Origin of the sequence: Anoxybacillus sp. FSL W8-1294 (genome assembly GCF_037965005.1) — a bacterium.
Classification (GTDB): Bacteria; Bacillota; Bacilli; order Bacillales; family Anoxybacillaceae; genus Anoxybacillus; species Anoxybacillus flavithermus_G.
In genome coordinates this window covers 988,874-1,450,246 of sequence record NZ_CP150179.1, presented here as the reverse complement: position 1 = coordinate 1,450,246, position 461,373 = coordinate 988,874, and the positions used below count along the sequence as shown (strand labels likewise).

Here is a 461,373-nt window from a genome sequence, read left to right as displayed (position 1 = left end):
TAAAATCGCTTCGTATTCCTCTTTCGTTCTTCGTTTTTTATCCACTTCTTTTATAAAAGTCGGATAGTGCCGCATTTTATCAAGAATTATTATCATCTCTTTAGAACAACTATTCTCGAGCAAGCGACAGAGCTCCTCCCATTCATCGTACAGGGCTTTTGCTTCTTTTTTTACTTCATGGAGCCATATGCCTACGTGTTGATCAATAATGGATTCACAAACTTTCCATATAGATGTTTGACGAATGGCAAGAAAGGCTTGGAAGCGAGTTTTTATTTCGTTCGTCAATTCTGTTTCTACGTATTTAACTATTTGTGCTAGGTGTTCTTCATCCACCACACCAAAAAAGGCTTGTACTAGCTTCTCGCTCGAAAAAGCTGTTATCTTTAATGAATCATCTAACAGCATTTCCCCGTACTCCTCTTGAATTTGTTTTTTTATCTGTTCCTTTCTTGCAAATAACCAAGAAGATAGAGCATTGTTCAAAAAATGCAAATCCACTGGTTTTTCTATTTGTTTACATAACTGTTGAAACGGATATTCTTTGCGATAGAGAAATGACAATTCATACTGGCCAAAATGCTCAAGCAAATCCAATGTGATTTCTTCAATTTCCCAGTCTAATAGCTCATTTACCCCATAAATAAGGTCTTCCATGTCCATTTCTTCTACCTCATTTGACCACCCTTGGGTGATGAGATACGTACGTACTTCGTCCACTCCTAATTCCCTCACACAATCAGCAAGTAGGTCATAAAGAAACGTTTGTATTTTCTCTTCGCATCGATTGAATAAATTTTCATCGAAACAATACAGATCTATATCGTCCCAAACGTCCTTTACTGTACGAAAAGGTTCGGGCGTAATTTCTAACGACACCAATTCTTCTTTTATAAGATGAAAGATGTCTTCTTCCAAAATCGCAAACCGATGACTTAATCGCGCTTGTAATTTCTCTAGTATATTTGTTGGCTTCTTTACGGACATTGAAGTGAAATTTTCCTCCCTTTTCTCATTCATTTTACGCCTTTCGTCCTCCTTTATTTTCCTATTTACTGAAGTGCAGGGCTTTTTTTATCGATACCCACGGCCGATTATGTTCCCAACGGACGTGCACATCTATTTGAAACGTTTCTGACAAATAATCGTCAGTGAGTATTTTTTCTTTTTGTCCGGCTGCTATAATTTTTCCATCTTTTAATAATAAAACATGGGTCATTTCTTCGATGATTTCTTCAATATAATGTGTGACATATAACACGTGGCATACTTTTTTCATGATAACGTCTTTAATGAGTGCTAAAAGTTCTTCTCGTGTTAACATATCTAGTCCTACGGTTGGTTCATCCAGTATGAGTAGCTTTGGCTTTGCCATTAGTGCTCGAGCAATCAGTACCTTTCTCTTTTCTCCTTGCGATAAGGTGCGATACGTTTTTCCTTTTAAGTAACCAATTCGAAAGACATTCATCCATTGTTCGGCTTGATGAAAATCTTCGACTGTGACAGGCTCATACAGCCCAATCGAAGCAAATTTTCCGCTAACAATTACCCCTTCCACCGTTTCCGATTCTAATGTAGGTTGAAATCTCTCAAACGAGTTGCTTACAAACCCGATGTGTTTGCGAAGTTCTGGCAAATTTGTTTTTCCAAATCGGTGCCCTAATACGGAAACTTCTCCTTTTGATGGGTATTCATAACCTAATAAAATATTAAGTAGCGATGTTTTTCCTGAACCATTTAACCCGAGAATGACCCATTGTTCATTTTCTTGCACTTCCCAATGTAGACGGTCTAGAATGACGCGCCCTTCTCTAATAAATGAAACATTTTTCATCTCAACAATCATTCCTCTTCCCCCTTCTTTACAAACTTCTCAAGCAACATCGACGAAATAAATCCCGGAAATCCGGTGAAAAAATAAACATTTCCCATCTCTTTCGCCACCTGCTTAATTCTTGGTCTAAAGCATTTTGTTGATCAATCCCCAACGATTTTACACATCATTTCGCTAAAATTGACAAAACTCCTACTTCCAAATGTATGTTTTCTATAGCTCTACATGAAGATTGTGCTTATTTCTGTTTATTAAACGTTTTCAGGAAAATCCATTCCCACCACTTCCATGGCAACCAGTTTTTCAGTCTTAACGTCAATGTGACCCCTCTCCCTACGGGGTAGCGCAAACGAGGAGTCGACGATTGGACGACTTTGATTATTTGCCTAATGACTTCATCAGGAGGTGGAGCTGTTTTAGCTACTCGATTCACGTATTGCATAATGGTTTCCATTTCTTTTTCATATGGCGAACCTGAACGGACGGACACTCCTTGAAGTCCTTTCGACCAAATGTTTGTTTTGAATGACCCAGGCTCGATTAAGACGACATGTACTCCGTACGGCAACATTTCTAAACGAAGCGATTCGCTAAATCCTTCGACAGCAAATTTTGAAGCGACATATGGCCCCATCGCCGGAAAACCGACTCGTCCACTAATGCTACTAATGTTGATAATCTTACCGCTACGTTGCGTTCGCATAATCGGCAAAACAGCTTTTGTGACGGCAACTAACCCAAAAAAGTTCGTCGCAAATTGACGCTCCCACTCTTCAATTGAGAGTTCCTCGACAAAACCACCAACGGCAAACCCTGCGTTGTTAACTAATACATCGATTCGTCCATAGCGATTAGTTACATCATTCACGACCGATTCCACCGTAGCGAAATCGGTGACATCGAGGGATATGACTTCTATCCGATCGTACACGCCGGCTTCAGACGCCACGGTTGTAATCATTTCTTTGTTTTGCATGTTTCGCATCGAAGCAACGACTTGATATCCTTCGCGCGCAAGTGCAATACTTACAAGTAGCCCAAACCCGCTTGAGGCTCCTGTCACTAGCGCCACCGACGGGGAGTTTACATTTTGGTTCACAACAATCCTCCTCGCTACTATAAAGAAACATTTATTGGAATTAGATAACGATGGGCAATATTCCTGCCATTTTGAAAAATCGACCCCCATCACGCACTGATAGAGGTCGATTTTTTCTTTGGTTTAAGTTCTTTTGTTGTGACAACAAGCATAGCTCCACTCAACACAATCAGTCCCCCAATCATTTGAATAGACGACATGCTTTCATGTAAAAATACCATCGATAGAAGAAACGTCACGATTTACAAAAATTTATGTGTTTGCTTCTTTTTTGTTGAGAGAAAACAACACGTTTTCTTGTTTGCTGTAAATATTAAGTAAAATACCACTAAAGACAAACGCTGCGCCAATAATATGAGTGAATGTCAAATGTTCATTAAAAAACATCGTACCCATCACAGTAGCAGAAATAGGCATGACATTAATGAAAACAGAGGCGGTTGAAGCACCTACTTTTTGAATGCCGTTATACCACCAAACAAAGCTGATCGCTGAAACAAAAATAGCAACGTATAGAACGCTCAACCAAACATCCCATCCGCTCGCTTCGATGGATGCGAAGGAAGTATAATATAGCGCAAACGGCGCTAGAAATAGCGTCCCAAAACCTGTTGCATATGTTGTTGCCGCAAGAGGACTAAACTTTTTCATCGCGATTTTTCCGATGACAGAGTATGTACTCCAGCTAAGACATGCCCCCACTAGCACGAGATCGATTGGGGAGAATCCTATGTCAATAAGCACAGAAGGATGACCATCTGTAATAATATATATAGCTCCAAATACTGCAAGAAACATTCCTAGTACGCTTCTTCTGTTCAATTTTTCTTTTAAAAACAACGCAGATAAAAGCGTAATGAGCGGTGCATTGACTGCAATGACTAATGAACTTTTGACAATTGGTGCATATTTTGTAGCGATAAAAAAGAAAATGTTATATAAAAATACTCCTGTTAGGCCAAGAAGTGCTAACACTCCCCAGTCTTTTTTTATAGGGATGGGTCTATTTGGTTCTTTCCAATGTAATAGCGGAAATAAAATCAAACTAGCTCCGAAAAAGCGAAAAAAAGCAACTGACACCGGATGTAAAGTCGTCGTTGCGATTTTTCCAGCAACGAAGGCACCACCCCAAATGGTAGTGGTTAAAAATAAAAGTATATACGTGTTCAAATTTTTTGTTGACATGAAATATCCCCCTCGTTTATCTTTACATTTCTGTTATAATCAATTTTACAAGTATTTGGTCATAGGTGTTATTGATAATAATTGATATCGTTCATCAATATTTTTGATGGGGAGTTGGGGAGTATGAATCTTGATTATTTGCATACATTTCGTGAGGTAGCGAAATGGAATAGTTTTACGAAAGCTGGTGAAATGTTAGGATACGCCCAATCGAGTGTGACAACACAGATAAAAAAGCTAGAAGAGGAATTTGGTGTTGTTTTGTTTGAACGTTGGGGCGGGAAAATTAAACTGACATCTGCTGGAGTGGAACTACTTGAATATGCAAATAAGATTGTTAGTTTGATTGATGAGGCGAAACAAAGTCTTTCTGAGCAAACGGAGCTCGCTGGGAGTTTATCAATTGGCACGATTGAGTCAGTCGCTGGGTTTTATCTCCCACCTTATTTACAAGCATTTAAGCAAAAGTATCCGAGAGTAAATTTGCTGTTGCAACAAAACATTTGCAATCGGCTTGTCGAAGGAGTAAAGGAAGGGAAATATGATTTAGCTATTATTCTCGATGAATATAGCCATGATCGTGAGTCTTGTTTTGTCGCCTAATAGCTTTAACATATTTGCCGCCTCTTCGATGTGATACATAATACTCCCTCCTTCATCCGTAAATTATTATATAATTATATAATCAAGTAAAGATTTTGTAAAGAAAAAAGAGCTGATCCACTGATCAACTCTTGTCGCATAAAACTAATCGTCATCTACCGTCCATGTTATATTTGTTTTTGTTTGCTGTTGTTTCATTTTTCATTCTCCTCGTATAGTATGTTTAGAAAGATTTTTAAATCGAATTTCCAGTTGGATATGCTCCTTGACAATCGCATATGTGTAAGTGATTTGCCCACGGGGGAGGGGCGCGCCCCTCCCCCGTGGATGGCACTACATCGGGGTTGGACTTTTCGCGATGTTCTTGGATAATGGTCTTAGGATCATCGGGGACACTCTTCTCTCTCCTGTAGCTTTGACTACTTAGAAAGTCTGTCTCCCCGGCTCCTGTTCGGACTTCTAACCCGCAGGCTGTTCCCGTTGGTTTCCCATGCTGGAAGGAGCAGCTTCCAGGCAGCCCATGGCCCAACGTGAGTTCTCATATGCGAGGGTGACTGGTCAACAGGCGCGGTCCGGGGGCATCCCGAAGAGTCCCAACCCCACGATCCTACTACGATTGGAGGTGATCTCATGAAACTCTACGTCGGGATTGACGTGAGCTCAACGGACTTATACACGTGTATCATGGATCAAGAAGGAAACACGTGCGCCCAATTCAAGGTGGACAATCATCTCCTTGGCGCGACCTTCCTTCGCGATCAAATCCTCCTGTGGGCCAACAAGCGCCAACCATCCGAAATTCTCATCGGGATGGAAGCCACTTCGGTCTACAGCTGGCATCCAGCGATGTTTTTCCACCAACAGGAGGAGCTGAAGTCTTGGAATGTCAAGGTGTTTACCATCAATCCAAAGCTCATTCGCAAATTTAAAGAAGCGTACACTGACTTGGATAAAACGGACGGCATCGATGCGTGGATCATCGCCGATCGGCTTCGCTTTGGCCGTTTGAAAGTGACAGCTGTCATGCAAGAACAGTTTATCGCCCTTCAACGGCTCACGCGCATGCGCTATCATCTCGTCCATCAGCTGACTCGGGAAAAGCAGTACTTCCTCCAACACTTGTTTTACAAGTGCAGTTCCTTTACCCAAGAGGTGGACAGCTCCGTGTTCGGACATGCCATCTTAGAGCTTCTTCTCGAGTCGTTTAGCTTAGACGAAATCAGTCAGATGGACGTGCAACAGCTCGCTGACTTCTTGCGCCAAAAAGGACGCAATCGCTTTGCCGATCCGGAATGCATCGCCAAGTCCATTCAAAAGGCGGCTCGTTCGTCGTATCGGCTTTCCAAATGTGTCGAGGATTCCATCGACTTGCTTTTAGGGCTATCAATTCAATCCATCCGTAGCCTTCAAGCGCAAATTAAAGAGCTAGATAAAGCGATTACTCGCCATTTGGAAGGCATCCCAAATACGTTACAAACGATTCCCGGCATTGGTCCGGTCTACGCCGCTGGCATCTTAGCCGAAATTGGACAAATCGAGCGCTTTGACAACCAAGCCGCCTTAGCAAAGTATGCAGGTTTGACTTGGTCTAAGCACCAGTCCGGTCGGTTCCAAGCCGAGGAGACTTCCCTCATTCGTTCCGGCAATCGCTATCTCCGTTACTACCTAGTGGAGGCTGCCAACTCGGTACAACGGCATGATGCGTCGTTTCGCACCTATTACCGGAAGAAGTATGAGGAAGTACCAAAGCACCAACACAAACGAGCCCTCGTCCTCACCGCTCGAAAACTCGTGCGTGTGATCGATGCGCTGCTACGCAACGGTCAAATCTACACGCCAAGAAAGGGGGAAGATCGATAGGGGTATCGATCTAACTGATTTTGCATTAAAACCCAGTTAATGACATAAGACAAGACTGGGCTTCTTAAGTATTGCCTTTTTTCGGGTCATCGGACAATCGAATTTCCAATTTCGATGATTTTTCACCTTGACATATTACCGCAGGACTTTCAACATGTATTTTTCGTCTAAATTGAAACAATTGGTACATTGAACATTTTCGATCCATCATCTTTTCTTCAAATTGTCCATCGATGTACGATATATTTTCTTGTGCTATTTATTATTTTTGACTATGATCAAAAAGGAACATGTAGAAGGGAGATCTTTATGAAACATACAGACATATACATCTTATCTGGATTTCTTGGAAGCGGGAAAACGACACTATTAAAGCGTTTCTTGCAAAGTGAAAAAGAACGAGGACGAAAAATAGCGGTTGTGATGAATGAAATTGGCCAAGTGTCCATTGACTCACATGCTGTTTCAGAAGATGCTGTACTAAGCGAATTATTAAGCGGCTGTGTATGTTGTACCATTCAAGATCAATTTGAAGTAGAGCTTTATTCGTTGCTCCAGCAACATTCATTAGATGTCATTTACATTGAAACAACAGGGGTAGCGCATCCTGTTGAAGTGCTCGATGCGTGTGTGTCGCCATTACTTGCTCATCGTCTTCAAATGAGAGGTATCATCACGACAATCGATGCAACACGTTGGATGAATCGTCAACAACTCTCCATTCCCTTGCAAATGTTATTAAAAGAACAAGTTCGTCACGCAGATGTATTAATCGTCAATAAGACAGACGAATTATGTGTAGATGCGCAGGCGAAATTATCGTTTGAGTTACAAGCAATCAACAGTGATGCGCGCATCATTTTCACAACGTTTTCTAATGTGCGAATGGAAGATATTCATTTGTTATCGAAGCGGGTAAGAAACGAGCATGAGCGAATGAACATCGAAAGATTACGCATTCAAACATACGTACATACATTTACAAGCCCGATTGATTTAGATGTGTTCGAACAATGGGTACGGCAGTTACCTGATACCATTTACCGAATGAAAGGGTTTTTACGCTTTACTCGTACAAGTGGGGTTTATTCTTTTCAGTATGCATACGGTACACCGCTCTATATGAAAGAGGAAATGAATGTTCCGCTACATTTTGTTGTGATTGGTGAACAATTGGATAAACAAACACTAAAACAACAACTCGATAATATGCAAAAAGGAGAAGGTTAATATCCCTCTCCTTTTACTTTCGTCCAAAGTCCGCTTTAATTTCTCCCCATTGCTCGGTTTCCCATTTCATAATTTCATTCGTATAATGGTGCGTACGCAACCAACTTTCAGCACGTTCAACAAGTTGCCAGGCACGTTCTGTTTCAGCGTTGCGAACGAGCGTTGTATTCGCCTTTTTTTCTTTCACCCATTTGATAGCTGTCGCAGAATCAGAATAAATGGGTACGTTTTTGTTTTTCTGTTGTAGCCATGCTAATGCGTGAACGATAGCTAAAAACTCACCAATGTTGTTTGTTCCGATCATCGGACCAACATGAAACAACTCTTTCCCTGTTTTCGTATGTACCCCTCGGTATTCCATTGCACCAGGATTGCCGCTACATGCTGCATCTACGCAAATGCTTTCTTCTATATAACTCATTGAACGTTCGACGATCTTATTCTTCTTCGTGCCACCCATCATTGGACCAGATGCAAATGCTTGCTCCGCTTCTTCTTTCGATAAAAATGAGCGATATTTTGCCCCGGGAATGCCAATGACGTACTGTTTACACTCGTCCCAAGAAGAAAAAATACCTGTTTTCGCCCCTTGCCAAACGACATAATACTTTTTCAATTTGTCACATCCTCACGAATTGGAATAAAGAAACAAAGTTGAAGGTCACAAAAGAAGAAATGAAAGAGGAAGATGGCGGAGGAGGGGGGATTCGAACCCCCGCGGGCTTTGACACCCCTATCGGTTTTCGAGACCGACCCCTTCAGCCGGACTTGGGTACTCCTCCGTACAGTGGGGTGCCAAAGAAATTATAGCGAAAACGTTATATTTCGTCAATTACCTTTTTTGTTTCTCAACGTAATCAACAAGCCCCATTGCGCATACTTGTAAATCAAGTTGAAGTAGTTGATATACATCAGCATCATCTGGTACTTGTTGTTTACGCAAAAAGGTGCGAACGATCTCAAATAAACGATTGAAAACGGCCTCGGTTTTTTCTGTAAACGATTGATTGGCTTGTTCACTCACGACTTCATTGCCTACTTGAACAAAAATAGGAAGCCAGTAGTGCAACTGTTCCCAAACCGTTTGCACTTGTTGCGGCATGCCAAAATGACCGAAATATATACGCCCCGGACGTAATGCCTTAAATCTTTCAATGGATGCAAGCATCGCCTCGGGATTAAATTGATTTGGTGATGTAGATGGCAAGTATAGCTCTACGTAGTATGAAAGAAGTTGCGGATAAAAAACGCCAGCTGTATCACCTGTAAAAATACCGTTGCTTTTTGGATCATAAATGGAAAAATGGTGATTCGCATGTCCTGGTGTATGCATAAACGTTAGCGTGCGATCTTTTCCAATTTGTAGCGTCTCTCCATCTTCCTTTGCAATTAATCGGTCTTCAGGAATTGGAACGATCGGATCAAATAACGCATCAAATTTTTCACCATAAACCGCTTTTGCTCCTTCAATAAGACGAGACGGATCAGCTAAATGGCGCATACCTTTTGGATGGACAAATACGCGAGCATTTGGACAATGCTGCAATAACACACCCGCCCCGCCCGCGTGATCTAAATGAATATGAGTGACGATAATATTTTTCACATCGTGTAAGTTAATGGACAATGCTTCTAACCCTTTAATTAAATGTGGGATCGAGGGGCTTGCGCTCGTTTCAATAATTGTCACTTCTTCCTCTTGAAATACATATGCTCCTGTTCGTTGAGCAGTTTGTAAGTCATATAAATCAATAAGCGAAATACTAGACCCTAAATCAACTGGTTTTGTCATGCGGATTCCCCTTCCATTGTTTGAATGAGTCGGGTGAAATGATAAACGATTTTTGCTGTCAGTCCCCAAATGACTTTATCCTTGTAATAATAAAAATGTTCTTCAATTTGTCGCGGCCGCCAATTATACTGCCTTCCCCCTGGGATATGTTCGAATGGGAAATGCTCTTCGGGTTTCGGTTCAAGCTGAACGTGATATATGTCTGGCTTTGTTTCAACAAAGAAGGATAGCGGAACGGTAAATACTTCTGCCACTTCTTTTTCATTTATTTTCATGCACGTCATATCTACAAACGCAGCAAACGGATAAATGACCATACCGAAAGGCGACAACATGTAATCAAGCGGGACGATGTGTGTAATATTTTCTTTTTGAATACCTAGCTCTTCACACGTTTCACGAACAGCGGCATCGCTCGGATTTTGATCACATTCGTCTATCTTTCCACCTGGAAAACAAATTTCCCCCGGTTGACGACGCAAATGTAATGAGCGTACTTCAAATAAAACAAATATATCGTCATTTTGACGGACGAGCGGGAGAAGTACGGCATATTGAGCAAATGTGTCAAAGTCCATGATCGTTGGCGTTCGCTGTTGCAACTTCTCCATCGCGGTATACAACCTTTTTTTCATCAGTAAACATCCCTTTTCGTAAATACATAAAAAGAAATGATAAGCGCCACAAGCGCCCAAATGGCTAGTACAGTCATCGAAAATGAAAGTGTCATTCCATCAATAGGTGGTGCCATGCCACTAACGTAGCTTGTGAGTCGCAAATTGACCATAAACAAATATTTTGCGGATTCCCACGACGACACCATGCTTGATAAAATCGCTCCAGAAATAAGAGCGGCGAGCATGATTCCCATTACTGCTGCTGTGCTACGCAGCAACACGGAAAGCATAAATGTAAGCGTGCCGACGACGAGTGCAACAAAAAAAGCAAGTCCAAATTCAATAAGTAAGTATTTCCATTGAGGAATGAGGTGAACACCCGCTGTATTTAATTCTTCACCTTGGATCGAAAATCCTGTTAAAAGAGGTAAATTCCATCCGCCATATCCGAATACAATGCCCGAGATGGCATACGATAAAACTGCAACGGAAAACACGATAAAGGATGTAGATAAAATCATAGCGATATATTTGCTCATTAAAATTTTCCATCGTTTCACAGGACGTGTCAACAATAGTTTAATCGTTCCCCCGCTTGCTTCTGACGAGACAAGGTCAGCAGCAATGACCATAACAAGAAGCGGCAAAAACAGTTCAATCGAATTTTCGATGAACATGCGCATAAACGTCGGTGCACCAGGTGCCATCGGATTAATGTCATTGTCTAAATAATATTGTTGTTGTTGTAAACGAATTTTAAGAAATTTTTTCCACTCTTCAGAAATTCCTGTCGAATTTAACCGATTTTGTGTATCGATGATTTGTTGTTGTAGTTGTGTGCGCCAATCTGTTGTTCCGATTCGTTCTCGGATCGTTTCGACTTGTTTAAATTGCGCATATGTAAATAAGCTAACGAGAACAGCAACAATTGCTGCGATAATAAACAACCGTTTTTTACGAACGATTTTTAACATTTCATTGTATACGAGATTAATCAATCGTTTCCCCTCCTGTTAATTCGATAAATAAGTCTTCGAGTGTTGGAAGTTTGCGCTCAATACTACTCACACTCACTCCAGCTTCAATTAGGCGGGCATTACAACGGGCGATGACTTCGTTTGATTCGTAAACTGTAACGATGAAGTCATCTTTTTCACCTAGAACGGTTGTTTCGTTTTTTAATATTTGTTTTGCGATATGAATCGGGTGAACATTCCAGTATATCCGTGCTTGTTCTTTCAATAAATGTTCAACTGTATCAATACGAATAATTTCCCCTTTAGACATGATGGCCACCCGATCACACATCAGTTGTATTTCGCTTAACAAATGGGAAGAAACGAGAACGGTTAACTGTTCTTGTTCGGCAAGTGTACGAATAAATTGTCTCATTTCACGAATGCCGACAGGGTCTAGACCGTTCGTTGGCTCATCTAAAATGAGCACGGTAGGTTTTCCAAGTAACGCTTGTGCGATACCGAGACGCTGCCGCATGCCAAGAGAGTATGTTCGAACAAGATCATGAATCCGATTTTGTAAGCCGACGAGCTCAACAACTTCTTGAATGCGTGTTGTAGAAATGGATGGCAACATACGTGCAAAATGCTCAAGATTTTCCCATCCGCTCAAATATGGGTAAAGTTCAGGATTTTCAACGATACAACCAATATGTTGAATGGCTTTTGTAAATTGTTTTTGCAAGTCATATCCGCAAACAAAAATCTTCCCGGATGTCGGCTTGATTAATCCGACGAGCATACGAATCGTCGTTGTTTTTCCTGCGCCATTTGGGCCTAAAAAGCCGAACACTTCTCCTTTTTTTAAAGAAAATGAAAGTCCTTTAATAATTTCTTTTTTTCCAATCGTTTTTTTTACGTTTTGTACAACTAACGTTTCTTCCATTATTTCTCTCCTTCCGTTAATGTGATAAGTGCGGCGACGCGTTCACCTATTCGTTTGTATCCCTCTTTATTTGGATGGAATTTATCCGTATATAAATAGTCGTTTACTTGAAGTTCGAACAAATCGTACGTTGGAACACAAATGATGGACTTGTATTGGGCGGCCACTTCGGATGCGGCATAGTTCCAATTTCGCACAATCGCCGACGTTTCTTTTCCGTTGTCTAAATCATTAAATGGATTGTATAAGGCGATATAAAATACAGGTGCATCTTCGTTCATCTCACGTATAAGTAGGAAAATTGTATTTAGTTGTTCAATAAATTTTTTCTTCTCTTTTTCTATTTGTGTTGTCGACAAATCGCGTAATGCTTCACCACCGCGAAATAAATCATTTCCTCCAATCGTCATCAAGATGATGTCTGCTTCTATTATTTGACGTTGCACTTCTTTTTGTTTCAACTGTTCAATAAGCTGTGCAGACCGTTGTCCTTTAATTGCTAAATTAGTAAATTGAATTTGTTTGTCTGTCCGTTTTTTAAGTTCATCCATCACATGACCGACATATCCTTTTCCTGTTTCATCTCCAGTTCCACGCGTTAACGAATCGCCGAGAGCGACAATCGAAAGCGCATCTTTTTGTTTTGAGTTTGAATTTGTCACCTCGATTTGTTTTGTTGATGAAGAAGATTCATAAAAAAATTGGTCTTGAATAGTAACGATTAAACCGAAAATCCATAACATCGTTGTGGCAACGCAAATGGCGACAACGATTGAAATGATTCGTTTAGCCACGATATCACCCTTTCCTTTTTTCTACCTCTCATCATATACCATTTGTTGTGTAAACACATAATGAAAACATGCAAAAAAGCGAGCCCAATGTGCTCGCTCTTAAAACTTCGTTTGATAATGTTCAATTTCCCAAGTATGAACAGCTGTCCGATAGCTATCCCATTCATTCTTTTTCATCGCTACGTATTCGTTAAATACGTGATCTCCTAATGTATGACGGCCAATTGTGCCATTTTCTAGTTCTTCAATCGCTTTCCCTAAACTACCTGGAAGGTTTTCAATACGAAGCTCTTTACGACGTTCATTCGTCATATGGAAAATATCTTCGTCGATTGGTGCTGGACAAGTGAGTTCTTTTTCTACACCATCAAGCCCTGCCTCAGCAATAACTGCAAATGCTAAATACGGATTGGCAGATGGATCTGGACAACGAAGCTCAACGCGTGTTGCCAATCCTCGTTTTGCAGGGATGCGAATTAATGCGGAGCGATTTGACGCCGACCAAGCAATATAGCATGGAGCCTCGTATCCTGGCACAAGACGTTTGTATGAGTTTACAAGTGGATTGGTAATGGCAGCGAAACTTTTCACATGACGTAATAAGCCAGCAATAAACTGATATGCTGTTTCAGATAACTGATTGTCGTCAGTCGGATCAAAAAACGCATTTTCTCCATCTTTAAATAAAGAAATATTTACGTGCATTCCCGAACCGTTAATACCAAAAATCGGCTTTGGCATAAACGTAGCATGCAATCCGTATTTTTTAGCAATCGTTTTTACAACCCATTTGTATGTTGTGGCGTTGTCAGCAGCACCTAACGCATCGGCATATTTGAAATTAATTTCATGTTGACCCTCAGCAACTTCATGGTGTGAGGCCTCGACTGTAAATCCCATTGCTTTTAACGCACGATAAATATCTAAGCGGACACGTTCTCCAAGATCTTTTGGAGATGGCTCAAAATAGCCACCGCTATCTTGTGGTTTTGTTGTTGGGTTTCCGTTTTCATCCGTTTCAAATAAGAAGAACTCTAACTCAGGACCGACGGAGATCGTGTATCCTTTTTGCTTTGCGCGTTCCACCGTTTTTTTCAATACGTTACGCGGGTCTCCTTCGAATAATGTTCCGTCGGGATTGACGACAGAACAGAGAAAACGCGCCTCCGCGTATCCATTCTCTACTGTCCAAGGCAATACAGCGAATGTTTGTAAATCAGGGAGTAAATATAAGTCCGAACGATTGATCGGTGAGAATCCTTTAATCGATGATCCGTCGAACATTATTTTTCCTTCTACTACATCATCTAGTTGCTCCGCTGTAACTGTGACATGTTTTAAAATCCCTTCAATATCAACAAACTGCAAATGTAATAGTTCAACATGTTTTTGCTTTATCACTTCTTTAATTTGTTCAAGTGTCGAAGTGTTTGTTTGTTCAGAAACAAGCAATTTACTCATGTTACATTACCTCACATTCTTATGTATAGTTTTATAACATGAGTTTATTATATGGAATCATTGTTCTTTTTTCAATAGTTTTTTATCAAATTTTCTGTATTTTTATTTAAAAAAGGACACGCTTCCTATGAGCGTGTCCGAATAAACAAAAACGACGGAAACCCTACCTCTCTTCCGTCCTTGCAGCTCCGAAGCTGCGCCAGTGAGAATTTGTTTTGTTGCATATAAAAACGGGATCTCACGAAAAGCGAGACCCCGTACGTTTGACGATTTATGCTTTTTGGACGTTTGCCGCTTGCGGCCCACGATTGCCATTCACGATGTCAAATGTTACTTTTTCGCCTTCTTCCAACGTTTTGAATCCAGTACTTTGGATCGCTGTGAAGTGAACGAATACGTCTGTACCTCCGTCCGTCTCAATGAATCCAAAACCTTTCTCTGCATTAAACCATTTTACTTTACCTGTGTTCATGTGAAATTCCTCCAAAACAATTTTAAAAATTGACCACCGTTTCATTACTCGTAAAACAAAAGCTGCACTTCTGTCAAGTCCTTATAAGATGAACCCGACAAAGGTGCAGCTTATAACGATCATTGATATAACGAACTAAATGGTACTTCTTAAGTATATAGGCTTAAAAAGAAAATGTCAAATGTTTTTTTTATTTTTCTTTCCATTTGATGCTGCAACCGATGCTTGGCTTTTGTTCTTTCGGAACAGGTTCCCCTAACAGCAATGCGTCCAGAGCTGAACGAATGGAGGAACCAGTCACTGGAATTCCATTACTTGGACGTGAATCATCGAGTTGACCGCGGTAAACACATTTCAATTCACTGTCAAATATATAAAAATCCGGTGTGCATGCAGCTTGATATGCTTTTGCGACTTCTTGTGTTTCATCAAATAAATATGGAAACGGATATCCGAGTTGTTCGGCTACTTCTTTCATTTTTTCTGGAGAATCGTCTGGATATTTTTCTACATCGTTTGAATTGATCGCAATAAACGAAATGCCCTTTGGCTGATAATCATTAGCCAAACGAACAAGTTCTTCTTGAACATGTTTAACAAACGGACAATGGTTACAAATAAACATGATTACTGTCGCGATATCCGACTTGACATCTTCTAGTCGGACGATTTGTCCGTCAATCACGTTGACAAGTTCAAACGATGGTGCTTTCTCTCCTAACGGAAACATATTTGATTCAACAGCTGGCATACAAATCACCCTTTCTTTTCCTCGTTCATTTACTATTATATAGTAAAATGTATAAATAGGAAAAATAAGCGAGCTTAAGCCCGCTTATTTTTTTATTAGCTGTCCGCGTGTAACTCCAAGTTGATTGATGGCCTTTAATGTTCGCCATACACTTGTGCCACTCCGCTTGCCCTCGAGCGCCTCTCGATATAATGTGATGACCTCTTTCACTTTTTCGGCGGGCTCTTCTAAAAATTCAACACGATATGAATGAACACCAAGGGATAAAAAATTCGGAATGTATTCTGCCCCCGATTGTTCGATTGCATTGTACACTGTATTTCGGCAACCAATATCAACGCGGACAGGATGAAGCATGCCAATTCGATCACGTAAAGATACACGATGCTTTTCGCACGGGCGACCACAGTTTGTAAAATCAGTTCCTTCGCTTAAAAATGTACAATATACACAATGTTCAGTATGAAACATTGGTAAATGTTGATGAATGACAATTTCGATATGTTCTGTTGGTGCCGCCTCAAGTAAATCAATCATCTGTTGAATGTTTAAATCGTATGAAGGTGTAATTCGATCGAGTCCTCGCTCTAGAAACAATCGTGCAGATAGATGGTTTGAAATGTTAAGCGAAAAGTCTCCAATTAGCTGTTGTTGCACCGATTGACTTGTATAATACTGTACTGCACCTAAACTACGAACTAAAATAGCGTCTGGTTCAGCCTTTAAAATCCCTCTCAAAATTCCATTTTCTCCAGGCATATGAATACGTGGGGTAGCTAGGGCAATTGGTTTATTTGCCGACCGTGCTATCTCGACAGCTTTCGGATAGTCGGTTGTAAACTCAAAATCTGCATATACCATGTCTACATCTGTATGGCATGCGACTTCTACCTGCTCCATTGTACGGCAAAGAGCCATCAAGGCAGGGGTTGTAGTTCGTTGCTTTTGTCGATAGGGGGATGTCAAATCCACTGTTTGTTTTATATACAACCGTGGTTGTTGACGTTTCTCAATGAGCTGTTCAACCGCTTTTCTTCTCATTTGGTTTAATTCTTTAACCGGAAGAATGACGTCACCATTCATATGCATATCAACGTCTTTTAGCTCAAAAATAGTCCCACCTAATCTGCCAAACTGTTCTTTTATAAAATCTAACGTTAATGGCCGTTTTTGCGCAACATTTAACATTTGTTCGGATTGAACGACGACTTCATTCCCTGTTGTTTCGTCACGCCACGTTGAAACAAGCGGCTTCCCTGCTTCGCCATATACATGTACAGTCACCGGAAACAACTGATATGGTCGCTCCGTTTCAAATGTTTTACGCAGGCGGCGATCAAGCTCTTGGTCACTCGTTTTCCAAATGCGATCTCCGACATGTACACGTGTTAAATTGACATCATGCCGGCCGGGGATTATTTCAACAAGACCTTTTTCCACTTCACCTTCGATTTTTTTACCATGTTTCCTCAAGTCATATACCCGTCCGCCTTCTTCTTTTTCTTCTGGACGTCCTGCGTCGAATACAATTCCATCACCGCGCTTTAATGGAGCTTGTAGATCGCATAGCACCCCATCTTTTAATACTTTTTTGACCGTCCCTAGAAATACACCTCGGCTTTTCGGAAAAGTTCCATCAACGAGCTGCTTATTGTTCGTTCCTTTTAAAAAGCCATGTGTAAATCCACGGCTAAAGCTTTGTTGTAGCTCACGTATTTCTTCTTTTGAAGGGGTGTAATAACGTCCTGCTAAATATTCATCAATTGCTTTTCGATATTTGTTCACGACGTTAGCTACATATTCTGGTGATTTTAATCGCCCTTCAATTTTAAACGTATTTACACCAGCCTCGATAAGTTCTGGAACAAGATCAAGCGCTGCTAAATCTTTTGGAGAAAGTAAGTAAGCGACGTTTCCCATTTCTTTTTGTTCGCCGTCAACGATTAAATCATATGGAAGACGGCATGCTTGTGCACACTCGCCGCGGTTAGCCGAACGTCCTCCCCACATTTCTGACGTTAAACATTGTCCGGAATACGATACGCAAAGTGCCCCATGGACGAACACTTCTAATGGCACGTTTGTTTTCTCAGCAATTTTTTGAATATGAGATAAATTATTTTCCCGACCGAGAACAACAACTTCCAAGTGATAAGGCTTTAAAAATTCAACCGCTTCCGGCGATGTAACTGTCATTTGTGTCGATCCGTGAATCGGAAAGTCGGGTGATATGTCTCGAATAAGTTTAACAAGACCTAAATCTTGTACAATGAGCGCATCCACCCCGGCATTTATACATGCTTCAACTAACTGTTTTGCTTCTTGTAATTCATTTTCAAACACTAAAATATTAAAAGTGACATATCCGCGAACATGGTATTTATGCAAATAAGCCATGACATCGTTTAACTCTTCCATACGGAAATTTTTCGCCCGTACACGCGCATTATATTTATCGACACCAAAATAAACCGCATCTGCTCCGTTTGCGACAGCTGCACGAAGACAGTCCCAATCTCCTGCTGGCGCCAATAATTCAATTTGTCTCACAACTAGTCAACCTCTCTATTTTTTATCATGGACAACAATATATTACCGAATATACGTGGCTTTTGCCAACAACGAAAAAAAGACCTGAGCACTCAGGTCTTCAATGAAGGAATGGAGGGATAAAATGTTTAGTAAATGACTGTATGTCGGCATATCCACTTTTATAGTAGGTAACGACAATATAATCCGCACGTTCATCCCAACCAGCCATTTGCATACATTGTTCTATTTTTGTTTTATCTTTTACGACGATTCCCTCGGCTCGTTCAATCATGTCATCTGTCCACTCATATGTTTTCAACCGTTTTGTGTTTTTAATTATTTTCACTTCGCTCACGTCTTCTACTGTCGCCCGTGCTTGCTGCAATAAACCGCGCTGCTGCAACCATTCATCTACGAGATGATACGACTTTTTCCACTTGATCATAGTTTCCTCGGTTATTCCTTTTTGTTTTTCATACGTGACGGTAATTGCTCCCCATTCTCGATTCCATGCGATTGGATCAAATGTTTCATCTACCAACTGACGCTGTAGTATGTGTAAAAACGATTCGATCTCCTCACGATCACGCAATCGAACGGCTTTCCCTCCTAAATTAGAATCTATTCGTACTTGTAAAACGTTTTTGAAATCATTTATACGCAAAATTGGATAGTGATTTTTCTTAAACTCAAGCGAATGAAAAATAGGTTTGTAAAACTGATTATATACTTCTAATGGTACAGCATATTGACGAACAATCCGTTTTCCGTTTTTCAAGTCATAACCAATGACAACATGTTTAGTATTTTCAGTTTGCAATTTTTGCTGCTTCATTAACTGCTGATGGAACAAATAAATGTGCTCGATGTTGTCTCTTTCGTAGAAAAACGCATTCTCCCTGTTTTCATTATCATTTTCAAAATAGTATATATCATCACCAAAATATGCTCGTTCAATGTCATTTAACGGGGGTTGGTATTTCCCAAAACCAAATAAGTCAAATGCAAATAATAAACTGACAACGGCAATAAAACCTATATATTGAACGTATGCTTTCCAATGCGTGAACACGCGCCATGTTTTTTCTAAAATGATACGGGCAATGAAGTAGCCGATCAATGAAGCAAATACATATCCAAAAATGATCCAAGTTATTCGTTGTTGCATCTCCCCGAAATATGCTCCACCGACAAGCATGACACAAAATGTAAAACCATATGTGAATACGGAGCGGAGCGGACGAAAAGCGATCGCATCTGTTGCTGCTTCAACATGTCGTTTTTTGTATAGCCATACACTCAATACATAAAATATAAAAGCGAGCACAATATATATATATATTTCGATTGGTTGAATAGGTTTTGATTCCCAGGTCAATGCCCGAATAAAAGGCGCGATTTTGTCAATGTTATAGGATAAATAATATTCATATGCAAAACCGTGTAAAAAATATTTCAAGTTAAACATAAGTAAAACGAATATTCCTGCTGAGAAGAAAAACAGAACATAAGCAAACACGCCTTGTAGCATGGACATGCCAGTAAACATCCCAACAAACACCGTTCCGGAAAATAATAATACATTCATTGCCAGCGTACCTGTAAACCAAATGGCTATATGCTTCAGTGAATATAGCGAAACAGGAAGAAGCGGTTTCATGATTATTAAACATCCCGCAATCATTGCGACGGGCACAGTAAGAATGATCATCGCAGTAACAATATGCTGAAGAAACAGTGCCTCACGTTTAACTGGCAGACTATGAATGTAATCTGCAGACAATCTCACTTGCATATAGCGAAATAAAAAGATGGCAAGCAACACAGGAAGTGTGAACATAAGGGAAAACTGAATTATACTTCCGATATCAAATATGCGACCCGTCTGATGATGCATAAGCCAATTTTCATCTTCAGTCATCATAAAAATATGGATAGGTAGTGCAAAAAGAAGGCCGACGAAATAAACAAGTGCAACCCATCCGACGTTGCGAACAATTTGACTAAAAATTCCCCGATTAAACAAGAATGTTTTCAATGGCATATCCTCTTTCCCCCAGTTCATAAATAAAAATTTCTTCTAACGTTAGTGGCAATAAATCAAATAAAATGGGCTCATACTTGTGAATATGCGCGCTGATTTGTTCCTCTTCTCCACGAATGATACAAAGAAGGACGCTACCGCGACGTTCTTGATAAACAACATCCAAATGTTGAAGGAAAGTAGAAGGAGGTTGACCGTGAAACGCCACTTGCACTTTATGGATGTTTGTTTTCAAATTGTCTAATTCTTTTTCGATAATGAGTGAGCCATTATGCAAAATGCCGATACGGTCACACAAATCTTCTACTTCAAATAAGTTATGCGAAGAAATAATGACGGTCATTTCTCTATCTGCTACGTCTTGAAATAAAATGTTTTTCACTTTTTGCCTCATGACAGCATCTAGTCCGTCGAGCGGCTCGTCTAAAACGAGTACATCAGGCATCGCTGAAAATGTTAACCAAAAGGCGACTTGGCGCTGCATCCCTTTGGACATACGGTGTATTTTTTGGTTTATGTCAATAGGAAATAGCTCTTTCATTTCGTGAAAACGTTTTCTGTTCCATTTTGGATATATATGACGATAAAAATCGGCCATTTGTCGGATTGTTGTATGCGGAAAAAAATAAAGTGCATCAGGTAAAAAAATGAGCCGTTCTTTCTGTTTGATGTTTTCAAAAATCGGTTCACCATCAACGGTGATTGACCCTCTGTCTTGTTTATAAATACCTGCTATCATTTTCATTAGTGTTGTTTTTCCAGCACCATTTGATCCGAGTAACCCATATATTGATCCTTTTGGGACGGAAAATGTCACATCTTTGATCGCCTCTAACCCCCCAAACCGCTTGCTTACATGATTAATTTGAATCATGTTCCTCTCCTCCTCGTATCGCACGTTCTGCGCGTTCAACAATTGAAAAAATTTGTTCTTTTTTTAATCCGATATAGAATGCTTCCTGACATAGTTTCAACATATTTTCTTCTAGTTGCTTGACTTTTTCACTGTAAACAGCCTCTTTTTTATTAGCAACAAAACTTCCTTTCCCTGGAATAGAGTAAATATACCCTTCTCTTTCTAATTCTCGATACGCCTTTTGAATTGTATTTGGGTTAATCGTTAACTGTTTAGCTAGCAAGCGAACAGATGGTAGTTGCTCGTTCGGTTTCAGCACACCATGAATAATCATTTCTTTCATTTTCTCGATAAGCTGCTCGTAAATTGGTTTTCGACTTCGTAAATCCAGATCAAACATGACGCCCTCCCTTCCTTTCCTGTACTAACTGTTATATCTGTATTATATTACATAATACGGTTTATGTAAATATTAATATTTCTAAAAAAATAAAAAAGCCGCCAAAATGACAGGCTTTTTTTATTTATGGCTATGTCCATTTTGATGACTATCTTGTTGCATATTGTCGTTATGACCATGACCTTGTCCATCTTCCTTGTTTTGCATCATCTGTTTCTTTTTCATATAACGTTCGTGGGCGACCTTATCAACAGCTTCCCATGATACGATCATCGCGCCCGGTTGTTCACTTACAAACTTGTCAGCATCTTCTTTTTTGGCAAAAAACGCATATCCATAGTTCATTGGTGTTTTAATATCAGCTTTCACAACTGTCGCATTTTGTAATTCAATCCATTCTAACGTATTGTAGTCGCGTACATATTTTTTTGCAGCTTCGCTGTGGTCTCTTTCATAGTTGAATAAACATCCGATATCATCAAAAAACAAGACGTCACCGTTTTCAGTTGCTGATTTGGCTGTAAATTTACCGAGCTCATGTTCTTTTGGATATACTTTCATGTTGCAAAATACACACACTGTATTTTCGTCTGGTTCCGCCATCGCAGCTTTCATAAACACGTCTTCTTGCACGGTCTTTTCTACTTCTCTGTTTTGCTCAACTTGTTTCGTCTCTTCTTGATTATCTCCTGCTTGATTGTTGTTGCATCCTGTCAATGCGAAAATAAAGAGCACTACCAATAAAATCATCCATTTTTTCATTGAAAAAATCCCCCTCTTCATTCAATCCGTAGTTCAATGTACTATATATTTGTGAAGTTTGTTTGAAACAAATGTGTTAAAAATGAAAAAAAGCGGTGCTATACCGCTTTTTCTGTAAAATAGTGCTTATAGTATCCGCCAACTTTTCCACGGTTATCAACAATGAAATAAAAATCGTCTGTTTCGTTTTTTACTTCATATTCTTTACCTGGAGTTAATACATTGTGAACAATGTACTTTTCCGCGTTCGTATGATTACATACAACTGTTTTTATCGTTGGACGTTCATGCCAGCTCAAATGAATCATGAGCGATGCCTCCTTCAAGAACCTTTATATTTATTTAAAAATTTAGCGAGTTCATGTAGTGCTTGCAATACTGCAAAATGTTTATCGTTCCCGCTTGCCTGCGCGGTGGCCACATCCTTAAATTTGGCGTGCGCTTCATACGTTCCATTTTTTTTGTATACATCTACTCGTACAGTTCCCCTTGGGTGCGGAACGATAAAAAACTCCATTCGTTTCATTTTCTCTCCCCACCTTTAACATCAAACGTGTATTTAATTTAATAATAGTAGAAAATGTATACGTTTAAAAGCATTATTTCATACAAAAAACTACCTTTTAATCAAGACGATGAATGGTGTAACCAGATTCGATTAACACATGTTGAATTTGATCAATATGCTCCCTATTTTTTGTTTCAAGGGAAAAACGTATTTCGGCTTGTCCTGGGAGAACGTTTGTTCCCATTCGTTGATGATCAATGGACATGACATTAGCTTCTAAATCGGAGATAATGCGCAACAATTTATTTAGTTGTCCCGGTTTGTCTGAAATGACTGTTGAAAATGTAACAAAGCGTCCAGATTCAACAAGTCCCCGTTCGATAATGCGTGAAATGAGCGTTACATAGACATTCCCCCCGCTTAAAATGGCTACAATGTTTTTTCCTTCAAGCGGAATTTTTTTGTACAATAAAGCAGCTAATGAACAAGCCGCTGATCCTTCAACGAGCAATTTATTTCGCTCGAGTAAATATAGCATTGTTCGTGAAATATCTGTTTCTTCCACACAAACAATATCATCCACATATTTTTGTATGTATGAGAACGTTAAATCTCCAATTCGTTTAACAGCGATCCCGTCTGCAATTGTATTTGATGGAGTAATCATAACGGGTTGATTATATTGTTTAGCCGCTGTGGTGCTTGCACAAGCAGCAGATTCAACGCCATATATGCGGATAGTAGGCTTTTTTTGTTTCATAGCAATAGCTAATCCTGCAAGTAACCCACCACCACCAACAGGGCAAACGACTGCATCAATATGGTCAAGCTGGTCAAATAATTCTAAACCAATTGTACCTTGTCCAGCAATAACGGTTGGGTCATCAAACGGATGAACGAATGTTGCACCTGTTTCTTGCTGAAGCTTTCGGGCATATTCTAACGATTCGTCAAATACATCACCGTGTAGAATAACGTTTGCGCCATAACTTTGTGTCGCTTGAATTTTACTTAATGGCGCCCCCTTCGGCATGACAATGGTACATGGTATTCCGATCATGCTGCTAGAATAAGCTACCCCTTGTGCATGATTTCCCGCTGAAGCTGCAATTACCCCACGCCTTTTCTCTTCTTTGCTCAATGAAATGATTTTATTGTACGATCCTCGAACTTTAAATGAACCTGTTTTCTGTAAGTTTTCTAATTTCATGTACACTCGATTATTTGATAGTCGACTAAACGTTTGTGAAAATTCAAGAGGAGTTTTGTGAACAACTGTTTTCATTCGTTGTTGCGCTTCGTATATGTGTTGTAGCGTGATCAATTCATCTCATCCTCCTTTGCGTCTTTTTCATTATATGTTATTTGATCATAAACAAGCAAATTGCCTATTTTCTTTCTTTGATTTTTAATTGATTATTTAGAACATAGTTCTATTATTTAAATTTGGGCAAAAAAAAAGCTATGCATATTGCACAGCTCACAACCCCGCTGATTGTTGAAGACGTCTTGCAATTTCGAGAAAATCCTCGTATGAAATTCCTGGGGCAAATGTTTCCTCGACTGATTCCAAATCGGGGATCGGCGCTCCCGCTGGTGTTCCTTGAATCACTTCGAGCTGTCCCCCATCAAGCGGATGCGTTCCTTTCCAAATTTGCTTTACGTCTTGATAATCATGTTCACTAAATGTGTACAACTTCCGATGCCATCCTTGCTGTTCGTATTTACGTGCTACATCAAATTTATCATTGCTTAAGTTAGGAATTGGCAACATTTTTGTCACATCAACACCTGTGACAATTTGAAGTGCTTTCGCATAAGCGGTAATGTGCACTCCTCCACGCACAAGTAAATAACCAATCATTTCTCTTGCGACAGGATGATCGGTCATCTCATATACTCTCATTTTATGTGTACGGGCACCACATTCTAAGAAAAAATTGTGCAGCAAATCTAAAACTAAGTTCCCGCTGTTGAAGACGTAATCCCCTGACCACGATTTTCCCATTGAATCCCCTGGTAAAGCAGTTTGTGCTGTCGCGATAAAATGGTACGTATTTCGTTTATCTACCCCGCTTTGCATCGGAGTAACATCCGGATCCCCTTCAAACGTTGTTCCCGTCAAACATAGATTAATCGCCGTTGTAACGAGTTCGACATGACCTAATTCCTCTGCTGTAATACTTGCAACTAAATCATAAAAAGGTTTTAATTTTTTCTTTTCACGAAAGTTGAACGACTGAAACAAATAATTATTTAACGTTGACATTTCCCCGAATCTTCCGCCGAGCAACTCTTGTACTGCTGCGGCAGCATTTGCATCCGCGTACGTAGATTTCGGCAATTCAATCTGCAGTTTGTTCACTCTTGTAAACATTGCACTCCCCCTCTTATTTTGGCATAATCCAAATGATTTGCTGAATGCGAACAAAAAAGAGGGTATCGCTACTTTTTAATACAATGTGATCTGGTTTTACATCTTGAATTATGCCTTGCATATTTCCACGTACCGTTTCGATTACTACTTCCCTTCCTTTAATCGTTTGTAACGTTTGATAAACATAAGGGTCGATGAAAGCCATAAATTGCGGTGTCATTTTCCTCCCCCTTTCTAACTTTTCCTTTCCAGTTTATTCACTCGTATTTGTGTTTATTACATTTTTTATTTAGAACATAGTTTTATAAAAAATAAAATACATACTAGCTGATTTATTTGTTTTACGATAAACTTCAACATAGAAATAGTGAAACAAGGGGTTAGAACGATGGAAACTCATGAGCAATTAAAACGAAAAATAAACGATCTTGAAGAAGAAGTGAAATTATATAAACGTTTTATCGAACACATTCCTTTCCCATTTTCGTACGTCGATCACGAAATAGGAAAGATGTTGAAAAAGGAAAATGATATATCTACTCCGATCGTCGAAAGAATAAAAAAAAATGAGCGACAAAAACCAATAATACAATGGAAAATGAATTTACAAAAAGATTATCCATTTGAACAAGTTGAACAATTTTTAGCGCCTATTTTTGATCTTGTTTCCCATCATATCGTTTTTGTTGATGCGAACGGAATCATTACATTATGTAACTTACAGGCAGCGAACGACATTGGCGTCAATCGGGATGAAATCATTGGAAAACATATTCGGGAGTTGTTAAACATTCCTGACGAACAGATTATGACGCTAAAAACACTGCGGACAAAACAACCGCTTTACAATTGTGAAGTGCTTGATCGGTACTATGGCATTATTAATACACGTATTTTATACAATGAAGATGGATCAATTAAACGCGTCATTAGTATGTTTCAATCGCTTAATCAAATGAAAGAAGCTGAAAAATTAGCGATCGCTGGGCGAATTGCTGCCGGGATTGCGCATGAAATTCGAAATCCGTTAACTACCGTAAGAGGATATTTACAGTTTTTGAAAGAGCAACTACCTGAACATATTGTCACACTCATCGAACAACTGTTAATTCCCGAACTCGATCGAGCAAACGATATTATTACAGACTTTTTAAACGTTGCAAAACCAAACGAAATGAAAATAGAGTGGATTGGCATAAACGAATTTATTCAAAACGATTTAGATCTTTTATTACGAAGCGAAGCCCTTCTTCACAATGTAGAGCTTTCATACGATCTAGATGAAAAACTACAACATCGTGGTGTTTATATTGACAAAAATCAACTGATGCAGGTGTTTATTAACTTATTGCGCAATGCGATTGAAGCAAAAACAGAAAAGTCATTGAATGTACACATTCAAACAACTCTGCACAATGACCTTGTTCAAATTTACGTCCGCGACAATGGACCTGGCATCCCTCCTACAATTATTCATCACATCTTTGATCCGTTTTTTTCGACGAAACAAACGGGAACAGGTCTCGGTCTATCTTTGTCGCGAAAAATTATTGAACTTCATAAAGGTTCAATGCGTGTTCAAAGCGAAGTCGGTCGTGGTTCATGTTTTATTATTGAACTACCTGCTTATTCAAAAAAATGATGTGTTATAATATCGTCTGTCTATATTTTTACACGTATTTTTGGAGGGAAAAATGAAAGAAACATATACGTTAAAAGAAAAAATAAAACAGTTCTTACATATACTAATTCCTGTTTTTCTTGCCCAAATCAGCTTATATATGATGAATTTTTTTGATGTCATGATGACGGGAAAATATCGCGCAATTGATTTAGCTGGTGTAGCCATTGGTTCAAACATTTGGGTTGCTCTATTCACAGGAGTTGGAGGGGTGTTAACTGGTTTAACTCCGATCGTCGCCCAAGCATTCGGAGCAAAAGATAGTGAACGCATTACTCGAACGGTAGAACAAGCAATATACTTAGCGATCACCTTTGCCTTCTTTGTACTTGCAATCATTTATTATCTCGTTCCTTTTTTACTGCAACATATGCCGATCGAACATGATGTGCAAGTTGTTGCTTATGAATATTTGAAAGCATTATGTATTGGCATTATCCCAATTTTTATTTATTACGTTCTCCGCTCCTTTATGGATGCCCTCGGTCAAACAAAGGTTACAATGATGTTAACGTTATGCTCACTCCCTTTAAACGTTTTACTAAACGATATATTCATTTTCGGACGATGGGGTATCCCCGCATTCGGGGGAGTCGGTGCAGGATATGCCACAAGCATCACGTATTGTTGCTTGTTACTATGTGCGTTTTTGCTCGTTCGCTTTCGTAAACCTTTTTCAACGTACAATATACTTAAGAAATTTCATCCGATCTCGTTATCCATTTGGAAGCAATTAATTTTGATCGGTACACCTATTGGACTAGCGATCTTTTTTGAAACGAGTATTTTTTCTGCTGTCACGTTGTTAATGAGTCAATTTGGAACAACGGCAATCGCCGCTCATCAAGCAGCATTAAATTTCGGTTCACTTTTATATATGATTCCACTAAGCATTTCGCTTACTTTAACAATTATTGTTGGTTTTGAAGTAGGTGCTAGTCGCTCAGAACATGCCAAACGTTATTGTATCATCGGCATTTCATCTGCTGTAATGATGGCTATTGTTGCCTCTATCGTTCTACTATTATTTCGTGAACCGATCGCTTTCCTATATACGAATGATGAACACGTTTTGCAATGGACGAAGCAGTTCTTGTTATATGTTTTATTTTTTCAATTCTCAGATGCCGTTGCCGCTCCGATCCAAGGAGCGTTACGTGGTTATAAAGATGTTCGTTTCCCATTTTTCATTGCGCTCGTGTCGTATTGGTTCGTCGGTTTGCCTGTCGGATATATATTCGCTCATTATACAACTGCTGGACCGTTTGGATATTGGATCGGTCTTATTACCGGTTTAGCCTCAGGTGCCATATTGTTATTCGTACGGTTACGACAAAAATGGAAACATATATAAAAGCAAGAGGGAGCCCCCTCTTGCTTTTTAGCACCAAGCTGCACCGACGATAATAAGCAAGATAAAAAGTACGACGATGAGCACAAATGTTTTTCCGTATCCTGGATAACCATATCCATATCCATAGCCATATCCGTACATGATGCATTTCCTCCTTTATCGTTTAATTAATATCCCCAGCCACCAATATAAGCACTACCAACAATGATTAACAATATAAACAATACAACAATTAACGCGAAACCACCGCCGTGATGATGTCCTCCACTCATCTTCTGACACCTCCTTCTTGTACTAACAACCTATTCAACGACTAGGGAAAACGTTATGGTTTTTGAAAAAATGGGTAAAAAAACGCCTGTCTCACCGACAGACGTTATGCGTTTAATGATTTTTCTCTTCGTTTCTCCCATGTGCTTGAAAGTGAAAATAAAAGCAAAGCCGTCCAAATACAACCAAATGCATACATGTGAGCGTTTGTAAACGGCTCGTGAAACAAAAACACACCAAGAAGTAAACTTAACGTTGGTGAAATATATTGCAAAAATCCTAAAAAGGTTAACGAAATATGCTGAGCCCCCTTGGCAAAATATAAAAGGGGCAAGGCAGTCGCTGGACCAGCCCCTACAAGCAATAACATCGTTGCAAACGAAAAAGAAGCAACGTTTAGCTGTCCAAACGAGTGTATAATGAATATGAGCGCAAAAGGAGTCACAACCATCGTCTCAACAGTCAAACCAATTGTTGCGTCAATCGAAATCACTTTTTTCACAAGACTATATAGCGCAAAGCTACAGGCAAGTGAAAGCGCAACCCATGGGATTTTTCCATATTCAATCGTCATAAGTAAAACTCCAGCAGCTGCTAGAATAAACGATACTGCCTGCCATTTGTAAAGACGCTCTTTTAATACAACGATACCTAACAATACGTTTAACAATGGATTCATATAATATCCTAAACTTGCTTCAACCATATGATTATGGTTGACAGCCCATATGTAAATAAACCAATTAACGCTAATAAGTAGCGATGCAACGATTAAAGCGATGGCACGCTTTTTTTCTCGCCATAACAATCGACATGTATGCAAAAATGTAGACCAATTTTTTTGAACGATCAACAACGCAATCATAAAAAAAAATGAAGCAACAATACGATAAGATAAAATTTCCTTCGCCTCGATATATTCGAGTAATTTCCAATACAAAGGCAATATTCCCCACAATACATAAGCGAGCAGGGCATAGATCGTGCCGAGTTTTCTATTTTCCATTTTGCAGCTCCTTCCTTCATCTCAATCCTCATGCTCATACGGCTCGATATGCACATGAGCATAAACAACGCCATATTTTTGTTCAAGCAAACGCTCAACTTGATCCGCAATGTCGTGACTTGTTACAACATTTAAATGCGGGGCGACACAAATAATAACGTCTATGACAACATCATTGCCATACATTCTCCCCTTAATATCTACCACCTGCTCCACGCCGTTAATATGCTCAATGTCCTGTTTATACTTTTGTAGCGTTTTGTCATCAAACCCATCCGTCAACATATGAGACGCCTCTTTAAAAATGCCCCATGCGGTCTTGCAAATGATAAATCCAATAACAAAAGCGGTGACAGGGTCGAGCCAACGCATCTGTAACTGGGCACCTATCACACCAACAATGGTTCCTACACTAACAAGTACATCGGACAAATGATCTTTGGCAGCAGCGGCAAGCGCTTGGCTATTTGTGACGATAGCTAAACGCTTATTGAACATATATACAGCAAACATAAATACGGCTGAAACGCCAGCCGTCCATACTGCTACTAAATCCGGCTTTACATACTCCCCTTCCTTCAACGTTTGCACGGCGTTTACTAATACGTCTAATCCGATAGACATCATAATAAACGCTGCGATTAAAGAAGAAATATGTTCTGCACGCGAATGGCCATACGGATGGTTATCATCACGAGGTTTTTTTGCGATGAGTAATCCGATTAAAATGGCGATAGAAGCAAGAATATCAGTAAAATTATTCCACCCATCTGCTTTTAATGCTTCAGAACTTGACATATATCCGACGTACAACTTAGTTAAAGATAAAACAATATAAGCACCAATACTTACCCATGCCCCTATCTCAGGCTTCATTTGTGTCATATGCTCCACCAACTTCTCAATCATTTTTGCGTTAACATTGTACCAAGCGTACATCGTGTGGGTCTATAGCAACAAAATTGGTTCATTGAAGAACAGTAGGAAACATGCAATAACATTGCCTTTAACCAAATTTACTGTTGACGTCTAATAAAAAAATGTGATAAAGTGTTTGATGTTTCATCACTCTACCAATTTGTATGAAACTTGGGCTTAGTCCGATGGCAACGATTGCGATTATTGGTGCTGCTGGTGCACTTGGTGATGCTGGATCACCTGCCTCTGATAGCACACTCGGCCCAACATCGGGTTTAAATGTTGATGGTCAACATCACCATATTTGGGATACATGTGTTCCAACATTTATTCACTACAATATTCCCGTTATTATTTTCGCATGGATCGCAGCAATTGTGTTATAAAAAGGGAGCTACTTTCAAACAGTAGCTCCCTTTTTGTCGAAATTTCGGCGCACATTCCGACATTTTTTTTAAACGAAATATGTTAATGTATTGTAAAGTATATTTCGAAATTGTAAATACGCTCGAAGGAGGAATGATAACGATGATTTCGCAATTTATCGACCAAACAGAGGCAGCAATCCTTCGCTTTTCTGTCTCCTTATTGACAGAAATTGAGTTAAAAATTATGAAAAAACAAATTATTTCACAACACCAGGCGATGAAATACGCTAAACATCAAATTGATTTATTCGTTAAACAAATGCATTTCCGTCAAGCACTAAGTGCAGTATATCGGTCAGAAATATACATTTATATTTCTACAAAACTTGCTCGTGTGTTTGAACAATATCGTGTATTCAAATGTGTATAACTTTATATTTTCTTTACAATTTGAAAATATTCCTCTAGCGTGATTTGTTTTTCATAAATAATTTTGGCTGCCTTCACGCCGACATAACGCAAATGCCAAGGCTCGTATTGATATTTTGTAATATGCTCTTTTCCTTTCGGATAGCGAATAATAAAACCAAATTCATGCGCATGCTCAGCTACCCACTTTCCTTCTCGCGTGTCACCAAAAGCAGGGGTAATGGTATATTGAACACTCGGACTTGTAATATCCATCGCTAATCCGGTTTGATGTTCACTTTTCCCAGGCATCGCAACAGCAACGACGGCCTTTTCTTCTCCTAATCGTTGAACTTCAAATGTAAACAACTGTTGTTGCCGTTCATACGAACGATAGCCAGATACAGCATATAACAAAACTTGTTGTTGTTTCGCTGCTGTAAACATCGATTCTAACGCTTTTGCAGCTTCTGCACGCATGTGTCGTTTTTCAACATCCGTTTCTTTAAATGTAAACGGAACATTTGGAACAACTAAGTCAGCCGGCTTATAGTCAGCAGGTAATTGCTGCTCCTTATTTACTAAAGCTAGTATATTATCTGGATTTATGATGACTTTTACCCCATTTTGCACTTCGATTTGATTCCAAAATCTCTCTTCAAGTACAAGCTCTTCTTGTTCCTTCGTTTCAGAAGATGGTATCGGTGCTTCAGAAGATGGCTCTTCAACTTGTACGGGGGGTTTAGACGGTTTTTGTTCAGGTTCAAGTGATCCAAAGGATTGACAGCCACTAGTTATTATCAAAAAACAACATAACCATTTTTTCATCTTTTTCTCCCTCACGAATAGAAGAAAGCTCCGCGAGGAAAATGATTCGCAGGAGCTTTCTTTATTTTTTAGTTTATTGGCGAATCGCTGTTTCAAGAGCAACTTCGATCATTTCGTTAAATGTTGTTTGGCGCTCTTCAGCCGTTGTCTCTTCCCCTGTTAAAATGTGATCGCTTACTGTTAATACCGATAATGCTTTTCTGCCAAATTTAGCGGCTAATGTATAAAGCGCTGTTGTTTCCATCTCTACAGCCAGTACACCGTATCGTGCTAGTTTTTCAAATTGTGCATTTTCATTATAAAACATGTCCGCCGTAAATACACTACCAACTTTTAATTGTAATCCTTTTTCTTTTCCAATTTCATACGCTGTTTTCAACAAGTCAAAGTTAGCCGTTGGAGCGTAATCAATCCCTCCAAATGTCATGCGATTCATCTGAGAATCTGTTGAAGATGCCATTGCTAAAATGACATCACGAACTTTGACATCTTTCTGGATCGCCCCACATGTTCCGACGCGAATTAATGTTTGAACGTTGTAGCTTTGCATCAGTTCAGTAATATAGATAGAGATAGACGGAACCCCCATCCCTGTTCCTTGAACGGAAATACGATGCCCTTTATATGTACCGGTAAATCCAAGCATTCCGCGAACTTGGTTATAGCAAGTAGCTCCCTCTAAAAACGTTTCAGCGATATATTTTGCGCGAAGTGGATCTCCTGGAAGTAAAATTTTATCTGCAATCTCGTGTTCTTTTGCTCCAATATGAACACTCATATGTATCCTCCTTTAATCTTTATCGTTGCATATATACTATACCACACTCCTATATTTCACTAAAACATTGTTTTTCATGTATAAAAAAAGAGGGGATTCCCCCTTTACGACATTTTGCGAAAATACTTCGGTTTCACGTATAAAACCTTTTTATCTTCACTTACAACATATTTTTTCTTCGCTTGCTCATAATGTTCATATATTAAATAACAAACAACATAAATTGGTAACATCGCTTCTAAAGACGCTAAATAAATGAGGTAAAATGGGTGCTCGCTTGTTTCAAACATCCCACTAAACACATAGTAAGCGCTTGCAATAACCACGTTAGTGAAGCTAATGTTTGCCAAATGAAGGAAGAAAATTTTCTTTCTCCACCCAATGAGCCGCTCTAATTCGAATTTAATAAACAAGGAACAAAAAATCGCGACAATCCCGACGATGGAAGAAATCATAAATGCAAACATCGTTTTTCCCACCCTGTATGTATATTTTTTATGATGTTGTCGATGTTAATGGATGTAACTACACGTAAAGGAGGTTTCCAATTGGGAAAAAAACATCGTAACCGCATCAATAGCCCAAAGAAAAATAACCATGTTCCGAAAGAAACATTGATCGCTGAAGCTGAAGCACACGATAAAGAGTACAATGCTGATAAACGAAAAAAATAATCCCCTTGCACGCACAAGGGGAATTTTTTATCATACTCTAACCTTGTGCTCATTGTCTATATACAATATAGCACAATTTTGTGAACATTTAAAGACATTTTTTAACGCACATGCATACGGTGAATACGCTCCCATCCATCTGGGCTTAAGCGATAAAAAAATTGTCCATATCTTCCTTCGTCAATGAGCAAGATGTCGCCTGTCCCTACATAGCGTGCATCATAATCTTTCGGCACTAGATCAGGAACGTTAAATATTCGATAAACTTCTGCTAATACGTCATCGTGATCTTCTCCGTTTACTGTTAAGCGATATACTTGCCGATACCCTTTTATTTGACCAAATTGTGGGGTTTGAAAAAGCGTTACATCATAACATTGCGTTGATTTTAATATTTTCTCCATAAACATCCGAATCACCAATATCCACTCCCTTTTTTCTTTTTGTAACTATTAGCGATTCGTTTTGTCGATTCCTTTTGCGTTTTTTTACTATTTTTGTCGAATATATATAAAAATTCCGACATAATAAAAAGATTGGGAATCCCCAATCTTTTTAAGTTTTAAGCGTATCGGCGAATGAGTGAAGCAAGATCTGTTTGTAATGTGTGCATATGTTGTTCACGGATTGTGATGCGAATAAATGTTTCATCTAAATCAAGCGCCTCTGCAAATAATCCAGCTAACCCACGCGCTCGTCGATCGACTTGTATAAGCAATTCACATTCATCTAGCGCATGTGGGAAAAAGATGATTTCTACTTCATCCAACTTCCCGCGAAATTCCCCGCTAATCGGTACAAATTCAAATTCTTGAACAAAAGGGAGTCGTTTACGGACATGGTAGGCAGCTTCTTTGCACTCGGCTTCTTTTAAGCGGAAGCCTAAGTTTTCCACCACACGAAATACTTCGTTCATCATCCGATTAGGTTGAACACGAATGTAATCTTCATCTGTCGGATCGACAGCATTTTTTATGTCAAGTCCTGTGTGTAACCACACTCTTGTTTTTCCAACTGTAATTGGTGTGTCAAGCGGAAGGGGAAAAGAAAATGGAAATTCTTTCTTTTCTCCAGCACGAATTTTGAATGATTGGGCGATTTTCCATTTTTCAATAATTGCTTGCTTCGTTACTTTGCGATCATCTACTTCTTTTGTGTATGTAGCGCAGAGAGATAAATATATATCATCAATTTGTTGTTCTATATTTCCTCCCGTTACCTCTACAACCCCAGTCACACTTTCACCGAGCAATAAATGTGACTCATGCAACTTTGTATCTACTTTCGCCGCACCAATCCCAATACTCGCTAAAACTTTATTAAACAGACCCATAAAAACCCTCCTCTTATTTATCAGTACACTATGTTGTACGAATAAAAAAAGAAAATGTTTCAAATTTCAAGCAAAAAACGACGGGACATCCGCCGTTTTATTCATCAATTACTTCCTCATCAATAATACTTTTTTCGATCAAATAATCAAACATAATATCTGCTATTTCTTCCATTTCACGCTCTGTTGGGACAAACCCTCGCCGAACAAGTTCATTGTAAAAGAACTCCGCAATTTCCTCCGTATCGATCACAACTTCAATTTCTTTCACAACATCGCCCCCTTTGTATTATGTTATGAAAAAATGATCCATTTATGTCAGCCGTTTTTATGTATATTTACCGCTATGTACACATACGTTGAAGGTAAAAAGGAACGGAGGGCAAGCTTATGAACGAACGAATCGATCGATGGATGGAAACGATCACGAATGTATTATTCTATATCATACTCCTTTTCTGTATTCCTTATTTCATATACGTATTATCGCAATGCATATAATTTCATCCTATTTCGCGCAGGAGACTCCCACTTCAACGAACAAAGGGAGTAAGTGGGAGAGGAATGCGCGTTCCCTCTTTCTTTTGTGTATGATATAATAGAGGCGTGGAGAAAACCGTTTAATAAAGGCACTCCAGTAACTGCTACTCGATGTATGGAGTTGGTTACAGGAAACGTTGTAACCGTAAAACATCGAGCGTGGGTCCGTCTGTTGTGTGTGGAAGCCAAGTACTGCCAACAGACATGCCGAGAGAATCGGTAACGATGCGGGCATGACCTGCGTCGTTGGGTAGTCGTCAACCTGCCCCTGATGCAACCCCAAGTCAAGGAAGGAGGACAAAGTCCGTTTGCACTTCTGGGGAGTTGCAAGCCCCCACTTCAAGCGTTAGCTAAGTGGGGGTAGTTGACTCGCGTCGTCTCCGTCGGGTAAACTTTTTTAATTGCTCAATGATTTGTTCCATCATCTGTTCGTACTGTTCATCACCAAATCGTTCGTACAACCACTTGTAATCGTTATAAATATCTAGTAAACCGTCAATAATCTCTTTTTCTTCTTGTTTTCGACGCAATCGCTCGTTTTCAAATTTTCGAGATATCACATGAACTTCACTCCAATGTTGAGCATCGTAATTAGTAATAGTATATGTACAGATAAAAAAGCCGACACACAACGTCGGCTTTTTTATCTCGCATAAGATGCTGGGGCAAAATCAATATCAAATCCTAAATCTTCAAGCATTTGAAAATCAGCATGTTTTTCTTGTCCGGCAGTCGTTAAGTAATCGCCAACAAAAATGGAGTTCGCAGCATACAAGCCGAGTGGTTGCAAACTACGTAAGTTTACTTCTCTCCCTCCAGAAATACGAATTTCTTTCGTAGGGTTAATGTATCGAAATAATGCTAATACTTTTAAGCAGTAACGCGGGTGTAGTTCTTTTGTCCCCTCTAACGGCGTTCCATCAATCGCATGAAGGAAATTTACAGGGATCGAATCCGCGTCTAACGCTTTTAAACTTCTCGCCATTGCGATTACATCTTGTTTTGTTTCTTTCATACCGATAATCACCCCTGAACACGGAGACATCCCTGCTTCCTTGACCGTTTCTACCGTACGTACCCGATCATCGTATGTATGGGAAGTCGTAATATGAGGATGATGTTCCTTTGACGTATTAATATTATGATTGTAGCGATCTACACCTGCTTCTTTTAAGCGCAACGCTTGTTCTGGCTTTAGTATTCCTAAACAGGCACATACTTTTAAGCCGTACGTTTCTTTAATTTCTTTAACCGCAGATACAACGATATCAATTTCTTTATCGCTCGGTCCTCTTCCGCTTGCAACGATGCAGTATGTTCCTATTTTGCCCTCATACGCCCGCTTTGCACCTTGCAAAATTGTCTCTTTGTTTACCATTTTATATGTCGGAATCGGGGCTGTTGATATAGAAGATTGGGAACAATATCCGCAATTTTCCGGACACAATCCCGACTTTGCATTCATAATCATATTTAATTTCACTTTATTTCCGTAGTACGTTTTACGGATGCGATAAGCACCTTGCAACAATAGCAATAGCTCATCATCGGGACAATTTAATATTGCAAGCGCCTCATCATCTGTAATGTCTCCCCCATCTAACACACGATTTGCTAATAGTAACCAATCCATTATTCTCCCCCTTTTACTTCTAATTACCAATAATCGTATTCTATTAGAGGTTATATGTCAACATTATTTTTATTTAAGTTAACAAAAAAACTAGCGAACAACCTTCGCTAGTTAGACGTTTCGACAATATTTCGGGCAATCCATACCCCACATGCCCCTGCTTGCGCCAGACCGCGTGTAATTCCTGCGCCGTCTCCTCCAACATATAGCCCTGAGATTTCTGTTTCGAAACGTTCATTTAATTTTGGACGGGCAGAATAAAACTTTGCCTCTACTCCGTAAAAAAGTGTATGTTCTGAAGCAATGCCTGGGGTTACAGCGTTTAGCGCTTCTGTCATTTCAATTAAACTTTTCATTGTGTTATATGGAAGAACGAGCCCTAAATCTCCAGGAACAGCCTCCTTTAACGTTGGTTCGATGAAGCCTTCTTTAATCCGTTTTTCTGTTGAGCGTCTCCCTTTTAAAATATCTCCGTATTTTTGTACAATAATGCCGCCGTTAGATAATGCATTCGCTAAACGAGAAATTTGATGGGCGTATTCGTTCGGTTGATCGAACGGATCTGAAAATTTATGAGAAACAAGAAGAGCAAAGTTTGTATTGTTGCTTCCTAGTTTCGGGTCTTTATACGCATGACCATTTGCAAGCATAATTCCTGAATGATTTTCGACAACAACATGACCAGAAGGGTTACTACAAAATGTCCGAACTTGTGTTCCGACGGATGTGTTAAAAATAAATTTCCCCTCATACAAATGTGTATTAATTTCCTCCATAACGACGTTAGACGTTTCGACACGAACGCCAATATCGACTTGATTATTGATCATTTTCAACCCACGACGCTTCAATATGTTTGTTAACCAAGCAGAGCCATCACGTCCTGGAGCGATGACGACACGATCGGCATATAGCATATGTCCATTTTTTAATTGAATTCCTTTTACATGATGCGCGCCATTTATTTTTTCCGTCAAAATATCGCTTACTTCCGTTTTGAACATCATATCAATATGGGTACGTAAATATTCATATATGCTCTTTAAAATTTCTAAATTTTGTTCTGTACCGAGATGACGAACTTGTGCGCGCAACAATTTCAATCCAGCAGCATAAGCACGCTTTTCGATTTTTCTCACTTCATCTGTCAATGGATCGGTCAATGTATGCGTTGCACCATGTTTCAAGTTAATTTCGTCCACATAACGAATGAGTTGTAACACCGTTGAATCAGGTAAATAGTCTGTCATCCATCCACCAAACTCGCTCGTAATGTTAAACTTACCATCGGAATAAGCTCCTGCCCCACCAAATCCATTTGTAATCGAACAAGCAGGTAAACAACCTGCGTAATCTTTTTTTCCAACTGGTGGCGGACATTTTTCAATCTTCTTCTGCAAAATCGGACAATTTCGTTTATAAATATCGTGCCCTTTATCAACTAACAGCACCCGTGCCCCTCGTAGTTTTAATGTCAATTCATAACAAGTGAAAATCCCTGTCGGACCTGCTCCAACAACAATTACATCGTAACGATTGTTCATCATTCACCCCTCACCTTCCTTTTTCCGAATGTTAATATACTAAATAACATATAATCAGTCAATAAAAAGCGATCTTTTTTTCAAAAAAATCATTTAATGTTCGTATTATCTCAACATATAAAAAAAAGAACGGCTAACACCGTCCTCGCTAAAAGTAACGTTTCTTCCAAAAAACAAACGCCGTAATACTTGAAAGCACGAAGGAAATGCCTAAAGCAACTAAATATGCATACGGTTTATCTTGATACGGAATCGGAACGTTCATTCCATAAAAACTTGTTACCATCGTTGGAAAGGAAATAACAATTGTAATCGCAGCTAAAAATTTCATGACGATGTTTAAGTTGTTTGAAATAACAGAAGCGAAGGCATCCATCATTCCACTTAAAATGCTGCTATATACTTCTGTCATTTCAATAGCTTGCTTGTTTTCAATAATGACATCCTCTAACAATTCTTGATCATCCTCATACATCCGTAAATAATTTAAACGAAGCAATCGTTCCATCACAATATTGTTCGCTTTTAACGATGTCGTAAAATAAACAAGGCTTTTTTCTAAACTAAGCAAAGAAAACAACTCTTTATTTTGCATCGATTGATGTAGCTGTTTTTCAATTTCGCTCGTTTTTCGATTAATTTGCTTTAAATATCTTAAATAATACGTAGAAATCATATATAACATTTGTAACGCAAAACGCGTTTTCATATACGTATAAAAATTTTTCACCTTGTTCTTTGTAAACTCTTCAAAAATCGGGTTTTCTTGAAGGCAAACGGTGATAAAACATGTATTTGTAATAATCATTCCAATTGGAATGGTTTCATATGTTGGAATATTTCCTTCATCGTACGTAATAATTGGGATGTCTACGATGATGAGTACATGGTTATCCTCTTTTTCGATGCGTGAACGCTCTTCATCATCGAGTGCATCTTTAATAGAATCGATGGGAATATTGAGATGTTCTGCAATGTAGCGAATTTCACTCTCCGTTGGAGAAATGAGGTTTACCCAACAACCATTTTTTAGTTCGTGAATTTCTTCTAATTTTCCTTGGTCATTCGATAAATAAATGTTCATCATGGCGTGATCCCCCTATCTTCTCTACTAGAGGTAAGCGCCACTTTTTTGCCGTTGGAGCGCCTGTTTCGTTTGTGAGCAGTACGTTCCAGCGCCAAAAAACGAAGCTACTTCCTCTATTATTGCTGGTTCTGGTTCATTCGTGTTCGCCCTGCTCATAACGGAACTGTCACTCCTTTCGTTTTCACAATCATTACGGATTAATGATACATGTTTTGCCACCATTTGTATAGTTCATTTTTTATTTTTTCTCGAATGGCATGTACAAAATAGAAAAATATTTCTCGTTCTTTTATAATCATTTATGAAAGGTGGTGAATGTCATGAACATATTTATATGTGATCAAGCATTTCAGTGGTATAAAGAAGAACTTCAATTACAGCGCGGGGACTATGTTCGTTTTTTTGCTCGATATGGCGGATGTAGCAATGTACAAAAAGGTTTTTCTTTAGGAGTAAATAAGGAAGAGCCGATCGATGCTGCAGTTACACTAGAAAAGAACGGCGTCATCTTTTTTGTTGAACAAAACGATATGTGGTATTTTGACGGTCACGATTTACATATTGAATTTGATGAAAAGCAAAACGAGCCGGTATTCACATATAGATAAAAGCGGGGGATCCCGCCTTTATCTTTTTTTTGCCCGCTCGTATGCCTCGTGCCAATCTGGAAAATATTTTCTGATTAAAACTGGTTGAAACGTTTCTTTTGTCACACAAACATGTTTTGAAGTTGCTGTTGCTGCGATTTCATTTGTCGGGGTCAATACTTCGTATCCATAAACAACCCGAATACCATCATATGATTCCACCCACGTTTTAATCGTAGCTATTTCCCCGTATCGTAACGGCTTCTTATAAGAAATTTGCAAATCAATAACTGGGGACACAATCCCTCTTTTCTCCATATCAGCATATTGAAAACCAAGCTGTTGAATAAAATGAGCTCGTCCTATTTCTAACCAAATTAAGTAATTCGCATGATAAACAATCCCCATTTGATCCGTTTCTGCGTAACGCACTTCAATCTCTTTTTGTGAAATGACCATCATTTCCCACTCTCCAACATAACGATACTTTATCACTATTTTACCATAAACATAGGAAAAGCAGAAAAAAAAGAGCCGCACATATGCAGCTTTTACAATTCGTATCCTTTTTCTCGTGCTCTTGCCTCGTCTTTAATCTCTGCACGCATCGCCTCAATTGCTTCTTCACGGCGATGATTTTTTTCCCTAATTTTCTCCCGCTCCTCTGGACTAACAAACGCCATTGACTCTTCCATCTTTTCAATATTTTCAAGCGTATTTTTTACCATGTCTTGTAACTTTTCTACATTATCGCGACGATCATCATAATTTAGTTTCATTATTCATCCTCCTCATCGAAATAAATATACATCCTTTATCATGTACGATTTTTCTATATTATGCACGTTAATTCGTTTATCATAATAAGATTATGTAAACTTAAATAAGGGCGAATATTCGCCCTTACTCACCCTTCGTTTGAATGACTTGTGGATGTTGACCAGATTGATCTTGCATTTGCTTTCCTTTATTGCCACCTGCTGATCGCGGTTTCGTTCCGATATGTTGCGGCACAAATGGCTGTTGATTACTTTTTGGATTACCCATTTTTCATCCCCCTCTCCCTCATAGTATGGCTATATTACTCTGCTTTATGAAGCCAACGTGTTTCCATTTTTTCTTCCAGTTTTTCTAATGCGCTGACATCATTTAATAGTTGTCTTTTATTTTCCATGACGAGTTCTGCAAATGTCCGTTTTCTTATTTTTCGCATGATGTATTCACCTACTTTTTGTTTTTTTTCTATCTTTTCCAAACATAATGAAAAATATACAAAAAATAGCCGACTCCTCGGCTATTTTCCCCATTTTTCTGCATACTGTACCATTTGCTCATATGACATAGGACCGATTTGTTTTTCGCGAATTATTCCTTGACGGTCGATAATAAACGATGTTGGAATCGGTTGAATGTCATATTGTTTCATCACATTGCCATCAACATCTAGCACAACTGGAAACGTTAAATGGTAATCCTTAATAAACTCACGTACTTTTTCTTGCGAATCTCGCACCATCACATTTACGGCTACAATTTCTACTTGTCTATAATACTGTTCATAAAATGTCTGCATATCTGGCATTTCTGCACGACAAGGCGGACACCATGTTGCCCAAAAATTCACAATAACTGCTTTTCCGCGTAATTGTGAAAGTTGTACGGTTTTCCCATCAATCGTTTTTAAAGAAAAGTTTGGGGCCTTCATGCCAATATGAATACCTGTTTTGATTGTTTGTCTCTCCGCCGTATGTTCCCAAAGCATATATGCAAAAAAACTAAATAAAACGATGATGGCCATCCACTTTTTCATCAACATACCTACCCTTCTATTTGTCATCTCATAAGAAAAGGCGCATGTGCGCCTCCTTATCGAATATTTTTATGCTCATTGCTCATTTTTTTTACTTCCACTTCAGCATATGAAGCAAATTCCGTTTTTAATTCGTTTTTATGCTTCGCATTATTATTTCGTTGGGCATTAGCATTTCCAAATTTTGTTCGTCCCATCGCTTTATCCTCCTTTTATACATGATGCACAGATAGTATGCGCGAACGGGACGTTTCACACTACGACGATTTGTTATTTAATTTTTGGACATACTCCTTTACCATGTCAACTGTTACATATTTTCGCTGTGGTACAATTCCATTTTTCGCTAGTTCATTTATTTGTTTTGTCACTTCATTAATTTTTTGTACAGAAAATGACTCTCCTCGTTGACATAAGGCAATGGCTTCTTCAATATATGTTTCCCGTTTCGTATTTAGCTCGACAAATGCCCGAACGAGTGCGTGTTGTTTTTGCGAATGCGCTGTAATCGCTTGGTGAACTTCAGTCATTATTCATTCCTCCAATCGTGTCATAAATATGTTGTAATTCATCTATTGACGCTTGGGCTGTTAAAGCAGCACTTAAACCGGTGAAATGTTCATTCAATTGCTCACGCATATGATGGTGAAGTTGCTCAATCATTATATTCCATTGCTCCTTATAGTGAACAAGCAAACGCTTTTTCTGCTCAGTTATATATGCTTTTACCGGTTCATGCAATTGCCGTTCCAATTCTTCTTTCATCAATCGTTTTTCATCTTTTTCAAAAAATGATTTTGCGTTTTTATACAACGCTAATGCCTTTTTAAATATGTTGCGATCTAGTTGTTCAAAAGCAAGTGGAAATTCCATTGTTGGAAAAACAGGAAGATCCGCTTTTGTTACAATGAGATCATGAACTTCCTTCCATTGTTTTTCTAACGCCATAAAATGAAGATCATAACGTTTGCTTATAAATGCTTCGATTCGCAAACTAGTTGCACGCATTTCTTGCGCCAAATCAAATCCAATGAAATATAAAAATTCATCCAAACATAATTGTAACGCTTTTTTTATGTTGCTCTGTCGATCATGAAGAACAGAGGGATTGAACGACTCTTTAAACCAATCCGGTAAACGAAAAAAGACGCGCTGTTGAATATAATAAACTAATTCATTTAATTCTTGCTCGATCGCATGAACGTCGTGATTTGCTTCGTATTGTTCGATAATCCGCTCAAGCTGTTGTTGCTCTTGGTGCAATATGTGCAACTTTTTACGTTTCGTTTCATCGCTTTGTTTTGCTTCTGCAATATATTCTGCTAGTCGCTTTTGCGCTTGTTTTATTTGCAAACGAGCGGAAGCAAGCGCTAGCGAGCTAAGCTCTTGATGAATAAACGGGTAAAACGCCTGCTCAAATGCGTCCATTCCCGAATTGGATAGCACATCATGTTTCCACAATTCTCCGTTCTTTTCTGCGAGCGCCCATTTACTTGATAGCGAAAAAAGACGAGGATGACGAATACCAAATTGTAAAAGCTGATCTTTCACATAGTGAACAACAGCTTGTAATTCCTCTGTTGTATGTGCTAAATCCGCTGCATTAATGATGAAAAACATCTTATCTAAACTAAACGTATCCTTTACTCGACCAAGCTGAATTAAAAATTCGCGATCCGCTTTTGAAAACGCATGGTTATAGTATGTGACAAAGAAAATCGCATCAGCATTTTTAATGTAGTTAAATGCAACTCCTGTATGACGAGCGTTAACAGAGTCCGCGCCTGGTGTATCGACAAGAATAATGTTTTCACGCGTTAATGGGCAATCATAATATAGCTCAATCCATTCAACAAAACACGATTTTGTTTCATTCGCTACATATTCATGAAATTGCTGAAGTGAAATCGTAAGCAATTGTCCAAGCTTTTCTTTCATTTGTTCATACCCGCGCACAACGGCTTGTAAAAACGCCCAATGCACTCGTTCCTTAGCATCAACAGCTTCATTACGAATAGCTTTTTTACTTTCTTCGATCGCCTCTTGTAATGAATGAACTTGCATACCGAAAAAGCGCAAAGAGTGTTGTAAATCGTTTAAAAGCTGCTGTTCCGTTTTTACTTGTACGACAACGGTTCCATGCGGACGATCACCTGTTGGTGGAACAATTTTGTTAATAGTTGCCGTCGTCGGATGTGGCGAAACAGGTAAGACATGTTCACCGATTAACGCGTTTGCAAATGAAGATTTTCCTGCGCTAAAGGCGCCAAACAAAGCAATCGTAAACGTCCGTCGTTGAAGCTGCTGAACTTTTACTTCCATTTCATTTGCTAGCTGTTTCATTCCTTTAATTGGGGCGATCATTTGACTAATCGTCCGCAATTTTTCGATCATTTGCTCGGTCGTCTCATTTTCTATTTGCACCGTTTGAATTGGATGTTGTTCTTGCGTTGATTCATTTCCATGTGGAACTTCTTCTTTGCTTTCACTGCTTGTTCTTATTGTAAACGTCTCATGAACAAACGGATAAACAGCATCATCGCTTAACGAATTGGCATTTTCGACGACTTTTTGCAATTGTTGACGCGTATGTTCACGCTCACGAGCAAGTTGCTTCAATTGCTCCCAGCATGCCCGTTCCCCCATCAACTTATTGAGTTGTTGTTGATACATACTCAATTTCTGTTGTACTTTTCCCTTCTCAATGATTTGTTCGACAAGTTGAATAGCTGCATCGCGATATAACCGTTTCATTTCGTTTGCTATGTCGTTCGTATATGTTAATACATAATCGCCTGTGACAACTGGTTGATTTTGTTTTCGTTTAACAATCCATTGTTCTGAAAACGGGACGGTTAATTGTTGAATACGATGCAATAATTCATGGTCGTGAACATCATATTGTTGATAAAACTGCTTCAATAAGTCACGGATGTGCCATTCAAGCTGACTTTCGATTTTTTGATGTAAATCTTCATAAAACGCATGCAACCGCTTTTTACGTTCTTCCTCTGTTTTTTGCTTTGTAAATAAAAAACCGACTTTAAAATCAGGTTGACACGCTTCTAAATAGGCACGCGCATACTCTCGTGTTTCATAAGGCATCACATATGCGTTGTGTAACGTTGTTTCCAACTGTTGTTCAATATGTTGCTTAGCATTTGTCCACGTTGTATGAATATGATCAATCACTCGCTCGATTTCTTCAAGTTTTGCAAGAAGCTCATGTTCATGATCAAACGAGAGTAACTGACGTATATTTCGCTTTTCTTCTTCCTGTTGAGCGATGACGATCTGCATATGGTCGTCGATCATTTGGTCGACAGCGATATGGATGTTTTGATGAAGTCGTTCCTCTTTTTCATTAAAAAGTGACTGCAATAATTGTTTTAATGTCTCAAGTTCGTTGTATATATTATCTTTTTGTTTCAGCGACGTATAAAATATTCGTTCAAATGTGATGCCCCACTGCTGAAACGATTCCTCGACAGAACGAGTAAACTGTGAAAATAGAAGTTCTTCATCACGATGTTTATCAATTTGATTCACAACTAAGTATAGCGTTTTTCCATACTGTGACAAACGCTTCGTAAACTCGAAGTTCAATTCCGCTTGAACATGATTGTAATCCATCACATAAAATATGACGTCCGCTAAATGAAGTGCCGACTCTGTCGCCAAGCGATGAGCATCATCGGTTGAATCAATACCTGGTGTATCCATAAGTACTATTCCGGACGGAATCACCTCTGTTTCATCGCTAATCTCGATCATGTCAATGGCGTCGCCATCCCGACAAAACGTTTTCACTTCGTCGTAATCATAAGGAGCCGTATATTCAATCCGTTCGCCAGATTTATAATATACACGCGCATACGGTTTCCCTGTTTTTACTTTCACAAGGTTTGCACTTGTCGGAATTGGACTAGACGGTAAAAGCTGAGCACCGATCAACTCATTAATTAAACTAGATTTTCCTGCAGAAAAGTGTCCACAAAGAGCAATCGTAAACTCTTTATGATACACTTTTTTAATTAATTGTCTTGTTTTATTTGCTTGAGTCATGTCACCTCTTTTGATAAATTCGTCATGAAGTGCGATGAGACGATATAACCATTGTTGCAATGATTGTGTTTTTGTCATATGCATTTTCCCCATACCCCTTTTAAAAAATCTACCTTCATTTTACTGTAGTTCACAGAAAAATAAAATCCCCCTACTTATGAGGAGATTTTAATAAACGTAGCGCCTGTTCCTCTACACGAATTTACCACCTGGATGTACGACAAAATGTTCAATTTGCGAAACACAAATCCCGTTTTTTCTTAAAAACAATTTAAGTAAAAAAGCCTCCCTCACCACAATAGGAGGAAAGCTTTCGACGTTTTGAAAGGAGGTATGTTGTTGTGCACTTCCATTATAACGCAATTTATTGTTTCGTCACTATGTTTTTTTATGTTTTCTCTGTCTAGATTTGTCGAAAAATGATGTAATCGAAACGAAAAATTTGTTATGATGAAGAAAAAGGGGGCTTGTTATGGCTTTAGATGAGAAAATTACAACGATTTTAAACGGAACGATCGAATCGATTCGCTCTGTCATCCCGCTAGCAATGACAATCGAAAAACCTTCATTGTTTACACAACCTTTCACTCAAACGTCCATTAATGTATTGATTGGGATGACCGGAGACTTACGGGGACGCCTAATGATTGAAGGGCATGAAACGATATTTGGAAGTATCGGAGAAACGATGTTCGGCATGCCTTTAGAAGGTGAAATGCTCGAATCATTTACCGGTGAGCTCGGCAATATGATTGCAGGAAACTTAGCAACGATCGTATCTCAAAAAGGAATTACAATCGATATCACTCCTCCTACTGTTCTTGTTGGTCAAACAAGAATTTACGGTTTTGATAAAGCATTTCGCGTGCCGATTCACTTTGAAAATAAAGGAGAATTGCAGCTTATTTTAACAATTGATAACGAATAAGTGCAAAGAGAAGCTTGTGTTTGTAAGCTTCTTTTTTATTTTTTATCCATCTTTTTCTAAATATTTCACACTTTTTTCACAACCTCACAAAATTTGTGTGACAAAAGTCACAGCTACTCCTTATTTTTACGGTTATGATGATGGTAAAGTAACGAATGAACAATTTGTGAAATGTACGAAGAAAGCGTTTCATTTCGCAAATTGTTTTGTATGATGTAAGTGTATACATTTCTATTTAAGGTTTATTTAGGGAGGGAGGAATAAAAATGAAAACCCAATTAAACACAAACACCCCAAAAACAAAAGTGGAGAAAGAGCCTACATTGAAAGGAACGCTCGCTTCTGTTTTATTTTTAGGATTTTTCCTCATTTTCACGTGGGTAAGCGTATATTTCTTGTTTTTGAATCGTTTATAGAGAGAAAGGAGACGGGACGTTATGCACATGCATAAATATGAAAAAATTTGGCTGTTTTTCGGCATCGGTTCATTATTTGTATTTTTAGCTGTCTTAGGAGTTGGTGCATTCGCACAAGGAACACAGCCGCCAAGCTGTTTAACAACGATCGATCCGGAAAAAGTCGATCAAACACCACCATTTGATAAACCTGGTCTTATTAAAACTGGAGACAATGAATATCAACTCAATATCGTTGCTTCTGCATTTGCGTACACGCCAAATCAAGTCGAAATTCCAAAAGGAGCAAAAGTAACGATCAACGTAGCAACGAAAGATGTCATTCACGGATTTGAAATGGCCGGAACAAACGTAAATATGATGGTTGAACCTGGTTATGTAAGCAGCTACACACAAACATTCGATAAAGTCGGTGAGTATGTCATTTTGTGTAACGAATATTGCGGTGCCGGTCACCACTTAATGACGGCGAAAGTGAAGGTGGTTGAACAATGATGAACGGAACTTGGAAAGTAGATGCACGTGATGGCAAATTAGCAATGGCCCATATTTATGTCGCTTTCGTTGCTCTGGCGTTAGGAGGACTCGCTGGTCTATTACAAGTACTTGTACGCTCTGGAAAACTAGAATTACCGGCAGGCATTAGCTATTATACAATTTTAACAACGCATGGCGTATTGCTTGGACTCGTTTTAACTACATTTTTCATTATCGGTTTTCAATTTGCAGCTGTAAGTCGGACGGCTGGAACGCTTTCTGATCGCGCACGCTTTTGGGGATGGGTCGGTTTTTGGCTCATGACAATTGGTACAGCAATTACTGCCTTTTACATTTTAATTGGTGAAGCTTCTGTTTTATATACATTCTATGCACCACTACAAGCACACGCGGGTTTTTATATTGGTTTAACACTTGTTGTTGTCGGTAGCTGGGTGAGTGGATTTGCGATGTTCGCTCATTATGCAAAATGGAAAAAAGCTCATCCTGGTCAAGTAAGTCCGTTACTTACGTTCATGTCTGTTGTTAACATGGTGTTATGGCTCGTTTGCTCGCTCGGTGTTGCAGCAACTGTATTATTCCAACTTATTCCTTGGTCATTAGGTTATGTCGATCGCATTAACGTACTTGTGAGCCGAACATTGTTCTGGTACTTTGGTCACCCGCTCGTCTATTTCTGGTTATTGCCTGCATATATGATTTGGTATGTGATTATCCCAAAAATTATTGGCGGAAAAATGTTTTCAGACTCACTTGCTCGCATGTCGTTCATTTTATTCTTAATTTTCTCGATTCCTGTCGGTTTCCACCATCAACTTGTGGAGCCTGGAATCGATCCAGCTTGGAAATACTTACAAGTTGTTTTAACGTTTATGGTTGTTATTCCATCATTAATGACAGCGTTCTCGATGTTTGCAACGTTTGAGATGTACGGTCGCTCCAAAGGGGCAACAGGATTGTTCGGATGGTTACGTAAACTCCCTTGGGGTGATGCTCGTTTCTTTGCACCTTTTATCGGTATGTTGTTCTTTATCCCTGCTGGTGCCGGTGGTCTTATAAACGCATCACATCAATTAAACCAAGTTGTTCATAACACGATTTGGGTAACGGGCCACTTCCACTTAACATTAGCGACAACCGTTGTATTGACATTCTTTGGTGCAGCTTATTGGCTCATCCCACATTTAACAGGACGTGTGATGACAAAAGCGATGAACCGTTTAGCGATCATTCAAACGATCGTTTGGTCGATTGGTATGATTTTCATGTCTGGTGCAATGCACTTTGCAGGGTTGCTTGGCGCTCCTCGCCGTTCAGCATTTTCAACATACGGAGATGCACCACAAGCGCTAGAGTGGATTCCTTACCAAATCGCTCAAGCAGTTGGCGGGACAATCTTATTCATCGGTATTATTCTTGTGCTCATTATCGTTACAAACTTAGCATTTTTCGCTCCAAAAGGTGAGACAGAGTTTCCAGTTGCTGAAGTTGCTGAACAGGCTGAGCGTACACCACTCGTATTTGAAAACTGGAAATTATGGATCGGCATTACTGTTGTACTCATTTTAATTGCATATACTGTTCCATTTATCGATATGATCCAAAATGCACCTCCTGGCTCAAAAGGATTTAAACTTTGGTAAAAAAAACCGGGCGTTTGCCCGGTTTTTTTATAATCGATAAATATGTTTATATTTGTCTTCCAAATAGCGAATCAAGTAAGTTGGATTTAACCCCTCTCCAGTTACTTCATACAAAATCTCAAGCGGCTTTTTCGTCTTTCCATATTGGTGAATATGGTTTGTAAGCCACTCTCGAATACGCCCGAATTCCCCGTTTTCAATCAACTGATCAATATTTGTCAACTCTTTCTCCATTGCGTATTTAAACTGGGCGGCATACATATATCCGAGGGCGTATGACGGAAAATAACCAAAACTTCCCCCAGCCCAATGAACATCTTGAAGAATCCCTTCTGCATCACGTTTTGGACGAACACCTAAATACGCCTCATATTTTTCATTCCAAATATGTGGTAGATCTCTTACTTCAATTGCGTCATCAAACAACGCTTTTTCCATTTCATATCGAATAATAATATGTAATGGATACGTCAACTCATCCGCTTCAATGCGAATAAGAGACGGTTTGGACTCATTAATTGCGCGATAAAAATCATCCAATGAAATGTCAACAAAATGCGGAGCATATTGTTGTAACAAGCTATAATATCGCTTCCAAAACGAATAATGACGAGCAATAAAGTTTTCATAAAACAGCGACTGCGACTCATGAATGCCCATCGACGTACCATCGTAAAGCGGTGTACCTGCCCATTCTTTAGAGATGTTCTGTTCATAAAGAGCGTGGCCGCATTCATGAATCGTACCAAATACTGCTGTTCGAAAATCGTTTTCGTCATATTTTGTTGTAATTCTGACATCCCCTTCATTTAACGTTATCGCAAAAGGATGTACAGTTTCATCAAGTCGTCCTGCATCAAAATCATAGCCTAATTCTTTTAAAAGGACTAGACTAAACGCTCGTTGCTTTTCTTTCGGAAATGACTGAAATAAAAAGTTCGTTTTCGGTTTGTTTCGCGACTCGTTAATTTGTTGAACGAGCGGAACAATATGATTGCGTAATTTTGAAAACACATCATCTAACAAGTCGACAGTCACACCAGGTTCGTATAAATCTAATAACGTATTATATGGGTGTCCATTTGTCCCCCAATATGTGACAAAGCGTTTTGTGAAATCAACAAGTTGCTTTAAGTATGGTTCAAAAAGCGAAAAGTCAGATTTCGCTTTCGCTTCTTCCCACACACTCTCTGCTTTTGATTGTAAAATGACATATTGTTTGTATTCATCAGCAGGAATTTTTTTGTTGCGTTCATACTCTTTTTGGCATTCTGCTAACGTATAACGAGTGACCGACGATACTTGTTCTTGTACAGACTTCGTTGAAAGTTCCGCAATATATGCGGCCATTTGCTCGGACGTTGACATATGAAACACCTCTTGTGATAACATCCCGATCACTTCCGAGCGTTGGTCAATCCCTTTCTTCGGCGCCCCTGTACGTAAGTCCCAATACATAAGCGAAATCGCTTCCTTATATGCCATTATTTTTTTGACATACTGTAAAAACTGCTTCTCTACTGCTTGAATATTTTTTTTCATCTTCTCCCTCCATTCCATTGTATTTGTTATTCTACAATACTTATAAATTTCCTTCATTTTTGATGTACGTCTGTCGGCAGTACACGCTTTATTGTTTCAATCACTTGCATAGGTTCATCGTCTGTCACAAAAATACATACAATTCCCCGATCATCTCGTTGGCGAATAAGTCTGCCTACCCCTTGTCGTAATCGTAAAATCATATATGGAACATCGACTTCCCAAAATGGATTGTCTGTTTGTTTTCGTTTCGCTTGAAAAACAGGGTCATCTGGCGGATAAGGGAGCGCCCAAATGATGACGTTGCTTAGTGACGGACCAGGAATGTCTAATCCTTCCCATAAATGTTGGGCACATAAAATCGTTTCCTCTTCGTTTTGAAAGCGCGAAACGAGTTCGCTAATTTCTTGATCGCCTTCAAATAAAAAAGTGAGTCCTTCTTCTTGTTGTGCACGAGCTTTAAATTCATTCAATTGTTCGCGTGTCGGGAATAACACAAGAGCACGCCCATTCGTTTCGCGTATTTTTTGCATGGCATATGCATATTTTTCCTCAAATATACGCTCATCGTTTTCAAACATTGGCATGTAAATCGTCATTTGTTTGTCGTAATCAAACGGTGAATCGACATGAAATGATAAATATTCATCAATTCCAAGGCTTTTTGCCATATAATCAAATGATTTTTCATTGGATAATGTGGCAGATGAAAAAATAAATGGCATACGTTTAGAAAATACTTTTTCGCGCAACACTTCTTGAACCGTTCTCGGCATAATAACAAGCGTGTTGCCATCGAGCGACGATTCGAGCCATGTAATCGCATCCCGATTATGAATGAATAAATATAGTGAATGGTGAATTTGATCTAAGTATTCATCAACAACTTTCAATTGATAATGGTCGATCGTATACGTCTCACTCTCAAATACGAGCTCGTCTCCAATTTGTTCAACTTTTGTTCGTAACGTTTGTGCTAGTTGTAACAGAGACGGAGTGAACATTAATTCTTGACGATTGGATCCTGGTACCGCTTTAGCATGATTCATCAATTCATCAAAAAATCGTGTACTAAGTTCTAATGTATCTTCGATTAAATAAGCTAATTGTTCGCGAATATCATTTTCTAATAAACGAGAAAGCAACGTTTCTAACGTCGTCTCTTTCATACGGTATGTTAACGCTTTTTGAGCAGCAAATTCTAATAAATGTCCTTCATCAAAAATGACACAGCTCGCTTCAGGTAAAAGTGGTAACTGCCCTTCACGTTTCCGTGCTTCATACGTCCAAATATGTTCCATATAAAAATCGTGAGAACAAATAATTAAATCCTTCGCTTTGCGATAGTAATCGCGCGATAACGTTTGCCCACAACGATGACGTTTTTCACACGCTAAACAGTCTTGAAACGGATCCCAAGCAATTTTTGACCATTGCTCATCGCTTAAATGCGCATAATCTTTTCGGTCACCATAATGGTAAAACGTTTGGAGCGGAGCATGATCATGAACAAATGAAGGCAATTCATCAAAAATTTGTTCATATAATTCCTCTTCCTCCGTCATCAATATATCGTCTAATTTGTTTAAACATAAATATTGATCGGGCGATTTCGCTAGGCGAACGTCGATGTTTATGTTTAAAACACGTGAAATTTTTGCAATATCCCCTTCTTTTTTTACAAGCTGTTCGATTAGCGTTTCATCTGCGCATGCAATAATCGCCGGCTTTCCGATATAACGAGCATAACAAATAGCATATAACAAATATACAATTGTTTTTCCTGTCCCTACGCCCGCTTCAGCAAACATCACTTTTTTTTCTTTAAATGCCCGCTCAAGTTGAAATGCCATAAAAATTTGCTCATCACGTAATTCAAAACCTGCTTCTGGTAAAATATCGTAAAATACGTCCCCGATCCATTCATTTAATTTATCAAAAAAATTTTCATTTTTACTTAATGCAAACGGATATTTGCTCATACTTTTTAGTCCCTCCATCAATTTAAACGAAGTACACAAACATTAATTATCGTTCAAAAAAGGAAAGAAGTCAATGAAGTTGAAAAGAAAAAGCTGCCAACAAGACAGCTTTTTCTAATAACGTGGCGGACGAGGTCCCCAAAATTGATAATATTGTGTTTCAATGAAACCGTTAAATAGTTTTCGACGTTTTGTCGCTTGCTTCCCGTACAATTGCTCAAAATGGCGGTGAGAGGTCAATATATAAATCGACCACGTATCGAGTGCAGCGAATGTTTTTCCCATTTCTCGATATAACTGTTCTACTTCTTCCTTTTCTCCTAATCGTTCACTATAAGGAGGATTGCCGACGATGACGCCATATTCCTCTTTCGTTCGAAAATCTTTCACTTGCATTTGCTTAAATGTAATCAAATCTGCTAATCCTGCTTCTTGTGCGTTTGTTTTCGCGATGTCGACCATGCGGTGATCAATATCAAATCCGACAATATGTAGCGGTTGATCATAGCGTGCTAAATCTTCCACCTCTTCCCGCGCTTCATCCCATAAATGAGGTGGAATCCAACTCCATTGTTCAGATACAAAATCGCGGTTAAATCCTGGTGCGATATTTTGACCAATCAGCGCCGCTTCAATCGCAATCGTTCCCGACCCACAAAACGGATCAACGAATGGACGATCTGGTGTCCAATTCGTCAACCGAACGAGCGCTGCCGCTAATGTTTCTTTTAATGGTGCCTCTCCTTGTCTTACGCGATATCCTCTTTTATGCAACCCTATCCCGCTCGTATCGATCGTTAATGTAGCAACATCTTTATGGAGAGCAACTTCAATACGAAACAACGCACCCGTTTCTTCAAACCACGAAACACCGTAATGTTGCTTTAAATGTTCTACAATCGCTTTTTTTACAATCGCTTGGCAATCGGATACACTAAACAATGTTGATTTGACTGATTTTCCTACAACAGGGAATTGGGCATCAACCGGTAAAAACTGTGCCCACGGAAGCGTTTTTGTTTGTTCAAATAACTCATCAAACGTCGTTGCGCGAAATTCCCCTACTTTTACCTTTACACGGTCAGCTGTGCGAAGCCATAAATTTGTACGGCAAATCGCCCGCTCGTCCGCCACAAATGTCACTTTTCCATTGTCCACTTGACAATCATACCCGAGCGCACGCACTTCATCTGCAACAATCGACTCAAGCCCCATTGCTGCAGTAGCAATTAATGTGATCTGTCCCATATTCATTCACCTTTCATTGATGTATTCGTCCCATTCTTGAACAAATTGTTGTACCTCGTCGATTGGCATCGGTTTAGCAATGTAATATCCTTGCACCATATCACATTGTTGTTTATTTAAAAATTCATATTGTTGCTCTGTTTCGACCCCTTCGGCCACAACAGCTAAGTGCAAATTGTGTGCCATCATAATAATTGTAGATACAATCGTCGCATCATCACTATATAAGGAGAGACGTCGAATGAACGATTGATCAATTTTTAAAATATCGATTGGGAAACGATGCAAATAACTTAAAGAAGAAAAACCTGTCCCAAAGTCATCAATCGCCAACTTAAAACCGTACCGTTTAAGCTGTACAAGTTTTTGAACAGATTCCTCTGCATTTGGCATAATCGTACTTTCCGTCAGTTCTAATTTAAAAAAGCGTGGGTGAACATTGTTCGCTTTTACAATATGTGATACTTGTTCAACAAAATCATCTTGTTGAAAATGGACAGCTGAGATGTTTACTCCGACTTTCATATGCGGAGCGAACGAATGTATCGCCTTTATATGTATACACGTTTGTTCTAACAGCCATTTCGTAATTGGAACGATAAATCCTGTCTCTTCTGCTAATGGAATAAATTGCGCAGGAGAAACGAACCCGATATTCGGTTGTTTCCAACGCATTAACGCCTCTAATGCTTCAATTTTTTTCGTTTTCATATTGACAATCGGTTGATAGTAAACAAATAATTCATTTCGTTCAATCGCTTTTCGCAAATAATTTTCTAACGTCACTACTTTGCTTTGATAGTCTAATTTAGCCGTATATAGTTCAAAACGATTTCTTCCGCTTTCTTTCGCTTTTTGCATAGCGCGATCGGCACGACGTAATAACGTTTCCCCATCATCTCCGTCGTTCGGATACATGCTTATCCCAATGCTTGCCGAGATGTATATATCTTTGTTATGTAATAGAAAAGGAGCTTGTAATGATTCAATCATTTGTTCTGCTATGCTAACAGCTTCTTGAACGTCTTTTAATTTCGGCAAAATAACAACAAATTCATCTCCACCAATGCGAGCTAACGTATCTTTCGTGCGCAGTAGCTTTTTTAGACGATTGGCTACTTTTTTTAACAATATGTCTCCACTATAATGACCGAATTCGTCATTAATATATTTAAATCGGTCCAAATCGAGAAATAAGATCGCTAACTGTTGGTTATGACGTTGCGCCATATGAAGTAAATGTTGTAAACGTTTTGTAAATAGTTGGCGGTTTGGAACGTTGGTCAACACGTCATAATTTGACAGCCGTGCTAATTGCTCCATCGTCCGTTTATGTTGTGTCACATCTGAAAAAATGGCCACATAATGCGTCGGTTTTCCAGTAGCATCGCAAATCGCCTTAATCGTTAACCATTCAACAAACAATTCACCATTTTTTCTTTTATTCCAAATTTCTCCTTTCCAAATCCCATGGTCACGTAACGTTTCCCACATGTTTTCGTAAAACGTACGATCATGCAATCCGGAGCGAAGAATATTTGTCTTCCTTCCGAGCACTTCCTCTTGTGTATAGCCTGTTACCGTTTCAAAGGCCGGATTAGCTAATAAAATACATCCTTCACTATCCGTCACAATCATTCCTTCGTCCGCTTCTTGAATAATAGTATAGGCAATAGCTAAAAATGTATCTGTTTCAAACAACGTCGACATCCGTTTCTTCACAACACGCTCTCCCCTCATGTCTGCAAAACAAAAACTCCCCTGACGTAATGCAGGAGAGTGGTGCCATGAACCATGTTCTGTAAGCCATGTTCTGTTCCGTCGTACTGCAAACGGCTTGCGCCTCGTACTTCGGTGGTAATCATCTATCTACAGGCTGCACGCCTGTCCTTCTCTCCGTTCATTTCCTTTGAGAAGGTGCCCCTACCATCATTTGGGTTTCTCGCTCGTGGGGTTTACCGCGTTCCACTCTTGCCGTTTCCAGCAAGACTACGTCACTGTGGCACTTTAAAGGTAGTCGAGCCATATCCGTTGAAGGACGTAGGCTCTTTCCCTGCCGTCAGCCCAGCGCATCGCCAGACTGCCCTAGCTTATGAATTCGCTAGGCACGAACACTACGGGCATCTCAGCACCGTGCGAGCATGGACTTTCCTCTACGATGCATACACATCGCAGCGATTACCCGAACATGATTCATGTAAGCATATGCTAGTATATCCGAAACGATAAGCCAAATCAATAGAAAAGGTTGGAATATTTATTCGTAAAGTTTGTTTCCGAAAACATGTTTTTCTAAATTGGAAAGACGTTGTAAAATATCGAAGTTCGTCGTCCCTGTTTGAGATGGCTGACGTTTTTGTGCCTCCTGCAATTGGCTTTTCAATTTTGCATTTTCTTGTTGCAATTGTTCAATCATTTGATGAAATGTTTCATAGTCTTTAATGACTAAATCAAGAAAGCGATCAACTTCATCTTGATTGTATCCGCGCATACTTATTTTAAACTCTTTTTCAAGAATGTCTTTTGCTGTTAAGTTGATGCGATCCGAAAGCACGTTTGCTCACCTCAATTATCCATGTCTACACCTATTCTTTCAAAAAAAGCAGTCGTTGTCAATTTTTCATTTTCACAAACTTCGTCTTTTTTTCGACAAAAAACCGAAGGCGAATTGCCTTCGGTTAAAATGGACGTGGAAACGGACCAGGTCCTGGACAAACAACATGTTGATGGGATACATCGTTTACAACAGATTGCGTATGCGGAAAATAATGTTGATGTTGAAATACATGATGGTTCACATACGTCGTATGTGACGGATGAATGTGCGGCACAATCGTTGTTTGCATTTGATGTTGTGTACAACATTTTGTTGGGTGAACGATTGGCGGCATCATATTTGGACGACAATGCATATTTCATACCCCTTTCGTATTAAAGTTTGTTACACTTCTAGCGTATGTGCAAAGGGGTATACATGTACTAATGGAAATACCTATTTTACATGAACGTATAAATGTTATGTTTCATATTCGCAAAAATGATAGCCGTAGCTCCTACTAGCACAAAATATAAATATAAAATTTTTTTACTCATCGCTTCTCTCTCCGCTATTCTTATTGTTCATAAATAAACATTTTACTTCGTTCTTCTTTGTTCGACAAGTAGGGAAAACTTTGTCATTTTTTGCGCTTCCCTCGGAAATAACATAAAAATTTTCCTTCTTCTTTTTGCCGTACATGATATAACATTTTAGGGGATTTTTATGAAAACTGGAGGGGAAACGATGTCAAAATGTCCATTTCACACTCTTTTTAATGAACGTGGAGCCATTCAGCTGTTCCGCAAAAAACATCAAAAAGAAAATGAAGATATGAATGTTCGTCCTTCTACATCTTCACACGTTGCAACGTATTATCGACAACTCCTTTCAAGCGATCGTAAACAGCAAGTTTCTTTCGTTGGATTAACAGAGGAAGATGTACAACGACTTGCTTCGATTCGCCCGCTTTTTACAAAACATGTCGAACGGATCGTCAATGCGTTTTACGATCAAGTTGGACAAATGCCTCATTTAAGACGCTTTATTGATAATCATTCAACGATTGATCGCTTAAAACAAACGTTGCGCGCGTATTTAATGGATATGGTATCGGGTGAAATTGGTGAGCAATATATTATTCATCGCAAAGTGATCGGCAATGTTCATAACCGAATCGGTTTGTTTCCAGAATGGTACTTAGGTGCTTACACAATCATTCAAAATAAACAAAAAAACGCATTCCTCCCCATGCTTGAAAGCAGGGGTTTCCTGCGTGATTAATCATGAAAGTTTTGCAAATTTTTTATTTTCCGCTAAAATGCGGACGTCGCTTCTCTAAAAAGGCGCGAATCCCTTCTTCGTGGTCTTTTGTTTTGCGCATTTCCGCTTGATACGCTGTCTCCATTTGCAACGTGTTCAACAACTGTTGTTCGCTTAAACGAGCATATAACTGCTTCGTCGCAATCATCGCACGAATCGGTTTTGCTAGCCATTCATTCACTTTGTGCTGAATCGCTTGTTCATCACCGATTTCATCAACGAGTCCCACTTCATATGCCTCTTGTGCACTCATTATTTTTCCTTCCCATATGATTTGTTTTGATTTGACATCTCCAATTTTTCGATTTAAAAAGAAATGTCCCCCACCATCTGGAACTAAACCAATGCCAATGAAATTCATTGCAACGCGCGCTTGTTCATTTGCGATTACATGATCGCAAGCAAGGGCTAAACTAAATCCTAATCCTGCAGCGGCACCATGTATGTAGCTAATCGTTAGTTTCGGCAATTGATGCAATGTCATCGCTATTTGTTTAATCGTTTCCATCACTTCAATGAATGAATGTTCATTCGTTGATTGCAACATCGTCTTAATGTCGCCCCCTGCGCTAAATCCTTTGCCACGCCCACGAATGATGACGATATCCGCTTCACTTGCTTCAACTTCTTTTAACGCTTGTAACAACTCTGTTAACATTTGTTCATGTAAGGCATTTAGCGCATTCGGACGATTCAATTCAATGGTTGCGACGCGATTTTCGTATGATAGTACGATATGTTCCATCTTCTCCATCCCCTCTTTCGTTTGGGTATTGTCAAAAGTTTTAAATACATACCCTAAGTTTTTATTGATTTTATGCGGTTCTCGACAAAAAAAGCTTGCCACCCCTGCTGTTTTTGGTACGATTGAGGTAACCACACACCCAACCAAAACAAAGGAGTGACAAGCTTGTTACCTCAATTATTAATCAAATGTCTTCAAATAATCAAGACCCAATATCAAATCATTATTTATTTGTTAGGTGCACTTCTTGGAAAATCCCTCACTGACTGGGATGACGAAGAACCGGTGAATCAACCGTATCAGAAACTCCAAGTCGATGAGCTTCCTGTCATCGAAACGCTTCCGCGTTTGGATTATCGTCAGCTTCTTGTCGAATACGAACAACAACACGGAAAACCATTGAAACCAATTAAGAGGCACGCAAACACGAAAACCACGGTGCCTGATGCATTGACGTGTCCACAGTGCGAAGCGCCGTCTGCGTATGTGTACGCCAATAACGGGGGCAAGGGGCAGTATCAATGTAAAGTATGTCGCTGCCGTTTCAACCATCGTAGTCGTTTTGCCAAATCAGTGGTCTTTCGATGTCCGCATTGTTTAAAGACCCTTGAAAAAATTAAAGAGCGTAAAGATTATCATATTCACAAATGTAAGAATGATGATTGTTCGTTTTACCAAACAAACTTGCGGCGGATGACACCTCAGGAAAAAGAACAATTTCAACACGCGCCGCATGCCTTTAAAGTTCGATACATTTTCCGTGAGTTTCTCTTTGATTTTCAGCCGTTGGCACCGTCGTCGCCGATACAAACCAAGGTGGATTTGTCGCGTCTTTCCGTGTCTTCGCATACACTCGGACTCATCTTGACGTATCACGTCAACTATGGACTCTCCGCGCGGAAAACAGCGAGAATCATGAAAGACATCCATGGGTTGTCGATTTCCCACCAGACTGTCATCAACTACGCCAATAGCGTCGCGCTGATCGTCAAGCCTTTTGTTGATCATTTTCCGTATGAGCTGTCGGGTTCTTTTTGTGGCGACGAGACGTATATTCGCGTCAAAGGACGCTGGCATTACCTGTTTTTTATGTTTGATGCCGTGAAAAAGGTGGTTCTGTCTTATCGGGTTTCCCCAAATCGGGATACATTGGCTGCCATCCGTGCGATCGACGATGTCCTCAACAAGCTGCCGTCGATTCCTGAAGATTTGTCCCTTGTCGTCGATGGCAATCCCATCTACTTGTTAGCACAGCACTTTTTCGCCCAACACGGGATTTCTTTCGATGTTCGCCAAGTCATTGGGCTGACAAACGAGGATCCCGTGTCCGAGGAATATCGACCACTCAAACAGATCATTGAACGATTCCATCGGACGTTTAAAGGCAACTATCGACCGACTCACGGCTTTGGAGCCGAAGAAGGCTCTATTTCTTTCGTTACGCTCTTTGTGGCGTACTTCAACTTCTTACGGCCACATAGCGCGTTAGAAAAACGAGTGCCGGTCGTCATCCCAGCATTAGAGAGCCTTCCGCATATGCCGGCACGTTGGGCAAAGCTCATTGTCATGGCTCAAGAGATGTTGACCCAACAAGCAGCATCCTAAGGACGGATTCGGCGGAGCGTACCCTTGACCATCCGAACCTCGCCAAAGGTAAAATCAGGATAGGGCAAGGGCTGCTTTCCTATGCCCTTCTTTTCTGCCCTTGCCCTTACTAACCGTTTTTCTCCTTTGGCGAGTGTTGGTCAAGGGCGAATCCGATTCCACTATCCTCTTTATTTTCCTTCAAAAGGTAGCCTGTGATGACTTTTCATAGATTTTTTGACGCTACCTTCGTTTGTTCGCTATTTTCTTTCGACATATATGAATAAAATCCTGCACAGAACAAAACAAAAAGACGACATCATCTGTCGCCTTTTTGTTTTGCATGCATGACAATCTCATATAGTCGTTTTGTTTGTTCGTAAATATGTTCAGCACGGCAAATGGCCGAAATGACAGCAATTCCGTCTGCACCCGCTTCGATCACTTGTTTGGCTGTTTGTTCTGTAATTCCACCGATCGCAACGAGTGGAACACGTTTTTCATGGGCACGAATATGTTCAATCATCGTCAGTCCACATGCTTGCCTTGCATCTTCTTTTGAAACAGTTGGGAAAATCGGACCTAATCCAACATAATCGGCGCAAGCAGCAAGCGCTTTTTTTACTTCATTTAAGTTGTGAACAGATACGCCTAAATATTTATCTCCTATGCGATCGCGAACGCGTTCAGCTACTTCGTCTTCTTGACCGACATGAACGCCATCTGCCTGTAAAGCGAGGGCCAAATCGACATCGTCATTCACGATAAAAGGAATATTATACATTCGGCATCGTTCAAGTAATTTCTCGGCTAAGCGGTATTTTTCAATCCCCGTAAGCGCCCCCTTTCCTTTTTCGCGAAACTGAAACATTGTAATACCGCCTTTAATTGCTTCATCAAGCACAGCGAGCGGATCTTTCGTACAATCGATACTTCCCATAACGAAATACAACGATAGCTTCTGCTTCATCATTTATTCCCCTTGAATACGCGCGTATTGATCAACTTCTTCTGCGCCCGTTTCATGTAAAGCATTTAAAAAAGAAAGTTGAAAAGAACCAGGTACTTTTGCTTGTTTGGCTGCTTTTTCAGCCGCCACACCGTAATAAGCGAGGGCAGCAACTGATGACATCATCATATCGTCCCCTATACCTGCAAATGCACCTAATACCGAACTTAACAAACAACCTGTCCCGGTTACTTTCGTTAACATCGCATCACCATTTGAGACGATTACAATACGTTCTCCATCGGTTACTACATCATCTTTCCCTGTGACAACAACTACAGAGCGAAACATGAGTGCTGCTTTTTTCGCTACATCCACGAGGTCACTTTGAACGTCTCCTGCATCGACTCCTTTTGTACGTACTTGTTCACCCGCAATGCTCGCAATTTCCGACGCGTTCCCACGTAAAATCGAAATGTTTACTTCACGTAATATACGTCTGGCTGTTTCGGTGCGGTACGCTGTCGCACCAGCTCCAACAGGATCGAAAATGACAGGAATGTTTGCCTCATTTGCTGCTTTTCCGGCAATTAACATCGCCTCTACGTCTGTTTCGTTTAGCGTGCCAATGTTTAACACTAAAGCACGAGCTAACCGAACCATATCCGCTACTTCTTCTTTTGCATACGCCATAACAGGAGATGCGCCTACAGCAAGCAAACCATTCGCAACAAAATTGGTCACCACAACATTTGTCATATTATGTACGAGTGGTGACTCCTTCCTAACACGCGTTAACCATTGTCCTACATTCATCATTCATTCCCCCTAAAAAATAAAAACTAGTCGGACAGAGTCGACTAGTTTGCGTACTGAAAACATAGCCTACTTCCCTCCGCTGGTACAAACCAGATCAGGTTCAAAGGGTTGGAAAACTGATTGCGCGTTTTCCTCTCAGCCATCGCCATCCGGCACCCCTAGTAGTTTGATTGATTCAATTTTCTTTCATTTTAATACATTTTTTCTCTTGATTCAATATGGATTATTGTCAAATTCCGTTCACATTTTTGTATGAAAGTGTGATATGTATCACTTACGACGTACATATTTTCTCCTATTGTTAAAGTGTCAATAAGAAAAGGAGGGGGCATCATGTTTTGTCATCAATGTGAACAAACACCAACAGGGGGATGTACTGTTGTTGGAGTTTGCGGGAAAGATGAAACAATTGCAAGTTTGCAAGATACGATCGTATTTGCATTAAAAGGAATTGCAGCATATCGCACGCATGCCCATCAACTTGGGTATACCGATCCGTTCGTTGATACAACGACACATGAAGCGTTATATATGACGTTAACAAACTCTAACTTTAACGTACAAGAACATATAGACATGGCGATGAAAGTCGGAAGAGCAGCCATTCGCGTAATGGAACTACTCGATCGAGCACATACAGAACGACTTGGCATTCCTCAACCTGTTCGTGTAACGCAAAATAGAATTGAAGGAAAATGCATTCTCGTTACAGGACATAACTTATTTGCCCTTGAACAACTATTAAAACAAACAGAAGGAAAAGGAATTAACATTTACACACATTCTGAAATGCTTCCAGCACATGGTTACCCACAATTAAAAAAATATAAACATCTGAAAGGAAATGTCGGAAAAGCATGGTACGATCAACGTCGCCTATTTGAAAAATTCCCTGGTGCTATTTTAGCGACAACAAACTGTGTCATGCCGATAAAAGGTTCATATGCTGATCGCATGTTTTCATATGATGTAGCCGGATTAGAACATGTGCAAAAAATCGAAAACGATGATTTCACGCCGTTAATTGAGAAAGCGCTACAACTTCCAGAAGCAAACATTGAATCGGATGAAACGTTAGTGACTGGTTTCCATCACGAAACTGTAATTCAAATTGCACCAGAAATTATTCAAGCTGTAAAAGAAGGAAAAATTGAACGCTTTTTCGTTATCGCAGGTTGCGACGCTCCTGGAAAAGGCGGTGAATATTATCGCACGTTAGCTACATCGTTACCGAAAAACACTGTCATTTTAACGACATCCTGTGGGAAATTCCGCTTTAACGATGTCGACTACGGGGTTGTTCCTGGCACGAACATTCCACGATATATTGATTTAGGGCAATGCAACAACTCGATTTCGACTGTCAAAATTGCAATGACGCTTGCGGAAGCATTCGGCTGTGAGGTCAATGAGTTACCGGTCAGCATCGTTCTTTCATGGTTTGAACAAAAAGCAGTTGCAATCTTACTCGGATTGTTTAGTTTAGGCATTCAAGACATTCGAATTGGACCGAAAGCACCGCACTTTATTTCTGAAAGTGTGTTACGCGTCCTACAAGACATGTTCGGTCTCAAACTTATCGGCGATGTAGAAGAAGATATGCAAGCGATGCTCGCACATTAAAAGGGCTGTTTCATCCAGCCCTTTTCACATTTACGAAGCTTTATTTAACCATACACTCATATTAAATCCTTCTTCTGTCACGTATCCATCGACACTCCATATTCGTTTTTTTGCTTTTTTTGCTTTTTCTTGTGCTTTATACAATTTTTTTGCATATTTTGTGTCCGGTTCAAATACGTAAGCAACACGCGCAAACCCTTCTTGTACAATTTTTTCTTGGTATAAAGTTCCATCCTCTAACCATATGTACGCAAGCAATCGACCATAACGATCGTACGGTTGTTCTTTTGCGCTTAGTTCAACTGTCACTTTTTTGTGAAGCAAAACGTCTTTAGCGAATTGTTTTGCCTCTTCGCCATACGCCTGTTTTTCGCGATACGTTTCGGGGGTATCGATATTTAGTAGACGAACCGTTACGATTTCGCCATCTTTTTTTATTTTTACTGTATCCCCATCAACAACATATTCTACTGTCGTAACAAATGTTTTCTCTTTATTTTGCGATGTACAACCGACAATAAAGACAATTGCCGTAAAAAACATAATCCATTTTCTCATAAATGTGTCAGCCCACTTTCAAGATGTGAAATGTCTGATTCACATTCCATATCCCACTTTTCCCCGTCAAACGATACGATCGTCACACTCGTACCGTATACACGGCTATTTTTCCACAACTCCGCAAGCGTTTGTTGTTTCCAATATACAAGAAGCGTGCGAATCACCATACCATGTGTAACGACAAGAATATGACCTTCTGAATGATTTTTAGCTATATGTTGGATCGTAGCAACAGCTCGACGTTGAACATCAAAAAACGTCTCGCCAATAATCGGCTTGTATGCATCTGGATCATGATAAAAATGATAATGATTTTGCTCGTCGGATTGCGCAATTTCTGCAATCGTTTTCCCTTCCCAATCACCTAAGTAAATCTCACGTAGCCGTTCATCAAAATATATTGGCACATGACGTTGCCCTAAAACAATTTGTGCTGTTTCTTTCGTACGATCACTTGGACTACAATACGCAGCAGTAAACGGAACTGTACGAAACCGATCGTGTAAAAGTGCTGCCTGTTTTTTTCCCTTTTCAGTTAAAGGCGAGTCTTTCCATCCTTGCATGCGTTGTTGTGCATTCCACTCTGTTTCAGCATGACGAATGACGTATAATTTTAACACTTTATCTCCCCCTTCGAATGAAAAAAGCAAGCAATATTTGCTTACTTTTTCAGTATGACATATGTTGTGAAATTTGTGCAAAAAATATAGACTCTAACGATTTTCCATCTTGACAAAGCGCGGAAACCGAATCGTATATAAGCATTTGTCCTTGATGAATAAATACGACAGTATCTGCAATTTCCTCAACTATTGACAGCATATGTGTCGAAAAAATAATAGCTTTTCCCTTTTCCTTTTCCAAACGAATAAGTCGTTTAAATTCCCATACCCAATACGGATCTAAACCGTTTGTTGGTTCATCTAAAATAAGCAATGCGGCATCCGCTAAGAGCGCTTGCGCAAAAGCGAGCCGCTGTTGCATGCCTTTTGAATACATCCTTACTTGCTTATGTTGATCATTCGTCAGTCCGACAACATCTAAACATTGTTTCACCCGCTCGTCTGTTGCTCCTTGCCATTGTCCAAATAAAGATAACACTTCATAACCTGTTAAAAGCGGGGGAAATTGAAGATGATCCGGCATAAACGAAAACCATTGCTTGTCGTTGTTTTGAATTGGTTGTTCGTTTACATATATGTCTCCTTTCGTCGGTGGGAGCTGTCCGATTAGCATTTTAATAATCGTGCTTTTTCCTGCACCGTTACCGCCGCATAACGCTAAACATTGTCCTTCTTGAACAGAAAAAGAAATGTTTTCTACTTTATTTTGTTCGTTATATATTTTCGTCAATTGTCTCACTTCAAGCATAACGTTTCCCTCGTTTCATCCATACGTTTACTAAAAACAACGGCACAATGATCCATATGCATGCGATTGCAATAAAGGTAAGCTGGCCACTTGCACTCTCTGCCCATTTTGACCATTCATATAATTGCGGACCAAATAGTGCGCTACTTTTCAGAGCAGCCACGGTCCAAACACGCACGAGTTCAACCGGATTCAATATGATAGATAAAGCAAATAAAAAAATGGTCCATTGCTTTGGAACAACTGATAATAAAAATAATACGATAAATTCATAAAATAAAACGGAAAACGCCCAAATAAATAAACTAATGCCGAGGGCTTGTAAACGATTAGAGGCAACAAGTCCAACGAATAAAGCAATCGCTAAAAAAATACTTGTTAATACAATGGTGAATACAAATGAAAGGAAAACAAACGTCGACCACGTCCCTCCCGTTGCAAAAAGAGCGATACTTGCACTTCCATACCCGAGCGCAACAACTGTCCATAATGATATGCAGCTCCCCACATATAAACCAAGCGTTAAAGAGTGAGTGGAAACCGGATATGTTAATATAAGCGATAATCGGCCGTCTTCCTTTTCCCCCGCAATAAACAAACTACCTGCTAATAAAGCAACGAGTGGGACAAGCAAAAGGGACAAATTTAATAAAGCCGCGGTCGAACGTGTAAATACTCCTGATGCCTCGTGTCCGCTACTTGCGATCACAGTTGATGATAAAACGGCAAACAAAACGGCAAAAGTGATAAGCCATTTGCTACGAATCATCATCATCCATTGGTACTTTATCGCTGTATTCATTGTTCAAATCCCCACCGATGTTTTTTTAATTGCTCATACGTCCATAACTCTCCATTTCCTTCTTGTTCCATGTATACTTTGGCATGTTTTTCGTTTGCAAATGAAACGACTCCATAATTCATCGGCGTCCAATAATTTGGATTGTATACAAAAACAGCGTGCTCAAGCTCAATCCACTCCCCGTTTGTTACATCGCGAACGTATTTCTTTGCAATGTCCTCTTTGCTTTTATTCATCCACTCGATCATGCACCCAATATCATCAAACTTATGCACCGTTCCATCTTTTAAAATTATTTCTGTAGCATATGGTTCTGCTGTTATACTCATATTACAAACTACACATACATCAATATCTGGATTAATTTCTTCAGGCTCGTACGTTTTCGCTCCACTACATGCGACGAGAAAACATACAAAGAAAAGGCTAGCAATTTTTTTCATATGTCATTCTCCTTCCATATCCAATCATAAGCAAGCTGCTTACAAATAAAATGCTTCCAAACAGCAACAGTTTCCACGATCTTTCGATTGTTTCGTTTTTATTGCGATCGACTTCTATAAGTGGAAAGCGGTCTTCCCCTTGCGCCTGTGCTTGCGTAAAAAATGACTCCGTTGTATCAAGAAGTGATAACGCCGGACTTTGAAAATAAAATTGCACACTTGGCCATTTCCGCAGCAGTCGACTATACATAGAACGAATGCGATGTGGGGTATCACCGACTCCATCATCATTGAAATCATAAAACTGATAAGCATCCCAATAATTCCCTTTTATTCCGTCATCAAATGTAATGGGCGCTCCTTGGATAAGTGCATCTTCCATATTTCCTAAAAATTTATTTTTCACAACAATGATGTTGGGATTTTCATATAAGCTGTGCAATGCACGATAGTTACCGATAAATTCATTATCTTTTACATGACAATGACGTGCGTTTTGTAACGATAAAGCTGTGCTATTATAACGGAAGGTGTTGTTGTGCATCACTACATGTTCACTATCGTAAATGAGCGCTCCGTATCCACGATAATCTAATTGTTTAGCAATCGTATTATATCCAATCGTAAACTGCTTGGACATCATCATCATCATTCCATTAATATTTTCTGCGAGCACATTTTCTTTTACCATCCCGTCTTCAGCATACATGAAATGAATGGCATAGCGTGCATTCGTTACTTCGTTTTTTTCGATCATTGTATGTTTAGCCCAATCTAAATAAATGCCATCTTGCACACGTGAAATATGATTCTCTCGCACAACAACCCCGCTTGTCTTCAATAGGTGAATACCGTTTCCTCGTTGAGCGAAATGAATATCTCGTCCACGAATGACATTGTTTAAAAGGTTGATATTTGTTCCTTTTTCTACATAAACACCGTAATGTACATGTTCTATACGTACGTGTTTTAACGTAACATGTGAACTTTTTTGAATGAGCACACCAGCTCCTTTTCCATATGCGCTGTTGCGAATCGTTAATCCTTCGACATGAACGCGAGGAGCACGAATTGTCACAACATATTCGCTTCCTTCCCCATCAACCACCGCTCCGGGTTCAGCAATGAGATGAATCGGCTTATGAATGATGATCGGACCTTTGTATATCCCTTTTTTCACGATTAACACGTCGCCAGCATGTGCTTCATCAATAGCTTGTTGCAGTTGTTTATGTGCTTCAATCTTTTCTCCATATACCGTTTTTGTAAACAAAAGTGTAACGATCGGTATGAGCAAAAAAAATAAGCTACGCATGTCCACTCCGTCCTCATGTTTGTCATTTATATATCCACATTAATGTAAATTTGTGAAGAAAAAAGAAAATATATGTGAACAAAACGTGAAAAGAGACGCTAATGTAGCGCCTCTTTCGATTGATTATGTTGTTCAAGCCATTGAAGTAACTTTTCTGCTTCTAACGATTGACTAAAGTAAAACCCTTGGGCAAAATCACAATCCATCTTCTGTAATAAAGAGACTTGATCGTCGCGTTCTACCCCTTCAGCGAGCACTTGTAAATCTAAACTTTTAGCGAGATGAATAATTGTATCGACGATCGTTGCATCTTTCGAATTGTCGGTAATATCGCGAATAAATGAACGATCGATTTTTAATAACGAAACAGGCAAATTGCGAATATAAGCAAGCGATGAAAAGCCGGTACCAAAATCGTCAATCGCAACTTGAATGCCGATCTGTTTTAACTCTGTTAAAATATGTTTTCCTGTTTCGATGTTTTCCATTAATCCGCTTTCCGTTATTTCTAAAATTAAATAGTTAGGTGGAAACTGTGTTTCTTGCAAAATATTTTTCACATGCATCACAAATTCTTTTCGATTGAGTAAAAATGGTGATAAGTTTACTGCGAGCTTTAATGTCGGAAAATGAGTTTTCCATTGTTTTACTTGTTGGCACGCTTCTTTTAACACCCATGTTGTAATTTCAAAAATGAAGCCGTTTTTCTCAGCAATTGGGATAAACTCTAATGGCGAGATCACTCCGAGCGTCGGGTGTGTCCAACGCATGAGCGCCTCGACCCCCATAATTGATTTATTATCTAACGACACTTTCGGTTGATAACATAAATAAAACTGATTGTTCAATAACGCAAGCGGTAACTCTTGTTCAATCATCGTTTTTCGATTTTGTTGAGGGTGATAAAAGTGATACCCTTTCCCACGTTCCTTCGCATAGCAAAGCGCTTGGTCGGCTTGTTTCAGCAACGTGTCTAAATCCGTACCATCTTGCGGAGAGAACGTCACCCCAATAGAAAGACCTGATTGGATGACATGCTCTTTATATCGAAATGGCTCTACAAACGATTGAAGCAAATGGTCCATGCGCGCAACCATCGTCTCTTTGTTGACATCATGTAACACAATGACAAACTCATCGCCACCGATACGAGCAAAAAAGTCTTCTTGTTGCAAATGTTGCTGAATGCGACGAACCGCCTCTTGTAAAAAAAAGTCCCCTGCTTGATATGAAAAATGATCGTTAATCCACTTAATTTTGTCAAAATCAATGTAGCATAATGCAAATGGACGCATTTTTTGAATCATGTGTTGCACATACGTTTCAAAATAAAAGCGGTTTGGAATATTAGTTAGCGAATCGAAATGTTTTAATTTGATCAGTTCTTCCTCACAACATTTCCATTTTGTAATATCTTTTGCCACAACAATCACGTGTTCTATCTCATTTTTTTCATTTAGTAACGGCTGAGCATGCATATCAATCCATATGAAATGCCCTTTGTGTGTTCGCCAACGACATTCAACAGTTGTTTCTTTCTCTTTTGTCGCGTAAATCGTATGTAATTTTTCCATCAAAAGCGGGATGTCATCATGATGAACGAAAGAAAACAACTCATGGTTACACACTTCTTCTGCGCATTTTAGCACGTGTTGAGCGCTTGGTGAAACGTATGTAATTTCACCTTCTGATGATAAAATAAATGTAAATTCAGACGCCATTGAAGCCATAGAAGAAGTGAGACGCATATCAATAAACGGTGCGTCACGATACGTCACAACAATGGCTTGTAGCATACCTGTTTTGTTACATAGAGTGGTGGCTTGAACATATATATTTTTACGCTCATCTTCCTTCAAAATATCATACGAAACGATGCGACCATGTTGTGCATCATGAATCAACTTTTTTAACAGCTCTCGATTCACACGAAGATGATAAAAATGGCGAAAACGGTGAAAAAATCAACAACGTTTCTAATATTTCTGAATAATATCCTTTTTTTAAAAAAGCGCACAACTTTAAATCGTGCGCTTTTCCCATAAAATGAATAAGCTCAGTATGCTAACGAAAATCGTTGCCCCCATATCCGATAAAATGGCGATCCATAATGTTAACCAACCTGGAATGGTTAATAGTAGCGCCGTTGCCTTTAACAAAAGGGCAATTGCGATATTTAAACGAATGGTGCGATTTACACGCCGGGCAATAACAATCGCCTCTGGCAATTTCTCGAGATGATCTTGCATAAGCACGACATCAGCAGTTTCAATGGCGCTATCTGTTCCTTTCCCCATCGCGATCCCAACGTGAGCATGAGCAAGGGCAGGGGCGTCATTCATTCCATCTCCTACCATTGCCACTATATCTGTTTTCATTAACTCCTTTATTTTTTCTACTTTTTGTTCCGGAAGAAGTTTTGCGAATGTATGTGTCACTCCAACTTGTTTAGCAACCTGTTTAGCTGTTTTTTCGTGATCTCCTGTTAACATGACCGTGCGCCGAATACCAATACGGTGTAGTTGCTGAATGATCTTTTTACTCTCTTCACGTATTTCATCAGCGATACCAAATAAACCAAGTATACGTTGTTCATCTGCGACAAAAACAATCGTACGCCCTTCACATTTTAACTTTTCTGCATCTTGTTGAATTTGTTCGGTAAACAATTGGTGATCAAACATTCTTTCGTTTCCGATACGATACCATATCCCATCGACTTTTCCTTCCATACCGCTTCCTGTTCGTGTTTCGACTTGTTCTGGTTGTTTGTATGCAATATGGTGTTGCTTTGCTTTTTGGACAATGGCCTGTGCAAGCGGATGGGAAGATACACTTTCTAAAGACGCAGCAATATAAAGCAGTTCATTTTCATCGCTATATGCAATCACATTTGTTACGTGTGGCTTTCCTTTTGTTATCGTTCCTGTTTTATCAAAAGCAATCGTACGTACGCGTCCAAGCGTTTCTAAATGAACGCCACCTTTCACTAACACGCCGTTCTTCGCGTTGCGCGTCATGCCAGCTAATAAAGCGATTGGGGAAGATAAAATAAGGGCGCAAGGACATCCGACAATTAATACAGCTAACCCTTGATATAACGAATCATGCCAAGACGCTTCAAACCATAACGGTGGAACGAGCATGACGAATAACGAAACAATCATAATAAAGGGAGTATAATATTTTGCAAAACGATGAATAAACAATTCAAGTGGTGTTTTTGTTTCTTGCGCTTCTTGTACAAGATGTAAAATTTTCGCCAAAGAGCTGTCTTTATATTGTTTTGTAATTTGAACGTGTAACACCCCTTCGTTATTTATACTTCCGCCGTACACGTTCATTCCTAATTCTTTTTCGATCGGCATGGCTTCGCCTGTAATCGCTGCTTCATTCACAGAGCTTTTCCCCTCAATAACGACACCGTCTGAGGGAATTTTTTCGCCAGGGCGAACAACCACCACATCGCCAACTTGTAGCGAATCAATGGAAACGACACGCATGTTTCCGTTCGATATAAGAAGTGCTTCTTTTGGCGCTTGTTTCAGCAGCATATCAAGCGAGCGACGCGCTCGTTCCATCCCTAGTCCTTCTAAATATTCGTTAATACCAAATAAAATAGCAACGACAGCGGCTTCTTTCCATTCACCAATTCCAAATGCGCCAATTAGTGCAATCGTCATTAACGTATCCATATTAAAACGAAAACGAATGATATTTTTTAATCCTTTAACAAATGTTTTATATCCGCTCAGTGCTATCGCAGTCATATAAATAACAATGCTCGCACTATCTATGTCCAAATGCTCAAGCACAAGCGCCATCAAAAAAAGAACAAGAGAGGCACCTACGAGATAGAGGAGCGGATTTCGTTTTTTTTGCGTCTGTTCATCGTCTGCTATATATGCCCCATCTGTTGCTAAAATCGTCCGTACTTTTTCTAAATCGATGCGTTCATGTACGCGTAATTTTCCGCTATTATAGTTCAACGTTGCTCCGTCGCCATATGGAAGTGACTGAATTTGTTCTTCTAATGCCCGCGCACAATTAGCGCATGTTAATCCTTTGATTTCATACTCTTTCATTTGATTCCCCCCTAATGATCGCGCGCATGGCGAATCGTTTGTTCAAGAATGTGCAAAACATGTTCATCATCATGCGAATAATATAGTGTCGTTCCTTCCCTCCGATATTTAACGAGACGTAAGTTTTTCAAAAATCGAAGTTGGTGGGATACAGTCGATTGTAAAAGTGACAACCGATTCGCAATTTCAGTTACTGAAAACTCGCCAGATGAAAGCAAATGTAAAATACGAATACGCGTCGGGTCACTTAACGCTTTAAATGTTTGTGATACGATGAAAAGCGTTTCTTCATCTAACTGCTCATATTGATGTTCCATACGATCCCCTCTCTTTCAATATATGAATATATGCTCATATAAGTTAATCAAATTGTATAGTTTTTCACAAAAAAAGTCAACGCTCGTTTACGAACATTGACTAAGTAATGTATATAAGTCGTGCAACGTATCAATTTGTAACTGTTGCAACTCTATAAACACTCGCTTCCACATTTCAAATAAACTCATGACATCTCCTTTTGCTGTATGACGATCAATCGGAGTGAGATGATAAAATGAAAGAGCATCATCAAGCGTCGGAAATGAGTCGTGATATATACATTCCATAATTTTTCTCATTTCTATTGTTGTTTGTTGTAAAACTGTACGATAATTTCGTGATAAAAATTCATTTAAAAACGCCACATCATGCTGAATATGATAACCGAGTAAAATGCCATGGTTCAAAAAAGAAAGAATATGATGAATTTCCTCCTCTAATAACGGAGCGCATGCAACATCGTCGTTTGTTATCCCTGTAAGCACCTCAACATGTTCGGGAATGCGGCGTTTTGGTCGGAAGTTGGAACAATATAAATCAAGCGGGTCACCGTTTTTTGTTTTTAAGGCTGCAAGTGAAAAAATTTCATCTCCCCTTTGTGGAGAAAAACCTGTTGTCTCTGTATCTAATAAAATAAACGTCACGTCAGAAAGCGGCGTTTCGAGCGAATACGTATGCTTCTTTGCTTCTTTCATTATTTTTCGAATCCACGCCTCTTGTTGAAAAGCTGGACCGACCGCTGTTGCTTGATCGTATCGAAGACCAAGCGATAGTATGCGACTGATCCATTGAAACGGTCGCTCCATCAATCACACCCACTTCCTTGCATCACGTTGTACTCGTTTAGCTACTGCTAGCGCTCTTTTTAGTCGCTTTTTTTCTTCTTTCGATAAATGATGGATGACTAAATTAGTTCCTTCTAACGAACAACGTAAACGGAAATATAAAAACGTCTCAAGTGCCTCTTTTATGCGTTCAAATTGCTGTTGTGAACAACCATTTTCATCATACCAACGCGTTAATCGCTCAAATGTTGAATGCGCATCAATAAATTGTTTTTGAACGGCAACCCATTTTAACATATAACTGAGCTGAACATATCCCCCTTGCTTTATATCAACCATGCCGCTTTTCTCCCCCCAACGTTCGACGTACACCCGTCCAAAAGGTCCAATCGGCACAATGGGAATACGAACGCTATCAATCATTCGACTACGTAAAGAAAAAGTCGCCGCAATCTTTTTATACAATGTCGTTTTCAGCTGATTAGCAAGTGCATACTCGCCGTAAATTGGCCGCATATCAGCTAACATAGATAAATAACGAATATCATCTATATGTTCGTTTGCTACATATTTATCAATTTGTTCATTCCAATCATCTGCTTCTTTTAGCCATCTTCTATTTGTTGCCATCACATACCCACTACAATACGGATACCCTATTTCATTCAAAAAAAGAACACCAACGCGCGCATACTCACGCATATATACGTAGCATTCTTCTTTTTCATTGCAAAAGCATGAAAAAATTACTCCGTTATCTTGATCTGTCCAAATGGTCGGCTCCTTCCGTCCGCTGCTCCCCATCACAAACCAACAAAAAGACGAGGGCTTTTTGCCAATTCCTTTTCGATCAACCTCCCGTTCAGCTAACGACAGCGCCTGTTTCATGAATGCATCGTGGCACATACAAAGCATATCGTATACTTCAAATATACAGGAAAAAGAAATTGAAAAAGAGGAGAGGAGAAAAGCAACTTCATCGTGAAGTTGCTTCAATTCTGACATATTGTTGCATTGTTCCGCTCGAACGATGATTGCTTCAAAATTATTCATGACATCACCATCTTCATGACGAACGAGATGAAACGACTGTTGTCGTTTGTTTATAAGCTGGATCTAATTGTTCTGGATACCCATATGAACCATGCTCACTAATATCAAGTCCAGAAATTTCTTGTTCAGGCGTCACTCGTAAGCCGATCGTCTTTTTTAAAGTATATAAAACAATAAATGAGACAATCGCCACGTACAACGCTGCACCTAAAACGCCGACTGTTTGAACGATAAGTTGATCAGTTCCTCCACCATAAAACAATCCCGGTTTTCCAATTCCTGTGATCTCTACTAAACGTGGTGAAGCAAAAAAGCCCGTTGAAATCGTACCAACAATACCGGCGATACCATGAACTGAAAACGCGTAAATCGGATCGTCAATGCCTTTTCGCTCAAAATATACAGACGTCCAAAATGTAAACGATCCCGCAACGGCACCAATGACTGCAGCTGCCCATGGCTCAACAAATGCACATGCTGCTGTAATCGCAACGAGAGCTGCTAATACACCGTTAACCATGGCTGGAATATCCGCTTTTCCAACAAGCCACTTTGCTGTCAAAATTGAAGCAATTGCTCCAGCTGCTGCCGCAATATTTGTCGTTAACGCTACATAACTGAAAAATCCATCTGCAGTTCCCATTGTGCTTCCCGCATTAAACCCAAACCAACCGACCCATAATACGAAGCCACCAATGACTGTGTATACTTGATTGTGTCCTGGGATGTAATTCGGTGTCCCATCTTTATTAAACTTGCCAATGCGCGGCCCTAACAACATTGTCGCAATGAGTGCTGCAATCGCTCCTTGTAAATGGACAACCGTCGAGCCCGCGAAATCTTGCATTCCCATTTCTCCAAGCCAACCGCCTCCCCATACCCAATGACCGATGACTGGATAAATGGCGATCGTGAAAATCGTTCCAAAAATGAAGTAAACAGATAGTTTTGCTCGCTCAGCAAATCCTCCCCACGCGATCGCTAAAGATACACCAACAAAGGCAAGTTGAAATAGAAATTTCAACTCAAGTGGAACATTTGCCCACGAAAGAGAAGAAAACGTCTCTTTTCCTTCCTTTAAAAACCATCCTTCTGTGCCAATGAATCCATTCCCTTTTCCGAATGTAATTGCGAAACCTGCTGCCCAAAACGCAAGTGATGCAATCGCAAAACTTAATATTTGTTTTCCAGCGACATGACCTGCGTTTTTCATTCGTGTTGACCCAGCTTCTAACAAAGCAAATCCGACTTGCATTCCAATGACTAAAATCGCTCCTAACATAACCCAAAGTGAATCAAGCGCCAAACTCAACTGTGCCTCATTCATTCCCATCTCTCCCTTATGTTATTTTTTATAACATTTATGGTTATAATATATTACATAAACAGAAGGAAATGCAACAGTTTTTCGAAAATTTTTTTATTTTTATGTTATGTTTTATAACATAAAAAAGAGTGCCTCCATAGAGACACTCTCTTGAATTAAATAAGAAACATGGCGACAATTGTCGTGACAATCAATCCTGTAATAACCGGCACAACATTTCGTCTTGCTAATTCAAATGGACTCACGCCACAAATGGCTGCCGCCGGAATAAGCGCCCAAGGCACTAATGTTCCTCCACCAACCCAAATGGCTGCAATTTGACCAAGTGCTGTTAATGTAGCAATTCCTGTTCCGATTGCCGTTGCAAACAATTTGGCAATAGAACCAACAAGAGAAATGCCTGAAAAACCTGATCCATCCAATCCGGTAATCGCTCCTACTCCCGCTAACGTAACTGCTCCTACTTCTTTGCTTAATGGAACAACACTAGATAGAGCAACACCTAAATCATTGACAATGCCATGCGATTGTTTTGGTAAAAACTCTCCAATAATCGCTTGGAATCCCGAATCTCCTAAATAAAAGAACGCCGCAATCGGAATGACCGGACCGAACACTTTAAACCCAAATTGAAATCCTTGAATGAACAAATCTGTAATTTGTTCTAAACTTTTCTTTTTATATGCAACGACTGATAAAAGAGATAAAATGAAAATCGCTGTTCCACCAATTAATGCCGTTGCATCTCCACCTTGCAATTGAAAATAGTACATCGCTACAACATCTAATCCAAATAAAATGGGGATGAGAAACGCAAATGTTGTTTTCATCCCTCTCGTTAATAAGTGAGACTGCACTTCGTTTTCTTCGATCGAAACGGCTTCGCTTTGTGGAATGTTACCTTTTTTTACATCTCGACGCAATAAGAAAAATGCGGTTGTCACGGTGACGATCCCCATGATAAAAACGAGGGGAATGCTTGCTGAGATGACTTCAGACACCGGAATACCAGCTGCATCTGCTGTTAATTTCGGAGCCCCTTGAATAATAAAATCACCTGATAGCGCAATGCCGTGGCCGAATAAATTCATCGCCATCGCTACACCGAGAGACAACAAAATAAACAATAAAAAGGGCGGATCACTCCGCCTTCTTTTCGTTGCTCATATTCCGCCTTTTTTAATTAAATTGGGTAAGGATATTTTAGTTTTTATTATCCAGAACATTTAAAACACGATTAATAAACGCTTGACCATCTTCAAACTCAATATATCGTAAACTATTATCATGCAATAAAATCTCTACTTTTTTAAATGTTTCTCTATCCCCATTGTCTATTAGTTTTTGTAATTCAGCTAATTCAGCTCTTAATGCGTTAACCAAACTCTCTGGTTCTTCGTCTCTAAATTCTCTAATCATGTCGTCAAATTCATGATCATCGATTGATTGATTATAATATCCGTCTACAAAGTATTTAAGCGTCTTAAATTTTCTCTCAATTTCCATCATATTCATCACCACTTCGGATAAGATGTAACAATATAAAAACCATATGGAGAATTAGGATCTCTTTTTAATAATGTGAAAGTATTTCTTAGGTCATAATCAATTTTATTTGCACCCTTTTTAACTCCTCTTCCCACCGGATGTTTATATTTATAATTTAGACTTAATGTTGTACTTTCGGAGTTTAACAGCCAACCAGCAATTTTATCAGCATTCGCTTTTATTGTTAGTTCAATCACATTATTGGCAGTAGTTTTATTAGTATAAGTACTTACGTCTTTTCTTTCTGATTTCATACGATCAATTAATTCATTATCTTTTAAAGAAACATGTTTTAGAATTGTATGACCTTTATCTTCAGAATAATTTAATAATGTTCCTGCGTCAATATTGTTTATTTTATCTGAAATGAATTTGACTGCAGCATCATCAATTTTATCTGTTCCTTTTTTTACCGTCGTTTTGATTACATCGACTGCTTTCCCAATATTTTTTAAGTCTTTTAAGTCTCCAATAACAGGTATGAATGCAAATAATGCTAATCCAACTTCTTTAGCAGTAGCATTAGGATTAAATAAAGTATTGACAAGATTATATGCGTCTTTAAATTGACCAACAACAGGAACAAAATCGGTGACCACATCCATTAGTGACTTAGCTAATTCCTGTTTCTTCTTTTCCTCTGCCTCTTTTTGAAGTCTTTGTGCTTCTTTAGATATATCAACTGTTACGCCCTTATTAGCTTTTGATGAGATATAAGACTTTAGACTTCTATAAGTTTGCGCCCCGGCTACACCATCAACAGATATACCAACTGATTTTTGAAAACTTCTTACAGCTCCCTCTGTCTCGGAACCATATACACCATCCACTTTAACATTATATCCTGCCGAATTTAACATTCTTTGTAATTCCTTTACAGCCTCTCCTTTGCTTCCTTCTCTAAGCGTCTGACCTGTCCAATGATCATCGCTACCTGATGAGTTTGATCGGGACACTGTTGTTTGTGTTCTCACATACTCTTGTAGAGCTTGGTACGTTTGTTTCCCCGCAATTCCATCGGTCGTGATTCCAACCTTCTTCTGAAATTCCTTCACAGCCTTCTCTGTATTTGCTCCATAAACTCCATCAATTCCCCCAGGGTTAAATCCGGCTTTGTAAAGCCAAGATTGCAGCGTTTTCACATAATCATTTCGATCACCTCTTTTTAGCGTTTGCCCACTCCATAAATTATTTGCAAAGTTAGATGGATAAGTGACTCTACCAACACTATCCACAACGTACATTTTTGATCCCCCTAGTTATTTTTTGTTTATTATCATATCAGACAACCATCATGAAAAATGTCGAAACATGTCATAAAAACAAAAAAACCCCCTGCCAAAAGGCAGGGTTCCCATGGAGTAAGCCTATTCTTTAAGTAGAGCAGGATGAGTATAGTATTGTGTAGCTACTAATTCAAAGTTATTGTAATCAAAGTTTTTCCAATTTATCTTGTCTGCTGTCTCATGATCGAGACCAACCTTTAAAATCGTGTCAACTGACTCTTTTCCATATGCGTCAACCATTGAAAATTGCCACAGCAACACGACTTCGCTGATTTCTTTTCGTTTAAACAACGTTTCAAACAAATCTTTAGAATTCATTAGAATTTTTTTTCGAATACTATCATTAGAAAATCCATCGTCAGCATACAGTTTTGCAATTACAATTTTATCATTTGTGTCATCTGTTCCCATGTTGTCGTTTACCTGTAACTCAATAATACGCTTCTCACCCATATTCGTTTTCTTTCCTACTTCATCATAAATGATCGCTTTAACAATTTGATCGACCGTCTTCTCTTTTTGCTCAGCGTCTGTTTTCTTCGGCGTTTCCTCTTTCTTCACTTCATTAGCCTTGGATTCTTTCTGCTGTGTATTAGCTGCCTTATCCTCTTTCTTTTTAACATCCTCAGCCGACTCCTTTTTTTGCTTATCCTCTTCTACCTTCTCCACTTTTTCTTTTCGAGGTTCAGCTGTAGTTGTTTTTGCTGGCGGTTCCGTCGTCATCCCAAATACGACAACACTAACAAGAAAAATCACGGCTGTTGATTATCCAAAATTAGGCATACTCCTCCCATATATTCGGGCATACTCAAATAAGACAGCTGCCATCTCGGATTTCCATTCGAGAGGAAGTTGCCCAGAGAAAAAACGACGGACAAACGAAAGAAAGGTAAGGGACGAGGTTGTCCGTTTTTCCGTTCGATGATATAGCCATCTCAGTAACACATAAGCGATAAATGCCGCAAAAAGTTGGTTGTATACCGCATGCTCGTTGGTGCCAAATAAGGTCGGAACGTTTAGATATTGCTTGATCCATCGGAAAAACACTTCCACTGTCCAACGTTCTTGATACATCTCGGCAATCTTTTCCGCCGATGCCTCTAAGACGTTCGTGACCACACGGATTTCATGCCCGTTCGCATCCTGAAAGATCACGACGCGATGGCGCTTTTTGGAACGACATTGTTTCGTTCCTAACTGGCAAGTAAAATCCGCCACAATAGAAGAAGAGGAGGAAGAAAGGCGCTTTAGGCTCTTTTTTTGATGGATCTCGACATTGTCTTTCATCCGAATCACAAACGGTTGCTTCTGTTCGACAAACCGATCGAGGCGTTCAATTTTAAAGTACGCTCGATCTTCGACAAGAACCGTTTGTACGTCTGTGAGCCGCTCTCCCACCGGTCCATCGTGGCGCAACCCTACGGTTTCTACGATGTCGCTCGGCATTTGTTGCTCAGGGGAATACGCGACGTGCATTTTCACTCCGGATCGTTCCCCATGATAGGGTGCCCATGTCAGGCGGTTTTTCCCCACGGTGACGGTCGTGGAGTCTACTATACGCAATGCTTTTGGAAAGCGAAGCGAACGGCGGGTTTGGCGATTGCACTTAGAAACAACCAAAGCAAATAAGCGCTTCATCACCTCGTACGGAACTTCTTTCGCTTTCTTAGAAACCGTCGAGTAATGAAACGTCGGCAATCCGTACATTTTCGCCACATCGGCACCATGACGGAAACTTTTCCATTCGTGAAGTGCCGCCAGCAGAAAAAAATCAACCAACGTGCGCACCGTAAACGTCCGCGAAGTGTCATGGTAGCCAACGGCTTCGGTAATCGACTGGAGATCTTCATCAGAAACAATTTTTTGCATCAAATTTGGGAGTGTGGTATGCTTGTGCATAGAGAGCACCTCCTAGGTTTGTTTGTGTTGTTACTTACATTCTACAGGAAAGGTGCTCTTTTTTCTATGTTTTTTATGGATATTATTGGTTAATCAACACGCCTGACTTTCACCGTTTCGACTCCAACCCATTCTAAATCTTGGTTAACAGCTCCATTCGAAAGAGATTGCTTTTTAAAACGTTCATCTACATATGGAGCATACTTCTCTGCATAATTAATTGGCATTACTCATTACCTCCTGTATCCATTAGATTGAATTAAATCCAGCTAAAAACGGATCGTCTGGATCCCCACCAGTCGGACTACCCTCTGCCGGTTTAATACCTGTAATTTTTGGTTGATTGCTGTTTTCAGGTACAAATAAAAAGGACTTGGTTTCCTGCAGCGTCTTTAACTGCTCCTCCAGTCCTTTTGTGATGTTGCCGTTTTCGTCTAATTCAATTGCATTTTTATCGAGAAGCGAAGCAACTAAATCGGCGTCATGCACTTTTCCGTTGATCGCGAGTTTAATCGCGCTGTTGAGTTGCGTTTCTTTGATTTTCGCTTCATATGCCGCCTTCTCTTCTTTATATTGCTTCTCTAAGTCCGCAAGCTTCGTTTGAAGTTCTTCATTTCCTTCTGCTTGCTTCTTGAGTTGTTTTAATTCGTTGTCGCGTTGTTCTAGCTGCTTTTTCATGTCGTCGAGACTTGTTTTTAAGTCGTCTACTTTCGCTTTTTGCGCTTCTACCGACTTCCCGTGTTCGGCCATAATTTTGTCAATGACGTCTTTTTCAAGACCTAAGCTTTCGAGAAATTCACGTTTCATGTTTACTCCTCCTCTGGTTACGTTTTTTTACGTGGTTACGGCCACGAACCGCTTTGTTCTTTAACGTCTACAAATGCTAAAAAGACAAGAGGAAATAAAAAAGCACATAACCGTTTTGTTTGGTTAGGTGCTTTTATCTAGCAAATTCTTAATCACTTGATATTTTTTTTGCACCACTTGTTTCAACTCTTCTTCTCCAATGTAGTCACTATAGTCTTGCCTATGAATCGGATCCGGTTCGTACCAACCGCACGCTTCCGAAATATCATCAAACGCATCGATATATTTTTCATCTAAATCTGCATTATCGAAATATGAAGCATACATAGCAGGAAAATCATAAGAAAATTGCTCTGGAGACAAATTTCCTTCAAGATAGCCTTCGATGCACCACAACAAATCATCCATCGATTTCCCTCCAATCTTTTTTTGGTTTCTTTCTAGTAACAATACTAACAATCTCGCCAGTATCATTAGCTTGTATGACAGCAATACCGTCTTTAAAATACACCGTTTTGTTCCCTTCTGCCTGATGATATTTTTTACCTGTCTTGAGTACATCTAAAACATCTTCTTTTGTAAATTTTCTTTTTCCTTTGCTTTGTTTTTGACCCAGCACACGATTCACAGCATGTTCTTTAAAGGAAAATCCTTCATTTTTAAAATATTTAAAGGTATCATTCATTTTTTGAAGATATTGCTTGGAGTACTGTCCAGGATTCCTTATCTCCAGTGTATTCCCTTTGATGTGTCTATTATACCACTCTTCATACGAAACGGAATCCACCAAACCGTTCATGAGTCAGTCAAGACTTTGTGGGAACTTTTTTGATTTGCTGAAAACAGATGTGAGTCATAGGTTAGCGAACCATTTTTTTGAATCCCATCCGTAAGCGCTTTCGGACTCTCATCCCTTGCCATGACAGACCGATATGTATACCTTTTTTTACCATGCCTTGAGTTCAGACAGGGCATGATAGATCGGTGTCCCGGACGATTGCTGTAAATATGGCACGTTATTCCGCGTTACCTCCGGAAGAAGACGGCGGACGCGTTGTTTCGCCTTGTTCACGATCGTCTGTTTTGTGGATGCCGTCGACGCCGTTTCCTCCGCCGACTGCGACGATTCTTCTCCTAAACAACGTCCGAAAAGACGAATCCCATCCATCCGGGCAATCATTGCCTTGAAAAACGCCCTGAGTCCCTTGTCTGTCCAACTGCGGCGGTATTTCACCCGATACGTCAACTGGCTCATCACGCTTTCAGCCCTCCCCATCGGATACATGCCCGTTGTGTCCACTCCTTGCTCCTTCAGCCATTCCCGGTAATCACGGATGCATCCCGGCATCGATTCGATCCGGTGGATCAAGGCAGCCAGCTGTTGTTCTTTCGCTTCGTACCCCAGCGTGCCGAGGACGCTGTTCAGTTCCACAAGCAACCCCTCTTCATCCTGCTTCGCCAGCTTTTGCCGAATCGCCTGCCACCGTGGATGGCCCGAGAGGCATTGGCGCAACTCACGCGCCACGTGGAATCGATCCAATTGGAAGCAGACCCGTCCCTTGAAATACTCCCGGCACGCGGTAATCCATGGAGCGCCGTCCCCGTTGATGACAAGAAGATCCCGACACGGATCATAGGCATATTCGTTCATCAAAAATTCCTCGAAGCCTTCCCACACCTCCCTCTTGCCCTCATGGACGTAATGGCGCTGATTGACAAATTCGATCCGTGAGCCGTTGCGCTTCCACCCTTCGTGAACGGTCAGGATTTTGTCTTCCTTGGCCCGTTTTCCCTTCCCTTGGCGAGAAACAAACAGTCCATCGGCCTCCACAAACAGCACCCGTCCATATCGCTGGTCAACCGGGCAGTGCAGCGGTGCTTCAGCTTCGAGCACCAACTGGCGGATCGCCTCATGGCTCATCACCGGATACCCGACCATCTGGGCAAGCGTATGAGCCGCTTTGCGATAGGAAGAGCACTCCACAGCCAATCCCACCGCCGTTTCTTCTAGACAAGGGCTGATTGACTGCGATCCATCAAACGCTAAAAAGGAATCAAGCAAAAACGTGTAACGGTTTTGTTCTCGATCCAAATAGTAGTTCCGCTCAAAGGTGACTTCGCCAAACAGGGTTTGAATCGTGGTGCGTCGTTTGTCTTTCAAGTGGTATCGGCGCTTGTCCCGGGTTTCCGCCAATTGTCGGTCGATGTCCTCCAACAGAGCCGTAAACAGCTCGGCGAAGGAGTTTTGCAAGGCCCGAAACAAATCAAGTTCGATCTCTTTCCATGTCAACGAATTTGTGGTAAGATGTTGTTGAATATTCATGGGACTCTCTCCTCCTGTTTGATGGTGTGGACAATGATCATCTTACCAGGGAGAGGGTCCTTTTTCATGTTTCCCGCTTGGGATCCTACCGCGCTTCGCTTGGTGGCCCCGATGAGGGGATTGCGAACCTACGTTCCCAACCCCCTCATCGGGGAATTCTAAGAATTTCTCCCACAAACATTTTACTCACACTCCCACTTACTCCCTTTGGTCGTTGAAGTGGGAGTCTCCTGCGCGAAATAGGATGAAGAGTTACTCTTCAAAAGAATTAATTAAAATGATACAGCAAGACGGATGGTACATAGTCAGAACGACTGGCAGTCATCATCAGTTTAAACATCCTAGTAAACCCGGGTTAGTCACCATCCCTCATCCTAAGAAAGACTTACCCACCAAAACAGTAAAAAGCATACTCAAACAGGCAGGGCTACTCTAAGCCCCTCCTAAAGGAGGTTGATATATATGCATAAAAAAGACCGTTATATTTACCCAGCTATTTTCGATTATGGTAGCGATGGGATATCTGTTGAGTTCCCTGATCTTCCTGGCTGCTTTACCTGCGGAGACACAGAAGAAGAAGCATTTCAAATGGCAAAAGAAGCGATGGCATTGCATCTGTATGGATTAGAGCAGGAAAATGAAGAAATCCCTCAGCCTTCAAAAGTATCGGAAATTCAAACAGAAAAACACCAAGTCGTTGTGTTCGTCGAAGTATGGATGCCACCTTTTAGACATGAAATGGAAAACAAAGCAGTTAAAAAGACGTTGACTATCCCGAAATGGCTTGATGATCTAGCGAAAGAACATAACGTGAACTACTCCCAAATTCTTCAAAAAGCATTAAAGAAGCATCTTGGTGCTACCGACCGATAAATAAATTATAAAAACCCGTGGTGCTAGTTGAGCGCTAGCGCTCAACTAGCACCACGGGTACAAATAAACGAGACGTAAATCCAATGTAACGCTGTTAACTCCACACCCATCGTCCTCTTCCCCTTTTCATAAACTGTAATACAGCATATGAAAAAGGGAACGATGTGTGCGAACGCCTAATCACTTTTACGTCCAATCAAAAAATAAAGTTGATCAACAAGATTTGGTTTATCGATGAATGGATTGCGATTTCCTTGAATTCGAAAAATCGCCGCATTTCGATGCCTCTCATATGTTGTAACAGGAAATTGTTTATGCCATTGAACAAGTAGCGGAATATAGACTTGATCAATAAAAGGCTGTTTGATTGCTCGTGGATAGCGAACGAGAAAGTATAGCATCGCTCGCGCCACCGCCCCTTTTCCGTGTTCAGGTTCAAAATGTTCCCCGTATGCCACGCCACAATCGTTTTGAACGATTTCATTAGGAGACTCTGGTTCATAAAACGGAAAATCCGCATACGGAAAATTCGAGCGAATAGAATTGCATCGCGGTTCACAAACAAATAAGTGATGCAAATCCCCTTTCATTGGTTCCTTTGCCCCAAACCACGATTGTGGCACGACATGTTCGGCATTAAATTTCAATTGTTGATCAACCAATTTTATTTTTTGATTAAAATCGAGTTCGCTTTTTTTTGCCTTTTTTACAAGCTGAACAAATTGTTCATATCGCTTTTGAATGATCTCGTAATCTTGTAAAATAATTGTACGTGGATCTTTCTTTTTCCCCGAATAAATGCTTTTTACTGTTCCATCCGGCTGCAAATCGACCCATGTGTATAAATAGTAATCTTTGCTTAAAAAATACGGGATGCGACGTATATGCGTCCGTTTCATTAAATCGTGATACGCTTGAAATAACAACTTTCCATCCGTTTGATGATCGATGTGTTCGTAATATCGGTCAATGATGCGCTCTTCTTCCTTTTCGTTATAATATAAAGCGTTTTGTTGCCGAATTTTTTGTTGATTTTCAATAAGTTCTTGCAAAATTTCTTTCTGTTTTTCTTCCCAACGCTTCAGCTGCTCTGCATGTTGATGGATAACATCTTCCACCATTCTTCTCTCCAATCATTTTTACTATAATGTATTCGTATATTGTCCATTACGTCTCCGCTCTTTTGTTTCATACACCTATTATAATCAATATGTACACAATAAAAAATATGACTCCCCTTACTAAAATATCTCTTAACAAATATAGAAAGCTCTTGCCTTTCATTTTCACCAGCAAGCCTTTCTTTTGATAAAATAGATAGTGACAAAAATCGAACATAGATATATTTTTTATTAATACGAACAAAAAACAATGAAATTATGTTATATAACAATAAAGGATTATATATAGAATGTAATACTTGAAAGAAACACCCATATCGGAGGAGAAAAAATGAGAAAGCGATATGAAAATTTAGGTGGCGTCCCAACAACGAAATCGTTTGCTGACTTGCGGAAATGGTATGCGGAAAGAAGACAAAAAAAGAAAGATTGGTCATATACTTTGCCTTGCGAACATATTCAACCTTCGTTGCTACATACAAATACGGGGCAAACGCTACTCACATGGATAGGGCATGCGACATTCATTATTCAAATAAACGGATTGACGATTGTTACAGATCCAGTTTGGGCAAAACGATTAGGAACGATCCGCAGACTAACGGAGCCCGCTCTGTCGATTGACGATCTACCTCCCGTTGACGTCATATTAATTTCTCATAGTCACTACGATCACCTACATTTTGCGAGCATTAAAAAACTGAAAGGAAACCCACTCATTCTTGTACCGAGCGGGTTGCGTTCATCCTTTCTGAAAAGAGGGTTCGAGCATGTTGTGGAATGCAATTGGTGGGACACCGTTGTCGAACGAGATGTTTCATTCACATTCGTTCCTGCACAACATTGGTCGAAACGAACGTTATTTGATACAAATACGTCCCATTGGGGTGGATGGGTGATTGAAGCAAAAGATAAACCGACGTTTTATTTTGCAGGGGATAGCGGATATTTTCATGGATTTCGCGATATTGGGGAACGTTTCCATATCGATTACGCTTTATTGCCGATTGGTGCATATGAACCCGAGTGGTTTATGGGGCCTCAACACGTTACCCCTGAAGAAGCCATTCAAGCATTTGTCGATTGCCGGGCGAAAACATTTATTCCGATGCATTATGGCACATTCCCGCTAGCTGATGATACACCAAAAGAAGCGTTAGATCGCCTTTATGCTGAATGGAAACGTCGCAACTTTCCGAACGAACAACTACGTGTGCTGAAATTAGGCGAAATCGTACATTGTGAAACCGCCACATAAAGCGTGGCGGTTCAGACTTATTCTCTTATATACATATATCTTCCGTTACCCCATTTTGCAATACGTACATGCGATAATACAATCCTCGTTTTGCAAGCAATTGCTGATGAGTGCCACGCTCGACAATCTCCCCTTGATGCAAGACAAGAATTTGATCTGCATCCTGAATGGTTGATAAGCGATGGGCGATGGCAATCGTTGTTCGCCCTTTTCTCATCTTTTCAAGCGCTTGTTGAATTGCTTCTTCTGTTTCTGTATCAATGTTTGCGGTCGCTTCATCAAGCACTAATATTTTTGGGTTCATCGCAATTGTACGAGCAAACGCAATGAGCTGACGCTGGCCGCTTGAGAACGTCGTCCCTCTCTCTGTCACGGGATGATCATACCCTTTTGGCAACTTTTCAATAAACGCATGAGCTTGAACGAATTTGGCAGCTTGCTCAATATGTTCATCCGTCAAATGTTGATGATGGAGCCGAATGTTATCTCGTACCGTCCCATAAAACAAAAATGGGTCTTGAAGCACAAGGCCGATATGTTTCCGCAACTCTCTCTTTGGATACTCTTTAATCGAATGACCATCAATCAAAATATCACCACGTTCAAACTCATAAAAACGCATGAGCAGTTGAATAATTGAGCTTTTTCCGCTTCCGGTATGACCGACAAGCGCGACGGTCTCCCCAGGCCGAGCAATAAACGAAATGTTTTTTAGCACATCCCGTTTTCCATCATAACTAAACGATACGTTACGAAATTCAACCGTCCCTTTTTCAATCACGAGCGGTTTTTCAGCTTGTTTCGGTTCTTCTTCTTGTTCATCTAACAATTGAAATACACGTGAGGAAGCAACGAGCGCTTGTTGAAACATCGATAGCCGCATCATCATTTGGTTAATCGGTTCAAAAAAACGCTCTAAATAATTGACAAAAGCATATAACACTCCAATTTCAACTGGACTTTGAAAAGAAGAAATACCGAAGTAACTTAACACAACAATGAGCGAAAACACATAAACTAAGTCTGTTGCTGGACGAAGCAATAAACTATCTAGTTTAATATTTTTCATCGCTGCCGTATAATGTTTTTCATTAATGACTCCGAATTGCTCTTTCATCCGCTTTTGTTGACGGAACGCTTGAATGATCGCCATTCCTTGAAGTGACTCATTTAATTTCGCATTGAGTTGACTTAAATATTCTCGTAAATCGCTATAAAACACCGAACTGTACTTCCGATACGTACGGATAATAAAATAAATGGTCGGTAAAATGACTAAACAAAAAGCAGCTAATCGGACATCAAGCAAAAACATTGCGACAAACACGCCGACTAAGAAAAAAGCACTTTGAATAAACGTGACAAGCACTTCAACAAACATTTCTTTAATGGCTTCTGTATCATTTGTCACTCGTGAAACGATGCTTCCAGCTGGCGTGCGATCAAAGTAACGCATTCCTAATGATTGCACTTTCGCAAACACGTCGATGCGCAATTGTTGAATGATTTTTAATGCAATCTCTTGGAACTTTAATAATTGAAAATAAGAAAGAAACACTTTTCCGATATGAATCATGATATACGCTGTCGCTAGTCCGATCATTGCTCGAAGCGGAAATGTCATCTGCGCTAAATAATCGTCAATAAAAATTTTTACAATGATCGGACCAAGTACGTCTCCAGCAGTCGTTAACGCTAAAAGAAAAAAAGCGAACAACAACGACTTTCGATGCGGTGCAGTATAGCCCATCAGTCGCATAAACACTTGTCGTTGATTCATATTTGATTTCATTGCGCACCCCCACGTTCCACAAATTGTTCAAGCTGTTGACGAACGTACATATCCCGATACCATCCGTCTTGTGCAACGAGCTCGTCATGCGTGCCACGTTGAACAATTTTTCCATCTTCAAGCACTAAAATGAGATGTGCATGTTGAATGGCACTTAACCGATGTGTCGCAATCATTGTCGTCTTTCCCGCACGATTTTCTTTCAATGACTGCAAAATACGCTCCTCTGTTTGTGCATCTACAGCCGATAGCGAATCATCTAAAATGAGCACTTCTGGATTAAGCAACAGCGCACGAGCAATCGACAACCGTTGTTTTTGTCCTCCAGATAAAGAAACGCCTCTTTCGCCAACGACCGTTTCATATCCTTCTGGAAACTGCATAATATCATCATGCACTTGAGCGAGTTTAGCGACCCGTTCCACTTCTTCTTGACTTGCATCAGGGCGAGCGAACGCAATATTATCTCGGATGGAAGCAGAAAAAAGAAAATGATCTTGCGGGACATAGCCAATCGCTTCACGCAATCGTTCTAATCGATATTGCGTGATCGAATATCCACCAAAATACACGTCTCCATCTATTCCAACAAACTCCCGCAGCAACACTTTTAAAAGCGTTGTCTTTCCGGCTCCTGTTTTCCCGACAATTCCTAACGTTTCCCCTTTCTTTAACGTAAACTGAATGTGTTGCAATATCGGTTCCGTTTCATTCGGATACGTAAAGGAACGAATGTCATATGTGATGTCACCTGTCGGCACTTCATCAAGCAATCCATCGTCTTCTTGTATATCCGATTTTTCACGCAACAATGATGACACCCGATCATACGAAGCCCTACCGCGTTCGACAATATTAAACAACCATCCAAATGCTAACATCGGCCAAATGAGCAGTCCTAAATACATCGTAAAAGAAACGAGCTGTCCAATCGTTAGCTCTCCTTGAACGACAAAACGTGCCCCAAAAACAATCGATAAAAAAAACGACACGCCGACAATGAGCGAAATCGTTGGATCAAACAACGAATCAATGCGAGCAACTGCCATATTTTTTCGAACGACGTCATCAACTTGCGCTCGAAACGATTCAATTTCTTCTTTTTCTTGTCCAAACGTTTTTATTACTTTGATTCCAGCGATGCTTTCTTGTACTTTATCGTTTAAAGCAGAAAATGCCTCTTGCGCATAATGGAACCGTTGATGAAGCAAAGAACCGTAATAGCTTGTTAAATACGCCATAAGCGGCATCGGCAATAAACAAATGAGCGTCAGTTTCCAGCTAATTGTTAACGCCATTGTCGCGATGACAAAGCCCCCAATGCATAATGAGTCAACAAGCGTCAAGACGCCAACACCTGCTGTTTGTTGAATCGCTTGTAAATCATTTGTCGCATGTGCCATTAAATCACCGATGCGGCGATTTTGGTAAAATGACGGCGACATCATCGTAAAGTGCTCATATAGCCGATCGCGCAACAACCGGGCGAGCTTTGCTGCTGAGCCAAAAATCATCGTCCGCCAAACGTAACGACAACCGTACATACAAAGCGCAACACCTGCAAGCAAACTTAACCACATAATCAGCTTTTCTTTCGTCAGTTCCCCTGCTTTTACAGCATCCACAACGTGCCCAATTACTTTTGGGGGAACAAGCTCAAGCAATGAAACGATCGCAAGTAATATAATGCCGATTATGTACGCTTTTTTTTCTTGTTTAAAAAACCACATTAAATCGAGAAATACTCTCATACACTATCCCTACCTTTTCGTGCTTCGATTGTCGTTTCGTTCTATTTTATCAAATATTCCAAAAATAAGAAAGTTTTTTTGTTATGTTAGTATATAAATAGTGTTACTCTTATCGCATACTTTTACATATGCAGGCCAATCTAAAAAAGACTAAAACGAATAAAAAAGGTGGTTGTTGCGATGGATTTACAAACAGGAAAATTATACTGGCCAACGACATTTCCTGATGCCCCCTTCGTATCCACCGCTAGACAACGACATACAATGCGACGTATTAATTGTCGGAGCGGGCAGATCAGGAGCGTTATGTGCTTATTATTTGAGTGAAACGGATTTAGACGTTGTTGTCATCGACAAACGAAAAGCAGGATACGGAAGTACGATGACAAAACTACGCCTTGCTTATGGAATGGCGCAATCCGTTTTTATAGCCGTCCGTCCACACCGTTCCTCTCTCTCATTCATAAGATAAAATAGAGAGGAGGAAACGAAATGAAAAAATGTTGTTGTGCACCTGTGCGTCATAAACCAATACCACCACAGCGCGATGAATGCCCGTGCTGTGTCGAAGGAATGAAAGAGGTGCTAGCACAGCTAAACGGAAAAAAAGTCGATGTTGCCATGCTCGATCAAACAGGGTCAGGGCAAGGAAATAATAATTTTACTGTTAGTGAGATCGTAAATGACTTGATTGTCACCGGTAAGATCCCTGGAAGCGGACAAAATAAACGTTCAGCAGCATTTCCGATTTGTAACGTCGTCGGGGTGAGAGGAAATGTGTTAAAGGATATTCCTCTTCCCGCCATTGACGAAACGTGTGATTGTTGTGGACGTTCAATTACAAGCTTTTTGCAACGTATTCAAGGACAAACGGTAGATGTCGATACACTTGCGACGGGACAGTTTAACAATATACAAAATGTTACAATCGATGCCGTTGGGAAGGGAACCGTGCGTTTGACAACAATGAACAACACATGGATCATCAACAGCTGTTTTATTTCGGGCATATTTGGCTTTACGCGATAAGAGAGCTTCGCTTGACGCGTCGCTCTCTTTTTATATCGGACAACTGGGTATGTGATGTGGTGGGCATATGTCGACTTGTTGTTCGACGCGCGGCGTGCATGTTGTTCCTTCAATTTCAATTTTGACACGTCCGAGCGATTGAATATGTTGACAAAGATGAACAGAAATGAGTATTTGCGGGCACGTTGTTGAAAGAAGCGCTGCTTTACAGTCAGCAACAACCGTTTCACAAACGATATCCGTCTCTGGCGGGGCACATAATAATACGTCCTCGATCGTTGCTAGTGAAATCGGTTTTGTTTTCCATACCGTCCCATCTTTTCGTGTACATTGTAATACAATAAATGTTTCAACGAGAACATATATTTTTTGCAATGCAACTTTCTTTCCGTTTGGCAACGTGACATGCACCGTCTGGCGTTCATCAAGCACACGACAAGTCATCTGTTCTGGCACAATCGGCTGACCGCACGCATCGGTCAATATACAACGAATATGTTCACAATCGTCAAGACGATCGAGCTGTTGATGAAGTTGAATGCATACACGTCCGACGCACGTGCCATTTCCTTTACATTCAACATGCACATCGCGCAAATGTGACATCGTCAATGAACGGGATTCCCCTTCTTGTAATGAACATACGATTTCTCCGTTAATCAAAACGTCCATTTGTCGTCCGCACCCTTGTTCATAATATACAACCGTCACCGTTCCAAACGCATGCACATGTTCTTCCGCTGACCATACGATCGTTTTTTCCTCGCATGGCGCGCAAATGTTAACACAAATATTATGCTCGACAATCGGCTCGGTCAACGTCTCTCTTTTCGTTAATTTTATCGAACGCGAAACCCAATCAAACACTTTTTCCACATGAATACAATGCTTCTCCACCTGCCACTCCCTCCTTTTCATTCGATATATCATACTATGTGTCGATATACATTCGTGCATAGACGTACGATGAAAAAATGTAATAAAAAATAGGTACGAAACATAGGACAACATCCTACACACTTTTTTGTTTGCTGCATTGTATATAAGGGAGGATTATTCTTCCATAAAAAACAAAAAGGAGCGGATATAATGAGCTGTGGCGGATGTTGTCCAGACCGTCCAATCGCGACGGATGAAGTTTGTCAAAACTGGGAGTTTCGTTGCGACAGTACAGATCGTACGATTTGGGAAGCAGATGGGGATGTCATTAAACCATTTGGAACCGTAACGGTATTAGTGGAAAATAGTTGTGATGGTGTCGAAGTACATGTGAACGATACATTAATTGCTACGTTAACAGAAGGACAATCGTTTTCTAAAACATTTAATAGTTTGAAAAAAGTATCAATTACATGTCTTAAACCCGACGGATCAACTGGTTCTATTTGCTGTGGAAAGTTATGTATGACTGTGCATTATAAAAAATGTTAATGAATGAAGGTGTTCCGTTAGTTGGAACACCTTTTTAGTGAATATACGTTTTCGATACTGGTTGTTCCTCAGCAGATAGTAACCGTTCAAGAAAATCGGTGCGCTCTTGTAGTTGAGCGACTTCTTTTTTTATTTCTTCCATTTGTCGTTCGACTTTCGTTACACGCGCTTCGAGGTTCCACGTTTGTTTTTCGAGGGCGATCATGTAGTTCCACATGCGCATAAATTGTTCGTCAGACAGCTCATGAGGCGCCTCTAACTGAATAATCATTCGCTTCCTGTAAACTTTTTCAATCGCTTGTTCAATGTGAGGCATATACAACGCTTGTATCCAATTTTTTTGCAGTGGGTTTGTACAATGAATGATGACTTTATCGTCTTCCATCGTCGCTGTCGTTCCTTCAATCCATGTTTCAAAAGCAAGTGAGGACATCACGCGAGATAAAACGTTTTTCACTTCTGACCACATTGTTTTCCCCCCTTTCACACATGAAATTAAACAAAAATAAAAAAATTCCTGCTTATTTTTTTCGAAACGCCCACCATTGTTTTGTCACTTCATAAGAAATGCGATCATACAATTCATCCGTTGTTGTCGCTTTAACGACTTCGCCATCGATTAGGACAAACGGGCAATGTTTGCATGTTTTACATTTACCAACGCAATCCTTTCGTTTTATTTTGACATGTTTGAATGTTTGTTTTAGAAACATATATAACGTTTTTGTTGCAAACTTATTTTTCTTGCAAAAGTGCACTTTTTTCATTTCGTCACACTCCAAGTATGATAACTATAATCATTTTCATTTCTATCATACTTTGAATGTTTGCTTCCTTCAATGATTTTTACTTGGCATATTGTTGTAAATGCTCAAGCGAACGAATGATGTACGGAATCATCTGCAATAAATCGTCGACATGACTTTCGTTAATCATGCGTTCGAAATCAATCGTCACTTGATGAGTATATCGTTCATGTTTTGGGTATGTATACGTGAACGTTTGTATAACTGTGCGCTGTTCCCCCCAAATGTGCTTTAGCATCTGTTCTACAGCTTGGCCATCGACATGTGTAGCCGAAAAAGAAAACGAAACGGTCATCGTGCATCCGGCCTGCGAGATTTCTTCATATAACAATTCGTTTGCAATATGTTGAAGCGTCATCGCGAGAGAAATAGTGCACGTCACTTTACGCGCATGCCGCAATTGAAAAGAAAGCGCATATGCGCGCGTAAATTTCGCTAAATCAATGATGTCTGAGCGATCAACAACTGTTACGAGTTCATCTGTTACATCTAAATCATAAACGGCTCCTTCTACGACCGTTTTTAAATTGTCGAAAATCGTTGGGTCAAACATATGCTCATCCTCTCGATTTTTTATATATTTTTGAGCGAACGATACGCCGCTCGACTTCTGTCAGATTAACGGTGTAACCGATTCCAATCTGTTGCCGAACGAAAATTCGTCCATTGTCAACGGTTACTTTCGGATCAATGAAATCCCGTTCCCAATAATTTGCTGATGCCGCTGTATCCCCCGGGAGAGAAAAATGAGGGAGAGTTGCTAAAGCAATGCTATGGGCTCGTCCGACTCCGCCTTCTAACATACCACCACACCATACAGGAATATGATGTTGTTGACATAAATCATGAATGCGTTTCGCTTCTGTCAGTCCACCGACCCGACCAATTTTTATATTGATCACTCGGCAACTTTTTAACTCAATCGCCCTTTTCGCATCTTCATACGAACAAATGCTTTCATCTAAACAAATCGGCGTTTTTAATTTCGCTTGTAGTTTTGCATGATCGACAATATCATCTACAGCAAGAGGTTGTTCAATCATCAGTAACTCATAGTCATCAAGCGCTTTCAGGCGGTCGATATCCCGTAGCGAGTAAGCGGAGTTTGCATCTACCATGAGCGGAACGTCTGGAAAATGATGACGAATCTCTCGAACAACATTTACATCCCATTCGGGCTTAATTTTTATTTTTATACGTTGGTATCCTTCCGCAAGCGCCTGTTCGATCCGTTTTAATATATTTGTTATCGGTTGAATGCCAATGCTGACGCCGACTTTCACTTCTTTTTTTTCACCGCCGAGCGCAGAGCTTAACGACACCCCATGTCGTTTCGCAAACGCATCCCAAACGGCTCCTTCAAGCGCTGCTTTTGCCATGTAATTGCGGCGAACAATCGAAAATCGGTCACGCAATTCGTCAGGATGATAAACGGGTGCTTGAAAAAGAAGCGGAATTAAAAACGTTTCGAGCATATGCCACATCGTCTCAATCGTTTCTTCTGTATACCACGGAGCAGAAAACGCGACACCTTCTCCCCAGCCACACACACCGTCTTCATCAACGACTTCAACTAATAAAACTGGACGCGTTTTCATCGTCCCAAAACTTGTCGTAAACGGTGATTTTAATTCCATTTGTAAGTATCGTAAAATAACTGTATGTATTTGCACAAACATCCCTCCGAAACAATTATACAATAAATGAAAAAAGCTGACCGAGAAAACGATCAGCCTTTTATCTAACTTGTTTTCCGTTTTCGGCTAGCAATATCAATCCAAACCGCTAAAATTAAAATGCTTGACGCTTGGCGTCTCCTTTGACTAGCATGTATATATTTTTTCACGACGGAGACGCCATTTTTTGTTTTCCTAAAAGAATCACTGTCGCAATAATGAGTAAGCTTCCAACCGTTTGAAAAAAGCCGAACGATACGTGTAAAAATAAAACGGACGCAACAATAGCTGACAAAGGCTCTACACTAGATAAAATGCTCGATTCTGTCGGAGATAAATGCCGAATGCTCTCAACAAACAGTAAAAAAGCCAACAATGTGCCACATATGACAATAAAAGAAATAACAATCATTGTTTGAAAATCAAGTGTTACAAACGGAGCAAAGAGCGAATCGACAGCTGGGATGATAGTCACTCCTCCGATCACCATTGCCCAGCCAACAATGATAAGAGAATTCCACTTTTTTAATAATTTAGCTGAACAAATCGTATAAAACGCAAGAAGCACTCCCGATACAACCCCCCATAAAAACGCGGGAAAAGAAATGCTTAGCGCCCCTATTTTTCCATTTGTTAACAACAAAAATGTACCGCAAATCGCTAGCATAAGAGCACCCCAAATCGAAACAGATGGATGTTTCCGCTCACGAATAAAAAAATATAATACGATGTAAATGGGCGCTAAATATTGCAATAACGTTGCAGCCGCAGCATTGCCATATGCAATAGACAAAAAATACGTATATTGCACCCCGAGCATGCCAACGAAACTAAATAAAATGAGCAACAACCGGCTATTTCGCTCACGCCAAATGTGGAACAGAGGAACACCTCGAAACGATGCAAAAGCTAATAGACAAATTCCTGAGATCATCATCCTCACACAAACAAGCCATTCCGTCCCTACATGTTTTTGTTGGAACACCCATTGTGCCGCTGTGCCAGAAAGCCCCCACATCGTCGCAGCAATGATTACCATCCATAATCCTTTTGTACGCGCTGACATGCGCCTCAACCTTTCACTATTTGTTAGTTCCCATTATAAACAAACGAAAAATTTTGTAAATACAAATATTTCTTTATTAGAAAATAAATTTACATTTTTTCGTGGTCCTTAATAAAAATTTGTGCCCTTTCGCCTTTTAACACAGCTTCTTTTTTACGAAACATCGTGTACACAATTAATAACAACGATAAAACACCAAACAAGACAACCATATATTCTAGTCCGATCGTATCTAATAAAAATCCCGTAGCTAACAATACGACTTGGAACGTCACACGATCAAACATATTTTTAAATGAAAAAAAGCGACCGTGATACAATTTCGGAACGCTCGTTTGAAAAATCGTCGCGATCATCGGAAAAAAACAACCGACGCATATGCCAAACAATCCAAATGAAACGAGCGAAACCCATTTGACATGAGCGAAATATAAAGATAATTGTGTAAAAGCAATAAAACATGTTAATCCATACATCCATTTTACGTATGTTTGTTCACGAGCGATATATTTAATGAGGAAGGCCCCAAATAAAAAACCAACGCCTTCAATCGTATATAACCACCCTTTAATCGAAGGGTCATTTTGTAATTCACTAATATTAATAACCATCAAATTGAATCCCCCAATAAACAACTGCGGTACAATCGTTAAAACAACAGCCGTATAAACAACAGGCAATACGCGAATGATCGGGAATATGTCTGTAAATCGTTGTTTTTCTTTTGTATAACTGCTTATGTCTCTCTTTTCTTCTTTTATATCAATAAAAAAAGTAAGTAAAAATAATAAACTGTATGCGACTATTGCGCCAATATATAACGTTTGCAAACTTGTAATCATAAGGAGAGCACCACCAAAGGCGGTACCAGAAATTCGTGATAGCGCTGAAATATTCATATGCATCCCATTGATCGTCATGAGTTGTTTCTCATCCCGCACGACAAGTGGGATGATTGCTTGCAACGTCGGGAAATAGAAAGCAGCTGCGACTTGAATGGAGATCATAAAACATATCATGAGAAAAATAGATTCATATTTTAATGCAAACAGCATAAAAATAACGCTACATACACGACCGATTCCGGCGTATAAAAGAATACGTTTTTTTGCATATGTATCAATCCACTTCCCCGCGATTGGACTAACAATCACACTAGCAAGCAATCCCGAAAATAAAATAAGCGACTTTACAAAGTCAGATGGGACATGCTTTTGCATGAATTCTAAGTTTCCGATAATCCCAAGCCATAAACCAATCCCAGCAATAAACTCACCAATAAAAATAAGAATGACATTTTTATCTTTCCACATATGTATTCCTCTTCATTCCTTTCTATCTTCCAATACATGTATTTTATTGTACAATAAAACGATGCCAATGCATAAAAAATAAGACTGGCATACCACCAGTCTTATTCCACGTCTCCTTCCCAATTCATCATGCCGCCTACCATGTTTTTTACATGGAAGCCGCGTTCAGATAGCCATTCGCACGCTAATGCACTTCGACCGCCAGAATGACAAACGACGATATACGTTTTGTTTGGATTTAGTTCGTTTAAACGAGCAAATAGTTGCCCGAGCGGAATATGGCGCGCATTTGGAATTTTTCCTGCCGCCACTTCATGCACTTCCCGAACATCCAGAACTTCGACATTTGCTTCATGACGTAGCGTATCCGCTTGTGTCGGTAAAATGTTTTCAAACATACCTACTCCTCCTACTTCACACTCGAGTACAATTTATAACCACCGTCTAAATTTTTGGCTTCAAAGCCATGTTCTTTTAAAATACGAGTAGCTAAATATCCGCGCAAACCGACTTGACATGTCACATAAATCGTTTGATCTTTCGGTAATTCATGGAGGCGGTCGCGCAAATCATCAAGTGGAATGTTGATGCTTCCTGGAATTGCTCCTCTTGTTTCTAATTCTTTCGGTGTGCGAACGTCAATGAGCAATCCACCGTTCGCCACAATATTATCAATTTCATGCCATTGCACCGTTTCTACCATACCATCTAACAAGTTTGACGCTACATATCCAGCCATATTGACTGGATCTTTTGCTGATGAAAACGGTGGAGCATAGGCCAATTCTAAATCTGGTAAATCATATACTGTCAATCCACCTTTTATCGCTGTGGCAATAACGTCAATACGTTTGTCCACGCCATCTTGTCCGACTGCTTGCGCTCCATAAATGCGACCTTGACGATCAAAAATTAATTTTAACGTCATTTGTGTTGCGCCTGGATAATAGCTCGCATGGCTCATTGGATGAACGTGAACAACTTCATAATCGATGCCGTGGTGTTTTAATATTTTTTCGTTCAATCCTGTGGCTGCTACAGTCATATGAAAAATTTTAGCGATTGACGTGCCGAGTGTTCCGTTGTACTTCACATCATGGCCATTAATGTAATCAGCAACAAGCCGCCCTTGTCGATTCGCTGGCCATGCGAGCGGAATGAATGTTTCAAATCCATGAATGAAGCTTTTCACTTCAATAGCATCACCGATCGCAAAAATGTTCGGATCAGACGTTTGTAAATGTTCGTTCACTTTAATGGCACCACGAAAACCAAGTTCTAATCCTGCCTCTTTCGCCAATTGGTTTTCTGGCTGGACACCAATGGCTAAAATAATCATATCTGTTTCGATCGTGCGTCCACTTTTTAACACGACGCGCCGTCCTTCGTTTTCAAACGCCTGTACGCCATCTTCTAAAATCAAGTCAACGCCGTGCTCTTTCATATGTGTATGCACAATCGCTGCCATCTCGTAATCGATCGGTGCCATCACTTGATTCGCCATTTCTACAAGCGTCACATGCACACCGCGTTCTGTTAAGTTCTCAGCCATTTCTACACCGATAAAGCCACCACCGATAACGACAGCTCGTTTCGGTTTTTCATTATCAACGAACGAGCGAATACGATCCGTATCAGGCACATTGCGCAACGTAAAAAGCGCTTTTGCTTCGTCTATACCTGGAATTGGTGGGACGATTGGTTTTGCCCCTGGCGATAAAATAAGAACATCATACGGTTGTTCATATTGTTCATCTGTTCGTAAATGTTTTACCGTTACCGTTTTTCGCTCACGATTAATACTCGTCACTTCACTTAAGTTACGCACATCAATACGAAACCGTTTTGACATGCCATCAACCGTTTGAACAAGCAACTTGCTTCGTTCTTGAATGACATCCCCAATGTAATAAGGGAGCCCGCAGTTTGCGAATGAAATATATTCACCGCGTTCAAACATAATGATTTCATCTTTTTCGCTTAACCGACGCAAACGTGCCGCAGCGGAAGCACCTCCAGCCACACCACCAACAATGACGATTTTTCTCATTGTACATCCCCTCCGTATACAAGTACGTGTAACCGTATTATAACAAACAATTGCTTCATAAAGTTTGAACAGTTAGTGACATTTTACCATATTTAACTCATTTACATGCTCGTGCCCTTTTATATAATATCCTTCTATTGAGAAATGATAACGTCTAAGTAAACGGATCGCGACATTTTTCGCTAGATTGCTTTTTGCAATGACAATCACTTGACGGTTCGGAATGGTTTGATAATAACGTTTTAAGTATGCAATGGGAACGCGGAGAGCCCCATTCATTTCGTCTGCCTCGTTGTAGTCACGTACATCAAGCAACGTCACTTGTTCATATGATGATAAAGACGTCAACTCTTTGACACCACGAACAGGTACATAGCGATAATATAAAGCATATAGCACGAGCACACCGATTACTATATAAGTCATGTTGTCTTACCTCCCTTTTACATCATACCCTAACAGGTATATAAAATCAATAAAAAAGAGCTGATTTTATTCAGCCCTTTTTAGTGTAAGCAACCTCTGTTTTAATTGTTCTTCCATTTCAACAAGCTCTCGTTCCACTTGCTGACGCTTCATGCGCCCTTCTTGTTGAATTTTCAATGTTTCTTCAAGTGTTTCTAATAAATTTTCTTGCGTCTTTTTTAACGTATCGATGCTAACAAGCCCTTCTTCATTCTCTTTCGCTGCTTCAATCGTATTCATTTTTAACATTTCCGAGTTGCGTAACAACAATTCGTTCGTCGTTTTTGTTACCGCTTTTTGTGCCTCTACCGCTTTCTTTTGGCGGAAGAGCGTTAGTGCGATAACAAGTTGATTTTTCCAGAGTGGAATGGCTGTTAAAATGGACGATTGAATACGTTCAACTAACGTTTGATTGACATGTTGAATGAGCCGAATTTGCGGTGCCGTTTGAATTGTAATTTGTCGACTTAATTTTAAATCATGAATCCGTTTTTCAAGTCGATCAGCAAATTGAATCATATCATTGACTTCTTGCACGTCCATTTGATTTTGTGACTGTAATGCCTTTTTCTCTAGCTCTGGAATCGTTTTTGTTCGCAATTGCTCTAATTTCAACTCCGCTGCAGCGATGTAAATGTTTAAGGCATCAAAGTATTCTTTATTTTTTTCATATAATGTTTCTAACATCATAATGTCACGAAATAACATTTGACGATGTTTCTCAAGTTGATCCGCGATGCGATCAATCTCCACACCAAGTTTTTGATATTTAGATAAAATATGTTGAACGGACTGTGTAACAGATTGAAGCATGCGAGCTAAGAAGCTTTTTTTAGTCATTGTCAATTCTTCTACATTAACTTCTCTCATTTTAATCATAAGTTCATGAATGACTTCCCCAACAGGTCCAACATCTTTCTTTTGCACATGATTTAAAATCGAATGGGAAAAGCGTGACAACTCCGCTTGCGCTGCTACTCCATATTGTAAAATAGCTTGATGATTGCGCGGATCAATTTGCTCAGCAAGTGCTAACGCCTTCTGTCGATGCTCTTCTTTTAATTGATCAATGAGACGCGGAGATGATGGATTGACGCTTGCTTCTGTCACTTCGCCAAATGGACTGGCAAGCAACGAATCGATCGAACTTGTCCAAAGCATTTCATCGTTTTTGCTCATGCTTTTTCTCCTCCGTCACTGTTATTGTATGTTTTGTTGGTAAAGAAAAGGGATCGTCTGATGCAATCGTATGTTTCACAAGCTTTACTTCCGTCTTTAAATCAAACAAATCTTCTTCAAGCATGTCCAACAGTTCATTTTCCGCTTTCATTAGCGCCAGATCAAGTGCTCCCTCTGCTTCCCTCATCGCCTGTCGAATCTCCTCACTTTTTACGGGTTGTTTTGTTAAATAAATATATTTATCAATAATGGTAACAATGGAGTCCAATGTTGTGTTAAAAAACGGTTGCGCGACAGCTAAACGATCCGGTTGTTTTTCAACAATTTCAACTATTTTTTGACAGATGGAGTATAAACGAGAAAGCTTAGAAAACATCGAAATCGAACGAATTCGCCATAAACTTTGTCCGATTTTCCGAACCTTTTTTTTCGCATCTTTCAATCGCTCGTCTTTAAAATCATGCAATCGATCCTTCTTTTCTTTTTTCTTCATGTAAACGGAATAAATCACTCCTACACTTACACCAATCAAAAATGAAATGAAAAAAGGCAAACGAAATGCAAACAGCGAGATCAGGGCACTAAATAAACCGATATTCCATGATACAAACCACCGCCATATCGTCCGAATGAATCGTTTCATTGTTGTCCTCCCATCGTCTATGTTCCTTTATTTTACTATGATTTTTTATGAAATGAAAATGATGACTATATTACGTACGAACGAGAAGATATGTTTCGACTTTGACAAAAAAAGACGCAACATGTCGTTGCATCTTTTAGTTCGAATCGAAACGAACGATACGAATCCGCTCTCCTCCAAAGAGCGATATTTGCTTCGTTTGTTCTCGTTCATCTGTCACCATTTTCACTTCATATAGGCCTGGAACATACTCTCCTACTTTCACTAACGATGCATTCGTTTCACCGACGTATGTGTCGTTAATCAAAATACGAGCCCCTTGCTCGTTCGTTTGCACATATACATGATACAGCGTCGGTTCAAATTTGTACGTTCCTTGCGACAATTTCATTAAAAAAATCGGCGGAGTTGACGTTAATCCTTTTATGTAAACTCGATCATCTTTTTGTTGCGCTAACTCTTTCCTTATTTGGTCATAACCCTCTGGATGTTTACGTAAATACGCAAAAAGTGGTAAAAGTGACGCCTTTTCTTCTAATGGAGCATCAATGAACTGTTTCAACGTATTCATATCTTCTTGACGTAACGCGGTGATGAATTGCTCAATTACTTTCTGTTCACTCGTCTCTTGTTTCGCCACTCCCCATGCACCGACGACACACGCGCTTACAACGAATAATAAACATACAAAAACAAATCGTTGTTTTCGTTTTCGTCGTTCGCTTCGTGTCATCGCTTCTTTTTGTAATCCCCCTTTTTCATTCACACGTATTTCCCCTCTTTTCTCATATTTACATCATCATATGTATGAGAAGAAAAGGGAAAATATGAGAAAGAGAAGGGGCTACACACCATATATGTACATCACGGTGTGCGCCTTGTCAACGATAACGTCACAACTTCCCAATATGCCTACTTTTTCTTGCTTGTGTACCATTTTACAAACAGGCTTTCCATGCCGAATGAGAATAATCATGCACGCTTTCCTTCCATCATTTGAAACATAACAGCATACAACCATGCGCTACATACGGCAAGTAACATTAAAATAAAAAACGTCCAATGATACGCAAAAGGAAGCGTCAAAGCGAGTGGAGCCATCATGCGCCCAAGCGTAAAACGTAGGCTCGCTGCAGCAAAATATTGTCCACGCATATGATCAGGGGCTAATCTAGCGACAAATGTTTGTTGTAAACCAACCGTCATAAGTTCCGCAAGTGTAAATATACCGATTAAAATGACCATGATCCAAAGGGATGTCGTTTGACCGAAAAAGAAAATAGCGAGTCCATACAAAAGAGAGGACCATACAAATACCGACTTTTCTTTGTAGTTTCCCATCCATTTCGTTACCGCCACCGTAAATAAAGCAACAAGCAATCCATTTTCAGCAATAAGTACACTAAATGCTTTTTCTCCGCTCAACGAAAGTGACCAATGATCGGTAGAAATTAACGTTTGCTCTGAAACAACGTCTTTCACATACACAGGGATTAAAATATCAAGTTGCATAAACGTTTGGGCAACGAGGACACCAGCAATGATAAACAAAAGAAACGTGCGGTCTTTCGCAATAAGACGATAATTTTTTAATTGCTCAACAAAAAAGGTGTACCATGTTCCTGTCGTTTTCGCCCACAACGGTGCCGTTTCCTCTAAGTAAATGAACAAAACGGTAGCAACAATTGCACAAAATATTCCGGCAACGAGCAGTAAGTAAAAAAAATGTTGTGGATAAAAAATTCCTCCAAGTAGCGGACCAATAACGACCATTACATTATTCATCGTGTAAAATACAGCAAATACACTACTTTGATCCTTTTCTGCCACGACATCGGCAACCATCGCTTGACTAGCAGGCCAATAAAGTGAACCGCATACACCTACGAGGGCAAAACAAATAAAACTCATCACAGGTGATGAGAATAGTGGAGAATTGACTAATGCAAATAAGAAAAAAGCAACTGCCTGCCCACACGCAGCGAGCACCATCATTTTTTTTCTTCCAAAGCGATCAGCAAAATACCCTCCAAGTAAATTAGCAATTACCGAAAATAATTGCGAAATAACAAGCAATACACCTGTTTTTTCTCGACCGAATATGCCAGAAAAATAAATAGCGATAAAAGGAAATATCATCCAAAAAGTAACTCCAACGAGTGATTCCCCAATTAAACGAATACGTAAGTTTCGATCCCAATCTCGTATTCGCATCGTATCCCCCCTTAAAAACAACTATTTTTTTATTATACCATTTTCGTACAAAAATTTCTCTTGTAAAAAAATATTGACAAAAATACAAAAAATTAAGAAAATAAAATCAGAAGGAAGTGAACACAATGAAAATAATGAAAAAATATTATCGTCTCATATGCGACAGTTGTGACAATTATAACGTTACTTCCTGCTTTTTTAATCACAAATGATGTAGGCGTTGTTGATGCATTTCTTTCTGCCATAAAAGATTAAATCTCCTGCCTAGGCAGGAGATTTTTTCATCCATTTCCTCAATAACCCATGTTTTGGTGCAATCCATAAAGAAACAAAGAAGATGACACCGGTTGATACAGCAATTGCTCCAGAAATAGAGACGTTGAATGCTGTCGCTCCCACGTAGCCGATTACCGATGCCAATACACCGATAAAAGCACTACATATAAGCATCATGCTAAGTCGATCCGTCCATAAATAAGCTGTTGCACTCGGTACAATAAGCATCGCTACAACTAAAATGGCACCAACACTATCAAATGAGGCAACAGTCGTTAACGACAACATCCCCATTAATACGTAGTGAATCAGCACGACCGGAATTCCAAGCGTAATTGCCATTTCATGATCAAATGAGCTAATTTTTAATTCTTTGTAAGCAAAAACAATAACGAATATATTGATCGCTAAAACAAATCCAAGCAACCAAACGGCTTTCGGTCCAATACTTCGTCCGCCAACTTCCAGCACATCCCACGGCACAAATGCAATTTCACCCATCAGCGCATGTTCGACATCTAAATGAACACGATCTGCGAATAAGGAAATGAGGACAACCCCGATCGCAAACAAGCATGTAAACACAACCCCGATGGCTGCGTCACTTTGCACCCCCTTTTGATGCAACAATTGGACGAGAAATGTTGTTAGCAATCCGACAAGCAAAGCGCCGATGAGCATAGACACCCCTTGCAGTTGATGGCTTACCATATACGCCCCCACAATTCCTAGCAATACGCTATGACTGATCGCATCAGAGAGCATCGACATTTTCCGTAATACGAGAAATGTACCGACTAATCCACAGTTAATCCCGACAAGAGTTGCAGTAAGCAAAATCCAAATCGTATAACTCATAACTGCTCCCCTCGCTCATACATTAGTTGTTTCACGCGCAATTTTTTTCTTTCTACATGCCGACGAATGATTTTGCTACATAAACCACGTTTCGGGGCGAATAAAAACGAGAAGAGAAACAGAGCCGTCGCAAAAATAATAACGAGTGGACCGGTAGGCACATAAGCAATCAAACTCACATATGCCCCAGCAACTCCAGATAAAGCACCAAATACGCCGGCTAACAATGTCATCCATCCGAGTCTTTCAGTCCAATATCTTGCAGCTAACGCCGGCGTAATGAGTAGCGCAGACATTAACACAACGCCCACAGCCTGTAAACCAATCACAACAACCGAAACGATTAAAAACATAAGCACACCATTCAACAACGACACAGGTATACCGATTCCTTGCGCAAATGCTCGATCAAATGTAATGATTTTGAACTCTTTGAAAAAAAAGAGGATCGTTATAACCATTAGTACAGCCGTTATGGTTAAAACGTTCACATCATTTCCAGTTAACGATGCTGCTTTTCCGAACAAAAAGTCATTGATCCCGCTCTGATTTCCACCTTCATGTTGATTAATCCATGTTAATAGCACAATGCCTAAACCAAAAAATACAGACAATACGATGCCAATGGCAGCATCTTCTTTAATGCGCGTATGTTTTACAATAAACTGAATACATACTGTTGCCATATAACCTGAACAAGCAGCACCAATTAAAAAAACGAGAAGCGATTTTTGTCCATGGAAGAGAAAAGCGATACAAATGCCTGGTAACGCGGCATGTGCCATTGCATCCCCTATCAAACTTTGTTTCTTCAACAAGGCAAACGTGCCAATCATCCCACTCGCCAATCCGAGCAAAGCCATGCTTGTAAATACCCATTGAACATTAACATCCATTTCGTTCACCCCACAATATGTGTGGTAGAGAGAAAAGTCACTTTCCCACCATACGTGTTTTGAATATGATCATACGTGAATGTGCGTTCCGTTTCACCAAACGCTATGACACGTTTATTTAACAATAAAACATAATCGAAATAATCTCGCACCGTTTGCAAATCATGATGGACAACCAATACCGTTTTTCCACGCGTTTTTAGTTCATTTAACAGTTGAATAATCGCTTTTTCTGTCGCGGCATCCACTCCAACAAACGGTTCATCCATAAGATAAATAGAAGCATCTTGTGCGAGTGCACGCGCTAAAAACACACGCTGCTGCTGTCCACCAGATAGTTGACTAATTTGCCGTTTCGCATAAGGCAACATGCCGACTTTATCTAAACATTGCATTGCAATCTCTACGTCTTCTTTTCGTGGTCGTTTCCATAGTCCGATATGACCATATCTCCCCATCAATACAACATCAAGCGCATTCGTTGGAAAATCCCAATCAACAGAATTTCGTTGCGGAACGTATCCGACAAGATGTCTTTGCTTCTCATACGGTTGGCCATATACGAAAACATTCCCGTGCATACGCGGAATAAAATTTAACATCGCCTTCATTAATGTTGATTTTCCTGCTCCGTTTGGACCGATAATCCCTACTAACTTTCCTTCTGGAACAGAAAATGATACATCTTCTAATACAAGTTGCCGATCATACGCAACTGTCATTTGGTCAACAACTAGCGGATTCATCGTCCTTCCCCCTTCAATGCTTGTGCAATCGTTTTAACATTGTAACGATACATACCAATGAACGTCCCTTCTTCAGTCCCCTTTTTTCCGAGCGCATCTGAAAATAGTTCTCCACCAATCGAAACGTGATGGCCACGCTGTTTTGCTCCTTCAACAACCGCTTCAATTGCCTTTTTCGATACACTGCTTTCCACAAATACAGCTTGAATATTCCGGTCAACAATCATATCAACAAGTTCTTGAATATCTTTCAATCCGTATTCTGCATCTGTACTTAACCCTTGTAGGCCAACTACTTCGATATCATACGCACGACCGAAATAATGAAAAGCATCATGGGCTGTAATTAAAACACGCTGTTTTTTTGGAATGGCGTTCATCTCTTTTTTGGCTTCCTCTTTTAACTGCATGAGTTGAGATTCATATGCTTCTGCTCGTTTTTGATATATTTGTTTATGTTTCGGATCCACTGCACTTAATTCGTCTCTTACCTTTTGCGTTGCATATCTCCACAAATCAAGATCAAACCATATGTGCGGATCATACACTCCGTCTATTTCAATTAACTTCTCTTTCGGAATCGTTTCACTTACTGCGACGACTTTTTTCGTTTTTGACATTTTTGTGAATATTTCTCCGAGTTTTCCTTCTAAATGAAGCCCGTTATAAAAGATGATGTCTGCTTGACTTAACTTCTGAATGTCACCTTGTGTCGCTTTATACAAATGCGGATCTACCCCTGGCCCCATCAACGCTTCCACATGAACATACTCTCCCCCGACATGTTCAACTAAATCTGCAATTTGCCCCGTTGTAGCGACAACGTAAATAACGTCTTTTTTAGGTGCTTTCGTTTCACAACCGAACAACAATAATAAAACGGTCCATACAACCAACCATTTTTTCATATACATCCTCCTTCAAAAGTTGTATAAGGATATAAAAGTTTCCTCAATGCAACATAAAGCCAAAAAAATTTGTTTGCCGCCCATTATATGCCCATTATATGCATGAACAAAAAACGTGTGACATGTGGAACAAGCAAACAATGATGATTAAGGTTAAAAAAGTTTCTTTAAACCAAATTTAATTTTATCTTATTCTTTTCTTTTCTCCCTGTCAATATTTTAATTTTCAAAAAAAGAAGTTTTCATTCATCTCATGCTATAATATCGATTGTCCGACACAAAAAAACAACTGTTTTTTAGAGGTGAACAACATGACGAAAACAGAATTGAAACAAAGCATCGGCTTTATTACAGCAACAGCCATCGTCGTTGGTACTGTGATAGGATCCGGTATCTTTATGAAACCCGCTGTTGTCATTGAAGCAACTGGAAATTCAACATTTGCTCTTCTCGCTTGGATTATCGGGGGAATCATTACGTTAGCTAGTGGGTTAACGATTGCAGAAGTGAGCTCAAAAATTCCTGAAACAGGTGGATTGTACGTATATATTGAAAAAGTTTACGGGAAGTTTTGGGGCTTTTTATGCGGATGGGTACAAACCATCATTTATGGGCCTGCCGTCATCGGTGCACTAGGGCTGTATTTTGGTACAATGTTTGCAGGTATTTTTTCTCTACCAAAAGAAAGCGAACTTTGGATCGGGATCATGGCAGTCTTGTTTTTGTCCGTTGTAAATATGCTTGGTTCTCAGTTTGGTGGAATCGTTCAAAGTGTGTTAACGGCAGCAAAACTATTGCCTATTTTTCTTATTATTGTCTTTGGTGTAGTGAAAGGAAATGTACCGATTTTCGGCATGGATAGCGGCTCTAGTCAAGCAATAAACTTCGGGGCGGCAGTTTTAGCAACATTGTGGGCGTACGATGGATGGATGAACGTTGGGTTTGTTGCTGGTGAGATGAAAAATCCGGCAAAGACGTTACCAAAAGCGATTATCACCGGTATTCTTATTGTCATGTTTGCCTATGTAGCTGTGAATGTAGCATTACTTCACGTGCTTCGCGCTGATGACATTGTTGCACTCGGTCCGAATGCAGCGAGTGAAGCTGCAACCATTTTATTCGGATCATTTGGTGGAAAATTGATCGCTATTGGCATTTTAATTTCTATTTTTGGTTGTTTAAATGGAAAAGTACTCACATTCCCTCGCATGCCATTGGCAATGGCAATAGATGGGCTATTTCCACTTGCTCGTTATTTTTCTCGCATCCATCCAAAGTGGCGCACACCTGTATTAGCAACGTTCATGCAAATTACTATTGCAATTATCATGATGTTACTTGGTAATGCAGATCGCTTAACGGATATTGCTATTTTTAGTGTCTTTTTATTTTACGGCTTTGCTTTTTATGCGGTATTTTTATTACGAAAATCATTACCATCTAACGAACAATTATATCGAGTGCCATTTTATCCTTTCACCCCGATTGTTGCTATTGTTGGCACAGCATATATTATTATAAGTACGGTACTCCATGCACCGCTCGATACATTTTTATCGATTGTTGTGACGATATCTGGCATTCCGGTGTATTATATCGTTACAAAAAAGCGACAAGGATAACCCTTTGTCGCTTCTTTTAACAATCTCTTCCTTTTCCTGAATCCGTCACGTCAAGTAACGGTTCTGGATAAGGTTGAAAATATCGTTGTTTCAACAAATATTCGTTTTGATAGCGAATGACCCATGAACGAATGACGGCTGTTACACTACTTAACGGTAGCTTGCCTGCCCGATATTTTTCTAACAGCTCATGGACATACCGTTTTTCCTCACCATAATGCCACACTACCCGTACTCCTTTCACACATATTTTCGCTTATCATATCGCATAAACAGAAAAAATACACGCATCAATGTGTTGAAAAAAAACAAAAAATTTCGAATTTGAACGTTTATACAAAAAAATGATTGATTATATCGTCACTTTGTTTTATTATGCTTTATGTTGCCTATTTTACTATAACTTAATTATTATTTATTCGTATTTGTGTATTTGTATAATTTTATACTTTCATATTTATGCAGTCCTTATCGCTCGTTTATATTTCTGAATCATTTTGCTATATTGACTATTTTCATTTTTATATTACGATAGTAGTAATGTTATGTATCCGTTTTCAAAACATAAAATGGAAGGTGGTTTTAGAAAATGAATGTCGTACAAAAAGAAAAACATACACAATCGCATCATCTCTCTGACATACTGAAATTTCTTATTCCTTCGCTTGTTGGGGTATTTTTATTTATGATCCCTGTTCCTTATAAAGGTGAGATGACGATCCCTGTAGCTATTTTAGCTAAATGGGTCGAAGGAAACTTTTCTTCAGTCATTCCGACAATTTCTGTTTTATTTATGTTTATCGCTACGGTTGGCACAATCGTTGCAAAAATTGCTTATCCTTCTTTCATCATGAACAGCCCATTTCTTCGGCGTTTATTCGATGTGAATGGTTTGTTCGTCGTTGCGCGCATCGTTGGAACAATTTTAGGAGCGATGACGTTGTGGCAAATCGGTCCGGAATGGGTATGGTCAGAAAATACAGGTGCTTTGCTGTTGTATAGTCTCATTCCCATTTTGTTTTCCGTCTTCTTATTTGCGGGCTTGTTTTTACCTTTACTATTAGATTTCGGATTACTTGAATTATGTGGCGCACTTTTAACAAAGATTATGCGTCCGGTATTTAAATTACCTGGTCGCTCGTCCATTGACTGTATTGCTTCTTGGTTAGGGGACGGAACGATCGGCGTATTGTTAACAAATAAACAATATGAAGACGGCTTTTATACGAAACGGGAAGCAGCGGTGATTGGAACAACTTTTTCCGTTGTATCGATTACATTTAGCATCGTTGTCATCACGTATATGAAACTTGAACATATGTTTGGCGCATACTATTTTACGATCGTCGTTGCTGGTCTTGTAGCCGCGATCATTATGCCGCGTATCCCTCCATTATCAAAAAAGCCAGACACATATTATCATGAACATCACGCTCCCGTTGATGAAACAGTACCAGCTGGCTATACTCCTTTTCAATGGGGATTAAAACAGGCAACAGAAGTGGCACAGCGCAATAGCGACATGGGGAAATTATTGAAAAACGGTGTACAAACCGTGATCGATATGTGGTTAGGCGTATTACCTGTCGTTATGGCCATTGGAACGGTCGCATTAATTATCGCCGAAACAACACCGGTATTTGAATGGCTCGGTAAACCGTTTGTACCGATCTTGACGCTCCTACAAGTGCCAGAAGCGTCAGCCGCTGCACAAACGATGGTTGTCGGCTTTGCGGACATGTTTTTACCTGCCATTATCGGTAGCGGCATTGAAAGCGAATTTACTCGCTTTGTTATCGCTTGTGTTTCTGTAACACAATTGATTTACATGTCCGAAGTAGGCGGATTGCTACTTGCGTCAAAACTACCAATTACGTTTAAGGATCTCGTTGTCATTTTCCTTCTTCGCACATTTATTACGTTACCAATTATCGTTTTTATTGCACATTTCATTTTTTAACGCAAAAGGGCAGTCATCTCGCCCTTTTTTTATTTCACTTTTATTTGTCCATCCCAATGGCGCGTTTGATTCATAGTATGGAGAGAGGTGACGTATATGCTTAAACAACATATCGGAAAAACAATCGGCTTATTCGTTAGCCAACTTGTATTGTTACCAGAAATAATGGCTATGAACGGTACAATTGATTTAACACAACTCCATGGAACAGAATTATATGTTGTCATTGGTTTTTACGTGTTTCAGACGATTATCGGCATTTATTTTGGTAATCGATATGATCGAAAAAATAGTTTGTCCATTTCGACAAATTATGATAAGATGACGGCAAAGGCATTTCATCAAACTCCTCTTCATATTTCCCACTAGAAATGCCGTATACCTTTATGATGAAAGGTAGGTGAATCAGGCGTGCAAGAACAACTTCTCCTCCAGCTCGTTAACCTCGTCCAAAACTTATCCGAAGACATGCAATGGATGAAGCAAGAAATACAAACAATGAAGCAAGAAATACAAACAATGAAGCAAGAAATACAAACAATGAAGCAAGAGATGCATGAATTAAAAACAAAAGTGCATAAGCAGGAAGAAGATATTCATTGGTTAAAAGAGCAAATGAAAGAAAATACGGCAATGATTAAGGCTATTCGAGACAATCAATTAGAACAACGTAGCCTTCAAGATGCTATGCGTCATGAAATTGCCCACATTCGTGGGGAAATGGCTACAAAGCAGGACATTGCCTATATCCACGAACGACTTGACTATCAACTCGGCCGTATTGCACGTGCAGAGGAAGAATTGCACATGCTCAAAAAAGCAAACTAAAAGCAAAGCCGTCGCTCCCCTCTTGGAACGACGGTTTGTCTTTTATTTTTGCACTTTTTCTAGAAATGCTAACATATGCTTAATATATTCCTCTTCATACATCGCAAAACTTTTCACATGTTTGGCTTTGTCCGTGAGCCAAAGTGCAAACACTTCTGGATGTTTGTTGTACATCTTTACACTTTCTTCATATGGAATAGATAGATCGGCTTTGCATGGTACAAGCCATTTTTTTGTCTTTCGTTGCCTTTCTACCTGTATTTGCATCGTCCTCACCTCTCTTTTTTCCATTATGTCGCGAACGAAAACAACAATGCACAAAAATGTATATCGATGTGATATAATAAACAAAATGTCTTTCAATGAAAGGAATGAGACTATTGGCTTTTACCCATACGTTTACGAAAGAAGAAGAAATCGTGCATGCGATTACTCATGGCATCGGTGCGGTGTTTAGTATCGCGGCGCTCGTTATTTTGACGGTCATGGCTGCGATGTACGGAAATGCATGGCACGTCGTTAGTTTCACGTTGTTTGGAAGCACGATGCTTATTTTGTATTTGTCATCAACGATTGTGCACGCGTTGCCGGAAGGGCGCTGGAAGCGATTGTTTGAGATTTTCGACCATTCGGCGATTTACTTTTTTATTGCAGGCACGTATACGCCGTTTCTGTTTTTAGCGGTGAGAGGAGCGATCGGTTGGACATTGTTTGGCATCGTCTGGGGGCTTGCACTCTTCGGTACCGTATTTAAATGCTTTTTCGTCGATCGGTTTTTATATACATCGACGATTATATATATCATCATGGGCTGGTTGATTGTATTTGCATGGAAACCGCTCGTTTCCAGCCTTTCGCCAAACGGTGTGTTATATTTAGTCATCGGCGGAATTTTGTACACAGTCGGCGCTGTTTTTTACGTATGGCGCGGCTTTAAATTTCATCATGCCGTCTGGCACTTGTTTGTATTAGGCGGGTCTGTGGCTCATTTTCTGGCTGTATTTGTTTTACTATAAGGCAAGGAACCGACTTGGTCCCTTGCCTTTTTATACTTCTACCTCTTTCGTTTCATTCATCACTAAATCAAAATGACGAACCGATAACATCTCGGCATCGAATAAATCGCATCCCCAAATATGCTGTAAGAAAAGGCGGGCGATAATTTGTTTTCGTTCGTTTTCTTCCGCTTCTTTTAACGCTATGACGCCCAAATATAAGTCGCAAAGGCGATTGGCGATTTAAGCAACGACGCGATCTCCTTGCTTGACCCCCAGTTTTTTCAGCGCCGAAGCGAAGGCTGCCGTTTGTTGTTTTAACTCTTTCCACGTCACTTCACGCACCGAAACGTGTTCGGAACGGAACAAAAGCGCTGGCTTCTCCTGCATGTTGCGAAAAATGTGTTCCACATAGTTTAGCCGTGCCCCTGGAAACCAGTTTGCCCGTGGCATTTTTCGTTCTTATAACACACTGGTATACGGTGCAGACGACTGAACGCTGCAATATTCCCACACCGTTTCCCAAAATTGCTCAAGATTCTCGACCGATCATTTCCATAACGCCGCATGCGAATCAAACGTAAGCCCTTTTTTTGCTTCTAGCCAATTCATATACTTTTTCACGAAACTTACGCAAGGAAGCCCCTGCCTTTAGGCACGGGGAGGAATTGCCTTACGCAAGTTCCGCCACCCCCTTTCCATAAGCATATCCGTCAAATCGCTGAATGACTTGGACATATCTATAATTTATTCCTTGTGCGATACGCTTTCCGTCCTTGCCTTTAATATCGAAACTTCCAGTCTTTCTACATGCGACTTCGCCAAACCAAACGCCTTGATATTTCCCTCTTGGGACAACAGCCTTAACCATGTCCCCTGTTTGAAAACCAAAGAAGAATTTTTGTCTTGCAAGATAACCTCTTGGGAAGCCATATCTATCTAGGTTTGTACGAGAGCGACTACCACGCCCTTTTGCCTTGATAAATAACACTTCTTTTGTTTTGAAATATAAGTGATTTGTTGTGCTTTCGCCTACACAACAAGCGTCAAAATAATGTGTTTTCGGCAAGTCTAAACGAATACGATTCATTTTTGTTCGTGCACCTGTTCCACACTCGACATCTAATCCTGTCTGCTTTAACACTTCATACGCTTTCCATCTTGTCGAGTTGATAGCACTTGTATCCTTTAATGATTCTTTGACTTGCTTTTGAATGTGCGGATACCCGAATTCTTCTGCTGTCTTACTTCCTTTGCGCTGATTACAGTCATGACAGGCAAGACATAGGTTATCCACTCGGTCTGTTCCACCTCTCGATTTTGGAATGATATGCTCCACTTCAAGTGGAACATTTTCTTTTCCGCAATAACAACACTTCCGCCCAAACTTTTCAAGCAAATACTCCCGTACTTCATATCCTTGTAGCGTGCCTTGTTGATACTCTACACCATTGATTTCAGGATTTCGCATGAGTTGCGTGTCGAATTTGGCATTTTCGTATGATATATGTCCAATGGGGCATAACTTCTTTAGGCGGTTAACCCATGTTTGGATATTTTGCACGCGACTCTCTAGTGATGGCGGCAACCACCCCTCCTTTCGCTTGCGGTTCAGAAAGCGTGGTTTTCTGTATCTTGTTTTTCGATTTCGTCTTGCTCGACGAAAAGCACGCCTTTTATCCATTCTTTCCTTGATGTCTGTGCGATGGTCAAGTTGCCCTAACCATACCACTTCTTGTCCTCGCAAAATCGCTAATCCTGTATGCCTGCTTCCATAGTCGATTTTTAGCCGATATGTTGCTTTAATTTCTGATTCGTCTACTGATTTTTTCAAGATGATGGTAAATGGAAATCGCCTGTAAATCGCCGCCTTCCCTTGTTTCAACAGCTTTCTTGCAACTGCTTCGTGACAAGGAGCAAGCGGACACTTATTTGTGTCTAACACAAAAACCATAGGGTCCTCCCCTTTCCTCTGCTTACGCAGGTCATATTCTCCTCGACCATGTTATAGATGCTTGTTATGTGCAAGACACTAGCGCCACCCACCACGCTTGTTTAACCTTGCACGACAGAGGAACGGGCTGGAGAAGCACCCGAACGTGTCATGACATCTATAACGTAGGCTCTGTTTCAAGCCTTGGTCTGGTCAACATGGGGCTTACAAGCCCATGACTTTAGTCATTGGGTTGTTGACGCTTGATTGTTCGATTTGTTCTTTCGTTGGCGTCCATAAAATATCCCTATCCGTAGTCGCTTTTATTTTCTAGCCCCCTTCTTCAAAAAGAAAGAAAATTAAGAACATTTACATTATACTATATGATTATCCGAAAAATATACAAAAAGACGCATCGGCTTTGTTGGCCATGCGTCTTTTTTATCCAAATACAATTTCTTGACGTTCGTCGTCCCATTTCATTTCAACGTGTTTTTTCTCTTCATAAAATGTATACGTCTTTTTACCAAATTGTACAACTGTTCCTTCCCATGCGTGTTCAATATAAATCATCTCTCCCTTTGGCACAGCTAACACCGTCTTAATACCAAGCGAAGATCCGACTTCTTTAATTTTCATCCCTTTTTGCGCATACGCTTCACCACCGCGTAACACTCCATGAACAGTCAATGTGCCTCCAGCATAAATGTTACAATTGTAACACCCTTTTCCCGTTACAACGACATCTCCACTTCCGTGAATGACGCTATTTAAAGCGTAAGAAAGCTCAATTGCATCGTTTTCTTCGCGGTCGTATTGCCCGATAAACGTGTTTAGTTCTCGAAGCAAATTCGCCATGCCTCCTAAACAATGAAAATGATTCGGACGATCAGCAAGCAAACAACTATCTAACTGCGAACCAATATCGAACCACTGTTCACCAATTTGTTCGCGCTTTTGCTCACACATCGTTTTATACTGTTTCATTGCTTCCATCGTCGTTTGAAACTTGCTTTCAAGCAATCTCTTCGTCAGCGGATAAATGTCTTGTTCGCGAATTTTAGACATGACCATTAGTTGTTGAATCGCAACAATCATTCGCTCAAGTGAGTGACGAATTTGTTGTAATAAACCGATAAGCTTGGTCACAATCATTTTGTTTTCTCCCGATGTGACTGTCCCACTAATGACGTTTTGTTGAATAAAAATCGATTGTTGCGCACGAATTTTTGCGCGATTGACATTTTGTAAAATCATAATGGTACCGAGCGCTTCCACAACCATTTCATCTTGGACGTTTCCTGTAATTTCAACATCGCCTTTAAAATGAATATTCCCGACTGATAAATCGACATCGCCTTGATGAACAAGTTTCGGAATAATCGAAATGACAACAGTTCTCCCTTTTTTCGCAATTTGCGGTCGCCCACCTTGTGTAGCTGAAATAAGGTTTTCGTGCATTGTCACTCCTTTTCCGAGTTTAACAGTAACAGGATGGACTTCACGTACAGGAATCACTTCATTTGTTACCGTTAATCCCGGTTTCCCTAGTTGGGGAGGATGAACAATCGCAATCAAGTCACCTTCACCAACGGTCGCAATCATTTCTATTTCACGATAATCAACGGTTCCGTCTTCACGTACTTTCGGCTTCCTTTTCCCTTCTCCTACTTTAACTTCCACCCAGCCGTCTTTTCCTTCTACCGGTTCGATTCCTTTTGCAATGACAACAGTTACTTTTTTCTCTGAGTGTAACGCCTCACGAATCGCTTCTTGATTCACTCCGTAAACAATACCTAACTCCTGCAGTTTCGTCATCACTGCTTCATGTGACACATCATAAATGAGTTCAGTCTCCATTTTTGCTTGTATATGTAATTTATTAGATGGCTCCATATCTTCGAGTACATACCAACGCCGTCCCCCCGGTGCAAACGTCAACGTTGCCTCCATCTTTCTTGCATCTACATCAACTTTCCAAACTGATTGGGTAATGCTTTCTTCCTTTGGATAAATGCGAACGTCATCCCCTTCTTGTAACGTCACCTTTCCTTCGATCGCTTTCCCGTTATGCAAACAAATGACTCCCTCGCCAATAATGATCGTTGGGCCTACGTCCAAACATTCGTAACAAAAATCTCCGTCTTGTATCCACGCTTTTCCTTCTTTCTGCTGAACAGTTTGCTTTGTTTGATGCTTCTTCGTTAGTCGAACAACAGCTGGTTGCGAAACGATACCAAACAGCTTTTTACGTTCTGGTTGAACGATTTCAATGATGACATCTTCTCGCACCGTTTGAAGTTGCTTTAGTCCCTCTTCGATAGCCTCCTCTACCGTGTTTCCTTTTACCTCGATGCAATCCATTTTTCCCCCGCCTTTTTCCCCTTATCATTTATTCCTGAATCCGTGACAAAACATCTTTACAATGGTCGCAAACCGTTGATACGATAAGGGAAAACGACGTTGACGATTCTTCATCAAGTAGGTGAATGTGATGAAAGATTTCCCGATTCGGTTTGTATTGACAGATGAAGCGATTACTCCAAGTGCTGGGCTTGCTCTCGTGGGCTACTTACTGCACCAAACGAAGCTGGATAAACGAGTAAACGCCCTTCGGCTCCCAACGGTTCGTCGAGATGTGCACATTTCCCATAGCGACGTCATTCGCTCGATGATTGGCTTGCTTGCCACAGGAAAAACGGATTTTGATCATATCGAAGCGTATCGTCAGGACGATATCTTTTCGACATCAATGGGCATTCGGCACGTACCTTCCTCCCCAACGTTGCGACAGCGACTCGATCAGCTCGCTTGTCTTCCGATGACCGAAACCATCATTTGGGAGGAATCGATGCGTCTGTTGGTTCGACAACACGCTACCTTGTCCCCTTGTTGGGCGAAAGGGAAAACGACATGGCTTCCCCTTGATATAGATGCTTCCCCATTTGACAACTCCGATACGAAGAAAGAAGGAGTGAGTCGAACGTATAAAGGATTTGACGGTTTTACGCCGTTGTTTGCGTATGCAGGGAAGGAAGGGTATATCGTTCATGCCGAGCTGCGTCCAGGGAAACAACATGTACAAGACAACATGCCTTCGTTTTTAACTACCGCCATCCGTCGAGCTCGTCCGCTGACCTCGTCTCGTCTGCTTGTCCGCATGGATGCAGGAAACGATGCGGAAGCGAATGTGCACGTATGTCTAAAGGAAGACGTGGACTTTGTCATCAAGCGAAACTTACGCCGAGAATCGAAAGCGCTTTGGTTCCAGATCGCTTCGCAAAAGGGCAGACGCGTCGATGATGGACAAACAGAAGGAGTACAAACGTATGAGTTATGCCTTCCACAGACAGCAGCAATTGATGGACACACGTATACGTACGTTCAAGTCACCCAAGTGACGGAACGAACGATGGAACGAAATGGACAGCTGATGCTCGTTCCTAATTACGAAGTCGAAAGCTACTGGGTGCGCCTCGAAGGATACGAGCATGTTCGAATGAGTGATGTGCTCGCATTGTATCACGATCATGCGACATGCGAACAGTTTCATAGCGAACTGAAAAGCGACTTAGATTTAGAGCGACTTCCATCAGGGAAGATGAAAACGAATGCGCTCGTGTTAGTCATGGGAGCATTCGTGTACAACCTTCTTCGTCTGATTGGACAAGATCTATTAAGCGATCCGAGACATCCATTACATCATAAAGTGAAACGCCGCCGCATCAAGACGATTATTCAGACGGTGATCACGATGGCAGGTCGACTCGTCCGCCGATCACGACAGATCTGGATGAAACTGACGCGAAGGAGTGGCTATAGCGAGCCCCTTCTGAACATTTACATAAAATGGAGAGAAGGAGCATAACGAACGATTGTTCGCAATTCTGTACTCATCCTAACCCTCTGTCCTTTTTTGTTTTTTCTTTGGTTTATATACCTAAAAAAGATATTTATTTCATTTCTGAGAGTGAAGATGACATCTGTTTTAAACATAAAAAGGGAATGGTGGATCACACATCCATAAAACCAGCAAAAAAGTCAAAGTCGATGTCAATCCATCACGGATTCAGGTTATTATTATTTTTATTATAATAGGAAAAGAAAGAAAGAAATAGGGAAAAAAGTCGAACAGTATAATAAATTTATAAAAAAGGATGGATGACGATGAAAAAAAGATATATATGTAGCGCCGTGTTTTCGATTAGTCTATTGTTAAGTGGTTGTGCGCAAAAAGAAAATAATCATACGTCTACAGAACATGAAATGGGTGATATACGTGAGGAAACTGCCTCGATTCATATACTTCCATCATTTTTATCTTCCTATAATGAGTCGATGGCTCATTTGTACGAACAGGCTGCAAAACATCAAACATTACTAGAACATATCCCTTGTTATTGTGGCTGTGGTGAGTCGGTTGATCATAAAAATAATTACGACTGTTTCGTATATGAAAATAAAAACAATGGGGCAATCGTTTGGGACGATCATGCGACAAAATGTGGGGTTTGTTTAGAAACTGCAGCCATTTCGATCGAACAATATGAGAAAGGGATGCCTATCAAAGACATTCGCCACCTTATTGATGAAAAATATAAAGATGGATACGCCAAACCAACACCGACAAAGCCGATGTAAAAAACCGAGCATTTCGCTCGGCTTTTTACTTTTTCGTTAATTGCCACGCCTGCTTGAGATCTTTCCATGAAGACGCTTGATTATACATGAGCACGCCGCCACGATACACTTTTGAACCAAATACGAATAAAAAGGCAATTGTTCCGACGAGCAAACCGATGCTAAGGACAATTTCCCAAGTTGAAACGTTCAACATGCCAATACGTAAAAACATAATCATCGGGGTAAAAAACGGGACAAACGACATTGCTGTAATAAATGGTGACTCCGGTGCATTTAAACCAAACATCGCCATGATAAACGCTGCGACAACGAGCATCGTCACAGGACCAGCCATTTGTTGTACTTCTTCGACGCGGCTGACAATCGAGCCAAGTACCGCAAATAACATCGCATACAACAAATAGCCAAGCAAGAAAAAGAGAATGCCATATAAAATAAGGGGGAGAGGCAGTTCATCCATGCCAATTAGCTGACGCAACATATCACTATTTTTCATCGATGCATAACCAACCGAAAATATGAGAATAAATTGCGTCAAACTTAACAAAGCAATCCCTAAAATTTTTCCGAACAATTGCTGAATGGGTGAGATGCTTGATATTAAAATTTCCATAATGCGAGATGACTTTTCTGTTGCTACTTCCATCATAATCATACTTCCGTACATTAACACAAACATGTACATCGCAAACAATAGCACATAAACGATCGCCCTTGCTTGATTTAGTTGTTCTTCTGTTTTGGCATGTTGTTCAAGCGCCACTTTTTCCATCACAATCGGTGCATATAGTGCGTTGATTTGTTCATACGTTAACCCGATTTGCTTTGCCATCATCGCGATTTTGACTTGTTGCAATGCTTGCTCAATTTCATGTGTGACATCACTATCTGCAATATTTTTTGCATAATATGTCACTTTCGGCTGACCGTTTTGTACATCAAGTACAATATACGCATACCACTTTTCTGTTTGGACAAGTTCTTTTGCCTGTTCCTCGCTTTTATCATGGCGAACAAGTTTTATTTCTTTATTCGATTGCAATTGCGATTGCAATGCTTCGTACCACCCATTTGTTTCATCAATAACACCAATTGTTTTTTGAGCATTATCGCTAAACGCTTCAATGATACGATCTAACTGACTAATACCAAATACAATAAAAGCAGTAATGATCGTTGAAATGAAAAAAGACTTTGATTTTAATTTTGTTACATACGTATGGAGAAAAACAATCCAAAACTTATTGTTCATACGCTGCACCTACTTTCTCAATAAAAATATCATTCAACGATGGTTCTTCTAATGAAAATGTGCGAATAAATCCTTTCGAATAAATATGCTCAAGAATATGTTGCGATACGCTCTCATCTGCTATTTGCAAACGAACTCCTTCCACGGTCTTCTCCATTTTTATTACTCCTGGAATGTGTGTTAACGTTTCAAACGGAAGTTCTCCGTGAATAATGACATTTTTCTTGCCGAAAGATTGCTTAATTTCTTTAATTGATCCATGAACAATCGGTTTTCCTTTATGCATAATGCATATATATTCACATAATTGTTCAACATGTTCCATTCGATGACTTGAAAAGACAATCGTTGTTCCTTGTTGTTGTAAATCTATTACTGCCTTTTTCAACATTTCAACATTTACCGGATCTAATCCGCTGAACGGCTCATCTAAAATAAGTAGTTGTGGACGATGTAACACCGCAGCGATAAATTGAATTTTTTGTTGATTACCTTTCGATAACTGTTCTACTTTTTGATTTTCATATTGCGGGATTTTAAAACGCTCCAGCCAATTGTGCATTTCTTTCACAATTTCTTCTTTATGTAATCCTCGCAATCTCCCTAAATAAATAAGCTGTTCTTTTACTTTTAACTTTGGATACAATCCTCTTTCTTCCGGCAAATATCCGATAAGATGACTATGTTTGTACGTGATGCGCTCACCGTCCCACGTAATCTCCCCTTTTGTCGGCTCAAGTAATCCTAAAATCATTCGAAACGTTGTCGTTTTCCCCGCTCCATTCGCTCCTAGAAATCCAAACATACGCTGTTTTGGAATAGATAATGTTACGTCATCTACCGCTACAAACGAACCGAACTGTTTTGTTACATGTTGCAACACTAATCCCATGTTTTCCACTCCTTTCTCCTTTATTCCATTATAACGTATAAATACATGTAAAAGTTTCATAAATTTACTTTTTTATGTTCAAAAAATCCATTGACATCTCCATTTTTTTGTTTCATAATTCTGAAAAAGAACATATGTGGAATAAGGCACGGGACGAGTAAACTAGTGAAACATGCAAGAGAGTGGAATCCATAGGCTGGAAGGTTCCTCATGGGCAGCTAGTTGAACCTACCCTATACGGCCGCTTATGCAAACATAAGCCGTTCCCCCGACGTTACAGGGCAAGAGGTGGGCGCATTGCGCCAAAAAAGGTGGTACCGCGGAATCGACGCTTTTCCGTCCTTTTCTATAAGGGCGAAAAAGCGTTTTTTTATTTCAAGGAGGTGAAAAGGTGAAAAAAAAGCGAATCGTTGTCAAAATTGGTAGCAGTTCGTTAACCGAAAAAAATGGCACACTTTCAGAACAAAAGCTTGTTGAACATGTCGAAGCACTTGCTTATATGAAGCAATTAGGACACGATATCATTCTTATCTCATCAGGTGCCGTAGCAGCCGGATTCGGTTTACTTGGGTATCGCTCACGCCCGAAGGCACTCGCTGCGAAACAAGCAGCGGCAGCAGTCGGTCAAGGCTTGCTTATGCAAACATACATTTCCGCCTTTCGTTCGTTCGATATTGTCACAGGGCAGTTGTTGTTAACGCGTGCAGATTTTTACGATCGCGAGCGGTTTCGTAACTTATTTGCGACAATTTCTACATTGTTAGAACGTGGCGTTCTTCCAATTATTAATGAAAACGACTCAATTTCAGTGGAAGAGTTGACGTTCGGAGATAACGATTTATTGTCCGCGCTTGTAGCCGGTTTTTTGCATGCGGATGCCTTGATCATTTTAACGGACATTAATGGGCTATATGACAAACATCCAAATCACCCTAAAGCAAAAAAATATTATTTTCTCTCAGAAATGACTGACGAGCTTATCGAACAAGCTGGCGGTAGCGGATCAGCGGTTGGAACGGGGGGAATGAAATCGAAGCTACTTGCCGCACAAAAGGCTCTTTCTTTTGGTGTCAGCGTCTTTATCGGGACAGGAACAGGAAAAGAAAAAATCAAACATATTTTAGAAGGAAAAGGCGACGGGACGTATATCGGCTCTCCTTTTCAAGAACAGATGCAAATGCGCAAACAATGGATTGCTTATCATTCAAAAGTGTCCGGAACAATTGAAATTGATGAAGGAGCAGAAAATGCCCTTTTACATAAAGGAAAAAGCTTGTTGCCTGCTGGCGTAATCAATGTATTCGGTTCATTTCAAGCGCTTGATGTTGTCAATATTGTGAATCAAAAAGGTGAGGTGATCGCTAGAGGGCAAGTATATTATGCTGCCGACGATTTAGCAAAAGTAAAAGGGCTTGCAAGTGAAGAAGCAAAACGATACTCCTTCCACCGCCGACCAGAAGTCGTTCATCGCGATAACTTAGTATGTTTTAAAAAAACAACAGTCCAATAAACACGAAAAGGAGCGAAAAAAATGAACGAATTACTTACAAAAGCAAAGAAACTAAAACAAGTTTCTAAACGTTTAGCATCATTATCAACGGAAGAAAAAAACAAGGCGCTTGCGATCATCGCGGAAACACTAATTGCGCGAAAATCGTACATTTTAGAAGAGAATGAAAAAGATATGACAAGTGGAAAAGAAAACGGGCTCTCCCCTTCCTTGCTTGACCGACTACAACTGACGGAAGAACGTATTCACCAAATTGCTGACGGTGTTCGCCAAGTGATTCAGCTACCAGATCCAATCGGCGAAACGATCGAACAATGGACGCGACCAAACGGGCTCAAATTAAAACAAATTCGCGTGCCGCTTGGTGTTGTCGGTATGGTATATGAAGCCCGTCCAAATGTAACAGTCGATGCAGCTAGTCTTTGTTTAAAAACGGGAAATGCCGTTTTGTTGCGCGGTAGCTCGTCCGCCATTCACTCGAATAAAGCACTCGTATCCGTCATGCAAGAAGCGTTAAAACAATCGTCAGTTCCATCCGATGCGATTCAATTATTAGAAGATACGAGCCGTGAAACAGCACAACATATGTTTCGTTTAAAAGAATATGTGGATGTTCTCATTCCACGGGGAGGTGCTGGACTTATTCAATCGGTCGTCGAACACGCCACAATTCCTGTGTTAGAAACAGGCGTCGGCAATTGTCATATTTTTATTGACGACTCCGCCGAAAAAGAAATGGCGCTCGATATCGTCATAAACGCTAAACTACAACGTCCGTCTGTCTGCAATGCGGTTGAAACGGTCATCATTCATCAAAAATGGCCATATATAAACGAGTTGCTTGAAACGCTGCATGAAAAAGGGGTCGAGCTGCGCGGCGACAAACGGCTATCGTCTACATATCCGTTCGTCCGTGAAGCGACAGAGGCCGACTGGGCGACTGAATTTTTGGCCCCGATTTTAGCGGTGAAGCTCGTCGAAACGGTCGATGAAGCGATAGAGCATATTGAACGCTACGGTACAAAACATTCCGAAGCGATTATTTCTGAAACCGATGAACATGTAGAGCAGTTTTTTGCTCATGTCGATGCCGCTGTATTGTACCATAACGCCTCCACTCGCTTCACCGACGGCGAACAGTTCGGATACGGCGCGGAAATCGGCATTAGCACGCAAAAACTGCACGCCCGCGGTCCAATGGGCTTACGCGCCATCACGACAACAAAAACACTTGTATATGGAAATGGGCAAGTGCGGACATAAAAACCAGCCTCTATATGGGGCTGGGTTTTTCGTCTTACCGGATCGCTTCTAATACCTCTGCAAACCGCTTGCACCCTCCCTCCCATTTCGCTTCTTCCAATCGCAACGGAATTGGGATATCGCAATGGATGGCCGCCAGTTTTCGCGACAAATGAAGCAAGTCGAGATGTTCGGTTATTTTTTGTTGCTGTGCTTTTGTTAAGTTCGCTAAATTTTCGATGATTCCTTCAATTGATCCGTATTGTTGAATAAGTTTAAACGCTTGTTTTTCCCCGATGCCGCGCACGCCTGGATAATTGTCGCTTGCATCGCCCATGAGCGCTTTCACATCGACGAGCTGATGTGGTTGAATCCGTTTTTCTTCAATAAAGCGTTCAAGCGTGTACGCCTCATAGTTGCCAATGCCTTTCGCCAACAAATAAACGGTGACATGTTCCGAAAGAAGCTGAAATAAATCGCGGTCTCCTGTAATAATAGAAATTTGCATATGTTCGCGATATTGCTTGACGAGCGAGCCGATGCAATCGTCCGCCTCGGCACCGAGCACGCCGATATTCGGAACACCGAGCATTGCGACCACTTCTTTCGCTAAATCAAATTGCGGAACTAATTCACACGGCGGCTCCCCACGATTCGCTTTATAATCTGGAAACCATTCCGTGCGAAACGTCGTACTTCCCATATCCCAACAACAAACGACATGCGTCGGTTGGAGCGCATTTGTCGCCGCTTCGATTTGCTTTATTACACCACGTACCGCATTCGTCGACACCCCACGGCTATTCATCATCCAACGTGGTGCTGTCGCATAAAACGATCGAAACAATAACGCCATCCCGTCGATTAATAACAAATGTCCTCGTTCCATCTTCGTTGTCCTTTCTATGTATCGATGAAACAAGTATAACAAAAAACCAACCCATATGGGATGATGGAATCGTTCGAAAAATATTTTGTGCAACGTATCATGGTACCGTCAAGAATTTTGTGTAATGTAAAATAGATAGGGTATCTCTGAAATAGATTTAGAATAGAGGGGAGACTGGTTTCCTCCACACAAGAGACTGAATATTCAGTCTCTTGTGTGGAAAGGGAGAATCCCCTTATCTCATTTATTTACATTATTTGGTTAATTGTAACGTTCTTCAAACATTCGTTGAAGGGCTTCATGTGCTTCGGCAAATCCTCGCAACTTTCGCCCTGCCCATTTCTCATTAAAATCTTGGATGGTCAAATACACGATTTTTTCAGCGGCTTCTAAACTGCTCAAACTGTTCATCGGTTTTAGACGTTTCCGAATCTCCTTGATCGTTCGTTCAATGGCATTCGTCGTATAAATCACACTTCGAATACTGCTTGGATAATCCATAAATGTAAGGAGAACATCCAACTCATTGGCCCAAGATTGAACTTCTCTCGGATACTTGCTGGACCATTTCGACTCAAACTGTTGAAACATCTGTAACGCCATCTCCTTATTCGGCGCGCGATAAATCAGTTTGAGATCCTCTGCCACTTCAAATTGATCTTTTTTTCGAACACGGCTGAGGGTGTTACGGACTTTGTGAACGACACAACGCTGCACATCGGCTTTCGGATAAACCGCCTTAAAGGCTTCCTCCAACCCCGGTAGTCCATCGAATACGCCCAGAAGCACTTCCTTGACGCCTCTTTGATAGAGGTGTTGAAGGATTTCCTGCCATACATAGGCGCTATCTTGTCCTCCCACAAAGAAATCAAGAATTTCGCGATATCCTTCCTCGTTCACCCCTAACACCACATAAATGACTTCTTTCTCCACGGTTTCGCGACGAAGTTTTACGTATAAACCATCCAAATATAAAGCCGAATAACGCTGATGTAGAGGACGATTGTGCCATTTCTCGATGTCTTCCTTCACTACATCGGTAATACGACTGATTGTCGTTGGAGAATAGGCATTTCCTAAAATTCGTTCGATAAACTTGCCAATTTCCCTCGTACTCATGCCACTTTGATACATTTTGATGACGGCTTCCTCGAGCCAACCAGTATGACGTTGGTAAGGGGCAAACAGCTGCGTTTGAAATTCCCCATTTCGATCTCTTGGGACCAAAAGGCCTTCAATTCGGCCATATTGCGTATCTAGATTTCGTTGATAGTAGCCGTTTCTCATATTGGATGTGTCCGCCTGTTCGATTTCGAGGAAATGTTTGATTTCTTCCCGCATAATCAGCTCTAATTTTTCCTTCACAAACTGACGAATGACACTTTCCAGTTGATTTGCCCAGTCTACATTCGGTATACTTTTAGACATAGGTAGGGTTCTCCTTTCTCTGGAATATTTGGGTTCAATCAGAGAATACCCTACCTTTTTTCTTTTGGTCTAGCAAAATGCTTTACACAAAATTTTATACATCATCTTTTAAGGTGCATGTATATATTAAAGATTCTTTCACGCTTCAAAAAATAGTAAACGCTTTTTAAGGCTAATATTTTTACAAAAAAAGGAGGGCGATTCGCCCATCCGTTAAATTTTCATAATGCCGCCTGTACTAGCTGACGTGACGAGTTTCGAGTAACGGGCCAAATACCCGGTTTTTACTTTCGGCTCAAATCCTTTCCAATTTGCTTTTCGCTTTTCCCATTCTTCTTCTGGAACGAGGACATCAATTGTTCGTTTCACAATATCAATGACAATATGGTCACCATTTTGTACAAAAGCAATTGGACCCCCTTCGGCAGCTTCTGGCGATACGTGTCCGATGGATAAGCCGCGAGAAGCACCGGAGAAACGACCGTCCGTAACAAGCGCCACTTTCGTTCCTAACCCCATACCGACAATTTGTGATGTCGGGGCTAACATTTCTGGCATGCCAGGACCACCTTTTGGTCCTTCGTAACGAATGATGACGACATGACCCGGTTGTACTTTTCCTGCCGCAATGCCTTCAAGTGCCTCTTCTTGAGAATCAAATACGATTGCTGGTCCTTCATGGCGTGTAATGCCACCTTGAATGCCACCTGTTTTAATGATGGCGCCGTCTGGAGCCAAATTTCCAAACAAAACAGCCAGTCCACCTGTTTCTGAGTACGGATTGTCAATTGGACGAATGACTTCATAGTTTTTTACTTCGCATCCTGCAATGTTTTCACCAAGTGTTTTGCCTGACACCGTCAATGCATCTAAATGAAGGGTGCCTTCTTTTTTCGACAGTTCGTGCAATACTGCAGATACACCACCCGCTTCGTGCAAATCTTCAATATGCATATCTGATGCTGGTGCCAATTTTGCTAGATGCGGCACGCGAGATGCGACCTCGTTAATACGCTCAAGCGGATAATGAATGCCTGCTTCGTTAGCAATGGCTAGCGTATGTAGAACCGTATTTGTTGAACCGCCAAGCGCCATGTCGAGCGCAAACGCGTTGTCAATAGCTTTTTCAGTTACAATATCGCGCGGTTTAATATCATGCTCGATTAGATACATTAACTGCTGAGCTGAACGTCGTACAAATTCTTTTCGTGCCGGATCAATCGCTAAAATCGTACCGTTACCAGGGAGCGCTAAGCCAAGCGCTTCGGCTAAACAGTTCATCGAATTTGCTGTAAACATTCCTGAACAAGAACCGCATGTCGGACAGCCGTACTGCTCAAGCTCTTGTAGTCCTTTTTCGTCGATTTTCCCTGCCTGATATGCACCAACGCCTTCAAATACAGAGGAAAGCGAGATTTTTTTTCCATCGCTTGTGACACCCGCCTTCATCGGTCCGCCGCTAACAAAAATGGTTGGGATGTTTAAACGCATTGCTGCCATCATCATACCAGGGGTAATTTTATCGCAGTTTGGAATACATACCATCCCGTCAAACCAGTGTGCAGAAACGACTGTTTCGACAGAGTCTGCTATAATTTCGCGGCTCGGCAATGAATAGCGCATACCGATATGCCCCATCGCGATGCCATCATCGACTCCGATCGTATTCATTTCAAACGGTACCCCACCTGCTTCACGAATCGCTTCTTTGACGATTTTCCCGAACTCTTGTAAATGAACATGCCCTGGGATAATATCAATATACGAGTTGACAACCGCAATAAACGGTTTATTGAAATCTTCTTCTTTTACTCCTGCTGCGCGCAATAAACTGCGATGTGGTGCGCGATCGAATCCTTTTTTAATCATATCGCTACGCAAAGTAAATCCCCCCATCTTTTCTGAACTTGTTAAACATTGTAACACTTTTTTAAGTAAAATGACAATTCTAAAAATACAGAAGGTGCCCTATCTTTATTAGGACACCTTGAGCGTTTTTGTTTTCATGACATCATCATTAAAAACCGATCCACTTCTTTTGCCGCCTCTCGCCCTTCATGAATCGCCCAAACAACAAGACTTTGTCCACGTCTTGCATCGCCTGCTACGAATACCCCTTCGACGTTCGTTTTGTATTCTGTCGCTTTCACTTTTTTGTTTACTGTTTCTATTCCGAATTGCTGTAAAATTGGCTGATCTGGTCCTTCAAAACCGATCGCGATCAATACAAGATCACACGGCCATACTTTTTCTGTACCTGGAATCTCTTTAAATGTAACACGCCCATGTTCATCTACTGTTTTTTCCATTTGAATGGTATACAACGCTTTTACTTTTCCGCTTCCATCGCCTACAATTTTTTTCGTTTGAATGCAATATTGACGTGGATCGGCCCCGAACTTCGCTTCCGCTTCTTCATACGCATAATCAACCGTAAAAACAAGGGGATATTGCGGCCAAGGGTTGTCATCCGTACGCTCTTTTGGCAACGCGGGGTGTTTACCAAACTGCACAACGCTTTTACATTGTTGACGAAGTGCTGTTGCTACACAGTCTGCTCCCGTATCACCGCCACCAATGACGATGACATGTTTATGTTTTGCATCAATAAACGTTTCTTCTTTTTTACCAGTCAACAACCATTTTGTTGTTACAGTTAAATAATCCATTGCCAAATGAATGCCGTCAAGTTCGCGTCCTTCTATGACGAGATCACGTTGTTTTTGCGCTCCGATACAAAGCACGACAGCATCATATTGTTTCCGCAACTCATCAGCTGTTATATGCTTGCCAACTTCCGTGTTGGTTATAAACGTAATTCCTTCTTCTTCAAGCAAACGTACACGCCGTTCAACGACATCTTTTCCAAGTTTCATATTTGGAATGCCATACGTTAACAATCCACCAACTCGATCGTCACGTTCATACACAGTCACAACATGACCCGCTTGATTTAATTCATCTGCACATGCTAAGCCGGCAGGTCCTGATCCGATCACCGCCACCCTTTTCCCTGTTCGCTTTTTCGGGATACGCGGCTGAACCCACCCTTCTGCAAATGCTCGATCAATAATCGCTCGTTCAATGCCTTTAATCGCTACCGCATGATCCGAAATGGCTACTGTGCATGACCCTTCGCACGGTGCTGGACAAACACGCCCTGTAAACTCCGGAAAGTTGTTCGTTTTTACTAACCGTTCAAAAGCCTCTTTCCACCGTCCGCGATATACAAGATCGTTCCACTCTGGAATAAGATTATGAATTGGACAGCCTGACGTTAAACCGTTCAGTTCCATTCCCATATGACAAAATGGCGTACCGCAATCCATACATCGCGCCCCTTGTCTAACTAACATATCCGTTGAAAATGGTTCCGTATATTCTTTCCAATCGCCTAAACGAGAAAGAGGATCGCGCTTCTTCTCTTCTTCCCGCACATATTCCATAAAGCCTGTTGCTTTCCCCATCGTTCTCCTCCTTCCTGCTTCTTTCGGAGCGATCGCTTATTTCGCGATCGCTTCCATCACTTTCGCATCTTTTTTATTTACGACTGCCTCAAACGCCTCCAATATCGCTTCATCATGCGACATCCCGCGTTGCTTCATCGCTTCAATTGTCTCAATCATAAGCTTATAGTTTTTCGGAATGACTTTGACGATGTCTCTCACAACACGTTCCCAATTCGCAAGCACATACGCTGCTTTTGGACTTTCCGTATATTCGTAATGTTTCATAATCATTTGTTGCACATCTCGTATTTCGTTTTCATCTACTAATGATTCAAATAAAACAAGTTCTCGGTTTGCACGTTTTTTCCACGTATCGTCATGAGCAAATACGTAAGCTACACCACCAGACATTCCAGCAGCGAAATTTTTTCCAACTGATCCGAGAATAACGACGCGCCCTCCGGTCATATACTCACAACCATGATCCCCTACTCCTTCAACGACCGCATGCACGCCGCTATTTCGAACACAAAAACGCTCGCCAGCCCGACCACGAATATACGCTTCACCGCTTGTTGCACCGTAAAACGCCACGTTTCCAATAATGACTTGATCATTTACAAACTCCGCTTCATGTGGTGGACGAATGATCACTTTTCCACCTGATAAGCCTTTGCCAACATAGTCGTTGGCATCGCCAATTAACGTCATCGTCATTCCTTTTGGTACGAACGCGGCAAAACTTTGTCCTGCTGAACCGTGAAAATATAGTTGAATTGTATCTTCTGGAAGACCTTCTTCACCAAATCGTTTTGATACTTCGCTACCTACTATCGTGCCGACTGTTCGCTGTACGTTGTTAATGCGTACGTGCAATTGCACAGGCTTTTTCTCCTCTATTGCTTGCTGGACAGCTGGCAAAATCGTTTGGTAATCAAGCGTTTGTTCGAGACGGTGATCGTGCGGTTTAGAAAACGTTCGCGGTCCTTCCACTTGATACAACAAACGCGATAAATCAAGATGTTTCGCTTTCCAATGCCGCTTTGCCCGCTCGCTTATTTTTAATACATCGACGCGTCCAACCATTTCTTCGATTGTACGGAAGCCAAGTTGAGCCATAATTTCGCGCACTTCTTGAGCGATAAAATACATGAAATTCACAATATGCTCTGGTTTACCTGTAAATTTTTCCCGCAGTTTTGGATTTTGTGTCGCTACACCGACTGGGCATGTATCTAAATGACAAACGCGCATCATGACACACCCTAAAACGACAAGTGGAGCCGTCGCAAAGCCAAACTCTTCAGCACCTAATAACGCCGCCATGACAACATCGCGACCAGTCATTAATTTTCCGTCTGTTTCTAATACGACGCGATCACGGAGTCCGTTTAACATCAGCGTCTGGTGCGTTTCAGCTAAACCGAGTTCCCACGGAAGCCCGGCATGTTTAATGCTCGTTTTTGGCGAAGCACCTGTACCGCCATCATATCCGCTAATGACGATCACATCCGCACCACCTTTAGCCACTCCTGCCGCGATCGTACCAACGCCAGATTTTGCGACAAGCTTCACGCTAATGCGCGCATCGCGATTTGCATTTTTCAAATCATAAATGAGTTGGGCTAAATCTTCAATGGAATAAATATCATGATGCGGTGGTGGCGAAATAAGTTCCACACCCGGCGTGGAGCCGCGTACTTTTCCAATCCACGGATATACTTTATTCGCAGGCAGTTGACCACCTTCTCCAGGCTTTGCTCCTTGCGCCATTTTAATTTGCAGTTCATCCGCATGAACTAAATAATGACTTTTTACACCGAAACGACCGGATGCAACTTGCTTAATTGCACTACGACGAAGATCGCCATTTTCATCCCGTACATAGCGACGCGGATCTTCGCCACCTTCTCCACTATTACTTTTTCCACCGATGCGATTCATCGCAATCGCAAGCGCTTCATGTGCTTCTTCGCTCAATGAACCGTACGACATCGCCCCCGTTTTAAATCGACGAACAATCGCTTCTACCGGTTCGACTTCATCAAGTGGAATTGGCGTACGCGTTTCGTCAAACTCAAACAAATTGCGCAAAAACGTTAGTTGCTCTTCATTGGCCATGTTTGAGTACTGTTTAAATAACTCATAATCATTCTTTCGACATGCCCATTGTAGCGTATGAATCGTTTTCGGATTAAACGCATGATGTTCACCGTTTTTACGCCATTGTAATTCACTTCCTGGCTCTAGTGTATGATCATAAGATGTTTGAAACGCTTGCATATGGCGCATTTTTGCTTCTTGGGCAATTTCGTTCAGACCGATTCCACCAATTTGTGATGCCGTTCCCGTAAAATATTGTTCAATGACATCGTCCCCAATGCCGACCGCCTCAAAAATTTGTGCTCCGCGATAACTTTGTACGGTGGAAATGCCCATTTTGGACATCACTTTGACAACGCCATCTGTCGCCGCTTTTTTGTACGTTTCAACTGCGACTTCGTACGTGGAAGCAATAACTCCTTTTTCGACTGCTTCACGAATAGTTGCAAATGCCAAATATGGATTGACCGCATCCGCTCCGTAACCGATTAACGCTGCGAAATGATGTACTTCGCGCGCTTCCCCACTTTCAACAATTAAACTCACTTTCGTGCGCGTCCCTTTCCGTACGAGATGTTGATGCACCGCGCTGACTGCCAAAAGAACAGGTATGGCTATGCGCTGCTCATTCATTGAGCGATCGGATAAAACAATTAACGTCACACCATTAGCAATTGCTTCATCTACCGCTTGACATAATTTGTCTAACGCTTCTTTTAAATCATTTGTAAAAACAGTAGACAATGTAACGCATAAAAATTCGCGGTATGGATTCATTCGCAATGCTTGTAATTGCTTATTCGTGACAATTGGAGAATACAAGCGAATGCGCCGCGCAGACGACTCATCTGGATGCAACACATCTCCTTCTTTTCCGAGCCACGTGACAGTGGATGTGACAACATATTCACGAATCGCATCGATCGGCGGATTTGTTACTTGCGCAAACAGTTGCTTAAAATAATTAAATAAACTTTGTGGCCGATCTGATAAGACAGCTAACGGCGCATCATTCCCCATCGCCCCTGTCGGATCTTTTCCTTCCGTCGCCATTGGGATAATTGTTTTTTCAACATCTTCATACGTATATCCGAACGCTTTTTGCCATGTCAAAAGGTTGTCAAACGGTTGTTCATGATCATCTCCTGCGCATTCATCAATTGAAACCATTTGTTCGTTCACCCATTGACGATACGGTCGTTCATTGGCGATTTGTTTTTTTACTTCTTCATCAGAAATGATTCGACCTTGTTCGAAATCAATAAAAAGCATTTTCCCAGGGCCTAATCGTTCTTTATATAAAACGTTTTCTGGTGCTACATCAATCACTCCGACTTCCGATGAAAAAATAATATAGTCATCTTTTGTCACATAGTAACGAGCTGGACGAAGACCGTTTCGATCTAAAATGCCACCAATTTGTTTTCCGTTTGTGAACACGATTGCCGTAGGACCGTCCCACGGCTCCATGAGACAGCTGTGATATTCATAAAATGCTTTTTTGTTGTCATCCATCTCTTTATCCCAATACCACGGCTCAGGAATGAGCATCATCGCTGTTTCAGCGAGCGATTTTCCAGCTAACACAAAAAATTCAAATGCATTATCAAGCATGGAAGAATCGCTTCCGTTCGTATCTAAAATCGGGAGTACTTTTTGTAAATCTTCCCCAAACATCGGGGAGGAAAACTGCTTCTCACGCGCCATCATCCAATGAATATTTCCCCGTAACGTATTAATTTCTCCGTTATGAATCAAATAGCGGTTTGGGTGCGCTCGCTCCCAACTCGGAAATGTATTTGTGCTAAAGCGTGAATGAACGAGCGCAAATGCGGAACGGAATCGCTCATCTTGTAAATCGATATAAAAAGCATCAAGTTGCTCAGGGGTGACTAGCCCTTTGTAAACGATCGTTCGACTGGATAAACTCGCAAAATAGTATTCATTGTTTTTCACTAACTTTTCTGCCCGTTTACGAATGACATATAACTTCCGTTCGAACTGTTGGTCATCAACGATATCATCGCTTGCTGCGATAAAAAGCTGACGAATAAACGGACGACTTTTTTTAGCCAATGTTCCGAGTTTTCCGATATCTACAGGTACATCACGCCATCCGAGTAACGTTTGTCCTTCCTCGCAGATAATTTCATTGATTTTCCGCTCTAAAATGACTCTCTTTTGTTCACTATGTTCAAAAAAGAAAACCATTCCGACCCCATAACGCCCTTTTACAGGAAGTGAAAACGAACAAACGGAACGAAAATAATCGTCCGGAATTTGTACCATGATTCCCGCACCATCACCCGTTTGCGGATCGCTTCCTTGGCCTCCCCGATGCTCTAGTTGACGTAACATGTGAAGACCTTGCTTCACAATATGATGAGACGCTTCACCTTTTAAGTGAGCGTATAACCCAATCCCGCATGCATCATGTTCAAATTGTGGACGGTACAATCCTTGCACTTTTGGTAGTCCTCTCATGCGAATCCCCCATTCCGTTATCATGTATGTATAATTGTAGGTTTCAATAATTATATAAACAATATATAATTTAGATAATATTCATCTCATTTAAAGAACGATAGAAAGAGGTGGAAAAAATGGAATTAAGACAATTAGTTTATTTCACAGAAGTTGCCAAACGAGAACATGTATCGGAGGCTGCTGAAGCGTTACATGTCGCTCAATCCGCTGTCAGCCGCCAAATCTCAAATTTAGAGGATGAACTCGGGGTTAAGTTATTTGAACGAGAAGGAAGGAATGTCAAATTAACACCTATCGGCCGTCACTTTTTACAACATATTGAATTAGCATTAAAAGCAATTGACTATGCGAAACAACAAATTGAGGAGTATTTAGACCCTGAACGAGGAACGATTAAAATTGGTTTTCCAACAAGTCTCGCAAGCTATACGATGCCGATGGTCATTTCAACTTTTAAGCAACAACACCCTCATATTTCTTTCCATCTGCGTCAAGGCTCATATAAATTTTTAATTGAGGCGGTAAAAAAACGGGAAATTGATTTAGCTTTTTTAGGTCCTGTGCCAACAGAAGAAAAAGGCATTCAAGGGGATATTTTATTTACGGAGTCGTTCGCCGCACTCATTCCGACAGATCATCCACTTAGTCAAAAACGAAGCATTGCTTTAAGCGAATTGCGGCACGAACCGTTTATCATGTTTCCGGAAGGATTTATTTTGCGCCAAATTGTCGAAGATGCCTGTAAGCAAGCGGGCTTTTCTCCAATCATTTCGTCGGAAGGGGAAGATTTAGACGCGATCAAAGGACTCGTTTCGGCAGGAATCGGGGTAACTCTGCTCCCTGAAAGCACATTTTACGGAACAACACTTCGTTATACAGCGAAAGTCCCGATCGAATTTCCACTCGTTCGTCGCAACGTCGGAATCATTTTACCAAAATGCGACCTCGCACCTTCTGTCAACGTATTTTATCAGTTCGTAAAACAATTTTTTGCTACGTTAAATCAATACCAGTAAGCCAGCTGATAAGCGCAGCTGGCTTACTGTGTGACTACATAGACAAATCGATGCCGACAACGCCAACCACGTAACCTAAAAGTTTATCTTTACGACACACTTTTTGTAGAAAACACCCACATACGACTTCCGATCCAGTTGATCGCCATTCCGCTTATCGTCGCTATCATTTTGTTTAAAACAATCGGAAACATTTCTCTGAAACCGTGTAGCATCATGATCGTCACGATGAGAGAACAAAGGTTTACGGCAAGAAAACGAACGAATTGTTTTTTCCCTCCTCCTACTGATCGAAACGTCCACGCCCGATTCCATATGTAGCTATTGATCACACCTGCACTATAGCCAAACATTTGTGCCCACATATATGGCACATGAAGTGCTATGAGGGAGAAAAATAACAAAAAATCCACAAATGTATTACTCACTCCAACAACAATAAAACGAAACAACGTAACGATGTTATTCAATGTCATGCAACACCTTCTTAAAAAATTTACAAACTCATATTGGATTTTTATGTTAATATAAAAAGGTGAGGAATTTCAACTCATACAAAAATATCCATATCAATAAAAGGAGCTATCAAACATGGAGCACAAAATTGAGACGATTCCATTTGAATTAACCATTGTAGGAAAAGGGTACCGCGTGAAAACAGACGAAGCATTCCAAATGATTCCTTCGCTTTGGGCTTATGCCGAACAAGATGGATTTATGCAAAAACTGATCGATCTCTCATGGGAGCATCCAAAATGCACACTTGAAGGGCTGTTGGGTGTTTGTGGGGAAGAAGCTAAAATAACAGGCGAACAGTTTACTTATTTTATGGGAATACGTTATGACGGGGAAGTTCCGAGCGATATGCAATATATGACGATCAAACATGACACGTGGGTGGTGATTTCAAACGTAACTGAGGCGTGGAATCAATTATATGAATGGCTTCCTTTTTCTCAATATGAACTTGCTGATGCTCCGTGTATTGAATGTTATTATGCGCCGGATCACCGTCCTGAAAATGAATTATGGGTTCCCGTTATACGTAAATAACCGAACAAACATAGCCAAAGGAGCGGGAGCAGAGCACTCCTTTGGCATGCAAGTTAAAAACAAACACGGGCAAGCCCGATGACACCCGATACCGTCAACGGACTAAGTAACGTAGATAAAAATACAGCTTGAGCAGCATACTCTGGATGATGATTATATTCTAATGCGTACAACGCTGTGTTTCGTGAACAAGGATATGCACTAGCGATGAGTAGTGCTTGAGCTGTCGTCCCTTTGATATGTAAAAGTGAAACGATTAAAAAAGCGATCAAAGGAGATAAAACGAGACGACTACCATTCGTTATAAACATAAGACGAGGAAGCCGCTTCATATTCATATAGGCGAGTTGAGCACCTAACGTCAGCAAAGCAATCGCCAAAAAGGCATCGGCTACACGTTCGAGCGGCTGCCAAATAAACGATGGTATTGGAATATGAGCGAATCGAAACATCACACCGAGAATAAGTGCGTAAATAATTGGATTTTTTAAATAACTGCCAAAACGTTGCACATTCACACGAAAACCTGTTTGATTTTCCATGTTTTCTCCTCCTTTGATTCCACTATCCTCTTTATTTTCCTTCAAAAGGTAGCCCGTGATGACTTTTCATAGATTTTTTGACGCTACCTTTATATTATTGTATGCATAAAACGCAATAAAAAAGGAGCTCCTAGATAAAAAGAAGCTCCGAACATAACTAATCATTTACACGAACAGTTTTATTTTTTCTTCTTCATTCATAAAGTGATATTTTTTCTCGACATACACTTGATGCCAAACCATGAAAGTGAGTACTGTCCATACTTTCCGACTATGATCCGCTTTGTTTTGACAATGTTCCTCTAGCAGACGATACAATACATCTTTATGAAATAGATGATCTGTTTCACTTTCTTTTATCGTACGTTTCGCCCAGTCATATATTTCATCTTTTAACCAATGCCGAATAGGAACAGGAAAGCCTAGCTTTTTGCGATGTAAAACATGATCCGGAACAATTCCTTCTGCTGCTTTTCGCAAAATATACTTGGTTGTTTTATTTTTGACTTTCATTTCTGGGGCGATTTTCGTGGCTACTTCGAATACTTTTTTATCAAGAAAAGGGACGCGCAGTTCTAAAGAATGAGCCATTGTCATTTTATCTGCCTTCAACAAAATATCGCCTCGCAACCATGTATGAATATCAATATGTTGCATTCGGTTGATCGGAGGATATCCTTCTGTTTCGTGATAAAACGGTGCGGTAATGTTAGTGTATGATACATTTGGATCATATACTTTCAACAATTCTCTCTTTTCCCGCTCACTATACATCTTTGCATTGCCAATGTAACGTTGTTCGATTGGAGTGATCCCACGTTCAATAAAACTTTTCCCCTTTACCCCGTCTGGCAATACTTTTGCGATCATCGCTAAAATAGATCGTATGAAACTCGGGATTTTCTCGAATATTTGTAAAGATTTTGGTTCGTGATAAATGTTATATCCCCCGAACAACTCATCCGCCCCTTCGCCAGAAAGAACAACGGTTACATGTTTTCTAGCCTCTCTTGCTACGAAATAAAGAGGGACAGCTGCAGGATCTGCTAATGGATCGTCCATGTGCCATATAATTTTCGGCAATTCCTCCACATATTCGTCTGGAGAAATGATGTAACTGATGTTTTCAACTCCTAACTTTTCTGCCGTTTCTTTTGCTACATCAATTTCATTAAATCCTTCTCTCGCAAATCCAACTGAAAATGTTTTGATATGCGGATGAAATTGTTTTGCAATAGCTACAATAAGCGAAGAATCAATTCCTCCTGACAAAAATGAGCCGACCGGAACATCGCTACGCATATGAATACTTACCGAATCAAACAACACTTGTCGAATTTCTTTGATGAGTTCACTTTCCGATTGATTAATTGGATGAAATGTAGCCTTCCAATAGCGCTGGATATTTAATTTTTCTCCTATTTTTTTCTTCATATAATGTCCAGGTTCTAGCTTACGAATGTGAGCAGACATTGTCAATGGCTCCGGAACATATTGAAAGGTTAAATAATGTTGCAAAGCTTCATGATTTAGTTCGTCGTGTTCAAGAGCATATAAAATGCTTTTCTTTTCAGAAGCGACAAACAGATGATCGTCTTTTTCTACATAAAAAAAAGGTTTAATTCCGAACGGGTCACGTGCTGCAAAAATTTCTTTCTCTTGTTTATCCCAAATCACAAATGCAAACATGCCACGAAGTTTATTTACCACGTTTTCTTTTTCAATACTATATAAAGCAACGATCACTTCTGTATCAGAATGGGTAGAAAACGAACACCCTTTCTTGATTAATTCGTCACGCAACTCGACGTAGTTGTAAATTTCCCCGTTAAATATAATCCAATATCTCTCATTTTCATAACATAGTGGCTGATGTCCACTTTCAAGGTCAATAATACTTAAACGTCGAAATCCAAAACTTACATGCTCATCAAAAAAATAGCCATAATCATCCGGGCCACGGTGAGTGATAAGATCGTTCATATTTTGGAACGTTTCTTTCCAGTTACTATTTATCTCTTTCGGAACATCAGAGATATAGCCAACAAAACCACACATCCTACAGTTTCCTCCATCTAGTCGTCATTTTGCACATGAGAATGATTAAACTTGCTGTTTCGTTTTTGCTATTTTATTTAAACAATAAAATGTGGAGAAATGATGAACAAAAACTCTCATTCACATAAAAGACTATACCATAAATTTTGACCACTGTCTTTATAAGCTTTTCTCCATACATTTTGCACATTTATTTTTTATGATGATGTTACTATGACTTACATCACAAGTTTATGGAGGGAAAGCGATGAAGAAATTATGGTTAGGAACTGTATTGGTAGGAGTCATTGCGCTGAGTGCAGCTTGCTCAAATAATTCTTCGATGCAAGGACACGACATGTCCAACATGAATATGAAGGAAGAAAACACCGCACAGGACTCCAGTAAGAAACTGCCTTTGGCAACCAATACAGAAGTTTTATCCGGTAAAGAGATTAATCTTACTGCTAAGGAAGCATTATTACAAATAAATGATAAAGTAAAACTCCCGGTATACACGTATAATGGATCGGTACCCGGTGCGCAAATTCGCGTAAAACAAGGAGAGCGCGTAAAAATTGTCTTTAAAAACGAATTACCTGAGCCGACGGCGATTCACTGGCACGGCTATCCTGTTCCAAATGACCAAGATGGCGTCCCCGGTGTCACCATGGACGCAGTAAAACCTGGTGAAACATTTACGTATGAATTTACGGCAACGATACCTGGGACATATTGGTATCATTCCCATCAAAAAAGCGCCGAGCAAGTGGATAAAGGATTATACGGGACATTAATCGTAGAACCGAAAAATGAAGAAAAAGTCGATCGAGATTACACGCTTGTATTAGATGAATGGATGAGCGACCCGGACGCCGAAAGCCATATGGACATGAATATGAGCGGCATGGATCATAGTAATATGAATAATGGAAATAGCTCTGATAATCAACAAATGGATATGAACAGCATGGGACATAATATGAATATGTACGATATTTTCACGATTAACGGAAAAAGCGGGGCTGCTGTCCAACCGTTAAAAGTGAAAAAAGGCGAAAAAGTGCGGCTTCGCCTAATTAACGCAGGGTACATGTCCCACAAGCTTCATTTGCACGGACATGCGTTTCAAATTGTCGCAACGGATGGTCAGCCGATCAACAACCCACAACCAATCAAAGACGAATTGTTAAATATCGCTCCCGGCGAGCGTTACGATATTGAATTTATAGCGGATAATCCAGGAGAATGGTTACTAGAATGTCACGGAAATATGAAAGGTATCGATGGCATGAAAGTAAAAATTCAATATGAAGGACAAACAAACAACACGGACAAAGTAAACGCAACAGAAAACCTCCCTGTTGTGGATATAACAACATACGGAAAATATGAAGTAGGTTCATTTACGTTAGACCAAACATATGATGTTGAATACACAATGAATTTAGGAACCGCCATGGGCAAAAATGACATGATTTTCACGATTAACGGCAAAACGTACCCTGACACAGCGCCGATCAACGTGAAAAAAGGCGATCTCGTCAAAGTAAAATTCGTGAACAACTCGCCGATGGATGTCCATCCGATGCATTTACACGGCCATTTCTTCCAAGTATTAAGCAGAAACGGCAAGCCAGTCACAGGCTCTCCATTAATTAAGGATTCGTTAAATGTAAACCCTGGTGAAGAATATGTCGTCGCGTTTAAAGCAGATAATCCGGGAAATTGGATGTTCCATTGCCATGACTTGCACCATGCTTCAGCAGGAATGGTCACAGAAGTCAAATATACCGATTACAAATCGGATTATACCCCAGATCCGAATGACACAACGAATAAAGGGGAATAAAAAAGCTGAAGGTGCTGATCAAAAACGCGAATGCGTCTTGGGATCAGCACCTTTTGAATAACAAGCTATTCCCAAACAGCGCATATGGTTTGAATTGAAATCCAACTTTCATTTAGCAATCGTTCAACGTGCTGTTTTAATACAGGAATCTTATTTCGAACAACATCCCAAACAATTCGGTAATTAATGGAGAAATAACCGTGGATCATCATATCCCTCATGCCAGCCATCTTTCTCCACTCGATATGTGGGGATGCCTGTCTCATTTCGTCTGGAATGTTTTTTGCTGTTTCTCCGATTACTAATATGTTTTTAATGACCGCATCTGATATTAAATCATTATCTAGAAAGTCATCATAAGAAAGCCCTTGGGTGTACTTCTCAATTTTTTCTGCAGCGACCAAAATATCTTGTAAAAAAACGCTAGGCTCTCTCTACATACTTAGCACTCCTTAAAATAGTCGGCTTTAATGTCGGTTTGATATCATCTACAATAACTAAATCTACCGGTTTTTGAAAATGATCTTCCAAACTAAATTTCAACTCCATATAATTATCGAATGTCATCGCATGATCTATAAATTCTACCAACACATCAATGTCACTCGATTCTCTTTGTTCTCCACGACTGTATGAACCAAATAGTCCGATTCGCTTTACGCCATACTTTTTGCTCCATATATCTAAATTTTTTGACATTTCACGAAGTATGTCTTAAATGAATCACCACCTTTTTCTTCGTATCTGCTATTTTCATCATAACATCTCGGCTTTTTATTATTCTTCGTGAAAAAGAAAAAATTTGCGCTATTGAAAAGGGGTGCCCGATTATTTTCGGGACACCCTCTCTCCTCACTTCACATCATATCCTTGCTCTTCAATCGCTTCTTTTAGTTTTTCTACGCTTACTTTTGTTTCATCATAATCTACATTAACCGTATCCTTGGTTTCAGATCGCTTCGCAAAAAGACAAACACATCGCTGACGAGGGGATACAAACGTATGAGTTGTGCCTCCCACATTCACTCTTAATCCAATTGAATTATTAATGGAACCATGTCATTTCTATATAAGGAAAAGAGTACAGTACCCCCCCTAGAGCATATAGCATCGCTCTATCCTGAAAATACCCGAACTCCAAAATGTGTAAAGTTGTAAAATTCAACATAGAGGTCTTTTCATCCTTCCGATGGTGACGAAATTTTTTTGTCATGGGAGTCTATATAGAAAACATTCCCTGTATTTACTTGGCTGCCAATCAGTATAACACGTCAGCCAAACGCTTGCAATCCATCCGCCTTCCGCGTATTTCCGACAGATGAAGGCCAAGGGGGCCCCCATCCGTCTTACACCGGGTCGTTATCGACGCCACTGTACGATTCAATCGCTTGATCGAGCGCCCGGTAGGCCTCAGCGAAAGCGTTTGTCGCCGATTCATCTCCCGCCTCGGCCAGCTCCATTCGCGCATTGCGCGCGTGAGTCACCGCACGGATGACATCTTCGATCATTTGCCGTTTATCCCTGGCGCTCGCTTTTAACCGTTCAAGCTCATGAATCGCCCCATCAAGACTCGTCGAGCGCGGTTCGTCAAACGATTGTTCCAGCTGCTCTTTCACACGCTCCAATATTTCTTTCATGATCGCCCATCCTTTCTCTATTCGTTGTCATCCGCTAGTGTGGGCGATTGGCGGCAAACTATGCATTACCAGGACGCTGAAATTGTGTTTATTCATCTACGTACACATCTTTCAAACCAGCCCAAAACGCGGCGATGATCGACAGGGCGACGATGATCATCGGCGCATACATGATCAAAAATGTTTGCATTATCCTTTTCCCCCTTCCCATTTTCCTTTAACGTACGCCTTGTTAAACACAAAGAGGCGCATAAGCAAATAAAGTGACGGAATTAATAACAGGAGGCCGGCAATAAACGCGACGATCAACGCCATAGCCATCGTCTCATTCGTAAACCCGTCATAAATCGTCAAATACGGGTATAACAAATACGGATAATGTGAAATGCCATAGGCGTAAAAGGCGAACGCGTATTGAAACAACAGCGCAATAAACGCCCAGCCGAACCGCCGCTGCCGCCAAAGCAGCCAAACGGTAATGACAAAAAACAAAAAGGAAATGACCAGCATCCACGCCACATTCCATAGGTTGGCGTAATGCTCGGGATTATGGTAGCGGAGCTGGTAAATAATGAGCAGCGCTGACAACATCGTCGGCCCGCTCCAAAGAAGAGCGTAGCGGCGCAACAGCGCCCGCGCCCGTTCATCCTTGGCCTCGTCCGCATAGTACGTTAAGAAAACGGCAGAAATGTAAAGAACACTCGTCACACTGAGCAGCACAATGCTCCATGACAACGGGCTTGCAAACAGCTTCCCATAATCCAGCGTAACGCCTGAGGCGCCTACCTCCACAAACCCGCCTTCAGAAATCGTCAACACGATGGACAGGGAGGCCGGAATAAACAACCCCGTCAATCCATAAGCGATTAAATACCAGTTCCGTTCCGTCCCCCCATACGTATGAAACGCATAGTACGAGCCGCGAATAGCTAACAAAATGATGGAGATGCTCGCCGGGACAAGCAAAATAGAACCGTAATAATACGCCGTTTTCGGAAAAAAGCCGACAATGCCGACAAAGAAAAAGACAAGAAAGACGTTCGTCACTTCCCATACAGGGGAAAGATAGCGCTGAATGATGCGGTGCAAAATATGCTGTTTGTTTGCCCAATGGCTATAGGCGCTGAAAAACCCAGCCCCGAAATCAATCGAGCCAACGATAATGTACCCGAACAAAAACAGCCATAACACCGAAATGCCAATGACTTCGAGCGTCATGGCGCCACCTCCCCATTATTGGACCGCTCTGCCAGCTCCCGTTCAACCGGGTTGCGGCGGAACATACGGATGAGCACTATTGCGCTCGCAATTACTAACACCATATACAAAAGGCAAAACAACACAAGCATCGTATCCACATGCGCCGACGATGTCGCTCCTTCCGCCGTTTTCATATAGCCACGCAAAATCCACGGCTGCCGCCCGACTTCCGCTAAGTACCATCCCGCCTCAATCGCAACCATCGCCAGCGGCCCTCCCGCCACCAGCAGTCCAAAAAACCACTTTTTCGCCGTCCACTTCCAGCGGAAAATCGATCCGAGCCAATACGCGGCTGCGACAACCATTAAAAACACCCCGATCGTGACCATCACATCGAATAAGTAATGAATGTACAGTGGTGGGCGTTCATCTTCCGGAAATTCGTTCAGCCCGGTCACAACCGCCCCCGGGTGGTTGTGCGCCAAAATGCTTAACGCATATGGGATTTTAATGGCATACTTCACCTCGCCATCCTCTGTCAGCATGCCAAACAACACGAGCGGCGCGTGGGAGCTCGTTTCAAAATGCCATTCAGCGGCCGCCAGCTTTTCTGGCTGGTATTCGGCTAAAAATTTGCCCGATAAGTCGCCAATCAATACACTGGCTACCGAAAAAATAAAAACTGTTTTCATCATTAAATGAAGTGCCTTGCGATGATAAATGTGACGATTGCCTTTCCATAAATGCCAAGCGGCAATCGAAGCAAGCACGAATGCTGACGTCATATACGAAGTCGCCAGCACATGGGCGACTTTCGTCGGCATCGCTGGGTTGAACATAGCCGCGATTGGATCGATGTTGACAAACTCGCCGTTTTTAAATTCAAACCCTTGCGGCGTATTCATAAACGCGTTCACCATCGTAATAAACATGGCTGATGCTGAAGACCCGATTGCCACCGGGATAAGCAAAAGCAAATGTTTTTTCTGATTTTCGAACCGATCCCATGTATACAAATAAATGCCGAGGAAAATGGCTTCAAAAAAGAAGGCGAACGTCTCCATGAACAGCGGCAAGCTGATCACTTGGCCAGCCAGCTGCATAAAGTTCGGCCATAAAAGCGACAGCTGCAAGCCGATCGCTGTTCCTGTCACCACGCCAACCGCTACGGTGATGACAAAACCGCGCGTCCAGCGGCGAGCGAGTAAGATGTAATGCATATCATTTTTGCGAATCCCAACCCACTGGGCAATGGCGATCATCAGTGGAACCCCGACGCCGATCGTGGCATAAATGATGTGAACCGTCAGCGTCAATCCCGTCAAAATACGGCTAAGCAGCACCGGATCGTAACCGTTCACGATTCATCCCCCCTTATGAAAACAAGCGACCAATCAAGGAAAGCAAGACAACAGCCGCAACAGCAAAGCTAACAAACACAAGCGTTTTTTCATGCCGCTTCCACATATCTACCCCCCCGAGCAAACAAACAGTGGTGAAGAATTTGTGACAATCATCACAAATTATCCACTTCATATTATTTCATATTATTTCATAAAATCGTGGACGCTATTCGGCATGATTTCGAATAATTTGTGTCATTTTTCACATATTCATCGTGACAAACAAAAAAAGCAGGGGATCCCTGCCCTCATGTTATAAATATTTCCGATGCACCTTTTTCCCGTCATACGTAAACAACATCGGCTTTTCCTCGACGACCGTCTCCATATGGACCGGACGGCCCCACAACTGATAAATGTATGGGAGCACTTTTTCTAAATACTTCAGATCGAGTTCGATTCCTTCATACCAATGCTTCAAATACAACTCTCCGTTGCGCATATAATCGCCGTCATTGACCGTGATATACGGGAATCCGCCGTTTACCCGCATGCTGACGAGTTAGTCGCGGATATGATCCCAGTTTTTGTCGACGATTTTATATTCTTTCCCCTGTTTTTGGAACAAATACATATCTTCGCGCATAACGAGCTCTTTCGTTAAATAGTTGCGCAAAAACGAAATGTCGGATTCGAGTTCGCGCACTTCAAAAATTTTCGCCCTCCCCGACCCCGGCTTGACGCCGTATTTTTTCATCTCCTCAGTCGGGTTGTTCCACCGCTCTTCAATGTCTTCAAAAATTTTCAGTCCTAAATAACACGGATTGATGCCAGTGCGCGACGGTTGCACGACGTTGGCGTTCAGTTTCGCAAATTCAATCGCCTCATCGCTCGTCAAATCCATCTCGCGCAAAATGCGCTGATGCCAATACGTCGCCCAGCCTTCGTTCATCTAAGGTGATTATTTTATCCTGAATCCGTGATGGATTGACATCGACTTTGACTTTTTTGCTGGTTTTATGGATGCGTGATCCACTATTCCCTTTTTATGTTTAAAACAGATGTCATCTTCACTCTCAGAAATGAAATAAATATCTTTTTTAGGTATATAAACCAAAGAAAAAACAAAAAAGGACAGAGGGTTAGGATGAGTACAGAATTGCGAACAATCGTTCGTTATGCTCCTTCTCTCCATTTTATGTAAATGTTCAGAAGGGGCTCGCTATAGCCACTCCTTCGCGTCAGTTTCATCCAGATCTGTCGTGATCGGCGGACGAGTCGACCTGCCATCGTGATCACCGTCTGAATAATCGTCTTGATGCGGCGGCGTTTCACTTTATGATGTAATGGATGTCTCGGATCGCTTAATAGATCTTGTCCAATCAGACGAAGAAGGTTGTACACGAATGCTCCCATGACTAACACGAGCGCATTCGTTTTCATCTTCCCTGATGGAAGTCGCTCTAAATCTAAGTCGCTTTTCAGTTCGCTATGAAACTGTTCGCATGTCGCATGATCGTGATACAATGCGAGCACATCACTCATTCGAACATGCTCGTATCCTTCGAGGCGCACCCAGTAGCTTTCGACTTCGTAATCAGGAACGAGCATCAGCTGTCCATTTCGTTCCATCGTTCGTTCCGTCACTTGGGTGACTTGAACGTACGTATACGTGTGTCCATCAATTGCTGCGGTCTGTGGAAGGCATAACTCATACGTTTGTACTCCTTCGGTTTGTCCATCATCGATGCGTCTGCCCTTTTGCGAAGCGATCTGGAACCAAAGCGCTTTCGATTCTCGGCGTAAGTTTCGCTTGATGACAAAGTCCACGTATGCACATTCGCTTCCGCATCGTTTCCTGCATCCATGCGGACAAACAGACGAGACGAGGTCAGCGGACGAGCTCGACGGATGGCGGTAGTTAAAAACGAAGGCATGTTGTCTTGTACATGTTGTTTCCCTGGACGCAGCTCGGCATGAACGATATACCCTTCCTTCCCTGCGTACGCAAACAACGGCGTAAAACCGTCAAATCCTTTATACGTTCGACTCACTCCTTCTTTCTTCGTATCGGAGTTGTCAAATGGGGAAGCATCTATATCAAGGGGAAGCCATGTCGTTTTCCCTTTCGCCCAACAAGGGGACAAGGTAGCGTGTTGTCGAACCAACAGACGCATCGATTCCTCCCAAATGATGGTTTCGGTCATCGGAAGACAAGCGAGCTGATCGAGACGCTGTCGCAACGTTGGGGAGGAAGGTACGTGCCGAATGCCCATTGATGTCGAAAAGATATCGTCCTGACGATACGCTTCGATATGATCAAAATCCGTTTTTCCTGTGGCAAGCAAGCCAATCATCGAGCGAATGACGTCGCTATGGGAAATGTGCACATCTCGACGAACCGTTGGGAGCCGAAGGGCGTTTACTCGTTTATCCAGCTTCGTTTGGTGCAGTAAGTAGCCCACGAGAGCAAGCCCAGCACTTGGAGTAATCGCTTCATCTGTCAATACAAACCGAATCGGGAAATCTTTCATCACATTCACCTACTTGATGAAGAGTCGTCAACGTCGTTTTCCCTTATCGTATCAACGGTTTGCGACCATTGTAAAGATGTTTTGTCACGGATTCAGGTGCTCATCTACAGTCATAAAAATTAACTATAAATTTACATGATAAGAAGGGAATTCATTAGTAAACGGAGAAAACCATGTTATAACTATAATCACAAAAAAGGATGGTTTGTATGAAAAAAAGAAAACTGATTTCTACCCTAATGTTAGGGAGCATTTTGTGCTTACCTGTAGTCGCGCAAGCTAATTCTCCGAAGCAAGAAATCTCAACACAGTCTATTTCTTATGATACTATCAGTGTTGAGGAGGCTAAAAAAGCCATTAATAATTTTATTAAAAAAAATGAACAGTTATATAATTTAAGAGACGGTAAAATTGTATTTAAAGAACATCTCTACGATATTGATGATACCGTTGTGGGATATTATTTCGCTGTGGAGTCCGAAAAGACAAAAGGCTATTTTATTACTTCAGCTGTTGATACAATAGATCCTATGATACAGTATGGTGTAGATGTAGACCTAGAAGAAACTCTGAATAAAAAAATGAAAGATGAAAAAGTTTACTATTTCGGTGTAAACAAATTTAGCTTCGGTAAAAGCGGTAAGGAGGTAAAAGAAAAATTTGAGAAGGCTAAATCTGCAACATTAAAGAAATTAAAAGACGAAAAAAAAGATGGAACAGAAGAGTATAAAAAAGTTGAAAAAGCACAATTAAAATCGTTGAAAAAAGGTGATAAGAGAAGCCCAGGTTGGGACGGTTTGTTGAAAGATAGTGGCAACGGAATGGTATCTATCGCCGCTACAGACTATAAAGTATTAAGTGGCGTTGACCGTATCTATCAGCGTAGTTCCGGAATTAATAATCCGAATTCAGCTTGTGGTCCAACAGTAGCCGCTATGATTATGGATTATTATCATGATGAGTTAGGTTATAATGTTCGAGATAACGCTTATTATGGCTCATGGGCCGCGTTAGTTAATCATCTTTATAACGAGATGGGGAGTACATGGTTAGGAACAACAATTACAATGTGGGCCAACGGTGCTCTTACACACGTTTACCATACAAGTAATGCTTGGAGCTCTAATACAGTAACAGATGCGGTTGGGAATAGTTCTAAGTTTATTGGTGCCATAGATAGCAACGATCCTGTTGCCATCCGTTTTGATTTATTTGACTCTGGTGGAACATCAATCGAATATCATTTTGTTTGTGGAATTGGATATGATAAAAACGGTTCTTATGCAGGCGATTTACATGTCGCTTACAAAGATCCTGATAATGGTGCGGATAATACAGGTACGCACTGGTTTGATTGGACAGACGATGACCAAGACATCGATTTTGCGTGGCTATCCTAAACATAAAACAGCCCTTATGTTAATTAAGGGCTTTTATCATTCATATAAATTTATAAAAATGGATAAGTAGGATCGTGGGGTTGGGACTCTTCGGGATGCCCCCGGACCGCGCCTGTTGACCAGTCACCCTCGCGTATGAGAACTCACGTTGGGCCATGGGCTGCCTGGAAGCTGCTCCTTCCAGCATGGGGAACCAACGGGAACAGCCTGCGGGTTAGACGTACGAACAGGAGCCGGGGAGACAGACTTCACGAGTAGTCAAGGCTACAGAAGGAAGAAGAGTGTCCCCGATGATCCTCAAGATCATTATCTAGGAACATCGCGAAAAGTCCAACCCCGATGTTTGTGAAATATGTTTGCGACCCACGGGGGAGGGGCGCCCCTCCCCCGTGGGCAAGTCACCCAAGAATATGCGATTGTCAAGGAGCATATCGAACTGGAAATTCGATTTAAAAATCTTTCTAAACATACTATACGAGGAGGAATTATATTGAAGTTATTCTCTAAACAACTTATTATATCATTTTTAGTTTGTTTATTGATGTTATATCTAACGGAACTTTTTACGATAGAGCCTCACGTAACTTCAGGGAACGGAAATCCAGGGCTTCTTATTATTATGTTAGCTGCAATTTCATTTTTGTTCTTTGGGAGGGGGTTATGGAAAATCCTCACTAACATGAGTATCTCAAAGAGAGGTTTGTTGTTTATGAGTATTGGTTCACTCTGTATTTTAAGCATGTCCGCTTTTTTAGAAATTATATATGTTTTAGACTTAATTAAACAACTCGGAGGACCCCCATCTAACATAAATTCTAGAATCTACCGTTTTAGCTGGATAAATCAATATACAAATACTGTTTATGTTAATGCTTATACGTTGTTAATCTTTATTTCAAGTATTCTTTTAATTTATTCCATACAAAAACTGTTTACAAAAACCCGTGGTGCTAGTTGAGCCTCAGCGCTCAACCAGCCCGACCAGGGAATAAGCCAACAAAGATTAATAACTTTCTTTGCGGTTACAGAAGAGTGAGCTTGTTTCTGGTCGAATGATAGTCCATCGAGTAGCCAGCGTAATTGGCGTGGACTAATTTTTAAAGGTTCCGAGTGATGCTCAGAAGGCCAATCAAATGTTCCACGTTCGAGTCAGCAATAATACAACCAAAATCCGTTATGATCCCCACGAATAATTTTCAATTTTATCCATATCTAAACTGCTTTAATTAAGATTTTGAAAGAAATTATGACATGGATATAGGGATAAAACTAGGTGGGAAGAGTTTGACGCTTACTTTTATACATACCTGTTATTTTCATTATAAATTATAACATCTCGTTTTTTCATTATTCTTCATAAAAAGAAAAAAACTTTCGATACTACAAAAAGGGCATCCCTTCGACAGAGGAATACCCTTTTCTCCCTTACTTCACATCATATCCTTGCTCTTCAATCGCTTCTTTTAGTTTTTCTACGCTTACTTTTGTTTCATCATAATCCACATCAACCGTACCTTCTTGCAAATGTACTTCGACGCGGCTGACTCCATCTAACGTTTGAAGTGCATTTGTCACCGCCGCTTTGCAATGTCCGCATGTCATTCCTTGTACTTGTAACGTAATCGTCATCATCCATTCCTCCTTAAATGTTTATATTTTCACGCGTTTCAAACGAAGCGCGTTTGTCACAACGGATACAGAGCTAAATGCCATCGCTGCCCCAGCGATCCATGGTTCCAATAATCCGAGAGCGGCTACAGGAATGCCAACTGTATTATAGAACAAAGCCCAAAACAAATTTTGCCGAATGTTGCGCATCGTTTGCCGGCTCAGTTCAATCGCTTTTGGAATATGCAGTAAATCGCCGCCAACAAGCGTCACATCCGCCGTTTCAATCGCGACATCTGCGCCTGTGCCAATCGCCATCCCAATATCCGCTTTCGCAAGAGCTGGAGCGTCGTTAATTCCATCACCGACCATCGCCACTCGTTTCCCTTGCTTTTGCAATTCCTCGACGATGTTCGCTTTGTCTTCCGGAAGCACTTCCGAATACACATGTTCTATGCCGACTTGTTTGGCGATCGCTTCGGCTGTTCGTTTGTTATCGCCTGTCACCATATATACATCGATGCCCATTTGTTTTAATGTCGCAATCGCTTGCTTTGATGTCTCCTTGATCGTATCAGCAACAGCAATCATTCCAGCAAGCTGTCCGTCGATGGCAACGAGCATGACCGTTTTTCCTTCGTTTTCAAGCTTTATCATGGCTAGTTCATGTTCGGCGATTTCGATCCCTCGTTCGTTCATTAATTTTCGTGTGCCAATGAGTACATGTTTTCCATTCACCGTTGCTTCAATTCCATGTCCAACAAGCGCAGAAAATTGCGTCAACGGCTGCGCGATAATTCCGTTTTCTTTTCCATAAGCCACAATCGCTTGTGCCAATGGATGTTCTGAAGCGCTCTCGGCTGAAACGGCATAGTCAAGCATGTTTTCTTGGAATTGTAACACATCTGTCACTTCCGGTTTTCCTTTTGTCACTGTTCCTGTTTTATCCAGTAATACGGCATTGATTTTATGCGTTCCCTCTAGGTACTCACCTCCTTTAAAGAGAATTCCTTGTTCTGCCCCTTTTCCTGTACCGACCATAATCGATGTCGGCGTGGCAAGACCGAGCGCACAAGGACACGCAATGACAAGAACAGCGATGGCCACTTCAAGCGCTTTTGCCAAATCACCCGGCGCAACAAAGAAGTACCATATAATGAATGCAACGACAGCAATTCCTACAACAATCGGTACGAAAATGCCGGAAATGGTATCCGCCATCCGCTGAATCGGGGCTTTCGACCCTTGCGCCTCTTCAACGATTTTAATGATATTGGCCAGCGCGGTATCTTTTCCGACTTTTTCGGCACGAATGGTCAGTACGCCATTCGTATTCATCGTCGCCCCGATCACATAGTCGCCTTCCTTCTTATCAACTGGAATCGATTCACCAGTAATCATCGATTCATCTACGGAAGATGCCCCGGCGATGACCGTACCGTCTACCGGGATTTTTTCTCCTGGCTTGACAAGAATCGTATCGCCGATCACCACTTCCTCGAGCGGAACCTTTCTTTCCTCCCCATTACGGATGACAGTCGCTTCCTTTGCCTGAAGGCTCAACAGCTTAGAGATCGCTTCGGTTGTTCTCCCTTTCGCAAGATCCTCAAAGTATTTGCCGACAAGCACAAGCGTAATCAAGACGGCACTCGTTTCAAAATATAATCTTGGCATATATTCAGGATTCCCAAGCGTCCGAAAAGCTTCATACAAGCTGTAAAAGTACGCAGCCGATGTTCCAAGCGCTATGAGAACGTCCATGTTTGCGCTTTTATTTCGTAACGCCCGGTACGCCCCGACATAGAAGGGACCGCCGATGTAGAACTGAACCGGTGTAGCTAAAAGAAGCTGGAACCACGGATTCATCAGCAGATGCGGCATCGGCAAGCCTATATCAAACGGCATATGGGCAAGCATCGTATAAAGCAGCGGCAACGATAAGATGATAGAAATCGCGAGTTGCCGTTGTTTTCGTTTCAGCCGCTCTTCTTTCCGGCCAGCATCGTCTTGTTCTTCGTTTCGAATCTGCCCCTTGTACCCAAGCTTTTTGATTTTTTCTAAAATGTCTTCGACAGATGTAACGCCTTCCTTGTATTCGACAACAGCACTGTTTGTCGCCAAGTTTACAGCAGCGCTTGTCACACCTTCCATCCGATTTAACCCTTTTTCAATCCGTGTCGCACATGCCGCACATGTCATTCCTTCAATATCAAGCGTCACTTTTTCTGTCGCAACGCCATACCCCAAATTCTCAATTTTCGTTTCGATATCGGCGATTGTTTGTTTCGATGGATCATATTTAATCGTTGCTTTTTCCATCGCCAAATTGACATTGGCTTCTACTCCATCCATCTTATTTAGTACTTTCTCAATCCGATTGGCACACGCGGCACATGTCATGCCAGTCACCTTCAGTGTCACGGTTCTTTGTTCATCCATCCACCTTTCCCTCCCTTACTTTGAGAATTGCTTAATGACATCCATTAATTCACGAATCGATTCTTCTCCGCTTCCTTCACGGATCGCCTTGGAAACGCAATGACTGACATGGCGTTCGAGTAAATTTAATCCGACTTTATTTAACGCGGCCGTGATTGCAGAAATTTGCACTAAAATATCGATGCAATACCGATTGTCTTCGACCATTTTTTGCACCCCGCGCACTTGTCCTTCAATGCGCTTCAAGCGCTTCATAATGCTTTCGATCTCTTCTTCTGTACGCGGAACCATTTTTTTATCCATATTATGATCTTCGCAATGGTTCATCAAATATCACCTCTTCAATTACATTATACCGGTAATGGGTATATAAAGCAACGAAAGTGTTGACAACATTATTATCGTCAACGTTTTCCCATGATCTATTCACTTTTGGTAGATTTTTTATGAAACAAAAATTCTATCACTTCAGTTTGTCGAGAGGGTACGAAATGTAAATTATAAAAACTTTACTCGTGGTGCTAGTTGACCGCTAGCGCTCAACTAGCACCACAGGTCAATTATAATATAGGCATGTACATACGACGAGTCACACGCAAAAACAAAGATGGAACGATCATGGCCTATCTCCAGCCTGCTCACAACGAATTGGAACCCGAAGTCCAAATATGCGAAAGCGAAGGTGATGGATTCGTTCGGGCACGAAGACGAGGTGGATCGCGCTGTCTTGGGGCGTTTGGCCAAAAGTTGCGATTCCTTTCCCCTGACTCATGAATCATATCCGAAAGTAAGAGAAGAGTGTGAGCGTCTCATGCTTGGACATTTTTCTTCCAAAAACAGAGACTTTTCTCAACGAATCGAACTGACGGACAAACAGACTCAACTCTTTGCGGCTCTAGGGCTGAAACTTCCTCCGAAGATTCTATGCATCCATCCTCGCACCTAGATACACGCCCGAAGTATGCCCAAATGCCTCTCGTCCCTTTTGTATCAACGGATGAGAGACATTTGGTTTGCCTAGTCACTGTCGAACTCAGGCATGACAATCAAAACAAAAAGAAAACCACCTCTTTTATAAGGTGGTCTTTGGTTCACGCCGGATATATTTTTCTTTCAGGTTCAAAGCTTTCACAAAAGTTTCAACTGATCTCGTCACAGTAGCAGGTCCGATTGTCCTTTGTGTTCTTCTAAATGTTTGAAGATCTCTTGCACCATATACTCCAATGCTTGCTTCTGGTGTTTTAGAACGAATGTATTTGTAGGCTATTTTAGCCTCTTTTGTTGACGGTAATTCCAGAATAACCGACTTATCATCCGCAGCAGAAATAATATAAACTTTGCTCATTTTTCATTTCCCCCACTTATTACGTGAATTATACCCGACTGATACCTAACTTTACCCATTTTAATATTGGTCAACGTCATCAATATCTTCATCGTTTTCATCTAAATATTTGTTTGAAAATGCTTGTTCATAAATATAGTCTACATATGACTTAATTGCAACTTCATCGCTATTAGGAAATCTTGGAACACTTTCAAGCCACTTACTCAAATCCAACGCATATTGATTTAATTGATCATTATCCATTTTGTATATTTGTTCATGTAAATATTCATTCAATAATGCATGTGTTCTTGTCCAAAATTGAATTTCAATAGGGAAAACATAATTATTTGGTCTTATATAAACGTGAATAGCTTTATACCCATCATCATAAGTTTTCCCTAATGTTTGATCAACAATGTTGCATGCATCTTGTCCATACGGACAACATGTTACAAATTCATGAACTATCTGTTTCAACTCTGCAGTCTCTGCTTTAATAATAAATCGTATTCCTAAAATGTCGTTTGCAATTTTGTAGAGCTGTTTTGTCAATTGATTACGTTCTAATTTCAGCTTTATTGATACAGGATCCTTGTAACGGTAAGTAAAGTCAATTTCAGGAATATGTTTAATTAATTCAACGATTTTATCTGGATATTCTGCTGTATTTAAATAATACTCTTCTACCTTATTTTTTAGTTCCTCAAAAAGTTCTTCGTCAAAACCTTTGTATCTGCGAGAAGTCTTGATTTCCGGCCCATGTTCAATAATTTTTTCTATAATTCCCCAAATTCCTTCATACGGCAACATAAAATTTCCCCTGCCAGATAAAAAATCTTAACTACTAATAGCATAACGTGATTAACGTATGTTGTAAATTATCATTACAGGGAGAGAGTCCTTTTTGCATCTTTTTTGCTCATCCCCCTTCTGTTCAAGGAACCCTCCCCTTGAAACATATGGAAGAGGATTTAGCGCCCTCCCACAAACATTTTACTCATACTCTTTTTATAGTTTCCCTTTCGATGCTAGTTTTGTCCAGCTTTCACCGTTATTTTTCGTCATGAAAATATCCCCGTTCATCGTCGCAATCACTATTTCGTTGTCATTTGCTGGATTAGAACTGATATACATGATATGATCTTTTTCGCCCAACGGAGGAACGGAAAGAACTTCTTCTTGTTTTGTGTCTAGTGATTGTTTGATTAGGATCGGCTTATCGTTCTCTACCGCTGCAAATACAATCGATTTTTCTTGGAACGCAAACGTCGTCGTATTGATTTTTCGCGTGAACCGTTCAAACGTATTCCCATTATCTCTTAAAACAAAAATTCCTTCCGATGTACTAATTCCAACCATATTTTCATCCGTTGGGTGGGCAGCAATCGTTCCCGCTGCAGTTTGCGGCAAGCCGTTCAATTGACTTGGCGACCACGTTTTGCCGTCGTCTTTACTGTAAAATACCCCTTGTCCTAGCTTTTTGTTTTCTTCTTCGTTCACCACATAAATGGTATGGCTTTTATAGCCAACGGTCATATAATGAAAATCAGATTCTTTATAAAATCCTAAATTCATCAATGTTTGTCCATGATCAAAACTTTTTACAAGACCAAGCGGATTTCCTAACGATGAACCTTCTTCCGGATGCCCTGAGGCATAAAAGCCGTCGTCTGTTGCAGAAAAGCCCATATAATCATGTTTATTGGAAGTCGTTTCATACCACTTATTATTTTGGTAAACAAGTAAACCTTCATGTGTAGCAAAGTAAATCGCATTTTGGTTGCCTGCATAACCAATTCCATGTAAATGTTCGAACTTTCCTTCTTTCTTTTCTTTAAAGAAAGGATTATTTGTAACAGATGTGTTGGATTTTGCTTGTTCTTTACTCGTAATAAAGGACTGTTCTTTTTCATTGGATGATGAACAAGCGCTTAGAAGAAAAATGGCTGATGTCATGATGATTGCTTTCGTCATTTTTGTCATGATTGATTCTCCTTTGTATAAACGTAGATTTTGTATATGCAAGATGTAATGGGGCGTTTACGTCTTGTTCTGAACAACTTTTTTCCAAGTAAATAGAAATAAAAAAACAGCAAAAACAGTCGATATCACTTTCCCTTGCCATGTCCAATTCATCACTTGATACACCGAATATGCCTCTAACAAAAGTGCTGGCAGCTTTCCGAGCGAGCTGGCGGCTGTAAAAAGAAGGAGCGACATGCGTCCGAGCGCGGCAACGAACGTGACTATTCCTGATGGAATAAACGGAAGAAGACGCAACGATAAAACGAGCAAAAACGCTTCTTTTCCTTCTGCCGCAAGCAAACGTTTGACTTTCGGATAGGAAAACCATTTCGTTTCCGAAAGTTTCCGAAAACCTTTTCGATACAACAGAAACGATACAATCGCGCCAACCGCTTCCCCTACAAACGATAAAAAGGTGCCTTTCCAAAAACCAAATACCACCAAATTAGCCGCAGTGAGAAAGACGCTCGGGACAACGCCTAAAATACTGATCACGATATTGATTGCGATGCTGATGAGAAAAGCGATCGATGGATACGTATGAAATAAAGCAATTACTTGCTCTTCCATTTATATCCTACACCCCAAACGGTCTGCAAACATTCATCGATCGGAAAACCGACTTGGCGGAGCTTTTCGCGAATATTTTTCACATGCGAATCGATTGTCCGTTCTTCTGTATTGGCGTTATACCCCCATAATGCCACGATGATCTGTTCTCGGCTAAATACTTGGTTTGGATGTGTGAGAAAAAGTCCTAAAATGGCAAACTCTTTTGGCGTGAGAAAAATATCGTGCCCATCGTATTGAACTTTATGCTGCGCTTCATCCCAAACTAAGCCGTTAAACTCGAGTTTCGTTTGTTTTCCGACCGAACGGCGCAATACCGCCTCAATCCGAGCGAGCAATTCGGATTCGTCAAATGGTTTTGTAATATAATCATCTGCTCCGATTTTCAACCCTTGGACAACATCTGTCGTTTCTCCTCTTGCTGTTACCATAATAATTGGGACATTCGAAAACTCTCGTATTTGTTTGCACGTTTCCCATCCGTCCATCTCTGGCATCATCACATCAAGCAAAACGAGGTCCGCTTTATTGTTTTCCAAATAGCGGATCGCCGCTACTCCCGACTCGCATGTCACACAACGATACCCGTTCGGGATAAGATATAGCTTTAATAAATCTAACATTCGTTTTTCGTCATCCACTAGTAATATCGTGTACATGTTCATCTCCCTTCGGTAACGTAATAATCATCGTCGTCCCTTTTCTACAGTGGCTTGTTGCATAAACCAAACCGCCGTGCGCTTCGACAATTTCTTTCACAATCGCCAGACCTAACCCTGTGCCCCCGCCTGTTCGCGACCGTGATTTATCGACTCGGTAAAATCGTTCAAAAATATGCGGCAAATCTGCTTCAGGAATTCCTATTCCTTCATCGGAAATAGCGATCATCACATTATTTTTCTCCATTCTCCCATCAATGGAAACGGTAGAGCCTTGATGCGAATATTTTAACGCATTGTCTAAAAGGTTGATCATCACTTGTTCAAAACGCTGTCGATCAATATGGACAGTAATGTCTTCATCACAGCGGTAGACAAGCGACATATTTTTCGCCTGAAACGCAGGATACATTTTCTCGTATACTTTTTTTAAAAAAAGGCAAAGCGGAGTTGGCTCTTTCTCGATTTGAAACGAATGTTGATCCATTTTCGCAAGCTCAAACAAGTCTTTCACTAATTTTTGCATATGCTCTGCTTCCTCATAAATAATGGACAAATATTTTGCTCGTTCTTCCTCGGCGATGTTCGGTCTGCGCGCAATGTCGGCATATCCTTTCACATAAGTAAGCGGAGTGCGCAACTCGTGTGAAATACTCGCTAAAAATTCATTTCGTTCTTTCTTTAAATATTCCAAATCGGTCGCAAGGGTTTGAATCGCTTTTCCGAGCTGTGCTAACTCATCTTCTCCTTTTACTTGCACACGAACTGAAAAGTCCCCCTTGCTTAGTTTCTCAGTCGCTTGTTTCATTCGAACGAGCGGAATCGTAATCACCCTCGATAAGAAAAAAATCGTCAAAATCGTCAAAAAGACAGAAAGAATGCCGACAACGAGAAAATGGTGTTTTAATTTGGCAATCATGTTTTGAATGGAAGCCGTCCGCTGAAACATATAGACATGTCCTTTTGTTTTGCCGTCCATCCGAATCGGGCTGGCGGTGGCGATATACGATTCATTTTTCCAGTTGCTTTGCACGACCATTCCGCTATGTGGAATGTGGCGGACATCCACAGACGGAATAAGTTTTTTCGCAAACGGCAAAATATGATCAGAAAAATACAACACATTCCCTTTCGCATCGGTAATGACGACATCCGTTTCTGCTTCCGACTCCATCATGACGACATGTTCTAACGTGGAAGGGTGATAGCTTTTTTCCAATACATCCCGGTGATTGTTTCCTCTTGCCAGCAACTGCTCAAATTCTTCATTAATCCTCGCGTTCACAAGTGTCACATATAACGACGCAAATAATACCGTTTCGATTCCTAGTACAAAGACAAAAAACAATAGCCCTAACTTAAACGAAAGTTTTCGCACAAAAATTCCTTCCTTACTGGCGTTTTTCTTCATTATAGCAAAAAAAATATGGAGAAAATGTGGAGGGACGATATGCACCTGTGGAGTTGTGATAGTGGACTAGCATGATCGCTCCGATATTTGCATCGAGTATTTCTATATTTATCCAACATTTTTTTAGATTAAACATCGCTTTCTTGATTTTGCAAAATTTCAATTCCTTCTGCCTCTATAAACTTCTTCTCACATTTTCTTTGTTCAAAAAACTAGTCGATCATGATAAAATATTATCCAATTAGGAAGATGGAGGAAATCAAATGCATAAAAATATGTGGATGTTTCTTTTTACAATCGTTGGAATATCACTCTTTTACTTCATCCAAAAAGATGATGATATCATAACAAAAGCGAACGTAATTATTTATACCGATGGAAAAACATCATCTGAAAAAGAAATAACAGACCTAAAAACATTACAATCATTACAGCGCGTATTTACAAAAATTGAATGGAATCGATATATAGAAGTGAAAATGGTTAGACAAGAAGATGCCGAGCTCATTATGTTCAGACAAGTGAAACAACATATGCCTGAAAAAACGCTCCAGTACAGAATATGGTTCGAACATGCAGACGTTGGGGCAACGATAATAAGCAGTGATCCAGAAGAAAACATAGGTACGTTAAACAAAAATGATGCAGAAACATTAGAGGACATCATATATCAAAAATAACAAAGGGGCGGAGAGGGGAAAAACAGAGAATGGAAACACTAGTCACGATATGTTTGGAAATGTTGGGTGGATTGCTAGATGTTTTATTGTTAGGCCAGTTTAGTTACTTCACCGCAAAACGAAGATTGAAACATATGCAAGCAACAGGTATGATTGAAACACAAAAACCGTTCGACAGAAACACTGTAAAGCGTTTGTTAAAAGATCCGAGCATTTCTACCTATTTATTTTCAAAAACAAACTACAAAACACTTTTACATGATAAAGATATACAAAAACAGTTTAACGAAGCGATCAGCAAATATGTATAAATCGCCCACGACAAAGGTGGGCGATTCGTTTTATTCCTCACCCCAAATATCTTGCAACGTCCATGCCTCAACAGAAAGCACCGTCAAAATTCCACCCTCTGCGAACAATTTAATCCCTTGACTCGTTTCAGATGGATAAATCCTCCCTGTCATGACAAGCCGGCCGCCGTTGACAAATAGTTCAACAGAAGAACGGTCAATAAAGACATGGAACGTGACGACGTCTTCTTGCTTATCCAATACGGCACGGCGAATGCCGCCCTCTCCTTTTCCGGACCGGTTTCGGTCAAACGTCACGATCGAGTCTTTCACATCATAGCGGAAGATCGTTTCTTCGCTTCCGTCTTCCGCACAACGCACTTTCACACCAAACGCGTTCCCTTGAAAATCGGCTAACGAAAAACGAACGAGCAACTCTAAACGGTCGCCTTTCACAGGTAACGTATATGTACCTTCTCGAATTGAAATCGATTCCAGCCGCACGTGACCTGCGCGTAGTAACTGCAATTCCGGCACCGGCTTCATCAACAGTTTCTCATCATCCGCTAATTCCAAAAGACGAGGGATCGTCAACGCCCCTGCCCAACCATGTGCTTGCGTCGGCATAAAAGACTCCCACATATCCATCCAACCGAACAAAATGCGTCGTCCTTTTTCATCTTCGAACGTTTGAGCGGCATAAAAATCAAATCCTTTATCCAACTCTTCAAACGCTCCGTGCGCTAGTTTTCCTGTTTCATAATCAAGCGTTCCGACAACGTAGCCCGTTTGATGGAGATTTTGAAAACGATCACCATCTCGTTCGATACCTTGCGGAGAAAACAACAATACATTTTTCCCATTCAAATGAAAAACATCTGGGCACTCCCACATATATCCTAAGCTACCATCGCTCTGTGCAAGGATGTTGACATATTCCCATTGACGCAGATCTTTCGACTTATATAAAACGACTTTTCCGTTATTCCCCTCTCTTGTCCCAAGCACCATATACCAGTCGTCGCCACGCTTCCACACTTTCGGATCGCGAATATGCCCTTGGCAGTCAAATGGTGGCTCGGAAAGCACAGGATTGGACGCGTCTTTTTCAAAATGGATGCCGTCTTTGCTTGTTGCAATACATTGATATTGCTTCAATTCCGTTTGTTCTTCATTTAGCCAAACGTTTCCTGTGTAAATGAGTGTCAGGACACCATTATTATTGACTGCGCTTCCAGAGAAACAACCGCCTTCGTCGTACCACTCACTCGGTGCAAGCGCAATCGGTGCACGCTCCCAATGTACGAGGTTTTTACTTTTCACATGCCCCCAATGCATCGGCCCCCACTTTGGACTGTCGGGATGGAACTGATAAAATACATGGTACTCTCCATTCCATTGAATCAATCCGTTTGGATCATTCATCCAGTTTACCGGCGCCATAATATGGTATGCTAAGCGATACGTGCTGTCCATTTTTTCTTTTGCACGCTGTACTCTTGTTTCTGCTTCGTTTATAAGTTTCGTATGTTTAGACATACATGAGCCCCTTTCCATATTTCACTTCATATTCTCCAACAAAACGCGAAAAAAATTTTTTATTCAAACACAATTCCATTTCGTTTCATCCATTGTTCTGTATGGTGCACCGCGATACCAGAAAAACTTTTTGTTCGGGCGTAATGTTTTTGGACAATAGCAAGTTGCTCGTTCATGTATGCCTCATCTTCTTCAAAAGTGGAAACGTCATCTCCTTCACCGACTTGTCCCGTTTCTACGCCGACGACAACTTGTTTTCCGTATTTTTTAGCTAATCGCATTTCTTTTTCCACAATGTTAATGATCGCATCAGCCCGATCGCGATAAGCCATGATCGTTACGCCATCCACATGAGCAATAACCCATTCCGCGAGCGTTTTATCCCTATGTTTTACTTCGTCAAACCAAAATGGGATATCCACCTCGAACCGCAACGATCGCTCATTCGCTAGTTGACGGGCGCGCTGTAAAACAGATTGGTACGAGACGATCGCCTTCTCGCGATTCGTACGCCACCATACGTGCAAGTACGGTTCAACGTCTAAATGTACGCCGCTAAACTTTTCATTTGGCTGAGCGTCATTTTCATATTGATCTAGCCGTTGAAATAGGCGCTCCAACGCTTCTTCATGTTCAATCCAATTTGGGGCTCCATCGAGCGCATAAACTCGAATGCCCTTCTCATTTGCACGACGAATAAATTGCCGGTACGCATCTATTGGAACTTCTTTGTCAATTTGCACATATACGTCGCTTATTCGCTTGTTTTCTAAAAACGAAAGGACGCGGTCTTCATCTTGAATGAATAACCATGGATTCCAAAGCCACGTCGCCCGCACTGTTTCATTTCCTTGCGCTAACAAATAACCGCCCCCCACGATCGCTGTGAAAACGATAATAATTGTCACAAATGTTTTCATATACTCTTCACGAAACTTACGCAAGGAAGCCCCTGCCTTTAGGCACGGGGAGGAATTGCACCTTACGCAAGTTCCGCCACCCCCTTTCCATAAGCATATCCGTCAAATCGCTGAATGACTTGGACATATCTATAATTTATTCCTTGTGCGATACGTTTACCGTCCTTGCCTTTAATATCGAAACTTCCAGTCTTTCTACATGCGACTTCGCCAAACCAAACGCCTTGATATTTCCCTCTTGGGACAACAGCCTTAACCATGTCCCCTGTTTGAAAACCAAAGAAGAATTTTTGTCTTGCAAGATAACCTCTTGGGAAGCCATATCTATCTAGGTTTGTGCGTGAACGACTACCACGCCCTTTTGCCTTGATAAATAACACTTCTTTTGTTTTGAAATATAAGTGATTTGGTGTGCTTTCTCCCACGCAACAAGCGTCAAAATAGTGTGTTTTCGGCAAGTCTAAACGAATACGATTCATTTTCGTTCGTGCACCTGTTCCACACTCGACATCTAATCCTGTCTGCTTTAACACTTCATACGCTTTCCATCTTGTCGAGTTGATAGCACTTGCATCCTTTAATGATTCTTTGACTTGCTTTTGAATGTGCGGATACCCGAATTCTTCTGCTGTCTTACTTCCTTTGCGCTGATTACAGTCATGACAGGCAAGACATAGGTTATCCACTCGGTCTGTTCCACCTCTCGATTTTGGAATGATATGCTCCACTTCAAGTGGAACATTTTCTTTTCCGCAATAACAACACTTCCGCCCAAACTTTTCAAGCAAATACTCCCGTACTTCATATCCTTGTAGCGTGCCTTGTTGATACTCTACACCATTGATTTCAGGATTTCGCATGAGTTGCGTGTCGAATTTGGCATTTTCGTATGATATATACCCAATGGGGCATAACTTCTTTAGGCGGTTAACCCATGTTTGGATATTTTGCACACGACTCTCTAGTGATGACGGCAACCACCCCTCCTTTCGCTTGCGGTTCAGAAAGCGTGGTTTTCTGTATCTTGTTTTTCGATTTCGTCTTGCTCGACGAAAAGCACGCCTTTTATCTATTCTTTCCTTGATGTCTGTGCGATGGTCAAGTTGCCCTAACCATACCACTTCTTGTCCTCGCAAAATCGCTAATCCTGTATGCCTGCTTCCATAGTCGATTTTTAGCCGATATGTTGCTTTAATTTCTGATTCGTCTACTGATTTTTTCAAGATGATGGTAAATGGAAATCGCCTGTAAATCGCCGCCTTCCCTTGTTTCAACAGCTTTCTTGCAACTGCTTCGTGACAAGGAGCAAGCGGACGTTTGTTTGTGTCTAACACAAAAACCATAGGGTTCTCCCCTTTCCTCTGCATAAAGCAGGTCATATTCTCCTCGACCATGTTATAGATGCTTGTTATGTGCAAGACACTAGCGCTACCCACCACGCTTGTTTAACCTTGCACGACAGAGGAACGGGCTGGAGAAGCACCCGAACGTGTCATGACATCTATAACGTAGGCTCTGTTTCAAGCCTTGGTCTGGTCAACATGGGGCTTACAAGCCCATGACTTTAGTCATTGGGTTGTTGACTTTCCATATAACCGCCCGTCACATTCATTATAGACTGATTATCCAGCACTACGTTCGTGCGTTTTTGACGATTTTTTAACATAAAAAAATCTCCACAAGCCATCGTGGAGATTTAAGCAAAATACAAAATATAAATGACCGCTGCAAGCACAATACGGTAAATGGCAAATGGAACGAGGCGAACACGATTAATTAAACGTAAGAAAAAGCGAATAGTAATTAACGCAAAAATAAACGCGCTAATAAAACCAACAACGAAAAATGGTAGCGCATCAAACGTGATGTACTGCCAGTTCTTCAATAACGAAATGGCGCTTGCTCCTGCCATAATTGGCACCGCCATAATAAATGTAAAATCAGCTGCAGCACGATGGCTCATGCCAACAAGTACGCCACCTGAAATGGTCGAACCTGAACGCGAAAAACCAGGCCAAAGCGATAAACATTGAACAAGACCGACAATAAACGCCTGCTTATATGTAATATCATCTACAGTTTGTGCTACTGTTCGTTTTCCGAAACGATCCGCTGCGATCATCAACAAAGCTCCAAGCACAAGCCCAATGAGCACCGTTTTTGTGGAAAATAAATGTTCATCAATATAGTCTTCAAATAAAACCCCCAACACTCCAGCAGGCAAAAGACCAACGAAAATGTGCATCAGCGTCAAGCGTGGTCCTTTTCTCACTTCACCTTTTCGTAAATAAAGCAACTCAAAAAATTTATCTTTAAACACAACAACAGCAGCTAAAACCGAACCGAGCTGGATGACGACTTTAAACGTGTTTGCCCCATACTTTCCTAAAAACTCGCTCGATTTTAGCCACATATCATCAACAATAATCATATGACCTGTCGATGAAACAGGTGCAAACTCTGTCGCTCCCTCCACTAGCCCTAAAATGATCGCTTTCATTAATTCAATAATATGCATTCATGTCCATCCTTTCTTGATTAGTGAAATATGTATAATTCCTTTTCATGACCTACTCTATTGTACTACAATGCTTTTATTTCTACTACTTACATGTGAAATTTACTTTCAAAATGCAAAACGGCCACGCACAATAGTGCACATGGCCGTCTTTGTTTTATTTAATCCAATATTTACGCACATATGTGATAACCCACCGATCAATTCCAAACTTTCCTGCATTCGCTCCTGCAACAAGAATAAAAAATAATTATATAACAGATATTGATTTTTTAAATCTGTTATAATACAATGTAACTAACAAAAGAAACGTGCGAAAGGGGTTTTGTTTATGGATATGTATACGAAAGCTTACCAAAGATACGTTGAAAAATGTCGTGAGTTCGGCATTGAAGCAATTGATTTAATCGAATTTATTCGAAATTTGACAACTGAACAAGTCCAACATATGATCCAGGGTTAAAGATTGGAGTGAAACGATGAACGGAGATACGGATGTAAACGTATAAATCCCCCATTTTATTCTGTAAACAGAATGAAATGGGGGATTTTTATAATTTTTTTATAAAAATATTTTTTATACTTTACTATTAAATATTAATTTAGTATAATTCTAATGTACTAATCATTATCACGTAACTATTCACCCCAGTGCTAGTGTATAAAAAAGCCCAGCACAAATAGGGCATTTCGGTCATAGAAAATGCCCTAGGTAGCGGAAAGAACTCGATCGATCGTTTCGCCTGCCAACAGAAGACATAACGAATCCCACACGTTTTTTTCGTGTTTCGTCAGTGTGGAAACGATGCTTCTTGCGATGCAAAACGACTGCGCGAATGTTTCTTCGCGAAACGTACCCGAAATGTTCTCTTTGACTTTGACCATGCGAAGATCGCGTTCGGCTTGGTTGTTATCAAAGGGAACATGTACTTCACGTAAGAAACGCAGCGCTTCTTCCTTTCGTTTTTGAAGGCGTCGAACAAAAGCGAGTGCTTTTTTCGGAAGAGGCGTCATCGTTTCTAATCGGTGTTGTGCTCTTTCTAGGATGCGATCATACACTCGTTCCCACCGTCTCGCTTCTTCTTCGGAAAGTGCACCGTGATGGGCTTCGACGGCTTGCTTGGCGGCTAACAGAAACGTGGTCATGCGCATCGCCCACGTATGCCCCTGTTCGATGAATCCTTTTAACTCACGCAAATGGTGGGCATGACAAAGGGCATGGGTGGCATGTGTGTATTTCGGATACGTACTGAACGCATCGTGCATCATCGTCCCTTCATATCGGGGAAGAATCCCGATATCATCGGTCGCTTTTTTTCCACGAGAAGCGTGAGGAGCCAAGTATGTATATCTCGATGTACACGCGACATGCACCCATGCGAGTTTCCCATTGATGCGCAAACTCGTTTCATCGACATGCAGGATGTTGGATTCAAGTAAGGCGTCTTCGATGATGTCCATATTGGATTCCAGCGCTTCGCGTCCTCGTTTCACCATATTGGCAAGGGTTCCTGTACTAATCGAGTGTTGATATAACGCTTCGATTGTATCACTTAAACGCTTGTACGGGATCAATTGGATATGATGTAAATAAACAGCGAGCGCCGTGAGCCGTGGACCGTATTGCACATGATTCGTGATATGGGATGGGAATTCGGCTTGTTGCACGCATCGACAATGTGGACACGATTTCACTTCACGTTCATGTTGTGTCACCTCGATCGCCACAGGAGGGACATCAAACACTTGACGGATATCGACTTTGAACGGTTTGACTTCACGCAAAGAAGCTCCACATCCTTGACACGTATGCACACGGTGGACGACACGATGATGTGGATGTTCCACTTGACGGAGCGTCGTTCCTTGATGTCCTTCTTGTCCGCCTGGCTTGTTGCCAGATGGTTGACGAGAAGAACGTGTGTTGGCAAAACGGTCAGAAGATGGGGGCAAATGGCTATTAGAGCTGTTTTTTTTCGTGCGTGCTTCCAGCTCTTGAACGCGATACTTGAGTTGTTCATTTTCTTTGCGTAGCTGTTTGTTTTCTTTCAACAGTTGCTCAATGACTTGTTGTTGGTGAGTAATGAGCTGCTTTTGTTGTTGGACTTTGCCGATTAAGCTCTCAACTGTAAATACAGCTTGTTGTACCGTCAACATGCGATTCACCTCCTTGTCTATCAATATTCACATCATGGACAGGAAAAGCAAAAAATATTCAGCTCACTTTATGATGTGGCTGAATAGTTACATTATCACTTCATTGTGTATACAACTGAGAGACAATTCATTTCATTTATATGCTAGAAAGGGGAATAAAAGAGTGGAAAACAAAAACGAACACGTATCCAAATGCCCATTCCATGGGAGCGTGACAAGTCACGCTTCAAACAAAACAACAAACAAAGACTGGTGGCCAAATCAACTAAACTTAAACATCCTTCATCAACATGACCGAAAAACGAACCCACATGACGAAACGTTCGATTATGCGGAAGAGTTTCAAAAACTTGACTATTGGGCGTTAAAAGAAGATTTGCGCAAACTGATGACGACAAGCCAAGATTGGTGGCCTGCCGACTACGGTCATTACGGACCGCTATTTATCCGCATGGCTTGGCATTCGGCAGGAACGTATCGCATCGGTGACGGACGAGGTGGAGCATCAACAGGCACGCAACGTTTTGCCCCGTTGAACAGCTGGCCGGACAATGCGAATTTAGATAAAGCACGTCGCCTGCTGTGGCCGATTAAACAGAAGTATGGCAATAAAATTTCGTGGGCGGACTTAATCGTATTAGCTGGCAACGTAGCCATTGAGTCGATGGGTGGAAAAACGATCGGGTTTGGCGCTGGCCGTGAAGACGTATGGCATCCAGAGGAAGACATTTATTGGGGTGCGGAAAAAGAATGGCTCGCTTCGGAACGTTATACAGGCGATCGTGAGTTAGAAAATCCGCTTGCTGCTGTGCAAATGGGACTCATTTACGTCAATCCAGAAGGTCCGGACGGTAATCCAGATCCGCTCGCAGCCGCACGTGACATTCGTGAGACGTTTAAACGAATGGGCATGAACGATGAAGAAACGGTGGCGCTGATCGCAGGCGGTCATACGTTTGGTAAAGCGCACGGAGCTGGCGATGCATCGCATGTCGGTCCTGAGCCAGAAGCCGCTCCAATCGAAGCACAAGGATTAGGTTGGATCAGCTCATACGGAAAAGGAAAAGGACGCGATACGATTACAAGTGGCCTAGAAGGCGCTTGGACACCAACACCTACAAAATGGGATAACAGCTATTTACAATTGCTTTTTGAATATGAATGGAAGCTAACAAAAAGTCCAGCTGGTGCGTATCAGTGGGAAGCAGTGAACTTAAAAGAAGAACATCTCGCTCCAGATGTCGAAGATGCGAACAAGAAAGTGCCACCGATGATGCTGACGACCGATTTAGCGTTACGGTTCGACCCAGCATATGAAAAAATTGCTCGCCGCTTTTATGAACATCCTGAAGAATTTGCTGATGCGTTTGCACGCGCATGGTTTAAACTTATTCATCGCGACATGGGGCCGAAAACGAGATATCTCGGTCCAGAAGTACCGAAAGAAGATTTCATTTGGCAAGACCCGATTCCAGCAGTCGATGTGGAATTAACTGATGCAGAAATCGAAGACATCAAAACGCGCATTTTGCAATCAGGACTAACAGTGAGCGAGCTTGTAAAAACAGCTTGGGCGTCCGCTAGCACATTCCGCAACTCCGATAAGCGCGGCGGCGCAAACGGTGCGCGTATTCGACTCGCTCCGCAAAAAGATTGGGAAGTAAACGAACCAGAGCGACTTGCCAAAGTGCTTTCCGTTTACGAAGATATTCAACGTGAACTTCCGAAAAAAGTGAGTCTTGCCGATTTAATCGTACTTGGCGGTAGCGCAGCTGTCGAGAAAGCTGCACGCGACGCTGGTTTTGACGTTCGTGTACCGTTTATGCCTGGGCGCGGCGACGCAACCGAAGAACAAACAGATGTCGAAAGCTTTGCTGTATTAGAACCGGTTGCGGACGGATTCCGTAACTACCAAAAGAAAGCATACAGCGTCACGCCTGAGGAGCTGCTTGTCGACAAAGCGCAGTTGCTTGGCTTAACCGCTCCAGAAATGACTGTATTAGTTGGTGGATTGCGCGTGTTAGGGGCAACGTATCGCGACCTTCCTCACGGTGTATTTACGGATCGTATCGGCGTGCTAACGAACGATTTCTTCGTCCACCTCGTCGATATGAGCTATGAATGGGTACCAAAAGAAGATGGCTTGTACGACATTCGCGACCGGAAAACAGGAGAAGTTCGTTGGACTGCCACACGTGTCGACTTAGTGTTCGGTTCGAACTCGATCCTCCGTTCGTACGCCGAATTTTACGCCCAAGACGATAACAAAGAAAAATTCGTCCGCGACTTTATCAAGGCTTGGGTAAAAGTGATGAACGCTGACCGCTTTGACCTGCGGAAAAAAACAAAAGCATCCGTTACAGTGTAAACGAAAAAGCAGGCGGACGATTGTCCCCTGCTTGTTTATTTCTCATAGATAACGACTCCGTCACGCTTAATTTGCTGTGCGATTTCTTTGTTCAACGAGTCAGCAAACAACACATCGAACGAATAAATACCGACGATTTCATCAATCGCATCGATGACTTTCCACTTTTGCTTTCCTGTATAATCAATGCATAGGTCAATGTCAGAGTTATAGCGTGCCATCCCTTTCGCGCGCGAGCCGAATAAAATAACTCGTCGGATCTCTTCTTCACTTTGAAAATATGCCATTAAGCGTTCAAATACGGTTTGGTTAATTCCATATGTTGTCACGATCAATCACGAAACTTACGCAAGGAAGCCCCTGCCTTTAGGCACGGGGAGGAATTGCACCTTACGCAAGTTCCGCCACCCCCTTTCCATAAGCATATCCGTCAAATCGCTGAATGACTTGGACATATCTATAATTTATTCCTTGTGCGATACGCTTTCCGTCCTTGCCTTTAATATCGAAACTTCCAGTCTTTCTACATGCGACTTCGCCAAACCAAACGCCTTGATATTTCCCTCTTGGGACAACAGCCTTAACCATGTCCCCTGTTTGGAAGCCAAAGAAGAATTTTTGTCTTGCAAGATAACCTCTTGGGAAGCCATATCTATCTAGGTTTGTGCGTGAACGACTACCACGCCCTTTTGCCTTGATAAATAACACTTCTTTTGTTTTGAAATATAAGTGATTTGGTGTGCTTTCTCCCACGCAACAAGCGTCAAAATAGTGTGTTTTCGGCAAGTCTAAACGAATACGATTCATTTTCGTTCGTGCACCTGTTCCACACTCGACATCTAATCCTGTCTGCTTTAACACTTCATACGCTTTCCATCTTGTCGAGTTGATAGCACTTGCATCCTTTAATGATTCTTTGACTTGCTTTTGAATGTGCGGATACCCGAATTCTTCTGCTGTCTTACTTCCTTTGCGCTGATTACAGTCATGACAGGCAAGACATAGGTTATCCACTCGGTCTGTTCCACCTCTCGATTTTGGAATGATATGCTCCACTTCAAGTGGAACATTTTCTTTTCCGCAATAACAACACTTCCGCCCAAACTTTTCAAGCAAATACTCCCGTACTTCATATCCTTGTAGCGTGCCTTGTTGATACTCTACACCATTGATTTCAGGATTTCGCATGAGTTGCGTGTCGAATTTGGCATTTTCGTATGATATATACCCAATGGGGCATAACTTCTTTAGGCGGTTAACCCATGTTTGGATATTTTGCACACGACTCTCTAGTGATGACGGCAACCACCCCTCCTTTCGCTTGCGGTTCAGAAAGCGTGGTTTTCTGTATCTTGTTTTTCGATTTCGTCTTGCTCGACGAAAAGCACGCCTTTTATCTATTCTTTCCTTGATGTCTGTGCGATGGTCAAGTTGCCCTAACCATACCACTTCTTGTCCTCGCAAAATCGCTAATCCTGTATGCCTGCTTCCATAGTCGATTTTTAGCCGATATGTTGCTTTAATTTCTGATTCGTCTACTGATTTTTTCAAGATGATGGTAAATGGAAATCGCCTGTAAATCGCCGCCTTCCCTTGTTTCAACAGCTTTCTTGCAACTGCTTCGTGACAAGGAGCAAGCGGACGTTTGTTTGTGTCTAACACAAAAACCATAGGGTCCTCCCCTTTCCTCTGCTTACGCAGGTCATATTCTCCTCGACCATGTTATAGATGCTTGTTATGTGCAAGACACTAGCGCTACCCACCACGCTTGTTTAACCTTGCACGACAGAGGAACGGGCTGGAGAAGCACCCGAACGTGTCATGACATCTATAACGTAGGCTCTGTTTCAAGCCTTGGTCTGGTCAACATGGGGCTTACAAGCCCATGACTTTAGTCATTGGGTTGTTGACAATTTGTGCCGTATTGCGATAGTTAATCGTCAATACTTTTGAACGGCCTTGAAAACTTAATCCCGTATCTTGCACATATGAGCGTTTTCGTCTATAAATCGTCTGTGCACGATCTTCCACAAGAAGAAGCGATTGTGTTTCTGGGTTTAGTAGCTTACTAACGAGCGCAAGCCATTCGGAAGAAAAGTCTTGCCCCTCGTCAATCAAAATTGCGTCGTACATCGGCAAAATCGCTTCTTTTTTATCAATCTTTTCTAATATGTGCGGAATTTGTTGTTCTGATATCACGGCTGTTGATTATCCAAAATTAGGCATACTACTCCCATATATTCGGGCATACTCAAATAAGACAGCTGCCATCTCGGATTTCCATTCGAGAGGAAGTTGCCCAGAGAAAAAACGACGGACAAACGAAAGAAAGGTAAGGGACGAGGTTGTCCGTTTTTCCGTTCGATGATATAGCCATCTCAGTAACACATAAGCGATAAATGCCGCAAAAAGTTGGTTGTATACCGCATGCTCGTTGGTGCCAAATAAGGTCGGAACGTTTAGATATTGCTTGATCCATCGGAAAAACACTTCCACTGTCCAACGTTCTTGATACATCTCGGCAATCTTTTCCGCCGATGCCTCTAAGACGTTCGTGACCACACGGATTTCATGCCCGTTCGCATCCTGAAAGATCACGACGCGATGGCGCTTTTTGGAACGACATTGTTTCGTTCCTAACTGGCAAGTAAAATCCGCCACAATAGAAGAAGAGGAGGAAGAAAGGCGCTTTAGGCTCTTTTTTTGATGGATCTCGACATTGTCTTTCATCCGAATCACAAACGGTTGCTTCTGTTCGACAAACCGATCGAGGCGTTCAATTTTAAAGTACGCTCGATCTTCGACAAGAACCGTTTGTACGTCTGTGAGCCGCTCTCCCACCGGTCCATCGTGGCGCAACCCTACGGTTTCTACGATGTCGCTCGGCATTTGTTGCTCAGGGGAATACGCGACGTGCATTTTCACTCCGGATCGTTCCCCATGATAGGGTGCCCATGTCAGGCGGTTTTTCCCCACGGTGACGGTCGTGGAGTCTACTATACGCAATGCTTTTGGAAAGCGAAGCGAACGGCGGGTTTGGCGATTGCACTTAGAAACAACCAAAGCAAATAAGCGCTTCATCACCTCGTACGGAACTTCTTTCGCTTTCTTAGAAACCGTCGAGTAATGAAACGTCGGCAATCCGTACATTTTCGCCACATCGGCACCATGACGGAAACTTTTCCATTCGTGAAGTGCCGCCAGCAGAAAAAAATCAACCAACGTGCGCACCGTAAACGTCCGCGAAGTGTCATGGTAGCCAACGGCTTCGGTAATCGACTGGAGATCTTCATCAGAAACAATTTTTTGCATCAAATTTGGGAGTGTGGTATGCTTGTGCATAGAGAGCACCTCCTAGGTTTGTTTGTGTTGTTACTTACATTCTACAGGAAAGGTGCTCTTTTTTCTATGTTTTTTATGGATATTATTGGTTAATCAACACGCCTGTTCTGATATTTTTAAATCATGTTTCAACCATTCATGGAAGTTGCGCACGATAATTTGCTCCCTCGCTGTGTTTGCCATCGCATTTTCTTTCGTAAAATCAAAATCGAATAACGAATCTGGTTCACTTAACATATGCTCGAGCATTTGGCGAATCCCTTGCGCTAGCGAAATGTTATAACACAAAATTAAAATTTTCCAATCAGGATGTTGTTTCGCCAACAGTTTTGCGCGACTAGCTAAAATAAGCGTCTTTCCGCTTCCTGCTACGCCGCGAATCAGACGGTTTTTATCTCCAAGCTGTTTTGCTAAGTTTTCTTGATGTAAATCCATCGCTTTAATGTCGTGAAGCGATAAAAGCACTTGATCTTGATACGGCGTAGGTGGCCGAAACTCCGCGCTGATGCGCACCTCTGGAAAAAGATGATAACGGATCGCATCAATTTCCTCTTTCGTTAACGGCGTGCGCAATCGATACGGAACGACAAACATATTCCATATTTTTTCAAACAACACTTCTTCGCTAAATGTTTCTTTGTCTGGATCAATTTCATCCCGCAACAGACAAAAATTCGGATCAATAACTGGATACAATTGCTTTTTCACTAAATCTTTTTGCGAGATTCTTGTAAACACAACCCCATAACCGTAAGGAAACTTTACGTAAGGAAACTTTAACTGAAACTGATACTTTCCTTCTAAGTGGACTAAATTTTTGTCTTTTTTTAACACATCAACAATGTGAAATGCGTTATCTCTCGCTTGCTTAAACGGGCTTTTTACTGTCGCCTGCTCGCCAGCGCTATTTACAATCGTCCATTCATCATTATTCAAATGAAACAACGTCGACAATGTGTAGTCTTTCACTTCAAGCACAACAAGCCCTAAATCAGGTCCGATAATGACAAAATCCGGACGTCTTCCCCGAATCTCCGGTTCATAATAGACAATATAGTCATCTGGTAAATACGTTTTTAGCGTTCGAAACAACAACCGCTCCCCTGCTGTTGCACTCGAACGAATCGTTTCCGGAATCGTGTACGCCATCTCAACCAGCTCCAGTGGAAAATAGGATTTTTATACCATTATAATATAAAATAGGTTCATCACCACAACATGTACTTGACAAGCGGAGGATTTTCTTGAGCCGCCGTGTACGAAAAATCTGATTTACTGATTTTTTCTTATAAGTACAGAGAAGGCGTGTTCTGAAATAGTCAAGTACAACTTTCGGTGAAGATCCATAAAATAGGTGGGTTGTGGCTAGAAGAATGAAAGTTTCTTTAATGGTCAATAAAATTGCTCACTCGAAAATGGAGTTACCGAACAGTGCCTGACACCGTTGCTAAAAATTTATAAATTTTTGTGTCTACTTTATTGACCTAATATCAAGGTAGCCACGGTCAAACACATACATGCATTCCTTGTCATCCACCATGATTTCAAGCTGTCCACGGTCATGTTCTCTTGCCGTTGTCATCAAAGCTTTTTCAGGATAGGATATCCCCTTTTCCATAAACACAAGGCGCAAATGTAGCTTTACACCCGCCTTTGTTTTACGAAACTTCGCCCATTTATGGTTGGTCAAATTAAGTGGCAATGTGCTTGAATCAATGATTTTTAAAGGCATGACCCGTTTTGTGTGTTGTGTTTTGGCATGAATTTTTGCGACTAAATCAAGAAAAAGCTTTTGAAATAGATCTGGGTTTATACCATTTAATCGCCGTGACAACTGTGAAATACTGATAGAATTAAGGCCGACCCCTTTTTGAAGCTGGTCATCAAAAAGGCAATCGCTTAGCGCATGGAGACTTTCGATTTCTTCCAATTGCGCAAAAAGCAGTAATTTTAGAAATGACTCTGTCGTTAATTTTTTCGTATAGTAATCTAATTTCATCGTTTTCACCTGTTCTTCAAATAATTGAAGATTTATTGGCGAAAACCATTGTCCAAATGAAGTTTTTCGTGTAATCTTGTCCATGAGTTTGGTCCTTTTTAGTGGATTTGGACGGGTTACCACCTGACTTATCCATTATAAAGGACTTTTTCTTTTCACAAAATAAAATAAGTGAAGATTGTGAGTCTTTTTAATATTAAAATTAAATTAATACAACACTAGTGAAAATTAATGAAATTTATTGTAAAATATACATAGAATGGGTTCATCACCACAACATGTACTCGACAAGCGGGGGATTTTCTTGAGCCGCCGTGTACGAAAAATCTGATTTACTGATTTTCCCTTATAAGTACAGAGAAGGCGTGTTCTGAAATAGTCAAGTACAACTTTCGGTGAAGAGCCATAGAATGTATTTTAATCTCCTTCGTATGCAACTTTTGAAAGCGTAAATATATTTTTGGAACTATAGGAGAGAGCAATGTGAAAAACGGTCCAGTTTATAGTAATATCTCAATGATTAATCGAGCATTCCGTACACTTGGTTCCCCACTTCATCGTGATCTTATTGTCGATTTTGTTCGTACACATTGGGGAAATGGAAGGGGTCTTTCTCTTGAAGAAGCGAGAAATTTTGTCAAGCTTCCCCTTGAAGCACAGTTTTATTATGAAAAAACGGAGGAAGATGATCATTTTTCTCGCAAAGAAATTCACAATAAGAAATTAGATAGATTATATCATCAAATGAAGATAAATCCTTATCCGCAACTTTATTCCAGATCACTTCAAATTACCATGAGTGACATTTATTTAGATCCGAGATTTGATACTATTTCCTCTGAAGATGGAAATATCTATATTGTATTAAGTAAATGGAATTTATTAAATGATTTAGTCTTTCGCTACATGCTCAAAAACAATATTGATAAAATCCTTGTTTCTGACGTGTACCGGAGTGTTTTATTGAAATATTCAATTGACGACCCTTATGCTTATTTTTTTCCAAAAATTGATCCGCGTTTTTTTGTTGATAGGAAACAAATGGTCTCACTTGTTGGAAAAAACGATCATGACTCATTTATTTCTATTCAAATAACCGATTATATTAAAGAAGAAGTCGCACTTAACATACCTACTATCAGACAATTTGTAATGCATGAAGAAGGTTTTGTAAAAATTCGTGATGTCATTCGATATGTTTTTCAATTACAGCCTCATCAAGCGCTATTTTCTTCATATTTTGCAGCTATTAAACAAATTGTTCCTTTATTAGATAATGAACTTATGTTAATCAATGAAGATTCGTTAGCATATTCGACAGTTGAAGAACATCCAGTCATAGAAGTAAAACAACGACTATACGGAGTTACTAACCTTTCTTCGATCTCTGAGCGCATTGAAGAAATAGGTAACTCTAAAGAATCTTCACGTTCTATATCAACAAAAACAGCAACTGCCAATACTACAACACGAACGAAAAAAAGGGAGAAGCTAAGCTATACTTTGCGCTATTACGATCGAATTCAAGAGACGTTAGCTGCACACTATTTTACGGATTGGATTCAAAATGGTTGTTTAATCGTTCACTTCTTAGACGATGAAAAATCAATCTCTCTTATCTTGCGTTACGATGAACATGAAAATATTTTATATGGGCAACACCTTAGCAATTTGATGATTGATTACGATTTAGAGCCAGGCCAAAAACTAGAGTTCTTCCTTGAAAATGAACAATTGTATATGATGCTAGGCTCTTTTGACGAGAAGGCACATACTGAACAAATGAAATATGAAGATATCGCAAAGCTTTCCCAAATGAAACAGCATGGCACTAAATCACTAATGCAACAGTTAGCAGAACTGCTCATGCTTCATCCATCAGGATTACATATTCGTGAAATAGTTCGCGATATACAGGAGGAGAGTAGTTACGCTGAGAGCAGCATTCGTAACACCTTATCTTCCTATCCTTTTTTTGAAAATATTGAAGGGAAAGTAGGATATTGGAGGTTTAATCCTCGTCAATGGAGAAAAAAATACATGGAAATTCCAAAAGAAAAAAAGGAATACTCCAAAAAGGAGTACTTTCCTTCATTACGTCAAATATTTAAACATCGGGCACTTGCTTCAAACAGAACAAAGCGCCGTTTAACTAATCACCAGTATAAAGTATTACCGAAAGAAACGTTTCTTTCACTGGCGTGGGAATACTACTCTTTTACAATTTATCAATATGCAAAAAATTTTTCTTCTTCGCTTATTCCTTTAGAGGATCTTTATCAAGAAGCCTATTTTGCTTTGAATAAAGCATATAACCGCTATAATCCAGATATGGGCGGAAGTTTTTATCATTATTTTCGGCGACATTTATTTGCACATCTTCAGCGTTACAAATTAAATCATTGTAGTCTTATTAGAATCCCGATTCACCGAATCATGCAGCTTATGAAAGAAGACCAAACAATTGAATCACAACTATTAGCAAATGAACAGACCATATCACCGGATTATGACTATATGTTATACAAGACAAATTATATAAGCTTTGAAGAACTTTATTCGCAGTATGATGAAGAAGCGAACGATGAAATACGCGCACACCTGTATTGCTTCTTCCAAAATCCTATGTACGAGGATGATAGTATAAAAAGAAATGTAAATATTGACTACTTGCAGATCGAGGAACCCGAGGAATGCCAATGGCTCCAAGACGAAAATAGCTATGAGGAAAAAATATGTGATCGTCTGCTAGTAACCGCAGCTCTCCACTATTTAAAACAAAATGCAAAAAACGACAAAGAATACAACGTAATTTTATATCGCTACGGTTTTTTGACAGGAGAGGAAATGACGTTGCAAGAAGTTGCAAATGTATACGGCATTTCCCGTGAAAGAGTGCGTCAAATTGATAATAAAGCATTAGAGAAGTTAAAAAAAATGGTCTCATTATAAGAAAAGGATGTCTTCAATGGATAATTTATTTTGAGTAAGTGACGTGTCATGTAGTGTATTTTGTGCTTATTACTGTAAATGAATAACAAGGAATGCGAAAAGGAGTAGCGATGGTTATCCCATCGCTACATCCGTTAGAAGCGATCCAGTTGATACAAGGTCCATTGCCCACACAAAATAGATTATAATTCAAAAAACGCGAGATCCTCACCGTTACTTAAAGGAATTAATGTACGTCGGTCAAGAAGTTGATTTCCCCATTCACACGATGTTTCGGAAACAAACCCACAAGCGTGACAAGCAGCACCGTTAATCGTAGACTGTAATTCAAACCGTGCATCCGAACAATGCGGATCCGATGAACAATGTTCCATTTTCTCTAATGCCCGCACGAAGATTTCATATAACTTGTCAGGTTTTGATAATTCAATTAACCCGCCTAATCCCCCTTCTGAGTCAGTCGATGCCGTATAAATTAGCACGCCATGCATTTCCTCGTTACAATACAGCCTTTCCCGCAATGACGTAGTGGCATATCCAGAAAACCTCGCAAATTCTTGAATCATCGCATGGCTAAACGTATGAATTAATATATGACGAGCTTTCAAGTAAATAGATGAATTACCCATTTGTTTCCTTCGCTTATTGTAACGATCAAAAATACTGGATAGCTCCTCTTTTACACGTTTTCTATTTTCCCATTCTATCAGTTTCTGAATATCAAATTGAAAAAATATACCTTCTCCTAAATTTTTCACAGCGGGCAACCAACCAGATGATCTTATGTCTTTCATAACCGAACAAACAGGAATTTCTGTTGTATCAAACGGGTCTAAATAATGAAGGCGTGTGAATCCCCTTAATACTTGAATTTCAGGTAACGATTCTATTTTCACAATAGACGAAAAATATGGCCTCATTTGTTCATGAACATCTACCCCCATACATTTAAACCCCGTATCCTCTAGATCATCGACATTTTTCTTTATTATCGTATTCCACTCTTGTTTACGAATAGTTTCGTACGATACACTTTGTTCGTGATCTTCATTTAAAATTTGTTCAACCAGCGACAACTGGATTTCTTCAATTTTTAGTAATTCCGTTGCCATCTGCTTAAAAAATCCTGTTTTCTTGGCAATATTTAAAGCCTCTTTGTGCCTCTTCACTCGTTCAACTAAAATATCATCTTTCCCATCGCTTAAAGGAACACCCAGTGTACTAAAGATAAGCGGTGTGTACAGTTTAGATGCCCCACGTAAAACTGTTTCCATTTGTTCGCTACACGGCTCTTCGTCCCCTATCCAAGGACGTTCTCCATTACACGCTTTTGTAAAACTCATAATATGAGCTAATGATTTCTTTTTCTTACATTTTACACATTGAACGTACATATCAGAAAGAGAACCCGCTATCCCTTGATAAGTCATCTTTAATATCGGTTGCTTGCATCCCTTTTCTTCATGCAACCAATCAATCCAAGGAAAATCATGAATATGACCATTTTTACACGCTAAGACAAAGCGGCTTGGAAACAATTCAACTTTTAATCCCTTTTTTTCACAATGATAACACTGGATTTCTTCCCACTCTGTCATCATCCCACATTTCGGACATATTTTCCATTTCGGGAATGGTCTTGCCGTTATACAGATTTTATCTTGTCCCTCATTCAGTAGCCGCAATCGAGAAACGCCCAATGCATTCCTTACTCGTTCATCTTCTATTTCATTTTTTCTTCTAAAATCCCACAAGTCCGCAGCCATAATCATAACACTTCCTTTTAGCATATCTACAATGGCTCCGGGTCCATGGTAAAATAATAACTGGCTTGGTCTTAACTGTCCCATTTGTTTACTCACCGTTTCACACCTCAATATCCCTCAATAAATTAAATTTTGGTTACTTTTTTTCCTTCCATTTAACTACTTTAATTTCTGTTTCTACACTTCGTAGCGAATGCATAGCAGGTCTAGCATCTTGCGGATCGTTTTCGTTTCCAAATGCTTTTAACAAGTAAGGTATGCGATTGTAATTTGATTTTTGGTAAGAAAGTCTCTCGTGTTTATTGGTCATTTCAATCCACCATTGCAAAATATCCTCCATGTTTCTTTCAAATTCTATTTCTGAAATCTCACCTGTCTGCATCGCTCGTTTCATTAGGAACTGCTTAATCTTTTCTACCTCTTCATTTCTTTCAAAACACTTCGCGCTTTGTTCTTTGCTAATGGCTGGTATACCTTGACGTATAGAGCCAACTAACACACCAGTTAATCCTCTCTGAAGGCTACCGTACGCAAATGGCGTAACACTCGTAGGCTCTACAAAACGATAAATCGAACTATGATACGATCGAAATCTTTCATAATGCGATAAATCACGCGAACGCAAGGAATTGAACAACGTTAATACGAGACCAGGATACATCCGACCAACACGACTTGTTGCTTGAATATATTCCGATGTTGTTTTTGGCTGCCCGTGTACAACCATTACTCCGAGGCGATTAACATCGACACCTACAGAAATCATATTCGTTGCAAGCACAGCATTAAGTGCCCCTTTTTCTTTATGCGTTTTTTCCATTAACGACAATAAACTTGGTATTTCTCGTGCCTTTCTTCGACTCGTCATTTCTTCCACATAGAGATCTCTTTGCGCAAGTTCTTCATTCAACAGTTTTAATCGAACCGGAATCTCATCTTTAAATAACATCGTTGTACCAGCTAGTTCTTTTACGGTATTAAAATACCCTAGAATCGTCCAATATGGGTCAATCGCGTTTCCTTTGAACTTCTCGCTAATTGCCATTAGTGCTGCATAAACATGAACCGTATGAATTTTCCCACTAACTCCTGGTGCGCAAATACCAACATATAACCGACCTGGTTTTTGTTGTGTAGGGACTTCGTATGATACAAAATTATCGCTAGCCTTTAACACAGGTAAAGGAAACTGACTCGCCTTTCGGCCGTAAAGACGCTGAATTTGTTCATTCGCCCCACGAATAGTAGCTGTAGAGGCAACAATCTTCGGTCCTTTTCCTTCGTGCTGGCACAAATAGTCAATTGCTAATTCGTACAAACCTGTTAAAGATCCTAATGGACCAGAAATCAAATGAAGCTCGTCCTGAATAATGAGTTCTGGTGGCTTCAAACAGTGAATCTTTCTATATCCACGTCTATTAGTTTCTGAAAAAATAAAACCGTTTCCAAAACTATAATAGTTTTTATATCCAAACAGCTCATACATATCTTTTTTCCAAGCAATTTGTGCAATTTTATCAACCGTCCCGATGAGAATGGTAGGGACGTATTGATAAATAGCCTCATCAATCGTTAGAGCTGGAATTCCACTATCCTCTGAAAAAGGACATTTATGATAATGACAGCGAATCACTTGCTTATGGTTATCAACATAATAGTCTTCCGCTGTCAACTCTGTTCCGCACCATGGACAGTGCGTCAGCTGCATCGGATTTCCTTCCAATATTTCGTTTCCTTCTTTTATTTGTTTCATTTTCTCGATGGCATCCTCATATGTATTAGGTGATGAGGACTGTCCGATCCAAAGCCCAATACGAAACGGTTCTACCCCATATTTTTCAGGCTCTTTTTGCCGAATGAGTTCCGCTGCACAAATCATAACTGCGGCCCTCTGAAATTGTTGTGTCGTCAATAAACGTAACGTATAACGCATAAATATGGTAACTCCCGCATACGTTTCTGGACAATCTGATTTCCCTATCAAGCGACGATATCCCATGGTGAATGCCGCCAGCCCTAGATATGCTTCTGTCTTTCCTCCCCCCGTCGGAAACCAAATTAAATCAACCACTTCCCGATCTTCGTGATTTGGATCAACCATTCCAGCAATGTTCATTAATAGAAATGCTATTTGGAACAGTCGCCATTCTCCCGTATATTTCGGCTGTATTCTTTCTTGGAAACTACGATAATGCAAAGCTACCTTCGAATGAGCTTGTTGAGTCACCATAACTTTATTCGCAAACCGAAACGCTTCTCTCACACATGCGTTACTTGTAATTAGGCTAATTCCCTCTCGAATCCGCTTAATTATTTTCTCAATCTCTCGAACATTTCTCTTCGCTACTTCTTTTAGATGGCTCGGTAATGATGAAATATGCTTTTTTTGTTCGTTCAGCCATTTTTCGTATTGGTTAGGAATGAAAGACAATGTTGCCTGTAGCCCTTTTTCATCCATTTCGCTCAATTCTTTCATGGAAAAGCGAACATCTGAAAAAGATCGATGTTCCACTGCAGGCAACTCATAAAATGGAAGCCATTTGCTCTCAATGATAATGTAACTATCGCTCTCTTTCCAATCAACACCGACCCCATGACCGACGGCATACTCATGAGAATGACGGCCATATAATAGCTCATCTTCATAATGATTCACGTCTGCTTTCGAAGAAAATACGGCGATATTCTCTTTTGGGATCTCTACAACCATTTTTGTTTGAAACATAATTTCGCTTTGTTTGGGATATGAGTCCCGTTCATAGCTGTTCATTAAAAACAAGCTAACGTGATATAAACCGTCATGATATTTTACCTTGCAACGTACGCGAGCCGGCTCATTTTTTGCCTCATATGTCCGGTTTTCCGGGACGAACTTCCATTCTTCTTGCAATTGAGTTCGGGTATGCTCTTTATCATCGTACATTCCCCAACTGATTTGTACTTTTATATCTGTTAGGGATTTCATTTTAAAACTAAACCCCATGGACGATGGGCGAAATACGTGTCGATGAATTAGTACTTCATCCATCGCCTCATCTTCTAGCAATTGTTTAGTTTCAATATGATTTTCTTCTTCATTTAAAACATCCGACGTTGAACCAAATGGAACAAGCTTCCCTGTTAAATAAAGAGCCATCGGTGTCTTTTTTCGACCTAGCGTTTCATTTTCTTCAAACGGACCAACAAGGAATTTTTCTAGTTCTGAAAGAATGATCGAACGCATCTTAACGTACTCGCTCATATCTATAGGAGACTGTGAGATTTGTATATCTTTAAGTTTCACTTTCTCATTTTCTATGACAAAAACATCACTGTACTCCTCCACAAACCGTTTAATCGCCTTTTCTGTCCAGAAATTCCCTATTGTTTTAAGGTCTGATAACTTGAGCTCTTTGTGACTCTTTAAGTATTCAAGCAGTTTCTTTGCCCCTGGTTTCATAAAAAATCCCCTTTCATCATTCGGTATTGCTCCTTCCCAGACAAATCTTTTACTTATATACATGCACTTTAAAGTTATAACTTCTGTATGAACACCCTTTTCCATGGTTATACTGCTCCTAAATACCCACGTATAAAAGGAGCGGAAATGACATGAAACGTCTTAAAATTACAAATGATCACGGTTGGACACCTCGAACCCTTCGGAAACAAGAACGGAAAATCAAAGATGCTTCGCTTCGTGTTCGGGTAACTGCCGTTCGCCTCGTCATAGAAGGGTATCTTGGCAAAGACGTCGCAAAAATGGTCAATCTGTGCCGTCAATCCGTTGCCATCTACGTTGCACGTTTTAATGAAGGTGGGCTCGATCATTTACTCGATCGCCGCTTGCCACCTGGTCGCGTGCCATTTCTTACGGAAGAACAACAACAGGAAATCAGACAACTGATATTAACTACCACCCCTGTGGATGTCGGGTGGGGCATTTCTTCGTCATGGAACACACGTATATTGCAATCTTACATCCAACAAACTTATGGCGTTTCGATGTCACGAGAAGGCATTCGCAAGTTATTGCATCGTCTTCGTTTGTCATGGACACGTCCCACTTATAAACTTGTCCAAGGCGATCCAGTGCTTCAAGCAGCCTCTGAAAAAGAACTCGAGTTTATAAAAAAAACGAATCACGAAAGAAATCATTCTTCTTCATGTCGATGAGACGCATGTTCGCGCATATCAAGCACTTCGTACGACATGGGCAGAAGTAGGGAATCAAAAACAAGTGCCAGGCTACGGTCACCATGCCCACGTGTCCATTTTTAATACCGTCGACGTGCGACAAGGCGATGTCGTGTTTCATCGCGCATCATCCGCCCATGCCGAAACGTTCCTTGACTTTTTGCGCCTGTTGAAAGAAAAATATTCCGATCGATTTATCGTGCTTGTGTTGGACAATGCGCGTATTCATCATGCCAACATGGTGCAAGCCTTTCTTGATGGAGAGGAAGGCAACGCCTTTCACTTTATTTTTCTGCCACCGTATTCCCCACATTTGAATCCGATTGAACGGTTATGGACGTGGCTGAAAGATGAAGTCATCGCCAACGTCCTGCATAAAGATCAAAAGGACATCGCCCAGTCGATTACTCGTTTTGAACAATACGTCTTACAGCATCCAGATGAGTTATTACGCCGCATCGGGTGTGCTGCGTGAACCAGAGGTTAAAATGTCAATTTGGATGTATATATAAAATCGATTAAGCCTTACAGACGGCATTACTCCCCCAAAAAAACTCATACGTCGCGATTATCTTCCGAAGCGACCCTTCGTCTTTGATCGGAAACAGTTCTCTTTCTGTACATGTATAGTAACATTCCCAATGAATGACTGTGTTAATAATATCAAGAACAACTTTGTCTTGTCGTTTGAACGTTTCTCTACAAATTGAACGGCGTAAGTTCCCAAGAATTGAAACCATGGACGTCCATCCCCTTCGCTTTTTTATTTCGAGATTTCTTGCTCCCCCCCACCCCTCCTCTCAAAGTACACATGCAACCGATATTCGCAAATCTGTTGCGTCCATTCGTATAGCATGTGTTCGTCTTCTGGCGCGATGGAGAAGTTGAGCGAGAAGACGTTATTTTCAAACGAAACAAGCCCATTGGAACTGCCGCTCCATTTCGTCATCGGCATTTTGGCAATGAGTTTGGCGACTTTTTGCTCGTCGTATTGCCATAAGCGCTTCGTTTCCCCATCAGAGAAATCGATGCGCTTTCGGTATTCTTTTTCCGTTAAATATTGATGGAAAAACGGTGCGGCTTCGGCTGGCGTGATTGGCAAATGCCAACGTGACGTCCCTCGGTTTAACATCGCCTGCAAGACGACCATTTTGTAGCTTTTTGTCATCACTGTTCGCTCGACTTCGATAAGCCATGATTCGTACTTTAAAAACACTTCTTTTTCCCGCTCGGACAATTCATCTGCCCAGTAAAGAAAGCCGACGTACGATTTGAATTCGTCCCTGTATTCTTTTGCTTCACTTCGTCCATGCAAATGAAGTTCCAAGTACGTCGGACGGCGGCCGAGCTGTTGTTTTACGTCGTAATAGTCTACTAATAATTTTTCTTTGCGTGGTTGGCGTTTTCTGCGCATTTCTTCTAATAAGTGAACGACACGAACATCAAAATCGACAACACATCCGTCAGGGGCAACAGGGATCACAGACTTTTGTTTTTTTCTTTCTTCTTTTTGCGTATCGAATAAGGCGAGTTTCACATCGGCATTGCGATAGTTTCCGATTAAGTCGATAATGACGCAATATTGTTTTTCTGGATGAAGACGCAAGCCGCGCCCGACTTGTTGGGTGAAAATCGTTAATGACTCGGTCGGACGGACGAATAATAGCGTATCAACCGCTGGAATATCGACGCCTTCGTTAAATAAATCGACGGTGAAAATCGCGTCTAATTCGCCTTTTTCGAGTAGTTCAATCGCTTTCGTGCGCGTGATATGTATTTGTTTGGAATGCAAACTAATCGCTCGATAACCGTGGTTATTAAAATAATCAGCTAAAAAATCTGCTTGGCGAATGGAAGAACAAAACACGAGCGTTTTCGTTTGCTTATATTTCTCCCAAGCTCGCAAAATATTTTCTGCCATTTCGTGACGAAGTTGTGCTTGCAATAGTTGTTCTTCATCGTAGTGGTTGCCGCGCCAAGCGATTTTCGTATAATCTGTATCGTCATATACGCCATAATAGTGAAATGGCGCAAGCCACCCGCGCTGTACCGCTTCGATAAAATCAATACGGTACGCCACATTTCCGTCGCAAAGCGCGTATACGTCTTTATAGTCATTACGATCAGGCGTCGCGGTAATGCCAAGTAAAAATTTCGGTTGGAAATAAGAAAGCACACGCTCGTATGACTTCGCGGCGGCATGGTGAAATTCGTCAATCACAATAAGGTCAAATGCGTCTTTTGCAAATATTTCTAAATGTTTTTTCATGCTTAACGTAAAAATCGACGCAAAGACGACATCGGCTTGCCGTTCTTTTATTTTACCGTCGTAAATGCCGAACGTTTTCTCTGGCATAACTTGCACAAACGACCGCTTCGCTTGATGCAAAATTTCTTCCCGGTGCGCTACAAATAGCACTCTTTGAAACTTTCGGGCGAAAAAAGCAGCTAAATACGTTTTACCTAGCCCTGTTGCCATAACGACCATCGCGCGATCGTATCCTTCTTCGTACGTTGCTTCTAGCTGGGCGAGTGCTTCCACTTGCGCAAAACGCGGTCGAATGACTCCGTATGATGCTTGTTCATCGTGAATGACTTCCATCTTTTCTGTCATTGCGATAGGAATCGTCAATTCCACTTCCTCTAGCTTCGTCCATTGTCGCACGAGGTTCGTATGACGTTGATGATAATCGTCATATTGTTGTTCATATTGCTTTAACGTTTCGGCGTTTACTTGTACCGTTTGTTCCGCATAAAAAAGAGTTAAAAACTCATTCATCACCTGAGCAAATACACTTTCTTCCACGCATTTAGGCACGCCAATATTCCATTCTACACCGCTTGTTAACGCTGAACGGGATAAATTCGATGAACCGATAATAAAATATCCATCATCTTCATTCTCAAATAAATACGCTTTCGGATGGAAAGAAACGCCGTCACTTTTCCATAACCGAACTTCAATGTTCGGATGGATCGCTATAAGTTGACGCAAAGCTTCTGGTTGTGTGACATATAAATAATCACCAGCGCAAATTTTAATATCGGCTCCCCGCTCCGCTGCACGTTGGAGCGGTTCTTTTATGACCTCCACGCCCGACTTCATCACAAACGACGTTAAAATATAAATTGTTGAAGATGTTTCGATATACTCGTTTAGCTTTTCGATCAAATGACGTTTAATAAACTCGACTTTACTCATCGTGTACCTCAATTAAGAAAATTTTCTCTTTAAACCCCCCTCGCTTTTCCGCTTTCGATGCCCGAACCGCTTCGACTTGTTCGATCGTCGCTCCATGGCATGCAGCGAGCGCATGAATAATTTCCAATAAATCAGCTAGCTCTTCGACCGCTGTAACATCATCTGGTGCATTCATATATTCCTCTAATTCCTCAAACGCTTTTTTTCGCAGTTCTTGGCGATATTCCTCATCACTTAATGTTCGCGTTGTAAATGTCTTCCCTGCTTCTTCAATAATTTTAGGAATCAAATCTCGAACCAATTTATTATAAACAGGCATCGTATCCTCTCCTTTTCTTGTTCATCTCTTTCTATTTTACAATATTACCCACTCCTTTGAAATAAAAAACTGTCTCAAGGGCATTATTGTAGGGATAAAAGGAAATAGATAAACATAGAAAATAAAGCCCACTTTCTCATATTCCTCTCCCTCATCTTTTCCTTCCTCTCGCCATACATACAAATCCTCACAAATCGACAACATAATAAACAGCATACATAAGAAAGGGAGGTTTATAATGAAACTTCACGGATTTAATAACTTAACGAAATCGCTTAGTTTTAATATGTACGACATTTGTTACACGACAAGCGCAAGCGAACGGGAAGCGTATATTTCATACATTGACGAAGTGTATAATGCGGAACGGTTGACGAACATTTTAAAAAACGTGGCGGATATGATTGGAGCGCACATTTTGAATATCGCCAAGCAAGATTATGTTCCTCAAGGGGCTAGCGTCACAATGCTTATATCAGAAGGACCGATTGAAGTGCCGAAAGAAGAACCGCCTGTGCCACAAGCGGTCGTTTGTGCGCTCGACAAAAGCCATATTACAGTACATACATATCCAGAATATCATCCGAACGACGGAATTAGCACGTTTCGGGCTGATATTGATGTTGCAACGTGTGGAGAAATTTCACCGTTAAAGGCGCTTGATTATTTAATTCGCTCATTTGAAACCGATATTATGATTATCGACTATCGTGTACGAGGATTTACACGCGACACTTCAGGAAAAAAGTTATTTATTGATCACGATATTACATCCATTCAAAACTACATCCCCGATGACATTCGCAAACAATACGATATGATTGATGTAAACGTGTATCAAGAACATATTTTCCATACGAAGTGCAAATTGCGTGAGTTTGATTTAGATAGCTATTTGTTTGAGCTGTCAAAAGATGAACTGACAAAAGAAGAAGCAGATACGATTACACATAAATTGCGCGTCGAAATGGATGAAATTTTTTACGGAAAAAATATGACACCACCTAAGTGATGTCAATAAAAATGCAATGATATGTTGCGCGAATCAGTCCTTGTTCCGAAAAACGTTGTTCATATTCATGCATCATTGTTTTGAAGACAGATGGTCGTTGGCAATAGCGACCCGACGTGCTATTTGTTGCACCGATGTGACGAAGTGATAAGAAGAAGTCACGTACAGATGGAAAATATTCAACTTCAAACTGTTCGTGTCCACGCGCTCGAATATGCATAGCGAGCCACTCGGAAAACGTCGGAAACGATGGGCCGATGCGAAGCGGCTCGTCAATTTGTTGAATGGCGAGCGCATACGCAAATGAGGTGTGCAACTCGTGAAACGTTCGGTCGCCAAATGTTGAAAAAAGAAGTTGTCCTCTTTCGTTTCGTTGTTTGGCGAGTTTGGCGATCGTTTGTTTTGGAGTCATAAGCCATTGAAACGTCGCGTTAGAAATAATGAGATCGTACGTTTCATGTAACTCAGCTTCTTCAATGTCTGCGCACAGCCATGTAATTGGTGCATCATTTAGCCTTTGTTTCGCTTTTTCAATCATGCCTGGAGCGATATCAACTGCTGTAAGTTTTGCCTGCGGATAAGCGTCATGTAACAGTTTCGTTAAATATCCCGTACCACAGCCAATTTCTAAAATCGTTTTAGGTGGATGATCGATGCGTTTTATTAATTCATGGGCCATCTTTTTTTGGACGTTCGCAAACTGATCGTATGTCGTTGCTCGTTCGCTAAATCGTTTTTGCATCAATTGTTTATCAATCATTTTTTCCACCGCCTAACCACGTTTGAATGTAATGGGCACACGTGCTTGGCTGTGTGACGTGCGGGGCGTGCCCGACATTTGGCATAAGCATGAACGTACAATGATTGGTTCGTTCATATACATATTGAGCGGCTTGCGGTGGACAAATGCGATCACGCTCTCCATGAATGAGTAGGAGTGGTACATCGATTTGTTGTAACTGATCCCGTACGTCTGTCGTTAATAAGTAATCTAATCCTAGCAACAAGTCTGGGATATGATGATGCATATAACGGAACGGTTGCGCTTCTTCCTCGCCCCATAACATATCAATAAATGATTGTATTGTTTTTTCCGGTTGGCGCATTAATTGTGTCTTCATTCGTTCCACAACGCGTGCATGCCAGCCGATCGGATAATCGTCTGTCATCGTAAACCGGCTCGTCCCTCCGATGCATACGAGCGCTTGCACATGTTCATGCATAGCGAGCTGTAAAGCAACGAGCGAGCCAAGCGACCAACCGATCACAATCGACGGGACGGTTAAAGCGTCTTTTGCTTTCGCTAAAAAATGATTGACATCATGCATATGCTCCCATGCGACGACGGTAACATGGCTTGGCTGGAGAGCTTGAATAAGCGGAGTAAACACTTCTCCTTTCATTCCCCATCCCGGCAATAACAATATGTTCATACGATCAGCCCCATTTCTTTTCCGACTGCGGTAATTTCAGCAAGCGCCCAATCGAGTTGCTCTTTTGTCATCGTCGCCATAAGTGAGAAACGAAGGCGCGCCGTGCCGTCTGGTACCGTTGGTGGACGAATCGCAACCGCAACAATGCCACGTTCACGCAAGCGGACGCTAAAAGCAAGCGCTCGTTCGTTATCGCCAACGATAATTGGCACAATATGCGTCGTGCTTTGACCAATATCGAATCCCGCCTGTTGCAGATGCGTGCGAAAATAATCACTTAACGCATGTAAATGATGGCGCAATGATCGTTCTTGTTGTACGATCTCAATAGCTGTACAAATGGTGCCGAGCACGCTTGGAGGTAATGCGGTTGTGAAAATAAATGGACGCATCGTATTAATGAAATAATCAATAACGACTCGCTTTCCCGCCACATATGCCCCGTATGCACCGAGCGCTTTACTGAACGTTCCCATATGTACGTCAATCTGTTCAGCAATCTCGTGTTCGTGAGCCATTCCTTGCCCTTTTTCTCCATATATACCGCTCGCATGTGCTTCATCAACGACAAGCATCGCACCGTATGTTTCTTTTAACGCGACGAGTTCGCGTAGCGGGGCAACGTCCCCGTCCATGCTGAAAATCGTGTCCGTCACAATAATTTTTCGTTTATGTCTTTCGGCTTTTTTTAATAGCGTTTCTAAATGATCCACGTCCGCATGGCGATAGCGTTTCACTTCCGCTCGGCTTAAAATCGCACCATCTACAATGCTGGCATGGTTCCATTTATCGCTAAAAATGACCGCATCCCGTCCTGCTAGGGAAGAAAGAATGCCGACGTTTGCTGTGTATCCGCTATTGACGATGAGTGCAGCTTCACACCCTTTCCAACGAACGAGCGCATCTTCTGCTTGTTCATATAGCGGATGGTTGCCAACAACAAGGCGTGAAGCCGTTGCTCCTACACCGTATCGTCTTGTGGCTTCCATGCTAGCGTGAATAAGCCGTTCGTCATGTGCAAAACCTAAATAGTTATTCGATGAAAAATTAAATAAGTGACGGCCATCGATATGTATAAAACATCCGTCGCTTTCTGCCTGAATCAACGTTCGTTTTTGCGCTTTTTCCGCAAGTTGTTCGATATGTATTTGCAATTCCTCCCACAACATACCTCTCCCCTTTTTTGTAAACCTATAAAAAATAAAAGTTTACATTTATCGTATCATACGTTTATTTCTTTTTCCATAATAAATAAACAAAATAAGGAGCACCGATGATCGACACGATGACACCAGCAGGGAGGCCATCTGGTTCAATTAAATTGCGCCCAATCGTATCAGCAAGCAACAATAACGCACCACCCATCAGCATCGTCACAGGTAAACTTAACTCGTTTCGAGGACCAACAAGCGCCCGAGCAATATGTGGGGCCATTAAACCGACAAATGCGATACCGCCGGTGACGGAAACGGCCGATGCGGCAAGCGCCACCGCCGTCAATAGTAAAACGAGTCGTTCACGATCGAGCGATACGCCGATGCCAATGGCCACAGGATCATTCAATTGCAAAGCATTCAAGCGATGAGCTTTATATAAAACGAACGGAACGAGAATGATGAGCCACGGCAACAATGCGAGAACGAACGCCCAATCGAGCCCCCAAATACCTCCGGCTAACCATTTTGCAATAAAATCGACTCTCGTACGATCTGCTCCTGAAATAAGAACGATCATCAATCCCGAAAACGCCGTAGCAAAACCGATTCCGATTAACACGAGGCGAATCGGTTGAAGTCCTATTTGTTTATTGTACGACAACGTATAGATGAGAATCGCTGTAAGGAGAGCACTGCAAAAAGCGACGAGCGGAATAAGGTAAGCAAATGATTGTGCCTGAATCGGAACAAATAAAAAGAACAAGGCGACACCAACACCTGCGCCCGCATTTATACCGATAACACCTGGATCGGCTAAATCGTTGCGCATCACAACTTGTAAAATGGCACCAGACAACGCTAATGCCACACCTGCAAGCAACGTAATAACGATGCGTGGCAAACGAATCGAAAACAAAATGAATTGCTCTTTAAACGTCCCGTCACCTAAAAGCACCGGAATGAGACGGTCGAAAGATAAAGAAGAATAGCCTGTTCCCATGCTGATGATGGCCGTTATGCAGATGAACATAAATAGAACGAGCAAAATGATACGCTGTTTTTTTCGTAACTGAGGTACGATCATAGCATTTTCTCTCCTTTACGCACGATGAAAAGAAAAAACGGAAGCCCCATGACAGCCACAACAGCGACAACGGGCGTCTCGTACGGTGCGTGAATCATTCGTGCGACTGTATCTGCAAATAACATAAATGTCGCACCGCCGATCGCACTCATTGGCAAAATAAATCGATAATCCGTTCCAACAAACGAACGGACAAGATGCGGAATCATTAAACCGACAAATGCTAAATTGCCAACGAGCGCAACGGACGCACCAGCTAGTACAATAACGATGAAAAAAAGAATCATTTTCACACGCGTCAGTTGTTGACCAAGTCCGACAGCTACTCCTTCACTCATGCTTAAAATCGTTAATTGTCGGCTTTGCCAAAAAGCAATAAGCATCGCGAAACAAATGAACGGGGTAACGATTTTCAATTCATGCCATGTCGTTCCCATCATGCCGCCAGCCGTCCACATCGATACGTCTTTCGATACTTTATATATGAGACCTAATGCTTCTGAAACAGCGTATAAAAAAGTAGAAATGGCAGCGCCGGCTAGTACAATCCGAAACGGTGAAAATTGTTTACCGCCCACGCTAAAAACGAGCAAGCCTCCGAACGCAGCACCAGCAAAACAAGCGAGCACCGTTTGTATATAGTTTGTAGAAGGAAAAAAAGCAAACACGATCGCTAAAGCCGCATTCGCTCCTGCCGTTAGTCCAATAAGTCCCGGATCTGCAAGTGGGTTGCGCGTCATCCCTTGCATAATGGCGCCAGCGACAGCCAAGGCTGCACCTACGACGACAGCTGCGAATTCACGTGGTAGGCGAACTTCGCGAATCATCATTGCCACTTTATTTGTCTCTGGTGCTGTGATCGCTAGCCATATGTCTTTCACTGTCGTTTCTGCTGCCCCGATGACAATCGCGCAAACAAATGTCGCAATGAATACAATGAAAGCGAGCAAAAATTTTTTCAGCATACGCATCCTCTCTTTTCTATTTACATAAAGAAAGAGGAATTCACGACGAACTCCTCTTTCTTTATATTACTCACCTAAAAAGTGCTTTTTGAAAAATTCAAGCTGATATTCTAATGTAATTGGGTCGTTAAAGTAAAATTCTTTCGCATTCGCTTCAAAAACACGATTATTTTTTACAGCTGGAATATTTTTGTATGTTTCTGTTTCTGTAAATGAAAGGTCACCATCTGCGTTTTTGCTGAAGATGACATAGTCTCCAGCAAATTGTGGAAGCACTTCAAGGGAAATCGCATAGTATCCGTCTTTCAATGCATGTTCTTCAACGGCTTTCGGCATTTTTAATTTCATTTCTTGATATAAAATTTCTGTACCACGACCCCAGTTATTGCCGAATACGTACAATTGTTTATCGAAGTTTTCAATGACCGAAACGGTTGCATTTTCACCAATTTTCGCACGAATTTCTTCACCGGCTTGTTGAGCGCGCTTTTTAAAGTCATCGATCCATTGTTTCGCTTCTTCTTCTTTATTTAATAGTTTTCCAATTTCCAAATGTTGTGTTAAGTAATCCACTTTTCCGTACGTGTACGTGACAGTTGGAGCAATTTCTTTTAATTTATCTAAGTTTTTGTTTGTTGACGCAGCGATAATTAAATCTGGCTCAAGCTCGATAATTTGTTCTAAACTTTCATCTGTTACTTCTTTTGCATCTTTTAAATATGGCTCATAACGAGGGTTCATTTTTGCCCAAGAATCAACACCAACAATTGGCACATCTAACGCCATCACACTACCTGCTAAAAATGACGATAAAACAACAACGCGCTTCGGATTCGTAGGCACTTCGACTGGGCCTGTTTCAGATTGATATGTCATTGTTTTTGGTTCGTTCTTTTCTTTTGCTTCCTTTTCTTGTTCTTTTTCTGCTGCTTGGTTACCGCACGCACTCAAGATGAGGACGAACAAAAGAAGAATGGACATCATTCGCTTCTTCAACATGTTCTGCATCTCCTTTTATTAAATGATATGTGATACACATCGGTTTGTTTGTTCGAGGGTCACGACCGATTTCCGCGTCAATATGAAACACTTTTCGTAATACATCTCGCGTCATCACTTGTTCGCACGTTCCTGCTTGAACAATTTTTCCGTCTTTCATCGCAATCATATAATCAGCAAACCGAGCCGCTTGATTTAAATCATGTAGCACCATGACGATCGTGCGTTGTTGTTCTAGGTTGAGACGCTGGAGTAATTCGAGCACTTCTAATTGATGAGCCATATCTAAATATGTTGTCGGTTCATCTAAAAAAATGATATCAGTCTCTTGCGCAAGCGCCATCGCAATCCAGACGCGTTGTCTTTGACCACCTGATAGCGAGTCAACGGAGCGATGTTTAAATTCGATCGTTCCGGTCACTTCAAGCGCCCAATCAATAACTTCATAGTCGCGCTTCGTTAGCCGACCGAATCCTTTTTGGTATGGGAACCGTCCGTAAGAAACGAGCTCACCAACCGTCAATCCCCCCGGACTTTCCGGCGTTTGCGGTAAAATGGCCATTTTTTGCGCCAGCAATTTCGTATGCTCTTGCGAAATTTGTTTCCCGTCTAAAATGACCGCTCCCTCTTGATGACGAATAATGCGCGTCATCGCTTTTAAGAGCGTCGATTTTCCGCAACCGTTTGGTCCGATAATCGTCGTTATTTTTTCATCTGGAATATGTACAGTTAACCGATCAACAATGACGCGTTCTCCATATCCGATCGAAAGTTGCTCTGTATACAACCGTGACATATGTTTACCCCCTCGAACATGTAGCCAACTAATCGATATTGAGAATTAATATCAATACACATTGTAATTTACATGAATTGATTATCATTGTCAATTATTTTTTTATGAAAAAACCAACTTCATTCTGAGGGAAGTTAAAAATGTGTTTTTTTTTCTTTTTATTTGTTTATTTAGAACAATGTTTAATAAAAGTAAACTAAGCATTAATGAAGCGGTTTTCGACTAGGAAAACCGCTTGAGTGTACGAGCAATGTTCCGTGCTTTCGCATATAAGAGCGTAGAAGCTGATTGCATGCATTGTTCTACCGTCATCGGTTTTGTCGCAATCGCATCACAGCTAACAAAATATGCGTAGAGCTTTTCAAACCCATCGCCGAGACTGCCTGACAATAAAAAAGCAGGGACGTCATATTCGTTCGCTAATTGTGCGACATAAAATGGTACTTTTCCATATAACGTTTGCTCGTCGCTTTGTCCTTCTCCAGTAATGACAATGTGAGCATGTTTGATTTTTTGCGGCAGTTGCACCGTTTCACCAACAAGTTTTGCCCCGGAAATTAATTTCCCTCCAAGCAATAAAAAGGCAAAACCTAAACCTCCTGCCGCACCAGCTCCGCGCTCACGTGCATATGAACGACCAATTTGCTGTTCGATTGTTTGCGCATACGTATATAGCCATCGATCCAATATACGAACCACTTCATCATTCGCTCCTTTTTGCGGTCCAAATACGTACGATGCTCCTCGCTCTCCACAAAGCGGATTATCGACATCACATGCGATAAGAAACTCGCTTTCATGCAGGCGTCGATCAAGCGATGTCATATTGACATGAGCGATTTGTGGCAAAGAAGACGGGACCGGAGGCAATGGTTCCCCTTTAGCGTTCGTAAACGTCGCACCGAGCGCACATAACATGCCGAACCCACCATCATTTGTACTACTTCCGCCAAGCCCAATGACGAAACGGCGATACCCCGCATCAAGCGCTGCTATGATCACTTCACCTACACCGTACGTTGTCGTATGGAGCGGATTTCTTTTTTCGTTTGGAACGAGCGGCAAGCCGATGACTTGTGCTACTTCAATGACCGCTGTATCACCGACAACACCATATGCTGCTTGTTGCATATCAAAAAGTGGGCCGTGGGCCGTTACCGGTTGAAAGAATCCATTCATCGCTGAAACGATCGCTTCCATCGTCCCTTCTCCCCCGTCTGCCATCGGAACAGCGATGACGGTCGCTTCCGGATATTCACAGCGAAACGCTTCTTTTATAATGGTGCACACTTCGCTCGCTAATAAACTTCCTTTAAATGAATCCGGTGCAATGACAACATTCATGCGCTCACAACCTTCTTTAATATATTTTTTCCATCTTGCCGAATAAACAAAACGGTCATGATCGTTCCACGCTCGCACGAAAACGGTCCGTTTGTCATCATTCGTTCATGATCACGATAAGGTGAACGATATAAATCAAATAAAAACGTCGTCGCATCGATCGAATCGATAAATATAATTTCAGCAAACCATTCACCATTCACATACGAAAGCGGTGGGCCGTCTTGTCGTTCAATGGAAATGAGTTTTTTTTCGTCACTAATTTCACAGAAAGCGACGCCAACATCATCTCCAGCACAAAAGCCGATAAGCCGTTCTGTCGTCGTAAATGTGAGCGTCTCTCCTTTGACTTGTACATCAACCGTTCGTTCATGGGCACAAATAAACATGCCTTCTACATATAGTAACTGCTGATCTCCCATAATGCTCCCCCTTTTTCTCATCATATCACTGCGGGAAACGTTGGCACAATAAGCAACAGTTTGTTACAATGGCATTATGCTGAAAATAGCAATCAGGAGGTATATAGCATGTTAGAAAAACAATTGGAAAAATACGCACAATTAGCTGTACGTGTTGGGGTTAACATTCAACCAGGACAAACGTTGTTTATTAACGCACCGTTACCGTCTGCCCCACTTGTGCGCGAAATTGCTAAAAAAGCGTACGAAGCGGGAGCAAAACATGTGCATGTCGAGTGGAGCGATGAAGAGATCACGTACATAAAATTTAAACACGCACCAGAAGAAGCGCTTCATGAATATCCGACATGGCTTGCGAAAGGGCGTGAGGAAGTCGCTGAAAAAGGTGGGGCGTTTTTAAGCATTTATGCACCGAATCCAGACTTATTAAAAGATATTGACCCTGCGCGTGTCGCAGCAGCAACGAAAGCAGCAAGCCTTGCGCTACAACATTATCGCAGTCGCCTAATGGCCGATCATAACTGTTGGTCGTTAATTGCTGTGCCGACGCCAGCATGGGCGAAAAAAGTATTTCCGAATATGAATGAAGACGAAGCGATCGCAAAATTATGGGACGTTATTTTCCAAGTGACACGCGTAGATCAAGACGATCCGATTGCGGCATGGAAAACGCATAACGAAAAATTAGCGCGCATTGTCGATTATTTAAACAATAAGCAATATAAACAGCTCATTTATAACGGGCCAGGAACAAATTTAACGGTGGAGCTTCCAGATGGACATATTTGGGCTGGTGGTGCAGCGAAGAGCACAGATGGCATTATATTTAATCCAAACATACCAACCGAAGAAGTATTTACGATGCCTCATAAAGATGGAACGAACGGCGTTGTGCGCAATACAAAACCGCTTAACTACGGTGGAAATATTATTGATGGCTTTACGCTTACATTTAAAGATGGAAAAGTCGTTGATTTTACAGCAGAAGTCGGTTACGATACATTGAAACATTTGCTTGATACAGACGAAGGCGCACGCCGACTAGGAGAAATTGCGCTCGTCCCGCATCGCTCCCCGATTTCTCAATCGAATCTTGTTTTTTATAATACGTTATTTGATGAAAATGCTGCCTCGCATTTAGCGCTTGGCAAAGCATATCCAACAAATATTGAAGGCGGAACGAATATGCGCACAGAGGAGTTGCTTGCACGTGGCGCGAACGATAGTTTAGTGCATGAAGATTTTATGATCGGTTCGCATGAATTAAATGTCGATGGGGTTACAAAAGACGGTGTGCGCGAACCGATTATGCGAAACGGTGAATGGGTCATTTCGATTTAAAAATGTTGCGGCGTTTGTCCGCAACATTTTTTTTCGTTCGCATAGCTTGCCACAAATGAAGCGAAACAACAAGGACGAAATCGAACGGTCGTGTATAAAAAGGAATACTTGCATGAAACGTAAAACTATACGACAATAAAAGTAAAAACAATTAAAGGAGCGACAAATATGAAACAACGGTCGAAGTTACTTATTAGCATCGTTGCGGCTGTTACATTGCTTTCCGCTTGCAACGAACAAACAACTGCGCCAGCAAAACAGCCTATTGAAAATAAAGAGCAAAAAAAACAAGCACCGGCACCGCTTGAATTGACACTTGTTGAAAGTACAAATCAACTGTTTACGATTTCATTATTACCGAAGTTTAGTTTAGAGGCAGAAGAGCCAGGAAAAGATGTCGTCATGCATGAAAGTGAGCAAGAGCAATGGATGCGCATTGAACTTTTGCCAAAAGAGGCGAAAGAGCAAATGGAAACGTACGCAAAAGAACGGGCTATGGCTGTCTCTGAGGAAGCTACTCCGTTTGAAGGGACATTGCCGTTTGAAGATGCTATTGTATACGAAGCATCTGTCGATAATAGTGTCGTATATATTATTGGCGTAACAGAAGATGCACCGATGTTTTTAACGGTGTTTACGAAAAAAGAAGATAATTGGCTTGACCGCTTTATGACGATGGCAAAAACGATTCAACGGACCGAAACGGAAACGAGTGAACAACCGAACGAATCATTTTTCACATACAAAAGTAGCAATCAGCCGTTTCAAGCAAACATTTTAAACGGTTATCAAGCCGAAGCGGTCGAACCGGGCAAAGATATGATTTTTCTCGACGAAGAAAAAGCATCGATGACAGTAGAACTTATTGATGATGGTGCGGACTGGTCGTTAATCGAGGAACAAGCAGAACAGTACGTAAAGGCAAGCAGTAAAGACGGCACAGTCGAAAAAGTAACGTGGACAAAAGGAACGCTTTTAAACGGAGCGGACGTATATAAAAGTGCCATTACAGATGGAGAAGTATATGTATTTGTTGTAAAGAGCGGAACGCCGATGCGACTCACCATTTTCGTTCAGCAAGCTGATGGGTTAGATCCGTTTTTGCAAATGGCAGAAACGATTAAACGTATTGACTGAGGAGGGTTTTCGTGGAGCTATTAGAAGCATATCGATCATTATGGTCACACCGTTCGTTGCCTGCTACAGAAAACAATGCAGAAACTGTCCTATACGATGCGATTCGCCGCGATTTATTAGATGAAATGACACATCCTCGTTTGAGAAAATCGCCTTACGAAAAATTTTCATTGGCGCTCAAGCGCATTGCGTCATCATCGCTCGATGCGAAACAACAATACGAACTCGTCCGTTTATACGTACAACAGCTTGAAAACTTGCCTTCCCGCTAAGGCAAGTTTTTTGTATAATATCTCGTCATTTGCACAAAATACGTAGCGAATATAATACGAGGAGGTTTTTCGATGGATCCGTTTCGTTCATTAGATGTGATGCGACGAGATGTAGAACGTATGTTTTCTAGCTTTCCTTCCCTTTTTTCGCACGTAGATGGTGTGTTTCGTATGCCTCGCGTCGATGTGCATGAAAATGAAAAAGAAATGATTGTGACGTGCGACATTCCGGGGCTAGAGCGAAAAGAAGACGTCGATATTCATATCGATCATCAAACGTTATCGATTAGCGGACACGTGCGCCGACAACACGACGTACACGATGAACATATGCATCGGCAAGAGCGGTTTTATGGGCGGTTTCATCGTACCATTCCTCTTCCCTCCCCTGCCGCACATGAACATGTTCAAGCATCATATAAAAATGGTGTACTTGAAATTCGTATCCCGAAAGCGCAGGCTGATGAGAAAAAACGAATTGACGTACAATTTCATTGACACCGGCACGATCGCCGGTGTTTTTTTGAAACTTTTATGCGGTTCACACGTATGTATGCATGGGGTGAAAGAAATGGATGACAAATCGTTTTTAATCGAGCAACTTCATCTTATTGAACAATGGGAAAAAGAACAAAAGCGCATTTGGTTTTGGGAAAAAATAAGCCGTTTGCCTTTTGCTTTACTTGATCGATTGACCCCGGCGTGGATACATAAAAAAATGGCGCAATTGCTTGATGAGCTTGGCCAATATATTCAAACAGGCGGACAATATTTAGTAAATAAAGAAGCCGTTTTATCAACGTTTTATGGAGTGCCAACGCTACACGCTGTTCGTTCGATTCCTTTACAACGGATGAATGAAGCGTGTGAAACATTAATTGCGAAACGTAAAACGTTTGCGATGTATCAAGGGGCAACGACAGGATTGGGTGGAGCGTTTACGTTGCTTCTCGATATTGCTGTTGTTTTAGGCACCGCTTTAAAAACGTTGCAAGAAATTGCGATCGTATACGGATTTGATCCACATGAAAAAGAAGAACGATTGTTTATCGTCAAATGTTTACAATTTGCGCTTGCTGACGTCGTTGGCAAGCAAGCGATATTAAATGAATGGACAGCAAAAAATGAACGACAAACGATGTCACAATTACAAGGATGGCGCGAAATCGTTTGGGCGTTTCGCGACCAGTACGGTTGGAAAAAGTTGTTTCAATCCGTTCCGATTGTAGGAATGTTATTTGGAGCATGGACAAATCAAACGATGATTCACGACATTGCTGAAGCAGGTGCAATGTTTTATCGTAAACGACGCATTATAGAAAGGTTGGAAGAAATAGAAAAGGCGGGATCCCCCGCCTAACGTTACGCTTCATCACAAGGAATGACGGCATCATGAAGCGCCATGTTTACTTGTTGTTCATATCGGTTTCGTTCTTCTTCTGTCCAATTGAAATATGATTGCATAAATGCAATGACCGCTTCTTTTAGCTGGCGAACCGCAGCGATGTCAAAAAAGAGCGCTCCGGTACGTCGAATGAAAAAGTCAAGTGGCGTAACGGTCATTTCGTGTTCGAGCGCATAGATGCACATCACATACCAATCGAGCGGTAGCGATACGTTATTAGGATCATACGTACGAGCTAATGCAAATAAACGATCAACATTCGTACCGTATCGCTGCACGAGCTGTTTTGCTTCTTTTTCTGTAAACCCGTAAGCAAGCCCTTCAGCTACTTTTTCGGATAGAAACGTATGCCACCGGCTCGCACCACCGACGTCTCCACCAGAAATTGGTAAATGTTTCGTTCGGCAAGGCGGATACGCCCCATCTAACTGTTTAGCAATAAGGTCAACAACCGTTTCCGCCATTTTGCGATAGCCAGTTAACTTTCCTCCCGCAATCGTAATGAGACCAGACGGGGATTGCCAAACTTCGTCTTTGCGGGAAATTTCAGACGGATCTTTCCCTTCTTCATAAATGAGCGGACGAATTCCAGCCCAGCTTGATTCAATTTGTTGTTCCGTCAAATGAACGGACGGAAACATGTAATGAATGGCACGTAATAAATAGTCGCGATCTTCACGCGTCATTTTCGGATGAGCGCGGTCTCCTTCGTAAAACGTATCTGTTGTTCCCACGTACGTTTTTCCTTCACGCGGAATGGCAAATACCATCCGACCGTCAGGCGTATCAAAATATACCGCTTGCTTAAGCGGAAAATGTGCTTGGTCGATGACGATGTGTACGCCTTTTGTTAAACGCAATTTTTTTCCGACATGTGAGCCGTCTTTTTCACGCAGTACATCGACCCATGGACCTGCTGCATTCACTATTTTTTTCGCATAGATCGTAAATGTTTTTCCTGTCGTTTGCTCGCGACACATCACGCCATGGATGCGCCCGTTTTTATCGTACAAAAACGACTCCGCCTTCACGTAGTTGACAGCATGCGCCCCGCATTCTACTGCTTTTTTAATAACTTCAATCGTCAAACGTGCATCATCTGTGCGATACTCAACATAATACCCGCCACCGAGCAGTCCATCTTGTTTAATTAATGGTTCTTTTTGTAACGTTTCATGCGCGGATAACATCGTTCGCCGCTCTTCTTTTTTAACGCGTGCTAAATGATCATATACCCATAATCCAATCGACGTGCTCCATTTCCCGAACGTGCCGCCGCGATGAATCGGCAATAACATCCATTCCGGCGTCGTCACATGAGGACCGTTTTCATATACGATGGCTCGCTCTTTCCCGACTTCTGCAACCATTTTCACTTCAAACTGTTTTAAGTAACGTAAGCCCCCATGAACGAGCTTCGTTGAACGACTCGATGTTCCAGCCGCGAAATCTTGCATCTCAATGAGCGCTGTTTTCATGCCGCGCGTCGCTGCATCGAGCGCAATGCCACAGCCGGTAATTCCCCCGCCAATAATCAGCACATCGTACGTCGTTTGGCTCATTTCTTCTATCATTTGCAGTCGTCTTTTTGCTGAAAACATCATCATTCCTCCTTGTAAAAACAAAAAGAGACCAAAACAGGCACAATAAGTTTTGCTTATTATGCATGTATGGTCTCTCTTCGTCTCTTGACATATATGAACTTTAGTTTCATTGTATCATATACGTGGAAAAAGGCAACTATTTTGCACAAAAAGCCATTTAATAGCTGAACGTGGCTTACATAAGCTAATATTCATTCCTTTTTCTTTATATTTGTTGACGATGCTTTTTACATTAGAACGCTTGTTTTGCTTCGGTTTTTTATGCATGCGACCTCTTCCTTTCTCATCTCTTTTACGTATTTACGAATGACGACATAAAAAGTTTCGCGCACGATTTACTTTTTTCCTGCATATATTATGAACAAACGTATGTCATAAGGAGTGAATGTTGGTGAAAAAAGATTTGTCTCATATGCTTGATTCGTTTTTTGATGATCGTTCGTTAAAAAAATTATTGCATACGCTCGATGCATATGTTCATCGTGCACTTTCACCTGTTTATATTCCGATTGATGTGCGTGAAACGAATGAGGAATACGTCATCATTGCCCATATTCCAAACGCGAAACGTGACGGTATTCATTTGCAATTCATAGACGATACACGCCTGTTATTGTCGGTCGTTTACGATGAACAGACGGAAACGATTGATGACGAAAAGAAAATCATTCATCGCCAACGCACATACGAACGAGCAACAAAATCTATTTTCCTTCCTTATCCTGTTGCTGAATCAGACATTCAAGCATCATTTCAAGATGGCAAACTGATCATTCGTCTTCCACAGAGAAAAACATTTATCCCCATCGAATAAATACACGAAAAAACGCAAACGTTACAATTTAAACGTTTGCGTTAGTGCTTTTACAAGACCGCTCATCTGGTTCATCACTTGCACCGCCTGCCCCATCGTATTCATCATTTTTGTGATGTCATACGTTCCCTCTTTTGTTTTAAACTGCTCAAGCAAGCTTGGCGGTTTCGGGGCAGGAACGAATGGAGGCATCGGCGGTACAAAAGGAGAAGCCGCTGGCGGAGTGAATGGAGACATCGATGGTGCAACAGGGGGAACGACTGGCTGAGTTGGAAACGACACCGGTTGAGAATAGTATGGATAATAGTTCACTGGTGGAATATGTGGCATTTGCATCGTAGGCCACGATTGATACATATGTTTTCATCTCCTTTCATTACATCGTATTCGCTTGAGGTAAAATGGTTCGTAACTAATCATGTCAATCAATGTCGAAATTCTCAATTTTTTGAATTTAGCATGTCGTCTTTTTTTATGTTATGATAAATGGAAAAGGGGGAGGGAATAATTATGACAATCATTGAATTAAAAAACAAATTTATTGCGACAAAGCAATATGAACCGATCGATGCGAACGAACTGCTTGATTTTGCGCGTCAACTTTACTTGCGCAACGAATTGCCACTCGGCGCATACCGCCATCTCGTTCGTGATTTAGAGGCGCTTGGAGCATACAAACCCGATGATGAGCGAGTCGAGCAATATTCAGGAAGCATTGAATGATTAGTTCCCTTTTGTGCCATGCTAAGTAAGACGTTAGCATGACAAAGGAGGCATCTGTGAAAATGGGTCGAGGTGTTCATTTTCATCATAAGAAAAAAGGGCATGAAAGCGAGAAGCCAAAACATGGCGCACAAGTTGCAGCAAAACGGCAGGAAGTCGTTGACTACGCTATTGAACCGGTAGGAAGCGAAGAGCATCGCCCGGTGACAATTGAACGAGTAAAAGAATAAAAGGTGGCTGCTATGCCACCTTTTTATATCGCAGGAACGAACATGTACGTTTCTTTTTTTTCGATTCGTCGTTCAATATTATCGAGTTGACGTTCGATCGCCTGTAAACTGTCTTGCTGCATATCGTAATGCGTAGCCATTTGTTCTGCCGTACGCTCTTTTAATTTATTTTCTAACTGTTCAATTTCATCAAACAACTGTTGTAGTTGCATTTGAATATGCTCCATCCTCCAACTCCCCTTTCGTCCTTTGCCATACATATTCTCCATCCACTACCTCTTCCCTTCTCACTTGACAAAACTAGAAGAAATTCGGCAAACAAAGTGTTGTGTGTACAGAATTCGACAAATGTATTCGTATGTTTTTGACATGATCGGCCAAAATAAAACGAAGAAAGGAGGAAATCCGATGGCAAAAAAAGAGCAACCAAAAAAACAAAAGCCAAAGCAAAAAGAAGCGACAGGCTTTGGCGACAAAAAGCTAGAAGGCCCGGACCGTCCTTCTACATAAGGAAAAGAAGCGAGCGAATATGCTCGCTTTTTCTAATTTTCACGAAAATGACGAACGGACGAAACATATGGTATAATGTTGAACATTCAAGGGGGGATGATATGTTTAAATATCCGAATGGGCGAGCGTATGAAAAAAAAGAAAATGAACAGACGTTGCACGCCTCTGCTTCTGATACGCATGGGAATCGCGGAATGACGCTCGAGGCGGATGTAAATGAAACAAACGCCTACTACTTAGCTCAAGGTATTGCTGTCATTCATAAAAAGCCAACGCCAATACAAATTGTACGCGTCGATTACCCGAAGCGAAGCGCTGCTGTCATTAAAGAAGCGTACTTTAAACAACCGTCCACGACGGACTATAATGGCATATACCGTGGGAAATATATCGACTTTGAAGCGAAGGAAACGCGGAATCGTACATCGTTTCCACTTCAAAATTTTCATGAACATCAAATCGAACATATGAAGCAAGTATTAGCCCACGGAGCGATTTGCTTCGTGATTTTGCGTTTTACGACGCTCGATGAAACGTATTTACTCGACGCACATCACCTCCTTGAATATTGGGAGCGCAAGCAACAAGGTGGGCGAAAATCGATGACAAAAGCGGAAATCGAACGACACGGTCATCTCATTCCGCTTGGCTATCATCCACGAATTGATTATATTCAAATAGTGGACAAACTATATTTTTAGAATAGGGGGAACGATATGGCGAATTATCGTTCACGAACAGAACGAAAACAATCGGAACAAAAAAAACAACGTCCGCGTGAGCGAGGGCGTTCAATGGTGAAAAAAATTATGCTTATTATACTGTTGATCATGACAATCGGAATGTTTTCAGGCGTCGTTACATTTGCATGGATGATTAAAGATGCACCGCCACTTGATGAAACGTTGTTGCGAGATCCTTTGGCTTCGATTGTTTACGACGTCAACGGGCAAAAAGTAGTAGAACTCGGTCAACAAAAACGCATTTACGTGTCGTATAACGATATTCCGAAAGTGCTTGAAGAAGCTGTGCTCGCCACAGAAGATGCCCGCTTTTACGAACATCATGGGTTTGATATTGTGCGCTTTTTCGGAGCCGTTTTAGCAAACATTCGCGAAGGATTTGGCGCTGAAGGTGGAAGTACAATTACGCAACAAGTTGTCAAACTTTCCTTTTTAACGCCTGAAAAGACGTTGAAACGAAAAGTGCAAGAGCTATGGCTCGCCATTCGGTTAGAGCAAAAATACTCAAAACATGAAATTTTAGAAATGTATTTAAACAAAATTTATTACTCAAATCGGGCGTACGGTGTAGCTAAAGCAGCGGAAACGTACTTTGGCAAAAGCGATTTATCGCAATTAACGCTTCCTGAAGCGGCATTGCTCGCCGGCATTCCGCAAAGCCCGAACAACTACAATCCGTTTACGCATCCAGAAGCGGCCGAAAAGCGTCGCAATACGGTGCTATCGCTAATGGCGAAACATGGGTTTATTTCGAAAGAAGAAGCGGAAGAAGCGAAAAAAGTGCCCGTACAGTCGTTATTAACAGAAAATAAGCAGCAAGGTGATATTCCATACGACTCATTTATTGATCAAGTCATTGATGAAGTGACAGAAAAAACAGGGCTTGATGTGTTTACGGCTGGATTGCATATTTATACAACGTTAGATCCGAACGCTCAATCATATGTAGAGAATTTATTGAATTCCGATGAAGTCATTCGTACAAATAAAGCTGATTTTCAAGCTGGTATTGCGGTCGTAGATACGAAAACAGGCGAAATTCGGGCGCTTGGCGGCGGTCGGAAAAAAGAAGAAGGGGTAACATTCGGATTTAACTACGCTACAGATACACGGAAACAACCTGGTTCAACCATTAAACCGATTGTCGATTACGGTCCAGCGATCGAATATTTAAAATGGTCGACGTACCATCAATTAAAAGATGAACCGTACCAATACTCAGATGGAACACCGATTAAAAACTGGGACGGCAAATATGAAGGACAAATGTCGATGCGAACAGCACTTGCTCGTTCCCGCAACATCCCTGCCTTAAAAGCGCTTCAAGAAGTCGGTTTAGAGCGAGCAAAACAGTTTGCGAACAAGCTTGGCATGGGCTTTGAAGAAATGCATGAAGCATATGCGGTTGGTGGCGTCGGCAAAGGCGTCTCTCCACTCCAAATGGCCGGTGCATATAGCGCATTCGGAAACGGCGGCATTTACATTGAACCACATGCCGTAAAAAAAGTTGTGTTTCCAGACGGAACGGAGATGGATCTTCGTCCAGAACCAAAGGTGGCGATGAAAGACTATACGGCGTTTATGATTACCGATATGTTAAAAACGGCCGTTCAATCTGGAACAGGGACAGCAGCGAACGTACCAGGGCTTCATATCGCTGGAAAGACTGGAACGACAAACTATGATGAAAAAGATCGTCGAAAATACGGTCTTCGGGAAGGTGCCGTACCCGACAGCTGGTTTGTCGGCTATACGCCAAACTATACAGCGGCGATTTGGACCGGTTTTAGTAAAAAAAGCAGCGAAGCATATTTATCAAAACTAGAACAACAATACGCCAAACAGTTGTTCAAACGCGTCATTTCTCACGTAGATGACGGCAGCGGCGGTGACTTTAAACAGCCGAAAAGTGTTGTTAAGCTAGCTGTGAAAAAAGGAACAAATCCGCCGAAACTAGCAAATGAATATACGCCAAAAAGTGAAATTACGTACGAATATTTCGTGCGCGGTTATGAAGAACCGACAGAAGTAGCTGAAGATAAGCCAGAAGTCGTCGAACCGGTAAAAGACTTACGAGCACAATACGATCCAGCGACACAAACGATTTCGTTATCGTGGTCATACACGATCGATCCTGAAAAAGATGTGTCGTTTGAAGTAAGACAGACAGTAGATGGTCGTAAACCAACCGTTATTGCAACAACAAAAGATTCACAACTAACCGTTGAGGCAAAAGAAGGTTCGGTGTACTTATTTGAAGTATACGTCGTCACAGCAGATGGCACACAAAGCGCACCAGCTACGGCACTTGTGCAAATTCCAAAAGAAGAGACTGAGCAACCAAATGAATCAGAAGAACCAGACGAAAATGAAGAGCCTGAACAACCGGGAAACGAAGAAACCCCGGAGACGCCAACAAACCCGACCGAGCCAAACCCAAGCAATCCAGAGACGCCAACAAATCCGAGCGATCCGGGAACACCAACAAACCCGACAAATCCGACAAACCCAAATAACAATTCATCAACAAACTCGTCGGGAACGAACAATCAACAACGAAATGGAAATAGCGGTGGAACAACGAATAATCAATAAGTAAGAAAAGAGACTGAGAACGCGCTCAGTCTCTTTTTTGTTGAGCCATTTGTTTATAAAATAGCTTCATAAGCTCGGTAAATAGTTCATCTAATTGAACAAAAGAATGATGAAGGATCGGACGAGCAAAAATAAACGAAAGCCGATCCACAACATTTAACGGACGAAGCGGGAGCGACTGAACTTCCTTCTCCCATTCGTATACGTTGCTTACTGCTCGTTCATTGAGCCAATGTAACGCACATAAAAAGTAGCTTATTCCCCGAACGATCCCCTCTTTTGCTTCGTTCGCTTGACGCGCTGCAAACAATGGGGCGAGTTCACGCTTTTCTTCCTCCCAAAGTTGAAATATGGCAGGAAGCGACTGCTCTTTTTGTTGCCAAGGCTCTTCTTTTTGCGTTATATCGTAATAAAATGGCACGTGCTTCATCATCATCGGGAACGGTTGAAACGTATGGATATCATCAATGAAATCGGCCGAAAAAAAGAGCGGATGTTGAAACGTTTTTGGAACGATCATTTACATCTTTCCTTTCATCCGTTTTTTTCCTTCGCGACAAAGATGAAGCAATGGACAAACGTCACATTTTGGTGATTGCGCTTTACAATGATAGCGCCCAAAAAAAATAAGGCGATGATGGGTCACCGACCATTCTTCTTTCGGAATTTTTTTCATTAGCGTTTCTTCTACTTCTAGCACAGAATCTTTCCAACGACAAATGCCAAGTCGTTTGCTGACACGTTCGACATGCGTATCAACAGCAATCGCAGGAACACCGAATGCAACCGATACGACGACGTTCGCTGTTTTCCGTCCGACGCCTGGAAGCTTCATTAATTCATCGCGATTTTTTGGCACTTCTCCGCTATATTGTTCAATTAATATACGACATAGTTGTTGAATATTTTTCGCTTTATTCCGATATAGTCCGATCGAACGTATATCTTGTTGAAGCTCTTCTAGCGGAACAGAGACGTAATCTTCTGGTGTTTTATATTTTTCAAATAGTTGCTTCGTCACTTTATTAACGAGCGCATCAGTACATTGCGCCGATAATACAACAGCGATCAATAGCTCAAACGGATTGCGGTGAACGAGCTCACAATGCGCGTTTGGGAACATGTTTGCAATTTCATCTAAACAGTAGCGAATTTGTTGCTTCGTTAACATGTAACCATCCTTTCTACGACTGTTCAAGCCAATTATAAATCGGAACGGTTGGTTTATACGGTTGATCTTGTTTCACCTGGTTTTTTCGAAACTTTTTCGCATGTTGTTGCGCTTGCTCGATCGTTTTAATTCCGTTCTTTTTCCATTCGAATAAAATGCGATCAATGTAACGGAAATTTAGTTTTCCTGATAGTACAGCTTCACGTAATGCTGCTTTAATGATGAGCGGATCATGTTCATCTTGATCCATCCACATCGCTAACGTCTCGCATTCCATCGGGGAAAGTGGACGGCCAAATTCATGTTCAAAAACGGTGTACAATTGTTCTTCTTGCTCTTCTTCTTGTTTTTGTTCTTGAAAAACAGCACGAATAAGTTTTTCCCAAAGCGGATCGAGTGAATAGCATTCACTACGAATGTTATCATCCATTCGTTCTTCAATGGCTAAAAATCCTTTTTGCACAAGCTTTCGCAATTGTTGCATGCACATTTCAGATGAAATGGTCATGCGTGCAGCGATTTCATCTGGGGTTGGAAATGAAATGCCTTGTTCAAGAAACGAATGAATGTGTAACAGTAACATAAACTCTGTTTCATTTAACCCAAGCGTTTTATAGCTCGTTAACAATAACCTTGGAATTGCCACACTTCCTTCACGAAAAAAACGAATCATTTCATTATCCATGTCAAACACCTCACGCCCTATTATATCATAAAACAAATCCCCCATGTGAGCACGGGGGATTTCATCATTATGGGTATAAACGATTGAGTAAACGCGGAAACGGAATCGTTTCACGAACATGTTCAACGCCACAAATCCAAGCAATGGTTCGTTCAAGTCCTAGTCCGAAACCTGAATGTGGCACAGAGCCGTATTGACGAAGTTCTAAATACCATTTATACGCATCGAGCGATAACTGATGTTCTTCTAACCGTTGTTTTAATAAATCATAGTCGTGAATACGCTCTGAACCGCCAATAATTTCACCATATCCTTCTGGAGCGATTAAATCCGCACAAAGAACAACTTCTGGGCGATTTGGATCTGGCTGCATATAAAACGGCTTTAATGTCGTTGGATAATGCGTAATAAATACCGGCTTATCGAAGCTTTCCGCAATGGCAGTTTCATGCGGAGCGCCAAAATCATCGCCCCATTGAATGTCGTCAAATCCTTTCTCATGAAGAAGCTGAATCGCTTCATCATACGTAATGCGCGCAAATGGCGGCTTGACATTTTCTAGCTTAGACGTATCACGACCAAGCGTTTTCAGCTCGAGCTGACAATTTTTTAATACCGATTGCACAATATGGGATACGTATTGTTCTTGTACTTGTAAGTTATCTTCAAATTGATAAAACGCCATTTCCGGCTCAATCATCCAAAACTCAATTAAATGGCGGCGCGTTTTTGATTTTTCAGCACGAAACGTTGGACCGAATGAAAATACTTTGCCAAGCGCCATCGCTGCTGCTTCCATATATAGCTGTCCGCTTTGAGAAAGGTATGCATCTTCATCAAAATATTTCGTGTGGAACAATTCCGTCGTTCCTTCCGGTGCACTTCCCGTTAAAATCGGCGGATCAACTTTCACGAAGCCATTTTCATTAAAAAATTCGTACGTCGCACGAATGACTTCGTTACGAATTTTCATAATGGCATGTTGACGTTTCGAGCGAAGCCATAAATGGCGATGGTCCATTAGAAATTCGATCCCATGCTCTTTTGGTGTAATTGGATAATCAACAGCCATATGAATAAGTTCAATATTTGTGACGGAAAGCTCGTATCCAAATGGAGAACGTGCATCTTCACGCACTACACCTGTGACATAGAGTGAACTTTCTTGCGTGATGCTTTTTGCCGCCTGAAATACACCTTCGCTCACTTGCGCTTTTTCCACGACTCCTTGAATAAAACCTGTGCCATCACGCAATTGTAAAAAAGCGATTTTTCCGCTCGACCGTTTGTTCGCAAGCCAAGCACCAATTGTTACTTCTTGTCCTACATATTTATGTACTTCTGCAATTGTCGTTTTCACAAAAAGTCCCTCCAAAGACGTTCAACTATTATGTACATCATCAATATTAATACATTTCGACAAAAAAACGCAAGATGATCGTTTTCACCCATGAAAGAAAAGGCTAGCCATATCGACTAGCCACGCGTTTTTTCATTTATAAATGTTTCGATACGATTGAGAGCCTCATGAAGTGAATCAAGCGATGTTGCATAGGATAAACGCACATTGTTTGGCGCACCAAATCCTGAACCTGGAACGAGTGCGACTTTCGCTTCTTCAAGCAACGCTTCGACAAACGCATCGACATGTTCGTATCCAGTCATTGTTGCCGCTTCTTTTGCGTTTGGGAACAAATAAAATGCACCTTGTGGTTTCACGCATGAAAACCCTGGAATTTGAATTAAACGCTCGTAAATAATATTTAAACGTTGTTCAAACGCTTGACGCATTTGTTCAACTGGCTCTTGTGGCCCGCTATATGCAGCAATTGCAGCGTATTGAGCAATCGATGTTGGATTCGATGTGCTATGGCTTGCCAAATCGGTCATAGCGCCGATAATCTCGGCATCTCCTGCTGCGTAACCAATGCGCCATCCCGTCATCGAATGCGATTTAGATACCCCGTTAATAATGATCGTTTGTTTTTTTAGATCAGGTGAAAGCTGGGCAATCGAAATGTGTTCATGTCCACCGTATATTAGTTTTTCATAAATTTCATCCGACACAATAAGCACATCGTGAGCTAAGCATACTTCACCGAGCGCTTGTAGCTCTTCTTTCGTATAAATGACGCCTGTTGGGTTGCTTGGTGAGTTAATAATGACCGCTTTTGTGCGATCTGTCATCGCCTGTTCTAATTGTTGCGGTGTAATTTTAAACTCATTTTCTTCAAGCCCTTCGACATAAACAGGCACTCCGCCCGCTAGTTTCACTTGTTCAGGATAACTCACCCAATATGGCGTTGGAATAATGACTTCATCACCTTCGTCTAAAATGACTTGAAATAGCGTATAAAGCGCATGTTTCGCTCCAACACATACAATAATTTCTGACGGTTTATAGTCAAGTTGTTGATCACGTTGAAATTTTTTTATAATCTCTTGTTTTAATGTCGCCAATCCGCCAGATGGCGTGTATTTTGTATGTCCATCGTACATCGCTTTTACAGCTGCTTCCATAATATGTTGAGGTGTATTAAAATCCGGTTCACCTGCACCAAGTCCGATGACATCATGCCCTGCTGCTTTTAATTCTTTCGCTTTCGCTGTAATAGCAAGCGTTGATGATGGCGTTAATGATGCGACGCGCTTCGCTAACTTCATGAATCCTTCCCCCTCGCAAAATGATATCTTTTCAAAAAGGCCCCGTCTTCAAAACGAACGTAATAAAACGAATAACGGTCTCGTTCGTCAATATATGTAATTTCCCATAGCGGGATCCCTTTTTCCATTCCTAATTTTACTGATACGACTTCTTTCGGATGATACGTTTTAATGGACGATTGCGCTTGTTGTTTCGTAATACCTTCCGAAGCCTTTCGAACATCGATAATTTCCCCTTTTTCTGTCACCCACGCAATCATTTGTTCACCTTCGTCATTTTTTCCTATGACGATCACGTATACCTCACTACCTCGGTACGTATATACGTCATCGATATGGATGATCCCTTTTTTCTCTACCTGTTTCATCGCACGTTGTTCACTTTCGTTTTTAGATGATACCGCATCACTATATGCGTCGATATATAGAAATAACGCCGTAAACAACAAGCATACGAAGGCAATCAAAACCTTCTTCATTTTCATCCCTTCTTACGTTCGATAAATCGTAAATACAGCCTTTTCTTTATTTTCTTCATCAAGCGCTAGTCCAAACATTAAGTCTTTTTCTTTTAACGTCCGGTTTAAACAATCAACAATTTTATATAAGTCTGATGAGTATTCAACTTTTACAGTTGCTAATACTTCGATTTTACTTTCCACGACCCGATCCTCCATGTGCACAAATTTTGTTACTTATATCGTTTATTGCGAACGGAAACAATACAATTACACACCAATTTCGGTGTATAAACATCTTCATTGTAGCAACAATTTCCTACATTAGTCAATTTGAATTAAAAAAAATCCTATCGTACACACCGCGGGCCGAACGCTGGCCCTTTTTTAAAATGTCATGACGTCGTATTCCTCTAAGTTGCATTTCACTACAATGACACCAAAACGATTTGTCTCATAACAATCAATCCAGGCAGCGTACAGCCGCTCAAGCAACCGTTCATTCGTCCAGCTGCCATGTTTCTTAAAAATGATTGCTACTTGTGGATCGACATGTTTTAAAAACGATGTACGCGGGTAATCATTGACGCCGAAATGAGCAATTTTTAATATGTTTACATCACTAAGCGGCATCGTCATCAACTTTTGTTCCACATCGTCGCTCGCATGCGCCATATATAAAAGGCGAAGACGCCCGTACTGAATCGACATTGTTACATCTCCATTGTCAATATAGAGCGGCTGCATCCGAAAATGGGGAAACGGTTCATACACCTTTTGTTCTTTCCATTCGCTCACCACTTTCGGATCGTACGTTTGTTCAATCCATTTCACATTGCCGATATATTCCCGATCATCGCTCGTTAACAAAAGTTCGTCGATTTCGGTAATATGGAAATGTTCAAACCATCTTTTTAGTTCGCGTTCTGTATGCGGAGCCCCTGTATTTAACAATACCGTTTTTCCGCTTGCGTGTTTGAATAACGTCGCTTCCCCATCACTAAGCGGCAAAAAAATAATCGCCATTTCTTCTTCTTCGAGCATCATATCAATTTTTTGAATATGCCCCGCTGATGTTGAAGGATGCATTAAACTATTGCCTATCAAAAATAATAACACCCATTGCAAAACGTCCACTCCCTTCATCTACATCTTTTATCTTTTACCGATGAAGGGAATTTTATAGCCATTCGTTTACATGTTGTAAAAGCTCCAAAAGCGGCGCATGATATACCCGAATAGGTGGCAACGACTGTAAAAAATATTTGCTATATGATGCTGTTAACAATCGTTGGTCGAAGACGAAAATGATTCCACGATCTTCTTTTGTCCGAATTAATCGTCCAAATCCTTGCTTAAAGCGTAAAATTGCTTGCGGCAACGATAAATCGTAAAATGGATTGCCTCCTTTTGCGCGAATATAATCGCTTTTCGCTTCCATGACCGGATCATCTGGCGGCGCAAACGGCAATCGAACAATGACAACGCATGTCACTTCGCTTCCTGGAAGGTCGATTCCTTCCCAAAAACTACTTGTGCCAAATAAAATCGCTTGCTCAAACTGTTGAAAATGGCGTGTTAATTTCGCTGCGTTGCCTCCGCTCACTCCTTGAGCAAGCAATACAAACTGATCATCGTTAAATTGTTTCGCATACACATACGTTTGTTTTAACAATTCATACGATGTGAATAATACGAGCATTCGTCCCCTTGTATGTCGGGCGATGCGTATCACTTGTTGGGCTGCATGCTCCGCATATTGCTCAACTGTAACCGAAGGAAACGTCGGTAAGTCTGTTGGCACCATAAGGGCAGCTTGTTTTTCATACGAAAACGGAGACGGAATGATGCGTGTGAATGGATAAAAATCGTCAAGACCAAGACGCGAAATGATAAATGAAAAACGAGCATTTGTCGTTAACGTAGCCGAAGTTAAAATAACGCTCCGCTTCCGTGAAAATAATTGATCAGCAAAAAAATGAGCTAAATCGAGCGGTTGTGAAATAACTGTGACTGCATTCACTGCGGCTTTTGCATCTACTTCGAGCCAACGAACAATATCATCATCATCGCTCGTTAACAAATGTTGCAACGTACATAAAGTATCAATAAACGTCGTAAAAGGCTTCACATCTTCTTTTGGAATATCGTTTATCATTTGTGATAACTGTTGCACGTCATTCATTATGCGCATAAGCAACTCGATCGTTCCGCTCCACTCTTTTCCGTATTCTTTCCAAGGAATGAAACGATAGCGAATGCGTCCATCCCCTTTTTGTCGACGCAACACATAATGACGCAGAGATTGAAATAGTTGATTGAGTTCGTATTCAAGATCCCCTAAAAGCGAGCGAAGCGCCCCCATTTTGTGTATCATAGCGATGTCGTTCATTCGTGTCCACAATAAACGAATGTATTCGTATGAAACGTGCCTTCCGAAAAAGTGAGCAGCTACATCTTCTAAATGATGCGCTTCATCAATAATGAGTTGTTCATACGGTGGCAAAAATTTTTCATCCGCTGTTAAATCGTGCATAACAAATGAATGGTTTGTAATAATAACATGTGCATGTTTCGCTTTTTCTTTCGCGCGAACGAAAAAATCGTATTCTTCATTCGTATCATCGCTATGTACATCTTCCCAAAATAGCGCGCCACCTGCCGTTAAGTTTAGTTCATCAACATCCCCTGTCTCTGTTTCTGTTAACCAAACAAGCAATTGACATTTCGTTAACGCAATATCGTAATTTGTATCGATACGTTTTAACGTGCGAGCAAATTTTCGTACGCTCATATAGTTTCGCTTTCCTTTTAAAACAGCGGTCGTAAATGGGAAAGGGACGAGCTGTGCAACTCGCGGCAACTCTTTTTCAATCATTTGTTTTTGTAGCTGGAGCGTATAGGTGCTAACGACGATTGGCTGCTGTTGCTTCACCGCATAAAAGACGACCGGGAGCAAGTACGCCATCGTCTTTCCGACGCCCGTTCCCGCTTCAATTAACGCATGTTGGCACGTTTGTAGCGCATAGTTAACGTCGTCCATCATTTGTTTTTGTCCTTCTCGATATTCAAACGGCGCCACAAATGGATTTGTCGCAAACCATTGTAAAAAAGATGGAAGATGTTCAGGACGATCAACTCGTTTTGGCGAATCCCATGCTTTTAAAGCAATGCCTTCATATTCAACGACGGATTCATTCGTTTGAAGCGAGCGTTCTTTTTTGGAAATGAATTTATCTAACAGAGCGGTCAAATCGCTTTTTAACGGTTGACTATGGCGGCGTAATTGTTTTAATGTCACAAGCGGTAAACGAGATAGCTTGTGCAGTAAAAAAAGAAGCAGTTGCGCCGTTGCTTCTGCGTCGTAATCTGCTTGGTGCGGGCGATCATGCGCAAGCGACAACGCTTCGGCTAAGTGATTCAGTTTATAGCTTGATTGTGTTGGCATAAGAAAACGAGCGAGTTCTACCGTATCTAAAAGCCGACATGTCGGTGGTTGTATTCCGCTACGAATAAATTCCTCTTGTAAAAATGCCCAGTCGAACTGAACGTTATGCGCGACAAAATAAGCTCCTTCCCATTGTTCAACAAGCATCGCAGCGATATGTTGGAACGGCGGAGCATCATGCACCATCGCATGATCAATACCTGTTAGTTGTTGAATAAACAGCGGGATATCCCGCTCTGGCTGAACAAATGTTGAAAAACGTTCACTAACTTTGCCGCCCTCGATGACGACAAAACCGATTTGGATGATGCGATCTTCTTTTTTCGGGGCATTTCCTGTCGTTTCAATATCGACGACGACAAAGCGATCATTCATCTATTTTCCACCTCGCATGTATGTGACAAATAAAAAGAGGCGGCATGGCGCCCGTTATAAAACGGTCGCCGCCGGCTCTTGGACAATGAGTTCTTTAATGCGGTTATGCTCGTCCATAATCGCAATTTTCGGACGGTGTGATGCTAATTTTTCTTCTGGTACGAGTACATATGAAATGACGATGATAATATCATCTTTTTGCACGAGACGGGCTGCTGCTCCGTTTAAACAAAACACACCGCTTCCTCTTTCACCAGGAATAATATACGTTTCAAATCGTGCTCCGTTGTTATTATTTACAATTTGCACCTTTTCATTTGGCACCATGCCAACAGCATCTAAAATATCTTCATCAATTGTAATGCTACCGACATAGTTTAAATTGGCTTCCGTCACGCGAGCACGATGAATTTTAGCGTTCATTAATGTGCGAAACATGGTGTTTCCCCCTTATTGTACGTTCATAACGATATTATCAATCAAACGCGCATTTGTAAACCGCACAGCGAGCGCAACAATAATTTTTCCCCGTAACGTGTCGAGCGGCTGCAACTCTGGATACGAATAAATCTCTACGTAATCGATGACGCCGGTTGTATATTGCTCAATATGGTGCACAATCGCTTTTCGTACGGTCTCCACGTCACGTTCTCCTGCTTCAATGAGCGTTTTTCCTTTTTGTAAAGCAGCATATAACGCCGGAGCTTCTTGCCGTTCTTGCTCGCTTAAATACACGTTGCGTGAGCTTTTTGCAAGGCCATCGTCTTCACGTACTGTCGGAACAGCAACGAGTTCGATCGGAAAATGGAAATCGCGGATAAGTCCGTCGATGACCGCCACTTGTTGCGCATCTTTCAGCCCGAAATATGCGCGATGTGGCATGACGATATGAAACAGCTTCGTCACCACCGTTGCGACACCGTCAAAATGACCAGGGCGGGACTTTCCACAAAGCACATCCACTCGTTCATGCACTTTCACTGTGACCGACGGTTCATGCGGATACATTTCTGTCACAGAAGGGTAAAATATAATGTCCACACCTGCTCGTTCAGCTATTTTATAATCACGCTCAAAATCACGTGGATAACGATCGAAATCTTCGTTTGGTCCAAATTGAAGCGGGTTAACAAAAATGCTTAAAACGACGATGTCATTTTCCTTGCGTGCCCGTTCCAACAACGCCACATGACCTTCATGCAAGTATCCCATCGTTGGCACAAAACCGATCGTTTTTCCTTTTTGACGCTCAGCCATTATACAGTCTTGCATCTGTTCGATTTTTTCGATTGTAATCACAATTACTTCCCTCCGTATAACGCTAGCCATTGTTGTTCGTTCATCATAAATGATTGCCCATCGCTCGGGAATTGACGTGTTTTGACGTCAGCCACATACTCGGCTAGCGCTTGCTGCATCGTTTGCTGAACGTTCGCATATTGTTTAACAAATTTCGGTACACGTTCTACACCATATCCGAGTACATCGTGATAAACAAGCACTTGTCCATCCGTACCAACTCCCGCTCCAATACCAATTGTCGGGATGGCTAGTTGTTTCGTAATCGCTTCGCCAAGTTGCTTCGGCACACATTCTAAAACGAGCGCGATCGCCCCCGCTTGCTCGCACGCTTTTGCTTCCTCTAGAAGACGTCGAGCACTTTCAGCATCTTTTCCTTGTACTTTATATCCACCTAACACCCCGACCGATTGTGGCGTTAGGCCGAGGTGAGCAACAACAGGTACACCTGATTGTGTTAAAGAGGAAATGACTTGCAATACAGGACCTGCTCCTTCCACTTTGACAGCATTAGCCCCTGATTGTTGCATGATCGCTTTTGCATGTTGTAACGCATCGTTCACCGTACTGTAAGACATAAAAGGCATATCTGTCACGATAAACGTATGTGGCGCGCCACGGCGAACGGCTTTCGTATGATGAATCATATCTGCAACCGTCACAGGAATCGTTGAGTCGTATCCTAATACGACCATGCCGAGTGAATCGCCAACTAAAATCATGTCAACACCGGCCGCCTCAGCTAGTTTTGCTGACGGGTAATCGTAAGCTGTCAGCATAACGATTGGCTCATGATTTTTTTTCATGTTGAGAAAATCTAATTTTGTTTTCATTAATATCCTCCTCTCATATGCAGAGGAAATGGATAAAAAAAGCCTTCTTTCTGCCAAAATGAGAAAGAAGGACTTTTGTTCTACTCCATCCCTCTGTCCCCGTCCGTTTCATCGGATCAAGGCAGAAATGATCATAAATACGTTGTATGCGTGCGCGCGTGGTGCAGTTCTTACAAAGATACTGCCCAATATCAACCGCTTTCATTTTAACAAATATTTCGGAATTTTCCTACTGTTTTTTTATTTCAATATCTGCAGAATAAATGTAATGAACGGCTCCGTCTTCTGTTTGCACTTTTAACGTGCCCGAATCTGTAATGCCAAGTGCTACACCACGAATGGCTCCATTTAATGTACGCGCTACAATTTGTTGACCGATCGTTACCGAATAGCCTTCCCACAACAGTTTAATCGGTAAAAAACCATGTTGTAAATATTGTTCGTATAACTGTTCTAATTTTTGCAATAACGTTTGAACAATTTTCGGCCGATGGAACGTTCGTCCCGTTTCAATCGCGAGTGATGTCGCAATTGGAGCAATATCGTTTGGAAACTGTTTTTGATTGACGTTCATGCCGATGCCGACGATGACTGCTCGCACTTGATCGGGATCGGCTTGTAATTCTGTTAAAATGCCAGCGACTTTTTTACCATTGATTAATATATCGTTTGGCCATTTAATGTCCGGTACGATATTTGTTATCTCTTGGATCGTTTGAGCGACCGCAACAGCCACTAAAAGAGTTAATTGAGGAGCTTGCTGTAGCGGAATGGACGGACGTAAAATGATGCTCATCCAAATTCCTGTTCCTTTCGGTGAATGCCATGACCGATTTAAACGGCCTCTTCCTGCCGTTTGTTCTTCTGCAATGACAACCGTCCCTTCTTCAGCACCTTCATGGGCAAGTTGATGAGCCAATTGTTGTGTTGACGGCACGCTTTCTTGATCGTATACACTCCAGCCAAAACGTTTCGTTTTTAATCCGAGTTGTAGCTCATTAGCATTTAGTTTATCTGGCATTTTTTTTAAGCGATAGCCGAGCTTGCGAACCGCTTCAACTTCAAATCCTTCTTTTCTTAAGTCTTCGATATGTTTCCAAATAGCTGTTCGTGAGCAACCGAGCTGCTCGCTAATTTTTTGCCCGGACAAAAATGTTTCGCCTGCTTCTGTAAATAGTTTTAACAATTGTTTTCTCGTTTCTGATTGCACATCGCCCACTCCTTTAACTTCTCTTTCTCATTTTCTACTTGACGATGCAATACGGCACGCTCGATGTTTTCAATCATTTCCGATAACCAAGGACCGCCTTTTTTCTTAAATAAAACGAGCAAATCATGACCGTTGATCGCCAACTCTTTTCGATTGTGAATCGGCAGCATTTCCCATTGTTTCAATAACGAGTGAACAGACGGTTTGTCGTCATAAACAGCTGCACGTATACGTTCAATGTGCGGAATGTACGGTCCATACTCGTATAATGCATCGATTGTCCAGTCCGTAAGTGAGCGAATATGTTCAAGCGCCTTTAAACAAATCAAAATGTCACGAATGAGATGATTCGACAATTTCCAATTTTTTAATTGTTCACGATGAAAGTGAACGACAAATGCAAATCGTGCCCACGCTTCAATGCGATCGACTGGTACTAAAGAATAACTACTTAGCTTGATCAGCTCTTGTTTTTTTGTTGCAAGCTCAGGCAAGTAAGCAAATAAATTCGTCTCCACTAAAAGTGCGATCGCTTTCGATACAAATGGACCGAGCAACAATTTCTCAAATTCAACAGCAATGCGCTCAACGGCGATATGTTGTAATAAATGGCCGTATTGTATGATCGCTTGTTTCGTCTTGGATGATAAAGAAAAACCGAGTTGACTGACAAATCGAAGCGCTCGCATCATCCGCAACGCATCTTCGTTAAAGCGTTCAGCAGCATCTCCAACTGTTTCAATGATGCGCTGCTTTAATGCTTCCACTCCTCCAAACGGATCGATGATCTCACCGTACTCGTTCATCGCGATCGCATTCATCGTAAAATCGCGCCGTTGCAAATCTTCGTTAAGAGAACGAACGAACGTGACATCTTTCGGTCTTCGGTAATCTTCATACCGCCCTTCCTTTCGAAATGTCGTCACTTCATATGAAACGCCACGTTCAATGACCATTACTGTGCCATGCGCAATACCAACAGGAACCGTTCTAGGAAAAATGGCCATCACTTCTTGCGGGTGGGCCGATGTCGCAATATCAATGTCTCCAATCGGTCTTTGTAATAAATAGTCGCGCACCGCACCACCGACAAAATACGCTTCATGTCCATGGCGTTTTAACGTTTTAATGACAGAGAGCGCCTGCCGAAACTGTTCGTTCATCGTTCTTCCCCTTTAAGTTGAAAATAAATATGTTCATATTGTGCCACAATTCGCTCAGAATAAAATTTTTCGTATACCGTTTCATATGCGTTTTTCCCCATTGTCTCGCGAAGTGTTTCATCCGTCAGTAAACGAAGCGTTTGACGCGTCGCATCGTTTATATCACCGAGCGCACATAAAAAGCCGTTTTTGCCATCTTCAATTACTTCAGGAATGCCACCGATCGCTGTTCCGACGCATGGAACTCGACACGCCATCGCTTCCAGTAAAACGAGACCGAAACTTTCTTTTTCTGATAATAATAATTTCACGTCACTAATGGAATACAATTCCGCTAAATTTTCTTGCTTTCCTAGAAAACGAACGTGATCGCATAAATTTAATTCTTTTACAAGGCGACAAACGACCGTCATTTCTGGCCCATCACCGACAAGAAGCAATTTTGCAGGTACTTGTTTGACGACGAGCGCAAACGTACGAACGACATCGCATACCCGCTTCACTTTCCGAAAGTTCGACACGTGAATAACTACTTTTTCGTGCGGTGCGATACCGTATTGACGACGGAGTTCATCGTTTCGTCGTCTGCTGTATACACGTTCATCAACAAAGTTGTATACCGTTTGAATCGGCTTTTGCACGTCAAGCAATTCATATGTTTGAACCGCTAACGCATTCGATACTGCTGTGACGACATCGGATTGCTCGATGCCAAATTTAATTAAATCGCTTAATGACGGGTCGTATCCGAGGACGGTAATGTCTGTACCATGCAACGTCGTCACAATTTTCAAATGGTCACCAACCATTTGTTTCGCTAAAAAGGCGCAAAGAGCGTGCGGAACAGCATAGTGGGCATGAATGATGTCGAGCTCTTCTCGCTTCGCAACTTCTGCAATTTTACTCGCCAACGCTAAGTCGTATGGGGGATATTGAAATACAGAATACGGGTTGACCGTTACCTCATGATAGTAAATATTTGGATATATTTTGTTTAGTCGAAATGGAATGCTTGACGAAATAAAATGAATGTCGTGCCCGCGTTCAGCAAGCATTTTTCCTAATTCTGTCGCAACCACTCCAGATCCGCCAACTGACGGATAGCAAACGATTCCTATTTTTAGTTTCATCTTTCTTCCCCTAACAAATCATGTGCAAGTATCACTGGTTTTTTTGATATAAATCCTTCTGCGAACGAAACACCGACTTCTTTTCCGAACAATCGCTCGCGGCTTTCAACGGTTTCAATATATCCGTTCGTTAACGGTGTGTCAACTGAGTTGCTCGTTCGTTCAAACTGGCTTTCATACGCGCGTAAACTCGCCAACTTTTTGTCGATTGTATCACTAATATCGACGACAAAATGAGGGCGATGAAAACCGTTGATCATATAAAAATAAACGGCATGTACGCGATGAGGAGGGAGTTCTCCATAACGGCGAATGGCGGCTGAAAATACCGCTTCTTCCACCAATCTCGCGCATTGCCCATGATCCGGATGGCGATCTTCCCAGTACGGTGCAAATACAATTTTCGGTCGATATGTCCGAATGACTGTCACGATCGGATCAATATGCTCTTTTTGTACGATAAGTCCACGATCAGGAAGTTTGAGCTGTATGCGTGTGCGAACACCGAGAATGTCAGCTGCCCGCTTCGCTTCTTGTTGTCGAGTATGTACCGTTCCGTTTGATGATAATTCTGCTAACGTCAAATCGCATATGCCGATGTCATACCCTTGTTGCGCGTATTTCGCAATCGTTCCGCCCATGCCAATTTCGACATCATCTGGATGAGCCCCAAATGCTAATATATGCATCATTCTTTTCCTCGCTTCACAATATTTCGCCATGCAAAATCGCCACGTTCTAAACCGTGTATAAGCACTTCTGCTGTTCCCATGTTTGTTGCCAACGGAATGGCATATACGTCACAAAGACGAATAAGGGCACTAACATCTGGCTCGTGTGGTTGAGCGGTTAATGGATCGCGGAAAAAAATGACCATATCCATATCGTTATTTGCAATCATCGCACCAATTTGTTGATCGCCTCCAAGTGGTCCAGATTGAAAACGGTGCACAGAAAGACCGGTCGCCTCTTGAATGCGCAACCCTGTCGTCCCTGTTGCATATAATTCGTGTTCAGCTAAAATATGTTGATAAGCTGTAACAAAGTGAACCATATCTTCCTTCTTTTTATCGTGTGCAATTAATGCAATTTTCAAGTTTATCGCCCCCTTATTCAATTAAATGTTCTAATCCGTATACGAGCGTTTCTAACTTCATCACCGTTTCAACAGAAAAGCGAACACCGGACATAAATGATGCACGGTTAAACGAATCGTGCCGAATCGTCAATGTTTGCCCATCGCCACCAAAAATGACTTCTTGATGCGCGACAAGCCCCGGCAGTCGAACGCTATGAATGCGCATGCCGTCATATAATGCTCCACGTGCCCCTTCCATCGTTTCTTTTTCAGCTTCATGCCCTTGGGTAAAAGAAGGGCGCACTTGTTGAATGAGCTGAGCTGTTTTTAACGCTGTACCAGACGGCGCATCAAGCTTTTGATCGTGATGAAGCTCAATGATTTCTACATGCGGAAAATATTTAGCCGCCATTTGCGCAAATTTCATCATTAAAATGGCACCAATCGCAAAGTTCGGTGCAATAATCGCACCAATTTTTCTCTCTTCCGCTATTTGTGTTAAACGCGCCAAATCGTCTTCTGTAAATCCTGTCGTACCAACGACCGGTCGAACACCGTATTGCAACGCAATCTCTGTATGATGTTTTCCAACTTCTGGCGTTGTTAAATCGATCAATACGTCCGCTTGGACTGTTTGCAAGCAACGCTCCAAATCTGTAAAAATTGGAGCTTCAATGGCTGGAAAACCATCGAGTTCCGCCAACGTTTTTCCTTCGTTCATCCGGTCTACAACCGCTACAAGCTCAAAATGTTTTGTTTGATGAACGAGAGAAACAGCTTCTCGTCCCATTCTCCCACGTGGTCCTGCAATGACAATTCGAATCATCGTTCCTCTTCCTTTCTCGTCCAACGATCACGATCTCGTGTTTGAAATTTATGCATGACTGCATCATGCGCTTCTTGTAAATCGATATGTAACGAATTCGCCATACATATAAGTACAAATAATAAATCGCCTAATTCTTCTTGAATCGTTTTTTCTTGTTCCGTTTTCTTTTTCGGTTTTTCACCATAATAATGGTTCACTTCACGAGCAAGCTCACCTAATTCTTCTGTTAAACGGGCCAGCATGGCAAGCGGACTGAAATATCCTTCCTTAAACTGCCCGATGTATTCGTCGACTTCTTGTTGCAGTTGCCGCATCGTTTTTTCCATTGTTCTCACCTCTTACATTCATGTTAGCTAAAAGTGGGGCGTTTGACAAATGTTTTTGACGGGTATGATGACGTTCCTCTATAATAAAAAACGCAGTCATACTCAAGGGGTGAAGACGATGAAACTTAAAAATGTCGCATTTATTTTACTAGGATCGGCAATTTTTGCGTTTGGACTTGTCCATTTTAATATGGAAAATAAACTCGCAGAAGGCGGCTTTACAGGGATTACACTTCTTTTATACTTTTTGTTCGGTATCGATCCTTCCATTTCAAACTTAGTACTGAACATTCCGCTCTTTTTTATCGGCTGGAAGTTGCTCGGGCGGACGACGTTTGTTTATACGATTGTCGGAACGGTTAGTTTATCTATATTTCTTTGGATTTTTCAACGGTACGGGTTTCACATTCCGCTCAATAACGACTTAACGTTAGCTGCATTATTTGCGGGGGTTTTTATCGGAGTCGGTCTCGGTATTATTTTTCGATACGGAGGAACAACAGGTGGTGTCGATATTATCGCTCGCCTCGTCTACAAATATAAAGGTGTCAGCATGGGAAAAACGATGTTTCTTTTTGACTCATGCGTTATTGTTCTTTCGTTGTTGACGTATTTACCGTACCGTGAAGGGATGTATACACTCGTCGCCGTATTCGTCGGGGCACGCGTCATCGACTTTTTACAAGAAGGGGCATATGCAGCAAAAGGGGCAACCATTATTTCTGAAAAAAGCGATTTAATTTCCGAGAAAATTATGACGGAAATGGAACGTGGCGTTACGATTTTAAAAGGAATAGGGTCATATACGAAACGCGAACGAGATGTTTTATATTGCGTCGTTGCCAAAAACGAATTGTCACGTTTAAAATCAATCATCACGTCTGTTGATCCACATGCGTTTGTTGCGATTAGCGATGTACACGATGTGCATGGAGAAGGATTTACGTTAGATGAAAATAAACAACCGTTACATGAGTAAAAGCGTCCGACGATGGACGCTTTTATTGTTTATCCCTCACCATTTTCCCCTCTTTTTCCCCACGATATTTTCGCCATCCAACGTACGTTAACGTCATAATAATCATGCCACCAATGGACGTCATAACCCACCATAGCGACGGAAGCGTCGTCTCTTTTTTTCCGTCAGCAAACAACACTTGTAAATCTTCTTCCATTTGTCGCAACTCTTTCATCCGCTCTGTTGCATGCAATTGGCGAAAAGCAGGGGCTTCTAAAAGCGAAATATGGGCAGATACACGTTGCACTTGTTCACGATCAGCGTTAATTTTTACGCTCGGTTCAATAAGTTCATACCGTTGTAAAAATTGATGAAACGCTTGTTGAAACGATTGTTCGTCTTCTTGCTCCATCGCTTGTTTCATCTTGTCAAATGCAGACATGACAGCGTATTTCATTTCTTTCCAGAGCGGCTGATGTTTCGAATGAACGGCATCAACAGCGAGCCGAAATTGCGTCAATTGGTTAATTCGTTGTTCCGTTGGCACACTCGACGCTGTGACCGCTCTCAACGCTTCTTCGTGCGTAGCCGTTAATACATATATGACATCCATCGAATGAATATCTTCACGAAATAATGCGAATTGTTTTTCGAAATATTCCAATAGCTGTTTCGCTTCTTGCAAGCGATCATTTTTTGTTAACTGAAGCGCTTCGTCAGAAATTTGATCGAGTTTGTCCCACTCATGTCCGTTTGCATATACTGTATACGGAAATAAACAAATCATGATAAACATCGCGATGAGTCGAATGCGCATCTCCTTGTCCCTCCTTACGATCTTACTATTGAATATATGACCGCAAAAAGAGACATAGACCTCGATTTATCGCCGACGTGAAAAAATGTACGCCACCGCAATCGAAGCAATGCTTAACCAAAATGTAAAATAGCCGATTTGTGGCGTATATTGCGCCAACATTTGATATTGTGGCATCATCCCAAACACATAATCAATAACATCGTTATGTAGCGTCCAAATGGCTGCCACAACAACATGAATGAAGGACATCCGATAATAAGAAGCATACAACAACGCTTGCACGGCCATCGCTCCGTGCGATACAACGAGCATCCATCCCGCCCAACCGAGTTCTCCTGTCACAATAAATACAAGCATGTTCATGACAACAGCCCAAATGCCGTATTTCACAAGCGTGACAACCGCCAACGCTTCCATTAGCGGCCAATGTGTATGACGAAGCCATGCAATTAAAACAAAAACAAAAAATAAGCTCGCGGTTGGACTATCCGGCACAAACGGAAGAAAAATCGTTGGCGTTTCGGATAATTGCGGCCTATACCATATGTAACCATAAATTGTCCCAATGACATTGACGACCAATAATAGCATAAGAAACGAGCGATGCATCAACCAATCATGTATGTGTAACATATATTGACCTCCCATATGTACAAAAAAGCTGACTGATGTTCAGTCAGCTTTTACAAATTATTCTGCTTTTAAACCTGCAACGAACTCTGCAAGTTTTTTCAACTCTTCATCTGTTCCTTTAAAAATGCCAGCAGGCATGCCACCTTTACCATTTTTCGCAATGTCGGCAATTTCTTCAGGAGATAACCCTGTACCAACAAGCGATGGTGCAGCTGGACCGCCTTGCAAGTTTTCACCGTGACATGTTAAACATGTGTTTGCTTCTAAAATTTTATACCCTTCTGCATTTTTGTCGATCTCTACTTCTGCGCGAATTTTTCCTTGCTCAGCTGCTGCTTCCCAGTCGTGCGTGACGACAGATTCCCATGTTAAGAAAATAATTGCAGCAAGCGTAAGCAACATCATACCGACAGCAACCGGACGCTTCGATGGGCGACGCTCCGGACCGCGATCTAAAAACGGTGCAAGCAATAACGCTCCGAATGCAAGTCCAGGAATAATAATTGCCCCAACAACCGTATACGGACCAGATGCGTATGAGTACTTCAATAGCTGGTATAAGAATAAAAAGTACCAGTCTGGAAGCGGAATATAGCTTGTATCTGTCGGATCCGCAATCCGCTCAAGCGGCGACGGATGCGCAACAGTTAAACATAAAAAACCGATCAAAAAGACAGCACCGACCATCCATTCTTTTAATAAGAAGTTGGGCCAAAACGCCTCTGTTTTCCCCGGATATTCGGAATAGTCTTTCGGAATGTTCGGCTTGCGCGTAGCAGGCACGCGCGAGTCGCCGACAAATTTCATCCCTTTTCCGCGATGCATAGCATTCCCTCCCTTATACTAAATTTTACAGCGGACCAGAAATACCTTGTTTTCGAATCATTAAGAAATGGGCAGCCATTAATCCCAATAATGCTGCTGGCAAGAAAAATACGTGAATAGCAAAGAAGCGTGTTAACGTTTGAGCACCAACGATTTCATGATGACCTGCCAATAACGTTTTAATCGCCGGACCGATGACTGGCGTCGCTTCAGCAATTTGCAATCCTACTTTTGTCGCAAAGAGCGCTTTCATATCCCAAGGCAATAAATAGCCTGTAAAACCAAGACCCATCATTACCATAAAAATAAGCACACCAACGATCCAGTTTAATTCACGTGGCTTTTTATAAGCGCCTTGGAAAAATACGCGCAACGTATGTAAAAACATCATCACAATAACAAGGCTTGCCCCCCAGTGATGCATGCCGCGCACGATTTGTCCAAATGCCACTTCGTTTTGTAAGTAATAAACAGACTCCCAAGCGTTTTTAATATCCGGTACGTAATACATCGTTAAAAACATACCAGATAAAATTTGGATGACTGTAACGAAAAACGTCAATCCACCAAAGCAGTAAACAAATGCTGAAAAGTGATGCGCAGGGTTTACGTGCTCAGGCACTTCATGATCTGCGATATCGCGCCACAAAGGCGTAATATCTAGCCGCTCGTCAACCCAATCGTAAATCTTGTTAAGCATGTATTACGCCTCCCCTCGTGGTTTCGCTTTACCTAAATACAACGTGCCATCTTTTACTTCATACTCATAACGGTCTAATGGAGCCGGTGGCGGCGTATTTGGTACGTTCGTTCCGTCCTTTTCGTATAACCCATAGTGACAAGGACAGAAGAAACGGTTTGGATTGTTTTTGTCGCCGTTCCAGTTCACCGTACAGCCAAGATGTTTACAGATTGGTGATAGCGCAACAATATCCCCATTTTCATCTTTAAACACCCAAGCTGATCTTGGCTCTTCCGACTCGTACCACGCATCTTTTACTTTTACTTTAAAGTCAAAGCGCTGTGGCTCTGTCGTAATGTCCTTCACTTGGGCTACAGCAACCATATCTTGCCCAGCTTCTTCTTTTAAAATCGGATCTAAGGCGAAGCGCACCATCGGTGATAAAATGCCCGCTGCCATAAATCCGCCTACACCTGTTAACGTGTAGTTTAAAAATTGCCGTCTTGACACGCGATGCTTTTTCTCGCTCATCGTTTTCCCCCCTCTATACGAAGTTAAGTCCATCCGGACGAATTGTTATAACACATATATAAAACTAGGACAACCTAATGATATATCATGTTTCCATCAAGGTCAATATAATGATAGTGTAAACGCTATCTAATTTTTTAACGTCCATTTTGCCACTAACGCATCCATCACTTGCTCGACTTGTTGGCGCACGACTTTTTGCTTATATGTGTCATCTGCATGTTCAAGTGGAAGCGCTGGCACATAAACAAACGTTTCATCTGCGATATCCGCATGGGAAGTGATGAAACATACGTGTTGAAATCCTGCTTGTTTCAACATGTTTGTCCATTCTTGCACACGCGCTTGTATTTGCTCTTGTACGAAGTATGTTAACGGCGGAAATAGCATCACCCTCCCTTTAAATTGCCGTTCCACTTCATTTGCAATCAGTAACGTATGCTCACTCATCTCAGCAAACGCTTTCATATTTGTACACCCAATCGGTATGCACGGAACGAGCGCGGTATCCACGTACTCCTTCGCTTGATGATACATGTCCACATCTTTTGCTGTCCATTTCATTCAAATCACTCCTTATGTTTCCATCTTACACGAAACTTATATGTATTTTTTTGAACATTTTGTGACAAATATATACATCGTAAAAAGCGTTGCGAAACCACGGGGTTAACGCAACGCTTTTAATTGTTCGGTCAGCTCGCGAAATTTTTGTTCATCTTGCTGATCTAGCGCCTCATCAATTAACCGCATAATTTTTTGGCGTTGAAAATGTTGAATCGATTGATGAACGATTGTTTCAACGAGTTGTTCATCTTGCTTGTTCGTTCTTTTTGGCATATATGGATTTTCTTCGAGTACCGCCACATATTGTGGCGAATGGAAAGCACCGCGAAAATTCAGCTGAATGTAAATATCTTCATCACGATTTAAACGAATGTCGTGAAACGATTTTTCTGCATCTGTCGTAACGACGTTTTGCTTATAAAATCGAAATGGCACATCGTCGACACAATGTGTTGACATCATCATGCCGCGCGGACAATATTCTGCATGTTCAACAAAGTGCACTTTTTCCATAAGCGTATCATGACTAAGTAAGTAGTTTAAAATCCACACACATTCACGACGTTTTAATTGATAATTGTTTAAAAACCAACGAACAAACTCTTTCTTCTCCCGAACGGAAACCATTCCCTTCCCCCCCTTGCATCCGAATGACAGCTTCATTCAAACTGCAACATCATATGGGCAACCTCTTCGTTTGTCGGATCGATACGCAATAGTTGTTCAAATATATCTTTTGCTTTCTCTCTTCTTCCCTCCTCAAATAAAAAATAGCCAAAATCATATAAAAAGTTTGGATCATCTTTAAAAAAAGTATATGCCTCTTCATAATGATTTAATGCCTGATCATACATTTCAAGCTTTTGCTTCGCCTTCGCAAGCTCCCACTCAAATTGTGGATCGTATTCGCCTTGTTCGATCGCTTGTTGAATGACATGTACAACGTCTTCGTACCGCTCCTCATGAAATAGTAAACTCGTCTGTATAAACAACGCTTCTAAATAACCTGGATCAATGTCAAGCGCTTTTTCAATGTACGTTAGCGCTTCCTCTCGTTTTCCGAGCTTTAATGCAATCTTTCCTGCATATACAAGCAATTGTTTATTCCATTCATCTATTGTTAATCCTTCTTTTGCTATTTCGTAACTTTGTTGTATATCTCCTTCTTGTTCATACGATTTTGCTAAAAATAAATAAAGAGGTACATACTCACGATCGAGCGCCTTTAACTCGCTTAATTTTGCAATAGCTGTTTTATATGCTTCTGCTTGATACGCAGTAAATCCGTATTGAAATAACGTATGGGCATCGAAGCGTTCACTTAGCGCTTGTTCATAATAAGATAGCGCTTGTTCAAATTCACCAAGCAAGCTGTACGCTTCCGCTATGCGCTGGGCGATGACAGTACCTGCAATCGTTTTCGTTTTCGTGATGATTTGTTCATAATATAGCAAACTTTTTTCATATTGACCGTTCGTAAAATATAACTCCGCTAACGCAAATTGAACAAGCGGTTCGTTCGGCATTTTTTCATACGCTTTTAATAGTTTTTGTTCACTTACTTCTTCTAATCCTTGCATTTGATAAAGGTCGGCCATTAACAAACATGCGCGCACATAATATGGGTCATCTTCTTCTATATCCATCAACAATTCAAGCGCTTCTTCTTCTTTATCCATCTCTGTATATATTTCTGCTAAAAAGAGTTGTAGTTCACGTTCGTCTGGATAACGTGTAAGCAACATATGAATGAGCGATTCCGCTTCTTCTAACAATCCCCACGAAAATAGTTGGTCAGCTAACGTATATCGCTCTTCATCGCTTCCGTTTTGTTTTATTTGTTCCGCAAGCGCTAATGCGCGCTCCACATCTCCTTGTTCAACGAGTTGCACGATTTGATCTAATTTTCCCATCAATCTCACCCTCATCATTCGTATCGTCACGCTTTATCATACCATCGAACAAATAAGCATGCAAAAAAAGAAGCTGATCCGTCATGGAATCAGCTTTGTAACATGCGAAGATGATCAAAAAACGTCGGATATGATACTGCAATTGCTTCGGGATGCTGAAGGGTGACGCTTCCTTTTGTGATGCACGCTGCGATCGCTAACATCATGCCGATGCGATGATCACCGTAGCTATCGACAACCGTATTTTCTGCATAAAGCGGTGTTTTTCCATGAATAATCATTCCGTCTTCTGTCGCTTCGATATCGGCGCCAAGCTTCCGCAATTCGGACACAACTGTTGCGATGCGGTCCGTCTCTTTGACTTTCAATTCGCTTGCGTCTGTAATGATTGTTGTCCCTTCGGCTTGCGTCGCTAAAAGAGCAATAATCGGAATTTCATCAATTAATCGTGGGATGATATCGCCACCGATATGCGTCGCCTTCAGCGTCGAAGTGCGCACTGTTATGTCAGCTACTGGTTCGCTGTCTTCGTTGCGAACATGTTCGATAGAAATATCCGCCCCCATTTCAATCAACACATCAATAATACCTGTACGCGTCGGATTGATTCCGACATGTTTTAACGTAATTTCGCTGTTCGGGACGATCGCACCAGCGACTAAAAAGAAAGCAGCAGAAGAAATATCGCCCGGCACTTCTATATCAATCGCCTGAAGCGTTTGTCTCCCTGTAACAGAAACACTTAATCCATCGACGCGCACGTCTGCACCGAATGCCCGCAACATACGCTCGGTATGATCGCGCGATTGATGTGGTTCAATAACCGTTGTTGTCCCTTCCGCATGCAAACCAGCAAGCAAAATGGCTGATTTGACTTGCGCACTTGCAACAGGGGAATGATATGTGATTGGCTGGAGTTGTCCGCCTCGAATCGCTAACGGCGTGTAGCGTCCTTCCTCTCTCCCGTCAATGTGCGCCCCCATTTGTTTAAGCGGTTTTGTCACGCGATCCATTGGCCGTTTTGCGATCGAATCATCCCCGATTAAACAAGCATGAAACGGGCAAGCGGCTAAAATACCTAACAATAAACGGGTAGTCGTCCCCGAATTCCCGACGTTTAATATATGTGTCGGTTCTTTTAAACCTTCAATCCCTTTGCCTTCTACAATCACTTCATTGCCGTTTTGCGTAATAGTCACACCCATTTTGCGAAAACAATCAATTGTACTTAAACAGTCTTCACCTGTTAAAAAATTTGTTATTCGCGTCGTTCCGTTCGCTAATGCACCAAACATCACTGCGCGATGAGAAATCGATTTATCTCCCGGAACAGCAATTTCTCCTCGTAATGCGTGGATATTTGTTTTTAACTCCATTATTCCACCCTCTTTTACACAACGTACGTTTCATAATTCGTATTCGCTTCAATGCAACGTTTCGCTCGTTGACGGTCATCTTCTGTTTGAAAACTTAAACGAAGCACACCGTAAATATCTTCACGCGTTTCGATAATGCGAATATTTGTAATGCTAATGCGCTCTTTTGCTAAATAACCTGTAATTTCTGAAATAACCCCCGGGTAGTCTGGCACATCGACGTATAAATCGTAAAAGGAAGGGATCGCTCCTTTCGTTCGAACAGGCAACCCGTCACGAAACTGTTTTGCTTCATGAAAATAGTGATAAATGCGCTCACTATCCCCATCAGCAACATACGTACGAATTTTTTTCATTTCCTCGATCCAACGATCAAACAGTTGCAACAATTCCTCTTTATTATGTATAAAAATATCGCGCCACATTTCTGGATTGCTTGAAGCGATGCGCGTAATATCACGAAAGCCACCCGCGGCTAATCGGCTTACAAGTTCATCTTCTCGCTCATATTGTTGTGCCTGATGAACGAGGCTTGCAGCAATGATATGCGGAAAGTGGCTAATAACACCGGCGATGCGGTCGTGCTCCCTCGGCGTTAATGTAACAAAATGCGCTTTCGTTCCTTTAAGCCATTGTTTTAGTCGTATGACATCTTCTTCTTTCACATGTTCTGTTGGTGTTAAAATGTAAAAAGCATTTTCAAATAAATGGGCACGCGCAGCCGCCACACCGCTTTTATGCGAGCCAGCCATCGGATGTCCGCCGATAAACGCCACTCCTTTTTCTAATAACGGCAACGCTTGCTCGACAATGCGTTCTTTTGTACTTCCAACATCGGTTATAATGACGTGCGATCGTAACGGAAGATGAGCTAATTCTCGAAGCAATTGCTCTGTTTGAACGACAGGTACAGCAAGCACGATGACATCTGCTTCACACGCAGCGTGAGCAAACGAAGGGACCGCTTCATCAATGACGCCAAGCGAACGAGCTAAACGTAGCGATTCGTTCGATACGTCATATCCAATCACTGTCGCGTCCTCATGCGCTCGCTTGATCGCAAGCGCAATCGAACCACCAATTAAGCCGAGACCGGCAATTAAAATGTTTCCTCGCAAAGATGCTCACTTCTTTCTTTCAACATGTTTGTTAACGCACGAATAACCGTTTCATTTTGTTCCGTCGATCCGACTGTAATGCGCACAGCTGTCGGAAAGCCGAGGGCGCATCCTGAACGAACGATGATCCCGCGCTGAAGCAAATACGTAAATACTTCGTCACCACTAAAGCCGAAATCAATTAAAATAAAATTCCCTTCCGACTTGTAATAGCGCAAACTATGCTCCTCACAAAATGAGTAAAATTGCTCTAAACCTTGTTTATTTTTTTGTGCACATTGTTGAATAAATGTTTGGTCTTTTAATGCAGCGAACGCAGCGGCTTGAGCAAGACGAGACGTATTGAACGGTTCACGCGCTGGTTCAATCGCTTGCAGAAGATGTTCATGTGCAATGCCATATCCGATACGAAGTGCGGCTAACCCGTACGCTTTAGAAAACGTGCGTAAAATCATCATATTTTCATATTGTTGAAGCAAAGAAACCGTATTCGGATAATCTTCCGCTTGCACGTACTCATAATACGCCTCATCGACAACAACGAGCACATGTTGTGGCACTTTGTTTAAAAAAGCGCGTAAAGATGCGTCATTCACATACGTCCCTGTCGGGTTGTTTGGACTGCAAATCCAAACGACGCGCGTATTATCATCGATCGCTTCAAGCATCGCTTCTAAATCATGATGTCCGTCTTGAAGCGGAATTTCTCGCACTTCCGCGCCTTCGATGATCGCATTATGACGATATTGTGGAAACGTCGGCGTAGCCATTACCGTGTTCGTTCCTTTTTGTAAAAATGCCCGACAAATGATTTGAACGACTTCATCGGAACCATTTCCGAAAATAAGTTGTTTTTCACTAATACCAATGTGCGCTGCGAGCGCCTCGCGCAACGTTCGGCTATATCCGTCGGGATATAACGCTAAATGGTCAAGCTCAGCAATAATCGCTTGTTGAACAAGCGGTGAACAACCGTACGGATTTTCATTTGACGCTAGCTTAATGACCGTTTCTAACCCGTATTCACGTTTCACTTCTTCAATCGGCTTGCCCGGTTGATACGGTTTTAGTTGTTTCAGTTGTTGTTTCACTTTCATTTTTCCTCACCCTTTTCAATGGTTCAATGAGCGAAGCGACATATTGGGAAAAAGCGATGAGCGCATGTTCGCGTGCATGCACGTCGTTTAATTCGTCTTGAAGCTGTTCAATTTTTTGCACAATAGCGCTACCGATAACGACACCATCACATATATGTTGAAGTCGCTCTACTTGTTCAGCCGTAGAAATACCAAATCCAACGACGATAGGAACACGGCTATATGATTTTACTTGTTGCAAAAATTCGTGCAATTCCGCTGGCAATGAATCCCGAATGCCCGTTACACCTAACGATGACACGCAATATAAAAACGATTGGGCTTGCGATGCAATCATCGCGATGCGCTCATGAGACGTTGGAGCGACAAGTGAAATATAAGGAATGTCATATGTGTCGCCTAATGTTCTCATATGCTCGCTTTCTTCAAACGGTAAATCTGGAATAAGCACGCCGCTCGCACCATTTTGTTGCGCTAAAGCAAAAAAGCGTTCTTCTCCTAATTGTAACACAGGATTGTAATACGTAAAGACAATAATCGGAATTTTTACACCTTTTTTTCTCATTCGCCCGATGAGTTCAAGCGCTCTTGTTAAGGTCATTCCATTTTTTAGAGCTCGACTCGCTGCCCGTTGAATAATCGGCCCATCTGCAAGCGGATCGGAGTACGGTACACCGAGTTCTAATATCGTTGCACCTGCCTGTTCAAGAGCAATAGCTAAATCGATCGTCACGTCTTCAGATGGATCGCCCGCCACGATAAATGGAATAAAATGTTTCATTTCCGTTCATCCCCTTCCAAATAGTTCATCACCGTTTGTACATCTTTATCGCCTCTTCCCGATAAACAAACGAGAATCGTTTCATGTTTTGAACGAAGGGGGGCGATTTGAAACGCTTTGGCGAGCGCATGCGCAGATTCGATTGCTGGAATGATTCCCTCTGTTTCTGCAGTCATTTGAAGTGCTGCAATCGCTTCCTCGTCCGTTACACTTTCATAACGAACGCGACCAATTTGTGCCAAATATGCATGCTCTGGTCCAACGCCTGGATAATCCAATCCCGCTGAAATGGAATACGGTTCAGTAATTTGCCCATGTTCGTCTTGCAATACGTATGTGAGGGAACCATGAATGACACCTTTTGTTCCTTTTGTTATCGTTGCGGCATGCTCCGTCGTATGCACACCTTTTCCGGCTGCCTCAACGCCAATACATTCAACATCATCCTCTAAAAATGGATGGAACATTCCGATCGCATTACTTCCACCGCCAACACAAGCAATGATTGTGTTCGGCAGTTTTCCTTCTGCTTTTAACATTTGTTCGCGCGCTTCTTCGCCGATAATACGTTGAAATTCACGCACCATCATTGGATATGGGTGCGGGCCAACGACGGAACCAATCATGTAAAAATGATCGTCACAATGCTCGACCCAATAACGAATCGCTTCATTTGTTGCGTCTTTTAATGTACGATTGCCGCTTGTTACTGGAATGACTTGTGCACCAAGCAGTCTCATACGAAATACGTTTAATGATTGCCGTTTCACATCTTCTTCGCCCATAAATACTTTGCATTCCATCCCAAAACGAGCGGCGACGGTCGCTGCGGCTACGCCGTGCTGTCCTGCACCTGTTTCAGCGATAATTTTTCGTTTTCCCATTCGTTTTGCTAACAACGCTTGCCCGATCGCGTTGTTTATTTTATGGGCACCTGTATGGTTTAAGTCTTCACGTTTAAAGTACATTTTCGCCCCGCCTAATCGTTCTGTCAAGTTTTTTGCAAATGTTAAGGCGGTCGGACGACCTGAATATTCATACAAATGATGCATATATTCCGCATGGAACGAAGGATCGGTCAATGCTTCATGCAATTGGCGCTCTATATCAGCTAACGGACGCATTAATGTTTCTGGAACAAACTTTCCACCAAACATGCCAAAGCGACCACGTTCATTTGGCAATGTCAACATATTTTCACCTTCTGTTCAATTTGTTTTATTTTTTGTTCATTTTTTTGCTCGTTTTCTTCAATTCCGCTACTAATGTCTATACCAAACGGTTTATAGACTAACAATTGCTCAACATTGTTCGGCGTAATGCCTCCAGCAATGAAGCATGGAACACCTTGGCGAGTCGCTTCTTCCATGTAATACGGAACAACGCTCCAATCAAACGAGATGCCTGTTCCGCCCCACGCTCCTTTCCGACCGCTATCAATAACAAAGCCGTCCGCGATTCCTTTCCAAGCGCGCATATATGTCCACGCCTCTGGGGCATGATGAATCGCTTTCCAAACGGGGATGTGAAACGATTCTTTTAATTGTTTCACCGTCTGAACCGTCTCCATGCCGTGACATTGAATAACCGATAAAGGAACGTGTTCCAGAACAGAAGCGACAGAGCAAATCGTTGGGTGGACAAAGACGCCAACGATTTGTTTTGCACCAAGTTCAACGAAAGATAACCATTGTTTCACATCTTTCGGTTCGACCTTCCGTTTACTTTCAGCAAAAACGAACCCGATATAATCCGCCTTGCTGTGTGCAACAAGCTGTACGTCATGAAATGAGCGATTACCGCAATATTTTAAAACGGTCATACATACCGCTCCCCAAATAATTCATAAACGGCCACACCAACATCTCGTTTGCGCATAAGCGCTTCACCGACGAGCATCGCGTGAGCACCTGCTTGGCGAACAGTTTGTACGTCATCATATGTGTGAATGCCACTTTCGCTAACAATGATGCAATTCGGCAAAAGCGGAACAATTTGTTTTGTGACATGAAGCGATGTGTGAAACGTCGTTAAATCACGATTGTTAATACCAATCACTTTCGGTGTGAAACGTTTTAAAATCGCTTCAACTGTTTTTGGAGCGTGCACTTCTACTAAACATTGCAATCCCATTTCGTGCGCTTCTTCATATAGTTCATGCAAAAAACTCGGATCAAGCGCTTCACCAATGAGTAAAATCGCATCTGCCCCAATACGCACACTTTCGATAAGTTGTTTGCGATCAATAATAAAGTCTTTACGTAAAATTGGGATTTGCACGTGTCGTTTCACTTGCGTCACATACGAACGATGGCCAGCGAAATATCGTTCATCTGTTAAAACAGATACGGCATCCGCACCTGCCTGTTCGTATGAGCGGGCAATATCAACAACATTCACATGTTGTCGAATGATTCCTTTCGATGGTGATGCTTTTTTCACCTCTGCAATCAGTCCTAAAACACGATGCGGTTTTGCTAAAGCATCGTAAAACGAACGGCGTGGAAGTTGTTCGTACATTTCAGGCAATTGTAACGATGCCACTTCTTCTCTCTTTGTTTGCAAAATTGCCTCAAGCATACATCACACCTCGCAATCGTTGCAAATACGCATATGCACGCCCTGTTTCAATCGCCTGTTTCGCCATATTTACTCCATCGATTATATCGGTTGCCGCACCAGCAACGTATAAAGCAACGCCGGCATTTAGTAAAACGATATTTGTCGCACTTTCATTTGCACGTTGAGCAAATACACGTTCAATAAGGTTGGCGCTCTCGCTCACGCTACGAACGCATATGTCAGATAAACAGCCGCGCGGTAATCCTACGTCTTCTGGTGTGATGATGTGTTGAGTCATATGACCGTCTTTTAGTTCAATCAATTGCGTTTCTGCGGCGATGCTACATTCATCTAACCCATCACTGCTTGTGACAAACACCGTATGTTCTGTTCCGATTTGTTGTAGTGCTTCCGCCATGTTTCGTGCATCTTTTTCATTAGGTACGCCAATAATTTGCCTTTTTGGGAGAGCTGGGTTGACAAGCGGACCGAGCAAATTAAATACTGTGCGCATTTTTAAGCTTTGGCGAACAGGTGCAACATGTTTCATCGCCTCGTGATAAAAGGGAGCGAATAAAAAAACGAGCCGATGTGTACGCAATGCTTGCTTTGCTTCTTCTTCTGTCTTTGGCATCGGAATAAGGAAATGCTCGATCACATTGGCGCTTCCGCTTGTCGATGAGACGGCACGATTGCCATGCTTCGCAACAGGGATATCGAGCGATGCGACAAGCAAGGCCACCGCTGTCGAAATATTGAACGTCCCTTTTCCGTCTCCACCTGTTCCACACGTATCAATGACCGGTTCGTCGAACGAAACCGTTCGCATTCGTTCACGCATCGCCCGAATAAAACCAACAAGCTCATCGACCGTTTCACCGCGAAAACGCAACAAAACTAAAAAAGCAGCTACTTGTTTTTCGTCCACTTCCCCGCTCATCATCGCATGCATCGCCTCATACGCTTCTTGTTCCGTTAACGTTTGTTGGGCGGCACATTTATGCAAAAATCGTTCAAACATGTTGTTCCCCTCCTTTAAATACGCGTTCTGCAAGCTGAATGGCATGAATTAAGGCGCTCGCCTTATTTCTCGTTTCTTTCCACTCCAGTGCAGGCGATGAATCGGCAACAACTCCAGCACCAGCCTGCACATATGCCACTTTATTTTTTAATACTGCTGTGCGAATTGCTATGCACGAATCAATGTTGCCATCGAAGCCGATATATGCAATCGTTCCCGCATATACGTTGCGGGCGGTCGGCTCTAACTCTTGAATAATTTGCATCGCCCGAATTTTTGGTGCTCCGCTCACCGTCCCGGCAGGAAAAGCCGCAAGGAGCGCGTCAAGCGGGTGAACGTCATCGCGAAGCGTTCCCGTTACTTTTGAAATTAAATGCATAACGTGCGAAAACTTCCCGATTTGCATCAATTGTGGGGTGCGCACCGTTCCATATTTGGCAACGCGACCGATGTCATTGCGAGCTAAGTCGACAAGCATGTAATGTTCCGCTCGCTCTTTTGGGTCATGAAGTAACTCGTTCATAAGCGCCGCATCTTCGTGCTCATTTTTACCGCGACGCCGCGTCCCTGCAATTGGATCAATTTCAAGCTCTCTGTTTCGTACTTGGATCAGTTTTTCTGGGGAACTGCCAACAATAAGTTCTTCACTAAGTTTTAAATAAAATAAATATGGCGATGGATTTAATAGACGCAACAAGCGATATAGCTCGATTCCATCAATGGGCGTTTCGATCGCAAATCGTTGCGACAAAACGGCTTGAAAAATGTCTCCACTTGCAATGTACGTTTGAATGTTTTGAACCGCTTTATAAAACATTTGTTTGTCCATATTTGAATACACACGCTCAAACGAAACCGGTATATTCGGATCAACCATCATGTGCGCTTGCTCATCATAACCGTGAACGATTTTGCGTGCCAACTCATCTATTTTTCGACAAGCAGCCTCGTATTTTTCGGCTTGTTTTGCTTCATCATCCATTTCTGTTAAACGAACGTAATGAATGAGTAATAGCTCTTTTTTTACATGATCGAAGGCGAAAAGTGATTCACAAACGACAAAATGGACCATTTTCATTTGCAAATCGTTATACGCATGATATGGGACTTTCTCAATGGAAGAAATAAAATCGTAGCTAATATAACCGACAGCTCCTCCACGAAATGGGACGTCTAATGATAACAGTTGAACGTTTAAATGATGTTGCATCATTGCAAATGCTTCTTGTATTGTTGCTGTACACGCGAGCACTTGTTGATGTTCTTTCACAAAAAATTGTTTGCCGTCATCGCTTTCAATCGATACAAACGGGCGAATGCCGATGAATGAATAGCGCGACCAAGGGGACATATCGTCTTTGCTTTCAAGCAAAAACGCTGCCTCATCACGTAACGCCATCAATAGTTGAATCGGTTGAAGCGTATCTGCAAAAAAACGGCGTACAATCGGAATCGTTCGAAACTGGGAAGCTGTTTGTAAAAATGTAGCTATATCCATGATCGTTCTCCTTTCTTGGAGAATGAACATGAGGGGAAACGAAGAGGGAAACAAAAAGCCTAAAGACGGGCAGTCTTTAGGCGTACGTATCCTAATGATCCTCTGCTCCGCTCTCACTCATTCTCTACTCAACTCTTACTCTACTCAACTAGCTTATAAATCATCATATTATATGTCTGACTTTTTTGTCAACTGTAGATCTGGCCGAAGCTGGACGGCATCACGTAAATATATGTGGTGAATATCTTGCTGTGAGCGCTTCGTATGTACAGTCATCATGACGCGAATACATTTCGGCAATGCATGAGGAACGTTAATTTCTCGCATACACATAACAGGAACATACGTCCAACCGTCGAAATGACGCAATGCCTTAGCTGGAAACGTGGCGTTTAAATCATCTGTCATCGAAATAAGAATGGATACAACATCTTCTGCATGTACATCGTTTTGACGAATCATTTCTGTCAGCAATCGCTTCGTCTCGTCTATAATTTCTCGTTCATCGTTATCATTTACCGTCGTTGCCCCGCGAATCGCTCGAATCACACTTTCCTCTCCCTTCTTCGGCAAACGCGTATAACCATCGCAATAGTTGTTCATCGCTTATTTGTTCAACACATACGGTTCCGATCTCTTTCATTAGCACCATACGCACCGTTTGATCTTTCGCTTTTTTATCTTTTTTCATTTTGTCGAGCAAACGTTCAGGCGATACGTGTGACGGAAGGGATGTCGGAAAACCGTAACGATGGAATAACGTCCGAAATGACGAATAAAAAAGCGGTTGATTGTAAAAACGCTCGCTCACAAAAATAGCAAATAACATGCCGAGGGCAACCGCATCTCCATGCGTCATTACCCCATAGCCGAGTTCACTTTCTAAAGCATGACCGAGCGTATGACCAAAGTTTAAATAAGCGCGAACCCCTTGCTCTTTTTCATCTTTGGCGACAATAGCTGCTTTAATTTCAATCCCTCTTTGAATCGCATATTGCAAACGATCGCCACGTAAATCATCTAGCTGTTGCACGTTCGCTTGTAACCAGCCGAAAAAAGCGCGATCATAAATTAAGGAGTGTTTCATAATTTCTGCGAAACCTGACCTCATTTCTCGTTCAGGAAGCGTATGAAGTAAGGAAATATCGTAAAAAACGAGTTCAGGCTGGTAAAAAGCTCCGATCATATTTTTTCCAAGCGGATGATTGATAGCCGTTTTTCCTCCAACAGCACTATCGTGCGCAAGTAGCGTTGTCGGTACTTGAATGAAACGAATGCCGCGCATATATGTCGCTGCAACAAAACCGGCTAAATCTCCGACGACCCCTCCCCCGAGCGCAACAATTAACGAATGACGATCGAGATGATTTGTTAACGCTGCCGTATGGCATGCATAAAATTGTTCAAATGACTTCGCTTCTTCTCCACTCGGAATAATATGCGTGTATACACGGTCATATGTTTGACGAAGAACATGCTGCACATCAGCTAAATAAAGCGAAGCAACCGTTTCATCTGTAATAATGAGTACTGCTGTCACATTTGGACAGACGCGGTCAATCATGCGATCAAGCATAGGTAATAGTTCATTTCCAATAACGACTTCATATCGTTTCGACGGCGTAGCGATGTGAATGCGTTTCATCATTAAAACTCCTTTGCGTACCGGCGCATCGCTTCGACATTTTCGATGATCAAATCGATGCGATCTTGTCCAAATTGTTCGACAATAGCATTCGCAATTTCCCATGCTACAACGGCTTCGGCCACGACGCTTGCTGCTGGAACTGCGCAACTATCAGAGCGTTCGATGCTTGCCGCAAACGGTTCTTTTGTTTCTATATCGACACTCATAAGCGGCTTATATAACGTTGGAATCGGCTTCATCACTCCGCGTACAACGATCGGCATACCCGTCGTCATCCCGCCTTCAAATCCGCCAAGTCGGTTCGTTTTGCGCGTATATCCCGTTTCTTCGCTCCATATAATTTCGTCGTGCACTTCGCTTCCAAAGCGACGTGCCGCTTCAAATCCGATACCGAACTCAACGCCTTTAAATGCGTTAATGCTCACGATCGCCGCAGCAATTTTTGCATCTAGCTTCCGATCATAATGCACATAGCTCCCGACACCAACTGGAACACCTTCAACAATGACTTCGACAATTCCACCAATCGAATCGCCTTTTTCTTTCGCTTCATCAATGGCCGCCATCATCTTTTTTTCCGCTTCTGCATCAAAACAGCGAACAGGAGATTGTTCTGTCACTTGTTGTAATTCCTCAAGCGATGTATATGCGGTATGTTCCGCCTTTACCCCACCAATTTCAACGACATGACTGGCGATACGAATACCTAATTCTGCTAAAATGCGCTTCGCTACCGCTCCTGCTGCCACCCGCACCGTTGTCTCACGTGCAGAAGAGCGCTCTAACACATTGCGCATATCACGATGACCATACTTTATTGCTCCATTTAAGTCCGCATGTCCCGGACGCGGACGTGTTACTTTTCGTTTCACTTCTTCTGTATCATCAGCAGGCGGTTCGATACCCATAATGTTCGTCCAATGTTTCCAATCGCGATTTTCAACAACGAGTGTAATCGGAGAACCGAGCGTTTTTCCATGACGGACACCGCTTAAAATTTTTACTTCGTCTTTTTCAATTTGCATGCGTCGCCCGCGACCATATCCTTTTTGTCGGCGCGCCAAATCTTCGTTAATATGCTCCGCTAAAAGCGTCAATCCTGCAGGGACGCCTTCAATAATGGTTGTTAATTGTGGACCATGTGATTCACCAGCTGTTAAGTACCGCAATTCTCTCTCTCCCTTCATCTCTTTAAAGCGATTATGTATGAATATAGCACATTTTTCCCGCAGACGTAACCCCTTAATTGCACAGAAAACGACCGAATTCGGCCGCAACTACATTTTTCGATAAAAAAACGTATCTTCTACTTCAAAACCGTATACCGTTGGATTAAAAATTTGTTCCGTGCTACCGACGAAAAAAATTCCCCCAGAGCGAAGAGCGCGATTAAACTTTAAGTACAATTCATGTTTTGCTTCTTCCGTAAAGTAAATAAGTACGTTTCGGCAAACGATTAAGTCAAAATTCGTATCGAATGGATCGGAAAGCAAATTATGTTTTTTAAACGTTACTGTTCGTTTAATGTCATCGATAATTTTATAGTGGGATCCTTCTTTGACAAAAAATTTTTTCTTCACGTCCTCTGGCACTTCTTGAAGGGAACGCTCCATATAAATACCAAGCTTCGCACGAGCCATAGCGTTATCATCAATGTCAGTAGCTAATACAGATACTTGCGATAATGGCATAAACTTAGATAAAATGATGGCCAATGTATACGGTTCTTCTCCAGTTGAGCAAGCAGCGCTCCATACTTTTAACCGTTTGTTTTTTTCAAGAAGTTTCGGAATAATTTTTTTCTCCAACACTTCCCATCGTTTTGCATTGCGGAAAAATTCAGATACGTTAATCGTCATGCGGTCTAAAAACTCATGATACAACGCTTGGTCATGATTCATCGCCCGAAAAAATTCATCAAAATTTTTAAATCCTTTCTTTTCATAGAGAGAAGTTAATCGCCGTTTCATTTGCGCTTCTTTGTATAGCGCTAAATCGATGCCTGTCTTTCGTTTCACGTTTGCAATAAATTGTTGATAATCACTCATACAAAAAACTCCTCTTCCTTTTCTTTCATACATACAGTATAACGAAAATGTGAAAAAACAGAAATAAAAAATAAAGATAGGCATGTGCCTACCTTTTTTAATATACCCACTCGTTCATTAGCTTGCTGTAGGAAACGAGTTCTTCCTCTTTGAAAAATAGTTGAATTTCGCGCGCCGCGCTCTCTTTCGAGTCAGAGCCGTGAATAATATTTTTTCCGACTGTTAAGCCGAAATCACCGCGAATTGTGCCTGGCAACGCTTCTTGCGGGTTCGTTTTCCCCATCATTTGACGAGCTGTTGCGATAACATTTTCGCCTTCCCATACCATCGCAAATACTGGACCGGACGTAATAAATTCAACGAGCTCACCGAAAAACGGACGCTCTTTATGCTCCGCATAATGTTGTTCAGCAAGTTCACGCGATACTTGCATCAACTTTGCACCAACAAGCTGAAAACCTTTGCGCTCAAAACGAGCAACGATGTCACCGATAACACCGCGTTGTACCCCATCTGGTTTGACCATTAGAAATGTTCTTTCCATGACGAATTCTCCACCCCTGATACGTTATGTATTGGAACTGACTCCCTTGCAATTATATCATTTCGTACGCAAATTAGCAATATTCGCCATGAAAACGATTTAATTTTTTAATATTTTCGCTTACCAATATACTTTGCAATGTTATAAAGCGCGGTCCAAGCACGGTTGCGTGGCAGTTTTTGTAACGTATCGAGTGCTTTTTGCAAATAGCGATCCCCAAGCTCATACGATTTTTCAATCGCATTTGTTCGCTTAATCCCATCAATGACATCCGCCATTTCACGATTTGTCGTATGTTCGTTTACTTTCATAATTTGTTCTTTTACCGTCCGCTCTTTCATTGCATATAAAACAGGGAGCGTCACATGCCCTTGTGATAAGTCGCTTCCTGCCGGTTTGCCGAGTTGTTTTTCTGTTCCAATGAAATCAAGAATGTCGTCTGTAATTTGAAACGACATACCGACGTAATAACCAAACCAATACAATGTTTTATGCACAGCTTCTGGCGCTCCTGCTACGACCGCGCCAAGTTGGCAACTTGCCGCAATGAGCAACGCCGTTTTTCTTTTAATTCGTTGCAAATAGCGACGTAAATTTTGATCGAATCGATATTTATCACTAATTTGCTCAATTTCTCCTCGACATACTTCCACAATGGTGTTAGCTAAAATGCGGTGGGCAACTGGATCATCAATTTCGCACATTTGCTCAAGCGCCCGAGCGAACAAATAGTCGCCAACATACATCGCGAACCGATCGCCCCATTTCGCTTGAATCGTCTCTTTTCCGCGTCGTAACATCGCCCCATCAATCACATCGTCATGGACAAGAGATGCCATATGAATGAGCTCGAGCGCGACAGCTACTCGCTTCATCTTCTCAAAATGATATGTACCAAATTGTCCACCGAGCAAAACAAACACCGGTCGAATGCGCTTTCCACCCGCCTCAAGCAAATGTAACGATGCTTCATTAACGAGCGGATCAGACGTTTGCACGGTCAGTTTTAATTGTTCTTCAATTTTGTTTAAATCCCCGTTCAAAAACGAATACATCGCTTTTAGCTTCATTATAATTCACCTTAACATCCATCAGGTTTATGTCCGAGATGCATCGCTGCCACTCCAAACGTATACGGTTTCACTTGTACGTTTACAAAACCAGCCTGCCGAAACATATCCGCTAGCTCGTCCATTCCTGGAAATTCACGTGCTGACTCTTGCAACCACGAGTATTCTTCGTAACTTTTCGCAAAAATTTTCCCGAAAAAAGGCATGATATAACGAAAATACGCATAGTACAGCTGTCGAAAACCGATAAGCGTCGGTTGTGATGTTTCTAAACAAACAACTTTTCCGCCTGGTTTTGCGACGCGATACATTTCTTTTAATACTGTCATATAATCAGGTACGTTTCGCAATCCGAAACCGATTGTGACATAATCGAACGTGTTATCAGGAAACGGCAAGCTCATCGCATTGCCATGTACGAGTGTCACGTGCTGAAAACCGCGTTCTTTTACTTTTTCCTCCCCAACCTTTAGCATATTACGACTAAAATCGAGTCCATACACTTCACCGTTAGGTCCAACGGCTTCGGCTAACGCGATCGTCCAATCTGCCGTTCCACAACATACATCGAGCGCTTTCGTTCCTTTTTGTACGTTCATTCGTTTCATCGTATCTTTCCGCCATGCGACATGACGTTTAAAGCTAATAACAGAATTCATCCGATCGTAATGATCAGAAATTTTTTCGAACACGCGATGCACACGTTCTTCCTTCGATTGTTGCATAAAATCCCCTTCTTTCAACTGAAATCAAACGAGGAGATGAGAGAATTGCTCTTTTATTTCTTCATGTACATGAAACGGGAGAAGATCTTGTAATTTTCGCTTGCAGTGATCGATGTAATTGATCGAGGTTTCTGACTCCGTTTTCTCGCGATAAACACGTTTTAGCGCAAATAAGTAATACGCTACTTCCCCCCACTCATGGGCATGCACGTGTTCTGCAAGCTGCCGAAGCAATGCAGATTCAATGACAGCGATGCAATGAAAACGCTCAAGATCATTTGACGACAATTGCTGCAAGTGAATTTTTTTTATATTGATCTCTTTAATCGCTTCGGCAAAACGACGAATGAGTGAAATGTCATGTCGTCGCGCTAAAAAGTCGTAGTACAATCCGCTATATAAATCTCCCGCAAGTACAGTCAACTGCTTTTGTTGTGAAATTTGTTGCTCATCTACTTCATCATGGGTGTCAAGGGCGAGTTGAATTAACATCATAGCAAACACATAATCGAGTGCGATGTTTTCTTCCACTCGAGCCGAACGTAACATAGAAAGAGCAAACGATATGCGATCCTCATCGATCATGCGTGGTTGTATATAGCGATCTACATACGAATGGGCGATTGCCCGTTGAATGCGCGTTCGTACTTGTTCGATTTGCTGTTGCATATCCATGACTCATCACCCTTGCTTCCCAAAAACTCAAACTTTATTATATCATAAACCTTCTTCACGTTAACGATGATTTTTCGCATCAGATTGGATTTCGCCATGTTGCGTTTGAATAAGTGCTTTTCCGCGCACTTTAATCGCTGATGTATGCTCTGTAAATTGAGCAATAAGCACTTCCCCTTGATCAAGCTTTTCAGAATGATGAAAGCGCGTATCTGAGCCACGCGTTAGCCCGATGACATTCACTCCGTCTTCTAACGCTTTAATCACCACATAATCACCTTGCATCATACAATCCCTCCTATTTAATCAGCGCTAATATTTCGGAACGAGCTTTGTCATCTGTTGCAAGCGTTCCACGTACCGCAGTTGTAACTGTTTTCGCTCCTGGCTTTTTCACACCACGCATCGTCATACACATATGTTCAGCCTCCACAACAACCATCACCCCATGCGGTTCGAGCGTCTCCATAATGGCATCGGCTACCGTTGCTGTAATTCGTTCTTGTAATTGCGGTCGTCGCGCAACAGTTTCGACCGTTCGTGCTAGTTTGCTCAATCCCGTCACTTTTCCGCCACGTGGAATGTATGCGACGTGGGCCACACCAAAAAACGGAACAAGATGATGTTCACACATTGAATAAAACGGAATGTCTTTGACGAGGACAAGTTCTTCATGGTCTTCACTAAATACCGTTTGCAAGTGCACTTTCGGATCTTCGGTTAAACCAGAAAACACTTCCGCATACATTTTTGCTACCCGCTTCGGTGTATCGAGCAACCCTTCACGATTTGGATCTTCGCCAATCGCTTCTAAAATTAAGCGAACCGCTTGTTCAATTTGTTGTACATTCATTTGTTGCATCCTCCTACCATTCAACTTCACGTAATCCGATTCTAGCATATAAAGATGAAAAAAGGCAAAAAAGAAGAGGCAGCTCGCAACCGGCTACCTCTTTTGGCTGTATGTAATTTCTTACTTTACAGCATCTTTTAACGCTTTCCCAGGTTTGAAAGCAGGAACTTTGCTTGCAGCAATCTCGATTTCTTCTCCTGTTTGCGGGTTGCGTCCTTTGCGCGCCGCACGCTCACGTACTTCGAAGTTACCAAAACCGATTAATTGCACTTTATCACCGTTTTTAAGCGCTTCTGTAATTGCGTCAAAAACAGCATCAACCGCTTTAGATGCATCTTTTTTAGAAAGGCCACTTGCTTCAGCTACCGCGTTGATTAATTCCGTTTTGTTCATGCCACTCACCTCCTCCCAAAGCATATGTATCATACATTACTTTCAGTTGTTTACACTTTCTATTGTTTCTATACATTAACATGCCTTATATTAACTGATTCTTGCTCATAATTCAACATTTTTCGAGTAAAATCATGCAATTTGCCTACTATTCTCCAACGAACCTAACATTTTCTGAATAAAGATTATCATATCGCGCTTTTTTACTGCAAGAGAAAATTTTTGTTTCAAAGCAAAAAAGACCCCAAACGGAGTCTTTTTATAAAATGATCGCGATTAGTCCACCGGAGCCTTCGTTAATGATGCGCTCTAACGTTTCTTTTAATTTATAGCGGGCATTTTCAGGCATAAGTGCTAGTTTCGCTTGAATGCCCTCGCGAACAATGGAGCTGAGCGAACGACCAAAAATATCAGAGTTCCAAATGGAAAGCGGATCGTCCTCAAAATCTTGCATTAAGTAACGGACGAGCTCTTCGCTTTGTTTTTCTGTTCCGATAATCGGTGCAAATTCCGATTCCACATCCACTTTAATCATATGAATGGACGGTGCCACAGCTTTTAGCCGCACGCCAAAGCGAGATCCTTGACGAATAATTTCCGGTTCATCTAAGCTCATATCAGAAAGCGACGGAGCAGCAATGCCATAACCTGTTTGTTTCACCATGCGAAGCGCATCGGCAATTTGATCGTATTCCGCTTTCGCATAAGCAAAATCTTGCATTAATTGCAACAAATGATCTTTCCCACGAATTTCAACGCCGACAACTTCTTTTAAAATTTGATCGTACAACTCATCTGGAGCATATAAATCAATTTCTGCAATACCTTGCCCCATTTCAATGCCAGCTAAACGTGCTTCGTCAATGAAGTCATATTCGCTAAATTGCTGCACAACGCGGTCGACATCGCGCAATCGCTTAATATCTTTCACAGTATCACGCACCGCATCTTGATAGCTCTCGCGCAACCAATGGTTTTCGCGCAATACCATAACCCAGTTCGGTAAATTGACGTTCACCTCTAATACTGGAAATTCATATAATGCTTCACGAAGCACTTGATACACATCGGCTTCCCGCATCCCTTCCACACTCAAGGCTAGCACCGGGATGTCGTATTTTTCGCTTAATTGCCGCTTCAACGTTTCTGTTTCTGGATGTTGTGGACGTACTGTATTAATAATCATAATAAACGGCTTGCCAACTTCTTTTAATTCGTTGACGACACGTTCTTCCGCTTCGACATAATTTTCGCGCGGAATTTCTCCAATTGAGCCATCGGTTGTAATGACGACACCAATCGTCGAATGTTCTTGAATAACTTTTCGTGTACCGATTTCTGCCGCTTCTTGAAATGGGATTGGTTCTTCATACCATGGTGTATGAATCATGCGTGGTCCATTTTCATCTTCAAACCCTTTTGCGCCTTGTACAGTATAACCGACACAATCGACAAGACGAATGTTCACTTCAAGTCCATCGTCTACTTTTACTTTTACCGCTTGGTTTGGGACAAATTTCGGTTCTGTCGTCATAATCGTTTTTCCTGCTGCACTTTGTGGCAGTTCGTCTTGCGCACGAGCTTTATCTGCTTCGTTTTGAATATTCGGAATTACAACAAGTTCCATAAACTTTTTAATAAATGTCGATTTGCCCGTTCGAACGGCTCCGACCACTCCTAAATAAATATCTCCGCCTGTTCGTTCAGCAATATCTTTAAAAAGATCGACCTTTTCCAACTGCCTTCCCTCCCTTATATTTAAAACATATGAGGACATTATATGCATATGTTGTTGTCCTATTTGTTTATGACTAAAAAATCCCTTCTCTAAAATGTATTTATTTAGGGAAGGGATCATGACTTATTTCACAAGAAAAATTGGCTCTTTTTTCTTTTCATCAATCGTATAAGGAAGGGAATATGCAGGTACGAAAAGCGAATGTTTGACAAGCAGATCGCGAATATCGTCCCCGTATCGATAGTTATGAGGCTCTGTTTGCAGTTTTTCGTACAAATCCATGCGATAGTCGATATAAATTTCTCCTTTGCCGTCAATAATGAGCGGAAGATTTTTGCCTGAATATGGGCTGACAACATGAGGAGGTGCGTCTAAACGAAGTTTCTTATAATCGAGCGTAAATACCCCTTTCGCCAACATTTCTTTAAATGGCGGGTAACCATGCGCATCTTGATACATACGAATGCGCAATTTTAAATCGCGAATCGCTTCTGCCGCTCGCAAATCTAGCAATTTCACTGTCGGATTTGTTTCTACATCAACGAGAACATATTGATACACCCCACCGCTTTCAAATGCGTTTCCTGGCGGCTCAGCCATATATCGCGGCACAAGCAAATTGAAATCAATCGGATATTTTTGATAAATTGGTGTAGACATATCACGTGTTTTAATTGGTAGTAACCCACCTGTCGCTTGTCGATACTCATTTACAGCTTGTTGCACACGATCGACTTGTTCTTTATACGGAATTTTGTTTTGTGCTAATCGCTCTTGCGGATATAAACATCCAGATAATAAGACTGATAAAATAGCAATCATTATAGAATATAGCCACTTTTTCATCTTTCATCCATCCTTTTATTCTTGAACCGGCCCGCTAAATACGACAAATACGATAATGAGGCCAGCGATGATCATACTTATGTATGCAATCGTCGCTAAAATGATTTTGATAATCTTGTTTTTTACCTTATATCGACTAAAATAAATCGAAAATACGGCAACAAACATTAAACCGATTCCTGTTAATGAAATCCACATTTTTAAAAGACCTGGTGACATCGCTCTCCCTCGCTTTCTTTTATCCCGTCGTCACATAAAAAAGCTGAAGTAAAGCGGGGCGTCTTTACTTCAGACGATGACTAAACATGCACCATCCATTCGAGTCTGAGAATGTTTTTATAGCATTGTATGCAATATCTATAACAAAGCGCTCTTCACATGCCTATTTCAAAGAAAATTATAGCGAAATGTTTGCCAAATCTTCAAGTTCCGATGTTTTTCCACGCGCCATCAACGAATCTACTGCACTTTTTACATCTTTTCCGTTAAACAACACATCGTAAAGCGCATTTGTAATTGGCATATCGACGTTCATTTTTTTCGCTAACTGATAGGCAGCTTTAGTCGTTCGCACACCTTCGACAACCATTCCCATATTTGCTAGCACGTCATCAAGCGCATATCCTTTGCCAAGCAAATTGCCCGCACGCCAGTTGCGCGAATGAACGCTTGTACACGTCACAATTAAATCACCGATCCCTGTCAATCCTGCAAATGTTAGCGGATTGGCACCGAGACGGCTACCAAGACGAGCCATTTCCGCAAGCCCTCGCGTCATAAGCGCCGCTTTGGCATTATCCCCATAACCAAGCCCATCCGTAATGCCAGCAGCTAGCGCAATAATGTTTTTTAACGCCCCACCAATTTCCACTCCGATTAAATCTGGGTTTGTATATACGCGAAAATATTGATGATTCATAAATAAATCTTGAATGCGCTCGGCTGCTTCCATATTTTTCGATGATACTGTTACCGTTGTCGGATGGCGTAAGCTCACTTCTTCCGCATGGCTCGGTCCTGATAAAACGACGACGTCTTGTAACAAATGGGCTGGCATTTCTTCTTCAATAATTTCTGAAATACGTTTATGTGTATCCGGTTCGATTCCTTTGCTAACCGAAACGATCGTAATCGGCTGTTTCACGCATGTGCGAACGCGCTGTAATACATCGCGAATCGCTTTCGTTGGAACAGCTAATACGACCGTTTCAACCCCTTCAAGCGCTTTGGCAAGATCTACATAGCCAACAATCGCTTCAGGAAGATGAATATTCGGCAAATATTTTTCATTCATATGTTTTTCATTAATTTCATCGATTTGTTCTTGACGCTGTCCCCAAAGACGAACGTCATGTCCATTATCTGCAAGGACGATCGCCAAAGCTGTGCCCCAACTACCAGCACCTAATACTGCAACCATCTGATCACCCCTTTAATTTCGCGGACGTGCAATGATTTTAATCGGTGTTCCTTCAAATCCGAACGTATCGCGAATACGGTTTTCTAAAAAGCGTTCATACGAAAAATGCATGAGTTCAGGATCGTTGACAAACACAACGAACGTTGGTGGTTTCACTGCAACTTGCGTCATATAGTAAATTTTTAATCGTTGGCCATTATGTGTCGGTGTCGGATTCATCGCAATCGCATCCATAAGCACTTCATTCAATACATTTGTTTGGACACGCATCGCATGATTTTCGCTTACCATTTGAATAACAGGAAGCAACTTATGCAACCGTTGTTTCGTTTTTGCGGATACGAATACGATCGGTGCATAGTCGAGAAATTGAAAGTGATCGCGAATTTTTTTCTCGAACTCGTTCATCGTCTTCTCATCTTTTTCAATTGCATCCCATTTGTTTACAACGATGACGACACCTCGACCCGCTTCATGCGCATACCCAGCAATTTTTTTATCTTGCTCAATAATCCCTTCTTCAGCGTTAATGACGACAAGCACCACATCGGAGCGCTCGATCGCTTTTAGCGCTCGCAATACACTATATTTTTCGGTGCTTTCATACACTTTTCCTCTTTTGCGCATCCCTGCTGTATCAATAATGACATATTCTTGTCCATCTCTCTTGAACGTTGTATCGATCGCATCGCGCGTCGTTCCTGCGATATCGCTCACAATGACCCGTTCTTCCCCTAAAATAGCGTTAACAAGTGATGATTTTCCAACGTTCGGACGACCAATTAAACAAAACTTTATAACATCCGCATCGTATTCTTTCGTTTCACGCTTAGGAAAATGAGCAACGACCGCATCGAGCAAATCTCCGATGCCTAGTCCGTGCGTGCCAGAAATCGGAATCGGCTCTCCGAATCCGAGCGTATAAAAGTCATAAATGTTTTCACGCATGTCTGGATTGTCAATTTTGTTTACGGCTAGAACGACCGGTTTGTTAGAACGATATAAAATTTTCGCTACTTCTTCGTCTGCTGCTGTGACGCCATCTCGACCGTTTGTCATAAAAATGATGACGTCCGCTTCGTCGATCGCAATTTCTGCCTGTTGACGAATTTGTGTTAATAACGGCTCATCGCCAATATCAATCCCACCTGTATCAATAATGTTAAATGTTGTATTTAACCACTCCGCACTACTATAAATTCGATCGCGCGTTACTCCTGGTACATCTTCTACAATAGAAATACGTTCTCCGACAATGCGATTAAAAATCGTTGACTTCCCGACATTTGGGCGACCAACGATCGCTACAACCGGTTTCGACATATTCTCACACTCCTTCACTAAAATTCGAAACCCGAACAAAAAAGAAGCCCTTCCACTGAAGGGGCTAGCTTTCCCATTTTATCAAAAAAATCAATGTTTCACAATAATGAGCAAATCATCGCTTAATGCATGAGCAATGCCATCTAAAATCGCCTCTAAATTGGCTGCGATGCGCTGCATTTCTTCATCGGTTTCACAAACGAACGTCACCCCGCCCGCCACTTTATGTGGTGACGTCGTAATAACAGCTAAAATCATTTTTTCTACGGTCATTTTAACACCTTCCCTGCTTGATTCGTTTCAGACTTCGTCGGCATGCGAATTGCATTTTCTAACGTCGGTACATTACGAATGATCGCTTTTGCTTTTTCGATATCTTTTTCTTGCGGTAAAATAAAAATGCCAACTCGACCATCATCTAAATCACGCTTCGCGAGCGGCACGAGCGCTGGCGTGCCCGAGTCGCGATATACGCCTAATGCTGTTGAAATATCATGTAAAATTGCTTGGCGTTGACCAAGATTTGCGATCGTAGAGCGAGCGTTAAAGTTTTTCGGCTTTAAAATAAAGCCCATGCCATACCGTAAAATTTCTTCGCGACGTGCTTCTAACCCGATATTCATGATGTAAATATTATCAACATACAACCCCGCCCCTTTAAAATGTGGTTTTACATATTCCACTTCGACAATATCACCAAGCCGACTGCCGGACATGAATTTGCGAGCAAGGATAAACGAAATGGCAGTCGCAACAATTCCAAGCCATATATTCCAAACTAAATAAGCAAACGTGCTTAAAAATGACGCAAAAATAACCAAATAGTTTCTCCCTTCAAAAACAATCGCAATCCCTTCAATGTACGTCTTGCCGCGCGGAACAAGCTCGTATTGGTCAAGCTCATTTAACGTATTCCGTTCCATGTTGCGCACGTCACGAAACTGCGAAGCAGCTAATGCTAAAAATGTGATAGCTGCAAACTCTTTCTCCATAATGGCGGGCACCGCAATCGTTCCAAGTCCAGCTGCAATAAAACCAAGTGCAATATGAATAATTTTCCCATGCAAATACGTTGGATATTGACGGTAGTCCGTCTTTAATAAATATAGACGCGTTAACACACCGACCGTTACGCCAAATAAAATCGGGTACGTATATTCGTTCACGTCTTAACCTCCCTTGCTCGTTTTTGAAATCGTGTATCGATGTACATCGGTAACTGTTCAAGCCATTGCCATCCAAATAAACAGGCGCTCGCTAACACCCATCCATCCAAAAAAGAAAGAGAACCGATCAAATGGGGAAAGGAAAATTGCTTTAACACAAATGCGTATAAGAAATCACCTTGACAACAACCGACCGTTAACACAAGTAAACGATCATAAAATGAGCGATATAGTACAAACGATGTAAACAAAAGGACGAGCGCAAGCAACCATGTCGCTTCAGTAAACACCCAAACCGGATCGAACAATAATAAAAAATGAAAAGCTGCATACAACATCGTCATACTAGCACTTGCAAACGCAAAATAAATGAATGATCTTCCTGTTTTTTCCATTACAAAAGAGTAGCTAACCATCAACATCAAGATGTATGCAAGTGACATGTGGAACGAATAAATAGTTACATCATGCGCAGACAACGTAATTAATAATAAAATATATAGGCAAATAAGCAGGCGCACACGATTTTTCGGAGCGAAAAAAGTGTAAATCATCCATAAACACCAAGAAAGCCAATAAAAATAACTTCCTTCCACCATAACACCTCCACTTTCCATTATGTCTTATTTTTAAAAATTTAATCTCCGTATGTGAAAAAAGAGAGCGGGCAAAATAAAATAAGCAAGGAGGGATCAAGATGGGGAAAGATCGCCAAGAGAAAAAGTTAAAGCAATCGCGACGCGTGGAGTCTGATCGCGATCCTGCGAAAAATTTTAAAGGAAGCACAAAAACAGAAAAATAAGCTTCTACAAATATCAAAAAGGTGCCCCATTTTTTGGGACACCTTTTTCGTTATCGTTGGCTATAACGCGTTGTTTCAATACCTCGCTCGCGCAACCAATGATGCGTTTTTCCGGTAATGACGAGGGGAGCTTTTTGTAAGTCAAAAATCGTTCGAGTACCTAGTGCGGTCATGATGACCGTTAAATCTTCGTGCAACTGATTGATGTCTGCCATAAGTGCGTCCACTCCTTTTTCAATCAAGAGACGCAACATATAGCCCGCCATGCCTACCGCAGAAGCACCAAGAGCAATACATTTGGCCACATCGAGTGCATGTTGTACTCCTCCGCTTCCGATAATGCTTATACGCTGGACTTCGGACGCCACTTCCGCAATCGATGCTGTCGTTGTTATTCCCCATTCGTTAAAGTAATCAAGTTGGTTTTCACGCCGCTTATTTTCAATTTGCGCAAAATTTGTCCCCCCAAATCCACCGACATCAACGGCACACACACCAATATCTTCTAACTTTCGTGCTGTTTCTTTGCTCATTCCAAATCCGACTTCTTTTACGATCACAGGCACATCAACAGCAGAGACAATTTGTTCAATGCGTGAAAGCGCCCCGCAAAAATTGCGGTCTCCTTCAGGCATCACTAACTCTTGGACGACATTTAAATGAATTTGAAGCGCATTCGCCTCGATCATATCGATTGCACGTTTCGCCTCGTCAACCGTTGCCTCGCTACCTAAATTGGCGAATACAATACCATGCTTATTGACTTGACGAATAATGGTAAACGACTGTTGCTCTCTCTCATCTTTTAAAGCGACCATCTGCGAACCAACGGCCATGGCTAAGCCATATTCATTTGCGACGTAAGCAAGCTGTTCATTAATTTTTGTCGTCTCCGCACCTCCACCACCCGTCATCGCATTAATAAAAATCGGCGAACGTAAAGAAAGTTCGCCGATTTTTGTTTGTAAATCGATATGGGCAGTGGATATATTCGGCAAGCTATTGTGCACAAATGTAACATCTTCAAATCCGTGCAAGCGACGTTGTCCTGTTGCGAGGGCGTATTCAATATGTTGTAATTTTCGTTTTGCACGTTCCACTGCGATCACCATGTTATTTTAATTTTTTTAACTGCTCTCCAATCACTTCGCCAATTTGGAATCCTGTCGTTTCTGTTGAAGTTGTATATTCACGATAGTCTTCTTGTACGTCATCTTCAAGCAACTCACGAATGCTTAACGATAATCGTTTTTCTTGTTCATTTACGGCAAGCACTTTAACTTTTACGACATCGCCTTCTTTTAACACTTCGTGCGGCGTTCCGATATGTTTCGTTGAAATTTGCGAAATATGAACAAGCCCTTCTACGCCTGGCAATACTTCGACAAATGCTCCAAATGGCGCCAAACGTTTCACAGTGCCTTCTAACACGTCGCCTTCTTTTATTTTTTGTTCAATGTCATCCCACGGAGCTGGAAGTGCCGCTTTCATCGATAAAGAAACGCGACCGCTCTCCTCATCAATGGCAAGCACTTTGACTTTCACGACATCGCCTTCTTTTACGACATCTGACGGATGATCTACACGTGCATGAGCAAGCTGAGAAATATGTACAAGACCATCGACATCACCGATATTGACGAATACGCCAAAGTTTGTGATACGCGCAACCGTTCCTTCAAGCACTTGACCAACTTGAAGCGACTGTAATGCGGCTTTCTTTTTCGATGACTCTTCTTCTTCAATAACAGCTCGATGTGATAAAACGACGCGATTTTTTTCGCGGTCAAGCTCAATGACTTTTACAGCCAATGTACGTCCTTTGTAGTCTGTGAAGTCTTCAACAAAATCTTTTTCAACAAGCGAAGCTGGAATAAATGCACGGACACCAACATCCGCAACGAGTCCACCTTTTACAATATCTTTCACGACTACGTCAAACGTTTCACCGTTTGCAAGTTTGCGCTCAAGATCTTCCCAAGCTTGTTCCGCATCTGCTGCTTTTTTCGATAAAATAAGCGCTTCGTCTTCTACTTTTTTCACTTTTGCGATAACCGCATCTCCGGTGGACAGCACATCGCTTGCTTTTTCGATATGAAGGCTTGATAGCTCACTAATTGGAATAATACCAACTCGCTTGCTTCCTTCGACATCGACAAGCACTTGCTTGTCTTCTACTTTCGTCACTTGTCCTTTTACTGTGTCGCCTACTTCGTAGACACGCACATCGACTTGATTCATCTCTTCCATAGTGAATACCTCCTTACACTCCACACCTGCTCAACGACAGAAATATATGTTCAATGGGCGAACACCGATGTGTTCGTCCATTCGACACAAAGAAAAAAATTCCTTTTTCACTAATCTGTATTAAAACGCTCATTTTGTCAAGTCATAACTATTGATGTTCGTTTAAAAGTTGTTGAATATGTTCCATAATAACTGCCGTTACTTCATCGGCGCTCGCTCTCCTTTCCCGCCACGGCGTGAAATCAACGGGCGCACCGTATATAACTTTCAACTTTTTTCCAATGCGATAAGGACCGATAATGGCACACGGTACAACAACCGCTTCGCTACGCAACGCAAAAAAACCTGCCCCTGCCAATCCTTTTTTTAATTTTCCATCTTTACTTCGCGTTCCTTCAGGAAATAATCCAAGTACTTTTCCCTCTTTCAGTAAAGCTAAACCCGTTCTTAGTGCTTCACGATCCCCCATTCCACGACGAACAGGAAACGCATGTAAGCGTGAAACGAGTTGTTTTACAACCGGTGTGCGAAACAGTTCTTCTTTTGCCATAAAATGAACAGGGCGCGGACATGTGATACCAACGATCGGTGGATCTAGGTTGCTAATGTGGTTGGCGCAAATAATGACAGCACCTTCTTTTGGAATATGTTCCACTCCGCTTACTTCAATTCGGTAAAGCGGAGTCAGCACTTGTTTTACAACTGTGCGGGCAAACGTGTAAAAACTCACTACCCCTCCACCCTTTCTTGAACGATGCACATAATGCGATCGACCACTTCATCGATCGATAACGATGTTGTATCGATTTCAATCGCGTCTTCTGCTTTTCTTAAGGGAGCAACTGCGCGCTCAGAATCGATTTGATCACGCCGAGCAATTTCTTCTTTTAGCTGCTCGAAGTCAGATGGAATGCCTCTTAAAACGTTTTCTTCATGACGACGTTTCGCGCGTTCTTCAACAGAGGCAAGTAAAAAAATTTTCACTTCAGCATGTGGCAACACGTGCGTACCGATATCGCGGCCGTCCATGACGACACCGCCATGCTGCCCTAGCTCCCGCTGGCGTTTTACCATTTCTTCGCGCACAGCTGGATGTTTTGCTACATACGATACGTTGTTTGTAACATCATTTGTTCGAATAGCTTCGGTCACATTCTCACCATTTGCAAATACAAGTTGTCCACTCGGCGACGGCTTTAATTCAATATATGTATCATGAAGTACATTCATTAATTGTTTTTCGTTATGAACGTCTACACCGCGCTGAAGCGCGCAATATGTTAAGGCGCGATACATCGCCCCTGTATCAATATAGACATAAGATAAAGCTTCTGCTAATCGTTTCGCGACCGTGCTTTTTCCAGCAGCTGCCGGTCCGTCAATCGCGATCGAAATTTTCTTTTCCATAATGCCTCCCGTAAATCATTTTGTTTTCAACAAAAAAGCAGGAATGCTCCTGCTTCTTATATTGTACCATACCGCTTATCGTTGGTCGAATGTTTCAATCGTTTTTGTTTCGGAATTTTTCATGACACCTTCGTAATGAACGACTTTTACAATATAAGGAGCCAACGATGAATGAGAAACAATAAATTGAGCAAGGAGTAAAAAAATAAACTGAATGATTGCTAATTTCCATAACATACGTTCAACGTTCTTCACTTCTTTCCCTCCGCACCATTTTATTCTTATTATGGGAGAAGGAGTGCACGTTTATGCGTCAAGTTGCTCCTTTTTTCTTAGTTCAAGTTGTTTTTCAAAACTGTAACGAATTAATGTGAGACGATCAACATCGTTCACTTCCAAAAACTCCAAGGATGCTTTTACGACGTTTTCCTCAAATATACGCACAACACGGGCAGGAAAATGTAAATAATGATAATCTCCTGAACGCATATGTAGCACAAGCCAAATTTCAATGGTCATCCCGTGTTTTATCCCTGTTTCGTGATGAGGTAATACAATCGCTGCCCCACCTGCACTTATGTCGCTTGTGACGGTCGTAAATGGGACAAACTCATTTTGTAACGGATGAATCGCTACATCAACAATCGCATCGACACGCACGAACTGACGACGTTGAATACGAAGAAGTTGATTGTCTCCAGGATATGATAAAATGAGCAACGGAATGTTTCGTTTTGTGCGACCTAGCACTTCCGCTTCAAACGCATACACTGCTTCATCTTCTCCGACAAAACTGACCTTTAGCTGCGTTCCGTCTAACAAAAATGCTGTACGGTTTGTGCTCATATCAATTGGATAATCAATGTAAATTTTCCCGTCTTCTATTTCAGCCACTTTACACTTATACTTTTCCATATGTTCGCTATATTTTAGTTCAAGCGTTAACGGCACCCCAATTTTAACCAATGTGCAAATCCCCCTCACTAAAACATTTCCGTTATACGAAAAATACACCTCATAGCATTTTCAATTTGACAATAACATGATACCATCAAAATGAAAAGAAAAGAATTGGGAACGAGGAAGAAATTATGTGGGCTATTATTTCTGCGGGGATTGCCCCCGGATTAGCGTTGCTCAGTTATTTTTATTTGAAGGACGAATACGAAACCGAACCGTTATCACTTGTTTTACGCATGTTTTTATACGGTGCATTTTTAGTTTTTCCACTTATGTTTATTCAACACGTTTTAAAAGTTGAGCATATGTTGCCCAACCATTTTGTTGAAGCGTTTTTATCAACGGGTTTATTGGAAGAATTTTTTAAATGGTTTGTGTTTTACTATGCCATTTATGATCATCGGGAATTTAATGAACCGTATGATGGCATTGTGTATGGAGTAAGTGTATCGCTCGGGTTTGCTACGCTTGAAAACATTTTATATTTATTTGCCAACGGCGTTGAATTTGCAGTAACCCGCGCGCTTTTACCTGTATCGAGCCATGCGCTATTCGGCGTCATTATGGGTTTTTATTTAGGAAGAGCAAAATTTAGTTTGCCGAAGAAAGAAAAAAATTATATATGGTTGTCTTTCCTTCTCCCATTTTTATTTCACGGCATATACGACTACATTTTATTGACACAAGAACGCTGGATTTATTACATGCTTCCATTTATGATTTTTTTATGGTGGCTCGCTTTACGAAAAGTAAAACTTGCAAGAGGAATGTCGATAGAGATCCCTCAATCATCAAGCCAGGCGTAACGCTTGGCTTTTTATTATGTTTTGTTATGTATAAAAACGTCATTGTGACAAAAAATATCGTCAAAAGGTATTGTTTACACAAGGGAGGAGTCACAATGCGCAAATGGTTCATTTGTTTGTTTTTAATCTTTTCGTTCAGTTATACATCGCAAGTGCACGCGTTTTCTAAACAAGTTATCCAGCGCGGAGCTGTCGGTGACGATGTCATCGAACTACAAGCAAGATTGCAATATCTCGGCTTTTATCGAGGGAAAATTGATGGAGTGTTTAGTTGGCGAACGTATTGGGCGTTACGAAACTTTCAATACAAATTTAAATTGCCCGTAGATGGTTTAGCCGGAGAAACGACAAAGAAAAAATTAGTGCGAGCTTCAAAATATTACAAATCATTTGTTCATAACAATTTGCGAAAAGGAAATACATTTACTCATTACGGTGGCGTTCCGCTAAGCAAACAAGTAAAAGTCCGGCAAACGAAAGCCAAAAATCAAACAACTGCGAAAAAAACGACAAATACACGTAGCAACTCTAAACAAAGAGCCGTAAAACGTGTCAAAGCAGCTGCGGTAAATGTGCCAAACGGGTTTTCCCAAAATGATATACAATTGATGGCCAATGCTGTACACGGGGAAGCACGCGGTGAACCATATATCGGCCAAGTGGCTGTTGCAGCAGTCATTTTAAATCGTATCAATAGCCCTTCGTTTCCAAAAACAGTAGCTGGCGTCATTTTTGAACCCGGAGCGTTTACAGCCGTAGCAGACGGGCAAATTTGGCTTACTCCGAACGAAACAGCTCGCAAAGCTGTGCTTGATGCGTTAAACGGCTGGGATCCGTCAGGCGGAGCGTTATATTATTTTAATCCAAATACGGCGACAAACGGTTGGATTTGGAGTAGACCACAAATTAAACGAATTGGAAAACATATTTTTTGTAAATAGGAGGGGAGCTTTTTGCTACGAATTTTACTCATTGGAGCACTATCGATCGGCGTTGTAGGGACAGCCTATTGGGGATATCAGGAGCATCAACAAAAAAATGCCATTTTGATTCATGCTGAAAACAATTATCAACGTGCCTTTCATGATTTAACGTATCAAATCGACTTACTTCACGATCAAATTGGGACAACGCTTGCAATGAACTCACGTCAATCGTTGTCGCCAGCGCTTGCAGAAGTATGGCGCCTTGCTTCTGAAGCACACGCAACCGTTGGACAGCTCCCACTTTCTCTTTTGCCGTTCAATAAAACAGAAGAATTTTTATCGAATATTGGTTCATTCAGCTATCGTGCAGCCATTCGCGATTTGGATAAACAGCCGTTAAATGCAGAGGAATATAAAACATTGCAACAACTATACAAAAAATCTGCTGATATTCAACAAGAGTTACGAAACGTCCAGCATCTTGTATTAGAAAACAACTTGCGCTGGATGGATGTCGAGTTGGCACTTGCGACAAACAATCGTCCAAACGACAACACCATTATAGATGGATTTAAAACGGTAGAGAAAAATGTTCAATCTTATAATGAAACTGATTTCGGTCCTTCGTTCACAAGCGTAGAAAAAAGAGAAAAAGGATTTGAACATATTTCTGGAAAAAAGATTACGGAAGCAGAAGCAAAACAAATCGCAAAAACGTTTCTCGGTTTAAAAGGAAATGAAAAAATTGAAGTCGTTCATAGCGGAAAAGGTGCAAGTGATGCATTTTATAGTGTGACGATTAAAAATCCGAAAACGAAGAGTGAAACGTATATGGATATTACCGAAAGAGGAGGATATCCAATTTGGGTCATTGAAAATCGTCCTGTTAATAAACAAAACATCAGTTTAAACGAAGCGACGATGCGCGGGCTTCAGTTTTTAAAGCAACATAAATTTAACAACTTTGAATTGTACGAAAGCACTCAATACGATCACGTTGCTATGCTCACGTTCGTCACAGCAAAAGATGGTGTTCGTATTTACCCTGAATCAATTAAAATGAAAATCGCACTAGACGACGGAAACATTATCGGCTTTTCCGCTCGCGACTACTTATCGTCAAAACGTGAACGAACGATTCCAAAACCAGCAATTTCAATTGAGCAAGCGCGCAAAAAAATGAATCCGAATGTTACCATTATGGAAGAAAGAAAGGCGATTATTATGAACAACATGAATGAAGAAGTGCTTTGCTATGAATTTTTAGGAACGCTCGGAGATGACACATATCGCATTTTCATTAATGCACAAAACGGTATGGAGGAGAAAGTGGAAAAGCTTCAAAATCCTGAACCGGTATATGGCGAAATATGAAGGGGGCTGACCATTCAGCCCCTCTTTTCCGTCGTTTCAATAATGGAATCTCGCATAATATGAATCATCGCTTCAAGCTGTTCAAACGTACTAGCTAACGGAGGCATAAAGACGATGACGTCACCGAGCGGACGTGTCAGCATTCCTTTTTCTCTCATTTTTAATGTCGTTTTATACCCCATCCGTTCCATCCACGGATACGGTTCATGAGTATGGCGATCGCGCACAAGTTCGATGCCGCACATCATCCCTAGTTGCCGCACGTCCCCAACATGATCGAGCTGGGTAAATGATGCGAGCTGCTCAGCGACAAATACTACTTTCTCCTCCACTTGTTCAATTAATCGCTCCCGTTCAAAAATCTCTAGATTAGCTAAAGCAGCGGCGCAACCGAGCTGGTTCCCTGTATAAGAATGTCCATGAAAAAACGTTTTAAACTCTGTATAGTCGCCATAAAATGCTTCATAAATCGCTTCGGTCGTCAATGTAGCAGCAATCGGCAAATAACCGCCCGTAATGCCTTTTGCCACCGTCATGATGTCAGGTTGCACATCTTCATGCTCGATCGCAAATCGTTTTCCTGTTCGGCCAAAACCGGTAGCTACTTCATCGACAATGAATAAAATGTTATATTGCCGACATAATTGTTCTACCCCTTTTAAATATCCTTTTGGCATGACATGCATACCACCTGCCCCTTGAATCATTCCTTCAACAATCATGGCGGCAATTTCTTCATGATGTTCAGCAAATAACGCTTCTAATGCACCTAACGCCTCATCGCGCACAACGTTCGGATCGTTGCTTGGATGGCGATAGACGAGCGGAAACGGTGCTTTATAGCTCGTAAACATAAGCGGTTCATATACGGTGTGAAAAATATCGATCGCTCCGACGCTAATGGCACCGACCGTATCCCCATGATAACCGTTTGTGAGCGTCACAAATTTTTGCTTTTTATTTTCCCCGATATTTCTCCAATATTGAAAGGCGATTTTGAGCGCAATTTCCACCGCTTCCGCCCCGCTGTCGGAATAAAACACGCGCGTAAGATGACTCGGTGTCCATTCAATTAATTTTTCCGCCAATGCGATCGCAGGAATATTGGCTGCACCTAGAAGAGTCGAATGGGCGATTCGCTCAAGCTGCCCGCGGATGGCATCATCAATTTCTTTTTTTCGATGCCCATGCACGTTTAGCCAAAGCGATGAATACCCATCATAATACGTTTTTCCGTTCACATCTGTTAAAAAAATCCCGTCCCCACTTTCAATAACGAGTGGATGTTGTTCATAATCTTTCATTTGCGTAAACGGCAACCATAAATACGTTTTACTTTTTTCAATCCACTCGTTCATTGCCACCATTCCTTTCTCCATACAACTTCACCGCAACTACCGTCCGGCATATGTGGAATGTTTCCAATGACCGGCACGCCTGTCATCGTTTCGATCATACGTATATTGTCTCGCTCAATTTCATTTGTTGGAGTAGAAAATCCGTTCATAATAATGCCAGCAATATGTAAGCCATGCGCTCTAGCATATTCAACCGTTAACACCGTATGGTTAATCGTTCCAACACTCGCTCGCGCCACGATAATGAGCGGCAAAGATAATGCTTGTGCTAAATGGGCAACAAGAAACGATTCATCGACGAGTGGAACAGCAATTCCACCCGCTCCTTCAACAAGCACGAAGTCATACGTTTGTTGAAGTTTTTTCACATGTGCTACAATGCGGCTTGGCTCAATAGTTACTCCATCCATACGCGCAGCTAAATGCGGAGAACAAGGAGTTTGCAATAAGTATGTATATCCTTCTTCATCCGTCACATCGATCACTTGTCGATACATTTCCACATCCGGTGCAACCCATTTCCCCCCTTGCCATTGCGCCCCGCTTTGAATCGGCTTATAAGCTGTTGCACGTATTTGTTTGTTCATAAGGGTGCGCAACATACAAACGGTAACAAATGTTTTCCCTACGTCCGTATCTGTTCCTGTAATAAAAAAACCTTTCATTATGCTCCTCTCCCCCTTATTTGTCAACCTATATTTTATTATAGTTAACAATATAAAACAATAAAAAAAGCGCCCGAATTTTATTCGGACACTTTCTTCTCTCTTTTAGCAATGCATGTAGCAATCAAGTCACCGTGAAAACGACCGTTTTCAATAAAAATTTCATTCGCGTTATTTCCGGCCGCAATGACGCCTGCGATGAAAATACCTTCCACATTTGTTTCCATCGTTTCTGGATTGTACATCGGTCGCCCTGTTTCCTCATCAATGTGAACGCCCATGTTTTTTAAAAAATCATGATCTGGATGATATCCTGTCATCGCAAACACGAAATCGTTTTTTATTTTCTTTTCTTCGCCATTTACTGTATAAATGACGGCGTCTTCTGTAATTTCTTTCACATGAGCGTTAAATTCCATCGTGATAACCCCTTGGCGCACAAGGGAGTCAAATTCAGGCAAAATCCATGGTTTAATGCTTGAAGAATATTGGGAACCGCGATATAAAACGGTGACGCGCGCCCCTGCTTTAACGAGTTCTAACGCGGCGTCAACGCTCGAGTTTTTCCCACCGATCACGACACAATCTGTATTGTAGTACGGATGTGCTTCTTTAAAATAATGCGTCACTTTCGGCAAATGTTCGCCAGGCACGTTCATATAATTTGGGTTGTCGTAATATCCCGTCGCAATAATGACGTATGTTGCTTCATACGTACCTTTGCTCGTTTCAACAATAAACGAGCCATTCGCTTGCTTCGTTACGCGTTCGACTTTTTCAAATGCATGAACGCGAATGTTTTTTCGAGTGACAACTTCCCGGTAATAAACGAGCGCTTGATTGCGCTTCGGCTTTCGATTTTCCGTAATAAACGGCACACCGCCAATTTCTAAACGATCACTCGAACTAAAAAATGTTTGATGTGTCGGATAATGATATAGTGAATTGACGATGTTTCCTTTTTCAATGACAAGCGGGGAAAAGTTTGCGTTTTGTAAAGCAATCGCAGCTGCTAACCCACATGGTCCTCCACCAACAATAATGATTTGTTCTTTTTTCACTTGACGCTCACTCCAATTAAAAAATCTCCTATCATATAATGATAGGAGATTTTTTGTATTGATGCAAACATTAAATCCAACCACGGAAACGGCATGCTTCCGCCATCTTACGTACACCGACCATATATGCCGCTAAACGCATGTCAACACGGCGTGTTTGCGCTGTTTCGTATACGTTATTAAACGCTTTCACCATCACTTTTTCCAGCTTTTCTTCCACTTCTTCTTCCGTCCAGTAATATCCTTGATTGTTCTGCACCCACTCGAAGTAAGAAACTGTTACCCCACCAGCGCTCGCTAGGACGTCAGGAACGATTAAAATGTCGCGCTCCGTTAAAATTTCTGTCGCTTCTAACGTCGTCGGACCGTTTGCAGCTTCGACGATGATTTTTGCTTTAATGTTGTGGGCATTTTCTTCTGTAATTTGATTTTCGATGGCAGCTGGAACTAAAATATCGCACTCTAGTTCAAGCAATTCTTTGTTTGTAATTGTATTTTTAAATAGCTTCGTCACGGTACCAAAGCTGTCGCGACGATCTAATAAGTAATCAATGTCAAGACCGTTCGGATCGTACAAACCGCCGTATGCATCAGAAATGCCGATCACTTTCGCTCCCGCATCGTGCATAAATTTTGCTAAATAGCTTCCTGCGTTACCGAATCCTTGCACAACAACACGCGCGCCTTTTAAGTCGATGCCGCGCTTTTTCGCTGCTTCACGAATGCAAATGGTAACCCCTTTCGCTGTTGCCGTTTCACGACCGTGTGAACCACCGAGTACAAGCGGTTTTCCTGTAATGAATCCCGGCGAGTTAAATTCGTCAATTCGGCTATATTCATCCATCATCCACGCCATAATTTGTGAATTTGTAAACACATCAGGCGCAGGAATATCTTTCGTTGGACCGACGATTTGGCTAATGGCGCGAACGTAACCGCGACTTAATCGCTCTAATTCACGGAACGACATGGTACGCGGATCACATACAATTCCACCCTTTCCGCCGCCATACGGTAAATCAACAATCCCACATTTTAAACTCATCCAAATAGAAAGTGCTTTCACTTCACGCTCCGTGACGTTCGGGTGAAAGCGAATACCCCCTTTAGTTGGACCGACCGCATCATTATGCTGTGCACGGTAGCCAGTAAACACTTTTACTGAGCCATCATCCATGCGCACCGGAATTTTCACCGTTAACATGCGCAACGGCTCTTTTAATAGCTCATACACCTCTTCAGGATATCCGAGCTTTTCGAGCGCTCTATGTATGACGATTTGTGTTGCTCGTAGGACATCATGTTTTTCCTCGTTGGTATGCTTTTCGGCTACCATTTGTAAACCTCCCATGACCTTTTGTAAAATATTGTCCACCTTTCATGTCATAGTATACACCTTCTATGCGCATATGCAAAGAAGTTTTTATCGTTTTTTGTAATCGCTTTCAGAAAAACCGATCATTCACATCGCGATACGAAAGCGATATAATGAACGTACGAGAGAAAGGGGCGAGAAAGATGAAAAAACGAATTTTGTTTTGTTTTGCACATCCTGATGACGAGACGTTTACGGTCGGAGGATTGCTTGCGACATTAGCGAAGCGTGAGGATGTCGAAACGATCGTATACAGCGCAACGCTTGGCGATGCCGGAAAGTGTGGGAACCCTCCAGTTTGTACGAAAGAAGAGCTCCCCTACGTACGTAAAAAGGAATTGGAACAAGCAGCGGCTATTTTAGGTGTTGATCATGTCATTACCGATACATATCCTGATGGAAAATTACCCGAACATGAAAAACAGCTTGTCGATACGATTCGTCATATCATTGAACAATACAAGCCGACCGTTGTCGTAACGTTCCCGCCGCATGGTATTTCGGGACATCGTGACCATCAAGCGATTCAACGCGCCACATATCAAGCGGTAACATCGATGGATCATATTGTAGAGCAGTTGTATTATGTAACTGTCGTTGGTCGCCCGGATCGTTACGGTGACCCAATTGAAAACATCGATATCGTCTTCACATTCACAGATGAAGAAGCAAAAAAAGTGCGCAAAGCTTTACTTGCCCATCGTACACAACATTTATCCGTTGAACGTGTATTTCCAACTGTCCATCGTGACTCATTTCATAAATTTCAAAATAAGGAATTCTTTATACGTGCATGGACAAAAGAAGATGAACCACCTTACCCATTTTAAAAAAATAACCTTCGCAATAAGCGAAGGTTATTTTTTTACAAAGTATTTATATATTTGGTCAATCGCTTCGTTGGCGATCAATTTTTTGCCGTACTCTTCGACACGATAAATCGTCAATGTCGATGGGCTTCCATATTCAGCTAAAATAGCAACAAAATCATCTGTTGGAATGACAGATTCTGCAAAATGTAAATAAAAGCGTCCTTCATAACTGTAAAGCGAGCCGCCATGACAACCGAGCGAATAAAGACGCGTCGCTAATTGAATGACATCTTCAAACGTTTGAAATTCGAAAAATATATCATCGCTTTCATCTAGCGTGACTTGCATTTCAATATAATCGTCGCTAAACTCGTCTTCCTCATCTGTCATCTCACCTTCGCTCGTTACGATCACGACCATGCCCTGTGCCGGTAAAGAGTACACTTCAACAGCGACCGACCCATTAATTTCAAAGCCGAGCTCCTCACTTGCTTCCTCAATCATATCACGAAATAGCTCATGCACTTTGAACGTATCTTTCCATAAATCTTCTTTCGTTAAACCGCGCTCGACTAAATCGTCAAATGTGAGGAATATTTTAATTTTATTGTAGTTTAAGCGTTCAAGCCGCATAAACATCCCTCCTTACCTACACAGACTCTACTGTTAGCATATGACGAACATGTAGAAATGTTCGTCATATTACTAATGAGTTTACATCGTTTTCTCCCTTTTAGACAAGTATTTTTCATTGGATTTTAACCATTCATCCCATTGCTCTTTTGACTGCCCGAGAAGATGATCGCCATATTTACTTTTCATTTGTTCATCGACTTCATCAAACGCTCGTCCCCCAATTCCAATACGAATCGCTGGGTATGTTTGTTTCAATTGATCGACGAGTTTTAGCGTCGCTTGTACGTTTTGTTGTAACGTGCACGATAAAAAAATATAACATGGTTTCACTTCATTAATGACAATCAGTAAATCATGATGGTCAATAGTTGCACCTAAATAAATAGTCTCGTATCCTTTTCTGCGCAAATATAACGTAAAAATAAGTAACCCTAGTTCATGCCATTCGTTTGGCCCGCAAACGGAAATCGTTTTTGGAAGCAAGCGATGAACCGGGAGCATGGAAAACGCCATCCCAAGCCGTGAACGTAAAAAAGCGGAAGCAAAATGTTCATGAGCGCTCGTAATTTTTCCGTTTCCCCATAAATCTCCGATCCGTACAAGAAGCGGGCTTAACAAGTCAAGCGCGACTTTGTCAACCGTATATAAACTAAACGCCTCATTGAGCAATTCATGTGCTTTCCATTCTTCAAACGATAAAAGCGCCTGCAACAACCGTTCGCGAAGCGTAGTAATGTGATCTTCTGCTTGCATGCGCACTTCTGCAGGACGTTGTTCTAACAAAGAAACGGCTTGACTAATCGTAAATCCTTGATTCACTTTATCAACTAGCCATTTCAATATTTGCACTTGTTCCTCTGTATATAGACGATGTCCCGCTTCATTGCGCGGTGGGGCGATAATTTGATAACGGCGCTCCCACGCTCGCAACGTCCCAGGCTGAATACCTAACATGTTTGACACTGCTTTCACATTATATTTTCCTTCTTGCGTTGACATATAAAATCCTCCATCTTTCGCATCATTCTGTCAACATTATAGCGAACATGACGGAGGTGTGTAAATTTTGTATAAGTTTTGCTTAACTTCTCTTATGTTTTAACTCGATCAGATGCGTTTCCGCACGTGCACCGAAACGAAATGGAAGCGTCGTTGTCCCGTATCCGTTGCTCACAAGTAGCATCGTCCCATTTATATTTCGCAAACATCCTTTTTCATATAGCCCAAACGGTCCGAGACGAATTTGTCCGCCATGCGTATGTCCGCTTAAAACGAGCGCAATTTCATGTTGTGGCTTAATTTTTTCAATGATGCGCGGATCGTGGCTAACAAGGATGCGAAAAGTTGTCTGTTCGGCATCGCTTAACGCAAGCTCGAGCCGATCTCGCCTTTTGTTCATATCATCGACACCGAGCAAAGCGATGCGATCACCTTGCTCACTTTCAAACGTAACTGCCGTATTGTCTAATATTTTCACGCCATTTTCAAGCAATAGTGCATCTAACTCATGGTAATCTACTTCGTAATCGTTATTTCCCCAAACAAAATAAACGGGACCGAGCTTTTTCAACAACGCAATATTTCGTTTAACACGCGAAAACGGAACCCCTTTTTCAGTTAAATCGCCGCCGATAATAACAAGATCGACTTTTCCTTTTAATGAGCCAATTAACGTTTTCGATACACGTCGACGATGAATATCTGAAATAAAAAAAATACGAAAGCGAGAAAAGCTTTCTGGAAACGTTGAAAATGGCAATGAATGAAAAATAACACGATTCCGATGTGCTTCGATCCACATGTATAACATAAGTGCTACAAATATTGCTACAATATACACCATTTCAATTTTCCCTCTCTTTGTATACACTCATTGACATCATACCATATACGAAAGAAAAGAGGAAAAAAATTGCCGTTTTTTTTACATCAATCGTCGCCAATATAAAAAACGTCAGTAATACGCTATACGAAAGAAATTGCTCTTTTCGATTCGTCGGTTCCTTTCGCCATGCTTGTAACGTATGCCAAGTCGCTGCGCGAATGAGGATCGCATTGGAAATGAAACCGATAAAGAAACTAACAAGCGCAAAAAATGTTTTCATTGGATCAAAAATCATATCCGTTAAAAATGTAACTAATACGAACGGCTCGACCGCTGGCGTCCAAGCGATCATAAAATAGCCACATAACAATCCAACAATAAAAAGAAACCACATGTTGCCCCCTCCCTTCTTCAACATATGAAGCGAGAGAGTGTGTGGTCACTTATTTTCATGATAAAGCGTGATATCATATGTTTCTTTCATCCACTCGTAAAGAACATGCCTTTTTTCCCACGTTCGTTTTTCAAGTAATTCGCTACTTTTTTGAATGAACTCACAGCGGAGTGCATGGAAATCTTGCTCCGCTTTATCACTTTTCTTTTTACAAAATGAAACAAACCAACCAAGCGATCCAACGAATGCAGTAAACCAAAGAATGCGTTCATCATCAATCGCTGCTACAATCATTCGTTCTGTAGACGAATGATTTGGAATAACAACCGTTTGGTATATATACAATCCAAATAAAGCGAGTGAAAACAAAAACAAAATGAACGACCACTTCATTCTTTTTTTCATGTCTTCCCATTCTCTTTTATGCGTTATCATTCGTTGTAAAATCGCCTTTGTCACTTCATCTAATTCAATTGGGAAAATCATAGCCACCCCTGCCGATCGTGTTTTACTACGATTGTATGTCCATCGACAAAGTGGTATACCTTATTTTCCATTCATATTTGGAATTTTTAACACTTGTCCTTTTTGTAGTTTCATGCTCGTTAAATGATTCCATTCTTTAATGAGGTCCATTCCTTTTTCATTTCCGTAATATTTCATCGCAATGCTATATAACGTTTCATTTTCTTGTACGGTATGATAAATAAAAGATGATTCTGTTTCATTCGATTCTTGTTCCTCTTCTTTTGCTTCGTTTTCAAGCGGTTTTTGTTGTGGCTTATGCCCTTTTTGTTGATCGACATCAATAGTCTCATAGCTTTCATCATCAATCGTCACGACTTGGACGGGACGCTTCTCAACTAAGTGATATATGCTGTAAATGGAAATCGGCAATAAAACGAAAAAGAGCGCAAGAATGCGAACGAGTGGATGTTTAACTTTCCATTTCGTTTTTTTCTTTTTATGCACTTCGCTGCGCGGTGGCAACTGAAGCTCATCTTCTTGTTGCTTACTAATATTATCCATTTTTTCACGCAAATTTTCCGCTTGGTCTTTACGCATCGTTTGTCACCTCCTTTGTACGATACCGGATGTGTAACGCTAAAATAAAATCAATGAGAAAGTGGGCAAAAATCGTGACCCATAAATTGCTTGTCCATTCATAGATAAGTCCAATCCAAAAGCTTAAACTAACGACAGCCAGAAGAAGGAGCCATTTTCGCCAATAACGAATATGCAATAGAGAGAAAATGATGCTTGCGAAAAATAGGCCGACATGCGTCTGAATGACACCACGAAACAATAGCTCTTCACAAAATGCAATGACCATAGTCATGATAAAAATGTGCGGTACCGAACGTGAACGAAATAATTTTTCATTGATTCCACCATCATCATACCATTGTTCAGGTGCATACTGAATAAGTAAAAAATCTACAAAAAGAACGAGCGCCGCACAACCGCTACCGTACAATAGTATTTCCCGTATATCCCACTGCCACATCGAAAAGAAGGTCGCAGGCGTAAATAAAAATACACTTAAAATGAGCGCAATAAGAAAAATAAGCGCTTGTGTTACATATAGATGATAAACGATTTCTTCATCGTTCATTTGACTAGCTATCTCCATTTGTTTTTTAATCATTTGTCCTCACCTTTATTGCAAACATGGAACAGAGCTCTTCCTGCCACGGGCGCAAATGTATTTGTTGAATATGTTTTACAGGAGCGTTTACGTATATATCAGCGCCACACCGGTCACAACAACGCTCATTCGGAAGTGGTTGTTGTTCAAAATATGAAAGCATCGTACGCCGACGACAAGTTTGTTCGTTTATCCATCGTTGCATAAATACCCATTTTTTTATTTTTTCTTGTTTTCTTTGTTCTATATGGGCGTATAGTTGATTAGCTAAAGTGTGTATATCTTCTTGCATATTCATTTGTTCTAGCCAATACAATAAAAGACGTTGTTGTACGTCTGTTAACCCCATTTCCTTCCGCCCATGGCGTAGAGCGTCCAATGCATAGACAATTTGTTCTTTTGTTGGAAATTCCATATCGATCATCAATTGTCCCATTTGTTCATCGCCTGAGGCATACAATAATATGGCAATACTTTCGTTTCCATCGCGCCCAGCGCGCCCAACTTCTTGCCAATATGCTTCTGGTTGTGTCGGCAAGTGAAAATGGATAACAAAGCGAACGTTCGGTTTATCAACACCCATTCCAAACGCATTTGTACAACAAATGACGTCTAACTGATCATAAACGAACTGTTGTTGAATAAGAAGTCGCTGTTCACCATCCATCCCTCCATGATAATAGCTTACGCGATGATCCTCACGAAGCACTTCTGCTAATGTTTCTGCCCATTGTCGACTAGCTACATACACAATTCCCGGTTTAGGTAACGTGGCGACAAGCTGTTTTAACGCCTTGATTTTTTCTTCTACCGTTTGAACATATTGCACGTATAAACAAATATTTGGGCGATCGAGCGGGTATATATGTTGCTTCACGTCGTCGAGTTTAAGCGTCGTTACAATATCAGCGATAACTTGACGTGTAGCTGTAGCCGTTAACGCTAAACATGGCGGATTGCCGAGCGTTTGGCGAAGAAGACCGAGCTTTAAAAAGTCAGGGCGAAAATCATGTCCCCATTGTGAAATACAATGTGCTTCATCTACGACAAACAACGAAATGTTTATGCGTGTTAACGCTTCGATAAGTAAAGGGGATTGTAAAATTTCAGGCGAAGCATAAATAAAACGATACGATGCTAACTCACGCAACACATCTCGTTTTTCGCGATAAGACAGAAAACGATTGAGCGCTACAACACGTTTTTCACCACGATTTCTAAGCTGCTGTACTTGATCTTCCATAAGCGAAATGAGTGGGGAAGTAATTAACACACTGCCGTTTAATATATAACCCGGGAGCTGATAACAAAGCGACTTTCCACCACCGGTCGGAAGCATAGCAACACAATTTCGTCCATTCAGCACATCTTCAATAATTTCTCTTTGCCCCATGCGAAACGAATCGTAACCAAATCGTTCCTTTAATATGTTAAGCATCTTCCCCCTCCCACCTTGCCAACGCAAGCCGAATTTCAAAATAAGAAACGTCTTGTAACACTTCTTTTATCGCCCGTAATTTTTTCGTTTGTAATTTTTGTGCTTGTTGAATAATGCGCTCGCGTTTATTCTCCTCTAAAAATGGCGTCGTCACAAACGTTGGAATATATGTAGCGATTTCGACAATATGATCTTCAATCGTTCCTTTTTTCAATCCACGCAACTCGACAATTTGTTCAAGTGAATATCCTTCCTTTAGCAATTCCCATGTTTTTTGAGCGGAATTCGTTAATTGGACACGTTTCTGTTCCCGCAGTGAAAAAAGAAGCGGAAATTTTTCCTTTTCTTTTTCCGTCATGTCAAGCATAAAATGAAGAACATTTTGAAACGATAACAAAACCGCCACATCTTCTTCCTTTATGGCATAGGCAATTTGTTCGTTCGTCCATCCGATACGCTCATGACTTGTCAACCGCCAAACGAAAATATTAGCATCTTTTTCCTCTACACAACGAAGTAGCTCGTACATTTCTTCATATAATAAACGAGCGAGCGCTTGTATATGTTTGTGTTGCAACAACCATCGCTTCACAAACGATTGAATGTGTTCATCGCGATGTACAGGCTCAAATGATGTACGATGAATGATATTTGCAATCGTTTGAATAAGTAAAGACAACCTTTTCCAAAACAAAGAAGATTCATTCATATACTTCCATCCATCAATGTAAGGAGGAAGGATAAAGCGCCGAAGTTTCTCTTTTCCACTTGCGGTTGTGCAATATATGTGTTCGTCCACTTGGGAAATCAGTCCATCCATCTCTAATGCTCGTGTGACGTCAAATAAACGAGTACGGTCAATTGGTACCGTCCCAAATAGACGACTAACATCATACCATTTACTATCTTGTAACGTTTGTGCTGTTTTTTTGCCATTCAGTAAATGATCGATCGCAGCGAGCGACCGTTCTCCCCGAAATCGGTCGATACAAAATAAAACGATGTGTTGTAACATGCGACATTCACTCCATTTTCCCTTTCATTTTACCAGATTAAGCGAAGCAATGTGAGGGAAAACTGTGTACTGATAAGCATTTTCATTGGAGTTTTTTATTGAAAAGTTACCGCAACACATTTATTATAAAAGTGTGAGGAATACGTTTCCAACGTTTCATATGAAACGATTGGTTCCATATAATTAAGGAGGGTCATTGTATGCCGAAGTACACGATTGTTGACAAAGAAACATGTATTGCCTGTGGTGCATGTGGAGCAGCTGCACCTGATATTTACGATTACGATGATGAAGGTATCGCTTACGTAACATTAGACGACAACCAAGGCATTGTCGAAGTACCAGACGTATTAATTGACGATATGATGGATGCGTTTGAAGGCTGTCCAACAGACTCGATCAAAGTCGCGGACGAGCCATTTGATGGCGATCCAAACAAATTTGAATAAAAACGTCTAAGGGCAAACTTCACGTGAAGCTTGCCCTTTTCTTTCGTTCAGTCATTGTCACCACTTGTCCAATCGACTATAATAAAAAAGTATACATAACAAAAAGGAGGAATTTGGCATGGCGTTTGAAAACAAAATTGTTGAAGCATTTATTGAAATTCCAACAGGTAGCCAAAACAAATATGAATATGACAAAGAGCGCGGCATATTTAAACTTGATCGCGTCTTATATTCGCCAATGTTTTATCCTGCAGAATATGGCTATTTAGAAAATACACTTGCATTAGATGGCGACCCGCTCGATATTTTAGTTATCGTGACAAATCCGACATTCCCTGGCTGCGTTATTGAAACGCGTGTCCTTGGCTACTTAAACATGGTAGACGGTGGCGAAGAAGATGCAAAATTAATCGGTGTACCTGTTGACGATCCTCGCTTTGCTGATGTGCGTAGCCTTGAAGATCTTCCACAACATAAATTAAAAGAAATCGCTCATTTCTTTGAACGTTATAAAGACTTAGAAGGAAAGAAAACAGAAATCGGTACGTGGGAAGGCCCAGAAGCGGCTGCAAAACTCATTGACGAATGCATCGCTCGTTACAATGAACAAAAATAAATACATTCCGTGTTTTAAGCTGGCTTTTGTCCAGCTTTTTGTCTTTTTTCCGAACATTCATATATAAAAACGCTTTCATTTGTATGACCTTTCCGAAAGTTATTGACACGTGCATACGGGTATGTTAAATTATCAGAAATTTAAAAACTTATTAATTGAAAGGAGCGAATGTTTGTGATTCGCATTTTAGTAGCTGATGCAATGAGCGAAGAAGGACTTGCCCCACTTCTTGCTGATCCAACGATCGAAGTCGTGCAAAAAAAGGTAAGCGAGGTGGAGGGCGAACTTGATCAGTTCGATGCGCTGCTCGTCCGTAGCGCGACAAAAGTGACTGAACAATTACTGCAAAAAATGACGAATTTAAAAATTGTAGGACGCGCTGGCGTCGGGGTGGACAATATTGATGTCGATGCAGCTACACGATACGGTGTCGTCGTCATTAACGCTCCAAACGGCAATACAATTTCGACAGCGGAACATACATTTGCGATGATGGCTTCATTAGTGCGCCGTATTCCACAAGCGCACATTTCAGTCAAATCACGTGAATGGAATCGTTCCGCTTTCGTCGGTGTCGAGTTATTCGGAAAACATTTAGGTATTATTGGATTTGGTCGCATCGGTTCTGAAGTAGCAAAGCGTGCGCGCGCATTCGGTATGCACGTTCACGTATACGATCCATTTTTAACGAAAGCGCGAGCAGAAAAAATCGGTGTCGATGTTTGTACACTTGATGAGTTGCTTGCACAAGCGGATATCATTACTGTACATACGCCGCTAACAAAAGAAACGAAAGGGCTTCTCGGTCCAAAAAACTTGGCAAAAACGAAAAAAGGGGTATATTTAATTAACTGCGCCCGCGGTGGAATCATCGACGAACAAGCACTTATTCCGTTTTTAGAAAACGGACATGTGGCAGGCGTTGCGCTCGATGTATTTGAACAAGAGCCGCCGGGAGACCATCCGCTTCTCTCTTTTGATAACGTCGTTGTCACTCCACATCTTGGGGCATCGACAGTCGAAGCACAAGTGAACGTAGCGACACAAGTAGCTGAGGAAGTATTAAAGTTTTTACAAGGAAAACCGGTCACATCGTCGATTAACTTGCCGACACTTTCAAAAGATGTATATGAAAAAATTCAAGCATTTTATACATTAGCTCGAAAAATGGGAATCCTCGCCTCCCAATATATGAGCGAACCCGTCCAAGAAATTGCGATTACGTATTCAGGCTCTGTTGCCGACTTAGAAACGACATTTATTACACGTAGCTTGCTTGCTGGATTTTTAAAGCCTCGCGTCGCTTCAACGGTCAATGAAGTAAATGCAGCAATGATCGCAAAAGAGCGCGGCATCGCCTTTAGTGAAAAATTTTCAGCAAATGGAAACGACTACAACAACACCATTACATTAACGGTATATGGTGAAAATAAAACGTTTACGATGAAAGGCACGCATATCGCTCACTATGGTGATCGGATCGTTCATTTCAACGGTTTTGCAATCGATTTTGCTCCAGAAGGACATTTGTTGTATATTCAACATCATGATAAACCGGGAATGATCGGAAAAGTCGGAAACATTTTAGGTGCCCATCAAGTAAACATCGCAACGATGCAAGTTGGCCGTCAAGAAGTAGGCGGAAAGGCGATTATGATGCTTTCGCTCGATAAACCGCTTGATGATGCGCTTGTTGAAACGCTTGAGCAAATTAGCGATATTGATGCTGTGAAAAAGTTGGAAGTATAAAAGGTTCAGCCTCTTGGCTGAACCTTTTTTATCCAAGTGGAACCGCTTTTCGTTCCCCTTTCGAAAATGTCATAATTTCGGTGTAACCGACTGTTTTGGCCAAAGCAATCGCTTTGTCATAATCGGCACCGACATCTTGTGGCACATGCGCATCGGACGACAACACGATCGGAACGCCCTTGTCGTAGCACATTTGTAATAAGCGAGGATCAGGATACAGTTCACCGACCGGTTTACGCAATCCTGCTGTACTAATTTCTACGCATGTTTTCGAGTTGGCTAGTGCCGTCGTGGCACGATCGTACTGTTCTAACAAAAATTCCTCATCTTCTGGCACGTATTTAAAAATTTTCACTAAATCTAAATGACCGATAATGTCAAATAAGTTCGACTCAGCTAACGTGACAACTTGATCGAAATATTTTCGATATGTATCGTATATATCACGACGATCCCACTCTTTCCGAAACTCAGCTAAATCAATGCCAAAATCATCAACCCAATGAATCGAGCCGATGACATAATCGAAATCGTAAGCGCGAATGAATTGTGCCATTTCTTCATGTTTGCCTGGCGTGTAGTCCATTTCAATCGACATTTTCACATCAATTCCAGCATCCCACGCTTCGTGAAACAAACGAACGTAATCGGCCATATCATAGTAGCGACGCTCTTCAATCCACGGATTCGACAAAATGTTTTTCGTCTGATAAAAATGATACGCATGTTCGGAAATACCGAAATGTTCAATTCCTTTCCGTGCAGCTTCATCCGTAAATTGCTTTAAATAATCGAGCGTTAACGTGCCGCGCTCTAAATGATTATGGTAATCTGTTAACATTGCTTTCTCCCCCTCTCTCGTATTGTTTTTCATTATATAGCACAACGTTCTCTTTTTCTAGTTGTTTAATCCAACAAGAAACAATAAATGAATGCATGCAGCCATCCCAACAACAACGAGCACTCGTTTCATCATATCTTCCATCGTTTATTCCCCCCGTTCACCAATGACCATATATGTTGTATGCGAAAAAATGAACGGTTAGAACGATAAAACATGACATTTTACAATTCATTTACAATCGGATAAAAAAGCGTTCCAGCAAGTGACTGCAATAACGGCTCTTGCTTTTGATGATAACTTACAAGCACACATGTCGCTGGGCCAGCAGAAGCATGTGACGGAAGGGAACAACGAAGTGGGCGTTCCCCATGCATAAGCTTCCACTCATGCGATATCCCTTTTGAACCAACTGGGATTATTTCATACACTCCATCTACCTGCAGCAACATGCGAAATAAAGAAAGCGGAATGATTCGATCTTTCTTATGTATGACCGCTTCACCAACGAGTGGTTCTCCGATGACAGCCCAACGTGCATCCATTGGTGTAATATTTATTCTCTTTTCCTCTTTCCTTACCGTTCCGACAGCAACAACTCCAACAGCTGATTGCATAAGCGGCATGTTTGATTCGCTACTTCCTGTTATAGGAAGCGACAACTGTAACTCCACCATCGTTTGTTGGATGCCTGCGACAAGTTTATCCCATGATCCATCATCGACAAAGTTTTGTAGTACAAAAGCTTTTGGCGTTGCTCCAATGCTCATCAGTTCCATAAGCGAAACGCGAGCTCCATAGTAACTAACAACATCATATGGCGCTTGAACAACATCATATTGCTTTAAGCCAATTCCACCTGAACAGTCAGCGGCAAAAACGAGCTCATGTTGTTCATCAAATGGCACACATAATACGTCACGCATGCTGCTTCCCCCACGCGCGTTGCAACGCTTTCGACACGACAACAGCAATTGCTAAATTGACGCCCGTAGCTAATGCAAGAGACGGAATGATAGAAAGTACAAACGCCGGGCTCATGATCCATGCAAAAGGTAACGGTGCAAGTAGTGCATTACCGATAAAAAAACATACATAACTAAAAATGAACCATCCTCGTCTTATCAACAAACCGACAATGTATAAAAGAGCGGCCATTTCAATAGCCACAAGTATATGAAATGGACCAAGCGGAAATCCGCCAAATAAAGCAGATACAACATGTCCAACACTTGCCACAACCGCAGCAGCTGTTGGCCCGAGAAAAACAGCTGCTACAACCGCAGGTGCGCTATCGAGCGCAATACTTCCGATTGTAAATGGGATTTTGATAAGCGAACCAATGACGGATAGACTAATAAACATAACAAGCAACGTGAAACGCCTCATTCCAATTCACCTTCTTTTTCATTTTTATCACGAAACACAATGGCGCTTCGTTCATATTCTACATCTTTTACTTGCAAGCGAGCGTTGACGACGCGCGCAACGGCAAATAAATAGTCTGATAAACGATTCATATATTGTAAAACGACTTCATTCGTTTGTTGTTGCTTCATTAACGCTACAACATAACGTTCTGCTCTTCGTGTCACCGTCCGTGCCATATGTAACGCAGCAGCTTGTGGAGACCCCCCTGGCAAAATAAACCGTTCAAGCGGCGGTGCTTGCTGAATATATACATCGATACGTTCCTCTAAAAACGCGACCATATCGGGCTTTACTTTGTATGGCATTTTCTCGCCAACGATGGCTAAATCGCCGCCACAATCAAACAATTCATGTTGAATGCGCTGTAATTCTTGATAAATATCGCGAAACCGTTCATCTTGTAATAATGTCATCGCCCAACCGATGACCGAATTTGCTTCGTCAATCGTTCCATACGCCTCGACACGCACATGATTTTTATCGACTCTCCCACCAACTAAACTTGTTTGCCCTTGATCTCCTGTTTTTGTGTACAATTTCATATGAACCACCCCTATTTTATTTGTTCATTTATCCCACACCATACGTAATCAACACGGCTGCATATGCGCGCCAATTGTTGATACGACCAACCGACCGCATCTCGCCACGCTCGTTCATGTGCCTCAATCGGGACGATCCCTTGTCCGATATCGCAGCCAATCCAAACGACCGTCCGTTCTTTCTCTTTTTCCCATTGCTCCCATGCATTCATATACGACATCATCGCTTTTTTTTGCTCATCTGTGTAAGGAAGAAACCTTTCGCGAATCCATTGTTCTATTCCTTCTAGCACAACAACAGATGCCGTTTTTTCATCATGGGGAGGCGGAAGTGGTCGTTCATATGCGCAATGCCAAATATGCGGGGTATGCGTGAGTGAATAATATGCGTTTACCCATTTTCGCTTTCCTTGAAACGCACCGCCGCTAACGAAATGCATCGTTTTCTCTCCTTCCAACGTTCTCTCGTATTGTAAAGTGTTACTCCTTCACCAAAAGGGACGTGCCACTCCCAAAACGGACGTGTTTTAGGAGCGTACTGCGACAATAAGTAACGTATGACTCCCCCATGCGTCACAACGACAGTATGAGAAGCCGAGCGGCTAATGAGATCATCGATCGCTCGTTCGATACGCCCTTGAAAATGGCGAAACGATTCGCCATTTGGTGGTGAATGGTGAATGGGATCATCTATCCATCGCCGATATGACTCGACCGTCTGTAACTCGGCGTACGTTTTTCCTTCAAAATCGCCAAAATGGAGTTCACGCCAACGATAGGAACATTCAATGACGTGATTTGGAAACAAAACATACGCCGTTTGCCGACAACGAAGCAAGTCGCTTGTAATCACGACATCGGCATGTAGCGAGTGCGACACATTCGGCTTTTTCACAATCGGTACATTCGTCCATCCGATATATCGTTTCTCCTCATTTTCCTTCGTTACAAAATGGCGAATGCATGTAATAGCCACATGACGAACCATAAAAACGTTTCGCTCCCTTCAATAAACGCTCCTAACACATCGCCAGTTACTCCACCAAACTGTTTTACGACAAACGCTTTCGCTATCACATAAAACAACATAAGCGCCAAAAACAAAACGAGCGTCTCACGCGATAAGAAAGCAATAAGCCCATACATAACAATAATCGGCACATATCGGTGATCGACATATTGGCGAAATGCAGCCGCCATACCCGTTTGTTTCGCAAGCGGCGCAGTCAATAAAAGCAACGCCATCCCGAGACGCGAAAGGAGCGGAAGGCAAAAAAGAGAAAATAGCGAGAAATGTGCGATCGTTTCAAACATAAAAATGAAACGAAAGCCGAGCAAAAAGAAAAGCGAGAGCACCGCAAACGACCCGACGCGCGGATCGCTCATAATTTCGAGACGTCGTTGTTGATCGCGATACGAAAAATATGCATCGCTACAATCCATCCAGCCGTCCGCGTGCAATCCTCCTGAAAGAAAGATAGAGGAAAATAATAATAAAAACGACAAAACAAGCGAAGAAATGTGATCGGACAGTACCACATGTATGGCAACAAGAAAAAGTCCGATGATTGCACCGACGAGCGGAAACGACAACACAGCTATGCGACCTGTTCGTTCATTCCAGTCCACTTGCATTCGTAGCGGGAGAACAGTTAAAAACTGTACCGCTAATATGATTCCGCGCCACATGGCCATCTTCCTTTCTTCACAATGGGCAAGCCGTAACGCATCAAAATGGCTACATCGCTACACGCAACAATCTGTTGATGCAATAAACCGAGACCGTGCATATACGTATACGTTCCTCGCTCATGCGGCACACCATCGCAAAATAGTTCGTTGCTCACAACAATGAGCGCTTTCACTTTTTCGCCTAATTGTTTTATTTGCTGGGCGATGCGCGGCACTTTTACATGTACGTTCCATTCGTCATCGCGAAATAACTCATTTGCCCATAAATTCGTTAAACAATCAAGTAAAACAACATCACACCCACCAAACATCGGCATGATACAATCGAGATCATACGGTTGTTCCCACGTTTGCCAGCCGTCATGTTTCCGTTGTGCTTGGTGGTGAGCAATGCGCGCTTCCATTTCTTCGTCTGTCCGCAGCGCCGTGGCAATATAATGAAGGGAATCAGTCGGTTCGGCGATCATTTTCGCGCATCGTTCTGCGAATGAAGACTTTCCGCTACGCACCCCTCCGCTAATAAATACAATCATTGCTTCCACCTTCTTAAATAAAAGAGGAGGTGATCGTTTTCCTCTTTCGTTCGAACCGCAAAACGGACATATTTTCCGTCCAGCCCTCGAAAATTAAACGTATGCCGCGCGACAATACCATGTTGTAAAAGAAAAGGAAAAAGCGTGATCGTTTCGTCGTATAACATATAAAAATTGACGACAGACGGTGAATATTTGTAGCCAAGTTCATTCAATTGTTCAAATACTCGTTTTCGCTCCGATGCAATGTACACTTTCGTTCGCTCCACAAATGCATCGTCTTTTAATAATTGTTTCGCTATTTGTTGAGCAATCGTATTGACGCTCCACGGTGGCTGTTTTTTCATTAACTTTTTTACGACGTGTTCGTGTGCGAGCACATAGCCGAGCCGTACACCTGCCAGTCGATACATTTTCGTTAACGACCGCAACACAATTAAACGATCAAACGTACGTAAAAAAGAAGAAACGGAATAACCGTCAATCCAGAAGTCATAAAATGCTTCGTCAACGACAACATATACTCCTTCATCATGCGCCGCATTTAACAACGTATGCATCGTTTCTTCTGACCATGCGGTACCGGTCGGATTGTTCGGATGACAAACAAATAGTGCGTGTAAAGACGGCAAGTTCGCAACCATTTGGTCTAGCGGTGGTTGCCAATGTTCATCTAACATAAACGAGTGAACGGTACAACCGTAAGCTTCACATGCCTGACGATATTCTGAAAACGTTGGCTCAATGATGCCAATACGTTTTCCTGCAAATTGTTCAGCAAGCAAATAAATGCATTCTGCAGCACCATTGCCGACAAATACGTTGGAGCGCGTTACATGTTCTCGTTCGGCAATGATTGCTCGAAGCGTTTCGCTTCGCTCTTCAGGGTATACGCTCATCCAGCGAACCCATTGTTGTTCGGTTGGCATATATTCGTCTGGAAGCGGGAACGGATTCACATTTACGCTAAAATCGATATACGAACTCGGCATATCCATGTGCATCGCTTCGTATAAACGACGCGGATTAGCCCCATGTGCAGGCAACTGCAAGCAAACTCCCCCCGATCGTAAAAGCTATTGTTGTACGTCTCATTATCGCCACCGCTTGCTTAATATGCTCACATTTCAACGGAACGGATGCATCGCCAATCGTTGGACGAACGGATATGACCCCGTTGTATGTATTCACCCCTCCGAGTTGAACACCTAATAGGGCAGCCATCGCTGCCTCGCACCATCCGCTATTTGGGCTTGGATGGTTGCGAGCATCGCGAAATAATAGTTTCCACATGCGTATGTTTGCGCGATGAATAAGCAACATCACACACGCTGTCAGTCGCGCAGGAACGTAATTGAACGCGTCGTCTAAACGGGCTGAAGCCCAGCCAAATTGGGCATACCGTTCATTTTTATATCCGAGCATCGAATCGCACGTATTTACCGCCCGATACAACATGGCTAACGCTCCCCCGCCAAGAAAAGCATAAAAAAGGGGCGCCGTTACTCCATCGCTCGTATTTTCCGCTACCGTTTCCACACATGCACGCACAATTCCATCTTCTTGTAACTTCTCTGTGTCACGTCCAACGATCATCGCCACGTTTTTTCTCGCTTCATCGATGTTGTCTCTTTTTAGCGGATCAAGTACATCGTATGCGGCTTTTGCTAATGATGTTGGCGCAATCGAAGTAAAAATGATAATCGCTTCAACGAAAACCCCCACTATAAGAGAAAGTCGATATGCGCTTGCAATCAATGCATAACTCATTACAAATGTGAACGTACAGACGACAAAAAGGGTGAACACTCCTTTTCCTTTTCGCCATCTTCCTTTATTAAAACGACGATCCATATACGCAATCATTTGCCCAATCCAACAAACCGGATGGAAGCGGCGGGGATCGGCGAGCAGACGATCAAGCAAAAGTGCCAGCCATACCGCCCATATATGCGTCATCAACTTTCACGAAACTTACGCAAGGAAGCCCCTGCCTTTAGGCACGGGGAGGAATTGCACCTTACGCAAGTTCCGCCACCCCCTTTCCATAAGCATATCCGTCAAATCGCTGAATGACTTGGACATATCTATAATTTATTCCTTGTGCGATACGCTTTCCGTCCTTGCCTTTAATATCGAAACTTCCAGTCTTTCTACATGCGACTTCGCCAAACCAAACGCCTTGATATTTCCCTCTTGGGACAACAGCCTTAACCATGTCCCCTGTTTGAAAACCAAAGAAGAATTTTTGTCTTGCAAGATAACCTCTTGGGAAGCCATATCTATCTAGGTTTGTACGAGAGCGACTACCACGCCCTTTTGCCTTGATAAATAACACTTCTTTTGTTTTGAAATATAAGTGATTTGTTGTGCTTTCGCCTACACAACAAGCGTCAAAATAATGTGTTTTCGGCAAGTCTAAACGAATACGATTCATTTTTGTTCGTGCACCTGTTCCACACTCGACATCTAATCCTGTCTGCTTTAACACTTCATACGCTTTCCATCTTGTCGAGTTGATATAAATGGAAATCGCCTGTAAATCGCCGCCTTCCCTTGTTTCAACAGCTTTCTTGCAACTGCTTCGTGACAAGGAGCAAGCGGACGTTTGTTTGTGTCTAACACAAAAACCATAGGGTTCTCCCCTTTCCTCTGCATAAAGCAGGTCATATTCTCCTCGACCATGTTATAGATGCTTGTTATGTGCAAGACACTAGCGCTACCCACCACGCTTGTTTAACCTTGCACGACAGAGGAACGGGCTGGAGAAGCACCCGAACGTGTCATGACATCTATAGCGTAGGCTCTGTTTCAAGCCTTGGTCTGGTCAACATGGGGCTTACAAGCCCATGACTTTAGTCATTGGGTTGTTGACCCTTTCGCTTTCGATAGCGGTCAATAGCTGTTTGCGTTGCTTCATATACGAGACGAGCTAGCTGTTTACCGATCGGTGTAATCGTTCCAGCGTATGCATAATATGTTCCTTGTTGGGACGCAGCGATGGCCGTACAATCGGTTGATGTTCCTGTCGCGATCGTATTCGTTTGCGGATCGACGACTTGTTTATCACACAACGCTTTTGCTTTTGCTTCTGTTGCAGTCATTAGCGCTTGCACGAACGCAGCTTCTGATAAATGACCATCGATAAAAACGAACGTATTAATCGTCCCTGGAGAAGCGACTACATCTGTACGCCGCCAAGCATTTGCACTATCTACCGCATTTCCAACTCCAGCGGTCACCGCAACAAACAACCGAATATCTTCATCAACAAATGAAAACGCTACATCTTTCACATCGACAGCGGTCATCATTCCGACCGTCCATTGCTCATCAAAACCGTGTTGCCTCAAAAATTGAATCATCTCCTGCTCGGCATTGTCACAACGATAATCAAGCGGAACATGCCGATTGACGAACGTCGTCGCCCAACGTATACCGCCGCCAACAAGGGCAGATGAAAGCACTTTAAACGGCTTAGCTGTCTCTACGACGAGCATCGTTTCGTGTTCTTTGACGTGCCATAATCCCTCGTCTATATGCGGCATAGAAAATGGAACGAATGTGACGAGCGGCTTCGGTAAAACCGGGTGTTCGTGACGTTTCATTTTTGTTTCAAATACGCACTCAATCATTGATTCGCTCAACAATTCCCGCGGCGTTCCGCATGCAACAGCTTTTCCATCCTTCAATAAAAGAAGTCGGTCGCAATAAAGCGAGGCAATATTTATATCATGAAAAATAGCTACAACGGTAAGCCCTGATTGTTTTAATAAATTGAGCAACTTAAACTGCTGCGCCACATCCATATGGTTCGTCGGTTCATCTAAAAGCAATACACGTGGTTGTTGCGCTAACGACCGTGCGAGTGCAGCGCGTTGCCGTTCCCCTCCACTTAATTGTTCTAACCGTACATGTTGTTTATGCGTCAATGTAACGGAATGAATCGCTTCAGTAACAGTTTGTTCATCCTCGTTTGTCCAGCGCGGCAAAAGCGATGACTGATAAGGATAACGACCGAGTTCAGCCATTTCTTTTACTGTATAACCAAACGAAATATCTGTATGTTGAGGTAACGTCGCAACGAGCTTTGCATATTGTCTCGGTTTATACGTCTGAATCGGTTGACCGTAAACAAACATATCCCCTTGTTGCAAAGGAAGTTCACGGCTCATCAGTTTCATTAGCGTCGTTTTCCCGCTTCCGTTCGGTCCTAACATACCGAAAAACTCCCCTTCATAAACGGTAAACGAAACATCTTCCAACACTTTTTTTTCCCCATATTGATACGAAACGTGCTTTACATCTATCATATCGATCACGTCTTCCGTCTTAAACTTTTAAATAACAATATTGCAAACAATGGTGCGCCAATAAATGATGTGATGACCCCAATCGGCAACTCCCGCGGGGCAACGATCGTTCGCGCAACTAAATCTGCTAATACGAGAAACGTTCCCCCATACAAAAAAGAAAGCGGCAATAATCTTTTATGATTAGCTCCACAAATGAGACGCGTCATATGAGGGATGACAAGACCAACAAACCCGATCGTCCCTGATACTGCCACAGCTGCTCCTGTAAGTAGCGATGCGCTCAACAAAATAAATAGTTTGCGCTGTAACACATGCACGCCAATGCTTGCAGCTGCTTGTTCCCCAAACGAAAATGCGTTTAGCTCGCGAGTGTGAACAAATAGACCGATAGAACCGATCACGAAAAACGGAAAAAACAAGGAAACGTACGACCAACCGCGCATCGCTACGCTCCCCATAAGCCAGCCGATGACTTGACGTAGCTCTTCTCCACTTAGGGCAACCATAAGCGAAATGAGCGAACCGAAAAAGGCGTTCATCATAATACCAATTAAAACAATCGTCTCGATTGCCATATTCCGCTCTGCAAGTCGCGCAAATAATAAAACAAACAATAACGTCATCAGCGCAAAAATAATGCTAACAATCGGCAACGTAAACCGCCCGAGAAGTGGTAAATGGAGATGAAAGAAAAAAACGATGACCGCTCCGACAGCTGCACCAGACGATACTCCGATCGTATACGGATCAGCTAAAACGTTTTTTAAAAGCCCTTGGAACGCTACACCAGCAAGTGCTAAGGACGCCCCAATCAAAAAGGCGAGCACTACTCTCGGCACACGAATCGCAATAATAATTTGCGAAATGGTGGCGGGAACGTCCATCGGTGTATGAAACAAATGATGCGACAACGTGTCCCATATAGAAGAAAAGGGAATCGATTGTGATCCAATCGATATCCCTAACAATATGGCAGCCATCGCAATGATTGATGCAACGATGTAATTATTGAAAAATGTCTGGATAAACGACTTTGGCAATTTCTTCGACCCCTTCAGCTAAACGTGGTCCTGGACGAGAAACTAAATCTGAGTTCACATCATATACTCGCTTATTTTTGACAGCCGGAACGTCTTTCCATGCTGGGCGAGCGAGCACTTGCTCAACTGCGTTCGGCGTGTAATAACCGTACGTCGTAATAATGACATCCGGGTTTAACGCCACTGCATCTTCTTCCGTAAACATCGGCCATCCTTCTTGATCACCTGCCGCATTTTTCGCATGAATGATCGTTAACATCTCATCCATAAATGTTCCTTTTCCGGCTGTATAAATTTCTGGTGCAGGCGAGACTTCGATCCAAACGGTTGCTTCTTCTTTCACCTCTTTTGCTTTTTCAGCAATGGCATCGATTTTTTGCTTCATTTGTTTCACAACGTCCGATGCTTCTTTCGTTTTCCCTGTCGCTTTACCGATTAGTTCAATGGAAGCATACACGTCATTCAACGATGTAGCATTTGGCACAACAATGACTGTAATGCCCGCATCTTTCAATTGTTTTAATCCTTCTTCAGAGTTATGTGCACTTGACGCGTGTGCAAGCACAACGTCCGGCTGAAGCGCGATAATTTTTTCAACATTAAACTCCATGCCGCCGATTTTTTCTTTATTTTTCACATCTTCCGGATAGTTATCAAAATCGCTTACACCAACGATTTTGTCGCCAAGTCCTAACGCATACGCAATTTCTGTATTGCTCGGGATAAGCGAAACAATTTTTTCCGGTTCTTTTTCAATCGTGACATCACCAACCGCATCTTTTATGGTGACTGGAAATGCGGCTTGTTCCGTTTTCGCTTCTTGCTTCGTCTCTTTTGCTGGCTCTGCGTTATTCGCGCACGCCGCTAATCCGAGCGTCAGCACGAGCGCAAGAAGCCATACATACTGCTTCCATTTTTTCATCGTTTTTCCCCCTCTTTGTATATAAAAATAAAAAGCTCATCCCAAATGGAATGAGCTGGAAACAACAAAAGACAACCGTCACCTTTGTCGTTTCGCCGTCTCACTCCCCGAAGACGCGAATGACGATGCAAAAAGGCAGGTCTACTGACTTATGCGTCATCCTACTTTGAAGCCTTCCCATACGAATTGTACAGTGGCGTCCTTCATTTCGTCAGCATTTACAGTTGCGGGGACAGTTCTGGACTTGCACCAGATTCCCTATTAAGTCTACTAGGTTTCCCATTCGACACCTTTTTGCAACGAACGTATACAATTGTCGAACAATTTTTACGTTTCTATCATAGCCGAAAACGTCGCTTATGACAACAAAAATTTTCTATTTCAATGGAAGTGTAAATGTAAACGTCGTTCCTTCGCCGAGCTTACTATGAACAGCGATCGTTCCTTTATGCGCCTCAACGATGTTTTTCGCAATCGCAAGACCTAATCCTGTGCCAGAGCGACTGCGTGTACGTGCTTTATCCGCTTTGTAAAAACGCTCAAACACGAACGGCAAATCTTCTTCAGCAATGCCAGAGCCTGAGTCTCGAACAGAAATGCGCACCGCCTCTTCGTCCCCATCGACTATGACACGAACTTCCCCACCGTCATCTGTGTGACGAAGAGCATTATCAATTAAATTCGTCAGCACTTGTTCGATACGGTCAGGGTCAAGCAACACGACAAATTCTTCATTTATGTCCACGAGCAAGCGAACTCCTTTTTCTTTCGCTAACGCTTGAAACTTATGAATGATGCGCTCGGTGTATGAACGAAGCGGCACGCGCTCTTTATGAAGCGTTAAATGTCCTGCTTCCATACGCGCTAAATCAAGCAAGTCGTTAACGAGGCGACCCATGCGCAACGATTCATCATAAATGACTTTTGCCAATTCTTTCTTTTCTTCATCTGTCGCCGCGATGTCGTCGACAATGGCTTCACTATACCCTTGCAACATGGCGATTGGCGTTCGCAACTCATGCGAGACGTTGGCGATAAAATCTTTGCGCAACTTATCGAGCCGACGCTCTTCCGTCATATCTCGAAGCACTGCAACCGCCCCGCGAATCACTTTGCCATTGTACAACGGCGTCATCACAATGACCCAATTGCGACCTTGTAAAGCAATTTCTGCTGCTTGTTCTTTCTCTTCCGCCACCGCTTTCGTAAACAATTCATTCACTTGCGGAGGAAGCGGCGATAAATCGTCGCGCTGCCCTTGTTCGTAGTACCATGCTTGTAAAAATCGGTCGGCAGGTGGGTTTGTAATAAGCACTTCGCCATTGCGATTGAGCGTAATGACGCCATCCGCCATGCTGCTTAAAATGCTCGCTAGTTGTTCTTTTTCTTGATTTAACGCATTAATGTGAAATTGCAATTGCCGACCCATCTGGTTAAACGCCATAGCCAGTTCCCCAATTTCATCATGGGTGACGATCGGCACTTTGGAATCGAATTTCCCGCGCGCCATTTCAAACGCGACTTGTCTCATTTTTCTAAGCGGTGCCGTAATTCTTGTCGATAAGAAAAAGGCAAATACCGTCGTTAACACAATAGCAATAAATGCAGCAAGAAAAATAAACTTCGTCGTTTGTTTTGTCGTTTCTTCTACAGCTTTTAGCGATTGATATACAAACACAGCACCGTTTCCATCAGATGTGCGAAGCGGCACACCAACAATAAACAACTCGTTATAAACCCGATTTCGCATCGTTTCGTTTGGCATCATCGCCCGTTTCACTACTTTCTTTCCATCAAATACGCGCGACAACTGTTTATCTTGTTGAACAAACGAAAGCGGCAAATCAACGAGCTGTTCATTTGGTGAGTACCAATAATGACGATCGTCAATAATAATCATTAGTTTGGATACATCATCAACCATCGTCCATGCAATTGAGCGAGCAAACTGCTCATCATGCTCGGCGACGACGCGGGCAACTTTTACTGCTTGTTGAGTGAGTTGCTCTCCCGTTTTTTCCAAATAATATTTTTCAAAAAAACTTAGCAACAAAACGGTTAAAATAAAGAGGACGAAAGCAACAAGCAATAAAATTGTCAGCCATAATTTTCCGACTACACTACGCCATAGTGCCATCATTCATTCACGACCTCAAATTTGTACCCAACGCCCCAAACGGTGACGATCATTTTCGCTGCTGCTGGCGATACTTTATTTAACTTTTCGCGCAACCGTTTGACATGCGTATCAACTGTTCGTAAATCACCAAAAAATTCGTAATGCCATACTTCTTTTAACAATTGCTCGCGATCAAACACTTTATCTGGTGACTTCGCTAAAAAATGAAGCAACTCGTACTCTTTCGGAGTTAAGCTAACTTCATGCCCATCTGCTGTCACCCGATGCGCATCATGGTCAATTGTTAAATGAGGAAATACGAGCACATCTCGTGTTGTCGTATCCGTTGTTACATATGGAGAGTTCGCTGTACGGCGAAGCAGCGCTTTCACGCGGAGCACCACTTCACGCGGGCTAAACGGCTTAACGATATAATCGTCCGTTCCTGCTTCAAATCCTTGCACGCGATTAGCTTCCTCTCCCTTCGCTGTTAACATAATGACGGGTGTCGCTTTTTTCTCACGCAACTGTTTGCACACTTCAATACCGTCTTTTCCAGGTAACATAAGGTCAAGCAAAATCAAGTCATAATCATTGTCAAGCGCTAATGCTAGCGCTTCTTCACCGTTTTCTGCTTCATCGATCATATATTGCTCACGTTCTAAATACATACGAAGCAAACGACGAATGCGCTCTTCGTCATCGACAACTAAAATTTTAATTTCCTTCCCCATGATGTCATTCCCTCCTCGTTCACTATTGTACAAAACTGCCATACTTTTTTCTACTCATCATAAAAAAAAAACGCCTTCTTTATGAAGGCGTTAAGACGCAGCATAAGAGTGTAGGCCTGCAATCACTAAGTTTACCGCTATTAAGTTAAACATAATGATCGCAAATCCAATGACCGCAAGCCATGCGGACCGCTCGCCATGCCAACCTTTTGACAATCGTAAATGTAGAAACGCTGCATAAAACAGCCATGTGATGAGCGCCCATACTTCTTTCGGATCCCAGCCCCAAAAGCGCGTCCATGCAATTTGTGCCCAAATCATCGCAAAAATAAGCGCACCGAGTGTAAATATCGGAAACCCAATCGCTACAGAACGATAGCTGATTTCGTCAACAACATCTAAATTCACGTTTTTCACAAGTGGTTGCAAAGCTGCTGCAATACGTTTGCGTAAGAAAAGGCGAAGCAATCCATATAATACACCACCTGCAAACAATGACCAAATTACTGTATTTAATTTGCGAGCATTAATAATTGCAGGCATATGAACGAACGGTTCCATCCGTCCTTCCGTTTTTAACACCCCTTCATGCGGGCCGACAAGCGCTGGCATATGGTACACCATTTCACTTTGCTGTCCATTTTTGTCAATCCATTCAAACGTAGCTTCATAACCAGCCACACGAAACGATGTAGTTACGATAACAAAACCGAGCGTGCTAATTAAGAAAAATAACACAAACTCTAGCCAAAACGTACGTTTGCTCGCTTTCGACTGATCGACTACTCGAATTAAATAAATGAGCCCCGCTGCAAAGCTAATCGCTAAAATGGCCTCGCCAGCTGCGGCCGTCGTGACGTGAATATGCAACCAATCGCTTTGTAAAGCTGGGATGAGCGGAGAGATTTCCCTTGGAAACATGCTTGCATACGCAATCACTAAAATGGCGATTGGCAAAGTAAATAAGCCGAGTAAACTCGTTTTATAAATAAAATAAATGACAATAAACGCGCCAACAAGCATCATGCCAAAAAACGTCGTAAATTCGAATAAGTTGCTGACAGGTGCATGTCCGGCTGCGATCCAGCGCGTGATGAAATAACCAAGCTGAGCGAGAAACCCAACGATCGTTACAAAAATTCCGAGCGTTGCCCAACGGTCTACTCCTTCTCTCTTTTTAGGACGAATCGCGCCCCCAAAGAAGAATGTTGCGACTAAATAAAGAACAAATGCAACGTACAGTAACGTGCTGCTTAACTGAACCACGATGTTCCCCCCTTATGACCGCTTGTCCAATTGATCGATTGGCATGACAAACGGTGTATCGTTAAATATTCTTTCAAGCTCCTTTTTTAATCCAAACCAGTTTTTGTTCGTATGTGCTGCAATAAGCACATCTTCGTTGATCCGCTGAATCCATACACGCCGGTGGTTCCAATACATTCCTTGTATAAGGCCAATCATAAAAATGGTGCCCCCGATACCTAAAATCCAGAGCGTAAAATCACGACGGACGGTTAACGCCGATACATGTCGTGTGTCAGCACCAGCAAACGCCATTTTATACTTGTTATCACCGAACGGTTCGATCGTTTGACGAATAGCAGTAAAACTGACTTCCCCTTTCGGACGATCTGGGGCAAACATTTTAAATACAAACGCCGGATTGTTTGGCACTTTCGAGCGCGTATTCGGATTTCCATTTTCATCAAAATAAAAATCTGGAAAGTAGCTTAATAGTTGTACTTTATAACCGTTGCCAAGATCATATTCTTTCTCCGGTTGGATTAAATCAACTGTAATCGTACCAAAAGACTTGGCCGTTTGTTTATCTGTCAAACGGAACGACATACTTTTTAGCTCATTCAGTTTAAAGTCCACTTGGTACAATGCATAGTAGTCGTGTTTGAGCGGCTCGTTGACACGAATGGAAAAGCTTTTTATTTTTTTTAACTTCGGCTCTTCCCCTGCAACAACTGGACCAACACGCTCGTACAATACGACGTCCGTTTGATAGTTTTTCGCCATCATTCCGTTACCGACGCGATCAATCGCCGCTTGAAACGCTTCTTTCTCTTTTCCTTTCTCATACACTTCAAAAATAAACTTTTTATTTTCTAAAAAATATTTTCCTTTCGTTCCCGGAATTTCTTTTATTTCCCCTTCACGAATCCACATGTTTTCATCCACATACATTCCCGGAACAAATCGAAGCATCGCACCGATGAGAAAAATGATAAGTCCAATGTGATTCACATACGGTCCCCAACGGGAAAAACGCCCTTTTTCTGCTAAAATGCTTCCGTTCTCCTCACGAATACGATAACCCCGTTTCGTTAACCGATCGACCACGCGAGGCAAAGCATTTTCGTAGTCTTTCACTTGTGAACGGCTAAATAGACGTTGGCGTTGTAAAAATTGTTCATTTCTCGTCACCCGCTGATTGTTTAACGCCCGATATAGTGGCACGACACGGTCTAAACTACAAATGACGAGCGATACACCAATGAGCGCTATAAGCAACATATACCACCATGAGCTATATAAATCGTGAAATCCTAGCGCGTAATACCATTTCCCGAGCCAACCGTACTGCTCCTCATAATATTCAGCTGGCGACACTGTTGGCGGAATGTACATCTGTTGTGGATAAATTGTGCCGATGGCCGAAGCGACTAACGTAATAACGATAAGCCAAACCCCAACTTTAACAGACGAAAAGAAGTTCCATATTTTATCAACAATCGTTTGGTTGTACGTTTGCGAACGGCGAGCGCTTCCTTCATAACGCATGTCCAATAACATTGGCACTTCTTCTAACGGTTTACCACATGCTTCACAAAGAACTGTACCAATCGGATTCACATGCCCACATTCACATTTTACTTGTTCCATGTCGAAAACCCCTTACGGCTTAATTCGTTCCATATATTTTTTTACATCCTCTTCCGTCATCGCCCCTGTAATGATATCTACAATTTTGCCTTCTTTGTCAATTAAAAATGTCGCTGGCAACGGACCGATGTTGTATGCATTCATGACTTGATCTTGCTGATCGATGACGACTGGAAACGTCAGCTGAAAGCGATCAACGAACGTTTGTACTGTTACTTTCGCCTCACCAACATTGACCGCAATCACTTCTACTCCCTCATTTTTATATACGTCGTATTGTCTATTAATGTATGGCATTTCTTTTTCACACGGTTTGCACCACGTTCCCCAAAAGTTTAAAAATACACCTTTTCCACGATAATCGGATAGTTGAATTTTGTTGCCGTTTAAGTCGGTAAGTACGAAGTCTGGCGCTGAATCACCAACTTGGATCGCCTTTTTGTCAACAAATACATTGGAATAAATCGTATAGCCAATGGCTGCAAGCATGATAGCTAAAATGACCGTTCGAAGCCAAAATCGCCTTTCTTTCATCCTATTTCGCGCAGGAGACTCCCACTTCAACGACCAAAGGGAGTAAGTGGGAGAGGAATGCGCGTTCCCCCTTTCTTTTGTGTATGATATAATAAAGGCGTGGAGAAAACCGTTCAATAAAGGCACTCCAATAACTGCTACTCGATGTATGGAGTTGGTTACAGGAAACGTTGTAACCGTAAAACATCGAGCGTAGGTCCGTCTGTTGTGTGTGGAAGCCAAGTACTGCCAACAGACACACCGAGAGAATCGGTAACGATGCAGGCATGACCTGCGTCGTTGGGTAGTCGTCAACCTGCCCCTGATGCAACCCCAAGTCAAGGAAGGAGGAAGAAGTCCGTTTGCACTTCTGGGGAGTTGCAAGCCCTCACTTCAAGCGTTAGCTAAGTGGGGGTAGTTGACCGCCAACTCTCCTATAAACCGTTTTCATCAACCTCATTATACAAGTTACTACTATACAAATAATGAAAATGATTTGAACAAATTGTGACAAAATTATGATACGTACGGCGAACCAGCTAATGCAAGCGCACGCAATTGCTTCACTTCATGCGGCGACAGTTCTCGATAATCTCCCGGATTCATCCCTTTCAAGTCTAAAAACGCATAACGTTCCCGCTTTAACTTTAAAACAGGATGTCCGATCGCTTCGAACATGCGGCGCACTTGACGATTTCTCCCTTCATGAATGCGAAGTTCAACGATCGCCGTCTGTTTCCGTTTGTCAATTGACAATACTTTCGCTTTCGCTGGCGCTGTTACCCCATCTTCTAGCGCAACACCTTTTTCAAGCCGTTTCACTTTTTCACGTGCTGGGATGCCTTTTACTTTTGCAATGTACACTTTTTCAATTTCATAGCGCGGGTGCATTAATAAATTAGCAAACTCCCCATCGTTTGTCAGCAGCAACAATCCTGACGTATCGTAATCTAACCGTCCGATCGGATAAATGCGCTTGTTTACATGTTTGAAAAAGTCAGTCACTACTTTTCTTCCCTTTTCATCTTTTACGCTACAAATTACACCGCGCGGCTTGTATAACAAATAATATACCGGCTCTTCGCGTTCGAGCGGAATGCCATCCACTTCAATGCGATCTTGTGGACTAACTTTCACCCCAAGTTCCGTCACAACTTTTCCATTTACTTTCACTTTTCCTTCGACGATCAATTGCTCTGCTTTTCTTCGCGATGCGATGCCAGCATGAGCAATTACTTTCTGTAATCGTTCCATTTCATTCACCTCACTATATAGTTTTACCATATTCGGTACAGGAGTTCAAAAATAAGAAAGGAATAGTTTTACCATATTCGGTACAGGAGTTCAAAAATAAGAAAGGAGAAAGACGCACGAGATGCGACTTTCTCCTAGCAACGCTTGTATGAAGGAAAAGAAACAATAACAAAAGAAATAAGCAGTAACCAAACGATTTTCACTTGAAAAAACATATATAAAAAGAATAATAAAACAAGACCAACCAAATAGAAAGCAATAGCTTTCCTTCTCATCGAACCCACTGTTTTATTTACAAACATGTAATGTAGCCATGAAATAAACAGATGAAACATATATAAAATCAAAAATATAGCTGTAAAAACAACAATACTTTCCGGACTACTCATCTCGTTAGAAAAAAGAGGGTGTTCAATCATCAGAAGTACCAAGCTATATACAAAACTTAAAATAAAGGATAAAACAGTAATATTTAGAATCAATCTCTTGTTTTCAGTCATTCCCCACACTCACACCAATCTAAACATTGTATTTTATTATTCAAACCAGTCGAGCCCGTATACTCTGATCATGTTAACAATATATCTGTCATCGGGCAACAAGCATATCGACCGCTTCATTTCCCAAACATCCATAATACAATAATAAATGATACAATAAAGCTAATGAGATCGGCAAGTAAGCCGACTTTTAATGCATCGCCCATTTTGCGAATGCCGACGGCACCAAAATAAACGGTGAGCACGTATAACGTCGTTTCTGTACTTCCTTGAATCGTGGAGGCTAACCGCCCGATAAATGAATCTGGTCCGTATGTTGCGATTAAGTCGGTGACCATGCCGAGCGAAGCGGTTCCTGAGATCGGACGAATGAGCGCAAGCGGAACGACTTCAGACGGCAGTCCGAGCGGGACGATGAACGGTTTTATATATGAAATAAAAAAATCAAGCGCACCGGAAGCGCGAAAAACGGAGACAGCAACGAGCATACCAACTAAATACGGAATGAGAGAAAAAGCGATTTGAATTCCCTCTTTCCCCCCTTCAACAAACGCCTCATACGTCGGCACACGCTTGTACGTTCCATGCAACAAAATGCAAGCGATTAAAATAGGAATAAGCCAAAGCGATAAAAATTGAATAACGTGCATCACAGTCCTCCTTTTTTCCGCCTCCGTATGTAAAACGCGCGGTCAATCATAATCGCTGATATTGTCGAAATAAGGGAAGCGACAAATGTCGTGCCAATAATTTCTCCAGGTGAAGCTGATTGATATGTCATGCGAATCGATATGACCGTCGCGGGAATAAGCGTAACGCTTGCGGTATTTAAAGCGACAAACGTAACCATCGAACGGCTCGGTTCGTCTGTTTGACCGTTTAATTGCTTCAATTGCTCCATCGCTTTAATGCCAAGGGGAGTCGCAGCATTGCCGAGCCCAAACATATTTGCAATCATGTTCGATAATATATACCCGAGCGCAGGGTGGTCAGGCGGCACTTCCGGAAAAATTTTTTTCGCAATTGGTCGAAACAAACGGGCAAAAAACGAAAGTAGCCCAGACTGTTCGGCAATTTTCATTAAACCGAGCCAAAAAACGAGCACGCTAATTAAGCCAATGCTAATCGTCACCGCCTCTTTCGCCCCTTGAAACATCGCCTCGTTCACATCTTTCATCGTTCCGTTTATTCCCGCAAACAGAAGTCCAATAAGCAAAAGCGCAACCCAAATGAGATTAACCATCGCTGCCCACCCCTAACAGCCAATCAAAAAAAGAACGCTTTTTCTTTTCCTGCTTATAAAAAATAGGGGCGTCGTCAACTTTTTCGTTTCCGATGTATAGCTCAGCCCTTCCAACGACAGACGGCACGCCTGTCTCTTTCCAACGCTCTTGTGGACGAAGCAATTTTCGCTCTAAACGAATTAACGACTCTTCTTTTTTTGTGACCGGATATATAAAATCGCGTGCAACGAATAGATGATCACCATAGAAAGGATCTTTTATATCTTGAACGATCGTAGTTGCTTTAATCGTCACAAGTTCATAATTCGCAAATCCGTGCTCATACATAGCAATATGATCGTTCCAATCGTCCCCTGCGTTAATGGTGACTGCAATCAGTTCAAGACCATCTTTTGAAGCAGTTGTCACTAATGTGCGCTTCGCCCGCTTCGTATAGCCTGTTTTTCCACCTGTGCAATATTCATATAAATGCGTCAACAGTTTATTTTTATTGGGCCAAACACGGTCCCAATCTTCTGTCGGATTTGGGGCACGATACAATTTCGTTCCCGATACTTCGCGAAATTGTTCATTTTGCATTGCATATCGCATAAGTAGCGCCATGTCATACGCAGTGGAATAATGATTTTCTGCATCATCTAACCCATGCGGATTCGCAAATTGTGTATTTGTCATGCCGATTTCTGCCGCTTTTTCATTCATTAAAAACACGAAGCCTTCGACGCTACCGCCAACGTGCTCAGCGATTGCCACCGCTGCATCGTTTCCAGAACGAAGCATAAGCCCATATACTAAATGTTTGAGCGCAATTTTCTCCCCTTGTTTCAAATAAATAGAGGACCCTTCTGTGCGAACCGCCCGTTCACTTACCGTCACAAGCTCTTCCCATTTTCCCGATTCGATTGCTAAAATGGCTGTCATAATTTTTGTAATGCTCGCAATGCGTCGTTTCGTATGGGCATCTTTTTCAAATAGCACTCGTCCTGTCGTTTGTTCCATTAAAATCGCGCTTTTCGCACTAACCGACATCGCCTTCGCTTCATTCGGAAAAAGCGAACAAAAAAAACAAAGCACGATCATCCATATGAACCATTGCCGTCGCATACACCCTCATCCCTTTGTCCGTTTTGTACAAGTGTATGCATAAGTACATGATGTATGACAAAAAGACCGCTACATGACGCGGTCTTTTGCTTTTACAAATCGTCGCGCGACATCTCCACGTTCAAGCTCCATCTTTAATCGCTCAAGCGCCTCTTCATCTACAAATGGCTTTACACGCTCAAGCCACGTTTGCACGTGATGAATATATTGTCGCATACAAACACACCTCCTTCGGCATCATATGCAATAAAAAAAAAGAAGCTGACACACGCAGCTTCTTTATTGTGATTGAATCATTTTTGTTCGGTAGTCTGTTTCATAAAATTCGAGTTCTTCCCGCATCGTTTGAAAATCAGCCTCAATCGCATGGAGCAATTGTTGTAACGATGGAGGAGCAGGTTGTCTCAATTTAATTGAATGTCTTCCTGTATACGCTGAACGGCTATCTTCATACCATAAATCGCGCTTTGGCGTAAAAAACTCCGCCACACATGAATGATAAATTTTGTATAACGCCTGTTCTGCTGCGGCTTTCCGAAACGGTTCTTCTTGAAGGACGATGCGACATGCATCAATCCCTTCTTCACCATATACAGCTAAACGGCGTAAGTCCGCAAGCACCCCTTCATAATAATGGCGGTCTCCTGCGCATTCTTCTTGCATTTGCTCAATCGTCGTTTCGTTTAAATAACGAGTAATTTGTTCTACAATGCGACTCAACAATTGCTCGACTTGCTTCGTTTGGTTAAAAACAACAGTATTCCCCATCTCCATCCTCCTTTACGGTTGCGCAATAAATAAAAGCGGTGATTTCACATCGTACGCTTGTTGTTTCGCAAGCGACTCAAATACTTCGGGCAATTTCGCAAAGTCGATCGATGAAAAATAGCGACGAAGCTCTTCTTCCTCACTTATATATACACGTTTTCGCGTCCGAAGTGATGGATCGGCGAGCAAACAAACGAGCGCGACAATGTCTTTAAAATATACGTCTTTCCCACCTGCTTGAAATACAGGATCTTGTTCATACGGCGTCCATTGTGAAAAACGCTCATCGAAATATCGAACATATAACACACGCAACGTTCGCTCTGTTCCATCGTCGTCAACAAACGTTACTTCCGAACGGTTAAAAAAATCTTCCGACGTATTCGGCTGTGCTTTTTGCAGTTCATAGCCATGACAAGAAATAATTTTCACAAACAATACACCCCTTTTTTCAACAACGAAGCTACATTTATTTTACCATAAATTATGAATCATGCGAAAAATTTTATCATTCCCATAAAAAGAAGCCCAAAGAAAAAACGAAAACTCATCGTTGTTCGCTCGCTTCTTGCAGTTGTTCGTTGAGGCGTTCGAAAAATAAGTCGGCTTCGCGTTCTTCCCCTTGCTCGTCCCATTCTGGAAGAGGAGGAAGTTCGTCTAACGTCTTTAAGCCAAAGTAGTCTAAAAACTCCTTCGTCGTTCCATATAAAATCGGGCGACCTGTTCCTTCTGCGCGACCTACTTCTTTAATTAACGCTTTTCCTAATAGGGTTTGAAGCGGTTTATCGCTTTTAACACCGCGAATGTGCTCAATTTCTGCGCGCGTAATCGGTTGGCGATAGGCGATGATCGCTAACGTTTCAAGCGCTGCTTGTGACAACGATGACGTCGTTGGTGACTCAACAAGTTTTTGCAAATATGGAGCACATTGTTTTTTCGTCACAAGTTGAAGCGTTCCTGCCATCTCGACGACCATAATGCCACGCTCCGCTACGTCATACATATGCTTTAATTGTTGCACAAGTTCATATACACGTTCTTCTTGAATATCAAGCACATCAGCCATTTGTTTATACGTCAATCCTTCTTCGCCCGCCGCAAACAATAACGCTTCCATAATCGCTAATTCATTCATATCGATCACCTTTTCGTCGAATGTATAAATCGGCAAAATTGTTTTCTTGTTCAACAATAATTTCATTTCGTTTCATAAGTTCAAGCAACGCTAAAAACGTCACGACAATTTGCTCGCGATCGTCATACGGAAATAAATCGTAAAAGTTCATTCGCTCTCCATGTTTTAATATGTGTAAAATCTCTTCCATCCGTCGTCCGATCGGAATTTCTTGACGCGCTACTTTCGTATGAAGCGGTTTTTGTAATTTTTTCCGCCGCAACAATTTCGCGAGCGCCCCAAGCATATCATACAAATCAACATCGAGCACAAGCGGTGCACCGTTTTTCGCATAAGCCGTTAAATCGCTTGGCGGCTTCGTAAATAAAAGCGCTCGCTCTTCTTCTCGCTCGCGCAACTGTTTCGCTGCTTCTTTAAACTTTTTATACTCGATTAACTGTTGCATTAATTGCTCACGCGGGTCTTCTTCGATAAATAATTCTTGATCCTCCAGCGTTTCTTCATGTTTTGGCAACAACATTTTACTTTTCATTTCAATAAGCGTTGCCGCCATTACTAAATACTCGCTCGCTACATCAAGTTGCAATTCTTTCATCGCGTGAATGTAAGCCATATATTGCTCTGTAATTTGTGCCACAGGAATATCATAAATATCAATTTCATAGCGATGAATTAAATGGAGCAATAAATCAAGCGGTCCTTCAAATTGATCTAATTTCACATGATAATGCACATTTCATCCCACCTTTATTCATAAGTAATAGTATAATATACGTAAGCATATGAAAAAAGGGGGCCTTCGTTTGTATCCAAGGGCATATATCGAATATTTACTTCACTTTCACGCTACGCGCGACTATTTTGAATGCCATGAAGTGCTAGAAGAACATTGGAAACAAACAGGCGAACATGTATGGGTCGGCTTCATTCAGCTCGCGGTTGGGATGTATCATTATCGCCGAGGAAATATTGCGGGAGCAAAACGAATGTTTACAAAAGCATTAAACACATTCGAAAGAGAAAAGCAAGCATATGAAGCGCTAGGCATACATGTAGAACAACTCATTGCGCTTATTCATACATATGTAGAGCGAATCAATCATGGACAACCGTATGAAAGCACTTGCTTGCCAATCATTGATGCTTCCTTGTTGCATATATGTCAACAACAGTGCGATCAAAAAGGGCTAATATGGGGGAAAAAAAGCGACATGTCAAACGAATATATCATCCATAAACATATGTTGCGCGACCGAAGCGACGTCATCGCTGAACGCGAACGGCAAAAACAAAAAAGACAGGGACGCTGATCCCTGTCATTGTTCACATCTATCCAAAAATGGAGCGGTCATGTCATTGGCACATAACGACTTGTTTGGATACAATTCTTTTAACGCTTTCACCATTTGTTTTCCAATTCCTTGATGACGATGGGACGGATTAACGCTAATATGCTGCACTTCAACCGCATGTTCGCGCACAATCACACCGATAATGCCAATAAAATCTTCTTCTTCCTTCCATAAAAACAGCTGCCAATCATCGTTTGTCTCGTAGTTTTTCATCGTTTGTCGCAACTGCTTTAAGTCTTTTTCATTTGGCATAAACGACAAAAGACCCATCGCAATTTTCTCATAGTTTTTTCGATAGCGAACTAGCATACGAATCCCTCATTATCGACAAGACTTATTGTTTACTCGCTATTGCTATTATAAACGGTCTTGTCGCTTTTTTAAACCTTTTTTATCGCGAGCATATTAAGAACGAGCATATTAAGAAAATGTGCGCATCACATTCGCCATTTCAATGGCGCTAAGCGCTGCTTCCCATCCTTTATTTCCTGCTTTTGTCCCAGCGCGTTCAATCGCTTGCTCAATCGTATCTGTCGTCAACACGCCAAAAATAACCGGAACACCTGAAGAAAGAGCGGCGTGCGATGTTCCTTTCGCTACTTCATTGCATACGTAATCGTAATGGCTCGTTGCTCCGCGAATCACGGCACCGAGGGTAATGACCGCATCGTATTTTTTCGACTCCGCCATTTTTTTCGCGACAAGCGGAATTTCAAATGCCCCCGGCACCCAAGCGACATCAATATGTTGCTCCTCTACTCCGTGGCGCTTTAATCCATCAAGTGCACCGCTTAGCAATTTGCTTGTAATAAATTCGTTAAATCGCGCAACAACAATGCCTATTTTTAGTCCTGTTCCGACTAAATTTCCTTCGTATACGTTCATTTTTTCTCCTCCTTAGAAATGCAACATATGTCCTAGTTTTTCGTATTTTGTGCGCAAATAGCGCTCATTATGGCGTTTGGCTGGCATTTGTAGCGGCACACGCTCTACCACTTCTAAGCCGTATCCTTTCAGTCCGGTAATTTTCCGCGGATTGTTCGTCAACAAACGCATTTTTGTCACACCTAAATCTTTTAAAATTTGCGCGCCAATTCCATAGTCGCGCAAGTCTGGGGCGAAGCCGAGCTTTTCGTTTGCCTCGACCGTATCATAGCCTTGCTCTTGCAACTTATATGCGCGCAATTTGTTGAGTAAACCGATGCCGCGTCCTTCTTGACGCATATATAACAATACCCCTCGACCTTCTTCTTCAATTTGTGCGAGCGCTGCATGAAGTTGCGGACCACAATCGCAACGATGCGAACCGAACACGTCACCTGTTAAACATTCCGAATGGACACGTACGAGCACAGGTTCATCTGGGATGATTTCTCCTTTCACGATGGCGATATGTTCTTTTCCGTCTAACGCATTTGAATATCCGATCACTTTAAATTCACCAAAGTCCGTTGGCAACATAATTTCCACTTCGCGTTTGACGAGCTTTTCTTTTCGATTGCGATAAGCGATTAAATCTTTAATCGTAATCATTTTCATATCGAATTGTTCCGCGATTTTCTTTAAATCAGGCACGCGCGCCATTGTTCCGTCATCTTTTATAATTTCGCAAATAACGCCTGCTGGCTTTGCCCCGCAAAGACGGGCTAAATCGACCGCAGCTTCCGTATGTCCGGCGCGACGCAATACCCCACCTTTTTTCGCAACAAGTGGGAAAATATGACCTGGGCGTTTAAAATCGCTTGCTTTCGCTTCTGGATTTAACATTTCTTGAATCGTCAACGAGCGCTCAAACGCGCTAATGCCTGTCGTTGTCGCTTTATGGTCAATGCTGACGGTAAACGCTGTACCATGCGCATCTGTATTATGATTAACCATCGGCGCTAAATCGAGCCGATCAGCCAACTCTTCGGTAATCGGGACACACACAAGACCACGACCGTGTGTAATCATAAAGTTAATGACTTCCGGCGTTGCTTTTTCCGCAAGCGCTACAAAATCCCCTTCATTTTCACGATCTTCATCATCGCAAACGATAATAATTTTTCCTTGCATTAAATCATAAATCGCCTCTTCAATTGTATGAAACATTTCGCTCACCCCTTATATCCGTGCTCTTGTAAAAATTGCATCGTCAATCCTTCACGCTTTCCAGCAACGAACTGTTCAACATATTTTCCAATGATGTCACATTCAATATTGACAATATCGCCAACTTTTTTTGCTCCTAAAATCGTCGCTTCACGCGTATGCGGAATGAGCGAAATTGTAAACGTTCGGTCCGTTAAACCGAAAATCGTTAAGCTTGTGCCATCGACAGCAACTGATCCCTTTAAAATCATATATTTACGTAAATGGCTTGGCACTTCAATGTCATAATAAACAGCGTTTGCGACAGGCTGCTTACGAATGATGCGTCCAATGCCGTCAACATGCCCCGAAACGAAGTGCCCACCAAAACGACCGTTTGCTGCCATTGCGCGCTCTAAATTGACTTTCGCTCCTACTGTAAGCGTTCGAAGCGATGTTGCTCGCACCGTTTCAGGCATGACATCGACAGTAAACAAGCGATCTGTAAATGACGTCACAGTTAAACAAACGCCATTGACAGCAATGCTGTCACCGAGCTGCACGTCTTGTAACACTTTTTGTGCCCCGATCGTGAAGACGATCGCTTCCCCTGTTTGTTTCATTTGTTGAATCGTGCCGATTTCTTCAATAATTCCTGTAAACATCGCGATCATCCTTTAGCAACGATTTTTATATCTGGTCCGATCCTTTCGACATGTTTCACTTGTAAACGAAGCGCATCCATCATTCGTCCAAACCCTTCTCCACCAATGGCAGAAGGAGCTTCATTCCCCCCAATCAACATCGGTGCGATATACGCAATCACTTGTTGAACGGAATGAGAATGTAGAAAACTACCGTGCACATGCGCTCCACCTTCAACAAATATGGACATGATGTTACGCTTACCAAGTTCACGTAAAAAAGATGGTATATCAATTTTATTCTCATTCATGCGAATCATTTGTACACCTGCACGTTCATATGGCTTCATTTGTTCTTCTGTGACGTGATGGCCGACGACGATCCATGTTGGCGCCATCTGATCTGTGACGACATTCGCGTGAAGCGGTGTACGTAAATGTGTATCGAGAACGATTCGAATTGGTTGCTTTCCTTCATACCCAAAACGAACGGTTAAGCTTGGATCATCTGCTAAAATTGTGCCGACACCGACAACGATCGCATCGTGCATACGTCGATCGCGATGCACGTCACGCCGCGCATCTTCCGACGTAATCCACTTGCTTTCGCCCGTTTTTGTTGCAATTTTCCCATCTAAGCTCATTGCATACTTTAACGTCACATACGGCGTTTTCGTTGAAATATAATGAAAAAACATTTCGTTTAACGCATCCGCCTCTTCTTTCAACACTCCGACGGTGACGTCAATTCCTGCTCGCTTTAATTTTTCAATGCCTTTTCCTGCCACGAGCGGATTTGGGTCCGTCGTCGCCACAACGACGCGCTTCACCTTTTTTTCAATTAACAAATCAGCACAAGGGGGCGTTTTTCCGTAATGGCTGCATGGTTCAAGCGTCACATAAACGGTTGCTCCTTCCGCTTTCTCGCCCGCCATGCGCAAAGCGTGTACTTCTGCATGTGGCTCTCCTGCTTTTAAGTGTGCGCCAAAGCCGACAATTTCACCATGTTTTACAACAACAGCCCCAACAAGCGGGTTCGGTGACGTTTGTCCGCGAGCTGATTGCGCTAATTGTAATGCGAAACGCATATATTGTTCGTCCATCTCGCACCACCTTTCTTTCTTTATAAAAGATAAAAACCCTAGGAACGACGTCCTAGGGCAAGATGTATGTAAAGATCGCCTTTTTTGCATAGCAAAAATGACCCACCGCCAAGCTTATTTTTTCAATAAGTGGCGTGAGTTTTGGCAATCCTTCTCCCATCCAGACTATACTGTCGGCTCCGGAATCGCACCGGATCATGCCTTAACGGCTCGCGGGCTGAGAAACATCTGTTTCATTACCGCCGGTCGGGAATTTCACCCTGCCCCGAAGGATGCGTTTATTCCATTTTTATTCATTATAGCACAATAAAACGAAATGTCTATTACTTTGCAATAAACAGCCAATACATTGCTCCCCAAACGAAACTAACGAGTAAAAGGATGAAAAATAATACCCAGTTTTTTTTCATCGCTTCATCGTCCCTTTTATTGTTCGTCCCACACCTTTACTTCTTTCATGACATCACCATTTTTCATCGCCTTTACAACATCCATTCCAGCGGTGACTTGACCGAATACGGTATGCACACCATCTAAATGCGGCTGCGGCTCATGGCAAATGAAAAACTGGCAACTTCCTGTATCACGTCCGCGATGCGCCATCGATATCGCACCTTCGATATGTTTATGCGGATTGTTATCTGTTTCACACGGAATCGTATAACCTGCATCGCCTGTTCCGTTTCCAATCGGACAGCCACCTTGACTTACAAATCGCTTAATGACGCGATGGAACGTCAGCCCGTTATAAAATCCTTCATTCGCTAGTTTTTCAAAATTCGCAACCGTTGTTGGCGCTTCATTTGGGAATAGTTCAAACTCCACCTTTCCGCCGTTTTCCATTAAGATATATCCTTTTTTCTTCATGAAACTTTTCCACCTTTCTATCGTAAAAACAAACGTAACTTCATTTTACTATATTTCTCTTCTATGTTCACGCAAATGTTTGTACAATAGTATGGAAGATGTTGAAGGAGGTTATGAAATGAAGAAGTGGTTTACGATATTTATTTTATTGCTGTTTATGATCCCATCGGTTAGTTTAGCAGATGCGATTGAAGGGGACGTCATTATTACGCTCGGCGAAAATTTAACAGAACAGCAAAAACAACAAATATTAAAAGAAATGAATGCGCCAGACAACGCTGAAATCATTACGGTTACAAATGAAGAAGAGCATAAATATCTCGGCGGCATTATTCCGAAAGGACAAATTGGAACGAAGGCTATTTCATCCTCAAAAATTACGATTGGGGCACCTGGTTCGGGGTTGCAAGTCGAAACGAATAACATTAACTGGGTAACAAAAGAGATGTATATGAATGCGCTCATTACTGCTGGAGTAAAAGATGCAGTCATTTACATTACTGCACCGTTTCCTGTATCGGGAACAGCTGCGTTAACAGGGTTAATGAAAGCGTACGAACTTTCATCAAATGAAGCGATCCCGGACGAAGTAAAAAAAGTAGCGAACGAGGAAATGGTGAAAACAGCACAGCTTGGCGAATCAATCGGAAATGACAAAGCGGTCGCACTGCTTGCGAAAATTAAAGAAGAAATAGCGAAAAATCCACCGCAAACAGATGCAGATATGCGTGCGCTCATTGAGCGGATCGCTCAAGAGCTTGGCATTACGTTAACAGAAGACGAAATAAACAGTTTGCTTTCCTTATTTAACAAAATGAAAAATGTGAACATCGACTGGAATCAAGTGAACGAACAGCTTGCTCAAACGAAAGACAAGCTATCTGCTTTTTTACAAACAGAAGAAGGTCGAACGTTTATTCAACGCATCGTCGACATTTTACGAGAAATATGGAACGCCCTTCGCGGAGCATTTGGGGCATAAAAAAATAACCGAGGTTGTCGCCTCGGTTATTTTTTTACTTTTGTCTTAAGTGGCAAATCGAGTCGAATTAAATCTTCATACGTTTCACGCTTCACAACAAGCTGTGCTTCACCGTCTTCAACAAATACGACCGCCGGACGCGGAATGCGATTATAGTTATTTGCCATCGCATAGCCGTAAGCTCCCGTACAAAAAACAGCTAAATAATCGCCCGGTTGCGCTTTCGGAAGCGGTAAATCCCAGATGAGCATATCGCCTGACTCACAACATTTCCCTGCAATCGCCACAACTTCTTCACAATGGTCATGCATCCGATTCGCTAGCACTGCTTCATATTTCGCTTCATATAGCGCAGGTCGAATGTTGTCGCTCATTCCCCCATCTACCGCAACATATTGACGAACGTTTGGCACCTCTTTACGCGAGCCAATCGTATAAATCGTTGTTCCAGCATCACCGACAAGCGAACGCCCCGGCTCAATCCAAATTTCTGGGAATGGTAAATGAAATGAGGCTACGTTCCGTTTCACTTCTTCAATAATTTGTTCGACGTACTGTTCCGGTGCGAGCGGATCATCTTCTTTCGTGTACCGAATGCCAAAACCGCCGCCAAGATTGACAACTTGCGCAGTGAAATGATGCATATCACGCCATATAGCAAGCTTTTCAAATAATTTTTTCGTCGCAAGGACAAAACCTGTCGCATCAAAAATTTGCGAACCGATATGACAATGAATGCCAAGCACATGAATATAGGAAGAAGCGAGCGCACGCTGTAACGCTTCATCTGCTTGTCCGTTATGCAAATCAAATCCAAATTTTGAATCTTCTTGCCCTGTTAAAATATAGTCGTGCGTATGGGCCTCAATGCCTGGTGTGACACGTAATAAAATCGGCATCGTATATTTATGAGTGCGACAAAGTTGTTGCAACATCTCTAACTCATAAAAATTATCGACGACAACACAACCGATTTTTGCTTCAACCGCCATTTGTAACTCTTCTTCGCTTTTATTGTTGCCGTGAAAATGAATGCGTTCGACCGGAAATCCAGCAGCTAACGCGGTGTACAGCTCACCGCCCGAGACGACATCGAGAGATAATCCTTCTTGTTCCATTAATTGCACGATCGCTATTGTCGAAAACGCTTTGCTTGCATACGCGACTTGCGCACGTACACGATGTTTATCAAACATACGCTTAAACGCCCGAGCACGCTCGCGAATAAGGGCAACATCATAAATGTAGAGTGGGGTTCCGTATAGATGAGCTAAGTCAATCGTATCTACGCCGCCAATTTCTAAATGACCCCGTTCGTTTATTCCCATCGTTCCGTGCATAATTATACATCCTCCTGATGATTCCGAAATAATTAAAGAAAACGTACCATAAATTTTGGTACGTTTCAACCTTTTTATGTCGATTGTTTTTGTTTGTTTTGTGGATGTACGATGCTTGGGCGAATCGATGAGCCAGCCACAGATCGTCGTACAATAATTTGCATAAATGCCCCGGGATCAAAGGGAATAAACGGCCATAAATATGGAGTATTCAACGAGCGAATGTTCGCAAGGAAAAGTAAAAACACTGTAACACCAATCATAAACCCAGGTACACCAAACAACGCAATGATCACTAAAAATAAAAGACGGAAAATTTTATTTGCAATGCTTAGTTCATAGCTCGGTGTCGCAAAAGAACCGATCGCAGCAACAGACACGTATAAAATCACTTCCGGCACAAACAGCCCGACGTCAATAGCGATTTGTCCAATTAACGCCGCCGCAATTAAGCCCATCGCTGTCGATAGTGGTGTTGGCGTATGGATTGCAGCCATTCGCAAAAACTCAATACCAATATCAGCAATGAGAAGTTGCACAAAAATCGGGATATTTGTTTTTTCATTCGGACCGATATATGATAATTTTTCTGGCAATAACGACGGGTCAAGGACAAATACAAACCAAAGCGGGAGTAAGAAAAGTGAAGCAAAGATGCCTAAAAACCGCACCCATCGTACAAACGTTCCTACAGCTGGCGATTGCCGATATTCTTCCGCATGTTGAACGTGATGGAAATACGTCGTTGGTGTAATAATAACGCTTGGCGACGTATCAACCATAATAATCACATGCCCTTCTAACAAATGAGTCGCTGCGACGTCAGGTCTTTCTGTATAACGAACGAGCGGATACGGGTTGTATCCTTGTTTCACTAAAAATTCTTCAATTGTTTTATCTGCCATCGTTAACCCATCAATTTTAATTTCGTTTAATTCCTTCTTAATGAGTTCAACAAGCCCCGGATTGGCGACATCCTGAATATAGGCGATACAAATGTCCGTTTTTGAACGCTCACCCACTTGCATCATCTCAAAGCGAAGCCGTTCATCACGAATGCGTCGGCGAGTGAGTGCTGTATTGATGATAATATTTTCAACATATCCGTCACGTGCCCCGCGCACCACTTTTTCTGTATCTGGTTCCTCAGGCGAACGTCCTGGATAACTGCGGACATCAACAGCAAACGCTTTCGTCTCTCCATCAATAAACAATAAAATTAAACCCGTCAACAAAAAGTCGACCGCCTCATCTAAACTTTTTACTGGATTCACCTGTTGATGAACGAGACGGTTTTCAATAATTCCAGGCAACTTTACTGATTGTCTCTCGCGATCGTTCACTTGAACAAGCATTTCAAGTAACTCGATAATATATTGTGTATCACAAAGCCCATTACAATAATATAAATGAACGTCTGTTTTTAAAATGTGTAGCTTGCGAACACCTAAATCGAAGCTCGTTCCAACTCCGATGGCATTTTTAAAAAACTGTTCGTTTTCACTCAACTTCGAAGAAATCGGTGTGCGATTTTCTGTTTTCATCGCGTTTGCTCCTTTCAAGAATATATTCAATGGCTTTTCGCGTAATCGGACAACCGTTGCGAATATCGTCACGACGCCTCATTTTTCCGATGTCACCGATTCCAACGATGATAGGAATCGGCAAATCATCTAAACAATAGACGGTATCGCCATTGATCCGACCGAATTCCCACTCGCGAATACCTTCTTTATCGACACCGTACGTTGTGAAGTTCCCATCATAATCAATGCAAATATTTACTTTCGTCCACTCTTGATTGTTCGTATCAGACGCCACCGCTATCGCTCCGAGCACATCAATTTGTTCATGTGTTGCAACATAGCGAAGCGCTTGTTCTCCCGCTCCTTCACCGATAATGCCACTATCATCAAACATGACAAAAACAGGGTCATACGGCGTTTGCAAAATAAGTTCAACAAGCTGTTTTCCTGTCAACTGTGATGGGTTGCCTTGTGATTGGCTAATGCAACGAGCGCCAAATTGTTTTGCGAGCTTCTCGAGTGCACGTTGCACATGTTGATCTCCGTCTGTCACTAAAATAACTTTCCTTTTTTTCATTTCATCCGTCCTCTCGGCTTACAAACAACAGCGGTCACCCATGCTATAGCGATCGGAAAAGAAAGAAAAAAAACGATATTTGTAAAGTCCCCTGTTTTCACCGCTTGTATACAAGAAGCACCAACGTGAACAAGCGTCATTTCTATCCCCGCATGCGCCAGTGATTGCATAGGGTCGTATAAACTTGTCGCTTCGAGCGCCACGCCAATAAGCAAAAATATTGTCACTAGGCGAGTGAATGACCATTTTATAAGCAATAATTGCCCGATAAGCGATAACATACCGCCAATGATAAATGCGTATACGTACTCCATTTTCAAGTCACCGCTTCAATCGCAATCGCATGAGCGATCGCCGGAATCGTTTGATTTTGCTTCATCATCGTACTATTAAATAATGCTCCCGTCGCAACAACGAGCATCGTCTTTATTTTTCTCTCCCTCATTTTCTCAAGAAAATAACTGTACGTTACAACAGCACAACATGCACATCCGCTTCCACCTGCAAATGCTTGTTGTTCCGTATCGTAAATAAGCACACCACAGTCATCGTATCTCTCACTTAAGTTCATACCTGCATCATAGCATAACGACTTTAATTCACTACTCCCAACTTTTCCTAAATCCCCTGTGATAATCACATCATACGCTTCGATCGAAAGCCCACAGTCTATCAAGTGTTGCCTAATCGTTGCAAATGCTGCTGGTGCCATCGCTCGTCCCATATCGAGCGGATCCGTCACACCGCTATCGATCACGCGTCCGATCGTTGCCGTGCGAATCCGAAATGGCGAACGTGTCGTACTTAATAGCGCTGCTGCTCCTCCTGTTACAGTCCACGATGCGCTTTCCCCCTTTTGAACGCCAATTGTCGTCGGGAAACGAAATTGACGTTCCGCTGCACCATAGTGACTGCTTGTTGCAACTAGCACACGATGGGCAAATGCACCATCAATGAACGTACTAGCCACAAGCATGGCTTCCGTCATCGTTGAACAAGCGCTAAATACACCTAAAAATGGAATATGTAATTCACTTGCAACATAGTTCGCAGTAACCGTTTGATTCAGTAAATCCCCCGCGATAAATAAATCGACATCGTGCGTTTGTACTTTTCCTTTCGTTAAACAAATCATAATCGCTTCTTTCATAAGTCGCCGTTCCGCGAGCTCCCAACTTTGTTCACCGCAATATAAATCGTCGTAAGCACGATCAAATGATGAACCGAGCGGACCTTCACGCTCTTTCGGTCCAACGACGGTACCGCTCGATTCGATATAAATGTTTTTCTCAAATACAATCGTTTGCTCTCCGATTTTTTTCATCGAACCCCCCCTTATAAAAACAACGCTGCAACGTATGATGCAACAACTAATGTGACAATGATACTCCCGCCAACAGAAAGCATATGTTCTGCTATTCCCTCATTGCGATACTCAAGAGCGCTAGCACTCCATATGTTTGCTAGACTCATCATCGGTACAATCATTCCCGCCCCTGCAAATTGTGTCAATCGGCGATAAAATCGGATTGGCGTAAATATCGCAGCACATACCATCAACGTCCCGTTCATCCAGCGAACGGCTTCCGCTTCACCCATATGAAACAATATGATGTACATATCGCGAAGCGCTTGGGCAACGACCGCAATGAATCCACCGACTAAAAAAGCTTTCAACATACGCCTCCTCCTAGCGATCAACGAAATATATCCAATGGAAAAGAGAGCCCGCCACTTTACCAAATACCATTGCCATGAGTAACATGACAATTTGTTCGTCGATACCAAGCCGTTTTGCTAAAATCGGAAACACATTTAACACTTCCGTTAATGCCGCAGCAAGCATACCGACGAACACACCGCTCAATAAACCAATGACACTTGTCACAATTGGCGGAAAAGAAAGCAACGGATCGCGCAAGCTAATCCAGCTACTTACAACCGCACCAAGTACAACACCCCGTTCATACGTCGCAATCCATTTCATCGTTTTTGTGAGTTGGGTCAAGCGTGGAATAACACCGAGAACAGTTAAAAACGCGACAAAACCAGAACCGACAGCTAGCCCTCCTGCCAATCCAACAAAAGCTACAACAAACTCACGAATCATCATCCATTCGCCTCATCACCTCTTTATTTTCATGCATAATGACATATTGATCGAGCGATTGTTGGTATTGAAACATCTCAACTTCAAGTGGGCTCGGTTCTTCGTTAATTCGCTTTTTAAAAAAGTGATTAAAAAATAAAATCATACCAAGTCCAAGCCCGAGTGAATACGGAATTTGAAACCATAACGGTTTTTCTACTTCTTTCCCTGTAATTACCCGATACAGCCGTTGTTGTACTTGCTGCATGCTTACATCTTCATGAAAGTTCATAATCGCAAGACCGGAGCCAATGAATAGAAGAAGCCATACGATTGGGACGTACAAATACCCCCATCGCTTTTCCTCATAAACGACTTCAACGATCGTTTGCGACGGTCCAAGTGATTGAATATCGTCTTGAGGAACAACGTTCATTAACGCTTTCATCACATGCATCACATCGATAATGACAATGTTGCGATCTTTTTTCTGCACCGTATAAATAGGAGTTTGTACAATATCATCGATTCGTTTTGTTGCGACAACTTGTGCCACATCCCCTACCCGAATCGTTGCATTCGGCTTCACTTGAATACGATGACGCATTTTCAAAAAAATCGTTTCTTTCATACTGACACCTTGCTTCCATCGTTGTACTAGTAGTATGAGATATGATCGCTATGTATATGCATAAAAGCCCGAACGGACTTATTCATCCATTCGGGCTTTCATTTGTTGCAATATTTTCTTCTCTAAACGAGACACTTGTACTTGAGAGATGCCTAATCTAGCTGCCACTTCTGATTGGGTTTGGTCTTTATAATAGCGCAAGTAGACGATGAGTCGCTCTCGTTCATCTAGCTCTTCCATTGCCTTTTTTAATGCGATTTTGTCAAACCAAACGTCTTGCTCGTCCGCAATTTGATCAAGCAACGTAATCGGATCACCGTCGTTTTCGTACACCGTTTCATGAATGGACGTCGGTGAACGGACAGCTTCTTGAGCTAGCACAACATCCTCGGGTGAAATTTGCAAAAACTGTGCAATTTCATTCACCGTTGGGACGCGACCGTTTTGTTTCGACAATTCGTCTTTTGCTTTTCTAATTTTATTGCCAATTTCTTTTAATGAACGGCTCACTTTGACGGACCCATCATCGCGAATGAATCGTTGAATTTCCCCAAGAATCATCGGTACCGCATACGTTGAAAATTTGACATCGTAAGATAAATCAAATTTATCGACCGATTTCATTAAACCGATGCAACCGATTTGAAACAAATCTTCAGGCTCGTATCCGCGGTTTAAAAACCGCTGCACAACCGACCAAACAAGCCTCATATTTTTTTCAATAATCTCATCGCGTGCTTGCTGGTCACCTTGCTGGCTCCTCCGAATCAATTCTTTGATCTCATGGTCTTTGACAGCTTGTACCTCGACATCCATAGGCACGTCTCCCTTAATTACATAGCGCTTTGCTTTTCGTTAAATGCTTAATCAGCTCCACCGTTGTTCCTTCGTTAACTTTCGAATAAATATTTACTTCATCCATGAAATTTTCCATAATCGTAAACCCCATGCCAGAACGCTCGAGCTCTGGCTTTGTCGTAAATAACGGCTGTCGCGCTTCTTCCACATTTTCAATCCCTTTTCCGTGGTCGCGAATCGTTAAATGAACCGTATGTCCTTCAATGATGACAGAAATGTAGACAACGCCGCTTGGATCATTTTCGTAGCCGTGAATAATCGCATTTGTTACAGCTTCGGATACGACTGTTTTAATTTCGGTTAACTCATCGAGCGTCGGATCGAGTTGCGCAACAAACGCTGCAACTGTCACACGAGCAAACGATTCATTTTGGCTGAGGGCGGAAAACTGAAGGTGCATTTCATTTCTCATTTACGCCACCCCCAACGTTTGTAATGCGTACTGTTCATTCACTTCTAAACGAATAATTTTAAACAGCCCTGACATATCAAATAAACGCTTAATGGAAGGAGAGACAGAACAAACAACCATCTCCCCACCCATGCGTTGTATTTGTTTATATCTTCCTAAAATAACACCTAATCCTGAACTATCCATAAACGTTAACTCATTTAAGTTTAAAACGATTGCTTTTATTCGTTCTCGTTCTAATACATCCGTAATTTCTGCACGCAACTGTTCTGCTGTATGATGATCGAGCTCTCCAGCTAATCGTACGAGCAATACATGTTGTTTCACTTCTAATTGAATCGATAAACTCACGATCATTTCCTCCTTATCCTCTTTAGGTTAAGGAAGAATTCGATTTGTTTATGCGTCAATCCTTCTTCCCGACAAAACTAGTCGCCATTCGCCCTGTTTCGTCAAGATGTGCGCGAGAATGAGTTAAACATTCGTTTAAACAACTCCCACATATTTGCTTCTTCCACTTGCTCTTTTGCTACTAAAGGACTTTTGGCAATCACCGCTCCATCTTTTTTCACAACGAGCGTACCGAGCACATCTCCTTTTTTTACGGGAGCTTTCGCTTTTTTATTCAACTTCCATGTCGTTTTTACTGCTTCAGATTTTTCCCCTTTTTTCAACAAAACAGAAATGGGCTCAGACGTCACAACGGCGACCGACTTTTTCTTTCCTTTACTGACAGGAAGCATGGTGATCGTTTCGCCTTTTTTATAAAGCGGTTTCGTTTCATAATGACTAAATGCGTAATCTAACATTTTTGTAATTTGCGCATTTCGTGCTTTTGGCGTTGGTGCTCCAAAAACGACGGCAATGACACGCATATTGCCTTTTTTCGCTGTGGCTGTTAAACAATATTTCGCTTCGCTCGTGTAACCCGTTTTTAAACCATCGACACCTGGATAAAATTTCACAAGTCGATTTGTATTGACGAGCCAAAACTTTTTGTCAGTATTTTCTCGTAAATAATCTTCATACGTACCTGTGTATTTTGTAATTAAATCATATTTCAATAGTTCCTTTGCCATCACAGCCATATCGTACGCAGTGCTATAATGATTTTTCGCTGGTAAACCTGTCGTATTTTCAAATGCCGTATGTTTTAAACCAAGTTTCCTCGCTTTTTCGTTCATCATATGGACGAACGCTTCTTCTGATCCTGCAATTCGTTCCGCTAACGCAACCGCTGCGTCATTGCCTGATCCGATCGCAACACCTTTTAATAAATCGTCAACCGTCATTTCTTCACCAGGTTCAAGAAAAATTTGCGATCCACCCATCGATGCGGCATATTCACTAGCTCGCACTCGTTCATCTAGCTTTAACTTTCCTTGATCAATTGCTTCCATAATGAGAAGCATCGTCATAATTTTCGTCATGCTCGCTGGTGGAAGTGGCTCATGGGCATTTTTTTCATACAAAATAGCCCCTGTATCTCGTTCAATTAAAATGGCTGATCTTGCCTCCGTTGCTAACTCAACTTTCGGTTGTTCCGCATGCGCGGATACGATCGGAAGAAATAATAACACGATGGCAAGTGCGTAAAAAAATCGCTTCATCTCCAACCCTCCATTTCTTTATACTTGCCATCCTTTCCATTTTTTATTTTTTTATACATAAAAAAACCTGAAGGAACGAATCCTTCAGGTTACGAAATTTTATCGTAAATTAATGTTGGAGCTTGAACAGGTGTTGCTGAAATACGAATGTTTTCATATAGTTTTTGTTTTACATCATCAATTTGTTCGCGGTTGCTGTAAATGGCGACAAGCGATTCGCCTTTTTTCACCGCATCGCCAACTTTTTTACGAAGCACTAAACCGACGGCTAAATCAATTGTCGATTCTTTCGTCGCTCGCCCTGCACCAAGCCACATCGCCGCCGTTCCGACCGCATCCGCGACAATTTCGGATACGTATCCATCTTCTTTCGCTTCTAGTTCAATAATATATTTTGCTTGCGGCAATTTGCTTGGGTCATCGACAACAGATGCATCGCCACCTTGCGCAGCTAAGAACGTTTTAAATGTTTGAAGGGCTGAACCGTCTTTCATCGCTTTTTCTAACATATGACGAGCTTCTTCAAGCGAAGATGCTTTTTCCGCTAAATATACCATGTGGCTACCAAGCACTAAGCACAGCTCTTGTAAATCTTCTGGACCTTCTCCTTTTAACGTATCAATCGCTTCTTTCACTTCAAGCGCATTTCCAATGGCATAACCAAGCGGCTGGCTCATATCAGAAATAATTGCCATCGTTTTACGCCCAACCCGATTTCCGATATCGACCATCGCTTTCGCTAATGCTTTTGCATCGTTTAAATCTTTCATAAACGCGCCCGCACCTGTTTTTACGTCAAGTACGATCGCATCTGCCCCTGCGGCAATTTTTTTGCTCATAATCGATGAGGCAATTAACGGAATGCTATTGACCGTTGCCGTCACATCACGAAGCGCATACAACTTTTTGTCCGCTGGCGTCAAATTACCAGACTGACCGACAACGGCAATTTTATTTTTATTGACAAGATCGATAAATTCATCGTTCGTAATTTCAACGTGAAAACCTGGCACCGATTCTAGTTTGTCGATCGTTCCACCCGTATGTCCAAGGCCGCGCCCAGACATTTTCGCAACCGGAACACCGACGGAGGCGACAAGAGGGCCAAGCACTAACGTTGTTGTATCGCCCACTCCGCCCGTTGAATGTTTGTCTACTTTAATTCCTTCAATTCGCGAAAGGTCGATCGTATCGCCTGAATGCACCATCGCCATCGTCAATTCCGCTGTCTCTTCTTCATTCATGCCGCGGAAAAAAATCGCCATCGCTAATGCGCTCATTTGATAATCAGGAATATCGCCTTTTGTGTAACCTTCAATAATAAACTGAATTTCTTCTTTCGTTAACGCATGACCATCACGTTTTTTCTCAATTAAATCGACCATTCTCATCGTCGTTCACCTTCTCGTTTAATTTTTCGCCATGTTGCGTACGATCGCCTTCACAAATCGTAAAAAGTCGGCTTTTACTTTTTCCGTCGTTTCGATTACTTCATCATGTGTGAGTGGCTGATCTAAAATACCTGCAGCCATATTCGAAATACACGAAATACCGAGCACTTCCATTCCAGCATGGCGAGCAACGATCACTTCAGGCACCGTTGACATACCAACAGCATCGCCACCCATGACACGAATCATACGAATTTCTGCCGGCGTTTCATACGCTGGACCCGTATTGGCGACATACACACCTTCGCGCACACGTAAACCGATGTCGTTTGCTACATCTTTGGCAAGTTGACGAAGTCGTTTACTATATGCTTCCGACATGTCTGGGAAGCGCACCCCAAGTGCAGAATCATTCGGACCGATAAGCGGATTGCCGCCCATGTTATTAATATGATCTGAAATAATCATTAAATCGCCCGGTTCAAACGATTCATTTACACCACCTGCCGCGTTCGTAACAACGAGCTGTTCGACGCCGAGTGCCTTCATGACACGGACCGGAAACGTGACTTTATCAAAGCTGTATCCTTCGTAATAATGGAAGCGCCCTTGCATAACGACAACTGTTGCCCCTTCTAACTGACCGTATACGAGCTGACCGGCATGCCCTTCAACCGTCGATACAGGGAAATTCGGAATGTCGCTGTACGGAATTTTAATGGCTTGTTCAATCTCATCGGCCAACACACCTAAGCCAGAGCCAAGAATTAAGCCGATTTGCGGTGAAGTTGGAAACTTTTCTTTTAAAAATTGTGCCGCTTGTTCAATAGCTGCTCGATTCATTTGTTCACGCTCCTTATTTCAACTCTTGTAAAAAACTTGTTCCGTATTTTGGCATCTTCACACCAAAGTTTTCTGCAATCGTTGCACCTACATCTGCAAACGTTTCACGCAATGGAAGTTGTTTACCTCCGTTCATGCTTGGGCTATACACAAGAAGCGGTACGTATTCGCGCGTATGATCTGTGCCGTGATGAACAGGGTCGTTTCCATGGTCTGCTGTAATGATTAATAAATCGTCTTCTTTTAAACGTTCAAACACTTCCGGCAAACGTGCATCGAACTCTTCTAACGCATCACCATATCCCTTCGGGTCGCGACGGTGACCGTATAGTGCATCAAAATCAACAAGATTCAAAAAGCTGAGTCCTGTAAAGTTCATTTGTAACGTATCAACTAATTTGTCCATTCCGTCCATGTTTGATTTTGTGCGCAACGTTTGTGTCACACCTTCGTTATCGTAAATGTCAGCAATTTTTCCGATCGCAATGACATCGTACCCAGCATCTTGCAGTTCGTTCATCACCGTCCGTCCGAACGGTTTTAACGCATAATCGTGACGATTCGCTGTCCGTTGGAAGCTTCCTGGCTTCCCGATAAATGGACGAGCAATGACGCGACCGACCATATATTTTTCATCAAGCGTCAATTCACGCGCAATTTTACAAATGCGATATAGTTCTTCTAATGGAATGACTTCTTCATGCGCTGCAATTTGTAAAACGGAATCGGCTGACGTATATACAATAAGCGCACCTGTTTCCATATGTTCAGGGCCGAGCTCATCAATAATCGCTGTGCCACTTGCTGGTTTATTGCCGATCACTTTTCTTCCTGTTCGTTTTTCTAATTCCTCAATTAACTCTTTTGGAAATCCGTCAGGAAATACTTGAAACGGTGTATCGATACGAAGACCCATTAACTCCCAATGACCTGTCATCGTATCTTTTCCAGCGGATGCTTCTTGCATTTTCGTGTAATAAGCAAGCGGCTTTTCCGCTTTTGGAATACCTTCAATTTCGCGAATGTTACTTAAACCTAGTTTCGCCATATTCGGCATGTTTAAGCCACCGCGATGTTCGGCAATATGCCCAAGCGTATCCGCACCTTTATCGTTATATTTTTCAGCATCTGGCGCTTCGCCAATTCCAACTGAATCCATCACAATTAAAAATACACGTTTATATGTAGGTTTCACCGTTTTACCTCCTCAATCGCTTCACTCATTTCATAGCATGCTCACTATGAAACAAAATCACGCATTGTTCCTATTTGTCAGAAGTCTGACAACTAAATTATAAAACGTTTTCATAATGAATTGCAATAAAAAAACTGTGACAAATTATCGTCACAGTTACGCTCGTGGATGAAACTGTTTGTATACATCTTTTAAACGCGTTTTCGTTACGTGAGTATAAATTTGCGTTGTAGAAATATCCGCATGTCCGAGCATTTCTTGTACGGCGCGCAAATCGGCCCCATTTTCTAATAAATGAGTCGCAAACGAATGGCGCAACGTATGAGGAGTTAATTGTTTTTGAATGTTCGCTTCTTGAGCGAGTCGCTTTAAAATTTTCCAGCATCCTTGTCGTGTTAAACGCTCACCATGATGATTTAAAAACAACGCGTCTGTCGTGCCCTTTTTTCTTTGTAACAGTTCTGGTCGACCTTGCTCTATATACCGCTTTAATGCTTCTGTCGCCATTTTCCCGATTGGAACGATGCGCTCTTTTCGACCTTTTCCGTAACAACGAATGAATCCCATCGTCAAATGAACGTCAGATATGTTCAATTGAATGAGCTCGCTTACACGAATACCTGTCGCATATAAAAGTTCTAACATCGCCTTATCGCGAATGCTAAACGGTGTGTTTTGTTTCGGTGCCTCGAGTAAAGCCTCAACTTCCGCCATCGATAACACGTTAGGCAATTTTCGTGGCAGTTGCGGCGTCTCGATATGAACGGTCGGATCTTGATCAACCGCTTTTTCACGCAATAAAAATTGATGAAACGATCGAACAGATGCTAGATGACGGGCAATCGTTTTCGGCGAGCTTCCTTTTTCTTTTAAAAACTTTAAAAATTGCATAATATGAAAACGGGTTACATCGTTCCAATGACATAGTTGTTCGACTTTTTGTAAATATTGAACGTATTTTTTTAAGTCACGCTCATATGATACGATCGTGTTATGTGCTAAATTGCGCTCAACAATTAAATAGTGAATAAAATCTTTTACTTGATCTTCCACGCGCACCCTACTCCCCGTTTTGATAGAAAAGCAATAGCCGATCGAGCCAATGTGTTTCTTGCTGCTCCATTGTCGATACTTTCACTGCTGATCCCATCGGCTCATCGTAGCGACGATAATAGTTATATTCTTCACTCATCCATACAATACTATAATAAAATAAAATCGTACATCCCGTAAATAAAAGAAAAACCTTTAATACATCCACGATTGTTCTCATGGCATACCTCCGTTAACTGTCATATAGTAAGAGGATATGCCTGTTTCATTGCATTTTATACATAAGTGAAAAAACCTTTTCATAGCCGAAAAGGTTTTACTGCTCCTCATGCTTATCTTGACAACGATGACAGATGCCGTGAAACGTCAAGCGGTGATCTTTAATTTTAAAATTCCAATCTCGTTCCACAATCGCCTCGACATCTTCTAATAAATCTTCTTGAATTTCATCGACCGCGCCACATTCAATGCACACTAAATGATGGTGAAAGTGCGCCGCCCCTTCCTTACGAAGATCGTAGCGGGAAACGCCATCCCCGAAGTTAATTTTATCGACAATTTTCAACTCTGTTAATAACTCCAACGTGCGATATACAGTAGCTAACCCAATCTCAGGCGCTTTTTCTTTCACGAGGAGGTAAACATCTTCCGCGCTTAAATGATCTTCTTCATGTTCGAGCAACACCCGTACTGTCGCTTCACGTTGCGGCGTTAATTTATAGCTTGCTGCATGCAGTTGTTTTTTTATTCGGTCAAGCCGACTTTCCATTTCCTTTCCCTCCCTCGTTACTCATTCTCATTATAACAAAAGAAAGGAACGTGTCAAAATAAAATGATTACAAATTGATAAATAAAATGATTATTAAATAATAATTATTTTTCTATCCATTGCACAACTTCTTTCATGAGCAACGGGGATACATATGCCTCAAGAGAAGAGGCTAACGCTAAAGCGATACTAAACGATAACATAACAAACGTATAGCGAAGCATCGCACGAAAAATTGGTTCATGTGTTCGCTTCACAAATTGGTGACGAATCATTTTTAAAGAAAATGAAATGGATACAGCCGCCATCACAATAAAGATCGGAACGAGAATGATATTTTGCGGAACGACAGATACGAAAGCTAGCAAAAATCCGTTCCAACCCATTTGGCTGACTAAAAACCCAACTGTAAATCCAACAACGAGGCCTTTTAAAAATAATAAAATTAAAATAAGTGGTAGCCCCACAAGCGACATAGCTAAAATCCACATCAAGCCGATATATTTCAAATTTTGCAAAAAACTTTCTTTCCATACATCATGTGCACTCGCCATGTTTCCCGCAGAAACTTGTCCAAAAAAATTCGTTAAATAATAATATAAATCTTCTTTTTGGCTAAAGCTTAAGCTATTGACGACAATAGCACCAAAAATAATGCCCATCACAAAAAGAACGACGGTAAATACATATGTCGTGTAATGCTCTTGTACGTGTTGCCCCCATGTTGTCGTCCATGATCGTTTTCTCATCGCTCCATCCCCCTACACGCTCTGTTACTACATTGTATGGGAAAAGGGGCGTGATATGACAAAAAGCGGTCGCGATGACCGCTTTACATATGCAATTGCCAATATAAAAGCGCGTAAATCGTTTTTGCATCGTAAATTTGTTTGTCTTCAACCATTTTCAACGCTTCTTCTAACGTGACTTCGAGCACATCCACAAACTCGTCGTCATCGAGCATTTGCTTTTCGCTTTTTTTCGTCAGTCCTTTCGCAAGGAATATATGTACTAATTCATCTGCAAACCCAGGCGATGTGTAAAAAGAGTGAAGCGGATCCATTTTTTCACATACATATCCTGTTTCTTCTTCTAGCTCTCGCTTGGCTGTTTCAAGCGGTGCCTCCCCTTTCTCGAGCTTCCCTGCTGGAATTTCCACCAGCACCCGCTCTAGCGCTTTTCGATATTGACGAACGAGCACGATTTTATTTTCTTCTGTGATCGCAAGTACCGCAACTGCTCCAGGATGTTTTACAACTTCTCGCTTGCTCATTTCTCCATTTGGCAATAATACATCTTCAACATACACATCAATCACTTTTCCGGAAAAAATACGCTGTTGATTCATCGTTTTTTCATATAAATGATCCATTATTTCACCACCATGTCATCGTTTCATATCGATTGTACTACATCTACGAAGACAAATGGAAAACTTATTCGTTATAATGTTAAAAAAGGAGGGAGCACATGAAAAAACGGAAACTCGGACATTCGAACTTATATGTAAGTGAAATTGGCTTCGGTTGCATGTCGCTTGGAACTTCGGAGGGCGAAGCGATTCGCATCATTCATGAAGCGATCGACAAAGGGGTCAACTACTTCGATACAGCCGATTTATATGATCGTGGAGTGAATGAAGAAATCGTTGGAAAAGCGTTAAAAGGAAAGCGCCACGATGTCATCATTGCAACGAAAGTAGGGAATCGTTGGACAGAACAAGGAGACGGTTGGACGTGGGATCCGTCAAAAGCATACATCAAAGAGGCTGTTAAACATAGCTTGCGACGATTACAAACCGATTATATTGATGTATATCAATTACATGGTGGGACAATTGATGATCCGATCGATGAAACAATTGAGGCGTTTGAGGAATTGCAACAAGAAGGCGTGATTCGTTATTACGGCATTTCCTCCATGCGCCCAAACGTCATTCGCGAATACGTCAAACGCTCGCGCATCGTTTCTGTTATGATGCCATATAGTTTGCTCGATCGCCGTGCTGAAGAATGGTTTCCGCTTTTGAAACAACATCACATTAGCGTCATTGCACGCGGGCCGCTAGCGAAAGGATTATTGACTGAACGTCCACTTGACCAAGCAAGCGAAGAAATAAAACAAAACGGCTATGTCGATTATTTATTCGATGAATTAGTCACACTTATTCCAAAACTAAAAGCCGTTGCACCAAATGAAACGCTAACGGCGATTGCTCTTCGTTTTTGTTTAGCGCACGAAGTCGTCGCAACAGTTGTTCCAGGCGCAAGCCGATTGACACAGCTCATCGAAAACGTCGCTGCTCAATCAGTCACATTGACCGATGAACAAGTGGCTTTATTAAAACAGCTAACAAAACAAACGATATTCACCGATCATCGGTAACCGAGGGGGGCGCCCTCGGTTATTTGAATTTTCGCCAATCTAAGTCACGAAACTTACGCAAGGAAGCCCCTGCCTTTAGGCACGGGGAGGAATTGCACCTTACGCAATGTTCATTCCCTCCCTTCGATATGTGTATCCGTCGAATCGCTGAATGACTTGGACATATCTATAATTTATTCCTTGTGCGATACGTTTACCGTCCTTACCTTTAATATCGAAACTTCCAGTCTTTCTGCATGATACTTCGCCAAACCAAACGCCTTGATATTTCCCTCTTGGGATAACAGCCTTAACCATGTCCCCTGTTTGGAAGCCAAAGAAGAACTTTTGTCTTGCAAGATAACCTCTTGGGAAGCCATATCTATCTAGGTTTGTACGAGAGCGACTACCACGCCCTTTTGCCTTGATAAATAACACTTCTTTTGTTTTGAAATATAAGTGATTTGTTGTGCTTTCGCCTACACAACAAGCGTCAAAATAATGTGTTTTCGGCAAGTCTAAACGAATACGATTCATTTTCGTTCGTGCACCTGTTCCACACTCGACATCTAATCCTGTCTGCTTTAACACTTCATACGCTTTCCATCTTGTCGAGTTGATAGCACTTGCATCCTTTAATGATTCTTTGACTTGCTTTTGAATGTGCGGATACCCGAATTCTTCTGCTGTCTTACTTCCTTTGCGCTGATTACAGTCATGACAGGCAAGACATAGGTTATCCACTCGGTCTGTTCCACCTCTCGATTTTGGAATGATATGCTCCACTTCAAGTGGAACATTTTCTTTTCCGCAATAACAACACTTCCGCCCAAACTTTTCAAGCAAATACTCCCGTACTTCATATCCTTGTAGCGTGCCTTGTTGATACTCTACACCATTGATTTCAGGATTTCGCATGAGTTGCGTGTCGAATTTGGCATTTTCGTATGATATATACCCAATGGGGCATAACTTCTTTAGGCGGTTAACCCATGTTTGGATATTTTGCACACGACTCTCTAGTGATGACGGCAACCACCCCTCCTTTCGCTTGCGGTTCAGAAAGCGTGGTTTTCTGTATCTTGTTTTTCGATTTCGTCTTGCTCGACGAAAAGCACGCCTTTTATCTATTCTTTCCTTGATGTCTGTGCGATGGTCAAGTTGCCCTAACCATACCACTTCTTGTCCTCGCAAAATCGCTAATCCTGTATGCCTGCTTCCATAGTCGATTTTTAGCCGATATGTTGCTTTAATTTCTGATTCGTCTACTGATTTTTTCAAGATGATGGTAAATGGAAATCGCCTGTAAATCGCCGCCTTCCCTTGTTTCAACAGCTTTCTTGCAACTGCTTCGTGACAAGGAGCAAGCGGACGTTTGTTTGTGTCTAACACAAAAACCATAGGGTCCTCCCCTTTCCTCTGCTTACGCAGGTCATATTCTCCTCGACCATGTTATAGATGCTTGTTATGTGCAAGACACTAGCGCTACCCACCACGCTTGTTTAACCTTGCACGACAGAGGAACGGGCTGGAGAAGCACCCGAACGTGTCATGACATCTATAACGTAGGCTCTGTTTCAAGCCTTGGTCTGGTCAACATGGGGCTTACAAGCCCATGACTTTAGTCGTTGGGTTGTTGACTTTCTTCTAACCATTCGGCAAACGTTTTATTTTTTTCACGTTTGCGTGCTTCTTCTTTTCGCTTCGCTTCCTCTTCTTCCTTTCGTTTTTGTTCTTCTTCTAGTAGTTCCTTTTGTTTTTGCTTTAACTGCTCAATCAGTTGCTCATTTAATCGATCTTTTAGCATAAACATCTCCTTCTTTTCTCAAACTAATGACGAATAAACATAAAGAGGTGAAGCTTCATGACAACAAATAAAAGCCAAAAAGGAAAACCGACAGCTGATACCGTCCGTCCTATCATAGCAAAAGAGGAGTTGGAAAAAGCCATTCACCCGACAAAACGGCAAAACTCCCCGCAATAAGCAGGAGGGCATCTCGCCCTCTTTATAAAATATCAGTAATATTTGGCATATGTTGTTCAATCCAAGCAAGCGCCTCATCTAACTGAACGAACGATTGTGTTTCAAATGTCATTTCATCTTGCAAAAGCCAAACGTCGCGCTCATCATTTGAAAATCCCGCAACAGACCAATGAAGCAAGCTATATGGGTGGTTATTGTACAAAAACGACACCCACGTTTTTTCCTTTACTATTTTCCGAAGACGATTTACTTGATCGTTCACAACTATCACTCTTTCTATGTCAATTACGTATACATCCTTATTTTAACTCAATATTGTAAAACAAGAAAAGAGATCTCGAAAAAGAGACCTCTTTCATTGTTGCTTCGGAACACGACGACGATAAACGACGTAGCTGCGCCCTAAATAACGAAACGGCATGCTAAATATGTGAACTAATCGTGTAAACGGCCAAACGATAAAAATACATAAAGCAGAGACGATATGAATTTTAAACCAAATCGGCACACTTTCCATATACGTCGGATCGGCACGGAACGTTAAAACGGTACGAAACCATGGACTGATCGTTGTACGATAATCAAATCCATTAGCATTCACATTCAGCGATGTAGAAGCGAAGCCCGTCAACATGACAATCGCTAATAAAATTAAAACGAGCCAATCCGCTTTACTGGTTGTTAAACGAATGCGCTTGATCGTTAAGCGCCGTTGAATTAAAATGGCTAAACCGATAATAGCAACAATTCCTGCAGGGAGACCAAATGCAATCGCCATCGTATGGTACATATGCTCGGAAACGCCTATCGCATCATAAAACGCTTTCGGAATAAGAATGCCCATCACATGACCGATGAAAACGAAAATGATCCCCCAATGAAACAAAATGCTTCCGAGCCGCAACGATTTTTTTTCAAGAAACTCGCTCGATTTTGTCGTCCACCCGAACTGATCGTGCTGATAGCGATAAATATGTCCGCCAATAAAAATCGTTAAAACGATGTAAGGGAAGTATCCCCAAAGAAATTGTTCGAGCAATTACGACACGCTCCCTTCTGCCAGTTTACACACACCAATTTCTTCAAGTGCCATGAGCAGTACATCAAATAAAATGGCGTAGTAACTTTCAGCCGCAATTAATTGCTCACGAATATGAGAAATATGATTAAAATATTTTTGCATGAGCGGTTGGACATACGTACGCTCTGCTTGAGATGCGAATTCAAGCATGAGCGGTAAATAGTCTGGCAATTCCTGCTCTGTTACGTCAAACCCTGCTGATTTGTATAATTGCTTCAATTGTAACAGCTCAATTCCTCGCTCTCTCTGTTCGCCCGTGCTCATATATGTGACATATAAATTTGTTTTTTTTCCAAAATCAAACGTATACACATACGTTTCAATCCACGTCATTTCATCCGTTTGTTTCACATAGTCAATAAATTTTTGTATGTTTTGAACGATTGGACGATGCGGAATATGTTGACTAAACGTCGCACAATCATCTAGTTGTTTCCGCCATTGCCGATCTGGGTACGATAACAAATACGAAACGATTTCAAACACCGTTTGTACGTGAGCATAATCCATTTACATCCTCTCCCTTATGACGAAATCGTGCCACACGAACCTGGTCCGCCCATAAAAGATAATCCACATGTACCTTGCTCCGCATATAATTCAGCAACTTGTTCGCGATGCGATGCTGGAATAACAAAGCGGTCGTTGTATTTTGCAATCGCCAATAAACGGTACATTTCTTCGATATCTTTCCCGGTTAGTCCTAACGATTGAACCATCTGTTCATTCGGTTGTTTATTCGTTTGAAGCGCACGCATGTATAAACGCATCGCAGCCATTTTTTTCAGCACTGTACGAATATGTGCTTGGTCGCCAGCTGTTAATAAGTTAGCTAAATATTCAATTGGAATGCGCATCTCATCAATTGCTGGGAAAATGTCGTATTCACTTGCTCGACTTCCCTTTCCTTCAATCATATTTGTAATTGGACTTAATGGAGGAATGTACCATACCATCGGCAATGTTCGATATTCAGGATGTAGCGGTAAGGCAATTTTCCAATCCACGATCATTTTATAAATAGGTGATTGCTGCGCCGCTTCAATCCACGCTTGCGGAATGCCTTCTTCTTTTGCCTTTGCAATCACTTCTGGATCATGCGGATCTAAGAAAATCGATAACTGCGCCTCGTATAAGTCTTTTTCGTTCGTGACGCTTGCCGCTTCTTTTACCCGATCAGCATCATATAACATCACGCCGAGATAGCGTATGCGACCAACACACGTTTCTGAACAAATCGTTGGTAATCCCGCCTCCAAACGTGGAAAACATAATGTACATTTCTCTGCTTTGCTTGTTTGCCAGTTAAAATACACTTTTTTGTACGGACAGCTTGATACACAATATCGCCAAGCACGACAAGCATTTTGGTCAACAAGGACAATACCGTCCTCCTCACGTTTATACATCGCGCCAGATGGACAACTAGATACGCATGGAGGATTTACGCAATGCTCACATAGGCGCGGCAAATACATCATAAATACTTGTTCAAACTCAGCTTGAATCGACTGTTCCATTTTCACTACATTTGGATCTTCTAACGCTGTAGCGTGGGCACCAGCTAAATCGTCTTCCCAGTTTGGTCCCCATTTGAGCTCCATAAATTCACCAGTTAATGCTGATTTTGGCCGCGCAACTGGCTGATGTTTTTTTTCAGGGCTATTTGTTAGTGTCTCGTAATCGTAATTCCACGGCTCATAATAATCATCAATCGTCGGTAAGTTAGGGTTATAAAATAAGTTGAGTAACCGATTTACTTTCGAGCCAGATTTCAATTGTAGTTCACCGTTTTTTAGCTCCCAACCACCTTTATATTTTTCTTGATCTTCCCATTTCTTTGGATATCCGATGCCAGGTTTCGTTTCTACGTTGTTAAAATACATATATTCGGCACCTGGACGATTCGTCCAGGTGTTTTTGCATGTAACGCTGCACGTATGGCAGCCAATGCATTTATCTAAGTTCATAACCATACCAATTTGCGCTTTAATCTTCAAGCCAATCGACCTCCTTCAACTTGCGGATAATGACGTTCAAGTCGCGTTGGTTTCCTGTCGGTCCATAATAGTTAAATCCGTAACTTAATTGTGCATAGCCACCAATCATATGCGTCGGTTTGACATGAATACGCGTCGGGCTATTATGCGTACCGCCACGGTTGTTCGTTAACTTTGATCCTGGTACGTTAATGTGGCGATCTTGTGCGTGATGCATGAATGCAATTCCTCTAGGAAGACGGTGAGAAACGACCGCACGCGCAACAACAACACCGTTTCGGTTGAAACATTCAATCCAATCGTTATCTTGAATACCTGCTTCCTCGGCATCTTCTTTGCTTAACCAAATCGTTGGTCCACCACGGAACAACGTTAACATCGGTTGCGAATCAAAATACATGCTATGGATGGACCATTTATTATGCGGTGTTAAATAATTGAGCGTAATTTCTTTTCCCTCAACATCTGGGCGATTTTTTTGGAACGGTTTATGTTGCAAAATTGGTTTAAACGTTGCCATCGTTTCACCGAACTCTTGCATTAGTTCATGATCAACGTAAAAGGATTGACGCCCTGTTAATGTCCGCCAAGGAATGAGGCGCTCGACATTCGTTGTAAACGGTGAATAGCGACGTCCACCTTTTTCCGATCCGCTAAATGCTGGCGACGTAATAACTGTTTTTGGTTGTGCTGTAATTTGTTCAAATGTAAAACATTCTTCTTCCCGCTCTGCCGCTAAATCTTTTAGCTGTAAACTCGTTTTCTTTTCAAGGGATTCCCAAGCTTTCACCGCAACATGACCATTTGTTGTCGATGAAAGTGTTAAGATGGCTTCAGCTACTTTTTTTGCATCACTTATATCTGGACAACCTTTCGCGACCGAGGAATGTTGCACCGTTCCTAACACGCGTTTTAACTTTTCGTATTCTTCTTCTACTGACCATGTCATCCCTTTTATACCGAAAGGCGCTTTTACGACATTCGGACCGAGCGCTGTCATTTTTTCAAATATTTTTGTATAATCGCGCTCAACGACATGAATTTGTGGCATCGTTTTTCCTGGAATTGGTTCACATTCCCCTTTACTCCAGTCTTTAATTTTTCCGAACGGTTGTGCTAACTCTTGTGGCGTATCGTGAAGAATCGGCGTTGCCACAACCTCTTTTACCGGTGTCATCCCTATTTCTTCCGCTACTTGTGACACCGCCTTCGCAAGCGATTTGAAAATTTCCCAGTCTGAACGTGCTTCCCATGGTACAGCAATTGCTGGATTAAACGGATGTATAAATGGATGCATATCTGTACTGCTCAAATCATGTTTTTCGTACCAAGTAGCCGCCGGCAATACGATATCCGAATATAATGCCGTTCCAGCCATCCGGAAATCTAAGTTAATTAATAAATCTAATTTTCCTTCCGGAGCTTCATCGCGCCATTGAATTTCTTCCGGACGCAAGCTATCTTTGTCGTCGTTCATTAAACCGTGGGTTGTTCCAAGCAAGTGCTTTAAGAAATATTCATGTCCTTTTCCGGAACTTGAAATTAAGTTCGCACGCCATACAATTAAGTTTCTCGGGAAGTTTTTCTCGTTATCTGGATCTTCAATCGCAAAGCGCAACTTCTTCTCTTTCAATTGCTGAGCGATGTATTTTCCGATTTCCTCCGGCGTTTTCGCTCCAGAAGCAACCGCTTCGTTGTAAAGATCGATTCCGTTTTTCTCAAATGTCGGATAAGACGGAAGCCAACCTAAACGCGCCGCAAGGACGTTATAATCGGCATAATGTTGGTAACGCGCCTCTTTAACAAGCGGTGAGACGAGTTGCCCAACCGGCGTATCCTCATACCGCCATTGATCCGTTGCAAAATAATAAAATGATGTGCCGTTTTGCAGTTTTGGTGGAGCCTGCCAATCTCGTGCCGTCATAATCGTTTGCCAACCTTCTACCGGGCGCAATTTTTCTTGACCAACATAATGCGCCCAACCACCCCCGTTTACTCCTTGTGCACCAACGAATAAAACGAGGTTTAAGACGGCACGATAAATCGTATCTGAGTTAAACCAATGGTTAATCCCTGCGCCAACGATAATCATTGAGCGACCTTTTGTATCGATTGCATTTTGAGCGAACTCGCGCGCAATTTGAATAACGAGATCGCGCTTCACACCTGTGATGTTTTCTTGCCATGCTGGCGTAAACGGAATAAGGTCATCGTATGTTTTCGCTACTTCACCACCGATCCCACGATCAACCCCATAGTTAGCAAGCACTAAATCATATACGGTCGTAACGTATAATTCTTCATGCTCCATTTGTACGCGTTTTACAGGCACAGCACGTTTTAAAATTTTGTTTCCATCATGAGAAAAATACGGAATTTGTATAGTTACAACCTTGTCTTCTATGCCTAACATCGTCAGTCGCGGCTCGATCGCTTCCTCTGTTTCTTCGTCTACCATGTTTAAGTTCCATTTTCCTTTGTTTTCCCAGCGTGAACCAATTGTTCCATTCGGAATCGCAAAATCATTTGTTCGTTCATTCCAAAGCGCTGGTTTCCATTCCCCATTTGTCGTGTTCCGTCCAATATCAGACGCGTGTAGGAAACGATCAGCAACAAATTGCCCATCTTCTTTCTTTTTCAACGTAACTAAAAATGGAAAATCGGTGTATGTTTTCGCGTAGTTTGTAAAGTATTGTACTTGTCTATCTACATAAAACTCTTTTAAAATAACGTGCCCCATCGCCATCGCTAAAGCGCCGTCTGTCCCTTGTTTAACGCTCAACCATTCATCCGCGAACTTCGTCGATTCAGCAAAGTCTGGACTAATCGAGACGACTTTTGTTCCTTTGTATCGAACTTCTGCTAAAAAGTGAGCGTCTGGAGTACGCGTCATTGGAATGTTTGATCCCCATGTCATAATGTAACCAGCGTTATACCAGTCGCTACTTTCTGGAACGTCCGTTTGATCTCCCCAAATTTGTGGTGAAGCTGGTGGCAAGTCAGCGTACCAATCATAAAAGCTTAACATCGGTCCACCCATTAATGACATAAAGCGTGCACCTGCTGCATGGCTAACCATCGACATTGCGGGAATTGGAGAAAAACCAACGTTTCGATCTGGACCATATTTCATGACTGTATAAAGTAAAGAGGTGGCAACAAGTTTTAATACTTCATCCCACTCCGCACGAACAAATCCACCTTTTCCACGCGCCTGCTTATAACGCTTTGCTTTCTCCGGGTTTTCAACGATGCTTTTCCAAGCATCAATCGGATTTTTATGTTGCTGCAATGCTTCACGCCACATATTTAACAACACGCCACGAACGTACGGGTACTTCACGCGAAGCGGGCTATAAATATACCAAGAAAAACTTGCCCCACGCGGACAGCCCCGCGGTTCAAAATCGGGCATATCCGGTCCTGTTGTTGGATAGTCGAGTTTTTGACCTTCCCATGTGACGATACCGTCTTTCACATAAATATCCCAACTACATGAACCTGTACAGTTTACGCCATGTGTTGAGCGTACGACCTTGTCATGTTGCCATCTTCTACGATATATTTGCTCCCAATCGCGATCTTGATATGTGACTTCACTATGCGCATCTGCATGACGTTCAATCGGTTTCACGTAGTTCAATCGTTTGAACAACGGTGACTTCTTTTTCACATCGCTCACTCCTCTTCGTATGAAATCCTTCTATCTCCACTATAAACGGGAACATCACAAATAAATGTGAGGTACCTCACATGTTTTTTAATTGTCACAAATATGTCGAAATATATAAAAAAGGCCGACTAAATCATTAGTCAGCCTTCTATTTCGTTTATTTTTTTCGCAAGTTCTTCTTTTTCTTCAGATGATAATAGCTTTTCTGCCATCGGGAAAAGAACGCATTCTTCTTTCGTAAAATGATCGGTTAAAATCATATAAGCGTTCATCACATAGGAAGCGAGTTCTCTCGCTTCATGGATGTCAATCGTTTCCGTTTTCTTTAAGAACGTCGAGATGTTTTCTTTCGCTTCATGATGTTCATATTCCATCACCGCAATCGGTCCAGATTCTCTGCCGATGTATCGAGCCATCATAGGGAAAAGAACATCTTCTTCGCGACGAGAATGAGGATCGAGCTCTTGTAAAAATTGCTGCACATTTTCGCGTAAACGAACGAGCGCTTCGAGCACATTTTCTTCTTCCCCGTTATAAATTTTTTGTGCGGCAACAAATAGCGCGTATTTTTTTTCATTTAACGGCTCGTGTTCTTCTTTTAACCGTTGTAAAGGCGGACATAATTCAACTTCTCCGTCTCCAATGATGCTGCATGGTGAAAATTCCATCGTTTCTCCCTCTTTCCTTTTACTATTTACATGTTTATTGTACAAGAGAATGCGCGCGGGCTTGTGTGATGCGCATCACATCATTCAATCAAAAAATGAATATCGATTGACATTTTCACTCGATGTTACAGTATGACGAAGGACAGTTTTCACAATTAATTTGCCGCTTTAAATAATCTAAACTATGAATAATAATTTTCCGCCCTTTAAAGGAAACGATCCCTTTACTTTTCAATGCGTTCAATTCACGATTCACACTTTCACGCGATGTCGAACTGAAATGCGCTAAATCTTGGTGAGTAATCGGAACATCTAACAAAATACCATCGCTCGTTTGCACGCCATAACTATTGGCCATGCGGATAAGAGTAGAGTAAAGCGCCCCTTTTTTTCCATACAGTACGAGATCGCGAAATTTCGTATGTTGTTTTCGAAAATGATCGGTCATCATTTTTAAAAATTCCACCGCAAATTCCGGATTCGCGAGCAGCTCTTTTTCAATCGACTCGTTTTTAATGATGAGCACTTCGCTATCTTCCAATGCTCGAGCGTTAAATAAATATCGTCCGTTATCGGAGAAAATCATCAATTCCCCAATGACCGCATTCGGTCCGCACAACCGTAAACAAAGCTCTTTTCCGTCACCGGAAAATTTGCTGATTTGAAATTTTCCAGACAGCACAACAAAAAAGTTCTCGCCCACTTGCCCTTCTTGAAATAAAAACATTCCTTTTTTTACTTTGGCAGTCTTATACGCTAAGTTTTTTAATTGTTCGAAGTGTTTTTTGCTTAATATATTCGACATCATGCTGCCTCCTTCCTTAAGCAAAATATTTTTGATACAAGGAGCGTGCATCCATTAAATCTTTTGTGCCATGAATGAGCATTCTTCCGTCCGCAAACAAAACCGTGCGATGCCCTTCTAATTCGGTGATCATTAAATAATCATTGTATTGTACTTTTTGTCCGCTTGCTTTGATTTGTTGCGCCATTTCCTTTAAATCAAACGAATGAGGATGGCGAATTTGCACCGTTTCTCTTCCACATAAAACGGCCATTTTTGCTTTTGGTTCTTGAAGCGATGGATACGATCGATGCTCTCCGCAAGAAGGGCATTGCTTATTTTTTAATTTGTTCACTTTCAGAAAACGATGTTCATTTTTCCATAAATCAAACACAACGAGAGAATCCCGAATCGCTCGTTCATCTTCAACTAAAATTTTGAGCGCTTCTGCTGTTTGATAAGAAGCGACCATCTGAACCGTCGGTGCAATAATGCCAATGTTGTCACATGTCATATGATAAGAAGGCAAATGATGAACCAAGCAGCGAAAACAAGGCGTTTTTCCAGGGATCATCGCAAACGATAAGCCGTAACTTCCGACGCAAGCTCCATAAATCCAAGGAACGTTATATTTTTGAGCTAAATCATTGATTAGAAACCGCGTTTCAAAGTTATCGGTTCCATCGATCACGACATCGACACCTTGTTCAAAGATCGAAACGAATGGTTCATCATCGGCATCCATGACAAACGCACGTATTTCCACATCATGATTGATCGCTTCTAATCGCTGTTTTGCTGCAATCGCTTTTGGCAATCCGCTTTCGGCATCTTGTTCGCAGTATAGCGTTTGTCTTTGCAAATTTGTCCAATCCACATAGTCGCGATCAACAATCGTTAATTTTCCGACCCCTGCCCGCGTCAACAATTCGGCAGTTGCAGACCCAAGCGCGCCAACTCCGACAATGAGCACATGTTTGCTGCGAATTTTTTTCTGTCCTTCTTCGCCAATCGGCGAAAAAAGAATTTGTCGTGAATATCGCTCCATTGGTTACACCTCTTGGCGCTTAAAATTCCCGCTTTTTCCGCCTGTTTTTTCTACTAAATACGTTGGTCCGATGATAATCCCTTTATCAATCGCTTTGCACATATCGTAAATCGTTAACGCACAAATCGAAGCGGCGGTTAGCGCTTCCATCTCCACTCCTGTGCTCCCTTTCGTTTTTACAAACGTATCGATCATTAATTCATAGCGCTCTTCCTGACATCGCCATTGAAATTGAATATCTACACCTGTTAAAGAAATGGGATGGCACATCGGAATCAAATCGGCGGTTCGTTTCGCCGCCATAATGCCAGCCACTTGTGCAACCGCTAAAACATCGCCTTTTTCGATTTGCGCGTTTGTTATTTTTTCATACACTTCTTTAGAAACAATGACGCTTGAGACCGCATGTGCGGTACGAACCGTTTCGCTTTTATCGGAAATATCGACCATCTTCGCTCGTCCTTGCTCGTTTAAATGGGTTAATTTCATTTTTCATCCTCCACTCACCGGGGGGATCAGAGCGACGACATCCCCTTCCCGAATGATTTCTTCATCAGTTGCAAATTCTTCGTTCACCGCAATCATGATCGAAGAAACGGATGAGAGCGAATAGTTTTTTTCCAGTTCTTCGCGCAGTTGACGAACGGTTATTTCTTGGTGAGGAAAAATGAGTTCCTGACGATTGAATTGTTCTTTTAAATGGGCAAATAGTAAAACACGAATCATTCCTCTCTCTCCTTCGGGAAACCGTTTTCGTATTTGATCGTTCCTTGTTGATTGCCGATCCACATTTCGCCATCTTCCCAATGTTCTTTTTTCCAAATTGGCACCATTTCTTTAATGCGCTCAATCGCATACCGATTCGCTTCATACGCATCGGCGCGATGAGGGGTCGAGACAGCGATCGCAACCGCTACATCCATAATTTCTAGACGGCCAATGCGATGGACAATCGCCACCTTCGCTTCCGGGAAGCGCTCCATAATTTCCGCACCGATTTGTTCAAGCTTTTTTTTGGCCATCGATTCATATGCTTCATATTCTAAATACAGCGTTTTTTTTCCGTTCGTTAATTCTCTTACCGTACCGATGAACGTGACAATCGCCCCCGCATTTCGATCCACAACCGCTTGAATGACACGCGAAACGTCAATCGGTTCTTTCACAATCGCAAACATGCTTTTCCCCCTTAACATAGTTCATGATCCATTGCATATACTTGTTTTCTTCTTGAATGAAAAACGAATTTCCTTGTTTTAACGGCATCCAGCTAATCGAAGCAACCACATTGGGCAGTTGTAATAAATATACATCGCTTTCATCGCGAAGACAAACGATTTTTGGATAAGGAGAATGTTTAAATCCTTCGATGAGCAATAGATCGATTGCAAAATGGCGGTATAATTCGATTAGCTCCGAGAGATTCCAACCGTTTTTAGCTGTTGCCGTCAAAAGCAGCGTGCCGTCTCCTTCAACAGCGGAAACAACCGCTCCCGCTTCCCAATGACGCGTCGAATCTTTTTCCTTTGGAAGCGCCGGCTTCCCACCATGTCCATGGTGTTTTAATGTCCCCACTTTATATCCTTGTTTCGTTAACTCTTTTACACACTTTTCAATCAGCGTCGTTTTTCCGCTATTTTGATATCCTACAACTTGTAAAATGATCATGACCATTTCGGCGCTCCTTCTTCATCTTCAAGCAGCAGAACATCGACTTTCGTTCCCGCTTTAAAACCTCGCGATCCACCTGGTAAAACAAGCAAACTATTGGCTTGTACTAACGAAGAAACGATATTTGATTTATCTTTTCCAGCTGGTTCCACGTGTAACATTCCATCATTGTATGAAAGTTTGGCACGCACGAACCGAGTAAACGGATTCGTCTTTAAAAAATCCTCTTTTAAGATCGCTTGAACTTTCTTTAAATAGCAATTTTTTTGTCCGAGCATCGCTTTCAAAAACGGACGAACAAAAAGCTCAAAACCAACATAACATGCCGAAGGGTTTCCCGATAGTCCAAACAATACTTTTTTGTCGGCAACCGCAGCGGAGGTGACGCTTCCTGGACGCATGCCTACTTTATTGAACAATAATTGCGCTCCCAGTTTCTCGTACACGTTCGGAATATAGTCGAAATCACCAACCGATACGCCGCCCGTTGTCACGACGATATCCGCTTCTTGCATCGCTTTGGTTACCGCTTCGAATGTAGCCTCAAATGTATCTTTCACCTTTCCGTACACAATCGGTTCGCCGCCTGCTCGCCGTACTTGTGCTTTTAGCATATAGGCATTGCTGTTGCGAATTTTCCCTTTTTCAAGCGGTTCGTAAACTTCAAGCAATTCACTTCCTGTCGCAATGATCGCGACTTTTGGTCTTTTCATCACCGGTACGCGATAATAACCAAACGTGGCAAGAACCGCCACGACTCCCGGATTGATCACGGTTCCTTTTTCAACGAGTAAACAGCCTTCTTGCATATCTTCGCCGATTCGCGAAATATTTTCTCCTTCTGCAACTCTTCGTTTGATTTGCACAAACGTCTTCCCGTCTTTGATCACTTCTTGCGTTAATTCCACCATAATGACGGCATTTGCACCATCTGGAATCGCGGCACCCGTCATGATTTTAACGGCTTGATGCGGTTCGATGGGCCCTTCCCAAACCGTTCCGGCACCAACTGTACCAACGACTTCTAATAATACAGGGTGACTAGATGATGCTTCCGCTGTCGCCTCAGCTGAGAGAGCATAACCATCGTATGGTGAGCGATCAAACCAAGGAATCGGCATCGTTGCCTCGATATGTTCCGCTAAAATACGCCCATCACATTGTTCTAACGAAATATATTCTTTTTCCCCCTCACGACACCAAGCCATGACTCGTTCGATTGCTTCATCAACAGGAATGGGCTTGCGCATATATGTTCATCCTTTCTTAAACAATCTATCCCTACTTTTACTATATCGCTTTTTAATTATAAAATCGTGTGATGTATGTCACAAAAATAAAAGTGCTGTGACAAAATTCACATTTTTTTCATAAATATTGATAAAAAAAGAGGCGTATTGCCTCTAGCCAATCCACTTATGGAATTGTTCTTTTGTATTAATATTCATAAACGGTAGCTCTTCTGTCATTTCTATATGCTTTGCTCGACAAGCAGAAAGAAGTGTATGCATGCGATACTCTTCTCGTTGAAGGCAATTGTATATAAGTGATTTTACTCGATAGTGATACATGGCAATGAGCGGTTGCAACCTTCCGTTCACACGTGGCACAATGACGTCAAATGAGTCATCTGCTTGCTCCTTAAGCTTGTTTATGATCTTCTTATGAATAAATGGGGTATCACACGGCAATACAATATACCATGTCGCCTCATAATGCTTCATCGCTGAATAAATCCCGGCTAACGGTCCTTTTCCTTTATGTTGCGAAACGTCCTCTATCCATTGCACATCTTTCAGTTGAAGCTGTTTTTGAATATGCGGTTGAGCAACAACAACAACTTGATCAACTATCGGACGTAACGCCTCCACGCTATAAAAAAGGAAAGGTTTCCCACAACGCAATGCGAGCGCCTTTGGTTCCCCAAATCGTTTCGACTGTCCCCCTGCCAAAACGATCCCGATCGTTTTCATTGGCGACGAAGCTCCCAAACAAGATGACGAATTTCTGGTAAAATTAACTTTTCCATCGCCAAGCGCACCGCATTTGTCGATCCGGGCATACAAAAAACCATCATGTTGTTCATCGAGCCAGCAAGCGCCCGACTTAACATCGCTGCACTACCAATTTGTTCGTAACTTAAAAAACGAAACAGTTCACCGAATCCAACCATTTCTTTCTCAAGCAACGGTTGAATCGCTTCAATTGTCACATCGCGCTTTGTAAATCCCGTTCCTCCATTGATTAAAATAACGTCTATTTGTTCAGCTGTTTGAACGGCTTGTCGAATGGCAAATACGTCATCTTTGACAATTTCATATGCAGCAACGATGATATCCGCTTGCTGTAATTGTTCGTGAATGATTTGTCCACTCTTATCCGTTTCATACGTACGAGTATCTGAAACAGTAACAATTTTACAACGAACGGGAAGCGTCGCTTGCTTTTTATGATCATAAACACCCATGTCGTTAACCCCCAATATATGACATTTCGATTCGTTTTCCGTTCCACGCCGTTTGTTTCCCACGCTCCTCTGAATAGCGATCGGCTCGTTTTCGCCAAACATGTTCAATACATGTAAGGAGTTGTTCATCGCTCGCTCCAGCGCGCATCATGCTTAATAAATCTGTTCCGTTTATCGCGAATAAACATGTATACAGCCTTCCATCAGCGGATAGTCGGCCCCGTGTACAATCGGAACAAAAAGCGGCAGAAACCGAGGAAATAAAACCGACTTCCACATCTGTTCCTACGTAACGATAACGTTTAGCTACTTCACCGACATGGGCAGGAGCAACAGGCTCAAGCGGCATATGTTCAGAAATCATGTCATAAATTTGTTTACTCGTCACAACATCGTCTAACTTCCATCCATTCAAGGAGCCAACATCCATAAATTCGATGAAACGGAGCGTTATACCTTTCTTTTTAAAAAAGTAAGCCATCGGTAAAATTTCATGATCGTTTAGCCCTTTTTTGACAACCATATTTACTTTCACATGGAGCCCTTCTGCAAGCGCTGCATCAATTCCTTCTAAAATGTGCTCAGAACGTACGCCAACTCCATTCATTTTTGTAAAAATGGTATTATCAAGTGCATCTAAACTCACATTCACTCGCTTCATCCCTGCATCTTTTAATTTTTTTGCATACTTTTTTAAAAAAAATCCATTTGTCGTTAACGCTACATCTTGAACACCTTCAATATTTGTCAACGTCGCCACAAGTACATCAATATTTTTACGCAATAACGGCTCGCCACCCGTTAAGCGAATTTTCCTTACTCCTAGTTGTACGAATAGTCGGGCTAAACGCTCCATTTCTTCAAATGTCATCAGTTGTTCCCGCTTCATAAAACAATACTGTTTTCCCTCTATATCCGGCATGCAATACGTGCAACGAAAATTACACCGATCCGTTACCGACATGCGTAAGTCTAATAATGGACGTCCATATACATCATATACCATCGTCAATCCCTCATTTCATTTACCGAGGTTCTATGTCCATGTTACTAAATTTGTGAACAAACAAATGTGACGTACGTCACACAAACATATTTGTTCATATAAAATTCGTAAATTTTTATATGCTTCCATAGGACCTTAATCCTCTTAAAGACACTTCAGTTGCGATCCATAAAGTCCGACCTCTACGTTACTCTACTTCTTCACTGTAGGTTTGCACTTAATTTTCTGTGAAAATAACGTATCCATAAACAAAAAAACGCATTCCTCCCCATGCTTGAAAGCAGGGGTTTCCTGCGTGATTAATCATGAACTTTCACTCTACAAATCGTCTAGTTTTAGACATATGATTTAGATTATATAATGTTTGTTCCCTTCTTTCACTAATCATCCACGATTTTTTCCACTGTTTTTGCGCAACGACTAATAACAACATACATAGAAATGAAACTGTACTTAATGCAAGAAATCCTGATGAGAAAGAACCAGTTACTAACTTTAAGTTCCCCAACACCTTAGGAAGAAAATACCCACCAATTCCTCCTGCCGCTCCAACAATTCCTGTAATCATTCCTATTTCTTCTTTAAACCTTTGTGGAACTAATTGAAATACAGAACCGTTTCCCATTCCAAGACTCATCATTACAATGAATAATAATATAATCACTTTATCTAAACTCGGGAGGAAGGAAATCGCAGCAAACATGAACCCTATGATCGTATATAAACAGAGTAGCATACGCACACCACCGAATCGATCCGCTAACCATCCACCAATGGGTCTAAAAAAACTCCCAGCAATGACACAAATAGTTGTAAAATCTGCGGCCCTTACCGGATCAAGTCCGTATTGAGTAAAGAAAAAAATAGTCAGATAACTTGACATACCTACAAATCCTCCGAAAGTTACACTATAGAGAACACAAAACAACCATGTATCTCTCTGTTTAAGTACATTTTTGTAATCAATAAATGTTTTTGGATCTGGTTGATTCGGACTATCTTTTGCAAACAATGTAAACACAATGAATGTAATTACAAGCGGAATAAGGGCAAATCCAAAAACAATACTCCAATCACCATAGTACTGGGCAATACGATTAGCAAATAAAGTAGTAAGGACTGTTCCACTATTTCCAGCGCCAGCAATCCCCATAGCTAATCCTTGATATTGTGGTGGATACCAACGGCTTGCGAGAGGGAGTGCTGCGGCAAAACTAGCTCCAGATACTCCAAGCAATAGTGCCACAATATAAAGCTCTGACAAATGATTAGCAAATAACCATCCCCAGACGAGTGGGATTACGGTAACGAGCATACCTAATTGAGCGGTTTTTTTTGGTCCAATATAATCGGCCAACCAACCGAGAATAAGACGTAAAATAGCTCCACCTAAAATAGGTAGTGAAACCAAACTAGCTTTTTGTGCCTCATTCATTTGAAAATCATTCATAATCACGACCGATAGTGGTCCAAGTAACACCCATATCATAAAACTAACATCAAAATACAAAAATGCACTAAACAGAGTCGGAGTATGACCACTCTTTAAAAATCCTTTTATTCCCATCAACATCTCTCTCCTTTTATCATAGAATGTTTTAGTTTCTTTCTAGATCAACAACAGGAATAATTCTTGCAGCACATCGCTTAAATCCAGGCATCTTGCAGTATGGATCCAATTCATCATCTGTAATCTGATTAATATTTTGAAACCCACTCCAATGAAATGGAACAAATACAGTATCTTCCCGAATTTTATAGGAGTACTTGCTTCTTACAATGGCATATCCTCGTTTTGTTTCAAGTTTTACTAATGCGTTGTTTTCGATTTTATATTTTTTTGCTGTATTTGGGTGAATTTCCATAAATGCTTCAATTTGTCGAGACGCAAGCGCTGGGCTTCTTCTCGTCTGCGTTCCGCTTAAATAGTGAGACAACACTCGTCCTGTCGTCACATAAATCGGATATTGTTCCGTCGTTTGTTCTTTTTGATATTCATTGTCTACAACCGCTAAACGTGCTTTGCCGTCTGGGTGAGCAAACGATTGTTCAAACAGTCTTGCGGTGCCGGGATGGTCGGGCGAAGGACAAGGCCAATACACACGCTCGTTTCGCAAACGTTCGTACGTAATGCCATAATAATCTGCCAAACCGCCGCGGCTGGCAACTCGCAGTTCGTGAAAAATCTCTTCCGCTGACGAAAAACGGAAATAGTCGCCTTTTCCTAGCACTCGGGCAATCTCACAAAGAATCTCCCAGTCATGCTTCACCTCCCCCGGACGTTTCCGCGAAGCCGGACGCCACGTCACGCGGCCCTCTAGGTTCGTCATCGTTCCTTCATCTTCTAAATAAGAAGAGGTTGGCAATACTAAATCAGCGAGTTCCGCTGTTTCCGATAAAAATAGATCGACGACGACTAAACATTGCAATTTTTTTAACGCTCTTTTTACAAAGCGAGCGTTCGGACTGGATACAACGGGGTTGGAACCCATCACAAACAAGCCCTTAATTTCCCCTTCATCTATTTTTTGTATCATTTCATAGGCGGAAACCCCCTTCCTCGGCAGTTCTTCTTCAGGAACTCCCCAAACGCTTGCAATATATTTCCTGTGCTCCGGATTTTCGATCGAACGGTAGCCAGGAAGCTGGTCAGCCTTTTGCCCGTGTTCCCGTCCCCCCTGTCCGTTGCCTTGCCCAGTAATCGCCCCACAGCCGCAGCCAATTTTCCCAATTTTTCCTGTTACAAGCGCCAAATTTAGAAAATTACGGACAGTCATATATCCGTTTGTTTGCTGCTCAACGCCTCTTGCGGTAAAGATCATACCGGTTGGTGCCGTGGCATACTGCCTTGCCGCAAACTGAATCACTTCCGGAGCAATTCCTGTCATCTCCGCCATTTCATCTAGCTGAATTTGCTCAATATGTTTCTTTAACTCGTCGTATCCTTCTGTTCTTTCTTTAACAAATTGTTCATCAACATACCCTTCAGCAAAAATGACTTTCAGCATGCCGTTCACAAATGCCACATCTGTCCCCGGTTTGATTTTAATATGCAAATCAGCTAGCCCGCATGTAGCCGTTTCCCGCGGATCAATGACAATGAAAAACGTCCCATTTTTCTTTGCTTGATGAAAATATGGCATAATCGTCGGCTGACATTCCGCAACATTCGTACCTGCTAATATGATGCAGCGAGCATGAGGGATTTCTGAAAGTTTATTCGTCAACCCGCGATCAAGGCCAAATGTAGCATTCATCGCCGCCGCTGCAGCGGACATGCAGTAGCGACCGTTATAATCGATATATTTCGTTTTCAAAGCAACGCGAGCAAATTTTCCTAATAAATACGCCTCTTCGTTCGTTAGCGAGCCGCCTCCATATACTCCAATAGCATCATTTCCGAATTCTTTTTGAATATTCTTGAAATTTATTTGTATAAAAGAGAGCGCCTCCTCCCAGCTCACTCGGACAAACCGACCATTTCTTTTCAGCAGCGGAAATTGCAATCGCTCGGTATGCAATGCGTGCTGATGCGCATGAAGCCCTTTGATGCAAAGCCGTCCGTTTGAAGTGGGATTGTCTTTCGGAATCACTTTATAACAATTTCTTCCAACCACGCGTTCTTCAACGAACTGCATCGCACATTGAACGCTACAAAACGGGCATTGTGTATCAAATAACGTTTCCGACGCATGATCTTTTTGCTTGTGCCGAAAATAACGTAACAATTCTTTTGTCATATTCATTCACCTTATTTACAGTTGTATATATATTTTTCCATTTTCAATTTCTACCTTATATGTTTTCACACAGCCGTGATCAGGTGCTTGCACTTTCCCATCTTTTATGGAAATTTTCCAATCATGAAGAGGACAAAACACAAACTCCCCGCTGACAATTCCTTGAGACAAATCTCCTCCTTTGTGCGGACAGCGGTTTTCAAGCGCATAAATACGGCCGTCTGACAACCGAAATAACGCCAGCTCCATTTGTCCCACTTTTACGCATTTTCCTAATCTTTCAGAAAGGCGTTGTACTGTTCCGATCTCCATTCGTGTCATCTAACTCTCCTCCTACCTATTCACTGGCACTTTGACTTGTAGACTTGTGAACAACTTTTCTTGCATCTCTTTATTTTCAACTATCTCTTTCCATGGATCTTTCGTGGCTGCTAGCGCTTCCTCCAAACGATCCAGCAATTGCCGGCGAGTTTCCTGATCAAAAATCACTTCGCGAATATGCTCAAGCCCGACTCTCTCGACCCATTTGGATGTGCGTTCTAAATAGTTAGCAGACTCACGGTAATATTGGAGAAACGCCCCTGTCATTTCAATCACTTCTTCTTCTGTCCTTACAGTGCATAGCAAATCTCCCGCGCGCAAATGCGTACCACCATTTCCGCCGACGTAAATTTCCCAGCCGCCATCGACACCGACGATGCCGACGTCTTTAATTCCTGATTCTGCACAGTTGCGCGGACAAGCAGAAACAGCCATTTTTACTTTATGCGGCGTATTCAACCGTTCAAATTTCTTTTCCATATCAATCCCCAGTTTTGTAGAGTCTTGTGTACCGAAACGGCAAAATTGCTTACCAACACACGTTTTGACTGTGCGCAGCGCTTTTGCGTATGCATATCCAGATGGCATGTCTAATTCGGCCCAAATGCGTGGCAAATCTTCTTTTTTCACTCCTAATAAATCAATGCGTTGTCCACCTGTTAACTTAATCATTGGCACGTTGTACTTTTCAGCGACATCAGCAATTTTCCGCAATTGCTCTGCCGTTGTGATCCCTCCATACATTCTCGGAACAACCGAATACGTTCCATCTGCTTGAATATTCGCGTGAAGCCGTTCATTCACGAAACGCGACTCCGCTTCATCGACGTATTCACTTGGATACAACATGCTTAAATAATAGTTCAACGCCGGGCGGCATTTCGAACAACCTTCTTCATTTTTCCAACCAAGGACGTTCATCACTTCTTTCACATACTTCAAATTTTTCGCTTTAATTTCATCAATCACTTCTTCACGACTTAATGTTGTACATCCACAAATCGTTTCTTTCATCGCATATTTATCAAATTCCTCACCAAGTGTATACTCTAATAACTCCGCTACTAACCCTTTGCATCCTCCGCAGGAACGTGAAGCGTTCGTACAATCACGCACTTCTTCAACAGTTTTTAACCCATGCTCCGCAATTGCCTTACAAATCGTTCCTTTCGTTACCCCGTTACAACCACAAACGACATCCGTATCTGCCATTGCAGCCACCATGCTTTTATTGGATGAATTCGCAGTTGATTGGAAAAACGATAATTGGAACGAGTTAGAAATATTTTCATTTTTATTAATCATATCCAGTAGTTTCCGGCCTTCGCTTGTGTCGCCAAACAAAACCGCACCAACGATTTTTCCGTCACGAATGACAACTTTTTTATAAATTCCACGGAATTCGTCATATACTTTAATCGATGCCGTTCCTTCCCCATCCATAAATTCTCCGGCAGAAAACAAATCGACGCCAGAAACTTTTAATTGCGTAGAAACAACCGAACCTTCGTATGGACGTCCCTTAATGCCGCAAACCGCTTCGGCTAATACTTTCCCTTGTTCGTAAAGCGGCGCTACAAGACCATACACAATTCCCCGATGTTCCGCACATTCACCGACCGCATAAATATGAGGAACGCTCGTTTCTAAGTAATCATTCACGACAATCCCTCTGTTTACCGCGATTCCGCTTTCCCGCGCTAAATCAACGTTCGGACGAATCCCTACGGCCATGACGACTAAATCCGTTGCAATTTCTGTTCCGTCTTTAAAGCGAACCCCTTCGACGCGGCCATCTCCAAAAATCTCTGCTGTTTCCTTTTTAAGCAGGAAATTCATTCCTTGTTTTTCTAATTCACGCTGCAACAGTTTCGACGCAGTTGGGTCTAATTGGCGTTCCATTAAATAGTCAAAAATATGAATGACATCAACTTCCATCCCTAAATTTAAAAGACCTCTCGCAGCCTCTAAACCTAACAATCCACCGCCAATCACTGCGGCTTTTTTATACGTTTTTGCATATTCCATCATCATTTCGCAGTCTTTAATATCGCGAAACGCGGTGACCCCTTTTTTATTCGCTCCTGGTATCGGAAGAATGAAAGGCTTAGAGCCTGTGGCGATGATTAATTTGTCATATTGAACAGTTCGCCCTTTGTCTGTCCGTACAAACCGCTTCTCTGTGTCGATGTTTATAACCGTTTCACCAACGAAAAGTCGGATGTTATTTTTTCGATACCATTCCCAATCGTTCATCGTAATGCTATCGATTGACATGTCTCCTTGCAACACAGTTGATAATAAAATACGATTGTAGTTTGGATAAGGCTCACTTCCAAAGATCGTAATATCAAATGCATCACCATCAATCTTTAAAATTTCCTCAACACAACGCACTCCAGCCATCCCGTTGCCGATCAATACAAGCTTTCTTTTTCCCATTTATCTTCAACCTCCATTCAGTATAAGTTTTGAATTCATATTTTGTTTATCAATGAAGTACAAATAAGTTTTTACCTAAACCAAAATTTACATATTAAAACAATCAATGTTAATGTTCCGATTTTTCTGTTTTTTTTATTCATTCTATCCTTCTCCTTTTTTATTTAACATTATACTAGTTGGTTATATAATGTCACATGTTTTGTAATAAAAAATAACATACTTTTTTTTTTTTTACATAAACCAGGAAATGATAGATCTCATACGAACGACTTCTCCGATGACGATCAACCCTGGACTTTTAACACGATGTTTTTCAATAATTAGAGATAAATCTTTCAATTCCCCTGTAAGCACTCGTTGTCGACTCGTTGTCCCTTCTTGTATAATGCAAATTGGTGTATTTGGCGAGCGACCATTTGATATCATTTGTTGTTCAATATACACAGCCTGATTAATACCCATATAAATAACAACCGTCTCTATACTAGCAATATTGTCCCACCTTATCTTTTTCTCATCGCAATAATGTCCTGTTACAAAAACTACTGTAGAACTAATATAACGATGCGTTAAAGGAATGCCAGCGTAAGCACAAGCACCCACCCCTGACGTAACACCAGGAACAATCTCGAATGCTATATGGTTCTTGGCTAACACTTCTGCTTCCTCACCTCCTCTTCCATAGACAAACGGATCCCCACCTTTCAATCTCGTAACAATTTTTCCTTCACGGGCATACCGAGTAAGCAAACTGTTTATCTCATTCTGATTCATGAAATGACAATCGGGACCTTTTCCGCAATAGATAATCTCAGCCTCTCTTTTTGCTTCCACCAAAAGTTGTGGACTGACGAGCCGATCATACAAAATCACATCTGCTTCACGAATACAACGAATCCCTTTTAACGTAATTAACCCCGGATCACCCGGTCCAGCACCAACCAAATACACTTTTCCCATACACTTCCCCCTTTTATAATATCTTTATGTTATATTTTATTACACTAACAAAAAAATAAACATTTACTATGTAACAAAACATGACATTTAATTTCAAAAAAAAAGAGCTGACCCAAAAAGGAAAGGAGGGTAATGCTCCCATCTGAGGTGAAATGGGAAAATAGACCACCAGTGAAAACCCAGTAAAATCAAGGGTTTCAGAGGTGGTCTATTTCACATACTTAGGTTAAATTTCATCAAAAAGGGGGCTTTTGGAGTCAACCTCCTTCTCTCAAAAAAAACAAATGCTCAGGCGGTAAATATACTTTTTTATTATGCATATGTCGCCACTGTTCTTCACTCACACTAGCTTGCAATATAAAATGATCTGTTTGTATCGTCACATCATACGTATATACATGTGAAGCAACACGAATGATACGAAAAGGAAATGCGTTGCATATCGCATCATCAACAAAGCGAATATGGTGCGAATGAATACCAACATATGTCGCCCCGCTCTTTTTTCTATGTGCAGGGACGATTAATTGTGCACCGTTGACATAACCAATCACCTCGTCTCCCTTTTCAACAAACGTACAAGGAAATATATTTTTACAGCCGACAATTTTTGCAGCCTGTACATTGTCCGGTTCATGAAATACACATTCTTTCTTTCCTTGTTGTATGACGCGACCACGGTCATATAAAATAAGTTCGTCACATAACCGATAGGCTTCTTCTAAATGATGTGTAACAAAAAGAACGATACCAGAAAAGTGTTGTTGTAAATAAGAGAAAAATTGTTGTTCCATCACTTGTTTTGTATGGTGATCTAACGCTGAGAACGGCTCATCAAGCAATAATATACTCGGTTTTGTAACAAGCGTTCGTGCAAGTGCCACTCGTTGTTGCTGTCCTCCGGATAATTGGTGGGGGTAATGATTCTCATACCCTTTTAATCCGACATTTTCAATCATGTTCATAACCGTATGTTGTACTTGCTTTCTTGGCCATTTTTTTAAGCCAAACGCAATATTCTCGTAAACGGTCAAATGGGGAAAAAGGGCATAATGTTGAAACATATACCCGACATTTCGATGACGGGTGGGGACGTGAATTCGGTTGTCCGAATGAAAAAACAAATGATTATTCAATTGAATAACGCCTTCATCTGGCCGTTGCAGCCCCGCAATACTTTGTAACGTTAAACTTTTTCCACATCCTGATGGTCCTAAAATACCAATGACCCCTTTGTGTATTGTAAAATTTACATCTAACTGAAAATGAGAAAATGTTTTTTTAATGGCGACGTAAAGCATCGTTTTCTCCTCGCATCATTCGCTTCTCTAATCGTTTCATCGTATACAATAAAACAACAGATACACTCGTCATGATGATGACAAGTATATTTGCCATTTTTTTATTTCCTGCAAGCAATGCATCGTAAATAGCGATCGGCATCGTCATCGTTTCATTCGGAATGCTTCCTGCAACCATAAGCGTCGTACCAAAATCGCCGAGCGCACGTGCAAAGACAAGTGTAGTTGCAGATGCAATGCTACGCCAAGAAAGCGGTATGACGACAGTAAAAAAAATATCCCACTCCGATCGTCCAAGTACGCGCGCCGCATTCAACAATTGCTCGTCAATACTTGCAAATGCTGCCCGTGCCGTTTTTACAAAAAACGGCAAAGCGACAACAAAAGCGGCAACAACCGCTCCTGTCGGTGTAAATACAATCAAAATCCCAAATGCTTCTTCCAACCAACGACCAATTGGACTTGAGCGACCAAGTAGTACAAGTAAATAGTAACCGAGAACGGTTGGGGGCAATACGATTGGCAACGTAAATAAAGAATCAAGTATATCACTTATTTTATCGTTAGAACGACTTAAATAGTAAGAAATGGGCAATCCGACAACAAGTGCACAAACCGTTGCTATTGTTGCTACTTTTAATGACAGAAAGAGCGGAAAAAGATTGACCGCCTCCACAATTATTCCTCCTCAGGAATGATAAAACCATACTTTTTCATGATGCTTGTACCGATTGGTCCTTTTAAAAATGTGAGAAATTCGCGCGCCTCTTTTTCATGTTTCGTCGTTTTTACGACGACGACAGCTTGGCGAATCGGTTCGTGCATATGTTCATCAATAAGGTAGAATGGAAGATGATGATCCTTCATTAGTGCAAGTGCCACGATCGCCACTTCAACGTTGCCCGATTCCACATAAGCAAGCGTATCAGCAATGTTTTTCCCATAAACAAGCTTCGGCTCTACTTGTTCCCATAAACCCGCTTTCTGTAACGCTTGCTTTGCTGCTAGTCCATACGGTGCATGATCCGGGTTAGCAATCGCCACTTTTTTCACTTCTTTTTTCAGTAAATCTTGTAATGACGTTACAGCTACTCCTTCTTTTACGGCAAGTCCAATGCGCCCAAAGGCGTATATGTTTTTTGTTTGTTCAAGAGCGATATGCTCGCGAACGAGTTCATCGACATATTCTACATTCGCTGAAGCAAACATGTCAAATGGAGCCCCTTGCTTAATTTGTTCTGCTAGCTGACCACTCGAACCGAAAACAAATGTAACGTCTATTCCCGTTTCTTTTTTAAACTGCTTCCCAACTTCTTTAAATGCATGGGTTAAATCTGCAGCTGCCGCAACTTTAATGGATGGTGTCGCATTTGGTTGAGCGGCGTGAGGATTACATGCCACTAATAACAAAATCATAATAAAAAAACACATTTTTCTCACTTTAGTCCCTCCATATATCAAAAGGGAATATCTATTACAGATATCCCCTTCTTTTATTCTTCTAACATTTCACTTCCGCATTTTTTCTAGCATAATAATACCAGTTCATAATCAAAGATACAACATAAAATGCGATAAAGAAATAAAATGCCGTAATTGGTGTACCTGTATTTTGGGAAGCCCAACCAAACAATTTTGGAATAAAGAATGAACCATATGCCGCAAACGCTGCCGTAAAACCAAGAACAGGTGCTGCTTCTTTTGGTGGGAAGATGATTGGGATCATTTGGAATGTTGACCCTGATCCCATTCCAGCAGCAATAAATAAGATCATGAAAGATACAATAAATCCGATAAATTGTTTTTCAGTTGTAAAATACATAACCGCAGCAGCACCAAGCCCCATAACAATTAAAACGTAGTTTGTTACACGCGCTCCTCCTAATTTATCGGCCAACCATCCACCGACCGGACGGAATGCAGCTGCTAAAAACGCTCCTAAAAAGGCGAGCGATGCATGTTCTGGAAATTGTGATGTTAATAAAAGAGGAAACGCCGCGGCATATCCAATAAACGAACCGAACGTTGCAACATATAACCATGTCATAATCCATGTATGTTTTCGTTTGACGATAACAAACTGCTCCGATACAGATTGTTTTACGTTGGGCAAGTTATCCATACCGAAATATGCTAAAATCGTAAAAAACACAATCGGAATGACCCAAATAAATGCAGCGTTTTGCAACCAAACTTTTGAACCGTCTGCCAACACTTGTGGTTCGCCACCGATCTCTCCAAACACACCAACTGTTACGATCAACGGTGTAACAAACTGAACGACCGATACACCCATGTTTCCAAGGCCACCGTTAATGCCAAGTGCTGTTCCTTTTTCTTTTTTCGGGAAGAAAAAGCTAATGTTAGCTAATGCAGATGCAAAGTTTCCTCCACCAAGCCCACAGAGAGCAGCTAATAGTAACATTACCCAATACGGTGTATCGGGATTTTGGACTGCCAATCCAAGTCCAATGGCAGGAATAAGTAACACCCCTGTCGAAAAAACAGTCCAGTTTTTTCCTCCGAATTTCCCGACTGCAAACGTATAAACGAAGCGTAACGTTGCCCCAACTAATCCCGGCACAGCAGCTAACGTAAACAATTGACTTTGCGTAAACTGAAAACCAATGTCATTTAATCGGGCGGCAATGATAGACCAAATTTGCCAGACGATAAATGCAAGCATTAGTGTTGGAACGGAGATCCAAAGATTTCGGCGAGCATGTTTTTTCCCTTCTTTTTCCCAAAACACAGGATCCTCTGGGTTCCAATACGAACCGATACGACTTTTCCGTTCAACATATTGTGACACCGTTTTCAATGTTTGACTCATAACAATCGTCTCTCCTTTTTGAAGTATGATTGTAAAAATGGTTTCTGTACTTTCATCATAAAGAAAGCACATAAATAAAAATGTGATGTGTATCACATTTTCTGAAACGTTCATACAATGTTAAAAAATGATATTTAAGCAATCGTTTTACGTAACTGTCTCATGATGAGCATCGCAACCATCATCGTCGCTGCAACCTACCAAAAACCGTATGAATACGAATTTGTCCATTGTTTAAACATACCTAAAATATTAGGTAAAAAGAACCCTCCTAAACCATCTGCGGCACCGACAAAACCTGTTAAAATTGTTTTAATCGTTCCATCTTTATTTCCCCCTTCGCTCTATCATTTAGCAATTTTATCGTAAAAAAATTTATTAATCGGTACTGCTATATTGTTCGCAATTTTTGTTATGTTCACAAAATTTTCATACGTTCTTTCATATGAATAAAATGTTTGTAGAAAAAAGACAAGTTCCCAATTTACACAAATAAGGAACTTATCGCCTGTATGGATGAATAGAAAAAAGCCGGCTATTCGCCGACCCTTTCTTTTTGCCTCCACGCCTTCGGGATGTAGATGCAGTACGGTTCGCTTGCTAAGTAATCGCCTGTAACCGCATATGCTCTTGAACGCGATCCGCCACAAACGTAGCGAAATTCACATACGCCACATTTTCCTTTATATCCGTCTGGATTTCTTAACTGTTTGAAAATCAGAGAATGGCGATAAATATGGGATAACGGTTGTTCACGTACATTCCCTGCTTTTACAGGCAATAGTCCACTTGGATATACGTCACCAATATGCGAAATAAATACAAAACCGTTTCCATCGTTTACTCCTTTTGGGGCACGTCCTAGCCCATCTACTTGCCCGGTCAGCCCTTTCATTAACACGTCTTCATAACGAATGTCACCGTGAATTTGTTGCTCTCGCATTTTTTGCTGCAACACAACACGTCGATAATGTTGTCCTGCAGTCGTTTTAATATCAAACGGTACACGTTTACTCGTTTCATAAAGCCAACGAAACACTTTTTCATGCTCAACGGGTGAAATCATATCCGTCTCTTTCCCCCTGCCTGTCGGTACGAGAAAAAATACGCTCCAAAGCACACATCCAAGCTTTTCAACAAGTTGCACCATTTCATCAAGAACATGAACATTATATCGAGAAATGACCGTATTAATTTGCACCGGTATTTCCAACTCATGTAAATATTCGATCGCCTTCATCGTTAAATCAAAAGAGCCGGACATGCCCCGAAAATGGTCATGAATTTCCGCGTTTGGGCCATCTAAACTAAATGCCCATCGCGCTAAGCCGACTTCTTTTGCTTTTCGGATCGCTTCTTTTGTCACGTTTGGTGTTGCACTTGGGGTCATCGATACACGAAGTCCTTTATCAATCGCATATTTAGCGATGTCGTACACATCTGGACGCATCAGTGGATCGCCACCTGTGAACACGAGAAGAGGCTGATCCATTTCATAAATGTCATCAATAAGTTGTTTTCCCTCTTCAAACGTTAATTCACATGGGTCACGATGATATTGCGCTTCGGCCCGACAATGAAGACAGTTGAGTTGACACGCTCGCGTCAACTCCCATATAACGATAAATGGATTTTGATGAAAATCACGCATTTTGATCCCTCCGATTCAATCACTACTTCCCATTGTACAAGAAGGAATATTTATATCATGTGACATTGATCACAAAAAATCACATCCATTTATCTTGTCACTGTTCTGACAAATATGCACGTCCTTGCATTTCTAATATAAAATAGATAGTATATACGATATAAGGTATACAAGGAGGTGGAATATATGGCAAAAGTACAAATTAAAGTGATGGATAATGGTTCATTTCGTGTAACCGGCGATGTCGAATTAATTGACATGGAAGGAAACAAGTTTGAAACAAAAGAAACGTTTTCTCTCTGTCGTTGTGGGCTCTCACAAAACATGCCGTTTTGTGATGCAGCCCATAAAGGAAAATTTCAATCGGTCGTTCGCGCCCCGAAAAACGAATGAGCCCGGCTTTTATTCCGGGCTTTTTTATTTTTTAGCGCTCAACCAGTGACATGCGCGGATTCAATATTTGATTTGGACTTTTTAATTGAAAACACCCTGCTCCATCGACAACGTCAAGCGTCATTTGATCATCGAAAAAAATGAGCTGATGTTTTTCCATCCAAATGGGCATATCGTTTGTTTCAATCTCCACATCATGTTCGTCTAATTGATCGACAAGCAGTAACATAGGTACTCCGTTTACGGCACATCCGCAACCATCTGTATCGTATATGAGTTTCACATGTTTATTTCCTTGAACACGACGAAGTTGTTCGATCGCTCGTTCCGTGATCGTGATTTTCACCATTTACACCTCGCTTACTTTTTTAAAAATGCTTGTTTGCCGATTTTTTCAATGAGCGATGGAAATAGTTGATATATACGACTTCCCATATGCATCCAAAACGGCAGATTCACTTCGCGCGTAGGGGTAAGCATCACATCAACGACGCGCTTTGCGACAAATTCCGGGCGAAGCATCCATCGTTTCACGTTTTTCACATATTCTCCGGACGTATCAGCAACGGTAAAAAAGTTCGTTTCGATCGGTCCTGGGTTTACAGCTGTCACATAAATGCCATACATGGACGCTTCCATTCGTAAACTATTTGTAAATCCGAGCACAGCATGTTTTGTCGCCGCATATACGCTCGATTTCGGCGTGGCAATTTTTCCTGCTTGCGATGCGATATTAATAATATGACCCGATCGTTTTTCCATCATATGCGCATACACTTTTTTCGTACAAGCGATCAATCCGAGCACATTGACATCAAACATTTGCTTCGCTTCCGAAAGATCAATCTGTTCAACATATCGAAATACGCCGAAACCAGCATTATTGACAAGAATATGGACATCGATCGAGGTGAGCAAGCGATCAAATACATCGTCTACTTCTTTTACGTTACTAACATCTAATTGCTCATATAGGCAAGAAATACTGTACGTTTGTTCAATCTGTTGCGCAATTTGCGCTAGCTTTTCTTTTGAACGTGCGAGCAATACAGGTATTCCTCCGCGTTTAGCTGCTTCGTATGCGATTTGCTCACCGATGCCACTCGATGCTCCTGTAATCACAACGTATTTCCCTTTCAGTTTCATGATCTCACCGCTTCGTACATATATATTTGATCAACTTTTTCTTTCTTCACTGCACCTATCGCCTCTAAATAGTCCAGTTGGCCAATCGTTTCAGACATCGTCAACAAAAACTCTCGCTCATATACAGTCGGGAAAAGTGATCGACATACGTCAAATACCGTCATCGGCTTTTCATTCAACAGTTGCCACACGTACTGTGCACGTTCTTTTTGTTTTTCAAGCCGCTTGTCAATAAGCGGTGCGACATCCGTCACATCTTCCCCATGTCCCGTAACAATTGTTGTAATGTCGTACTGGAGTAGTTTTTTTAATGAATCATTATATTGCAAAAGTGGTTTTGGGCGCTCTTGTTCACCGATCGCAGGCGGCTCTAACAGCGGATTGGATGAAATCGCTGCTAGCAAATGGTCGCCTCCGATCATCAGACCGTCCGCTTCACGATACAACACGATGTGACTTTGCGCATGACCTGGCGTTTCGATAACTATCCAGCCTTCGATCACATCCCCTTCTTTTACTTCTTGTGTGAGCGAGCGCTCGCACGAAAAGCGAAGAGAACGCCGAAAGTTTCCTAGTTTCGTCACACCCTCTTCACCAACGCCACACTCGATTAAAAATTGTTCGAAATATTGTTGGTGCCACGAAAAAAAAGCAGCATCTTTCGCAATCCAAGGCGCAGCTTTGCGATGCCCGATAACAGGAAGTGACGGCGGCAAATAATCAAGCAAACCGACGTGATCTGGATGGTGGTGCGTAATGATGACTTGTTCAATATCTGTCGGTTGGTAGCCGATGTTCTGCAATTCACGAACGAAAACGTTCCATGCTTCCTCCGTTTTCACCCCAGCATCAACGAGCGTTAATCGTTCTCCTTCAAGGATATACATATTCACATCCCCAACGGCAAATGGCGTTGGAACGACAATGCGATGCAACTGTTCCATCGTTCTAGCTCCTTCATTATATCATCATAATTTTCCGTCTCGTCTGTTTATCAGTTTACACTTATTTTTTCTATTTGTCATTTATTTTTATTTATTTATTAAAAAATTCAGAAAGTAATTAGACGAAACCTATTGACAACACGCTCGTTTTTCATGCATAATTGCAAGCAAATCATATATGTGCGAAGCGATGAATAGGGCCAGTACATGATAAATGGTAACAAGAGAGTGAAACCCGTAGGCTGAAAGGTTTCATTACCCTCTTTATCATGGAACCTACCCTATGAGCTGTTAGGCAAACCTAACCGTCTTGCCGACGATACCGGCATAAGAGGTGGGCACATTGTGCCAACAAAGGTGGTACCGCGGAAACGAAAGACCTTTCCGTCCTTTATCGGACGAAAGGTCTTTTTATTTTGGAGATAAGGAGGTTAAAAAAATGACGATCACGTTTCTCGGTGCAGGATCGATGGCAGAAGCGCTTATTTCAGGAGTTATACAAACGCTATATGAACCAAAGCAAATGATCGTAACGAATCGCTCGCGCATGGAACGACTAACGTATTTGCAACAAACGTATGGGGTGCGAACGGAAACGAATAAAGAACAAGCAGTAAAAGAAGCTGATATTATCATTTTAGCCATGAAACCAAAAGATGTTGCGGAAAGTCTTACGCCAATCGCACATGCTTTTTGTGAACAACAGCTTATTATTTCATTGCTTGCAGGAGTGACGACCGATACAATTACATCGCTAATCGGGAAACAAATCCCGGTCATTCGCGCCATGCCGAATACATCCGCAGCCATCGGACAATCTGCCACAGCATTAGCGCAAGGGGCATATGCAACCGACGAACATATGCGCATCGCAAAAACGTTATTTGAAACGGTCGGAATTGTGACGATTGTTGATGAAAAGCACTTGCATGCTGTGACAGGGTTATCTGGTAGCGGACCTGCTTACGTGTATTATTTAGTGGAGGCAATGGAAAAAGCGGCCGATGAAATCGGGCTTGATCACGATATTGCGAAAGAGCTCATTTTACAAACGATTATCGGTGCCGCCCATATGTTAAAAGCGTCGAACAAACATCCTTCCATTTTACGAAAAGAAGTCACAAGCCCAGGGGGGACGACTGAAGCAGGCATCGGCGTGCTCGAGCAATACCGCTATCAAGAAGCAATGATTGCTTGTATTAAACGGGCAACTGAACGATCAAAAGAGCTCGGTGAAGCACTTCTTTCCTCCGTTCAATAAAGCAAATTGTTTTTCTTTTCCAACAATACGTGATATCATTTTTGTAAACAATACGATCGGAGGGATGTTGTATGCTTTTTTCGCCATATACGATACGAGACGTCACATTGAAAAACCGCATCGTCATGTCGCCGATGTGCATGTATGCGTGTGATCGCGAAGACGGAACGGTACACAACTGGCATCTCATTCATTATGCAACGCGGGCTGTCGGGCAAGTCGGACTTATTATTGTCGAGGCGACGGCAGTTACACCACAAGGGAGAATTTCGGCACGCGATTTAGGTATTTGGAGCGACGACCATATAAGTGGATTGCGTACGCTCACGACGCTCGTTCATGAACAAGGAGCCAAAATTGGCATTCAGCTTGCACATGCCGGACGGAAAGCGACCGTTTCTGGGGAAATCATTGCTCCTTCCCCTATTCCGTTTGATGACAACATGCGCACACCAAAAGAAATGACAAAAACGGAAATTGAAGAAACGATTCACGCCTTTCAGCAAGGGGCGCGGCGAGCAAAGGAAGCTGATTTTGACGTCATTGAAATTCACGCTGCGCACGGCTACTTAATTAACGAATTTTTATCGCCGCTTACAAACAAACGAACGGATGAATACGGTGGAGAAGATCGCTATCGTTTTTTAGGTGAAGTCATTGAAGCGATAAAAGAAGTGTGGGACGGCCCACTATTTGTGCGCATTTCTGCACACGACTATCATCCAGACGGGTTAACAGTCAATGATTACATTGACTATGCTCAACGAATGAAAGCGCAAGGTGTTGATTTGATCGATGTAAGCTCTGGCGCCGTCGTTCCAGCAAAAATTGATGCATACCCTGGCTACCAAGTGCCGTTTGCTGAAACGATTCGCCGTGAAACAAATGTGCCGACAGGAGCCGTTGGGCTCATTACGTCAGGGTTACAGGCAGAAGAAATATTACGGAACGGGCGCGCTGATCTTGTTTTTATCGGGCGCGAACTTCTTCGCAACCCATATTGGCCAAAAACAGCCGCAAACGAACTTGGCATTCAGCTTGAAGCACCGAAACCATATGTCAGAGGATGGTAAAACACGAAAAAGGATGTCACATCGTGGACATCCTTTTTATACTTCAAAATAATAATGTGCGTGGAGTTGACATCCCGGATTAAACGCCGCGTTGCAATGTGGGCAATGGTAATTGCTTGTCATATATTGTTCAATCGTCAGCTCCGTTTGACAAACACCACATAAAACCGCTTTTTCATAAAAACGCTCTTTCGGCCATACCGCATGCTTGCCACAACCATGTTCTTCATGACAGTACACGCACGGGAAATACGTTCGACAACAATAAAACTTAATCGCAATGACATCGCGTTCACTATGATAATGTACGCATCGTGTCTGTTTATCGATGATGCTCCCTTTTACTTCGGTCATCGTTGATCATCTCCTGTCCGTCGAATCGGAAACAATGAAAAATCGAAAGCAAGCGCAACATTCGGAAAAATAGTTTTCGCTTCTTCAACGAGTCGCTCACACATCTCCCCTTGATAACGAGAGCTAATATGCGTCAAAATGAGTTGTTTCACTCCCGCCTGTTTCGCTACTTCTGCTGCTTGCCACGTCGTTGAATGATAGTAATCGTGCGCTAAATGCGCTTCTTCTGCGCTAAATGTCGCCTCATGAACGAGCACATCTGCTCGTTTCGCAAGTTCAATGCTCGCCTCACAATAACGCGTATCTCCCATGATCGCAACAATGCGCCCTTTTTTCGGTTGGGCAACAAATTCACGACCATCAATGACAGTTCCATCTTCTAACACAACGGTCTCTCCACGCTTAATTTTCTGGTAAATAGGCCCCGGTCTCACACCAAGAGCAAGCAGCCGATCGACGAGCAACGTGCCCGGCAAATCTTTTTCGACAATGCGAAACCCATATGAAGGCAAACCGTGATCGAGCAGTTTTGCTATAACAACAAACTGTTCGTCTTCGAATATGATCCCCTCTGTAAATTCTTCAATATACAAATCATATTTTAGCCGTGTGCCGCTAATCGTTAAGGCTGTGTCAATAAATGTACGGATACCTGCTGGACCGTAAACGACGAGCGGCGTTTCCCCTCCTTGAAATGAGCGGCTGCCAAGCAATCCAGGCAAACCAAATATGTGATCGCCGTGTAAATGGCTAATGAAAATGCGCTCAATTCGTCTTGGGCGAATGGACGTATGTAAAATTTGATGTTGGGTCGCTTCACCGCAGTCGAATAACCATGTCGCCCCTCTTTCCTCTAACAACTGAAGCGCAACGGCTGACACGTTCCTACCTTTCGACGGGACACCAGAGCCTGTCCCTAAAAATAACAACTCCACGCTTTCATCCCTCTCTTTTCTTTAATCAGATAAAACATTTGCGTTTACCACAATAAACCTCTAAAATTACATTATCATGAACCTTTCAAAAAATGAATAAAAGCGAGGTATATGATCCGTGACTGACGTACAACCAAAAGCGACAATTGTAATTTTTGGTGCGACTGGCGACTTAGCAAAACGCAAACTATTTCCATCCATTTATAAACTTTATCAAAAAGGAAAGCTGTCTGAACAGTTTGCTGTTGTCGGCGTTGCCCGTCGCCCCCATACAGACGAATCGTTTCGTCATTACGTAAAAGAAACGATTGAAGAAGCGACAAAGCAAGAGCTAATCGATGACACATTTATTTCCCATTTTTACTATCATTCATTAGATGCGACAAATACGCAATCATACGAACAATTAAATGAACTATTGACACATGTAGAAGAACAGTTTCACATTCCGGGTAACCGCATTTTTTATTTAGCGATGGCACCGGAATTTTTCGGAACGATTACATCGCATTTAAAATCAGAAGGACTGACGACAACGAATGGCTGGACACGATTAGTCATTGAAAAACCGTTCGGTCATGATTTACAAAGCGCAAAAAAACTAAATGAAGAAATACGCCAATCGTTTTCAGAGGAGCAAATTTTCCGTATTGACCATTATCTCGGCAAAGAAATGGTGCAAAACATCGAGGTCATTCGTTTTGCGAACGCCATTTTCGAACCGCTCTGGAATAACCGCTTTATTGCCAATATTCAAATTACATCAAGCGAAACGCTCGGTGTAGAAGATCGCGGCCGCTATTATGACCATTCTGGGGCTCTTCGCGACATGGTACAAAACCATATGTTACAAATGGTCGCGTTACTAGCGATGGAGCCGCCAATTAAACTTACAACGGACGACATTCGCAACGAAAAGGTAAAAGTGTTACGAGCTCTTCGTCCTGTTACACATGATGAAGTCGATCAATACTTTGTACGCGGCCAATACGGAAGCGGCATTGTGCGAGGGCAAAAAGTCATCGGCTATCGTGAAGAACATAATGTCGATCCAACCTCCAATACGGAAACGTTTGTAGCTGGAAAACTTTTAATCGACAATTTCCGTTGGGCAGGTGTGCCGTTTTACATACGAACAGGAAAACGAATGACAGAAAAATCGACAAAAATTGTCGTACAGTTTAAAGATGTGCCAATGAACTTATATTATGGCACAAGCGAACACGTACATCCAAATTTACTTGTCATTCATATTCAGCCAGACGAGGGCATTACCCTTCACTTGAACGCGAAAAAAAGCGGCGAAAACATGAAAACGACGCCGATAAAACTCGACTATTGCTACAACTGCATCGACGGCATTAATACGCCGGAAGCGTATGAAAAATTGCTATATGACTGCATGCGCGGCGATGCAACAAACTTTACGCATTGGGACGAAGTCGCTGCCTCATGGAGCTTCGTCGACCCGATTTCAGACGTATGGGCAAACACAGAAGCTACAGACTTCCCGAACTACGAAGCCGGCTCGATGGGACCGAAAAAAGCAGACGAGCTATTGCAAAAAGACGGCTTTCATTGGTGGCCGCTTAGCCCAAATATGTGAGGAGGAAACGAACATGAACATGTACGATGTTACTGCCCCAATTTTTGAAGGAATGCCTGTGTATAAAAATAAGCCGGAAAAACAACCGAAGCTAATGACCGTTACGAACGATTACGTCACCGAATCGCGCATCGATATGGATGTGCATACAGGTACGCATATCGACGCACCGCTTCATATGGTAAAAGACGGTGAAACGTTCGAAACGATCCCGCTTGAAAAACTTGTCGGCTACTGCAAAGTATTAGACGTGACAAACGTCGATGATCGAATTACAAAAGAAGATCTCATTCATTTTGACATTCAAGAGAACGATTTTATCTTATTCAAAACGAAAAACTCGTTCGACGACGCTTTTAACTTTGAATTTATTTACGTTGCCGAAGATGCGGCAGCGTACTTAGCCGAAAAACGTATTCGAGGTGTTGGTATCGACGCGCTTGGCGTCGAGCGCAATCAAACAGGACACCCGACGCATAAAACGCTGTTTAGCCATGGCATTATCATTATCGAAGGGCTTCGGCTAAAAGACGTCCCAGCAGGCGAATATTGGATGATCGCTGCTCCGCTTAAACTCGTCGGCACTGACGCTGCTCCAGCGCGCGTATTGTTGTTTGAACAATAAACAATCCCCCTCGTGGTGAGGGGGATAACTATTTACTCACTAAGCTAAATGTTTCTGAATTTCCGTTCCAATAAATAGTAACTGTCAACTTATCATGTTTCGATAAAAGCGTTCCACCTGTATATGTTCCACCTGAAGTATCTAATACGCCACTTTTATTTAACTTTACTTCACTTGCAGAACCCCCGCCATCAACACCTTCAACCTTATAACTTATTGTCGTAATTTCCCGAGCATCCCCTTTATATTTGAAGACTATATGTTTATCTTGCCTTTTTCCAGTTTGTCGTACACTTATCTCTCCAGACCAGTGTTTACTCTCCCCACTAAAGCTTAATGTTTTACTTCCCACACTAGAACTTGTTATTTCGCTATTACAAGCGGTAATAAGAATAGAAAACAATAGCCCTATAATTATCGGGAATATTCCCTTCAGGAACAGGAAGAATTGTGCCTTACGCAAGTCCCGCCCCCCTTTCTATACACATATCCATTAAATCGTTAAATAACATGAATGTATTGGAAATTGATGCCTTATGCTATAATTCCTATCTTTTCCTTTAATATAAAAACTTCCATAACGTAGGCTCTGTTTCAAGCCTTGGTCTGGTCAACACGGGGAATTCAAGCCCACGACTTTAGACTTGGGTCGTTGGGTAGTTGACGGCTACAGTTTTTTCCTTCCCACTATAATAAGAAGATGATGTTCATGCTCAGTTGATTCCCCTGGATGAGACTCTAGATAGGAGAAAGGTTTCACTTCTTCCATATCAAATCCATCAAACTCAGCCAAATGGTCGTTAGAGAGGAAATAAACTGGACGGTAGGGGCGATGCGGTCGTTCGAACATGTTCTTTTCAATTTCCACTCCGATACCAAATTCAGCATCATGTACCGACAAATCCGACAAAAACAAAATTCCATTCGCTTTTAGAACTTGATGACACTCTTCCATCATTTTTTTCCGGTCTTCGTAACGAAACTGATGAAAAACCTTATGTGAAAAAACTGCATCGTACCCATCATGAGGATGTTTCATATCCAAAACACTGTCTACATAAAAGTCGATCGTTAAATTTTTTTCTTGGCTCCAATGTTTCGCTAACTTTATCCCTTCCTCGGAAAGGTCGATGCCCGTCACCTTGAAACCTTTTTCATGGAAGTAAACGCATTCTCTTCCATACCCACATCCAGCAACCAATATATTTTTACATCCTTTTTCCGCAAACAACTGTGCCGCCATTTTAGCTGTAGGTCCCGGCTCATCTCCCCATACAAATCCAAATCGTTTGTATCTATTTTCCTGCCACTTTTTACTCTCGGAAGGTTGCAAGTTCCAATAATTGTTCAAGTCCATTAAATCTTCCCCTCTTTCTCAGAATACACAAAAACAATTCTCGTATAGAGTTATTCACTGTTCCCATTTTCTTCGGAAAATAGCACATATTCACCCCCGTTTTTCTAAATAATACCATAAAAACATCTAATAATTCATCTGAATTTAACAAAAATTCCCGAAACAAATTTACAACCTGAATCCGTGATGGATTGACATCGACTTTGACTTTTTTGCTGGTTTTATGGATACGTGATCCACCATTCCCTTTTTATGTTTAAAACAGATGTCATCTTCACTCTCAGAAATGAAATAAATATCTTTTTTAGGTATATAAACCAAAGAAAAAACAAAAAAGGACAGAGGGTTAGGATGAGTACAGAATTGCGAACAATCGTTCGTTATGCTCCTTCTCTCCATTTTATGTAAATGTTCAGAAGGGGCTCGCTATAGCCACTCCTTCGCGTCAGTTTCATCCAGATCTGTCGTGATCGGCGGACGAGTCGACCTGCCATCGTGATCACCGTCTGAATGATCGTCTTGATGCGGCGGCGTTTCACTTTATGATGTAATGGATGTCTCGGATCGCTTAATAGATCTTGTCCAATCAGACGAAGAAGGTTGTACACGAATGCTCCCATGACTAACACGAGCGCATTCGTTTTCATCTTCCCTGATGGAAGTCGCTCTAAATCTAAGTCGCTTTTCAGTTCGCTATGAAACTGTTCGCATGTCGCATGATCGTGATACAATGCGAGCACATCACTCATTCGAACATGCTCGTATCCTTCGAGGCGCACCCAGTAGCTTTCGACTTCGTAATCAGGAACGAGCATCAGCTGTCCATTTCGTTCCATCGTTCGTTCCGTCACTTGGGTGACTTGAACGTACGTATACGTGTGTCCATCAATTGCTGCGGTCTGTGGAAGGCATAACTCATACGTTTGTACTCCTTCGGTTTGTCCATCATCGATGCGTCTGCCCTTTTGCGAAGCGATCTGGAACCAAAGCGCTTTCGATTCTCGGCGTAAGTTTCGCTTGATGACAAAGTCCACGTCTTCCTTTAGACATACGTGCACATTCGCTTCCGCATCGTTTCCTGCATCCATGCGGACAAGCAGACGAGACGAGGTCAGCGGACGAGCTCGACGGATGGCGGTAGTTAAAAACGAAGGCATGTTGTCTTGTACATGTTGTTTCCCTGGACGCAGCTCGGCATGAACGATATACCCTTCCTTCCCTGCGTACGCAAACAACGGCGTAAAACCGTCAAATCCTTTATACGTTCGACTCACTCCTTCTTTCTTCGTATCGGAGTTGTCAAATGGGGAAGCATCTATATCAAGGGGAAGCCATGTCGTTTTCCCTTTCGCCCAACAAGGGGACAAGGTAGCGTGTTGTCGAACCAACAGACGCATCGATTCCTCCCAAATGATGGTTTCGGTCATCGGAAGACAAGCGAGCTGATCGAGTCGCTGTCGCAACGTTGGGGAGGAAGGTACGTGCCGAATGCCCATTGATGTCGAAAAGATATCGTCCTGACGATACGCTTCGATATGATCAAAATCCGTTTTTCCTGTGGCAAGCAAGCCGATCATCGAGCGAATGACGTCGCTATGGGAAATGTGCACATCTCGACGAACCGTTGGGAGCCGAAGGGCGTTTACTCGTTTATCCAGCTTCGTTTGGTGCAGTAAGTAGCCCACGAGAGCAAGCCCAGCACTTGGAGTAATCGCTTCATCTGTCAATACAAACCGAATCGGGAAATCTTTCATCACATTCACCTACTTGATGAAGAATCGTCAACGTCGTTTTCCCTTATCGTATCAACGGTTTGCGACCATTGTAAAGATGTTTTGTCACGGATTCAGGTTACAACCTATAATCAAAGAAAGCCTATGCAAAAGCTGTCTGTATAAATTGAAATAAAGGTTTTCTCCCGTTCCACGGCGAATAAATAAAAGAGAAAATAGGGGAACGGAGAGAAAATATGATGCCAAATCACAAAGACGAGATCGAAAAGTTGTCCACTGCCATGAAAGAAGCAAAAAGTAAACGAGCATATGAACGCTACCAAGCGATTTATCTTCATTTGCAGGGATATACCAAAGGAGAAATCGCAACGATTATTGGTCGATCCAAGAAAACTATTTATAACTATATTCATGCCTACGCCCAGCGCGGTCTTGATGGACTGGAGATGAAATACTCACCTGGCGCCCCACGTCGATTGACCCCTGAGCAGGAAAAAGAGCTGGCTTTGATCATTGAACATCAGCTCCCCGTAGATGTGGGATTCGAAGCAAAATATAATTGGACGCTTGCGATAATCGCTGAACTCATTCAACAAAAGTGGGGGCCAACATACACGCTTCGCGGAACAAGTGACATTCTGCATCGGTTAGGGCTAAGCTATACGAAACCGACCTATACACTAGCCAATGCCGATGAAGAGAAACAAAAAGAATTCGTCGAAATCACCTTCCCTGAAGTAAAAAAAAACTGGTAGATGGGAACATCGCCCATGTCCTCTTTCAAGATGAGTCGATGATTCGTGATTACCAAGCGATTCAAAAAACATGGTTTGTCAAAGGAAAACAACGAATCATTCCGACGTTTGGAAAACATCAAGGGCTGAAGCTGATTGGCACGTTGAACTACGAAACAGGGGAAGTGTTTTGCATCGAAGAAGAACGCTATGACGCGGAAACATTTCTTCGATTTCTTCAACTTGTGTTAGAACGCTATCCCACAGGCAAAATAGTGATGATTTTAGATAACGCTCGAATTCACCATGCCAAACTCATTCAGCCATTTTTAAAAGAACACGAAGATCGGTTAGAGCTCGTCTTTTTGCCACCATACAGTCCGCAATTGAACTTGATTGAAGGGCTATGGAAATGGCTGAAATCAGACGTGATTTACAACGTGTTCTATTCGAGTGTGCAAGAAATTAGAAAGAATGTCCAAGCCTTTATTCAGCGAATCAACCAGAAACCAGAACAAACGATCGATCGTTTGTGTGTTCAGTTGTAAATCTTTAATTCAACTTATATGCATATCGGTTTTTACAGTTGGTGATTTTTGCGCAAATCAACGAAATCGACAGCTTGACAACGATGGCGAAACACGTAAAAGACACGAAAGAGCTTCACACAGAATTAGAGTTTGATGCCATTAGTACGTCGCAACTATCAAGGAAGCTAAAACATCTTTCTCCATCATTATTTGAGACGATTTTCCATTATCCCGTACAGATGATTCAACGTCCACTCCAAGCAACACCCACGGTTGAACAGAGTCGTCGATTACACATTATTGATTAAACAACGATGAGCATATGCATCTTGCAGTATCGGTGGGCAACGTTTCGAAAAACAAAAGCAAGCGTTCGCCCTCATTTGCGTGTGGTGGTGAAAAACGACATGGCGATTCCCGATCGAGGGGTTCACTTTCCTCAAACAACGCGGATTGAACACGAACACATGTCTTGCTGATGAAAACACCACGACGAGTTTCCAAAACATTAATTCCTAGTTGACTTATCAGAAAAATAAGAATATAATACCTTTTAAAATCATTAATATTTTTTCTATTCAGAATTGGTTGGGGGTGTTTTAATGCCTAATTAGATTGATTATGTATCCTTTCGTCAGTTGAGCAGTAAGCCTTAATTTTATGGGAAACATGCCTTCACTGCCTAGACAAAAAAGGCAAAATATTATTTGGTCTAAAAATTCGAATTATCAACCAGAAAGAGGGGATTGGCGATGGTACGTGTAAACAACCCAATCGTTTCGTTTTTTCTTGCTTTCATCTTGTTAGCAGCTGTATTATCCGGCTGCAGTAGTAATCAGACGAATAATGGAGCGAAAGAAAAAAATAGTAACGCAACGCCTTCTAAAGGTTCGGTTGAATTACTGAATGTTTCTTACGATCCAACTCGGGAGTTATATCAAGAATTTAACACGGAATTCTCTAAATATTGGAAAAATAAGAAAGGTCAAACGGTTACCATCCAACAATCCCATGGTGGGTCAGGAAAGCAAGCACGTGCGGTAATTGATGGCCTTGAAGCTGATATAGTTACACTAGCGTTAGCTTATGATATTGATATGATTGCTGATAGTGGTTTGCTAAAAAAAGATTGGCAAACGCATTTAGAATATAACTCGACTCCTTACACTTCAACAATTGTCTTTCTCGTCAGAAAAGGAAACCCTAAAGGTATTAAAGATTGGGATGATTTAACTAAAAAAGGAGTGTCCGTTATTACTCCTAATCCTAAAACATCTGGTGGTGCAAGATGGAATTATTTAGCTGCATGGGCTTATGCCAATAAAAAATATAATGGGGACGAAAAGAAAATAAAAGAATTTATGAGCAAGTTGTACAAAAATGTGGAAGTATTGGATTCTGGAGCACGGGGCTCTACTACTACTTTTGTTGAAAGAGGAATTGGGGATGTGCTAATTGCTTGGGAGAACGAGGCACTTCTTACGTTGAACGAATTAGGAAAAGATAAATTTGAAATTGTTGTTCCTTCCATAAGCATCCTCGCTGAACCACCTGTTGCTATTGTGGATAAAGTGGTAGACAAAAAAGGCACAAGAGAGGTAGCGGAAGCTTATCTTAAATATCTATACACCGATAAAGGGCAAGAGATTGCCGCAAAACATTACTATCGACCAAGAAATGAAAAAATACTTGAAAAATATAGCGATATCTTCCCACAAATTCATTTAGTAACGATAAATGACCTCGGAGGATGGAAAAAGGCTCAAGAAACCCATTTTAGTGATGGAGGCATCTTTGATCAAATATACCAGCCTAAATAACGAGGATCATTGTAAGGTACATAGGAAAGTTCTATGTATCTTCTCTTTTTTCTAGTTCTCGAGTACTCTTTTTAGAGGTGAGTCCATGATTAGTTTATTAAAAAGAAACATTCAAAAATCTAGTATACTTCCTGGTTTTGGATTATCATTTGGATTTACAATGTTATATCTCAGCCTTCTCGTTTTGTTACCTTTATCCATGATTTTCTTAAATACAGCTAGCATGAGCTGGAAAGAGTTGTGGGAAACAATAGCAAATCCTAGAGTTGTCGCTTCCTATAAATTGAGCTTTGGCGCATCTTTTATAGCAGCTTTTTTGAACATTGTATTTGGTGTGCTAGTTGCTTGGGTATTAGTGCGATATCCTTTTCCTGGGAAGTACATTGTTGACGGATTGGTTGACCTTCCTTTTGCATTGCCAACCGCTGTAGCTGGCATAGCATTAACGGCCCTATATACACCAACGGGATGGATTGGCCAATTTTTAGGGTTTAAGGTAGCGTTTACTCCCATTGGAATTATCATTGCTTTAACGTTCATTGGGTTACCATTTGTTGTTCGAACGGTTCAACCTGTCTTGCAAAATATAGATAAAGAAGTGGAAGAAGCATCCGTAAGTTTAGGGGCAAGTCGATTTCAAACGTTCACAAAGGTAATTTTTCCCGAACTATTGCCAGCTATCCTGACAGGCTTTGCTTTAGCATTCGCAAGAGCTTTAGGAGAATATGGCTCCGTCGTCTTTATCGCGGGAAACATGCCAATGCGCACCGAAATTACACCACTTTTAATTATGACAAAACTAGAACAATATGATTATGCAGGGGCTACCGCCATCGCTTCCGTCATGCTAGTGATCTCGTTTCTTCTTCTATTTGCGATTAACTTATTACAGTGGTGGTCAAATAAAAAACTTGTTCATCGTTAAGGAGGATACTTCATGGCTGGACATATTCGTATGCAACCAATGGACATACATGCACAACCATCTTCTAGAACGACAACTGAGCCAAGGTTTGTTCAATGGATCCTTATTGCTATTGTATTAGGATTTTTAACTTTATTTCTTGTATTACCTCTCATTTCTATTTTTGTAGAGGCTTTTGCTAAAGGAGTCAACGTTTATTTCGCTTCCATTCGCCATCCTGACACATTGTCAGCTATTAAATTAACATTCATTGTTGTTCTCATAACGGTTCCATTGAATGCGATATTTGGATTAGCTGCAGCATGGGCAATTACAAAGTTCGATTTTAGAGGAAAAAATATTTTAATTACCATGATCGATCTCCCTTTCGCTGTTTCTCCAGTAATTGCGGGATTAATTTTTGTTTTATTGTATGGGTCTCGTGGTTTGTTAGGACCATGGCTCCTTGAAAATGATGTAAAAATCATTTTTGCTGTACCTGGGATTGTCCTTGCGACATTATTTGTCACACTGCCGTTTGTTGTTCGTGAACTGATTCCATTAATGCAGGCACAAGGCTCTGCTGAAGAAGAAGCGTCATTCACTTTAGGTGCGAGTGGCTGGAAAACTTTTATGTATGTGACACTGCCTAACATTAAGTGGGGATTATTATACGGGATTATCTTATGTAGTGCCCGGGCGATTGGAGAATTCGGGGCTGTGTCTGTCGTTTCTGGGCATATTCGTGGATTAACAAACACGATGCCTTTGCACATCGAAATTTTATACAATGAATATCGGTTTTCATCGGCTTTTGCAGTTGCATCATTAATGTCCATTTTTTCTATCGCCACCTTAGTCGTGAAAAAGTTCATTGAATGGAAAAGCAAGAAGGATTTATAAGGGATAAATCTTTTAGAGAGGGGATTTAAGAAATGAACATAACAATAAAAAATATAGCAAAATCGTACGGGTCATTTCACGTTCTTGACAATATTAATATCGACATTCATTCAGGAGAATTAGTAGCACTCTTAGGTCCGTCTGGCTCCGGAAAAACATCATTACTTCGTATCATCGCTGGATTAGAAACGGCTGATCAAGGGACGATTTTTTTTAATCATCAAGACATTACCAATATAAGTGCTAAAGAAAGAAAAGTAGGTTTTGTATTTCAACATTACGCATTATTTCGCCATATGAACGTTTTCGAAAATGTCGCCTACGGTCTAAAAGTTCGACCTAGAAAATTACGTCCTTCTAAAAAAGAAATAGAAGAAAAAGTATACGAATTACTACGATTAGTGAGATTGGAGGCTTTCGCTAACCGGTATCCTTCACAACTTTCTGGAGGACAAAGGCAGCGTGTCGCGTTAGCTAGAGCATTAGCAGTAGAGCCAAACGTACTATTACTCGATGAACCATTTGGTGCTTTAGACGCTAAAGTAAGAAAAGAGCTTCGACGCTGGTTAAGAAGGTTACATGATGATTTTCATATCACAAGCATTTTTGTCACTCATGACCAAGAAGAAGCACTAGATGTGGCTGATCGAGTAGTAATATTGAATGAAGGAAGAATTGAACAAATTGGTAGCCCCGAAGAAGTATATAATCATCCTAATAGCCCTTTTGTTTATGATTTTTTAGGAAATGTCAATTTATTTCATGGTCGTCTTCACAAAGGGAAATTTTATGTAGGCAATGTTCAAGTGGATGCTCCTGAATTTTCCGATATCGAAAATACGACCGCTGTTGGATATGTCCGTCCACATGAAATTAATATAGCAAAAATAAAAAGCAATAGCGATGAAGTTCCTGCGGTGATTACACATCTCCATGTAGCAGGCTCTATTGTTCACCTTGAATTAAAAAGAAACGATGCAGGAGAATTTTTAGAAGCTGAAATAACAAAAGAACGGTACGAAAATTTGCAATTAAAAATAGGAGAACAAGTGTTTGTGAAGCCAAAACAACTGAAAGTTTTTGTCCCTGAAGACTATTCGATATAAATGAAAATTCGTCTTTTAATGTTTTGCATTTTTTCGAGTAATACAAATTCCCTTACTTTCTCGTGCTCTTTACTAAAAGTTGTGCTTGATTTGTTCACATCACGCCTCATTTACCGTTCATTAGAAAAAATAAGGAAACGAATAATTTTTGAACCTTCTTGTTCAGTAAAACGTATCACTTCTCAAACACATGTTGTAGTGATGAACGAAATCTTACCTAGCATTGGAATAACACCCCCTAGAGCCATTTGCCCTAGGGGGTTCGTTTATTTCAACCATTCCGTATGGAACACGCCTTCTTTGTCGATGCGTTCGTATGTGTGCGCACCGAAGTAGTCGCGCTGTGCTTGAATCAGGTTCGCTGGCAATGTTTCCATCCGGTAGCTGTCGTAGTATGCTAAGGCGCTGGCAAATGCCGGAACCGGGATGCCGCGCATCGCTGCTGTTGCGACGATTTCACGGAGCGATTGTTGATAGTTTTCGACGATGTCTTTAAAGTATGGGTCAAGCAATAAGTTTGGCAACGCTGGATCACGGTCGTACGCTTCTTTAATTTTTTGTAAAAATTGTGCACGAATGATGCAGCCGCCGCGGAAAATCATCGCGATATTACCGTATTGTAAATTCCAGTTGTACTCTTCAGATGCGGCCTTCATTTGCGCAAAGCCTTGGGCGTACGAGCAAATTTTGCTCATGTAAAGCGCGCGGCGTACCGCTTCAATAAAGTGCGCACGATCTCCTTCATACGGCTTCACGGCAGGACCAGCTAATAGCTTGCTTGCTTTCACGCGCTCTTCTTTCATCGCCGAAATGAAGCGAGCAAATACCGATTCCGTAATAATCGGAAGCGGGACGCCTAAATCGAGCGCGTTTTGGCTCGTCCATTTCCCTGTTCCTTTTTGTCCTGCTTTGTCTAAAATGACATCGACAAGCGGCTTTCCTGTTTCTTCATCAATTTTCGTGAAAATATCTGCCGTAATTTCGATTAAATAGCTGTCTAATTCCCCTTTATTCCATTCCGCAAACACTTCATGAAGTTCTTGGGCATTTAATCCGAGCACATGTTTTAATAAAAAGTATGCCTCGGCAATTAATTGCATGTCGCCATATTCAATTCCGTTATGCACCATTTTTACGTAATGGCCCGCACCGTCTGGACCGATGTACGTTGTGCACGGCTCCCCATCGACTTTTGCCGCGATCGCTTCAAAAATCGGACGAACGAGTTCGTGCGCTTCTTTTTGTCCGCCCGGCATGATGGAAGGACCTTTCAACGCCCCTTCTTCTCCGCCGGAAACGCCTGTACCGATAAAATGAATGCCGAGTTCCGCAAGTTCTTTATTGCGACGTTGTGTATCTTTAAAATACGTATTGCCGCCATCGATGACGATATCGCCTTTTTCTAAATACGGCTTTAATTGTTCAATCGTTGCATCTGTTGCCGCTCCTGCTTTTACCATTAATAAAATTTTGCGTGGCTTCTCAAGTGCGTTAACAAACTCTTCGATGCTATATGTACCGACGATGTTTTTTCCTTCCGCTTCTCGTAAAAACTCGTCTGTTTTTTCACGCGAACGGTTATATACTGCTACCGAATACCCGCGGCTCTCAATATTGAGCGCCAAGTTTTTTCCCATGACCGCTAAACCGATCACACCAATTTGTTGTTTCGCCATAGTAAACGTTCCTTTCTATTTTTGTTTGTTCAACAAAGAACATACCATAATCTTCTTTTCTCGTTCAAGTGTTCTGTTTCTCATTCCTCATATGTTCTTTAATGGTGCTTGCTCCTTCTAAATTGTCAAACAAGATCATCGGGTCAATCACGGTAATGAGTCGATCAGGCAAATTCGCAATACCGATGAAATATGGCGTCTGTTGATAAGCAAGCATATTCACCTCCTTCATCATATGTGGTGGAATATCAATAATTTCTTTTGCATCATCCACGATAAATGCTACATGCATATCCCCCGTATGGACGACGATGAGCCGTGTTTTTTCTGTTTCCGTATATGGATGACGATATAAAATTTGCGACGTATCAAGCACGGGAACGATCTCACCGCGAATGCGAACAACGCCAGGCATGTACGAAGGCATGCTTGGAATGAGCGTCGGATGGCTCATCTTTTCAATGGAAACGACATGTTCAACCGGAATGGCGTATTGTTCATTAGACAATTGGAAAACGACGACTTTATTCATCGTTTCACCCCCTTGCAGCCACTTCCTCAATAATAGCGATGACCATTTCAGTTGCTTTGACAAGTTCTTCAATTGGCATACGTTCATTTGTTGTGTGAATATCTTCATAACCGATCGCTAAATTGACCGTTGGAATGCCAAATCCTGCAATGACGTTCGCATCGCTACCGCCGCCGCTGCGCAACAACTCATGTGGACGGCCAATTTTTTCAGCCGCTCGTTTTGCCACTTCAACAACATGATCTCCGTCGCCAAATTTAAATCCTGGATACATCACTTCCACATGAACATCTGCACGACCACCCATTTCTTCCGCTACGCGCTCAAACGCTTCTTTCATTTTTGCGACTTGTGCTTCCATTTTTTCTGGCACAAGGGAACGTGCCTCAGCTAAAATGTCCACGCGATCGCAAACGATGTTCGTTTGTGTTCCCCCTTCAAAACGGCCGATGTTTGCGGTTGTTTCTTCGTCAATGCGCCCAAGCGGCATTTGCGCAATTGCTTTTGCGGCGATCGTAATGGCTGATACACCGCGCTCTGGAGCGACACCCGCATGCGCTGTTTTTCCGTAAACAGTCACTTTCAACTTTGCTTGCGTCGGAGCAGCAACGATAATTTGTCCAACTTTTCCATCACTATCTAACGCATATCCAAATTTCGCTTGAATGAGCGATGGATCGAGCGCCTTCGCTCCAACAAGCCCCGACTCTTCACCGACAGTAATAATAAATTGAATGAGTCCATGAGGGATTTGTTTTTCTTTTAACATGCGGATCGCTTCAAACATCGCAGCAAGTCCCGCTTTATCGTCCGCTCCTAAAATCGTCGTACCATCTGTGACAATGTAACCGTCTTGAATGGACGGTTTTACCCCTTTGCCTGGCACAACGGTATCCATATGAGATGTAAAGTAAATCGGATCGACTCCTTCTTTTGTCGCTGGCAATGTGCAAATTAAATTTCCCGCCCCATGCCCTGTTTGCGCTGTCGTATCATCTTCAATGACGTGCAAACCGAGCGCTTCAAACTTTCCTTTCAACACATCCGCAATCTCGCGCTCATATTTCGTTTCCGAATCAATTTGCACAAGCTCTAAAAATTCTTCAACTAGACGCTGCTTATTGACCATCATACTTCCTCCTATGTATGTACTCATCTTTAAGTATAACGGATTTTTACATCGTTTGCGAAATCGTACGATTATTTTTCGAAAAACATATACCGCCAAACAACTGGCGGTATATACTTACAACGGAATATTCCCATGTTTCTTTTTCGGGCGTTCTTCCTGCTTATGACGAAGCATGTCGAGTGCTTGAATAAGCTTGATTCTCGTGTCACGTGGGTCGATAACATCATCAACCATGCCGTATTTCGCTGCAACATAAGGGTTGGCGAATTTATCGCGATATTCTTCAATTTTTTGCGCTCTTGTTTCTTCTGGATTCGGGCTATTTTCGATTTCGCCTGCAAAAATAATGTTCGCTGCCCCCTGTGGTCCCATAACAGCAATTTCTGCATTTGGCCATGCGTATACGACATCCGCTCCGATCGATTTACTGTTTAATGCAACATATGCCCCACCGTATGCTTTCCGTAAAATGACCGTTATTTTCGGCACGGTCGCTTCCGAATACGCATATAAAATTTTCGCCCCATGGCGAATGATACCCCCATGCTCTTGTTTGACTCCCGGGAAAAAGCCTGTCACGTCTTCAAACGTAATAATCGGAATGTTAAACGAGTCGCAAAAACGAATAAAGCGGGCTGCTTTATCCGATGAGTCAATATCTAGTCCTCCCGCCATAAACTTCGGTTGGTTGCATACAAGCCCGACAACTTCTCCTTTGATGCGAGCAAAGCCAATGACAATGTTTTTCGCAAAATCTTTTTGCACTTCCATAAACGATCCTTTATCAACGACTTGTAGCACAACGTTGCGCACATCGTACGGTCTGACCGCGTCAATTGGAATCGCATCCGCTAAATCAGGACGGTAGTCATCTTCATTCGCAACAGGCTTGATCGGTGGTTTTTCTTGGCAGTTTGCTGGCAAATAGCTTAACAGCCGTCGTACTTGGGCAAGCACGTCTTCTTCTGTCGCTCCTGAAAAATGAGCGTTTCCGCTAATTGTATTATGAACGCGGGCACCACCTAAATCTTCCGCACTAATTTTTTCTCCTGTCACCGTTTCAATCACTTTCGGTCCAGTAATAAACATTTGGCTCGTTTTTTCGACCATAAAAACAAAATCGGTAATGGCAGGTGAATAGACAGCACCACCCGCACATGGACCCATAATGACTGAAATTTGCGGAATGACGCCAGAATAGATGGAATTACGGTAAAAAATATGGCCGTAGCCATCGAGGGACAATACTCCTTCTTGAATGCGGGCACCACCGGAATCATTTAAACCAACGATTGGTACACCTGTTTTTGCTGCTAAGTCCATAATATTCGCAATTTTTTTCGCGTGCATTTCCCCAAGCGCGCCACCGAATACAGTAAAATCTTGTGAAAATACAAACACTGTTCGACCATCGATTTTCCCGTATCCTGTGACAACTCCGTCACCCGGACCTTTTTTTCCTGCTAATCCAAAATCGGTGCAACGATGTTCAATAAACGGGTTTAACTCGACGAACGTCCCTTCATCCAACAAAAGATCAATGCGCTCCCTTGCCGTTAATTTCCCTTTCGCGTGCTGCTTGGCGATTTTATCGTCGCCGCCACCGAGTTCAATTTCACGCCGGCGGTCATATAGCTCATTAATTTTATCATACATATCCATTATTGCCCGCCCTCTCTTTCACAAAGCTCGTACAATACTCCGTGAGCGGACTTTGGATGCATGAAGGCGATAAGCGCCCCTCCCGCTCCGCGTTTTGGTTGCTCATGAATCATGCGAATGCCATTATTTTTTAACTCCTGAATGCGCAGTTCAATATCATCGACGCCAAGCGCGACATGATGAATCCCTTCGCCTCTTTTTTCAATAAAAGAAGCAATTGGGCTATGTTCAGAAAGCGGCTCAAGCAATTCAATTTTTACATCGCCGACTTTTAAAAATGCTACCCTCACCTGCTCTGATTCGACCGTTTCAATGCCAACGCACGATAAACCGAGCGTATCCGTATAAAACGGAAGCGCCTCATCTAATGATTTCACAGCAATACCAATATGATCGACTTTTTTTACTTCCATTACCCCAGCCCCTTTGTTGTTCTCGGCTGCAAACCGTGTATGTATTTCGACACCTTTTTTCTTTTTTCCTTCTTTTTTTGCATGTTTTCATACTTGTTTGCCGAACAGCATGTTTGTACAATAGGAAGAAGAGGTGAAGATGATGCATTCAAAAAAAGTGCAAAAAATTGTTGTTTATTTAATGCTCGGTTCGATGCTGTTAACATCTTTGCTTGCTGGATTAAGCATGTGGATATAGAACAAGCTGACCGTATTCGGCCAGCTTGTTCTATTTAAGCGCCCCGTACTTTTTCCCGAGCTGATGAAATGATTCGTTCGTTTTTACGATCGCTACTTTCGTTCCTAATGGCACGTTCGGATATAGCGCTTCGACATCGCGATTATGCATGCGTACGCATCCTTCCGTTATATAACGTCCAATCGATTCGGGTCGATTCGTTCCATGAATGCCGTACGTTCGACCGTCCGTTCCACGTGCATCAAATCCGATCCATCTCGTACCAAGCGGGTTGTTCGGTGCTCCTCCTGGAATGTTTTTTTTCCGATAATAAGGATTTACTGCCTTAACAGTTACCGTAAATATCCCTTCTGGCGTGAGTGCATTCGTTTTTCCTGTCGCCACTCGATATATGCGTTCAATTTTCCCATGGCGAATAAAAGCAAGTTGGTTCGTTTGCTTATTGACAATAATCATCGGATCACCCACGCGCGGATTATCTCCAAGCGACCAAAGCGGTGAAAGAAAAAGAAAGAAAGCAAACAAAAACGGCATGATCTCACCCTTTTTTCATCCTATTTCGCGCAGGAGACTCCCACTTCAACGAACAAAGGAGTAAGTGGGAGAGGAATGCGCGTTCCCTCTTTCTTTTGTGTATGATATAATAGAGGCGTGGAGAAAACCGTTTAATAAAGGCACTCCAGTAACTGCTACTCGATGTATGGAGTTGGTTACAGGAAACGTTGTAACCGTAAAACATCGAGCGTGGGTCCGTCTGTTGTGTGTGGAAGCCAAGTACTGCCAACAGACATGCCGAGAGAATCGGTAACGATGCGGGCATGACCTGCATCGTTGGGTAGTCGTCAACCTGCCCCTGATGCAACCCCAAGTCAAGGAAGGAGGACAAAGTCCGTTTGCACTTCTGGGGAGTTGCAAGCCCCCACTTCAAGCGTTAGCTAAGTGGGGGTAGTTGACTATTGTGCATCAAAAAAGAGCGATCATACCGTTATAACTGACTTTTAATGATTAAATATTGCTCCATCTCTTTTACAAAATGCAAAAGAGCAGCTCGCTCTTCAAATTCCTCGCGCGTTTTTGGCAAAGGCATTTGTTGGAACTGCTTTTTCATCTCCTCAAGTTGTCGAATAAAACGGTCTGCTGTATTTCCCGGGTGAATCGCATCGCTTAATTCATCAATAAAATCGGCAATCATATTTCGTTGCTCGACCGTATATGTCATCGAACTAATGAGCGGCAGCATGCGTTCAATAATTTCAAATTGCCGTTCGCGCATACGAAAATATCGGTAATAATAATCTTCATTGCGTAAAAAATGGTTTTCAATGTTTTGTAACGCAAGCGCTTTTGCTCGCTTTAACGTATCGCTCGCTAGCGCAATTTCTTTCCCATCCCACAAGCTTTCGTTCGTCCGTAAATAATGAACAATTTCTTTAAAAATGATGCGAAATAAATCTTCTACAATCCGTTGATATTCTTTTAAATCTTTTTCCACGCTTGGCATGTACATATTGACAAGTAAAGCGATACCGATCCCGATGATCATTAACATCACTTCGTTATATACGAGAGACCACGTCATCGCTTTCGCCATGTATACGTGTAAAATAATAACCGCACTTGTCGCAATCCCTTCGGTCACTTTCAAGGCAACAGTCGTTGGAATGAAAAACAGCAGCAATAAACCGATCGAAAGCGGATGATAGCGAAGTCCTTCAAAAAAGAAAAATGAAAACAATAAGCCAACTAAACCGGCAACAAAGCGAGCGCGCGCTGTTTGCAATGACTTTTTTTTCGTCACTTGAATACAAAGTATTGTAATAATGCCGGCAGAAGCAAAATTTTCAAGATGCAACCATTGGGCAAGCGCAATGGCACTCGCTGTTCCAATCGCTGTTTTCACTGTTCGATAACCAATTTTTAACACAAACATCACACTCCGCCCTCATTATAACATATTCAACAATAAAAGGTGCCCATAACGGACACCTTTACGTTTGCTCGTATAAACGAATCAATTGCTGTGCGGCCATTGTGACCGGCTGTTTTCCTTCCATCACCTGTTGTTCAATGTTCGGCAATTGTTGCTGTACAGCCGGATGGTGAAAAAAGCGGATGTGTAAATAATCTTTAATCATCGCATGCAACCAATCTTTCATCTGTTCTCTTCTTCTCTCCTCAAATACACCCGATTGTTTTGTCGTTCGGACGAAGCGCTCGATCACGTCCCAAATTTGTTCAATTCCTTCTTTATAGAGAGAAGAACAAGTATATGCTTTCGTCTCCCATCCTTTCGTGGCATGGCGTAAATAATGTAAAATTTGATTATATTCTTCTTTCGCCAACTCTGCTTTCTGTTTATTATCCCCGTCTGCTTTATTAATAACGATCGCATCGACGAGTTCCATCATCCCCTTTTTCATTCCTTGCAGTTCATCACCAGCGCCTGTTAGCGCAAGCAATAGAAAAAAATCAACCATGCCGCGTACTGCCACTTCACTTTGACCAACACCGACCGTTTCCACGAGAATAATATCATATCCCGCTGCTTCACAAAGCAGCATCGTCTCACGTGTTTTCCGATGCACTCCCCCGAGCGTGCCACCCGATGGAGAAGGACGAATAAACGCACGCGGATGACGAGCTAAATATTCCATGCGCGTTTTATCGCCAAGAATGCTTCCACCTGTGAGCGAGCTGCTCGGATCGATCGCTAATACCGCAACCCGATGACCTTTATCGCATAAAAATTGTCCGAATGCTTCAATGAATGTACTTTTGCCTGCACCTGGAACACCAGTAATGCCAATGCGAACCGAACGCCCTACATAAGGAAGGAGCTCATGCAATATGCGCTGTGCCTTTTCTGTATGTTTTGCTGCATTGCTTTCAATAAGTGTAATCGCTTGTGCTAAAATGGTGCGATTATTATTTAATACACCTGCGACATATTCTTCAATCGAAAGCTCTTTTCTTTTTACCCATCGTCTTTCTTTTGTCGGCTGAACACGATCGTTTCCTTTCACGTACGACGTTGCAAACATATTGTGGTCATCCACCCATTCTGGTCGAGATGTTCGCTCCTCACTCATTCGCTCACTTCCTCGTAACCGAGTCGTCGATAAATTTCGTGCAACACTTTTTGAGCTGCGACCGGGATGATCGTACCTGGTCCAAAAATAGCCGCTGCACCATGTTCATATAAAAATTCGTAATCTTGTGGTGGGATGACGCCACCAACGACAACAATAATATCTTCTCGCCCTAGTTTGCGTAACTCTTCCACAAGCTGTGGCAGTAACGTTTTATGTCCAGCAGCGAGCGAGCTCATCCCAACGACGTGAACATCGTTTTCAACCGCTTGCCGCGCTGTCTCTTCTGGTGTTTGAAAGAGCGGACCGATATCAACGTCAAAACCTAAATCCGCAAATGCGGTGGCGATCACTTTTGCTCCGCGGTCGTGTCCATCTTGTCCCATTTTTGCAATCAAAATGCGCGGTCTCCTTCCTTCTAACTCGTAAAATTCGTCCGTCATTTTTTTCACACGTACAATTTCTTCTTCGTTCGTAAACTCTGCGCTATATACACCGCTAACGGAACGAATGACCGCCTTATGTCTACCTGCCACTTTTTCAATGGCGTCTGAAATTTCACCTAACGTCGCACGAGCGCGCGCGGCTTCAACCGCTAACTCGAGCAAGTTCCCTTCGCCTGTTTCTGCCGCTTTCGTAATCGCTTGCAACGTTTGTTGCACGCGCGCTTCATCCCGAGACGCACGCAACTGTTTTAATTTTTCGATTTGTCGCATGCGCACAGCCGTATTATCGACTTCTAAAATATCGATCGGCTCTTCTTTTTCTGGACGATATTTATTCACACCGATAATCGTCTCCGCACCAGAATCAATTTTGGCTTGCCGTCTTGCTGCTGCTTCCTCGATGCGCATTTTTGGTAACCCTGTTTCAATCGCTTTCGCCATCCCACCAAGATTTTCGATTTCTTCGATGTGTGCCCACGCACGCTTCATTAATTCGTTCGTTAATGTTTCCACATAATACGAGCCTGCCCATGGGTCAATGACTTGGCAAATGCCTGTTTCTTCTTGTAAATAAAGCTGTGTATTGCGCGCGATGCGGGCGGAAAAGTCAGTCGGCAATGCAATCGCCTCATCAAGTGCATTCGTATGAAGCGACTGCGTATGTCCCATCGCTGCAGCATGCGCTTCTAAACATGTCCGTACGACGTTGTTAAACGGATCTTGTTCCGTTAAGCTCCATCCTGATGTTTGCGAATGTGTACGAAGAGCAAGCGATTTTGGATTTTTCGGATGAAACGTCTTCATCATTTTTGCCCAAATGAGGCGCGCTGCCCGCATTTTCGCTACTTCCATAAAATAGTTCATGCCGATTGCCCAGAAAAACGATAGGCGTGGAGCAAATGAATCAATGTCAATGCCTGCTTTTAAGCCTGTACGCACATACTCAAGCCCATCGGCAAGTGTATAGGCAAGCTCAATATCCGCCGGCGCACCAGCTTCCTGCATGTGATAGCCGGAAATGCTAATGCTATTGAATTTTGGCATATATTTTGCAGTATAGGCGAAAATGTCGGCGATAATGCGCATCGACGTTTCTGGCGGATAAATATACGTATTGCGCACCATATATTCTTTTAAAATGTCGTTTTGGATTGTGCCGGACAGTTTGTCTTGCGTCACTCCCTGCTCTTCGGCGGTAACGATGTAAAACGCCATGATTGGGAGCACAGCCCCGTTCATCGTCATCGATACGGACATTTGATCAAGCGGAATGCCATCGAATAAAATTTTCATATCGAGCACCGAATCGATAGCGACCCCTGCTTTGCCGACATCGCCGACGACGCGTGGATGGTCAGAATCATAGCCGCGGTGGGTGGCAAGGTCAAACGCAACCGACAACCCTTTTTGCCCCATCGCTAAATTGCGGCGGTAAAAGGCGTTGCTTTCTTCTGCCGTAGAAAAACCTGCATATTGGCGAATCGTCCACGGTCGAACGACGTACATTGTCGGGTACGGTCCGCGCAAATATGGCGGAATGCCTGGCATATAATCGAGAAAATCAAATCCTTCAATATCTTTTTTTGTATATAGCGGTTTAAGCGCAATTTGTTCATTTGTTTGGAAGAAAAGGTCGTCAATGGATGTTTGCAGCTTTTCTTCGATTGCCTGCTTCCATTGTTGTTCGCTCACCGTATCGCCTTTGCGTTGGAAAGGAATATTCGTAAAATCAACTTTCCGCTCCATCTAAAGCCACCCCCATTTCCTTCATAAACGCCACAAGCGTTTCGTAGCAATTAGAACCGATATGAATAAATCCGTCCACCCCCGCTTCTATAAAAGTGGTTTCGATTTCCAGCGGTTGTTTTCCAGCGACGTAGACGTTTCGCGGCGGATTCGCATCCTTTAACGCTTTCGCAATCGCCGGAACCGCTTCCGGATAGCTTTCGTCTGTTCCGCAAATGATATAATGCGTTCCGTCTGCTTCTAACGCCCCTTTTATCGCCTCGTCAACCGACATATAGCCGTCATTTTTCACGACAGCGAATCCACCCGCTTCAAAAAAGCCGCTCATAAAATCAGCGCGCGCTTTATGATGGGCGATGGCGCCGAGATTGATGAGATGCACGGTTGGACGCTTTCCGTGCGTTTCTAAATGCCGCTCCGCTGCTTGGCGCAGCTGCTCAAACGGCTCAGACAGCCGCCATTGGCGAACTGGGGAAATGGCAATCGACGGACCGGTCATCGCGAGCGCAGCATCAATTCCTCGAGCGGTCGCTCGACGACGGACGAAAGCAATGGCACTATCTAGCCAATTTCCGGTCCGCTCCATCGTTTCACCATCATACGATTCATCTTTTGTCGGCGATACAGATTGGATATTCGGTTTTGGCTCTGCTACATTCGCATAGACATTTGTACCAATGATGCGCTCTTTGCGCATTTTGACGTTTTGTTCGCGCAGCTTGGCGATGTTTTCGATTTCTGCTTGCACCACTCCTGCTTGGAGCGCTTTTGTCACGCCGCCTTTTGCTTCGATTTGTTGAAATAGCTTCCATGCAGCTTCTGCAATTTGTGCCGTTAGCGTTTCAACGTAATACGAACCGCCAGCCGGGTCGATGACTTTCCCGATGTGCGCTTCTTCTAGTAAAATCAATTGTGTATTACGGGCAATTCTTCGTGAAAACTCATCCGCTGGTCGAATCGCTTCGTCAAACGGGGAAACGTGTAAACTATTCGCCCCACCGACAATCGCAGCAAACGCTTCTGCTGATGCCCGAAGCATGTTTACATACGGGTCATAAACCGTTTTCGTGAAATACGACGTTCGCGCATGAAGCGACATTTTTTGCGCTCGTTCGCTGCCGCCAAACGCTTGAATAATATTCGACCACATCGCACGAGCCGCGCGCAGTTTCGCGATTTCCATAAAAAAGTCAGCACCGATCGCGAACGAAAAACTCATTCGTTCGGCCACCTCATCGACCGTCAACCCGCGCTTTAAACATTCGTTGATATATTCGACGGCAGTCGCAAACGAAAACGCTAACTCTTGCACCGCATTGGCCCCACCGTGATGATACGGTTCTCCGTGAACGATGATCGTTTTTATCAAAGGCAGCTGTTCTTTCGCCCATCTCGTCACATCCGCCATCACGTCATACAGCGTCGAAAGCGACGTAGGAAGTTCTCCTTTTATCGCTAATGCCGAAAGCGGGTCCATGCCGATTGTTCCGCGCAATGAATCGAGCGGAAGTTGTTGCTTATGAAAATAAGCGATAAACAGCGCCAAAACTGACAACGAACATGCCCCTGCATCGAGACGAATCGAATAGTCGGAAAGCGAAATGCCAGAAAACATCGTTTCGACATCCTCTAGCGACGTGATAGAAAATCCGAGCTCGTCTAAAATAAGATGAATTTCCGTCTGTCCTCTTGCGATATCGTATGTTGCGATTTCGTTCCATTCCTTAGGACTTTTGGCAGAAATGGCTTGACTGACTGCCCATGGCTTTTTCATATACCCATCCGGCTCCGTCCCGCGCACATAGCTAGGAAACCCCGGATATTGCTCAGGAGTTGTCTCTATGTCGCTTCGTATATAGATCGGTTTTATTTGTAGTTGCTCATACGTTGTTGTCACTAACTTTTCAAGCGGTTTTCCTTTAAGCGATTTTTCTGCTTCTTGTTCCCATTCGTCATATTTCGGAATAGGAAACGAGGCGTTTTTCATCGTTAACAAATCCGCCATTAACAACCCCTCCCCTTTGAAGACATTTAAAGCGCTTTCTTTTCAATTTTTGAAACATTCATTACATATTTATTGTAGTATATATAGACTGCTTGGGCAACGAACAAGTGTAAAATGGATAATATGATGAAAGAGGGGTCCTAAGTGGACACCCTCTTTTCATTTAATAAATTGGCGTATTGTCTTTCGATATGTTTTCTAAAATTTGTTTCACGCGCGCTAAGAAGCGACCGCAAATTAAGCCGTCTAGGACGCGATGGTCAAGCGATAAGCACAAGTTGACCATGTCGCGAATCGCGATCATGCCGTCTTTCACGACAGGACGTTTGACGATCGATTCGACTTGTAAAATCGCCGCTTGTGGATAGTTGATGATTCCCATGGATTGAACGGAGCCAAACGAACCTGTATTGTTAACCGTAAACGTACCACCTTGCATATCTTCCGGACGGAGCTTGCCTGCGCGCACTTTTGCGGCTAATTCCGCAATCTCACGTGCAATCCCTTTAATCGATTTTTCATCCGCATGTTTAATAACTGGGACAAAAAGTGCGTCATCTGTCGCTACGGCAATTGAAATGTTAATATCTTTCTTTTGAACAATTTTGTCTCCTGCCCACATCGAGTTCATTTGTGGGAATTCTTTTAACGCTTGAGCCACCGCTTTTACAAAAAACGCAAAATACGTTAAGTTAAACCCTTCGCGCTTTTTAAATTCGTCTTTAATCGAATCGCGATAAGCGACTAAGTTCGTCACATCGACTTCAACCATCGTCCATGCGTGCGGTGCTTCATGTTTACTGCGAAGCATGTTTGTCGCAATGGCTTTACGCACTGGTGTGACAGGAATTTCGATGTCGCCCGCTTGCACAGAAACGCTCGGTGCTTGCTGTTTTGGTAATTCCACTTTTGGTGCGACTTCCTGTTTCGATACTTCTACTTGTTGGACCGGCTCGGCGACTTGCTTTGGCGCATCTGCTTTTGGCACGTTACCAGACTCAATGAATTTGAGTAAATCTTTGCGCGTAATGCGACCGCCCATACCTGTTCCTGTCACTTGTGTTAAATCGATGTTATGTTCTTGCGCTAGACGAAGAACAGCTGGCGAATAGCGTCCGCGCTCACCGCCTTGCTTTTTCATCGGTTGTTTATTCGCTTGTTCATTCGTCGGCGGCAATTCGTTTTCCACGCTCGTTTGCTTTTCTTCTACTTGTCCTTCTCCTTCGACTTCAATCGTACAAATGACGGCACCAACAGGCAATGTTTCCCCTTCTTTTGCGATAATTTCTTTAATAACACCAGCAAATGAAGATGGAATTTCTGCATTGACTTTATCGGTCATTACTTCAGCAAGTGGATCGTATTTATTGACGCGATCGCCGACAGATACAAGCCATTGGCTGATCGTTCCTTCCGTTACACTTTCGCCAAGCTGTGGCATCGTGATTTTCTCTATCGCCATCGTCACTCCTCCTTAAAACTGCGCCAATTCACGCATGGCCTTTTCAACTTTATCTGGGTTAACCATAAAGAATTTTTCCATCGTTGGCGCATACGGCATCGCTGGAACGTCTGGACCAGCGAGGCGCATAATTGGCGCGTCTAAGTCAAATAAGCAATGCTCAGCAATAATTGCCGCCACTTCGCTCATGACGCTTCCTTCTTTATTGTCTTCTGTCACAAGCAACACTTTTCCTGTTTTGCTTGCCGCTTCAATAATCGCTTCTTTATCGAGCGGATATACCGTACGCAAATCTAAAATGTGGGCAGAAATGCCTTCTTGCGCCAATTTTTCAGCAGCTTGTAATGCGAAATGAACACATAAACCGTACGTAATAACTGTAATGTCTTCCCCCTCACGTTTAACGTCCGCTTTACCAATTGGTAGCACATAATCATCTGTCGGCACTTTCCCTTTAATGAGGCGATATGCTCGTTTATGCTCAAAAAACAGCACCGGATCCTCATCGCGAATAGCCGCTTTTAATAACCCTTTTACATCGTATGGTGTAGATGGCATAACAATTTTTAATCCCGGTTGATTCGCAAAAATCGCTTCAACGGATTGAGAATGATATAGCGCTCCGTGAACGCCGCCGCCATATGGGGCACGAATGACAATCGGACAGTTCCAATCGTTATTGGAGCGATAACGAATGCGCGCTGCTTCAGAAATAATTTGGTTTACAGCAGGCATAATAAAGTCCGCAAATTGAATTTCTGCAATTGGACGCAATCCGTACATCGCAGCGCCAATGCCGACGCCAACGATCGCAGATTCCGCAAGCGGCGTATCAATGACGCGTTCTTCTCCAAATTGATCATATAGCCCTTGCGTTGCTTTAAATACGCCCCCTTTTTTTCCGACATCTTCCCCAAGTACGAATACGCGCGGGTCACGTTCCATTTCTTCGCGAATAGCCATCGTAACGGCATCGATATATGAAATGACAGGCATATTTATTCCTCCTCTGCGTATACGTATTTCAACGCATGTTCTGGTTGTGCATATGGTGCTTTTTCTGCGTAGTCCGTCGCTTCGTTTACTTGTTTCATGACGCGATCATGAATTTCTTTTTCCAGTTCATCCGTTAATACGCCTACTTCTTTTAAGTAGTTTGCAAATAAGGAAATTGGATCTTTTGATTTTGCTTCGGCAATTTCTTCAGGTGTACGATATGCGCGGTCATCATCATCCGATGAATGTGCCGTTAAACGATAAGCAACCGTTTCAATTAACGTTGGTCCTTCACCGCGGCGTGCACGATCGGCTGCTTCTTTTACGACGCGATATACTTCCAATGGATCTGTACCATCAACAGTATAGCCCGGCATGCCGTAGCCGATAGCACGGTCGGATACTTTTTCACAAGCTAATTGCTTTCCAATCGGAACTGAAATCGCATATTTATTGTTTTCGCACATAAAAATGACCGGCAATTTATGAACGCCTGCAAAGTTTGCTCCTTCGTGGAAATCGCCTTGGTTAGAAGACCCTTCCCCAAATGTAACAAACGATACGAAATCTTTTTTCTCCATTTTTGCTGCTAAAGCGATACCGACGGCATGTGGCACTTGCGTTGTAACAGGCGAAGAACCTGTGACGATGCGGTTTTTCTTTTTCCCGAAATGCCCTGGCATTTGGCGACCGCCAGAGTTTGGATCTTCCGCTTTTGCAAATGCGGAAAGCATCAATTCTGTCGGCGTCATCCCAAACGTTAATACGACACCCATATCGCGATAATATGGCAATACGTAATCTTTCGTGCGATCTAAAGCGAATGCTGCTCCTACTTGCGCCGCTTCTTGCCCTTGGCAAGAGATCACGAATGGAATTTTACCTGCGCGGTTTAATAACCACATCCGTTCGTCAATTTTACGTGCTAACACCATCGTTTCATACATTTGTAAAACGGTTTCATCGCTTAAACCGAGTTGTTTATGACGATTTTCCGCCATCATTCATTCCTCCTTTAAAAATGAATCGCTTTTCCATCAACAGCAAGCGCTGCTTCCATCATCGCCTCTGACAGCGTCGGATGCGGATGAATGGTGTGAGCAATTTCCCACGGTGTCGCATCAAGCACACGTGCTAATCCAGCTTCGGAAATCATATCTGTGACGTGCGGACCAACCATATGTACGCCGAGCAAATCGTCTGTTTTTGCATCAGCAACAATTTTTACAAACCCTTCAGCTTCTCCGTATACAAGTGCCTTTCCGATCGCTTTAAATGGGAATTTGCCGACTTTCACGTCATACCCTTTTGCTTTCGCTTCTTCTTCTGTTAAACCAACGCTCGCGGCTTCCGGACGACTATAAATGCATTTTGGCACCATCGCATAATCAAGTGGGTGAACCTCTTTTCCAGCAAGATGCTCAATCGCAATAATCCCTTCATGTGAAGCGACATGAGCAAGCTGTAAGCCACCGATCACATCCCCAATGGCGTAAATATGTTTTTCTTTTGTTTGATAGTATTCATTCGTTTGAATAAAGCCTTTTTCAATGACAATGTCAGTATTTTCTAATCCAATACCTTCAATATTTGCTTGACGTCCAACGGAAACGAGCATTTTGTCTGCTGTAAACGTTTCATTTTGTCCGTTGATTTCTGCTTGAATGCGGACACCATTTTCAACAACGAGTGTGTCAGGCAATACTTTTGCTTTTGTAACGATGCGTACACCACGTTGTTTTAATATTTTTTCAATTTCTTTGGAGACATCGCGATCTTCTGTCGGCAAAATGCAATCTGCATATTCAATGACCGTAACATCCACGCCAAAGTCATTCAACATCGATGCCCATTCGATGCCGATGACGCCACCACCGACAATAATGATCGAAGATGGCAACGTCTCCATACGCAATGCTTCATCTGACGTCATAACGAATTGACCGTCAATGGTTAAGCCAGGCAACGTACGTGGACGGGAACCTGTTGCAATAACAACATACTTCGGCACAAGCATTTCATTTTCCGTTCCATCATTCATCTCAACTGAAATCGTTCCTGGCATCGGTGAAAAAATGGATGGGCCTAGAATGCGCCCTGTCCCTTCATATACATCGATTTTCCCTTTTTTCATTAACATGTGGATGCCTTTATGCAGTTGATCAATAATGGCTTGTTTGCGCGCTTGTACTTTAGAAAAATCTAATCGTACCTCGCTAGCTACTACACCAAACGTTTCACTTTCTTTCGTTTGTGCATACACTTCCGCGCTCCGTAATAATGCTTTGCTTGGAATACATCCCGCATGCAAACACGTTCCTCCAAGTTTTCCTTTTTCGACAACCGCTGTTTTTAAACCGAGCTGAGCAGCGCGAATCGCAGCGACATATCCGCCCGTTCCGCCCCCAAGTATGACTACATCGTATTCTTTTGCCATCGTTTCATCCCCTTAAACCGTTGTTTTGACCGCTTGTGGATATTGTTTCGCTTCTTCTTCTCCGCGCAATACGCGAAGCGCCCCTTCAGCAAGCGCCTGCAGTTCATTCTCTCCTGGTTGCACGATAACATCGGCAATCCATTGTACGCGATCCGCAATTTCTTTCACAAACTGTTTTCCGTATGCTAAACCGCCCGTTAAAATAATGGCATCAACTTTTCCTGATAATACTGCGCTTGCAGCTCCAATTTCTTTCGCTACTTGATACGCCATCGCACTGTAAATGAGCTTCGCCTTTTCGTCGCCATTTTCAATCATTTTTTCGACTTTCACCGCATCGTTCGTCCCTAAATAGCCAACGAGCCCCCCGCCACCAACGAGCATGCGCATAATTTCCTCACGATAATATTCACCAGAGAAACAGAGAGAAACGAGATCACCCGCTGGCACAGTACCGGCACGTTCAGGGCTAAACGGACCTTCTCCGTCCAATCCGTTGTTGACATCAATAACGCGTCCGCGTTGATGTGCACCAACTGTAATACCCCCGCCCATATGCGCGACGATGAAATTGACTTCCTCATATGTTTTTCCCATTTGTTTAGCAACACGACGCGCTACTGCTTTTTGATTTAACGCGTGGAAAATGCTGCGACGCTCAATTAATGAAAATCCAGAAACGCGAGCAATCGGGTCAAGTTCATCTACAACGACTGGATCGACGATAAACGCTGGAATGTTTAATGCTGAAGCAATTTCGTGCGCTAAAATTCCACCGAGATTCGAAGCGTGCGGGCCTGAGTATCCGCGCTTTAAATCTTGCAGCATCGCCTCATTGACAGCATATGTGCCACCTTCAATCGGACGAAGTAAGCCACCGCGTCCGCATACTGCATCGAGCTTAGAAATATTAATTCCTTCATGGTCAAGCGTTTCTAAAATCGTTTGTTTGCGAAATTCGTATTGGTCAATAATTTTTTTATACGCTCGTAACGCTTCTGTATCATGACGAATCGTTTTTTCTAAAATGGAGCGCTCGTTATCAAAGACGCCAATTTTCGTTGACGTCGATCCCGGATTAATGACTAAGATGCGAAATGAATGTTCCTGCAATGTGTAACCCTCCATTTTTATCATCGACGAAGCGAGAACATACGTCCTCGCTTCATTGCATATTTTTAGCGCGTACGGCGACGGCTTAAAATGTGTTGACCGTTTTGTAAAAATTGGCTACGTGATTGACGCATTTTCGCAATGCGTTCTTCAGCTAAACGGTCGGCTGCTTGGTATGTTGGAATGCCGTCACGTTTCGCAATTTCGATGACTTTTTCAATATTGTTGTAAATTTGCTCAACTTTTTTCAGCGCACGTTCGCGGTTGTATCCATATAACTCATCCGCTACGTTAATGACGCCACCCGCGTTAATGACGTAGTCTGGCGCATAAACGATACCCATTTCATGAATGATGTCTCCATGTCTTGCTTCACGCAATTGATTGTTCGCAGCACCGGCAATAACTTTTGCTTTCAATTGTGGAATTGTTTGGTCGTTAATAATTCCTCCAAGCGCACATGGAGCGAAAATGTCGCATTGCACACTATAAATATCGTTCGGGTCTACCGCTTGCGCCCCAAATTCTTCAACAACGCGTTGCACCGCCTCTTTATTAATGTCTGTAACGATCAGCCTCGCTCCTTCTTCATGAAGATGACGGCATAAATTGTAAGCAACATTACCAACACCTTGTACCGCGATCACTTTTCCTTCAAGCGAATCGCTACCAAATGCTTCTTTTGCCGCTGCTTTCATACCGCGATACACGCCGTATGCAGTAATCGGAGAAGGATTTCCAGATGAACCGAACGCTGGTGAAATACCTGTCACATAGTCTGTTTCTTCATAAATAATATCCATATCAGCAACCGTTGTACCAACGTCTTCCGCTGTAATATAACGGCCATTTAACCCTTGAATGAAGCGACCGAACGCACGGAACATCGCTTCGTTTTTATCTTTACGCGGATCCCCAATGATAACCGCTTTTCCACCGCCAAGATTTAATCCAGCTGCTGCGTTTTTGTATGTCATCCCACGCGCTAAACGAAGCGCATCTTCAATGGCTGCATCTTCTGATTCATACATCCACATGCGCGTACCGCCTAACGCTGGTCCAAGCGTTGTATCGTGAATCGCAATGATCGCTTTTAATCCTGATTCTTTATCTTGGCAAAATACTAATTGCTCATAGTCGTATTGTTCCATATATTTAAAAATCTCCATCTTTCGTTCCCCCCTTGTTATTTGTCCGTTGCACAAATAGCTAGTGCTAGCGAGTATAATTTACTTTCTGCTGAATCCGCGCGAGATGTTAATACAATGGGTGCTTTTGCACCAGCAATAATCGCCCCTACTTGCGCGCGGGCAAAGTACACGAGCGATTTATATAGCACATTTCCCGTTTCAATGTTCGGCACAACTAAAATATCCGCATGTCCTGCTACCGAACTTTGAATGCCTTTATGTTGCGCTGATTCAACGGAAATGGCGTTATCTAAAGCGAGCGGTCCATCGACGATGCAATCTTTCAACTGTCCTCGTTGATTCATAAGGGACAATGCGGCTGCATCAATCGTTGCCGGCATCGCTGGATTGACAACTTCAACAGCGGCGAGTGGTGCAACTTTCGGCGTATGGATGCCAATTGCTTTTGCCACTTGTACTGCGTTCATAATAATTTCTGCTTTTTGTTGTAAATCAGGTGCGATATTCATCGCTGCATCCGTGACGAGAATAGGACGTTCATAATTCGGCACATCAAATACAGCAACATGCGATAAAACACGGCCTGTACGAAGTCCATATTCTTTATTTAGCACCGCCTTTAAAATCGTTGCTGTCGGTACGTTCCCTTTCATCAAGACACTTGCTTCCTTTTCATGCACCGCTTTCACAGCCATATGGGCTGCTTCCTCGTTTGTCGAAGCGTGAACGATGCGGATAGCGTCGTGACCGACATCTTGGACGTGTTCAGCAACGAGGCGTGATAAAACGGATTCATCGCCATATAAGATAAATCGCCCGAATCCTGCTTGTAGCGCTTGTGCGACCGCTTTTAACACTTCTTCGTCTTCTGCTGCCGCAACAGCTACCGTTGCTTCAGGAAATTGGGGTGCTTTGGTGACCAACGATTGTAGCTTCATCTCATCTGCTCAACCCCTTTGTTTTTTCGTCGCTTTATATTCTTGCAAAGGGCGTGCCAACTTTTTAATGGCGGAAACGCTTTATTTTATTTATTTTTATATTGCAACTTTTTGCATACTATGAACATTATTGCATGCTCTTTTTATCAAGTCCATACTTTTCAAGTTTGTAATATAAATTTCGAATAGAAATGCCAAGCTGTTTGGCAGCTGCCGTTTTATTCCCTTGACATGATTGCAAAACACGTTCAATCACTTTGGCTTCATATTGTTCCACAAGCACCGCTAACGGTTTGTTCACAGCCGATGATTCGTGTGATGAAACATGTTCTTGCTCCTTCGGCTTATGCAACAATGAAATATGTTTACGCTCAATGATGACTTCGTTATATTTCATAAAAATCATGGCGCGCCCTAATACGTTTTCTAACTCACGCACATTGCCTGGCCAATCGTAAGAGAGTAAATATGCGAGCGCATCATCTGTAATCCCTTCCACATTACGTCCATAGTCTTGATTTAGTTTTTGTATGAGTCGTTCACATAAAGCTGGAATATCTTGCTTTCGAGCACGTAGCGGTGGGATGTAAATTGGCATGCGATTTAACCGATAGTATAAGTCTTCACGAAAAGTCCCATCGGCAATCGCTTTTTCGAGGTGAACATTTGTTGCCGCAATGACACGTACATTAATCGGAATCGGCTTTGTGCCACCTACGCGCACAATTTCTTTTTCTTGCAGCACCCGTAATAGTTTGGCTTGCATATTAGCTGATAACTCGCCAATCTCATCTAAAAAAATGCTTCCGTTGTTTGCCTCTTCAAATAGTCCCTTTTTTCCTCCGCGTCTTGCACCAGAAAACGCTCCTTCCTCATAACCAAACAATTCGCTTTCAAGTAGTGACTCAGAAATGGCAGCGCAATTGACACGAACGAATTTGTGATATTTTCGATCACTCGCATTATGAATAGCATGTGCAAACAATTCTTTTCCTGTCCCGGATTCACCACGAAGCAAAATGGTTGCTGGTGTTTTCGCTGCCAATTTCGCCTGTTCAATCGCTAACATCATTTCCTCAGACGTGCCGACGATATCATCAAATGAATATTTCGCTTCTAACGTACGAATAATTTGACGAGCGCGTTGTAACTCAGAGGTCAACTGTTCAATTTCAGATACATCGTGGATGACACCGACGCTCCCTTTTAATACCCCATCAACGATAATCGGGGCTACATTCACGACGACATCTCGCTTTTTCGATCCGACTTTCATGCGCACACCTCTTACTGGCCGCCGTGTTTTTAACACTTTCATATGCATGCTTTCTCCTTCAGATATGTCCGCTGTCGCCGGTTTTCCGATCACTTCTTCTTCTGATAAGCCCGTTAACTTTGTGTACGCCGGATTAATTAAAATACCATTGCCATATTCATCAACAACGGAGATCGCTTCTTCAGAAGAATGAATAATGGCTTCTAACATCGTGCGAATTTCTTTTAAATTTGTTACTTCTTCCGCTAAATGAACAACTTCTGTAATATCTTTAAATACCGCAAAAGCGCCGAATAATTCGCCGTTTTCGTCGATTAACGGAATACGTGTCGTAATCATTTTTTTTCCGTTTTCTAATAACAATTCTTGGTTTAACTCGACTTCTCTTGTCTGTAATACGCGTGGCAATCCGCTAGCTGGAATGACATGCAAAATATGTGATCCTATAACTTCCTTTTTCTTTTTTCCAATCATCTTCTCTGCACTTGGATTCATGTGCGTTACAAAACCACATTCATCAATAACAATCATTCCATCATGTGTAGAGTTAAAAATTAAATCATGCTTCGTTGTTGCTGTTTTTAACGTAGCAATAAGTTGTTCTTTTTCTTCGACAAGTTGTGCAATAATATAGGCAATATCACCCGGAATGACGACCGTATGCGCAGCGCTTGCTTTACGCAACGTAGTAAACACTTCGTCGTCTCCTGTGACTTCAACAATGATGTCGATGTCGTCCGTTAACACATCACGCCAATGGTTGCTCGTTTGAATACCCATGTCACGCGCAGCCTTTATCCCTGGCGCATCGTCGTTTCGATCGACAATCGCCACAACATCCATCAGTTTTGTTTCATGAAACATTTTTAATAGCGCACTCCCACCTTTGCCTGCTCCGACAATTAATACTTTTTTCATTCCCATCACCTATTCGTTTGCAATTTTTTGCAGACGCTTTCATCATACATTGTTTTTCTCTTCTTGACAAACCATCAAAAACATTTATGATGAAAACAGAACAAACGGAAAGGGTTTTGTTTTATGCAACGAATGGTCGCCCTACTTATTTTACTTATTCCCGGATTTATAGCAGCATTAGGAATTAAATGGATGCGTGATACAGTGTTTGGCATTTTGCATCCACCTATCCCTTCAATTATTGTGCAGTTTTTGCTTGGCTTATTTTGTTTTCTTGTCGGTCTTAGCTTTATTGCAGGATTTATTTTGCATCGCGATCGAAAACGAAATAAAGTGCAACCACGCTTCCAAAAAAAGAAACACTTCGATTCAGAGTGATCGAAGCGTTTTTTCGCGTACGTTTTGCGCTTTTTCTGGAAAATCGGTAAATATACCATCCACTTCATATTGAAACATCGTTTTCATCAACTCTTCTTTATTGATCGTAAAAGGGCGGACGAGCAAGCGATGGGCATGAGCCGCTTCCACAAACGATCGATTTACAGTTGGGTGATACGGGTGAAGCGCTAGCGCCTGTAACGTATGAGCGTAGCTCCACGGCCGATGCAACTTTTCCATGTATAGTAGCGCTGTTTCAATATGGGGAGCCAATTGCTGACATGTTGCCATACTTTCGTGGTTGAACGAGGAAAAAATGACACGTGATGCTAAATCGTATCGTTCAACGAGTTCAATCACTTTTTCTTCTAACCGTTCATAAGGGATCAGGTTGTTTTTTAGCTCAATATTGATGAGTAACGACGTGTTTTTCGCCCACTCAAGCACTTCTTGTAACGATGGAATGGGACAAAAGTCGTATTTTTTAAATTTATAATTAGCATTTAATTTCCGTAATTGCCGATACGTCATTTGTCCTACCCATCCTGTTCCATCCGTTGTTCGATTTACTGTTTCATCATGAATAACGACGACAACCCCATCTTTCGAAAGTTGCACGTCAAGTTCAATTCCGTCCGCTTGCACACGTGCCGCTTCCATAAACGAAATCATCGTATTTTCTGGATGCGTTCCCGCCGAACCACGATGAGCAAAAATATGTGTCATCCTTTTCCCACCTTAAAAAATGTTTTATACTTAACGTATGAAAGGAGTGAAATGTATGCGACCGTTACAAATTTCGTTAGAAACCGCCCAAAAGCTAGCAAAAGCATTAAATGTCCCGCTAGAACAAATTATGCACATGCCTCAGCACATATTAATCCAAAAGTTACTTGAAATCGAAAAAAAGGAACAACAAAAAAGGTAGCCGTTCGACTACCTTATTTTTATTAGCTCGCTTTATGTTCAAGTCTTAGCCGATCAGCAACCATCGCAATAAATTCCGAGTTTGTCGGTTTCGCTTTTGACATGCTGACAGTATGGCCAAACAGAGAGGAAATGGATTCTAAATTACCGCGACTCCACGCAACTTCGATCGCATGACGAATCGCTCGCTCAACGCGACTAGCTGTCGTATTGTATTTTTTCGCAATGTCTGGGTAAAGCACTTTTGTAATTGATCCAAGCAATTCAACATCGTTGTATACCATCGCAATCGCTTCACGCAAATATAAATATCCTTTAATGTGCGCAGGAACGCCGATTTCGTGAATAATGCTCGTAATGCTTGCGTCTAAATTTTTCGGTTTTCCGTCACGAATTGGCGCAAGAATCGGTCGTTTGAATACGGCTGGTTTTTTGCCACATACGTGGCGAATTTGATTGACTAAATATTCAATATCAAACGGTTTTAAAATGAAGTAAGAAGCGCCAAGTTCAACTGCTTTTTTCGTTACATCTTCTTGCCCAAATGCCGTGAGCATGATTACGTTCGGCAATGGCTGTTTAATCATGCGCAGCTTTTCTAATACAGCCAAACCGTCTAAATGCGGCATAATGATGTCAAGAACGAGAACATCAGGATCGCGATCGCGCAGCAACTGCAAGCAATCTTGTCCGTTATATGCAACGCCAATGACTTCCATATCCCCTTGGCTTGTAATGTATTCTTCAAGCAAATGCACTAACTCACGATTATCATCTACAATGCACACTTTGATTGTACTCACGAAATCCTTCCTCCCTAAAGCAATGATCTTTTATCACACACGTGCTTAATTCGACACAATGGATGAAAATCCTTTTTCTTTTACGAAATTAGTCAAATAATTTATATTTTTCATAAAGCATTCGCGCATGCTGTTTCTTTTATTTTATACTACATGTTTACGTCGTGTCATGATAAAACATGACAAATTGCGTGGAAAAACAAAAAGCAAGCTAATATCAGCTCGCTTTTTGTTCGTTTCGATCATAAATGTTAATTCCAGCTTCATGCAACATCCATTCGATATGCACACCGTATCCAGATGTTGGGTCATTTACAAATACATGTGTCACAGCCCCAACAAGTTTTCCATCTTGAATAATCGGACTTCCACTCATTCCTTGAACGATTCCACCTGTTTTTTCTAATAGTCGTGGATCGGTTACTTTGATGACCATTCCTTTTGTAGCTGGGAATTTTTGCGGTGTCACACTAACGATTTCAACATCAAACGCTTCCACCCGATCTTGCTCGACGACGGTTAATATTTTTGCTGGACCTTTTTTTACGTCTGTCGACAGAGCAATGGGCATCGGTTTGTCAAAAATACCATTTTGAATCGGTTTTGAGAGTTTACCAAAAATACCGAACGGGCTGTTCGTTTTAATGTTACCAATCACTTGTTTATCGGCCGAAAATCTCGCCAGTTTTTCACCAGGACTTCCGTTTCTTCCTTTATCGATCGCCGTCACTGTCGACTTAACAATCGTTCCATCCCGAACGATAATTGGCTTCTTCGTATCCATGTCGGAGATGACATGTCCGAGTGCTCCATATATGTTTGATTTCGGATCGAAAAACGTCATTGTTCCAATTCCTGCTGCTGAGTCGCGAATGTATAATCCGATACGATACGCCTGATCGTGCTTATCTTTCAACGGAGTCAGTATTGTTTCAAACGTATGGTGATCACGAGCAACGGTTAATCGTAAAGATTTACCCGTTCTTCCCGCCTCTTCAATGAATGGAGAAACATCCGTCATTTTTTCGATTTTTTGTCCGTTAATGTGGGTAATCGCGTCCCCTACTTGAATGCCAGCCTTCTCCCCGGGAGATTGTTTTCCTTGTTCCGTCTCCACTAAATGGTGACCAACGACAAGAACGCCAACCGTATTTAACTTCACGCCGATCGATTGACCACCGGGAACAACTTTGAAATCTGGCAATACTTTTACATTTACTTGTTTAATTGGAAATCCTGCCATTTGTAAAACGACATCGCTTTCCCCAACATGTTGTCCGCTAATCGCTAATTTTTCTTTTTGTCGAACAGAAACAGCGTTTGTTGTTACAGCTTGGACAGAGCCAGATGCAGGCACATGAGCCGTTTGTCCTTGAAATAAAACAAGTTGTTTTGGAATATTTACATACTTTTGAAATGGTGTTGCCATACTTAGAACGATAAAAGAAACAAGGAGAAATGCACCTATTCCTTTTCTTAACTTGTCAAAATTCAAATGTCTTCACTCTCCTCGTTCCTACGTACACACCGAATCCTACACTATTTAATGTTGCCTGAAACAAATGAAATATAACCGGATAAAATGAAAAAAACAATGTCAATGTTGGTATTTATGTTGTTTCGTTTTTGATCTTTTTAGCTAATTGCAATAACTCACGTGCATGCTGTTTCGTTAAGTCTGTAATCTCCACTCCAGAAATCATACGGCTAATTTCGTTAATTTTTTCTTCTTCATTTAGCGCTTCGACGGTCGTTTTTGTTCGCCCGTCTATCGTTTCTTTTGCAATAAATAAATGCGTATCGGCCATTGCTGCCACTTGTGGTAAGTGCGAAATGCATAATACTTGCGAATGGCGTGCCACGCGATAAATTTTTTCCGCAATGGATTGAGCAACGCGACCGCTTACACCGGTATCGACTTCATCAAAAATGATGGAAGTGACGCCTTGATGTTTAGAAAAAATACTTTTTAAAGCAAGCATCATGCGCGACAATTCTCCGCCTGATGCAACTTTCGCAAGCGGTTTTAACGGCTCGCCTGGATTTGTCGAAATGTAAAATTCAACTTCATCTATTCCGTTTGATTGCAACTTTACAGGCGTTCCGTCAAGCAATGGATCATCGTACGTTCCTTGAGGTTTTCGAAAAACAACATCAAACGTCGTTTTTTCCATGTATAAATCTTTTAGCTCTTGATGAATGTCGTCGATCAGTTGTTTCGCATATTGCATACGCAATTCGCTTATATGTTTCGCTTCAACTAATAAATCAGCCGTGATGGATTGAAGTTCGGTCTGCAATTTATGAATATGGTCATCGCGGTGTTGAATCGTTTCAATTTCTTCTTCCACTTTCGCCGCATATTCTAAGATGTCACGTACTGTTTGGCCGTATTTGCGTTTCAAATGGTTAATTTCATTTAAGCGACTTTCAATTTCATCAAGTCGAAGCGGATCGTATTCTAATTGATCTAATTGCTCACGCAGTTGATGGGCCACTTCTTCTAACAAATAATAACAGTTCGATACAACTTCTTGAGCTTGTTTCAACGATGAATCGATTTCGCTCACATGATCTAAATGATTCATCACTAATCCAATCCAATCAAGTCCGCGTTGCTCCCCGTAAAGCGCTTCATAGCTACTTTGTAACGCCTCGTATATTTTCTGAAAGTTAACGATTTTTCGCCGCTCTTCCATTAGCTGTTCATCTTCATCTAACTGTAGCTCTGCTTTTTGAATTTCATCTAACTGAAAAGTTAATAAATCTAAACGATGCGCCATTTGTTGCTCATTCTCATTTAACTTTTGCAGTTGACGCTTGACTCGCTCGTACGCCGCATATAAAGCTTTATATTCCTCTAATGCGTCACGAATACGCTCGCCTCCATATTCATCTAATAAATATAAATGCTTATTTTCATCAAGCAATTCTTGATGCTCATGTTGTCCGTGAATATCTACAAGTGTGGAACCAATTTCACGCAATGTCGCGATCGTGACTAACTTTCCGTTCACGCGACAGACGCTTTTTCCGTTTATCGTTAGCTCTCGACGAAGCACAATCATCCCATCGCTTATATCGATGCCAAGCTCGGCACATTTGCTGTAACACGGGTGATCATCTTGTTCAAGCAAAAAAAGACCTTCGATTTCCGCTTTTGTTTCGCCGTATCGAACAAATTCTGCTGAGCCGCGTCCGCCAATTAACAAATGAATGGCATCAATAATAATGGATTTTCCCGCTCCCGTTTCTCCAGTTAAAACGGTTAATCCTTTTTCAAACGAAAGCGAAAGGGATTCAATAATGGCAAAGTTTTTGATAGATAACTCCGCTAACATCTTACGCTCACACCTTTATTACAGCATGTCCAACAATCGTTTTGAAATAACTTCTGTATCTTCTGGCGTGCGGCAAATAATTAAGCAAGTATCATCACCACAAATCGTGCCAACAATTTCATCCCATTCTAAATGATCGAGCAGTACACCGATAGCATGCGCATTTCCCGGCAGCGTTTTCATAACGAGCAGGTGACCTGCTCCATCAATTTTTACAAATGCATCCATGAGTGCACGTTTTAACTTTTGGAGCGGATTAAATCGTTGATCGGCAGGTAAGCTATATTTATATCGCCCATCCACCATCGGCACTTTTACTAAATGAAGTTCTTTAATGTCACGAGACACCGTTGCTTGCGTGACGTTAAAACCTTCTTTGCGTAACATATCAACAAGCTCATCTTGTGTTTCAATATCATGATTTGAAATAATTTCACGAATTTTAATATGACGTTGTCCTTTATTCAACGAAAACACCTCTTTCGTGTGTATAACATATGCATATTTATACTTCTATGTTACCGAACGACAGACGAGCAAACAAGAGGGAATAACCGATCGTTATTCCCCCGCATGTTCTTTATTTTCTTTCAACTCGCTGTGTGCCCTGGCAACTACTTCTTCTGGAGAAACAGTCAAGCGATTTTCTCCTACTTCTTTGCCTTCCCAACGTAAATGAAGCAAAAATTCAATATTTCCGTCACCGCCTGTAATCGGTGAGTGGGTTAGCCCAATAATGTCGTACCCTTCTTGTTGCGCAAATGCAGTAATTGTTTCAAGTACGTGCACATGAACACGTGCATCGCGGACAATCCCCTTTTTTCCGACAAACTCTTTTCCCGCTTCAAATTGCGGTTTGACTAAAGCAACGATATCGCTATGCGGCACTAAAATCGTTTTTAAGACGGGTAAAATTAATTTTAATGAAATAAACGACACATCGATCGTTGCAAAGTTTGGTAAGCCGTGTTGAAAATCACTCGGCGTCACATAACGAAAGTTCGTCCGCTCCATGACTACAACACGTTCATCTTGGCGCAGTTTCCATGCGAGCTGATTGTATCCCACATCAAGAGCGTACGACAACTTCACTCCATTTTGCAACGCACAGTCCGTAAATCCGCCTGTCGATGCACCAATGTCAACCATAATCTTATCTTTTACTTCAAGCGCGAACATTTGTAACGCTTTTTCAAGTTTTAGCCCACCGCGACTCACATACGGTAGCGCATTTCCTTTCACCGTCAGCGGAATGTCCACGGGAACTTTTTCCCCTGGTTTGTCAAGCCGCATTTCGTTTGAATACACAAGGCCAGCCATAATTGTTCGCTTCGCCTTTTCGCGCGTTTCAGCCAATCCGCGTTCGACAAGTAATACATCTAAACGTTCTTTCTTCCCTTTCATCTCTCATGCCCTTTTTCTTTTTTTCGGAGTTAATAAACAAATTCGTTCCATTACATGTTCTGTCGTTAGTCCAATTTCTTCAAGAAGTTGCGACACACCGCCATGTTCAATAAAACGGTCCGGAATGCCCATTCGATCAATAATCGCCCCATGATACCCGTGATCATGAGCAAATTCAATTACAGCACTACCAAATCCACCTTGAAGTACCGCTTCTTCAATTGTAAGTAACGGCATGTTTTGTTGCAGTAGCGTATGCAACATCGCTTCATCAAGTGGCTTAATAAAACGGGCGTTGACGACTTGTACAGAAACGCCTTCATTTGCAAGACGTTCAGCTGCTTGGAGCGCCATCGGAATCGTCGTACCGAACGTTAGAATGGCAACGTCTATTCCTTCACGCAACACTTCCCACGTACCGATCGGAATTTTTTTCAATTGCTCATCCATCGGCACACCAAGACCGTTGCCACGCGGAAAACGCATCGCAATCGGGCCGTCATCGTATTGAATGGCCGTATATACCATATGTTGCCCTTCATTTTCATCTTTTGGCATCATTAATACGATGTTTGGAATGTGGCGTAAAAAGGCGATGTCAAACACACCTTGATGCGTTTCGCCGTCCGCACCGACGAGCCCTGCACGGTCAATACCAAGAAACACGTTTAAGTTTTGGCGACAAATGTCATGAACAACTTGGTCGTACGCCCGTTGTAAAAATGTTGAATAAATTGCTAAAAACGGTTTCATTCCTTGCGTCGCTAAACCAGCAGCCATCGTGGCAGCATGTTGCTCAGCAATACCGACGTCGTACATACGCTCAGGGAATTCGCTTGCGAACCCTTCTAATTTTGAACCAACAGGCATCGCAGGCGTAATGGCAACAATGCGACGGTCTTCGCGCGCTAATTTGCGCACTGTTTCACTCACAACCGCACTCCAAGATGGAGCAGATTGTTTTGATTGGATGAAATCACCCGTTTCAATTTTATACGGTCCTGTTCCGTGCCACGTTCCGACTTTGTCGCTTTCCGCTGGGTGATATCCTTTTCCCTTTTTCGTGATGACGTGAACAAGAACAGGGCCTTTCGCCTTTTTTGCATAATGTAAGTTTTCAAATAAGTCTTCAAAGTTATGGCCATCTACCGGTCCAAAGTACGTAAAGCCGAGTTCTTCAAAAAATACGCCCGAAACGAGCAAATATTTAATGCTGTCTTTGACACGTTCCGCTGTTGTAGCAAGCTTTCCACCGACAGCTGGAATTTTCTTTAACAACATTTCTAATTCATCTTTTACCCAATGATACTTTCCAGCTGTTCGCAGGCGACCAAGTACATTATGAAGCGCCCCGACGTTTGGAGCAATCGACATTTCGTTATCGTTTAAAATGACAATCATATCTTTTTTCTCATGTCCGATATGGTTTAACGCTTCTAGCGCCATTCCCCCGGTGAGCGCGCCGTCCCCAATGATCGGAACGATATATTCGTCCGTTCCTTTTAAGTCGCGTGCAATCGCCATACCCATTGCAGCAGATAACGATGTCGAGCTATGCCCCGTTTCCCATACGTCATGTTCGCTTTCGCTACGTTTTGGAAAGCCGCACAATCCTTTATATTGTCGCAACGTATCAAATTGACTAGCACGCCCAGTTAAAATTTTATGCACATACGACTGATGGCCAACATCCCAAATGAGTTTATCTTTCGGGCTTTCAAACACTTTATGAAGCGCAATCGTCAATTCAACGACTCCGAGATTCGGACCAATATGTCCACCTGTTTTCGATAATTTCTCAATTAAAAATTGTCGAATTTGCTCGCTCAATTGAACGAGTTGTTCATTTGACATTTGCTTTAAAAATTTTGGGTTTCGAATCGCTGTAACATCCAACGCGATCACTCTCTTTCATGTAAGCTAAAACCTGATATCATACAATTTTATGTATTTTAATTATACAGATAAACATGTTTGTACGCAAAAAAGAGCCGCTTACACGAACGTGTGAACGGCTAACATTTCTTTTCCACTATACCACATGTTTCTTCTTTCCTCAATGCTCTTAATGATCGCGTGTTTCGACAATATCACAAATATAATGTAATAGCGACGCATCAATTTTTGCTTCATCAAGAAGTTTGCGCGCTTCTTTCATATGATCGCAAAGTTTTTTCTTTGCCCCATCAAGCGTCAAAAGAGAAGGATACGTCGATTTATCGTTTTCAATATCGCTTCCTACTTTTTTTCCGATCTTTTGTTCGTCTCCTTCAATGTCTAAAATGTCATCGCGAATTTGAAACGCTAAACCGAGATGGCCAGCAAATAATGTTAACAACGTTAATTGTTGTTCTGTTGCTTCACCTAATATCGCACCTGCTCGAACGCTATATTGCAACAACTTTCCAGTTTTATGGCGGTGAATGTATTCTAATTGTTGCAAACTAATTGTTTTTCCTTCTCCTTCAAGGTCGGCTACTTGTCCGCCAACCATTCCTTCGGGTCCAGCTGCTTTTGCTAATTCAGAAATAAGACGAACTTTTACATCCGATGAAATGGTTTTGTCATCTGCAACTACTTGAAAAGCGTATGTCAGTAACGCGTCGCCTGCTAAAATCGCATTCGCTTCACCAAATACTTTATGATTTGTCGGTTTACCCCGCCGTAAATCATCGTTATCCATGCTCGGCAAATCGTCATGAATAAGTGAATACGTATGAATCATTTCAAGCGCACAGGCAACAGACATACCGATGCCAATTGGTTTACGAAATGCATGTAACGTTGAGAGCAACAAAAGAGGGCGAATCCGTTTTCCTCCTGCTCGCAACGAGTAGAGCATCGCTTCTTTAATTGTTTCGGGTGCTTGCAACGATTCAATATACGTCGGTAGCTGCTGTTCGATTTGCTCTTTATATTGTCGCAATAACCGTTCCACATTTATTCCTCCTGCACTGTAAACGGTTCAAGCTGTCCATCTTCCCGTAAAATAAATTCCATTTGTTTTTCCACTTGTTGTAGCTTGTCGTGACAAAACTTCGATAATTTCATGCCCTCTTGAAAAAAATGAATCGCTTCTTCAAGCGGAACGTCCCCTTCTTCTAACTTTTGCACAATTTCTTCAAGTTTGTTCATCGCTTCTTCAAACGTCATACGTTCTCCTCCTCAGTATTTGAAACAATACAATGTGCGCGCCCGTCTTGAAAGCGGATTTGAACACGATCCCCTGTTTGCAATTGTTTTACTGTCTTAATGAGCGTTTCTTGCTCATCATACGCGAGGCTGTAGCCACGTTCCATAATTTTTAATGGGCTGAGCGCATCGAGCTTCGTCATCGTTGTTACAAGCGACCATTTTTTTTGTTTCATCACATCGTTCATATTACGAACAATTGTTTGTTGTAACGTACGAATGCAATCAGCCGCTTTTTCGATTCGCGATTGTGGATGATGTGCAAACAGTGTCAGTTGCAACTGTTGGAGTTTATGTTCTTTTTGTTTTAACATATCGTTCATTTGTCGTTGCAATCGGTCAACAAGTATATCTAACTGCTGCTCTTTTTGTTCGTAAAGCCGTTTCGGATAGCGAAACGCATACGATGAACGCAACGATTGAAGCCGTTTTTGTTCCGCATTTAACCGTTCTTTCGTCGCTCGAATGAGACGAGCTTGTTGGTCGGATACACGCGAAAGCAAATCTGCGACATGCGGCACAGCAAGTTCCGCCGCCCCTGTCGGCGTCGGCGCACGCAAATCCGCAACAAAATCAGCGATCGTATAGTCTGTTTCATGTCCGACGGCAGAAATAATCGGAACGCGCGAGGCAAAAATCGCTCGCGCCACGATTTCTTCATTAAACGCCCAAAGTTCTTCAATCGAACCTCCACCGCGTCCGACGATGAGCACGTCAATATATCCGATATCATTTGCTTTTTGAATCGATTGAACGATCGATAACGGAGCTTGCTCCCCTTGAACGAGCGTCGGAAATAGAATCACCTTTGCGAGCGGATAGCGGCGGCGAATCGTCGTTAAAATATCGCGAATCGCTGCCCCCGTTGGCGATGTTACAACACCAATATGTTGCGGGAATTTCGGAATCGGCTTTTTATGCTCTTTAGCAAATAGCCCTTCCTGCTCTAGTTTCTTTTTTAACTGCTCATACGCTAAATAAAGCGCACCAACACCATCCGGTTGCATCTCTTTTACGTATACTTGATACGTTCCGCTTGGCTCGTATACGGAGATTTCACCGCGAACAAGCACAGTCATTCCGTTTTCTGGTTTAAATGTTAGTTGGCGATTATGCCCTGCGAACATAACGGCTTGAATGCGCGCTTGTTCATCTTTTAACGTAAAGTACATATGTCCACGCGAATGATATGTAAAGTTGGAAATTTCACCTTTAATCCATAAATCTTGCAAATGGGGATCGACTTCAAATTTCCGCTTAATATACTTCGTTAACGCTGCAACCGTTACGTACCTCATCTCTGTCACAAAAACAACCTCGCTTATTTATGTTGTTCACGCGCTGCTTGCACCGTGTTGTGCAACAGCATCGTAATCGTCATCGGTCCGACACCTTTTGGCACAGGAGTAATGTAGCTTGCTACTTGTTTTACATCATCAAAATCGACATCTCCGCATAACTTTCCATTTTCTAGTCGATTCACACCGACGTCGATTACAATTGCTCCTTCTTTCACATAAGAAGACGTAATAAGTTTCGGTTTGCCGACCGCAACAATTAAAATATCTGCTTGGCGTGTGATCGCTTCTAAATCGTTTGTTCGGGAATGGCAATATGTGACTGTCGCATGTTCGCGCAAAAATAGTTGACCGACCGGCTTGCCGACGATATTACTTCGTCCAACGACAACGACATGTTTTCCTACAATATCAACTTGCAAAGATTGAACCATATACAAAATACCATACGGTGTACAAGGCAAAAACGTTTGTTGCCCCGTCATCATTCGTCCGACGTTTAACGGATGGAAACCATCGACATCTTTTTCGGGCGCAATCGCTTCAATCACATGTAGCTCATTGATTTGCGGTGGCAACGGCAATTGCACTAAAATGCCGTGTATTGAGCGGTCTTTGTTTAGACGAGCAATTTGCCCTAGCAAAAACGATTCGGATATGTCATTTGGAAAAGTCAGCAAAACAGAACGAATTCCAATTTCTTCACATGCCTTTTGCTTCGCTTTTACGTACGATTGTGAAGCAGGATGATCTCCAACAAGAATAACAGCTAACGCTGGCTCAATACCTTCTCGTTTTAACTGTTCGACTTCTTTTGCTAACTGCGCTCGCTTTTCTTTTGCTAATTCAAAACCGTTAATGATTTGTGCTGCCATAAATCCTTCTCCCCCTTATTCTTTTAAGACAATGTTTCTTTTATTTTTGCAAGCACGCCGTTAATAAAGCGACTTGATTTTTCATCGCCAAATACTTTGGCTAACTCAATAGCTTCATCCATACTTACACTCAACGGGATATCATCCATATATTTCATTTCGAATACAGCCATACGTAAAATCGAGCGATCGACGTTTGCGACACGCTCTAACGTCCATTTTTCTAAATGTTGGCGCAATAAATCATCAATTTCTTTTTGGTATTTAACTACACCAAAAACAAGCATCTCCATAAACGGATCTGTTTCTTCTTCAATGACGTTCGCAACCGCTTCGTGTGGCTCAATGCCTCCTACGTCAATTTGAAACAATGCTTGTAACGCTTTTTCTCTTGCTGTATGCCGCTTCATGACCAAAACCCTTTCTATCATATTGTCGAAAATTATATCATGATCATAACATATTTCGACGAAAGAAAACACTCACCTATGGAAAAAGGGCGATCCCGTAAACGAGATTGCCCCCTCTTCTTTATTCGACTTCCGATTCTTGTTTCGATGACTCGAATTGAACGCCGACAATATGAACGTTCACTTCAGCTGTCTCTAGCCCTGTCATCGTCAACAATGCTTGACGAACGTTTTCTTGAATTTTTTGTGAGACGGTTGGAATGGACACACCAAAGTTCATGACACAATAAATATCAATGATAATGCCGCGGTCTGTTAAGTCGACTTTTACACCTTTACCGTGATTTTTTTTCCCTAATCGCTCTACAACACCGGCAGCAAAGTTGCCGCGCATTTGTGCTACACCCTCAATTTCAGATGCCGCAATGCCGGCGATGACTTCAATCACTTCCGGTGCAATTTCTACTTTTCCTAGACCGTTGTGGCCATTTTCCATTTCCAATACGTGTTCAGACATAACAAATGCCCTCCTTTATCATTAAGAGTTCATTACATCGTATGTTTCTAAAAACTTTGTATTAAAGTTTCCTTCGACAAACTTTTCATGCTCGAGCAATTTCAAATGAAACGGAATCGTTGTATGAACTCCTTCAATAACAAACTCACTCAATGCGCGTTTCATACGTGCGATCGCTTCTTCGCGCGTCGGTGCATGAACGATCAGTTTGGCAATCATCGAATCGTAATACGGCGGAATCGTATAACCTGGATAAGCAGCAGAATCCACCCGCACGCCAAATCCCCCTGGAGGCAAGTACATTTGAATTTTCCCAGCCGATGGCATAAAGTTTTTCGCAGGGTTTTCCGCGTTAATACGGCATTCGATAGACCAACCGTTAAACGTCACATCTTCTTGTTTCAGCGTTAATTTCTCACCAGAGGCAATGCGAATTTGCTCTTTAATTAAATCGACACCTGTCACCATTTCTGTTACAGGATGTTCTACTTGGATGCGCGTGTTCATTTCCATAAAATAAAACTGGCGATTGCGATAATCGTAAATAAATTCAACTGTTCCTGCTCCTGTGTATTGAACGGCTTGCGCTGCTTTGACAGCTGCTTCCCCCATTTTTTGCCGCATTTCTTCATCAAGTACAGGAGATGGAGTTTCTTCTAGTAATTTTTGCAAACGACGTTGAATTGTACAATCGCGCTCACCAAGATGAATCACATTTCCATATGAATCGGCTAACACTTGAATTTCCACATGACGAAAATCTTCGATGTATTTTTCAATATACACCCCTGGATTTCCAAACGCTGTTGCTGCTTCTTGTTGTGTGATCGTAATTCCTTTAATGAGCTCTTGCTCATTTCGAGCGACTCGAATGCCTTTTCCACCGCCACCTGCAGTTGCCTTAATAATAACAGGATACCCGATTTCGTTCGCTAGCGCAATTGCCTCGTCAATGCTTTCAATAATTCCTTGTGAACCAGGAACAATCGGAACTCCAGCTTGTCTCATCGTCTCACGTGCAACATCTTTCGTTCCCATTTTTGTAATCGCTTCCGGACTTGGTCCGACAAACGTTACGTTACACTCACGGCATAGCTCAGCAAAATCAGCATTTTCAGCTAAAAAACCATATCCTGGGTGAATGGCATCACATTGGGTTAACGTTGCCACACTCATGATGTTTGTGAAATTCAAATAGCTGTCTTTAGACGTTTTTGGACCGATACAATATGCTTCGTCTGCTAATTGAACATGAAGCGCTTCACGATCGGCTTCTGAAAATACAGCAACCGTCTCGATGCCAAGTTCTTTGCACGCCCGAATAATTCGAACAGCAATTTCCCCACGATTGGCGATTAACAATTTTTTTATCATCTCGATCGCTCCTTTATTCAGGCTTCACAAGGAATAAAGGTTGTCCATATTCAACGAGCTGGCCATTTTTCACAAGCACTTCTACAATTTCTCCATCGACTTCTGCTTCGATTTCGTTAAACAATTTCATTGCTTCAACAATACATACGATCGTATCTTTTTTCACTTTATCGCCAACTTTTACGTACGGTGCTGCATCTGGCGATGGCGCTGCATAAAACGTACCGACCATCGGCGAGGTAATCGTATGTAAGTTTTCTGTTGCAACAACTTGTTTTTCCGGTCTCGCTTCTTCTTTCACTTCCACCTTTTCAACGACTGGTGTCACCGGCGTCTGTTGTTGAACGACAGCTGCCGGCGGCACGTCTACTTTCGGTGGAGCAACGACGACTTGTTCAGCTGCTCCAGCTTTTTTCATTTTAATTTTGGAGCCATCGTGCTCGTATACAAACTCCACAATGTTTGACTCGTTTACTAATCGGATTAATTCGCGAATTTCTTGAATTTTCAACATCGACTTACACCCCTCGCCCCATCATTTGTAGAAAAGATTATACAATACCATGATACGACACACCTTTTCCATTATTCAATAAAATGATAAGAAAATGTTAGAAAATTTATATCTGGTCATAAAAACAATTATTATTATATAGTATTATAAAATTTATTTTCAACCGAAAAAAAATAACCGGATTTCCGGTTATTTTTGGAAACGAACAGCTACGTCTTGTACGCGGCCGAGTTCGCTTTGAACGAGCTGAATGATTTCATTCGCGGCTTTTTTCGAATGTTCTTTTGCTTTTACTGTAATATGCACTTGATTTTCGTGAACGCGAACGAGCGCATCGTCGTATCCTTTCGATTTAATTAACGTTTCTAACACTGCTTCTTTTTCTGCAATGTTCGATAGTTGTTGCAACTGATCAATCGCCTTGCTTTTTTCTTCGGCAGATACGTTATTGGAAGCGACAATGGCATTGAGTTCTTGACGTAACTTGCTTCGCTCATCCTCAATTTCGAGTCGAAGCGCCGTAAATAGATCGTCGCTTCCTGTATTCGTTTGTTCAACAGTCACGTCTTCCTCATTTGCGACTTCTTCTTTCATCGCTTCATCCGTCGGTGTTAAACCTTTTTCATTGTTTGCCTCTTCCTTTTGTTCAAACGCTACTTGCTCTGTAAGCTGAGGACTTGTTACATAATACACCGATAAAACGACAACTAAACTAAACATAGTTAACAACCAAACCGTTTGTTTTTTCAACATATGTTCTCCCCCTTACTTTTTTGGTAAAACAGCAACGCGATGGCTTGGAACGTTCAACGTTCGCGTCACTGCTTCGACAATCCATTTTTTCACTTGCACTTGATCGGCTCCTTTCGCAACAACAAGCACACCACGAATTTCCGGCTTTTTCGTTTGCAAAACGAGAGGTGTTTCTTCGTCCCCTTTGCGCACGATCACAATTTTTTCGTCTGTTGATTCATCCTCGATTTGACGCTTTCCTCCTTCTTTATCTTCTTCCATCGTTCGCTTTTTTTGAACGGTTGCATTTTTTTCAAGTACGTTTCGCTCTGTGGCATCAACATTTACGATCACTTTTACTTCACCAACGCCAACAATCGCTTCAAGCGCTTCTTTTAGTTGTTGTTCGTATCGTTCTTCATAGTCGGCAATTTGCTTTAATTTTTTTTCTTCATCTGATTGGCGAAATACAGCTTGAGTTGCTTCTTGCTGAACTTGTTTGGAAGAAGAAAAGTTGAACACGTTGCCAAAAATCATAAACGATAAGCCGAAAACGAAAAGGATGACGATCAATCCGTTTTTTTCAATCCATTGTTTCACCCCTCCCTACTCCCTCCTTTCTAGATGAATCGTAATCATCTCTGGATCCACTTCCCACATATGCGCTAAAAAGCGGGCAATGTCGTCATGTTGTTCCGTTGTTGATGGTGATGATTGAATGCGAATGGGCTTGACAACAGAAGTCGCTTCTTCTGCCAACTCTACCGTAATTGCCTCAATCGGAGGTGGGATTTGGTCTGATTCCCCAATCGTTAATGAAACGTCCGTCACCGTTAACCCATATGTGCGCATCAACTCCTCAGCCGCTGTGTTCTTTAGCTGGACAGCCATTTGTTCTAAAATATATGCACGTTGCGAGGCTTGTATTTCTTTTTTCTTTCTTTCAATGTCATTTTCAATCGTTTCGTTTTGTTGTCGCTGAATGGAAGCAAACCACGTATCTACGTTCCCGTGAAACAAATGAAGAAGCGGAGAAAATAAAATGAAAATAAACAATAGGCCGACGACCATTTTTACATACTTTTGAAACGAACCGTTTGGTAAAATCAATTCAATGACAACAGCTAGCAAAATAAATGTAATGAGATGAGAAATCCATTCTGTCAAGAGTCCCACAGCGTCCATTCCCCTTTCAGCGAACCATCATCGTTAAATTTCCTGCTGCAATGATGACGGTCATACTTAAAAAAAACATAAGCGATACGATCATCAAAGCAACAAGTACATACATAATGCTTTTGCCCATGATGCTTAAACAGGAAATGACGATGCCGCCTCCCATCGGTTGTAATATAGCAGCTGCTAGTTGATAAATAAGCGCGATGACTAAAATTTTGATCGCTGGAAACGCTGCAATTAAGAGCAATAAAGCGACTCCGAACAACCCAACTGTATTTTTTAATAAGACGGAGGCAGTGACGACGGTGTCAGCAGCATCAGTGAACATTCGTCCAATAATGGGAATGAAGTTTCCTGCGACAAATTTAGCCGCCCGTATCGCAATTCCATCGGCAATGGCGGTTGTCGCTCCTTTGACAGACAACACGCCGAAGAAAATCGTCAACATGATCCCGAGTGAACCGACGCTAATGTTGCGCAACAAATTTGCTAGTTTTGTTACTTTATAATGTTCGCTCAACAAGCTAACAATGCTTAAAATTGTCGCTAAAAACAAAAGCGGCAATGAAAAACGCTCAACGACCGTCCCTGTTATATTCATAAAAAACAGCACAATCGGATGGAAAAAGGCAACAGATACAACTCCCCCTGATGACGCCATAAGCGCCAGTAAAATGGGTAAAAGCGCAATCATAAAGCTTGTCATCGTCTGAATAGCTTCTTTCGCATACGTCACCGCAACATGAAAACTATTTAATGCGATAATCATAAGCACCATATACACAACCGCATGCGCCACTTTGCTCACAGCGTGATATGAAAATGCGTTTTGTAACGATTGTAAAAATAAGCTAAATATCGTTAGTAAAATAAGCATACTTAGCAATTTTCCATTCGCCATAAGCTCATACAATAAAAACTTTATAAACGCCTGCAACCATTCGCTGAGCGACAGTTCTTTTTCCCCGTTAATAAACTGCCAAAACGATCCTTTTTGACTTTCCGGCAGTAGCCCTCCGTATTGTTGAACGATATGATCCCAATATTGCTTGATCGACTCTACCCCAACTTGTTCTGCTTGTTGTTTGACTAGCTCATTTGTTGGCGGTGAAGCTTGTACAATAGAAGGCAAGAAAAAAAGAAGAAAGAAAAATAAGATCGGAGCGCGCTTCATGTCATCACCCCTTCATCGGAAGAAAACTCAAAATGGTTTCGATTAGAGCAGTTAAAATTGGGATGGCCATCGCTAAAATTAAAATTTTCCCACCAAGTTCAATTTTTCCCGCAATCGCTCCCTGTCCTGCATCTTTTGAAATTTGTGCACCAAACTCCGCAATATAGGCAATGCCAATAATTTTCAAAATCGTTTCAACGTACACCGTTTGAACGTGTGCTTCATTCGCTAACGTTTGAACCATGCGAAAAATGTCTTGGATGCGATCAATTAAGAATAAAAAAATAACTGTTCCGACAAACACAGTCAGCAAAAGCGAAATATTCGACTTATGTTCGTTTAAAATCGTCACTAAAAACGTGGCAATCAATCCAAGTCCAACAATTTGTAAAATATCAATGGGTATTCCCTCCTAACTTTGAAACAAAAAAACGGATTTAATTTTTTGAAATAAGTCTTGGACGATCGAAATAACTAAAAATAAAATATAAATAAACCCTAGTAATGTAACCCATTGAGCATATTCCTTTTTTCCGAATCCTTCTAACACCGTATGCAAAAAAGCAACGACAATGCCTACACCAGCAATGCGAAAAATTAAATCAACGTCAACGCCCATTTTGAATGTCCTCCTCTACATGAGTAAAAGCACGATGAGAATGCCCGTTAACACGCCTAAACTTTTCATCATTTTTTCATAGCGCTGTTGTTTTTCAATGGCATCCCCTTCTTCTCTCTCTAAATGCACCATCGTTAAGCGAATGTAATTTTGTTGAATTTCATGATCGTACTGTCCAAGCGTCTCGCCAAACTGCTTCATAATTTCCAATTCCCCTTCTTTTAAAGCGGTCATTTTCCATATTTCATGTAAACTTTCTTCCCAAGCTTGACGTGCGTTCATCGTTCCTTTTTGCAACTTTTGCGCAAACGATTCAAACAACCATGACAACGGTTTCGATAGTTGCTGGGATAAGCGAAGGGAGGCGTCTATTAACGGTGTATGCCCGTACATAATTTCTGCTTCAAGCGCCTGTAACGCCATTTTTAACTGACGCAACTGTTTTGTACGCTCTCGTAAAAGTCGCGATGCTTCAAAACCGGACCATGTCGTTGCTAATATGATGCATAATGCTCCGATCCATTTCATTTACATCACACTCATCTTTCGATATACGTCGCGACCGCTTGAATCGCGAATGGCTTGAATCGTCCCAGGACGTCCGATATTCGTCAATTCAACAAAGCGCTCAAATACAGCTTGTTCTATAATCGGACGCAGCGATGGACGCTTCATTAAATCGTCCAAATGGCGACCGTGCGCTGTCATAAATAAGCCAACTCCTGCATGAACCGCTTCTAAAATAGCCGTACAATCCGCTTCGCTTCCAATTTCATCGACAACAAGAACGTCCGGGCTCATCGAACGAATCATCATCATCATCCCTTCTGCTTTTGGGCATGCATCGAGCACATCGACACGGCATCCGAATGTAAATTGCGGAATGCCTTTGACACAACCGGCAATTTCTGATCGTTCATCGACAATGCCAACTTTTCGAGGAGCAATATGTTGCTCTGTCACTCCACTACTGACGATGCGCGCAATATCACGAAGGAGTGTTGTTTTTCCTGTTTGAGGTGCGCCAATGATGATCGTATTCATCCATCGTCCGTCGTATAAGTAAGGAAGAAGTGGCTCAGCTATGCCGATTTGTTGACGGGCCATTCGGATGTTAAATGACGTAATATGTCGAATCGCTTTTACTTTTCCGTCTTCTACAATCACTTTTCCGGCTAAACCGACGCGATGCCCACCTTGAATCGTGATGTAGCCTTTTTTTAACTCTTCCTCGATTGTGTAAAGAGAATATTGACTTAGTTTATTTAATAGTTCGACACCTTCTTCCGTTTGTACAACATGCGGACATATGTACGACCTCCCACCAGCAATGACTTCCAGCGGCCGATGAATACGAATGCGAATTTCTTCAATCGTAGACCGGGGAAAAATAGAAAACGATTGAATGGCATCAACAAGCGTTTTAGGCAATATATTCAACACTGCTTGCATTCTCTTCCCCCCTCATTTCACGACATAAATACCGATCAATATACATACAACTCCAGCGCCGATCCATGCGAGCTTAAATAATGATAGCTCATTCGCTACTGCCACAAGCCCAATCATCATGACAACGAAAAAAATCGTCGGACCGACAACCGCAAGCAATGTGTTGACCGCAAGCGCCTTTTTTACGTCGTTGAACGACAACATAACGATCGCTGCGCTTAACTCAATTGCTGCAGATAAAAAACGTAACCCTGCCATCGTCCAAACCGTTGCATCAGTTTTCATCGCATCCTCCTTGTACAACAGTGCTAGTACAACGTATGCAGAAATGAGACAATTCAGAAGTATAGAGAGGAAAATTTGTGGGGGATGTACAAATAAAAAATCGCCCTGCTTTTTTTGCAGGACGATTACTTTTTATTATGCACGTGATACGTATGTGCCGTCTGTTGTGTTAATAATTAATACATCGCCTTCGTTGACGAAGAACGGTACTTGAACGACAAGACCTGTCTCTAACGTTGCTGGTTTAGAACCACCTGATGCTGTATCACCTTTAATACCTGGCTCTGTTTCAACAACTTTTAACTCAACGGTGTTTGGCAATTCGACACCAATCGTTTCGCCTTGATACATCATAATAAATACTTCCATGTTTTCTTTTAAAAACTTTAATTCATGTTCAATTTGTTTCGCAGGTAGTTCAATTTGCTCGTATGATTCCATATCCATGAACACATGTTGATCGCCGTTTGCGTATAAATATTGCATTTTGCGGTTGTCGATTTGTGCTTTGCTTACTTTTTCACCTGCGCGGAACGTTTTTTCTTGAATTGCACCTGTGCGCAAGTTACGAAGTTTTGAGCGAACGAACGCCGCCCCTTTTCCTGGTTTCACATGTTGGAATTCGATGACGCGCCAAATGTCACCGTCGACTTCAATCGTTAAGCCTGTACGAAAATCGTTTACTGAAATCATGTTCGTTTCCTCCTATGTCTATAAAGTAATGAGATCTTTTGGTGAAAGAGTGAGCCGCTCATTGCCGTTTTCTGTAATGACGATGTCATCTTCAATGCGAACACCGCCTAATCCCGCTATGTAAATGCCCGGTTCGACCGTCACAACCATTCCCGGCTGTAGTACTGTATCCGAACGCATCGAAAGTGCCGGCATTTCATGCACTTCCATGCCAAGACCATGACCAGTAGAATGCCCAAAGTATTCGCCAAATCCACAAGCAGAAATGTAATCACGTGTGAGCGCATCTGCCTCTCGTCCTGTCATCCCTGGGCGAATGTGTTCAACACCACGAAGCTGGGCTTGCAGTACGACATCATATATGCGCTTTAACTCGTCGCTTACATCTCCAACTGCAACCGTTCTCGTAATATCAGAGCAATATCCTTTATAATATGCGCCAAAATCAAGCGTGACGAGCTCACCTTTTTCGATGACTTTCTCTGTCGCCACCCCATGTGGCAATGCTGAACGCACACCAGAAGCAACGATGATGTCAAACGATGAACTTGTCGCTCCTTGTTTGCGCATAAAAAATTCCAACTCATTCGCCACATCTATTTCACGCACACCTGGGCGAATAAAATCGAGAATATGGCGAAATGCGGCATCGGCAATCTCGGCTGCTTCCTTTAATATCTTAATCTCTGCTTCCGACTTAATCAAGCGTAACTTTTCAACCGCGCCGGAAACAGGAACAAGCGTTGCTTTAATCGCTTTTTCATATGCTGAAAACGTTGCATATGAAAGATCGTCTTGTTCAAATCCGAGCTTTTGAATGCCTAATCGTTCGACTTGTTTCGCCACTTCTTCAATGAGCGTCTGCGTATGTTGCACAATTTCATATCCTTCAATTTGTCTTGTCGCTTGTTCAACGTAGCGAAAATCTGTAATAAATACGGCGTCTGTTTCGCTAATTAAAACAACACCTGCCGTTCCTGTAAAATTCGTCATATAGCGACGGTTATATTCATTTGTAATGAGAAATCCGTCAATGCCATGTTCATTAAATTGCGCGCGAAGCTTTTGTAATTTATCCAACGTTATTTCCCCTTCCCTTCAACTATATCAAGCAACGCTAAAATCGCCAATCGATATCCGTTTACGCCAAGACCGACAATTTGCCCAGCTGTTACGGGAGCGATGACAGAATGATGACGAAACGGCTCCCTTGCGTGAATATTTGAAATATGTACTTCGATGACTGGCGTTTGTATGCTTGCAATTGCATCACGCAAGGCATAACTGTAATGCGTAAACGCTCCGGGATTGAAAATGATCCCGTCATATAACGACTCCGCCCGATGAATTTGATCAATTAACGCGCCTTCATAATTGCTTTGATAGCACGTTAACTCTACTTCATATTCACTAGCAAATTCCGTTAGCTGTTTTTCTAGTTGTGCAAGTGTCGTATGCCCATAAATGTGTGGCTCCCTCATGCCGAGACGATTTAAGTTCGGACCGTTTAAAAGGAGGAATCGAACCATTCCCCCTCTCCCCCCTTTGCTGATGAAAATACATATGGTTATTTTACCACATCGGCCTGTTTTTGTCGCCTCATCTCTGCTACTTCGAATGAAATGGAATAACCGATAAACATTCCATATAGAATGTAAAAGCATACCATCGTGACAACTGTATTTCGCTCAAGTTGTGGAACAGCTTTTAATTGAGGAAAAATCGGATTTAATACGTAAAAAACAAGCACCCATAACCCGATGCCGAAAGCGACGCCTGGCCAAATACCTTGACGATTTTTTAAAAAAGCATAGTATACAAACGCGGCAACGACAGAAGCAATCCCAATGAACAAAATCGCAATCGTCTGACCGAGCGCTCCGTTTTTCCAATCACCGATTGCCCATGGTTGCAAAATGAAATTTGGCGCTACTTCTGTAAAACGGAAAAAATAAGCACAGTATGCGAGGAAACTCCAAAACACACCTCCAATAAAACCAATCAATGCAACTTTTGCTAAAACAGGCATTGGCTTTTCTCTTTTGTTTTGTTCTAGTTGTGCATCTTGTTTCATTTTTGTTTGCACAGCAATCACCTCCGTTTTTATCTTGTCCAAAATGTTGCATCTCATGTGTATCGTTTCTCATTTTTGGAAACAATACGAATACAAACGATACATCGACCTAGAGGTTTTTATCGTTTTCTTGTAGAATATAAGAAAAAAGAAAATAGGTTGGTGTCTTCTTATGAGCAAAAACGTATATGGTGGGCAGGCGGTCATTGAAGGTGTCATGTTTGCTGGACGTCATCATTCTGTCACAGCCATTCGTCGCAAAGACGGTTCGATTGAATATTTTCATGTTCCACGTCAAGCAAACAAAACGCTTTCCTCGTTAAAAAAAATTCCGTTTCTTCGCGGCATCCTTGCCATTATTGAAGCAAGTGCAAACGGATCAAAACATTTGCAGTTTTCTAGCGAACGATACGATCTCGATCCGAACGAAGATGAAACGTTGCAAACCGAAGCACCGTCCAAATGGACGATGATTTTAGGCGTTGCGCTTATTGGGGTATTATCGTTTTTATTCGGAAAATTTATTTTCACACTCATTCCTGTATTTTTAGCTGAATTAACGAGACCGATTTTCCCGTCGAAAACGGCACAAATACTTGTTGAAGGCTTTTTTAAACTTCTTTTGCTTTTGGGCTATATTTATTTTATTTCACTCACTCCACTTGTCAAACGACTGTTTCAATATCATGGAGCTGAACATAAAGTAATTAATGCCTACGAAAATGGTTTGCCATTGACCGTTGAGCACGTACAACGACAATCTCGTCTTCATTATCGTTGCGGTAGCAGCTTCATTTTATTTACTGTCATCATTGGCGTATTCGTTTACATGTTCGTTCCAACCGAACCGCTTTGGGTACGCGTGTTAAACCGACTTGCGCTTATTCCAGTCGTGTTAGGTTTGTCTTTTGAAGTGTTGCAAATGACAAATGCGTTACGAGACGTCCCGGTGTTACGTTGGCTCGGTTACCCAGGCTTATGGTTGCAGCTATTAACAACAAAAGAACCGACTAATGATCAAGTAGAAGTAGCGATCGCATCATTTCAACGGTTGCTTGAGTTAGAGGGAGAAGCGACGAAACAGCAAGAAGAAGTGGTGTAATGATAAAGGAGGTGGATCGATTGCGTCGGCGCCCATTCCCGCTTATCACGTTGCTTATTGTATTTGCTATTTTCGGGTTTTCTTATCGACTATGGAACGATCCAATTCAGTTGTTGAAACAAATATTTTTTATCGTGTTTGTTGTAGCTGTCTTTTACAGCATATATAAATGGATGCAAAGACAGCGCTCTAATCACTCATATCAAAAAGCGGTAAAACAATCGAAAAAGCTCCACCATCAAAAAACAAAGCCGACGTCGAAAAAACAAACGCGCCCAACCGCTTTAAAGAAAAAACATGCCACTCATTTAACAGTCATTGAGGGCAAAAAAGGAAAGAAAAAAAATCGGGCTTCTTTTTAACCCGATTTTTTCTTTTTAATATGTCCATGTTTTTAAAAATTGCTCTGCCCGTTCTTTTCCAAACGAAATAAGTTTCTTTTTTTCTTCATCGGTCATTGAAAAATCTGTGGCAACGACGTGTTTGATAGGGAGAAAAATAATGTTTTTCTCATGACGACGGGAAATGTATCGTTCATCGTGCGCCTCGCGCATCGTTTGAAACAACGCTTCATACAACTCAATCGCATTATTAATTTTCTTTTTTGCTTTTTGTGCCTGTTTTGCACTCAATTTGATACCAAGAACAGGTCTCTTTTTTCGTTCTTCATCAAATAAAAAAATCGGAAAATTGCTTAGTAAACCACCATCAACGACAATATGCTTCCCTTCGTCCGTCTTTAACCGCACAGGCTCAAAAAAATAAGGAATACCGACACTCATTCTTACTGCTTTTGCGACGGAAAAGCGGAGAGGATCAATGCCATATTTCGGCAAGTCATCTGGCAAAATAAGCATTGTCCCATTCGTTAAATCGGAAGCGACGACGCGCAATCGTTCATGTGGCAAATCAGCAAACGTGTACACGCCTTTTTTACTTAACTGCTCGGCGATCCATCGTTCAAGCTTTTCTCCTTTATATAACCCCATTTTCCAATAAAGGACGAGCCATTTTAACCATGCATACGGAATGATTGTATGTCGCTCATCGAGAAAGTCCATTAAATTCATCTCTTCCATCATGTCCACGATTTCCTTGCTTGTAAATCCCGCTGCAATAAACGAAGCAATGAGCGCTCCTGCGCTCGTACCAGCAAGCCGTTTAAAGCGAAAACCTTTTTCCTCAATCGCTTCATATGCTCCAATTAGCGCAAAACCTTTGACGCCACCACCGGAAAACACACCGTCAATCTCCATCCTCTTCCCTCCTCGCCATATATGTATGAAAAACGAGAAGAGTTGAGCATAAAAAAACAAAAAAAAGAACAAGCGTTTATGCCTGTTCTTGCTCGTTCTGTTTTTGAATGTTGCGAAGCGCTTCAAGACGTGACCGATCTTCTTCAAAATATTGTACTAAATCGCCAATGCGATCAATCGCATTCCAGCTTAAATGATGTTCAATTCCCTCAACATCGCGATAAATATTTTCTTCATCTACACCAATGAGACGCATAAATTGTTCCAGTAGCTCATGGCGATACACAAGCCGCTTGCCGATTTTTTTGCCCTTTGGTGTAAGGACAAGTCCACGGTACTTTTCGTATACTAAATATTCGTCTTTATCGAGTTTTTGCACCATTTTCGTCACAGAGGAGGGATGAACGGACAATGCCTCGGCAATATCTGATACACGGGCATATCCTTTTTCTTCAATCAATATATAAATTTGCTCAATATAATCTTCCATGCTTGGTGTTGGCATACGTTTCCCTCCTAAACAAACATCCGTAATCATTATGATTATAACATGTTTACCAAGCATGACAACTATTTACGTAAAATATTCAATCGTTGCTTCAGGAAAAAATTGTTCAATATAGGATTGGATCGTGTCATGCAATCGTGTTGCGTCTTGCCCAAGAGGGTAGTCAAGCGCCTCACGTTCAAAATAAACAAGCTGAGGAATAAATGGATTCATCCAATCACCTCAATGTTAGTATAGTTGATTGTTATGAGGTGATGAAATGCAATTTTTGTTATCCGGCATAAAAGAAAAAAGGAACGGATTTTTCCGTCCCTTTTTACATTATAAACCACATTTTAATTGCGCTCCGCAACTTGTGCACGTGTTGCAGCCGCCGATTTCTTCGACCGTTCCTTCGCGGCATACCGGGCAAATGTTGCCGACTTCTGAACCGATCGTGACGTCCGTTGCGCGCAAATCTGGAATCGTTTCAACAAGCGCCACCGCTCGTTTTTTCGGCTCTTCTGGAATTAATTCAAGCTGCTCCTCGACCACATTTTCTTCTGCTTTTAGTGTCAATACTTGCGCGTCACGGCTACCATCGACATAAACTGTGCCGCCCTTTGCACCACCTCGCCATAACCGCTCATACACCTTTTGTACTTGCTCAACCGTATAGCCTCGCGGGGCATTCACTGTTTTCGAGAGGCTAGAATCAACCCAGCGTTGGATGATGCATTGCACGTCTGCATGAGCTTCTGGCGATAAATCCATCGCTGTCACAAACCAATGCGGCAAGTTATTTGGATCTGCTTCTGGATGTTTGTCCAAATATTCTTGGACGATATCCGCTTTTACCTCAATAAACTTACCAAGACGACCACTTCGATAATAAGAAAACGAAAAATATGGTTCTAGCCCTGTGGACACGCCGATCATGGTTCCGGTACTCACTTATGTTACTTCTATCCATACATATTGGACAGAAGGCAGGTACGATATTGCTACCCGCTCCATATGTCGCCATATGGGTCAGACTATATCTTCAACCAAATCTCCTGTGAATGTCTTTTGCGATGACAAGGATACTCACATAAGGTAATTAAATTAGATAATTCATTCGCCTTTTCCCAATCACCGTTGAAAGCCCTAAATGGTATAATGTGATGAACTGATAATTCACGTCCATATTCAGCTTCTGTTATTCCACAATCTTGACAAGTAAAATTATCACGTTCCCTAGCCTTCCTGCGCTGAGCTCTCCAGTTTGGCCCATAATATTCTATATCTCCCCCTGCCCAAGCACCATTGTTTTCTCCAGAGAACATCCTAGTTCTTTCATAATAATCACCCATGCAATGCACAGAACAGAAATTAAGGTTTCTAACAACAGAAGGTTTTTTCTCGATTTTTTTGCCACAATTATTACATGTGACAATAATTCGCTTTTTATATTGAACTTTTCCTCTTTCACCGTTCGCTTTGCCTAGACATGTTCTCGAACAATATTTTGCGCTTAATTTTCGATTTTCTGGGACATCGAACGTTTTTCCGCAAGTTTCACAAATTTTTTCGACACGTTTTCTCAAATGTTGATTAATTTGATGGGCGTTCTGTATTAGATACATTCTCCTACATTGTTTATTACAAAAATTATTTTTTTGAATAATAGAAGGCTTTCGAAGCATTTCCCCTCCACAAAACGAGCAAAAAACTTTAACTTTTTTACTCATCTTTTTCCAAAATAATGGTGGATTCTTTTTTTGATACTCTGTTTTGCAAGATCGGGAACAAAACTTTTTTCTTTCAAAGTGACTAGGCTTTACATAAATTTCTTCATCGCAATTAAGACATTTTTTCTTCACAGGAACATCTCTCCTTTTCTGTCCTAATATGATTATTATAAAACAGAACAGGTGTTCCTGTCGCGAGATTTGGTTGCTCGGCGTGTAGTCGTTGAGGGGTCAGCCACGACTTCCCTGCGGATTGTCTGGTAGGATAATCCAACACTCTTGCATTTTTACCTCTTTCATGTGCTGGCAAGGCACAGGTAGCAAGAGATACGCCAGATTTCCCCGCATATAGCCGAGTTTTCACTGTATTTTTACAAATACAGGGGGCAACTACTTACCCGTCGGAGCCACGGTCAGCAAATGCGAGTTGCGAATGCCGTATTTTAAAATATCTTGGCGAATATCGTCCGGCATGTTTTTCATATAACCGGTGTGAATGAACGCTTCGCGCAATTTCATCGTTTCTTCTTCTGTTTCACCGACTAAAAACGGAAAACTTCCTTTTTCTTTCGCAAGCTCAATCGACGCGCGGTATGCCGTTGTCGCGATCGTTTTAAACAGTTCATCAACTAACTGATTACCTTCTTTGGAGCCATACTCTTTTTCACAATAAATAAGTAAGTCAGCTAGTCCCATGACGCCAAGACCGATGCGACGCTCCCCAAGCGCTTGCTTTTTATTTTCTTCAAGGAAATACGGGGTTGCGTCAATAACGTTATCTTGCATACGGACGCCAACTTCAACCGTACGCTTTAATTTTTCATAATCAACGACCTTCTTTTCTTTATCGACCATATTTGCCAAATTAATCGCGGCTAAATTGCACACAGAATAAGGTGCGAGTGGTTGTTCCAGCTTATGTTACCCTATCGGCTTTTTATCCGATAGCTCTAACGGTTCATTTCCCGTTAGCTCAGCATACGTTTTCATTACACACGCTCTTCGATAGTACCCGTCAACGTAAAAGGCAAATGTTCATAGATTACTCGCAGTTTCTCATAAGAAACTAGCTCACATTCAATGCCATATTTACGATGAATTTCAGTTAAATCATTTAAAGCCTTTTCTATCTCCTTCTTGTTCCTTGATTTAACTTCCACTATTCTGCAAACATTCCCATTATTATCGTAAATAAAGAAGTCTGGTTTATATAACCTATAACCTAGATCAAAAACTTGATCCTCGTAGCCCCATTGAATTGAATGATAATCTAAATATTTGGCATATGCATATTCATAAGAACTTCTCAAATAAAAACCTCTGTAAAATCCGGCATATCCCCTATTCATCCGGCAGTACACCGTCCTTGCGAAAAGCGTGTGTAATGCTGCGGCCTCTTGCGGAGATTATATTCTGCCTTTTTAGACAGGTTCACTCCGTATGCGTTGCCCCTGACTGAGTTTTTAGGCTCAGCCTTCGGTTCAGGTTCCCATCTCAGGGTTCCTGCTTCATTCCGCAGTTTTTTACGTGAGGCAAACTATTCACCACACGGATTTGTTGCGACTACTTTTTGTCCGTACGCTCTTGCATTCGTCATGTCGTTGGCGTTGTCGATAAAGAAAATACCCGGTTCGGCAGAATACGTTGCGCAAATGTTGATGAGCTTCCATAGCTCGCGCGCGCGAATTTTCCGATAGACGCGAACGCGATAACCCATTTTCTCCCATTCACGTACATCGCCGACTTCATGCCATTTTTCGTTGTAGATGCGCATTTCTTCTTCCGAATACGTCTCAACATCTGGAAAGCGCAATTCGTATTCTTCATCGTTTTCTACTGCCTGCATAAACTCTTTCGTTAAGCAAACAGAAATGTTCGCTCCTGTTAAAAAGTCCGGATTATGCACGCTATACGTACCGCCTGTCCGCAACTTTTCTTCCGCGTCTTTAATAATTTTTTCGCTAAAACCCCCGTATCCTGGGATGTTTTTATAGTTGACGATTCCTTGATACATCGCGCGCTCTTGTTCGGTAAGCGGCGTAAACTTTAATTTTTCTTTCGCTGCTTTTTGAATGCCTTCGTCTTCCGTATTTTCAAGTAAATAGCGTAAAATGCGCGGATTTTGCATTTTGGAAATGATGAATTCAATAATGTCCGGATGCCAATCGGCTAACATAATCATTTGTGCGCCACGCAACTTGTTACTCACTCATTTGAGTGGGCTAGGTCATTTCTGCCTAGCTCTCCGTCTTTCGAACGGAGATCAGACTATATCATCAAAGAAGAGAATATCACATATTTTCTATTCAATTTTATATCTCCATGTTGATAAAGGTGATGAAACAATTTTTTCACATCGTTAATACTAGATATGTGAAGGTCAAAACATCCTTCCTTTTCAGTCAATGCCTGGACATTTTTTGCAATACCTTTAGATTTCAAAAATTTTAATACCCCTTCTAACAATTTTCTCGATCCGGTGATACCAAATCGTGCTTTTAAATAGCTTTTATCCCTTTTTTTGTAATATCTCTTATATACCCTTATGTTTCCATCAGCATCAAATACTCCACGCAAGAAGCACCATTGCAGTTCATCGCTATTAAATTCTATCCAAGTTTCACTTCCGGTTTTTTTAGGGGTTATTCCTAATCTTATCAAATCATTACACATTTTTGTAGAATTAATAGTTAATGAATATTTGTTTTGCTCATTAGGTGCATTTCTTTTTCTAAACTTGATCGCCTCTTGCATGTTTAATTCTTTTGCTATATCGTAAATCAATTGTCTATCTTCTTCTGCTAAAGTTAAGACAAGGCGCTTTGATTTTTTACGATCAAAAATTGTGCCATCACCTAAGATATAGCCAACTAAATATGCTTGATTCGGAGTTTTTATATCAGAGAAATAATTTTCACAATAATTATATTTTTTGTTAGCTAATTTACCTGCTTCCCCAGGATTTCTGATTTCAAACATTTTCGTTTCTTCATTCCATCTTCTTAAAGTTCCCCTACTTACACCTAATATTTTGGCTATTTTAACTTGGCTATATCCTTCTTTATGGAGATCTTTTGCTTTTTTCAATATCTCTTCTTTGTCTCGCGCCTCGTAACCTCGTTGTCGAGTGTTACGATTTACTCCTTCCATGGTTCCCCTCACTCCAAACATTTTTATTTATTACATTCATTGTATGGAGAACTGTAGGAAGTTTCAATAGTCGTTGAACCTTCATCTCCGTTTCCAGAGATGCTTGGCTGCTGGTCGCCCATTGTTCCATCCAATTGATTTTTACACCGTCACGCTTGCCGTTGCCAGCTACGTTGTGGTTCAATTGGCTTTAGGGGGTTCCAGCAATTCGCGAGATTTTACTCCCGCCAATGGCACTACTTTAACGGGAGCCACCTTGTTCGACAAGATGGGTTAGTTTTGCAATGTCGTCTAGCCATGACACCGATCCGGACGATTTTCCGTTCACTCCGCGCGCAAGTGTATTGCGTGGACGAAGAGTCGAACCGTTCGTTCCTACACCGCCACCGCGGCTCATAATTTCCATCACTTGCTTTCGATGTTCAGAAATGCCTTCGCGAGAGTCTTTCACAAACGGCATGACGTAACAGTTAAAGTACGTCACTTCTGTCCCAGAACCTGCTCCGTACAGTACGCGTCCAGCTGGAACAAAATTCAGGCTGACGAGCTGTTCATAAAACTTTTCAAACCACTCTTTTCTTTTTTCTTCTGTTTTTTCAACAGCGGCTAGCCCGGTTGCGTTCCGCTTCGCAATTTGTTCATAAAAAATTTCGAGTGGCTTTTCAATGACATCGAGGGAACGAACAACAATACCTGTTTTCGCTTCCTCTCCTTCCAACACATGACGATATTCTTCTTCAACGAGCACGTGTGCTTTTTTATTTTCCCAGTCCAGCTCAACGATAAATCCAAGGCCACGCGCTGGAAACTTCGGATCTTCCTTCACGGTTAAAACGACAAAATCTCCGACGCTTAACGTCAACTTTTCCGTGTCTTTAAACGAATAGCGATCGAGCATCACTAAACGCGATACACCCTTATATGTAATGTGCATCTCAGGAGTAATCGGGTGCACTTGTGGAAACATACGAATGTCTTCATTCAACTTGTCCACATTCACCGTCATTTTTTCAGAAAACGCAACCGTCATTTTTACCTCTCCTCTACCAACATAATCTTACTACATTAAACTACCATATATCGACAACAAGAATCAATAAAAAAATCAATATGTAGTATGATTTTTTTAAAAACACATACTACATATTGATAATTAAGTCAAGTATTTTTTATTTGTCAAGAAAAAAATTTACCGTTTAAAATTCCATTCATCTGTTTCGTATTTGTTTTTCGCTAGTTGCTGAACGTAGAAAAGCTCATCATCTGTTAATTCATATCGTTCAAGCTGAACATTTAACCCTTTTTCAAATCCTTTGAAAAATGCTTCTTTCGCCTCATTGATCGTAATGTTTCGATCCGTTAATTCATTAATGGCGACTGCTTTGTTTTTAAAGTTTTGCCTTAATCGTTCTTTCACTCTTTCATTCGGATACTTAAATAGACTAAAGAGCATGTCTTCGTCTAAATCTAGTAAAATCGATCCGTGTTGTAAAATGACTCCTTTTTGCCTTGTTTGGGCGCTTCCTGCCACTTTTCTTCCTTCGACAACGAGCTCATACCAAGACGGTGCATCAAAACAAACAGCCGAGCGCGGATTTTTTAAATCTGCTTTTTCTTCTTCTGTTTTTGGCACCGCAAAATACGCATCAAGCCCTAGAAAGCGAAATCCTTCTAAAATACCTTGTGAAATGACACGATACGCTTCCGTCACCGTTTGTGGCATAGCTGGATGCGATTCAGACACGATAACGCTATACGTCAACTCTTGGTCATGAAGCACACCGCGTCCCCCGGTTGGACGTCTAACAAAACCAAGACCATACTTTTTGACTGCTTCCATATCAATTTCTTTTTCGACTTTTTGAAAATAGCCAATCGAAAGCGTCGGTGGATTCCAACCGTAAAAACGAATCGTCGGCGGAATTTTTCCTTCGCTATGCCATTCTAACAACGCTTCATCAAGCGCCATATTAAACGCTGGAGAACAATTGCCTGAATCAATAAATCGCCATACTTCTTTTTCCATCTACTCCACCCTTTCCTCTATCATTTTATAGTGTAACAAACATAATAAGTCAATGGAAAATGCTTTGCTTCTTGCCTAAAACATTTATATAATAGACATGGCAACGATGAAAAAAGGAGGAGGCATCATGACAATCGCTCTTATTATTCTCGGAGCAATTATTGTGTACGCGGTCATTACATACTTTTACCAAAAGCGAATCGTTCAAACGTTGACGGAAGAAGAGTTTCGCGCAGGCTATCGAAAAGCACAACTCATCGACGTGCGTGAACCAGATGAATACGCGGCAGGTCATATTTTAGGAGCTCGTAACATTCCGCTTTCTCAATTACGTTTACGCATGAAAGAATTGCGTAAAGATCAACCGATTTATTTATATTGCCAAAGTGGAATACGTAGCAGTCGCGCGGCACAAATGTTGTATCGCAACGGCTATCGGGATTTATACCATTTAAAAGGCGGATTTAAAATGTGGACAGGAAAAGTAAAGAAAAAATAAGGTGCCAAGCCAACACGCCTGGCACCTTTTGTTTTACTTCTGGTAACGCAAAATTGGTTTGCGAGCAGCCGTCGTTTCATCTAAACGCTTGACGACCGTTGTATGTGGTGCTTCTTGGACGATTTCTGGCGTTTCTTCCGCTTCTTTTGCGATTTGAATCATCGCATCAATAAATGCATCGAGCGTCTCTTTTGACTCAGTTTCGGTCGGCTCGATCATCATGCACTCTTCGACGATGAGCGGAAAATAAATTGTCGGCGGATGGTAACCAAAATCAAGCAAACGCTTCGCAATATCAAGCGTACGTACCCCTAATTTCTTTTGTCGCTTTCCTGACAAAACAAATTCGTGTTTGCAATGACGGTTGTATGGCAAGTCGTAATACTCAGCCAATCGGCGCATCATATAGTTGGCGTTTAATACCGCATATTCTGTCACTGCTTTTAAGCCATCCGGCCCCATCGAACGAATATACGTATACGCACGAACGTTAATGCCAAAGTTTCCATAAAACGGCTTCACACGCCCGATCGCTTGTGGTCTATCGTAGTCGAAATAGTAGCCGTTTTCTCCCTTTTCCACCGTTGGCTTCGGTAAAAACGGAATGAGATCCGCCTTCACGCCGACAGGACCTGAGCCAGGGCCACCGCCACCGTGTGGACCAGTAAACGTTTTATGAAGGTTTAAGTGCACGACGTCAAAGCCCATATCGCCAGGGCGTGCTTTGCTTAACACCGCATTTAAGTTCGCGCCGTCGTAATACAATTTTCCACCTGCATCGTGGACAATTTTGGCCATTTCCAAAATATTTTCTTCAAAAAGGCCAAGCGTATTCGGGTTGGTGAGCATCAATGCCGCTGTATCCGGGCCGACGACACGGCGTAAATCGTCTAAATCCACAAGCCCTTCTTCTGTCGATTTCACCGTCACCGTCTCAAACCCTGCGACCGTAGCCGAAGCAGGATTCGTACCGTGAGCCGTATCTGGGACGATGACTTTTGTGCGATTATAATCGCCATTCGCTTCATGATAGGCGCGAATCATCATCAGTCCTGTCCATTCGCCATGTGCACCTGCAGCTGGCTGCAACGTCACCGCATCCATGCCGGTAATCTCTTTTAAATGCTCTTGTAAGTCATACATGAGTTCAAGCGCCCCTTGCACCGTTTCTTCCGGCTGAAGCGGATGGATGTGAGCAAATCCAGCGAAGCGGGCAACATTTTCGTTTATTTTCGGATTGTATTTCATCGTACAAGATCCAAGCGGATAAAAGCCGGAATCGACCCCATGATTGCGCTTGGACAACGCTGTATAATGACGCATAATATCAAGCTCCGACACTTCTGGGAGTTCTGGTGCTTCTTCTCGAATGTAGTCAGTTGGAATGACTTTTGCGACATCAATGGCTGGCACATCTAACTTCGGTAAGCTATACCCAATTCGCCCTGGCTTACTTAATTCAAAAATAAGCGGTTGGTCTTTATGCATGACAATCCCCCAATTCTTTTACAAGCATGTCAATTTCTTCTTTCGTGCGTAGTTCCGTCACTGCAATTAACATACAATTTTGTAGTTCTGGATAATCACGCCCGAGATCATAGCCACCAATGATTCTTTTTTCCAACAGCTTTTTATTTATTTCTGCTACCGGCTTGTTCATGCGAACGACAAACTCGTTAAAAAACGGTCCTGTGAATACGACATCAAATCCATGATTGACAAACGTCTCTTTTGCATAGTGTGCTTTTTGAATATTCATCGTTGCCATTTCTTTTACACCGTTTTTACCAAGCGCAGTCATTGCCACCGACGCTGCAAGCGCGTTTAACGCTTGGTTCGAGCAAATATTCGATGTTGCTTTGTCGCGGCGAATGTGTTGCTCGCGTGCTTGTAATGTCAACACAAAACCGCGGCAACCTTCTTCGTCTGTCGTTTGTCCGACAAGACGTCCCGGAATTTTGCGCATGAGCGCTGATTTCACCGCAAAATAGCCGCAATGCGGGCCGCCAAATTGCGTTGGAATACCAAACGGCTGCGCATCGCCAACGACGATGTCCGCCCCGAATTGGCCTGGCGGCGTTAATACCCCTAATGCAAGCGGATTGCTGGCGACAACGAACATTCCTTTATGCGCATGAGCGATTGGCTCGATGTCTTTTAGCGGCTCGATTTGCCCGAAAAAGTTTGGATATTGCACGATGACGCACGCGACGTCTTCATTCATTTCTTTTTGCAAGGCGTCCACATCCGTTACACCGTTTTTGTACGGTATTTCTACTACCTCTAGCCTAGGACCTTTCGCGTATGTTTTCACGACGTCGCGGTATTCTGGATGCACCGCGCTTGATAACAACACTTTTTTCTTTTTCGTATGCGCCGCGCTTAATAACGCTGCTTCTGCTAGCGCTGTTCCACCGTCGTACATCGATGAATTTGCCACATCCATGCCTGTTAGCTCGCAAATCATCGTTTGAAACTCGAAAATGGCTTGCAATTCCCCTTGCGAAATTTCTGGTTGATACGGTGTATATGCCGTATAAAACTCGGAACGTGAAATGACGTGATCCACAATCGTCGGAATGTAATGATCGTACACCCCTGCTCCTAAAAACGACGTGTGTGTCTTCATATCCGCATTTTTTTCCGCTAGTGCCATTAATTCTTTCATTAACTCCGGTTCTGATTTTGCCGGCTTAATGTTGTACTCTCCTTGAAAACGGACGCTTTCCGGGATGTCAGAAAACAATTCGTCAATGGACTGTACCCCGATCGTTTGTAACATTTGCTGCTTATCTTCTTCTGTCATCGGCAAATAACGATGAAGCATAACTCTCTCTCCTCACATTATTTTGTACGCTTGTAAAACGGTGTTGCCACCACTCTTGCTTTTAACCGCTTCCCACGAACGTCTACTTCTACTTCCGTATCAAGTGCCGAAAACGCAGTAGAAATAAGCGCTAGTCCGATATTTTTTTTAAGCGTTGGCGATTGTGTTCCGGTCGTGACGAAGCCAATTTGCTCATTGTTGACATACACCGCATATCCGTGACGCGCAATGCCTTTGTCAATCATTTCGATTCCGACAAGTCTCCGTGGCGCTCCTTCTTCTTTTTGCTTCTTCAATACTTCTTTTCCGAAAAAGTCGACATCTTTATTCGTTTTTACTGCAAATCCAAGCCCTGCTTCAATTGGGGTAATGTCTTTGGCCAGTTCTTGTCCATATAGTGGCAAGCATGCTTCAAAACGAAGTGTATCGCGTGCACCGAGCCCGCACGGAAGTACCCCTTCTTCTTTTCCTGCTTCTAAAATGGCGCGCCAAAGCGTTGGGGCATCTTCTGCTCGACAATATAGCTCAAATCCGTCTTCTCCTGTATATCCTGTTCGGGACACGAGCGTTTGAACTCCTGCAACATCAACATGATCTGCAAAAGCGAAAAACTTCATCGTAGATAAATCGACCGTCGTTAATTGCTGTAATACTTTTTCTGCAAGTGGGCCTTGTAGCGCAAGTTGCGCAATATCGTTTGAAATATTGACAAGTTCGACATCCCCAACAACATGCTCAGAAAGCCAAGCAAAATCTTTCCCGATATTGGCAGCGTTTACGACGAGAAGATAATGATCGTCCGCTTTTTTATAAACAAGTAAATCATCAACGGTTCCCCCATCTTCATAACACATCAACGTGTATTGGGCGCGACCGTCCGTTAACTTCGCAACGTCGTTTGTCATCATTTTTTGTAAAAAAGCAAGACTATCTTTTCCTTTCACTTCAAACTCGCCCATATGGGACACATCAAATAACCCTGCACGCGTTCGTACAGCTTCATGTTCTTCTTTAATGCTAGAAAATTGCACAGGCAACTCCCAGCCACCAAAATCAATCGTTTTTGCGCCATACTCTGCATACAGAGGAAATAGCGGTGTTCTTTGTAACATATGCTCCCTCCTTGTTCATAAAAAAAAGACAGACGACCCCCATATTGTCATATGGTAGTCTCTGTCCTTTCACCTGAAAGTTTCCCTAAGAGTAATTAGGTGTCCTCGTGGGTGGTTCACGTTTGTGAACGCTCTCCAGAGCTGCGTCAAACAAGAGTTCTTTTGCCTGAGAGATTCGTGTTGCCACTTGCTCCTTCGGCGCTACGTGCTGTAGTCTCTCCCCTTGTTCTCATCCGCCCGTATACAATTGTCATTCTTGTGCCACACTATATGTGAACACATCAATGAAGGAATTTTACAAACTTTCTTACGTTTTTTATTATCTTATAACTTCTCATTTGTCGCAATACCTTTTTATAAATAAAATACGTAAGTTTATTTAGTTTTAAACAAAAATGTTCGGAAAATGAGGGATGCTTGATGAACATCACCATGCATTGGGAGAGAAGCTGGAAAGATGAATTTGCCAAACGTATTGAACGTGACGGCCCGTGGTCAAATTGGGAATTATATGAGTTGGCGCTTGAAGCAACGAAATCGTTAGCTATCCCTCAATTTGATGGGCTACAAGCGCCAAATCATTTACCACATGTCACCATTTTACCCCATCAATACGACGTTGCCCGTCAAGTCGTTGAACAAATGAACGGAAAAGCCATCTTAGCTGATGAAGTTGGACTCGGGAAAACGATTGAAGCAGGATTGATTTTAAAAGAGTATATGATTCGTGGACTTGTGCAGAAGGCGCTTATTCTCGTTCCAGCCTCTCTCGTGTCACAATGGGTGCAAGAATTGAACGAGAAATTTTTTATTCCTGCTGTTGCCCAAAGGAAAAGTTACGTATGGGAACAATGTGACATTGTTGTTTCATCCATTGATACGGCAAAAAAACAACCACACCGAGACATCATTTATGGACAAACGTACGATATGGTCATCATTGACGAAGCACATAAGTTAAAAAACAATAAAACAAAAAACTATGAATTTGTTCAAGGACTGAAAAAAAAGTTTTGTTTGCTATTGACAGCAACACCGATTCAAAATCGTGTAGAGGAAATTTTTCATCTTGTCTCTCTACTGAAACCAGGACATTTAGGAAATGCCGAACAATTTCAAAAAAAGTACGGAAAATTGCGGACATTACACGATGACGCCCATTTAAAAGAGCTCATTCGCAAGGTAATGATTCGTCATCGTCGCCATGATACAGGTATTGAGTGGACAAAACGGCACGTTGAAACGTTTTTTATTGATTTCTCGGAAGCGGAGCGAAATGTATATGAAACGATTCAACAGTTGAAGACTCATTTTTCAGATACATCGCTGTCACATATGACATTGTTGCGTGAAATATGTAGCAGCAAAGAAGCACTTTTTTGCACGTTGAAAAACATGTTTGAACAAAAACCTCATCTCGAAACGACAATCGGGGCATTGTTGCAAAAAATGAACGACATCACCGACCATACAAAAGCGAAAAAAGCGTTAGAGCTTATTCAAACAATAAACGATAAAGTTATTGTATTTACAGAATACCGCGCCACACAGTTGTATTTGCAATGGTTTTTTAAACAGCACGGCATTTCTTCTGTGCCGTTTCGCGGTGGGTTTAAACGAAGTAAAAAAGATTGGATGAAAGAGTTGTTTCAACATCACGCACAAGTGTTGATCGCAACTGAGGCAGGAGGGGAAGGGATTAACTTGCAATTTTGCCATCATGTCATTAACTACGACTTACCATGGAACCCGATGCGTCTTGAACAACGAATCGGGCGCGTCCACCGTCTCGGACAAACGAAAGATGTCCACATTTATAATTTTGTCGTGCGCAATACGATTGAAGAACATATGTTTACGTTATTGTACGAAAAAATTCAACTATTTGAACGAGTCGTTGGTGAGTTAGATGATATTTTAATGAAATTACAATCTCCTACATTTTCAAATCATTTAGAACGCATAATTGCTCAGTCGAAAAGCGAAGGAGAGCTAAAAATTAAAATACAAAATTTTGTAGAAATTTTTGCAAATATGGAGGATAATGTACATGCAGCAACATGACATTCAATCTTTTCTCGAACGTTTTTTTACCGCTACCCATTGCCCAATTTTAGAACATAGTGATGGTCATATACGCGTTCAACTTACCGTCGATATGGATAAACAATTAATGAATCGTCCTTTTTATTGGCATTATGTTGAACGCATCGGAGCCATAGGTGAACCACTGCAATTATCGCTTATGACAAGACAATCAGCTACGAAAGAAGGGGAATATATTCATTTCGGTTCACCGCGGCTTCACCAAATTTTTTCAATCGCCAAAATGAACGGACGATTCGTTCGCCTTTATGAACAAGTATGTGAACGTTCTGTTGCGCTTCATCCGTGGCTTCATACAAACATATTGCTCTCTTATGAGTGTGATCGAAAACAAGATCGTTTATTATCGTTAGGTATTCATCTCATTAGTGGAACGATTATTGAATCATTTTACGACGTGTTAAAAGAAAAACAGTGGACGGCAACAGTCCCTGATTACTGTTTTACCATTTCTCCACTTATTAAACCGCTGAGCGGACTTGCCCGACTTGAAGCTTTTGTGGAGCGTCTCATCTCGTCTGAAACACATCATTGGGCGGATGAAGCGCGAGCACGCTGGAAAGAAGAACTAGCATTATTGCAACATTTTTACGAAGGAATAGAGGAAAAACGAGAAGAATATGAAAAAGAAAAAGAAGCATTGCGACAAAGGTATGAACCGAGAATTCACATATCCATTATCAATGGCGGTTTATTTTATTTGCAAGCGAAATAAGGCTAACGTGAGCCTTATTTTCGCTTAAACAAAAGGATAACAGCATACGGAATGACGCCGAACCAGCGATATAAAAACGGTTGCTTTTGTTGTTTTTTAAACTCTTTTTTTTGTTGTCTTTGTTTTTTTCGTTCGTCTCTCGGTTGGTCTAAATATTTTACGACTTGTTCGGTCATAAATTTCACATAATCGTTTCCTGCCATCGTTCATCACCTCGATGCTAGTATCGTCAAAAACGAGGCGTTTTAAGCAAGGAGACGATGTTTTCTACGATGTCATCTATTGTGCGATTTGTTGTATCAATGGTCATATGCGCTTCTTGATAAAACGGAAGACGCTGTTCAAATAGCTGTTTCATTTGCTTTTGTTTATTTCCCATCAGTAACGGTCGGGTCTCATCATCAGCTAAACGCCGAAACAATTCATTTAGCTCACAATGCAAATAGATGACGATTCCATGCTCGCGCATAAATTGACGATTTTCTTCTTGAATGACAATCCCGCCACCTGTTGTAATAATCACATGTTCCTTTGGAAGCTTCTTTAATGCGTCTCGTTCATACGCTCGAAACGTCTCTTCCCCCTCTTCTGCGAAAATCTTTGTAATCGTTTTTCCGACTTGCTGTTCAATATATGCATCTGTGTCAATCACAGGCAATTGCAATACTTCTCCTAAACGTCTACCAACTGTCGTCTTTCCTGCTCCCATAAATCCTGTTAAATAAATCGCTTTCATGTTCCCTCTCCCTTCTAGTATGCTTCTCGCCACACTGATATGTTGTTTGTTGAAGCATCGAATTGAAATTGGACGTCGTAACGAAATTGTGCATTCGTTATGCACGATACAGTTACAGACCATACATCAGGCTCAATACGTGTTGCACGATATGTTGCTTGCCCATGAACAAATGAAACCGTTTGGGTTAATGATGACACGTTTTCTGGTGTACTGGCAAGCGTTTGTTTCACATAAATAAGCGCTTGTTTCATTAAGTAATCTGCTTCGTACCATTTCTTTTCTTCTTCAAAAAATTGTATTTCCGTATGATACAATGCAACAGCATGCAAAAAAAGAGCGCTCATGAATAACGCACACATGACGGTAAAGGGAAAAACAACTCCCCGTTCATGTTTCAAGCGAACGAAAAGATGGAATGAACGCTTCATATGCATCCCCCTTGTCTGTCAATACACGAATACGGATGCCTGCTCCCTCTTTTTCATATGATATTTGTTGAATAAACTGAAGCATAATTTCATGACCGGTATCATTCACACGTCGACGAATGATCGTTCCGTACTTTTCATACGTTACGCGCTCCCCTGTCCATTTATCGAATTGAATCGTCGTTCCGTATATACGAACATCTTTCGATTCCCTTAGTTCCATTTTTGCTTGTTGAATAAAAACAAGCCATTCAAAATAGTGAAAGTTTCCACGTTTGGCTGTATAGTTTGCTGCTAGATGAAATGCGGGTGTCAATAAAGATAAAATGATGAACAAAACGATAAGAGACATGAGTATTTCGATTAATGTGAATCCTTTCTCTTTTTGAATCATTGTCCTAACGACTCACATCTTTCTTTTGTTCGTTTCAACCTATCTTCCCAGCGCACACATTGCTCATTTGAACGCATAAACAGTGAAAATGTATGTGTACCTCGCACCACGACCGTTTCGTTTCCAATCTGCTCGTTCATCATCACCTCATATAAAATTTGATTGGCGATCGTTTCCGCTTTTTTGTTTTCTCGCTCTATCATAATGATTGTCCAATGAGCGATGATCATAACGATTACCCCACTCCACACACTAAGCGAAATAAGCAGTTCAAAAAATGTAAAACCTTTACAATTTTTGTACATACAATCGCCCTTTCCCTAATTGAAAAACGATTTTATATTTTTTGCTTCCATACGCAACAAGCAATGTTCCCGCCTTATTGATATTGCCATTTGGATAATAAAACAACGGTGGAGATAGTGTAGCCATTTGAAATCGAAAAGGGGAAGGGAAGGAACGAGCGATTAACTCCTTCCCAAACGTCCCACCTTCTTTTACTTGATAGCGACATACATCGAAATAAAACATAATCGCTACCGTTTTCTTTCGACTAATCGCATATTGTTGGGCATATAACATATCGTTACTAAACTGTTCTAAAAAATATTGTAACTGCCGCTCAGCTAACGTTTGTTGAAGCGGTGGAACGGTAAAAACCATGATCGTTGTGACAATAAAAAGAACGATCAACATTTCTACAAGCGTAAACCCTCGTTCATTCACCTTCTAAAACGTCTCCTTCATTTGTAATAACGATCTCTTTTCCATTTGGGCAACGGTTGCTCTCAATATATTTTCTATCTACTAATTGTTGCACAGTCGGGATTGTTCCGTATTCCATTTCGTACGCTTTCACTTGAGACTGAACCATTTTTATAAAAGCCGAACACCCTTTGTTGTTAATCATGCTGTTATGTTTTGTCACATTTGGAATCGTAATTAAAATTAAAATTGTGATAACCATTAGCACAATTAACATTTCAATTAATGTAAACCCTTTCTCATTTCGCATATACATTCCCCCATTATATGTGATTTAACAATTGAAAAACGGGCCATAGCATCGCCATATACATGAGAATAACGAAAATGCCAATGAAACTAAGCAACAGTGGTTGAATGATATATATCATTTTCTTCAGACGTTTTTCTAGTTTTTGCAATGAAAACTGACTATAATTCAATAATTCTTGAACTAATTCTCCATTCGACTGACCGTGACGAATGACGAAAGGTAGTTCCTTCTCGTAATATTTCCGCTGTTCGATGATTTCATCTAATTTTTCACCTGCGCATAGCTGTTGTTTCATCAATTTCGCTTCCTCTCTCAGCAATGGAAGGTGAGATTGATGCTCAAAAATTTGGATCGCCTCATAAATCGATAGTCCCCCTTTCAACAAATGGCTTAATTGCAATGAAAATACTTGCGTATGAAAAGAAACGATCCACGAGCGAACAATTGGGATGTTCATAAATAGATTCATTTGTCTATAAATAGGCCATGAACGAACGACAAAAAAGTAAAACAACACGAAGAAAATGAACACGATGAGCGCAATAGAAAAAATGCGAGGAAGCCATACCGCAACAGAAAAAATGAACGTAGAAAAAACAGAACGAGCATGAAATGAAGAAAGAAGATGAGAAAACTGCGGAGCTAACACTTGCTGAAATACGAAAAACATGGCGATACAAAAACTAAAAAGAAACAATGGGTAGCGTAACATACGCTTCACTTGCTCAACGTAATGTGCCCGCATTTGTCCGATTTCCCCTGCTTCAATAAACCCGCGAGCTAGTTGGCCGTGTTGTTCAGCGAAAAATATATATCCTAAAAGATGAGAATGAAATTGCATGCGTGAAAAAGTTTCATGAATCGATACACCGGCTCGCAATGCTTGCATGCAATCATCTAAATCTTTTTGTTTTGCAGCAGGTTGCTGAATTTGTAAAAACTCAATCGCCCGAGCAAGCGAATACCCTTTACTGAGCAATTTTCCAAGTTGGATGAAAAACGAACTTTGCTCTTGTAACGACCAATTACGACGTCGCTTCATCTAACAACCAACTTTCAATGACATGCTCGTGTAAAAAACCGAGCGCAATGCCTTTTTTAATCACATCTTTTAACCGAGTATACACGTATGTCGATTGCTCCCCTTTCGCTACCCGCATCGCTTGTGCCAGTTCACTTCCGTATAATAATTCATAAACACCGACTCGACGAACAGGTCGATACTGTCGGCAAAAAGGTGAGCACTCCGCTTCACAAAACGGACATTTCAATTGCACAAGACGTTGGGCTGTCACAGCGACTAACGTTTGCGCCATTTCTTGAAATGGTACACCAAACTCAAGAAGACGATAAATCGCTCCAACCGCATCCTTCGTATGCATCGTTGTTAGCACAAGATGTCCTGTAAGCGCTGCGCGTACAGCTATTCGTGCCGTTTCGGCATCACGAATTTCTCCTACCATAATCACATCGGGATCGTGTCGCAAAATCGCTTTTAATCCTGCAGCATACGTAATGCCAGCTTTTTCGTTCACTTGTACTTGCAACACATCTTCCGCCCGCTTTTCAACCGGATCTTCTAACGTAATGACATTTCGTTGAAAATGATGGCGACATACGTTTAACAAACTGTATAACGTTGTTGTCTTTCCCGATCCTGTTGGTCCTGTGAAAATCATAAGCCCATGGGAATAGTTTAATAGCGCGAGCAACTTTTTTATCGTTGAAGGAAATAATGCGAGTTGCTTGAGCGGAAGAGATGAATGTAACGGGAGCAAGCGGATAACTAAGCTTTCGTCGTAAATCGTAGGCAATGTCGATAAACGAAGATGGACAGTTGTGTGGGCAACGTTCATTTCCATTGCTCCGCTTTGCGGGCGGCGACGTTCACCAATATCCATATCAGCGAGAAACTTGAAATGAGCAAGCAAACGTTCACACATTTGTTTAGATAGCACATGCTTTGTAACAAGCATCCCTCCTAACCGAAATTGAACAAGCGCATCTTGCTTACGCGGAACGATATGAATGTCAGAAGCTTGAAGAATATACGCATCCTCAACGAGTCGGTCCGCCAATTGCTCGATTGTTTGCAAAACGATCCTCCTTCCTCCATTTTCTCGCCATCATTATTCAACATCTTTCGTCAAATTCCTGCTTCATTCGCAAAAAAATTCAAAAAAATATTTACCCATAGGGTGAATGTTACGAGACAAAAACACGACGATATTTTTTCGCAATGTTTTTTAATGGTAAGCATGGAGACACACCCCTCTCTTCACTTTTTATACATGTTGTATAACTTTTGTTTAATTTTTGTGCATTAATTTGTTTTAAAACTTTGTGAACGTTACAAAAAGACCTATATATGCATTTCCATTGTGGAAATACATGTATTATAATGTAAATGAATGAACATATAGGAGTGAGACATAATGGACCAAGTACTGAAAATTACAAGCGTCCTTGCTGATCCGACTCGTTATGAAATCTATCAGTATATCACTAGAAAACATCAAGAAGTAACCGTTCAAGAAATTGCTGATGCTTTTCATATTCACCCAAACGTCGCGCGTCTTCATTTAACAAAGCTAGAAGATGTAAATATGCTTGTATCGGAAACAAAAAAAACAGGAAAAGGTGGAAGACCGAGTCGATTATACCGTCTATCTGACGATGTGATTCAGCTCCATTTTCCGTTTCGCGACTACCAGCTGTTATCAAAAATTGCAATCCATGCGATGATGAAACTTGGAGAAGTAGGGAAACAAGCGTTGTATGAAACAGGAAAGTTATTTGGTCAAGAACTTGTACAACAACACGTCCAATCGATGCAAGCGCTTGAACAGTTAAGTGTGGAAGAAAAAATGAACATTTTACAAAAAGCAGCGGAAGCCGCTGGATTTTATCCGACATTCCATTACAGTGAAAATCAAGGGAAAATTTACTTTGAAATTTTCAACTGCCCGTTTAAAGAACTCGCATTTGCACATCCAGATTCTGTCTGTTATATGCATAACGCCTTTTTAAAAGGAATGTTAGAAGTATTATTTACAAACGCTGAACTTGTGACTGAAGAAATTATGCCATCAGGCTGTAATTCGTGTACGTATCAAGCCATTCTTAAAAAATAGAACGTTTACACAACCATTTCGAGTACATTATAATAAGTAAGGGAAACGGTCAGAAAAGGAGGGATACATATGGATCGTATGTTCCGCGTCTTGTCATTTTGGACAGGAATTTTTGCTGTCATGTTCTATCTTGGCCATATGCATACAACATCATTATTGTTCCTCGGCCAAACAGGATTCTTTCTTTTGTTAAGCTACTTAAAATTAACAGAAAGAATGTACATGTACATTTTCGGTGCGTACTTAACGGTCTTTTTTGCCGGATTTACGTACTGGACAACCTTTATGATGGTTCCTGGTATGGGCGAATAAAAAAGCGATGAGTGTACCTCATCGCTTTTTTATGTAAAAATAGGAATATTCATGTTTTTTTGTTGCACCATCACATGAAACGCCCTGCCGATATCGCTCATGACTAGCGAGCGAATAGCACGATTATGACGCTGTTGCTCAGAAAACGGATTTGGATCATGGTGGGCCATCAAATGATTTAAAATGCCTGCCTGCAATAAAAATTCATCTTGGCGCCATAAATGAGTATATGTCCACCCTGCTTGTTCTCCATAAAATCGTAACGCATCCCATTGAATGTGTGTGGTGAGATCCATCTCACCTGGATAACAAAGCGCATTGTCGATGAGCTGATGACGATAATAACCGCGCAAGCTCCCACGTTTTCGCGCTGGGTGTTTCCATTCCTCATCCGTATATCCATAATCTACTGTAAAAATAATTGCTTTATCGATTACTTGATTGAGCTGAAAAATAAACTTTTTCATCGCTAACGGAATTTCAAATCGCTGCCCGTCAACGAGCTGAATATTCCGTTCAACGATATATTGAGCAATTTGCTCATTTTCAAGCGGAACACATTTCTCAACAAGCTGATCGTTTTCTACTTCAATAAAGCACTCGTATATGTGACCTTCTCGTTTCTCAATGACATGAACAGGAAACGCATCAAATAGCTCATTGCTAAATACAATACCAGAAAAAGAATCAGAAAGCTCAGCAAAACTGGAGATGATACGAACGTAATCAATAAACGGAGCGAGCGTTTCCGCTTGTTTTTCCCGATGGTACGGACTTGCTTCGATCATTATATATTGTCCTTGTGAAAACGTTTTAGGTGATTGACGTTTCCATTGTTCTAAAACAGCGTAAGCAAATCGTCCTGTCCCCCCACCGATTTCACAGATGAGCGGTGGAACATGATACGTTTCTATCAAGCGAACAAACACATCTGCAAATACACGCCCAATGATATGCCCAACGTTACTCGTCGTAATAAAATCTCCTGCACGACCAATTTTTTCTTTTCTTTTCATGTAATATCCGTACTGTTCATCATACAATACGAGTTCCATATATTGTGCATAAGATAAACGTTTATGTTTCATTTTTTCTAACATTTTTATTCGCACCCTTTTTCACTATTGACATAGTGTTAAATTTGTTATATCGTTAATGTAGTAGCTTAACTATATCCCCTCCCATTATAGGAATAAAACATCCCCCAAATCCCTTCTCTGTACAGAGAAGGGATTTTTTTCTTAAAATCCATTTAAAAATGGATTTGTATCCATCTCCGCTCCAATTGTTGTCTCTGGACCATGTCCACACAACACAACCGTTTCTTCAGGAAGAACAAGCAACTTACGATGTATACTTTGTAACAATTGTTCGTAACTCCCTTCAGGCAAATCTGTCCGACCAATACTCCCTGAAAACAATACATCACCTGATACGATTGCTTGAGCATCTTCGATATAGTATGACACACTACCCGGCGAATGCCCTGGTGTTTCGAACACTTGAAGTGAGAAATCGCCAATCGTCAACGTTTTCTCTCCCTCAAGCAACACGTCAGCATCGTTTGTAGTAATTGCTTCTCCCATAAATAATAAAGAACCATTTTTCATTGGATCAGTTAGCCAATGTTGTTCTTTTTTATGTACATACACAGGAATGGACCACTTGTTTTTTACGTCGTCAACCGCTCCAATATGATCAAAATGAGCATGTGTAAGCAACACCGCAAGCGGCGTCCAGCCGTTCGTTTCAATATAATGAATGAGTTTTTCTCCTTCGCTGCCGGGATCAAAAATTAAACATGTCCCATTTTCATGAACAAGCACATACGCATTTGTTTGTAACGGTCCTAAAGGAATTCGTTCCCACTTCATTTCATTCCCTCACTTTTTGTATATATTCTATCCTCATTGTACATGAATAACATACGTTTTGCACCTCGACAAACGTAACAAAAACGATTACAATGAAAAAAGGAATAATCGGTGTACATAAGGAGGGAAAGTTATGCCAACAGGAGTTATTTTGGTTGTGATCTTTACATTAGTTACGTTGCTTGCCGCTTACGGCACGATCCGTTCATTACGTGAGAAAAATTTCCTTGGTGTGCTGTTCGGAATCGGAACGGTTGCTGTATTTGGTTGGTTTACAATTATGACTGTCATTCATCACGGATATCCAGTTGCCCATTAAAAAGACGCCAATATAGTGGCGTCTTTTTACGTGCGGGCAAGAGCTGTCACAAAAATACCGATGCTGTCTTTATAAATATTATGGAATTGAGAGAATGGAAGCGGATTTACCCCTTCACCAAGTTCAATCGTATACCCACATCGCTTCCAATTAAAAATAAACCAATCGCGATATCCAGCATGGCTATCAATATACCGAACAGGTACATAACCGCTCCATTTCGCAAATTCATTCACTTCTTCTTCTGCTTCGGGTGGCTCACATCGTTCATATCCCCAATAAATTTCTTTTCCTTGTGTATGAAATGCGAGCACCTTAAAAAAATCACGTTCTTTTGTCAACGTTGCTATCGCTTGTGCTTCTGGTTCGGTTAACGGAGAAAATCCAGGAAAATCACGCGGTGCGGGTGCTTTTGGAATTTTTCTTTCTTTCTCCACTTCCCATTTCGCAGGAAATTGATTGTTTAAATCAACCCCGCGAATATTTGCTTTCCATTGTGAGAAATCTTCACTTCCCCCATTTATGCGTACCACTTCATCTTCATAATGTTGTGCCGCTTTTTTTCCGTGTAATACAAGATCCACTCCATCGGGATTTACCATCGGAACAACGGATAAAGTCGTTCTTTTATACAATTGTTGTACATCATAGCCACAAAGATGCTGTTTGTTCTGTAGCGCTTCCACATATTCACGAACAAACGCCATCACAACTGCCGAAGTAATCCACTCGTTCGCATGAAACGAGGCATTCATATGCACATATGTTTCACCTTCTCCAATTTGTAACTCAACAATCGGTTTTTTTAACACACTTTGCCCAATTTCTTGCGTGCGGACGAACGAATGACACCGCAATTGATCGAGATCATGCATTAAAGTTGAAAAATCGTACATCGCTCTCCCCCCTTGTTTCATCGTATGAACAGTACATTTGTACATATGTATGTAAAAAAGCTAGCTCTGTCACAAGAGCTAGCTTTATCGTTTGTTTTCTTGTTGTTTATTGTAGAAACGCAATAAGTCACCATATACAATTTTGTCGGAGTAATCAAGCTCCTGACGTGCTTTTTCCATATACGGTTCACAATGAGACGCGTCGACTTCTACCCCTGTTTTCTTATCGTAGCATGCGTTTTTCGTATATACATAATCTTTTGTCACGAAGCTACCATCACGAAGAACAACGAAGTCCAGCTTATCTTTTGAGAATAAATCTTCACCAAAATGAATTTGGTTGCGTGTATTAATGCCAAGCAAATGAAGCAATGTCGGTTTCACATCAATTTGCCCTGATACTTTTGAAATGACTTTTGGATGCTTATCTGTTACGCCTGGAATATGGATGATCAACGGAACGCGTTGCAATTGAACGTGATCAAATGGCGTAATTTCATCCCTACCTAAATATTGAGCCATCGCTTTGTTGTGATTTTCAGAAATACCGTAATGGTCTCCGTAAAGGATGATAATAGAATTTTCATACAATCCTTCTTTTTTCAGCTGCTCAATAAACACTTTCAGCGCTTCATCCATATATCGAACCGTCGGGAAATAACGGTTTAACGTCCGACTATTTGACGTGTACTCTGGAACCATTTTATCCTCTTCCCCTAATTCAAACGGGAAGTGGTTCGTTAATGTAATAAACTTTGTATAAAATGGCTGCGGCAACGTTTTTAAATGTTGCACAGATTGCTCAAAAAACGGAATGTCTTTTAAACCCCAACCAACTGAATTTTCCTCCGTAATGTTATAGTCCGTCATCGAGAAGAAACGATCGTACTTCATTGATTGATACATTACATCACGGTTCCAGAAACTTTTATTATTTGCATGGAATACAGCTGAATAGTAACCGTAGTTTTTCAATATTTCTGGCGTTGCGTTATACTCGTTTGTCGCATGTGTGAAAAAGACCGCACCGCGTCCAAGAGGATATAACGAGTTTTCAATAATAAACTCCGCATCTGATGTTTTTCCTTGTCCTGTTTGATGATAAAAGTTATCAAAGTAATAACTTTGTTTAATAAAGTCATTCAAAAACGGCGTAATTTCTTGTCCGTTCACCGTATTGTTAATAACGAAGCTTTGTAATGACTCCATCGACACAATGATCACATTACGGCCTTTGGCAATACCAAATAACTCTTTATTCGGCGCTTTTTCATTCGCATTAACGTAGTTTTGAATATCCGCTAATTCGCTGCTATCCGCTAATGCACGTTGCGCTTTAGAGCGCGACTGTAAAATGATATCGTACACATGATAGTTGTATATACCTAAATTTTTGATCAACATTTCCCGGTCAAACGTGCGCGTTAACAACTCTGGGCGCTCTGTTTCCGCCAATCCTAAGTTAAATAAAGCAATCGCTGCGGTCGCAATAAAATATGTGCGACGAAAACGTTTTGTCGCTGGCACATATTGCGCAATAGACACTTTTTTATACGCCATCCAAGCCAGCAATGCGACATCAAGGAAAAAGAAAATATCCGAAACGTTCATCAATTCAAACACACTATTTCCTAAATCGCCCATGTTGTTCGTTTGAAACAGCACAGGAATGGTAATAAAGTCACTAAAAAAGCGATAAAACATGACGTTCGCATATAAAACAAATGAAACGATAAAACTCGTGATGACAATATAGCGATTCCGTCGTTTTTCGCTCATAAATAATGCAAGCCCAAAAATAAATAACAGGAAGCTTAATGGACTAATAAATAAAATGAACTCCTGCTTCCATGACTCAATTTTTATATCGAAACTATTTTTATAGACTAAATACGTTTTCAACCATAAAAGCAATACCGTCAAAAGAACAAAACGGTAGTTTTTCATATGCTCTCCCTCCTTTAATCCACTACACATCCTATGCTCATTCTATGCTGTATGAGGTACATCCGTTTTTTTACATTTTTTTATCTTAACCAAAAACAATATTAATACTTTCTTAACAAAAAAGCAACTGTTATCTTAAACTATAAACAGTATAATAGACAAGTTGCACATCCACATAGGACTGTTTTACACCTTTTCTTATGAAAATGCAAGACGTTTTTTTTCGACAAATTTTCGACAAAAAAACAGACGAGCGCTTCGTCTGTTTTTACAACATATTTGTTTTGACTAGCCATGCGCCACCGATCACACCGGCATCGTTTCCAAGCGTTGCAATGACAATTTCAGCCGCTTCAGCAACACGCGGAAATGCAAATCGTTTAAAATGACGAGCAACTGCTTGCGCTAACATATCCCCTGCTTTCGATACACCGCCACCGATGACAATTTTCTCTGGATTTAAACCGTTGGCTAAATGAGCAAGCGCTAAACCAAGATGAAACGTCACTTCATCAACAATTTGTAGCGCTAACGTATCATTCTCTTTCGCAGCATCAAATACATCTTTCGCCGTAATAGCCCCTACTTGTTTCCATACGTCTCGCAAAGAGCTTGGTTCATCGGTTCGTTGCAAACGCTCTGTCGCGATACGTGCAATACCTGTCGCTGAAGCAATCGTCTCTAAACATCCTGTTTTACCGCAATTACAAGATGCCCCTCCTTCTGGAATGGACGTGATATGGCCAATTTCTCCACCAGCACCGTTTGCCCCATGCACGATTTGACCGTTTACGATCACACCGCCACCAACACCTGTGCCAAGCGTGACGAGAATTAAATTTTTCGCGCCATTGCCCGCCCCTTTCCACATTTCTCCGATCGCTGCAATGTTCGCATCGTTATCAACAACGACAGGAAGACCTGTTTCCATTTCCAAACGGTCTTTCAAAGGGAAGTTTTTCCACCCCAAATTTACAGCTTCATAAATATCTCCTGTCGCCATATTAACAGGTCCTGGTGCACCGATGCCAATGCCGATCAACCGTTCTTTTGATTCATCTAATTCACGTAACTTTTCATCAATGGCTTTTGCAATGTGTGTTGTAATATGTTTCCCTTGTTCGGATTTATCCGTTGGAATCTCCCATTTACAAATGATTTCCCCATACATGTTCACAAACGCTAATTTGACTGTCGTTCCGCCTAAATCCACTCCAACTAACCATTGTTCCATTGTTCTTTCATCCCTTTTTCTCTTTTTTCTCGTTCGATTTGTGCTTCATGACGCAAAATAAGAAGCGCCATTTGATAATCTTTTACGTCAATGAGCTGCGCTTGAAATAATTCTTTCAGTTCGTCTTCCATCAATTCCAAATCAGCGAGGCGGTCACCGACGTAAATAATCGTTCCATACTTTTTTAACAATTGTTGTACATCGTATACAGATTTCATGTTCTTCACCTATCGTGTATAAGCGTTTGCAATCTACATATTCTAAATGTATAAAGAAAACAAAAGGGCGTCAAGAACTGAACAATAACTTTGCGACATTTTTCACATCTTACCGATCCGGATCTTTCGGGTGCAAGACAGTCGGTCGTCGATTTTTTAACGGAATTGGGGAACGGATGAGCACATCGCGCATCCCGCGATATGAAAACGGAATAAACGGCCATAAATATGGGACGCCAAACGATTGCATGCGAGCAAGCATAACTAACCATGCAGTAATACCAACAACGTAGCCAATGACACCAAATAATGCTGTAACAACGAGCAAAGCGAGGCGAACGAGCCGATTGGCTAGTCCTAGCTCATAACTCGGTGTCGCAAACGTCCCGATCGTCGCCATCGCAAAATATAAAATGACTTCGTTAGAAAATAAGCCAACCTCAACCGCAATTCCACCAATCATCAATGCTGCAACAAGCCCAAGTGCTGTCGCTAAGGCAGATGGGGTGTGAATAGCTGCCATTCGCAACATATCTAATCCAAATTCGATCAGTAAAATTTGTCCAAACAACGGAATATTCCCTTCCGTTGATTTTGCGACAAACGATAATGCATGTGGCACGAGCTCTGGTGTTTTCATCCACATATACCAAAGCGGTAATAAAAAAATCGATAGCCATACCGCAAGAAACCGAACAAAGCGCAAATATGCACCAACAATTGGTTTATTTCTATATTCTTCTGCATGCTGCAGATGATGCCAAAATGTTGCAGGTGTAATTAACACGCTCGGAGACCCATCGACAAAAATGAGAACATGTCCTTCATATAAATGAGCTGCAGCCGTATCTGGCCTTTCTGTATAACGAACGACAGGATATGGGTTGAAGTGCCTGCCTGAAATAAATTCTTCTACCGTTTTTTCCCCCATTGGCAAGCCGTCTGTATCAATTTTGGCTAATGACTGTTTCACTTCTTCCACAATGTGTGAATTCGCAATATCTTCAATATAACAAACACAGACATCCGTTTTTGAACGGCGACCAATTTGCATATATTCCATTCGTAATGAACGATCTCGCACGCGCCGTCTTGTGAGCGCTGTGTTAAATACAATCGTTTCCACATATCCATCGCGTGCACCTCGAACAACACGCTCCATATCTGGCTCTTGAGGTCCGCGCACAGGATATGTGCGTGCATCAATTAAAATCGCTTTTGCCATTCCATCAACGAACAAAGCGGTCGGCCCTGCCAACACACCATCAATTACCCGTTCGAAATCATCTGTTTGATCCAACTCTACATACGGAAGATGCGTTTTTAATAATTTATCTAACGGTTGTTCATCTAATGTGCCATTTGGTAGCTCAGATAATAATTTCATTAAATAATGAAGAATGTCATCTTTCACAAATCCGTCAATCATAAATAACGCCATGTCTTTTCCAGCATAATGCACGTCTAAGTAAATGACGTCAAAACTTTTCCCTACTCCAAGCTTTTCCTTCATATATGAAACGTTTTCTGAAAGACGTGAAGATACTCGTTCCACTCCAATCACCTACCTTACATTCATTACCATTCATCTTTGACACATGTAAATGTATTCATACATATTTCCTGTCATATGCACATACATTTTTTATAAATGTAAGCTTGACCGGAGGAATAAGATGAAACGTTTATTATCGATATGCATATTTCTTTTGTCATTTGTCATCATCATACAAGCGTTTGAACGGCCAGCGCATGAAGCGATTATGTTTTTCCCGATCGATCCGACCGTTCACTTTACAACTGCCGAAACAAAATTATCACTACAGCCCAAAAAGAAGGAGACACGCTATGTCGTCGATTGGATCGTCACTTCATCGCTTGATCGAACTGCTTATCTTCGGCAAGATGTTTCGTTGTTATTTGCTAACGGAAGGCTTGTTGCTACACAAACAAAATGGAAGGAAAATGGAAAAAGTCTCATTCAGCAAAAACAGATCGAACAAAAAGGAAGTCGATTGTTTCAAGCCATTTCGTATCACCAAGGAGAATTGCATAGCGACAATGATATTCGGAGCAGTCAAAAAATGAGTGGGGATGTATTATACGTCGTCGACTCATCCTTCGCACCACTTCAATCGTTTCGTAAACCAACGACAGCCGAACAAAAAACATGGGCCAACACATTAAATAAACAAACACAAACGATCGTGAACAAAACCGCTAATCAAATGGGGAACATATTGCCAGCAGACGATTATTACCATTTGTATTTACCGGAGCTCGTTCAATATAATGAGCAACCGTTTATGGATTTGACAACAAATGAAACGGAAATGATGATTGGAAACTTATGGGAAGGGTTGTACAAAAATTATTTTTTAGGCATAAAAAAACAGAACGGTTCGATTGAATCTCCAATCGGTAGCACCGTTCCGCTTATTTTAATCAAAAAGGATTACAGTAAACTGTTTGTCGTAACAGAAACAGCAGACGGAGAACTCGTCATATTAAAGCAACTGCTCGAGTTCAAGCAATAATCGTTGATATTGCTCATTATTTGGTTCAAGCTGCAACGCACGCTCTGCAGCTTGTTTTGCTTTTTCATAGTTTTTTTCTTCCGCATATAATAACGCTAAATAATAATACGCTTCATGAAAACGGTCGTTTTTTTCGATGGCATCATATAAATATTGTTTTGCATCATCGTAATCTTTTTGTTGTATGTGAATATAGGCACGCAAAAAATCTGCCTTATATGCTTCAGCATCTTGTTCATGAATGAGTGTTAACATTTGCTCTGCTTGGCCGTATTCTCGTTCATCAATATATTGCTTGGACAACGCAAGAATGAGTTGTGCTTGATCTGCTGGCGGTCGTTGAAAACCAATATATAAGCAAATAAACGTAACGACCGCTGTGAACAAAGCAGCAAACCATTGTCCAAAGCGAACACGTTCCTTTGGGAAATGAACGATATTTGCCGCTAAAAACCCACCAATTAAACCGCCAATATGACCTGCATTATCAATATTAGGAACGACGAGACCGAACGCTAAATTGATGCCGATGACAGTGATGACGTTCATTCCAATTGTTCGAAAAAATATGTGCGGTTTTGCTTTTCCGAAGTATAACAAAGCCCCAAAACATCCGAAAATGGCACCAGACGCCCCGGCAGATACGGATGATGAAAATAAAAAACTAGCAAGCGAACCTGCAAAACCAGCGAAAAGATAAATAAATAAAAAACGAAACGAGCCGTACAATTTTTCAACAAGTGGGCCTAAATAATATAGCGCAAACGTATTCATGAACAAGTGTAAAAAGCCGATATGCAAAACAATAGGGGTGAAAAAGCGCCACCATTCTCCTTGCAAAATAAGCGGATTAAACTTTGCGCCGTATTGAATGAGCGTCAACGTATTTGTACTTCCACCGTTCCATTCTAAAATAAAAAACATCACTATTTGTAAAGCAATAAACACATATGTAAATCTCGCTTTTCCACGTTCAAATATGCGCCGTTCATTTTCATACATGCGCTCTGCAAATGATAACACGTGTTGTTTAAACGTTTGTAATTCTTGTTGCAACATTGGAGAATCATCAGGTACGTACACTTTTAATGATTGATGGAACTGCGTGCTTAGCTTATGCAAGACGTCATACATATTGTAAAGATGCATCACATATGTTTGCATATGCACTCGCCCAGTCGTGAATGGTCGCTGAACATACAGTTCCCAATCGTCAACAGGGGGATACATCATGACATAAACGTTGATGACTTGCAGTTGGCGGCGAAATTGTCGCTTGCGCCATTCATCAACAGCGACTAGCGCGCGATTCATATCATTTTTTAATGACACACCCCAATCCATATCAGTGCGAACAAGGCGTACAAGCGGCGCTTTTCGTTCCCTCGTAGATTGCAACCAAACCTCCCGCTCATCAGGTGACAAATAAACGATTTCATAGTTCATCTGTAACAATTGAAACATCATTTGCCAATATACAAAATCAAAGCGAATGCCCAACCTTCCCTCTCCCTTCGCTATCATACCCTTCTTTTATCACACTCTCTTACAAAGCGCAACTATTTGTACTTTTGTAAAAATAATGTAGGAACAATGCGCTGGCGAATAAACGGAACGGACATTCCCCATTGTACCACTCGTTTTTGAACCGCTTCTCGTTTCAATATTTCGTTCAATAACCGATAACGAAACTGATAAAGAACGAGCCCTGCCATAACGGCAACGATCAACGTTTTTCCATTCAATATCATCACCCTCCTCATATTTACCGTTCCCTTTTCGTGTTGAAATTATAAAAAGGTTGCCTCATCATGAGACAACCTATTGCAATCCAACGCGCTTCATCACATCTTTTAATACAGTTGCAGAATGAGTAAATTTTTCTTTTTCCTCCTCGTTCAATTGTAGTTCAACAACTTCACGAATACCGTTGCGATTTACGATCGCTGGTACGCCAATGTACATATCATTTTGACCATATTGGCCTTCTAAGTAAGCTGAAACAGTAAGAACGCTGTTTTCATTTTGTAAAATCGCTTTTGTTAAACGAACAAGTCCCATGGCAATACCGTAATATGTTGCACCTTTTCGCTCAATAATTTGATACGCTGCATCGCGTACATTCACAAAAATGTTATCTAAATCTTCTTGTTTATATTGTGGCTTTTCTTTCATCATATCGGCAATTGGGCGGCAACCGATGAATGCATGGCTCCAAACAGGCAACTCCGTATCACCATGTTCCCCAATAATATAAGCATGTACGTTGCGCGTATCCACATCGAAATATTCACCTAACAAATAGCGGAAGCGAGCTGTGTCTAAAATTGTACCTGAACCGATGACACGCTCCTTTGGTAACCCTGAAAACTTCCATGTCGCATATGTTAAAATGTCAACCGGATTTGTCGCAACAAGGAAAATGCCATTGAATCCGCTTGCCATCACTTGATCAATAATATTTTTAAAGATTTTTGTGTTTTTTTCCACTAAATCTAATCGTGTTTCCCCTGGCTTTTGATTTGCCCCTGCCGTTAACACAACAAGATCTGCATCTTTGCAATCTTCGTAATTGCCAAACCAAATTTTCGTTGGGGATGGCGCAAACGGCATCCCATGGTTTAAGTCCATCGCATCTCCTTCTGATTTTTCTTTATTAATATCAATGAGAACAAGTTCTTCTGTCACTCCTTGGTTTAAAAGGGCAAACGCATAACTTGAACCAACAAAACCTGTTCCAACTAAAACAACACGATTTACTTTATTTGACATTTTTCTTCCACCTCTCGTATATATCATTTTACAATATGTGCATTGTTTATCTGTTTCATACTTACATTGTACACTGTTTCACAAAGCTTATAAGGCATGAATTATTAACATTTTGTTAATTTTTTCTCCTGTACAATATGAAAGCGCTTATGCTGTTTTATTATTCGTTTTCACAAACAACAATTCCTTCGTTTGTAATAATCATTTGGACAGGGATGTCATGCTGTTCAACCGGCAACGTAGAGACGATTTGACAATCATATGCAAGGGAAATTGTATCGTTTGGAAAATCAACTAAATATCGATCATAATATCCCCCACCATAGCCAAGGCGATATCCTTTACGAACAAAAGCAAGACCTGGAACAAATAGGAGCTCGATTTCATGTTTTTGCACTTCTCTCGTTTCTTCCACAATCGGTTCATATAAATCGAAAAAAGAGCGTTCCGTTTCTTGAAACGAACGAATTTCGCGAAACGTCATTTGTTTTGTTGTTACATCGCATTTTGGAATGGCAACTTTTTTCCCTTCTTGCCATGCTCGTTCAATGATACATTTTGTATCGATTTCGATTTGTTGTGAGATCGTAATACCGATCACTTGTGCCGTTTGCCAAAGATGTTGGTGAAATAATATATCGTGAATGATGTTCTCCTTTTTCTTGCGTTCTTCTTTTGTCATATGTAAGAGACGTTGTTTTATTTGTTGCCGCAATTGTTTCTTATTCATTAACCTTCCCCCTCTTTCATAAAAAAATAAGCAGCAGGAAAAAAATCCTACTGCTTACTTCGTTTCACGATGAACTGTTGCTTTTTTGTCTCGTGGGCAATATTTTTTCAATTCGAGGCGCTCTGGGTTATTGCGCTTATTTTTTGTTGAAATATAGTTGCGTTCGCCGCATTCTGTGCATGCTAACGTAATATTTACACGCATCGTTCTTTCCCTCCAAACAAAAGTATTGTAATCACACCTTTCCATCATATCATTTTTCTTAAACAATTTCCATATGAATTTTATACGTTTTGATATTGCCGAATTTTCTTTATATAGTATTTCGTATATTCTTTTGCTTTTTGAGCATTTGCTGCTTGTGAATAAATCGTTAACGTTGGTTCATCTACTTTCGGTAAAATGAGCGTCCATGCTCCATCTTCATGATATACTTTCATGCCATCTGTAAAATCTACATGCTTGTCATACGATTCTTCTAACAATTTACGCATAACAGCCGCCCGTTCATCCCATGGGCAATGAACATCACGGCATGATAAATGAATAGTTGGAATAGACGACACAATGGTACGAAGCGAACAACGTTCAATCGCTAACAAGTGCAATAGTTGTACACATGCATACAATCCATCGAAATAAAAATGAAACGGCTCATGATGATGTGCAAGCAAAAAATCTCGTCTCGTATCTTTTACATAAACAATATCTCCATATAACCGTTCTGCTAATGTGTGTAACGCAGACGGTGCCCAAGCAGGAACGGCTACTTTTTTCGTTTCGCTAAATAAAAGAGATGTGAGCACATGCAACGAAATCATTTCTTCTTTCGTCAATGTGATTCCTTGCCCGTCAAACATTCGAAAACGTTCCCCTGAATAGTCAAACACGATAGCAAATTGGGCTTGTTCTTGCTCGATTAGTTTCCGAATGTGTTCATCATCACGCTCTTTTGTCCAAACAACTTCTATCGCGAACAACAGAAGTGTGCGTTCAATGGTATGCTTCAATAAAGGAGAACTAGCGACGACAACTTTCCATCGCTCCGATGAAGAAAAAGAAATCGCTTGACGCAATGCGCGAATATACATTTCATCGTTCTCTTTTTGTTTCATTGCTTCGCCAATTTGAGCCACTGACATGTGATGTTCATGTTTCATTCGTTGTTCAATCGCGCGTTCCATCGTGCAATCAATGGGAAATCCTTGTTCATCGTGTATGTCAATAACTACTTCATCATGTTCGTTCAACGTCACAAATACGCCACCACGATATTGTTTATGAGAAAGAATATAACGAAAAGCAGGCAAATATCCCCCCTCATATACATTTGTGTACATACCGTACATATGCAAACATTGAGCAAACAACGATCCGAGCGCCTGAGACAACGGGTGATTGTCATAGCCCATTAATATGTGACTTCCTTTTTCATGTAGACTGCTATATGCTGAAGCCAACTGTGTGATAAACATCGGATGAGCATCAACATGAGCGCGCATGCTGATCCCATTTTGGCGAAACAATACGTTTGGGCATTGTTCACCCCATACAATTGAACCTTTCACTTTCGTTTTTTCTGCAATTGTTTTATTCGGCCAAATTTTAGCCGCATGTTGCACTTTCACTTTATTTTTTAATTTGCACTTTGCCCCAATGACCGCATAATCAAATATTTCATTTTTTTTACCGATATACACATCATTTGCTACAACTGCTCCCCGTAATTCACTATGTTCATCAATATAAACATTGGACCAAACAATCGATCGCTTTAACGATGCGTATTTACTAATAACTGAACGTGAGCCAACCACCGTATATGGTCCGAGTGTTGCATAGGCATCAATGCGCACATCGTCCCCAATAAGAATCGGTCCTTCTAATTTTACCTCTTGTGCAATGTTCACTCGCTCACCGATCCATACATCAGGAGCTATTTCTTTGTAATGAGAAGAAACGAGACGTTGATTTAGTAAATCAACATGTGTTTGATGATATTGTTCAATGATACCAATATCAGACCAATATCCATCCGCCTCATATCCGTATATTGGGTACTCTTGTTGAATGAGATGTGAAAAAATATGTTGACTAAAATCGTAAGGTGGATGTTCAGGCATATAATTAAAAATCGCTGGATCGCAAATGTAAATGCCTGTATTGACTAAATCGCTACACACTTCATTCCATTTTGGTTTTTCTACAAAATGAATCACTTTTCCGTTTCGATCTGTCACAATTCCACCGTATGAAAGAGGAGTCGCTTCGTGGTGCATAAGAACGGTAACTAATGCTTGTTTGGAAAAATGGAAATTGATTGCCTGCTGCAAATGAATTGTCGTCAACGTATCTGCACTAATAACAACAAACGTATCGTCTAAAAAAGACTGAGCATGTTTTACGCTCCCTGCCGTTCCAAGGGGCGTCGTCTCTTCAAAGTAATGAAGATGTACACCGAATCGACGTCCATCACCAAAATATTCAATAATTTCATCACTTAAATATTGAACGGTTACAGCAATATCCGTAATTCCGTGATGTTTTAACCATTCAATACTATACGCCATCACAGGTTTATTCATAATCGGTACGATCGGTTTCGGAACATGACAAGTTAACGGACGTAACCGTGTTCCTCTTCCCCCTGCCATAATGACCGCTTTCACAACATATCCCCCCCAAGTGAAAGCACACTTTGTTCCATCATATCATGACAATACTATGCGGACAATATACGAAAATTGTCGATTTGACATGAAAATGATGCATGATCGCTACATTCCTATGTATAATAAAGTGGGGTGACAAACATGATCGAATATACATTGATTGGACTCATTTCTTTTGCAATCATACTATTGCTTATTTCTTTCTTTCAAAAAGATCGTGTAAAAGAGGTAGAAGAACAAGTAGAGCAACTCACATTATCGACGATGCAACAATTGTACGAAATAAAAAAGCGAGTTAAAGCGCTTGAAGAAGAGCTGCTTGTCGGAATGGAGTTGTTTTCAACTGAAGAACAAATATGGCATCTACATAAGCAAGGTTGGACAAAAGAACAAATTGCCCGCAAACTCAACATGCCGATAGATGAAGTAAATATTGTGATCGCGAGGAATAAACGATGAGAAAGACAACACGTGCATTTGCGGTTGGAATGTTGTTTGCCACAACGATACTTGCTATCGTTCATTACACGAATGACAAGCAGTATACTATCATCAGCGAACAGCAGTATGAACAAATCGTTGCTGAACGAAATGAACTCGCTGAAAAACTCGAAAAACAAAAAAAAGAAATTGAAAAAACAACACCATCTCAAAAAGAAAAAGTGTACATTTATACGTTAACGATTGCCAAAGGAGAGGCAAGTCGCGACGTTGCTAACCGACTTGAACAAGCGCATATTATTGATGACGCGCAATCATTTTTAACATATCTCGATACACATCAATTGACGCGTGCGCTACGCCCTGGAACGTATGTTGTTACAAGTGACATGTCATATGAACAAATCACAAAAAAAATCACAAAATAAGGATGTCCGCTGTTGGACATCCTTTTCATTTAGTCGTTTAAATCGTAATGTTTTCCCTTTACTAAATAAAATACGTTCTCAGCGATGTTTGTCGCGTGATCTGCAATGCGTTCAATGTAGCGAGCCGTAAACGATAGTTGCGTAATTTGTGACATCGCATCTGGATGTGCTTTTGTGCGCTCGAGCAATTCCCGAATCGTTTCGCCGTACAAACGATCAACTTCATCGTCCATGTCAGCCACTTTTTTCGCCGTAACGACATCTTCTTCGTAATACGCTTTTAACGTTAACGAAAGCATATTTACTGCGATTTCATGCATTTTTTCTAACTTATTTAACGAGATGACAAACGGCTGCTCACCGATTCGAATGGCTGATTTTGCAATATTGACTGCAAAGTCCGCCATTCTTTCAACGTCCGTTGCAATTTTAATCGCAACAATAATGCGGCGTAAATCAATTGCGACCGGTTGTTGTTTTGCAATTAGTAAAATCGCAAAATCGTTAATTTCCTCATCAAGTAGATCAATTTTTGTATCGTTCTCGAGCACTTGCAATGCTAAATCGCTATTTTTTGTTTTTAACGCTTCAAACGACTGCGTTAATGCGATTTCTGCAAGACTTCCGAGCTGCAATAATTGGTCGCGCAACGTTTGTAAATCGTAATCAAATTTTTCACGTACAGCCATATTCACTCCCCCTTTTTATCATTTTGAAAAAATCGTGCGAGCGTACCCGCACGATTTTTTTATCCGAATCGACCTGTAATGTAATCTTCTGTTCGTTTATCGTCTGGATTGGAGAATAACTTATCTGTATCGCTATACTCGATCACTTCACCGTTTAAGAAAAAGGCTGTTTTATCAGAAATACGAGCAGCTTGTTGCATGTTATGTGTAACGATAATAATGCTGTAATTTTTCTTTAACTCCTGTACAAGTTCTTCTACTTTTAATGTAGAAATTGGGTCAAGCGCAGATGTTGGTTCATCCATTAAAATAACATCTGGCTCAATCGCTAAACAGCGCGCAATACATAAACGTTGTTGTTGTCCGCCCGATAATCCGTATGCGTTCGTATGCAAGCGATCCTTTACTTCGTCCCAAATCGCTGCACCGCGCAAACTTTTTTCAACGATTTCATCTAAAATTTTCTTGTCGCGAATGCCGTGAATGCGCGGACCGTATGCAACGTTGTCATAAATCGATTTCGGGAACGGATTCGGCTTTTGGAATACCATGCCGACTTGTGTACGCAATTCTTCCACACGATACGATTTATCAAAAATATTGCGACCGCGATACGTAATTTCCCCAGATGTACGTACATTCGGTACAAGTTCAATCATTCGGTTTAGCGTTTTAATATATGTCGATTTTCCACAACCTGACGGACCGATAATTGCTGTTACTTCATTTTCGTAAATATCTAAGTCAATATTTTTTAACGCATGATGTTCGCCGTACCATAAGTTTAAGTTTTTCGTCCGATACACAACATTTCTTTCTCTTTGTTCTTCAGACTGTTTATTTTTACGTTCTTTCACAACTGTTAATTCCATTAATCAGTTCCCCTTTCAACGCGCAATTAATAACGTTTTTGAAACTTGTTGCGAATGAAAATAGCAATCGAGTTCA

At 41.6% G+C, this 461,373-nt stretch carries 486 protein-coding genes, 1 tRNA gene, 1 other RNA gene, 16 pseudogenes and 4 riboswitches (2 of these 508 only partly in view); of the genes and pseudogenes, 93 read left to right on the top strand and 411 right to left on the bottom strand.

Annotated features, from left to right (window positions below; all coding sequences use genetic code 11):
- From NSQ23_RS07715 to NSQ23_RS07700, 4 genes are all read right to left on the bottom strand, one after another.
- Window positions 1-987, bottom strand: the 5' end (the start) of a protein-coding gene (locus NSQ23_RS07715) for a helicase-related protein (protein ID WP_339174168.1). Its footprint begins 1,695 nt before the window's first position; 987 of the gene's 2,682 nt are visible here — the first part of the coding sequence; it begins with the start codon at window positions 985-987; the stop codon falls past the left edge of the window.
- Window positions 988-1,048: 61 nt separating this feature from the next.
- Complete coding sequence (locus NSQ23_RS07710; RefSeq protein ID WP_339174165.1) at window positions 1,049-1,846, bottom strand: ABC transporter ATP-binding protein; 798 nt, start codon at window positions 1,844-1,846, stop codon at window positions 1,049-1,051.
- Between the two features lie 226 nt (window positions 1,847-2,072).
- Complete coding sequence (locus NSQ23_RS07705; protein ID WP_339174163.1) at window positions 2,073-2,933, bottom strand: oxidoreductase; 861 nt, start codon at window positions 2,931-2,933, stop codon at window positions 2,073-2,075.
- Window positions 2,934-3,185: 252 nt separating this feature from the next.
- The gene (locus tag NSQ23_RS07700) at window positions 3,186-4,118 is read right to left on the bottom strand and encodes a DMT family transporter (protein ID WP_171700750.1); all 933 of its coding nucleotides are present in this window, start codon (window positions 4,116-4,118) and stop codon (window positions 3,186-3,188) included.
- Between the two features lie 123 nt (window positions 4,119-4,241).
- Here NSQ23_RS07700 and NSQ23_RS07695 point away from each other — a divergent pair.
- The 3 genes and pseudogenes from NSQ23_RS07695 to NSQ23_RS07685 all read left to right on the top strand — a co-directional run.
- Window positions 4,242-4,685, top strand: a pseudogene (locus NSQ23_RS07695) (LysR family transcriptional regulator); the annotation flags it as partial.
- Between the two features lie 666 nt (window positions 4,686-5,351).
- Entirely contained in the window at window positions 5,352-6,581 is a 1,230-nt protein-coding gene (locus tag NSQ23_RS07690; protein WP_339170721.1) for an IS110 family transposase, read from the top strand.
- Between the two features lie 309 nt (window positions 6,582-6,890).
- Entirely contained in the window at window positions 6,891-7,811 is a 921-nt protein-coding gene (locus NSQ23_RS07685; protein ID WP_339174337.1) for a GTP-binding protein, read from the top strand.
- A 13-nt stretch (window positions 7,812-7,824) separates the two neighbouring features.
- Here the strand turns inward: NSQ23_RS07685 and NSQ23_RS07680 are convergent, their stop codons facing one another.
- From NSQ23_RS07680 to NSQ23_RS07585, 20 genes are all read right to left on the bottom strand, one after another.
- The gene (locus NSQ23_RS07680; RefSeq protein WP_339174160.1) at window positions 7,825-8,427 is read right to left on the bottom strand and encodes a viroplasmin family protein; all 603 of its coding nucleotides are present in this window, start codon (window positions 8,425-8,427) and stop codon (window positions 7,825-7,827) included.
- Between the two features lie 73 nt (window positions 8,428-8,500).
- Window positions 8,501-8,593, bottom strand: a tRNA-Ser gene (locus NSQ23_RS07675).
- Between the two features lie 50 nt (window positions 8,594-8,643).
- Entirely contained in the window at window positions 8,644-9,603 is a 960-nt protein-coding gene (locus NSQ23_RS07670) for an MBL fold metallo-hydrolase (protein WP_339174158.1), read from the bottom strand.
- On the bottom strand, window positions 9,600-10,238 hold the full coding sequence (locus tag NSQ23_RS07665; protein ID WP_339174155.1) for a CoA pyrophosphatase: 639 nt from the start codon (window positions 10,236-10,238) through the stop codon (window positions 9,600-9,602). Before NSQ23_RS07665 ends, NSQ23_RS07670 begins: the two co-directional genes overlap by 4 nt.
- Window positions 10,238-11,218 (bottom strand): ABC transporter permease, encoded by a 981-nt coding sequence (locus tag NSQ23_RS07660; RefSeq protein WP_004890391.1) that lies wholly within the window; start codon window positions 11,216-11,218, stop codon window positions 10,238-10,240. The genes NSQ23_RS07665 and NSQ23_RS07660 overlap by 1 nt, the downstream gene beginning before the upstream one ends.
- A complete protein-coding gene (locus NSQ23_RS07655) occupies window positions 11,211-12,122 on the bottom strand; it encodes an ABC transporter ATP-binding protein (protein WP_004890389.1) in 912 nt (303 codons plus the stop codon). The genes NSQ23_RS07660 and NSQ23_RS07655 overlap by 8 nt, the downstream gene beginning before the upstream one ends.
- Complete coding sequence (locus NSQ23_RS07650; protein ID WP_004890386.1) at window positions 12,122-12,916, bottom strand: SGNH/GDSL hydrolase family protein; 795 nt, start codon at window positions 12,914-12,916, stop codon at window positions 12,122-12,124. Before NSQ23_RS07650 ends, NSQ23_RS07655 begins: the two co-directional genes overlap by 1 nt.
- Window positions 12,917-13,015: 99 nt before the next feature.
- Window positions 13,016-14,377: a type I glutamate--ammonia ligase gene (glnA, locus tag NSQ23_RS07645; protein WP_064221403.1), complete on the bottom strand. Its 1,362-nt coding sequence runs from the start codon at window positions 14,375-14,377 to the stop codon at window positions 13,016-13,018.
- Window positions 14,378-14,648: 271 nt separating this feature from the next.
- Entirely contained in the window at window positions 14,649-14,849 is a 201-nt protein-coding gene (locus tag NSQ23_RS07640) for a cold-shock protein (protein ID WP_004890380.1), read from the bottom strand.
- Window positions 14,850-15,039: 190 nt separating this feature from the next.
- Window positions 15,040-15,600, bottom strand: coding sequence for a thioredoxin family protein (locus tag NSQ23_RS07635; RefSeq protein WP_339174152.1), 561 nt, complete (start codon window positions 15,598-15,600; stop codon window positions 15,040-15,042).
- 84 nt (window positions 15,601-15,684) lie between these two features.
- Entirely contained in the window at window positions 15,685-18,150 is a 2,466-nt protein-coding gene (locus NSQ23_RS07630; protein ID WP_192948450.1) for a DUF3656 domain-containing protein, read from the bottom strand.
- A gap of 100 nt (window positions 18,151-18,250) precedes the next feature.
- Window positions 18,251-20,176 (bottom strand): DUF6449 domain-containing protein, encoded by a 1,926-nt coding sequence (locus NSQ23_RS07625; protein ID WP_339174149.1) that lies wholly within the window; start codon window positions 20,174-20,176, stop codon window positions 18,251-18,253.
- Entirely contained in the window at window positions 20,151-21,050 is a 900-nt protein-coding gene (locus tag NSQ23_RS07620; protein ID WP_339174146.1) for an ABC transporter ATP-binding protein, read from the bottom strand. Before NSQ23_RS07620 ends, NSQ23_RS07625 begins: the two co-directional genes overlap by 26 nt.
- Complete coding sequence (locus NSQ23_RS07615; RefSeq protein ID WP_004890367.1) at window positions 21,037-21,432, bottom strand: GntR family transcriptional regulator; 396 nt, start codon at window positions 21,430-21,432, stop codon at window positions 21,037-21,039. The genes NSQ23_RS07620 and NSQ23_RS07615 overlap by 14 nt, the downstream gene beginning before the upstream one ends.
- Before the next feature lie 120 nt (window positions 21,433-21,552).
- Window positions 21,553-22,194, bottom strand: a complete 642-nt coding sequence (locus NSQ23_RS07610) for a nitrous oxide reductase accessory protein NosL (protein ID WP_004890365.1) — start codon at window positions 22,192-22,194, stop codon at window positions 21,553-21,555.
- Between the two features lie 98 nt (window positions 22,195-22,292).
- Window positions 22,293-22,502 (bottom strand): DUF6501 family protein, encoded by a 210-nt coding sequence (locus NSQ23_RS07605; protein WP_004890363.1) that lies wholly within the window; start codon window positions 22,500-22,502, stop codon window positions 22,293-22,295.
- Between the two features lie 14 nt (window positions 22,503-22,516).
- Window positions 22,517-22,720 carry a hypothetical protein gene (locus NSQ23_RS07600; protein ID WP_003398692.1) on the bottom strand — a complete coding sequence of 68 codons (204 nt, stop codon included), beginning with the start codon at window positions 22,718-22,720 and terminating at the stop codon, window positions 22,517-22,519.
- A gap of 97 nt (window positions 22,721-22,817) precedes the next feature.
- On the bottom strand, window positions 22,818-24,026 hold the full coding sequence (gene ilvA, locus NSQ23_RS07595; protein ID WP_339174141.1) for a threonine ammonia-lyase: 1,209 nt from the start codon (window positions 24,024-24,026) through the stop codon (window positions 22,818-22,820).
- A gap of 156 nt (window positions 24,027-24,182) precedes the next feature.
- Entirely contained in the window at window positions 24,183-25,079 is an 897-nt protein-coding gene (locus tag NSQ23_RS07590) for a manganese catalase family protein (RefSeq protein ID WP_339174139.1), read from the bottom strand.
- Between the two features lie 13 nt (window positions 25,080-25,092).
- Window positions 25,093-25,299 (bottom strand): YuzF family protein, encoded by a 207-nt coding sequence (locus tag NSQ23_RS07585; protein ID WP_003398689.1) that lies wholly within the window; start codon window positions 25,297-25,299, stop codon window positions 25,093-25,095.
- A gap of 168 nt (window positions 25,300-25,467) precedes the next feature.
- Between NSQ23_RS07585 and NSQ23_RS07580 the strand changes: the two genes are divergently transcribed.
- On the top strand, window positions 25,468-26,721 hold the full coding sequence (locus NSQ23_RS07580; protein WP_339174136.1) for an ATP-binding protein: 1,254 nt from the start codon (window positions 25,468-25,470) through the stop codon (window positions 26,719-26,721).
- A gap of 52 nt (window positions 26,722-26,773) precedes the next feature.
- Window positions 26,774-28,114 carry an MATE family efflux transporter gene (locus tag NSQ23_RS07575; RefSeq protein ID WP_339174133.1) on the top strand — a complete coding sequence of 447 codons (1,341 nt, stop codon included), beginning with the start codon at window positions 26,774-26,776 and terminating at the stop codon, window positions 28,112-28,114.
- 27 nt (window positions 28,115-28,141) lie between these two features.
- Here NSQ23_RS07575 and NSQ23_RS07570 read toward each other — a convergent pair whose 3' ends face one another.
- The 4 genes from NSQ23_RS07570 to NSQ23_RS07555 all read right to left on the bottom strand — a co-directional run bounded on the left by NSQ23_RS07570 (window position 28,142) and on the right by NSQ23_RS07555 (window position 30,275).
- Entirely contained in the window at window positions 28,142-28,255 is a 114-nt protein-coding gene (locus NSQ23_RS07570; RefSeq protein ID WP_006318569.1) for a YjcZ family sporulation protein, read from the bottom strand.
- A gap of 26 nt (window positions 28,256-28,281) precedes the next feature.
- The gene (locus tag NSQ23_RS07565) at window positions 28,282-28,386 is read right to left on the bottom strand and encodes a YjcZ family sporulation protein (protein WP_021094060.1); all 105 of its coding nucleotides are present in this window, start codon (window positions 28,384-28,386) and stop codon (window positions 28,282-28,284) included.
- Between the two features lie 104 nt (window positions 28,387-28,490).
- Window positions 28,491-29,390 carry an EamA family transporter RarD gene (gene rarD, locus NSQ23_RS07560; RefSeq protein ID WP_339174130.1) on the bottom strand — a complete coding sequence of 300 codons (900 nt, stop codon included), beginning with the start codon at window positions 29,388-29,390 and terminating at the stop codon, window positions 28,491-28,493.
- 21 nt (window positions 29,391-29,411) lie between these two features.
- Window positions 29,412-30,275 carry a cation diffusion facilitator family transporter gene (locus NSQ23_RS07555; protein ID WP_035018641.1) on the bottom strand — a complete coding sequence of 288 codons (864 nt, stop codon included), beginning with the start codon at window positions 30,273-30,275 and terminating at the stop codon, window positions 29,412-29,414.
- Between the two features lie 185 nt (window positions 30,276-30,460).
- On the opposite strand from NSQ23_RS07555, the pseudogene NSQ23_RS07550 reads away from it, so the two are divergent.
- Together NSQ23_RS07550 and NSQ23_RS07545 are read left to right on the top strand one after the other, a co-directional pair.
- A pseudogene (locus NSQ23_RS07550) lies at window positions 30,461-30,694 on the top strand (Na+/H+ antiporter NhaC family protein); the annotation flags it as partial.
- Between the two features lie 142 nt (window positions 30,695-30,836).
- On the top strand, window positions 30,837-31,106 hold the full coding sequence (locus tag NSQ23_RS07545) for a hypothetical protein (RefSeq protein ID WP_230456186.1): 270 nt from the start codon (window positions 30,837-30,839) through the stop codon (window positions 31,104-31,106).
- A 2-nt stretch (window positions 31,107-31,108) separates the two neighbouring features.
- On the opposite strand, the gene NSQ23_RS07540 is transcribed toward NSQ23_RS07545, so the two are convergent.
- The 3 genes from NSQ23_RS07540 to NSQ23_RS07530 form a co-directional block, all read right to left on the bottom strand.
- The gene (locus NSQ23_RS07540; RefSeq protein ID WP_339174127.1) at window positions 31,109-31,912 is read right to left on the bottom strand and encodes a M15 family metallopeptidase; all 804 of its coding nucleotides are present in this window, start codon (window positions 31,910-31,912) and stop codon (window positions 31,109-31,111) included.
- Window positions 31,913-31,985: 73 nt separating this feature from the next.
- Window positions 31,986-32,690 (bottom strand): purine-nucleoside phosphorylase, encoded by a 705-nt coding sequence (deoD, locus tag NSQ23_RS07535; protein WP_004890338.1) that lies wholly within the window; start codon window positions 32,688-32,690, stop codon window positions 31,986-31,988.
- A 104-nt stretch (window positions 32,691-32,794) separates the two neighbouring features.
- The gene (locus NSQ23_RS07530) at window positions 32,795-33,157 is read right to left on the bottom strand and encodes a hypothetical protein (protein ID WP_339174123.1); all 363 of its coding nucleotides are present in this window, start codon (window positions 33,155-33,157) and stop codon (window positions 32,795-32,797) included.
- Between the two features lie 81 nt (window positions 33,158-33,238).
- On the opposite strand from NSQ23_RS07530, the gene NSQ23_RS07525 reads away from it, so the two are divergent.
- Window positions 33,239-33,364: a hypothetical protein gene (locus NSQ23_RS07525; RefSeq protein ID WP_255707113.1), complete on the top strand. Its 126-nt coding sequence runs from the start codon at window positions 33,239-33,241 to the stop codon at window positions 33,362-33,364.
- Between the two features lie 101 nt (window positions 33,365-33,465).
- Here the strand turns inward: NSQ23_RS07525 and NSQ23_RS07520 are convergent, their stop codons facing one another.
- The 8 genes from NSQ23_RS07520 to NSQ23_RS07485 form a co-directional block, all read right to left on the bottom strand.
- A complete protein-coding gene (locus NSQ23_RS07520; protein ID WP_077428926.1) occupies window positions 33,466-33,774 on the bottom strand; it encodes a hypothetical protein in 309 nt (102 codons plus the stop codon).
- A gap of 152 nt (window positions 33,775-33,926) precedes the next feature.
- Complete coding sequence (locus tag NSQ23_RS07515; RefSeq protein ID WP_339174121.1) at window positions 33,927-34,697, bottom strand: sporulation protein; 771 nt, start codon at window positions 34,695-34,697, stop codon at window positions 33,927-33,929.
- 97 nt (window positions 34,698-34,794) lie between these two features.
- Window positions 34,795-34,968 (bottom strand): YozD family protein, encoded by a 174-nt coding sequence (locus tag NSQ23_RS07510; RefSeq protein ID WP_004890329.1) that lies wholly within the window; start codon window positions 34,966-34,968, stop codon window positions 34,795-34,797.
- A 619-nt stretch (window positions 34,969-35,587) separates the two neighbouring features.
- Entirely contained in the window at window positions 35,588-35,797 is a 210-nt protein-coding gene (locus tag NSQ23_RS07505) for a hypothetical protein (RefSeq protein WP_339174118.1), read from the bottom strand.
- Between the two features lie 83 nt (window positions 35,798-35,880).
- Window positions 35,881-36,873, bottom strand: coding sequence for a biotin synthase BioB (gene bioB, locus NSQ23_RS07500; protein WP_339174333.1), 993 nt, complete (start codon window positions 36,871-36,873; stop codon window positions 35,881-35,883).
- Window positions 36,874-36,977: 104 nt separating this feature from the next.
- A complete protein-coding gene (locus NSQ23_RS07495) occupies window positions 36,978-38,414 on the bottom strand; it encodes an NAD(P)/FAD-dependent oxidoreductase (protein ID WP_339174116.1) in 1,437 nt (478 codons plus the stop codon).
- A 148-nt stretch (window positions 38,415-38,562) separates the two neighbouring features.
- Window positions 38,563-39,501, bottom strand: coding sequence for a magnesium transporter CorA family protein (locus tag NSQ23_RS07490; protein WP_004890318.1), 939 nt, complete (start codon window positions 39,499-39,501; stop codon window positions 38,563-38,565).
- Between the two features lie 24 nt (window positions 39,502-39,525).
- The gene (locus NSQ23_RS07485; protein WP_268915711.1) at window positions 39,526-39,657 is read right to left on the bottom strand and encodes a hypothetical protein; all 132 of its coding nucleotides are present in this window, start codon (window positions 39,655-39,657) and stop codon (window positions 39,526-39,528) included.
- Window positions 39,658-39,821: 164 nt separating this feature from the next.
- On the opposite strand from NSQ23_RS07485, the gene NSQ23_RS07480 reads away from it, so the two are divergent.
- Window positions 39,822-40,109, top strand: coding sequence for a HesB/YadR/YfhF family protein (locus tag NSQ23_RS07480; RefSeq protein WP_035018635.1), 288 nt, complete (start codon window positions 39,822-39,824; stop codon window positions 40,107-40,109).
- A gap of 18 nt (window positions 40,110-40,127) precedes the next feature.
- Here NSQ23_RS07480 and NSQ23_RS07475 read toward each other — a convergent pair whose 3' ends face one another.
- The 8 genes from NSQ23_RS07475 to NSQ23_RS07440 form a co-directional block, all read right to left on the bottom strand.
- On the bottom strand, window positions 40,128-40,547 hold the full coding sequence (locus NSQ23_RS07475; RefSeq protein WP_004890314.1) for a thioesterase family protein: 420 nt from the start codon (window positions 40,545-40,547) through the stop codon (window positions 40,128-40,130).
- 92 nt (window positions 40,548-40,639) lie between these two features.
- On the bottom strand, window positions 40,640-40,867 hold the full coding sequence (gene tlp, locus NSQ23_RS07470) for a small acid-soluble spore protein Tlp (RefSeq protein ID WP_339174111.1): 228 nt from the start codon (window positions 40,865-40,867) through the stop codon (window positions 40,640-40,642).
- A gap of 124 nt (window positions 40,868-40,991) precedes the next feature.
- Entirely contained in the window at window positions 40,992-41,135 is a 144-nt protein-coding gene (locus NSQ23_RS07465) for an acid-soluble spore protein N (RefSeq protein ID WP_004890310.1), read from the bottom strand.
- A 34-nt stretch (window positions 41,136-41,169) separates the two neighbouring features.
- A complete protein-coding gene (locus NSQ23_RS07460) occupies window positions 41,170-41,301 on the bottom strand; it encodes an FbpB family small basic protein (RefSeq protein ID WP_077428929.1) in 132 nt (43 codons plus the stop codon).
- 81 nt (window positions 41,302-41,382) lie between these two features.
- The gene (locus tag NSQ23_RS07455; protein WP_077428422.1) at window positions 41,383-41,904 is read right to left on the bottom strand and encodes a TlpA disulfide reductase family protein; all 522 of its coding nucleotides are present in this window, start codon (window positions 41,902-41,904) and stop codon (window positions 41,383-41,385) included.
- A 50-nt stretch (window positions 41,905-41,954) separates the two neighbouring features.
- Entirely contained in the window at window positions 41,955-42,095 is a 141-nt protein-coding gene (locus NSQ23_RS07450) for a hypothetical protein (RefSeq protein ID WP_088223298.1), read from the bottom strand.
- Window positions 42,096-42,155: 60 nt separating this feature from the next.
- Window positions 42,156-42,428 (bottom strand): YpbS family protein, encoded by a 273-nt coding sequence (locus NSQ23_RS07445; RefSeq protein WP_077428423.1) that lies wholly within the window; start codon window positions 42,426-42,428, stop codon window positions 42,156-42,158.
- Window positions 42,421-46,056, bottom strand: a complete 3,636-nt coding sequence (locus NSQ23_RS07440; protein ID WP_339174106.1) for a dynamin family protein — start codon at window positions 46,054-46,056, stop codon at window positions 42,421-42,423. The genes NSQ23_RS07445 and NSQ23_RS07440 overlap by 8 nt, the downstream gene beginning before the upstream one ends.
- 379 nt (window positions 46,057-46,435) lie before the next feature.
- Here NSQ23_RS07440 and NSQ23_RS07435 point away from each other — a divergent pair, with 379 nt between their 5' ends.
- The 4 genes from NSQ23_RS07435 to NSQ23_RS07420 all read left to right on the top strand — a co-directional run bounded on the left by NSQ23_RS07435 (window position 46,436) and on the right by NSQ23_RS07420 (window position 49,448).
- On the top strand, window positions 46,436-46,891 hold the full coding sequence (locus NSQ23_RS07435) for a chemotaxis protein CheX (protein ID WP_004890295.1): 456 nt from the start codon (window positions 46,436-46,438) through the stop codon (window positions 46,889-46,891).
- A gap of 266 nt (window positions 46,892-47,157) precedes the next feature.
- The gene (locus tag NSQ23_RS07430) at window positions 47,158-47,307 is read left to right on the top strand and encodes a cytochrome c oxidase subunit 2A (protein ID WP_003396066.1); all 150 of its coding nucleotides are present in this window, start codon (window positions 47,158-47,160) and stop codon (window positions 47,305-47,307) included.
- Between the two features lie 21 nt (window positions 47,308-47,328).
- Entirely contained in the window at window positions 47,329-47,802 is a 474-nt protein-coding gene (locus NSQ23_RS07425) for a cytochrome c oxidase subunit II (protein WP_035018632.1), read from the top strand.
- The gene (locus tag NSQ23_RS07420) at window positions 47,799-49,448 is read left to right on the top strand and encodes a b(o/a)3-type cytochrome-c oxidase subunit 1 (protein ID WP_064214400.1); all 1,650 of its coding nucleotides are present in this window, start codon (window positions 47,799-47,801) and stop codon (window positions 49,446-49,448) included. The genes NSQ23_RS07425 and NSQ23_RS07420 overlap by 4 nt, the downstream gene beginning before the upstream one ends.
- Before the next feature lie 27 nt (window positions 49,449-49,475).
- On the opposite strand, the gene NSQ23_RS07415 is transcribed toward NSQ23_RS07420, so the two are convergent.
- The 7 genes from NSQ23_RS07415 to NSQ23_RS07385 all read right to left on the bottom strand — a co-directional run bounded on the left by NSQ23_RS07415 (window position 49,476) and on the right by NSQ23_RS07385 (window position 57,132).
- Complete coding sequence (locus tag NSQ23_RS07415; protein ID WP_192948758.1) at window positions 49,476-50,990, bottom strand: carboxypeptidase M32; 1,515 nt, start codon at window positions 50,988-50,990, stop codon at window positions 49,476-49,478.
- A 53-nt stretch (window positions 50,991-51,043) separates the two neighbouring features.
- Entirely contained in the window at window positions 51,044-52,972 is a 1,929-nt protein-coding gene (locus NSQ23_RS07410; protein ID WP_339174099.1) for an ATP-dependent DNA helicase, read from the bottom strand.
- A 114-nt stretch (window positions 52,973-53,086) separates the two neighbouring features.
- Window positions 53,087-54,220 carry a class I SAM-dependent RNA methyltransferase gene (locus tag NSQ23_RS07405; RefSeq protein ID WP_339174096.1) on the bottom strand — a complete coding sequence of 378 codons (1,134 nt, stop codon included), beginning with the start codon at window positions 54,218-54,220 and terminating at the stop codon, window positions 53,087-53,089.
- A gap of 6 nt (window positions 54,221-54,226) precedes the next feature.
- The gene (locus tag NSQ23_RS07400) at window positions 54,227-55,960 is read right to left on the bottom strand and encodes an EAL domain-containing protein (protein ID WP_339174093.1); all 1,734 of its coding nucleotides are present in this window, start codon (window positions 55,958-55,960) and stop codon (window positions 54,227-54,229) included.
- Between the two features lie 57 nt (window positions 55,961-56,017).
- Window positions 56,018-56,410: RNase P RNA component class B (rnpB, locus tag NSQ23_RS07395), an RNA gene on the bottom strand.
- Between the two features lie 67 nt (window positions 56,411-56,477).
- Entirely contained in the window at window positions 56,478-56,774 is a 297-nt protein-coding gene (gene gpsB, locus NSQ23_RS07390; protein ID WP_004890279.1) for a cell division regulator GpsB, read from the bottom strand.
- 124 nt (window positions 56,775-56,898) lie between these two features.
- Window positions 56,899-57,132: a CotD family spore coat protein gene (locus NSQ23_RS07385; protein WP_009361305.1), complete on the bottom strand. Its 234-nt coding sequence runs from the start codon at window positions 57,130-57,132 to the stop codon at window positions 56,899-56,901.
- Window positions 57,133-57,503: 371 nt separating this feature from the next.
- Here NSQ23_RS07385 and NSQ23_RS07380 point away from each other — a divergent pair, with 371 nt between their 5' ends.
- Complete coding sequence (locus NSQ23_RS07380; RefSeq protein ID WP_339174089.1) at window positions 57,504-58,040, top strand: protoglobin domain-containing protein; 537 nt, start codon at window positions 57,504-57,506, stop codon at window positions 58,038-58,040.
- A 22-nt stretch (window positions 58,041-58,062) separates the two neighbouring features.
- Here the strand turns inward: NSQ23_RS07380 and NSQ23_RS07375 are convergent, their stop codons facing one another.
- Window positions 58,063-58,824, bottom strand: a complete 762-nt coding sequence (locus NSQ23_RS07375) for an enoyl-CoA hydratase (RefSeq protein WP_339174087.1) — start codon at window positions 58,822-58,824, stop codon at window positions 58,063-58,065.
- Between the two features lie 165 nt (window positions 58,825-58,989).
- On the opposite strand from NSQ23_RS07375, the gene NSQ23_RS07370 reads away from it, so the two are divergent.
- A complete protein-coding gene (locus tag NSQ23_RS07370; protein WP_339170820.1) occupies window positions 58,990-60,429 on the top strand; it encodes a DDE-type integrase/transposase/recombinase in 1,440 nt (479 codons plus the stop codon).
- A gap of 298 nt (window positions 60,430-60,727) precedes the next feature.
- Here the strand turns inward: NSQ23_RS07370 and thiE are convergent, their stop codons facing one another.
- Entirely contained in the window at window positions 60,728-61,381 is a 654-nt protein-coding gene (gene thiE, locus NSQ23_RS07365; RefSeq protein ID WP_339174085.1) for a thiamine phosphate synthase, read from the bottom strand.
- Entirely contained in the window at window positions 61,382-62,176 is a 795-nt protein-coding gene (gene thiM, locus NSQ23_RS07360) for a hydroxyethylthiazole kinase (RefSeq protein ID WP_339174082.1), read from the bottom strand.
- A 54-nt stretch (window positions 62,177-62,230) separates the two neighbouring features.
- Window positions 62,231-62,346: riboswitch (TPP riboswitch) on the bottom strand.
- Between the two features lie 163 nt (window positions 62,347-62,509).
- Between thiM and hcp the strand changes: the two genes are divergently transcribed.
- Window positions 62,510-63,799, top strand: coding sequence for a hydroxylamine reductase (gene hcp / locus NSQ23_RS07355; RefSeq protein WP_339174079.1), 1,290 nt, complete (start codon window positions 62,510-62,512; stop codon window positions 63,797-63,799).
- 30 nt (window positions 63,800-63,829) lie between these two features.
- Here the strand turns inward: hcp and NSQ23_RS07350 are convergent, their stop codons facing one another.
- The 22 genes and pseudogenes from NSQ23_RS07350 to NSQ23_RS07245 form a co-directional block, all read right to left on the bottom strand.
- Window positions 63,830-64,357 (bottom strand): thermonuclease family protein, encoded by a 528-nt coding sequence (locus NSQ23_RS07350; RefSeq protein ID WP_004890265.1) that lies wholly within the window; start codon window positions 64,355-64,357, stop codon window positions 63,830-63,832.
- Complete coding sequence (locus tag NSQ23_RS07345) at window positions 64,354-64,980, bottom strand: histidine phosphatase family protein (RefSeq protein WP_064214604.1); 627 nt, start codon at window positions 64,978-64,980, stop codon at window positions 64,354-64,356. Before NSQ23_RS07345 ends, NSQ23_RS07350 begins: the two co-directional genes overlap by 4 nt.
- 49 nt (window positions 64,981-65,029) lie before the next feature.
- On the bottom strand, window positions 65,030-65,731 hold the full coding sequence (locus NSQ23_RS07340) for an ABC transporter ATP-binding protein (RefSeq protein ID WP_064220765.1): 702 nt from the start codon (window positions 65,729-65,731) through the stop codon (window positions 65,030-65,032).
- Window positions 65,724-66,533 carry an ABC transporter permease subunit gene (locus NSQ23_RS07335; RefSeq protein WP_004890260.1) on the bottom strand — a complete coding sequence of 270 codons (810 nt, stop codon included), beginning with the start codon at window positions 66,531-66,533 and terminating at the stop codon, window positions 65,724-65,726. The genes NSQ23_RS07340 and NSQ23_RS07335 overlap by 8 nt, the downstream gene beginning before the upstream one ends.
- Entirely contained in the window at window positions 66,530-66,976 is a 447-nt protein-coding gene (locus NSQ23_RS07330) for a nitrous oxide reductase accessory protein NosL (RefSeq protein ID WP_004890257.1), read from the bottom strand. The genes NSQ23_RS07335 and NSQ23_RS07330 overlap by 4 nt, the downstream gene beginning before the upstream one ends.
- On the bottom strand, window positions 66,960-68,291 hold the full coding sequence (gene nosD, locus NSQ23_RS07325) for a nitrous oxide reductase family maturation protein NosD (RefSeq protein ID WP_339174074.1): 1,332 nt from the start codon (window positions 68,289-68,291) through the stop codon (window positions 66,960-66,962). Before nosD ends, NSQ23_RS07330 begins: the two co-directional genes overlap by 17 nt.
- A 98-nt stretch (window positions 68,292-68,389) precedes the next feature.
- Entirely contained in the window at window positions 68,390-70,219 is a 1,830-nt protein-coding gene (locus tag NSQ23_RS07320) for an EAL domain-containing protein (RefSeq protein WP_339174071.1), read from the bottom strand.
- 93 nt (window positions 70,220-70,312) lie between these two features.
- Window positions 70,313-72,376 carry a cation-translocating P-type ATPase gene (locus tag NSQ23_RS07315; protein ID WP_064220764.1) on the bottom strand — a complete coding sequence of 688 codons (2,064 nt, stop codon included), beginning with the start codon at window positions 72,374-72,376 and terminating at the stop codon, window positions 70,313-70,315.
- Between the two features lie 11 nt (window positions 72,377-72,387).
- Window positions 72,388-72,693, bottom strand: a complete 306-nt coding sequence (locus NSQ23_RS07310) for a metalloregulator ArsR/SmtB family transcription factor (RefSeq protein WP_004890247.1) — start codon at window positions 72,691-72,693, stop codon at window positions 72,388-72,390.
- A gap of 87 nt (window positions 72,694-72,780) precedes the next feature.
- Window positions 72,781-73,500 carry an exonuclease domain-containing protein gene (locus tag NSQ23_RS07305; RefSeq protein ID WP_004890245.1) on the bottom strand — a complete coding sequence of 240 codons (720 nt, stop codon included), beginning with the start codon at window positions 73,498-73,500 and terminating at the stop codon, window positions 72,781-72,783.
- Window positions 73,501-73,503: 3 nt separating this feature from the next.
- On the bottom strand, window positions 73,504-74,532 hold the full coding sequence (locus NSQ23_RS07300; protein ID WP_339174065.1) for a DUF294 nucleotidyltransferase-like domain-containing protein: 1,029 nt from the start codon (window positions 74,530-74,532) through the stop codon (window positions 73,504-73,506).
- A gap of 13 nt (window positions 74,533-74,545) precedes the next feature.
- Complete coding sequence (locus NSQ23_RS07295) at window positions 74,546-75,859, bottom strand: ammonium transporter (RefSeq protein ID WP_339174062.1); 1,314 nt, start codon at window positions 75,857-75,859, stop codon at window positions 74,546-74,548.
- Between the two features lie 155 nt (window positions 75,860-76,014).
- A pseudogene (locus NSQ23_RS07290) lies at window positions 76,015-76,971 on the bottom strand (hypothetical protein); the annotation flags it as partial.
- Between the two features lie 91 nt (window positions 76,972-77,062).
- Window positions 77,063-77,368: a contact-dependent growth inhibition system immunity protein gene (locus NSQ23_RS07285; protein ID WP_019417960.1), complete on the bottom strand. Its 306-nt coding sequence runs from the start codon at window positions 77,366-77,368 to the stop codon at window positions 77,063-77,065.
- Window positions 77,369-77,373: 5 nt separating this feature from the next.
- Window positions 77,374-78,651: a peptidoglycan-binding protein gene (locus NSQ23_RS07280; protein WP_339174057.1), complete on the bottom strand. Its 1,278-nt coding sequence runs from the start codon at window positions 78,649-78,651 to the stop codon at window positions 77,374-77,376.
- A gap of 123 nt (window positions 78,652-78,774) precedes the next feature.
- On the bottom strand, window positions 78,775-79,416 hold the full coding sequence (locus NSQ23_RS07275; RefSeq protein WP_091704610.1) for a hypothetical protein: 642 nt from the start codon (window positions 79,414-79,416) through the stop codon (window positions 78,775-78,777).
- A gap of 42 nt (window positions 79,417-79,458) precedes the next feature.
- The gene (locus tag NSQ23_RS07270; protein WP_088223289.1) at window positions 79,459-80,592 is read right to left on the bottom strand and encodes an IS4 family transposase; all 1,134 of its coding nucleotides are present in this window, start codon (window positions 80,590-80,592) and stop codon (window positions 79,459-79,461) included.
- Window positions 80,593-80,681: 89 nt separating this feature from the next.
- Window positions 80,682-80,819, bottom strand: a complete 138-nt coding sequence (locus NSQ23_RS07265; RefSeq protein ID WP_339174055.1) for a hypothetical protein — start codon at window positions 80,817-80,819, stop codon at window positions 80,682-80,684.
- A 22-nt stretch (window positions 80,820-80,841) separates the two neighbouring features.
- Window positions 80,842-81,399: a phage scaffolding protein gene (locus NSQ23_RS07260; RefSeq protein ID WP_339174053.1), complete on the bottom strand. Its 558-nt coding sequence runs from the start codon at window positions 81,397-81,399 to the stop codon at window positions 80,842-80,844.
- 123 nt (window positions 81,400-81,522) lie between these two features.
- Window positions 81,523-81,807, bottom strand: a complete 285-nt coding sequence (locus NSQ23_RS07255; RefSeq protein ID WP_171699958.1) for a hypothetical protein — start codon at window positions 81,805-81,807, stop codon at window positions 81,523-81,525.
- Complete coding sequence (locus tag NSQ23_RS07250) at window positions 81,800-82,198, bottom strand: hypothetical protein (protein WP_339174048.1); 399 nt, start codon at window positions 82,196-82,198, stop codon at window positions 81,800-81,802. The genes NSQ23_RS07255 and NSQ23_RS07250 overlap by 8 nt, the downstream gene beginning before the upstream one ends.
- A 147-nt stretch (window positions 82,199-82,345) precedes the next feature.
- Window positions 82,346-83,722, bottom strand: a complete 1,377-nt coding sequence (locus NSQ23_RS07245; RefSeq protein ID WP_339174045.1) for an ISLre2 family transposase — start codon at window positions 83,720-83,722, stop codon at window positions 82,346-82,348.
- Between the two features lie 244 nt (window positions 83,723-83,966).
- Here NSQ23_RS07245 and NSQ23_RS07240 point away from each other — a divergent pair, with 244 nt between their 5' ends.
- Together NSQ23_RS07240 and NSQ23_RS07235 are read left to right on the top strand one after the other, a co-directional pair.
- The gene (locus NSQ23_RS07240; protein ID WP_064220537.1) at window positions 83,967-84,158 is read left to right on the top strand and encodes a type II toxin-antitoxin system HicA family toxin; all 192 of its coding nucleotides are present in this window, start codon (window positions 83,967-83,969) and stop codon (window positions 84,156-84,158) included.
- Window positions 84,159-84,184: 26 nt separating this feature from the next.
- Window positions 84,185-84,595, top strand: a complete 411-nt coding sequence (locus tag NSQ23_RS07235) for a type II toxin-antitoxin system HicB family antitoxin (protein ID WP_339174040.1) — start codon at window positions 84,185-84,187, stop codon at window positions 84,593-84,595.
- Window positions 84,596-84,771: 176 nt separating this feature from the next.
- On the opposite strand, the gene NSQ23_RS07230 is transcribed toward NSQ23_RS07235, so the two are convergent.
- A complete protein-coding gene (locus NSQ23_RS07230) occupies window positions 84,772-85,716 on the bottom strand; it encodes an endonuclease (protein ID WP_339174035.1) in 945 nt (314 codons plus the stop codon).
- Window positions 85,717-86,047: 331 nt separating this feature from the next.
- On the opposite strand from NSQ23_RS07230, the gene NSQ23_RS07225 reads away from it, so the two are divergent.
- On the top strand, window positions 86,048-86,974 hold the full coding sequence (locus NSQ23_RS07225) for an MBL fold metallo-hydrolase (RefSeq protein ID WP_004890221.1): 927 nt from the start codon (window positions 86,048-86,050) through the stop codon (window positions 86,972-86,974).
- Window positions 86,975-86,999: 25 nt separating this feature from the next.
- Here the strand turns inward: NSQ23_RS07225 and NSQ23_RS07220 are convergent, their stop codons facing one another.
- Both NSQ23_RS07220 and NSQ23_RS07215 read right to left on the bottom strand, forming a co-directional pair.
- On the bottom strand, window positions 87,000-88,766 hold the full coding sequence (locus tag NSQ23_RS07220; RefSeq protein ID WP_004890217.1) for an ABC transporter transmembrane domain-containing protein: 1,767 nt from the start codon (window positions 88,764-88,766) through the stop codon (window positions 87,000-87,002).
- Window positions 88,763-90,517 carry an ABC transporter transmembrane domain-containing protein gene (locus NSQ23_RS07215; protein ID WP_004890216.1) on the bottom strand — a complete coding sequence of 585 codons (1,755 nt, stop codon included), beginning with the start codon at window positions 90,515-90,517 and terminating at the stop codon, window positions 88,763-88,765. Before NSQ23_RS07215 ends, NSQ23_RS07220 begins: the two co-directional genes overlap by 4 nt.
- 180 nt (window positions 90,518-90,697) lie before the next feature.
- Between NSQ23_RS07215 and NSQ23_RS07210 the strand changes: the two are divergent.
- Together NSQ23_RS07210 and NSQ23_RS07205 are read left to right on the top strand one after the other, a co-directional pair.
- Window positions 90,698-90,905 (top strand): annotated as a pseudogene (locus tag NSQ23_RS07210) (FAD-dependent oxidoreductase); the annotation flags it as partial.
- Window positions 90,906-91,009: 104 nt separating this feature from the next.
- On the top strand, window positions 91,010-91,546 hold the full coding sequence (locus NSQ23_RS07205) for a hypothetical protein (protein WP_339174032.1): 537 nt from the start codon (window positions 91,010-91,012) through the stop codon (window positions 91,544-91,546).
- Between the two features lie 30 nt (window positions 91,547-91,576).
- On the opposite strand, the gene NSQ23_RS07200 is transcribed toward NSQ23_RS07205, so the two are convergent.
- On the bottom strand, window positions 91,577-92,443 hold the full coding sequence (locus NSQ23_RS07200; RefSeq protein ID WP_230456182.1) for an S-Ena type endospore appendage: 867 nt from the start codon (window positions 92,441-92,443) through the stop codon (window positions 91,577-91,579).
- A 192-nt stretch (window positions 92,444-92,635) separates the two neighbouring features.
- Here NSQ23_RS07200 and NSQ23_RS07195 point away from each other — a divergent pair, with 192 nt between their 5' ends.
- Window positions 92,636-92,977 (top strand): S-Ena type endospore appendage, encoded by a 342-nt coding sequence (locus tag NSQ23_RS07195; protein ID WP_064220808.1) that lies wholly within the window; start codon window positions 92,636-92,638, stop codon window positions 92,975-92,977.
- Between the two features lie 34 nt (window positions 92,978-93,011).
- Here the strand turns inward: NSQ23_RS07195 and NSQ23_RS07190 are convergent, their stop codons facing one another.
- The 17 genes from NSQ23_RS07190 to NSQ23_RS07110 form a co-directional block, all read right to left on the bottom strand.
- Window positions 93,012-93,446 carry a DnaA N-terminal domain-containing protein gene (locus tag NSQ23_RS07190; RefSeq protein ID WP_339174028.1) on the bottom strand — a complete coding sequence of 145 codons (435 nt, stop codon included), beginning with the start codon at window positions 93,444-93,446 and terminating at the stop codon, window positions 93,012-93,014.
- A gap of 52 nt (window positions 93,447-93,498) precedes the next feature.
- A complete protein-coding gene (locus tag NSQ23_RS07185) occupies window positions 93,499-93,744 on the bottom strand; it encodes a DUF1450 domain-containing protein (protein WP_004890203.1) in 246 nt (81 codons plus the stop codon).
- 79 nt (window positions 93,745-93,823) lie between these two features.
- On the bottom strand, window positions 93,824-94,336 hold the full coding sequence (locus tag NSQ23_RS07180) for a hypothetical protein (RefSeq protein WP_339174025.1): 513 nt from the start codon (window positions 94,334-94,336) through the stop codon (window positions 93,824-93,826).
- 4 nt (window positions 94,337-94,340) lie between these two features.
- Window positions 94,341-95,462 (bottom strand): o-succinylbenzoate synthase, encoded by a 1,122-nt coding sequence (gene menC / locus NSQ23_RS07175; protein ID WP_339174023.1) that lies wholly within the window; start codon window positions 95,460-95,462, stop codon window positions 94,341-94,343.
- Window positions 95,463-95,625: 163 nt separating this feature from the next.
- A complete protein-coding gene (locus NSQ23_RS07170) occupies window positions 95,626-96,525 on the bottom strand; it encodes a DMT family transporter (protein ID WP_339174021.1) in 900 nt (299 codons plus the stop codon).
- Between the two features lie 89 nt (window positions 96,526-96,614).
- On the bottom strand, window positions 96,615-97,838 hold the full coding sequence (locus tag NSQ23_RS07165; RefSeq protein ID WP_339174018.1) for an MFS transporter: 1,224 nt from the start codon (window positions 97,836-97,838) through the stop codon (window positions 96,615-96,617).
- 101 nt (window positions 97,839-97,939) lie between these two features.
- The gene (locus NSQ23_RS07160; protein ID WP_339174017.1) at window positions 97,940-98,236 is read right to left on the bottom strand and encodes a rhodanese-like domain-containing protein; all 297 of its coding nucleotides are present in this window, start codon (window positions 98,234-98,236) and stop codon (window positions 97,940-97,942) included.
- Between the two features lie 11 nt (window positions 98,237-98,247).
- On the bottom strand, window positions 98,248-99,888 hold the full coding sequence (cdr, locus tag NSQ23_RS07155; protein WP_339174015.1) for a CoA-disulfide reductase: 1,641 nt from the start codon (window positions 99,886-99,888) through the stop codon (window positions 98,248-98,250).
- A 72-nt stretch (window positions 99,889-99,960) separates the two neighbouring features.
- The gene (locus NSQ23_RS07150) at window positions 99,961-100,314 is read right to left on the bottom strand and encodes a sulfurtransferase (RefSeq protein WP_339174013.1); all 354 of its coding nucleotides are present in this window, start codon (window positions 100,312-100,314) and stop codon (window positions 99,961-99,963) included.
- Window positions 100,315-100,380: 66 nt separating this feature from the next.
- Window positions 100,381-101,532: a toxic anion resistance protein gene (locus NSQ23_RS07145; protein ID WP_004890184.1), complete on the bottom strand. Its 1,152-nt coding sequence runs from the start codon at window positions 101,530-101,532 to the stop codon at window positions 100,381-100,383.
- Window positions 101,516-102,175, bottom strand: coding sequence for a 5-bromo-4-chloroindolyl phosphate hydrolysis family protein (locus NSQ23_RS07140; protein ID WP_339174010.1), 660 nt, complete (start codon window positions 102,173-102,175; stop codon window positions 101,516-101,518). Before NSQ23_RS07140 ends, NSQ23_RS07145 begins: the two co-directional genes overlap by 17 nt.
- Before the next feature lie 136 nt (window positions 102,176-102,311).
- Window positions 102,312-102,941 carry a PEGA domain-containing protein gene (locus NSQ23_RS07135; RefSeq protein WP_004890179.1) on the bottom strand — a complete coding sequence of 210 codons (630 nt, stop codon included), beginning with the start codon at window positions 102,939-102,941 and terminating at the stop codon, window positions 102,312-102,314.
- 206 nt (window positions 102,942-103,147) lie between these two features.
- Window positions 103,148-104,389, bottom strand: a complete 1,242-nt coding sequence (locus tag NSQ23_RS07130; RefSeq protein ID WP_339174008.1) for an MFS transporter — start codon at window positions 104,387-104,389, stop codon at window positions 103,148-103,150.
- A gap of 264 nt (window positions 104,390-104,653) precedes the next feature.
- The gene (locus NSQ23_RS07125) at window positions 104,654-105,523 is read right to left on the bottom strand and encodes a metal ABC transporter permease (RefSeq protein ID WP_339174005.1); all 870 of its coding nucleotides are present in this window, start codon (window positions 105,521-105,523) and stop codon (window positions 104,654-104,656) included.
- Window positions 105,520-106,419, bottom strand: a complete 900-nt coding sequence (locus NSQ23_RS07120) for a metal ABC transporter permease (protein WP_339174003.1) — start codon at window positions 106,417-106,419, stop codon at window positions 105,520-105,522. Before NSQ23_RS07120 ends, NSQ23_RS07125 begins: the two co-directional genes overlap by 4 nt.
- Before the next feature lie 5 nt (window positions 106,420-106,424).
- Complete coding sequence (locus tag NSQ23_RS07115; protein ID WP_237811502.1) at window positions 106,425-107,165, bottom strand: ABC transporter ATP-binding protein; 741 nt, start codon at window positions 107,163-107,165, stop codon at window positions 106,425-106,427.
- A complete protein-coding gene (locus NSQ23_RS07110) occupies window positions 107,162-108,073 on the bottom strand; it encodes a zinc ABC transporter substrate-binding protein (protein ID WP_004890167.1) in 912 nt (303 codons plus the stop codon). The genes NSQ23_RS07115 and NSQ23_RS07110 overlap by 4 nt, the downstream gene beginning before the upstream one ends.
- A 311-nt stretch (window positions 108,074-108,384) precedes the next feature.
- On the opposite strand from NSQ23_RS07110, the gene NSQ23_RS07105 reads away from it, so the two are divergent.
- On the top strand, window positions 108,385-109,695 hold the full coding sequence (locus NSQ23_RS07105) for an amino acid permease (protein ID WP_339174000.1): 1,311 nt from the start codon (window positions 108,385-108,387) through the stop codon (window positions 109,693-109,695).
- Window positions 109,696-109,711: 16 nt separating this feature from the next.
- Here NSQ23_RS07105 and NSQ23_RS07100 read toward each other — a convergent pair whose 3' ends face one another.
- The gene (locus tag NSQ23_RS07100) at window positions 109,712-109,921 is read right to left on the bottom strand and encodes a DUF1722 domain-containing protein (RefSeq protein WP_339173998.1); all 210 of its coding nucleotides are present in this window, start codon (window positions 109,919-109,921) and stop codon (window positions 109,712-109,714) included.
- 363 nt (window positions 109,922-110,284) lie between these two features.
- Here NSQ23_RS07100 and NSQ23_RS07095 point away from each other — a divergent pair, with 363 nt between their 5' ends.
- The 3 genes from NSQ23_RS07095 to NSQ23_RS07085 all read left to right on the top strand — a co-directional run bounded on the left by NSQ23_RS07095 (window position 110,285) and on the right by NSQ23_RS07085 (window position 112,483).
- Window positions 110,285-111,655, top strand: coding sequence for a YjiH family protein (locus NSQ23_RS07095; RefSeq protein WP_064221368.1), 1,371 nt, complete (start codon window positions 110,285-110,287; stop codon window positions 111,653-111,655).
- A gap of 96 nt (window positions 111,656-111,751) precedes the next feature.
- On the top strand, window positions 111,752-112,024 hold the full coding sequence (locus tag NSQ23_RS07090) for a hypothetical protein (protein WP_339173996.1): 273 nt from the start codon (window positions 111,752-111,754) through the stop codon (window positions 112,022-112,024).
- Between the two features lie 42 nt (window positions 112,025-112,066).
- Window positions 112,067-112,483 carry a hypothetical protein gene (locus tag NSQ23_RS07085; protein WP_004890159.1) on the top strand — a complete coding sequence of 139 codons (417 nt, stop codon included), beginning with the start codon at window positions 112,067-112,069 and terminating at the stop codon, window positions 112,481-112,483.
- A 42-nt stretch (window positions 112,484-112,525) separates the two neighbouring features.
- Here the strand turns inward: NSQ23_RS07085 and NSQ23_RS07080 are convergent.
- Window positions 112,526-112,696 (bottom strand): annotated as a pseudogene (locus tag NSQ23_RS07080) (alpha/beta hydrolase); the annotation flags it as partial.
- A gap of 149 nt (window positions 112,697-112,845) precedes the next feature.
- Here NSQ23_RS07080 and NSQ23_RS07075 point away from each other — a divergent pair.
- Complete coding sequence (locus NSQ23_RS07075) at window positions 112,846-113,499, top strand: hemolysin III family protein (protein WP_035018625.1); 654 nt, start codon at window positions 112,846-112,848, stop codon at window positions 113,497-113,499.
- Between the two features lie 30 nt (window positions 113,500-113,529).
- Here the strand turns inward: NSQ23_RS07075 and NSQ23_RS07070 are convergent, their stop codons facing one another.
- From NSQ23_RS07070 to NSQ23_RS07055, 4 genes and pseudogenes are all read right to left on the bottom strand, one after another.
- Complete coding sequence (locus tag NSQ23_RS07070) at window positions 113,530-113,694, bottom strand: hypothetical protein (protein WP_230456181.1); 165 nt, start codon at window positions 113,692-113,694, stop codon at window positions 113,530-113,532.
- Window positions 113,695-113,724: 30 nt separating this feature from the next.
- A pseudogene (locus tag NSQ23_RS07065) lies at window positions 113,725-114,108 on the bottom strand (acetyl-coenzyme A synthetase N-terminal domain-containing protein); the annotation flags it as partial.
- 43 nt (window positions 114,109-114,151) lie between these two features.
- On the bottom strand, window positions 114,152-115,432 hold the full coding sequence (iscB, locus tag NSQ23_RS07060) for an RNA-guided endonuclease IscB (protein WP_339173992.1): 1,281 nt from the start codon (window positions 115,430-115,432) through the stop codon (window positions 114,152-114,154).
- A gap of 420 nt (window positions 115,433-115,852) precedes the next feature.
- Window positions 115,853-117,775 carry a FapA family protein gene (locus NSQ23_RS07055; protein WP_339173989.1) on the bottom strand — a complete coding sequence of 641 codons (1,923 nt, stop codon included), beginning with the start codon at window positions 117,773-117,775 and terminating at the stop codon, window positions 115,853-115,855.
- A gap of 130 nt (window positions 117,776-117,905) precedes the next feature.
- Here NSQ23_RS07055 and NSQ23_RS07050 point away from each other — a divergent pair, with 130 nt between their 5' ends.
- Complete coding sequence (locus tag NSQ23_RS07050) at window positions 117,906-119,279, top strand: IS1380 family transposase (protein ID WP_088223286.1); 1,374 nt, start codon at window positions 117,906-117,908, stop codon at window positions 119,277-119,279.
- 299 nt (window positions 119,280-119,578) lie between these two features.
- The gene (locus NSQ23_RS07045) at window positions 119,579-120,052 is read left to right on the top strand and encodes a PCYCGC motif-containing (lipo)protein (protein WP_339173988.1); all 474 of its coding nucleotides are present in this window, start codon (window positions 119,579-119,581) and stop codon (window positions 120,050-120,052) included.
- Window positions 120,053-120,077: 25 nt separating this feature from the next.
- On the opposite strand, the gene NSQ23_RS07040 is transcribed toward NSQ23_RS07045, so the two are convergent.
- Together NSQ23_RS07040 and NSQ23_RS07035 are read right to left on the bottom strand one after the other, a co-directional pair.
- Window positions 120,078-121,307, bottom strand: a complete 1,230-nt coding sequence (locus NSQ23_RS07040) for an ABC transporter permease (RefSeq protein ID WP_339173987.1) — start codon at window positions 121,305-121,307, stop codon at window positions 120,078-120,080.
- Window positions 121,297-122,199 carry an ABC transporter ATP-binding protein gene (locus tag NSQ23_RS07035; RefSeq protein WP_339173984.1) on the bottom strand — a complete coding sequence of 301 codons (903 nt, stop codon included), beginning with the start codon at window positions 122,197-122,199 and terminating at the stop codon, window positions 121,297-121,299. The genes NSQ23_RS07040 and NSQ23_RS07035 overlap by 11 nt, the downstream gene beginning before the upstream one ends.
- Window positions 122,200-122,590: 391 nt before the next feature.
- On the opposite strand from NSQ23_RS07035, the gene proB reads away from it, so the two are divergent.
- On the top strand, window positions 122,591-123,709 hold the full coding sequence (gene proB, locus NSQ23_RS07030; protein ID WP_339173982.1) for a glutamate 5-kinase: 1,119 nt from the start codon (window positions 122,591-122,593) through the stop codon (window positions 123,707-123,709).
- Window positions 123,710-123,730: 21 nt separating this feature from the next.
- The gene (locus NSQ23_RS07025; RefSeq protein ID WP_339173979.1) at window positions 123,731-124,972 is read left to right on the top strand and encodes a glutamate-5-semialdehyde dehydrogenase; all 1,242 of its coding nucleotides are present in this window, start codon (window positions 123,731-123,733) and stop codon (window positions 124,970-124,972) included.
- A gap of 34 nt (window positions 124,973-125,006) precedes the next feature.
- Here the strand turns inward: NSQ23_RS07025 and NSQ23_RS07020 are convergent, their stop codons facing one another.
- The 5 genes from NSQ23_RS07020 to gltB form a co-directional block, all read right to left on the bottom strand.
- Window positions 125,007-125,840 carry a 5'-3' exonuclease gene (locus NSQ23_RS07020; protein ID WP_339173976.1) on the bottom strand — a complete coding sequence of 278 codons (834 nt, stop codon included), beginning with the start codon at window positions 125,838-125,840 and terminating at the stop codon, window positions 125,007-125,009.
- A gap of 261 nt (window positions 125,841-126,101) precedes the next feature.
- Window positions 126,102-127,268 (bottom strand): IS256 family transposase, encoded by a 1,167-nt coding sequence (locus NSQ23_RS07015; RefSeq protein WP_339173973.1) that lies wholly within the window; start codon window positions 127,266-127,268, stop codon window positions 126,102-126,104.
- Window positions 127,269-127,481: 213 nt separating this feature from the next.
- Entirely contained in the window at window positions 127,482-129,164 is a 1,683-nt protein-coding gene (gene ilvD / locus NSQ23_RS07010) for a dihydroxy-acid dehydratase (RefSeq protein ID WP_339174330.1), read from the bottom strand.
- 107 nt (window positions 129,165-129,271) lie between these two features.
- A complete protein-coding gene (locus tag NSQ23_RS07005) occupies window positions 129,272-130,735 on the bottom strand; it encodes a glutamate synthase subunit beta (RefSeq protein WP_339173971.1) in 1,464 nt (487 codons plus the stop codon).
- A 36-nt stretch (window positions 130,736-130,771) separates the two neighbouring features.
- A complete protein-coding gene (gene gltB, locus NSQ23_RS07000) occupies window positions 130,772-135,304 on the bottom strand; it encodes a glutamate synthase large subunit (protein WP_339174328.1) in 4,533 nt (1,510 codons plus the stop codon).
- Window positions 135,305-135,423: 119 nt separating this feature from the next.
- Here gltB and NSQ23_RS06995 point away from each other — a divergent pair, with 119 nt between their 5' ends.
- Window positions 135,424-136,323, top strand: a complete 900-nt coding sequence (locus tag NSQ23_RS06995) for a LysR family transcriptional regulator (RefSeq protein WP_339173968.1) — start codon at window positions 135,424-135,426, stop codon at window positions 136,321-136,323.
- Window positions 136,324-136,412: 89 nt separating this feature from the next.
- Here NSQ23_RS06995 and NSQ23_RS06990 read toward each other — a convergent pair whose 3' ends face one another.
- A complete protein-coding gene (locus tag NSQ23_RS06990) occupies window positions 136,413-136,799 on the bottom strand; it encodes a GtrA family protein (RefSeq protein ID WP_237811443.1) in 387 nt (128 codons plus the stop codon).
- 115 nt (window positions 136,800-136,914) lie between these two features.
- Here NSQ23_RS06990 and NSQ23_RS06985 point away from each other — a divergent pair, with 115 nt between their 5' ends.
- The gene (locus NSQ23_RS06985; RefSeq protein WP_004890116.1) at window positions 136,915-137,376 is read left to right on the top strand and encodes a GyrI-like domain-containing protein; all 462 of its coding nucleotides are present in this window, start codon (window positions 136,915-136,917) and stop codon (window positions 137,374-137,376) included.
- A gap of 53 nt (window positions 137,377-137,429) precedes the next feature.
- On the opposite strand, the pseudogene NSQ23_RS06980 reads toward NSQ23_RS06985, so the two are convergent.
- Window positions 137,430-137,870: pseudogene (locus NSQ23_RS06980) on the bottom strand (AEC family transporter); the annotation flags it as partial.
- 213 nt (window positions 137,871-138,083) lie between these two features.
- Window positions 138,084-139,976, bottom strand: coding sequence for an asparagine synthase (glutamine-hydrolyzing) (asnB, locus tag NSQ23_RS06975; protein WP_339173962.1), 1,893 nt, complete (start codon window positions 139,974-139,976; stop codon window positions 138,084-138,086).
- A gap of 247 nt (window positions 139,977-140,223) precedes the next feature.
- Here asnB and NSQ23_RS06970 point away from each other — a divergent pair, with 247 nt between their 5' ends.
- Window positions 140,224-141,807, top strand: a complete 1,584-nt coding sequence (locus NSQ23_RS06970; protein ID WP_339173960.1) for a multicopper oxidase family protein — start codon at window positions 140,224-140,226, stop codon at window positions 141,805-141,807.
- A gap of 65 nt (window positions 141,808-141,872) precedes the next feature.
- On the opposite strand, the gene NSQ23_RS06965 is transcribed toward NSQ23_RS06970, so the two are convergent.
- The 8 genes and pseudogenes from NSQ23_RS06965 to NSQ23_RS06930 form a co-directional block, all read right to left on the bottom strand.
- Window positions 141,873-142,211, bottom strand: a complete 339-nt coding sequence (locus tag NSQ23_RS06965) for a DUF86 domain-containing protein (RefSeq protein WP_004890112.1) — start codon at window positions 142,209-142,211, stop codon at window positions 141,873-141,875.
- A gap of 19 nt (window positions 142,212-142,230) precedes the next feature.
- Window positions 142,231-142,506 (bottom strand): nucleotidyltransferase, encoded by a 276-nt coding sequence (locus NSQ23_RS06960; protein ID WP_004890110.1) that lies wholly within the window; start codon window positions 142,504-142,506, stop codon window positions 142,231-142,233.
- 153 nt (window positions 142,507-142,659) lie between these two features.
- Window positions 142,660-142,827, bottom strand: a complete 168-nt coding sequence (locus NSQ23_RS06955; protein ID WP_004890108.1) for a hypothetical protein — start codon at window positions 142,825-142,827, stop codon at window positions 142,660-142,662.
- 326 nt (window positions 142,828-143,153) lie between these two features.
- On the bottom strand, window positions 143,154-143,444 hold the full coding sequence (locus tag NSQ23_RS06950) for a hypothetical protein (RefSeq protein WP_033013879.1): 291 nt from the start codon (window positions 143,442-143,444) through the stop codon (window positions 143,154-143,156).
- Between the two features lie 189 nt (window positions 143,445-143,633).
- The gene (locus NSQ23_RS06945) at window positions 143,634-144,662 is read right to left on the bottom strand and encodes a cytochrome d ubiquinol oxidase subunit II (protein WP_004890102.1); all 1,029 of its coding nucleotides are present in this window, start codon (window positions 144,660-144,662) and stop codon (window positions 143,634-143,636) included.
- Window positions 144,659-146,005, bottom strand: a complete 1,347-nt coding sequence (locus NSQ23_RS06940) for a cytochrome ubiquinol oxidase subunit I (RefSeq protein ID WP_064214424.1) — start codon at window positions 146,003-146,005, stop codon at window positions 144,659-144,661. Before NSQ23_RS06940 ends, NSQ23_RS06945 begins: the two co-directional genes overlap by 4 nt.
- A gap of 295 nt (window positions 146,006-146,300) precedes the next feature.
- Window positions 146,301-146,939 (bottom strand): annotated as a pseudogene (locus NSQ23_RS06935) (SpoVR family protein); the annotation flags it as partial.
- 224 nt (window positions 146,940-147,163) lie between these two features.
- Window positions 147,164-148,521: pseudogene (locus NSQ23_RS06930) on the bottom strand (IS1380 family transposase).
- Between the two features lie 209 nt (window positions 148,522-148,730).
- On the opposite strand from NSQ23_RS06930, the gene NSQ23_RS06925 reads away from it, so the two are divergent.
- The gene (locus NSQ23_RS06925) at window positions 148,731-149,921 is read left to right on the top strand and encodes a C39 family peptidase (protein WP_192954460.1); all 1,191 of its coding nucleotides are present in this window, start codon (window positions 148,731-148,733) and stop codon (window positions 149,919-149,921) included.
- Window positions 149,922-150,411: 490 nt separating this feature from the next.
- Window positions 150,412-150,879 (top strand): hypothetical protein, encoded by a 468-nt coding sequence (locus NSQ23_RS06920; RefSeq protein WP_004890085.1) that lies wholly within the window; start codon window positions 150,412-150,414, stop codon window positions 150,877-150,879.
- 467 nt (window positions 150,880-151,346) lie between these two features.
- Here NSQ23_RS06920 and copZ read toward each other — a convergent pair whose 3' ends face one another.
- The 9 genes from copZ to NSQ23_RS06875 form a co-directional block, all read right to left on the bottom strand.
- Window positions 151,347-151,550 carry a copper chaperone CopZ gene (gene copZ / locus NSQ23_RS06915; RefSeq protein ID WP_035019187.1) on the bottom strand — a complete coding sequence of 68 codons (204 nt, stop codon included), beginning with the start codon at window positions 151,548-151,550 and terminating at the stop codon, window positions 151,347-151,349.
- A gap of 21 nt (window positions 151,551-151,571) precedes the next feature.
- A complete protein-coding gene (locus NSQ23_RS06910; RefSeq protein ID WP_004890082.1) occupies window positions 151,572-153,968 on the bottom strand; it encodes a heavy metal translocating P-type ATPase in 2,397 nt (798 codons plus the stop codon).
- A 15-nt stretch (window positions 153,969-153,983) separates the two neighbouring features.
- Complete coding sequence (locus NSQ23_RS06905) at window positions 153,984-154,295, bottom strand: metal-sensing transcriptional repressor (protein ID WP_004890079.1); 312 nt, start codon at window positions 154,293-154,295, stop codon at window positions 153,984-153,986.
- A 745-nt stretch (window positions 154,296-155,040) separates the two neighbouring features.
- Window positions 155,041-155,313, bottom strand: a complete 273-nt coding sequence (locus tag NSQ23_RS06900; RefSeq protein ID WP_021095624.1) for a hypothetical protein — start codon at window positions 155,311-155,313, stop codon at window positions 155,041-155,043.
- A 60-nt stretch (window positions 155,314-155,373) separates the two neighbouring features.
- Window positions 155,374-156,108: a hypothetical protein gene (locus tag NSQ23_RS06895; RefSeq protein ID WP_339173949.1), complete on the bottom strand. Its 735-nt coding sequence runs from the start codon at window positions 156,106-156,108 to the stop codon at window positions 155,374-155,376.
- A gap of 198 nt (window positions 156,109-156,306) precedes the next feature.
- Entirely contained in the window at window positions 156,307-157,281 is a 975-nt protein-coding gene (locus NSQ23_RS06890) for a F510_1955 family glycosylhydrolase (RefSeq protein WP_339173946.1), read from the bottom strand.
- A 57-nt stretch (window positions 157,282-157,338) separates the two neighbouring features.
- Complete coding sequence (locus NSQ23_RS06885; protein WP_339173943.1) at window positions 157,339-157,893, bottom strand: VTT domain-containing protein; 555 nt, start codon at window positions 157,891-157,893, stop codon at window positions 157,339-157,341.
- Complete coding sequence (locus NSQ23_RS06880) at window positions 157,878-158,552, bottom strand: response regulator transcription factor (RefSeq protein WP_339173940.1); 675 nt, start codon at window positions 158,550-158,552, stop codon at window positions 157,878-157,880. Before NSQ23_RS06880 ends, NSQ23_RS06885 begins: the two co-directional genes overlap by 16 nt.
- A complete protein-coding gene (locus NSQ23_RS06875) occupies window positions 158,527-159,930 on the bottom strand; it encodes an ATP-binding protein (protein WP_339173937.1) in 1,404 nt (467 codons plus the stop codon). The genes NSQ23_RS06880 and NSQ23_RS06875 overlap by 26 nt, the downstream gene beginning before the upstream one ends.
- Before the next feature lie 296 nt (window positions 159,931-160,226).
- Here NSQ23_RS06875 and NSQ23_RS06870 point away from each other — a divergent pair, with 296 nt between their 5' ends.
- Window positions 160,227-160,643, top strand: coding sequence for a hypothetical protein (locus tag NSQ23_RS06870; protein ID WP_237810829.1), 417 nt, complete (start codon window positions 160,227-160,229; stop codon window positions 160,641-160,643).
- Between the two features lie 29 nt (window positions 160,644-160,672).
- On the top strand, window positions 160,673-160,954 hold the full coding sequence (locus NSQ23_RS06865) for a hypothetical protein (RefSeq protein ID WP_339173933.1): 282 nt from the start codon (window positions 160,673-160,675) through the stop codon (window positions 160,952-160,954).
- A gap of 30 nt (window positions 160,955-160,984) precedes the next feature.
- Here NSQ23_RS06865 and NSQ23_RS06860 read toward each other — a convergent pair whose 3' ends face one another.
- The 4 genes from NSQ23_RS06860 to NSQ23_RS06845 form a co-directional block, all read right to left on the bottom strand.
- Window positions 160,985-162,472 (bottom strand): glycoside hydrolase family 32 protein, encoded by a 1,488-nt coding sequence (locus NSQ23_RS06860; protein ID WP_339173931.1) that lies wholly within the window; start codon window positions 162,470-162,472, stop codon window positions 160,985-160,987.
- A gap of 59 nt (window positions 162,473-162,531) precedes the next feature.
- Entirely contained in the window at window positions 162,532-163,392 is an 861-nt protein-coding gene (locus NSQ23_RS06855; RefSeq protein ID WP_339174325.1) for an amidase, read from the bottom strand.
- 62 nt (window positions 163,393-163,454) lie between these two features.
- Window positions 163,455-164,735 carry an RNA-guided endonuclease IscB gene (gene iscB, locus NSQ23_RS06850; protein WP_339172146.1) on the bottom strand — a complete coding sequence of 427 codons (1,281 nt, stop codon included), beginning with the start codon at window positions 164,733-164,735 and terminating at the stop codon, window positions 163,455-163,457.
- Between the two features lie 353 nt (window positions 164,736-165,088).
- On the bottom strand, window positions 165,089-165,910 hold the full coding sequence (locus NSQ23_RS06845) for an undecaprenyl-diphosphate phosphatase (RefSeq protein WP_339173929.1): 822 nt from the start codon (window positions 165,908-165,910) through the stop codon (window positions 165,089-165,091).
- A 331-nt stretch (window positions 165,911-166,241) separates the two neighbouring features.
- Here NSQ23_RS06845 and NSQ23_RS06840 point away from each other — a divergent pair, with 331 nt between their 5' ends.
- Window positions 166,242-166,373 (top strand): hypothetical protein, encoded by a 132-nt coding sequence (locus tag NSQ23_RS06840; protein ID WP_339173926.1) that lies wholly within the window; start codon window positions 166,242-166,244, stop codon window positions 166,371-166,373.
- Between the two features lie 245 nt (window positions 166,374-166,618).
- Here the strand turns inward: NSQ23_RS06840 and NSQ23_RS06835 are convergent, their stop codons facing one another.
- A complete protein-coding gene (locus NSQ23_RS06835) occupies window positions 166,619-168,067 on the bottom strand; it encodes an IS66 family transposase (RefSeq protein ID WP_339173923.1) in 1,449 nt (482 codons plus the stop codon).
- A 163-nt stretch (window positions 168,068-168,230) separates the two neighbouring features.
- On the opposite strand from NSQ23_RS06835, the gene katG reads away from it, so the two are divergent.
- Window positions 168,231-170,435: a catalase/peroxidase HPI gene (gene katG / locus NSQ23_RS06830; RefSeq protein WP_339173920.1), complete on the top strand. Its 2,205-nt coding sequence runs from the start codon at window positions 168,231-168,233 to the stop codon at window positions 170,433-170,435.
- A gap of 35 nt (window positions 170,436-170,470) precedes the next feature.
- Here katG and NSQ23_RS06825 read toward each other — a convergent pair whose 3' ends face one another.
- The 6 genes and pseudogenes from NSQ23_RS06825 to NSQ23_RS06800 all read right to left on the bottom strand — a co-directional run.
- Entirely contained in the window at window positions 170,471-170,764 is a 294-nt protein-coding gene (locus tag NSQ23_RS06825; RefSeq protein WP_192949410.1) for a nucleotidyltransferase domain-containing protein, read from the bottom strand.
- 61 nt (window positions 170,765-170,825) lie between these two features.
- Window positions 170,826-172,106 carry an RNA-guided endonuclease IscB gene (iscB, locus tag NSQ23_RS06820; protein ID WP_339172146.1) on the bottom strand — a complete coding sequence of 427 codons (1,281 nt, stop codon included), beginning with the start codon at window positions 172,104-172,106 and terminating at the stop codon, window positions 170,826-170,828.
- A 237-nt stretch (window positions 172,107-172,343) separates the two neighbouring features.
- Window positions 172,344-172,631: pseudogene (locus NSQ23_RS06815) on the bottom strand (UvrD-helicase domain-containing protein); the annotation flags it as partial.
- A 12-nt stretch (window positions 172,632-172,643) separates the two neighbouring features.
- On the bottom strand, window positions 172,644-173,777 hold the full coding sequence (locus NSQ23_RS06810) for an IS4 family transposase (RefSeq protein WP_339170758.1): 1,134 nt from the start codon (window positions 173,775-173,777) through the stop codon (window positions 172,644-172,646).
- A gap of 102 nt (window positions 173,778-173,879) precedes the next feature.
- Window positions 173,880-174,926, bottom strand: a pseudogene (locus tag NSQ23_RS06805) (NERD domain-containing protein); the annotation flags it as partial.
- 340 nt (window positions 174,927-175,266) lie between these two features.
- A pseudogene (locus tag NSQ23_RS06800) lies at window positions 175,267-175,860 on the bottom strand (IS4 family transposase); the annotation flags it as partial.
- A gap of 399 nt (window positions 175,861-176,259) precedes the next feature.
- Here NSQ23_RS06800 and NSQ23_RS06795 point away from each other — a divergent pair.
- Complete coding sequence (locus tag NSQ23_RS06795; RefSeq protein WP_339173918.1) at window positions 176,260-178,728, top strand: sigma-70 family RNA polymerase sigma factor; 2,469 nt, start codon at window positions 176,260-176,262, stop codon at window positions 178,726-178,728.
- Between the two features lie 182 nt (window positions 178,729-178,910).
- Here NSQ23_RS06795 and NSQ23_RS06790 read toward each other — a convergent pair whose 3' ends face one another.
- Together NSQ23_RS06790 and drmA are read right to left on the bottom strand one after the other, a co-directional pair.
- The gene (locus NSQ23_RS06790; protein WP_064220553.1) at window positions 178,911-180,590 is read right to left on the bottom strand and encodes a DUF1998 domain-containing protein; all 1,680 of its coding nucleotides are present in this window, start codon (window positions 180,588-180,590) and stop codon (window positions 178,911-178,913) included.
- A 40-nt stretch (window positions 180,591-180,630) separates the two neighbouring features.
- Window positions 180,631-183,717 carry a DISARM system helicase DrmA gene (gene drmA, locus NSQ23_RS06785; protein WP_241736765.1) on the bottom strand — a complete coding sequence of 1,029 codons (3,087 nt, stop codon included), beginning with the start codon at window positions 183,715-183,717 and terminating at the stop codon, window positions 180,631-180,633.
- Between the two features lie 368 nt (window positions 183,718-184,085).
- Between drmA and NSQ23_RS06780 the strand changes: the two genes are divergently transcribed.
- Window positions 184,086-184,649, top strand: a complete 564-nt coding sequence (locus NSQ23_RS06780; protein WP_339173913.1) for a winged helix-turn-helix domain-containing protein — start codon at window positions 184,086-184,088, stop codon at window positions 184,647-184,649.
- The gene (locus tag NSQ23_RS06775) at window positions 184,615-185,145 is read left to right on the top strand and encodes an IS630 family transposase (RefSeq protein ID WP_339174323.1); all 531 of its coding nucleotides are present in this window, start codon (window positions 184,615-184,617) and stop codon (window positions 185,143-185,145) included. Before NSQ23_RS06780 ends, NSQ23_RS06775 begins: the two co-directional genes overlap by 35 nt.
- A 43-nt stretch (window positions 185,146-185,188) precedes the next feature.
- Here the strand turns inward: NSQ23_RS06775 and NSQ23_RS06770 are convergent, their stop codons facing one another.
- From NSQ23_RS06770 to NSQ23_RS06760, 3 genes are read right to left on the bottom strand one after another with little or no spacing between them, the layout of a single operon-like run.
- On the bottom strand, window positions 185,189-185,410 hold the full coding sequence (locus tag NSQ23_RS06770; protein WP_064220557.1) for a hypothetical protein: 222 nt from the start codon (window positions 185,408-185,410) through the stop codon (window positions 185,189-185,191).
- Between the two features lie 23 nt (window positions 185,411-185,433).
- Entirely contained in the window at window positions 185,434-187,872 is a 2,439-nt protein-coding gene (locus NSQ23_RS06765) for a DEAD/DEAH box helicase family protein (protein WP_339173910.1), read from the bottom strand.
- Window positions 187,865-188,191, bottom strand: a complete 327-nt coding sequence (locus tag NSQ23_RS06760) for a nucleoside triphosphate pyrophosphohydrolase (protein WP_339173907.1) — start codon at window positions 188,189-188,191, stop codon at window positions 187,865-187,867. The genes NSQ23_RS06765 and NSQ23_RS06760 overlap by 8 nt, the downstream gene beginning before the upstream one ends.
- Window positions 188,192-188,429: 238 nt before the next feature.
- On the opposite strand from NSQ23_RS06760, the gene speD reads away from it, so the two are divergent.
- On the top strand, window positions 188,430-189,203 hold the full coding sequence (gene speD / locus NSQ23_RS06755) for an adenosylmethionine decarboxylase (protein WP_339173904.1): 774 nt from the start codon (window positions 188,430-188,432) through the stop codon (window positions 189,201-189,203).
- Here speD and bioC read toward each other — a convergent pair.
- The 9 genes from bioC to NSQ23_RS06710 all read right to left on the bottom strand — a co-directional run bounded on the left by bioC (window position 189,196) and on the right by NSQ23_RS06710 (window position 197,403).
- A complete protein-coding gene (gene bioC, locus NSQ23_RS06750) occupies window positions 189,196-189,963 on the bottom strand; it encodes a malonyl-ACP O-methyltransferase BioC (protein WP_004889989.1) in 768 nt (255 codons plus the stop codon). The genes speD and bioC overlap by 8 nt on opposite strands.
- Window positions 189,956-190,636, bottom strand: a complete 681-nt coding sequence (locus NSQ23_RS06745; protein ID WP_006319578.1) for an alpha/beta hydrolase — start codon at window positions 190,634-190,636, stop codon at window positions 189,956-189,958. The genes bioC and NSQ23_RS06745 overlap by 8 nt, the downstream gene beginning before the upstream one ends.
- A complete protein-coding gene (bioF, locus tag NSQ23_RS06740) occupies window positions 190,633-191,805 on the bottom strand; it encodes an 8-amino-7-oxononanoate synthase (protein WP_064214298.1) in 1,173 nt (390 codons plus the stop codon). The genes NSQ23_RS06745 and bioF overlap by 4 nt, the downstream gene beginning before the upstream one ends.
- A gap of 61 nt (window positions 191,806-191,866) precedes the next feature.
- The gene (locus tag NSQ23_RS06735) at window positions 191,867-192,877 is read right to left on the bottom strand and encodes an iron ABC transporter permease (protein ID WP_064214297.1); all 1,011 of its coding nucleotides are present in this window, start codon (window positions 192,875-192,877) and stop codon (window positions 191,867-191,869) included.
- Complete coding sequence (locus NSQ23_RS06730; protein ID WP_339173897.1) at window positions 192,874-193,848, bottom strand: iron ABC transporter permease; 975 nt, start codon at window positions 193,846-193,848, stop codon at window positions 192,874-192,876. The genes NSQ23_RS06735 and NSQ23_RS06730 overlap by 4 nt, the downstream gene beginning before the upstream one ends.
- 60 nt (window positions 193,849-193,908) lie before the next feature.
- Window positions 193,909-194,838 carry an iron-hydroxamate ABC transporter substrate-binding protein gene (locus NSQ23_RS06725; RefSeq protein ID WP_192951822.1) on the bottom strand — a complete coding sequence of 310 codons (930 nt, stop codon included), beginning with the start codon at window positions 194,836-194,838 and terminating at the stop codon, window positions 193,909-193,911.
- Window positions 194,777-195,637 carry an ABC transporter ATP-binding protein gene (locus NSQ23_RS06720; protein WP_339173895.1) on the bottom strand — a complete coding sequence of 287 codons (861 nt, stop codon included), beginning with the start codon at window positions 195,635-195,637 and terminating at the stop codon, window positions 194,777-194,779. Before NSQ23_RS06720 ends, NSQ23_RS06725 begins: the two co-directional genes overlap by 62 nt.
- Before the next feature lie 222 nt (window positions 195,638-195,859).
- Window positions 195,860-196,981, bottom strand: a complete 1,122-nt coding sequence (locus NSQ23_RS06715) for a glycerate kinase (protein WP_339173893.1) — start codon at window positions 196,979-196,981, stop codon at window positions 195,860-195,862.
- Window positions 196,978-197,403 carry a hypothetical protein gene (locus tag NSQ23_RS06710; protein ID WP_339173891.1) on the bottom strand — a complete coding sequence of 142 codons (426 nt, stop codon included), beginning with the start codon at window positions 197,401-197,403 and terminating at the stop codon, window positions 196,978-196,980. Before NSQ23_RS06710 ends, NSQ23_RS06715 begins: the two co-directional genes overlap by 4 nt.
- Window positions 197,404-197,511: 108 nt before the next feature.
- Between NSQ23_RS06710 and NSQ23_RS06705 the strand changes: the two genes are divergently transcribed.
- The 5 genes from NSQ23_RS06705 (at window position 197,512) to NSQ23_RS06685 (ending at window position 201,513) form a co-directional block, all read left to right on the top strand.
- Window positions 197,512-198,744, top strand: a complete 1,233-nt coding sequence (locus NSQ23_RS06705) for an aminopeptidase (RefSeq protein WP_339173889.1) — start codon at window positions 197,512-197,514, stop codon at window positions 198,742-198,744.
- 168 nt (window positions 198,745-198,912) lie between these two features.
- Window positions 198,913-199,881 (top strand): hypothetical protein, encoded by a 969-nt coding sequence (locus NSQ23_RS06700; RefSeq protein ID WP_339173886.1) that lies wholly within the window; start codon window positions 198,913-198,915, stop codon window positions 199,879-199,881.
- A gap of 11 nt (window positions 199,882-199,892) precedes the next feature.
- Complete coding sequence (locus NSQ23_RS06695; RefSeq protein WP_004889959.1) at window positions 199,893-200,153, top strand: hypothetical protein; 261 nt, start codon at window positions 199,893-199,895, stop codon at window positions 200,151-200,153.
- A gap of 72 nt (window positions 200,154-200,225) precedes the next feature.
- The gene (locus NSQ23_RS06690; RefSeq protein ID WP_004889956.1) at window positions 200,226-200,651 is read left to right on the top strand and encodes an Hsp20/alpha crystallin family protein; all 426 of its coding nucleotides are present in this window, start codon (window positions 200,226-200,228) and stop codon (window positions 200,649-200,651) included.
- 73 nt (window positions 200,652-200,724) lie between these two features.
- Window positions 200,725-201,513, top strand: coding sequence for an EcsC family protein (locus NSQ23_RS06685; protein WP_004889954.1), 789 nt, complete (start codon window positions 200,725-200,727; stop codon window positions 201,511-201,513).
- Window positions 201,514-201,515: 2 nt separating this feature from the next.
- Here the strand turns inward: NSQ23_RS06685 and NSQ23_RS06680 are convergent, their stop codons facing one another.
- Window positions 201,516-203,162 carry an FAD-dependent oxidoreductase gene (locus NSQ23_RS06680; RefSeq protein WP_339174318.1) on the bottom strand — a complete coding sequence of 549 codons (1,647 nt, stop codon included), beginning with the start codon at window positions 203,160-203,162 and terminating at the stop codon, window positions 201,516-201,518.
- 385 nt (window positions 203,163-203,547) lie between these two features.
- On the opposite strand from NSQ23_RS06680, the gene NSQ23_RS06675 reads away from it, so the two are divergent.
- Complete coding sequence (locus NSQ23_RS06675) at window positions 203,548-203,976, top strand: Hsp20 family protein (RefSeq protein WP_339173880.1); 429 nt, start codon at window positions 203,548-203,550, stop codon at window positions 203,974-203,976.
- A gap of 21 nt (window positions 203,977-203,997) precedes the next feature.
- On the opposite strand, the gene NSQ23_RS06670 is transcribed toward NSQ23_RS06675, so the two are convergent.
- Window positions 203,998-204,333, bottom strand: coding sequence for a YppG family protein (locus tag NSQ23_RS06670; RefSeq protein ID WP_339173877.1), 336 nt, complete (start codon window positions 204,331-204,333; stop codon window positions 203,998-204,000).
- Window positions 204,334-204,486: 153 nt separating this feature from the next.
- Here NSQ23_RS06670 and NSQ23_RS06665 point away from each other — a divergent pair, with 153 nt between their 5' ends.
- Both NSQ23_RS06665 and NSQ23_RS06660 read left to right on the top strand, forming a co-directional pair.
- Window positions 204,487-204,699: a YppF family protein gene (locus NSQ23_RS06665; protein ID WP_012574773.1), complete on the top strand. Its 213-nt coding sequence runs from the start codon at window positions 204,487-204,489 to the stop codon at window positions 204,697-204,699.
- A gap of 62 nt (window positions 204,700-204,761) precedes the next feature.
- On the top strand, window positions 204,762-204,929 hold the full coding sequence (locus NSQ23_RS06660; protein WP_339173872.1) for a hypothetical protein: 168 nt from the start codon (window positions 204,762-204,764) through the stop codon (window positions 204,927-204,929).
- 23 nt (window positions 204,930-204,952) lie between these two features.
- On the opposite strand, the gene NSQ23_RS06655 is transcribed toward NSQ23_RS06660, so the two are convergent.
- The gene (locus NSQ23_RS06655; RefSeq protein ID WP_339173869.1) at window positions 204,953-205,156 is read right to left on the bottom strand and encodes a hypothetical protein; all 204 of its coding nucleotides are present in this window, start codon (window positions 205,154-205,156) and stop codon (window positions 204,953-204,955) included.
- A 181-nt stretch (window positions 205,157-205,337) separates the two neighbouring features.
- On the opposite strand from NSQ23_RS06655, the gene NSQ23_RS06650 reads away from it, so the two are divergent.
- The 3 genes from NSQ23_RS06650 (at window position 205,338) to NSQ23_RS06640 (ending at window position 208,777) form a co-directional block, all read left to right on the top strand.
- Entirely contained in the window at window positions 205,338-205,439 is a 102-nt protein-coding gene (locus NSQ23_RS06650) for a spore protein (RefSeq protein WP_339173867.1), read from the top strand.
- A 101-nt stretch (window positions 205,440-205,540) separates the two neighbouring features.
- Window positions 205,541-206,140 (top strand): Holliday junction resolvase RecU, encoded by a 600-nt coding sequence (recU, locus tag NSQ23_RS06645; protein WP_339173865.1) that lies wholly within the window; start codon window positions 205,541-205,543, stop codon window positions 206,138-206,140.
- 15 nt (window positions 206,141-206,155) lie between these two features.
- Window positions 206,156-208,777 (top strand): penicillin-binding protein 1A, encoded by a 2,622-nt coding sequence (locus NSQ23_RS06640; protein WP_339173862.1) that lies wholly within the window; start codon window positions 206,156-206,158, stop codon window positions 208,775-208,777.
- 25 nt (window positions 208,778-208,802) lie between these two features.
- Here NSQ23_RS06640 and NSQ23_RS06635 read toward each other — a convergent pair whose 3' ends face one another.
- The 19 genes from NSQ23_RS06635 to NSQ23_RS06545 all read right to left on the bottom strand — a co-directional run bounded on the left by NSQ23_RS06635 (window position 208,803) and on the right by NSQ23_RS06545 (window position 225,446).
- Complete coding sequence (locus NSQ23_RS06635; RefSeq protein WP_339173859.1) at window positions 208,803-209,297, bottom strand: YpoC family protein; 495 nt, start codon at window positions 209,295-209,297, stop codon at window positions 208,803-208,805.
- A complete protein-coding gene (gene nth / locus NSQ23_RS06630; protein ID WP_339173857.1) occupies window positions 209,298-209,948 on the bottom strand; it encodes an endonuclease III in 651 nt (216 codons plus the stop codon).
- Between the two features lie 13 nt (window positions 209,949-209,961).
- Window positions 209,962-210,633 carry a DnaD domain-containing protein gene (locus NSQ23_RS06625; protein ID WP_339173854.1) on the bottom strand — a complete coding sequence of 224 codons (672 nt, stop codon included), beginning with the start codon at window positions 210,631-210,633 and terminating at the stop codon, window positions 209,962-209,964.
- 67 nt (window positions 210,634-210,700) lie between these two features.
- Window positions 210,701-211,993, bottom strand: a complete 1,293-nt coding sequence (gene asnS, locus NSQ23_RS06620) for an asparagine--tRNA ligase (protein ID WP_064221162.1) — start codon at window positions 211,991-211,993, stop codon at window positions 210,701-210,703.
- A 116-nt stretch (window positions 211,994-212,109) separates the two neighbouring features.
- Window positions 212,110-213,297, bottom strand: coding sequence for a pyridoxal phosphate-dependent aminotransferase (locus tag NSQ23_RS06615; RefSeq protein ID WP_064221161.1), 1,188 nt, complete (start codon window positions 213,295-213,297; stop codon window positions 212,110-212,112).
- Window positions 213,294-213,776 (bottom strand): DUF5590 domain-containing protein, encoded by a 483-nt coding sequence (locus NSQ23_RS06610; RefSeq protein WP_339173852.1) that lies wholly within the window; start codon window positions 213,774-213,776, stop codon window positions 213,294-213,296. The genes NSQ23_RS06615 and NSQ23_RS06610 overlap by 4 nt, the downstream gene beginning before the upstream one ends.
- Window positions 213,777-213,788: 12 nt before the next feature.
- On the bottom strand, window positions 213,789-213,959 hold the full coding sequence (locus tag NSQ23_RS06605; RefSeq protein WP_006319505.1) for a YpmA family protein: 171 nt from the start codon (window positions 213,957-213,959) through the stop codon (window positions 213,789-213,791).
- Between the two features lie 183 nt (window positions 213,960-214,142).
- Window positions 214,143-214,901: a hypothetical protein gene (locus NSQ23_RS06600; protein WP_339173850.1), complete on the bottom strand. Its 759-nt coding sequence runs from the start codon at window positions 214,899-214,901 to the stop codon at window positions 214,143-214,145.
- A gap of 34 nt (window positions 214,902-214,935) precedes the next feature.
- Window positions 214,936-217,578, bottom strand: coding sequence for an ATP-dependent DNA helicase DinG (dinG, locus tag NSQ23_RS06595; protein ID WP_339173848.1), 2,643 nt, complete (start codon window positions 217,576-217,578; stop codon window positions 214,936-214,938).
- Window positions 217,579-217,632: 54 nt separating this feature from the next.
- The gene (panD, locus tag NSQ23_RS06590; protein ID WP_003394601.1) at window positions 217,633-218,016 is read right to left on the bottom strand and encodes an aspartate 1-decarboxylase; all 384 of its coding nucleotides are present in this window, start codon (window positions 218,014-218,016) and stop codon (window positions 217,633-217,635) included.
- A gap of 12 nt (window positions 218,017-218,028) precedes the next feature.
- Entirely contained in the window at window positions 218,029-218,877 is an 849-nt protein-coding gene (gene panC / locus NSQ23_RS06585; RefSeq protein WP_004889918.1) for a pantoate--beta-alanine ligase, read from the bottom strand.
- Window positions 218,878-218,879: 2 nt separating this feature from the next.
- Window positions 218,880-219,710, bottom strand: coding sequence for a 3-methyl-2-oxobutanoate hydroxymethyltransferase (panB, locus tag NSQ23_RS06580; RefSeq protein WP_004889915.1), 831 nt, complete (start codon window positions 219,708-219,710; stop codon window positions 218,880-218,882).
- A gap of 229 nt (window positions 219,711-219,939) precedes the next feature.
- Window positions 219,940-220,920 (bottom strand): bifunctional biotin--[acetyl-CoA-carboxylase] synthetase/biotin operon repressor, encoded by a 981-nt coding sequence (locus tag NSQ23_RS06575; protein WP_035018588.1) that lies wholly within the window; start codon window positions 220,918-220,920, stop codon window positions 219,940-219,942.
- Window positions 220,890-222,083, bottom strand: a complete 1,194-nt coding sequence (locus tag NSQ23_RS06570; RefSeq protein WP_339173843.1) for a CCA tRNA nucleotidyltransferase — start codon at window positions 222,081-222,083, stop codon at window positions 220,890-220,892. Before NSQ23_RS06570 ends, NSQ23_RS06575 begins: the two co-directional genes overlap by 31 nt.
- Window positions 222,080-223,213: an N-acetyl-alpha-D-glucosaminyl L-malate synthase BshA gene (gene bshA / locus NSQ23_RS06565; protein ID WP_004889912.1), complete on the bottom strand. Its 1,134-nt coding sequence runs from the start codon at window positions 223,211-223,213 to the stop codon at window positions 222,080-222,082. Before bshA ends, NSQ23_RS06570 begins: the two co-directional genes overlap by 4 nt.
- Window positions 223,210-223,902 (bottom strand): bacillithiol biosynthesis deacetylase BshB1, encoded by a 693-nt coding sequence (gene bshB1 / locus NSQ23_RS06560; RefSeq protein WP_339174316.1) that lies wholly within the window; start codon window positions 223,900-223,902, stop codon window positions 223,210-223,212. Before bshB1 ends, bshA begins: the two co-directional genes overlap by 4 nt.
- A complete protein-coding gene (gene mgsA / locus NSQ23_RS06555) occupies window positions 223,902-224,309 on the bottom strand; it encodes a methylglyoxal synthase (RefSeq protein ID WP_004889902.1) in 408 nt (135 codons plus the stop codon). The genes bshB1 and mgsA overlap by 1 nt, the downstream gene beginning before the upstream one ends.
- Before the next feature lie 13 nt (window positions 224,310-224,322).
- Complete coding sequence (dapB, locus tag NSQ23_RS06550) at window positions 224,323-225,117, bottom strand: 4-hydroxy-tetrahydrodipicolinate reductase (RefSeq protein WP_004889901.1); 795 nt, start codon at window positions 225,115-225,117, stop codon at window positions 224,323-224,325.
- Window positions 225,114-225,446 (bottom strand): nucleotide pyrophosphohydrolase, encoded by a 333-nt coding sequence (locus NSQ23_RS06545; RefSeq protein ID WP_026011653.1) that lies wholly within the window; start codon window positions 225,444-225,446, stop codon window positions 225,114-225,116. The genes dapB and NSQ23_RS06545 overlap by 4 nt, the downstream gene beginning before the upstream one ends.
- 118 nt (window positions 225,447-225,564) lie before the next feature.
- Between NSQ23_RS06545 and NSQ23_RS06540 the strand changes: the two genes are divergently transcribed.
- A complete protein-coding gene (locus tag NSQ23_RS06540; RefSeq protein WP_339173839.1) occupies window positions 225,565-226,425 on the top strand; it encodes a YitT family protein in 861 nt (286 codons plus the stop codon).
- 22 nt (window positions 226,426-226,447) lie between these two features.
- On the opposite strand, the gene ypjB is transcribed toward NSQ23_RS06540, so the two are convergent.
- The 36 genes from ypjB to NSQ23_RS06360 all read right to left on the bottom strand — a co-directional run bounded on the left by ypjB (window position 226,448) and on the right by NSQ23_RS06360 (window position 256,876).
- Complete coding sequence (gene ypjB / locus NSQ23_RS06535) at window positions 226,448-227,221, bottom strand: sporulation protein YpjB (protein WP_339173837.1); 774 nt, start codon at window positions 227,219-227,221, stop codon at window positions 226,448-226,450.
- 66 nt (window positions 227,222-227,287) lie between these two features.
- On the bottom strand, window positions 227,288-227,857 hold the full coding sequence (locus tag NSQ23_RS06530; RefSeq protein WP_339173835.1) for a DUF1405 domain-containing protein: 570 nt from the start codon (window positions 227,855-227,857) through the stop codon (window positions 227,288-227,290).
- Window positions 227,858-227,914: 57 nt separating this feature from the next.
- On the bottom strand, window positions 227,915-228,682 hold the full coding sequence (locus NSQ23_RS06525; RefSeq protein ID WP_004889891.1) for a menaquinol-cytochrome c reductase cytochrome b/c subunit: 768 nt from the start codon (window positions 228,680-228,682) through the stop codon (window positions 227,915-227,917).
- Window positions 228,683-228,707: 25 nt separating this feature from the next.
- A complete protein-coding gene (gene qcrB / locus NSQ23_RS06520) occupies window positions 228,708-229,382 on the bottom strand; it encodes a menaquinol-cytochrome c reductase cytochrome b subunit (protein WP_003394570.1) in 675 nt (224 codons plus the stop codon).
- A 3-nt stretch (window positions 229,383-229,385) separates the two neighbouring features.
- A complete protein-coding gene (locus NSQ23_RS06515) occupies window positions 229,386-229,895 on the bottom strand; it encodes a ubiquinol-cytochrome c reductase iron-sulfur subunit (protein WP_004889888.1) in 510 nt (169 codons plus the stop codon).
- A 129-nt stretch (window positions 229,896-230,024) separates the two neighbouring features.
- Window positions 230,025-230,459, bottom strand: a complete 435-nt coding sequence (locus NSQ23_RS06510; RefSeq protein ID WP_339173828.1) for a YpiF family protein — start codon at window positions 230,457-230,459, stop codon at window positions 230,025-230,027.
- 105 nt (window positions 230,460-230,564) lie between these two features.
- On the bottom strand, window positions 230,565-231,089 hold the full coding sequence (locus NSQ23_RS06505) for a ReoY family proteolytic degradation factor (protein ID WP_004889884.1): 525 nt from the start codon (window positions 231,087-231,089) through the stop codon (window positions 230,565-230,567).
- Window positions 231,090-231,121: 32 nt separating this feature from the next.
- Window positions 231,122-232,375, bottom strand: coding sequence for a tetratricopeptide repeat protein (locus tag NSQ23_RS06500; protein ID WP_004889881.1), 1,254 nt, complete (start codon window positions 232,373-232,375; stop codon window positions 231,122-231,124).
- 89 nt (window positions 232,376-232,464) lie between these two features.
- Window positions 232,465-233,751: a 3-phosphoshikimate 1-carboxyvinyltransferase gene (gene aroA / locus NSQ23_RS06495; RefSeq protein ID WP_004889877.1), complete on the bottom strand. Its 1,287-nt coding sequence runs from the start codon at window positions 233,749-233,751 to the stop codon at window positions 232,465-232,467.
- A gap of 14 nt (window positions 233,752-233,765) precedes the next feature.
- Window positions 233,766-234,869, bottom strand: coding sequence for a prephenate dehydrogenase (locus NSQ23_RS06490; RefSeq protein WP_339173825.1), 1,104 nt, complete (start codon window positions 234,867-234,869; stop codon window positions 233,766-233,768).
- Complete coding sequence (gene hisC / locus NSQ23_RS06485) at window positions 234,851-235,966, bottom strand: histidinol-phosphate transaminase (protein ID WP_064221158.1); 1,116 nt, start codon at window positions 235,964-235,966, stop codon at window positions 234,851-234,853. Before hisC ends, NSQ23_RS06490 begins: the two co-directional genes overlap by 19 nt.
- A complete protein-coding gene (gene trpA / locus NSQ23_RS06480; protein WP_004889870.1) occupies window positions 235,908-236,747 on the bottom strand; it encodes a tryptophan synthase subunit alpha in 840 nt (279 codons plus the stop codon). Before trpA ends, hisC begins: the two co-directional genes overlap by 59 nt.
- Window positions 236,744-237,940, bottom strand: a complete 1,197-nt coding sequence (gene trpB, locus NSQ23_RS06475) for a tryptophan synthase subunit beta (RefSeq protein ID WP_004889865.1) — start codon at window positions 237,938-237,940, stop codon at window positions 236,744-236,746. The genes trpA and trpB overlap by 4 nt, the downstream gene beginning before the upstream one ends.
- On the bottom strand, window positions 237,934-238,569 hold the full coding sequence (locus NSQ23_RS06470; protein WP_004889863.1) for a phosphoribosylanthranilate isomerase: 636 nt from the start codon (window positions 238,567-238,569) through the stop codon (window positions 237,934-237,936). Before NSQ23_RS06470 ends, trpB begins: the two co-directional genes overlap by 7 nt.
- The gene (gene trpC, locus NSQ23_RS06465; RefSeq protein ID WP_004889861.1) at window positions 238,566-239,327 is read right to left on the bottom strand and encodes an indole-3-glycerol phosphate synthase TrpC; all 762 of its coding nucleotides are present in this window, start codon (window positions 239,325-239,327) and stop codon (window positions 238,566-238,568) included. The genes NSQ23_RS06470 and trpC overlap by 4 nt, the downstream gene beginning before the upstream one ends.
- A complete protein-coding gene (trpD, locus tag NSQ23_RS06460) occupies window positions 239,320-240,330 on the bottom strand; it encodes an anthranilate phosphoribosyltransferase (RefSeq protein ID WP_004889858.1) in 1,011 nt (336 codons plus the stop codon). Before trpD ends, trpC begins: the two co-directional genes overlap by 8 nt.
- Window positions 240,323-241,828 (bottom strand): anthranilate synthase component I, encoded by a 1,506-nt coding sequence (trpE, locus tag NSQ23_RS06455; RefSeq protein ID WP_004889855.1) that lies wholly within the window; start codon window positions 241,826-241,828, stop codon window positions 240,323-240,325. Before trpE ends, trpD begins: the two co-directional genes overlap by 8 nt.
- A gap of 168 nt (window positions 241,829-241,996) precedes the next feature.
- Complete coding sequence (aroH, locus tag NSQ23_RS06450; protein WP_004889854.1) at window positions 241,997-242,377, bottom strand: chorismate mutase; 381 nt, start codon at window positions 242,375-242,377, stop codon at window positions 241,997-241,999.
- Complete coding sequence (gene aroB / locus NSQ23_RS06445) at window positions 242,340-243,476, bottom strand: 3-dehydroquinate synthase (protein ID WP_004889853.1); 1,137 nt, start codon at window positions 243,474-243,476, stop codon at window positions 242,340-242,342. Before aroB ends, aroH begins: the two co-directional genes overlap by 38 nt.
- Window positions 243,476-244,645 carry a chorismate synthase gene (gene aroC / locus NSQ23_RS06440; RefSeq protein ID WP_004889851.1) on the bottom strand — a complete coding sequence of 390 codons (1,170 nt, stop codon included), beginning with the start codon at window positions 244,643-244,645 and terminating at the stop codon, window positions 243,476-243,478. Before aroC ends, aroB begins: the two co-directional genes overlap by 1 nt.
- Window positions 244,646-244,753: 108 nt before the next feature.
- The gene (locus NSQ23_RS06435) at window positions 244,754-245,524 is read right to left on the bottom strand and encodes a protein-glutamate O-methyltransferase CheR (protein WP_004889849.1); all 771 of its coding nucleotides are present in this window, start codon (window positions 245,522-245,524) and stop codon (window positions 244,754-244,756) included.
- Between the two features lie 97 nt (window positions 245,525-245,621).
- Window positions 245,622-246,068, bottom strand: coding sequence for a nucleoside-diphosphate kinase (gene ndk, locus NSQ23_RS06430; RefSeq protein WP_004889845.1), 447 nt, complete (start codon window positions 246,066-246,068; stop codon window positions 245,622-245,624).
- Window positions 246,069-246,175: 107 nt separating this feature from the next.
- Complete coding sequence (hepT, locus tag NSQ23_RS06425; protein WP_004889843.1) at window positions 246,176-247,138, bottom strand: heptaprenyl diphosphate synthase component II; 963 nt, start codon at window positions 247,136-247,138, stop codon at window positions 246,176-246,178.
- Window positions 247,139-247,149: 11 nt separating this feature from the next.
- The gene (locus NSQ23_RS06420) at window positions 247,150-247,863 is read right to left on the bottom strand and encodes a demethylmenaquinone methyltransferase (RefSeq protein WP_004889842.1); all 714 of its coding nucleotides are present in this window, start codon (window positions 247,861-247,863) and stop codon (window positions 247,150-247,152) included.
- 24 nt (window positions 247,864-247,887) lie between these two features.
- A complete protein-coding gene (locus tag NSQ23_RS06415) occupies window positions 247,888-248,538 on the bottom strand; it encodes a heptaprenyl diphosphate synthase component 1 (RefSeq protein ID WP_004889840.1) in 651 nt (216 codons plus the stop codon).
- A 60-nt stretch (window positions 248,539-248,598) separates the two neighbouring features.
- Complete coding sequence (mtrB, locus tag NSQ23_RS06410; protein WP_004889838.1) at window positions 248,599-248,826, bottom strand: trp RNA-binding attenuation protein MtrB; 228 nt, start codon at window positions 248,824-248,826, stop codon at window positions 248,599-248,601.
- A 10-nt stretch (window positions 248,827-248,836) separates the two neighbouring features.
- Window positions 248,837-249,400, bottom strand: a complete 564-nt coding sequence (gene folE, locus NSQ23_RS06405) for a GTP cyclohydrolase I FolE (protein WP_064221157.1) — start codon at window positions 249,398-249,400, stop codon at window positions 248,837-248,839.
- A 111-nt stretch (window positions 249,401-249,511) separates the two neighbouring features.
- A complete protein-coding gene (locus NSQ23_RS06400) occupies window positions 249,512-249,784 on the bottom strand; it encodes an HU family DNA-binding protein (RefSeq protein WP_003394524.1) in 273 nt (90 codons plus the stop codon).
- A gap of 259 nt (window positions 249,785-250,043) precedes the next feature.
- Window positions 250,044-251,522, bottom strand: a complete 1,479-nt coding sequence (gene spoIVA, locus NSQ23_RS06395; protein ID WP_004889832.1) for a stage IV sporulation protein A — start codon at window positions 251,520-251,522, stop codon at window positions 250,044-250,046.
- 123 nt (window positions 251,523-251,645) lie between these two features.
- Window positions 251,646-252,368 carry a hypothetical protein gene (locus NSQ23_RS06390; protein ID WP_004889823.1) on the bottom strand — a complete coding sequence of 241 codons (723 nt, stop codon included), beginning with the start codon at window positions 252,366-252,368 and terminating at the stop codon, window positions 251,646-251,648.
- Between the two features lie 15 nt (window positions 252,369-252,383).
- A complete protein-coding gene (locus tag NSQ23_RS06385; protein ID WP_004889822.1) occupies window positions 252,384-252,587 on the bottom strand; it encodes a DUF2768 domain-containing protein in 204 nt (67 codons plus the stop codon).
- A gap of 178 nt (window positions 252,588-252,765) precedes the next feature.
- Window positions 252,766-253,788: an NAD(P)H-dependent glycerol-3-phosphate dehydrogenase gene (locus NSQ23_RS06380; protein ID WP_004889821.1), complete on the bottom strand. Its 1,023-nt coding sequence runs from the start codon at window positions 253,786-253,788 to the stop codon at window positions 252,766-252,768.
- Window positions 253,789-253,800: 12 nt separating this feature from the next.
- Window positions 253,801-255,111 (bottom strand): ribosome biogenesis GTPase Der, encoded by a 1,311-nt coding sequence (der, locus tag NSQ23_RS06375; RefSeq protein ID WP_004889820.1) that lies wholly within the window; start codon window positions 255,109-255,111, stop codon window positions 253,801-253,803.
- Between the two features lie 90 nt (window positions 255,112-255,201).
- Window positions 255,202-255,384: a hypothetical protein gene (locus NSQ23_RS06370; RefSeq protein ID WP_004889819.1), complete on the bottom strand. Its 183-nt coding sequence runs from the start codon at window positions 255,382-255,384 to the stop codon at window positions 255,202-255,204.
- A complete protein-coding gene (locus NSQ23_RS06365; RefSeq protein WP_064214419.1) occupies window positions 255,381-256,277 on the bottom strand; it encodes a YIEGIA family protein in 897 nt (298 codons plus the stop codon). Before NSQ23_RS06365 ends, NSQ23_RS06370 begins: the two co-directional genes overlap by 4 nt.
- Window positions 256,274-256,876 carry a hypothetical protein gene (locus NSQ23_RS06360; RefSeq protein ID WP_339173810.1) on the bottom strand — a complete coding sequence of 201 codons (603 nt, stop codon included), beginning with the start codon at window positions 256,874-256,876 and terminating at the stop codon, window positions 256,274-256,276. Before NSQ23_RS06360 ends, NSQ23_RS06365 begins: the two co-directional genes overlap by 4 nt.
- Before the next feature lie 98 nt (window positions 256,877-256,974).
- Between NSQ23_RS06360 and NSQ23_RS06355 the strand changes: the two genes are divergently transcribed.
- The gene (locus NSQ23_RS06355; RefSeq protein ID WP_091700416.1) at window positions 256,975-257,079 is read left to right on the top strand and encodes a YpzI family protein; all 105 of its coding nucleotides are present in this window, start codon (window positions 256,975-256,977) and stop codon (window positions 257,077-257,079) included.
- A gap of 50 nt (window positions 257,080-257,129) precedes the next feature.
- Here NSQ23_RS06355 and fni read toward each other — a convergent pair whose 3' ends face one another.
- The 6 genes from fni to NSQ23_RS06325 form a co-directional block, all read right to left on the bottom strand.
- Window positions 257,130-258,179, bottom strand: coding sequence for a type 2 isopentenyl-diphosphate Delta-isomerase (gene fni / locus NSQ23_RS06350; RefSeq protein ID WP_339173805.1), 1,050 nt, complete (start codon window positions 258,177-258,179; stop codon window positions 257,130-257,132).
- 13 nt (window positions 258,180-258,192) lie between these two features.
- Window positions 258,193-259,329 carry a 30S ribosomal protein S1 gene (rpsA, locus tag NSQ23_RS06345; RefSeq protein WP_339173802.1) on the bottom strand — a complete coding sequence of 379 codons (1,137 nt, stop codon included), beginning with the start codon at window positions 259,327-259,329 and terminating at the stop codon, window positions 258,193-258,195.
- 148 nt (window positions 259,330-259,477) lie between these two features.
- Window positions 259,478-260,059 (bottom strand): lysophospholipid acyltransferase family protein, encoded by a 582-nt coding sequence (locus NSQ23_RS06340; RefSeq protein ID WP_004889813.1) that lies wholly within the window; start codon window positions 260,057-260,059, stop codon window positions 259,478-259,480.
- A complete protein-coding gene (gene cmk / locus NSQ23_RS06335) occupies window positions 260,059-260,736 on the bottom strand; it encodes a (d)CMP kinase (protein ID WP_064214469.1) in 678 nt (225 codons plus the stop codon). Before cmk ends, NSQ23_RS06340 begins: the two co-directional genes overlap by 1 nt.
- A 75-nt stretch (window positions 260,737-260,811) precedes the next feature.
- Window positions 260,812-260,991: a YpfB family protein gene (locus NSQ23_RS06330; protein WP_035018578.1), complete on the bottom strand. Its 180-nt coding sequence runs from the start codon at window positions 260,989-260,991 to the stop codon at window positions 260,812-260,814.
- A gap of 51 nt (window positions 260,992-261,042) precedes the next feature.
- Entirely contained in the window at window positions 261,043-261,702 is a 660-nt protein-coding gene (locus tag NSQ23_RS06325; RefSeq protein WP_004889809.1) for a flagellar brake domain-containing protein, read from the bottom strand.
- A gap of 125 nt (window positions 261,703-261,827) precedes the next feature.
- Here NSQ23_RS06325 and prsW point away from each other — a divergent pair, with 125 nt between their 5' ends.
- The 3 genes from prsW (at window position 261,828) to ypeB (ending at window position 264,802) form a co-directional block, all read left to right on the top strand.
- Window positions 261,828-262,502 carry a glutamic-type intramembrane protease PrsW gene (gene prsW, locus NSQ23_RS06320; protein ID WP_004889807.1) on the top strand — a complete coding sequence of 225 codons (675 nt, stop codon included), beginning with the start codon at window positions 261,828-261,830 and terminating at the stop codon, window positions 262,500-262,502.
- Between the two features lie 95 nt (window positions 262,503-262,597).
- Entirely contained in the window at window positions 262,598-263,443 is an 846-nt protein-coding gene (gene sleB / locus NSQ23_RS06315) for a spore cortex-lytic enzyme (protein ID WP_035018577.1), read from the top strand.
- Between the two features lie 12 nt (window positions 263,444-263,455).
- Complete coding sequence (gene ypeB, locus NSQ23_RS06310; RefSeq protein WP_339173793.1) at window positions 263,456-264,802, top strand: germination protein YpeB; 1,347 nt, start codon at window positions 263,456-263,458, stop codon at window positions 264,800-264,802.
- Window positions 264,803-264,816: 14 nt separating this feature from the next.
- Here the strand turns inward: ypeB and bioA are convergent, their stop codons facing one another.
- From bioA to NSQ23_RS06290, 4 genes are all read right to left on the bottom strand, one after another.
- Window positions 264,817-266,181 (bottom strand): adenosylmethionine--8-amino-7-oxononanoate transaminase, encoded by a 1,365-nt coding sequence (gene bioA, locus NSQ23_RS06305; RefSeq protein WP_339173791.1) that lies wholly within the window; start codon window positions 266,179-266,181, stop codon window positions 264,817-264,819.
- Window positions 266,157-266,825: a dethiobiotin synthase gene (gene bioD, locus NSQ23_RS06300; protein WP_192948305.1), complete on the bottom strand. Its 669-nt coding sequence runs from the start codon at window positions 266,823-266,825 to the stop codon at window positions 266,157-266,159. The genes bioA and bioD overlap by 25 nt, the downstream gene beginning before the upstream one ends.
- An 80-nt stretch (window positions 266,826-266,905) precedes the next feature.
- Window positions 266,906-267,886, bottom strand: a complete 981-nt coding sequence (locus NSQ23_RS06295; protein ID WP_192948306.1) for a YpdA family putative bacillithiol disulfide reductase — start codon at window positions 267,884-267,886, stop codon at window positions 266,906-266,908.
- A gap of 70 nt (window positions 267,887-267,956) precedes the next feature.
- Window positions 267,957-269,222: a Glu/Leu/Phe/Val dehydrogenase gene (locus NSQ23_RS06290; RefSeq protein WP_004889801.1), complete on the bottom strand. Its 1,266-nt coding sequence runs from the start codon at window positions 269,220-269,222 to the stop codon at window positions 267,957-267,959.
- Between the two features lie 182 nt (window positions 269,223-269,404).
- Between NSQ23_RS06290 and NSQ23_RS06285 the strand changes: the two genes are divergently transcribed.
- Window positions 269,405-270,091 (top strand): PIG-L family deacetylase, encoded by a 687-nt coding sequence (locus NSQ23_RS06285; protein ID WP_035018575.1) that lies wholly within the window; start codon window positions 269,405-269,407, stop codon window positions 270,089-270,091.
- A 27-nt stretch (window positions 270,092-270,118) separates the two neighbouring features.
- Here the strand turns inward: NSQ23_RS06285 and NSQ23_RS06280 are convergent, their stop codons facing one another.
- The 9 genes from NSQ23_RS06280 to NSQ23_RS06240 form a co-directional block, all read right to left on the bottom strand.
- Window positions 270,119-270,706, bottom strand: a complete 588-nt coding sequence (locus tag NSQ23_RS06280) for a genetic competence negative regulator (protein WP_339173786.1) — start codon at window positions 270,704-270,706, stop codon at window positions 270,119-270,121.
- An 81-nt stretch (window positions 270,707-270,787) separates the two neighbouring features.
- Window positions 270,788-271,708 carry a B12-binding domain-containing protein gene (locus NSQ23_RS06275; protein WP_004889795.1) on the bottom strand — a complete coding sequence of 307 codons (921 nt, stop codon included), beginning with the start codon at window positions 271,706-271,708 and terminating at the stop codon, window positions 270,788-270,790.
- A gap of 82 nt (window positions 271,709-271,790) precedes the next feature.
- On the bottom strand, window positions 271,791-272,552 hold the full coding sequence (locus NSQ23_RS06270; protein ID WP_004889794.1) for a metallophosphoesterase: 762 nt from the start codon (window positions 272,550-272,552) through the stop codon (window positions 271,791-271,793).
- A 1-nt stretch (window position 272,553) separates the two neighbouring features.
- Window positions 272,554-272,928 carry a hypothetical protein gene (locus tag NSQ23_RS06265; protein WP_064214471.1) on the bottom strand — a complete coding sequence of 125 codons (375 nt, stop codon included), beginning with the start codon at window positions 272,926-272,928 and terminating at the stop codon, window positions 272,554-272,556.
- Window positions 272,929-272,973: 45 nt separating this feature from the next.
- Window positions 272,974-273,414, bottom strand: a complete 441-nt coding sequence (locus NSQ23_RS06260; RefSeq protein WP_004889791.1) for a YpbF family protein — start codon at window positions 273,412-273,414, stop codon at window positions 272,974-272,976.
- A gap of 60 nt (window positions 273,415-273,474) precedes the next feature.
- The gene (locus NSQ23_RS06255; RefSeq protein WP_064221151.1) at window positions 273,475-273,993 is read right to left on the bottom strand and encodes a LysM domain-containing protein; all 519 of its coding nucleotides are present in this window, start codon (window positions 273,991-273,993) and stop codon (window positions 273,475-273,477) included.
- Window positions 273,986-274,576, bottom strand: a complete 591-nt coding sequence (locus tag NSQ23_RS06250; RefSeq protein ID WP_004889789.1) for a CPBP family intramembrane glutamic endopeptidase — start codon at window positions 274,574-274,576, stop codon at window positions 273,986-273,988. The genes NSQ23_RS06255 and NSQ23_RS06250 overlap by 8 nt, the downstream gene beginning before the upstream one ends.
- Complete coding sequence (locus NSQ23_RS06245) at window positions 274,569-276,014, bottom strand: ATP-dependent DNA helicase RecQ (RefSeq protein ID WP_339173780.1); 1,446 nt, start codon at window positions 276,012-276,014, stop codon at window positions 274,569-274,571. The genes NSQ23_RS06250 and NSQ23_RS06245 overlap by 8 nt, the downstream gene beginning before the upstream one ends.
- Window positions 276,007-277,029: a helix-turn-helix domain-containing protein gene (locus tag NSQ23_RS06240; RefSeq protein ID WP_004889786.1), complete on the bottom strand. Its 1,023-nt coding sequence runs from the start codon at window positions 277,027-277,029 to the stop codon at window positions 276,007-276,009. The genes NSQ23_RS06245 and NSQ23_RS06240 overlap by 8 nt, the downstream gene beginning before the upstream one ends.
- Window positions 277,030-277,229: 200 nt before the next feature.
- On the opposite strand from NSQ23_RS06240, the gene NSQ23_RS06235 reads away from it, so the two are divergent.
- The 3 genes from NSQ23_RS06235 to serA all read left to right on the top strand — a co-directional run bounded on the left by NSQ23_RS06235 (window position 277,230) and on the right by serA (window position 279,843).
- Entirely contained in the window at window positions 277,230-277,478 is a 249-nt protein-coding gene (locus NSQ23_RS06235; protein ID WP_003394452.1) for a ferredoxin, read from the top strand.
- A 118-nt stretch (window positions 277,479-277,596) separates the two neighbouring features.
- On the top strand, window positions 277,597-278,094 hold the full coding sequence (locus NSQ23_RS06230) for an inorganic diphosphatase (RefSeq protein WP_004889784.1): 498 nt from the start codon (window positions 277,597-277,599) through the stop codon (window positions 278,092-278,094).
- 174 nt (window positions 278,095-278,268) lie between these two features.
- Window positions 278,269-279,843: a phosphoglycerate dehydrogenase gene (gene serA / locus NSQ23_RS06225; RefSeq protein ID WP_004889782.1), complete on the top strand. Its 1,575-nt coding sequence runs from the start codon at window positions 278,269-278,271 to the stop codon at window positions 279,841-279,843.
- Between the two features lie 28 nt (window positions 279,844-279,871).
- Here the strand turns inward: serA and NSQ23_RS06220 are convergent, their stop codons facing one another.
- The 29 genes from NSQ23_RS06220 to NSQ23_RS06080 form a co-directional block, all read right to left on the bottom strand.
- Window positions 279,872-280,684 (bottom strand): histidinol-phosphatase, encoded by an 813-nt coding sequence (locus tag NSQ23_RS06220; protein WP_064214473.1) that lies wholly within the window; start codon window positions 280,682-280,684, stop codon window positions 279,872-279,874.
- Window positions 280,685-280,908: 224 nt separating this feature from the next.
- Window positions 280,909-281,610 (bottom strand): hypothetical protein, encoded by a 702-nt coding sequence (locus tag NSQ23_RS06215; RefSeq protein ID WP_004889780.1) that lies wholly within the window; start codon window positions 281,608-281,610, stop codon window positions 280,909-280,911.
- Window positions 281,603-282,073 carry an ECF transporter S component gene (locus tag NSQ23_RS06210; protein ID WP_004889779.1) on the bottom strand — a complete coding sequence of 157 codons (471 nt, stop codon included), beginning with the start codon at window positions 282,071-282,073 and terminating at the stop codon, window positions 281,603-281,605. The genes NSQ23_RS06215 and NSQ23_RS06210 overlap by 8 nt, the downstream gene beginning before the upstream one ends.
- A complete protein-coding gene (locus tag NSQ23_RS06205; RefSeq protein WP_004889777.1) occupies window positions 282,070-282,657 on the bottom strand; it encodes a cob(I)yrinic acid a,c-diamide adenosyltransferase in 588 nt (195 codons plus the stop codon). Before NSQ23_RS06205 ends, NSQ23_RS06210 begins: the two co-directional genes overlap by 4 nt.
- A gap of 11 nt (window positions 282,658-282,668) precedes the next feature.
- The gene (locus tag NSQ23_RS06200; protein ID WP_004889775.1) at window positions 282,669-283,097 is read right to left on the bottom strand and encodes a bifunctional adenosylcobinamide kinase/adenosylcobinamide-phosphate guanylyltransferase; all 429 of its coding nucleotides are present in this window, start codon (window positions 283,095-283,097) and stop codon (window positions 282,669-282,671) included.
- Window positions 283,049-283,645: a histidine phosphatase family protein gene (locus NSQ23_RS06195; RefSeq protein WP_064214474.1), complete on the bottom strand. Its 597-nt coding sequence runs from the start codon at window positions 283,643-283,645 to the stop codon at window positions 283,049-283,051. Before NSQ23_RS06195 ends, NSQ23_RS06200 begins: the two co-directional genes overlap by 49 nt.
- Window positions 283,603-284,352 (bottom strand): adenosylcobinamide-GDP ribazoletransferase, encoded by a 750-nt coding sequence (locus tag NSQ23_RS06190; protein WP_064214475.1) that lies wholly within the window; start codon window positions 284,350-284,352, stop codon window positions 283,603-283,605. The genes NSQ23_RS06195 and NSQ23_RS06190 overlap by 43 nt, the downstream gene beginning before the upstream one ends.
- Window positions 284,325-284,882 (bottom strand): bifunctional adenosylcobinamide kinase/adenosylcobinamide-phosphate guanylyltransferase, encoded by a 558-nt coding sequence (locus NSQ23_RS06185; RefSeq protein ID WP_004889770.1) that lies wholly within the window; start codon window positions 284,880-284,882, stop codon window positions 284,325-284,327. Before NSQ23_RS06185 ends, NSQ23_RS06190 begins: the two co-directional genes overlap by 28 nt.
- The gene (cobD, locus tag NSQ23_RS06180) at window positions 284,879-285,934 is read right to left on the bottom strand and encodes a threonine-phosphate decarboxylase CobD (RefSeq protein ID WP_035018574.1); all 1,056 of its coding nucleotides are present in this window, start codon (window positions 285,932-285,934) and stop codon (window positions 284,879-284,881) included. The genes NSQ23_RS06185 and cobD overlap by 4 nt, the downstream gene beginning before the upstream one ends.
- Complete coding sequence (gene cbiB / locus NSQ23_RS06175) at window positions 285,909-286,841, bottom strand: adenosylcobinamide-phosphate synthase CbiB (RefSeq protein WP_004889768.1); 933 nt, start codon at window positions 286,839-286,841, stop codon at window positions 285,909-285,911. Before cbiB ends, cobD begins: the two co-directional genes overlap by 26 nt.
- Before the next feature lie 61 nt (window positions 286,842-286,902).
- Entirely contained in the window at window positions 286,903-287,373 is a 471-nt protein-coding gene (locus NSQ23_RS06170) for a hypothetical protein (RefSeq protein WP_241735350.1), read from the bottom strand.
- Window positions 287,367-287,567, bottom strand: a complete 201-nt coding sequence (locus NSQ23_RS06165) for an RRXRR domain-containing protein (RefSeq protein WP_339173767.1) — start codon at window positions 287,565-287,567, stop codon at window positions 287,367-287,369. The genes NSQ23_RS06170 and NSQ23_RS06165 overlap by 7 nt, the downstream gene beginning before the upstream one ends.
- Window positions 287,568-287,737: 170 nt before the next feature.
- Complete coding sequence (locus NSQ23_RS06160; RefSeq protein ID WP_192948309.1) at window positions 287,738-289,195, bottom strand: adenosylcobinamide amidohydrolase; 1,458 nt, start codon at window positions 289,193-289,195, stop codon at window positions 287,738-287,740.
- A 5-nt stretch (window positions 289,196-289,200) separates the two neighbouring features.
- Window positions 289,201-290,238 (bottom strand): iron ABC transporter permease, encoded by a 1,038-nt coding sequence (locus NSQ23_RS06155; protein ID WP_339173765.1) that lies wholly within the window; start codon window positions 290,236-290,238, stop codon window positions 289,201-289,203.
- A complete protein-coding gene (locus NSQ23_RS06150) occupies window positions 290,204-291,160 on the bottom strand; it encodes an ABC transporter substrate-binding protein (protein WP_339173763.1) in 957 nt (318 codons plus the stop codon). Before NSQ23_RS06150 ends, NSQ23_RS06155 begins: the two co-directional genes overlap by 35 nt.
- A 116-nt stretch (window positions 291,161-291,276) precedes the next feature.
- Window positions 291,277-291,469, bottom strand: a riboswitch (cobalamin riboswitch).
- Window positions 291,470-291,536: 67 nt separating this feature from the next.
- Window positions 291,537-293,300, bottom strand: a complete 1,764-nt coding sequence (locus NSQ23_RS06145; protein ID WP_339173761.1) for an ATP-binding protein — start codon at window positions 293,298-293,300, stop codon at window positions 291,537-291,539.
- On the bottom strand, window positions 293,297-294,013 hold the full coding sequence (locus tag NSQ23_RS06140; protein WP_339173758.1) for a response regulator transcription factor: 717 nt from the start codon (window positions 294,011-294,013) through the stop codon (window positions 293,297-293,299). The genes NSQ23_RS06145 and NSQ23_RS06140 overlap by 4 nt, the downstream gene beginning before the upstream one ends.
- 90 nt (window positions 294,014-294,103) lie before the next feature.
- The gene (gene ccsB, locus NSQ23_RS06135; RefSeq protein WP_339173755.1) at window positions 294,104-295,279 is read right to left on the bottom strand and encodes a c-type cytochrome biogenesis protein CcsB; all 1,176 of its coding nucleotides are present in this window, start codon (window positions 295,277-295,279) and stop codon (window positions 294,104-294,106) included.
- Window positions 295,280-295,291: 12 nt separating this feature from the next.
- Window positions 295,292-296,908 carry a cytochrome c biogenesis protein ResB gene (locus tag NSQ23_RS06130; RefSeq protein WP_339173752.1) on the bottom strand — a complete coding sequence of 539 codons (1,617 nt, stop codon included), beginning with the start codon at window positions 296,906-296,908 and terminating at the stop codon, window positions 295,292-295,294.
- Window positions 296,909-296,920: 12 nt separating this feature from the next.
- Complete coding sequence (locus NSQ23_RS06125) at window positions 296,921-297,442, bottom strand: thiol-disulfide oxidoreductase ResA (RefSeq protein WP_004889752.1); 522 nt, start codon at window positions 297,440-297,442, stop codon at window positions 296,921-296,923.
- Between the two features lie 495 nt (window positions 297,443-297,937).
- Window positions 297,938-298,675 carry a 23S rRNA pseudouridine(2605) synthase RluB gene (gene rluB, locus NSQ23_RS06120; RefSeq protein WP_004889751.1) on the bottom strand — a complete coding sequence of 246 codons (738 nt, stop codon included), beginning with the start codon at window positions 298,673-298,675 and terminating at the stop codon, window positions 297,938-297,940.
- A 616-nt stretch (window positions 298,676-299,291) separates the two neighbouring features.
- Window positions 299,292-299,825, bottom strand: coding sequence for a spore maturation protein (locus NSQ23_RS06115; RefSeq protein ID WP_004889749.1), 534 nt, complete (start codon window positions 299,823-299,825; stop codon window positions 299,292-299,294).
- The gene (locus NSQ23_RS06110; RefSeq protein WP_128356669.1) at window positions 299,825-300,418 is read right to left on the bottom strand and encodes a nucleoside recognition domain-containing protein; all 594 of its coding nucleotides are present in this window, start codon (window positions 300,416-300,418) and stop codon (window positions 299,825-299,827) included. Before NSQ23_RS06110 ends, NSQ23_RS06115 begins: the two co-directional genes overlap by 1 nt.
- Window positions 300,411-301,523, bottom strand: a complete 1,113-nt coding sequence (locus NSQ23_RS06105; RefSeq protein WP_339173745.1) for a D-alanyl-D-alanine carboxypeptidase family protein — start codon at window positions 301,521-301,523, stop codon at window positions 300,411-300,413. Before NSQ23_RS06105 ends, NSQ23_RS06110 begins: the two co-directional genes overlap by 8 nt.
- A 69-nt stretch (window positions 301,524-301,592) precedes the next feature.
- A complete protein-coding gene (locus tag NSQ23_RS06100) occupies window positions 301,593-301,739 on the bottom strand; it encodes a hypothetical protein (protein ID WP_004889746.1) in 147 nt (48 codons plus the stop codon).
- Between the two features lie 63 nt (window positions 301,740-301,802).
- The gene (locus NSQ23_RS06095; protein WP_192948312.1) at window positions 301,803-302,291 is read right to left on the bottom strand and encodes a YpuI family protein; all 489 of its coding nucleotides are present in this window, start codon (window positions 302,289-302,291) and stop codon (window positions 301,803-301,805) included.
- 12 nt (window positions 302,292-302,303) lie between these two features.
- Window positions 302,304-302,723 (bottom strand): hypothetical protein, encoded by a 420-nt coding sequence (locus NSQ23_RS06090; RefSeq protein ID WP_004889744.1) that lies wholly within the window; start codon window positions 302,721-302,723, stop codon window positions 302,304-302,306.
- 115 nt (window positions 302,724-302,838) lie between these two features.
- Window positions 302,839-303,426: an SMC-Scp complex subunit ScpB gene (scpB, locus tag NSQ23_RS06085; protein ID WP_004889742.1), complete on the bottom strand. Its 588-nt coding sequence runs from the start codon at window positions 303,424-303,426 to the stop codon at window positions 302,839-302,841.
- Window positions 303,419-304,159, bottom strand: a complete 741-nt coding sequence (locus NSQ23_RS06080) for a segregation/condensation protein A (RefSeq protein WP_339173742.1) — start codon at window positions 304,157-304,159, stop codon at window positions 303,419-303,421. The genes scpB and NSQ23_RS06080 overlap by 8 nt, the downstream gene beginning before the upstream one ends.
- 70 nt (window positions 304,160-304,229) lie before the next feature.
- Between NSQ23_RS06080 and NSQ23_RS06075 the strand changes: the two genes are divergently transcribed.
- On the top strand, window positions 304,230-304,736 hold the full coding sequence (locus NSQ23_RS06075; protein WP_339173740.1) for a DUF309 domain-containing protein: 507 nt from the start codon (window positions 304,230-304,232) through the stop codon (window positions 304,734-304,736).
- Between the two features lie 6 nt (window positions 304,737-304,742).
- Here NSQ23_RS06075 and NSQ23_RS06070 read toward each other — a convergent pair whose 3' ends face one another.
- The 6 genes from NSQ23_RS06070 to NSQ23_RS06045 all read right to left on the bottom strand — a co-directional run bounded on the left by NSQ23_RS06070 (window position 304,743) and on the right by NSQ23_RS06045 (window position 309,462).
- Window positions 304,743-305,087: a GNAT family N-acetyltransferase gene (locus NSQ23_RS06070; protein WP_339173737.1), complete on the bottom strand. Its 345-nt coding sequence runs from the start codon at window positions 305,085-305,087 to the stop codon at window positions 304,743-304,745.
- Between the two features lie 111 nt (window positions 305,088-305,198).
- Window positions 305,199-305,663, bottom strand: coding sequence for a 6,7-dimethyl-8-ribityllumazine synthase (gene ribE, locus NSQ23_RS06065; RefSeq protein WP_006318211.1), 465 nt, complete (start codon window positions 305,661-305,663; stop codon window positions 305,199-305,201).
- A gap of 12 nt (window positions 305,664-305,675) precedes the next feature.
- Complete coding sequence (locus NSQ23_RS06060) at window positions 305,676-306,869, bottom strand: bifunctional 3,4-dihydroxy-2-butanone-4-phosphate synthase/GTP cyclohydrolase II (protein ID WP_128356678.1); 1,194 nt, start codon at window positions 306,867-306,869, stop codon at window positions 305,676-305,678.
- A 5-nt stretch (window positions 306,870-306,874) separates the two neighbouring features.
- Window positions 306,875-307,513: a riboflavin synthase gene (ribE, locus tag NSQ23_RS06055; protein WP_339173733.1), complete on the bottom strand. Its 639-nt coding sequence runs from the start codon at window positions 307,511-307,513 to the stop codon at window positions 306,875-306,877.
- Between the two features lie 5 nt (window positions 307,514-307,518).
- Window positions 307,519-308,595 (bottom strand): bifunctional diaminohydroxyphosphoribosylaminopyrimidine deaminase/5-amino-6-(5-phosphoribosylamino)uracil reductase RibD, encoded by a 1,077-nt coding sequence (gene ribD, locus NSQ23_RS06050; RefSeq protein WP_128356681.1) that lies wholly within the window; start codon window positions 308,593-308,595, stop codon window positions 307,519-307,521.
- Between the two features lie 144 nt (window positions 308,596-308,739).
- A riboswitch (FMN riboswitch) is annotated at window positions 308,740-308,872 on the bottom strand.
- A gap of 149 nt (window positions 308,873-309,021) precedes the next feature.
- On the bottom strand, window positions 309,022-309,462 hold the full coding sequence (locus tag NSQ23_RS06045; RefSeq protein WP_009373790.1) for a peptidylprolyl isomerase: 441 nt from the start codon (window positions 309,460-309,462) through the stop codon (window positions 309,022-309,024).
- Between the two features lie 118 nt (window positions 309,463-309,580).
- Here NSQ23_RS06045 and NSQ23_RS06040 point away from each other — a divergent pair, with 118 nt between their 5' ends.
- Entirely contained in the window at window positions 309,581-310,444 is an 864-nt protein-coding gene (locus NSQ23_RS06040; protein ID WP_004889727.1) for a DUF1002 domain-containing protein, read from the top strand.
- Window positions 310,445-310,470: 26 nt separating this feature from the next.
- On the opposite strand, the gene lysA is transcribed toward NSQ23_RS06040, so the two are convergent.
- From lysA to NSQ23_RS05940, 20 genes are all read right to left on the bottom strand, one after another.
- Window positions 310,471-311,790: a diaminopimelate decarboxylase gene (lysA, locus tag NSQ23_RS06035; RefSeq protein WP_339174313.1), complete on the bottom strand. Its 1,320-nt coding sequence runs from the start codon at window positions 311,788-311,790 to the stop codon at window positions 310,471-310,473.
- Between the two features lie 68 nt (window positions 311,791-311,858).
- Entirely contained in the window at window positions 311,859-313,328 is a 1,470-nt protein-coding gene (locus tag NSQ23_RS06030) for a spore germination protein (protein WP_339173729.1), read from the bottom strand.
- Window positions 313,285-313,887 (bottom strand): stage V sporulation protein AE, encoded by a 603-nt coding sequence (locus tag NSQ23_RS06025; RefSeq protein ID WP_004889723.1) that lies wholly within the window; start codon window positions 313,885-313,887, stop codon window positions 313,285-313,287. Before NSQ23_RS06025 ends, NSQ23_RS06030 begins: the two co-directional genes overlap by 44 nt.
- The gene (locus tag NSQ23_RS06020; protein ID WP_004889722.1) at window positions 313,884-314,201 is read right to left on the bottom strand and encodes a SpoVA/SpoVAEb family sporulation membrane protein; all 318 of its coding nucleotides are present in this window, start codon (window positions 314,199-314,201) and stop codon (window positions 313,884-313,886) included. Before NSQ23_RS06020 ends, NSQ23_RS06025 begins: the two co-directional genes overlap by 4 nt.
- Window positions 314,202-314,203: 2 nt before the next feature.
- Window positions 314,204-315,211 (bottom strand): stage V sporulation protein AD, encoded by a 1,008-nt coding sequence (gene spoVAD / locus NSQ23_RS06015; protein ID WP_339173725.1) that lies wholly within the window; start codon window positions 315,209-315,211, stop codon window positions 314,204-314,206.
- Window positions 315,212-315,222: 11 nt separating this feature from the next.
- Window positions 315,223-315,567 carry a SpoVA/SpoVAEb family sporulation membrane protein gene (locus NSQ23_RS06010; protein ID WP_004889719.1) on the bottom strand — a complete coding sequence of 115 codons (345 nt, stop codon included), beginning with the start codon at window positions 315,565-315,567 and terminating at the stop codon, window positions 315,223-315,225.
- 10 nt (window positions 315,568-315,577) lie between these two features.
- Entirely contained in the window at window positions 315,578-315,997 is a 420-nt protein-coding gene (locus NSQ23_RS06005; protein WP_004889717.1) for a stage V sporulation protein AB, read from the bottom strand.
- Window positions 315,987-316,607, bottom strand: coding sequence for a stage V sporulation protein AA (locus NSQ23_RS06000; RefSeq protein ID WP_004889715.1), 621 nt, complete (start codon window positions 316,605-316,607; stop codon window positions 315,987-315,989). Before NSQ23_RS06000 ends, NSQ23_RS06005 begins: the two co-directional genes overlap by 11 nt.
- A 78-nt stretch (window positions 316,608-316,685) precedes the next feature.
- Window positions 316,686-317,423: an RNA polymerase sporulation sigma factor SigF gene (gene sigF / locus NSQ23_RS05995; protein ID WP_004889712.1), complete on the bottom strand. Its 738-nt coding sequence runs from the start codon at window positions 317,421-317,423 to the stop codon at window positions 316,686-316,688.
- 13 nt (window positions 317,424-317,436) lie between these two features.
- Window positions 317,437-317,877, bottom strand: coding sequence for an anti-sigma F factor (gene spoIIAB, locus NSQ23_RS05990; protein WP_004889709.1), 441 nt, complete (start codon window positions 317,875-317,877; stop codon window positions 317,437-317,439).
- Entirely contained in the window at window positions 317,878-318,228 is a 351-nt protein-coding gene (gene spoIIAA, locus NSQ23_RS05985; protein WP_035018571.1) for an anti-sigma F factor antagonist, read from the bottom strand.
- A 101-nt stretch (window positions 318,229-318,329) separates the two neighbouring features.
- Window positions 318,330-319,487: a D-alanyl-D-alanine carboxypeptidase family protein gene (locus tag NSQ23_RS05980; RefSeq protein WP_339173717.1), complete on the bottom strand. Its 1,158-nt coding sequence runs from the start codon at window positions 319,485-319,487 to the stop codon at window positions 318,330-318,332.
- A gap of 89 nt (window positions 319,488-319,576) precedes the next feature.
- Entirely contained in the window at window positions 319,577-320,878 is a 1,302-nt protein-coding gene (locus tag NSQ23_RS05975) for a pyrimidine-nucleoside phosphorylase (RefSeq protein WP_339173714.1), read from the bottom strand.
- Window positions 320,879-320,896: 18 nt separating this feature from the next.
- Window positions 320,897-321,721 (bottom strand): purine-nucleoside phosphorylase, encoded by an 825-nt coding sequence (locus NSQ23_RS05970; RefSeq protein ID WP_077428675.1) that lies wholly within the window; start codon window positions 321,719-321,721, stop codon window positions 320,897-320,899.
- A 13-nt stretch (window positions 321,722-321,734) separates the two neighbouring features.
- The gene (gene deoB / locus NSQ23_RS05965; protein WP_339173711.1) at window positions 321,735-322,916 is read right to left on the bottom strand and encodes a phosphopentomutase; all 1,182 of its coding nucleotides are present in this window, start codon (window positions 322,914-322,916) and stop codon (window positions 321,735-321,737) included.
- A gap of 156 nt (window positions 322,917-323,072) precedes the next feature.
- The gene (gene xerD, locus NSQ23_RS05960; protein ID WP_004889699.1) at window positions 323,073-323,969 is read right to left on the bottom strand and encodes a site-specific tyrosine recombinase XerD; all 897 of its coding nucleotides are present in this window, start codon (window positions 323,967-323,969) and stop codon (window positions 323,073-323,075) included.
- Between the two features lie 7 nt (window positions 323,970-323,976).
- A complete protein-coding gene (locus NSQ23_RS05955; protein WP_077428677.1) occupies window positions 323,977-324,189 on the bottom strand; it encodes a YqzK family protein in 213 nt (70 codons plus the stop codon).
- A gap of 96 nt (window positions 324,190-324,285) precedes the next feature.
- A complete protein-coding gene (locus tag NSQ23_RS05950; protein ID WP_004889697.1) occupies window positions 324,286-324,738 on the bottom strand; it encodes a Fur family transcriptional regulator in 453 nt (150 codons plus the stop codon).
- Window positions 324,739-324,842: 104 nt separating this feature from the next.
- Entirely contained in the window at window positions 324,843-325,487 is a 645-nt protein-coding gene (gene spoIIM / locus NSQ23_RS05945) for a stage II sporulation protein M (RefSeq protein ID WP_004889696.1), read from the bottom strand.
- 83 nt (window positions 325,488-325,570) lie between these two features.
- Window positions 325,571-326,110 (bottom strand): NUDIX hydrolase, encoded by a 540-nt coding sequence (locus NSQ23_RS05940; protein ID WP_339173707.1) that lies wholly within the window; start codon window positions 326,108-326,110, stop codon window positions 325,571-325,573.
- A gap of 98 nt (window positions 326,111-326,208) precedes the next feature.
- Between NSQ23_RS05940 and NSQ23_RS05935 the strand changes: the two genes are divergently transcribed.
- A complete protein-coding gene (locus NSQ23_RS05935; RefSeq protein WP_339173705.1) occupies window positions 326,209-327,123 on the top strand; it encodes an aldo/keto reductase in 915 nt (304 codons plus the stop codon).
- A gap of 99 nt (window positions 327,124-327,222) precedes the next feature.
- Here the strand turns inward: NSQ23_RS05935 and iscB (NSQ23_RS05930) are convergent, their stop codons facing one another.
- From iscB (NSQ23_RS05930) to NSQ23_RS05800, 27 genes are all read right to left on the bottom strand, one after another.
- Window positions 327,223-328,503 (bottom strand): RNA-guided endonuclease IscB, encoded by a 1,281-nt coding sequence (iscB, locus tag NSQ23_RS05930; RefSeq protein WP_339173702.1) that lies wholly within the window; start codon window positions 328,501-328,503, stop codon window positions 327,223-327,225.
- Window positions 328,504-328,723: 220 nt separating this feature from the next.
- Window positions 328,724-328,915, bottom strand: a complete 192-nt coding sequence (locus NSQ23_RS05925) for a DUF3886 domain-containing protein (protein WP_004889689.1) — start codon at window positions 328,913-328,915, stop codon at window positions 328,724-328,726.
- A 193-nt stretch (window positions 328,916-329,108) separates the two neighbouring features.
- Window positions 329,109-329,348 carry a DUF2552 family protein gene (locus NSQ23_RS05920; protein ID WP_003394331.1) on the bottom strand — a complete coding sequence of 80 codons (240 nt, stop codon included), beginning with the start codon at window positions 329,346-329,348 and terminating at the stop codon, window positions 329,109-329,111.
- A gap of 93 nt (window positions 329,349-329,441) precedes the next feature.
- Window positions 329,442-330,125: a respiratory nitrate reductase subunit gamma gene (gene narI, locus NSQ23_RS05915; RefSeq protein ID WP_339173699.1), complete on the bottom strand. Its 684-nt coding sequence runs from the start codon at window positions 330,123-330,125 to the stop codon at window positions 329,442-329,444.
- Window positions 330,126-330,677 carry a nitrate reductase molybdenum cofactor assembly chaperone gene (narJ, locus tag NSQ23_RS05910; protein WP_004889683.1) on the bottom strand — a complete coding sequence of 184 codons (552 nt, stop codon included), beginning with the start codon at window positions 330,675-330,677 and terminating at the stop codon, window positions 330,126-330,128.
- A gap of 14 nt (window positions 330,678-330,691) precedes the next feature.
- The gene (gene narH / locus NSQ23_RS05905; RefSeq protein WP_064221211.1) at window positions 330,692-332,167 is read right to left on the bottom strand and encodes a nitrate reductase subunit beta; all 1,476 of its coding nucleotides are present in this window, start codon (window positions 332,165-332,167) and stop codon (window positions 330,692-330,694) included.
- Window positions 332,157-335,840, bottom strand: coding sequence for a nitrate reductase subunit alpha (locus NSQ23_RS05900; RefSeq protein WP_339173695.1), 3,684 nt, complete (start codon window positions 335,838-335,840; stop codon window positions 332,157-332,159). Before NSQ23_RS05900 ends, narH begins: the two co-directional genes overlap by 11 nt.
- A gap of 140 nt (window positions 335,841-335,980) precedes the next feature.
- Window positions 335,981-336,508, bottom strand: coding sequence for a hemerythrin domain-containing protein (locus NSQ23_RS05895; protein WP_339173693.1), 528 nt, complete (start codon window positions 336,506-336,508; stop codon window positions 335,981-335,983).
- A 115-nt stretch (window positions 336,509-336,623) separates the two neighbouring features.
- Complete coding sequence (locus NSQ23_RS05890; protein WP_035018564.1) at window positions 336,624-337,313, bottom strand: Crp/Fnr family transcriptional regulator; 690 nt, start codon at window positions 337,311-337,313, stop codon at window positions 336,624-336,626.
- Window positions 337,314-337,329: 16 nt separating this feature from the next.
- On the bottom strand, window positions 337,330-338,340 hold the full coding sequence (locus NSQ23_RS05885; RefSeq protein WP_004889675.1) for a ThiF family adenylyltransferase: 1,011 nt from the start codon (window positions 338,338-338,340) through the stop codon (window positions 337,330-337,332).
- 3 nt (window positions 338,341-338,343) lie between these two features.
- The gene (gene moaC / locus NSQ23_RS05880) at window positions 338,344-338,829 is read right to left on the bottom strand and encodes a cyclic pyranopterin monophosphate synthase MoaC (RefSeq protein WP_035018562.1); all 486 of its coding nucleotides are present in this window, start codon (window positions 338,827-338,829) and stop codon (window positions 338,344-338,346) included.
- Between the two features lie 3 nt (window positions 338,830-338,832).
- The gene (moaD, locus tag NSQ23_RS05875) at window positions 338,833-339,066 is read right to left on the bottom strand and encodes a molybdopterin converting factor subunit 1 (protein WP_004889671.1); all 234 of its coding nucleotides are present in this window, start codon (window positions 339,064-339,066) and stop codon (window positions 338,833-338,835) included.
- Entirely contained in the window at window positions 339,063-339,518 is a 456-nt protein-coding gene (locus NSQ23_RS05870) for a molybdenum cofactor biosynthesis protein MoaE (protein WP_064221207.1), read from the bottom strand. Before NSQ23_RS05870 ends, moaD begins: the two co-directional genes overlap by 4 nt.
- On the bottom strand, window positions 339,490-340,014 hold the full coding sequence (mobB, locus tag NSQ23_RS05865; RefSeq protein WP_035018559.1) for a molybdopterin-guanine dinucleotide biosynthesis protein B: 525 nt from the start codon (window positions 340,012-340,014) through the stop codon (window positions 339,490-339,492). Before mobB ends, NSQ23_RS05870 begins: the two co-directional genes overlap by 29 nt.
- The gene (gene glp, locus NSQ23_RS05860) at window positions 340,005-341,261 is read right to left on the bottom strand and encodes a gephyrin-like molybdotransferase Glp (protein WP_128356721.1); all 1,257 of its coding nucleotides are present in this window, start codon (window positions 341,259-341,261) and stop codon (window positions 340,005-340,007) included. Before glp ends, mobB begins: the two co-directional genes overlap by 10 nt.
- Window positions 341,262-341,414: 153 nt before the next feature.
- Window positions 341,415-341,984, bottom strand: coding sequence for a molybdenum cofactor guanylyltransferase (locus NSQ23_RS05855; protein ID WP_128356720.1), 570 nt, complete (start codon window positions 341,982-341,984; stop codon window positions 341,415-341,417).
- Complete coding sequence (locus NSQ23_RS05850; RefSeq protein ID WP_339173685.1) at window positions 341,981-342,478, bottom strand: MogA/MoaB family molybdenum cofactor biosynthesis protein; 498 nt, start codon at window positions 342,476-342,478, stop codon at window positions 341,981-341,983. The genes NSQ23_RS05855 and NSQ23_RS05850 overlap by 4 nt, the downstream gene beginning before the upstream one ends.
- Before the next feature lie 4 nt (window positions 342,479-342,482).
- Window positions 342,483-343,484, bottom strand: a complete 1,002-nt coding sequence (gene moaA, locus NSQ23_RS05845) for a GTP 3',8-cyclase MoaA (protein ID WP_128356716.1) — start codon at window positions 343,482-343,484, stop codon at window positions 342,483-342,485.
- A 313-nt stretch (window positions 343,485-343,797) separates the two neighbouring features.
- Window positions 343,798-345,051, bottom strand: coding sequence for a nitrate/nitrite transporter (locus NSQ23_RS05840; protein ID WP_339173682.1), 1,254 nt, complete (start codon window positions 345,049-345,051; stop codon window positions 343,798-343,800).
- 31 nt (window positions 345,052-345,082) lie between these two features.
- Window positions 345,083-347,230: a nitrate reductase gene (locus tag NSQ23_RS05835; RefSeq protein ID WP_339173679.1), complete on the bottom strand. Its 2,148-nt coding sequence runs from the start codon at window positions 347,228-347,230 to the stop codon at window positions 345,083-345,085.
- Window positions 347,231-347,239: 9 nt separating this feature from the next.
- On the bottom strand, window positions 347,240-347,545 hold the full coding sequence (nirD, locus tag NSQ23_RS05830; RefSeq protein WP_035019520.1) for a nitrite reductase small subunit NirD: 306 nt from the start codon (window positions 347,543-347,545) through the stop codon (window positions 347,240-347,242).
- 12 nt (window positions 347,546-347,557) lie between these two features.
- Window positions 347,558-349,987 carry a nitrite reductase large subunit NirB gene (gene nirB, locus NSQ23_RS05825; protein WP_339173676.1) on the bottom strand — a complete coding sequence of 810 codons (2,430 nt, stop codon included), beginning with the start codon at window positions 349,985-349,987 and terminating at the stop codon, window positions 347,558-347,560.
- Window positions 349,988-350,221: 234 nt separating this feature from the next.
- Window positions 350,222-350,950: a uroporphyrinogen-III C-methyltransferase gene (gene cobA, locus NSQ23_RS05820; RefSeq protein ID WP_035019519.1), complete on the bottom strand. Its 729-nt coding sequence runs from the start codon at window positions 350,948-350,950 to the stop codon at window positions 350,222-350,224.
- 257 nt (window positions 350,951-351,207) lie between these two features.
- Entirely contained in the window at window positions 351,208-352,251 is a 1,044-nt protein-coding gene (locus NSQ23_RS05815; RefSeq protein ID WP_128356710.1) for an ABC transporter ATP-binding protein, read from the bottom strand.
- On the bottom strand, window positions 352,232-352,927 hold the full coding sequence (modB, locus tag NSQ23_RS05810; RefSeq protein ID WP_128356709.1) for a molybdate ABC transporter permease subunit: 696 nt from the start codon (window positions 352,925-352,927) through the stop codon (window positions 352,232-352,234). Before modB ends, NSQ23_RS05815 begins: the two co-directional genes overlap by 20 nt.
- A gap of 2 nt (window positions 352,928-352,929) precedes the next feature.
- Complete coding sequence (gene modA / locus NSQ23_RS05805) at window positions 352,930-353,682, bottom strand: molybdate ABC transporter substrate-binding protein (protein WP_339174310.1); 753 nt, start codon at window positions 353,680-353,682, stop codon at window positions 352,930-352,932.
- A 70-nt stretch (window positions 353,683-353,752) separates the two neighbouring features.
- A complete protein-coding gene (locus NSQ23_RS05800) occupies window positions 353,753-355,084 on the bottom strand; it encodes a NarK family nitrate/nitrite MFS transporter (RefSeq protein WP_339173673.1) in 1,332 nt (443 codons plus the stop codon).
- Window positions 355,085-355,249: 165 nt separating this feature from the next.
- Between NSQ23_RS05800 and NSQ23_RS05795 the strand changes: the two genes are divergently transcribed.
- Window positions 355,250-355,453: a hypothetical protein gene (locus NSQ23_RS05795; protein WP_339173671.1), complete on the top strand. Its 204-nt coding sequence runs from the start codon at window positions 355,250-355,252 to the stop codon at window positions 355,451-355,453.
- A gap of 166 nt (window positions 355,454-355,619) precedes the next feature.
- Here NSQ23_RS05795 and NSQ23_RS05790 read toward each other — a convergent pair whose 3' ends face one another.
- Entirely contained in the window at window positions 355,620-356,735 is a 1,116-nt protein-coding gene (locus NSQ23_RS05790; protein WP_339173669.1) for a TIGR04053 family radical SAM/SPASM domain-containing protein, read from the bottom strand.
- A 186-nt stretch (window positions 356,736-356,921) separates the two neighbouring features.
- Here NSQ23_RS05790 and NSQ23_RS05785 point away from each other — a divergent pair, with 186 nt between their 5' ends.
- Window positions 356,922-357,128, top strand: coding sequence for a CDGSH iron-sulfur domain-containing protein (locus NSQ23_RS05785; RefSeq protein ID WP_009373835.1), 207 nt, complete (start codon window positions 356,922-356,924; stop codon window positions 357,126-357,128).
- Window positions 357,129-357,159: 31 nt separating this feature from the next.
- On the opposite strand, the gene NSQ23_RS05780 is transcribed toward NSQ23_RS05785, so the two are convergent.
- The 3 genes from NSQ23_RS05780 to NSQ23_RS05770 are packed head-to-tail and all read right to left on the bottom strand — an operon-like array spanning window position 357,160 to window position 359,218.
- Window positions 357,160-357,477 carry an iron-sulfur cluster biosynthesis family protein gene (locus NSQ23_RS05780; protein WP_091703812.1) on the bottom strand — a complete coding sequence of 106 codons (318 nt, stop codon included), beginning with the start codon at window positions 357,475-357,477 and terminating at the stop codon, window positions 357,160-357,162.
- A gap of 11 nt (window positions 357,478-357,488) precedes the next feature.
- Entirely contained in the window at window positions 357,489-358,274 is a 786-nt protein-coding gene (locus NSQ23_RS05775) for an SDR family oxidoreductase (protein WP_091703815.1), read from the bottom strand.
- On the bottom strand, window positions 358,271-359,218 hold the full coding sequence (locus tag NSQ23_RS05770; RefSeq protein WP_339173661.1) for an MBL fold metallo-hydrolase: 948 nt from the start codon (window positions 359,216-359,218) through the stop codon (window positions 358,271-358,273). The genes NSQ23_RS05775 and NSQ23_RS05770 overlap by 4 nt, the downstream gene beginning before the upstream one ends.
- A gap of 439 nt (window positions 359,219-359,657) precedes the next feature.
- On the opposite strand from NSQ23_RS05770, the gene proI reads away from it, so the two are divergent.
- Both proI and namA read left to right on the top strand, forming a co-directional pair.
- Entirely contained in the window at window positions 359,658-360,479 is an 822-nt protein-coding gene (gene proI / locus NSQ23_RS05765) for a pyrroline-5-carboxylate reductase ProI (protein WP_339173659.1), read from the top strand.
- Between the two features lie 71 nt (window positions 360,480-360,550).
- Window positions 360,551-361,552: an NADPH dehydrogenase NamA gene (namA, locus tag NSQ23_RS05760; protein WP_339173656.1), complete on the top strand. Its 1,002-nt coding sequence runs from the start codon at window positions 360,551-360,553 to the stop codon at window positions 361,550-361,552.
- A gap of 36 nt (window positions 361,553-361,588) precedes the next feature.
- On the opposite strand, the gene NSQ23_RS05755 is transcribed toward namA, so the two are convergent.
- Complete coding sequence (locus NSQ23_RS05755; RefSeq protein ID WP_339173654.1) at window positions 361,589-361,906, bottom strand: hypothetical protein; 318 nt, start codon at window positions 361,904-361,906, stop codon at window positions 361,589-361,591.
- The gene (gene rnz / locus NSQ23_RS05750; RefSeq protein WP_339173652.1) at window positions 361,903-362,841 is read right to left on the bottom strand and encodes a ribonuclease Z; all 939 of its coding nucleotides are present in this window, start codon (window positions 362,839-362,841) and stop codon (window positions 361,903-361,905) included. Before rnz ends, NSQ23_RS05755 begins: the two co-directional genes overlap by 4 nt.
- A 118-nt stretch (window positions 362,842-362,959) precedes the next feature.
- Here rnz and zwf point away from each other — a divergent pair, with 118 nt between their 5' ends.
- Window positions 362,960-364,447: a glucose-6-phosphate dehydrogenase gene (zwf, locus tag NSQ23_RS05745; protein ID WP_339173649.1), complete on the top strand. Its 1,488-nt coding sequence runs from the start codon at window positions 362,960-362,962 to the stop codon at window positions 364,445-364,447.
- Window positions 364,448-364,460: 13 nt separating this feature from the next.
- The gene (locus NSQ23_RS05740; RefSeq protein WP_339173648.1) at window positions 364,461-365,072 is read left to right on the top strand and encodes a cyclase family protein; all 612 of its coding nucleotides are present in this window, start codon (window positions 364,461-364,463) and stop codon (window positions 365,070-365,072) included.
- A 28-nt stretch (window positions 365,073-365,100) separates the two neighbouring features.
- Here NSQ23_RS05740 and NSQ23_RS05735 read toward each other — a convergent pair whose 3' ends face one another.
- The 3 genes from NSQ23_RS05735 to NSQ23_RS05725 form a co-directional block, all read right to left on the bottom strand.
- Window positions 365,101-365,535, bottom strand: coding sequence for a hypothetical protein (locus NSQ23_RS05735; RefSeq protein ID WP_339173646.1), 435 nt, complete (start codon window positions 365,533-365,535; stop codon window positions 365,101-365,103).
- A gap of 204 nt (window positions 365,536-365,739) precedes the next feature.
- Window positions 365,740-366,429 (bottom strand): class I SAM-dependent methyltransferase, encoded by a 690-nt coding sequence (locus NSQ23_RS05730; RefSeq protein ID WP_339173643.1) that lies wholly within the window; start codon window positions 366,427-366,429, stop codon window positions 365,740-365,742.
- 380 nt (window positions 366,430-366,809) lie between these two features.
- The gene (locus NSQ23_RS05725) at window positions 366,810-368,183 is read right to left on the bottom strand and encodes an IS1380 family transposase (protein WP_339174308.1); all 1,374 of its coding nucleotides are present in this window, start codon (window positions 368,181-368,183) and stop codon (window positions 366,810-366,812) included.
- Between the two features lie 215 nt (window positions 368,184-368,398).
- Between NSQ23_RS05725 and NSQ23_RS05720 the strand changes: the two genes are divergently transcribed.
- From NSQ23_RS05720 to NSQ23_RS05695, 6 genes are all read left to right on the top strand, one after another.
- Window positions 368,399-369,444 (top strand): IS630-like element ISBs2 family transposase gene (locus NSQ23_RS05720; RefSeq protein ID WP_015374552.1). Its coding sequence is split into 2 segments (ribosomal slippage): window positions 368,399-368,902 and window positions 368,905-369,444, totalling 1,044 coding nucleotides; the frame shifts between segments, so codons are not numbered across the junction.
- Window positions 369,445-369,485: 41 nt separating this feature from the next.
- Window positions 369,486-369,734, top strand: coding sequence for a hypothetical protein (locus NSQ23_RS05715; RefSeq protein ID WP_339173638.1), 249 nt, complete (start codon window positions 369,486-369,488; stop codon window positions 369,732-369,734).
- 444 nt (window positions 369,735-370,178) lie between these two features.
- Window positions 370,179-371,246 carry a sulfate ABC transporter substrate-binding protein gene (locus NSQ23_RS05710; protein ID WP_339173636.1) on the top strand — a complete coding sequence of 356 codons (1,068 nt, stop codon included), beginning with the start codon at window positions 370,179-370,181 and terminating at the stop codon, window positions 371,244-371,246.
- Between the two features lie 85 nt (window positions 371,247-371,331).
- The gene (gene cysT, locus NSQ23_RS05705) at window positions 371,332-372,171 is read left to right on the top strand and encodes a sulfate ABC transporter permease subunit CysT (protein ID WP_339173633.1); all 840 of its coding nucleotides are present in this window, start codon (window positions 371,332-371,334) and stop codon (window positions 372,169-372,171) included.
- A gap of 12 nt (window positions 372,172-372,183) precedes the next feature.
- Window positions 372,184-373,053, top strand: coding sequence for a sulfate ABC transporter permease subunit CysW (gene cysW / locus NSQ23_RS05700; protein WP_339173630.1), 870 nt, complete (start codon window positions 372,184-372,186; stop codon window positions 373,051-373,053).
- A 32-nt stretch (window positions 373,054-373,085) separates the two neighbouring features.
- Window positions 373,086-374,159: a sulfate/molybdate ABC transporter ATP-binding protein gene (locus tag NSQ23_RS05695; protein WP_339173627.1), complete on the top strand. Its 1,074-nt coding sequence runs from the start codon at window positions 373,086-373,088 to the stop codon at window positions 374,157-374,159.
- A 266-nt stretch (window positions 374,160-374,425) separates the two neighbouring features.
- Here the strand turns inward: NSQ23_RS05695 and gndA are convergent, their stop codons facing one another.
- From gndA to mce, 5 genes are all read right to left on the bottom strand, one after another.
- Window positions 374,426-375,835 carry an NADP-dependent phosphogluconate dehydrogenase gene (gndA, locus tag NSQ23_RS05690; protein ID WP_339173625.1) on the bottom strand — a complete coding sequence of 470 codons (1,410 nt, stop codon included), beginning with the start codon at window positions 375,833-375,835 and terminating at the stop codon, window positions 374,426-374,428.
- A 64-nt stretch (window positions 375,836-375,899) separates the two neighbouring features.
- On the bottom strand, window positions 375,900-376,367 hold the full coding sequence (locus NSQ23_RS05685) for a chemotaxis protein CheW (protein ID WP_339173623.1): 468 nt from the start codon (window positions 376,365-376,367) through the stop codon (window positions 375,900-375,902).
- Between the two features lie 4 nt (window positions 376,368-376,371).
- Entirely contained in the window at window positions 376,372-377,496 is a 1,125-nt protein-coding gene (locus tag NSQ23_RS05680) for a tripeptidase T (RefSeq protein WP_339173621.1), read from the bottom strand.
- 117 nt (window positions 377,497-377,613) lie between these two features.
- On the bottom strand, window positions 377,614-379,164 hold the full coding sequence (locus NSQ23_RS05675; RefSeq protein ID WP_339174306.1) for an acyl-CoA carboxylase subunit beta: 1,551 nt from the start codon (window positions 379,162-379,164) through the stop codon (window positions 377,614-377,616).
- Window positions 379,161-379,574 carry a methylmalonyl-CoA epimerase gene (mce, locus tag NSQ23_RS05670; RefSeq protein ID WP_339173619.1) on the bottom strand — a complete coding sequence of 138 codons (414 nt, stop codon included), beginning with the start codon at window positions 379,572-379,574 and terminating at the stop codon, window positions 379,161-379,163. The genes NSQ23_RS05675 and mce overlap by 4 nt, the downstream gene beginning before the upstream one ends.
- Before the next feature lie 142 nt (window positions 379,575-379,716).
- Here mce and prli42 point away from each other — a divergent pair, with 142 nt between their 5' ends.
- Window positions 379,717-379,812 carry a stressosome-associated protein Prli42 gene (gene prli42, locus NSQ23_RS05665; RefSeq protein WP_009373849.1) on the top strand — a complete coding sequence of 32 codons (96 nt, stop codon included), beginning with the start codon at window positions 379,717-379,719 and terminating at the stop codon, window positions 379,810-379,812.
- 30 nt (window positions 379,813-379,842) lie between these two features.
- Here prli42 and NSQ23_RS05660 read toward each other — a convergent pair whose 3' ends face one another.
- From NSQ23_RS05660 to NSQ23_RS05600, 13 genes are all read right to left on the bottom strand, one after another.
- Entirely contained in the window at window positions 379,843-380,346 is a 504-nt protein-coding gene (locus NSQ23_RS05660) for a L,D-transpeptidase (RefSeq protein ID WP_339173615.1), read from the bottom strand.
- 451 nt (window positions 380,347-380,797) lie between these two features.
- Window positions 380,798-381,742 carry an aromatic acid exporter family protein gene (locus NSQ23_RS05655; protein WP_339174303.1) on the bottom strand — a complete coding sequence of 315 codons (945 nt, stop codon included), beginning with the start codon at window positions 381,740-381,742 and terminating at the stop codon, window positions 380,798-380,800.
- A 58-nt stretch (window positions 381,743-381,800) separates the two neighbouring features.
- Complete coding sequence (gene meaB, locus NSQ23_RS05650; RefSeq protein WP_077428718.1) at window positions 381,801-382,901, bottom strand: methylmalonyl Co-A mutase-associated GTPase MeaB; 1,101 nt, start codon at window positions 382,899-382,901, stop codon at window positions 381,801-381,803.
- Window positions 382,898-385,093 (bottom strand): methylmalonyl-CoA mutase, encoded by a 2,196-nt coding sequence (gene scpA, locus NSQ23_RS05645; protein WP_339173613.1) that lies wholly within the window; start codon window positions 385,091-385,093, stop codon window positions 382,898-382,900. The genes meaB and scpA overlap by 4 nt, the downstream gene beginning before the upstream one ends.
- Window positions 385,077-387,098, bottom strand: a complete 2,022-nt coding sequence (locus tag NSQ23_RS05640; protein ID WP_339173611.1) for a methylmalonyl-CoA mutase family protein — start codon at window positions 387,096-387,098, stop codon at window positions 385,077-385,079. The genes scpA and NSQ23_RS05640 overlap by 17 nt, the downstream gene beginning before the upstream one ends.
- Before the next feature lie 163 nt (window positions 387,099-387,261).
- On the bottom strand, window positions 387,262-388,560 hold the full coding sequence (locus tag NSQ23_RS05635) for a dihydrolipoamide acetyltransferase family protein (protein ID WP_339173609.1): 1,299 nt from the start codon (window positions 388,558-388,560) through the stop codon (window positions 387,262-387,264).
- A 12-nt stretch (window positions 388,561-388,572) separates the two neighbouring features.
- Window positions 388,573-389,556: an alpha-ketoacid dehydrogenase subunit beta gene (locus NSQ23_RS05630; RefSeq protein ID WP_064220647.1), complete on the bottom strand. Its 984-nt coding sequence runs from the start codon at window positions 389,554-389,556 to the stop codon at window positions 388,573-388,575.
- A gap of 2 nt (window positions 389,557-389,558) precedes the next feature.
- On the bottom strand, window positions 389,559-390,557 hold the full coding sequence (locus NSQ23_RS05625) for a thiamine pyrophosphate-dependent dehydrogenase E1 component subunit alpha (protein WP_064220648.1): 999 nt from the start codon (window positions 390,555-390,557) through the stop codon (window positions 389,559-389,561).
- Window positions 390,558-390,571: 14 nt separating this feature from the next.
- Window positions 390,572-391,993, bottom strand: a complete 1,422-nt coding sequence (lpdA, locus tag NSQ23_RS05620; protein WP_339173603.1) for a dihydrolipoyl dehydrogenase — start codon at window positions 391,991-391,993, stop codon at window positions 390,572-390,574.
- 12 nt (window positions 391,994-392,005) lie between these two features.
- Window positions 392,006-393,106 carry a butyrate kinase gene (gene buk / locus NSQ23_RS05615; RefSeq protein ID WP_004889621.1) on the bottom strand — a complete coding sequence of 367 codons (1,101 nt, stop codon included), beginning with the start codon at window positions 393,104-393,106 and terminating at the stop codon, window positions 392,006-392,008.
- Window positions 393,107-393,171: 65 nt separating this feature from the next.
- The gene (gene bcd / locus NSQ23_RS05610) at window positions 393,172-394,275 is read right to left on the bottom strand and encodes a branched-chain amino acid dehydrogenase (protein ID WP_004889619.1); all 1,104 of its coding nucleotides are present in this window, start codon (window positions 394,273-394,275) and stop codon (window positions 393,172-393,174) included.
- 17 nt (window positions 394,276-394,292) lie between these two features.
- Window positions 394,293-395,195 (bottom strand): phosphate butyryltransferase, encoded by a 903-nt coding sequence (yqiS, locus tag NSQ23_RS05605; RefSeq protein ID WP_339173602.1) that lies wholly within the window; start codon window positions 395,193-395,195, stop codon window positions 394,293-394,295.
- Window positions 395,196-395,322: 127 nt separating this feature from the next.
- Window positions 395,323-397,389, bottom strand: a complete 2,067-nt coding sequence (locus NSQ23_RS05600; protein ID WP_339173601.1) for a sigma 54-interacting transcriptional regulator — start codon at window positions 397,387-397,389, stop codon at window positions 395,323-395,325.
- 123 nt (window positions 397,390-397,512) lie between these two features.
- Here NSQ23_RS05600 and NSQ23_RS05595 point away from each other — a divergent pair, with 123 nt between their 5' ends.
- Complete coding sequence (locus tag NSQ23_RS05595; protein ID WP_339173598.1) at window positions 397,513-397,767, top strand: DUF2627 domain-containing protein; 255 nt, start codon at window positions 397,513-397,515, stop codon at window positions 397,765-397,767.
- Here the strand turns inward: NSQ23_RS05595 and NSQ23_RS05590 are convergent.
- Window positions 397,759-398,493 (bottom strand): glycerophosphodiester phosphodiesterase, encoded by a 735-nt coding sequence (locus NSQ23_RS05590; RefSeq protein WP_339173596.1) that lies wholly within the window; start codon window positions 398,491-398,493, stop codon window positions 397,759-397,761. The genes NSQ23_RS05595 and NSQ23_RS05590 overlap by 9 nt on opposite strands.
- A 55-nt stretch (window positions 398,494-398,548) precedes the next feature.
- On the opposite strand from NSQ23_RS05590, the gene NSQ23_RS05585 reads away from it, so the two are divergent.
- On the top strand, window positions 398,549-398,695 hold the full coding sequence (locus tag NSQ23_RS05585; protein WP_064498956.1) for a YycC family protein: 147 nt from the start codon (window positions 398,549-398,551) through the stop codon (window positions 398,693-398,695).
- A gap of 22 nt (window positions 398,696-398,717) precedes the next feature.
- On the opposite strand, the gene spo0A is transcribed toward NSQ23_RS05585, so the two are convergent.
- The 27 genes from spo0A to NSQ23_RS05450 form a co-directional block, all read right to left on the bottom strand.
- Window positions 398,718-399,497: a sporulation transcription factor Spo0A gene (gene spo0A, locus NSQ23_RS05580; protein WP_004889612.1), complete on the bottom strand. Its 780-nt coding sequence runs from the start codon at window positions 399,495-399,497 to the stop codon at window positions 398,718-398,720.
- Between the two features lie 217 nt (window positions 399,498-399,714).
- Complete coding sequence (gene spoIVB / locus NSQ23_RS05575; RefSeq protein ID WP_339173592.1) at window positions 399,715-400,992, bottom strand: SpoIVB peptidase; 1,278 nt, start codon at window positions 400,990-400,992, stop codon at window positions 399,715-399,717.
- Between the two features lie 115 nt (window positions 400,993-401,107).
- Complete coding sequence (gene recN, locus NSQ23_RS05570; protein ID WP_339173589.1) at window positions 401,108-402,838, bottom strand: DNA repair protein RecN; 1,731 nt, start codon at window positions 402,836-402,838, stop codon at window positions 401,108-401,110.
- 18 nt (window positions 402,839-402,856) lie between these two features.
- Window positions 402,857-403,306: a transcriptional regulator ArgR gene (argR, locus tag NSQ23_RS05565; RefSeq protein ID WP_339173587.1), complete on the bottom strand. Its 450-nt coding sequence runs from the start codon at window positions 403,304-403,306 to the stop codon at window positions 402,857-402,859.
- 93 nt (window positions 403,307-403,399) lie between these two features.
- Entirely contained in the window at window positions 403,400-404,242 is an 843-nt protein-coding gene (locus NSQ23_RS05560) for a TlyA family RNA methyltransferase (protein WP_064214090.1), read from the bottom strand.
- Window positions 404,243-404,245: 3 nt separating this feature from the next.
- Window positions 404,246-406,138 carry a 1-deoxy-D-xylulose-5-phosphate synthase gene (gene dxs, locus NSQ23_RS05555; RefSeq protein WP_064214089.1) on the bottom strand — a complete coding sequence of 631 codons (1,893 nt, stop codon included), beginning with the start codon at window positions 406,136-406,138 and terminating at the stop codon, window positions 404,246-404,248.
- Between the two features lie 169 nt (window positions 406,139-406,307).
- Window positions 406,308-407,180 carry a polyprenyl synthetase family protein gene (locus tag NSQ23_RS05550; protein WP_339173584.1) on the bottom strand — a complete coding sequence of 291 codons (873 nt, stop codon included), beginning with the start codon at window positions 407,178-407,180 and terminating at the stop codon, window positions 406,308-406,310.
- 2 nt (window positions 407,181-407,182) lie between these two features.
- The gene (locus NSQ23_RS05545; protein ID WP_004889602.1) at window positions 407,183-407,395 is read right to left on the bottom strand and encodes an exodeoxyribonuclease VII small subunit; all 213 of its coding nucleotides are present in this window, start codon (window positions 407,393-407,395) and stop codon (window positions 407,183-407,185) included.
- Complete coding sequence (gene xseA / locus NSQ23_RS05540) at window positions 407,392-408,732, bottom strand: exodeoxyribonuclease VII large subunit (RefSeq protein ID WP_192949112.1); 1,341 nt, start codon at window positions 408,730-408,732, stop codon at window positions 407,392-407,394. The genes NSQ23_RS05545 and xseA overlap by 4 nt, the downstream gene beginning before the upstream one ends.
- 23 nt (window positions 408,733-408,755) lie before the next feature.
- Entirely contained in the window at window positions 408,756-409,607 is an 852-nt protein-coding gene (gene folD / locus NSQ23_RS05535; RefSeq protein WP_339173581.1) for a bifunctional methylenetetrahydrofolate dehydrogenase/methenyltetrahydrofolate cyclohydrolase FolD, read from the bottom strand.
- A gap of 23 nt (window positions 409,608-409,630) precedes the next feature.
- Window positions 409,631-410,017 (bottom strand): transcription antitermination factor NusB, encoded by a 387-nt coding sequence (gene nusB / locus NSQ23_RS05530; protein ID WP_004889599.1) that lies wholly within the window; start codon window positions 410,015-410,017, stop codon window positions 409,631-409,633.
- Window positions 410,018-410,138: 121 nt separating this feature from the next.
- Entirely contained in the window at window positions 410,139-410,534 is a 396-nt protein-coding gene (locus tag NSQ23_RS05525; protein WP_004889598.1) for an Asp23/Gls24 family envelope stress response protein, read from the bottom strand.
- Between the two features lie 21 nt (window positions 410,535-410,555).
- Window positions 410,556-411,908 carry an acetyl-CoA carboxylase biotin carboxylase subunit gene (accC, locus tag NSQ23_RS05520; RefSeq protein WP_064214086.1) on the bottom strand — a complete coding sequence of 451 codons (1,353 nt, stop codon included), beginning with the start codon at window positions 411,906-411,908 and terminating at the stop codon, window positions 410,556-410,558.
- 13 nt (window positions 411,909-411,921) lie between these two features.
- On the bottom strand, window positions 411,922-412,422 hold the full coding sequence (gene accB, locus NSQ23_RS05515) for an acetyl-CoA carboxylase biotin carboxyl carrier protein (protein WP_004889596.1): 501 nt from the start codon (window positions 412,420-412,422) through the stop codon (window positions 411,922-411,924).
- 189 nt (window positions 412,423-412,611) lie between these two features.
- Window positions 412,612-413,175 carry a SpoIIIAH-like family protein gene (locus tag NSQ23_RS05510; protein WP_004889595.1) on the bottom strand — a complete coding sequence of 188 codons (564 nt, stop codon included), beginning with the start codon at window positions 413,173-413,175 and terminating at the stop codon, window positions 412,612-412,614.
- A 12-nt stretch (window positions 413,176-413,187) separates the two neighbouring features.
- Entirely contained in the window at window positions 413,188-413,754 is a 567-nt protein-coding gene (gene spoIIIAG / locus NSQ23_RS05505) for a stage III sporulation protein AG (RefSeq protein ID WP_004889594.1), read from the bottom strand.
- Between the two features lie 6 nt (window positions 413,755-413,760).
- Window positions 413,761-414,339: a stage III sporulation protein AF gene (spoIIIAF, locus tag NSQ23_RS05500; RefSeq protein WP_004889593.1), complete on the bottom strand. Its 579-nt coding sequence runs from the start codon at window positions 414,337-414,339 to the stop codon at window positions 413,761-413,763.
- 7 nt (window positions 414,340-414,346) lie between these two features.
- Entirely contained in the window at window positions 414,347-415,507 is a 1,161-nt protein-coding gene (spoIIIAE, locus tag NSQ23_RS05495; RefSeq protein WP_064220659.1) for a stage III sporulation protein AE, read from the bottom strand.
- A gap of 4 nt (window positions 415,508-415,511) precedes the next feature.
- Window positions 415,512-415,913, bottom strand: a complete 402-nt coding sequence (gene spoIIIAD / locus NSQ23_RS05490; RefSeq protein ID WP_268915724.1) for a stage III sporulation protein AD — start codon at window positions 415,911-415,913, stop codon at window positions 415,512-415,514.
- 6 nt (window positions 415,914-415,919) lie between these two features.
- A complete protein-coding gene (gene spoIIIAC / locus NSQ23_RS05485; RefSeq protein ID WP_004889589.1) occupies window positions 415,920-416,126 on the bottom strand; it encodes a stage III sporulation protein AC in 207 nt (68 codons plus the stop codon).
- Between the two features lie 15 nt (window positions 416,127-416,141).
- Window positions 416,142-416,654 carry a stage III sporulation protein SpoIIIAB gene (gene spoIIIAB / locus NSQ23_RS05480; RefSeq protein ID WP_004889588.1) on the bottom strand — a complete coding sequence of 171 codons (513 nt, stop codon included), beginning with the start codon at window positions 416,652-416,654 and terminating at the stop codon, window positions 416,142-416,144.
- Window positions 416,655-417,578 (bottom strand): stage III sporulation protein AA, encoded by a 924-nt coding sequence (spoIIIAA, locus tag NSQ23_RS05475; RefSeq protein WP_339173573.1) that lies wholly within the window; start codon window positions 417,576-417,578, stop codon window positions 416,655-416,657.
- A 12-nt stretch (window positions 417,579-417,590) separates the two neighbouring features.
- Window positions 417,591-417,863, bottom strand: a complete 273-nt coding sequence (locus NSQ23_RS05470; protein WP_004889585.1) for a YqhV family protein — start codon at window positions 417,861-417,863, stop codon at window positions 417,591-417,593.
- Window positions 417,864-417,998: 135 nt separating this feature from the next.
- Window positions 417,999-418,556 (bottom strand): elongation factor P, encoded by a 558-nt coding sequence (gene efp / locus NSQ23_RS05465; protein WP_003394108.1) that lies wholly within the window; start codon window positions 418,554-418,556, stop codon window positions 417,999-418,001.
- 18 nt (window positions 418,557-418,574) lie between these two features.
- Window positions 418,575-419,636, bottom strand: a complete 1,062-nt coding sequence (locus NSQ23_RS05460; RefSeq protein WP_192953977.1) for a Xaa-Pro peptidase family protein — start codon at window positions 419,634-419,636, stop codon at window positions 418,575-418,577.
- 2 nt (window positions 419,637-419,638) lie between these two features.
- The gene (gene aroQ / locus NSQ23_RS05455; protein WP_064220663.1) at window positions 419,639-420,085 is read right to left on the bottom strand and encodes a type II 3-dehydroquinate dehydratase; all 447 of its coding nucleotides are present in this window, start codon (window positions 420,083-420,085) and stop codon (window positions 419,639-419,641) included.
- A gap of 38 nt (window positions 420,086-420,123) precedes the next feature.
- Complete coding sequence (locus NSQ23_RS05450; RefSeq protein ID WP_004889579.1) at window positions 420,124-420,687, bottom strand: YqhR family membrane protein; 564 nt, start codon at window positions 420,685-420,687, stop codon at window positions 420,124-420,126.
- A 115-nt stretch (window positions 420,688-420,802) separates the two neighbouring features.
- On the opposite strand from NSQ23_RS05450, the gene NSQ23_RS05445 reads away from it, so the two are divergent.
- Together NSQ23_RS05445 and NSQ23_RS05440 are read left to right on the top strand one after the other, a co-directional pair.
- On the top strand, window positions 420,803-421,732 hold the full coding sequence (locus NSQ23_RS05445) for a DUF1385 domain-containing protein (protein WP_339173567.1): 930 nt from the start codon (window positions 420,803-420,805) through the stop codon (window positions 421,730-421,732).
- Between the two features lie 20 nt (window positions 421,733-421,752).
- The gene (locus NSQ23_RS05440) at window positions 421,753-422,094 is read left to right on the top strand and encodes an SA1362 family protein (protein WP_339173565.1); all 342 of its coding nucleotides are present in this window, start codon (window positions 421,753-421,755) and stop codon (window positions 422,092-422,094) included.
- A gap of 15 nt (window positions 422,095-422,109) precedes the next feature.
- On the opposite strand, the gene NSQ23_RS05435 is transcribed toward NSQ23_RS05440, so the two are convergent.
- The 11 genes and pseudogenes from NSQ23_RS05435 to NSQ23_RS05385 form a co-directional block, all read right to left on the bottom strand.
- On the bottom strand, window positions 422,110-422,988 hold the full coding sequence (locus NSQ23_RS05435) for a patatin-like phospholipase family protein (RefSeq protein WP_339173562.1): 879 nt from the start codon (window positions 422,986-422,988) through the stop codon (window positions 422,110-422,112).
- A gap of 76 nt (window positions 422,989-423,064) precedes the next feature.
- Window positions 423,065-423,493: a transcriptional regulator MntR gene (mntR, locus tag NSQ23_RS05430; RefSeq protein ID WP_009373920.1), complete on the bottom strand. Its 429-nt coding sequence runs from the start codon at window positions 423,491-423,493 to the stop codon at window positions 423,065-423,067.
- A gap of 69 nt (window positions 423,494-423,562) precedes the next feature.
- Complete coding sequence (locus NSQ23_RS05425; RefSeq protein ID WP_339173559.1) at window positions 423,563-423,709, bottom strand: hypothetical protein; 147 nt, start codon at window positions 423,707-423,709, stop codon at window positions 423,563-423,565.
- Window positions 423,710-423,817: 108 nt separating this feature from the next.
- Window positions 423,818-424,426, bottom strand: a pseudogene (locus NSQ23_RS05420) (ribonucleotide-diphosphate reductase subunit alpha); the annotation flags it as partial.
- Window positions 424,427-424,512: 86 nt separating this feature from the next.
- Entirely contained in the window at window positions 424,513-425,340 is an 828-nt protein-coding gene (locus NSQ23_RS05415; RefSeq protein ID WP_309138128.1) for an HNH endonuclease, read from the bottom strand.
- A 264-nt stretch (window positions 425,341-425,604) separates the two neighbouring features.
- A pseudogene (locus NSQ23_RS05410) lies at window positions 425,605-426,120 on the bottom strand (ribonucleotide-diphosphate reductase subunit alpha); the annotation flags it as partial.
- Between the two features lie 77 nt (window positions 426,121-426,197).
- Window positions 426,198-426,518, bottom strand: coding sequence for a hypothetical protein (locus tag NSQ23_RS05405; RefSeq protein ID WP_339173555.1), 321 nt, complete (start codon window positions 426,516-426,518; stop codon window positions 426,198-426,200).
- Between the two features lie 230 nt (window positions 426,519-426,748).
- Window positions 426,749-427,402, bottom strand: a pseudogene (locus tag NSQ23_RS05400) (ribonucleotide-diphosphate reductase subunit alpha); the annotation flags it as partial.
- A gap of 74 nt (window positions 427,403-427,476) precedes the next feature.
- Window positions 427,477-428,358 carry an LAGLIDADG family homing endonuclease gene (locus NSQ23_RS05395; protein WP_339173552.1) on the bottom strand — a complete coding sequence of 294 codons (882 nt, stop codon included), beginning with the start codon at window positions 428,356-428,358 and terminating at the stop codon, window positions 427,477-427,479.
- Between the two features lie 244 nt (window positions 428,359-428,602).
- A pseudogene (locus tag NSQ23_RS05390) lies at window positions 428,603-429,388 on the bottom strand (ribonucleotide reductase N-terminal alpha domain-containing protein); the annotation flags it as partial.
- Between the two features lie 159 nt (window positions 429,389-429,547).
- Window positions 429,548-430,384, bottom strand: a complete 837-nt coding sequence (locus NSQ23_RS05385; RefSeq protein WP_006317987.1) for a biotin/lipoate A/B protein ligase family protein — start codon at window positions 430,382-430,384, stop codon at window positions 429,548-429,550.
- 127 nt (window positions 430,385-430,511) lie between these two features.
- Between NSQ23_RS05385 and NSQ23_RS05380 the strand changes: the two genes are divergently transcribed.
- Window positions 430,512-430,883, top strand: coding sequence for a rhodanese-like domain-containing protein (locus NSQ23_RS05380; RefSeq protein ID WP_035019487.1), 372 nt, complete (start codon window positions 430,512-430,514; stop codon window positions 430,881-430,883).
- A gap of 33 nt (window positions 430,884-430,916) precedes the next feature.
- On the opposite strand, the gene gcvPB is transcribed toward NSQ23_RS05380, so the two are convergent.
- The 3 genes from gcvPB to gcvT are packed head-to-tail and all read right to left on the bottom strand — an operon-like array spanning window position 430,917 to window position 434,822.
- Window positions 430,917-432,371, bottom strand: a complete 1,455-nt coding sequence (gcvPB, locus tag NSQ23_RS05375; protein WP_339173550.1) for an aminomethyl-transferring glycine dehydrogenase subunit GcvPB — start codon at window positions 432,369-432,371, stop codon at window positions 430,917-430,919.
- Window positions 432,364-433,710, bottom strand: coding sequence for an aminomethyl-transferring glycine dehydrogenase subunit GcvPA (gene gcvPA / locus NSQ23_RS05370; RefSeq protein ID WP_339173548.1), 1,347 nt, complete (start codon window positions 433,708-433,710; stop codon window positions 432,364-432,366). The genes gcvPB and gcvPA overlap by 8 nt, the downstream gene beginning before the upstream one ends.
- A 17-nt stretch (window positions 433,711-433,727) precedes the next feature.
- Entirely contained in the window at window positions 433,728-434,822 is a 1,095-nt protein-coding gene (gcvT, locus tag NSQ23_RS05365; RefSeq protein WP_192948265.1) for a glycine cleavage system aminomethyltransferase GcvT, read from the bottom strand.
- A 144-nt stretch (window positions 434,823-434,966) separates the two neighbouring features.
- Window positions 434,967-435,055: riboswitch (glycine riboswitch) on the bottom strand.
- Window positions 435,056-435,242: 187 nt separating this feature from the next.
- Here gcvT and NSQ23_RS05360 point away from each other — a divergent pair.
- Window positions 435,243-436,886 carry an SNF2-related protein gene (locus tag NSQ23_RS05360; RefSeq protein ID WP_339173545.1) on the top strand — a complete coding sequence of 548 codons (1,644 nt, stop codon included), beginning with the start codon at window positions 435,243-435,245 and terminating at the stop codon, window positions 436,884-436,886.
- Window positions 436,873-437,643 carry a YqhG family protein gene (locus NSQ23_RS05355; protein ID WP_339173543.1) on the top strand — a complete coding sequence of 257 codons (771 nt, stop codon included), beginning with the start codon at window positions 436,873-436,875 and terminating at the stop codon, window positions 437,641-437,643. The genes NSQ23_RS05360 and NSQ23_RS05355 overlap by 14 nt, the downstream gene beginning before the upstream one ends.
- A gap of 14 nt (window positions 437,644-437,657) precedes the next feature.
- Here the strand turns inward: NSQ23_RS05355 and NSQ23_RS05350 are convergent, their stop codons facing one another.
- The 9 genes from NSQ23_RS05350 to comGA are packed head-to-tail and all read right to left on the bottom strand — an operon-like array spanning window position 437,658 to window position 442,318.
- On the bottom strand, window positions 437,658-437,846 hold the full coding sequence (locus NSQ23_RS05350; protein WP_004889551.1) for a YqzE family protein: 189 nt from the start codon (window positions 437,844-437,846) through the stop codon (window positions 437,658-437,660).
- Between the two features lie 26 nt (window positions 437,847-437,872).
- Window positions 437,873-438,379 carry a shikimate kinase gene (locus NSQ23_RS05345; protein WP_004889550.1) on the bottom strand — a complete coding sequence of 169 codons (507 nt, stop codon included), beginning with the start codon at window positions 438,377-438,379 and terminating at the stop codon, window positions 437,873-437,875.
- 14 nt (window positions 438,380-438,393) lie between these two features.
- On the bottom strand, window positions 438,394-438,726 hold the full coding sequence (gene comGG / locus NSQ23_RS05340) for a competence type IV pilus minor pilin ComGG (protein WP_339173541.1): 333 nt from the start codon (window positions 438,724-438,726) through the stop codon (window positions 438,394-438,396).
- 43 nt (window positions 438,727-438,769) lie between these two features.
- Entirely contained in the window at window positions 438,770-439,204 is a 435-nt protein-coding gene (gene comGF, locus NSQ23_RS05335; protein ID WP_004889548.1) for a competence type IV pilus minor pilin ComGF, read from the bottom strand.
- Window positions 439,201-439,509: a competence type IV pilus minor pilin ComGE gene (comGE, locus tag NSQ23_RS05330; protein WP_339173538.1), complete on the bottom strand. Its 309-nt coding sequence runs from the start codon at window positions 439,507-439,509 to the stop codon at window positions 439,201-439,203. Before comGE ends, comGF begins: the two co-directional genes overlap by 4 nt.
- On the bottom strand, window positions 439,493-439,930 hold the full coding sequence (comGD, locus tag NSQ23_RS05325; protein WP_339173535.1) for a competence type IV pilus minor pilin ComGD: 438 nt from the start codon (window positions 439,928-439,930) through the stop codon (window positions 439,493-439,495). The genes comGE and comGD overlap by 17 nt, the downstream gene beginning before the upstream one ends.
- Window positions 439,923-440,219 carry a competence type IV pilus major pilin ComGC gene (gene comGC, locus NSQ23_RS05320; RefSeq protein WP_339173533.1) on the bottom strand — a complete coding sequence of 99 codons (297 nt, stop codon included), beginning with the start codon at window positions 440,217-440,219 and terminating at the stop codon, window positions 439,923-439,925. Before comGC ends, comGD begins: the two co-directional genes overlap by 8 nt.
- A 13-nt stretch (window positions 440,220-440,232) precedes the next feature.
- Entirely contained in the window at window positions 440,233-441,264 is a 1,032-nt protein-coding gene (comGB, locus tag NSQ23_RS05315) for a competence type IV pilus assembly protein ComGB (protein ID WP_339173531.1), read from the bottom strand.
- Complete coding sequence (gene comGA, locus NSQ23_RS05310; protein WP_339173529.1) at window positions 441,248-442,318, bottom strand: competence type IV pilus ATPase ComGA; 1,071 nt, start codon at window positions 442,316-442,318, stop codon at window positions 441,248-441,250. The genes comGB and comGA overlap by 17 nt, the downstream gene beginning before the upstream one ends.
- A gap of 339 nt (window positions 442,319-442,657) precedes the next feature.
- Between comGA and NSQ23_RS05305 the strand changes: the two genes are divergently transcribed.
- Both NSQ23_RS05305 and NSQ23_RS05300 read left to right on the top strand, forming a co-directional pair.
- Entirely contained in the window at window positions 442,658-443,356 is a 699-nt protein-coding gene (locus tag NSQ23_RS05305; RefSeq protein WP_004889538.1) for a helix-turn-helix domain-containing protein, read from the top strand.
- A gap of 69 nt (window positions 443,357-443,425) precedes the next feature.
- Window positions 443,426-443,668, top strand: a complete 243-nt coding sequence (locus NSQ23_RS05300; RefSeq protein WP_192948263.1) for a DUF2626 domain-containing protein — start codon at window positions 443,426-443,428, stop codon at window positions 443,666-443,668.
- A 29-nt stretch (window positions 443,669-443,697) separates the two neighbouring features.
- Here the strand turns inward: NSQ23_RS05300 and NSQ23_RS05295 are convergent, their stop codons facing one another.
- Window positions 443,698-444,768, bottom strand: a complete 1,071-nt coding sequence (locus NSQ23_RS05295; protein ID WP_339173526.1) for an SAM-dependent methyltransferase — start codon at window positions 444,766-444,768, stop codon at window positions 443,698-443,700.
- A 141-nt stretch (window positions 444,769-444,909) separates the two neighbouring features.
- Window positions 444,910-445,542, bottom strand: coding sequence for an MBL fold metallo-hydrolase (locus NSQ23_RS05290; RefSeq protein ID WP_339173523.1), 633 nt, complete (start codon window positions 445,540-445,542; stop codon window positions 444,910-444,912).
- A 133-nt stretch (window positions 445,543-445,675) separates the two neighbouring features.
- On the opposite strand from NSQ23_RS05290, the gene NSQ23_RS05285 reads away from it, so the two are divergent.
- Window positions 445,676-445,861, top strand: a complete 186-nt coding sequence (locus NSQ23_RS05285) for a DUF2759 domain-containing protein (protein ID WP_004889534.1) — start codon at window positions 445,676-445,678, stop codon at window positions 445,859-445,861.
- Window positions 445,862-445,887: 26 nt separating this feature from the next.
- Here the strand turns inward: NSQ23_RS05285 and NSQ23_RS05280 are convergent, their stop codons facing one another.
- The 5 genes from NSQ23_RS05280 to NSQ23_RS05260 all read right to left on the bottom strand — a co-directional run bounded on the left by NSQ23_RS05280 (window position 445,888) and on the right by NSQ23_RS05260 (window position 451,669).
- Window positions 445,888-446,802: a M14 family metallocarboxypeptidase gene (locus tag NSQ23_RS05280; RefSeq protein WP_004889533.1), complete on the bottom strand. Its 915-nt coding sequence runs from the start codon at window positions 446,800-446,802 to the stop codon at window positions 445,888-445,890.
- Between the two features lie 39 nt (window positions 446,803-446,841).
- Complete coding sequence (locus NSQ23_RS05275) at window positions 446,842-448,704, bottom strand: LTA synthase family protein (protein ID WP_339173520.1); 1,863 nt, start codon at window positions 448,702-448,704, stop codon at window positions 446,842-446,844.
- 268 nt (window positions 448,705-448,972) lie between these two features.
- The gene (locus NSQ23_RS05270) at window positions 448,973-449,938 is read right to left on the bottom strand and encodes an ROK family glucokinase (protein WP_339173518.1); all 966 of its coding nucleotides are present in this window, start codon (window positions 449,936-449,938) and stop codon (window positions 448,973-448,975) included.
- Window positions 449,923-450,156 (bottom strand): YqgQ family protein, encoded by a 234-nt coding sequence (locus NSQ23_RS05265; protein WP_006317940.1) that lies wholly within the window; start codon window positions 450,154-450,156, stop codon window positions 449,923-449,925. Before NSQ23_RS05265 ends, NSQ23_RS05270 begins: the two co-directional genes overlap by 16 nt.
- A 109-nt stretch (window positions 450,157-450,265) precedes the next feature.
- A complete protein-coding gene (locus NSQ23_RS05260; RefSeq protein ID WP_064221267.1) occupies window positions 450,266-451,669 on the bottom strand; it encodes a spore germination protein in 1,404 nt (467 codons plus the stop codon).
- 163 nt (window positions 451,670-451,832) lie between these two features.
- Here NSQ23_RS05260 and NSQ23_RS05255 point away from each other — a divergent pair, with 163 nt between their 5' ends.
- The gene (locus NSQ23_RS05255; RefSeq protein ID WP_339173516.1) at window positions 451,833-452,693 is read left to right on the top strand and encodes a hypothetical protein; all 861 of its coding nucleotides are present in this window, start codon (window positions 451,833-451,835) and stop codon (window positions 452,691-452,693) included.
- Here the strand turns inward: NSQ23_RS05255 and NSQ23_RS05250 are convergent.
- The 6 genes from NSQ23_RS05250 to NSQ23_RS05225 all read right to left on the bottom strand — a co-directional run bounded on the left by NSQ23_RS05250 (window position 452,664) and on the right by NSQ23_RS05225 (window position 458,864).
- On the bottom strand, window positions 452,664-454,217 hold the full coding sequence (locus NSQ23_RS05250; RefSeq protein ID WP_339173514.1) for a rhomboid family intramembrane serine protease: 1,554 nt from the start codon (window positions 454,215-454,217) through the stop codon (window positions 452,664-452,666). The genes NSQ23_RS05255 and NSQ23_RS05250 overlap by 30 nt on opposite strands.
- 35 nt (window positions 454,218-454,252) lie before the next feature.
- Window positions 454,253-454,444, bottom strand: a complete 192-nt coding sequence (locus NSQ23_RS05245) for a hypothetical protein (RefSeq protein ID WP_171699728.1) — start codon at window positions 454,442-454,444, stop codon at window positions 454,253-454,255.
- A gap of 70 nt (window positions 454,445-454,514) precedes the next feature.
- Window positions 454,515-455,465, bottom strand: a complete 951-nt coding sequence (locus NSQ23_RS05240; protein ID WP_035019479.1) for an L-lactate dehydrogenase — start codon at window positions 455,463-455,465, stop codon at window positions 454,515-454,517.
- A 160-nt stretch (window positions 455,466-455,625) separates the two neighbouring features.
- A complete protein-coding gene (locus NSQ23_RS05235) occupies window positions 455,626-456,195 on the bottom strand; it encodes a 5-formyltetrahydrofolate cyclo-ligase (protein ID WP_077428770.1) in 570 nt (189 codons plus the stop codon).
- A gap of 54 nt (window positions 456,196-456,249) precedes the next feature.
- Window positions 456,250-456,399 carry a 50S ribosomal protein L33 gene (rpmG, locus tag NSQ23_RS05230; protein ID WP_004889517.1) on the bottom strand — a complete coding sequence of 50 codons (150 nt, stop codon included), beginning with the start codon at window positions 456,397-456,399 and terminating at the stop codon, window positions 456,250-456,252.
- Between the two features lie 80 nt (window positions 456,400-456,479).
- Window positions 456,480-458,864, bottom strand: coding sequence for a sugar phosphate nucleotidyltransferase (locus NSQ23_RS05225; RefSeq protein ID WP_339173511.1), 2,385 nt, complete (start codon window positions 458,862-458,864; stop codon window positions 456,480-456,482).
- A gap of 144 nt (window positions 458,865-459,008) precedes the next feature.
- Here NSQ23_RS05225 and NSQ23_RS05220 point away from each other — a divergent pair, with 144 nt between their 5' ends.
- Complete coding sequence (locus NSQ23_RS05220; RefSeq protein ID WP_339173509.1) at window positions 459,009-459,326, top strand: hypothetical protein; 318 nt, start codon at window positions 459,009-459,011, stop codon at window positions 459,324-459,326.
- The gene (locus NSQ23_RS05215; protein WP_339173506.1) at window positions 459,323-459,736 is read left to right on the top strand and encodes an endolytic transglycosylase MltG; all 414 of its coding nucleotides are present in this window, start codon (window positions 459,323-459,325) and stop codon (window positions 459,734-459,736) included. The genes NSQ23_RS05220 and NSQ23_RS05215 overlap by 4 nt, the downstream gene beginning before the upstream one ends.
- A 29-nt stretch (window positions 459,737-459,765) precedes the next feature.
- On the opposite strand, the gene phoU is transcribed toward NSQ23_RS05215, so the two are convergent.
- The 3 genes in view from phoU to pstA are tightly spaced (at most 59 nt apart) and all read right to left on the bottom strand, a layout consistent with a single transcriptional unit that may run on beyond the window.
- Window positions 459,766-460,425, bottom strand: a complete 660-nt coding sequence (gene phoU / locus NSQ23_RS05210) for a phosphate signaling complex protein PhoU (protein ID WP_192952418.1) — start codon at window positions 460,423-460,425, stop codon at window positions 459,766-459,768.
- A gap of 59 nt (window positions 460,426-460,484) precedes the next feature.
- The gene (pstB, locus tag NSQ23_RS05205) at window positions 460,485-461,297 is read right to left on the bottom strand and encodes a phosphate ABC transporter ATP-binding protein PstB (protein ID WP_192948257.1); all 813 of its coding nucleotides are present in this window, start codon (window positions 461,295-461,297) and stop codon (window positions 460,485-460,487) included.
- 26 nt (window positions 461,298-461,323) lie between these two features.
- Window positions 461,324-461,373, bottom strand: partial view of a phosphate ABC transporter permease PstA gene (gene pstA, locus NSQ23_RS05200; RefSeq protein ID WP_339173502.1) — the 3' end only. The gene runs 832 nt beyond the window's last position; the window shows 50 of its 882 coding nt (coding positions 833-882); the start codon falls outside the window, past its right edge; it ends in the stop codon at window positions 461,324-461,326.

What these genes read in the sequence shown, in the direction of transcription:
- NSQ23_RS07710 (WP_339174165.1), bottom strand. Translation starts at nt 1,846, where the DNA reads ATGATTGTTGAGATGAAAAATGTTTCATTTATTAGAGAAGGGCGCGTC.
- NSQ23_RS07700 (WP_171700750.1), bottom strand. Translation starts at nt 4,118, where the DNA reads ATGTCAACAAAAAATTTGAACACGTATATACTTTTATTTTTAACCACT.
- NSQ23_RS07690 (WP_339170721.1), top strand. Translation starts at nt 5,352, where the DNA reads ATGAAACTCTACGTCGGGATTGACGTGAGCTCAACGGACTTATACACG.
- NSQ23_RS07685 (WP_339174337.1), top strand. Translation starts at nt 6,891, where the DNA reads ATGAAACATACAGACATATACATCTTATCTGGATTTCTTGGAAGCGGG.
- NSQ23_RS07670 (WP_339174158.1), bottom strand. Translation starts at nt 9,603, where the DNA reads ATGACAAAACCAGTTGATTTAGGGTCTAGTATTTCGCTTATTGATTTA.
- NSQ23_RS07665 (WP_339174155.1), bottom strand. Translation starts at nt 10,238, where the DNA reads ATGAAAAAAAGGTTGTATACCGCGATGGAGAAGTTGCAACAGCGAACG.
- NSQ23_RS07655 (WP_004890389.1), bottom strand. Translation starts at nt 12,122, where the DNA reads ATGGAAGAAACGTTAGTTGTACAAAACGTAAAAAAAACGATTGGAAAA.
- glnA (WP_064221403.1), bottom strand. Translation starts at nt 14,377, where the DNA reads ATGAGTAAATTGCTTGTTTCTGAACAAACAAACACTTCGACACTTGAA.
- NSQ23_RS07640 (WP_004890380.1), bottom strand. Translation starts at nt 14,849, where the DNA reads ATGAACACAGGTAAAGTAAAATGGTTTAATGCAGAGAAAGGTTTTGGA.
- NSQ23_RS07635 (WP_339174152.1), bottom strand. Translation starts at nt 15,600, where the DNA reads ATGCCAGCTGTTGAATCAAATATGTTTCCGTTAGGAGAGAAAGCACCA.
- NSQ23_RS07625 (WP_339174149.1), bottom strand. Translation starts at nt 20,176, where the DNA reads ATGCCATTGAAAACATTCTTGTTTAATCGGGGAATTTTTAGTCAAATT.
- NSQ23_RS07620 (WP_339174146.1), bottom strand. Translation starts at nt 21,050, where the DNA reads ATGATTCAAATTAATCATGTAAGCAAGCGGTTTGGGGGGTTAGAGGCG.
- NSQ23_RS07615 (WP_004890367.1), bottom strand. Translation starts at nt 21,432, where the DNA reads ATGTTTGATCTGGATTTACGAAGTCGAAAACCAATTTACGAGCAGCTT.
- NSQ23_RS07610 (WP_004890365.1), bottom strand. Translation starts at nt 22,194, where the DNA reads ATGAAAAAATGGATGATTTTATTGGTAGTGCTCTTTATTTTCGCATTG.
- NSQ23_RS07605 (WP_004890363.1), bottom strand. Translation starts at nt 22,502, where the DNA reads ATGATTCATTTGAGCTGGCATGAACGTCCAACGATAAAAACAGTTGTA.
- NSQ23_RS07600 (WP_003398692.1), bottom strand. Translation starts at nt 22,720, where the DNA reads ATGAAACGAATGGAGTTTTTTATCGTTCCGCACCCAAGGGGAACTGTA.
- NSQ23_RS07590 (WP_339174139.1), bottom strand. Translation starts at nt 25,079, where the DNA reads ATGTTTACAAGAGTGAACAAACTGCAGATTGAATTGCCGAAATCTACG.
- NSQ23_RS07585 (WP_003398689.1), bottom strand. Translation starts at nt 25,299, where the DNA reads ATGACACCGCAATTTATGGCTTTCATCGACCCTTATGTTTATCAAACG.
- NSQ23_RS07580 (WP_339174136.1), top strand. Translation starts at nt 25,468, where the DNA reads ATGGAAACTCATGAGCAATTAAAACGAAAAATAAACGATCTTGAAGAA.
- NSQ23_RS07575 (WP_339174133.1), top strand. Translation starts at nt 26,774, where the DNA reads ATGAAAGAAACATATACGTTAAAAGAAAAAATAAAACAGTTCTTACAT.
- NSQ23_RS07570 (WP_006318569.1), bottom strand. Translation starts at nt 28,255, where the DNA reads ATGTACGGATATGGCTATGGATATGGATATGGTTATCCAGGATACGGA.
- NSQ23_RS07565 (WP_021094060.1), bottom strand. Translation starts at nt 28,386, where the DNA reads ATGAGTGGAGGACATCATCACGGCGGTGGTTTCGCGTTAATTGTTGTA.
- rarD (WP_339174130.1), bottom strand. Translation starts at nt 29,390, where the DNA reads ATGGAAAATAGAAAACTCGGCACGATCTATGCCCTGCTCGCTTATGTA.
- NSQ23_RS07555 (WP_035018641.1), bottom strand. Translation starts at nt 30,275, where the DNA reads ATGACACAAATGAAGCCTGAGATAGGGGCATGGGTAAGTATTGGTGCT.
- NSQ23_RS07545 (WP_230456186.1), top strand. Translation starts at nt 30,837, where the DNA reads ATGATTTCGCAATTTATCGACCAAACAGAGGCAGCAATCCTTCGCTTT.
- NSQ23_RS07540 (WP_339174127.1), bottom strand. Translation starts at nt 31,912, where the DNA reads ATGAAAAAATGGTTATGTTGTTTTTTGATAATAACTAGTGGCTGTCAA.
- deoD (WP_004890338.1), bottom strand. Translation starts at nt 32,690, where the DNA reads ATGAGTGTTCATATTGGAGCAAAAGAACACGAGATTGCAGATAAAATT.
- NSQ23_RS07530 (WP_339174123.1), bottom strand. Translation starts at nt 33,157, where the DNA reads ATGTTTGCATTTATGATTTCTTCCATCGTCGGGATTGTCGCGATTTTT.
- NSQ23_RS07520 (WP_077428926.1), bottom strand. Translation starts at nt 33,774, where the DNA reads ATGTTTATGGAGAAAATATTAAAATCAACGCAATGTTATGATGTAACG.
- NSQ23_RS07515 (WP_339174121.1), bottom strand. Translation starts at nt 34,697, where the DNA reads ATGGGTCTGTTTAATAAAGTTTTAGCGAGTATTGGGATTGGTGCGGCG.
- NSQ23_RS07495 (WP_339174116.1), bottom strand. Translation starts at nt 38,414, where the DNA reads ATGAACAATCGTTACGATGTAATTGTTGTTGGAGCAGGTCCGACAGGG.
- NSQ23_RS07490 (WP_004890318.1), bottom strand. Translation starts at nt 39,501, where the DNA reads ATGATGAACATTTATTTATCGAATGACCAAGGAAAATTAGAAGAAATT.
- NSQ23_RS07485 (WP_268915711.1), bottom strand. Translation starts at nt 39,657, where the DNA reads ATGAGCAGGGCGAACACGAATGAACCAGAACCAGCAATAATAGAGGAA.
- NSQ23_RS07480 (WP_035018635.1), top strand. Translation starts at nt 39,822, where the DNA reads ATGAACATATTTATATGTGATCAAGCATTTCAGTGGTATAAAGAAGAA.
- NSQ23_RS07475 (WP_004890314.1), bottom strand. Translation starts at nt 40,547, where the DNA reads ATGGTCATTTCACAAAAAGAGATTGAAGTGCGTTACGCAGAAACGGAT.
- tlp (WP_339174111.1), bottom strand. Translation starts at nt 40,867, where the DNA reads ATGAAACTAAATTATGATGATCGTCGCGATAATGTAGAAAAGTTACAA.
- NSQ23_RS07465 (WP_004890310.1), bottom strand. Translation starts at nt 41,135, where the DNA reads ATGGGTAATCCAAAAAGTAATCAACAGCCATTTGTGCCGCAACATATC.
- NSQ23_RS07460 (WP_077428929.1), bottom strand. Translation starts at nt 41,301, where the DNA reads ATGCGAAAAATAAGAAAACGGACATTTGCAGAACTCGTCATGGAAAAT.
- NSQ23_RS07455 (WP_077428422.1), bottom strand. Translation starts at nt 41,904, where the DNA reads ATGTTGATGAAAAAGTGGATGGCCATCATCGTTTTATTTAGTTTTTTT.
- NSQ23_RS07450 (WP_088223298.1), bottom strand. Translation starts at nt 42,095, where the DNA reads ATGGGACGAACAAAATTTGGAAATGCTAATGCCCAACGAAATAATAAT.
- NSQ23_RS07445 (WP_077428423.1), bottom strand. Translation starts at nt 42,428, where the DNA reads ATGACTGAAGTTCACCAAGCGATTACAGCGCATTCGCAAAAACAACAC.
- NSQ23_RS07440 (WP_339174106.1), bottom strand. Translation starts at nt 46,056, where the DNA reads ATGGGGAAAATGCATATGACAAAAACACAATCATTGCAACAATGGTTA.
- NSQ23_RS07435 (WP_004890295.1), top strand. Translation starts at nt 46,436, where the DNA reads ATGGCTTTAGATGAGAAAATTACAACGATTTTAAACGGAACGATCGAA.
- NSQ23_RS07430 (WP_003396066.1), top strand. Translation starts at nt 47,158, where the DNA reads ATGAAAACCCAATTAAACACAAACACCCCAAAAACAAAAGTGGAGAAA.
- NSQ23_RS07425 (WP_035018632.1), top strand. Translation starts at nt 47,329, where the DNA reads ATGCACATGCATAAATATGAAAAAATTTGGCTGTTTTTCGGCATCGGT.
- NSQ23_RS07420 (WP_064214400.1), top strand. Translation starts at nt 47,799, where the DNA reads ATGATGAACGGAACTTGGAAAGTAGATGCACGTGATGGCAAATTAGCA.
- NSQ23_RS07415 (WP_192948758.1), bottom strand. Translation starts at nt 50,990, where the DNA reads ATGAAAAAAAATATTCAAGCAGTAGAGAAGCAGTTTTTACAGTATGTC.
- NSQ23_RS07410 (WP_339174099.1), bottom strand. Translation starts at nt 52,972, where the DNA reads ATGAGCAAATATCCGTTTGCATTAAGTAAAAATGAAAATTTTTTTGAT.
- NSQ23_RS07405 (WP_339174096.1), bottom strand. Translation starts at nt 54,220, where the DNA reads ATGGGACAGATCACATTAATTGCTACTGCAGCAATGGGGCTTGAGTCG.
- NSQ23_RS07400 (WP_339174093.1), bottom strand. Translation starts at nt 55,960, where the DNA reads ATGAGGGGAGAGCGTGTTGTGAAGAAACGGATGTCGACGTTGTTTGAA.
- NSQ23_RS07385 (WP_009361305.1), bottom strand. Translation starts at nt 57,132, where the DNA reads ATGCATTGTCGTCCAAATATGATGCCGCCAATCGTTCACCCAACAAAA.
- NSQ23_RS07380 (WP_339174089.1), top strand. Translation starts at nt 57,504, where the DNA reads ATGTCAAAATGTCCATTTCACACTCTTTTTAATGAACGTGGAGCCATT.
- NSQ23_RS07375 (WP_339174087.1), bottom strand. Translation starts at nt 58,824, where the DNA reads ATGGAACATATCGTACTATCATACGAAAATCGCGTCGCAACCATTGAA.
- thiE (WP_339174085.1), bottom strand. Translation starts at nt 61,381, where the DNA reads ATGATGAAGCAGAAGCTATCGTTGTATTTCGTTATGGGAAGTATCGAT.
- thiM (WP_339174082.1), bottom strand. Translation starts at nt 62,176, where the DNA reads ATGATGAATGTAGGACAATGGTTAACGCGTGTTAGGAAGGAGTCACCA.
- hcp (WP_339174079.1), top strand. Translation starts at nt 62,510, where the DNA reads ATGTTTTGTCATCAATGTGAACAAACACCAACAGGGGGATGTACTGTT.
- NSQ23_RS07350 (WP_004890265.1), bottom strand. Translation starts at nt 64,357, where the DNA reads ATGAGAAAATGGATTATGTTTTTTACGGCAATTGTCTTTATTGTCGGT.
- NSQ23_RS07340 (WP_064220765.1), bottom strand. Translation starts at nt 65,731, where the DNA reads ATGCTTGAAGTGAGACAATTGACGAAAATATATAACGAACAAAATAAA.
- NSQ23_RS07335 (WP_004890260.1), bottom strand. Translation starts at nt 66,533, where the DNA reads ATGAATACAGCGATAAAGTACCAATGGATGATGATGATTCGTAGCAAA.
- NSQ23_RS07330 (WP_004890257.1), bottom strand. Translation starts at nt 66,976, where the DNA reads ATGAAAAAAATTGCTAGCCTTTTCTTTGTATGTTTTCTCGTCGCATGT.
- nosD (WP_339174074.1), bottom strand. Translation starts at nt 68,291, where the DNA reads ATGCGTAGCTTATTTTTTTTGCTCATACCGATCGTTACACTTTTGTTT.
- NSQ23_RS07315 (WP_064220764.1), bottom strand. Translation starts at nt 72,376, where the DNA reads ATGAAAGAGTATGAAATCAAAGGATTAACATGCGCTAATTGTGCGCGG.
- NSQ23_RS07310 (WP_004890247.1), bottom strand. Translation starts at nt 72,693, where the DNA reads ATGGAACATCAATATGAGCAGTTAGATGAAGAAACGCTTTTCATCGTA.
- NSQ23_RS07305 (WP_004890245.1), bottom strand. Translation starts at nt 73,500, where the DNA reads ATGGAGCGACCGTTTCAATGGATCAGTCGCATACTATCGCTTGGTCTT.
- NSQ23_RS07300 (WP_339174065.1), bottom strand. Translation starts at nt 74,532, where the DNA reads ATGAATAATTTTGAAGCAATCATCGTTCGAGCGGAACAATGCAACAAT.
- NSQ23_RS07295 (WP_339174062.1), bottom strand. Translation starts at nt 75,859, where the DNA reads ATGAATGAGGCACAGTTGAGTTTGGCGCTTGATTCACTTTGGGTTATG.
- NSQ23_RS07285 (WP_019417960.1), bottom strand. Translation starts at nt 77,368, where the DNA reads ATGATGGAAATTGAGAGAAAATTTAAGACGCTTAAATACTTTGTAGAC.
- NSQ23_RS07280 (WP_339174057.1), bottom strand. Translation starts at nt 78,651, where the DNA reads ATGTACGTTGTGGATAGTGTTGGTAGAGTCACTTATCCATCTAACTTT.
- NSQ23_RS07275 (WP_091704610.1), bottom strand. Translation starts at nt 79,416, where the DNA reads ATGACGACGGAACCGCCAGCAAAAACAACTACAGCTGAACCTCGAAAA.
- NSQ23_RS07270 (WP_088223289.1), bottom strand. Translation starts at nt 80,592, where the DNA reads ATGCACAAGCATACCACACTCCCAAATTTGATGCAAAAAATTGTTTCT.
- NSQ23_RS07265 (WP_339174055.1), bottom strand. Translation starts at nt 80,819, where the DNA reads ATGCCAATTAATTATGCAGAGAAGTATGCTCCATATGTAGATGAACGT.
- NSQ23_RS07260 (WP_339174053.1), bottom strand. Translation starts at nt 81,399, where the DNA reads ATGAAACGTGAATTTCTCGAAAGCTTAGGTCTTGAAAAAGACGTCATT.
- NSQ23_RS07255 (WP_171699958.1), bottom strand. Translation starts at nt 81,807, where the DNA reads ATGGATGATTTGTTGTGGTGCATCGAAGGCTATCTTGAAGGAAATTTG.
- NSQ23_RS07250 (WP_339174048.1), bottom strand. Translation starts at nt 82,198, where the DNA reads ATGAACGGTTTGGTGGATTCCGTTTCGTATGAAGAGTGGTATAATAGA.
- NSQ23_RS07245 (WP_339174045.1), bottom strand. Translation starts at nt 83,722, where the DNA reads ATGAATATTCAACAACATCTTACCACAAATTCGTTGACATGGAAAGAG.
- NSQ23_RS07240 (WP_064220537.1), top strand. Translation starts at nt 83,967, where the DNA reads ATGAAGAGTTACTCTTCAAAAGAATTAATTAAAATGATACAGCAAGAC.
- NSQ23_RS07235 (WP_339174040.1), top strand. Translation starts at nt 84,185, where the DNA reads ATGCATAAAAAAGACCGTTATATTTACCCAGCTATTTTCGATTATGGT.
- NSQ23_RS07230 (WP_339174035.1), bottom strand. Translation starts at nt 85,716, where the DNA reads ATGGTGGAAGATGTTATCCATCAACATGCAGAGCAGCTGAAGCGTTGG.
- NSQ23_RS07225 (WP_004890221.1), top strand. Translation starts at nt 86,048, where the DNA reads ATGAGAAAGCGATATGAAAATTTAGGTGGCGTCCCAACAACGAAATCG.
- NSQ23_RS07220 (WP_004890217.1), bottom strand. Translation starts at nt 88,766, where the DNA reads ATGAAATCAAATATGAATCAACGACAAGTGTTTATGCGACTGATGGGC.
- NSQ23_RS07215 (WP_004890216.1), bottom strand. Translation starts at nt 90,517, where the DNA reads ATGAGAGTATTTCTCGATTTAATGTGGTTTTTTAAACAAGAAAAAAAA.
- NSQ23_RS07205 (WP_339174032.1), top strand. Translation starts at nt 91,010, where the DNA reads ATGAAAAAATGTTGTTGTGCACCTGTGCGTCATAAACCAATACCACCA.
- NSQ23_RS07195 (WP_064220808.1), top strand. Translation starts at nt 92,636, where the DNA reads ATGAGCTGTGGCGGATGTTGTCCAGACCGTCCAATCGCGACGGATGAA.
- NSQ23_RS07190 (WP_339174028.1), bottom strand. Translation starts at nt 93,446, where the DNA reads ATGTGGTCAGAAGTGAAAAACGTTTTATCTCGCGTGATGTCCTCACTT.
- NSQ23_RS07185 (WP_004890203.1), bottom strand. Translation starts at nt 93,744, where the DNA reads ATGAAAAAAGTGCACTTTTGCAAGAAAAATAAGTTTGCAACAAAAACG.
- NSQ23_RS07180 (WP_339174025.1), bottom strand. Translation starts at nt 94,336, where the DNA reads ATGTTTGACCCAACGATTTTCGACAATTTAAAAACGGTCGTAGAAGGA.
- menC (WP_339174023.1), bottom strand. Translation starts at nt 95,462, where the DNA reads ATGTTTGTGCAAATACATACAGTTATTTTACGATACTTACAAATGGAA.
- NSQ23_RS07170 (WP_339174021.1), bottom strand. Translation starts at nt 96,525, where the DNA reads ATGTCAGCGCGTACAAAAGGATTATGGATGGTAATCATTGCTGCGACG.
- NSQ23_RS07165 (WP_339174018.1), bottom strand. Translation starts at nt 97,838, where the DNA reads ATGTGGAAAGATAAAAATGTCATTCTTATTTTTATTGGTGAGTTTATT.
- NSQ23_RS07160 (WP_339174017.1), bottom strand. Translation starts at nt 98,236, where the DNA reads ATGTTTGAAAACATTTTACCGACACAAGCGGATACGCTACGTCATGAA.
- cdr (WP_339174015.1), bottom strand. Translation starts at nt 99,888, where the DNA reads ATGAGAAAAATCGTCATTGTTGGTGGTGTGGCTGGAGGTGCTTCCGCT.
- NSQ23_RS07150 (WP_339174013.1), bottom strand. Translation starts at nt 100,314, where the DNA reads ATGACTTATATAGTAATCGGTGTGCTCGTGCTATATGCTTTATATTAT.
- NSQ23_RS07145 (WP_004890184.1), bottom strand. Translation starts at nt 101,532, where the DNA reads ATGAGCAAAAACGATGAAATGCTTTGGACAAGTTCGATCGATTCGTTG.
- NSQ23_RS07140 (WP_339174010.1), bottom strand. Translation starts at nt 102,175, where the DNA reads ATGAAACGATTCATTCGGACGATATGGCGGTGGTTTGTATCATGGAAT.
- NSQ23_RS07130 (WP_339174008.1), bottom strand. Translation starts at nt 104,389, where the DNA reads ATGCGAATACGAGATTGGGATCGAAACTTACGTATTCGTTTAATTGGG.
- NSQ23_RS07125 (WP_339174005.1), bottom strand. Translation starts at nt 105,523, where the DNA reads ATGAGTTATACGATTTGGATTTTGCTTACTGCAACTCTTGTCGGGATT.
- NSQ23_RS07120 (WP_339174003.1), bottom strand. Translation starts at nt 106,419, where the DNA reads ATGGATGTTAATGTTCAATGGGTATTTACAAGCATGGCTTTGCTCGGA.
- NSQ23_RS07115 (WP_237811502.1), bottom strand. Translation starts at nt 107,165, where the DNA reads ATGAATCCGCTAGTTGTTGACCAAATGACAGTTGCGTATGATCGGCAA.
- NSQ23_RS07110 (WP_004890167.1), bottom strand. Translation starts at nt 108,073, where the DNA reads ATGAAAAAATGGTTGGTTGTATGGACCGTTTTATTATTGTTGTTCGGT.
- NSQ23_RS07105 (WP_339174000.1), top strand. Translation starts at nt 108,385, where the DNA reads ATGACGAAAACAGAATTGAAACAAAGCATCGGCTTTATTACAGCAACA.
- NSQ23_RS07095 (WP_064221368.1), top strand. Translation starts at nt 110,285, where the DNA reads ATGAATGTCGTACAAAAAGAAAAACATACACAATCGCATCATCTCTCT.
- NSQ23_RS07090 (WP_339173996.1), top strand. Translation starts at nt 111,752, where the DNA reads ATGCTTAAACAACATATCGGAAAAACAATCGGCTTATTCGTTAGCCAA.
- NSQ23_RS07075 (WP_035018625.1), top strand. Translation starts at nt 112,846, where the DNA reads ATGAAAGGAATGAGACTATTGGCTTTTACCCATACGTTTACGAAAGAA.
- iscB (WP_339173992.1), bottom strand. Translation starts at nt 115,432, where the DNA reads ATGGTTTTTGTGTTAGACACAAATAAGTGTCCGCTTGCTCCTTGTCAC.
- NSQ23_RS07055 (WP_339173989.1), bottom strand. Translation starts at nt 117,775, where the DNA reads ATGGATTGCATCGAGGTAAAAGGAAACACGGTAGAGGAGGCTATCGAA.
- NSQ23_RS07050 (WP_088223286.1), top strand. Translation starts at nt 117,906, where the DNA reads ATGAAAGATTTCCCGATTCGGTTTGTATTGACAGATGAAGCGATTACT.
- NSQ23_RS07045 (WP_339173988.1), top strand. Translation starts at nt 119,579, where the DNA reads ATGAAAAAAAGATATATATGTAGCGCCGTGTTTTCGATTAGTCTATTG.
- NSQ23_RS07040 (WP_339173987.1), bottom strand. Translation starts at nt 121,307, where the DNA reads ATGAACAATAAGTTTTGGATTGTTTTTCTCCATACGTATGTAACAAAA.
- NSQ23_RS07035 (WP_339173984.1), bottom strand. Translation starts at nt 122,199, where the DNA reads ATGGGATTAGTGTTGCAACATGTAACAAAACAGTTCGGTTCGTTTGTA.
- NSQ23_RS07025 (WP_339173979.1), top strand. Translation starts at nt 123,731, where the DNA reads ATGAACGAATTACTTACAAAAGCAAAGAAACTAAAACAAGTTTCTAAA.
- NSQ23_RS07020 (WP_339173976.1), bottom strand. Translation starts at nt 125,840, where the DNA reads ATGGAACGAGGACATTTGTTATTAATCGACGGGATGGCGTTATTGTTT.
- NSQ23_RS07015 (WP_339173973.1), bottom strand. Translation starts at nt 127,268, where the DNA reads ATGTCTAAAAGTATACCGAATGTAGACTGGGCAAATCAACTGGAAAGT.
- ilvD (WP_339174330.1), bottom strand. Translation starts at nt 129,164, where the DNA reads ATGGGGGGATTTACTTTGCGTAGCGATATGATTAAAAAAGGATTCGAT.
- NSQ23_RS07005 (WP_339173971.1), bottom strand. Translation starts at nt 130,735, where the DNA reads ATGGGGAAAGCAACAGGCTTTATGGAATATGTGCGGGAAGAAGAGAAG.
- gltB (WP_339174328.1), bottom strand. Translation starts at nt 135,304, where the DNA reads ATGAGAGGACTACCAAAAGTGCAAGGATTGTACCGTCCACAATTTGAA.
- NSQ23_RS06995 (WP_339173968.1), top strand. Translation starts at nt 135,424, where the DNA reads ATGGAATTAAGACAATTAGTTTATTTCACAGAAGTTGCCAAACGAGAA.
- NSQ23_RS06990 (WP_237811443.1), bottom strand. Translation starts at nt 136,799, where the DNA reads ATGACATTGAATAACATCGTTACGTTGTTTCGTTTTATTGTTGTTGGA.
- NSQ23_RS06985 (WP_004890116.1), top strand. Translation starts at nt 136,915, where the DNA reads ATGGAGCACAAAATTGAGACGATTCCATTTGAATTAACCATTGTAGGA.
- asnB (WP_339173962.1), bottom strand. Translation starts at nt 139,976, where the DNA reads ATGTGTGGTTTTGTTGGCTATATCTCTGATGTTCCGAAAGAGATAAAT.
- NSQ23_RS06970 (WP_339173960.1), top strand. Translation starts at nt 140,224, where the DNA reads ATGAAGAAATTATGGTTAGGAACTGTATTGGTAGGAGTCATTGCGCTG.
- NSQ23_RS06960 (WP_004890110.1), bottom strand. Translation starts at nt 142,506, where the DNA reads ATGTCAAAAAATTTAGATATATGGAGCAAAAAGTATGGCGTAAAGCGA.
- NSQ23_RS06950 (WP_033013879.1), bottom strand. Translation starts at nt 143,444, where the DNA reads ATGAAAGAAATATTGGAGCGTGTGAAAGAGCAGCTGGAACAATCGTTT.
- NSQ23_RS06945 (WP_004890102.1), bottom strand. Translation starts at nt 144,662, where the DNA reads ATGACGCTCGAAGTCATTGGCATTTCGGTGTTATGGCTGTTTTTGTTC.
- NSQ23_RS06925 (WP_192954460.1), top strand. Translation starts at nt 148,731, where the DNA reads ATGAAAAAAAGAAAACTGATTTCTACCCTAATGTTAGGGAGCATTTTG.
- copZ (WP_035019187.1), bottom strand. Translation starts at nt 151,550, where the DNA reads ATGACGATTACGTTACAAGTACAAGGAATGACATGCGGACATTGCAAA.
- NSQ23_RS06910 (WP_004890082.1), bottom strand. Translation starts at nt 153,968, where the DNA reads ATGGATGAACAAAGAACCGTGACACTGAAGGTGACTGGCATGACATGT.
- NSQ23_RS06905 (WP_004890079.1), bottom strand. Translation starts at nt 154,295, where the DNA reads ATGAACCATTGCGAAGATCATAATATGGATAAAAAAATGGTTCCGCGT.
- NSQ23_RS06900 (WP_021095624.1), bottom strand. Translation starts at nt 155,313, where the DNA reads ATGAGCAAAGTTTATATTATTTCTGCTGCGGATGATAAGTCGGTTATT.
- NSQ23_RS06895 (WP_339173949.1), bottom strand. Translation starts at nt 156,108, where the DNA reads ATGTTGCCGTATGAAGGAATTTGGGGAATTATAGAAAAAATTATTGAA.
- NSQ23_RS06890 (WP_339173946.1), bottom strand. Translation starts at nt 157,281, where the DNA reads ATGACAAAAATGACGAAAGCAATCATCATGACATCAGCCATTTTTCTT.
- NSQ23_RS06885 (WP_339173943.1), bottom strand. Translation starts at nt 157,893, where the DNA reads ATGGAAGAGCAAGTAATTGCTTTATTTCATACGTATCCATCGATCGCT.
- NSQ23_RS06880 (WP_339173940.1), bottom strand. Translation starts at nt 158,552, where the DNA reads ATGTACACGATATTACTAGTGGATGACGAAAAACGAATGTTAGATTTA.
- NSQ23_RS06870 (WP_237810829.1), top strand. Translation starts at nt 160,227, where the DNA reads ATGCATAAAAATATGTGGATGTTTCTTTTTACAATCGTTGGAATATCA.
- NSQ23_RS06865 (WP_339173933.1), top strand. Translation starts at nt 160,673, where the DNA reads ATGGAAACACTAGTCACGATATGTTTGGAAATGTTGGGTGGATTGCTA.
- NSQ23_RS06860 (WP_339173931.1), bottom strand. Translation starts at nt 162,472, where the DNA reads ATGTCTAAACATACGAAACTTATAAACGAAGCAGAAACAAGAGTACAG.
- NSQ23_RS06855 (WP_339174325.1), bottom strand. Translation starts at nt 163,392, where the DNA reads ATGAAAACATTTGTGACAATTATTATCGTTTTCACAGCGATCGTGGGG.
- iscB (WP_339172146.1), bottom strand. Translation starts at nt 164,735, where the DNA reads ATGGTTTTTGTGTTAGACACAAACAAACGTCCGCTTGCTCCTTGTCAC.
- NSQ23_RS06845 (WP_339173929.1), bottom strand. Translation starts at nt 165,910, where the DNA reads ATGCATATTATTGAATTAATGAAAGCGATCATTTTAGGGCTAGTGGAG.
- NSQ23_RS06840 (WP_339173926.1), top strand. Translation starts at nt 166,242, where the DNA reads ATGGATATGTATACGAAAGCTTACCAAAGATACGTTGAAAAATGTCGT.
- NSQ23_RS06835 (WP_339173923.1), bottom strand. Translation starts at nt 168,067, where the DNA reads ATGTTGACGGTACAACAAGCTGTATTTACAGTTGAGAGCTTAATCGGC.
- iscB (WP_339172146.1), bottom strand. Translation starts at nt 172,106, where the DNA reads ATGGTTTTTGTGTTAGACACAAACAAACGTCCGCTTGCTCCTTGTCAC.
- NSQ23_RS06810 (WP_339170758.1), bottom strand. Translation starts at nt 173,777, where the DNA reads ATGCACAAGCATACCACACTCCCAAATTTGATGCAAAAAATTGTTTCT.
- drmA (WP_241736765.1), bottom strand. Translation starts at nt 183,717, where the DNA reads ATGCGTTCGATCATTCTTTCAGAACTAGAAAAATTCCTTGTTGGTCCG.
- NSQ23_RS06780 (WP_339173913.1), top strand. Translation starts at nt 184,086, where the DNA reads ATGAAACGTCTTAAAATTACAAATGATCACGGTTGGACACCTCGAACC.
- NSQ23_RS06770 (WP_064220557.1), bottom strand. Translation starts at nt 185,410, where the DNA reads ATGGTTTCAATTCTTGGGAACTTACGCCGTTCAATTTGTAGAGAAACG.
- NSQ23_RS06765 (WP_339173910.1), bottom strand. Translation starts at nt 187,872, where the DNA reads ATGAGTAAAGTCGAGTTTATTAAACGTCATTTGATCGAAAAGCTAAAC.
- NSQ23_RS06760 (WP_339173907.1), bottom strand. Translation starts at nt 188,191, where the DNA reads ATGCCTGTTTATAATAAATTGGTTCGAGATTTGATTCCTAAAATTATT.
- speD (WP_339173904.1), top strand. Translation starts at nt 188,430, where the DNA reads ATGAAACTTCACGGATTTAATAACTTAACGAAATCGCTTAGTTTTAAT.
- bioC (WP_004889989.1), bottom strand. Translation starts at nt 189,963, where the DNA reads ATGATTGATAAACAATTGATGCAAAAACGATTTAGCGAACGAGCAACG.
- NSQ23_RS06745 (WP_006319578.1), bottom strand. Translation starts at nt 190,636, where the DNA reads ATGAACATATTGTTATTGCCGGGATGGGGAATGAAAGGAGAAGTGTTT.
- bioF (WP_064214298.1), bottom strand. Translation starts at nt 191,805, where the DNA reads ATGTTGTGGGAGGAATTGCAAATACATATCGAACAACTTGCGGAAAAA.
- NSQ23_RS06735 (WP_064214297.1), bottom strand. Translation starts at nt 192,877, where the DNA reads ATGATCGTACCTCAGTTACGAAAAAAACAGCGTATCATTTTGCTCGTT.
- NSQ23_RS06730 (WP_339173897.1), bottom strand. Translation starts at nt 193,848, where the DNA reads ATGCGTATGCTGAAAAAATTTTTGCTCGCTTTCATTGTATTCATTGCG.
- NSQ23_RS06720 (WP_339173895.1), bottom strand. Translation starts at nt 195,637, where the DNA reads ATGTCACGGTTGTATACAGAGCAACTTTCGATCGGATATGGAGAACGC.
- NSQ23_RS06715 (WP_339173893.1), bottom strand. Translation starts at nt 196,981, where the DNA reads ATGAATGTTGTCATTGCACCGGATTCATTTAAAGGAAGTTTATTAGCG.
- NSQ23_RS06710 (WP_339173891.1), bottom strand. Translation starts at nt 197,403, where the DNA reads ATGGGAGATCAGCAGTTACTATATGTAGAAGGCATGTTTATTTGTGCC.
- NSQ23_RS06705 (WP_339173889.1), top strand. Translation starts at nt 197,512, where the DNA reads ATGTTAGAAAAACAATTGGAAAAATACGCACAATTAGCTGTACGTGTT.
- NSQ23_RS06700 (WP_339173886.1), top strand. Translation starts at nt 198,913, where the DNA reads ATGAAACAACGGTCGAAGTTACTTATTAGCATCGTTGCGGCTGTTACA.
- NSQ23_RS06690 (WP_004889956.1), top strand. Translation starts at nt 200,226, where the DNA reads ATGGATCCGTTTCGTTCATTAGATGTGATGCGACGAGATGTAGAACGT.
- NSQ23_RS06685 (WP_004889954.1), top strand. Translation starts at nt 200,725, where the DNA reads ATGGATGACAAATCGTTTTTAATCGAGCAACTTCATCTTATTGAACAA.
- NSQ23_RS06680 (WP_339174318.1), bottom strand. Translation starts at nt 203,162, where the DNA reads ATGATGTTTTCAGCAAAAAGACGACTGCAAATGATAGAAGAAATGAGC.
- NSQ23_RS06675 (WP_339173880.1), top strand. Translation starts at nt 203,548, where the DNA reads ATGTTGGTGAAAAAAGATTTGTCTCATATGCTTGATTCGTTTTTTGAT.
- NSQ23_RS06670 (WP_339173877.1), bottom strand. Translation starts at nt 204,333, where the DNA reads ATGTATCAATCGTGGCCTACGATGCAAATGCCACATATTCCACCAGTG.
- NSQ23_RS06665 (WP_012574773.1), top strand. Translation starts at nt 204,487, where the DNA reads ATGACAATCATTGAATTAAAAAACAAATTTATTGCGACAAAGCAATAT.
- NSQ23_RS06660 (WP_339173872.1), top strand. Translation starts at nt 204,762, where the DNA reads ATGGGTCGAGGTGTTCATTTTCATCATAAGAAAAAAGGGCATGAAAGC.
- NSQ23_RS06655 (WP_339173869.1), bottom strand. Translation starts at nt 205,156, where the DNA reads ATGGAGCATATTCAAATGCAACTACAACAGTTGTTTGATGAAATTGAA.
- NSQ23_RS06650 (WP_339173867.1), top strand. Translation starts at nt 205,338, where the DNA reads ATGGCAAAAAAAGAGCAACCAAAAAAACAAAAGCCAAAGCAAAAAGAA.
- recU (WP_339173865.1), top strand. Translation starts at nt 205,541, where the DNA reads ATGTTTAAATATCCGAATGGGCGAGCGTATGAAAAAAAAGAAAATGAA.
- NSQ23_RS06640 (WP_339173862.1), top strand. Translation starts at nt 206,156, where the DNA reads ATGGCGAATTATCGTTCACGAACAGAACGAAAACAATCGGAACAAAAA.
- NSQ23_RS06635 (WP_339173859.1), bottom strand. Translation starts at nt 209,297, where the DNA reads ATGATCGTTCCAAAAACGTTTCAACATCCGCTCTTTTTTTCGGCCGAT.
- nth (WP_339173857.1), bottom strand. Translation starts at nt 209,948, where the DNA reads ATGTTAACGAAGCAACAAATTCGCTACTGTTTAGATGAAATTGCAAAC.
- NSQ23_RS06625 (WP_339173854.1), bottom strand. Translation starts at nt 210,633, where the DNA reads ATGGATAATGAAATGATTCGTTTTTTTCGTGAAGGAAGTGTGGCAATT.
- NSQ23_RS06615 (WP_064221161.1), bottom strand. Translation starts at nt 213,297, where the DNA reads ATGAAGTTAGCGAAGCGCGTCGCATCATTAACGCCATCATCAACGCTT.
- NSQ23_RS06610 (WP_339173852.1), bottom strand. Translation starts at nt 213,776, where the DNA reads ATGAAGAAGGTTTTGATTGCCTTCGTATGCTTGTTGTTTACGGCGTTA.
- NSQ23_RS06600 (WP_339173850.1), bottom strand. Translation starts at nt 214,901, where the DNA reads ATGAAGGGAGTGGACGTTTTGCAATGGGTGTTATTATTTTTGATAGGC.
- dinG (WP_339173848.1), bottom strand. Translation starts at nt 217,578, where the DNA reads ATGAATGATCGCTTTGTCGTCGTCGATATTGAAACGACAGGAAATGCC.
- panD (WP_003394601.1), bottom strand. Translation starts at nt 218,016, where the DNA reads ATGTTTCGCACATTAATGAACGCTAAAATTCATCGTGCTCGCGTGACG.
- panB (WP_004889915.1), bottom strand. Translation starts at nt 219,710, where the DNA reads ATGAAAACAAAATTAGATTTTCTCAACATGAAAAAAAATCATGAGCCA.
- NSQ23_RS06570 (WP_339173843.1), bottom strand. Translation starts at nt 222,083, where the DNA reads ATGAACGAACAGTTTCGGCAGGCGCTCTCTGTCATTAAAACGTTAAAA.
- bshA (WP_004889912.1), bottom strand. Translation starts at nt 223,213, where the DNA reads ATGAAACTAAAAATAGGAATCGTTTGCTATCCGTCAGTTGGCGGATCT.
- bshB1 (WP_339174316.1), bottom strand. Translation starts at nt 223,902, where the DNA reads ATGCATATATTAGCATTTGGGGCTCATCCAGATGATGTCGAAATTGGC.
- dapB (WP_004889901.1), bottom strand. Translation starts at nt 225,117, where the DNA reads ATGATTCGAATTGTCATTGCAGGACCACGTGGGAGAATGGGACGAGAA.
- NSQ23_RS06545 (WP_026011653.1), bottom strand. Translation starts at nt 225,446, where the DNA reads ATGGAAAAAACGATGCGGCAACTGCAACAAGAAGTCGACGAATACATC.
- NSQ23_RS06540 (WP_339173839.1), top strand. Translation starts at nt 225,565, where the DNA reads ATGAAACTTAAAAATGTCGCATTTATTTTACTAGGATCGGCAATTTTT.
- ypjB (WP_339173837.1), bottom strand. Translation starts at nt 227,221, where the DNA reads ATGCGCATTCGACTCATCGCGATGTTTATCATGATTTGTTTATTTCCG.
- NSQ23_RS06530 (WP_339173835.1), bottom strand. Translation starts at nt 227,857, where the DNA reads ATGTTACACATACATGATTGGTTGATGCATCGCTCGTTTCTTATGCTA.
- NSQ23_RS06525 (WP_004889891.1), bottom strand. Translation starts at nt 228,682, where the DNA reads ATGCATCGCGGAAAAGGGATGAAATTTGTCGGCGACTCGCGCGTGCCT.
- qcrB (WP_003394570.1), bottom strand. Translation starts at nt 229,382, where the DNA reads ATGCTTAACAAGATTTACGATTGGGTTGACGAGCGGCTAGATATTACG.
- NSQ23_RS06515 (WP_004889888.1), bottom strand. Translation starts at nt 229,895, where the DNA reads ATGAGCGAGAAAAAGCATCGCGTGTCAAGACGGCAATTTTTAAACTAC.
- NSQ23_RS06510 (WP_339173828.1), bottom strand. Translation starts at nt 230,459, where the DNA reads ATGAAATGGACAGCAAAAGATGTGGACATGTATCATCAAGCGAAGGAG.
- NSQ23_RS06505 (WP_004889884.1), bottom strand. Translation starts at nt 231,089, where the DNA reads ATGGTTTCCGTTCGGGAGAAGAAAGAGTTTGTTCGTTGGTTTTTAAAC.
- NSQ23_RS06500 (WP_004889881.1), bottom strand. Translation starts at nt 232,375, where the DNA reads ATGGGAAAATTAGATCAAATCGTGCAACTCGTTGAACAAGGAGATGTG.
- aroA (WP_004889877.1), bottom strand. Translation starts at nt 233,751, where the DNA reads ATGGAGTTAAAAACAAATATCCACGCATTACGAGGAGAAATTGCTGTT.
- hisC (WP_064221158.1), bottom strand. Translation starts at nt 235,966, where the DNA reads ATGAAAGTGAAACAACAACTGAAACAACTAAAACCGTATCAACCGGGC.
- trpA (WP_004889870.1), bottom strand. Translation starts at nt 236,747, where the DNA reads ATGAAACATTTTATTCCATTTATCGTGGCGGGCGATCCATCTGAAGAC.
- trpB (WP_004889865.1), bottom strand. Translation starts at nt 237,940, where the DNA reads ATGTTGACATTGCCAAATGAACGTGGTCGCTTTGGCATGTTTGGTGGA.
- NSQ23_RS06470 (WP_004889863.1), bottom strand. Translation starts at nt 238,569, where the DNA reads ATGACCGTTTTAAAATATTGCGGTAATCGCTCATTTCATGACGTACAG.
- trpC (WP_004889861.1), bottom strand. Translation starts at nt 239,327, where the DNA reads ATGCTTGAGGCAATTTTGCAAACAAAGAGAGAAGAAGTGGCATCGTTA.
- trpD (WP_004889858.1), bottom strand. Translation starts at nt 240,330, where the DNA reads ATGTTTGAACGATTTTTGCATAAATGTGCCGCCCAACAAACGTTAACG.
- trpE (WP_004889855.1), bottom strand. Translation starts at nt 241,828, where the DNA reads ATGGATATAGCTACATTTTTACAAACAGCTTCCCAGTTTCGAACGATT.
- aroB (WP_004889853.1), bottom strand. Translation starts at nt 243,476, where the DNA reads ATGATGAAACGCATTCACATCGCTACGCCGTCGAAACGATATGAAGTC.
- NSQ23_RS06435 (WP_004889849.1), bottom strand. Translation starts at nt 245,524, where the DNA reads ATGAGTGATTATCAACAATTTATTGCAAACGTGAAACGAAAGACAGGC.
- ndk (WP_004889845.1), bottom strand. Translation starts at nt 246,068, where the DNA reads ATGGAAAGAACATTTCTAATGGTCAAACCAGATGGGGTACAACGCGGT.
- hepT (WP_004889843.1), bottom strand. Translation starts at nt 247,138, where the DNA reads ATGAAGCTAAAAGCGATGTATTCGTTTTTGAACGGGGATTTAAACAAA.
- NSQ23_RS06420 (WP_004889842.1), bottom strand. Translation starts at nt 247,863, where the DNA reads ATGCAACAATCGAAGGAAGAACGTGTGCATCGCGTGTTCGAAAAAATT.
- NSQ23_RS06415 (WP_004889840.1), bottom strand. Translation starts at nt 248,538, where the DNA reads ATGGATATGCAACAGCAAATCGAACAAGTACGAACGCGCATTCAACGG.
- mtrB (WP_004889838.1), bottom strand. Translation starts at nt 248,826, where the DNA reads ATGATGCAAGGTGATTATGTGGTGATTAAAGCGTTAGAAGACGGAGTG.
- folE (WP_064221157.1), bottom strand. Translation starts at nt 249,400, where the DNA reads ATGCAACAAATGAATGTACAACAAATTGAACAAGCGGTTCGCTTAATT.
- NSQ23_RS06400 (WP_003394524.1), bottom strand. Translation starts at nt 249,784, where the DNA reads ATGAACAAAACGGAATTAATCAACGCGGTAGCTGAAGCAAGTGGCCTT.
- NSQ23_RS06390 (WP_004889823.1), bottom strand. Translation starts at nt 252,368, where the DNA reads ATGAAAAAGTGGCTATATTCTATAATGATTGCTATTTTATCAGTCTTA.
- NSQ23_RS06385 (WP_004889822.1), bottom strand. Translation starts at nt 252,587, where the DNA reads ATGTCACCAGGTCTTTTAAAAATGTGGATTTCATTAACAGGAATCGGT.
- NSQ23_RS06380 (WP_004889821.1), bottom strand. Translation starts at nt 253,788, where the DNA reads ATGGTTGCAGTATTAGGTGCTGGTAGTTGGGGCACAGCTTTGGCGATC.
- der (WP_004889820.1), bottom strand. Translation starts at nt 255,111, where the DNA reads ATGTCGAAACCGGTTGTAGCGATCGTTGGTCGCCCAAATGTCGGGAAG.
- NSQ23_RS06370 (WP_004889819.1), bottom strand. Translation starts at nt 255,384, where the DNA reads ATGACCGTAGAAAAAATGATTTTAGCTGTTATTACGACGTCACCACAT.
- NSQ23_RS06360 (WP_339173810.1), bottom strand. Translation starts at nt 256,876, where the DNA reads ATGGTGGAAGGAAGTTATTTTTATTGGCTTTCTTGGTGTTTATGGATG.
- NSQ23_RS06355 (WP_091700416.1), top strand. Translation starts at nt 256,975, where the DNA reads ATGGGGAAAGATCGCCAAGAGAAAAAGTTAAAGCAATCGCGACGCGTG.
- rpsA (WP_339173802.1), bottom strand. Translation starts at nt 259,329, where the DNA reads ATGGAAGAGATGAATCAAGTCGATGTGCGTGTCTACGAAGTAGGCGAC.
- cmk (WP_064214469.1), bottom strand. Translation starts at nt 260,736, where the DNA reads ATGGAAAAGAAAATTTCGATCGCGATTGACGGACCGGCAGCTGCTGGA.
- prsW (WP_004889807.1), top strand. Translation starts at nt 261,828, where the DNA reads ATGTGGGCTATTATTTCTGCGGGGATTGCCCCCGGATTAGCGTTGCTC.
- sleB (WP_035018577.1), top strand. Translation starts at nt 262,598, where the DNA reads ATGCGCAAATGGTTCATTTGTTTGTTTTTAATCTTTTCGTTCAGTTAT.
- bioA (WP_339173791.1), bottom strand. Translation starts at nt 266,181, where the DNA reads ATGGAGAAAGGAATGGTGGCAATGAACGAGTGGATTGAAAAAAGTAAA.
- bioD (WP_192948305.1), bottom strand. Translation starts at nt 266,825, where the DNA reads ATGAAAGGTTTTTTTATTACAGGAACAGATACGGACGTAGGGAAAACA.
- NSQ23_RS06290 (WP_004889801.1), bottom strand. Translation starts at nt 269,222, where the DNA reads ATGGTAGCCGAAAAGCATACCAACGAGGAAAAACATGATGTCCTACGA.
- NSQ23_RS06285 (WP_035018575.1), top strand. Translation starts at nt 269,405, where the DNA reads ATGAAAAAACGAATTTTGTTTTGTTTTGCACATCCTGATGACGAGACG.
- NSQ23_RS06280 (WP_339173786.1), bottom strand. Translation starts at nt 270,706, where the DNA reads ATGCGGCTTGAACGCTTAAACTACAATAAAATTAAAATATTCCTCACA.
- NSQ23_RS06275 (WP_004889795.1), bottom strand. Translation starts at nt 271,708, where the DNA reads ATGTCAACGCAAGAAGGAAAATATAATGTGAAAGCAGTGTCAAACATG.
- NSQ23_RS06270 (WP_004889794.1), bottom strand. Translation starts at nt 272,552, where the DNA reads ATGGTGTATATTGTAGCAATATTTGTAGCACTTATGTTATACATGTGG.
- NSQ23_RS06265 (WP_064214471.1), bottom strand. Translation starts at nt 272,928, where the DNA reads ATGTGGTTTCTTTTTATTGTTGGATTGTTATGTGGCTATTTTATGATC.
- NSQ23_RS06260 (WP_004889791.1), bottom strand. Translation starts at nt 273,414, where the DNA reads ATGATTTTCCCAATTGAATTAGATGAAGTGACAAAGGCGATTTTACAA.
- NSQ23_RS06255 (WP_064221151.1), bottom strand. Translation starts at nt 273,993, where the DNA reads ATGCGTAAAGACCAAGCGGAAAATTTGCGTGAAAAAATGGATAATATT.
- NSQ23_RS06250 (WP_004889789.1), bottom strand. Translation starts at nt 274,576, where the DNA reads ATGATTAAAAAACAAATGGAGATAGCTAGTCAAATGAACGATGAAGAA.
- NSQ23_RS06245 (WP_339173780.1), bottom strand. Translation starts at nt 276,014, where the DNA reads ATGCTTAACATATTAAAGGAACGATTTGGTTACGATTCGTTTCGCATG.
- NSQ23_RS06240 (WP_004889786.1), bottom strand. Translation starts at nt 277,029, where the DNA reads ATGTTACAACACATCGTTTTATTTTGTATCGACCGATTTCGGGGAGAA.
- NSQ23_RS06235 (WP_003394452.1), top strand. Translation starts at nt 277,230, where the DNA reads ATGCCGAAGTACACGATTGTTGACAAAGAAACATGTATTGCCTGTGGT.
- NSQ23_RS06230 (WP_004889784.1), top strand. Translation starts at nt 277,597, where the DNA reads ATGGCGTTTGAAAACAAAATTGTTGAAGCATTTATTGAAATTCCAACA.
- NSQ23_RS06220 (WP_064214473.1), bottom strand. Translation starts at nt 280,684, where the DNA reads ATGTTAACAGATTACCATAATCATTTAGAGCGCGGCACGTTAACGCTC.
- NSQ23_RS06215 (WP_004889780.1), bottom strand. Translation starts at nt 281,610, where the DNA reads ATGCGTGACGTATTATGTGTGCCATTTGATGAACAACATGAGCTCGTT.
- NSQ23_RS06210 (WP_004889779.1), bottom strand. Translation starts at nt 282,073, where the DNA reads ATGAGGCGTTTCACGTTGCTTGTTATGTTTATTAGTCTATCCGTCATT.
- NSQ23_RS06205 (WP_004889777.1), bottom strand. Translation starts at nt 282,657, where the DNA reads ATGAAATTGTACACAAAAACAGGAGATCAAGGGCAAACAAGTTTAGTT.
- NSQ23_RS06200 (WP_004889775.1), bottom strand. Translation starts at nt 283,097, where the DNA reads ATGCATTTCGTTAGCGGCGGTGCGTTTCAAGGAAAGCGAAAATGGGTA.
- NSQ23_RS06195 (WP_064214474.1), bottom strand. Translation starts at nt 283,645, where the DNA reads ATGGTTCGTCATGTGGCTATTACATGCATTCGCCATTTTGTAACGAAG.
- NSQ23_RS06190 (WP_064214475.1), bottom strand. Translation starts at nt 284,352, where the DNA reads ATGGCCATGTGGCGCGGAATCATATTAGCGGTACAGTTTTTAACTGTT.
- NSQ23_RS06185 (WP_004889770.1), bottom strand. Translation starts at nt 284,882, where the DNA reads ATGATTGTATTTATTAGCGGAGGGGTGCGTAGCGGAAAGTCTTCATTC.
- cbiB (WP_004889768.1), bottom strand. Translation starts at nt 286,841, where the DNA reads ATGACGCATATATGGGCGGTATGGCTGGCACTTTTGCTTGATCGTCTG.
- NSQ23_RS06165 (WP_339173767.1), bottom strand. Translation starts at nt 287,567, where the DNA reads ATGGTCGAGGAGAATATGACCTGCTTTATGCAGAGGAAAGGGGAGAAC.
- NSQ23_RS06160 (WP_192948309.1), bottom strand. Translation starts at nt 289,195, where the DNA reads ATGATAGATGTAAAGCACGTTTCGTATCAATATGGGGAAAAAAAAGTG.
- NSQ23_RS06150 (WP_339173763.1), bottom strand. Translation starts at nt 291,160, where the DNA reads ATGAAAAAATGGAAGCAGTATGTATGGCTTCTTGCGCTCGTGCTGACG.
- NSQ23_RS06145 (WP_339173761.1), bottom strand. Translation starts at nt 293,300, where the DNA reads ATGATGGCACTATGGCGTAGTGTAGTCGGAAAATTATGGCTGACAATT.
- NSQ23_RS06140 (WP_339173758.1), bottom strand. Translation starts at nt 294,013, where the DNA reads ATGGGGAAGGAAATTAAAATTTTAGTTGTCGATGACGAAGAGCGCATT.
- NSQ23_RS06130 (WP_339173752.1), bottom strand. Translation starts at nt 296,908, where the DNA reads ATGGAACAAGTAAAATGTGAATGTGGGCATGTGAATCCGATTGGTACA.
- NSQ23_RS06125 (WP_004889752.1), bottom strand. Translation starts at nt 297,442, where the DNA reads ATGAAAGAAAGGCGATTTTGGCTTCGAACGGTCATTTTAGCTATCATG.
- rluB (WP_004889751.1), bottom strand. Translation starts at nt 298,675, where the DNA reads ATGGAACGATTACAGAAAGTAATTGCTCATGCTGGCATCGCATCGCGA.
- NSQ23_RS06115 (WP_004889749.1), bottom strand. Translation starts at nt 299,825, where the DNA reads ATGCACGTTATTCAATTTTTATCGCTTTGGCTTATTCCTATTTTAATC.
- NSQ23_RS06110 (WP_128356669.1), bottom strand. Translation starts at nt 300,418, where the DNA reads ATGGTTAATCTCATTTGGGTTGCGCTTTTGCTTATTGGACTTCTGTTT.
- NSQ23_RS06105 (WP_339173745.1), bottom strand. Translation starts at nt 301,523, where the DNA reads ATGCGACGGCAATGGTTCATATGGATGATCGTGCTTTGTTTTTTTTGT.
- NSQ23_RS06100 (WP_004889746.1), bottom strand. Translation starts at nt 301,739, where the DNA reads ATGCGACAATATATTCATCACGTGCAAACGTGGCTTGAGCGTGTAAAG.
- NSQ23_RS06095 (WP_192948312.1), bottom strand. Translation starts at nt 302,291, where the DNA reads ATGGGGAATACTGTTGTTTTTAACCAAACGAAGCAAGTCGAGCAATTG.
- scpB (WP_004889742.1), bottom strand. Translation starts at nt 303,426, where the DNA reads ATGAATGAATTAGCGATTATGGAAGCGTTATTGTTTGCGGCGGGCGAA.
- NSQ23_RS06070 (WP_339173737.1), bottom strand. Translation starts at nt 305,087, where the DNA reads ATGCTAGTTCGCTATCGAAAAAACTATGAGAAAATTGCGATGGGTCTT.
- ribE (WP_006318211.1), bottom strand. Translation starts at nt 305,663, where the DNA reads ATGAACGTATACGAAGGAAATTTAGTCGGAACAGGACTAAAAATAGGC.
- NSQ23_RS06060 (WP_128356678.1), bottom strand. Translation starts at nt 306,869, where the DNA reads ATGTTTCATACAATTGAAGAGGCGATTTATGATTTAATGCAAGGAAAA.
- ribE (WP_339173733.1), bottom strand. Translation starts at nt 307,513, where the DNA reads ATGTTTACAGGAATTATTGAAGAAATCGGCACGATTCAACAAATGAAA.
- ribD (WP_128356681.1), bottom strand. Translation starts at nt 308,595, where the DNA reads ATGGACGAACAATATATGCGTTTCGCATTACAATTAGCGCAATCAGCT.
- NSQ23_RS06045 (WP_009373790.1), bottom strand. Translation starts at nt 309,462, where the DNA reads ATGAAGAAAAAAGGATATATCTTAATGGAAAACGGCGGAAAGGTGGAG.
- NSQ23_RS06040 (WP_004889727.1), top strand. Translation starts at nt 309,581, where the DNA reads ATGAAGAAGTGGTTTACGATATTTATTTTATTGCTGTTTATGATCCCA.
- NSQ23_RS06030 (WP_339173729.1), bottom strand. Translation starts at nt 313,328, where the DNA reads ATGAAAACAGAAAATCGCACACCGATTTCTTCGAAGTTGAGTGAAAAC.
- NSQ23_RS06025 (WP_004889723.1), bottom strand. Translation starts at nt 313,887, where the DNA reads ATGAAAAAAAGGAAAGTTATTTTAGTGACAGACGGAGATCAACATGTG.
- NSQ23_RS06020 (WP_004889722.1), bottom strand. Translation starts at nt 314,201, where the DNA reads ATGGAGTACGTATACGCATTTATCATTGGCGGTATGTTATCGCTTATC.
- spoVAD (WP_339173725.1), bottom strand. Translation starts at nt 315,211, where the DNA reads ATGAAAAAAATCGGAGAGCAAACGATTGTATTTGAGAAAAACATTTAT.
- NSQ23_RS06010 (WP_004889719.1), bottom strand. Translation starts at nt 315,567, where the DNA reads ATGTTGAAAGCTTTTTTAGTCGGTGGATTCATTGCGGTCGTTGCCCAA.
- NSQ23_RS06005 (WP_004889717.1), bottom strand. Translation starts at nt 315,997, where the DNA reads ATGATTCGTGAGTTTGTTGTAGCTTTTGTTGGATTGGCAGGAGGGCTA.
- NSQ23_RS06000 (WP_004889715.1), bottom strand. Translation starts at nt 316,607, where the DNA reads ATGAAAGAAACGATTTTTTTGAAAATGCGTCATCGTATTCAAGTGAAG.
- sigF (WP_004889712.1), bottom strand. Translation starts at nt 317,423, where the DNA reads ATGGATGTCGAGGTACAAGCTGTCAAAGACCATGAGATCAAAGAATTG.
- spoIIAB (WP_004889709.1), bottom strand. Translation starts at nt 317,877, where the DNA reads ATGAGAAATGAAATGCACCTTCAGTTTTCCGCCCTCAGCCAAAATGAA.
- NSQ23_RS05980 (WP_339173717.1), bottom strand. Translation starts at nt 319,487, where the DNA reads ATGAAGCGATTTTTTTACGCACTTGCCATCGTGTTATTATTTCTTCCG.
- NSQ23_RS05975 (WP_339173714.1), bottom strand. Translation starts at nt 320,878, where the DNA reads ATGAGAATGGTCGATTTAATTGAGAAAAAACGTGATGGTCATGCGTTA.
- NSQ23_RS05970 (WP_077428675.1), bottom strand. Translation starts at nt 321,721, where the DNA reads ATGAATCGAGCAGCTATTGAACAAGCGGCACAATTTTTAAAAGAAAAG.
- NSQ23_RS05955 (WP_077428677.1), bottom strand. Translation starts at nt 324,189, where the DNA reads ATGAGAACAATCGTGGATGTATTAAAGGTTTTTCTTTTATTTACGGGA.
- NSQ23_RS05950 (WP_004889697.1), bottom strand. Translation starts at nt 324,738, where the DNA reads ATGGAAAGTCGGCTTGACCGAATAAAAAAACAACTGCATGCAGCAAGC.
- spoIIM (WP_004889696.1), bottom strand. Translation starts at nt 325,487, where the DNA reads ATGAGAAAACGATCATGGACGACAACATGGGGGCAACACGTACAAGAG.
- NSQ23_RS05940 (WP_339173707.1), bottom strand. Translation starts at nt 326,110, where the DNA reads ATGGATCATTTATATGAAAAAACGATGAATCAACAGCGTATTTTTTCC.
- NSQ23_RS05935 (WP_339173705.1), top strand. Translation starts at nt 326,209, where the DNA reads ATGAAAAAACGGAAACTCGGACATTCGAACTTATATGTAAGTGAAATT.
- iscB (WP_339173702.1), bottom strand. Translation starts at nt 328,503, where the DNA reads ATGGTTTTTGTGTTAGACACAAACAAACGTCCGCTTGCTCCTTGTCAC.
- NSQ23_RS05925 (WP_004889689.1), bottom strand. Translation starts at nt 328,915, where the DNA reads ATGTTTATGCTAAAAGATCGATTAAATGAGCAACTGATTGAGCAGTTA.
- narJ (WP_004889683.1), bottom strand. Translation starts at nt 330,677, where the DNA reads ATGGATTATGCTCACGTACAAACGGTGTTTGAAATCGTTTCGTATTTG.
- NSQ23_RS05895 (WP_339173693.1), bottom strand. Translation starts at nt 336,508, where the DNA reads ATGGAATTTTCACCATGCAGCATCATTGGAGACGGAGAAGTTGAATTA.
- NSQ23_RS05890 (WP_035018564.1), bottom strand. Translation starts at nt 337,313, where the DNA reads ATGTCGAATATATTAAGCAAAAAACACTTCGAACAATTAAAAAACTTA.
- NSQ23_RS05885 (WP_004889675.1), bottom strand. Translation starts at nt 338,340, where the DNA reads ATGGAGCGATATTCACGACAAATTCTTTTTTCGCCGATTGGCGAAGAA.
- moaC (WP_035018562.1), bottom strand. Translation starts at nt 338,829, where the DNA reads ATGAAATTAACCCATTTAAACGAGCAAGGACGAGCGAAGATGGTCGAT.
- moaD (WP_004889671.1), bottom strand. Translation starts at nt 339,066, where the DNA reads ATGATTCGTGTTTTACTATTTGCCCATTTAAAAGAACAATTCAATCGT.
- NSQ23_RS05870 (WP_064221207.1), bottom strand. Translation starts at nt 339,518, where the DNA reads ATGTTTGCGATTGTGAAAGAACCGATTGACGTTTCGCGTGTCATTCAA.
- mobB (WP_035018559.1), bottom strand. Translation starts at nt 340,014, where the DNA reads ATGGTCATGATCATTTTACAAGTTGTAGGATATCAAAATAGCGGAAAA.
- glp (WP_128356721.1), bottom strand. Translation starts at nt 341,261, where the DNA reads ATGCGCAAGCCCATTCCTGTTGATGAAGCAATCGAACGAGTCATGGCT.
- NSQ23_RS05855 (WP_128356720.1), bottom strand. Translation starts at nt 341,984, where the DNA reads ATGAAAACGATCGGGATCGTTTTGGCAGGGGGACAGTCGAAACGATTT.
- NSQ23_RS05850 (WP_339173685.1), bottom strand. Translation starts at nt 342,478, where the DNA reads ATGGGTGTTTATGATCATAAAAAGCAAGCGACGCTTCCCGTTCGTTGT.
- moaA (WP_128356716.1), bottom strand. Translation starts at nt 343,484, where the DNA reads ATGGTATATGATGTATATGGACGTCCATTATTAGACTTACGCATGTCG.
- NSQ23_RS05840 (WP_339173682.1), bottom strand. Translation starts at nt 345,051, where the DNA reads ATGGGAATAAAAGGATTTTTAAAGAGTGGTCATACTCCGACTCTGTTT.
- NSQ23_RS05835 (WP_339173679.1), bottom strand. Translation starts at nt 347,230, where the DNA reads ATGAATATGACAAAAGAATTGTTACGTTATTTTCGGCACAAGCAAAAA.
- nirD (WP_035019520.1), bottom strand. Translation starts at nt 347,545, where the DNA reads ATGACACGAATGGAGATCGGAACAGTACAACGCCTTTCTGAAAGATTA.
- nirB (WP_339173676.1), bottom strand. Translation starts at nt 349,987, where the DNA reads ATGGGAAAAAGAAAGCTTGTATTGATCGGCAACGGGATGGCTGGAGTG.
- cobA (WP_035019519.1), bottom strand. Translation starts at nt 350,950, where the DNA reads ATGGGAAAAGTGTATTTGGTTGGTGCTGGACCGGGTGATCCGGGGTTA.
- NSQ23_RS05815 (WP_128356710.1), bottom strand. Translation starts at nt 352,251, where the DNA reads ATGCTTTACGTCGCCATTAAAAAAACATTTTCTCATTTTCAGTTAGAT.
- modA (WP_339174310.1), bottom strand. Translation starts at nt 353,682, where the DNA reads ATGTGTTTTTTTATTATGATTTTGTTATTAGTGGCATGTAATCCTCAC.
- NSQ23_RS05800 (WP_339173673.1), bottom strand. Translation starts at nt 355,084, where the DNA reads ATGAGTCAAACATTGAAAACGGTGTCACAATATGTTGAACGGAAAAGT.
- NSQ23_RS05795 (WP_339173671.1), top strand. Translation starts at nt 355,250, where the DNA reads ATGAGCATCGCAACCATCATCGTCGCTGCAACCTACCAAAAACCGTAT.
- NSQ23_RS05790 (WP_339173669.1), bottom strand. Translation starts at nt 356,735, where the DNA reads ATGCGTGATTTTCATCAAAATCCATTTATCGTTATATGGGAGTTGACG.
- NSQ23_RS05785 (WP_009373835.1), top strand. Translation starts at nt 356,922, where the DNA reads ATGGCAAAAGTACAAATTAAAGTGATGGATAATGGTTCATTTCGTGTA.
- NSQ23_RS05780 (WP_091703812.1), bottom strand. Translation starts at nt 357,477, where the DNA reads ATGGTGAAAATCACGATCACGGAACGAGCGATCGAACAACTTCGTCGT.
- NSQ23_RS05775 (WP_091703815.1), bottom strand. Translation starts at nt 358,274, where the DNA reads ATGAAACTGAAAGGGAAATACGTTGTGATTACAGGAGCATCGAGTGGC.
- NSQ23_RS05770 (WP_339173661.1), bottom strand. Translation starts at nt 359,218, where the DNA reads ATGGAACAGTTGCATCGCATTGTCGTTCCAACGCCATTTGCCGTTGGG.
- proI (WP_339173659.1), top strand. Translation starts at nt 359,658, where the DNA reads ATGACGATCACGTTTCTCGGTGCAGGATCGATGGCAGAAGCGCTTATT.
- namA (WP_339173656.1), top strand. Translation starts at nt 360,551, where the DNA reads ATGCTTTTTTCGCCATATACGATACGAGACGTCACATTGAAAAACCGC.
- NSQ23_RS05755 (WP_339173654.1), bottom strand. Translation starts at nt 361,906, where the DNA reads ATGACCGAAGTAAAAGGGAGCATCATCGATAAACAGACACGATGCGTA.
- NSQ23_RS05740 (WP_339173648.1), top strand. Translation starts at nt 364,461, where the DNA reads ATGAACATGTACGATGTTACTGCCCCAATTTTTGAAGGAATGCCTGTG.
- NSQ23_RS05730 (WP_339173643.1), bottom strand. Translation starts at nt 366,429, where the DNA reads ATGGACTTGAACAATTATTGGAACTTGCAACCTTCCGAGAGTAAAAAG.
- NSQ23_RS05725 (WP_339174308.1), bottom strand. Translation starts at nt 368,183, where the DNA reads ATGAAAGATTTCCCGATTCGGTTTGTATTGACAGATGAAGCGATTACT.
- NSQ23_RS05710 (WP_339173636.1), top strand. Translation starts at nt 370,179, where the DNA reads ATGGTACGTGTAAACAACCCAATCGTTTCGTTTTTTCTTGCTTTCATC.
- cysT (WP_339173633.1), top strand. Translation starts at nt 371,332, where the DNA reads ATGATTAGTTTATTAAAAAGAAACATTCAAAAATCTAGTATACTTCCT.
- cysW (WP_339173630.1), top strand. Translation starts at nt 372,184, where the DNA reads ATGGCTGGACATATTCGTATGCAACCAATGGACATACATGCACAACCA.
- NSQ23_RS05695 (WP_339173627.1), top strand. Translation starts at nt 373,086, where the DNA reads ATGAACATAACAATAAAAAATATAGCAAAATCGTACGGGTCATTTCAC.
- gndA (WP_339173625.1), bottom strand. Translation starts at nt 375,835, where the DNA reads ATGGCGAAACAACAAATTGGTGTGATCGGTTTAGCGGTCATGGGAAAA.
- NSQ23_RS05685 (WP_339173623.1), bottom strand. Translation starts at nt 376,367, where the DNA reads ATGAATAAAGTCGTCGTTTTCCAATTGTCTAATGAACAATACGCCATT.
- NSQ23_RS05680 (WP_339173621.1), bottom strand. Translation starts at nt 377,496, where the DNA reads ATGGTCAATAAGCAGCGTCTAGTTGAAGAATTTTTAGAGCTTGTGCAA.
- mce (WP_339173619.1), bottom strand. Translation starts at nt 379,574, where the DNA reads ATGGAAGTAAAAAAAGTCGATCATATTGGTATTGCTGTGAAATCATTA.
- prli42 (WP_009373849.1), top strand. Translation starts at nt 379,717, where the DNA reads ATGCATTCAAAAAAAGTGCAAAAAATTGTTGTTTATTTAATGCTCGGT.
- NSQ23_RS05660 (WP_339173615.1), bottom strand. Translation starts at nt 380,346, where the DNA reads ATGCCGTTTTTGTTTGCTTTCTTTCTTTTTCTTTCACCGCTTTGGTCG.
- NSQ23_RS05655 (WP_339174303.1), bottom strand. Translation starts at nt 381,742, where the DNA reads ATGTTTGTGTTAAAAATTGGTTATCGAACAGTGAAAACAGCGATTGGA.
- meaB (WP_077428718.1), bottom strand. Translation starts at nt 382,901, where the DNA reads ATGAGTGAGGAGCGAACATCTCGACCAGAATGGGTGGATGACCACAAT.
- scpA (WP_339173613.1), bottom strand. Translation starts at nt 385,093, where the DNA reads ATGGAGCGGAAAGTTGATTTTACGAATATTCCTTTCCAACGCAAAGGC.
- NSQ23_RS05640 (WP_339173611.1), bottom strand. Translation starts at nt 387,098, where the DNA reads ATGGCGGATTTGTTAACGATGAAAAACGCCTCGTTTCCTATTCCGAAA.
- NSQ23_RS05635 (WP_339173609.1), bottom strand. Translation starts at nt 388,560, where the DNA reads ATGGCGATAGAGAAAATCACGATGCCACAGCTTGGCGAAAGTGTAACG.
- NSQ23_RS05630 (WP_064220647.1), bottom strand. Translation starts at nt 389,556, where the DNA reads ATGCCTGTCATTTCATATATCGATGCCGTTACGATGGCTATTCGCGAA.
- NSQ23_RS05625 (WP_064220648.1), bottom strand. Translation starts at nt 390,557, where the DNA reads ATGGCGGAAAATCGTCATAAACAACTCGGTTTAAGCGATGAAACCGTT.
- lpdA (WP_339173603.1), bottom strand. Translation starts at nt 391,993, where the DNA reads ATGGCAAAAGAATACGATGTAGTCATACTTGGGGGCGGAACGGGCGGA.
- bcd (WP_004889619.1), bottom strand. Translation starts at nt 394,275, where the DNA reads ATGGAGATTTTTAAATATATGGAACAATACGACTATGAGCAATTAGTA.
- yqiS (WP_339173602.1), bottom strand. Translation starts at nt 395,195, where the DNA reads ATGAAGCTACAATCGTTGGTCACCAAAGCACCCCAATTTCCTGAAGCA.
- NSQ23_RS05600 (WP_339173601.1), bottom strand. Translation starts at nt 397,389, where the DNA reads ATGAAAAAAGTATTAATTGTCGGAGCAGGCAAAGGTGGGAGTGCGCTA.
- NSQ23_RS05595 (WP_339173598.1), top strand. Translation starts at nt 397,513, where the DNA reads ATGCAACGAATGGTCGCCCTACTTATTTTACTTATTCCCGGATTTATA.
- NSQ23_RS05590 (WP_339173596.1), bottom strand. Translation starts at nt 398,493, where the DNA reads ATGACACATATTTTTGCTCATCGTGGTTCGGCGGGAACGCATCCAGAA.
- NSQ23_RS05585 (WP_064498956.1), top strand. Translation starts at nt 398,549, where the DNA reads ATGCGACCGTTACAAATTTCGTTAGAAACCGCCCAAAAGCTAGCAAAA.
- recN (WP_339173589.1), bottom strand. Translation starts at nt 402,838, where the DNA reads ATGTTAGCGGAGTTATCTATCAAAAACTTTGCCATTATTGAATCCCTT.
- NSQ23_RS05560 (WP_064214090.1), bottom strand. Translation starts at nt 404,242, where the DNA reads ATGAAAGGGAAGAAAGAACGTTTAGATGTATTACTTGTCGAACGCGGA.
- NSQ23_RS05545 (WP_004889602.1), bottom strand. Translation starts at nt 407,395, where the DNA reads ATGACGTTTGAAGAAGCGATGAACAAACTTGAAGAAATTGTGCAAAAG.
- xseA (WP_192949112.1), bottom strand. Translation starts at nt 408,732, where the DNA reads ATGAGGTACGTAACGGTTGCAGCGTTAACGAAGTATATTAAGCGGAAA.
- folD (WP_339173581.1), bottom strand. Translation starts at nt 409,607, where the DNA reads ATGGCAGCACAAATCATTAACGGTTTTGAATTAGCAAAAGAAAAGCGA.
- nusB (WP_004889599.1), bottom strand. Translation starts at nt 410,017, where the DNA reads ATGAAGCGGCATACAGCAAGAGAAAAAGCGTTACAAGCATTGTTTCAA.
- NSQ23_RS05525 (WP_004889598.1), bottom strand. Translation starts at nt 410,534, where the DNA reads ATGTCTGAACACGTATTGGAAATGGAAAATGGCCACAACGGTCTAGGA.
- accC (WP_064214086.1), bottom strand. Translation starts at nt 411,908, where the DNA reads ATGATAAAAAAATTGTTAATCGCCAATCGTGGGGAAATTGCTGTTCGA.
- accB (WP_004889596.1), bottom strand. Translation starts at nt 412,422, where the DNA reads ATGTTGAAAATTCAAGAAATTCGCGAATTAATCCGATTAGTAAACGAG.
- NSQ23_RS05510 (WP_004889595.1), bottom strand. Translation starts at nt 413,175, where the DNA reads ATGTTGAAAAAACAAACGGTTTGGTTGTTAACTATGTTTAGTTTAGTT.
- spoIIIAF (WP_004889593.1), bottom strand. Translation starts at nt 414,339, where the DNA reads ATGGACGCTGTGGGACTCTTGACAGAATGGATTTCTCATCTCATTACA.
- spoIIIAE (WP_064220659.1), bottom strand. Translation starts at nt 415,507, where the DNA reads ATGAAGCGCGCTCCGATCTTATTTTTCTTTCTTCTTTTTTTCTTGCCT.
- spoIIIAC (WP_004889589.1), bottom strand. Translation starts at nt 416,126, where the DNA reads ATGGGCGTTGACGTTGATTTAATTTTTCGCATTGCTGGTGTAGGCATT.
- spoIIIAB (WP_004889588.1), bottom strand. Translation starts at nt 416,654, where the DNA reads ATGAAATGGATCGGAGCATTATGCATCATATTAGCAACGACATGGTCC.
- spoIIIAA (WP_339173573.1), bottom strand. Translation starts at nt 417,578, where the DNA reads ATGCAAGCAGTGTTGAATATATTGCCTAAAACGCTTGTTGATGCCATT.
- NSQ23_RS05470 (WP_004889585.1), bottom strand. Translation starts at nt 417,863, where the DNA reads ATGAAAACTGATGCAACGGTTTGGACGATGGCAGGGTTACGTTTTTTA.
- efp (WP_003394108.1), bottom strand. Translation starts at nt 418,556, where the DNA reads ATGATTTCAGTAAACGATTTTCGTACAGGCTTAACGATTGAAGTCGAC.
- aroQ (WP_064220663.1), bottom strand. Translation starts at nt 420,085, where the DNA reads ATGGTTCGATTCCTCCTTTTAAACGGTCCGAACTTAAATCGTCTCGGC.
- NSQ23_RS05450 (WP_004889579.1), bottom strand. Translation starts at nt 420,687, where the DNA reads ATGAGATGCAACATTTTGGACAAGATAAAAACGGAGGTGATTGCTGTG.
- NSQ23_RS05445 (WP_339173567.1), top strand. Translation starts at nt 420,803, where the DNA reads ATGAGCAAAAACGTATATGGTGGGCAGGCGGTCATTGAAGGTGTCATG.
- NSQ23_RS05435 (WP_339173562.1), bottom strand. Translation starts at nt 422,988, where the DNA reads ATGGAGATTGACGGTGTGTTTTCCGGTGGTGGCGTCAAAGGTTTTGCG.
- mntR (WP_009373920.1), bottom strand. Translation starts at nt 423,493, where the DNA reads ATGCCAACACCAAGCATGGAAGATTATATTGAGCAAATTTATATATTG.
- NSQ23_RS05425 (WP_339173559.1), bottom strand. Translation starts at nt 423,709, where the DNA reads ATGAATCCATTTATTCCTCAGCTTGTTTATTTTGAACGTGAGGCGCTT.
- NSQ23_RS05395 (WP_339173552.1), bottom strand. Translation starts at nt 428,358, where the DNA reads ATGGAAGGAGTAAATCGTAACACTCGACAACGAGGTTACGAGGCGCGA.
- NSQ23_RS05385 (WP_006317987.1), bottom strand. Translation starts at nt 430,384, where the DNA reads ATGGAAAAAGAAGTATGGCGATTTATTGATTCAGGCAATTGTTCTCCA.
- NSQ23_RS05380 (WP_035019487.1), top strand. Translation starts at nt 430,512, where the DNA reads ATGACAATCGCTCTTATTATTCTCGGAGCAATTATTGTGTACGCGGTC.
- gcvPB (WP_339173550.1), bottom strand. Translation starts at nt 432,371, where the DNA reads ATGCATAAAGACCAACCGCTTATTTTTGAATTAAGTAAGCCAGGGCGA.
- gcvPA (WP_339173548.1), bottom strand. Translation starts at nt 433,710, where the DNA reads ATGCTTCATCGTTATTTGCCGATGACAGAAGAAGATAAGCAGCAAATG.
- gcvT (WP_192948265.1), bottom strand. Translation starts at nt 434,822, where the DNA reads ATGTTACAAAGAACACCGCTATTTCCTCTGTATGCAGAGTATGGCGCA.
- NSQ23_RS05360 (WP_339173545.1), top strand. Translation starts at nt 435,243, where the DNA reads ATGAACATCACCATGCATTGGGAGAGAAGCTGGAAAGATGAATTTGCC.
- NSQ23_RS05355 (WP_339173543.1), top strand. Translation starts at nt 436,873, where the DNA reads ATGCAGCAACATGACATTCAATCTTTTCTCGAACGTTTTTTTACCGCT.
- NSQ23_RS05350 (WP_004889551.1), bottom strand. Translation starts at nt 437,846, where the DNA reads ATGGCAGGAAACGATTATGTGAAATTTATGACCGAACAAGTCGTAAAA.
- NSQ23_RS05345 (WP_004889550.1), bottom strand. Translation starts at nt 438,379, where the DNA reads ATGAAAGCGATTTATTTAACAGGATTTATGGGAGCAGGAAAGACGACA.
- comGG (WP_339173541.1), bottom strand. Translation starts at nt 438,726, where the DNA reads ATGAGCGCTCTTTTTTTGCATGCTGTTGCATTGTATCATACGGAAATA.
- comGF (WP_004889548.1), bottom strand. Translation starts at nt 439,204, where the DNA reads ATGATTCAAAAAGAGAAAGGATTCACATTAATCGAAATACTCATGTCT.
- comGE (WP_339173538.1), bottom strand. Translation starts at nt 439,509, where the DNA reads ATGTACAAAAATTGTAAAGGTTTTACATTTTTTGAACTGCTTATTTCG.
- comGC (WP_339173533.1), bottom strand. Translation starts at nt 440,219, where the DNA reads ATGCGAAATGAGAAAGGGTTTACATTAATTGAAATGTTAATTGTGCTA.
- comGB (WP_339173531.1), bottom strand. Translation starts at nt 441,264, where the DNA reads ATGAAGCGACGTCGTAATTGGTCGTTACAAGAGCAAAGTTCGTTTTTC.
- NSQ23_RS05305 (WP_004889538.1), top strand. Translation starts at nt 442,658, where the DNA reads ATGGACCAAGTACTGAAAATTACAAGCGTCCTTGCTGATCCGACTCGT.
- NSQ23_RS05300 (WP_192948263.1), top strand. Translation starts at nt 443,426, where the DNA reads ATGGATCGTATGTTCCGCGTCTTGTCATTTTGGACAGGAATTTTTGCT.
- NSQ23_RS05295 (WP_339173526.1), bottom strand. Translation starts at nt 444,768, where the DNA reads ATGTTAGAAAAAATGAAACATAAACGTTTATCTTATGCACAATATATG.
- NSQ23_RS05290 (WP_339173523.1), bottom strand. Translation starts at nt 445,542, where the DNA reads ATGAAGTGGGAACGAATTCCTTTAGGACCGTTACAAACAAATGCGTAT.
- NSQ23_RS05285 (WP_004889534.1), top strand. Translation starts at nt 445,676, where the DNA reads ATGCCAACAGGAGTTATTTTGGTTGTGATCTTTACATTAGTTACGTTG.
- NSQ23_RS05280 (WP_004889533.1), bottom strand. Translation starts at nt 446,802, where the DNA reads ATGTACAAATGTACTGTTCATACGATGAAACAAGGGGGGAGAGCGATG.
- NSQ23_RS05275 (WP_339173520.1), bottom strand. Translation starts at nt 448,704, where the DNA reads ATGAAAAACTACCGTTTTGTTCTTTTGACGGTATTGCTTTTATGGTTG.
- NSQ23_RS05270 (WP_339173518.1), bottom strand. Translation starts at nt 449,938, where the DNA reads ATGGAACAATGGTTAGTTGGAGTGGATTTAGGCGGAACGACAGTCAAA.
- NSQ23_RS05265 (WP_006317940.1), bottom strand. Translation starts at nt 450,156, where the DNA reads ATGAAATCTGTATACGATGTACAACAATTGTTAAAAAAGTATGGAACG.
- NSQ23_RS05260 (WP_064221267.1), bottom strand. Translation starts at nt 451,669, where the DNA reads ATGAAGGAAAAGCTTGGAGTAGGGAAAAGTTTTGACGTCATTTACTTA.
- NSQ23_RS05255 (WP_339173516.1), top strand. Translation starts at nt 451,833, where the DNA reads ATGAAACGTTTATTATCGATATGCATATTTCTTTTGTCATTTGTCATC.
- NSQ23_RS05250 (WP_339173514.1), bottom strand. Translation starts at nt 454,217, where the DNA reads ATGATAGCGAAGGGAGAGGGAAGGTTGGGCATTCGCTTTGATTTTGTA.
- NSQ23_RS05245 (WP_171699728.1), bottom strand. Translation starts at nt 454,444, where the DNA reads ATGATATTGAATGGAAAAACGTTGATCGTTGCCGTTATGGCAGGGCTC.
- NSQ23_RS05240 (WP_035019479.1), bottom strand. Translation starts at nt 455,465, where the DNA reads ATGTCAAATAAAGTAAATCGTGTTGTTTTAGTTGGAACAGGTTTTGTT.
- NSQ23_RS05235 (WP_077428770.1), bottom strand. Translation starts at nt 456,195, where the DNA reads ATGAATAAGAAACAATTGCGGCAACAAATAAAACAACGTCTCTTACAT.
- rpmG (WP_004889517.1), bottom strand. Translation starts at nt 456,399, where the DNA reads ATGCGTGTAAATATTACGTTAGCATGCACAGAATGCGGCGAACGCAAC.
- NSQ23_RS05220 (WP_339173509.1), top strand. Translation starts at nt 459,009, where the DNA reads ATGATCGAATATACATTGATTGGACTCATTTCTTTTGCAATCATACTA.
- NSQ23_RS05215 (WP_339173506.1), top strand. Translation starts at nt 459,323, where the DNA reads ATGAGAAAGACAACACGTGCATTTGCGGTTGGAATGTTGTTTGCCACA.
- phoU (WP_192952418.1), bottom strand. Translation starts at nt 460,425, where the DNA reads ATGGCTGTACGTGAAAAATTTGATTACGATTTACAAACGTTGCGCGAC.
- pstB (WP_192948257.1), bottom strand. Translation starts at nt 461,297, where the DNA reads ATGGAATTAACAGTTGTGAAAGAACGTAAAAATAAACAGTCTGAAGAA.